The following is a 338391-nucleotide window of genomic DNA, read 5'->3' on the forward strand; positions in this document are numbered from 1 at the left end:
CTTAAATTTTTATTATCAATTTTATAGCAGTATTCTGCTAAATCATCAGGTGCTTCCTCCCCGAAAAGAATCAGCATGTTAGCATCGGTAATCATCCCTGCAGCCTCCGGACCGACTGCAAGTACAGTTGCTTCAAAAATTTTTGTCATCTCTTTCATCCTTTCTCATCAGTTAAGCCATTTTATTGGTAAAGGCCAATGCTGGCAATCCAAGCCACAATAACACGAGGTACACCATTTAAAAAGCGAGAATACAATACGGACGGCACACCAACTTCAACTGTTTCTGATTTTGCTTCAGTCAGACCAAGTCCAACAGGGATAAAATCACAGCCATTTTGCGTATTAATAGCAAACAGGGCAGGCAAAGCCATTTGCGGCGGAATATTGCCTTTGCCGATTTCTACACCAATCAGGGTTCCGACGATTTGTGAAATAACAGCGCCCGGGCCTAAGAGAGGTGATAAAAACGGCAGGGAACAGACAAAACCGACCAAAATCAGACCCCAAATATTGCCAGCAAGCGGAGCAAGGAGATTAGCGATCCAATCGCCGACACCTGATCCGTTAATAACACCGATAATCAGTGATACAAAGGCCATGAAAGGCAAAATGGTATTAAGCATGGTCTGAATCGCTTCACGCGCCGCCTGATTAAAGGTCGCAACAACCTTGCCGGCTCCCATACCAATGCGGGCGATAAAACTCGATTCAGCTCGCTGTTCGGTAATTTTTTTACTTGTATCATAGCCAGACCCTGCTTGCGCCTGACCTGCTTCTTTTGCTTCCCCTGCTTGAGATGATTGTGCAAAGGCTTTGACATCAGCATCAGCCAAGGAAATCTGTTCAAGACCGACTGCCGATACATAGATATCTTCTGTAATGTACTGTGCCAGCGGTCCGCTTTTACCAGTCGGCACAATATTGATAGTAGGAATATTTTTCTTTGGATAGATACCGCAGCGCAAAGTTCCGCCGCAGTCAATAATCGCTAAGGCAATTTCTTCATCGGGAATGGAAGTCTTAAATCCATTTACAGCTTCCATGCCGGTCAATTCAACAATTTTGTCCACAATATCTGGCTTTTCACCCCCGCCAGTCACATAGATAAATTTGTGTTTTTCTTCTGTCGGTGTAATGGTTAAGGGACCGCCAAAGCCGCCGTTACCTTTAACAACTTTTATACTTTTATAAGCCATATATTTGCTCTCTTTCCTTTCTTTAGTACTGTCTTTTATAGTTCAACCGTTTTACTCAGAGTCACACCCTGCTGTTTGGCTACAAAGGCGGTCGTAAAGTCTGTCACCCAGCCGCCGACAAAATTCATAATCAAACCAACCAAAAGATAACGAATCGCTAATTCCATTTCATTCAGACCTAAGGTTTTAATACCTGAGGCAATACCCATCCAAACAAACAGTTCCCCTGGATTAATATGGGGGAAAACACCATTTGAAGTGTGGCAGAACTGCATTTGAGCTGCAATAAAGCTGGGTTTATAATATTCAGGCAGGAAACGTCCCATACTCATAGCCATCGGGTTCCCCAGCATAAAAGCAGCTATAAAGGGCAAAATCATATATCGAGTCAGTGGATTCTTAGCTGATAGTTCTCCCAGCTTATTCATCCTTTCTTCACCGATTAAAGCGATAATCGCATTCATGGCAACAAGTAGCATAAGAACAACCGGTACAATACTGGTCATCCAGCCGATAAAGTTCTCTCCGCCCAGCGTGAAGAGATTCATAAAGCCTTCAGCAAAATCTGTAATATAATGCATTATATCCTCCTTATTTCAGGCTTTTAGCCCGATCTTTTTTTATTTTTTAAATGTAATTTTAGCTGCGCCGGCAGTAATTTAACCTGATCCGCTAAATTGGACAGCGGTGCCGGCTGAGGTGTTTCTTCATAATTACCAGCTTCTGTCCTCAAAAAGATTTCCCGTGCATCTTCAATAGCTGTCTGCAGCAGTTTATTTTCCTGCCGGACAAGCGGGTTGTAACGGTCAAAATAGTGGATATCCTGGCCAATATAAGCCGGCATTGGTTTGAAGTGTGCAGCGATTGTCACCCCCTGCATCCTTTTAGCATCCAGTACCTTGCCTGTTTTATCAATAGCAAAGAGGACAATAGTGCCTGATCTTATTTTACCGGCCCGGCGTCCGATAGCCACGCGCCCTTGGCGCCGCATAGCTGTATAAACCTGATTAAAATGCTTAATCTGTCTCAAACCAAGAAAAATTTGGATAATATAGGCTGTCGTAATCAATAATCCTAAGGTAATGATTGGATTCATTAAAACACTCCTTTATTTTTCGATAAAATCAGCAGATCATCTTCTGTCCGTATTTGACGCAAGGCCTCTTTCAACTCATTGTCATTGGCTGCTCTGAAAATATCGTCATATAAAGTCAGCAGCTCTGCTTCTGTTTCCTTTTCCACAGTATCAGGGATAGCAACCATGAAAATAAATTCAGCTTCTTTATCGTGCGGCTTCTGGCCATCTACAACTCCCAACATCATAATTGTCTTCTGTTTAAGACGGTTGATAGTGTGCGGAAAAGCAATGCCGCCGCCAAATACTGTTGGCTGCTTGCTTTCCCTTTGCAGCAGCCGACTGCTAAAATCCTGATCAACCAGATCCTGTTCGGACAGCAAAGCAGCCATCTCTTTCAGATAATCCTGATAGGGCCGCCCTTTAGGCAAGCGGATATATTTCAGCATAACCGTTTCAAGATTCTTTTGCTGCAAAGCATTAACCCTTTGCCATTCTGTCTGCAGCCACTGGTCATCAAAAAGATTAGTAATGTGAATAACCGGTGAACGAAGCTGCGGAAATTTGAGCGGAACTGTTGTAAAAATAGCAAAATAGGCATCATCTGATTGCGGATTAAAACTCTCTTCCGAATAATGTACAATCTCAATATCACTACCCAATACTCGGCTCAGCTGGCGATGAATCATGGCTGCAGTCCCTCTTCCGGTCGTACAGACAACGGCTATTTGCTTAGGTATTCTTGACTGAGCAGTCTCTTGCTCCCGCAAGGCCATTTCAAAGTAAAGAGCCAAATAACCTATTTCAGCTGCTGAGATGGGATAGCCAAAGTAATTTTGAAGTTCACCCGCAGCAATCTTTGCCATTTCAAAGGCCAAAGGATATTTACTTTTAACCTCGCCATGGAAAATATCAGTGATTTGCACATGAAAAATCAAACGGTTAATTAAAAATGTTAAATGACTACATATCTCTTGGTATAGTTTTTCGACATTAAAGTCTACATTTAAGGCCGTTTGAACCCGCCTGATTACGGTTTGAAAAAAAGTCTGCAAAGCCGGATCATCGGCGTTCTGGTAAGGCAGCCCGGAAATAAACTGTATATTGAGCGGAAAAGCCAGAAAATCCTCTTCAAACTGGCTGAGAGAAATCTGATAAGCCAATTCGATGTGATAAACTAATTTTTCAATAATTTCAGCATCTTTTAAGCCATTGCTGTAATAAGGAATTGCTTGATTCAAGTGCTTCTTATGCTTAACTCTGCCAACAGTAACAGCTATGACTTTAGCCAGTAAATCCTGTATCCTTTTAGGCAGCTGATACTGCTGATAAAGCTCCTGCAGAAAAATCTGTGTATCCTGCTTTAAAATGGCAGTATCAAAATAAGCATAGACATTATGACAGTAAAAGAGACGCAAATCCAGCTCATCCCCTTCAATCTCAATCCCTCGATTCGGCCTTCCTTTAACTGAAATATGATAATCAGCAGCCAAATCCTTAACTTGTCTGAGATCTTTGTTAATAGTCGTGCGACTGACCGCAATTTCCTCTGCTAAATCATCGATCAAAAGCGGTTCAGAACTCTGCAGCAGTCTTTTAATAATATAAGAGACCCGTTTCCCTGATGAATTAAAATCACTTTCCTTGCGCAAACTTCCTGATAAGATTTCTTCTAATCGTGTATAGTCCAGGACATCAATATAAAGCTGACTGCCTGTCTGTCTGATTTGCACATCCCCGTCTAAAACATCATTTAACTGTCTAATACTCGTCTGCAAAGTTTTATAACTGATGTCTAATAAATCAAGCATATCGTCAATCGAAAGCTGGGGCTGCGCAGCCAATGCGTTTAAAATCTGATACCAACGATTAACTAATGCCACATCTACCTCCTTAACCAAGATACAAAGCCCTTAGGGTGTGTTCAATAAACCAAGATACAAAGCCCGTTAAAAGAGCAAAGCAAAAATGACAGTAAGCCAGAAATCTTTGATTTCGTAGACGCACCCCTGCCAAAACGACTAGAAGGGTGCGGTCGGCCGTAGGACGACAAAGCCTTCAGACGTTTACGGCTGCCTAACTTGAAATCAGTTCTATATTTGACCATGCTTTTTCCCGCAGCGTTTAGGGCGTGTTCGATTTAACAGCTGATCTTAGCCGCGCGTTTTACCGCCGGCCACATTAGTTGTAATTCCCGTAATATAGCTTGAACGGTCTGATAGGTAGTAGGCTACCAGATCAGCAACTTCACTCAATTTACCGCTGCGGCCAAGCGGTGTGGTGCTGGTTGATGCATAGCCTGCACGAATCTCATCAACTGTTTTTCCTCTAGTATAACCGAGCGCCTCTTCATATGCAAGCGTTCTCAATCCGGTTGCTTCCATAATCCCCGGAGCAATTCCGACAACACGTACACCGTATTTCCCCAGTTCTTTTGCCCAAGACCGTGTATAGCTGTATACGGCAGCCTTTGTAGCAGCATAAGCACTCTGACCTTCCGAACCTTCCAGACCAGCTTCTGAAGCCATATTAATAATAACTCCCTTTCGCTTGTCAACTAAGATTCTGCCGACAGCCTGACTGACCAGATACAGTCCTTTTTGATTAATCATGGTAATTTTTTCAAAAACAGCATCGTCCAGTTCATATTGGCCGTGAGGATCTTTAGGATCAACCAGAAGTCTGGGAATATTGATACCGGCATTATTAACTACAGCATCAACTGTACCAAAACGTTCAGCAACAGCAGCTACTCCTGCTTCAACTTCTTCCCGCGATGTCACATCAACCTTAACAAAAAGAAGATTATCATGCTTAAGCTCATTGTCTGCAATATCAAAATTAGCCACATTGACTTCCAAAGCCAGCAATTCTTCCACAATCGCTCTGCCGATACCTGATGAAGCTCCGGTAACGATAACTGTTTTTCCCGCAATATTTAACCAATCCGCCATAAAAAAGCTCCTTTACTAAGATACAAAGGCCGTGAAAAATCCGTTTGTTTTTGCACAGTCCTTTGTTCTGCATTAGTTTATTTTATAGCTTTATTATAAAGCGCTTACAGAAAAAATTAAGACGGCCTTTTTTCTTTTGGAGCGAAAAAATGTGCACTAATTTTAGTCCAAAAAAACCGAACCTCAGTGCTGAAGTTCGGTTTCTTTAATGATAACAGTGTTGAACTATAGGCGTGAATTCAAGTCTTCTGCTAAGTCTTCAAAGCCCGGTTTGCCCAACAGAGCAAACATATTTTTCTTATAAGCCTCAACACCTGGCTGATCAAACGGATTAACCCCGTTGAGATAGCCGGAAAGCGCAATAGCCAGCTCAAAGAAATAAATGGTGTAGCCAAGCGTGAATTCATCCTGTTCAGGAAGGGTCAGGAAGAGATTAGGGACACCGCCGTCTGTATGAGCAAGAAGCACGCCATCTGTTGCCTTTTTATTAACAAAATCAACATCTTTGCCTTGCAGATAGCCCAAGCCATCAAGGTCAGCTGATTCTGTCGGAATAGTGATGTTTTTGCGCGGCTTATCTACACGAATAACGGTTTCAAATAAATTGCGGTAACCTTCCTGAATAAATTGACCAAGTGAATGTAAATCCGTGGAGAAGTTAGCTGAAGTTGGATAAATTCCTTTTTGATCCTTTCCTTCAGATTCACCTGCCAGCTGTTTCCACCATTCGCTGAAATACTGGAGCGACGGTTCATAGTTAGCTAAAACTTCGGTGATATAGCCTTTGCGGTAAAGAATATTCCGGATAGCTGCATATTGGTAAGCCGCATTGTCAGCCAGTTTATCAGAAGCATAATCTTTGCGAGCTGCTGCTGCTCCTGCCATCAGCTGACTGATATCTGCACCTGAAGCCGCAATAGGCAACAGCCCCACTGCTGTCAGTACAGTAAAACGGCCGCCGACATTATCCGGTACAACAAAAGTTTCCCAGCCATTGGCATCTGCCTCCACTTTAACCGCGCCTTTTTGCCGGTCAGTCGTCGCATAAATCCGTTTGTTAGCTTCTTCCTGTCCGTATTTTTTAACCAAAAGCTCTTTAAAAACCCGAAAAGCAATAGCCGGTTCTGTGGTTGTTCCTGATTTTGAAATCACATTGACAGAAAAATCTTTATCTGCCACATAATCTACAAGATCAGCCAAATAGTTGGCAGAGATCGAGTTGCCGGCATAAAGAATTTTTGGTGCCTTATGATCAGCTTGTAAATTAACAAACGAGCTGTTCAAAAAATCAATAGCCGCACGCGCTCCTAAGTAAGAGCCGCCGATACCGATAACAATCAGCACCTGGCTGTCAGATTGAATTTTTGCGGCCGCTTTTTGAATCCGGGCAAACTCTTCTTTATCGTAATTTTCCGGGAGATTCAGCCAGCCGGTCATCTCCGCGCCGGGGCCCGTCCCCTGCCGCAATGCAGCATCAGCAGCCGAAACCTGCACCTGCATATAATCCAGCTCATGGGCTGCCATAAAACGATCCGTCACTTTTGAATAGTCAAATGTAATATGGGTCATCTGAGTCCTCCTTTTTGCGTTTCAGTCTCTTTACTATCATACCTCTTTGCGCCCCTTTTTTCAATGATTTGGGTGAAATTTCACAAAAGACCCTTCAAATTATTCTGCAAATCCTTCTGACTGCTTCCCTGCCGGTTTTACAAAAAATGCTGAGTCAATCTGTTTAAAATATAATATCTTAACTGCAGCAAAAATCAGAAACTGGCAGAGTTGCAGACTGACAGGAAGCATATTCTTAGTTCCTTTTAAACACGGTCTTCCTTTCTCTCATGGATAAGCTTTGTTTTTAAGAGGACATCATCAAAACTTTCTGCCAGCCAAACAGCTGCATTGTACAGCTCTTCTGCCTTGTTTCTGCATTGTTTGACATAGATATAATATTTGGCCTCAAACATCAGCGTTAAAGGAATCATGCTGTCCTGCCGTGTTTCTCTAATCAAATCATGCATTCGCTTCACTGGTACATCTAATTTTGGGTATTCAGCATGGGACGTATACAGAGCTGATAAATCTGAGAAAAAATTAATCAACTCCAGATTATAGTAGTCATCTCCAGAAATTTCCTGCTTCAGTGCCCTTGTTTCCATCTTTTGAACAAGGGCCTTATTATAAGCCCCGCTATGATGCTGAATCAGATAGAACTTAGCCAGCAGCAAATCATTCAGTGAATATCTGGGCTTAAGCAGAAGCTCTTTAAAAGCTTCCGCAAAACTGTCTTCTGCAGCCGGTCTCTGTCCCTTTCTCAAATAGTCAAAAATATTATCCAGCAAATCCAGAGTAAAAAGCTCTTCTTCCGGCAGCAAGCTAAAATAATGGTCATAAATCGTTTCAATCAGCTCTATCTTTTCGTCCAAACGCTGAGGGTCGCTGTAGCTGGGGATTTTAAAAAGCCGGTACTTCATCCGAAAATAGCTGTCAGGAAGCAGCATACCGTCCCCTGCCAGCAAAGCTGTTAAGTCTACATTTAAAACACCAGCAATATAGTCCAGTTTTAAAAGACTGGGCTGCGATTTTCCCAGCTCAATTCGCTGCAGCTGACGGACCGTTAATTCCTCCTCTGTGCCGCAGAATTCTTCACGTGTCAGCCCTCTTTCTTCCCTTGCCTGCCTTATCCGCCGTCCAATACCTTCTTTGATTGCCTGATTCATCGACTTATCTCTTTCCAAAATTCTATATTCATTTTAACACAAATTTTGGAAATATTCCAAATTTTTGCCAGCTCTGGCTTTTTGGAATGCAGCTTTTAAAGAAGCCAAAAATAAGATACTGATGTTTGGACATAAGAAAAGAGACTGAAAACTTCCAATCTCTTTTCTTCTTGTATCGGTAATGCAAATCAAAAATACGCTTGAAAAATTTTGGGCTATTCTCGATTCCTGCTGCCTAACCTGAACTTCTAGTACTAATAATTATTTAAGTTAAAGCAGCTGCACCTGCAATCACTCCTGCGGCCGCACCTCCAATAAAATAGCCGTCTCCATAAAGTTCATTCGTCTCAATTTCCTCAAAAAGCAAATTTTGTGTTTCACTTACGGTCATGTTCATATTTTTCTCCTTTATCAAGATATAAAGTCCATTTTGATTCCACTATGAAATGGTGATAAGCCAAAACTCTCTAATTTTGTCAGCCATACCCCTGTCAGGAACTTAAAAACTATGAGCTCTTACCAAGAGCTGCTTGTAATAGTCCCATCTTTTCACTAGGAGTCTCGTTCATAATCAGTTCAACATCATCCATTCATAGTATAACTTACATATTGTTATAAATAGAATTTAAGTAGCGATAGTAGCTACTGCTGCAACAGCACCTAAGCCAAGCCCAAATCCTGTAATAACATCACGCGCATTACCGTTCAATTCATTTGCATCCACCTCTTCAAAGAAGAGCTTATCAGTAACAATATTTTGTGTTTCCATCTTTTTTCCTTTCTTTTAATTGAGGCTGTATATAAGCCCATTACTCTAAAACCAGTCTGAGTACACATGATACAATAGTGATTTAAATAAACTATTTATCCCTTTTCACAAAAATAAAGTCTCAAACCCCAGTTTTCCTTTTAACTTCTTTAGTAAATTGTTCAATCCAGATGATATTGATAAATGCTATCAGAATAACAAAAACTATTACTAACAAAGATATCAGCGGCCGGCTGTCCATAAGAATAACTGATAAGATCGCTAGTAAACTGATAGCACCAAAAGAAAGTTGTAACCTCTTCAGCACCTCAGTCATTGAATCTATTTGAAGTGTTTTTTTGACCTCCATTAACTCCTCCTTATCTACTATTTTCACTAGATTTCTAACTCCATACTGGCTCTTTGACGACAGTAGAAGTTTAAGCCAGTTTCAGAAATCTTTTGAAATAATTATTTCAAAAGCGGTCACTTTTCCATCTCCTCTCAAACTTTATGTCCCTGTTATAAAGCAAAGAAAAAAAGAAGAACAGGACATCCATGTCACTATTCTTCTTTTTCTTGTAAATCGTTTGCTCTTTCTTTTTTTAGATTATTTATCAAAACCGTGTCGCCAAAATTTTCTGCTAAAGTCAGCGCTAAATCGTAGCAGGACTTGGCTTTCTGAAAGTTATGCCCCTGATAGAGATAGTATTTGGCTTCAAGCATTAATAAGATTGGTTTGTAAACATGTTGCATGGTTTGATTAACCACATCATCCATTTTATCAAGAGTCGGTTTCATATCAGAATAATCAGCTGATACAACATAGACACCGGCCAATGCAGACAAGGCACCTAAAAGTTCAACATTATAATATTCATCACCAGTTATTTCTTGTTTTAACAGTCTGGCTACAAGATGCTGGAAAGTTTTTCTGTCAAAAACAGAATCCTGACACTGTATAAAATAGTACTTAACAAGTAAAATATCATTTAAGGAATAGGTTTCTTTTGATAAGAGCTGTTTAAAGAAATCTTCATAAATCTGTTCTGCTGATCCAGATTCCCCTACGGTCATACGGTCAAAAGACTTTTCAAGTAAATCTAAAGTAAAGAGTTCTTCTTCCGGCAGCTGCTTTTTTGGGGCTAAACGCTCAGCGTCTCCATAAGAGGGAAATTTTATCAGCTTATATTTTTGTTCAAAATAGGCCTGTGGAATCTCCAAACTTTGTTCTCCCAAAAGGCTGGCCATATCAACGTTTAATGTATCTGCCAAATATTCCAGTTTGACAATCGTCGGCAGAGACTGCCCCAGCTCGATACGCATCAGCTGTCTGATAGTCAGTTCTGATTCTAGCCCGCAAACCTGCTCTCGCGATAACCCTTGTCTTTCCCGTTCGGCCCTGATGTTAGCTCCTATAATTTCTTTTGTCTTCATGAAGACTCCTTCACTCTTAACCCAACATTTTTTCTTACCAGTATACCATTTTTAGTTTAATATGATAATGACTTTTTTGTTAATAATCTATTATAAAGTATACCAGTTCAATTTTTTGCCTATATTTGCGGAAAAAATTCTAAATAAGATAGTTTTACTTTTTAATCTTTGAAAAAGGGCGCTGATATGGTTTCGCTGCTTAAAACTGCGCAAACTATTGACTATATCTCGTTTTTATGTAAAATAATAATAGAGAAGGCCGTGCCTGCAAATAAAAAGAAAAAAGCTTTCGATGAGCAGTAAGCTGAAATGCCATATTAATGATCAACTTATGATACTTAATCAAAAGCTTCTTTGACTTGTTAAACAGGGGCAGCAGCCTATCAGTTAATGAATTAAAGCATATTTTGAGGTAAACAAATAATGAATGACGAAAAACGACTTAATATTTTGCTGACTATCAATGTTGTGCTGTCACTTATTAATCTTGTCATCAGTTTTTTGAAGTAATGTTCTTAGCGCTTTGAGCACTGATTCTTTGCAACATTCGACTTTAACAGAATCTCTGCTTAAATAACAGAAGCAAGAGCTACTATTTTAAGAGGTGACAAAATGCCAGTAAGCGAAGCACAAAAAAAAGCGTCCAGAAAATGGGAGCAAAAAAACAAAGAGAAAAAGGCTTATTACTCCTACAAAGCAACTACCAAAAGCTTTATTCGCAACAAAGCGACTGCTGAAGATCTGACTGAACTTGAAGCCTTGATAGCCGAACGGCGGAAAAGTATGGATTAAATGAATAATTAGGTAAAGTTTTTATGCACTTTGCAGCCCAATGCCCCTTTTTTGCCCCTTTTTAGGATTATAAACACAAACAACCCCTTTGAAACCTTGATTTCAAAGGGGTTGTTGTATATAGACAAAAAGAGCACACAGCCTAACTCGCTTAGGGCTGCTGGATTCCTCCCCTGACCCACTTCACGCAAGACTGTTGCTCCACTGTTTATTATATCACTTTCTGCCATTTCTGCCAAGTCCCTGAAGTTCAGGCAAACAGCCGACACGGCATTTACTGCTTAGTGCGCCGCTGTCTGAAAAAATCCTGCATCAGCTGAGCACATTCTGCAGCCAAGATCCCGCTCTCCAGACTGACACGGTGGTTAAGCCGTTTGTCCTGCAAAATATTATAGAGGCTGCCTCCCGCACCAAATTTTTGATTTTCAGCACCGTAAATAACCTGAGGAATCCGGGCAAGACCGATAGCTCCGCTGCACATCACACAAGGTTCGATTGTAACAAAAAGCGTGCTGTCCAGCAGCCGCCAATTGCCTTCATGGCGGTTGGCTGCATTAATAGCCATAATCTCAGCATGCATTACAGCCTGATTTAATTCTTCTCGGGCATTGTGGCCGCGTCCGATAATTTCCCCCTTTTTGACAATCACACAGCCGATCGGGATATCTTCTTTGGCTAGAGAAAGCCGGGCTTCTTTAAGAGCCTCCTGCATAAAATAAGTTTTTTCTTCCTGTGTTAAGTCCGACATTACAATTTCCCTAAGTCCCAAAACTTGTGCGGTTCTGCCAAATCAACCGAAACACTTGGGGCATAATCTGCCGCTTGCTGACGCAGAAGCTCTAAATGATTATCCGACTCTGTGTTTTCAGGACCGAACTGAGGCAGGTGGGTTAAAACCAGTTTCTTAACTCCGGCCTGAGCTGCGATTTCCCCAGCCTCCTTAGAAGTCAGATGGGCAGGGTGCCTTTCCTGACCTGCGTAAAGATAGACATCCGCTAAAAAGAGATCGGCTCCCGCAGTAAATGGGAGCAGCTCTTCAAAATAGCCGCTGTCTCCGGTAAAAACCAGTACCTGACCGCTCTCATGCTCCACAATACGCATGGCATAGCAGACAACCGGGTGTACAGTCTTAATAAAACTGATGGTAAAAGGTCCAATTGTTTCAGTCCCGTTCACATCATAAGCGATCCCCTGAGAAACACCCTCTAAAGTCAGTTTTGCAAACTCTCCCTCATCTTCATCGTGTCCATAGGTTGGCAGAACTCTAGGCTGCCAGAGATTTTTGGGGTAAAGCTGGCGGTAATGGCGAAGAACACCTAAATCAGCCACATGATCCGGGTGGTAATGGCTGATGATGACAGCATCCAAATCCAAAGGACTGATTTCCTTTTCAAGCTCGTTAAGAGCACGGCTCCCTACATCCATCAAAAGCTGAAAACCATCTTCTCCAGTCAGCAGGTAAGAGGTCGTTCCTTGATTCTGATAGGGATAACCGCCCCAGCATCCTATTGTTGTTAATTTCATAGCAGTACCTTCTTTGCTTTTCTTAGCTTTATTATAACAAAAAAAGGACCGTCCCAAAATAAAAAGCCTTTAGAAAGAAACTTTCCAAAGACTTACCCCTGAGGCTAACCCACAAAACTCACCATGTATTCCTGAAGCAGGTCAGCTATTTTATCAAGCAAGAGCAAATGCTAATTTCCCCTTAGAGAGGCCGATTTTAACAGTCCTGCCGCTGGTTAGCTCGCCTGAGAGCACTAACTCAGACAGCCTGTCTTCAACTTGGGTCTGCAGCGCTCTGCGCAGAGGCCGGGCTCCCATTTCACTATCATAGCCATCCTGCGCCAGATACTTCAAGGCAGAAGGCTGGAATTTAAGAGTAATTCCTTTTTCTGCCAGATTGCGGATGAGCGGTGCTACCATAATCTTAACAATTTGCCGCATGTCATCCTGACTCAGGCTGTGGAAGACCACTGTTTCATCAATACGATTCAAAAATTCAGGGCGGTAGGCATGTTTGAGCTCTTCCAAAATCCGGCTCTGCATTGCTTGATAGTCCTGACTGACAGACTTGGCACCAAATCCGACAGTTTTGTCATCACGCAAGGCAGTTGCTCCTAAGTTGCTGGTCATAATGATAATGGTATTGGAAAAATCGACCTGACGGCCGCGGCTATCTGTCAGCATGCCATCGTCAAGAACCTGCAGCAAAACATTAAAAATATCCGGATGGGCTTTTTCCACCTCGTCAAAAAGGAGGACCGAATAAGGCTTGTTGCGAACTTTTTCAGTCAGCTCTCCGCCTTCTTCATAGCCAACATAGCCGGGAGGTGCCCCGTTGAGCCGGCTGGCTGCAAATTTTTCCATATATTCAGACATATCAAAGCGAATAAGAGCCGACTCATCATCAAAAAGAACCTGTGCTAAAGCTTTGGCCAGCTCTGTCTTCCCAACACCTGTCGGTCCTAAAAACATAAAAGAACCAATGGGACGGCGGCCAGTCCGAATCCCGGACTGGTTGCGGCGAATAGCCCGGCTGATAGCTGAAACAGCAGCATCCTGTCCAATAACTCGCTTGTGCAGCTCTTTTTCCAGATTAAGATATTTTTTGCTATCAGCCTGAGTCAGTTTTTCGACCGGAATTCCGGACAGCTTGCTGAGTGTACTCATAATATCATCTTCTGTCACCAGTGTAGGTTCTAGCAAATGAACGGCTGCAGCCTCTTTTAAATACTGTGAAGCTTTTTTGAAATCTCCTTGCAAAATCGCTTCATCAGCAGGAGTTAAGTAGGCAGGCGCTTCTTTTTTGACCATGTTTTGCACCTGTGCGCTCGCTTCATCCAACAGGTCAATCGCCGAATCAGGCAAATGTTTTCCTGTCAGATAGCGGCGGGCTGCTTTAACCGCTGCCAGAGCAGCTGCATCTGAAATAACGACATTGTGATAATCTTCGTAAGATTTTTTGAGTCCAAGCACAATCTCATAAGCTGCCTCTACACTAGGCTCTTCAATCAGTACTCTGGCGAAGCGCCGGGACAGAGCCGCATCCTTTTCGATATGCTTCTGATATTCCTCTTGAGTTGTTGCGCCAAGTGTCCGAAGACTCCCACGTGCCAGGGCAGGTTTAAGGATATTGGCTGCATCAAGCGTGCTGTCAATCCCGCTGCCAGACCCCATAATCGTATGCAGTTCATCAATAAAGAGAATAATGTGCCCATCTGCTTCAATATCCGCAATGATTTGGTTCATCCGCTCTTCAAAGTCCCCGCGGAAACGTGTCCCGGCAACCACACTCATCATATCCAGTTCAAGAACTTTCATATCCTGCAGTTCATAGGGAATGGCTCCGCTTACGATGCGCTGAGCTAAGCCGTAAGCAAGAGCTGTTTTCCCAACTCCGGCATCACCGACTAGGACCGGATTGTTTTTTGTTTTCCGACTGAGAATCTGTACCATACGGGAGATTTCTTTTTCCCGGCCGATAACAGGTTCCAGCCGCCCTTGGCGGGCCATTTCTGTCAAATCGCGCGTGAAATCGGAGAGCTCGCCTGCTGTTCCCGGCGGCTTCATCATATCAGAAAAATTATTGTTCGGTCTTGCTTTTTTGGGCTTACGCAAGCCATGGATAGCCTTAAGGTCTTCTTTGGTGAATCCTGCCTGTCTCTCTAGAGATTTACGTAAATCCAATAAACGGATAGATTCGCCATCATCTTTCAATTTGAAGCCGACCATTTCTAAAAGTCGGGTAGCAAGGAGATCCATATTCAGCAGCATAGCAAATAAAACATGCTCTGTACCAATCTCTTTGGCTCCAGTCACCTGACTGATTCCGTCAGCCGTCTGCAGCAGACGCTTTAAAGCCGGAGACTGCTCTATAAATTCAACTTCCTCTACTTGTTCTTTAGGAACTTTTCCAAGAGCCAAAATAGCAGCAGCTTCGTACTCCTCCAAACTGACATCAGCTTCATACTCCGCAAGACTGAGACCTGCAACAGAATCAGGAATAAAAGCCATGGCCAGCAAGATATGCCAGCTTTCAAGATATTGGCTGTCATAACGTGCAGCCTGATAGAGGGCCAGTCTGAATACCTCCTGCATTTTAAACGAATAATTACTCATTTCCTTACCCTTTTCTGTCCAATCTTTGTAAAATTTTACGCAGCATCCGGGCACGAATCTCCGGACCCTCCTGGCCTAAAACATCATCAGATGAGGTGGCCAAAATAATCTGACCTTCCCGCCTGCTGATAATCTTTTCTTCAAATAAGAGCTGAATCAAATCCGTAAAGACTTGTTCACTGATTCGATCCCCAATAGTGGCCAACAAACTGCCCAGCATCTGGTGCTGATCAGAAAAACAAACTTTTTCAATACGAATGTACCCGCCGCCCCCCCGCTTACTTTCAACAACATAGCCGCGGCTTTCAGTGAAACGGGTTTTGATGACATAATTAATCTGACTGGGAACAACACGGAAGGCATCTGCTAAATTAGAACGCTTTATTTCAGCAATCCCTGATTGAGCCAATAGTTGTTTGATATATTCTTCAATACTATCAGACGTATTTTTTGATGCCATGACATTACTTCCTCCCAGCCGTTTGACTATAACTGACTTTTATTATACCAAAATTTACAGTAATTTAAAATGAAAACCGTTTATTTCATCTGGGCCTACCTGAAAGAGCAGAAAAGACCATATCTGCATTTGTCTCGCTTATTTAAAGGGCTTTTAGTTGAGAATATTCACCGCTTAGGATAAAATGGAACATGAACGAAAAGAAAGGTCACAAGTTCATGCATTATTTTATTACATTTCTCATTTCAATGGTCCCTCTAATTGAGCTCAGAGGCGCTGTCCCTTATGCGATTGCTGCGGGTATTCCCATGTGGCAGGCTATCACAATCGGTGTTGTCGGCAACATGCTCCCCGTTCCCTTTATTTTTTTCTTTGCGCGCCGCGTTTTAGAATGGGGAGCAGATAAGCCTGTTATCAGCGGCTTTTTCACTTGGTGTTTGAAGAAAGGCCACAGCGGGGGGCAAAAGCTGAGCAAAGCAGCCGGAGAAAAAGGGCTTTTCTTGGCCCTGCTCCTCTTTGTCGGGATACCTATTCCAGGAACTGGGGCCTGGACCGGAACCTTGGCAGCCAGTATTTTGGACTGGGACTTTAAACGCAGCGTAGTCGCGGTTATGCTGGGGGTTATTCTGGCAGGATTTATTATGGCCTCCCTTACTGTACTGGGGCTTTCAGCTTTCCTGTAACTAAAAACGGTATTAAAAAGCACCTAAAATTGGGGTTGTCCCCAGCTTTAGGTGTTTTTTTATTTGAAGCCAGAAAAATAAACAGCCCACTCAGCTCAAAAAAACTCTTACAGGCACCAAGTCCCGTAAGAATTTTTTAAATTAGCTGTTCAGGGCTTCTGCCATGGTTGCAGCAACTTCTGATTCAAAGTCGTTAGCAGCTTTTTCAATACCTTCTCCGACTTCAAAACGGGCAAAGTCTACAACTTTAGCGTTAACAGAATCTAGGTAAGCTTCGACCGTCTTACTGTCATCCATGATATAAACCTGAGCCAGCAAGGTATATTCTTGGTCAACCTTAGTGTTATCAAGCAGAAAGCGCGCCATCTTGCCGGGAATAATTTTATCCCAAATTTTTTCAGGTTTGCCTTCAGCCTGCAGTTCTGCCTTGATATCTGCTTCAGCCTGAGCCAGCACATCATCAGTCAATTCAGCTTTTGAACCGTATTTCAGGAGCGGCAGAGCTGGCTTGTCAACCAGTGCCCGGCTTTCATTGTCCTGTTCAATCTTATGATTCATTTGGGCCAGTTCATCGCGGACAAACTGTGGATCCAGTTCCTTATAGGATAAAACTTTTGGTTTCATCGCAGCAATATGCATGGATACTTGTTTAGCCAAAGCTTCGTCACCGCCGTCAAGCACGCTGATAACACCAATTCGGCCGCCATTATGCTGATAAGCTCCGAAAGACTGCCCGTCAGTTTTTTCCAAAAGTGCAAAGCGGCGGAAAGAAATCTTTTCACCGATAGTGGCTGTCGCATTAACATAGGCTGCTTCTAATGTTTCACCTGAAGCTGTTGTCAAGGCTAAAGCCTCTTCATTATTAGCCGGTTTGCCTTCAGCGATAACTTTGGCTGTTTCATTAACCAATTCAGTAAACTGCGCATTTTTTGCTACAAAGTCTGTCTCAGCATTCACTTCTACAACTGCTGCAACATTGCCATCAACATAAACACCGGTCAAGCCTTCGGCTGCCACCCGGTCAGCTTTTTTAGCCGCCTTAGCCATTCCTTTTTCGCGGAGCAGCTCGATGGCCTTATCCATATCACCGTCGGTTTCAACCAGTGCTTTTTTAGCATCCATGACGCCGGCACCAGACTTTTCACGCAATTCTTTTACAAGGGCTGCAGTAATATTTGCCATTTGTGGTTTCCTCCAAAAATTAGTTCCTTTTATAAAAAATGGGGCAGAGCAGTTTGCCTGCTGCCCCTTTTGACGATACAGTCTGAATACTGTTTTGTCTTATTCGTTTGTTCCTTCAACAACCTCAACGATTTCTTCAATCGAATCAGCTTGAGTATCCGCCTGTGCTTCAGCAAAGTCAACTTCTGCATCTTCACCTTGGCGGCCTTCAATAACAGCATCGGCCAATTTAGAAGTAATCAGTTTAACAGCGCGAATCGCATCGTCATTAGCCGGAATGATGACATCGATATCATCAGGATCCGCATTAGTATCAACCATAGCGACAACAGGAATACCCAGCTTTTTAGCTTCTTTAACTGCAATTTGTTCCTTATGCGGGTCAACAACATAGATGACATCCGGAATCCGCGGCATGTCTTCGATTCCGCCCAAGAATTTTTCCAGACGAGCCCGCTGTTTGTTAAGAAGCGCCACTTCTTTTTTAGGAAGAACATCAAAGGTGCCATCTTCTTCCATTGCCTTAATTTCTTTAAGACGGGCAATTCGTTTTTGGATAGTATCCCAGTTGGTCAGCGTTCCGCCCAGCCAGCGATGGTTAATATAAAACTGTCCGGCACGTTCTGCTTCTTCTTTAACAGCATCAGCAGCTTGTTTTTTCGTTCCTACAAAAAGGATAACCGCATCATTAGCTGCTGCGTCACGGACAAAATCATAGGCTTGGTCAGCTAACTTTACAGTTTGCTGCAAGTCAATAACATGAATCCCGTTACGCTCAGTAAAGATGTATTTTGCCATCTTAGGATTCCAGCGGCGTGTTTGGTGGCCGAAATGAACACCGGCCTCAAGAAGTTGTTTCATTGAAATAACTGCCATGAGTATTTCTCCTTTAAAAATGTTTTTTGCGACAGATTAATCCTGCCTGACCTCTTTCAGATATCTTCTTGCAGGCCCACTCTAAAAGAGCAACAGACCCACAATCCATCTAAAATGAGTATTTGCTGTTCATAACAGCCTTTTTACTATATCAAATTTAAGAAAAAAATGCAAGAGTTTCGAAAAGGACACATAATTTGCTAAAATACTGGTTCGCCCATGCACTCATTTCCCATTACAATATAGAATGAATTGTAAAAAAAGTATCTATCCCCTTACTGCTCAACCTTTAATGATATACAGCAATTAATTACGCTTTTGCATAACCTTTAGAGTAGCTTTAATTCACGATTAATATAATCCACATTATCCATAAAGTTCTTTTGCTTATTTTTTGAGCTGTATTGATGGCTATTTAATTCCAATAGATTCTAAAATACTGCTTATTCCATATAAAAGATTCTATGTATACTTTTCCTTTCTTAATGAATGACTAAAAGCTGTATGATTTCTAATTTTTTTTACTTTTCACTTCCATAATTCAACAAGAATGTGATATAACAGAAAGTGAGAAAACGCTTACTTCTCTTAAGACTCTTGAAATGTATCTGATTGATTCAGATGATATGATAATGTTACCTGGAGACTATGGATATAAATTATCTGGTGATTTATTCTCGGGTTCATCTGGGGTATTGCTCGCTTTAGAAGCACTCGGAGGAAAAAGTTGGAAGAATTGGCTTCCACTTATTTCTGAAACCATGGACGTATTACTATGATCGGTTTGTTAGAAAGGTTAAATTAATATTATATTTATGTGACAAGGATGTTTTTTATGTAAATCAAAACTTCTATAATAGATTAATTTTAGAGTAGCTCAGCTTATGATGCGAAAGGAGAATATAATGAGGAACATTTTATCATTACAACAACTTAAAGTGAAAGAGAATACTAAATTGATGGCAAAGTCATCAAAGAGTACAAACTGTAAAACTAGTAGTCATGCTAGCTGGTTTGTTTGTTAATAAAATCACGGTAATGTCCGAGTTTTCATTTAAAATCTTCAATAAAGGAGGAGAAAATGAAGAAAATATTATCGTTGCAAACCATGTCCTCTGTTGAACAGGCTCGGTTTAGTAGTGCATCTAACACCAGCATAATATGCAAAAAGCAAAGCTCAATTAGTTTATTTTTATGTGTTAAAACCACTACAAATAACTAAATTTAATACAGGATACACTCTAAAATTCTTTATATTAGTTTTATAATTTAAAAAAGCTCTATCAACAAAGATCATAGGGCTTTTTTGAAGTTTACAATTGCAATGAGATAAATTTTATTTCACTATAGATAAAATACTGCATGAAACCAAAGCTTTCGGGAAAACACATCCATTTTAATCTTCATTCTCGCGTAATACTAATAAAATGTTTTTAGAAAAATTGGAAGAAATTTTCACGGAATTAATTGATTCAACTCTTATTTGTTTAACGGTGAAATATGTTTTACTTTGATATCTTATATTGAAATCGTGAAAAGTATTTTTTTCTATATCATGGAAATTATTGTCACTAAGACTAAAACTTGAGTCCTCAATATCTTTGATATCTTCTTTTGATGCCATTATATAAATATAACCAGAAAAATCTGACGATAAGTCTACTTCTTCTTCAGGCTTTAATTTAAATATTTCACTAATCTTTAGTCCTTCAATATCATCTGTTGGCATCTCTTGATTGATGTCTTTTTTTATTTCGTTTGCTGTATCGTTAATCCCTTCCACACATCCAGTAGATAAAAAGGACATAAGTAAAGATATTATGCATATTAAAGCTTTTTTACGGTTCATCATCTCTTCTCCTTATATATTTCAAAATGTCACCAGGTTGGCAGTTAAGCTCTCTACAAATATTTAATAAAGTAGAAAATCGTATGCCTTTAGCTTTTCCCGTTTTCAAAATTGATAGGTTCGCCTCTGTTATATTAATCCTTTTTGCTAATTCCTTAGAAGTAAGTTTTCTAGATTTAATAATTTCGTCTAATTTAATCTTTATTTCCTCCATATCATTAAATTATCTCCTCATTTTCCTTTTGTATGTCAAAGCTTTTTTTAAAAACAATAATTGCCAAATAATTAAACGCTAGGAATATTATATTAATCAAATAGTTTTTTATAGAGAGATCGAACAGTTCACTAACATTTCCAACATTCAAATAATTAAATAGTAAATTCAAAAAAAAATGCAAAAGAGTAAGTCCACTTAGAAGAAAAGCTGATTTTTTTACTCCTTTTAAATTCTCTAAGCAAAAAAATCTATCCTTTTGGAAATTTTTTAATATTTTAATCCAAATATTTATTATTCTTGTAAGAATTAAACACATAGACATAGCAGCAAGAAGCACCAATAACGGATAAATTATAGGCAATTTAACTGTGAAATTCCCATAATCAAGAGAAAAAACACCATGGCTATTCTGTCCTCCTAAAAAAACACCTACTATCCCTACTGCTAACGTATAAATAAGCAAGATAGCTAAACATTTAAAAAAAACTAGAACCGATTTGATTACTTTTAGCAATGTAGATTTCATAATAAACTCCTTAACATTATTGATATACGATAATGTTTCAAAATTATTGTACCACAATAATTTTATTTGTCAATAGTCTCTACTACGATAAATAAAAGATTCTATAACATGAACAACTCCCTGTCAAGGATACAGCAAAATAATAAAAGATTAAGCCACAGCCTTATTCCTTATCTCAAGAGAGATAAAGCAGCTGTGCTTCTCTTGATGATGATAATTGTTGTATAGTTGTCAATATCAGTAGCCAGTTCCTCAAAGGTCTTGTAGGTCTCGAGCTTGTAATACTCTGTCTCGAAATGTCCAAAAAAGCTCTCAATTGACCCATTATGAGTAGCTATATCGTGCTATATTTATAAGCTGCCTACTGCAGCTAACATTGAACCAAATAAAAAAGCATATTCAAATTGAAAGTCAATTGAAAATGCTATCTAACTACATTCTATCGGTATATACTATCCTCTAATAATTTTTTGTATAAAGCACATGAATTAATTAATTCATTATGAGTTCCTCTATATTCTATTTTTTTATTATTTAATATTATTATCTCATCCGCAGAAATAATTGTCTTCAATCTGTGAGCAATAACTAAGACTGTTTTCCCTTTAAGATATTTATCTAAAACAAGTTGAACAAGTTTTTCTGTATGATTATCTAATGCCGAAGTTGGTTCATCAAGCAAATATATATCCGCATTCCTAAGAATCGCCCGTATCAGAGCAATACGCTGTTTTTGTCCTCCTGAAATAGCAACGCCTTTCTCGCCAATAATAGTATTATATCCATTTTCTAAGCTATCAACAAATCCTCTCAAATCAAACTGTTCTACCAGTTCATTAATATCAACCATTGAATACTGGTCTACCCCATATGTCAAATTTTCTAGTAATGAACCATATGAAATCTCGACATCTTGGGAAAGATAAGCAATCTGTTTCCTCCAGTTTTTCAATGGAATACTGGATATATCTCTATTTTGGAAAAATATAGTGCCTTTAGCTGGATAGTAGAATCTCTCAATCAAAGAGAATAAAGTTGTTTTCCCAGCTCCACTAGTCCCAATAATGGCTGTTGTCCTACAAGACTGGAACTCATAATTTATATCTTTTAATAACGTTTCTTCAGTATTATAAGAGAATGTAATATTATGTAAATATAATCCAGTATTTCTAGAAAAACTAGCTACTTTACCGTTTGGCAGGGCATCCTCCTCTGTTGGTTCTAAAAGTAATTCTTGTATCTTGTGAACTGAGGCTCTAAATTTTTGATAATTAGCAAAGAAAGAGATGACTTGTGAAAATGGGTCAGCTAGCTGAAATAGATACACAATGCTTGCGACCAAACCACCGTTTGATAATGTTCCATTAGATATTCTGTATGTCCCATAACCAAATGTGATAACCAGAAGTACCATTACTACCATTGATGATATGGGAGACAGAATTCCAAGTACCTTTCCTTCCCGAACACCTGTTTTATATAATGCACTAAATAGCTCATTTTCCCTTCTTATTTCATCCTCTTCTGAAGTGGTTGATTTCACTAACCTAATTTTAGAAAGTGTAGAGGTCAAATCATTTTGTAAATTTGAAAGATCTTCTCTATACCTCATTGAAATATTGTATTCCTGATTACCAAAAAATCCGGTAATTATTACAGCAAGAGGTACTGCAGTAGCTAGCAACAGTGCTAACTCCCAATCAATTATCACAAGTAATATAATAGAACCGATTATAGATATAATACTAGTAAAAAATGAACTAATTTGAGTATTTAAAAATTCTAATATTTCCTCAGTGTCATGAATAATACTTGTAACTATTGCTCCAGCACGATTCTTATCAAAATACGGAATTGGTAATTTTAAAATATGAGTCCATATTCCAATTCTTATCTTCTTTACAACACCTTCAGACGCTTTATTAACATAATAAAACGAAACTGCAGTAAACAATAATTGAACAAAAAAAGTACTATTACCTTTAGAATATCAGAAAAATGTAGACCGGTTTTCATATTATCAATTAACTTCATAATAAAAATTGGGATACTTATTGATATTAAAGTAGCACTAAGTAGTAATATACTCAGAAAAATAAGATGTAGCCCGTTTGGCAAATATTTTTTTATAAATGCTATATCAAAATAATTATTACTTCTCATAATTGTTTCTTTCTTTAAACGACTAGCCTTGAAAATACTTCCAAGGCTAGTTAAGGATATTTTATATGATAATCATCTATAATTGCTTTAGCAAAAAAACCAGCTGTTATTACTGCTCATTCTACAATTTAAACTCATACTAGATTTAGATTTAGTATTATCTGTTTTTTTCAATTGTTGCAACGATAATATTTTCTTCATTTTCTCCTCCTTTATTGAAGATTTTAAATGAAAACTCGGACATTACCGTGATTTTATTAACAAACAAACCAGCTAGCATGACTACTAGTTTTACAGTTTGTACTCTTTGATGACTTTGCCATCAATTTAGTATTCTCTTTCACTTTAAGTTGTTGTAATGATAAAATGTTCCTCATTTTTCAAACATTTGACATAAGAAAAAATGCAAGGGGTAGTGGCTTGACGGATAGCTTTTTTTAAGGTAGAATTATATCTGTCTACGGCGGTATAGCCAAGTGGTAAGGCATGGCTCTGCAAAAGCTTGATCGTCGGTTCAAATCCGTCTACCGCCTTAAATAGGCGACTTTATCCCTATACCACAGTTTAAAAAGCCTGTAAAAAATCAGGCTTTTTATTTTGGACAAGTCCCAACTTATTCTGAACTGAACCAAAAAAAGTTAGATTTTTATATCTAACTTTTGGAGCTTTTATTATGAAATCAAGATATAAAGATAAAAATAACTTGACGATTTAAGAACTTGAAATAACTCTGATTAAGTCATAATTGTAGTATGGAATATTTCTTTTAGCAGCGTTGTCCTTATCTAGCAACTTCTTTTCAACAAGATATTCAAGCGACTTCTTGACGGTAGCAGGATGATGTCCAGTTAATTCGGCAAGTTGTTTTGGTGTTGCTACAGGCAGATTAAATGTGCTTAACCAAACATCTTTTTGTGCCTGAGTCTTACATACTTCCAAGCCATTTCTAGCATGTTTATCAGCATTACCTATTTTCTTAAGAATATTAATAGCCATTTGTTCACTAGCATTTAAAAACAACGTCAACCAGGGGTTCCAATCTGGTGTATCACCTCTGACAGCATTTAACGCATTATAGTATCGTATGCGTTCCTTTTCTAATTCTTCACTAACAAAAAAAACGGGATAATCGAGCAATTTTTCTTTAACTGCCATCAAAGCAATTAAAATTCGACCAAGTCTGCCGTTTCCATCTAAGAATGGGTGAATAGACTCAAATTGGGCATGTACAACTGCTATTCTGAGCAGAGCATCACTATTATAATTAATATATTCGTTTCCTTCGTCAATTTTTAAACTTCTATGCGGCTCCCCATTAGCAAAAAATTCTAAGTTAGTCATATAATCAGCAATTTCATTTGCGCTAATAGGTATATATGATGCATTTTCGATTTTATTATCTGGGCCAATAAAATTTTGAACTTTTCTAAACTCTCCTCCGTCTGCTGTTGTTCCTCTTGCTTCATCGGACATAAGGATTTTATGTAATTTTTTTAATAAACGCGTACTAATGACATCTCCATCACGAATACTTGTGAACCCCTCATCAATAGCCTGTTTATAGTTTAACACTTCTCTTTGTTGCCAATTTTTAGCTCCACTCCTAGATGACTCCATAATTTCATGGAAAGTTACCTGTGTTCCTTCAATCCTAGTGGATTGAACCGACTCATTATAAGATAACAGGCTTAGAATTGAGGTATTAACAACAGAAGAAAGCAAAACAGCGTCAAGCTTCCCAAGGGTTTTATTAACTTCGGCGAGTCTTTTATAAAGTGATAATGCATCTTTTTCGTTCATTTTTACTGGAAGTTTATTAACACCTTTTACTGCCATTATAGAACTCCTTAATATATTTTTATTAGATAAATATATTATATGCTTTATTAATATAAAAAACAACAAAAAATATATTAAAACTAAAAAACCTGTTAAGTCAGGCTTTTTTAATTGTATAAATTATAAAAAATCAGGTTTCTGTTCAGAGGCAGCCACAGAAACAGGCTGACAAGTCTTACCAAATGATGACACGGTCTTGCGGAGCCCGCCACATCCCATCGCCTTCTTTTACACCGAAGGTTTTATGAAAATCCTCAAAGTTAGTAACGGTTATATTGGTTCGCCAAGCTGCTGGTGCGTGGACATCAACTGCAGCCAGCATTTGCATGTATTCCTGACGGGCTTTCATTCGCCAAATCGTCGCAAAGTTGATAAAGAATTCGCGGGCGGAGAAATCCTTTTCAGCCTTGGCCGCTTCTAAGGCACAGGCTAAACCGCCGAGGTCAGCAACGTTTTCTGATACAGTCAGTTTCCCATTGACCTTAGCCCCGTAAGAATCCAGGCCGTCAAACTGCTCAACAACCCGATCTGTCCTTGCTTCAAAGGCTTTGTAGTCCGCATCTGTCCACCAGTTGTTAAGACTGCCGTTTTCATCAAATGAAGCGCCGTTCGTATCAAAAGCGTGTGATATTTCGTGCGCGATAACTGCACCGATGCCGCCGTAATTGGCTGAAGAGCTCTGTTTTAGTGAATAAAACGGAGCTTGCAGAATGGCTGCCGGAAAGACAATCTGATTTTGCTGGGGATCGTAGTAAGCGTTGACCATATGCGCTGGCATATGCCATTCATCGCGGTCAACCGGCTTATTCCACTTACTCCAGCTGTAGGCAATGGAAATTTTGGCCAGATTCTGAGCATTTTCGACCAAGCTCAGCCCTTCATCAATGATTTTTTGCTCATAGGTTTCCGGCAGTTTTTCTGGGTAACCGATATGCGGCCTGATGACATTGAGTTTGGTAATCGCTTTTTCCCGTGTCGCTGGCGCCAGCCAGTCCGCTGTTTCTAAGCGGGACTTATAGACTTCGATCATGCTGGCTACCTTTTGTTCCACATCAGCTTTGGCCTGAGGGGAAAATTTTTCACCGGCATACCACAGTCCCAGAGCCTGATTATAAGGCCCTTGTGCCAAGTAGAAAGCCGCTTTTTTCTTGTCCTGAGCTTTTGGTGTTCCTGATAAGGCACGGCTGTATATGCCGGATACAATCCGAATATCATCAGTCAGATAGGCATTAAAGCTGGTTGCCGCACTGTGGACCAGATAAGCTTTGAGCAGATCCCAATTATCTTCTGTATAGAAATCAGCTGCAGCCTGCCAGAAACGCTCTTCCGGGACAATGATCTGATCGGGAATCCGGCCCAGAATCTGACTGAAGAAATCATCCAAAGGAAGCTCAGGAACCAGTTTTTTAAAGTCCTCCCAGGCATATGGACGGTAGAGCTTGACATATTCGGAGCTTTCTTCACTGGAGAGAACTAAGCGGGCCAGTTTGGCATCCAAGGCAATAATCTTATCCAGCATATCTTTGATTTCTGCTTTTGAAAATCCGAATTGCGGCAGAAGTTCTTCTTGTGTCTGCCTCCAAATAGCAAGAAGCTCACGGCCTTTCTCGTTATCTTCAGCATAATAACTGGTATCCGGCAGAATAATACTCGGTGCTTCAGCCCATAAGACATTCATCTGAGCGTTCATAAAGTCAGGGGCTACGCCAAAAGGCATCAAGTTAGGCTGACCAGCCAATTCATATTCCGCCAACTTCTTTGTGAATGCTTTGAAAGAAGAGAGACTCTTGTATTCTTCAATCAGAGGCAGAACAGGGCTTACCCCTACCTGATCACGCTTCGTATAGTCAGCCGTCATCCGATGAAACTTGATAAAATTCTGCAGGATAGTGTTATCAGGAAGCTCCTTGCCGTCTAACCAGCGGTCGGTCGTCTCCAGCATCAGCTTTTCAATCTCATCAGCCAAGTCGGAAAAGCCGCCCGTACGCGGTTTATCATCCGGAATTTTAGCTGTTTTTTCCCATTCGCCGTTCACGGCTTGGTAAAAATTGTCTTGATAGTTTGTCATAACTTACTTGCTCCTTATATTGAAAACAGCTTGTCTTTTATTCCGCTTTTCTTAAACTAAACCTTATATTCATGGACTTAAAGGCAGCAGAAAAATCTGCTTAAAAATCTGAGAAAAGCAGCAAAACATCATTGCGCTGCTTTTTTTGTAGTTCCTTACATTGTACCAAAAAAGCCTAAGAAAAACATTTCTTAGGCTGTTCACTCTTCTGAAGTTCTGCTTCTATGGTTTCTTGGCCAAAATCGCTAAAGTCTGATAGGGCTTTAAGGTCAGTTCCTTGTCTAAAGGCTGTTTAGCATAATTGCTGAGCAGAATCTCCCCATCCTGATAGGCGGCAGAAAGCTTAATTGTAACCTCTTGAGCAAAGAAATTATTGACGACCAGCAATCTGTCAGAACCATGCAAACGTTCAAAAGCATATACCCTGTCACTTTCCTGATAGGCCGCCCGATAAGTGCCCTCAGCGATGATAGGCAGGGTTTTACGCAGACGAATCAGTTTTTGATAGAAAGGGAAAATCTTTCCTGTTTTTTCTTTTTCAACATTAATCTCGGCGTAAGTTTTTCCGACTTTAAGCCAAGGGACAGCTTTGGAAAAACCGGCATTGCGGCTGCTGTCCCACTGCATAGGCGTCCGGGAGTTATCCCTTGATTTGGCTTTGATAATGGCAAAGGCCTCGTCCTGAGGTTTTCCAGATGCCAGCAGCTCTTGATAAGCATTGAGACTTTCCACATCTGTATAATCTGCCATAGAGTCATAATCCGGGTCAAGCATGCCGATCTCCTCACCCATATAAATATAGGGTGTTCCACGCGATAGGTGAATACTGGCTGCCAGCATTGTGGCCCCTTCATTGCGAAATTTTTCAACATCAATGAAGCGGTTAAGAGCCCGCGGCTGGTCGTGGTTATTCCAAAATAAAGCATTCCATCCACTGCCTTGACTCATGCCCTCGCCCCAAGTATGAAAGAGTTTTTTCAATTCTATAAAATCAAAGGGCTTGCGTGTCCATTTTTGTCCATTATCATAGTCCACTTTAAGATGGTGAAAATTAAAAACCATATCCAATTCGTGGCTGGAAGGATTGCTGTACTGCACACAGTTTGGTATATCTGTAAAACTCATTTCACCAACGGTTATCCCGTCTTCATCTTGGCCAAATGTGGCTTTATTAAGCATTTGCAGATAGGTATGATTAACCGGCCGGTCTGTATATTCCGGTTTGCCGTCAAAATCCGCATTGTCTTTAAGGACTTCATCCTTGCCGATTAAGTTGATAACATCGAAACGAAAACCCTTTACGCCTTTACTGCGCCAAAAATTAACGACTTTGAAAAGCTCCTCACGGACATGAGGATTGCGCCAATTAAGGTCTGCCTGCGTTTTATCAAAAAGATGGAGATAGTATTTTCCTGTTGTCCCAAAAGGTGCCCAGGCATTTCCTCCAAATTTCGACTGCCAGTTAGTTGGCTCATCCCGCAGAATAAAGAATTCTTGATAAAAGCGATCGCCTGCCAGGGCTTTTTGAAACCATTCGTGATCTGTTGAACAGTGATTCAGCACCATATCCAGCATTATCTCAATCCCATAATCCTTGGCCTGCCGGGATAATTCTTCAAAATCAGCCATCGTCCCAAACAAAGGGTTAACGGCTTGGTAATCAGAAACATCGTAGCCGTTATCACGTTGAGGACTGGGGTAAAAAGGATTGAGCCAAATCACATCAACTCCCAGCTCTGCTAAATAGGGCAGTTTTTCAATAATGCCGCGTAAATCGCCAATTCCATTGCCTGTTGTATCTTTGAAGGACTTTGGATAGATTTGATAAACGACTTGTCTTTTATCAAAACTCATTGTTGCTCCTTTCTTTTGTCTGCCTGGATCTCAAGGTCTCCTGTTAAACGCATCAGAAAAACTTGTAGTAAAAGAAAGACGGACAAATCCTCGGTAAATCTGTTTTGTCCGTCTTCTTTACTTAATCAGTGGACTCTTAATCCGTGGCTTGATGCTTAAATTTTAGTAGCTGTCAGCAAATCATCGCCCCTCTTGACTGTTTGCGGCAAATCAAGAGCTGCATCAGCCTGAAAATCATTCTGATTGGTGACAATAACAGGTGTTTCAACAACATAGCCTGCTTCTTTAAGCTGTTTGATATCAAAACTAATCAGTCTGTCGCCGGCTTGAACGCTGTCACCCTGTTTAACATGAGCTGTAAAACCTTGTCCTTCCAAATTGACCGTATCCATACCGATATGGATTAACAGCTCCAGCCCTTGGGCTGTCACTAAACCGACTGCATGTTTGGTCGGAAACAGAACGGATATCTCGCCGTCTACCGGAGCTATCAGCTCACCCTCGCTGGGCTCAATAACAACACCCTGCCCCATAACACCTTGGGCAAAAACAGGGTCCGTTGCTTCAGCCAAAACTTTAGCCTGACCTGCCAGAGGACTTTGAATGGTAATCAGTGTCCCTTTAGGAGACTCCGCTTCTGCAGCCTGAGCCAGCGCCTCTGCCTGAGGTGCCTTGACCGTTTGGTCTTCTGTTTTAGTAAAAAAGCCTGCTTTGCGGAAAAAGAGCGTTAAGGCAAACGGAACAACAATCGCAACCAGCATCAGCAGAGCAAAGATCCCCATATAACGTGCCTGAATGGAAAGAATCCCCGGAAGTCCCCCGACACCGATAGCGTTAGCTGTCACATTGAATGTTGTTGATAGAAGACCTGCAATACCAGAGCCAATCATTCCGGCTATAAAAGGATAAACATACTTCAGATTAACCCCAAAGAGTGCTGGCTCTGTAACACCAAGATAAGCAGAGATACTTGCCGGCAAAGCAATCTGTGCCTCACGCTCATCGTGACGGTTCATCCAGTAATAAGCTAAAACAGCTGAGCCTTGAGCAATATTGGAAAGAGCAATCATTGGCCACAGTACCGTACCGCCGCTGTCAGCAATCAGCTGTGTATCAATGGCATTAGTCATGTGATGGAGCCCAGTAATTACCAGCGGTGCATACAGTGTACCGAAAATGGCACCGAACAGCCATTTGAAGGAACCGGTCAAGCCAGCAAGAACAATCGTAGAAATCCACTGTCCGATAACCCAGCCGACTGGCCCTAAAACCGTATGAGCCAGAATCAAAGCGGGAAGCAGAGAGAGGAAAGGCACAAAAATCATCGAGACAACTTCTGGAATGACTTTACGCCAGAAGCGCTCCAGGTAGGCCAGAGACAAGCCGGCAAGAAGAGCAGGAATAACCTGAGCTTGGTAGCCAATTTTGTTAACCGTGAAAAAACCAAAATCCCAAACCCAGTCCTTAGCAATTTCTGCAGCCGGTGTGCTGGCTACATTATAGGCATTGAGCAGCTGATTGGGTGAAATCAGACAGATCCCAAGAACGATTCCCAAAATCTGTGATGTCCCCATTTTACGAGAAACAGACCAGGTAATACCGACCGGAAGATAATGGAAGATTGCTTCACCCGGCAGCCAAAGAAAGCTATTGACGCCGCTCCAGAACTGCGATACTTCAACAATGCTTTTGCCATCCAGAGCTGACCAAGCCACACCTTCAAGAATATTTCGGAAGCCCAGAATCAGACCTCCGACGATGATGGCAGGAATAATCGGCGTGAAAATCTCAGCCAGCATGGCTACTGCACGCTGGACAGGGTTTTGCTTGCCTGCTGCAGCAGATTTAGCCGCCTCTTTAGATACCCCTTCAATGCCGGATACAGCGCTAAAATCATTATAAAAAATCGGAACATCATTACCGATAATGACCTGAAACTGCCCGGCATTTGTAAATGTTCCCTTGACAGCAGGAATCGCTTCAATCGCCTGAACATCAGCCTTGCTTTCATCATTTAAAACAAAACGCATCCGAGTCGCACAATGCGTCACTGCTGAAACATTCTCTTTCCCCCCGATTGCTGACAGCAAATCGCGGGCCTCTTTTTCAAATTTTCCCATAATAACTCGCTAGAACAACTAGCCCTCCTTATTAAAATGTGAGAAGCGGGAACGAACTGCCTAGCAGCTTATGCCCCCAGTACTGCAAACAACATCACCGAAAATAAGTTAACTCCCTGTCACCTCCCTAAAGAGAGACACTTTCAAGATGAGTGACGGATCTAGGCATCATCTCAGTGTTTCCCAACCACCTATTTTCTTTTTGAAATCCTATGCACATGTGATTTATAACTTGATTGTAATCGATTGCAAATTTGTCTGCAAGTCGTTTGGAGTCATTTGCCCCTTTTTTTGTTAAAATAAAGTGACTTGTCTGCTTATTTCAAAACAACTTAGCAAAGGAAAGCAATTAATGAAAAAATACGAACAGATTTATCAGCAGCTGGAAGCTGACATTCTAAAAGGCTCTTATGCGATTGGCGACTATCTCCCCAGCGAAGCCGAACTGGCTGCCGCGCATAGCGTCAGCCGTGATACCATCCGCAAAGCACTGGCACTTTTAGCTGAAAACGGCTTAATCAAAAAAAAACACGGCTCAGGCTCGCAGATTATCAAGCATGAACCGATTAATTTTCCTGTCTCAGCGCTGACCAGCTATCAAGAATTAGTCGAGCGATTAGCCATCAATTCCCGGACGAATCTGATTGCTATTGATAAACTGATTGTTGATGAAAAACTCGCCCTTTTGACCGGTTTTAAGCGCAACAGTCTCGTTTGGCGCCTAATCCGCCAGCGTATTGTTGATGATGTCGCTTCTATCTTAGATATTGATTATCTCAGCAAAACAATTGTCCCTGAAATCAGCCGAACAGCTGCTGCCTATTCTATCTATCACTATCTGGAAAAACAGCTCCTACTGGATATTGCCTATACAAAAAAAGAAATTACGATTGACCAGATTACTGACCGAGATAAGCTCTTGCTGGATATCGGCTCAGAACACCATGTCGTCTCCGTTAAGTCCAAAGGATACCTGAGAGACGGCCGACAATTCCAATTCACAGACAGCCGCCACAAATTGGATAAATTCCGTTTTGTCGACTACGCCCAGCGCAAACGATGAAAAAGCAGCTGCACCTGTCCTATTCTCCATGGTGACAGGCTCTCTTCAAACGATTTCCAAAATTTTTCTGGCTGAATTGTAGGCAGGCGCCCCCAGCTTTTCCGTTTGACAGTTCAATATCTCCGCCAAGCTGATGAACCAGCTGTTTTACTGTGTGCAGTCCAAGACCAGAATGGCTGCCCCTGCTGTTTCTAGATCCATCACCTCTATAAAAGCGTTCCGTTGCGTGCACTAAATCCTTTTTGCTAAATCCGCAGCCTGTGTCACATATCTGATACCTTATTGTTGCTTGATCAGCAAGGACAGAAATGAAGATTTTTCCTTTCGCAGGGGTATAGCGCAGGCTATTGGATACGATATTATCAAAAATACGTTCCAGTTTATCAGTGTCAAGAAGATATGAATGGTGTAAGCAGTCAGTATCGCACAATACTATTGAGATATCCTTCTCCCTTGCTTGTAATTCATAGCCTTTCACTTTCTTTGCTAGGAAATCATGTAAATCTGTTGATACCAGATTCAGCTCATTTTCAATCTGTACTGACTCAGAAGTTTCTTCTATTTGCTGAACAAGATGGCTGCATTTTTTAGCGTTTTCCTCAATAACAGACAAATACCGGCATATCCGCTTTGAGTCTGTGTATCCGCCGTCCATCAGAGATTCTGTATAAGCTAGAACAATAGAAATAGGAGTTTTTAAGTCATGTGCCAATGCCTCCACCATTTCTACACGTCCCTGTTCCATTTCCCACTGAGCCGAAAGAGAAGCTTTTAATTCCTGCTGCATTTCTGAAAAAGCAGTACACAGTCTCCCTAGCTCATTTTCCGAATAGTAGCTGATTTCAAAATTCAAATCCTTATTTTTTATCTTCTCAGCGGCTTCCTTTAAAAGCTGCAGAGGGCGATTGATACGTTTGATAAACAGCTTTGAGAACAGCATCGTAAAAAGAACTATATAGACTACAGGAGAAAACAGGGCTGCTGCAATCAGCCCCAAGACCCATTGTCCCCCGCTGTCTGCAGAGGTCATTTTCACCCGATAAATAAGAGCAACAGCTCCTTTTATTTGTCCCTTCTGACTGACTATAGGAATAACATGCAAATAAGTATTGGTTCTCTTGTAAATACTTGTTGTATTCAGATGATTTATCATGTCTGTTTCTGAAGAAAATATCGGATCGGTATTTGTTCCATAGAGAACAGAAGCGTTGCCATCGACAACTTGATAGGTGATACCGGCACCTTTGATGACGGGCTTTAGCCCTGTTTTCTTTTCCTTTGACAGTAAATTAATATTTTCTCTTCTAACATACCGGTCAATGGCAGGAATCTGCCGTTCATAATAATTGGCAGGATAAATAGTCCTGTTCTGTTCCAGCAAAAACAGGGCAGCAGCTAACCCCCATGTTATCAGTGTTGCTGCAATAGTTGCGGCAGCAATCTGTGTGATTGTCATACGAAAATCAGCAACAAGAGACTCTTTTTTCATACCCACCTCCTACGGCCGGTTCCATTTATAGCCTATTCCCCATACTGTAGAAATATACTCTACATCAGGGGATACTGAGGCAATTTTTTTTCGTATTTTCCGGATATGTTCGACAACGGTGTAGGAATCCCCATCAGAATCATACCCCCAGATTCTTTCATAAATGTGTTCTCTGGAAAAAACCTGTCCAGCATGAAGGGCTAAAAGTTCGACAATATCATACTCCCGTTTGGACAGGGAGAGCGCCCTGCCATTTGCTTTCACGCTATGACCCGGTAAGTCAATACTCAATTCATTAAAGTGCAGCACTGTCCGCTTTTTCTCTGCATTGATGTATTGCGAACGCTCTTCACGCCGAAGATTGGCTTCTATCCTTGTCAAAAGCTCCCTCAGTCCGAATGGCTTTGATATATAATCGTCTCCCCCAAGAGTCAGAGCACGGATTTTATCACTTTCTGCCTGCTTTGCACTGAGAAACAAAATCGGACACAGCACTTCATCACGTATTCTCCGGCAAACTTCAAAACCGTCCATCCCCGGCATCATAATATCAAGAATAATAAGTTCTGGCTGTTTTTTTGCAAGCGCAAGACCATCCATCCCATTATATGCTACTAAAACGTTGTGACCCAGCGCTTCAAGTTCGTCCTGCAAGAGCATAACCAAGTCTTTTTCATCGTCAATAATCAGAATTTTGCTCACTCTTTACCAGCTCCTTTTACTGCTATCACTTACAGATTATGCCAATCAGCTGCATAAGTCAAGCTTGTCGACACTTGCTGCCAAATAATCGCCATCTAGATAGCGATAAAAATCAAACATCAAATAGGAAAAGTTATGCCCCTATAAAGCATTCGATTCCAGCTATAATAAGCCAGACAGCCTCTGTTCTTTCAAAAATACTAACAGCAGAAACACTTTATAGAAAGGCGCATGAATAGCTGCTGGATGTATAAACAGCCTGATTTGAAAATTCATACTTGAGTTTTTGCCTTCCGGCTGTCAAAGTGACCCCATTCCCACAGAAATATTCAGGCGGCACCGCACCGGTACAGCAAAAGGAAAAGCATCAATGAATCTAAAAATGCTTTTAATCATAACGCTTTCTTCCCTCCCATCTGTTAAACCAGATTATTCCACCAGCACAGAAAATAATAAGACAGATAATAACAGCCAAGGTCCCAGCCATTAACTGCCGCACAACAAGCCCTGATGATATTTCTGCTGGCGGTACAAACATTTTTGCCGTAAACCCCAGATAGTTTTCTGGTAGCTTTGCCAGCCGGTATGGCCAAGTCCAAGGGATAAACAGCCAAACATCGTCACCCAGCTCAGTTATTCCCATAAGAATAGCTAAAACAAGGCCACACATTCCTAAACTGACAGAAGCTCCTGTCCCCCATATAAAACTTAGCCATAAATGAATTGCCAGAAGCGGCAAAGTCCCAAAAAATGCAAGAATCACAGCAAATAGAAACAGAACCCAACCGTTCACAGTTCCTGGTGAAGCAATAGTCATCCCTATATAAAATACAGCCAAAGCAAGGACCGTACTGACCATATTACAAAAAACTAGCATTAGAAACTTACCAAAGTAGAGAGAATTTCGAGGAACACTCGCGCTGAGATAACCTAAGAAATGCCCAGCAAGCTCTTCCTCCTGTACAACAAATGCAGCTAGGACAGCAACAGCAAGCGGAGCAAGAAAGGCACACCATGCCGTAAAAAAGCCCTGAAATACAGCAATTTCATCAATTTCTTCACTCAGTGAAAAATAAGCTGTTGTCGCCAGTGAAAAAAGAACAGGAACAAGAACAATCAGCCAACGAATCGCTGTTCGCTTTGTTTTTACCCATTCTGACGATAATATAGCAATCATTTTAATTCCCTCCTTTGAAACCACAATGCAGTAATTCCTGTAAAGATGACAAATGCAGCAATAGACAGAACAAGCCCAAGAGGCAGGACTGAGGTGTCCAGCAGAGGATCCCCTGCCTCCAGCATAACACCGTTAGGATTTAACTGCAGAAGCGGACACATCATCCGAGGGGCCCAGCTCCATGGAAAGACAAACCAGTAAGCCTTGTCTGCAATAAAAACTCCCGCTATAAAGCCAAAAAAACCTAAGCCCATGCTGGCAAATAAGCCTTGTCGAGTTGCAACCCAAAGCTGAATTGGAATAATCGCCAGCGATGTAACCCATGCAAACAGACTGGCTAGCAGAATCGTTGCCCACGGAATAGCCCATTTCCCATCTGTTACCGTAATAAGACCGGAAAGAATCGTTGCTGCAAAAAGGATAGCTGCAGCGATAAGAGTCATTAAAGCGATAACAATCACTTTACTGACCCAAATATTAGCTGGAAAGTAAGCATGTGCCCGTAAACTGCGATAGCCTCCTGATTTCCGCTCCTGTAAATCAGCCAAATAAGTAAATAATGCGATACCAAGAGGCAGAAATGCAGTTGTCCAGATATTAAATACCATCGTATCAACATGTTCCCAGCCTCGCACAACATCCTTAGGCATAAGCCAAATACTGGGCACCGCCTGCAGGACAAATAAAAGAGGAAGCAGCACCGCTAATTTCTTTATAAACGTCCTTCTGTATTTCAACAGTTCAGACTGTACACCTTTCATTTGTGAATGTCCCCCTTGATAACTTTCATAAAGAATGCCTCCAAGTCCTCATTACGGTTAGGTATCCCCTGAAACATCAGTTTCCCCTTATTGATAATGCCTATTTCATCAACAATCTGCTCTACTTCAGACAATATATGACTGGACAAAATAACGGTTACGCCTTTTTCAGGGAAAGCAGCAATCCATTCGCGAAATTCCTGAATCCCCATTGGATCGAGCCCATTGGTCGGCTCATCCAAAATGAGTAAAGAAGGATCGTTTAGCAGAGCAACAGCGATTCCAAGCCGCTCTTTCATCCCACGTGAAAACTGCCAAGCTTGCTTACTGCCAGTATCTTTCAAATTTATGGTGTCTAAAACTTCATAAATTTTCTCCTTTGGCAGGCCTAATAACTTGGTATGGACCAGTAGATTTTCCTCGGCAGTTAGGTTTCCATACAAGGCAGGTTCCTCAACCAGAGAACCTATTTTAGAAAGATGCTCCCGCTTCCACGGCTCCCCATCAAAAAAGATCTCCCCTTTTGTCGGGCGAAGCAGCCCCAAGATCAATTTCAAAGTGGTGGATTTGCCTGCTCCATTTGGACCAAGCAAACCGTAAATACTCTTTCTTTTGATTTGCAGCGAAATCCCATCCACAGCCGGTTCTCCAGAGAAATGTTTACTTAATGCTTTCGTTTCAAGAATGATATCTTCCATAACAGCAACCTCTCCTTTCTAAATAACAGGTCTCCTTCTGTAACTATAGTATATAGGATAATTATCAAGAAACTATCATGTTTCAGGAAAAGTCTGCAGAGAGCTAAAGCAAAACGAAAGTCGTATTTTAGGATTAAATCTTATGACAGCAAACACAGACTAGCACTCAGGGCAAATATCCCCTAAGTCTTCACTCAACCCGTTAACAGACTTTTCTCCATTTTTTAACCTTAAAAAGCAAACAGCCTAAAGGCTGCTTGCTTTTTGCAAGTCTGAAACTTTAGAGAGATTTTGAGGTATTTATTGGGATAGATCAGGAAAGTAATTCATCGCCTTATAATCACTAATTTTTACAAACCTATCGCATCCAAATCATTAAGTATAAGATTGTTATTTTTTGTTTTTATGTTTATGTGATTTTTTACGTCAATCGTCACTGGATGCAGAAACCGCACCTAAAGTCGCAGTGATAATAAGAAGTCACATTGTAAAAGACATATGACTCTCTCCTCTCTGTTTTTTTTATTTTATCTACTTGTTTCTGATAACTTCATACGAAACAAGTCACTATTTTTTGGATACATCTATCAACTGTGCTATACTGTACAGTCACTTGATAAACATTGCATCTCAGGTCAGATCACAATAATAATTAATCATTTTCTCTGTTAAACACTAACCCATGTTTTTATGCTGGCAATCTGTTTAGCATCGTTAGCAATACTTTTTAAATCGTGTTTACCAGAATTAGGGATAATATATTCTTTGCCCAGATAAACAGCACCTAAAGGCCGCATAGCATTATTTAGCCAATCCTTTTGAGTCGTGATTCTAATTACTTTCCCCGTAAAGGTCTTCAGTTCATTTTTGATATCACTAATGGTCTGTTTTGCTTCTGCCTTATTTGAAGGTAAATCGAATCGCTTCTGCAGAGAATCATAAATTTTATTACCTAGATAGGCAATAGCTGGAATGTAGAGCGGAGCAGCATTGTAAACAACCGTCTCAGAGGCATTCTTTTTCAAAGCAACACGCTGAGCAATATTACCTCCTAGGGAATGCCCCGTAATGACAATAATTTCAGCACCATATTGATTAGCAATTTTATCATAAAAATCATAGGCCGGCTGATAGTGTTGTCCTCGAGCTAGGCCAATCCCCATAAGATCTGCTCCCAATGCATCCTGAAGATCATTGCCATCAATGTTAGTACCAGTATAAGCAATAAGGACTTTATCAGTGAATACGTCTTTAAAAGCTGTCCCACTGGTTCCCGTTTTTTCATCATAAAAATCACTGAGATAAATCAAATGAGGAGGAATAACTTGCCCATTTTTTTGAATCTCTTCTAAAATGGTATCATCCGTTGCCCCTTTTAAACGAGCCTTTTCAAATGCATAAGTTAAAGCAGCAGCATCAAGAGTGGAGATGCTGGAGGGCTGCTCAGCTAAAACCTCCTTAATATCAGTCCTTTTCTCCTCTAAGTCTGAATCTTTTTCGTTAAAAACAGCTGCTTCATCCGGTAATTCTTCCTGACTCGAATCTCCCTTCGGCTCAATTTCTTCATTAACTGGGGCAGCTCCTGCTTCTGATGTATCAAGAACTGTGTTACTCGAAGCAAATTCTTCTGTCTGCTCATTCCTTTCAGATGCTTCTTCTGGATTGCTAGTGGAAACCACGGAATGTGCAGGAGAAATGGGTTCACTGTTTTCGTCTGCACTAGAATCCGGCAATCCTTCTTCCGTATTGTCTTGAATAATTGGCATTTCCTCAACTGCCGCTCTGTCGTAATCAACCGTTTGTGTGTCTGCAGAAAACAGGCTATCATCTGCATTTGCAGTTGTCAGCCCTAGGGTTAACAGAGTACAAACAGCTGCAGCTGTCATAGAAATTTTCCAAAAAAACTTTTGCATTTTGCCTTGTTTACAATAACTCTTCATATAAATTCTCCATTTAATTTATTTTGTAATCCCCTTAACTTATGGCTATTTATCAGCTCAGAAATAAAAATTAATTTAAGCCTAAGGCATACAAGCCTATAAGGTCAATAACCACAATTGCTGTATAAAACCAAGCAATATTTTTCCCGTATAGAACAAAAGCACCGACAGCGCCAGAGCCAAAAACTGACAGTCCCAGTCCTAATCTAGGTAATCCTGTCAACACATCTGGTGACTTTGGAGCCCCATAACGGCTCCAAATAACAGCAATTACAATTCCTAAAACAGAAAAAATAAATTTGACACCCCAAACTTTTTTGGTGAAAAGTCCGCCAACCAAGCCTAGTATTGTTACAACTTCTAAAATAAAACGCGCACTAATAATGCTACTTACCATATTTCTCCTTTTAAATAATTGATTTAAAAATTATTCTAATTTACATCTTAGTTTAATTTTGTTATGGAAGCAGAATGTCTAATACGACTTTCACGGCTGGGATAGATATAATTAATAGCTTGATTCACAGCAGTTAGAATCTCTCCAAAGTCAGCTCTATAAATATAAACAAATCGTACACTAATATTTACACTATGTACTACTTAATCTTATTTATAGTAGGCATGAGATAGCTTGCGAATATACTGACAAAAAGTATATTCAGTCAAGTTAGATACAGATACCTAAAATTTAGTAGAAAAACTCACCTATATATGCCATAATAGTTTTATATCAACTAATGTTACAAATAAAAAGCATTAGGTTTGCAGAAATATCTTTAATTCATTGACTTTATCCAACTTTTCCCACGGAAGTTCTATGTCTAGCCGCCCCATATGTCCATAAGTGGCAATTTGCCGATAAATAGGTTGCTTCAGATTAAGCATTTTGATAATCCCTGCTGGACGCAAGTCAAAAATCTGACGCACAGCTTCTTCTAGCCGGCTTTCAGCTACCTCTCCAGTTCCAAAAGTATCCACACGAACAGAAACAGGCTGAGCCACACCAATAGCATAAGCCAACTGTACTTCTGCCTTCTTGGCAAGACCCGCAGCCACAATATTTTTAGCGATGTAGCGCGCCGCATAAGAGGCTGAACGATCAACTTTCGTAGCATCCTTTCCGGAAAAGGCTCCGCCGCCGTGACGGGCATAGCCGCCATAAGTATCCACGATAATCTTACGCCCTGTCAAACCAGAATCCCCTTGAGGACCCCCGATCACAAAACGACCTGTCGGATTGATGAGATACTTGGTTTTATCATCAAGATATTCAGCGGGGATAACAGCCTTAATAACCTTGTCAATGGCATCTCTGTGAATGTCTTCATTGCTCGCTTCTGGATCATGCTGCGTAGAGATAACAACAGTGTCCACACGGACAGGTTTGTTATTTTCATCATACTCAACTGTCACCTGACTCTTGGCATCAGGCCGCAGATAGGCAATTTCACCTGACTTTCTCAGTTCTGCTAATTTTCTAACCAAGCGATGCGCCAAAGAAATCGGCAGAGGCATGAGTTCCGGTGTCTCATCAACGGCAAAACCGAACATGAGCCCTTGGTCTCCAGCACCAATCAAATCAAGTGAGTCTTGCTCATCATGACCACGTACCTCAAGCGCTTCATTGACTCCCTGAGCAATGTCCGGAGACTGTTCTACCAATGACGGATGCACTCCAACTGTTTCAGCTGAAAAGCCATAATCGGTATCTGTATAACCAATCTCAGCAATGGTATCACGAACTATACGATTAATGTCCACATAAGCTTTGGTAGAAATTTCACCAAAAACATGAACCGACCCTGTATAAACAACCGTTTCAGCAGCCACATGGGCATCAGGGTCCTGTGCTAAGATAGCATCTAAAATAGCGTCTGAAATCTGATCGGCAATCTTATCGGGATGTCCTTCAGATACTGATTCAGACGTGAAAAGTTTACGTTCTGACATAAAAATGTCCCCCTTTTAAGAATTTCTAATTAGTCAACTTCTTAAACTCAAAGAAATAAATTAACAATTTGAAATATAATTAATTGATTTTCATATCTTATATCATCAGACTAATTCATATAATTTTTTTATCGTTTGGCTCATATAATCACTAACTTCTTGAAATTTATTAAAAATATAAAAATGTTTACCATCATATTTTACATAATCACAATTTCCCAAAGTAAGTTCTTTCCAATCGTAGAAGCCCCTATCTAACAATGGATCTAGCTCTCCACCTAGAACAGAAATATTAACTTTAATTTTTTCTCTACCCATTAGTGGCTCATATTTCTCCATTATTGTATAATCAGACCGTAGTATAGGCAAAAATAATTTTCTTAATTTTTTAACTTCAAAAATTTTTTTAGTTGCTTCATGATTTTTTATAATATACCCAATAAACTCATCATCATCTAAGTTAATAACACTTAATTCTTGTTTGGTAAAAGGTGAACGATTACCTGAGAAGAATATGTGAATTGGAAAAGGCGCCTCTTCTTCAAGAATACGATAGTATAATTCATAAGTTAACCAACTTCCCATACTATGACCAAATAGGATATAAGGTCCCTCATGAATAATTTCTTTTACTTGTTCATATATATCATCTACAGCCTCAGCAAAAGAATAATATAATTGTTCATGAACTCTTTTTCCCCTTCCAGATAATTCAACAAAGTGAAAATTAAATAGCTCTTTATTATATTTTTTAAACTTATAATATGTTGAAGCCATTCCTCCTGCATGAGGAATTACAATAACATTTATTTTCATTAAATTTCCCTCCTGAAATATTTTAATGACTCCTTAGGTTCTCATAAAATAGTAAGATTCCCAATTCTTTCTAAGTAAAGGTATAAAAAATTATTTATAATCATTAAATTCTTATTGCCAAAAACTCAGTATTTCATCTAAATCAATTTGTTTTATCTTTTTGCTGACTATATCGGACTCACAACACAATGCATACCAATGTTCCGCATCAAGTTTTTTGCTAAAAAATGAAAGATTTGTGTCTTGCTGTTTCTCTTTTAATAATTCTAGTGAATTAATGTCAATAGAAAAACTATCAAATGGACATTTCAATCCCGTCCCAATAAACTTAACAAAGCTTTCTTTAAGGGTCCATAATTTAAAGAAAGAAGTTTGCTTATCTTGAGGAGGTAAAGTATCAAGGTGCATTCTTTCAGTTGAAGAAAACGATTTATATATATCCTCATATTCTAACAACCGTATTAGTTCGACATCAACTCCAAGTTGCGAGTCCCCAATAGCACAGACAATCCACTTACCAGAATGAGAAATATTAAAATGTAAATTGCTTTCCATAAGAAATGGTTTGCCATGTTTAGAATGATTAAATAAAATCTTCTCTTCTTTCATTCCATAATCTTTTATCAAAGCATAGCGTACTAATGCTTCAGCAAGTAGACATCGTTCTCTATCTTTTTGATGAATAAAACGATTTGCTTTTAAACAACGCTTTTCAGAAACTATAGTCATCAATTTCTCTATTTGATTAGAAGATAAAAATTTATTTATTTTAATGGAATATTGGTAGATCATCTATATTGCCCTAAATCAATTCTATTAAATGTATTTTTTAGTTTAACATCAAAAATTTTAATAACCACTAAATATAAAAATACTAAAATGACTAATGCATATAAGAATACATATATATTACTGTTAAATGGCATATAATCTCCCGTCTCTAAAGACAGCATCCGAAGAATCTGCTGACTAGTTAGCATACTTGGAATAATCATAACAACAAAAGTAAAAAGAATAAGTGGTAAGTAAATATTAATCAACATGTTCTTAATCTCTTTATGTAAATATCCTAATTTACGTAAGTAAATAAAATTATTTATATTGTCCTGAAAATTGAGCAACAAGACTAGAAAAATTAAAAGAACACTAAAAACACAGGCTAAAACTTGATTTATTATCGCACTCATTCTATTGGACACATTATTATTTTGCAGTTCCTTTTTATAACTACTATATGTTTTAATATGCTCTTTTGATAATGTGTCATTAAGCTTATTACACCATAAACCATTATAAGTATTAGTAGGATTACCAATCAATTTGTTAAAATAAGTACGTTTAATATAAATACTACTTGTATTTCCATTATCCGCAATTGCTTTAACAATTAAATAGTTTTTGAAATTCTTATATTTTATTAAGACTTTATCTCCTGGTTTAATGTTATAAATCTCAGCAATTCGCGGATTAATAGCTAATTCACCATTATTTAGTTGGATTTTTTTCCGCTTATTTACCAGATGAAAATGATCTCCATCGTTATCCATTGCCACCAAATTCTGCTGTCCTATATTTTTACTAGTAGTGGCCAACTCTACTTTTTTCTCTAAAAAATACTGATTGCCGTTTTCTTTTGGAGCAGAATTTACTTTTACAGTTGAGAGGGCAACTTCATATTTGTAATGACGAAAAGCGGTTTGTGACTGATAAACTTTTGAACTACTCATATTGAGCGATATACTTATCACTATCAAGACTAGATATATGTATACAGAAACTAGAATGAGAAAAATATTAAACGGCTTTCTCAAAGCTAACTTACTTGAAAAAGAATATTTAGATGGTAAAATCTTAGCAACTTTTTCAAATAAATGCATCATTCTTAAGTTCTTACTACTTTCTCCCTGCCCCGCAAGTAAGTTAGAAATCTCTACACGACGATACACCCCAGATGCTAAATATGTCATAATACAGAACAAAATTGTCGGAATTACTATGCCAATAGCAAAACTAGATGCTGAGAGACCTCTTACAACATTATTCACATTGTAAGACACTTGATAAGTATTAAGCAATATATACGAATAATAATAACCAACCACTAATCCCAGTAACAAAAAAACAAGACTAATGATCGAAGTAATTACAATATAAATACCTGTAATTTGTCTCTTGGTAAAACCCAAAGCACGATAACAACCAAGGTTCTTTCGATTTAAATCAAAATATTTTTTATAAAACATATAAAAAATAAAACAAGAAACTAATGTTAAACATATAAGAAACGTTAAAGCCAATATTTTATTTGAATTAAGACCAATTAATAACTCATTTTGTCCATTATTTAATTGAGTTTTAGTAGAGAGCCAAGTTAAATTACCATCAATGGAACATTCCACAAAGAAATACATAAATGAAGTCAGGAAAGCAAGGATAGACAAAATCAAAACATTTAATTTGTTTCTCCTAAAATATCCTAACGATTGTTTGCAAATACTTCTCATAGATTAATCCCCCAATTTATTTCTGATGGTAAAAGTGGAGACTCATTCTGCTTATCCTGAACGACTAATCCGTTTCCAACTGTTATAATTCTATTCGCTGTCAAAGATATTTTAAGATTATGTGTTGCAAAAATAACAGTTATGCCATAAGTTTTAACAACATCATGTAACATCTCTATAACCTGTTTGCTATTTTCTTCATCCAATGCCCCTGTCGCTTCATCACAAAAGAGCAGAGCAGGTTTTTTTATAATTGCACGCGCAATTGCTGTGCGCTGTTTTTGACCTCCTGATAATTCATCAGGGTATTTATCTAATAAATTAATAATTCCTAATTTATTTGCTATATCATCAAGATTTAAGTTGTTTTTACTCATCCCAAGCTCAATATTTTCCTGAACAGTTAACTCTGGCAAAAGCATGTAATCCTGATAAATATTGCTAATCGTATTTCTACGTAGGGAAGCTAATTGCTTTTCTTTAAAATTATTAATATTTTGGTTATTAATTAAAATTGTCCCTGAAGTTGGCTTTAGTAATCCAGACATGATATTTAATAAAGTAGATTTTCCTGAACCACTTTGACCAAGTAATACATTAAATGTACCAGCTTCAAAACTTAAATTAATTCCTTTTAAAACATGATCACGATCATTATAGTTTTTTACAACTTCACTTACTTCAATTATAGCTTTCATTGCTAATTACCTTTCACATTTGTTGTGTTATATTCTAAATATAATTTTTTACAACTTTGTCTTTGAATTTTGCCACTACCTGTACGTGGTAAAGCTTCTTCCCGATAAAGTACGATATCATATGGAATAATCTTACAATTCATTGCTACTATATTTTTAATCATAGATGCTAATTCTTCATGAACATCTGTAACATTATCACTTAATTCTGCCATAATAGTAAGCTCTTCTGTGTTATTAATATCTATAGCAAAAGCAATAGCGTTTTTTAACTTATTATCTGTATTTTTCAAGATAATCTCTTCAATATCTTGCGAATAAAAGTTTTTCCCTCTTATAATAACCATATCCTTTTTTCGTCCTACGACATAAAGGAAACCATTATGCAGAAAGCCTAAATCACCTGTGGCAAAATATGGTTGGTCTTCATTTGGGAGGAAATTATTAAAACTAGTTTCTTCATCAAGATTCCAATATCCTTGTGTAACACTTTGACCAGAAATCCAAATTTCTCCAATCTCATCTTCAGTAAGTAAATGATTATCCTCTAATCCAACAATTTTGACTTCAACACCTTCACAGATAGCACCACAAGAGACAATATCTAATCCCTCATCACTGAACTCGATAATGTTATTTCTCAATTTTTCACCATCTATAGTTACATGCTGATAACCTTTTTCAGGATAGTGCGCCGAAACAATTAAAGTATTTTCTGCCAGTCCATATGCAGGATTAAATGATTGAGGATTTAGTTTATATTTTTTCATTTTTTCTGCCAATGCATGTAATGTGCTATACCTAACAAGTTCAGAGCCATTAATTGTCAGTCTAACTGATGATAAATCGATGTCTTTCATTTCTTCAGCGGGAATATTAGAACACATCTCATAGGCAAAATTGGGAGCAATCAGTATTGTACCGTGATAAATACTGATTGCATTTAGCCATGAAATAGGTGATTTCATAAAACCTTCCGCAGAAGTAAAATAGTTTGAAGAGGCATTAAAAATAGTATTGATTGCTGAGCCAATAAGTCCCATATCAAAATAAAACGGTAACCATGTAGTAAAGATATCTTTATCACTAAAAGTAAAGTGATTTTTCATTATTAAGCAATTTGCATAAATATTGTTATATGTAACCTTAACACCTTTAGCTTGACTTGTAGAACCAGAAGTATACTGTAAGTAAGCTATTTGTTCATCGCAAATTTCTGCTTCAACAAAACTTGATTTAACAAAATCATCTATATAACAAATCATTAAATCTTCAACTAAATCGCCGAACCAATACTCGAGATTAGTGCAATATTTTGTAGAGGTAATAATATATTGAGCATCGCTATTCTCAATAATTTGTTTTACCATTTCAGCTTTACTTTGATCATCAACTACATACATTGGAATACAAATTGTTTGCGTAAATAAACATGCAAAATATGCAGTCAGGTAATCCACTCCCGAAGGTAATAAAATAAGTGCACGTTCACCTTTGCTATCAAGACTTTGGAGATAACCTCCAAAGTCTTTTACTCTAGAATCAAATTCACTATATGTTACAGAATCTATAACATCATATCCTTCATAATAGGTATAAAGTTTTCTGCCTCTATTTTCGGATATATTTTTTTTTAAAATATCAATAAATTTTGCCATGCTTTCACCCCCTTATTTTAACTACTATATTGATTCGACCTATTGTAGAGTCCTACTGCCATTAGCATTGAAACGGTAAACATAATTAAAATTAATAAGAAGTTTCCTCCTACAATATCGCCGTGATGAAAAATTTCGTTAACCCAATTAAAGCTGATTTTCTGAGGCATACACTGACTGATAGCTTCCAAAATTTTATTATGAAAATTACCAAACATCCCTGACAATAATACAGTAAAGCATGCAACAATATTACCAACCATAATAGCAGAACCATTATCCTTGACAAGTGTACAAATCAAAACTGCGAGTGCTGAAAATAGTCCTGTAACTATAAAACTGATTAAAATAACTTTCAAATCCTCTGTCATGGAAGATCCAAAAAATAATCGATTACAAATGACATTAACAAGACCAAAAGGGATAAATAAAGCTGCCCAATTAAATAACAGATGAGAACTCAAGTATTGACTGTTCTTTATACCGATTACCCGCAATCTTTTGGAAGTTTCATTAATTCTATCATTGACAAACAACCTCATATTAAGAACCGCTTGAACCAGAAGAATACTCATTGATAAATAAAAAGCATTTGGAAATTTCTCTGAATTATTTTTTTCTTCATTAGAACGATACTTTTGTTTTGTGATAAGTTGAAGTTCCCGCCTATATTGTGATCCTTTATATGATATAACTGTTACTTTCCCGTTTTGTTTTTTAATGACACCACTGTAATTTCTCATGTAAATATCTTGTTTTTCTGGGATAACTTTTAACTTATCGTAAGAAATCTGATTTTTATCAAGATATTGAGTAAATGCTTCGCTTCCCCCAATCACAGCAATCTTTTCAGTTGTATTATTAGGTAAGTTTGTCGCATAAAAAGCTGCAACAACGACTAATGGCATAATAATTACCGAAAATATTACTCCCATATTATCGCTAAAATTGCGAGTAATATTGATTTGAAAACATTTAAATATTTTTCTCATAATTTTTCCTTTTAAAACTTAACTGTCAGATAAATAACTCAGTGTATAAAAAGCTGAATTTTAAACATTTTCCGAGCCGCAAATAAAAGTAGTACTGCCAAAAGTAAAGAAAATACCCAAACAATTAGTTGCCCTTTTATACTGTGGCCATACACATAACTACCTATACCATAGTTAATCCACTTTACAATTGAGAAATTAGATAAAAAGATACCTATCTTCCCAAGGTAAGTTATTGGAAAAAAGATTCCACCAAATATACAAAGAATAATCTGAACAACACCTAAAATATTATTACATGCAGATTCATCTTTAAAGCCTATACAAAGGGCAGCTCCCAAACAACTTGAGAAAAATCCAAGTATCATATACGTGATATAAACCATCAATGGATTGGTACCAAAATTGACATGATAAATTCCCATTAACAAAAGCATGTAAACTCCGATTGAAATAGCATTAGCCAATGTTAAAGCAATTATTTTTGATATATAAATATAGTTTTCATCTTCTAAGCTATAGGCAATTCTCATATTAGGAAGCTTAACATTTTCTTCCATAATCATATTAGATACCATAGTTCCCATTGTTAATTGAAAGTAAATTATAATAGTCAAACCATAGTAATCAAAAGATGATATCCCCCCTGAAAAATTAGCAGTAGTTAAGTACCCCAATAATGCAAATATTAAGAATGGAAATACAAAAAGGTAGACTAAAATAACTGGTTTTTTTGCAATATTATAACTTATGTCAAATTTAATTAGATTCCATTTTTTCATCATAAAATTACCTAATCTCTCAATTTTGTTCCAGTTAATTCTAAGAAGATATCTTCTAAGTTTACATTTAAAGAATTAATAGATGATATAGAAGAGTTACTTTGACTAAATGTGCTTGTTATATCATTAAGAACTTTATCATTTGCCTCAGTATTAATGCTGATTTTAATAAGGTTTCCATCAATTGACACAGAGTCTACACCTGCTATTGTTAGGATTTTTTCTTTCAAATTTTGATCAAACTTATCTGCTCTGATGGACACAATAGATTGTTTAGAATAATTTTCACGAATATTGTCAAGCGTATCATCAACTAATTTTTGACCGTGATCAACAATAATAACATCCTCAGCTATTGCTTCAATCTCTTCCATATAATGCGTCGTATAGATAACAGATACACCTTGATCTCGAAGTTTCTTTATTGCTTCAAGTATAAAATTTCGTGATTGCGGATCAATGCCTACTGTAGGTTCATCAAGAATTATTAATTCCGGTGAATTGACAAGACTACAGGCGATATTAAGTCGGCGCTTCATACCACCTGAAAAAGTTTTCGCCTTTTTGTCTTTAACATTCTCCAAATTGACAAAATTGAGAGCATAAATACAGACTTCTTCAATTTTATCTTTAGATACTCCATATAGCTCTGCAAAAAATTTTAAATTTTGATAAGCTGTTAGGTCCTCATAAATTGCTAGACTTTGTGGTACTACTCCAATTTCATTTTTAAATTTTTTTCGACATTTTTCTACATCAACTTCTTTATAATATATGTGACCTGCATCTTGATGTATTAGTGAACTAATCATGTTGATGGTTGTACTTTTCCCTGCTCCATTCGGTCCAAGAAATCCTAAAATATGCCCTTTTTTTAGACTAAAGCTTAAGTTATTTACCACAGCAACCCCATCATAAGTTTTTGTGATATTGTCTATTCGCATAATATTTTCCACTTAAAATCTCCAAACATTTTTCTTCACTGATATTTTTTTACATCCTCGGTTAATTGGTTTCTAGAATTAAAGATAGTAGTTACGATAATTTTTCCCAAAACTCCAGTTATAGTCAAAGCATAACCAACCCATGAATACAAAGTCGCAATTCCAATTTTAGTTACTATGAATCCACTGCTAAGTGCTCCTAAAGAATATGAGATGACTAGTATGATGCCTATAATTGAAAAAAGTGTCAGCATTTTTTTACGATTGGATATACTCTTAATAATATTTTCCTGAGTTGTCATAATCATCTGCCAACTAAGCCCACCAATTAAAAACATAGAAAATATAAGCAAAAGAGGTATTGTTTGATGACTTGCAAAATATGAGCCCGCAAAAATCATTAAAATTCCCATAACAAGAAAACCAATATATAAAAATGATTCTCTTACAAAATATTTTTCAAAATAAGATGAGATTAAAAATACTCCAATGCCTGAAATCCCAATACATAAGCCAAAGGAAACAGCAGAAACATTTGCTATAAGATGAAAAACTGTTACTAGTTGTGCATCAATCATTTGAATAGTAATAGAGATAATAAAAGCCATTAGCAAAAAAACATGAAAGACTCCAGCATTTTTCTCATATATGTTACTTGTAATATATTTTGACTCTGTTTTTTCAAGTTCAATATTCGTTACTGGACTTTCAATTGCTAAAACGGTAAGGATACTTAGAAAAAGCAAAGCTACGTTCAATAGCATAATATTTTTGAAGTTGAGGAATTCTACTATAATCCCACCAACAATAGGTCCAATAAAACGCATGAATTTAAAAATCTTTTCGCTTACATCTGCACCTTTTAATGAGGTAACTTCGAAAATTTTATCTTTAGAGATACTAATACTAGAGAAACATGCAGCAATTAAAAAAATATAGATATAAATAATATTGTGATTCAAATTTGCCGTATACAATAGTACATAAAGAACAATATCGATAATCAAAGTAATCAGCATGACAATTTTAGAATATATCGCTTTTACTAACATCATCATAAGAGCATTAAACAAGGCCATTGCTCCTGAAAAGCTAAATGACATTAACCCCAATTTAATCGGTAATAAATTTTGAGAAAAGCCAATCTTCCAAAAACAGCAAACCAATGTTATCCAAATAGAAAGCGAACTTAGTAATTGAATTGTATAAAGGCGAGTATTTTTATTTGTCATATCTTCCTCACTTTGTACCAACAATGAAGAAAAGAACGAGTAATGCAAAAGGATAATCCGATTTCAAGAATTTATCAGCAGCAATTTTCACTTTGTCAATATCATCTTGATTTAACAAATCATTCTCAATCATTGTTCCCATTTCTTCATAATCAACTTGTGGAAGAAAAGTATTAATACCAACTTCATCACTATTAACTGGGATCAAATCAAGCTCAACTGCGCTAAAGTTTGCATTTTTCAACATTCTCCATAATTTTCTACCAATGTAGCGATCTCCTCCTTCTAATACTTGTTCTTGGATGTGTTGTCCATATACGTATGACAATTCAGGAACCTCTGGGTCAATAATCCCAAATAAACCTTCATCAATATCAGTAATTAACATTTTACCGCCTTTCTTCAAGGCCTTATAAACATTTGTTAATGCCTTATCAACGCCATGAACATGTTGTAAAACAAGTCTTGCATAAACAATATCATAGACTTCCTCATCAAGATCAATCTGAGTGATATCACCTTTTAAAATTTCTACACGCTCTTTATAGTCATCTGGAAGTGCTGTTTTACTATACTCAACAAAATCACTATCTAATTCAAGACAGGTAAGTTGAGCATTAGGGAATAATTCACAAAGTTTCTTCGTAATAACCCCTGGACCACTTCCAATTTCTAAAATTCTAAGTTTAGCGTTCGGATCTGTAATATTTTCTCGAATTAACTTAATTTCTCGATTCCAAGTTAATTTTGCTTGAACTTCCATTCTTTGGATTAAACGTGTATATTTTTCTGCTTTCATAGTATTCACCTTTCTTACTTACCTACAATTAATTGTAAGTTCCTTTACTTTTATATTAAAATCAACTGTTAATCATTTTTTGAACAATTCTCTTGATATCAGGAAGTTCTATTCCTGCTTCCCACGCAAGAGCCTGAGTATTACTTAGATCAAGTAAGATACTCTGTCTGTCCAATTCTTTACCAATTCCAACTGCTACCTGTCTTGCTAGAGGATCACCTAAATCGGAATATTCCATACATTTTTCATACCAAATATCCCATGAAACTTTAGCCATATCATTATCTCCAAAAACATCAAATAGCTTTACTGTTACGTTTACATCAGGATTAACTACGTGATATATTTTAGAGTGTTTTTGATAAAGCGAGGCATAAACAATTAAACTGCTTACAGTATCTACTGGTATTCCATTAAAATTCATAGAAATATCTGGATACATTTGTATTTGCTGGCAAAATTCTACCATTTTGTAGAACATGTCTTTGTTCTCTTTTCCTCCATCATTGGAACCCATAATTCGACCTACTCTAAAGATTTCAACGTCGTAATTCCTGTTCATATACTCACGAAGAATCTTTTCTGTTACATATTTAGATTTTGCATAGCCGAGTTTTAAATTATTAACGTCTAACGGTTGTTGTTCTTCGGTAACAAGACCTTTTTTATAATCCTGTTTTGCAAAAATTGAAATTGTTGATACATAGGCCATACTCTTCCTTTTTCCAGATTCCAATAATTTTAGAATTCTCTTAGTACCTTCAACGTTCGCAATTTTTATCTGATCATATGAGAGAGCAAAATTAACATTAGCACCATTGTGACAAATGACATCAATGTTATCACTTAAGAAATCTAACTGTTCTTGAGATAAACCTAAATTATATTTAGTAAGATCACCACAATAAACTTTTAAACGCTTGCTGTCTTCATCTTTCCATATGCCCCAATATTGCATATTCTCTTTGATACGTTTGAAACCTAGATCTAAGTTTTCAGCTCTAACTAAACAATGCATTGTTGCCGCTGGAGCTTTGTCAAGATATTGTCGCAAAAGATAGGCTCCTAAAAATCCAGTTGCACCTGTCATGAAAATGTTTTGATTATCATCATTTCGAGCACGTACTTCATATGGTAAATTTTGAAGCTCATCAAGCTCAGACTGAATTTCAATAAGATTTGATTTTTTAGCCTTATGATCAAGATAGTTCTCCAAAGATAGCGCAATATCTTTAACAATATCTTTGCCAAGGATAAGCTCAAATGGAACTTTTTTCTGTAATTTTTTCTCAAGAGCTATTTTTACATCGTATATGCTTAAAGAAGTACCGCCTAAATCGTAAAAGTTTGCATCTCTGCTGACCTTTGAAATACCTAAAACTTGACCAACAGTCGAACAAACCAATTCTTCATAGAAAGTTTGAGGTTTACTGTACTGCTCAATTTCAAATTCTATAGAGTAAGTCATCAATTTTTTACGATCTGCTTTCCCGTTGACATTTGTTGGAATTTCATCAATAAAACAAAATACTCGAGGAATCATGTAGTCCATCAAATGCTTAGATAAGAACGTTGTGATAGACTTTTTATCTTTCTTACTTGCCTTAACAAAAGCAACCAATACTTGTTGCCCATCAGATTTTTTTCTTACCATAACTATTGCATCATCTACAAAATCCAGTTCTTGAATTTTATTTTCAATTTCTGCAAGTTCAACACGCTGTCCCCGAATTTTGACTTGGAAATCTTTTCTATTGATGTATAGGAAATTCCCATTTTCATCAATTTTGACAATATCCCCTGTTTTATAGAGTCTTTCAAATGGTCTAACACTGGACCATGGACATTCTAAAAAGCTATCTTTGGTCTTTTCTTCATTATTTAAATATCCTTGTGCTAATCCAATTCCAGAAATATACAGTTCCCCTGGTACTTCTGGTGGTTCAAACATTAGCTCATCATTTAATTTATACAACTTCATGTTTGCAATTGGTTTACCGATAGGAATTATAGAATTCTCACTTTGCTTTTTCACTAACCAACATGAAACATCAATAGCAGCTTCTGTCGGACCATATAAATTAACTAATTGAGCATCAAGCTTGGAATAAAAATCAGAACACGTTGTCGCATCTAGTGCTTCTCCACTACAGATAACATATTCCAATGAGTAACACTCAGTACACTTATCTGTACTTAAAAATTTCTTTAACATGGAAGGTACAAAATGGATAGTATTAATACTTTTTGAAATAATAATATCAGCAATATACTCTGGATTTTTATGACCATCAGGTTTAGCAATTACTATAGTCGCTCCTGTAAGCAATGGCCACACCAATTCCCATACAGAAACATCAAATGTATATGAAGTTTTTTGAAGGACTCTTTTATTAGGTTCAAGTGGAAACTGTTTTTGCATCCACAATAAGCGATTTACAATTCCGGCTTGAGTATTAATAACCCCTTTGGGATTACCAGTAGAACCTGAAGTATATATCACATAAGCTTTATCATCTCCATTTATAATCGTATCAGGATTATTAGCTTGGCCAGTTAAATTCTTGAGGCTTATACAAAAAGTTTTAATATCTTTGGGAAGACGAGACGCAAATTTTTCCGAGGTAAGAACAATATGACTCCCCGAATCAGAAACAATAAATTTCATCCGTTCGTCTGGTAATTCAGTATCCAAAGGCAAATACGCACATCCTAGTTTAAGAATCGCATGAATTGCTACCAACATTTCAAAACTTCTATCAAATAAAATAGGAATAATTTGTCCTTTTTTAACCCCTTTTTGCCGCAACTTTTGACATAAAACATTCACTAACCTATTTAATTCTTCATAACTGAGAGAGTCGTCTTCAAAAATCAAGGCAGGTTGTTTTTTATACTTTTGAACAGCCGTTTCAAAAAGTTCTTTTAGAGATTTATCTGAATCTTGAAAATCTACAGTTGTTTCGTTCCAATTTTTTTTCTGAAGTTCAATTTCCGAATCATTTAAAAGACTTATTCGACTCGTAAATTCATTGGGCTGATCTACATATCTATCTAGAAGTTGAAAAAGGTATCGATTGAAATCATCTATTCGAGCTTCACTAAAAAGCTCACACATATATTCCCATTCAAATACATAACAAGCATCTTCAAATGTTACTGATAGGCTCACTTCATACTTACTCTTCCCATTGCTAAGACGTAAATATTTTAAATCATTTCTTTCTTCAATTCCTATGTTAGGACGATTTTGAAAGACAAACATTGTATTACATGGACAATCAATGTCTACATCCGATTTTGAAATCATTCCCATGAAATCTCTGTGTTGTTGTTTTAACCTTTCTTGAACTGATTTTTTCTCAGAAAAATCAAAATCCAAAGGAATAGTATTTGTAAAATAACCACAGATATCCATCGTATTTCTCTTAAAACGATTAGCAACTGGAACAGCAACACTCAATTTCTTCTCACCAGACAAGCGCGAGAATAAAGCACCATAGGCACTGACTAAAAGTGTAAATGGTGTAATCTTTTGCTCCCTACAAAAAGTTTCTATCTTCTTACTTTGCTTACGGCTCATGTGATACAATTTACGATTTCCAATACGTGTATACTTTTGCTTTTGAGCAAAACTGTATGGAAGATTTAATTCTGTAGTATTGTCATTTGTCATTTTCTCCCAAAAATCTCTACGTTTAACATATTTCTCGGTTGTAGATGGAAGAGTCTGTTCATAAGCATAATCATAATATGTATAATCTGGCGGTTTAATTGACGAAGCATTTCCTTTATCTGTATCAAAGTAATATGTAGTAAACTTCTTCATTAAAAGTTGAAATGACCATCCATCACAAATAATATGGTGTAATCTTAAAAACAGTATTGTCTTACCACTACTGAGCAAAAAGACAACTATTTGGAATAATGGACCACCTTCGACTTTAAACGGTTCAGTCTCTAAATTTTTAATCTCTGTTTTTAATTCTTCATCGTTTATATTTTTATATGTTACTGCATAGTCGGTATTATCTGCTGCAAATTGAACAGGAGCAAAATCTTTTTCAACAATTCGACATCTTAAGATAGGTTCTTCTATCAGAATTCTTCTAACTACTTGCTCAAAATGCTTTTTATCTAGTGGCTGCTTTAGTTCAATTCCTTGGAGAACATTATACTCAGTATCATCTGCATGAACTTTAGAATACTTATATAATTTTTGTTGTTGATATGATAATGGATAATATTCCATTTGTCTTATCCTCCTTTCCTAGACAAGTAATTTCTGAATTATACTTGTCATATGATCTACTGTCGGATTTTCAAGCATGTCTTCAACATCTAACTCGATGTTAAAATGCTCTTCAATATCTGCAAGCATTTGATAAGCTATGATAGAATTTCCACCTAGCTCGAAAAAGTCTGTTGAAAAGTCTTCTTCATCTACACCTAGATAATTTGTCCAGACTTCTTTCACATAGTTTTCAAGTTTAACCTCCTCTTGACTGATAACAGTCTCTTCTTTTAAGGATGAAGTCTCTGCTGTCTCAATAATCTCCTCTGACTCTGGTTGCATCCAAAATGATTTATGTTCGAAGAAATAGCCAGGAAGAGGCTGCTTCATTACAGTACTTGGAACAGTCTGTTCAAATTGAATGTCTATACCTTCTTCCCAAGAGTTCTTGATTGCTTTACATATTTGTATAACTTCAGATGTTTCAATACCCATGCGCTTTCCAATATTAAGAATTTCTTGAGTATTATCAACCTGTTCAAAGATGGAAGCATCGTTCTCTACATTATCTTCTTTTAATTTATCCAATAATTCCTTACGATCTTGATAATAAATAAGTGTTCGGCATGAGAACGTCTCGCGTTGGAAATTATAAATAAGATTAAGAACCTGATCATCTACTGCATTTTCCAATAAATATTGATACAAGGTCTTTTTCATCTGTTTTAAAGAATTTTCGGATTTCGCAGATAGTTTAAGAAATTTTACTGTTTTATCTTCTTTTATTTTTGAACACTCAACTGGCTTCCTGTTATATTCTTCTAAGACAACATACGCATTTGAACCACCCATGCCAAGAGAACCAACACATGCTCGTAATGGGTAATCTTTATTCTCCCATTCTTCAAAATCACTTACGAGATTTAGGTTACTGCCTGAAAGTCCAAATTGGTGATTTTCTTGATTATTATATAATGATGGACAAAGATGCTTTTTTTCTAAACACAGTACAGTTTTAACAAGCGATGCTATCCCAGCAGCAGCAAGTGCGTGTCCTATATTACCTTTTACTGACCCAAGCTTAACTTCATTGCCTGAATGTTCAAAAATCCGTTTAAATGAAGCAACTTCAATTTGATCCCCCATACTAGTCCCTGTTCCATGTGCTTCAATATAAGAAATACTTTCTGGAGAAATGTCACCAAAAGCTAAAGCATCTAAAATAACACTGGTTTGTCCAGTTTCGCTTGGAGCAGTATAGGACATCTTTTCAGATCCATCATTATTAATCGCACTTCCACGAATTACCGCATAGATATAATCATTGTTTTCAATTGCATCTTCCAGGCGTCGTAAAACAACGGTTCCTAAGCCCCCACTAAAGATAGTTCCATCTGCATCCTCTGAAAATGGAAGACAGTGGCCAGATTGTGAATAAATTTCATTTTTAACATATCTATAGCCTTTTCCTTGGGCGGCATTAACAGAAACTCCGCCACATAAAGCCATGTCACATTCATAGGTTAATAAGCTACGACAAGCCATGTGAAGCGCTGTTAACGACGAAGAACATGCAGTTTGAACCGTTAAAGATGGCCCCGTTAAATTCATGCTATATGAAATTCGGCTAGAAATATAATCAGGACTGTTACCATGAAAAGCTTGCGACATAACTTTGTCTAAACTAATCCCATTATTTTTTAGGCTAGGGATGACATTATGAACTAAGTATGAACTGATTCCACTACCTATAAAAACTCCGGTTTTCTCTGTTATGTTTTTAGTATTATAACCAGCATTTTCCACAGCTTTCCAAGCTGATTCTAGCATTAGTCTTTGTTGAGGATCCATATATTCAGCATCTCTCTTACTAATGTTGAAGAATTTTGCATCAAACTTATCAATATTATCTAAAGAGAAAGCTTTGTTAACAAAATTTTTATCACCACTATCATCAATAGAGTCTTTGATTACGCATTCTCCATTTTTTAATATTTCCCAATACTCATCAAGATTATTTGCACCCGGAAATTTGCAGTCCATCCCTACGATAGCAATAGCATTTTCCATTCTCATCTCCCTTTCTATTAGTTCCTTTTTGCATTATGTTTCATAAATAATGTTGCCTTCTTCCTACGCTGTTGAGCTTCTTCAAAAGCAGATTGTATGTTGGTTTCTGCTTGTTTTTTATCTTTATCTAAATATTTAGATAAGGCTCTAATTGTCGGATTATTAAACAAGACCGTTATCGGGATTTCTCTTTGGAATTGTTCTTCTAAGTTTTGTTGTAAGGTTAAAAGCTTCATAGAAGTCCCACCAACTTCAAAAAATGCTTTGTCAGACGGAATCATATGAAGTTCAAGAACTTCTTCCCATGCTGTTTTAACCATTTTTTCTGTTTCTGATAAAACTTGTTTATCAACAACCAAAGCACTAGTATTATCAATTAGTTTTTCAAGCTGTCTGCTATCAATTTTCCCATTTCTTGTTAACGGAATAGAAGGTATCGTTATAATCCTACTTGGTATCATATATACAGGAAGATAATTAAGAAGACTATCCTTACACTTTTGCTCATCAAATTCATTAACTGTAGTTACAAAAACATAGATATTATCTTTGTAGAAAAGCGCTTTAGCATAATCTACATCACCGTAGCGTGTCACTGCACTTTCAATTTCACCAAGTTCAATTCGCTGTCCGTATCGTTTTATCTGACCGTCTTTTCTCCCTAAAATATCAATACTGCCATCTAGTCTATAACGGCCAAGATCTCCAGTATTATAAATATTGGACTGAGATGAAAATGGGGTGATTTGATTTGAATTTTCTGTCAAGTACCCTTTAGCCAAATACTTTGTACATACATGAACTATCCCAATTTCTCCAATAGATACCTCTTCGCCTGATTCATCTGTTAACACAATCTTAACATCGTCAATACCAGGTCCTATTGGCAGATATTCTCCTAAACTATTAAGAGTTTCCCCACTATACTCAATAAATGACATTCCTTGCGGTGTTTCTGTTGTTCCATAATAATTAACAATTCGACAATTTGGTGCAATCTTTTTAAGAGCTTGAACTGTTGATTTCCTCAACCTTTCGCCTCCAAAAAATAAGAAGCGAAGGTGTGACAGTTTTTTGTTAGGATGGCGTTTAGCTCCTAAAATAATCGCTTCAGCTAAGCTTGGAGTAATGTTAGCAACACTAATATTATTTTCTTTTAAATATCTGAATAAATCATTTTGAACCAACTCGGATTCATCTGGAAAAACAAGTGACGCACCCAATGTTAAAGGTACAAATATATCTCTTAAAATCGGATCATGCGAAATTCCTGAAAGTATAGCAAACCTATCATTAGAATTTAAATCAAAGTGATGAATTTCCCAATCAATAAAATGATTAACTGCACTATTACTTCCTAAAATAGCTTTAGGCTTCCCTGTAGTACCAGAAGTCATAGCAATATAACTGCTATCATTAAGTGAGTATTGTACTTTTTGTGATTGTACTTCTAGAACTTTAGTTTCACTATCCATTAAATCAATAAAGTACGAACTATTTGTTGCCTGCAAGGCTTCGTCAATCTTTCCTTTTGGCCACTGTGAATCAATAATTGTAAATAAGGATTCACATTTCAAAACGGCTAAAATGGCAGCGATCATTCGTGGTTCTCTTAAACCACTGATGGCAATGACACATCCTTTAGGAACATTCCTATTTTTAAGTTCTTCAAAAATTTGAGTTACTTGTTCTTGGATATCTCTACTATGGTAGACTTTATTTCTGTATTCAAAGTTAAGCCCTTCGTTATTATTTGTAATGTTTTCTAGCACTGTATAAGCTAACAAATTCGAATCATTACAATTTTTAGTCATCATACCTTCAGAAAAAGCTATTTTCTTTGCAAGCCTATACTCGCCAACTCTTCTAGAAGCATCTTCAATAATCATTTCAATTAACCAAACATACTGATTTAAAATGAGTTGTGCTGTTTCTTGACTATATACGCTTGAATAGTAATTCAATCTTATTTGAAGACCATCTGTATTTTCTGTAAGATAGAATGTAAAATCATACTTAGCTTCTTGAACATCATCTTCTATAACATCTAATGTCAAACCATCTAAACCATTTACATCAATGTTAAAATCAATCATATTGATGAGTACTTGAAATAGTTGAGTATTATCAGAACTCCGAGGAGGATTGGCAGCTTCAACAATACGATTCAAACCAATTTCTCCCATATCCATTGAAGAAATAATTTCATTCGCCACTGTATTAAGATATTCTTTAAAACTGAGATTTGGATCTACATTCAGCTTAGCAACAGTCGTATCGATAAACATTCCAATCATTTTTTGACTGTATTTATTATCACGACCAAGCATTGGGAAACCAATATTAATGCTTTCTTGTCCAGAATATCTTCTAAGTAAAATTCCCAAAATTGCAGTCATGAAGCTAAATACGGTTATTCCATGTTGCTGTGCAAACTTTTCAACTTCTGCATACTTTCTAGAATTTAAAGTTGTATAAACATTTCTACCTACGTGATCCATAACAAGAGGCCGTGGATAATCTTCAGGCATACTGAGAATAGAATTTTCATTTTCAAATTTGTTTTGCCAATAGGTTTCACGTTTTTTATCAAGTTCTTCATCATGCTTAATGTACTCTGTATAACCGATATCCTCATATTGATATTCCAAAGGTTCTTCTTCAAAATTCGTTCCAGTACGATAAAAGTTATAATAATGCTTAAGCTCAGTAAAGATAATCTTGAATGACCATCCATCTGCGATAAAATGATGAATTGTAAATAAGAAATAATGCTCATCAGCAGTAGCTTGTAAAAGCTTAACCTTGAATAATGGATATTCATCAGGCCTTAAATTAACAAGCTTCATAGCTGTGATTTCACGTTGAATTTTAAGATGTTTTTGTTCAGTTGTTAACTCTGATATATTTTCAACTGGAATCTCAAAAGAAAAGTTATCATCTAAATCACATAAGATATCATCACCAGATAGATAGTATCTAGTATGTAATATATTATGTCGCTCCACAATCTTATTCAAAGCTTTATTCAAAGCTGATTTATCCAATGTACCAGTTAATTTTAAAGCAATCGGAATATTATATTCACGTGTTTCCTTTTTCAATTGACTAGCAATCCAAATTCCCTTTTGTTTTTCAGATAATCTAATTGGTACATCTTGTGGTTTTTTCTGTAGAATAAGGTTTGACTGATTGTTTTCATCATAAATAATCTGGCATAATGCAGACACATTTATATTTTTGAGCAAGTCCTCAATCTTTAAGGCCACTCCAAATTCTTTTTCAATATCTACCATTAAATTATAGATATTGATCGAGTCAATTCCCAATTCTAATAGAGTATCTGTCATTGAAATCTCATCATTTTCCACATACTTTTGAAGGACTGCTACTACTGCAACTTCTTTTGGAGTTGCTGGTAAAATGAGGTTCCGATTTTGACTTTCTTCCAGAGCTTGTTGTTTTAAGCGTTTGCGGTCAATTTTCCCATTTTGCGTTAGCGGCATATATTCTGTCAGAAATACCCTATCAGGAATCATATAATGTGGCAAAATAGGTTCTAAATCATTTCTAAGATTTTGTTCTGACAAATTCTCCTGCGGTTTTGGCTCTACGTAAGAAACAAGTTGTTTATCATTACCTTTTTGTATAAGAAGAACAATTGCTTTTTTTACCTTGGAAAGATTCTGAATTACTTTTTCAATTTCCTCTAATTCAATTCTATAACCATGGATTTTAACTTGATTATCAGCTCGTGCAACATAATCAATTTCACCTGAATAGTCTAATCGAACCAGATCCCCTGTTCTATAAAAACGATTTCCTTCTATATAGATAAAGCGTTTTTCATTTAATTCCTTTAATCCAGCATATCCTTCCGCTAATGATATTCCACCAATTAACAACTCACCCGTAACTCCTTCAGGGCAAAGATTTCCATCTTGATTTACAATACGTAAATCAGTATTGGCTACTGGTTTTCCGATCATTACCTTTTTATTTACATCGCATTTACTTGTTGTATTCCATATTGTCGCTTCTGTGACCCCATACGCATTATAAAATTCATGATCTATACACCAATTATTTTTGATATCATCTGTACAAGGCTCCCCAGCAGTTACAATAACTCTTAAGTCTGGAAGATTCTCATTTTCCATTGATGCTAAAACTGATGAAGGTAAGGTTGTAACAGTTATTTGTTCATCTTTAAGAAAATCGTGTAACCTCACACCCGTTCCCATTTTTTCTCGGGAAGAAAATACTAAAGTAGCTCCATGTCCAATGGCCATTAAGATATCAAAAACAGAAGCATCAAAACATACAGAAGCAAAGAATGTAACTCTATCCTTTGAATTAACATTGAACAGACGTTCTTGCTCTTTTACAACATTTTCAATTCCTGCATGTGTGACTTTAACACCTTTTGGTCTACCAGTTGTTCCAGAAGTATAAATCATATAAGCAGTACTTGCTAGACCGTTATTAACAGTAAGATTAGAAGAAACTTCATCTGTGATAACTGGAGATACTGCGGTAACTTTAGAATAATCTAACCCCATATCATCAAAAGTTCCATCTGAAACTAAAAACTTCATACCAGAATTATCCATTATATACTGCAATCGCTCACGTGGATAATTCTTATCTAATGGAACATAGTAAGCTCCTGCTTTCATAATAGCAAATATACTTGTTAAAAATACCTGTGATTTTTCTACTGCAACACCAACAGCAATATTTTTTCCTTGAGTATACTGAATAAGTTTTTTTGCTAAAACATTACTTCTACGGTTGAGCTCAGCATAGGAAATATTTTCTCCATCATAGCTTACAGCTAGTTTTTCTGGAAGCTTTTCAGCGAAATACTCAAGATATTGATGATATTTGATCCCTTGCATTTCGACACTAGTTTCAATTGCTGGTATATTTTTAGAAATGCTATGGTCTTTAATTGGAAGTTTAGGTTTAGTTAAAATGCTTTCAAGTAGTGTCTCATAGCTATCTAATAAAACCTCTATTGCTTTGTCTTCATATACTGCTTCCTTAAATTGACACTTAACAATTACTTTATCTGAGCACTCTTCAAGCATAAATACAAGATTGTATTGTGAATCCAGGCATCCCATATTTATCTTTTCAAAGTTCATACCATCAATGGTAAATATATTTTCTTTATCATCACTATTCATGAATACTGGCGCACTATTAACTTCTCCAATTGTTTTTTCATATGCAAAAACATGGGAGAGATTTTTCCCTGTTTCTAAACCAACATTTTTTAAATAATTTAATGGTACACCTGCAGGATAATCATATGCTTCAAATAATTTTTCATGTACTCCTTTAATAAAATCACTAATCGTTTCTTGTGGATTAATTTGGCTAGAAACAAGAATGTTTTTGACAAGATAACCAATTGTATCATAGTATGTTGCATTTTCTCGTCCAGAGCTATAGGTACATGTAATAAAGTTGTTATCATTGTTGAGCTTATAATAAAGAAGCTGATAAATACTATATAAAGTTTCAAAAAGCGTATAGCCATATGCTTTACTGAAACTCTTTAACTTTTCAAAAAGTCTACTATCAATTTGTAAATACTTTTCTGAGCTACTGGATTTTGTACGATCTGGATTCGAAAAAACTCCAAAATCTTCTGCCAACTCACACCCAGCTAAGTCCTTTTTCAACTTATTTGTTGCAATTTCATACTGGTCAGACTCTTTTACAGATAGCTCGTGTTTTTGATAATTAAAGTATGTTTTATCTTTCTCCAAAGTAAGAGGAATCCCACTTTGTAATTGCTTATAGGCAGCAATAATTTCTTTTAATAGGAAGAAAATCGAAACGCCATCAATGACACTGTGATGAATAGATAAACCAAAATACCAGTCATTTGCTTTTGCTCCTAAAACCACACGTACAGTTTCTTTTTCTAATTCAAATGGCTGATTCAACACCTCATTAATATATCCATCAATATCATCAATGTGTGAAAAGTCTGCTATCTGTATTTCAACATTAGATGTGGATTCTGTTTGAACAATCTGCTGACCATCCACAGAAAACCTTAGATTTAATACTACATGCTTTTGGATAACAGCTTCACAAGCCAATTTCCACTTTTCTGCATCAAGTTCTGCTCCCATTTTCCAAGCAGCAGCCATATTGTACTTATTGCTTGTTTTATTTAACAATTGATCACGTATAATAGCTGCTTGCCCATCTGTAACTAACTTTTGAATATCTATATCTAATACTTTATCAGTATCTTGAATCTTTCTGTTCTTTTGGAGATAGCTATCAATCTTTAATATCAGATCTCCAACTGTTTTTAATGTGCTTAAATCAGTTATTTTAAGTGCAATATCAAATTGTGTGTTAATTTTAGAATTTAGTTGAAAAAGCTTGAGTGAATCAATATCTAAATCAGCAATTTCACTTTCAGATGTTATACTTACCGATTCATAAGTAACTGAAGAGATTAAATCAGTTATAAATCCTTCAATTTCGTCTTTTGTAAAAGTCTTTTGGACTGTTGGAAGTTCAGGTGTAATAACACCTTCCTCAACTTTAGCCCATATTTTATTTTGGGCAAATGAATATTTTGGAAGGTAAACTCTATTGCCTTTTGTAATGTTTAAAGCATTCCAATTAATATCTATTCCTAAATTAAACAAATCAATAGTTGCATCTAACAAGGCTTTATCTGGTAATGTTTTTTTCTGCTGTGTTGAGATAAGGCTAACCTTGGACGATTTTTTATATTTGAGAAGGTAGAGCATCAAAGCCGAAGAAGGTGCAATTTCAATAATAATGTCACTTTTATTTGCAATATAGGCAGCTGCATCAGCAAATCGCACTGTATTTCTCATATTGTCTGCCCAATAGTTTGCATCTAATTTTTTTGAATTAAGGGAATTCCCCGTTACTGTTGAGACAAACTCGATATTTGTTGGTTTGCTTTTAATTTTACCTGTTCTTTCAATAAATTCTTCCTTAAATGGTTCTAATCCTACATAATGGAAGGCATAATTAACAGGTAAATATTGGCATCTAATATTATTAGCTTGGAATGCTTCCTTAAGTCTGGCCACTTCATCATTAATACCAGAGATAACCATAGAATCAACCGAATTAATGACACCAATAGAGGTATTTTCATAGCCTTTCAGATATTCAGAAGCTTTCTCTTCGCTTAATGATACAGACAACATTTTACCTTTTCCTGTAAATCGTCTGAGAATAGTACTCCGAGAATTAATAATTTTAACTGCTGCATTGAGAGATAGAGCACCACTAGTAAATGCCGCAGCTACTTCACCAAGGCTATGTCCACAAACTAGGTCATAGTGAACTCCCATTTCTTTTAACAAATGAGCTATAGAAACTTGAATAGCAAAAATAGCGGGTTGGGCAAAGTAAGAATCCTGTAAGATGTCTTCATTATTGCTAGCAATAATTTCATTTAAATCACATTGACCAATCTCTTTAAATTTTTCTACACATTTCTCAAACATTTCTCGATATGCAGGAAACTGGCTAAGCTGACGCCCCATTCCAATCCATTGAGTTCCTTGACCAGAAAAGACTAAAGATATTCTATTATTGTTTTTAATTTCTTCATTTTTTTCAGGAATCTTAAGAGCCCTAGCAAGTTTCTTAAGTAAGTCATCTTTATCTTTTACGACATATCCAGTTCGATATTTTCTCAAGTTTGTTCTTTGAGTCATCGCATACTCAATATCATTTAAAGAGCCATTATAATTCTGAACGAAATTATGAAAATCTTTAATTTTTCTATAAAGCGCATCTTGACTTACATCAGATAAAGGCAACACATAGTTTTCTTTATTACTATATTCTTGTTTATTTGCTGTACTATTGTATTTTTCAAGAATAACATTACAATTGGTGCCACCAAATCCAAAAGAACTGACTCCACATATAAATTGTTTATCTTTAATCTTTACAGTCTCTTGAACAATGTGCATATTTTTTTGTTCTAGTTCCAGTTTGTCATTTATTTTATCAATACTTCTTGTTGGAACAAGTTCACCATAAAATAGACATAACGCTGTTTTAATCAGCGATGCAACTCCAGCAGCGCTTTCCAAGTGTCCGATATTTGTTTTCACTGCACCAAGAAGAAGAGGATGCTTGCGTCGTAAATCTTGGTTAATGGCCTCATCAATCGCAGAAACTTCAATATAGTCTCCCAAAAAAGTACCTGTACCATGTGTTTCAATATATCGTATTTCAGATGTTGAGAGCCCAGCATCGGCAGCAGATTTTTTAAGCAGTTCAACCTGCATATTTTTATTAGGAGCAGTTAATGAAGCAGAACGCCCATCTTGATTTATTGCCTTCCCAATTATTGTCGCATAAATTCTATCACCTCTATCCTCTGCAGCAGTAAGACGTTTAAGGATTAAAACCCCGACGCCTTCTCCGCGTACATAACCATTTGCCTTTTCATCAAAGGTTTGGCATAAACCATCCGGTGAAAGCATCCCAGCTTCTCCCATAGCTCTATTGAGTTCAGCATCAAGAATGATATTGACGCCTGCTACAACTGCTACTTCACATTCTCCTCTATTAATACTTTCTATTGCTTCATTTACAGCAACCAAAGATGACGAGCAAGCTGTATCTATTGTCATACTTGGCCCTTTAAAATCAAAAAAGAAAGACATTCTGTTTGATAACATTGCCATAGAATTTCCCACAATCGCATTAATGTCTTTCTCATTTGAAATAACTGTTCGTAAGTAATCAGTATTTGAAGCTCCTACAAAGACTCCTATTTCCGTGTTTTGAATATCTTTTTCAGTAATATCAGCATCCTCAAGTGCATGTACAATCTCTTGCAAGAGTATTCTTTGCTGAGGATCAATATTAGCTGCTTCCGTTTCAGACATATTAAAATATACATTATCGAATACTTCTATGTCATCAATATACCCGCCATCATATATTTTTTTGTTTTCTTTAGGCGAGAATTCTGGACATAATTTTTTTCTTTCTTCTGGATATGGCTTAACGCTTAATGTCTGATTTTTTAAATTATTGAAAAATTCATCAATATTATTAGCTCCTGGAAATTTGCAAGCCATTCCCGTTATTGCTATCTTTTCTTTTCTAACAGTTTTTGTGTTTAATACATTAACTGCTTCTCTATTTTCAATACATTCATTCAAATATTTATAAAATTTGTTAACGGTAGGATAATCGATCAAAGCTGCCATATCTAGTTTAACATTTAACTCTTGTTCTAATTTACCAACAAACTGAACCAATGTTTGAGAATCAAAGCCCATTTCCATAAATGGTTTATCCAAATCAATTTTTTCACTAGGTACCTTTACATAGTTTGAAATTTTATAAAGTAAATCTCTTAGTTCCATTTTTTTATAACCCCCAAATTCGTTTTGCTTTTAACACTAAAAATTACTAATTTTTAATAAAATTTTATAAAATATATTTTTTAAATATTAATAATTATTCAAAACTAATAGATTAAGTGCATTCATTAGTAATACTGATATTGATATCTTTATCGTACCATTTCTATTTTTATTTTATTGATTTTTCCAGATATGGAAAAATCAATAAAATAAATTTCATATCTGAAAAAAATCTTTTCCAGATATTTCTGATGATATAATAAAGAACATATTACATAAGGAGGTAAACTATGTTAGGTTTCGTTTTTCTTAAATGGTTCTTCATTCAATCCTGTTAATAGACTCTTCTTCATTTTTGGACCTAAAAAAAGCAAACAGTACAGTCTGCTTGCTTTTTTATAAACTATAAAAATCAGAGTATGAGTTTGGTATAATGTCGAAACTTGGCAGCAAAAAAATCTGCTAATTGCGTATCCCCCAGTGTTTCAAGAGCTGATAGGTAGTCTCTTATTTTTTGTTTGTTTTTTTGTTCTCCTTTTATATAGGTTACCATCAGTTTAAAAAAATTGACGGTTGTGATAATAAACATATCCTGATAAGTGACGAGACCCTCCAAAATATTTGTAAAATAAGAAACATAGTAAAAAGCCTTCCTTTCGATTAACTCCGCAATTAGATTTAAAAGGGTTAACTTGGCAGTATTATCGTGGCTGGGAATGGACTTATAAAATTTATCGCGCTCTACAAAAGCTTTAGCTAGAAAAATTAAGTCTTCGTCTGACAAAAAGGTCATGGTATTGCCAAAAATATAGAGTTCATATTCTGTCCATTCTTCAATACTGTAGAGATACTGAGTTAAAAATTCTTCCTCTTCTTTTTCAATAGTGTAGGAATTGTCCAGCGAGTGGATACTGTCCTTAATGACCAGCAGGTTCAGACGGTTGTATACATCATAGGTTTCATAGTCCTTATAATCCTGCAAAAGCTGCTTTAAACCTTCGATATCCTGAGTTTGGTGCAAATTCATAATCCGGCTGCCCATTCTGAAAAAATCGGTCGTCTCATAGTTATTGACAGCATGGCCGAATTCTGCAAAACTCATGTGAATCGCCGAAATGGCCAGAAGCAGTTTATCAGCTGCCAGCATGGTCTGACCGTTTTCAAATCTGGACAGCTGCGGCATTGACAAATTATCCTGAGCAATGTCCTTTAAACGCAGGCCTCTGGCCATACGCAGTTCTTTATAGAGCTCTCCTAAAGCCATTGATTTCTTTTCGTTCATAAATCTCCCTCTGATAAGCATACTAGTATATAAAAGTTTAACACAGTTGATTTGCAAAAAAATTGACATTATTTTACATTGCTGCTATTTTTTGTAAACTATTTTTAGGATTCTTATATCTATTGTTCATGTTTATACAAAAAACACTCCTAAGCTGGGCGAAAAAGCCAACTATGGGGTGCCGTTTAATTTCAGCGGTTTTTAGTATCTAAAATAATAGTTACAGGACCGTCATTAGTCAGGGTAATCTGCATATCCGCTCCAAACCGGCCGGTTTGAACCGGGACATGTTGCTGCAGCATCTGATTAAAGGTTTTATAGAGCTGTTCAGCCAGCTGAGGTGGAGCGGCTTCCGTGAAAGCGGGCCGATTGCCCTTTTTAGTGTTGGCAAATAGGGTGAACTGAGAAACAGAGAGGATCTCCCCTTTTATATCCTGAACGGAAAGATTCATCTTGTCCTTATCATCAGCAAAAATCCGCATCTGAACAATCTTACGAACGGCATAATCTAGATCAGTCTGGTTATCATCAGGTCCAATACCCACTAAAAGAAGTAGGCCCTGTCCGACAGCGGCTGTCTGACTGCTGTCAATCGAAATACTGGCACTGCGGACACGCTGTATCACTAGTTTCATTTGATTTACCCATTTGTTCGTTTAACTGAATAGACATCCGGAACAACCTTGATTTTATCAACTACCGTCGTCAGCGTGGCAAGATTGGGGATGCCAAAAGTGATGTGAATATTAGCAAATTTTCGATCCTTAGTCGGCTGAGCATTGACAGTGGAAATGTTTTTACTGGTATTGGATAAAATCTGCAGAATATCGTTGAGCAGGCCGCTCCGATTCAGACCGTAAATGTCAATTTCGGCCAGATAATCCTTGTTGCTGTAGCTATCATCTTCCCATTCCACATCGATCAAACGCTGCTCATAGCCGGACTGGCTTTTGATATTATGGCAGTCCGCCCGGTGGATAGCAACCCCGCGGCCCTTTGTGATGTAGCCTTCAATCTTATCTCCTGGGACAGGATTGCAACATTTGGCAATCCGCATAAGCAGACCTGAAGCTCCTTGAATAATCACACCGTCTTCACTTTTGATTTTCAGGACATCTTTTTTCTCTGTCTTAACCTCGCCGCCGTTAATCAGTTCATCTGCCTCTGCTCTTGCTTTTGCCCGTTCTTCTTCCCGGCGTTCTTTTTCCGTTAATTTATTAAAAATACTGACCGGACTGATATCACCAAAACCAACAGCAGCATATAAGGCCTCTTCACTGCGGGCGCTGATTCGCGGTAAAATTTCTTCAATATGCTTTTTATCCAAATACTTATTAGCGACATAGCCTTGTTCCTGAAAATAATCAACCAGCATTTCTCGGCCTTTATTGACGGACATTTCCTTGTCTTGATTCTTAAAGAACTGCCGAATCTTATTTCTGGCTTTATTGGTCTTAACAATCTTAATCCAGTCTCGACTTGGCCCAAAAGAATTAGGATTGGTGACAATTTCAACAACATCACCGGTCTTAAGTTTGGCTGTTAAAGGGACCATCCGTCCGTTGACCTTGGCGCCGGTTGCTTTTTCACCCACCTGCGTATGGATAGCATAGGCAAAATCGATAGGTCCGGAATCTTTTGGAAGTTCTTTGACTGCCCCTGTCGGTGTAAAGACATAGATTCGTTCGGTAAAGATATCTTCCTTGACGGAATCCACAAACTCCTTTGCATCGCCGTTAGAAGCATCTTGCAGTTCCACCAGCTCTTTAATCCAGTTCATACCCAGAGCCTGCTCAGACTGACTGACTTTGCCCTTGATGCCTTTTTTGTAAGCCCAATGAGCAGCGACACCGTATTCAGCCACTTCATGCATTTCTTTCGTCCGAATCTGAATTTCAATCGGTCCTTTAGGACCGTAAACTGTCGTATGAATGGACTGATAGCCATTAGCTTTGGGAGCAGCAATATAGTCCTTAAAGCGGCCGGGCATAGGCCGCCACAGTTCATGAATATAACCCACCATGGCATAGACATCACTGGGAGTGTTCATAATGCAGCGGATAGCTATCAGATCATAAATCTGATCAAAGCGCTTTTTCTTGTCCCGCATTTTACGGTAAATAGAGTAGATATGCTTTGGCCTGCCGTAAATATCGCCGTAAAGTCCCTGTTCCGCAGTATAAGCCTTGATTTTAGCAACTATGTCATCTACCAGCGCTTCACGTTCCCGCCGCTTCTCATTCATCATATGGGAAATTTTATAAAATTCCACTTCATTTAAATAACGAAAAGCTAAATCTTCCAGTTCCCATTTAATGCGGCTGATACCCAAACGATGCGCCAAAGGAGCATAGATTTCCATTGTCTCACGCGAAATCCGCTCTTGTTTATCCTTTCTCAGATGCCTCAAGGTTCGCATATTGTGCAGACGGTCAGCCAGTTTAACCAATATGACACGAATATCTTTTGACATGGCCATCAGCATTTTACGATGATTCTCAGCCAGCTGCTCTTCTTGCGATTTGTACTCCACCTTACCCAGCTTGGTAACACCATCGACAATATCCCGAACATCCCTGCCAAAATCAAACTCAATATTTTCCAGTGTAATATCTGTGTCTTCCACCACATCATGCAGAAAGCCGCAAGCAACTGTCACCGCATCCAAGTGCAGTTCTGCCAAAATTCCGGCAACCTGAATAGGGTGCACAATATAAGGCTCCCCAGACTTTCTGGCCTGATAAAAATGTGCAGCTGTCGCATAGTCCAAAGCTTTTTGAACAAAGGCAACATCTGCATCATTCATATACTGTCTGGCAAGAGCAATAACCTCTTCTCCGCTTAATTTTACTTCTTTAGCCATAGAGACCTCTTTTATAGTATAGACTACCTTTATTTTAACACTTTTTGGATTAAAAATAAAAAAGTTTCCTTATAGTTGTACTTTGAAGAAAGGGGCCCAGCTATCAAGCTCTTTCATACTTGTTTATCACTATATATTGTGTTAAACTTGATATATTATCACAATATATAGTATAAGGAGTTTTCATGTCTCAATTAACCATCCTTTATATCAGCCTCAGCGGCAATACCCACAGCTTTGTTTCGCGTCTAAGGGATTACCTCAGCCTCAATCATAATATCACTCCCCGCCTGATTAATGTCAAGGAACTGCGCCATGAGACTTTTGCTCTGTCTGAACCTTTCGTTGCTCTGCTGCCAACCTACCTTGAAGGCGGCAATGGTTTAGATAATGGCAATCAGGAAATCCTGACAACACCTCTGGGTGATTTTATGGCCTCCCATGATAACTATAAATATTGCTTTGGCATCATTGGCTCCGGCAATCGGAATTTTAACAATCAATTCTGTCTCACAGCCAAACAGTATGCCGAACGCTTCGGCTTCCCAGTGCTGGATGAATTTGAACTGCGGGGAACAAGCAGCGATATCGAACGTATTGCCGAAAAAATCCTGCACGCTCAGGCTGCTTTTACAAATTAGCAGGGACAATCGAAATCCGCCTCAAAGAGCTGTCTTTTATTTTTTAAATGCTGTTAGAAAAGAACAATAAAACTGCAAAGGATCTGTTACTGAAAAAAAGTAATATAGACATATGTTGACAATCCTTTTGCTGCTGACAGGCAGAAACAGTTGAATTTATAGGCAGGAGATTTCAGTAAACACTATGACTGATTCTATTACTATCTACCCGCAAAAAGGGAAAACGGTCCTCTATCTTTTAGCTTCTTTGCTCCTGATGGCAGCAGGGCTTTTCATTTTTGTTTATACAGAACATTTTCAAAATTTGGCATTTGTCCGTATTTTTTTATTTGGCTCATCACTTTTGATTAGAATCATAGGAGGTCTAGGCTTTCTCTTTTTTGGTGCTGCTGTCTTTAAACAGTCGAAATTCCTTTTATCGTCAAAACCGCTTCTTCTGGTCAATCAGGAGGGAATCAGCGATTACAGCAGCCCAAGTGCCCTTGGTCTTATCCCTTGGGAAGATATTGCAGATGTACAGCTGACAGACTTCTCTAACCAGCAGTTTCTCTCACTCGTCTTAAAGGACGAAGAACCTTATTTGGCCAAAATGAACTGGATGAAAAAACGTCTGGCAAAAGCCAATCAAGCTCTGGTCTCATCTAAAGCTGATGCAGCAGCACCGCTAATCTTTATCTCACTTTCCATCAGCAAGGACGATCCGGAAGCTATTTTCCGACAAGTAAAAGACATCTATGCAAACTATCGATAAACCGACAAAGCAAAAAGAGCTATAAGAGGTAGCTAACCAACTTCAGCCACCACCCTTATGACTTCTTTCAGAAAATTATTGCATTTATAAAATCTCCCAAATTTTATTAACAAGAGTATCTTGTTGAAATCCTGCTTATTCACAAACACTAAAAAGTCAAAAATTTTTCGAGTAGCACTATGTCAATTTTAATCAAATTAAAATATAGGCTAGGAGTTAATAAAGGGGAAGCATACCCGTATAAATTCTAAAATTAATTTCCTGTTACTTGAACTTTAATCATTTTTTCAATACTAAATAAATCGGTTCAACAAATTCTTTAAGTGTAAGTCTGTAGTAAGACTTACACTTTTTATTTGTGGCGGGAATTCACTTTTAACCGGTGCTTGTTTGTGCTATACTATAAGGTAATTAGGATTAATTGGTTTATACTGTGGCATAAAGGAGGTGGCGATGAAGAGTAAAAGAAAGTATTTTGTTTGTTTAGGAATAGCAGCTGTTTGTGTAATAGGAGGCCTTATATTGTTTAACTCATTAAAGAGTAAAGAAGAAAAGTATAGAGCTGAGCAGGATAGAGTAGCTAAGTATTTTGTTGAACACTATGAATTGGCTGATGGCCATTCCATTGAAAAGATAGAATTTACTGATTTTCAAAAAAATAATATGACTGGATCTTGGCGTACTACGGCTATAATTAATAATAGATATAAGATTTCATTTAAAGAGGATAAGATAGGAGAAGAAATTAGAACTTCCAATTACTCTCCTAATGAATTTAAACTACAGGGAAATACAGGTGGTAATAAGTATTTGTCTGATATTAAGGTGATTTACTATGATAAGGAGTTTATATGGTAACTGAAAAAAATTACAAAGAAATTGCAGATGATGTATATGATGTCGATTCTGGAAGGGTAGACAATCCTATCAAGAAAGGTGACTTAGTTGCGAATAAACAATATCAAGTCATGACTGACCCTGTTGACAATCTTGATAACGGTATGCAAGCTATGGCGGTGGCTCCGATAGTAGACGGAGAGCCCGATACCTCCCAGATTGTCATTGCCTATGCCGGGCCCCATTTCAATAGGAAGAATTCACTTTTAAACAGCACTTGTTTATGCTATACTATAAGGTAATTAGGATTAATTGCTTTATACTGTAACATAAAGGAGGTGGCGATGAAGGGTAAAAAGAAATACTTACTGTTGTTGGGAATCATCGTTTGTATAGGAGGGATTATAGGAGGATACCGTATGTTAACAAAGGAAACGTTGACGAAGAGGCAGCAGGATAATATTGTAAAAAGGATTGCAAGGAATTATAGAATTAAGAAAATTGAGTTTATAAATTTAGAAAAGAATAGTTTTACTGGGACTTATAATCTAGTTTTTAAAGTAAATAACCAAAAAGATACTTGTTTGTTACAGTTTGAAAAATTGGAAGAATTCAATGTTTCTAGAGGTGTAGTTGGATTAGACCCGACTGAAGATTATGCTGATATTAAAAAAAACGATGAATTTACTGTTGACACAACAGTTGACATTAGTAAAATTGAAATTATCTATTTAAAGGATTAAAGGGAGTGAAATATGGTAAGTGAGCAACAATATAGATGGCTAGCTGATCAGGTTTATAGTGTAGATAACCAAAAAAATAATGGTCAGTATAAAAGTATTAGTAAAAAAACATACTATTATGATAGAAATAATCCTGAACTCGGCCAATTTCAAGTTCTCAAGGCCAAAGACAACCTTGATAACGGTATGCAAGCTATGGCGGTAGTCCCGATAGTAGACGGAGAGCCAGATATCTCCCAGATTGTCATTGCCTATGCCGAGCCCCACTTCAGTAGGGGAATTCACTTTTAAACGGTACTCGTTTATGCTATACTATAAGGTAATTAGGATTAATCTTTATACTGTAACATAAAGGAGGTGGATATCATAAAAAAACGCATTGTGATGATTTTAATAGTAACTAGCTTAATAGGAGGAGGGTTTTGTGTGAGAAATTGGTTGATAGATAAAGAGAATATAAAATATAAAGCAGAACAGGATAGAATTGCTTTATATTTAGTCAATAAATACGAAGGCATCGAAAAAATTTATTTTATTTCTTCCACTGAAAATCAGCTAGCAGGTACCCATACAGTAAAAGTTTTATTGAATGATAGTAGTAAAATATTTGTAACGTTTGGAGATTATGGGCAAGGTAATTATACTGTGCGGTATACACCAAGTGAATTTTCTCTTGATAAAAGGGAAAGTCCCGGTGATGAACTTAGTTTGAATGGTATAATTATTAAATATTTAGGAGAGTAACTATGGTAACTGATCAAAATTACAATGATATCTCAAAAGAAGTATACGATTTAGATCCTAAAAAATATCCTAAGTATAAGGATCAAGTCCAAATTGGTGATACAATAGATTCAAATGGACAAGACTTTAAAGTTATTGAAGCAATCGGAAATTCCGCCAATCCGACCTCTAACGGTATGCAAGCTATGGCGGTAGCACCGATAGTAGATGGAGAGCCGGATACCTCTCAGATTGTCATTGCCTATGCCGACCCCCACTTCAGTAGGGGGAATTCATTTTTAAACGGTACTTGTTTGTGTTATACTATAAGGTAATTAGGATTAATTGCTTTATACTATGGCATAAAGGAGGTGGCGATGAAGAATAAAAAGAAATACTTACTGTTGTTGGGAATCATCGTTTGCATAGGAGGGATTATAGGAGGATACCGCATGTTAACAAAGGAAACGTTGACAAAAAGGCAGCAGGATAATGTGGTTAAGCGACTTGCGAAAGATTATTATATTCAAAGTATTGAATTTACTCAGTTTGGCAAAGATCAGATGACAGGGGCATATTTATTAAATATAAAAATAAATAACAATGATAAACTTGAAACTACAATTCCATTTAATGATTTGGAACGTTTAAATAATAGCTCTGATTCTATTGGACTTAACCCTATCGATGATTTTGAAAAAATTCAAAGAGAGCACCCTTTGGAAGAAATAGATATTTCTAGTATAAAAATTACGTATCTGGAGGAATAACATGACTGTTACAGAAGAACAAAACCGATGGTTAGCAGACCAAGTTTATTGGGTTGAAGAGGCTAGAGACGATGTTCGATACCATCCCATAGAAGGGAAAAAATACAATTTTAATCCTGATAACAAATCTCTCGGCCAATTTAAAGTTCTCAAGGCCAAGGACAATCTTGACAACGGTATGTAAGCTATGGCGGTAGCGCCGATAGTAGACGGAGAGCCGGATACCTCTCAGATTGTTATTGCTTATGCCGGGACACTTCCAATAAGAGTGATTCACTTTTAACCGGTGCTTGTTTGTGTTATACTATAAGGTAATTAGGATTAATTGGTTTATACTGTAACATAAAGGAGGTGGATATCATAAAAAAACGCATTGTGTTGATTTTAATAGTAACTAGCTTAATAGGAGGAGGGCTTTGTGTGAGAAATTGGCTGATAGATAAAGAGAATATAAAATATAAAGCAGAACAGGATAGAATGGTTAGTTATTTGGTTCAACATTACGAAGGGATTGAGAAAGTTGAATTTGGAGAGTTTATAAAAAACGATATCACAGGTTCACAAACAACTGTTGTCAAAATTAATAACGTAAATATAATACATGTTACATTTTATGATTTTAAAAGTGATAAGTATGTCATAGGTTGGGATCCCAAAACATTTGACATGAAAGAAAAAGATTCTTCAACATCTTCAACTGAAAAATCGGGTGTAGAAATTATTTATTGGGAGAGAAATTGATGGTAACAGAAGAAAATTATAAAGATATTGCTGACAAAGTTTATGCGGTTGAAGATGGGAAAGATAGCTACACAGTTAGAGAAGAATATACTTTTCAATCAAATAATCAAAAATTCCAAGTTCTCAAGGCCAAGGACAACCTTGACAACGGTATGCAAGCTATGGCGGTAGTCCCGATAGTAGACGGAGAGCCGGATACCTCTCAGATTGTCATTGCCTATGCCGGGACTAATCGTCTTGATTCTAAGGACCTTAGCACCGATATCCAGTCTCTGGGCTTGGGCAGCAATAAGTTAGGGAATGGTTCAGACTTATCGGCTGAAAATCTTGTCTTCTCTGACTCTCAGTTTGTCACCGCCTTAGATTTCGCCGATCAGATCGCTAAGGCTTATCCTGAAGCGCATATTACCTCCACCGGCCATTCTCTGGGGGAAGCGATTGCTATGTATGTGGCCCTCAAAAACGGCTGGAGCAATGTCGGCTACAACGGTCCGGATATTGCCAACCTCATCAGTGATAAAGAGCTTCTCTATATGCAGACCCACCCGGAAGAGTTTCGCAATTTCCGCAATTCCAGTGACATTATCGGCGGCATTACCGGCAATAAAACGAAGACGGCCATCTATGCGGCTGGGAAGAAAGGCTATATGGGGGTTCAGGATATTTTGAGCAATCATAGCCTGACAGTCTGGCAGTTCACAGAGGACGGCCGTTTAATTTATGCGGACGGCCGCATCAGTACAGGAACAGCTATGTCTGAGTTTGCCGAGATAAAGACCTCCGTCACTCTGCAGATGGCCACGCTCAGGGGGCTGAAAGATAGCTTTTCTTCCGGTGGTTATACCAGCAGTGAAAGGATTTTTCTGGACAGCAGCCAGGCCCAGCTGATAGGGAGTCAGATAGCCGCAGCGGCTCAGACTTGTGCAGAGAGCATCAAGAAGACCTGTCAGGAGGCCATCAGTCAGGCGGAACAGCTCTGGCAGGACGCTGTCCAGCAGGCATTGGCAGCCAGCAGCACACTGACAGAGGCTGAGGTTAAAGAAGCCTTGAGTTTAGGCGGGGTAACAGAAGAGACAATAGTAGGAGCCACGAAGACAGTGTTTGAAGCCATCGAAACAGAGGCGGGGACTTTAGCAGAGTCTTTTGCTCAGATTAACAGTGAGATCAATAAGGGAATCGCATCTAAGTTGGCCAGTGACAGTGAATTAGCAGGGAGGTTCAGCCAATGGCAGACACAGCTTTCGCAGAGCAGTTGAAGGCTCAGGAAGAGTCTTTAGAGGCGTTGGAGGAGGCCTACCGGTCCAGCCGGCAAGCAATAGAAAGGGCACAGAACAGGCTGTTTCAGATACAGCGTCGTTTAGAGGGAGAGCTGCTGCATTCTCATGAGAGGATGAGCCAGCTGCTGAGACATTTTGAGGCGGATGGCACCCTTATTCAGCAGTTAAATCAGACCTATACTTCATACAGTCAGCAGACCTTTGCCCAATACAAGTCGGAGATGCGACAGCTGGAGAGACAGTCAGAAGAAGAAAGAGCGGCTTATCAGAAAGCCAAAAGCCAGCAGGAAGAGAAGATTTCTTTAATAAGGAGAGCCTTAGATGAAGACAGCACTGCCTAATGTTTTTGCCAGTAAAGAAGAGAGTGAGCAAGATGGTATAGCGGCCTTGATGAAACAGATGGAGAAGAATCATATCCAGTTATTTTTGGCTCCCACGATTAAGCAGCAGCAGGAGGCTCTGGTCAGCAGTCAAGAAGGTTTGGCAGCAGAGGCAGCGGCTGCAGCTAAGTCAACGATCAGCGGTTTAATCGATACGATGGACAGTGCTATGACAGGTGCTTGGTCCAAAAAGGTCAAGGAGGCGGTCAGTCAGGAGGCTGACAAATTTGATGCGCTCACAGCTGATTCGTAAAAGTCCCTGCTTTTTGCGCAGGCTTTTTAGAAATGTATAAAAGTATATCCCCGATAAGCTCTAAAATAAACATTAAAAATTATAAAAGAGTTAGGACAGTATATCCTAACTCTTTTTCATTAAAAAGCTGGTATCTTTTAAATAGCACTAATTTTTGCTTTCTGCTGCCAGGCCAAAATGATCGCTCACTATAGGAGACTTTCCGCCATCAAGGACAATCTGCGAAGTCTTAAAATGAATATCTCTGCTGGCAAAAATATGGTCCACCTTCAAAGCCTGCCGATTACCTTCCCAGCCGTCAATAGCTGCTGCAATCGTATGAGTGCCTGCTGGATGCTGCGCAGCTACATGGCTATCCTGTAGCTGCAAGGGACTGTCTAAAACCAGCTGATAACCTTCTGTACCAGTTGGGTTATTAAAATCACCCATTACAATCAAGGGAGATGAATGAGCCAGCAAAGCTGTCTCCAATTTTTTCCATTCCCTTGCAAAACCTTTGCCAAACCAGGACATATGGAGACTGACTGCTGTCAGCTCTTGGCCGTCAATCTGTGTTTGAGCTATCAGAGCACGTCTGGTATGATAATCTGTCTCGTCCGCAGTTTTTGAAATCAGGAGGTCCTGAACTTTGAGGGGTGTCTTAGACAGCATCGCTACCCCTTCTTGATATTTGCCGTAGCCAATATGGTTATAATCCCATGACCAGTAATAATGCCGTTCTTGACTCCTCAGATAACTGACCAGCTGCAAAGCAAAGTTGTCTTTGCGTAGAGCCGGACTGCCTGTCAATCCTCTGTACCCAGGAGCACTTTCTATCAGAGGGGCCTCTAAACTCTGATTAACCTCCTGCAAGCTGATAAGGTCATAATTTTCACTGTAGATGTGTTCTGCTAAATCAAACAACTTTTTTAAGGCATTCACCTCTAACCATGAATGTGTATTAAGCGTTAAGTATTTTGCCATTTATTTCCTCTCAAACTATGGGAAAGACAAATTGTTTTTACAAATAGAATGTTCAGTAACCGTATTGCCTCGCTCCCTTGTCATCTATCAATAAGCTCCAAACAACTTTCAATCTTACTTCCCAACTAAAATCCCGAACAAAGCTGGCATGTAAGAAGGAACTATTTCAGCAGATATTAAAAATTAAAACAAGGAACGATTTAAAGCTCGACTTCTGCCACAAGGCTGTCAGCTGAAACTTGCCCTGTTTTCAGCAGACGAACTTCTCGAATATCTGCTGTATTTGTGAAAGCAACAATGATGGTTTTTTCTCTGTCGGCAGATGCAATAGCTGCTAAATCCGCAACCAGCAGCAAGTCTCCGGCCTGAACACGCTGGCCTTCAGAAACTTTTATGGAGAACGGCACACCATTAAGAGCAACAGTGTCTAAACCAACATGAATCAAAACTTCCAGTCCGTCATCCGTTAGTAATCCAAGTGCATGTTTGGTCGGAAAGACACTTGTGACAATGCCGGAAACTGGTGCATAAACGTTGCCGTCTTCCGGTTCTAGAGCAAAGCCATCCCCCATCATTTTTTGTGAAAAGACAGGATCATTAACAGCTGTGATTGGTATAAGGGTCCCCGCAGCAGCAGAACGAACACTGGCGGTAATATCTTTAAATGACACTGCTTGCTGACTATGATTGGCTGCTTGTATATCAACCTGTGGAATTTCAGCGCCCGAATCCAGTAAGTCCTGAATATCGGACTTCAGGATATCAGCTTTAGGGCCGTACACGGCCTGGACACCTGTCCCCTTGGTAATTAAGCCCATGGCTCCTGCTTTTTTCCATAAATCTTCACTGCCAACTTGCGCAGGATCTTTCACCGTGACACGCAAACGCGTCATACAGGCATCAACATCTTCAATATTATCGCGGCCCCCAAGCAGGTTGATAATCTGTACAATTTGTGAATTAGCAGAAGGGTTGCTGCCAGCTGAAACGGCTCCCCCCTCTTCCAAAAGGTCAGAATCATAATTACCGTTACGCCCAGCTGTTGCCAGATTCATTTTTTTAATCATGAAATCGGTAATAAAGTACATGATAACAGCAAAAAGAAGCGATACCCAGACAAAGTTAATCAAATCCCAGCCGAGACCGGCTTTGACAGCCATAGGAGTACGTGTCAAAAGCTCAATATTGCCAAAAGAATGGATACGCAGATTAACGACATCAGCCATAGCAAAAGCCGCACCCTGAGCCAAAGCATAAACAATATAAAGCGGCATAGCAGCAAACATAAACAGATACTCTAAAGGTTCGGTTACACCTGTTAAAAAGACAGCTACTGCTGCTGAGATAAACATCGCTCTGTATTTTTTCTTCTTATCGGCATCGACATTACGGTACATGGCAAAGGTTACGCCCATCAAGATACCGGTTGCGCCGATCATTTGCCCTACTTTGAAGCGGGCCGGAGTAATGCTGGTAAACAGTTCCTGATAAGCTGCAGTATTCCCAGCGCCTTTAAGATTAATCAGGTCCGTTACCCAAGCCAGCCACAGCGGATCCTGACCAAAGACCTGCGAACCGGCACCGGAACCTGTCAGCACTTCATAAGTTCCTCCTAAAGAAGTATAATTCATAGGGATGGTCAGCATGTGGTGCAAACCAAAAGGCAGCAGGAGACGTTCTAGTGTACCGTATAAGAAGGGTGCTAAAATCGGTGCTGTGTCCTGTGAACTGGCAATCCACATTCCAAAACCATTAATACCAGACTGTATGACTGGCCAAATAAGTGCCAAGATGAATGCCACAGCAGCCGAACGCACCATAACAACAAAAGGGACAAAGCGCTTACCGTTGAAGAAGGACAGAACTTCCGGAAGCTTTCTGTAATTGTAGTATTTATTATAAGCCGTTGCCCCGACAAATCCGGCAATAATTCCGACAAAAACCCCCATATTAAGAGCCGGATACTCCAAAACACTGGTAAAATAGTCAGCAACCACCATTTTTGTTCCTAAAAAGCTTTTAATAACCGCATCAGAATCGGCCAGCATTTCACTCGAAATTCCATAAACGGCACCGGTAATGCGATTAATCAGTAAGAAGGACAGACCGGCCGCAAAAGCACCCCCGGCACGTTCCTTAGCCCAGCTCCCCCCAATAGCTAAAGCAAAAAGCAAATGGAGATTGCCAATAACGGCCCAGCCAACCTGAGCAACAACCGTACCTATAGTTGTCAGCACAGCAGAATCCGGATTGATCAAAGGAATAGAGTTCCCGATGCTGACCATCAAACCGGCTGCCGGCATGACTGCAATAACAACCATCAAACATTTTCCAAATTTTTGCCAGAACTCAAAACTGAAAAACTGTTTAACTGTTTTTTTCATTTGAAGCCTCCTGAAGATAAAAGTTTACGCAAACGTTTGCGTTTTCAACAATCCTATTATAGCACTTATTTTAAGTTTGTAAAGCGTTTTCTCAAAAAATTATTTTTACAGAAGGGCCGACCTTACTCGGACACCCTGGCAAAGCTAGCAAATGCAGGCCCGGCCAGTTCCTTCCTCAGGATTGAGCAGCTTGTGCTTTCAGCGGACTTTACCTTGTGCTTTTCTTAGTTCTTCTTTTCGGCCATTATCAAAAACGAAGCTGAGACAATTTTGTGTCTCAGCTTCGTTTGTTGGAATGGGATTTAAGTGATTAAGAGCTTTGCATGTGGATGCTTATTCTGCTCTTATCGGTGTGGATTCTCTTTCAACAATTTGATGGGGAATGATGACCGGTTCTGTTTCTTTTTTCAGCGGTTTTAGCAGTAGGTTGGCTGCTTTTTCACCTAATTCATAGGGAAAAATATTCACAGAAGTCAGTGCAGGACTGGCTATTTCTGCCACCCATGAATTGTTGAAACCTATAATGGCATAGCCTGCTGCAGATCGGTCAGTTTCTTTAAAGAGACGCTGCAGGCGAATGGCCATAATATCATCACATGCTACAAAAGCCTGAACATTAGGATAAGCAGCTAAAAATTTCTGCAGGCGACGGATGTTGCCTTGTGCATCAACGCGTGAAAGCGTCAGATTTTCTTCTTTTAGACCAAGCGCCGAAAGACTTTGACAATATCCCTGATAGCGCTGTGCCTGAACCAGCTCAGCCATGTCTGTAGAGGCAAAAACAATTTCACGATAGCCCTTAGCTATTAAAAAATCTCCAGCATCTTGACCCGCCTGAATATTATTATTATCGACATAGCGAATATTGCTGCCTGATTTTTCATAAGCCTCACCCACCACAACACAGGTCACATTCTGTTGCTTTTTGACATACTGAAAAACAGGGTCGCCTTTTTTGGAATATAGAAAGATAATTTTGCGGATATTTCCGCTGCGTATTAAAGTCTCAATATTTTTTTTCAGCTCCTCATTGGATCGTCCGCTGGCCAAACTGACCATATAATTGTTTTCACTGCAAATACTGGAGATCCCCTGGATAATCTGCATAAAAAAAGGGTTATTGCCAAGAGAATCCTGACTCTCACGAACTGGTAAAACAATTCCAACAGTATTTGTCTGTCTGTTGACTAAATTGCGAGCAGAATAATTAGGAGAATAATCCAATTCAGCCATAGCTTGGCGGACCCGCTCTTTAGTCGCCTCGCTAATCATGCTGCTGTCGTGCAGAGCCCGCGAAGCTGTTGATGCGGAAACCCCTGCTAATTTTGCGACATCTTTGATGGTTGCCATTATTTTGTCCTTCCCAGCTCTTCTATTTGTCTTTAGCATACCATTTTGCCAGTTTCTGTCAACTGTTTTTCAGATTAACTGAACACACCCTAAACAGAGATTTCGGACGTACCGCCATTTTTGCTTTGCTCTTTTAACGGGCTTTGTATCTTAATAGAGGTGCTCTTTTCTGATAAACAGTTTTATGGCATCAATTCAAAAACATATGCTACACTGCTCAAAGCAAATAGGGGTGCCGTTTCAGCCCTCATGATTCGCGGACCGAGACCAACCTTCAAACCGCCATATGATTCTAAGACAGCTAGTTCTGAAGGACTGATTCCTCCTTCCGGACCAAAGATAAAGAGAATTTTACACCCTTTAGAAAGCAGAGCCAATTCACGCGCCAGGGTCGAATTTTCTCCTGCTTTAGCAGCTTCCTCATAGGCTATAAAAATCCGATCAAAACCACTTAAAGAGCTAAGAAAATCCGTTGTTTTCTCAAAAAGTTTAACGGTGGGAATCCGATTGCGCTTGCTCTGCTCAGCAGCACCCTGAGCAATTTTGTTTAACTTATCCGTTTTTTTGGCAAGTTTTGTACCCGCCCATTTAACAACTGAATAATCTGCCGGAAATCCCCAAATAGTATGGACCCCCAGCTCACTGGTCTTCTGAACTAAAAATTCTAGCTTATCACCTTTGAGGAATCCTGAAGCAATTGTTACATCAACCGGCAGTTCAGCATTATCAGGCAGTTCTTCAAGAATTTCAAATGTGTGTGTTAAGCGATCCGAGACTCTTGCCAGACGCTTAACTCTGTCATCAAATACTAAGACTGCTTTGTCATTATCCTGCAGACGCATAACAGAAAACATGTGCTTAATACTGGCTTCATCTTTAATCGTCACAAAGTGTTCAGCCTTACCGCTCACAAAATACTGCTGCATTTACCCTCCTATGACCCCTTCCGGAGTATTTGTTTTCCTAAAGATTAGTGTATGCCATTCTCCTTGAATCATATGGGTTTCAAGGAAAAAACCGGCATCTTCAGATGCTTCCAGCACAAGATTGAGCTTTTCTGAGATAATACCGGACATAATAAGGTAGCCTTCATTCTTAACCAAACGGTATGCATCCTCAACCACATGTAACAAAATATCAGCCAAAATATTGGCTACAATAACATCAGCAGCAGTCTCAACGCCTTTCAGCAGGTCTCCTGAGGCAACCTGAATAGCTGTTGTCCCCTTATTTAAGGCGATATTTTCTCGGGCTACGCGCACTGCCGTATCATCTAAATCGTAGGCAAAGACAGCCTGAGCACCAAGAAGAGAGCTGGCAATCGACAGCACGCCTGAGCCGGTACCAACGTCTATAACTGTCTCCCCTCCACGCAGCACCTGCTCCAAGGCAAAGAGACTCATTTTGGTTGTCGGGTGTGTACCTGTCCCAAAAGCCATGCCAGGATCCAGTTTAATGACTTTTTCCCTTTCTTCAGCTTCATAGTCCGTCCAGCTTGGTACGATTGTCAAATCATGGGTGATACGAACCGGCTGATAATATTTCTTCCAGTTTTCTGCCCAGTCTTCTTCAGCTAAAAGTCGAGTCGTCAGGACAAACTGGCCCGTCTGCAGGCCAAAGTCTGCCAACTTAGCCAAACGCTCATTAACAGTCTGCCTGATATGATTCATATCCGCTGTTTCAGGGTAATAGGCAGTAATGATTACCTTGTCAAGCTGCTCGACTTCCGGGAACAGTTCCCCATACCTGCCAACTTTTCCCAGATAGTCAGCACTGTCTTTAATTGCAACCCCCTGACTGCCTGATTCTACTAAAATATCGGCTGCTGCTTCTTCTGCCTCACGATTAATTTCTAAGTTTAATTCTTGCCAAGTATTCATAATACTATTGAGCCGCAAATTGACAGCAGATTCCGTAGCCGAGACTGGCCCGTCAGCCATCAGCTCGTTCTCTCGCCATCAAAATCAGCCTTTCTCCTTTCTATTTTGAGTAAATATGAGGCCGGTACTTTTCCAGTAAAAGGAACCGCTCTTTCTTATTAGTATCTGGGGTAAGGGTAAAACTCCTTTTCTTCCAATGCTGCTCTGCCTTCAGCAAAAGCCTGCCTGTCCCAAACAATGAAAAATTCTTGGGTTTCCGGATTTTCCAGAAAATCAATAAGAGCATCTAAACCTTTGTCCGCTGTATCATTTAAAAACTGGGCAAAGAAAACTAAGAATTCCCGCGACAGTCCTTTTTTGGGCTCATAGGGGATGGCGGCTAAATAATCTTCTTTGTTAAATACTGTTTTTTGAGGATTATAAAACAAAACACAGTCCTCAAAAAGGATATCATCACCGCTACTGTTCCCTTTAGCATCAACTGTTTTTATTCCTGCCTTATTTTGCGCCTGCAAAATAAAACTGACTTCTACCGCATGGCGGCGCTTATCCCAGTTTATGGCAAAATCATAATCACAGTTAACCGTCATTTCTTCTTCAAGAACAGATAAAAAACCATAGTCAGCCATTTAAAAATCAATTCCTTACCTCATTTATGTTACAATTATTTTAACATACTTAGCAAAGAAAAACATGGAAATCAAGCCGATAGAGCTTTTACCTTAACTCAAAAAACTGTTGATACTGACAAGATTTCACAAAAAGTTTTATTGAGCTTTCTGTATTCAGGTCCAGACGACTTCAAGTTATAGCAGCTAATGGTTTGACATTTTATCCAAAAGAATGTTAGCTTATTTTGATAACCATTTCAATACTTTGCTTCGTTAAAGTGAAAACAAATCGGAGGAAACCAATGCCTGATAATCTCGCCTTACGTATGCGTCCAAAAACTATTGACCAAGTCATCGGCCAAACGCATCTGGTCGGTTCAGGAAAAATTATCCGGCGAATGACAGAGGCCAACAGGCTGTCGTCAATGATCCTTTATGGACCGCCAGGGATAGGAAAAACATCTATCGCCTCAGCAATAGCCGGCACAAGCAAATACGCTTTCCGTACCTTTAACGCAACAACAGATACTAAAAAGCGTCTGCAGGAGATCGCAGAGGAAGCAAAATTTTCCGGCGGTCTGGTCCTTCTCCTAGATGAAATCCACCGTTTGGATAAGACTAAGCAGGATTTTTTGCTGCCTCTTCTGGAAAATGGCCATATTATCATGATTGGAGCAACTACTGAAAATCCTTTCTTTTCCGTTACTCCGGCAGTTCGTTCCCGTGTTCAGATTTTTGAATTGGAACCACTGACGAATGCCGAAATCAAACAGGCCATTCAAAACCTGTTGACAGATAAAGAACGCGGTTTTGATTTTGATATCCGCTTAGATGATGACGCACTCGATTTCATCGCAGCAGCTACCAACGGAGATTTACGTTCAGCTTTTAATTCTTTAGAATTGGCAGTTCTGTCAACACAGCCCGAGGAAAACGGTACCCGCCACATCACTCTTAATATTTTGGAAAACAGCCTCCAGCGCAGCTATCTGACTATGGATAAGAACGGAGATGGGCACTATGATATTTTATCCGCTTTGCAAAAGTCTATTCGCGGCTCTGATGTCAATGCAAGTCTCCACTACGCTGCACGTCTTATTGAAGCAGGCGACCTCCCAAGTCTGGTCCGCAGGCTGACGGTCATCGCCTACGAGGATATCGGCTTGGCTAATCCCGATGCGCAAATCCATACAGTCACAGCCCTTGAAGCGGCTCAGCGTATCGGTTTCCCAGAAGCCCGCATCCTCATTGCTAATGTCGTTATTGATTTGGCTCTTTCACCAAAATCCAATTCGGCCTACACCGCTATAGAAGCAGCTCTGACTGATTTACGAACATCAGGAACTCTTCCGGTTCCTCGCCACCTGCGGGACGGACATTATGCCGGCAGCAAAGAACTGGGGAATGCCAAGGATTATCTTTATCCCCATAATTACCCTGAAAAATGGGTCAAGCAGCAGTATCTGCCCGATAAACTTCAAGGCAAAAATTATTTCGTTCCCAATGATACTGGTAAATATGAGCGGGCTTTAGCCAGCAACAAAGACCGCATTGACCGACTGTCAAAATAAGTTATCGGAAAATAAAACATTTAGACTTGAAAAATTTTAAAAAAATGGTATGATAAAACCATAGAGTAAATGCTGTGGTATACGAGTCCACATCAATGTGTTGACCGACTAAATCTTTGTATTTTTGGGAAACAAAAGTCTTTCTGACAGTATGCAAGCCGTTTCACGCGGAAGCAGCTAAGTGAGAAGCGCGTTGCCCACCTGCTTTAATTATGCGGGTTCAATACAAAACGTGGACCACCGGTACCAATACAGCTTTTTTGTTGCCTCCTTAGCTCAGTTGGTAGAGCAGTGGACTCTTAATCCATGGGTCACAGGTTCGAGCCCTGTAGGGGGTATGGTATATTATCGCCAAAAAGCCCGTCATTTCGGGCTTTTCTTTGGCTCTTTGTCAACTGTAGTGGGTGACTTATATTTAAGCACGAGAGAGAATCAGGTTGGTTCTCTCTTTTTGAATGTTCAAAGCGATGAGTATTTTGTTTTTAAAGTTCTTGAAATTCCTAAAACCAAAGGCATTTCGCTTAATGTCCTTGATAAGCTTATTGCTAGCCTCTAGTTTGGCATTGGAATAGGGAAGTTCAAGCGCGTTGATAATATAAGGTTTGTATTTCAAGAAGGTCTTGAAAACAGATCTGAAAGCAGGATTGACTCGCTTGATGTGCTCTTCAATGAGTCCAAAGAAGGCGTTCACTCTCCTTTCCTGAAAATGGAACAGCAAGAGCTGATAGAGGTCATAATCATAACGCAGCTCGTCAGAGAATGACAGGACTTTCTCCACAACTTCTCTGGGTGTCAGGGTTTGCCTAAAGGTAGGGGAGTAAAAGGCTTTGTCAGAGAGTTTTCGGCTGTCTTTCTGGAACAGTCTCCAGTGATTTTTGAGTGCACGGTAAGGCAAAGAGGCTTTGTCAAAAGTCTTCATACAGGCTATTCTAGAGGTCATCATAGCGCGTCCTAAGTTCTGGATAATATGAAATCGGTCAAGGACAATCTTGGCATTTTGGGAAAGCTGTTTGATGATAGGGATATAGCTGCCTGACAGGTCCACAGTCACCACTTTAACAGTTTCCCGCACTTTTCTTGGATACTTGTAAAAGTGGTTTTTGATGGTAGTTTGCCGGTTGTTTTCAAGAATGGCCATAATCTTTCTGGTTTGAAAGTCTTGTGCTATAAAGGCGAGTTTCCCCTTATTTCGAGAAAATTCATCCCAACTCAAGACCTCTGGGAGCCTTGAATAATCCTCCCTGAAGGTGAACTGTGTTAGCTTTCTTTGAACAGTAGAGACAGAGATGTGTAGGGTTTTTGCGATGTCTGTGTTGGATCTGTTTTGGGTTAAGAGCTGGGTCAGTTTATGCCAGACAGGCTGCGAGATTTGGTGATTCTTCTTAACCAGACTCGTTTGAGCGACCCTGACTTTACGGCAGGATTTGCATTGGAAGCGTCTCTTTTTGAGTTTGAGGAGGGATGGCATTCTAGGAGTGGAATGGTTGATGGCTTTTGGAAATCATATTTGATCATGGCTTCGTTACAAAGAGGACATGGTTTTGGTGGATAATCCAGCTTAGCTTTAATGACAATATGCCTATCGTCTTTGCCAGCACTCTCTATGATGATGTTTGGGTCTTTCATTCCGATTAATTCTGTGGTATGCTTAAGATGTTCCATATGAGTCTTTCTAATGAGATGTTTGGTCGCTTTTCATTATAAGTCATATGGGACTTTTTTTGTATAGCAAAAAAAACGCCATAATTTCCGCAGTGGAGTTATCCACTACAGATATTATAGAGCCTTTTCTTTGTGCTTTTTTCCTTTGGCCCATGTTATTTTTCTCCCGCTCAAACCATTCATCACGTGTTTCATCTAACAAATGCACATATGTCTCACGCAATATAGGGGTATGATAAGATAAGCCTAAAGCCTTATGTTTAAGGCTTTTTTGCTGTCTCCTGATCTGATTTTTTCTAAAAATCAGCTTTATTTGCCGTACAAAAAAGACCAAGATTTTTAATCTTGGTCTTTAGGAGATTTATGAAAAAGAAAAGTTTTAGGGGGATATCTGCCGCTAGGGCAGGCAGCAGATATCGGTGCAAAGCTTATCTAAGAAAACGATAGCTAACTGATAAGCTTTACTGGGGATATTTATAGTATATAAATCAGACCTTAAACCTAGCTTAAACCATAAAATAATTGTTTAAACAATCTGCATCAGCTGAAATGGTTATCAGCCTGCTTTGAGTCGGCAAATCTTTTTGATAACTCTAGGAAAAAAGCTGGACAAAACATCCAGCTTATCCTAACAAATTAATACCAGCTATCAGCCCTGTTTTTTTGTAATGAAGAAGTATCCGCCTGCTACAGCAATAATAATGAGACCGACTATTGTCAAGAGAAGTCCTGCCCGCTCGCCGGTGCTTGGTAAACCTTTGCCAGAACCGGACTGTCCTTTTTTATTAGGACCGCCTGACGAAACCGTTGTTTTGCCGGCTCCTGTAGTTGTTGGGTTTTCTTTAATTGTTGTCTCTACATTATCTGTTGTAGTACTGCCATCTTCTGTGGTTGAAGTACCTTCTGCAGTAGTTGGATCTCCAGTAGTGGTAGATGCTGCTGTGGTAGTAGCTGCTTCCGTAGTAGTAATCGCTTCTTCAGTAGTGACTGGAACTTCTGTTGTTGTACCAACAGTTGTGGTCGTTGTTGGGCTTTCTGTTGTTGTTGCAGCAGTTGTAGTAGTTGAAGCTTCTGTCGTGGTGCTAGTCGTTGTAGTAGTGGTACTAGTCGTTGTTGTCGTCTCAGCCTGGTCAACCACAGTGACCGCAGCTCCTGTTGTATCGAAATCAGATGCAGAAACTGTAACGTTTTCTGCTAGCCTATAACCTGCGGGAGCTGATGTTTCAACAATAGTATAGTCATCTTTTAACAAACCTGACAGTGACCCTGTACCGGTGGAGTCTGTGGTAATGGTTCCTACCACTTCCCCTGTTGCCGTACGGATGACTTCGAAAGTAGCTCCGGCCAAACTGTCCCCATCTTCATTTTGCTTAGTGATGGTCAGGTTATAGTTATAGCCGTTAGCAGATCCGCTGGCTGATTGATAAGTGACAGTATTATTAGCAGTGGTAGACTCATTTTCCTCAGAAGTGACAGTGGCACTGTTTAGGAATTTTTCGCCGTTAACAGCATCATAGCCAATTTTTACCTTATAAGAAATTGAGAAGCCTTGCGTAATGTTACCCAAATTAACTGTATAAGAATTCCCTGAAATATTGACCGCATAGCTGTCAGTCACATTAACCCCATTGCCTAAACTCCACTGATTATTAGCATTCTTGTACCAAGAACCTGTATGGATGGAAAAACTGCCATCAACATAGGACAAACCGGCAGACTGCAGTTCATCAGTGAGAACTACATTGGAAACACTTGAATTAGAGGTATTGATATTTAAAACATAAGTGATTTCATGAGTGTCATAATTGATAACACCATATTTATAGAAATCAAAATCACCGTCACCTTGGCCAACACCATAACTAAGACTGCCGCTGCCGATAGTCACGAGATTCCCACCCACTGTAATCGCCGTAGATATAGTCGTATTTTCTGTGACTACATTCGTATCTACTCCGACCTGAAATGTTAAAGTTCCTGTGACATCACTATGTGAATTGACATAGTCGGTATAAGTCAGTATCAGAGTTTTTGCGGCCGCATCAATGACTGCTGTTGCTGCAACACTGCCATCAGAAGCATAAACATTGAAAGATTGATTACGTGTGAATTTCAGCTCATCCGGTAAGCTAATAGTGGTTGTATCTCCGGACTTCGCAGAATCCGGAACCGAGAAATCAAGCGACATTTCGGTGGTTTCACTGCCGGTAACACTGGTTGTTGAAAGACTTGAATTCATGATGGTAATAGGCACTGTATCAGCTGATACAATAGCCTGCCCCAGCGCATAAAAAGCACTGATTACCAAAGCCAGGCTTGCGAGAATTTTACTTAACTTTTTCATTGCCAAACTCCTTTTTGCATAACTCTGGGCCATTAAGAACACAAAAGAAAAATGATAGTAAGCTAGGGAATGGGCAGAGAACCCAGACCTTAGAATTCGCTGTCGCTCCTCCGAACAGTGTTTAGGTCCAGTCCAATTTACTTTATATTAATGCAATAAATCGCTAATGCTATTATACCCCCCCCCCCCCCCCCCGAAAAATCAAGGGATTCCAGCATTTTTTTTAGAAAATATATTTTAATCTTATTTTAAGCGATGAATTGAATTTTGCAGACACTTCCTGAATAAAAGACATGAAAAAGTCCTTAGAACAGGTTTTTCTAAGAACATTAACAAAAATCAATTTACTACAACAGTCCTGCTTACTGCTTTAGTTTCCATCATCAGCTGCTTTGGGAACAGCTCGAACAGTATTTTTTTCTGACTTGTTTTGTGCAGCATTAGTGCTGTAGACTGTTATTTCATCATTCTCATTGATGACAACTGTTTCTGGAACCTCTGCCCTATAATGTCCAGCATTATCAGAGACTGTCTCAACGGCGCTGCCATCAGCGAAAGCTACAGTCACTTTGATATTCGGCTGAGCCTGGCCGGAAACAGTCCTGTCTCCAGCTGTCACCGGTGAAAGGGTAGGCTTTTGATAGTCTGTATATTTAGGCCGCGCTACAAAACTCAGTTTCGACTGCAAATAACTGTCTAACTCCTCTACAACCACACCCGGGTAGTTTTCAGCATTTTCCTTATCATGAGAATGTATGATTCTTCCATCTCCAAGGTAAATAGCGGTATGAAAAATATTGCCATAATATTTACCCGTTGTATCATTACCCTCCGGATCCTGTTTAGAAAAGAAAAGGATATCACCTTTTTGATACTGCGGATTATCAGGGTCATTCAGCCAAACATCTGTCTGACTGCTTTCAGTGGTCAGCCATTTAGCTAAGCGCCAAGCCTGCCAGCTAAAACTGTCAGTCGGAGCTCCAAAGTCAACATAATCGCCGACAAGAGTATTTTCATCTTCTACATACGTTGTATGGCTAAAATCAAAGCCGGCTAGAACCTGACCCACAAAAGAGGAACAGGTTATAGGGTAAGGTGAAGTATATTCTTGGTGGACAATAACATTTTTTAATGGCGGCCACCTCTCAGGGTCCCACTTCAGCTGACTTCCTGCATCAGCAAAAGTTTGAGCACGCCTCAAAGCATCTTCTGCTGCTTCTGAATCATAGTCACCAGTCGGTTCTGTTCTTAAATTTATAGGTACAGCCCACTTCCCATCTATGGTAGGAACAGCAATATTTTCTGAAACACCCGTTGGCCGCTCTTCTTTTATTATATAAGTCATACCAGCGCCATCATCAATCGCCATGTGACCAAGAGTTTGTACTATCCCAGATAAATTTTCAGTATGCATTAGCCAGTAATAAGTATCAACTTGGGTAACAGTGTCTGCTGCCTCTGATTCAGTCCTATCCTCAAACTCCACTGCTTCTTCTGCATGGACTGTTTCTGCCTTCAGGATTCCCTGATTGGAAAAGCCCATTATCAAAATAAATGCTAGACCTGCTGCAATTGCCAAATAACTGCATTTGTGTCCAAAACCTTTCATACTATCATCTCCTTTCCCAAAATACAAAGACCGTTAAAAAGCGACTGAAAGTCAGGAGCTCAACCGATATACTGAAAACACGAGGGAGGGAGCCTTTCCCAACCCTTTAGGCCAATATTCAGCTTCAGCAAAAAGCAGTAAACCAGAAATCTGTGAGTTCGTCTGCGCACCCCTGCCAGAACGACTAGAAAGGTGCGGTCGACTGTTAAGGCGACAAAGCTTTCAGACGTTTACGGCTGGCGGTAAGCTAAGAAAAGTGAATTAGGCCTCATCTCATTAGGAAGCAAACACCGGCTCCTCTTACAGGCTCCAACTTCTTCGTAGTATTTGCCTTTATTTTATTGTAAAAACCTTTATATTACAATAAAGAACTGGTTATTTCTTAGTGACAATGGAGTAATAAATATCCATGTCTTCTTACAAAATGATTTCATTATCATCTTTTTATAATTTGTTCACCAGTCTCTGACCTCTGCAATTTTTTCTCCTCTTCTTGATTAGGACTGACCTCTATCTATTATCCTGTATTCACAAATTGAGCAAACTTTTAAGTAGAGAGTCTTATAATGTTTTTCAAAATTTTGATCAGCAAAAAGCCTAGGACTTTCATCCTAGACTTATCTTTAATCAGTATTAGTTGCGTCTTTTTAAGACAAATAGGTAACCGCTGGCTACTGCAAGAACCGCAAAAGCAATAACTGTTAAGAACATGCCAGCTTGTTCACCTGTACTTGGCAAGCCTTTGCTGATTCACTCTCAAATACTAAAGCGGCTGCTAGTAGAGATGCTTATGGCGATAAAATAGGCCCACAATCTTTTTAATTTTTCAGTCGTTTTATTTCATCTTTTATTGTTGGCAGTTAATAAAAAGCGGGAGAAGCACTTTTTGGCTCACTTCACTAAAAAAAGGCTAGACTGAAGACAAGGGTAGTAGAAACTCTCTAATATGTTTTCTTAAGTTTGGCGGTATAACATGAAAGAGGGGGCTTTAAAGAGCCGAATCTTTTCACAAAGAAAATTCTAAAAAGAATGCCTTCAATCTAACCTTCCTAGATTAGTCTATCATTAATATTATAAAATTTCAATAATTTAATCTATTATTAACAAAATAATCTTTTTAACACTGTCTTGCTTCAATATCCAGCGTTCTCTTTAGTATAATAGATAGCTGATGATACAATGTCTTGACGAGCTTAGACATTTTAGAATTCTTTTAAACTCAATATTATCCAAATTTGATTCAATGCTTTAGATAACAGCCGCTTCTATTAGATTTGACAACATTAGTGCTGCTGCTCTATTAGTATAATCTAATTTAGCGCTAGTGATTCGTCAGTCCTGCCTTATATTATGTTTTATACAGGCCTTGAGCTCGCCAAAAAAGAATCCGAGTTTTTAACTCAGATTCTTTTTCAGTGAATACTTTAACTGCTGTTCTTTTTTATTTTAAGATTCCTTTTTGCGATTGACCAAGAACAATCCTGCTACGGAAAGTACAGTAACACCTGCTAAAATGATAACTGTATTTTCCTGCTCACCTGTGCTAGGCAGTTTTTTCTTACGCTTATCGCCTTTATCTGCACTTGTACTTGTAACCGGAGCAGGTGTTGTGCTAGTGCTCGATTCTTGGCTGCCAGCAGACGGAGTTGTCTCCCCTGGAGTTGTGGTCGTGGTCGTGGTTGTGGTCGGCGTAGTCACACTGCTTGTTGTTGGTTCTTCTGTTGAAGAAGTTGTAGGCGTAGGACTTTCTGTTGTCGTCGCACTCTCTGTTGTAGACTGAACAGTCGTGGTTGACGCCGCAGTTGTTGTTGAGCTTTCTGTCGTGGTTGATGCCGCAGTCGTCGTCGCTGCAGTTGTCGTGGTTGACGCTACAGTCGTTGTTGGAGTTTCCGTCGTCGTCGCTGCAGTTGTCGTGGTTGACGCTACAGTCGTTGTTGGGCTTTCTGTCGTCGTCGCTGCAGTTGTCGTGGTTGCTTCTGTAGTAGTAGTTGCTTCTGTAGTAGTCGTTGTTACGATAGGTTCATTAACAACATCCCTTGATACAGATTTATCACTGCCAAAATCATTTTCTGAGATCTTAATCGGCTCAGTTAAAGGCTGATAACCTGCAGGAGCCTGTACTTCTGTGATTGTATAATCCCCTTTTAGCAAACCGTTAATTGTGACATTCCCTTCTGAATCAGCGACATAATCACCAATAACTTCACCGTTAGCGTCACGGGTTATCCTGAAAATAGCTCCTGATAGAGCGGCTCCATCGGCTGATACTTTACGCAGATTAATGGCATAAACATAACCCTCTGCACTGCCGCCGGCCTCTTTGTAGGTTTCCCGATAATTGACACGGGCTAATTCTGCCCCGTTTGCTACCAGTGTCGCTCTGTTGAAAAAGTTTTCACCGTCTGCTGGCTTATAAGACGGTACAACATCATAAGTAAGATAATAACCGTCTTCTGGATTAATATTCCCAAAATCAATAGAGAATCCCATGCCATCTTCAGTGTAATTAACTGTATAATCACTAGTAACGTCAATGCCATTTTGAAAAACCCAGCTGCCATTCTGTGCTACCCAGGTTCCTTTTTGGATCTTAAGCGTCTCAGGTAAATAGCTGACTCCGACTGACTGTAAGCTGTCGGTCACAACAGCTGACAAAAGACCAATACCGGCACGGTTTATGGGCACTTGATAGTGAATCACATCGTCAGAGCTGATCCAGCCCGATTTTGTCATCGTTGTCTGCCTTGCTTCTCCGACACCATTAAACTCTACAGATCCCGCATCAAATACTTTCCCTTCTATGTCAAGCACAACCGGTACTGTTCCTGCCTGCGTCACGACATTATGGTTGACATAAGCATAGAAAAAGAATGATCCTGTTATATCTGAGTGAGTCTCCACATAATCTGTGTAAGTCAGTACAATCTGCCTACTGGAAGGGTCAATCACTGCATTAGCTACAAGATTGCCGTCAGTGTCACGAATTTCAAATGCTTTTGAATCACCAAAGGCCAGATTAGTCGGTAAATTCATAGTTGTTGTATCACCAGCTTTTACTTGGCCGTTGGGAAGGCTAAAATTAGCATTAATCCTAAATCTTTCATACCGATTTAAACCATGGTCTAAAACAGCACCGCGTTCATCAGTAATACTCAGAGACGTAATCACATTATCCTGAGCCGCAGCTGAGACCTGCTGGCCTTTAAGCCAAAAGCCAGCAACTAAAAGCGCTGACGTAAGTAGCAGAGACACCACTGCTGTTATTAGCTTGCTTTTTTTCATCATAAACCTCTTTAAAATAATGTTTATTACCGTTATACCGCTCTGCACAACTTCCGTACATAGCGTTAAAATTATATCTCAATTAAAGGTTTTTGTCAACATTCTCAGACTTTTTTTATTTCTTTTACCTATAAGCACTGTTTGTCTTCCTTACAAACAGACGCAACCTCAATTGTATCAAGGGATTAGCTATTAAAGCAGTTTAACTGTTTATTCTCGGTATTGATCTATTAAGGCCGTTTATTAGCCCTTTTAGAAACTTTCTTTACAGAAAAAACGGGGACTTATTAGATAAAAATGACATCTCGTAACAAAGACAGACTTAAATTTAAAGAATGACAGGCAAAGTCGGCTATCTCCCTTTAACGATGACTGTTCCTGAGCCTGTCAAAATATTAGTCAGATTGTCTAAGGAAGTGATAATGGCCTGAGCTTGCGGGTGTGATTCAACAAAGGCTATGGCAGCCTCTACTTTAGGCAGCATACTGCCTGGGGCAAATTGTCCTTCAGCTATATAAGCTTGGAGTTCATCACTTGTTACTGTCTCCAGTTTCTTTTGCTTGGGGGTATTAAAATTAACATAGACATGCGTTACACCGGTCAAGAGAATAAACATGTCAGCAGCAATTAAATCAGACAGCAAGCTGCTGGCAAAATCTTTATCCACTACGGCCTCAATACCGGATACATTCCCTGTTTTCTGATCTTCAACAACCGGTATACCTCCGCCCCCGGCTGTAATAATAATGGTACCGGCTTCAAGAAGCTGTTTAATAGTAGCTATTTCTTTAATGCTGAGCGGTTTGGGTGAGGGAACGACTTTACGCCAGCCTCTGCCGGCATCTTCCTTGAAAATATCTTTTGTTTTTTCTTGCTGCTCAGCTGCCTCCTCTTTGCTTAAAAAAGGACCAATTGGTTTTGATGGGGCAGTAAAAGCCGGATCATTAGGATCTACAACAATTTCGGTAACAAGTGAGGCAACCTTTTTGTCTATCTCCTGACGATTTAATTCATTAATAAGAGCTGTTTGCAGCCAGTAACTGATGCTGCCTTCAGTCATGGCGACTAAAGTATCTAAAGGCATGGCTGGATTTTCAGGGGAATCTGCAGCTTTCTGCTGCAGCAAAAGATTACCGACTTGTGGTCCGTTGCCATGAGTGATAATAAGGTCATCCCCATTTTTAATAAAGTCCACTAAGTGCTTTGCTGTATTGGCCAAAGCCTGCTGCTGTGCCTCAGCTGAGCTGTCAGCAGACAAAATCGCATTCCCCCCTAAAGCAATAACAATTCTTCGTTTTACCATCATTTTCTTCTCTCTTTTTATTTTTTAAGTAAGGGAAGCAGGCGGTATGCTAAATTTTTAGAGATTAGGTATCAAATAGCCTGCTGATTGTCATGAGAAACATTATTAAGAATCAGTGAGACGTTAAAAGCTTGCAAACTCTCTTTTTTCTCAAATTTTAGGCTGATGCTGAGTAATACAGTGAATATTACCGCCGCCGTAAGCAATTTCTTCCGTCCTGACACCGACTACACTGCGATCAGGAAACATAGCAGCAACCTGCTGCATAGCCAGTGCATCATTTTCGTCACCATATTGAGGTAAAATAATACCGCCATTAACAATCAAAAAATTCATATAGGAAGCAATGGACAGCTCACCTTCTTTGCGCGGCAGGGTTCCCTCAACATAGTCAATTGTATCTGCTCCCTTAAGATAGCACGGTTTTTGAGTAACACACAGTTTATGCACTTTGAGCTGACGGCCCTTAGCATCTACGGCCTTTATCAAAGTTTGATAGGCTGCCTGAGCTTCAGCATAAAAAGGGTGATTCTTATCTTCTGTATAGATACAAGCTACTTCTCCAGGTTTAATAAAACAAGCCACATCGTCAATATGTCCATTTGTTTCATCATGGTCTATGCCATCCTTGATCCAAATAATTTTTTCAAGATTTAGGTGCTCTTTCAGTTTATCTTCAATAGCAGCTTTGCTCATATGGGGATTGCGCCCTCCGCTCAGCAAGCACATTTCAGTCGTAATAAGTGTTCCTTCGCCATCTACAGTAATAGAGCCGCCCTCAAGAACAAAGTTATCTGTTCGATAGGAATCTACACCTTCAATCTCACAAATTTTCTGTGCCACTTGATCATCCTTGTCCCACGGAAAATAAAGTCCGTCAACTAAACCGCCCCAAGCATTAAAAACCCAGTCATTAGCCCTCAAATCCCCTTTATCATCAACCAGAAAGGTTGGACCGCAGTCCCGCACCCAAGCATCATCTGAAGCCATTTCGACCAAACGTATCTCCGCTGGCAGTTGTACTCGGGCATTTTGATACTGGGCGGCACTGACACACATTGTTACCGGTTCAAAGCGGCTGATTGCTTCAGCAACATTAACAAAGGCTTTCTGAGCTGGCTTTGCACCGTTTCGCCAGTTGTCCGGCCGTTCCGGCCAAATCATCCAGACTTGCTGCTGTTCTTCAAATTCTCCCGGCATCCGGAAGCCATCTTGCTTGGGAGTTGTATTTAATACACGTTTTGCCATAATCATTTTCCTCCAAATAAGATACAAAGCCCGCCAAAAGAGCAAAGCAAAAATAGGAGCCTGACCGCCGAGTCACTAAAGACTCAAGGGAGGGCTGTCTTTTTTGCACAGCTCTTAGGGCGTGTTCAGTTCAAATAAGATACAAAGTTCGTTATAATAAGGTGGGCCAGCAAGTGTTGCATGGCACCTCTTTTAAGTTTTTAGGCTGCTTCTTTATTTGTCCATTATTTTTTTATTTTTTTAATCAGGATCATGGCTTCTCCAGCGAGGATAAAAATAATCGAACCGATGGTAATCGGCAGCTGAGAAGCTAAGGTGCTAGAATCAAAGGATAGGGGCAGTGCTGTAAAAATAAGGGAAATGATAATTAACAGCATGGGTACAACAACCAAAAATTTTAACAGAAGCTGGCTGCCGCTAACTTTAAAAGGACGAGGATGATCGGGATCGATCCTTCTTAATTTATAAAAGGCCGGAAAGACTGGTACGTAAGAAAGTAAAAACATCACTAAATTCAGTGAGAAAAAGGACCAGAATAAATCCTGATCAGGCAGCAGCGGAGCTACAGCCACAACCAAACTGGCAACTAAGCCATTAGCAATTGCTGCACCAACAGGCATATTGTTTTTTGTACTTCTTTTAGCAAAGAATGCCGGCATATCTCCGTTTTGAGCTGCATAGGATGCTGTATTGTTAACTCCCAGAGACCAAGAAATCATATTGCCAAAAAGGGTCAAAAGGAATAAAAAGGCCATCAGGATAATAAACCAGCCTGTACTTGAACCAGTAAGCAGCTGAAAGCTGTCCATCATGCCGCTGCTTGTAGAAATTTCCTCTACAGGAATAGCAACACCAATACCAAAGGCAGAAAAGATATAGATAGCCGCAATCACCAAACCTGCTACAATAATCGACTGAGGAATTTGTTTTTGAGGATTTTCCATATCATCTGCAAAAGTGCAGATAACTTCAAAGCCAAGCAGATTAAAAATGATAACAGATATATAAGACAGACTGTTCAAATTAAAAGAAGGCATCAGAGAAGCAAGCGTCATTTCATTTGCCATTCCTTTAGTGAAAGCAACATAAAGTCCCAGTCCACCGACCAATAAAGCTAAAATCATCTTGATGAGAGCCGCTCCGTTTAAAATCCAGATACTGTCACTCACTGGGTAAAAGCTAATCCAGACAATAAGCCAAATAAACAGCAGCTCTAAAACCAGCGCTGATAATGCTGTAAACTGAAAACCAGTAATAGTAGTCAGTAAACCAGGTGTCATAACAGCCAATGAGGCCAGCCAGAGAGGATAATTAATCCAGTAATACCAAGAAACCCGCGCCCCCCATTTATGGCCGAAAGCCTTCCTTACCCAATCGTAGATACCGCCTTCTCCAATATAGCTTGTCCCTAACTCAGCAGCAATTAAGCCGTAAGGAAGGAGAAAAGCCAGCAGAAGGAAAGTCCACCAAAAGAACTGGGAATTTCCAATCGCAGCTACCGGAGCAGCTGCCTCAGCAACAAAAACAACACAAATAACAGACAGTACCGCGCTGAACAAACGAAATTTTTTCTTTCTTCCCATAAAATTGTCCTTTCCTGCAGCTTGAAAGAAAAAGGCAGGGGATTGACTTTTAACAGCAGTTAAAACCGCAAATTCTCTGCTATTTTCCTTTACAGCTGTTTGGACTGCTTATGACAACAGCTCTTCCAGCTCTAATTTAGCTTTATTCTGTTTTGCTGTATCATAAGGATTTCGCTGTGCAAAATCCCGCATCAAATATACCAATAAACCGCGGATTGAAGTCAGGCGATTTTCTGCCTGATCAAAGCAGATAGACTGCGGACCGTCAATAACCTGGTCTGTCACTTCTTCACCCCTAGTGGCAGGCAGGCAGTGCATAAATCGACACTGGCTGCCGGCTTTATTTAAGAGGGTCTGATTGACTTGATACTTAGGATAAAAAATTTGCATACGCTCCTCTTCTGACAATTCAGCCTCATATAGGCCATACCACACGTCAGTATAGAGAAAATCGGCTCCTGTAACGGATTCTTCATTATCCGTGATAGTATACCGGCCTCCGGATTGTGCACAAATATCATCTAATACAGCCCTATACTTCTCGTTTAGCTGGAAACCTTTCGGGCCGAAATGAATGAATGTCATTCCCATTTTAGTTGTTATCAAACCAAGTGAAAAGCAGACCTGAGTCGCATCGCCTACAAAGACAACCTTACAGTCTTCTAACTTTTTACCGGCCGGTAAATGTTCCAGTATCGTACATAAGTCGCCGAGCTCTTGAGTCGGATGATTATAGTCTGACATCCCGTTAATCACCGGAACAGAGGCACAGCGCGCTAAATCAACAACACTTTGATGGCGCTCTACACGCGCCATCAAAATATCATCTAAACGGGATAAAACAGTGCTTGTATCTTCAATTGTCTCATGGCCGCCGAGCTGAATCTGCCCAGGAGCCAGATACTGGGCATGCCCTCCAAGCTGTGTCATTGCTGTTTCAAATGAAACACGCGTTCGGGTAGAAGACTGCTGAAAAATCATGCCCAGTGTTTTATGCCTGAGCAAGGGAGGATAATAACCGTTTTTAATGCAGGCCTTAATCTTAAGAGATAAATCCGCTATGCTCAGCAGCTCCTCTTTGCTGAAGTTTTCAGTTGTAATATAATCTGTTTTCGTCATAATTACTACCCTCCTATTACATCAATTGATAACTTTCAGCAAAAGTATACAGCTGATTAGAAAGCGTTTACAATAATCTTTGAGATCTAATCTTAAAATAAGGAAAAAGGCTAAACTGAGAAAGGGTTTACAAAAGGTTTAGGCCAAGGTTTATAAGGTTCAACCTAAAGAGTTTATTTGTCTGTGATATAATTTAGGTAGTAAAGGATAGGAGGTGATACTGTATGACTTTGATTTACATTTGTAACCTTTTGCTGACTATTCTGTATGCTATCACTCTGGCACTGTGTTCCCATAACTTCCTTTTTGAGCGGAACCAGCGTATCAAAAAAATACTGTTGGCTTTAGCCGTGTTCTTTATCTTTTTTACTCTGGATAATTGGATCATTTCCATGACAGAGCTGATTGCTTCCTTTGAGAGATATTATAATCAAACCTTTTCAGGACTTTCCTTTATTAAAACCGTCATTTTTCTTGTAAGAAACTATTGCATGCTCTTTATAATCAGGCTTTTGCGGCAGGAAAAACCGCTGACTGCTGACTATAGCATATTGGCAGGAAACGCTGTCTGGATGCTTATTATGCCTCTGTTTCCTAGTTCACAAATACAAGTCTATCTCTACTATCTGCCCAATCAGTTGTTTTTAGCTTACTGCGGATTTTTAGCTGCCCAAAAAAGCACAGCCTCTGTCAGCCAAGTCGGACAAAAATATTTGAAGAAAATAGCTTTGCTGACAGCTCTGGCTGCCTTTTTCATTTTCTTGGAAGACAGCTTTGTGATTTTTAATATTGATAATTATGATCGTCTGGATATGCGCATTCAAAACCGCAATTTTTCCGAAGCTCTCTTTTCCGTATGTGCCAGCGTTCTTACCATTTACTATCTGATAAGAGACTATCCTCTCTATAAGCAGACAGAAAAAAAGAAACTCTCTGAAGAAGAACAAGCTAAGCGTTATATCGATGCTTTTTGTCAAGACTACCAGCTGACTAAAAGGGAAAAAGAAATTTTTCTGCTCCTTCTTGAACATCGGCATAATCAGGAAATTGCGGATGCCCTATTTTTATCTTTAGGAACGGTAAAAACCCATGTTCACAATATTTACGTCAAACTGAATGTCAATAGGCGTGAGGCTATCGGCCAATTATATCAGCAGTACTGCCAAAAAATAAAAGACTGACAGGCCCGTTCTTTACATCTGAAAGCAATTATTTGACAAGCCTCACCGCTGATTTTTATAATAGAGCTATGTTGACATTTTTAATCCCCACAGCAAAAGAAATGGCTGCTCCTGAGCAGACTTATCCACATCATGTTTCAGTTAAAACACAAACCCTCATTACCCATCTCAGCCAAAAATCCCCTGAAGAACTGGCTGAGCTCTACCGAATCAAGCCGGCTGCTGCTCTTCTTGAATTTGAACGTTGGCAGACAGCCCAAAAGGGGAAGGCTGCTGCCTACCCTGCAATTGCATTATTCAATGGGCTTATGTACCGTCAGATCAAAACTGACTTTACTGCCAAGCAGGAGAAGTTAAGCCGTGTTTATATTACTTCAGCTCTATATGGAGTAATTCCGGCTGAGCAGCCGATTGTCCCCCACCGCTTAGATTTTAACTTCAAATTAGAGATTGAGGGCTCCTCTTTAAAAAATTATTGGCGCGGTGAATATGACCATTTTGCTCAAAAACAGGATACTATCATTTCTCTGCTCTCAGCTGAGTTTGCAGCTGTTTTCTCACCTGAGCAAAGAAAACAGTTTATCAGCCTTGAGTTCGTGGAAGAAAAAGATGGGCACTTAAAAAAGCATTCAACTATTTCTAAAAAAGCACGCGGACAGCTTTTAACTCAGGCTCTTAAGGAAAACTGCCAAACTGTAGAAGAACTCAAAGGATTAAATTTTTTTGGCTTTTCTTACTGTCCCCATTTATCCACAAACAAACAGCTGGTTTTTATCAAAACAGCAGCTGCCTCCAATATACAAAAAACCACCTGAAATAAGGCAATTTCAACCTTATTTCAGGTGGTTTTTAGATTTCAGCAAAACTACCGTTTACAGAACTGAATTGTCAACAGGCTGTGGAAAATATACTCCCAGCACAAACTGTCAAATAAGTTTATCACGGCTGACCTGTTCAAAGTTTTCCTCACCGTCATTAAGTTTGTCCCAAATAACAACCTGTCCTGCCTCCAGAGACTTTTGAACATCAATAATCCGCTGATTAGATGACCCGCGAAACTGCAGCATCAGGTTCTTCTTCTTTATATCAAAGCGTCCGTCGACCAAGATATCAACCAAACGAAGCATTTCAAGCTTATCAGGTGTTTCTTCCATTAATTCTTCCCAGGTATAACCGGTCCAAGACCAGATATCCTTATCAGGAAGTTCTCTGCGAACACGCTTAATAAGCGGTAAAAGGATACCAGTATTTAAGAAGGGCTCGCCACCAAGAAGCGTCAGCCCCTGAACATAAGGCTGGGCCAAATCCACCATAATTTGCTCTTCCAGCTCCTGCGTATAAGGAATACCGGCTTTAAAAGACCAAGTTGCCGCATTATAACAGCCCTGACAGTGAAACATACAGCCAGAGACATACAATGAATTTCGAACCCCTTCACCATCAACAAAGTTAAAGGCCTTATAATCGATAATGCGCCCCTGACTCAATTCTTCTGATTTCCACTCTTTTGGCTTGGGAGTATTCCAAGTTGCCTCACTCACCACCATCACCCCCTTATAACAAGATACAAAGGCCGTTAAAAGAGCAAAGCAAAAATAGGAAAACTGACGAAGAGTCGCTAAGACTCTAGGAGATTTTATCTTTTTTGCACAGCTCTTAGGCCGTGTTCAATTCCAACAAGATACAAAGGCCGTTAAAAGAGCAAAGCAAAAATAGGAAAACTGACGAAGAGTCGCTAAGACTCTAGGAGATTTTATCTTTTTCCCGCAGCGTTTAGGCCGTGTTCAATTCCAACAAGATACAAAGGGCGTTCAAGCTCACAGCAAAAATAGGAGCCTGACCGCCGAGTCGCTAAAGACTCTAGGGAGGGCTGTACTCACAGAGCAGCCACATTCGTATGTCAGCTTACGCTTCCTACGACTGCGTCTCTTTTTGCAAAGAGCTTACCGTGTTCAATTACATAAGGTACAAAGGCCGTGAAGAACGCAATGTAAAAATAGGAGCCTGACCTCCGGATAGCTGCTGCCTCCTTTATAAATGAATCCAAAAACGTTCTATCGCTTCTCTGGTATCTTCGTAAATGCCGCCGTTAGCCAATATAATTTTTCGGCTGGCATCATTGGTTTTATGACAGGTTACAAGCACCGGATTGATATTTTTATTTCTAGCTTCTTTCAGACCTAAGCGCAGCTGCTCTTTAGCATATCCTTTGCCGCGATCGGACGGGCGAATAGAATAACCAATATGGCCGCCCTGATTGAGCAAATAATCATTAAGTCGCAAACGCAGATGCAGAAAGCCCAAGGCTCTGCCGGTTTCGTCAAAAGAAACAAACTGGATAGCCGGTACAAAATGCTCTGGGATATTAATTCCCATCTCACTTTGCAAGTTATTTTCCAGCCAATTATCATAATCAAAGCTGTCAGCCTCCCAAAAGCCGCCATCATGCATTGATCCGGTTTGGCTAAATTCTGTCATTAAATCTAAAACAGCTTCTTTATCTGCTTGATTGGGGCGTCTGAGCTGCATACCTAACCCTTTCTATTTTGGTAAAATGACACTGAGATTTCCAGAATTATGTGCAGACCGATTAATTTGATCGCAGATCCAGTGACTGAGTAAACTTGACTGCTCCTTTACAGGATTGTCAAAATCCTTGACACCTTCTTTACAGTTTTTGACAGCCTGCAAAAAATTGTCAACAATCCCCTCGAAGCCCCTTTTATAAAGAGTTGATACCCAAGAACCGAAAGATTTGCTATCGACCTCATCACCTTGGTAGATTGACAATTCTGTCAAGTTAACCAAACTGTATGTCCCTTGTGGACATTGTATTTCAATATTTTCTTTACGTGAACCTGCCTGTAAATTCATAGAAGCCTCAGCTAATTCAGTCTCGCTTTCAAGAATAACCTTAACTTGAATCAGTTTGTTATCTTGCTTCTTGCAGCTGAAATAACCGCTTACCGGCTGCTGATCCATAAGGAAAAGAACCGTATCTAAAGGATGAATAAAAAGATCAAAAAGCTTATACTGAAAATCAGCCGGTGCATTGACATCGTTTTTACTAGCGATAATCTGAGTTTTATTGGAAACAGTCTTCATTTCAGCAATTCTAGGCGCAAAACGCCGGTTAAAACCTGCCATAAGAAATGTCCCTTTGTCTGCGGCCAAATCATAGAGAGCTCTACTGGTCTCATAAGACTCCGTCAAGGGTTTATCCATGTATACCGGAATGCTGCGTTTAAGAAAAAGCTCTGCTATTGTCCTATGAGCGTCAGTCGCCGTATGAATAAAAACACCATCTAAGGGAGCTCTTGCTAGCTCTTCCAACGAATCATAGCTTTTAGCCTGACCAAAGAGAGCACCGGTCTCTTCTAACACCTTTTTCTTTCTAGTAAAGATATGCCAGCAAATCCCAGGCAGCTGGCGCATATAGGGCAAATAAGCTTTCTGTGCAATTCCGCCTAAGCCAACAATTCCAATATTAAGCATTGCAGTCTCCTTATCCTCTTGTCCTCTTTTTACCTTTATCTGAAACAGCCTTAGCATTTGCTCAGTTATACGTTTCTAATCTCTGTCTTTTCTCTTGAGATAAGAAGGGTCTGGGACAAAAATCTCCCAGACTCTGATGCGGCATTCTTTATATAAGTACAGCAGCTAATTTCAAGCCAAATTTAAAGTGGAAAAGGGTAGGCCAGTTTAAGTTTACTCTGTCAGCCAGTTCTCCATTCTCTTTCTGAATTTCCAAACCGTTTGTTTTATTGACCCGGATTTTTAATCGTTGAGCCATTCATATGTTTAACTCGGGCCGAAATTTCCTTATGACGGCCGTTAACCATTGGACGGGCCTGTGGATTGCCTAAATAACCACAGGTGCGTTTAACGACATCGACCGTTTTGGGATCGCTGCTTCCACAGTTAGGACAAGTAAAACCGCGTTCAGTTGGCTGAAAATCTCCTTCAAACCCGCATTCATAGCATTTGTCAATTGGTGTATTTGTTCCAAGATAGCCTACCCTATCATAAGCATAATCCCAAACAGCTTCCAGCGCTTTAGGATTTTGCTGCAGCACAGGGTATTCGCAGTAATGGATAAAACCGCCAGTTGCTCCGGCTTCTGGATACACTTTTTCAAAATCTAACTTTTCAAATGGTGTAGGATTTTTTCGCACATCGTAATGGAAAGAGTTGGTGTAGTATTCCTTATCCGTAATGTCAGTCACTGGGCCGAATTTCTCAAGATCCAGACGGCAGAAGCGATCTGTCAGACTTTCTGACGGCGTAGAGTAGACAGAAAAATGGTAATCATACTCATCTGACCAGTCATTACAGTAATTCTTCATGGCTTTGACAATGTTAACCGTAAAGGCTTTGGCCTCAGGATTATTTTCCCAATTGCCGCCATAAAAGACCGTAGCAACTTCATAAAGTCCGATATAGCCAAGAGAAACGGTCGCACGACGATGTTTAAAGAGCTCATCAACATTATCATACTTACCGAGACGCTGACCGAAAGCCCCATATTGGTAAAGGATAGGGGCGTTTGAAGGAGTGGCTTCTTTTACACGTTCAACACGGTAAACAAGAGCATCTTTGGCGATTCCCATCCGTTCATTAAAGATTTCCCAGAACTTGTCCATATCACCATTGGCTTCCATGGCAATACGCGGCAGATTGACCGTCACAACACCCAAATTCATACGGCCGGAGTTGACTTCATTGCCCTGCTCATCTTTCCAGCCTTGCAGGAAAGAACGGCAGCCCATAGGAACCTTAAAAGAACCTGTTAAATCAACAATTTTATCATAAGAAAGGACGTCCGGATACATCCGCTTAGTGGCACATTCAATCGCTAACTCTTTGATGTCATAGTTAGGCGTTCCCGGCTCTAAATTCAGACCCCGTTTTAAGGTGAAAATTAGTTTAGGGAAAATAGCTGTTCTGTGTTCGCTGCCAAGCCCTTTAATACGAATATTGAGAATCGCTTTTTGGATTTCACGTTCAAACCAGGATGTTCCCAGACCAAAACCAAGTGAAGTGAAAGGCGTCTGACCATTAGAAGTAAACAAAGTATTAATTTCATATTCTAAGGACTGCATAGCATCATAAATATCTTTTTTCGTTTTGGCACGCGCATATTCCTGACGCTTATCTTCCAACACCCATGCTTCTGCATCCCGGAGATGTTTTTGATAATTGAGCTCAGCGTAGGGAGCCAGTGTTTCATCAATACGGTCAGCTGAACAGCCGCCGTACTGGCTGGACGCTACATTGGCAATAATTTGCGAAATCTGCGCTGTTGCAGTTTGGATAGATTTAGGGCTTTCCACCTCCGCATTGCCGATTTTAAAACCATTGGCCAGCATTCCCTTAAAATCAATCAGACAGCAGTTTGTCATTGGTGTATAAGGACTGTAGTCTAAATCATGATAATGAATGTCCCCCTTTTGATGGGCATTGGAAACATGAGGCGGCAGCATTTTCAAACCGAGTGACTTTCCGACAATGCCGGCAGTAAGGTCACGCTGGGTATTGAAAACATCACTGTCTTTATTGGCATTCTCATTGACGACAGTCTGATCTTTATTAATCAGCTTGTCAATTGTAAAATTAATATCTGTAGCCTGAGAACGCTCAAAATCACGCTGAGTCCGATAATTGATGTACTCTTTGGCAATAGCATATTCACCTGCAGCCAGCAGCTCATGCTCAACAATATTCTGGATTTCATAGATTTTGATATCATCACTAAAACGCTCGTAAATCTCAGCTATGATGCGATCTGATATTGCCTCTAACTTAGCTTCTACAAGCGGTGAAATTTTTGTCACAGTATTGCTGGCTTTTAAAAGCGCACTATAAATTTTATTAGCATCAAAAGCTACCAGACGGCCATCACGTTTGATGACCTTAATACTTGGCTGCGTAACAATTTTTTCTTTTTCCAGTGTAATCATATCTTTTCTCCTTACTCGTCTATTATAACACGCAGCAAAAAAAAATCAATATGTTGTGCCGATTTTTTTATTTAGACACAACATATTGATTTTTTCTTATTTTATCTGGTAGACAGTAAAGGCAGAAAGACCATCCAGAGACAGGGCTTCATAATTAGCAAGCAGATGATTTCTCAAAGTCTCAGATATTGTCTGACTGTTATTGACAACGACATAACTGGCCCCATTTTGCAACAGCTCATCTTCTAAAATTTTGGCATTGGACGCCTTTGCTGTGTAGACGGTCGGTGAGGAAAACTGCGAACTGCTGTTTAATTCTCCAGCCAAATAAATGCCGGCTGTCCTATCCCAGACATAGACGGTTGTACCATCAGATACTGTTTTTTTAAGGTATTTGGCAACAGTATGACGCTCCTGATGCGTACGGTAGTTAATCGCATAGGATCCTAAAGGCAGGGCAAAAGCCAGCAAAATAACCAGCAGGGGCAAATAGGCATGGCGGGTGAAAAAAAGCCCAAAGACTTTACCAGTACCAGTTGCCTTTTTACGGCGGTGCGACCTACGTCTGCGCCTTGCCTGATAAACTCTGTTTATCCATAAAGCTGTTAAAATAAGGCCGAAAGGCAGAAGACTCAGCAAATGATAAAACTGAAAATCCTGAGCAAGACAAACCATTGTGATTTCACACAAAAAGACCAGCAAAATCAGCCATTTAATCACCTTATCTTCTGACTGCTTATTTAATGCTTTAGGCAGAGCAAAAATACCGAGAAGAAGACCTGAAGCAAGAGCTAAAAACAGCTGAAAAAGCAGAGACAGCCACAGGTTGGCATTCCCGCTGGCAAAGAAAGTAAACTGATAGATAACAGCCTGTGCAATATAAGCTGATAAAATTTGAAGATTTAAAAGGAAATAGACAGCAAAATAGATGACTAAAATGACACCGAAAATAATGCATAAAAGCTGATAAAAGCCTCTGGCCATATGCCTCTGTGCCAAATTATAGACAGCGATAGTCAAAAAGGACAGAACCCAGAAGACCAAAGTCCTAGGTTCAAATAAAATAGAGAGCGCTCCGGCAAAACCATACAGAATAAAGGCTTCATCTCTAATTATTCCCGCAAAGTACTTAGTCAGAAACCAGAGACCGATCAGTACAAAAGGCATCGCCCACTGTACAGGGTACAAGCCGCCAAAGCCCAGTGTCCCGTTTAAAAGGTAAAAAAGACAGATAAAACTGTAGGCCACTTCCGTACTGGCAGTTAAAAATCTAATAATTTTATAAAGATAAATACCTGAGACATACATGGCCAAAAACTGTACAGGAATTAACCAGACAGTTGATCCTAAAAGATAGCCTAAAGCAATAAGGACATAATAAAAGAAGCCACCTGTTGCAAAAATATCAGTGTAAGGAAGTTCCCCCTTCGTCAGCATTAAGCCAGTGTAGAGATTTTGTGACTGAACATTGTTTGCCAAATCAGCAAATAAGGGCAGAGCCACTGTACATACAGCCAAAATGAGGCTGAACAGCAAGATAGAAAATTTATATTTATTTAAAACCTTGGTATTTGGCTTTTTAGATTTAGCAACAGATAGCTTCTTCTCTGGTTCTTTCTGATCATAACGCTCAACACGGCTGTATATCTTGTTAGCCAAGTCATTTTCTTTTGGCATTACTCTACATCTCCTTGATTAGTCTACTTCCAGTATATCAAAATATGCGGTATAGTCAATTTATCATAGAGCTGAGACACAATCCCTCTCAGCAATAAAAAAAAGAGCTATGCTCTTCTCAAAGTTGATAACTGAAATACCGATTAATTATCATCTAAAAAACTGTTAAAGACTTCCTCAATCATATTCCATTCAGCCTCTGAATCTTCCGGAATCGGCTGCAAATCCCCTTCTGTTCCATCCTCATTTTCGGTGTAGGCATAAGCTTGAATTTCAATTTCATCCTGATCAGCTTCTTCTGCACCGGCCGGAACCAAGAGAACATAATTTTTTCCAAACTCTTCCTGTCCGTCAATGGTCAGCAAAATTTCAAATAAAGTTTCATTTCCCTGTTCATCAACAAGTGTAATCACTTCATGCTCATGTTCATGCTTATGGTTATGCGCCATTCATTTCTCCTCAATTCTATCTGTTTTTAGATTTAAAAGTCATCCGATTCCAGTTTTAATAGTTACGGTCAAGATAATTCTGTAAAATCAGCTGAGCAGCAATTTTATCAATAACTTTTTTCCGTTTCCCGCGGCTAAGATCAGCTTCCTCAACCAGCATACGTTCTGCCTGCATAGTAGTCAGACGCTCATCTTGATAGTCAACCGGAAGCTTAAATAAGCTTTTTAGCTGATCGCCGTAGGCTCTGCTGGCCATAACACGCGGACCGCTGGTATTATTCATATTTTTGGGAAGACCGATGACAAATTTATCTACCTTGTATTCTTTTACTAATTCATTTAATCGGTCAAAACCAAACTCCCCTGCTTCTTCATTGATTTTAATAATTTCCAGACCTTGAGCTGTCATGCCTAAAAGATCGCTGACCGCGACTCCAACCGTTTTAGAACCAACGTCGAGACCCATTATTCTCATTTCAGATCAATTCCATTTCCTTGGAGATAATAACGAACCAATTCCTCAACAATTTCATCTCGTTCATACTTGCGAATCTGATTTCTGGCATCATTATAACGCGGCACATAAGCAGGATCGCCGCTCAATACATAACCAACAATCTGGTTAATCGGATTATAGCCCTTTTCTTCTAAAGAACGGTAAACTGCTGTCAGCGTCTCACTGATTTCTTTTTTATTACTATCATCTAAGTTAAAGCGGACAGTCTCATCTGTAAACCCCATACTGACACCCTCTTTCTAAATAACTTTATCCTTTATTATAACTTATTCCCGGCAATTAAACAAGATTTTAATACTGAAAATACAGGCTTTTTCGGGCTAAAATGGAAAAATAAGACAGCCTTCCCAAACTGAAGTTCTATATTCAAACGGTAAAGATGCCGCCCTATCATTAAAAGAGACCACTTAGACCCCTAAAACAGCCACTTATCCTAATTTCCTAGAAAAACCTCCTAAAACCGACTATACTAATTAAAAAGGAGGACTGACAATGAAACTTGAAATCATTAAAGATCTAAGTCTCAAAGAGACATTTATTAAAATCTATCTCAGTCATATGAATCCTAAAAATCAGAGAATTATTGATTTTATAAAGTATGATTCTGACTATAATTACCTTTATGGCAGCCGGAATAGCAAAATTTATCTGCTGCAACCTGACTGGATTGTCCGATTCTACACAGAAAATAAAAAAGTCTTTATTGAAACAGCGCAGTCAATTTATCAGTCTAAATACCGTCTTTATCAGTTAGAAGAGCTGCTCCCCAAATATTTTATCAGAAGTTCTCATAGTGAAATTATTAATACTAAACAGATTAAAGAGCTCAATCTCAGTTTTAAGGGCACTATACAAGTTGTTTTTAAAAGCGGCCAAAACACCTTTGTTTCCCGCCGTTCTATCCCTAACTTTAAAAAAGCACTGGGACTCTGAAATGCTGACTGATCTTTGTTGAATTGAACATGCCCTAAGAGCTCTGTTCTGACAGGGGTGCGCCTGCGAAATCAGAGATTTCGGACTTACCGTCAGTCGTAAACGTCTGAAGGCTTTGCAGCCTTTATATCTTAATAAAGGAGGATTCTCATGAAACACTTAAAACAAATTATCCCTTCTGCCTTTATCGGCGTAGGAATTGGTACGTTTGTCAACTTTATGTTCGTCCTTGTAACTGGCAGTGATTTCAGCTTTGGACTTCCTGCTTTCATTGAGCAGTTTCATTCTGAAACTCTTGCTGCGGGTCTGCAGATTTGCATCTTTGCATTGTTAGGTATCAGTCAAGGATTAGCCAGCAATGTATTTAAACATGCTCACTATAAGCAAAATCTTTTAGCAATAAGCATCCTGCATTATCTGCTTATTGTCTTTCCTCTTCTCACGGCAGCTTGGTATTTGCGATGGTTTTCAGCTTCCTGGCTAGCTTTCCTTGCTCTGCTGCTCAGTGTCAGCTTTACTTACCTGCTTGTCTATATTTTCAACTATCTGTTAATAAGAAAAGATATCCTTGCCATTAATCAAGAATTACGGGAAAACAATGACACCTGATTATGGCTAGGCTCACAAAATAACTGCCGTTAATCCTTTCATAAGAGAAGTGAAATTCAAAAAGCCCATAAACCTGCAGGCAGGAATAATTCCTGCTAAAGCAAATTTATGGGCTTCTAACTGACTATCTGCTTACAGAGCCGCACGAAGACGGGCTTCTGTATTTTCTACATTGCGAATAGAGCGTGGCAGAAAGGCACGAATATCATCTTCTTTATAACCTACCTGAAGTCGCTTATCATCAATTAAAATCGGACTTTTAAGAATCCGCGGATTATTCTGAATCAAGTCAATCACTTCACTGACGCTTAAATCTTCGATATTGCAATTAAGAGCCTTAGCATAACGGTTCTTTGACGAAACAATGCTTTCAATCCCGTTTTCTGTTTTGGTCAGTATAGCTAAAATTTCTTCTTTAGTCAGTGGTTCTTTTCCTAAGTTCTGTTCTTTATAAGGAAGCTGATGAGCATTGAGCCAAGTCTTAGCTTTTTTACAGCTCGTACAACTTGAAATCGTATAAATTTTAATCATGTTCATTCTCTCTTTCTATCCCATGATAGGTACATTGTAACATAGTTTATTAGACAATACATAGGTCTTTGGACCTATTTTTAAAATGAAACATAAAATTAATATTTGACTTCTGATTCTAAACTGATCTTACAGACAGTAAGCGGTAAGAAGGTTTTACGAGGCAAAAAGCGCCGTTATCAGCCTAAATCTGTAAAACAAAAACTGACCATTTCCATAAGCGGTAATGAATCAAATCAGAGATACTAAGGCTGTTTTGCTATCCCTCCTTAATTTTTAAGCTCAGGAAAAAACAGTCCACTGGACTGTAACATCGCCTTTTAATCTTTAAGCTCAGGAAAAAACAGTCCACTGGACTGTAACATCGCCTTTTAATTTTTAAGCTCAGGAAAAAACAGTCCACTGGACTGTTTTTTTACTCTTCAATTTCAATGGCAGCGTCAAGATCCAAGACAAGATCGTCTTCTTTTGTCTCTGCTTCAGGCTGTTTTTCAGCCTTTGTTGATGCTTTTGAGTTTTGATCTTCTTCCAGCATACCATATGCTATTCGAACTTGACGATCCACTTCATCAAAAATTTCAGGATGGTCTGACAGAAATTTTTTCGCATTTTCTGATCCCTGACCTATTTTTTCATTGTTGTAAGAATACCAAGCCCCAGCCTTTTGAATGATATCCAATTCACTGGCGATTTTCAAAAGTTCCCCTGTACGAGAAATACCTTCACCGTACATGATTTCCACAAAGGCTTCCTTAAACGGAGGAGCTACCTTATTTTTGACAACCTTAATTTTAGTTTCTTTACCGACATTGGTATCTTTGCTGCTGCCTGTCCCTTTAATCTGTGTGTTACCGCGGACGTCTAAACGCACTGACGCATAAAACTTGAGTGCCCGGCCGCCTGGAGTTGTTTCAGGGTTGCCAAACATGATGCCGACTTTTTCACGCAATTGATTAATAAAAATGGCGATTGTCTTTGTTTTATTAATTGAAGCTGAAAGCTTGCGCATCGCCTGACTCATCATACGTGCCTGCAGGCCTACATGGCTGTCGCCGATATCTCCGTCAATTTCAGCCCGCGGAACAAGTGCAGCCACAGAATCGACTACAACCAAATCAACAGCTCCTGAGTCAATCAGCTGCCCGGCAATTTCAAGTCCTTGCTCACCTGAATCCGGCTGAGATAAAAGCAGTTCGTCAATATTAACACCAAGAGCCTGTGCATAAGCTGGATCCAAGGCATGTTCTGCATCAATAAAAGCAGCGATTCCGCCTTCTTTTTGCGCCTGCGCCACAGCATGCAGGGCAACTGTTGTTTTCCCAGAGGACTCAGGGCCATAGATTTCAACGATACGCCCTTTAGGATAGCCCCCAACACCAAGAGCGATATCCAGTGCAAGACTGCCTGAACTCATGACCTGAACTTTTTGCTCAGCACGCTCTCCCAAGCGCATTACTGCTCCTTTACCAAAATCTTTTTCGATATTTTTTAAAGCATTATTCAGGGCCTTTTGCCGTTCATCCCCAAATTTTTTAGTAATTTCTTCTGTTTTTTTTGCTTTTTTAGCCAATTTTCTCTCCTTGTTACTAATGAAAGGTCTGGATAATAGTTAAGGGTCGGTAGATTTTCTGAATCGAAAAGTGCTCCTTTCTGCACTGACTTTTCCAGTCTTAAATCCTTGTCAAAACTTTACCTTACCAACCTTAATTATTATAGCAAATTTCAGTCTTTTAATAAAGTTTGGCGTATCAAATTGAAAGCGTGCAGTACTGTGATATAGCGTATGTCCGAACGGCTTCGGCTTCCTAGCTCCAGCTTAAGCGAATAGACTTTTTCTTTACTTGCAAAACCGATAAAAACAGTACCTGCCGGCTGTTTTTCCAATTCTTGAGGTCCGGCAACACCAGTCAGACCCAAGCCAAAATCCGAATCTGTCAGTTTCCGGGCCTGGTCGGCCATTTTTTCAGCAGTAAAGGCGCTGACTACACCATGAGCCTGTAAGTCTGTAAGGGGAATTTTCAGCATTTTTGCTTTTTCTTCCATACTGTAGGTTACAAAACCCCCGCTAAAAACCTGCGAAGCCCCGGAAAATTCTGCTAAACTCGCCTGAAACAGGCCGGCTGTAAGGCTTTCGGCCGCTGTTACGGTCTTTCCTTTCTCCTTAAGGAGGTCAAAGGCCGTACGAGCCAAGCTATTATCATCACCATAACCATAGTGTAAGTCGCTCAGACTCACACCATCCAGTGTTTTTATAGCCATAATCCGCTCTTCAAGCTTGTCGAGTTTAAGGCCGGCTGCCTCCTCACTGACCGCTTTAGTGGATAAGCGCAAAGTCACTTCGCCGGTTTTTGCATAAGGAGCAATGGTCGGATCAGTCTGATCTTTAATAACATCTGCTAAAACAGTCACCAGCTGGCTTTCACCGATACCGAAGAAACGCAAAACACGCGAGTAGAGCCGCTGATTGGACTGAGTTAAATAGGGGACAAGCTGATCTGTAACCATCGGAATCAGCTCACTTGGAGGTCCCGGAAGTACGACGTATGTGACTGCGTTCTGTTCGATGATTCCTCCGACCGCTAAACCTGTTGTATTCTGCAGTGGAACGGAGCCTGCAATCAGCTGGGCCTGCCTCTCATTATTTGGAGTTCTGGTAAATTGGGGGCGTGTTGCAAAAAATGCATCTAAACGCTGCACAGCTTGTTCATCAAACTCCAGATGCCGGCCTAAATACTTTGCCAGAGTCTGTTTCGTCAAATCATCATCGGTCGGCCCAAGCCCGCCGCAAAGTACAACAAGGTTGCTGCGGCTGCTGGCAATATCAATGACAGACAAAAGGCGGTTCTCATTATCGCCGACAACTGTCTGATAAAAAACGTCAATCCCTAATTCAGCAAACTTTTCAGATAAAAATTGGGCATTGGTATTTACAATCTGCCCCGTCAGCAGCTCGGTTCCTACCGCAATAATTTCTGCTTTCATTTAATCTCCTTTATTTATTATTCGTAATTTTTCTACATTCTAGCATAAATTTGCCAAAAATAAGAAAGAACTGACTCTAAACCAGTTCTTCATCGCAATGGTTAGCAACCTTTTTAGTGTATAGGGTTAAAAGTACAGTTCTGTTCATGGTCATTTACTAAGCCTGCTGCCTGAAGAAAAGAGTAAACAGCGACAGGCCCGATAAAAGCACAGCCTTGTTTTTTCAATTCTTTAGCTATTTTTTCGGAAAGAGGGGTCTTAGCAGGGGCTTCTTGGTAATCTGAAATCTCGTTATGGATTGTTTTGTTTTCAACAAAAGACCAAATATAGTGGTCAAACGAACCGAATTTTTTTTGAATTTCTAAAAAGGTCTGAGCATTGGTGCGTGTCGCAAAAATTTTTCGGCGGTTGCGGATAACGTCTGGATTTTGCAGAATTTTTTCAAGCTGAACATCTGTCATTGCGGCTACTTTTTCTATTTCATAATCAGAAAATGCCTTCCTGAAAGCTGAACGCTTATTTAGGACTGTTTCCCAAGACAAACCAGCCTGATAGGTTTCCAAACAGAATAATTCAAACAGGGCTCTTTCATCATGTAAAGGCCTTCCCCATTCTCTGTCATGGTAGTCCACATATAAGGGGTTGCTCATCTTAACCCAGCCGCAGCGTTTCGGCTCCTGACTTCTCTTATCTTTCATTTCTCAACCCCCTCTTTTTTCTTTGACAGACTTTACTGTCTTGCACTGCAGATTAAGGCCTGGAAATTCGGGCCTTACTGTACAAAAATACAGCTTGTTCCTAGGAACGCTGCTATTTCATAAGCATTTTCAGACCGGATTTAATATAGGCTTCTGTTGTTTCATCTGTTCCTTCAAAAAAGGAGCGGATCTTCTTCAGCTCGCTAGCCTTATAGCCCAGAGCCAGAAGTGCTTCTATGGCCTCATCAAGTGCAAAATGATCAGATGGACTTTCTTTTTGGGTCTTCCTGCTTTCTGCCGGCTCAGCAGTAAATTTACCAGCAAGGTCTAAAACCATTTGCTGAGCCGTTTTTTTCCCGATTTTAGGAAATTTCATTAAGTATTTAATATCGTTGTTGTCAATCGCTCTGACCAGCCCCTGATTATCACTGACGGCAATAATAGCCAAAGCCGTTGTCGGGCCGATTCCTGAGACTGAAATCAGGTGTAAAAAGACAGATTTCTCGTCTTCACTATGAAAACCATAGAGGAGCTGAGCGTCTTCACGAACAACCAGGTGCAAATAAATTTGAATATCCTGATTCACTGCATCTGAAAAACTATAGGGATTGGCGACATTGACAATGTAGCCGATTCCTCCAGCTTCAACAACGATGTATTTTGCAGTAATTTTTGTCAGTTTTCCCTTGATATAATCGTACATTTTTTCGCTTTCTTAATATTTCCCCAGTTCCCGTAAACTGGTATGATTTTCTTGAATCCGCCTGAACATTTTTTCCATATCCGATTTTGTAAAATGGATCAAAACCGGCCGGCCGTGCGGACAGTTATAAGGATTCTTGCACTGGGACAGCTGCAACAGCAAATCACGTGCGGAATAGTCGTCTAGGGTGTGATTGGCTTTGATGGACCGTTTACAGGACATCATGATAGCCAGTTCAGCACGGTAGGTTTTTACCGAGAGTTCGTTTGTCAGCAAAAGCATGTCGCACATCTCATAAACTCCCGATTCAATCTCTTCTTCCTGCATCCAGATAGGGTGTTCCCGTAAGATAAATGTGTTTTCACCATAAGCTTCCAAGTGGATACCGACCTGATTGAGCATCGGCATCTTTTCTTGAAGGCTGATAAAATCAGCAGCTGAAAATTCAAAGAGATAGGGAACTAGAAGCTGCTGTAAACTGCTGTCAACATCTCCGATTTTTTCACGATAGTATTCATATTTTACACGCTCTTGTGCTGCATGTTGATCGATAATGTAGAGCCCTTCGGCACTTTGAGCAAAGAGATAGGTGCCATGCATCTGCCCAAAGTACTCTAGCTCCGGAAAATGCGACTGCTCTTCATTTTCCAGCTTATTAAGCAGTTTGCTGATTTTTGATTTATTCTTGAAATCGATATCAGGATGCTCCTGATCATAATTTTCTGCTGAATTTCGGCTGGCATACCTGACCGTAGACAATGTGTCAAGCTCCTTTACAGACTTGTCAACTTCCTCTAAAGGTACAAAAGCTTCTTCGATGTTTTCATTTTGCATAGAAAAGCTTTTCTGATATGGCTTAACCTGTGCTTTACTATGCTGTAAAGGCAGGCTGGTCTGTTCAGGTTTAAAAGCTGTATGTGTACTGGACTTGGCCAGATTTTCAAGTGCATCAGGAATCAGATCATGCTCACTAAGGCTTTCTGCAATGGCTGAACTAATCAGCTGCATCAGTTCACGTTCCTTTGAAAGACGAACTTCTTGCTTAGTGGGGTGGACATTGACATCTGCTAAGTAAGGATCGATCTGGATATCGATCACAGCAATCGGAAAGCGGCCAACCATAAGTTTAGAGCCATAACCTGACAAAATAGCGCGGTTAAGGAGAAAATTTCTGATATAGCGGCCATTGATAAGGATAGTGATATAATTGCGGTTGGCACGAGTCAGCTCCGGCAGGCTGACAAAACCGGATACTTCAAAATCCAAATCCGCATTCGAAATTTCCACCATCTTTTTAGCCGTATTCAGACCATAGATACCAGCGATAGCCTGACGCAGATCGCCTGCACCGGCCGTCTTAATCAGCTGTCGCCCGTCACTGATCAAAGTAAAAGCAATTTCCGGATGGGCCAGACTGAGACGGTTGATTACATCAACAATATGAGCCAGCTCCGCCTGTAAACTTTTCATATATTTAAGACGGGCCGGTGTATTGAAAAAGAGATTTTCAACAGTTACTTTTGTCCCTGCCGGTGTGGAGATGGGCTCTTCCTTTTCGATTTCACCGCCTTTAGCAACTAAAAGTGTGCCATGTTCTGCTGATGCAGTCGCTGTTTTCATAGTAAAAGTACTGATAGAGGCAATGGAAGGAATCGCTTCCCCCCGAAAACCCAGCGTCCGTATACGAAAAAGATCTGCCTGATTTTTAATTTTGCTGGTTGCATGGCGCTGCAGACTCAAAGCGACATCAGACTGCTCAATCCCTTCACCGTTGTCTGTCACTTGAATTTTTTTGAGGCCAGACTCTTCGATTTCAATAACAATCTGCGTGCTGCCAGCATCAATAGCATTCTCAGCTAATTCTTTAACAACACTGGCCGGCCTTTCAATCACTTCGCCGGCAGCAATTTGATTAGCTAAAATTTCTGGTAATTCTATAATTTTTGACATGTTTTTCCTCACTTAGTCAGTAGCCATAAAACCAGTTTCAGCAGATGAACTCCAGGCTGCAGAATTAAAACAACTCGAGGCTACAGCATTTTTTGCAGTTCAAAGAGAGCGTTCATAGCTTCCATTGGTGTAAGGTTGATAACATCAAGATTCTGCAATCTTTGAATAAGGTCTTGATGGGAATTTTCTTCTGCAAATAAGTTTAGCTGTCCTGCCTGTACCTGAGAAGACGGACTTTCATCAGACCCTTTTTCTGACAAAGGGATATGGGCTGCAGCAGCTTCCAGATTTGTTAAGATATTATCTGCTCTTTTTAATAAAGTTTGAGGCAGACCGGCAATTTTAGCAACATGAATGCCATAAGATTTATCAGCTGGGCCGGCAGCAATTTTATGCAAGAAAGTCACTTCGCCATCTCTCTCCAAAGTCGTAACATGGACATTAACAAGATGAGGCAGATCATCAGCCAGCTCTGTTAACTCATGGTAGTGAGTGGCAAACATTGTTTTAGCACCAATATTATGATGAATGTACTCAATAATAGACTGGGCTAAGGCCATCCCATCATAAGTTGCTGTTCCTCGTCCTAACTCATCAAAGAGGATCAGAGAATGTGCCGTTGCAGCTTTTAAGGCCTGGTTAGCTTCCATCATTTCCACCATGAAGGTTGATTGACCGGAAATAAGGTCGTCTGCCGCACCGATACGTGTATAGATTGCATCAAAAATCGGCAAGTCAGCCTTATCAGCAGCAACAAATGCTCCCAACTGAGCCATGATAACAGTCAAAGCCAGCTGGCGCATGTAAGTTGATTTCCCGCTCATATTCGGTCCCGTAATGAGCTGGATATGCGTTTCTCTATCAAGGTCGATGCTGTTTGGGATGTACTCCTGTGCTCCCATAACATTTTCAATTACTGCATGACGGCCGTTTTCAATAGCAATTGTTTGTTCATCATTAAAGCGCGGCCGCACATAATGATTATTTTCAGCAACAATTGCTAAACTTTGCAGAACGTCTACTGTCGCAAGAGCCCGAGCCAGACTTTGCAGCCGAGAGATATAGCTTTCAACCTGCCTGCGGATACGCATAAAAATCTCATATTCAAGATTAGCTGATTCTTCCCGCGCTTCCAGCATTTCCCCTTCAATTTTTGCCAGTTCAGCTGTCCCAAAACGCTCAGAATTTTTTAAGGTTGCTTTGCGAAAGAAATAGTCGGGTACTAAAGAGAGGTTGGAATTAGTAACATGGAAATAATAGCCATCTTTTCTGTTGTAATCAATCTTCAGGTTAGTGATACCGCTGGCTTGGCGTTCTTTGTTTTCAATATCAGCAATCCAGCCTGTACCTTCACGTATAACCTTACGGTATTTATCCAGTGTCTCATCAAAGCCAGTACGAATGATATTGCCTTCTGTAATGATGGCTGAAGCATCAGGGTCAATAGCTGAGCTGATAAGACTTTCTAATTCCGGCAGAGTGTCAACTTGCTTGACAATCTTGTCAACCTCCGGAGACTGAAAGCTTTCTAAAATCTTTTTTATCAAGGGGACTTGGGTTAAAGTGTGGCCCAGCTGCAGTAAATCTTTAGGATTAGCTTTCCCAAATGAAACACGGCTAGCTAGGCGCTCAATATCATAGACTCCTTTTAAACTGTCAGTCAGGTCACTCCGCTCAAAAAATGAATCCAGAAAGACCTGAATAATATTCTGCCTTTCTAAAATAGTTTCTCGGCTCACCAGCGGCCGGTCAATCCAGCTGCGCAGCAGACGCATCCCCATGGCTGTCTTTGTTTTATCTAAAAGCCAGTAAAGGCTGCCATGCTTTTTACCGGTTCTGGCGTTTTCTAAAAGGTCTAAGCTAGTCTTACTGGTGTAAGACATTTGCAGATAGTTTTTAAATTCATAATGGATTAGCTGCTGTAAATGGCTGAGCTCACGTTTTTGCGTCTGCTGGATATACTGAAGAAGTTTTTCTGCGGCAGAAATTTCAAGCGGTGACAGGTTAGCATCAATCAGATGAGGAGCTTGCAGTCTTGTCTCCTCCTGTGATAATAAAAGATTCATCTGCTGAGTCAGTATCTGTTCCTCATGCTCAGATAAATCATAGCCGATAACCAGTTCACGCGCTTTTAGATTCAGAATCTCACTGCGGACACTGAAAAAATCAGTCATCAGAGTGGCATAAAACTCACCTGTGGATAAATCCATGTAAGCTAGACCAAAATCAGCGCCATCTGAATCAAGGGCTACTAAAAAATTATTAGCGCTGTCCGGTTTGGCAGAATCGACGACTGTTCCCGGTGTGATGACCTGAACGACCTCCCGTTTCACAACACCAACCGCCTGCTTGGGATCCTCCATCTGTTCAGCTATAGCTACCTTGTGACCTCTCTCAACAAGGATGTCAATATATTGCTGGGCCGAATGATAGGGAACACCCGCCATAGGAATCGGCTGATCAGCATTCTTATTGCGGCTGGTCAGGCTGATTTCTAAGATTTGTGCGGCTTCGACAGCATCATCATAAAACAGCTCATAAAAATCTCCCATCCTAAAAAGCAAAAAAGCATCTGGATATTCTTGCTTAACATCCAAATACTGCTGCATACCTGGAGACAGTTTTTCACTTGTCATCAATTAACTCCTTGTTAATCTTTTCCTCTAAAGTCTTGGTAATATACTGCAGAAGGTCGCTGGCATCCTGCATTTTCTCCCGGTAATCCTGAACAACAGGCAAACGAGACAGCTCCTGTTCCAGCTCATCAGCTTTGTAGCCGGCTTGTGATGCGGCCTGGTCTTTTTCAATTTTTTGAAACAAAACAGCGTCTTGCTGGTAGGCCTTCATTTTATGGGCCAGACGCTCAAGCTCAGGCAGTTCTTTAACATGCTGTTCGGCTTTTTGAAAGGCCTGAACACTGTCGTGTTTGCGAACAGCTGCCAGCAATTTTTCTACAGATTCCTCAAATTGACGCATAGCCATCACTCACAAACCTGCCAGCAGATCCTGTTCAAAGGCTGCAGCCGCAGCACTGTCCCTGCAGATAAGAAGCAGCGTATCGGCTCCTGCAACCGTCCCCAGCAAATCAGAGAGCTGGGCGCTGTCAATAAGATTGGCCAAAACATCAGCCTCTCCTAAATTCGTATGCAGCACTAGTATAAACTCTGCACGCGCTACCTTTAGAATATAGGAGCGAATAACGGGGGTAAAGCGGCTGGCAGAGGAGCTTGACAAAGTATAATAGAGTTTTCCGTCAGCATCACGGCGTTTGAGAAGACCGATTTCACGTAAATCACGGGAAAGGGTGGCTTGAGTAACCCGTATTCCTTCAGCTTGCAGGGCTGTTTTTATCGCTTCTTGTGTACTGATGTGGCCTGTTTGAATAAGCTGTCTGATCTTAGCTTGTCTTTCTGTTTTATTCATTCATCTTCCTTTTAACTGTCTGTTTGTACTTAAAATTATAGCAAAAAACCCTGAATATTTCAGCTATCCTCTTTGCTCCTACCAAAGAGGGACAGAGAAGTTTTGTGCATGCTTCTTGATCTTCAGCCTGAGCAGGCGTTTAAGACTGAAAATGATTAAAAACCAGCATTTCCCTCAATATCAGTCCATACAATTTAGCAAGTGAGTCTCGTTTAATTTCAAGTTTTGTGTTAAAATAATGTGACTACTTATTTGAGGAGAAATGCTAGATGGATACAAAATATCTGATCGCCGAAAAAATTAAAGAGGCCGTTCCTGATTTAGAGCTGTCTGCTATCACAAATTTACTGGAGGTTCCAAAAAATTCCGATATGGGAGACTGGGCTTTCCCAGCCTTTACTTTAGCTAAAAGCTGGCGTAAAGCGCCCCAGATGATCGCTTCAGAGATTGCTGAAAAAATTGATTCCGAAGATTTTGAAAAAGTCGAAGCTGTAGGCCCTTATATCAATTTCTTTTTAAACAAAAACAAGCTTTCAGCGGATCTTATCGCACAGGTTATCTCACAAGGTTCTGATTATGGCCGGCAAGATCTCGGAGAAGGGGGCAGTGTGACAATCGATATGTCCAGCCCCAACATTGCCAAACCCTTTTCAATCGGACATCTGCGCTCTACGGTTATCGGAGATAGTCTGTCAATGATTTTTCAAAAGCTAGGCTACCAAACCATTAAAATCAATCATTTAGGTGACTGGGGCAAGCAGTTCGGACTGCTTATTTTAGCTTATAAAAAATGGGGACAGGAAGAGGCTGTCAAGGCCCATCCTATCAAAGAACTGCTTGAGCTCTATGTCCGTATCAATGCTGAAGTTCAAAACCATCCTGAGTTGGATGATCAGGCGCGTGAATGGTTCCGCAAACTGGAAGCCGGAGATGAAGAGGCCCTGGAACTTTGGCAGTGGTTCCGAGAAGAGAGCCTGCTTGAATTCAGCCATCTTTATGACCAGCTGGGAGTCACTTTTGACAGCTATAACGGTGAAGCTTTCTATAATGATAAAATGGCAGAAATCATTGACCTCCTGACAGCCAATGGACTGCTTCAAGAGTCCCAGGGAGCACAGGTCGTAAACCTTGAAAAATATGGGATGGAGCACCCTGCCCTTATTAAAAAATCTGATGGTGCCACACTCTACATCACGCGCGATTTAGCAACAGCCCTCTACCGCAAACGTCAGTACCAATTTGCTAAATCGATTTATGTAGTAGGAAATGAACAAGCTGCTCATTTCAAACAGCTCAAGGCCATTCTTAAAGAAATGGGCTATGACTGGTCTGATGATATTGTTTACGTTCCATTTGGTTTAGTGACTAAAGGCGGCAAAAAGCTGTCCACACGTAAAGGAAATATTATCCTTTTGGAACCAACCCTTGCTGAAGCCATTAAGCGGGCAGCAGACCAAATCAATGCTAAAAATCCTGATCTTGCTAATAAAGACGCTGTTGCTCATGCTGTTGGAGTAGGAGCCATTAAGTTTTATGATTTGAAATCCGACCGAATGAATGGCTATGATTTTGATTTGGAAGCAATGGTTTCCTTTGAAGGTGAAACCGGTCCTTATGTTCAGTATGCGCATGCCCGCATCCAATCTATCCTGCGGAAAGCCGCCTTTTCGCCAGATGCTGCTGCCACTTACAGCCTTAATGATAAAGAAAGCTGGGATATCATTAAACTGATTCAGGCTTTTCCTGATGTCATCAATCGGGCAGCAGATCGATTTGAGCCTTCCCTCATTGCTAAACATGCGATTCATTTAGCTCAAAGTTTCAATAAATACTATGCCCACACCCGTATTATTGCAGAAGATGCTGAACGTGACAGCCGGCTTGCTCTTTGCTATGCAACAGCCACTGTGCTCAAAGAAGCGCTACGTTTGCTTGGAGTTGAAGCGCCAAATGAGATGTAAATATAGGGATTTCCTTTTTGCTGCTGTTACATTAACAAACAGAGCAAAGCGTGATAATACGCTTTGCTCTGTTTTTTTTAACTCAAGACACTCTTATCGTTCATAACGCCGTCTTCGGATTTTAAAATCTGAACTGATCACCTCATCAACATCAATAATGGAAATAAAGGCATCCGGATCTAAACGTGCTAAGATGGCCCTAACACTTCTGACCTCCCCAGGGTTGAGAACCACATAAAGGACTTTTCGCTCCTGACCGGAGTATGCCCCCTGCCCCTGCAGATAGGTTACACCTCGGTTAATTTCCTGAAGAATAGCTTCTGCAGCCTCTGTAGATCGGCTGGTGATAATGATCATGCCGCGGACAGAATAACCGCCATTTTGGACGATGGTCAGCACCTGGCTGAAGACAAAACTGGCAATCAAAGTGTAAAGCATATGCTGCAAATCAATATAAACCAGAGAGGCAGTGAGAACTAGCGCGTCAATAAACAGTAAGGTCTGAGCGAGCTTAAATCCCATTTTTTCTTCGAGAAGACGCCCTATAATATCAGTCCCTCCAGTCGTGGCACCATAGCGAAAAACAAGCCCGCTCCCTGCTCCAGAGAATAAACCGGCAACAACCGCTACCAGCATCATATCGTGCTCCAGTACAATCTTCAAAGGGACCTGCTGCCAGAACCACATAAAAAAAGACATCAGCAGAGTCCCGTAAATGGTTAAAGTCAGTGCTTTTCTGCCTAAAACTCTGGTCCCAATAATAAAAAGCGGCAAATTGAAAAGGAATGCTGAGTAAGCTGGATTAATCCCCCATAAAGAGTGCACAATCAGTGTTACCCCAGCAACGCCCCCCTCTGCCAGTTGGTAGGCCATATTTAATTTGACAAACCCAAACGTATAAATAGCAACACCTAAAGCGATGGCAAATAAATTTCGAATTCTCTTCATACCCACCTCCTGCTCTATAATTTTGTCAACGGTTTTATAACAGCACAAAAACCAGCTCCTCTGTGAAGCTTAAGAGCTGGATAAGGCTGCTTTTCCCCAACTGCTCAAAAAAGTCTGGCAGTCTGCTGCTAAACTATTCTACCCGTCCTCATTTACAAAACTTAAATTTACCTGCTAATCGTCCACAAAACGCCCCATAATTTTAACATTTTCAGCAATAGAAACAAATGCATCAGGGTCGGCTTTGATCATAAGTTGTTTAAAATCCTGATATTCAGCCCGCGTAATAATGGTGATTAAAACGGCTTTTTTCTCATGATTATAGGTGCCTTCAGCATCATTGATACTGGTCACACCGCGATTGAGTCTGCGGTGGATTTTCTGAGTCACCTGCTTTGGCCGATTGGTAATAATCATGGCCTGCATTTTTTTCTGCTTGGTAAAAACGGCATCCGTAACACGGCTGGACACAAAAATCGTTACCATAGAGTACAGGGCGTACTGCCAGCCAAAAAGAAGACCGGCAAAAATCATAATCAGGCCATTGATTAATAAGGAGATACTCCCGACGTCCCGCCCCGTCTTTTTTCGAATCAGCAGGCTGACGATATCGGTTCCCCCGCTGGAAATATTAGTCCTCAGACCATAGCCCACTCCAAGGCCCATAATTAAGCCGCCAAAAACAGCATTAAGCAGAGGATCCTCCGTCAGAACAACAATGGGCATCAGCTGAATAAGCAAAGCACTAAAGGTTACCGTAAAAAAAGTAAAAACAGTAAATTTATGGCCAATCTTTCGCCAAGCTAATAAGAGGAGAGGGATATTAATAGCATAAAAACTGACAGCAACCGGAACAGCATAACCAGTCAGCCGCCCGCTTACAGCAGAAATAACCTGAGCCAGCCCAGTCGCCCCGCTGGAGTATACATGCCCGGGCTGAAAGAAAAAATTGACCGCAATACTGGAGAGCAGGCCATAAAGCAAGGCAGCGGAAAGCTTCTCGGTATATTTTTCCCGTGAAATACTCTGCAGCGTCCTAAAAATTCCGCCTTTTTTAGCCCATTTATTAATAAGGAAATGGAGCCTTTGCAAGTAAATCTTTTTATTCATCTTCATGGTGATTAATGTTTAGGGCAAGTTCTTTAAGCTGGTCTTCTGAAACAGAACTTGGAGCCTGTGTCAGGGGATCAGCAGCCCTGTTATTCTTAGGAAAGGCGATAACTTCGCGGATATTATCCTTACCTGCCAGCAACATGACAAAACGGTCGAGACCGATAGCCAGACCGCCATGCGGCGGAAAACCATAATCCATTGCTTCCAGCAGAAAACCGAACTGCTGTCTGAAGGATTCTTCTGAAAAACCAAGTGCTTTAAACATTCGTTCCTGCATATCTTTCTGGTTGATACGCAGACTTCCGCCGCCCAGCTCATAGCCGTTCAAAACAATATCATAGGCGACAGCACGTACTTTTGCCAGATCTCCTTCAAGTTCTTGGGCAGACTCTTCTGTCGGCAGGGTGAAAGGATGGTGTGCTGACATATAGCGCCCTTCTTCTTCTGACCACTCAAACATCGGCCAGTCTATGACCCAGAGAAAATTAAACTTAGATTTGTCAACCATGTCAAGTTCTTTAGCTATACGAACCCGCAAGGCACCGAGAGTATCATTGACAATATTGAGCTTATCAGCTACAAAAAGTACCAAATCGTTATCTGCAAGCTGTAAAGCTGCTGTCAACTTATCCTTAACTGGGCTTAAGAACTTAGCAATAGGGCCTATAAAGCTTCCATCTGCACTTTTTACCCAAGCAAGGCCCTTGGCTCCAAACTGCTTAGCAAAGCCTGTCAGCTTGTCAATATCTTTACGGGAATACTGATCTGCCTTATCTCTGACAACAATCGCCTTGATGGCAGGGGCTTCTGAGAATACTTTGAAATCAAGGCCTTTAACAAGTTCTGTCACGTCTTGTAAAAGCATATCAAAGCGTGTATCCGGCTTATCAGAGCCATATTGATTCATAGCGTCATCATAAGTCATACGCGGAAAGGGCAGCGCCACATCAATCCCCTTGACATCTTTCATGACTTTAGCAATCATTCCTTCAGTAATCTCCTGAATTTCCTCTTCAGTCAAAAATGATGTCTCTAAGTCCACCTGCGTAAACTCAGGCTGACGGTCCCCACGGAGATCCTCATCGCGGAAGCATTTGACAATTTGATAATAACGGTCAAAACCAGCATTCATCAGCAATTGTTTGATAATTTGCGGACTTTGCGGCAAAGCGTAGAAATGTCCCTGACTGACACGGCTCGGCACCAAGTAATCCCGTGCCCCCTCAGGCGTTGACCTTGTCAGCATCGGCGTCTCAACATCAAGAAATTCAAGACTGTCCAGATAATTCCTTATAGAATGTGTCACCCTTGCCCGCAGCTTAAAATTTTCCAGCATTTCAGGACGACGAAGGTCAAGATAGCGATAGCGCAGACGGTTATCATCGCTCACATCCACACCATCCTTGATTTCAAACGGTGTTGTTCGAGCTTCACTGAGGATGGTAAGAGCTTCTACCTTCAGTTCAACAGAGCCTGTCGGCAGATTGTCATTCGTCTGTTCCCGCGCTTCAACAGTACCAGTCACTTCAATGACAAATTCACTGCGGAGTTTTTCGGCTTCTGCAACCACTGCAGCAGGAGCTTCTTTAGGATTGACAACCAGCTGCATAAGGCCTTCACGGTCCCGCAGATCAATAAAAATCAGTCCTCCCAAATCGCGGCGGCGGTTAACCCAGCCTTTTAGGGTGATTTGACGGCCAATGTGCTTACTGCGAACACGGCCTGCATACATCGAACGTTCCATAGTTAATATCCCAGAGCGAACTTAACTGACCGACTTGTCAGAGCTCCATTCCTTTCATCGCTACATTTTTCACTTCTACTATTATAGCAGAATGCAGACAAAAACCCCACCCATGCAGGGGAGTTTTTTAAGTTTTTTGACAGTGGCAGGCTTAACTTTTCTCTTTCTGCAGCCGCAGCTTCTTTGAAAGCACCTGCCGCAGTTCCTCTTTATTATTCAAGATAGTGTTCAAGCGTTTATCACGATTATAGTTAGCCCAGAAATCCACCAGAGGAAGCAGCAGATAAACATAAACGCCTACCCGGCTGAAACAGCAGGCTAGCACTAATACTATAAGGTGTGATGCAAAAGTGAGAAGGAGGCGGCGATGATAAAAACGGTGGACCTTTTCAGAAAAATCTCCCCTGACCCAGTGATCCCCCAACTCAATAATCGGAATAGCATTTAAAAAACACATCACCAGCAGATTCACTACACCGAAAAACAAGACAGACAGCAAAGGATTAGCATAAGTAACCAACATTTTAATAGCCAGAGGGAAAAGGGTTAAAAGAGCATGCAGGCCAACATCTGCAACAAAAGCTTCCAGTTTGGTAATGGGAGAGATGAGTGTAAGCTTTGTCCTGCGGTACCAAACATTGATTAAAAGTATAAAGCTGATCAGATAGAGGCTGACTTCTTTCATAAAGCCGGGAAGTTCCTCCGCAGTCTCCGGCGCTGAAATCCCCAAAACCAAGATTGTCATAATGATAGCAATGATAGCATCACTAAGAGTGTCAAAGCGCTCATAAATTTTTTTCATGTTCTCCAAACCTTTCTTGAGTGCCCCTCTATTGTAGCATATAAAGGCCAAAACGTGCCCTCGAAAGAATGAGCATAAAACCTCAGCTCTTTTAGAACAGCAGAAAAGGGGGGCATGAAAAAAGAAAAAAGGGCCCAGGCCCTTTTCCCCTTAAGAGAGTACCTTTTCGAAAATAGCCGCAAAATCAGTGACTAGATCCTCAAAACTTGCTCTGACTTCTTTGCGTGTGGCATTGTTTTTAATTGTAATCTGTCCTGTCTCTACTTCAGTTTCCCCCAAAGTAATAACAGCCGCTGCCCTAAAGCTATCAGCCGACTTGAACTGCGCCTTAATCTTACGTCCCAGATAGTCACGTTCTGCTGAGAAACCCTGCCTGCGAAGAGCCTGAACCAATTCCAAAGCTTTGCCGTTAGCTTTTTTACCCAAAACTGCAATGTAAACATCTAAGTTTTCTTCAACAGGGAGCTCAGTGCCTTGTTTATCAAGAATAAGCAGTAAACGCTCCAGACCAAGACCAAAACCAAAACCAGCGGTTTTAGGTCCTCCAAAATAGTCAACCAAGCCATCATAACGCCCTCCGGCACAGATAGTCAGCTCAGATTTCCCGACTTTGGCCATAAACTCAAAAATCGTGTGATTGTAGTAATCAAGACCGCGTACCATATTCGTGTCAATCACATAAGAGATAGCAAGCCCTTCAAGCATTTCGCACACAGCAGCAAAATGCGCCTGCGACTCTTCATCAAGATAATCAAGAATGGAGGGCGCATGAGCAACTGCAGCCTGATCTTCTTCCTCCTTAGAATCCAGAACACGCAGCGGATTTTCCTCCAAGCGGCGCTGGCTGTCTTTTGACAAGCTGTCACGCATGGGCGTCAAATAATCAATCAAAGCCTGACGGTAAGCTGCACGGCTGGCAGTATTCCCAAGACTGTTAAGATGCAGGGTCACATCCTTAACCCCCAATGCGCTGAAAAGCTGGTAGGCCATAGCAATTGTTTCCACATCAGTTGCCGGATTTTTAGAGCCGAAGCACTCCACCCCGATTTGGTGAAATTCGCGCAGGCGGCCTGCCTGCGGACGTTCATAGCGGAACATCGGGCCCATATAATACATCTTGACCGGTTTTTGCACTTCCGGTGCAAAGAGCTTATTTTCCACATAAGAACGTACAACAGGCGCTGTCCCTTCCGGACGAAGCGTAATGTGGCGCTCTCCCTTATCATAGAAATCATACATCTCTTTGGTCACAATATCAGTTGTGTCGCCGACCGAACGGCTGATAACCTCATAATGTTCAAATATCGGTGTCCTAATTTCGCCATAATGATATTTTTTAAAGGTGTCACGCGCAACTGCCTCAACATACTGCCACTTAGCACTGTCTGCAGGCAGAATATCCTGTGTCCCCTTTGGTTTTTGTAACTGCATAATTAAATTCCTTTACTCCTAGTCCTCTCTATTTTAACATGTTTTTAGAAAATAGCGGAGCTATTTTTCTAAAAAATCTGTCAAGTAACTTTACTTTACAAAAAAGATGTGCTATTATATTAAAGTTGATGAAAATCAAAGAAACCATTTGAAAGGAAGAATAAAGAAAATGGCAGTACCTGCACGTCGCACATCAAAAGCGAAAAAAAATAAACGTCGGACACACTACAAACTGACAGCTCCAGTTGTAAAATTTGACGAAACAACCGGAGACTACTCACGTTCACACCGTGTATCCCTCAAGGGCTACTACAAAGGACGTCAAATCGCCAAAGCTAAAACAGCTGAATAAATAGAAAGGAAACCGTATGCGCGTCAATATAACACTTGAACACAAAGAATCCGGCGAACGCTTGTATCTGACTTCTAAAAACAAACGTAACACTCCGGACCGTCTTCAGCTGAAAAAATACTCACCAAAATTGCGCAAACACGTGATTTTTACTGAAGTGAAATAAAAGATAAAAAAAGCCTATGAAACTATTGTTTCTAGGCTTTTTTCTTAGCCTTAAGACCTGTTCGCTATCGCTGTTTTTAAATCATTTTTATCACTTTTTTATTAGAAATTGTGAATAGAGGCATTCAACATATGCTATAATGAAAAATAGAATTATAGATTTAGATTAGGAAGCCAGCCAAAGATGCAGTACACAGGTGAAACTAAATTTGAAAAACAGTTGATTGCTCAGCTCTCATCAGGTGAAAGTCCATGGACCTATCGGGGTGATTTGAAAACAGAAGCAATGCTTTGGGATAATTTTTTTGCCAAACTAGCGCAAAATAATGTTGCTGTTTTAAATGATGTTCCTCTGACCGAACAGGAAAAAGCTCAGATTAAAAATCAGCTCAACTTTGTCAATTATTATGAAGCCGCCAAATGGCTGGCAGGTGAAAACGGTATCGCCAAGGTTCAAGTCCAACGTGAAGACGTCAGCCTTGGTACGATACGCCTTTCAGTTATTTGGCGCGATAATATTGCAGGCGGAACTTCATCATATGAGATTGTCAATCAGGTGGAACGGCCTAAAATCTCTCCGGCCGACCAAGACAGGCGTTTAGATGTGACGCTCCTCATCAATGGTCTGCCTATGATTCAGATTGAACTCAAAAATCATCAACATCCCTTTATGGATGCCTTTCGCCAAATCGTTAAGTACGATCGAGAAGAAAAATTCCGCGGCATCTATGCCAGCCTGCAAATGTTTGTAGCATCAAACATAACTGAAACCCGCTATATTGCAGCTGCTAAGGAAAACAAGCTCAATGATCAATTTCTGACCAAGTGGGTGGACAAAGATAATCAGCCAGTCATTGACCTTTTCGCTTTTGCCGATCAAGTCCTAACCATCCCGCGTGCCCATCAAATGGTCATGCAATATTCAATTATCGACGATGCTAAGAAGGCCTTGATTCTGCTGCGGCCTTATCAGATTCATGCGATTGAAGCTATTCAAACAGCCAGCAAACGCCAACAATCAGGCTATGTCTGGCACACAACAGGTTCAGGCAAAACCCTGACCTCCTACAAAGTAGCCCGCAATCTTTTGCAGATCCCATCCATTCAAAAGACCATTTTTGTGGTGGACAGACGAGATCTTGACCAGCAAACTACATCAAGCTTTCTCTCCTATGCTGCTAACGATATCGTTGACATTGATGAAACGGACAATACCCAGCAATTAGTGAAACGCCTATCGGCTGATGATAGGCGTGTGGTGGTGACAACCATTCAAAAAATAAACACTATGTTGCGCAAAATAGAAGAAGGCAAATACAAGCGTGAAGCCAGTAAAATCAAACAGCTTCATGTTGCTTTTGTTGTGGATGAATGCCATCGCGCCGTCACCCCTCTGGCTCAAAAAACTATTTCCAAATTTTTTATCAACAGTCTTTGGTATGGCTTTACAGGAACACCGATTTTTGTAGAAAACAAACGCAGGCAACTCGGTGATTTGGCCCAAACAACGCAGCAGCAATACGGTTCACGGCTGCATGAATACACGGTCAAAGAAGCCATTCATGATAAAGCAGTTCTAGGCTTTCGTATTGACTATAAAAACACCTTGATTACCGACAGGCCAGAAGAAGATATTCCCGATGAGATCTATGAATCTGAAGACCACATGCTGACAGTCTTGGACGCTATCATCAATCAATCCCGAGGCCAACTGGGCTTTCAAAATGGTGTCGGAAAGACTTATGCTGCGATTTTGACAGTCAAATCCATTGCCATGGCGCAGAAATATTATGACCTCATTAAGCGGGTCAAGGAAGGGAAAACGTCCGTTACCATTTCAGAGCGTGTGAAACAGGTCCTGCCTGATTTTCCCAAGGTGACCATCACCTACTCTGTGACGGAAAATAATGAGGATTCGACCCTCAACCAAGACAAGATGAAGCTTGCCATTGATGATTATAACCAAAACTTTGGTACCCACTATACTATATCTGAACTTAGGGCCTTCAACAGCGATGTCAATGACCGCTTAGCCCGTAAGAAAGATAAGTACCTCTTTCGTGAGGAGCAGCTGGATCTGGTTATCGTGGTCAACCGTCTCTTAACAGGTTTTGATGCGCCTTGCCTCTCGACCATTTTCATCGACCGCAAACCCATGCAGCCTCAAGATTTAATACAGGCCTTTAGCCGAACCAATCGTATCTTTGATGGCCCCAAAAAGTACGGGCAAATCATCACCTTCCAGACACCTCATCTTTTCAAGGATGCTGTAGACAATGCCCTACGCCTGTATTCCAATGGCGGCGAAAATGATGTCCTGGCCCCTGAATGGCCGGAAGAGCGCGCTAACTTTGATGAAAAATTAGCCAATCTCCGAACTCATATCTCGGATGAACCCGATTTAGGTATCGATATCGCCAACGCCAGCACTGAGCTGCTCAAGAAATTTGCCAAAGCGTATCAGGAATTTGACAAATACTTTGCCTCCATCCAAGTTTATTCAGAATATAATCAAGAGCAAGTCTTTGCGGAAACAGGCCTGAATCAAGAGCTCATCGAAAGTTACACTGGCACTTACCAAAATGTCATTGACGAAATCAGGCGCCGCAGAGAAGACGGGGACAACGGGGATGAACCGATTGATGTTATGTATGAATTAGAATCTGTCCATGTCGATGATATCAATTACGAGTATATTATTTCTCTGATACAAGCCTTCATTCCTCAATCAGACGGGGAAAGCAAAGAGCTGAGCGCTAAGGATATTGAAACTGTGGACAGCTATATCGCTAATCTCTCCAAGACCAATTCAGGGCTGGCCCAAATCATTGCTAACCTTTGGTTGGAAATTCAGATGGACCCTGAAAGTTATCGCGGCAAATCTATTGCCAATATCCTAGACCAAATGATTGAATCAGTTATTGACAATGAGGTCCGCAAACTGGCTAAGAAATGGTATATGGGCTACGATCAGCTTCTCTATCTGGTTAAGCACTACCGCAAAGGATCCGATAAGCAGCTGGGAGAAAGCGAACTCAGCAACAGCCAGCGCTACAAAGATTACAAAACGGAAGTGGCCGAAGCACTCAACCCCCTCAAATACAAAATCCAAATCAAAAAAGACTACACCAAACTCATCGAAGAAGTCATCGAACCACTGAGAGGGAGAAGGTAACTCAAGGTACAAAGGCTACTCAAAGGGAAATAGGAAAGTTGACGCTGATGCAGCAGGCATCTAGGAGATATTATCTTTTTATACAGAGACGTAGGCCAGTTCGATTTTGAGCTACAAAGGGTGTAAAAAGCGATTAGGATTTCAGAAAGACAGCGACGTGTATTTGTACACAAGGTGTCTTGTCTAAACCTCGGGCTTTTAGGTTGTGTTCAGTTAATTGGTAAAATATTTTGAAAAACGATAATGAAGACGAATTGTATTTTGGAAGAAATTATCAATATAAAAGGGCTTTCTACTCATTAACCATTAGCAGAAACTAATCCGTGAAATATCTTATCGCAAGATAGTATAAAAGTACCTTCGTTTAAAACAGGAGATTGTATGAAAGATACAGTAGCAGTATTTGATATTAAAAATAGTGTTGAAAAAGTTGTGCTGGATAATGAAATGATTACAAATATCCATGAAATTTTTAAGTCTATCATTGGAACTTCAAATGGTGGAGGGAGCCATTCGTCCATTTGGGCTGAAATAGCAACTGAGGAGAGTATATTAAGTAGGTATAGTGAAAATCGTGCAGAATTTTTAGTTGAAAATTTTGCTGAAAGTTTGCTAACAGCAGAATCAAATCCTAAGAATGGAGATAGAAAGAAAAATATTAGGGATGGCTTTTTGTTTATTAAGGAATCATCTGACGCTTTATTACTATTGAAACTCGAAAAAACTGCGGTTGCTGATACTACGAAGTTTAAAGTTGTAGAGCAACTAGGAACGGAAAAAAATTATTATAAAGCATGTATTTTTCCTTTTGACTTTAATACAAGAAAGATAGAGGTAATAGATAAAAGTTATAGAATTGCTAACTTTTGGATTAGAGATTTTCTTGGATTACAAGAAGTAAGAAATAGTAAAGTTAATTCTCAAGATCTTGTTGAATTTATAGAAAATGACAGTTTGTTTACTGAGGAGATAAGATCACAAGAAAACTATTCGGAAATAAAAAAAGAATCTAAAAATTATATTTTTGAGCATGAAACTTTTGTAAAGAATGATTTTATAGATTTCCTCTCATCAAAGATGTTGATTGAAGTAGACGAAGGTGGTTCAAATTATGAAAAAAGAGTTTTTTCTGAGATAACTACTATACTTGATTATAATTTTATAATTGATCAAAAAGTATTGCGTGAAAGATACCATGGTTCAATTGAAATTTCAAAAGAAACAACTATTAAAACGGATAATTTACAAAAATTAGTAAATAGACAGGCTATCGAACTTGACGACAATAAATTAATTTTAACAGTTTCAGATGATTATGTTCCGAGGGTGAGAGAATTATTGGGTATAAATAATGGTTAAAGGAAATTGGAATGGAACTTCATACGAAATAATAAACGAAGAAGATACCAAGGATATTATTGAAAAACTAAGCCTAAATGGTATTGGTGATTATGATGATGAAGAAAAAATAAAATATATTATTTATAACAACAAAAGTGTTATGTTTTGTTTTTCTGACTATCTTGAGCAGCAGGAACATATTTCAAGTGCTTTGGAATATTTTAAAAATAAAGATTTTGAACAAGATGTTATAAATATTGAATTAACATGTGATTTTGATAGAGAAGAACTTTATTTTGGAAATGAAGTACTGGCTTTAGCTGAAGTTCTAAAAGATAATAGAATAACTGCAAGGAATGTTAACCTTAAGAATTTTTCAATAAATTATTTGTGTCACATTAAACAAACTGAGAAAGTGAAATATTTACGTAAACTTTTAATGCTATCAGTGTTCGCAAATTTAACAAATATAGAGGAAAACAAATTTTCTTTTTCATTTTTAACAAACAATGATTTTAATGACCTTATTGAACGTACCTATGATTATAGTTGTATTGATAATACTGAAATTGAGATAATGGATAGTATTTATTCTTGGATATTTAACCAAGATAATGAGAATAAAACTTGTTTCCAAAAAATAAATATTGTAAGAAATCTGATTGTTCGCAATGGTTTACTTGAATTTAAAGATACTTTTCTTGATTCTGCAAAAAGTATTTATAAGCGTATCATTAATCAAGATACAGATAAGTATTTTGAACAAGTTAATCAGTTGAAAAATGATTTTTTGACAATTGCTGAAAGAGAGAACACTATATATCAGTCGCTTCATCTAAAACTTATGGCTTGGTTAGCTGCATTAGGCATTACAATTTTCGATAAAATAAAAGATTATGAAGGACAAAACGTAATACAGAGGTTGATTGAATCAAATTCTCAAAAAACAATTTTGATTTTGGGACTTCTTGTGGGAGCCTTATTTTATATAGTTGCAATTTATTGTATTGAAGTTAGAAAAATGCAAGAGGAGTATTCTAAACTAAAACGCTTTTATACTGAAAGTTTGTTATTTGAAGATAATGATTTTGAAAACAAAGTATGCTTTCCTGTAGTTGCCCATCAATATATTCTAACAACAATATTATTGATGATTATTTTAATATTAAGGATATTTTTTATTAGATGTTGGTTTATTATTTTTACTGCTATCGTTTTAACAGTTTCTTTTTTATTTAGAAAATACTTAAAAATCTTAGTAAGTTTGATTAATAGAAAAGAGAGTGACTTATGACAAGACATAACTTACCAAACATAAAATTCAAGCAGTTTGAAGACGAGTGGGAATTAGTTAAATTAGACGATATTAAAGATGTACGTGATGGCACCCATAATTCACCAAAGTATGTTACTAAAGGATATCCATTAGTAACTTCAAAAAATCTAACTGACAATGGTATTGATTTATCAACCATTTCCTTAATTTCAGAGGAAGATTATAGTGAGATAAATAAGAGATCAAAAGTGGATAAAGGGGATATTCTACTTGGATTAATTGGAACAATTGGAAAGCCAGTATTAGTTAATAAAGAAGGATTTGCAATTAAAAATGTAGGCCTTATTAAATCTGGTGGAAGTTTATCAAACGAATTTTTAATTCAATTCTTGAAAGGAAATCAATTTAATAAGTATATTAATTTAGAGATGGCCGGAAATACACAGAAATTTCTAGGATTAAATATCCTTAGAAATACAAAGGTGCCTTTTCCAATCTTCCCCGAACAATCCGCCATCGGCACTCTCTTCCAAACGCTTGACGAGCTTTTATCTGCCTATAAGGATAATTTGACTAACTATCAAGCTTTTAAGGCGTCCATGTTGTCCAAGATGTTTCCAAAGGCAGGACAGACCACGCCTGAAATCCGCTTAGATGGATTTGATGGAGAGTGGGAAGAGAAGAAGTTAGGAGAATTATCTGAAATCGTTCGTGGTGCTTCTCCTAGACCTATCCAAGATCCAAAATGGTTTGATGGATCATCAGAGGTTGGCTGGTTGCGTATTTCTGATGTGACAAATCAAAATGGAAGAATTCACGATCTTGAGCAACGAATTTCAGAATTAGGTCAAGAGAAAACTAGAGTACTCAAAGAACCACATTTATTATTGAGTATAGCAGCATCTGTCGGAAAACCAGTAATCAATTATGTGCAAACTGGTGTACACGATGGCTTCCTAATTTTTCTTAATCCAATTTTTGATAAAGAATTCATGTTTCAATGGTTGGAAATGTTCAAGGATGGTTGGAATAAATATGGTCAACCTGGAAGTCAAGTAAACTTAAATAGTGATATTGTAAAGAATCATAAACTAAAAGTACCGACTCTTGACGAACAACGTGCCATCGGCACTTTCTTCGCCAATCTTGATGACTTAATCGCTTCCCACCAGAACAAAATCGCTGAGCTTGAAACCTTGAAGAAGAAACTCCTACAGGATATGTTTATCTAATCCGTCTTCCTCTTCCAATTTTCCCGAATAGTATAATAAGGTTCAATTATCTCAATTGGGATCTTTAATAGCTTAAAAGTCTTTACGTTTAATAACTTTTAAGTCATAACATGGTTGAAAGAGGTTGTTTTGTGCACGCTATTTATTTTTATAAAGATAAAAATGGTAACGAGCATGTTTTAGATTATATGCGAGAACTGGCCAGTCAGAAGGGCAAGGATAGTCGGATTAAGCTGACCAAGATTCAGGACTACATCAATATTCTAGAAACTAAAGGGATCAGGGCGGGCGGACCTTTTGTGAAACATCTTGAGAGCGGCATTTGGGAATTGCGCCCTCTGAGGGACAGGATTTTATTTGTTGCTTGGTTGGATGGTAGTTTTGTTCTCTTGCATTCATTTGTCAAAAAGACACAGAAAACACCTCGTCGTGAAATAGAACAAGCCAAACGTGAAGTTGAAGATTTAAGGAAAAGGGGCGTGGAAAAATGATGAAGAATACAGCTATCGGAAGTTCTTGGCAAGAGGTTCAACAAGACCTCTTTACGGCAGAAGAAAGACGAGAAAGCGACTTGAGAGTGGCTGTGATGCTAGAGCTAATCAAGGCCCGTCAAGAACAGGGCATCAGCCAAAAGAAACTAGAAGAACTCAGCGGCGTTAGCCAGCCTGTCATTGCTAGGATGGAGTCTGGAAAGACGAGTCCACAGCTGGATACGGTCTTAAAAGTCCTTGCCAGTCTTGGAAAAACATTAGCTGTCGTCCCTTTGGAACAAGAGTAAGCTTAGAAGTTTTGGTGAAGAAAGGAGCTTTTATGCAACCGTCCTATAGAATCACTGAAAAAATGTTGAATCAGGTCCAGCGGATATCCGAACTGACGACTCAGCTAGCTATTGAACGACGAGAATTACATCTTCATAAGGAAAGTCGAATCCGATCCATACAGTCCTCTTTAGCTATTGAAAATAACAGTTTAAGCATAGAGCAGGTGACGGCTGTTATTGAGGGCAAGCGTGTGCTTGGTCCGCCAAAGGATATTCATGAGGTGGAAAATGCTTATGAAGCTTATGAACGTGCCTTTCAACTAGATCCGTATAGCGTAGACGATTTCTTGACTGCTCATCGATTGTTGACAAAAGATTTGGTTACACATGCCGGACAATTCCGTACAGGAGATGTCGGTGTCTATGATAGTGCGGGGCAGGTCATACATGTTGGAGCTAGACCTCAGTTTGTTGCTGCTTTGGTACAGGAATTATTTGACTGGGCTAAAGCTAGCGATATTTCCGACTATGTCAAATCTTGTATTGTTCACTTTGAATTAGAGATTATTCACCCATTTGAAGATGGTAATGGACGCATGGGGCGTCTATGGCAAAGTGTGATTCTTAGCCACTGTAATCCTATCTTTGAGTGGCTACCTATTGAATCGGTCATTTACCATTATCAGCAAGGCTACTACGATGCACTTGCATTCAGTAATCAGTCTAATGATGCGACGGTATTTATTGAATTTATGCTGGATGCCATATTAGAAACCTTGAAAAATTATCAAGATACCCAACTCCAATCGCAAACTGTTCGACTAAATCCAAAAGAAGAAGCCGTTTGGGAAAAAATCAATGCTTATCTTCTTGAGCATACTAGCATTACCAATTCGATTGCTCAAGAGTTACTTGGTTTAAGTGAGTCAAGCACGCGGCGCTATTTAGCTTTATTCAGCAAAAATGGTTTCTTGATCGTTGAGGGAACGACACGTGACCGGCGGTACAGATTAGGTTAAAAATCCGCTCAAAATCCGCTCATTTTGTGAGCGGTGGTTAATGATTTTTAAATCAACAATAATTTACAAGAATTAGAAAGACATACACATGGAAGAAACACAAACCTCTGCAGCGCTCTATCAAGCGCTGTGGAACTCAGCGGATATTCTCCGCTCCAAAATGGATGCCAACGATTACAAGTCCTACCTGCTTGGGATGGTTTTTTATAAGTACTTGTCGGACAAGCTCCTTCTCTTTGTAGCAGAGACCATGGACGAGGAAACCGATGATCTGCAGGAGGCGCTTGCCACCTACAGCAAGTATTATGATGATGTCGATATGCACGAAGACTTGATTGAGGTCGTCAAAAATGAGCTCAGCTACGCGATTGAACCCCAGCTAACCTTCACAGCTCTGGTCAACCGTATCAATGACGGAAGCTTCCAGCTGGAAGAATTGGCACAAGGTTTCCGTAACATTGAGCAAGCCGACGAGCTCTTTGAAAATCTCTTTGAAGACATTGACCTTTACTCGAAAAAGCTAGGCGCAACGCCGCAGAAACAAAATCAAACTATCGCTTCGGTCATGAAAGCTTTGGCTGTTCTTGATGTAGCTGCGCATGCTGGTGATATGCTGGGGGATGCCTATGAGTACTTAATCGGCCAGTTTGCGACAGACTCAGGTAAAAAGGCAGGGGAGTTTTACACCCCTCAGCCCGTCGCTAAGCTCATGACCAGAATCGCCCTATTAGGACGCGAAGGCAAGAAAGGTTTCACCCTTTACGATGCCACCATGGGATCGGGATCGCTCCTGCTCAATGCCAAGAAATACAGCCATGAGCCGAATACCGTTTCTTATTATGGTCAGGAGCTCAATACTTCTACCTACAATCTGGCGCGCATGAATATGATTCTGCATGGGGTGCCAATTGAAAACCAGTATCTCCACAACGCTGATACTTTGGATGAAGACTGGCCAACGACAGAGCCGACCAACTTTGATGGCGTTCTGATGAATCCGCCCTACTCAGCTAAGTGGTCAGCAGACAGTGGTTTCTTGCAAGATCCCCGTTTTTCAGCTTTTGGAGCCTTGGCGCCTAAATCCAAAGCAGATTTTGCCTTTTTGCTGCACGGTTATTACCATCTGAAACAAGATGGGGGTGTCATGGCTATCGTCCTGCCGCACGGTGTTCTTTTCCGAGGCAATGCTGAAGGCAAAATCAGGAAGCACCTTTTGGAAGAAGGGGCCATTGATACGGTGATTGGCCTGCCGTCAAATATCTTTTTCAACACCAGCATTCCAACTACAGTCATTATTCTTAAGAAAAACCGCATCGACCGTGATGTTTTCTTCATCGATGCCTCCAAGGAATTTGACAAAGGAAAAAATCAAAATCTGATGACGGATGCTCACATCGAGAAGGTTTTAGAGGCTTACAAAAATCGCCAAAATATAGATAAGTTTGCCCATCTGGCCAGCTTTGAAGAGATTAAGGAAAATGATTTCAACCTCAACATCCCCCGTTATGTGGATACCTTTGAAGAGGAAGAAGTGGCACCGCTAGCTGAGATTGTGACCAATATCAACCGAACCAACCAAGAGATTGCGGAAAAGACCTCTGCACTGATGGATATGCTAGGCCTGCTTAAAGGGACCACACCAGAAGCCAAACAAGATCTCCAAGCGCTTCTCAATAACTTTAAAGGCTAAGAACAGATAAAAAGCAGCTGTCTCTGAACTACAGCGACAGATATCAGCTATAATCTGGAGGAAAGCAAATGACCTATTCTTATCAAAACCCATACATCCACTTATCAGGACAGCTCACAAATAAAAAACTAATTCAAGCAGGCTTTACTGAAAACACCTATGACACGGGGGAAGTTTTACTGAACTATATCGTCGGACCGAACAAGGGCCCCTGTTTGCTGCTGCTTCCTGCTCAAATGGGGACATGGGAGAGCTACAAAAAAGTCCTGCTGCCGCTGTCACAGCATTTTCATGTCTATGCTATGGACATCAGAGGACACGGAAAATCAACATGGACACCGGGACATTATTCGTGGAAAATTATAGGAGCCGATTTAAAAGCTTTCATTGAAAATGTTATTCAAGAAACTGTAATGATTAGCGGAAATTCTTCCGGCGGGATTTTAGCACTGTGGTGTGCAGCCAATATCCCTGACAAGGTGTCTTCCATTGTGCTGGAGGATGCTCCTGTTTTTTCGGCGGAAATGCCGCGTTTCAAAGAAGAGGACAGATTTGTCTATAACGGCTTGAAACATCTTGTTGAGCAGATTGGCACTATTGAAGACAGAGACTTGGCAGACTACTTTAAAGGTATGGAAATACCGGCCTCTGACAAACGGATAAAAAGAATCCCAGACTGGTTTGTCAACTGGCTTTCTAAGAAAATCAGACGTTTTCAGAATGCTCATCCCAATATGCCGGTAGAAGTTGCCTTTCCAGATAGTTTAAGATTACTGATCAAATCTCTATCCATGTTTGATCCGGATTTTGCCAGAGCTTTCGTAGACGGCCGCTTTTATGAGGGAATCAATCACGAAGAAGCCTTAAAACAGACCGCCTGCCCTATCCTTTTCTTACATGGAGACTGGAAAAGAGATGAACGTTACGGGCTGATTGGGGCATTAGATGAGCATGATGTCAAACACATTACAGACTTGGCACCACAAACTATTTATAAAAAAATTTCGGCCAATCATGTCATTCATTCTTTTAAGCCGAAAATATTTGTTAAAGAAGTGACTGCATTTTACAAAGGACAAAAAATTCAAACCAACTCAAAAAGCCTGTGAAACAACATTTCCAGGCTTTTTATACTGCTTATAGTGAGACTATTTCAGCCTATCAATCTCCTTTTCATAAAACGCAATCTTCTCCACCAGTTTCTCTCTGTTTTTCAGCAAGCTATCAATATTGCTGTCTAAAAGGTTTAAATGAGACTTTAACAGCTCTAATCTTTCAGAGTAGGTTACATCGCCTTTTAAACGCAAGTCAGAGTAGCGTCTAATCTCTTTGATAGGCATCCCCACTTTTTTTAAGCGCTGAATAAACTGCAGCCATCTATAATCACTTTGATTATAGATGCGTCTGTTTCCGTCATCGCGTTTTGGTGCTATAAGCCCTTCCTTTTCATAATATCGCAGTGTATGTATACTAAGTTTTGTCAGTTCTGACATTTTGCCAATTGAATAATGCATTTTTTCTCCTTTTAACTTGACCTAGAGTAAAGTCTAGATACTATAATTAGTATAGCTTAAAAAGGAGGAATTTAAAAATGCCAGTCACTTTAAAACAATATGTATGCATCACCGGAGCTAGCTCCGGCATCGGTTTGGAAGCCGCAAAAGCGTTCGCCGGTCTTGGCTTTCATCTAATCTTAGTCGCAAGACGCCAAAAACAGTTAGAAGAACTAAGAAAAGAATTGCTGCAGCAATACCCAGATTTGGACATTCTTGTAAAAAGCCTTGATTTATCAATCCCAGACAATGCTTATCAACTGTACAACAGCTTAAAAGGCTTTCATATCACTGTTTGGATTAACAATGCTGGATTTGGAAATTATGACAGCGTCGCTCATCAAAATTTAGAGAAAACTTCTGCAATGATTCATCTGAATATTGAGGCTTTAACTATATTATCCAGCCTTTATGTCAGAGATTACCAAGACATTGACAGCAGTCAGCTGATCAATATTTCTTCCCGAGGAGGCTATATGCTGGTAGATAATGCTGTCACTTACTGTGCAACAAAATTTTATGTCAGTGCCTTTACGGAAGGACTGGCATTAGAAATGAAGAACAACCGCCACAGCTTACAGGCCAAAGTGCTTGCTCCAGCTGCTACTCAAACAGAATTCGGCAAAGTTGCCAGTGATTCAAGCAGCTATAACTATGATGACCATTTCAAGCAGTATCACTCTGCTAAAGAAATGGCTGATTTCCTCATCCAGCTCTATAAAAGCGATAAAACTGTCGAGCTCGTCGATGTAAAAGATTTTAGCTTCCACCTCAGTCAGCAACTTTTCAACTATTAAGGTTGACAATTATACTGTTTCCATAATAAGGAAGAGTAGTTTTCATGATTTTTTGTAATAATATTTCAGATAAACCCATATACTGTATGTTAACAAAGGAATGCCTCCCAGCAATCCTATTGGAAGTGGGCCGAAAAGCAGGTCATTCATAAAAGCGGGTTTTAAAAAATACAGGCCAAATACTGCCGCATTAACTGAACCGTGCATGAGAGAGGGGGCCCATATACTTCCGGTTTTGGCAAAGATCCAGTCCAGCAGGACAGCAAAAGCTGTTGTAAAGACAAGAAAGAGCAGACAGCCAACTACAGGGTAGCCCCAGTAGTCTGTCCCGTATTCGTAGCCAAAAAACATAATCGGCCAGTGCCAAATGCCCCAAATCAAACCAGAATAAATAACCCCTTTTTTTAGACCGAACTTTTCTTTGAGGTAGCCGTGCATAAAGCCGCGCCAGCCAACTTCTTCCCCAAGTGCCAATAACATATTGACAAACGGTGCGAAGAGAGCAGCAGACAGTGAGGTCAGAAAGGCTAGAATAAAGGGTGTCAGCCCGCCTGCCTCTAAAGCTGTCAGCTGTTCTCTGCTGAATTGCGATGTAATATAAGGAGCTGTTGCATCAAAGGCCTGAGGTTTAACCGCAAAATACAGTATTGCCCCTAAAGCCGCTAAAAGCACTGGTAAAAACCATGCAGTCAGGAAAAACAGCCATTTTTTATTTCTTAAGGGAAGCCGCCACCCTATCTCTTTTAAGGGAACTTTAGCTGCCAGCACCCCTAAAAAGGGACAGTACATAGCCAACAGCAACAGAATGGTAAAAAACAGATGGCGTCCGTTTTGATAAAAAATCCCAGCACCAATCTGTAAAAGCCATGCCAGAACAAATGTTGAGAGGAGGTAGCGCTTGAATGTTTTTGTTTCAGTCATTTTCATTATTCACCTTCAAACGATTCAGCCTAAAAGAATAAACAGTCGGCACCAATATCATAACAGCTAATGCTGCAGTCAGTATATACGGGAAAAAAAGCTGCAGAAAACTTTCTGTAAAGATAATAAACCCGCAGATAACCCATATTTTCCCAGCCAGTCGATGTGTTTTATTCCAGTTTTCCTCATCATCTAAGGTCCATGGAAGTCTGATACCGATTGAATAGTTCTGCCTGATTTTTGGCATATAATTGCCAATACCTAAAGCTAGACCCCCTAGTAACAATCCGGACAGAAGCATCGGGTTAATCAGGAAACCTAAAGAGGAACTGTAAACAGCAGCCATCACAAAGAGTGAGGTCAGCGGAACAATCCAATAAATAAGCAAAGCCGGTTTAGAGCTGATATTTTTCGCTTTAGGGTCATAGGAGGTGAAATAAACCACAAAAAGATGTGTCCCTAAAAGCAGCAGAGGCAGACCGAAAACGGTAAATAATTTACTGTTAAAACCATTAGCTCTTCCTGTAAAATCAAAATGTGTGGCCATAGTATCAGGCAGTTTCGTCCAATAAATGATACCAACCGCAACTGGTAAAAGAATAATGAGTGAACTGAGAATTAACACTTTTCTATTAATTTTCATTATCGCTGTCCCCCTTTAAATCAATCAGCCATGTCATAATATCCTCTATTACTGACGTATTAAGTTCGTAGTAGATAAAATTTTTTTCCTTTGTCTCTCGTATCAAGTCGGCCTGCTTCAGCACACTGAGATGATGGGAGATAGTTGCGCCTGAAAGATCAAACTGAGCGGATATTTCCCCTGCTGGCAGGCTGCCGGCTTTTAAAATCTCCAGAATCTCTCGTCTGACAGGATTTGACAGGGCTTTAAAAGTTGTTGCAAAGCGCATCTTTTTCCCACTCCTTTTTTAATCTATTTAGAAAATATTCTAAATAGATTATAGTCTTTCTGTGCTATTTTGTCAATACTTAGTCCTCTAAATTTTAACTGAGACAGCCAAGAAAAGCGGCAGCTTTCTCAATAAAATAATACAGCGCCCCTAGAACAGACAAAAATCCATTCTTCGCGGCGCTGCATAAAGTTAGCTGCTTTTATATCTTATTTGTCAATATAGGTTCAGGAAGCTCTTGAGCAAGAGGACACAAATAGCCTTATCTTTTAAAAACTGCAAAAGCACGCATGTCGCAATATAAAGCAATAAGTATCGTTCCCCTTACTGTTTCTGCTAAATAAGCCACCCAGCTAGCTCCATAAACACCTTCCAGATAAAAGAAAATAGAGAGTAATCAGACCCAAAATTTTTTGCCATCAGCTTACTATTTTAATCCTGTAAAGGAGTCGGTCTTAACCTGTTTAGTATCAATCCCTTTGTCTTCAAGAAATCCCTTCATCGTTTCAAGATCATCGGGCTGGCCAGACAAGAGATAGATGGCTTTATTACCATATTGTTTTACTGCTTCTGTCGGCTTATTCTGACTTTGGGAAATAGTGGTGCTGGTTTCATAAGAAAAGGATTCTTCATGATTTGCCATCTTAGATAATTCTTTATCAAATACCGTTACTCCCTTGTCTAAATGGTTGAGAACAATCGAACGTTTGCTAATCCAGTCTTTAACGATAGGCCGCATAGCTGCAATACCAACATCAGACGCGAAACAAACCAGCGGCTCCCCACCATCTGAAATCGGCAGATGTGAGTCCATCCAGCTCATCTCGACCTTTGTACCGGCTGGCAAATTAGTTAAGGTTTCCTTATAGAGACTGCCGCTATTGTGCGTTAAAATAAGAATTTCGCTTTCATCACTATTAGAGGCAATTGTCAGCCAGCGACTTGCTTGTCCGCTTTCCTTAACTTCAGGTAATGCAAATTTAGCAAAAGAACCAGCTTCCCAAGCCATATCCTTAGGTTTTGTTAGGTGAATAAGATAAATATCTCCGCTGGGATTCTCAATGGATTTGACTGATAACGATTGGCTTCGTCCAAGAAAAGCCATAACGCCCCAAGTAATTAGACAGCCAACAAACCCTACAGAAAGAATGGATACGACAATAGTTATCATTTTAGAACGTCCTTTCATCATTTATTATCCCCTTTTACTACTTCCAAAATTTTATTGTCAGCCAAACCGCCAAAGCGAGGACAGGAACAAACCCAATCACTTTAACAATCAAGTCAGTATCCGGCAGACTATAAATATAAAGCATGACAGTTACTGCTGCCAGCCAAAGCCCAGCAATCTGACAGAAAAAGGGCAAATTAGAAATAAGACAAAGCCCTGTTGCAAACAAAATCAAACCGCCAGTCGCAAAGGACATGAAATCAGGACTTAAGATGTTAATGGGCTGTAAAGTACCTCCCCAAACTAGAACTAAAATTCCTATAACAACAAGCGAAAATCCTGTATTGGTCCATTTATCCATTGTTTCCTCCTTTAAATCAAGATACAAAGCCTGTTAAAAACGCAAAAGGAAAATAGGGAACTGACTGACGAATCGCCAGATTCTAAGTCAGGACATCTTTTTCCCGCAGCGTTTAGGGCGTGTTCAATTCGTCAAGATACAAAGCCCGTTAAAAACGCAAAAGGAAAATGACGGTAAGTCCGAAGTCTCTGATTTCGCAGACACATCTTTGTCAGGACGGCTAGAAAAAAGCAATAAAAGTCTATGCTTTCTAGCCGTCTCTGGACTGTTCAGCAAGATGCCAGTCACCTAGTGACACTTTACTTTATTTCCTTTCAAACTACTTGCTGGACTGCAACCGAACCTCAGATTATAGGGTTCTTTCACTCTCCAAGTTCGGTGTCAGGTCAGTTTTTTGTGAATGAATATTTTTGTGTGTTCATTCATTTTCTTTTAAAAAATAAAGAACGGATAGTCTTTATTTGAAAAAGCCTTTGACAAAATAAGTCGCTAACCTTTCGATTGTCTGACTGACATTGGGAAAATCTTTTTCAGTGATATGCGTGTCCATATAGTAGAAAAGCTGATAGACCTGCAGCACCTCCTGAATTTTCTCTGGCGGATAGCCTTCCGCCTGCATACGATTGGTAAAGGTTTCCACTAAAAATTGGTGAAAAGGGTAGTCAGACTTACCTTTTTCTGAAGCGTAATAGCTGTGCAGCTCGCCAGAAATAGCCGGGTTATACCACTCCGTCAAAATTTTATTGGAAGAAACAAAACTGCGCGCCCGCCCAAAAATTTGACCGATGACTTCAGCAGGAGCTTCTTCCCAATCAATTTCGTCTATCATAGCTTGACGCACGCGATTATTCTCCTCAATGTAAATATCCAAAAAAATAGCTTCCTTGGAATCATAATAATTATAAAACGATCCGGTGGCTACACCAGCCTGTTTAGCAATCTCAGAAATCCCTGCTGCCTTATAACCTTTCTTGGAAAAAATATCATAAGCTGCAGATTTCAAGTCTTGCTTTTTGTTGCCTGACATTTAGTAAGTCCCTTCGAAATGAATGAATATTTTTATTTGTTCATTCATATTCTATAATAGAAAATACCCTTTGTCAAGAAAAAATATGATTTATTTAGAAAATGCCTCTTAGTTATGAATCAGCCTTTTTTCAAGTATGGGAAACTGTTCGATAGCTGATATCTTCTCTTATCTTTCAAAAAAATCTGAAGCCTGCTGCCTCAGATTTTTTTGGGAAACTGATATACGTTTTAGAAAAGCAGTATGACACCCCTTTTTCTGTTAAAACGATTATTCTAGTGCCCCTTTCTTTTTTGCTGATGTTTCTTCTGCTTTAACTGATAGCGACGCTCTTTCTCCGCTAGACGCTGCTGTTTGCTGAAGGTCTTTTTCTCTTTTTTCAGGTTATCCTGCATTTTCTGCATAGCAGCTTGAGCTTTAGTTGAAACAGCAGGTTTGTTTTTTGCTTTGCTTATTTCTCTCTGCAGACGCTTAGGATTCTTTTTTCTTTCTGCTGCTTTAGAAATGGGGTTCTGTCCTTCAAGATGATCATAGCGATCCAGCAGTCTCCCTAGAGAGAAATAAATAAAATCAAGTACCTCTTCGTCCTTAGGTTCTTTGCCAAATACATAACGAAAAGCTTTGTAGCCTTTCTTATCAGAATATTCTACCAGCCCTGACCAAAAAACACCATCAAAATAGACTGTTAATTTCATACAGTCCCCTCCTTATATAAGGTACCAAGCTCGTGCAGACACAAAAGGAAAGTAAGAACCTACCAAAGAATCCTCAAAATTCTAGGTTGGCTCTCTTTTCCCCGCAGCGTTTACGCGCGGTTCAGTTCCTCAAGAAATTAGCAAGGGACGACCTGGAGGGAAGGTTACTGACGTTTTTTAACGCTTGCAGACTACCAACTGCAATGTGTTTTTATGCTGTCTATTATTATAGCACAATTTTAAGTTTGGACAGGTTTCATTTTATAGACTGACAGCAAATATTCGAGCACTCTGACTGCTGATGTTAACGAAGTATATCCTCCTAAAAAACAGGTTTAGCAATATTTCTCCATGAAAATGCTTTTCATAACGAGCTGGGACAACTAGTTAAAACTGCTGACTACTATTTCTCGCTGCTAAAATGGGTGTCATGTTTTTGTTTCCACTCTTTGATATAGTCCAGCCGCTGTTTGATTTTAGCCTCATTGCCTTCTTGTGTTGGTTTATAGTAAGTGTGATTGCTGATACTTTCAGGGCGTGTGGGCATCGTTGTCAGCTTGTCTTCGTAAAAATGAGCCAGTTGATAGCCCTTCCCATAACCGGCCTCTTTCATCAGTTTAGTGCTGGCATTTCGCAAATGCAGAGGAACTGGCTCATCAATCGTTTCCTTAATGTCTTTTTTGACAGCCCTTCTGGCTTTATAAACAGCATTGGATTTGGGTGCCAAGGAAAGATAAATCACACACTGCGTCAGATGAACATCACATTCCGGCAGACCGATATAGCGGCAGGCCTGAAATGTATTGACAGCCAGATTTAAGGCACTGTTGTCTGCTAAGCCGATATCTTCACTGGCAAAGCGGATCAAGCGGCGTGCAATATAGACCGGATCCTCACCGCCGTCAATCATTCGGCCCAGCCAATAAACAGCAGAATCCGGATCACTGTTGCGCATTGATTTATGGAGTGCTGAAATAATATTATAATGTTCTTCGCCGTCTTTATCATAATAAGCCGTCTTTTTATCCAGTAGCTCTTCAAGCAGGTCTTCCGAGACTGTAACCTGACGTCCTCTTTTATCACCATTAAGAACCAGCATCTCTAAGGTATTGAGAGCCGTTCTGGCATCTCCGTTAGAATAAACAGCAATTTGTTTTAATAAATGGGATTTTATGTCAATCTTAAGCTCCGGAAAGGCCTGTGGGGACTGTAAAACACTTTCCAGCAAATCGATGATATCTGCTTCTTCAAGCTGCTTTAAAATAAAAACACGTGTTCGCGACAGCAAAGCAGAGTTGACTTCAAAAGAAGGGTTTTCTGTTGTTGCACCAATCAAAATTATACTGCCTTTTTCAACATAGGGGAGGAAAGCATCCTGCTGCGCTTTATTGAAACGATGGATTTCATCGATAAAAACAATCGTTCGCTCCCCTAAGAGGCGATGTTCTTCTGCCTCGTTCATAATTTTACGGATTTCTTTGATACCGTGCATGACTGCGCTAAATGTGATAAACCTTGATTTTGTTTTTTTGGCAATAATTTCAGCTAAAGTAGTCTTACCCACACCGGGCGGCCCCCAGAAAATCATGGATGAAATCTGATCTTTATCAATCATTTCTCTCAAAAACTTTCCAGATCCGACAAGATGCTTTTGGCCGACAAAATGGTCTAAATCCTGCGGACGGACACGGCTGGCCAAAGGAGCGGCCATATCCATTTCTTCTTCAAAAAGTGATGATTCCTGCATTTCTTTCTCCTTGACATTCACAAACATATAAGTAAAGCTTTAGACAGCCACTATTTAAAAGCTACAGGCTTACCGAAACTGCTATCATAAAGGGCTTGCCACTGTTAAGGAAAGCGAATTACCTGTTCGTCAGCATCCACGTCTGCCATCAGTCCAAAGGGAATGATGCATCTGGGCGTGGCATGCCCGATATTGACATTATAAAGAATGGGAAGGGTTCTGTCAGCTACTGTATCAAGCAGAATCCGTTTATAATCTTCATAGTATAACTCATTTACTGGCTTTCCAACAATTAGCCCGCTGATTACAGAAAAGATTCCGGTCGTTTTCAGTTTCTCCAGCATTTTTTGATACATTATAAGGCTTGGCCGTTCCCCACTTGTCTCAAGAAGTAAAATTTTTCCCTGCCAGTCAGAAAGAGAAGGAAACAGCTGGTACTGCTGGCACAAATCAACTGTATCAGGATAGCGTGAACCATCAAATATATCATAAAGCGACTCTAAGCAGCCGCCTAAAATTTCCCCCTTAAATTTAGCAGCACCCTGCAGCAGCTCAAAACCCTGATTTTTATGAACTGTTCTTTCTGTGCCCAAAGCTTTTTCACTGTAATCCAAGCGTTCTTCGTACCAATACTTGCTGGGACGAATTTCTGATATACGGCCTGTTTCAATTAACTCTTTAAAATAATGGAAAGAATAAGGCAGCATATCATCGGCCAATTCACAGATATCCGCTAAAAAAGACTGCCCGTAAAAGGTTTTTATCCCCAATTTATGCAGCATAAGATGATTTATTGTTGTGTCAGAAAAGCCTAAAAAGGCTTTCTGTCTCACCGCCTGTGCCAGTTGATGATTCGAAAACAAATGCGGCAGCAAACGGTAAGTATCGTCCCCTCCGATAGCGCATAAAATCAAATCAATTCGATCATCTGTAAAGGCCCTGATGAGATCCTCCGCTCTTTTTTCCGGGTGATTTTTTAAATAAGCAGTGCCTTTTAGAGCGTGCGGCAGGATAGTAACGTCCAAACCAAGATTTTTTAACCGTTTTATCCCTAAAGCCAGCTCATGCTGAACTGATTTTTCGCCAAGCATGCCGCTTGACAAACTGACTAAACCGACTGTACGTATCATAACTCCTCCTTTTTTTGTATTACATTATATCACAATCAATCAGACAAAAGAGTTTTGCAGGCAGAAAAGACGGGAACATGTTTGATTGTACCTAAGAGACTAACAGACAAAAGAATAACACTGGTTCTTAAATTTTGGTAAAATAGTATTGGAGTGAAAAGGCGTCGAATGTTGCTGTCTGCCTGAGGACCAGTCAGGCCATTTGTCGGCTGATCATTTTTATAGACAGATGCATTAAACTTGTCCTAAATACTTGCGGAAATGAGGGAAATGATAATTTAAGAAGACTGTCCCGCTTCTTCTTATTTTGGCAGGAATGCCTATTTTTCTTTGCTCTTGTAATAGAAGGAGCTTTCTACTTTTTATAATGAGGGGGTAACCATGAAATCAGATAAAGAACTTAAAAATAAAGCATTGGAGCTTTTAAAAGAACGAGGAGTGAGCATTAAAGATATTGCAGAGCTTGTCCTCTTTTTACAGAATCCCTATATTAAAAACTTAAGTATTGAGGAATGTATTGACAGTGTTTACACTGTCTTAAACAAACGAGAAGTACAAAATACAATTATTACCGGCATTGAAATGGATAAGCTGGCTGAAGAAGGGAAGCTTTCTCAGCCTTTAAACGATATTCTGATGGAAGATGAGGGGCTTTACGGTATTGATGAAATTATGGCTCTTTCTATTGTCAATGTTTACGGGTCCATTGGTTTTACAAATTACGGTTATATCGATAAAATAAAACCGGGTATTATCAAGACGCTGGATAGTAAAAACAGCAGCCGCTGCCACACATTTTTAGATGATATTGTTGGTGCTCTAGCAGCTGCAGCCGCCAGTCGGATTGCCCATGCGGATCCCGGTAAAAGTGCTATCACAAATATGAATTAATCTAAAGAACCTACTAAGGCAAAGATAAAACAGCCAGAGACTTCAGTCTCTGGCTGTTTGTTTATCAAAAGGGGCTGTCTCTTCGTCTATAACAAAGATAGGACAAAGCACAAGGCCGCTGTCAGTGAAAAATTAAAATACTAAGCAAGGCCAAAAGAGCAGGCCCTCCCTGAGTCAAGAGAATTAGCTCAAGGCGCCGTAACTAGCAGCTCCAATCACAAAGAGCACTAAAAGTGTTACTGTTTCAAGATTTGAAGAAATAAAAAGTGCATAGAGGAGACAGAGAGCCAGCAGGCCATTATAAATTCCCTGATTTTTCAGGAGAACAGAAACGGACTGCCCGATAACTCAGACTCTGTCAAACCCAAAACACGGCTGGTTGTTGCCGACTGAGTAGCCACTGTTTCTAAATACATAATATAGAGATGTTCCAGAGCAACTACTGCAGTTAATAAAACGGTTATTATTGACATTATGATTTTCCTTTATTTATAGATAGAGTTATTCATACAGCCCTTATTAAAAAACAAAAAAGAAGAGCAGCAGCTCTTCTTTGGCTGATTTGACATTACAATTGTTTGTTGTAATATTCAACAATGAGCGCTTCGTTGATTTCTGGATTGATTTCATCACGCTCAGGCAGACGTGTCAGAGAACCTTCAAGGTTTTCACTGTCAAAACTTACAAAAGACGGACGTCCCAATGTGCTTTCAACAGCTTCCAGAATGGCTGGAACCTTAGCCGACTTTTCACGTACTGAAATAACTTGGCCTACCTCAACACGGTAGCTAGGAATATCTACACGTTTGCCATCAACAAGGATATGCCCGTGATTAACAAACTGACGAGCCTGGCGGCGTGTTCTTGCAAGCCCCAGACGATAAACAATATTATCAAGACGGCGTTCAAGAAGAAGCATAAAATTGAAACCGACAGTTCCTTCCTTGATCTTAGTAGCTTGAACAAACAAGTTTCGGAATTGTTTTTCACCTAAACCGTAAGAAAAACGAAGTTTTTGTTTTTCTGTCAACTGCAGACCATACTCTGATAATTTACTGCGGTTGTTAGGACCGTGCTGACCCGGCACATAATTGCGGCGAGCCAATTCTTTGCCCGTGCCTGTAAGAGATAGCCCTAAACGGCGTGATTTCTTCCAAGATGGTCCTGTATAACGTGACATAATAATGTCCTCCTCAAAAAAATTTTTTGCAGGAAATAACGTTTAAAAGAAAGTCCTGATTCGTGCAGTTACCCTTCGCCTCAACAGCAAAGGCTACTCTAACAAAATCTAGCTGTTCTTATTCCAATTGACAGGCACAGTCAACGGTAAAACCAGATTTTCCACTACAGAGCAACTGTTGACGAGCTTCATACTTTCTCTGCTGCTATTTCACACAAGGAACAGTATAACACAGAAAAAAAAGCTTGTAAAGGCCTATATCAAGAAAAACTTCTGGCCAACAAGCTACTTTCGGGCTGAATCCATCTTTTCCGCCAATTCAGCCCTTCTTTATCTTCTTCTGGCAATGTTTGTAATAAGCTGCCCAAAACCAGACGAACAGACCAAATCCGCATAATCTTATAATAACTCCCTCTTTACAGTCCTACTTAATCAAAATAATGAATTAGAGTTTTTTCAGTCAAGATATCAGAATAAGTATAAGACTCAACATAGGTATTTTCAATTTCGCCTGGAACTGTTGCCTCGTCCTTGTATTCAACAATAAACAAAGAAGAATAAACTTCAATCAGACGGCCAATTTTATTTTTTTCGCGTTTACGGCCGTTTTCAAGAGTCAGCTCAACGAGCTGACCTTCATGATTTTTTATGTCTTCCTTAATTTTTTTCATCTTTGCAACATCTGCAAATGCATCACTCATCAAATTTCTCCTTAATCAGGGAATAGGCTTATCCCCGCTATAATATTAATCTGGCTTCTCAAAAACAGCCTTTTGTTATTGCTCTTCAAACTGAGCTATACTAGAAAATTTATTATACTCTTTTTGAAATATTAACTTTACAGTCCCACGCGCACCGCTGCGGTTCTTTTCAAGAATAACTTCAATAGTATTATCCTCAAGTGTCTCCTCAGAAGCTTCACCTTCTTTACGGTAATAATCATCACGATAAAGAAAAGCTACGATATCCGCATCCTGCTCTATAGATCCGGACTCGCGGATATCAGACAAAACCGGTCTTTTATCCTGACGCTGCTCTACACCGCGCGACAGCTGACTGAGAGCAATAACAGGAACTTTCAACTCCTTAGCTAAAATTTTTAGCTGACGTGAAATTTCTGAGACTTCCTGCTGCCTGTTGTCAGGACGAGTGCCGGTAATTAACTGCAGGTAATCAATGACAATTAAACCCAGACCTCCTTCAAGCTCCTGAGACAGTTTGCGGGCACGAGCACGGATTTCAGTAACTTTAATATCAGATGTTTCATCAATATAAATCGGAGCTTCGGCCAAAGCCCCCTGTGCAATCGTCACATTATTCCAGTCCTGATCGGTCAGCTGCCCTGTCCGCAGTGCATGGGAATCAACCATTCCTTCAGCTGCCAGCATTCGGTCAACTAAACTCTCTGCCCCCATTTCCAGTGAAAAAATAGCAACAGGACGGTTTTGCTTTGTTCCAACATTTTGAGCAACGTTTAGTGCAAAGGCAGTTTTTCCAACACCAGGCCGTGCAGCTAAAATAATCAGCTGATCATCATGCAGACCGGTTGTAATCCGGTCTAAATCACGAAAACCTGTTGGCAGACCTGTAACATCCGTTGTCTGCTGGGAACGTATCTCAAGATTTTCATAATTAACTTTCAAAACCTCTGAAATTTTACGAAAACCGCTGCGGTGGCTGTGCTCATTGATTTCAACCAGAGCTTTCTCAGCGTCCGCAATAATATCCTCAGAAACCCGTGCCCCTTCATAAGCCAAATTGACAGTGTCCGTCAGCCGCGAAATAATATTGCGCAGCATAGCTTTCTCAGCTACTATTTTAGCATAATATTCTGCATTGGCACTGGTGGGCACACTGTTAACAAGTTCTACAATATAAGAAAGGCCGCCAATATTCTGGAGATCTCCCTGATCGTCCAAGACAGTTCTGACCGTCGTTGCATCGATGGCCTCATTGCGATCACTTAAAGTAATCATTGCCTGAAAAACAATTTTATGGGAATATTTATAAAAATCATCCGGTTCAACAAATTCCCTGATAGCAACCAGTTTTTCCGGAGAAATAAAAACAGATCCTAAAACAGATTGCTCTGCCAACAGATCCTGCGGCTGAACCCTTAATTCCGGTCCTTCTGCCAATATTGTCACCCCCTATAATCAAAACACAAAGTCCACTAAAAAAACAGAGCGAAAATGACGGTAAGCCAGAAATCTTTGATTTCGCAGACGCACCTCTGCCAGGACGATTGGAAAGGTGCAATAAAAGCTTGATCCTTCAAATCATTTCTAGCTGGTTCAATAAGATAAGATGCAATCTGCAGCTTTTCTTCAACAGCCGTGAATTTAATCATGCCCCTTTTCACTAGGATTTCAGCTGTTTCAATTCTCTGAAACTTAAAGTGTTCTTTGTATCAAAAATCTCTCGATTAGCCCAGAAAAGCAACTTTTATGCTTCTTTGATGGCTAATTTAATTTCAGCTCTGACCTCCTTATGCAGTCTTACAGGAACTTCAATTAAGCCGAGTGCACGAATAGGCTGCTCTAGTTCAATATGGCGCTTATCTACTTTAATTCCAAACTGCTTATCCAGCGCTTCTGCAATTTTTTTTGCTGTAATGGAACCAAAGGTACGGCCATCTGGACCAACTTTTTCCGAAAATTGAACACGAGTTTCTTCCTGACTGAGCCTCGTCTGAATCGCTTTTGCTTCTGCCAGCTGTTCTGCCTGAACCTTAGCTTCAGACCTTTGTTTCCCCTTTAGCTCGCTTATAGCTTGTTTTGTTGCTTCTTTTGCCAAGTTCTTTTTTAAGAGAAAATTTTGGGCATAGCCTGTTGGAACTTCTTTGACTTCACCTTTTTTCCCTTTACCTTTAACATCTGCTAGAAAGATAACTTTCATTCTTCTCCTGCCTCCTTATCTACTAATTCATTGTCAAGCACCTCAAGCAACTGTTCCCTTGCCTGACTGACTGTCAAATCCGGCAGCTGACAGGCTGCTAAATTAAAATGACCGCCACCGCCAAGGCTCTCCATAATCCGCTGAACATTTATCTGATTTTTGCTGCGAGCTGAAATAGAGGTTACTTGAGCAGTATTGCGTGTAATAACAAAAGTAGCCTCAATACCGGCCATTGAAAGCAGTAAATCTGCTGCCTTACTAGCAATAATATTGGTGTAAGCAGCCTGATCAGAACCAGTCGCCAGAAGAATATGGTCGCCGACTTTCTCACCTCTGAGAATCAGTTCATTAATCATTCGGTATTCTTCGAAATCAATAGCGGAAATATTCTGAATTTCTGCACTGTCACTGCCCAAGGTTCTTAAATAGCTGGCTACATCAAATGTACGGCTGGTTACGCGTGTTGAAAAATTCTTGGTATCCAGCATAATACCAGCCATTAAAACACTGGCTTGAATTTTATTCAGCCGCTTTTGAGCATTTTGAAATTGGATCAATTCTGTCACCAGTTCACTGGCACTGCTTGCTCCGCTTTCAACAAAAGAAAGGATGGCATTGTCAGGAAAATCTTCATCACGCCGGTGGTGATCAACAACAATAACATCTTTAAACTGCACATACAGCTCTTTTGATAATGTCAGTGACAGTTTGGAATGATCCACCATAATCAGTAAAGAATGGGGAGTAAGCATATCTAAAGCCTGCTCAATTGAAACCAGCTGACTTGTTCCCTCACTTTGCAGCCTTGCTACAGCTCTGGAAATATCTGGATTCATATCAAAAGGATCATACACTGTATAAGCATTTCCAGTAATATTGCTGGCAAAAAACTGCATGCCGACAGCAGAGCCTAATGCATCCATATCAAGATGCTTATGTCCGACGATAAACACGCTGTCAACTGTTTTAAGCCTGTCAGAAATGGCTGTCATCATAGCCCTCGTTCTCGTTCGGGAACGTTTGACTGTCGAAACAGAACCGCCGCCAAAATACATAGGCTGTTTTTGGTCATCGTTCTCTCGAATAACAATCTGATCCCCTCCTCTAACAAGAGCAATATTCAAATTCTGTAAAGCAACCTGACCGATTTTATCGTGTTCACTATCTCCGTAAGAAATGCCCATACTTAGTGTCAGCGGCAGCTGCCTTTCCTGAGCCTCTTTACGAAAGGCTTCTAAGACAGAAAATTTCGCTGCCATGAGATCGCTTAAAACAGAATAATCAGTGAAAAAGTAGAAACGATCCATATCAACACGGCGGTAAAAAATACTTTTTTCTTGAGTAAAATTGGAGATAAAATTAGCAATAAAACTGTTAATTTGTGAAACATCTGCATCAGATAAATCATCTGTTACATCATCATAGTTATCTATTGAAATAATGCCAATGACAGGGCGCAGCAAACTGACATCCCCAAGCTGCCTGTTGCCCATAGAAGCATCAAAAAAGTAAAAAATACCAATTGATTCATCTAAATAAGTAGAGTACTTATTGCCGCTTTTTTCAAAAGACTGACTGGCTGAGCCATTGCGCTTATTGGAAATGACCTCTTTAACAAACTGATATTCAAAATCGCCGTTTTCGGTGGTAAATATAAGTTCAGCATAAGGATTAAACCAAACAACTTCATTGCTGGTCAAATCAAATTGAATTACCCCAACAGGCATTTGCTCCAGCAAATTTTTCAAATTAAGTTCAGTTTGATCATTCAGCAGCTCTATCTGTTCCAATTCAGAAATTTCATATGTTTCCTTTTGGTAATACAGCAAAGCAACAACAAATACCAACGTAAGGAAAATAGCCGTTAAAACAGCTGTCTGACTTTGAAAAAGCCTAACACAGATAGCCAAAATACCAAAGAGTATCAGACCGATCATAATCAGATGAATAGTTGCAAAACGAAATCTTCTCATTTTAAACCTCTTAACTGATTTATTATAGCATAAATCAAGTCTAAAAAATAGAGCTGACCTGTCGATTTGTCACTGGTTTTTTAGGATTTAGAGCCTGCTTTTTGTTTTCCTTCAAGGTAAACCATCAAAATACTGATGTCTGAAGGATTAACTCCGGATATCCTGCTGGCCTGACCAATTGTTTCCGGATTAATTTTTTTGAATTTTTGCCGCGCTTCTGTTGCGATAGAATCGATAGCATCCCAATCAATATTTTTAGGAATCGGTTTTCCTTCCAGACGTTTCATTTTAGCAACCTGATCAAGAGCTTTATTGATATAACCCTCATATTTTATTTCTGTCTCCAGCAGCTCAATCACATTGTCATCCAAAGATTCATCAGCAGCTCCAATGAAACTTGTAACAAGATCATAATTAATACCTGGCCGCCGCATAAAATCTTTAGCTGTCAAGGCGTCTGTCAAGGGTTTAAAGCCCAACTCAGCAATTCGCTCATTGGTTTCGGTAACAGGTTTTAGTTTAGAGCTTGACAGTCTTGTCAATTCTTTGTCAAATTGCTCTTTACGTCTTTTGTAAACATAATAACGTTCATCGTCAACTAGACCAATCTTTCGGCCAAGTTCAGTCAGACGCATATCCGCATTGTCATGCCGTAAAATAAGACGGTATTCAGCACGGGAAGTCAAAAGCCGGTAAGGTTCCGCCGTACCTTTAGTAACTAGATCATCAATCATAACACCTATATAGGCGTCGCTCCGCTTCAAAATAAATTCCGGCTGACCTTGAACTTTCAAAGCTGCATTGATTCCTGCTATAAGACCTTGACCGGCGGCCTCTTCATAACCAGATGTCCCATTGGTTTGGCCAGCTGTAAAAAGACCTGAAACAAGCTTAGTTTCAAGAGTAGCCCGCAGCTGATGCGGCAGAACAACATCATATTCAATAGCGTAACCCGTCCGCATCAGCTCTGCTTTCTCCAGACCTTTGATCGAATGGAGAAGCTCTTTTTGAACATCTTCCGGCAGACTGGTTGACAGTCCCTGAACATACACTTCCTCTGTCTCACGGCCTTCTGGTTCTAAGAAAAGCTGATGGCGTTCTTTATCTGCAAAGCGGACAATCTTATCTTCAATTGAAGGACAGTACCTTGGCCCAACTCCCTTGACGATGCCTGAAAACATTGGAGCCCGGTGTAAATTTTTATGGATAATATCATGACTTTTTGGATTCGTATAAGTCAGCCAGCAAGGAATCTGCTCCTGTAAATAATCTGCATCATCCGATAAAAAAGAAAAGTGATTTGCCTTTTTATCCCCTGGCTGAATTTCTGTTTCAGCATAGTCGATTGAGGAAGCCTTAACTCTAGGCGGGGTCCCAGTTTTAAAACGCCCGATTTCAAGACCTAATTCTCGTAGGTTATCGGCAAGCCCGATAGAAGGCAGGCTATTGTTAGGTCCTGAAGAGTATTTAAGATCCCCTAAAATAATTTCCCCGCGTAAAGCTGTCCCTGTAGTTACAATTACGCTTTCAGCAGAAAATTTTTGATTGGTTGCCGTCCGTACACCCAGCACTTTACCATCTTCAACCAAGATTTCTTCAATCATTGTCTGCCGCAAAGTAAGGTTTTCCTGCTGCTCAACCGTATGCTTCATTGTTCTGGCATAAAGCGCTTTGTCAGCCTGAGCCCGTAAAGCACGCACTGCAGGGCCTTTTCCAGTATTCAGCATCCGCATCTGAATATAGGTTTTATCAATATTTTTTCCCATTTCACCGCCAAGCGCATCAATCTCTCGAACAACTATTCCCTTGGCTGAGCCACCTATAGACGGATTACATGGCATAAAAGCCAGCATTTCAAGATTTATAGTTGCTAGCAAAGTTTTACAGCCCATACGGCTAGAAGCTAAAGCAGCTTCAACTCCGGCATGCCCAGCACCAATCACAATAACATCATAATCTTCAACAAATTCTTGGGTCATTATTTCTCCTTTTTTACTTTCCAGTACGTGAAGTTGAAAAATTCTTCAGTGATAAATTATAAAAGGTATCAGCTAAAAACAGACAGCATTGCCGACTTAAATCTTCTATACCACTAAAATACCGCATAAAAATAGCCAAATCTCTAGAAAATTGTACGTCAAAAACGCACAACCCTCATGAGCTTTGACCATCATGATTATTGCTAAAAACAGTGTAGCAAAATTTACTGGAAAATTCAATTTTATTCAAAATAAAATTGGATAAAAGACTTTTGTTTACTCTGCTGTCACTATACAAACTTTACACAACTATCAACTATACATATTGACAAATTTGCTCTTCTTTGTAAACCACATCAATTATTCCGCCGCCCAAACATTCTTGGCCATCATAAAAAACAACAGCTTGACCAGGGGTAACAGCACGCTGCGGTTCAGCAAAGAGCACTTCTGCTTTATCACCCTTAACTTTGACAGTAACTTGACTATCAGGTTGACGATATCGAAATTTTGCTGTACATTCTATTGTAAACTCTTCAGGTCTGTCGCCTGTAAAGTGAATCATAGAAGCGTCAAGCGAAGTTGACATGAGGGCTTCATGGTGAAAACCTTGACCTACATAAAGAATATTTTTTGAAAGATCTTTTCCAACAACAAACCAAGGGGCGTTATCTCCGCCACGCTGACCGCCAATACCTAGACCGCCGCGCTGGCCGATGGTATAGTACATAAGCCCAGCATGTTCTCCCATATCACGGCCATCAATGGTCAGCATCCGTCCTTTCTGTGCTGGTAAATACTGGCTGAGAAATTCTTTGAAATTTTTCTCACCAATAAAACAAATTCCTGTAGAGTCTTTCTTTTTAGCGGTCGCTAAACCAGCTCGTTCAGCAATTTTACGCACCTCAGACTTTTGCAGATGTCCTAGCGGAAACATCACTTTCTGCAGCTGCTGCTGTGACAGCTGGCTTAAAAAATATGTCTGATCTTTATTATTATCAGCACCCCGCAGCATATGGACTCTGCCGGTATCATCACGGAATACTTGAGCATAATGCCCGGTTGCTACATAATCAGCTCCTAAAGTCAAAGCATAATCAAGAAAAGCCTTAAATTTTATCTCTTTATTACACATAACATCTGGATTTGGAGTACGTCCGGCACGATATTCCGCTAAAAAGTATTCAAATACTCTGTCCCAGTATTCTTTTTCAAAATTAACAGAATAGTAAGGAATGCCAATCTGATCAGCTACCGCAGCGACATCTTTGTAATCCTCCGTCGCCGTACAAACACCAAATTCATCAGTGTCGTCCCAATTTTTCATGAAGACGCCAATAACATCGTAGCCTTGCTCTTTTAGAAGTAAAGCCGTTACCGACGAATCGACACCGCCGCTCATCCCAACAACAACACGAATTTTTGAATTATCCATAGATAACTCCTCCCATCAAATAAGATACAAAGAACCAGAAAGAAAAAATGGGAAAATTCCAACCGAACAAACTTCTGTCTGCAAATTCTATTACCGAAGAAGGTTTTAAAAGAAAATCCAAGTGCATCTTTTGGTCTTTGATTTTTCAACATAGACTTGAAGGGTCTAGCTGTCCAAAAGTCGATTTGAAGGTCGATTTTGAATGCACTAAATAAAGTGCCTAACTATTATAACATGAAATAGATAAGCATCAAACTATTATTTTTTGAAGACTAACTCCATTGTTTAAACAGCAAGCACATATTTTTGCTATACTGATAAAGGTAGTCAGCTAGTTGAAGTGCTTTACAGCTTAAACAGCCTCACTTCTTTTATACTTGACTTCATATTTACATTATCTTTACAGGAGATTGCCATGAAATCTATTTTATTTGATTTAGACGGAACCTTAGTCAATTCAAGTTCAGGGATAAAATCCAGTTTTCGCTACACTTTTGAACAACTAAATCTTGCTGTCCCTGATGACAATATTCTGTCAACTTTTATTGGTCCGCCGCTTGAAACAACTTTTTCTAACTTATTTAAATCAGAAGAATTAGTGAAAAAAGCTATTGCCTATTTTCGATTATATTATAAAGAAAAAGGTGTTCACGATGTCTTTGTTTACCAAGGAATCTATGAAGCGCTGACAGACCTTAAAGCAGCAAATTATGAACTGTATGTGACAACCAGCAAAAATGAACCAATGGCCCAGCTTATGCTAGATGAATTGGGACTGTCTAAATTTTTTAAAGCTGTTTATGGTGCTACTCCCCACCGTTTTAAAAAAGATGATGTCATCCGAGCATGTCTATCATCTGAAAATATCAATCAGAACGAAGCTCTTATCATAGGCGATACAAAGTTTGATATTATCGGAGGAATTTCTGCTGGTATTAAAACATTGGGTATCACTTGGGGAATTGGACAGGAGGCTGATTTACTTAACAGCGGTGCTGATAAAATTTGCCATTCTCCTGACAATATAAAAAAAGCACTGACTTTTTAATGTCAGTACTTTTTTACTAGTAGCCCCAGGCCGATAAGCCCTGAGCATTATAAGCATTAATGGCTGAGTTAATTTGATCTTGAACCGTTGCAGTTGAACCCCAGCCCGGCATAGTCTGGAAGAGACCTGAAGCACCCGATGTGTTTGAGGCTGTGTAATCACCGTTTGACTCACGGGCAATGATATATTCCCATGTTGATTGTGGAACACCTGTAGCAGCAGCCATTTGTGCTGCTGCTTCACTGCCTACTGCACCGGCTGTATTCCCATTTGTTACACTTGTTGAGGGTGCTGATACAGTATTAACCGGAACAGCTTCAGTAACAGCATTTTCTGTTTCCGATATCGCTTCAGCTACAGCCTCCTCTTCTGCAGGAGCTGTATCTTGGTTCTGATTGTCCAAAGCTTCTTCTAATTCTGATGTTTCTTGGATTTCTTCTGCGGATGCTGTTGTAACCAGAGATTCACTGCCGATTGCGCCAACAATATTTTTTTGAGACTCAGTAACTATATAAGCACTCTCTGTTTTTGTAAGAGCAAAGGCTGTTCCTGCAACACTCGCAGCAATGAGCAAGGCTCCTAAAATAGTATATCTTTTTTTCTGACGTTTTGCTTTTGCAAGCCTACTATACATATATGTGTACCTCTTTCATTTTTCCAAATTTCATACTATAATTTAATTGTTACCCTTTAATTTTATTTATATTAAAAATATTACAATTTTATTGTTTTAAGAAAACAAAAAAGAATAAAGCCCATTTAGCCATTAAAAATGACTTTGCTTTATTCTTTTATAACTGTTTTTACAGCGGAAGTTATTGGCTTTTCGACTTTTTATCAGTACCAGCCATTAGCGTTCCAAAATGCAAGTGCAGCTGACCAAGAGCCATAACGCTCGGAAACATATGCATCGGCTACCCGCTCTTGATTTTCTGCTGATAAATCGCCGTTCAGGTAAGAAATACTCAGTTGATAACGGCCATAATACTGTCCGTTTTCTGCTGTGTAATTACCGCTAGACTCATGCTGAGCAATCTCTTCTTTAGCTGCAGCATCTTCAGCACTCAAGGCTGTATCTGAAGCTGAAGTGTCGGTATTTTCTTCCGGTGCCGCACTATCTTCTGAATCATCAACTGATAAGGTCTGCCCCACACTGATTGCATTGGCATCCGTAATGCCATTTTTTGCAGCTAATTCATCTACAGTTGTTCTGTGGGCTGCAGCAATAGCTGATAGTGTATCACCCGACTGAACAGTATAAGAATCCGCACTGATAATAATTGGTACAGCAAGTGTGGCAGCAGCCATCACTCCTGTCAAACTTAAGGTTACTGACTTTCTTTTATTTTCTAAAATTGTTTTTAGTTGCATCATTAACTCCTTTTCTTACTGAGGGTTATTACCATCATATCCTTTTAATGTTACTGTCTTTTTGGACTTTAATTAAAATTATTACATTTTGATTGATAAAAAATAAAGAAAACGCCTACAGACGTTTTCTTCGGTCATTTGACATATTCTAAAATAACAATTTCTATTTACATAAGAGGTCTAGCCTGTTTTTAAGATAAACAATAACAGACCTAAAACCAGCAAAGTGAGCAATGCAATGCTGTCTTTCAGCTGCCAGTGCAAAAGACGGTACTTGCTTCGCCCTTCTCCGCCTTGATAGCCACGCGCCTCCATAGCAACAGCTAAGGCATCAGCACGCTTAAAACTGGAAGCAAAAAGAGGAATCAAAATCGGGATAATTGATTTAACTTTTTGAAAAATGTTCCCTTCACCAAAATCAACCCCCCGAGCTCTTTGCGCATTCATAATACGTACCGTATCATCCATCAATGTCGGTACAAAGCGTAAACTCAAAGACAGCATTAGCCCAATCTCATGAGCTGGGACTTTGAATTTAGCAAATGGCTGCAATAATGATTCTACCGCATCAGCAAGACTGAGCGGTGTTGTCGTCAAAGTGATGAGTGTTGAGAAAATAATAATAAGGACAAATCGCATAAAAATTAGTGCAGCCTGACTCAAACCATCAGAGGAAATCTTTAGAAACCAAAATTGAAAAAGCGTCCTACCTCCCTGTGTAAAAAAAATCTGAAAAATAGTCGTAAAAAGAATAATACCAACCATAGGCTTTATGCCATTGAGAAAAAAACGCAGTTTCACCTGTGACAACAAGATTGTCAACAAAGTAAAAATAAAAATTAAAAGATTCGTCAAAAAATTATTGGCCCAAAAAACAATAATGATATAGATTATCATGGCCAAAAGTTTACTTCTGGGATCCAGACGATGTATAATTGAATCTCCGGGAATATAACGGCCAATAATCAGTCTATCCATGCTTAAGCACCTCTTTAAACTCATCAATTGTGATTGGCAGTGTTTCCATAGGTAAGCCGCGGTGAGCCAATGATTGGGCAAACTTTGTTATTTTTGGCACCCCCAATTGTTTACTCTCTAACAAACTGACTTTTTGGAAAAGATTTTTCGGGCTGCCTGAAAGGACCAGCTTCCCTGCCTCCAAAACATAAACATAATCAGCATAATCAGCAACATCATCCATTAAGTGAGTCACTAAAACAACGGTCATTCCTGATTGATACAAGCGATAAAAAAGCTTCATCAACTCACGGCGTCCTCTGGGATCGAGCCCTGCTGTCGGTTCATCCAGAACTAGTATTTTGGGTTCCATAGCCAGAATGCCGGCAATAGCCACTCGTCGCATCTGCCCGCCAGATAATTCAAACGGGTTTTTATCAAACAGTTCTTCTGCTATTCCTACTAAAGCTAACTTTTCCTTAGCTAAGGACTCTGCTTCCTGCAATGAAACTCCGAAGTTTTGGGGACCGAATGCCACATCTTTCAAGACAGTCTCAGCAAACAGCTGGCTCTCCGGAAATTGAAAAACCAGCCCCACCGTTTTCCGAACAGACTTGATATCCTTGTTTTTAGAATCAGGTGTGATAGTCATTCCGTCAATCGTGACCGAACCTTCAGTCGGAACAGCCAAGCCGTTCAGCAGCTGCATAACAGTTGATTTACCGGAGCCCGTATGACCAATAAAAGCAGTGTAGGAACCATCTCTAATTTCAAGATTAATGTCAAAAAGGGCACGCCCTTCAAAAGGGGTCCCTGCCTGATAAGTATAACTTACATTTTTGAGAGTAATTCCCATAGCCTATTTTCTAATTCCTTTTCTGTCAAATAAGTATCGCCAAAAGTATATGACTCTGATTCCAATGCTTTTATCACATTTGAGGTAAAAGGAACATCTAAACCGAGCGTTAAGAGTTCTTCACCGCGTGCAAATAATTCTTTCGGAGTAGAGATTGATTCAATCTGACCGTTTTGCATAACCAAAACACGGTCGCTCAGTGCCACTTCATCTAAGTCATGGGTGATAGAAATAACAGTCATATCATATTGTTTTCGGATAGATTTTATCGTTTTAATAAGCTCTGTACGTCCTTCTGGATCAAGCATACTGGTTGCTTCATCTAAAATAATAATTTTCGGCTGCATAGCAACCGCGCTGGCAATAGCAACACGCTGCTTCTGCCCGCCGGAAAGCCGCGCAGGTTCACGAGACATATAAGCTGTTATCCCCACTAATTCCAAGGCCTGTTTGACACGCTCTTTCATGATTTCATAAGGAATCCCTTTATTTTCAAGACCAAAAGCCACATCATCTTCCACTGTCGCACCTACAAACTGGTTATCCGGATTTTGGAAAACCATACCGATTTTATGGCGAATATCCCAAACATTTTCTGAATTTAACTGTTCACCGTCAACAAAAATCTCACCGGATTCAGCTTCCAAAAGACCCGTAAGCAGCCGTACAGCAGTTGATTTACCAGAACCGTTATGTCCAATGACAGACAGCCACTCTTGAGGTTTCACGTGAAACGATAAATCTGTTAGTGTATAATCTTTTTGTTCATCAGTATATTTAAAGTAAAGATTGTTAACTTCAATAATATTGTTTGTCATTTTTACTGAAAGGTATCCTTAAAAAGAAAGCTCGCCCCTTTAAAATAGTCATAACCAGAATAAATTGTAAAAACTAAAGCGATATATAGGGTTATCGTACCTAATAAAGTCCAATGGCATAATAAAAAAATAATGGAGAACATCTGAGAAAAAGTTTTAATTTTTCCAGGGAGAGCCGCAGCAAGCACTGTTCCGCCGTTTTCTACAAGCAGCAGACGCAGGCCAGTCACCGCAAGCTCGCGACAGACAATGACAGCAGCAATCCAGGCAGGTAGTAAATTTAATTCAATCAACATGATAAAAGCACTCATAACCAGCATTTTATCAGCCAAAGGATCAGCAAATTTACCAAAATTAGTAACAACTTGCCATTTGCGGGCTAAATAACCATCAAGATAGTCTGTAGCACTGGCCAAAGCAAAAATTAAGGCTGCTATAAAGTGACCTGTCAGAGTATGTGAAAAACAAAGGATTAAAATAAACACCGGAATCATAAAGATTCGTCCAATAGTAAGCAGATTGGGAATGTTTTCTTTTTTCATTTCTTCACCTTATTGGATATTTAATGTAATATAGCTTAAATCTGAGCCCGTCAAAGCGGAAGTATCAAGGGCTTGACCATCAACAGTGATTGTTACACCTTGGACAACACTGAGAGTGATGGTTGCAGTAGCTGTGGAAGCGGGTAAACTTACTGTATAAGAAGGTGTTGCCGAGTTTAATGTTACCCCATCTTCACTCATATCTGAATTGCTGACATAAAACCAACCACTTTCTGCTCCTGACAGTGAAACAACAATTTCGACAGGATCGCTGGCATTGCTCAAATAAGCTGTAAGAGCTCTGCCGCTTCCTTCTACACTTAAAGTGGCTTGACTATCTGTCGAAACAGAAGTCGTTTCTTGTTCAGTTGAGCTGCTGACGGACCAATACTGAGAAGCCTGTGAAGTTTGACGATTGCCTTGAAGCTGATGCCAAACAGTGTAACCAACAAAAAGCAATATTAAAATAGCCACCAAACTTAAAATAATAATCGGCCAGCGGGACGGTTCATCGTAAGATTCATCATCATAGTCATAACGGCGGCTTCTGTTAGCAAAACTAGTCTTTGTTTCAGTCCCAGTCGATAATTCCGGTTCTTTATCAGTGTTAGATATCACAGGTTCTGCTATCTGACTATCACTCTCCGCTATTTCTTCTATTTCTTTTGGGACTGCTTCTTCGGCATTAAGAGCATCTTTTAAAACAGCCGGCTCTGCAAAATGATCAGTTTCAGATTCCTGATGCTGAATTTGCTCACGGTATTGCTGTTTTAAAGCAATAGGATGTAAATCAACTGTTTCCCCATATCTTTGAATATAGTTCAGAGTTTTTTCATCCGGAATTAAATCAAACTGATCTAATTCCAAAGCCAGCAAATGATGAGAAGGGATATCCGTTTTGGCTTCAACATCTTCTAAAGAGAGGCCCTGCCTGATGCGGGCATCTTTTAAAATTTCTCCAATCGTTTTATTACTCATACTAACCCTCTTATATTAAAATTGCAGTAATTACCTTTTATTATACCAAATTTTTATCTAGTACACGATTATTTTGGAAATATTGTAAAATCAGACGCCTGTGCTCCTGACAAAAAATTTTCACCAATAGCCATTACTGTCTTTAAATCCAATCTGTTTAAAATATCAGGAATGCTGAGGTAATTTTCTTTTAACGACTGCAGCGGCAGTTCGGCTGCAAAACGATCTGATAAAGAAGCAGGTGAGTCTAAACTCTTTAGGAACTCGCCGTATAACTCTCTCTTAACAAGCCCCAGGTGGCTTTCTGAAAAGTCAGTCTCCTGTTTAAATTGTTTTATTTTCTGTCTGATTTTATTCGACATAGCGATTGGTTCCTTCGTATCGAGCGTTAACAGAACAAATTGGAATTCTGGATGCATTTCAACCTCGATTATGAACGAATCATCAATACGCCCTTCTTCATACCAGCTTTGATAGGTCGAAGATGTCAAGCCAAACAGCATAGTAAAAAATAACCTCAAAGCTATTTTTTGATGTAATAAAGAAGGGTTTATTGCAGGTTTTCTTCCCCTATACCCTACTGCCAATTTAGGTACAGAAAGGTTCATTGTTACAGATTTCGTTTTTATCACCGGATAATAAGACAGCTGAGATTTAAAAACAAGCGGCTGACGCTTCAATGGCAGATGCTCTTGATTTTCTTGAATGCTGTTAAATATACGGTAAGGCTTAAAATCACCTACCGCAACTAAAGCCATATTACGAGGATGGTAAAAAATAGAATGGAGTTCTTTCAAATTTTTCACCGAAATTTGGTTAAGGCTTTCTTTCGTTCCGACGATATCACTGGCAAGAGGAGTTTTAGGATAAAGATTTTGCAAGATACCTTGATAAAGTCTGTAATCTGCATCATCCTGATACATTGTGATTTCCTGAAGGATGATATCCCTTTCTTTTTTTATTGACTGTTCTGTAAAGGAAGTTGACAAGGTGAATGTTTGCAGCAATTGTAAATTTTTTTCTAAAAAATCAGCTGTTGAAAAATAAAAACATGTTTTGTCAAAGGTTGTAAAAGCATTACTGTAAGCCCCATTTTTTGAAAAGGTCAAAGCAGTATCTTTTCCTTGCTCATCTTCAAATAACTTATGCTCTAAAAAATGAGCAGCTCCTTCAGGATACCTTTTCATTCGCCCAGAAACTGTCAACTTTGTGTCAAGCGAACCAAAAAAGCTTACTAATGTACAGCTGGACTCTTTAAAATCTTTTTTAGGCAGCAAAAAAACCTGTAATCCATTTGTCAACTTTGCTGTATAAAGCAGCTCATTACTGTTGGAGTAGGTCCATTTTCTTAAGGTGACCAACTTTACTGTCCTCCTTCTAAAAAATAAACTGCCTGTAACCTAATTTGGCTTGCAGCATTTACAATATCTTCTTTGCTAACAGACTCAAACTTACTGATCCAGTATTCAGCCTGTTTATTTATATTTAAATAATGCTGGTTATAAGTTCTTTCAATAATGGCATTTGTATCATCTTCAGACAGCTTGACACTTTCTGTCAACATTAATTTAGTCTGCTGGATTAAAGAGCTGGAAAAACTCCCTATTTTAAGATCGGCAAATTGTTTATTAATAATTTTAAGTACCTGATTTCGGTTGTTTTTGTCAATTCCAGTGTAAACATTAAGCAATCCCGTGTAAATATCTAATTGACAGCCAATTGTATAAGCCAAACCAGCTTTCTCACGTACTGCCGTAAAAAGTTTAGAATGATCAAAACCTCCAATCATTCCTTCCAAAACAAGGAGTGAAAAATAATTAGGATCATCATACTGAATAGGAATATGATAGCCTAATTGCAGAACCGACTGCTCAACAGGACGCCTTTCAATCTTTTCCTGTGTAATGCTTTTATAAACTTGTCGATAGCTAAACTGTAAATCTTTCTGTCTATTCTCTAAAGGAAACTTTGTGATTAGCTGAAGCATGCGATAATCATCAAATTCACCAACAATAAAGATATCCAGCAAATCTTCTTTAATCATTTTTTGAAATTCCTGATAGGCCGTAAAGGCAGTTTCACTATTGAACAAATCTGGGTAGCCATACGGAGAGAGTTTTAAATCTGGCTGATTAAAAAATAATTTCTTTAAAGCTAAAAAACTGCGGCTGAAAGAATCCTCATCATCAGCTTCTAAATAGTGGAGCATATTCTTTTTCTCAACATCAAATATCTTGCTTTGATACTGGGCTACAGATACAAGCGGAGCAAAGAGGACAGCCCCTAAAAAATTCAGCATTTCCTCCAAGACAGATGTTTTTGTCAAACTGTAGGAGTCCTTGATAAAAACAAGATCGATATCTACAATATGGACAAGCCCTTTAGTTGACACCTTAGTTGACAGATCAGCTCCATACAAATCAGCTAATCTTTCACGGAATTTTTGAACCGTTGGGTAGACCGCGTTGGCAGCTGCCAGCATCTGCGCTACTAATACACGCCGTGCTACTGTTTTTTCCTCCAGTTTACCAGAAAATCGGAAAGTGATATGGTTAGTTTTAAATTTACGATTTTTAAGAAGATGTAAATGGACACCCTGAGCTATTTTCATATTATTTCCTTAATAAAAAACTTTACTAGCTAAAATTATATCATTTTTATGCTATAATTACTTGGATTAGAAAATGGGAAGGCATACTATGGAATACAAACTTTTTACAGATTATATCACCTTGCAGGCACTTTTAAAAAAAGCAGGTCTTATTCAAAGTGGAGGTGCTGTAAAACTTTTTTTAGAGGAAACAACTGTTCTTTTTAACGGTCAAATTGAGAAACGCCGCGGTAAAAAGATCCGTGTAGGTGATGTGGTTACTATCCCGCAAGACAATATCACAATTACAATTGCTGAACCAGATGAAGCAGAAAAAATCAAATATGAAAAGGAGCAGGAAGAAAAGAAACGTGTGGCTGATTTAGTTAAGACACTTAACCAAAAAAATAAACGAAGACAAAAAAACACTCACAAAGCTGCAAACAAAAAGGCGACATCTGCCAACAGCGATAAACCTGTCCGCTTTCCGGGAATGTAAACATGTGGATTAAAGAATTAAAACTTAAAAACTACCGAAATTATCGGGATACTAAAGCCCAATTTTCCTCTGGTCTGAATATCTTTATCGGAAAAAATGCTCAAGGAAAAACAAATTTTTTGGAAGCTATTTATTTTTTATCACTAACTCGCAGCCATCGAACACGCTTTGATAAAGAGCTCATCTATTTCAATGAAAAAGAAGCCCTCATTTCAGGTAATATTCAACGGATTGATGGACAAATTCCTCTGGAAATCAGTCTGTCTGATAAAGGACGGGTGACTAAAGTCAATCATCTCAAGCAAGCCAAACTTTCCGATTATGTGGGAACAATGACTGTGGTCTTATTTGCACCTGAAGATTTACAGTTGGTTAAGGGGGCACCCAGTCTGCGGCGTAAATTTATGGATATTGATTTAGGTCAGATAAAACCTGTCTATTTATCTGACTTATCGCATTATAACTATGTCCTGAAGCAAAGAAATACTTATCTAAAAACTGCAGAGACAATTGATTATGATTTTTTGACAGTTCTCAATGAGCAATTAGCTGATTATGGCAGCCGAGTTATGAATCATCGTTCTGATTTTATCAACGATTTAGAAAAAGAAGCGGACAAGCATCATCAGATTATTTCTGATGGCCTAGAGCGTTTACGCATTAAGTATGCATCTTCTTTCCCTTTTAGTAATTATTCTGAGACTTATACAGCATTTGTCAAACATCTGCAAAAAAATCAGACACGGGATATTGCTAAAAGAAATACCAGCATCGGCCCGCATCGCGATGATTTAGAGTTTTTTATCAATGATATGAATGCTGATTTTGGAAGTCAGGGACAGCACCGAAGTCTTATTTTATCGCTTAAAATGGCAGAAATTGAACTTATAAAAGCTGTTAGAGGAGACAACCCAATACTACTCCTTGATGATGTTATGAGTGAATTAGATAATCAGCGCCAGATGAAATTACTTCAGGGAATAAAAGAAAATGTCCAAACCTTTATTACTACAACCAGCTTAGAGCATCTAACAAGTCTGCCCGATAATTTGAAACTATTTATGATTGAAGAGGGACAGATAAAAGAAGAAAAGGACAGAAGTCCTAAGCAATAATTTTTAAGGGGCCAAAGCATATGCTTTAGCCCCTTAACTTATCAGTAAACATTGTGTAAAATTTATTGACAGTTTCATTTACAAGAATTTACAATTTTACTCCATTATAATAAAGGATTATCAAAAAAACAGTAAACTCTTTTTGCAACTCTTGTTAAGTATCTTGACAGAATTGTAAAGAATCAATATGATTTTACAATACCAAGCAAAACAGCACCTGAGATAAAACAGAAAAGACCAATCAAAAGCCAATGCAGCTCCTTTTGTGTTTTTGTTTCTCCCAAAAAAAGGATACCCCCTGCAATTGAAATGACAATGCCAAGTTGAGAAAAACTAAAGGCTATGGCGAGACCTGCCTTAGCTGCAGCAAAAAGCATAAAGATATTTCCTAGTCCCCATAGAATCCCAACTAAGCTGTTTTTTAAAACAGCAGGTGTCAGTTTTACCTGAAATTTCATTAAAGCGAGTGCTCCCACAAGCATTCCGACAGCCATCGGGAAGATAACAGAGAGAACCGGAAAAGCCATAATATTATTAAAAAGAACTGTATAAGATAAATAGCCGACTGTTGAATAGGCCAAAGCCCTGAACCCTTTTGAAAAATCACTTAATTGTCCCTGTTCTTGCTGCATCAATGGATTTTCGGCGTCGCGTTTACTAGAAAAATAAAAACCAACAAGAAGTAAAGTAAGGGCAATTGCCCCCAGTACAAACTGCACAGGTTCAGTCCACTCATTGAAAACGAAAGCACCAATTAAACTGCCAATGACCAGCTGAGAACCGCTTGATAATGGGTTAGCTACAGAAACACCCATATACTGCATCGCATGAAACTGCCCGCTCTGACCGACTGCCCATAAAAGACCTCCTAAAATTCCAAAAAACCATAGAGTTAATGTCAACTGCGGCTGTACAACCAGCCAGACACCAAAAGCAAAAATTAGGGCACCGATAGTCATTCCAAAAGTTTGCTGGCTAGGGCTTCCGCCAATCTTATTACTAATAAATCCAATACTTCCCCAAGCAATCATAGGGACTAAAGCATAAAAAATTCCTTGCACCTTTCTCCTTCTTACTTTACATTTCCAAAAACTTTGTCAAGTTTTTTACTTATTCTGTCAACCTGCTGTAAAGAAAAGCTTTAAAAACTGCTTTAGCAAAGTTTTTAAAACAATGCAATGTTACTATATAAATTGTTTCATACCTTTTCTATAATATCATCTTTTTCATTTTTAAAAAAGGTCTAATTACGTTTACAGTAAATCCATAAAGGAACAAAATTTTTGAAAAAATACTATTCCTAAGGGTGTCTTCTTGATGAGCTCTAAAACAGTATCCCAATTAAAAAAGTGATGTAATAACATTTATTTAATTTTTTATTAGAAATTGATTGAGCCAGTTAATCGACAAAAGTAACTATGACAAAATTTGGGAGAAACAGAACAGCTCCTCTCTGCTCTAACGTAAAAGCCTCCATTCTGTTTTATCAGCAGAATGGAGGCTTTTATAAATTTTTCTGAGTGTGCTGTTAAACAATCAGTGGACAGAATAATTGGGAGCTTCATTAGTAATTTGAACATCATGTGGGTGACTTTCAATCAAACCAGCACCTGACATTTCTATGAACTGAGCATTTTCATGCAGAGCTTTAATATCTGCTGCACCAACATATCCCATACCTGAACGAATACCGCCAAGCATTTGAAAAACGATATCTGCTGCCGCACCCTTATAAGCTACACGGCCCTCAATTCCTTCCGGAACAAGCTTGTTTGCTTCATTGACAGATCCTTGGAAATAGCGGTCGCTCGAACCTTTTTTCATTGCTGCAATCGATCCCATTCCGCGGTAAGTTTTAAACTTACGTCCTTGGAAAATTTCTGTTTCGCCTGGGGCTTCATCAGTTCCTGCAAACATTGACCCAAGCATGACAGCATTACCGCCGGCTGCGAGTGCCTTGACAATATCTCCGGAATATTTAATCCCGCCGTCTGCAATAATTGTCCTACCATATTCACGCGCAACAGCAGCCGCATCATAAATAGCTGTTATCTGAGGAACACCGACACCAGCAACTACCCGTGTTGTACAAATTGAACCAGGACCGATACCTACCTTAACAACATCAACTCCGGCTTCATACAGCGCACGGGCTCCATCAGCAGTAGCAATATTTCCTGCTATTAAAGTTTTATCAGGGAAGGTTGTACGAATTTCAGCAATTTTACGAAGCACACCAGCCGAATGCCCGTGGGCTGTATCAATTACAATCGCATCAGCACCGGCTTCAAACAAGGCCTCTGCTCTTTCAAAAGTATCAGAAGTGACGCCCACCGCTCCAGCAACCAAAAGTCGGCCGAATTCATCTTTAGCAGCATGCGGAAATTCTATAACTTTTTCGATATCTTTAATAGTAATCAAGCCTGATAAGCGACCATTTTCATCAACCAAAGGCAGTTTTTCAATCCGGTGTTCATGAAGAATACGCTCTGCTGTTTCAAGATCAGTCCCTACTGGTGCAGTAACGAGCGCTTCACTTGTCATATGTTGCGAGATTAGTTGTGCATAATCAGAAATAAAACGCATGTCACGATTGGTAATGATACCAACCAATTTACGATTTTCAAGCGTTTCAACTATCGGAACACCGCTGATACGGTAACGCTGCATGAGTTCTTCAGCTTCAGCAACCGTATTGTCAGGAGTCAAAAAGAAAGGATCAATAATAACACCGTTTTCTGAGCGCTTAACCTTTCGTATTTCCTCTGCTTGCTGCTCAACAGACATATTTTTATGAATAACGCCAAGACCTCCGGCACGAGCAATAGCAATAGCCATTTTGCTATCAGTGACTGTGTCCATGGCTGCTGTGATAATAGGAATATTTAATGTCAAATTATCTGCAAGCTGGGTCTGCAGGCTGACTTCATTTGGAAGAACATGGCTTTCAGCCGGAATGAGCAAAACATCATCAAATGTATACCCTTTTTTTAAAAATTTTGTGTCCCAATTTGACATTTAACAATCCTCTTTTCTTCTGTATTTAGGCTAGAACAGCCTTTTTATTGCTACTATCATAACACGCTAAAATGATTTGTCAACACTTTTTAAAGATATAATCAAATTCTTCAAAAAGGGGGCAATTGTCCCTGTATAATAACTAAAAGACCTGATAAAAAGATATCCAAACTTTTTCAATATATTAACCATAGTGTTAAACTGGTCACCTTCAATTTTTACTGTACAGACAGCAGCGAACTTTTATAAAAATAATCCAGTAAATTTTTCATTCCAAATCTGAACCTGAAAATAAAAAAGGCCGAAAATCAGTTTCTCATATCTACCGATTTTTAGCCTCATCCCATTAAAAAACTGTTTTTAAAAATAATTGATTCCCATTGCCGCTTTCACTTCAGATAAAGTCTGACCTGCAACGGACCGAGCTTTTTCACTTCCTTTTTTAAGCATATTAAAAACTTCTCCCATATCTTTAGCATAATCCAAACGGCGTTTACGTATAGGAGTCAGCTCGGCTTCTAAAATTTCAAGCAGATAGCGTTTTGTCTTAACATCACCGAGTCCCCCTCTTTGGTAATGTTCTTTCATTGATTCAACTTCTGCTTTATTTTCCTCTGGGGCAAAAATATCCAAATAGTGAAAAACCATATTTCCTTCAATTTTTCCAGGATCTTCAACATGAATATGCTGAGGATCAGTATACATACTCATCACTTTTTTCCTAAGGGTATCCGCATCATCGCTAAGATAAATCCCATTTCCCAGCGATTTAGACATCTTAGCATTACCATCAAGGCCAGGCAAACGGCCAGCAGATTCATTTTTAGGGAAAATACCTTCTGGTTCAATCAAAACATCAGTTTGATAAGTATGGTTAAAGCTGCGTACAATTTCACGTGTTTGCTCAATCATTGGTTTCTGATCATTTCCAACAGGAACATAATTTGCTTTAAAAGCAGTGATATCTGCTGCTTGAGAGATAGGATAAACCAAAAAACCTGTCGGAATAGATTCACCAAAACCTTTTTGCGCTATTTCAGATTTTACTGTCGGATTACGTTCCAGCCGCGCTAATGAAACCAGATTCATATAGTACATCGTTAATTCAGCTAATTCTGGTATTTGGCTCTGGATAAAAATCGTCGATTTATCCGGATCAAGACCGACAGATAAATAGTCTAAAGCAACACTGCCAATAGATTCTCGAATCTTTTCTGCGGTTTTTGCATGATCCGTCAAAGCCTGCTGATCAGCTAAAAAAACAAACATCTCATATTTATCTTCATTTTGCAAAAGCACGCGATTTTTAAGACTGCCAACATAATGGCCCAAATGTAATTTCCCTGTTGGGCGGTCCCCCGTAAGAATAATAGGTTTTGTCATGATTATACTCCTAAGCTCTAATAGTAATATTATAACATAACCTGACTGAGATGTTAGATCAACATCTATAAAACAGAGGAAGCCAGCAAATAGTTAAGTTTGTAAACATAGATATAACAAAAACTCGGAAATCTTGAAAAAGCTAATCTTTTTCTGTAGAATGGATAAGATAAAAGAAACTAAGGGGTGGAAAATTGTTAGCAGTATCAAATGTGTCACTGCGATTCAGTGACAGAACATTATTCGATAAGGTCAATATTAACTTTAAAGCGGGGAATACTTACGGACTGATTGGTGCTAATGGAGCCGGAAAATCAACCTTTTTAAAGATTTTAGCCGGAGATGTTGAACCAACAACCGGGCAAGTTATACTGGATCCCGACGAGCGGCTGTCTGTACTTCGACAAAATCATTTTGACTATGAAGACGAACGCGTAATTGATGTTGTCATTATGGGAAATGAGCAGCTTTATCAAATTATGAAAGAAAAAGATGCTATCTATCTAAAAGATGATTTTTCTGAAGAAGATGGCGTCCGTGCAGCTGAGTTAGAGGAACAGTTTGCAGAAGCCGGCGGCTGGGAAGCTGAAAATGAAGCTGCTCAGCTTTTACAAAATCTTAATATTAAAGAAGAGTTGCATTATCAAAATATGAGTGAACTTTCAAACAGCGATAAAGTAAAAGTATTGCTGGCAAAAGCTCTTTTTGGCAAACCTGATGTGCTGTTGCTTGACGAACCTACAAACGGGCTCGATATTCAATCTATCACTTGGTTGGAAGATTTTCTTATTGATTTTGAAAATACCGTTATTGTCGTATCCCATGATCGCCATTTTCTCAACAAAGTTTGTACACATATGGCTGATCTCGATTTTGGAAAAATTCAAATTTTTGTCGGTAACTATGATTTCTGGAAAGAGTCTTCAGAACTTGCTGCTCGCCTTCAGGCTGACCGTAACGCAAAAGCAGAAGAAAAAATTAAAGAGCTGCAGGAATTTATTGCACGTTTTTCTGCTAATGCGTCAAAATCCAAGCAAGCGACATCCCGTAAAAAGATGCTGGATAAAATTGAACTGGAAGAAATTCTGCCTTCAAGTCGACAATACCCATTTATTAAATTCCGATCTGAACGTGAAATAGGCAATGATTTACTGACTGTTGAAAACCTTTCTGTCAAAATGGATGGTGAAACAGTCATCGATAATATCAGTTTTATTCTTCGGCCCGGAGACAAAACAGCTATAATTGGCCAAAATGACATACAAACTACAGCCCTTCTGCGTGCTTTAATGGACGATATTGACTATGAAGGAACTGTAAAGTGGGGGATTACGACCAGCCGCTCCTATTTACCAAAAGATAATTCAAAAATTTTTGCTTCTGATGAAACCATTCTTGAGTGGCTTCGGCAATTTGCTGACAAAGAAGAGAATGATAACACTTTTCTTCGTGGTTTTTTGGGACGCATGCTTTTTTCTGGAGATGAAGTTAACAAATCTGTCAATGTCCTTTCAGGGGGAGAAAAAGTGCGCGTGATGCTGGCAAAATTAATGCTTCTAAAAGCTAATGTTCTTGTTCTTGATGACCCAACAAACCATTTAGATTTGGAATCTATTTCGAGCCTCAATGATGGTCTCAAAGATTTTAAAGAATCCATTATTTTTACCAGCCATGACCATGAGTTCATTCAAACCTTAGCTAACCATATCGTCGTTATTTCTAAAAACGGCAGCATAGACCGTGTTGATGAAAGTTATGACGAATTTCTTGAAAACACTGAGCTGCAAAATAGAGTAAAGACGCTTTGGCAGTAAGAATTATTTCCTTCTGTAATTAAAAAATACAGTCTTTGGTCGCAAACAGTCAGCCTGATTCATCAAATAGAAGCAAGAGCATTTCTTCTAAAATCGCAGTAATGTAGGATAAGGAAAGGATATAATGACTATTTTAAAAAAACACAGCACTGTTCTTTATTATTCAGCCAGTTTCTTACTTCCTTTTTCCATTATGATTTTGGTTCTGCTCAGTCAAAATATTTTTTGGGGGAGTGAGACAACTATTTTAGCAAGCGATGGCTTTCACCAATATGTTATTTTTGCTCAGAATCTGCGAAACATTTTGCATGGAAAAGACAGTATTTTTTATACTTTTACCAGTGGTTTGGGGCTTAACTTTTATGCTTTGATGAGTTATTATTTAGGCAGTTTTCTGTCTCCCTTTGTTTATTTCTTTAATTTAGAAAATATGGCAGATGCCATTTACCTTTTTACTATCATTAAATTTGGCCTAATCGGTTTAAGTACCTACTTTAGCTTAATCAGACTTTACCCTAAAAATAAAAAAATCATCACCTTAATTTTATCCACTTCTTATGCCTTAATGAGTTTTGCTGTCAGTCAGACTGAGATTAACATGTGGCTGGATGTTTTTATGCTGCTGCCGCTTATTATTCTCGGACTGAATCGTTTGATGGAAAAAAGAAAATGTCTTCTTTACTATGTCAGTCTGACCATTTTATTTATTCAAAATTACTATTTTGGCTATATGGTCGCTATCTTTCTGACTCTCTATTTTTTAGTTCAGCTGACTTGGCAGCTTCAAGCAAAACTTGTCCTAAGAAAAATCAGAGACTTTACAGTTGTGTCAATCTTGTCAGCTTTGTCAAGTTCATTAATGCTGCTGCCTACCTATTTAGACCTGTCAACGCATGGTGAAGAGTACAGCAGCTTGACAAAATGGTTGACAGATAATTCTTGGTATTTGGACTTCTTTGCTAAAAATACTGTTGGGGCCTACGATACAACTAAATTTGGAGCTATCCCTATGATTTATGTAGGGCTATTTCCACTCATATTTGCTCTTCTCTTTTTTACCATAAAATCTATCAAAAAATCAGTACGAGTAGCCTATGCTGCTTTATTCTTCTTTTTTATCAGCAGCTTTTATTTAGAACCTTTAGATTTACTATGGCAGGGAATGCATGCTCCTAATATGTTTTTACATCGGTATGCTTGGCTGTTATCGTTTTTTATTGTTATATTGGCAGCAGAAAGTCTTTCCAGAATTTCTGAAATTACCTTTAAACAGTATCTTTTTCCTTTCGCTTTTTTAGTATCTGGTTTTGGAGTAACTCTTTTTTTCAGCAGTCGTTACGATTTTTTACAGCCTATTCATTTCATTTTAACCTTAGCCTTTCTCACAGCTTATGCTATTATTTTGATAAGCTTTTCAAAAAAACAGCTCCCTTACTCCTTAATGCTCAGCTTTACACTTTTGTTTACAATTTTTGAAATTTCTTTAAACACTTACTATCAAATTGATGCTTTAGGAAATGAATGGGTATTTCCCTCACGTGAAGGCTATCAAAAAAATTGGTCTGGCATTGACAGCCTTGTAAACTATACTGAAGGGCAAAACAGCACTTTCTTCCGTATGGAAAGACTTCTTCCTCAAACTGGAAATGACAGTATGAAGTTCAATTATAACGGGATCTCACAATTTTCTTCTATCCGCAACCGAGCTTCCAGTTCAACCTTGGACCGCTTAGGTTATAAATCTGATGGAACCAATCTTAACCTTCGCTACCAAAATAACACATTGATTATGGACAGTCTTTTAGGTGTTAAGTATAACCTTTCTGAAAATCTTATTAACAAATTTGGATTTGCGTTACTGACTGAAAAAGACGGGATGTTTTTATATGAAAATACATTTGCAGCTCAGCTGGCCTTTTTAACGCAGGAACCTTATAAGGATGTTTCTTTTACTGTCAATACCTTAGACAATCAAACAAAACTCCTCAATCGCCTTACTGGCCTTTCTTACCATTATTTCAACCGGCTTCCGGCACAAATAATGGGACAGGAAAACAATCTTGGAAACAGAATAACCGTTTCTGGTGAAAATCAAATGACAACTGTTACCTACAGAGTCAATGTTCCTGAACAGAGTCAGCTTTATGTCAGCATGCCCAATATTGATTTTGTAAATAGCAGCAGTGATACTGTGATAATTAATGTTAATGATGCGTCTTATTCTTATACAACCGACAATGCTTACAGTTTTTTCGATATCGGAGCCTTTACAAATGGACAAAGTGTAGACATCAGCTTTACTTTCCCGGAAAATAAGCAGGTTTCTTTTGATTATCCTAACTTTTACGCCTTAAATCTTAATAATTATCAAGAGGCAATGGCTGTTATCAATAAACAAAAAACTTATGTTACAACAAAAGCAAATAAAGTTACAGCAAAATATTCAGCAAATCAGGACAGCTCATTGTTTTTTACTATTCCTTATGACAAAGGCTGGACTGCCGTCCAAAACGGGAAAAAAATAAAACTTTCCAAAGCACAAAATGGTTTTATGAAAGTTAATGTTTCAAAAGGACAAGGGACTGTAACCTTATCCTTTATTCCAAATGGTTTTAAAGAAGGACTGGGACTTTCTTGCCTTGGTTTAATAGGATTTGTGCTGTATGCGTTCCTAATCAAAAAGCACAATCGCACAGGACCTAAAAACGGTTCTTAAGTATGATTTTACAAATGAGCTACAACAAGCATTCAGCCCCTTTTAACGAAAGCAGATTTCTATTTGCTTTATTTCTTAACAGTATTTATGTTTAAAAAAAGAGTTAGGTGAAATCAATCACCTAACTCTTTTATATAAAACCAGTAATTACTACTTGGCTTGTCTTATCACTCCGGCAGTAGGACTCGAACCTACGACATCATGATTAACAGTCATGCGCTACTACCAACTGAGCTATGCCGGATAAGGAAAAACTGCCCTGCAGCATTCTTTCAATAGTCCGTACGGGATTCGAACCCGTGTTACCGCCGTGAAAAGGCGGTGTCTTAACCCCTTGACCAACGGACCATATGTTTAAACGTGTTTTTCCTCAACACTCTTACTATTATATCAAAATAAAATGATTTGTCTATACTTTTTATAAATTTTTTCTTTTTGTTGACACAGGAGCTGATAGTTTGATAAAATATACAAGCTGAGGGTCTCATAGCTCAGCTGGATAGAGCATTCGCCTTCTAAGCGAACGGTCGCAGGTTCGAATCCTGCTGAGATCAAAAAAAGGTTCGGAACTCATGTTCCGAACCTTTTGGTTTTTAAATCCCCAGTAGATTATGTCCTGTTTAATTGTAAAAATCTGCTTAGATCGTGCGGCAACCATGATATACTTATTCAGCTAAGGCTTAAGAATCGGGAAAAAGAGAAAGTCATTAACTATAAATTTGCTTTTTGCGGTTCTATTTTACAGCATAAAAAATGTTTCACGTGAAACATTTTTTGCTATTTGTGATAAGGACTTCCCTGCTGAATCATAAAAGCACGATAAATTTGTTCTGTCAGTACCAACCGCATCAGCTGGTGCGGCAAAGTGAGCAAGCCGAAACTCATTAAAAAATCAGCTCTTTTCTTAATAACAGGAGCTAAACCTAAACTGCCGCCGATAATAAAAGTAATATCTGAATAACCTTTAAAAGCAATATCTTTAAAAAGCTGACTGAAATCCTCAGAAGAAAGCTCTTGACCTTCTATAGCCAGAGCGATGACATAATCACGCGCACCTAGTTTTAAAATAATTCTTTCTGCTTCCTTTTCTAAAATCTTTTGTTTTTCAGCCGGACTGGTTTTATTGCCAATCGGTTCATCAGGCAGTTCTATTATTTCAACTTTGGTATGGGACTTTAAGCGTTTCAGGTACTCAGCTATTCCATCTTTTAGATAAGTTTCTTTTAACTTGCCAATGGTAATCAATTTTATTTTCATGAGTCTATTTTAGCATACTGCTGAACTTTTCACATCTTATCCACACTGCATAATGTGCCGACTGGGATTTGTTTTGTTTATTTTATCGCTAAAAATTAACACTAATAAAAAGTTATCCACAACTTGTGGATACTTTCTTTTTTCGCTTTTTTAAGGTATAATTAAGCCAGTTTTGATATTTTTTAAGTCCATATTAGAAAGGCGGAGGTATAAAAGTGAAAAAAATAAAGTTCTGGTTGCTTCCATTACTGATTATAATAGCCGGAATTATTGGTGGAATTTTAGGAGCAACTGTTACAAATTATCTCAATAATCACCCGGAAAACACTACAACAAAAACAAGCAATGTGACTTACAATAATACTACTGACACAACAGAGGCAGTTAAAACAATCCAAAATGCTGTGGTTTCTGTCGTTAACTACCAAAAAGCATCTTCTTCAGATATGTACAGTGATATATTTGGCGGAGACAGCAGCTCAGCATCAGACAGTGATTCAGATTTGCAAGTTGCCAGTCAAGGGTCTGGTGTTATTTATAAAAAAGAAGGAGATTCTGCTTACGTTGTTACCAATAATCACGTTATTGACGGAGCTGAGCAGATTGAAATTCTTTTGGCTGATGGAACAAAAGTGGTTGGAAAACTAGTTGGTGCAGATACTTACTCCGATTTAGCTGTTGTCCAAATCCCATCTGAAAACGTAAAAACTGTAGCCGAATTTGCTGACTCTTCTAAAATTAATGTCGGAGAAATTGCCATTGCTATTGGAAGCCCATTAGGTACAGATTATGCCAATTCTGTTACCCAAGGAATTGTGTCCAGTCTCAGCCGTACTGTAACACTTACAAACAATAACGGTGAAACAATTTCGACAAATGCTATTCAGACAGATGCAGCAATTAATCCTGGTAATTCCGGTGGTGCTTTGATTAATATTGAAGGACAGGTTATCGGTATCAATTCAAGCAAGATCTCTTCAACATCAAACAGTGAATCTGTAGAAGGGATGGGATTTGCTATTCCTTCCAATGATGTTGTAAAAATTATCAATCAACTTGAAGAAAACGGTGAAGTTGTTCGTCCGGCTTTGGGTATTTCTATGGCTAATCTAAGTGATTTATCAACTAGTGTTATTAATAAGCTGAATATTCCTGAAAGTGTAACAAACGGCATTGTGGTTGGTTCTGTACAATCTGACATGCCGGCCAGCGGTAAATTAGAGCAGTACGATGTTATCACTGAAATTGACGGACAAGAAGTTACTTCTACCAGTGATCTTCAAAGTATTCTTTACGATCATGAGATTGGTGATTCTGTCAAAGTAACCTTCTATCGCGGAAACGATAAGAAGACTGTAACAATTGACCTGACAAAGACCACTCAGGATTTGTCATAATTAAGAGAAAACTTTGCGATAGAATGCGGTTCATTTTAATTAAAAATAAACAGTAATTGTGAGTGGGAAGAAGTCATTGTTTACATTGCTTCAGCTTCCCACTTTTTTATTTGATATTAAGGAGTGCTATGACTGAAAAGTTAGAATGGGTTGCTATTGATGATATTATCCCAAATCCGTATCAACCAAGGATTTATTTCGATGAAAAAGAATTACTGGAACTTTCAGCTTCTATAAAAGCAAATGGGCTTATCCAGCCTCTTATTGTTCGAAAATCAAAGATATTCGGTTATGAACTGATTGCTGGGGAGCGGCGACTGAAAGCTGCTAAATTAGCACATTTATCAAAAGTTCCGGTAATTGTGAAAACAATTTCTGATAATGAAAGCATGCAGCAGGCTGTTATTGAAAATCTACAGCGTTCCGATCTTAATCCAATCGAAGAAGCTAAGGCCTATCAGCAATTAATCGAAAAAGATGGAATGACCCACGATGAATTGGCTCGTTTAATGGGAAAATCACGGCCCTATATTACTAATACAATTCGATTGTTAAATCTTCCTGAACAGATAATTGAGGCTGTAGAAAAGAAAGAATTATCTCAGGGGCATGCCAGAGTCTTGTTAACAGTCGAAAATGCTGAATTACAAAATGAGTGGTTTGAGAAAATTATCAAACAAGGCTTAAGTGTCAGACAAATCGAAAAGGCACTTAAATCTACAAAAAAACAAAAAAAAGTTGAAAAAGACCTTTTTATAAAAAATAAGGAAGAAGAACTGTCTCAATTACTGGGAACAAAGGTCTCACTCTCAATGCAAAAAAAAGAAGCAGGTGTTTTAAAAATCTATTTTCAGTCAGAAGAAGAATTCAACAGAATTATAGACAGCCTTTCTTAGTGTGTGAATAGAGGAAGCTATAATTGCAGAACTATCCACAGTATAGCAATCCTTTAAATACTTTTATCACCTGATATCAGCTCCTTTTCCACACTCTGTGGATAACTTTTATTGACATTGTGCATTCTTTTTTAGCAGCTTGTGGAAAACTTTATTTTTTTGTGATAGAATGAAGAGAGAATGAGTCGCAAGAGGAACCTATAATGACTGAAAATGAACAAATTTTTTGGAATAGGATCTTAGAACTGGCTAAAAGCCAATTAAAACAGGCAACTTATGAATTTTTTGTTTTGGACGCTAAGTTAATTAAAATTGAAAATCAAGTTGCCATTATTTATCTTGACCGCATGAAAGAGCTATTTTGGGAAAAAAATCTCAAACCTGTTATTTTAACAGCCGGTTTTGAAATTTTTAACGCTGAAATCTCGGTCGAATATATTTACGATGAACAAGCAGCCATTCAAGAAGAACAGCCTGTTTCAGAGCAGAGCAGAAATTATACTGCGCCAGCTACTTTAGCACCTATCCAATCAGACTTAAATCCAAAATATACATTTGACAATTTTATTCAGGGAGATGAAAACCGCTGGGCAGTGGCTGCTTCGATTGCTGTCGCCAACACTCCGGGAACAACCTATAACCCTCTCTTTATATGGGGAGGGCCGGGTCTTGGGAAAACCCATCTGCTGAATGCGATTGGAAATTCTGTTTTGCAGGATAAGCCGAATGCCCGCATAAAATATATTACAGCGGAAAATTTTATCAATGAATTTGTTGTTCATATTCGTTTGGACACAATGGATGAATTAAAAGAAAAATTTCGAAATCTTGATATCCTTTTGATTGATGATATTCAGTCACTGGCCAAAAAAACATTATCAGGAACACAGGAAGAATTCTTTAATACCTTTAATACTCTTCATAACCATAATAAGCAAATCGTTCTGACAAGCGACCGCACACCTGATCACCTCAATGATTTGGAACAGAGGCTTGTCACGCGCTTTAAATGGGGACTGACAGTGAATATCACTCCTCCTGATTTTGAAACGCGTGTAGCTATTCTAACTAATAAAATTCAAGAATATAATTTCATATTTCCTCAAGATACTATCGAATATTTGGCAGGACAGTTCGATTCCAATGTTCGAGATTTGGAAGGTGCCCTCAAGGATATCAGTCTAGTAGCAAACTTTAAACAGATTGATACAATAACTGTTGATATTGCTGCAGAAGCCATCAGAGCACGTAAACAGGACAGCCCTAACAGAATCACTGTCATACCGATTGAAGAAATCCAAAGCCAAGTTGGGAAATTTTATGGGGTTACTGTAAAAGAAATTAAAGCAACGAAACGGACTCAGGATATTGTCTTAGCCCGTCAGGTAGCTATGTTTCTTGCCCGTGAGATGACTGACAACAGCCTTCCGAAAATTGGCAAAGAGTTTGGCGGACGGGATCACTCAACTGTGCTCCATGCCTATAACAAAATAAAAAATATGATTTCCCAAGACGATGGCCTGCGCATTGAGATTGAAACGATAAAGAACAAAATAAAGTAGCAGTGGATAAAGGACTTGCTTCTGCTTGTTTTTTCCACAAGTTGTGAACAAGTTTTATCCTTAGAAACAACTCTATCTGCCTGCTTTATGCACTATATACACAGGACCTACTACTACTACTAAATTAATACTTATAAAATAAAGGAGTTCTCATGATAAATTTCTCAATAAATAAAACTCTTTTTCTTCAAGCTCTAAATGCTACAAAAAGAGCTATAGCCTCAAAAAATGCTATTCCTATCCTCTCTACTGTAAAAATTGAAGTCAATGCTCACGATATCACGTTAACAGGCTCAAATGGACAAATCTCAATTGAAAATACTATTCCAGTTTCAGATGAGAATGCTGGTCTGTTAATTACTTCACCAGGAGCTGTCCTCTTAGAGGCAAACTTTTTTATTAACATTATTTCAAGCTTGCCGGATCTGACTTTAGAATTTAGAGAAATTGACCACCATCAGGTTGTTCTGACCAGCGGAAAATCAGAAATTACACTCAAAGGGAAAGATGTGGAGCAATATCCGCGCCTTCAAGAAATAGCTACTGACAATCCTCTTGTTTTAGAGACAAAATTGCTGAAGTCAATTATTTCTGAAACAGCTTTTGCAGCCAGTCTGCAGGAAAGCCGGCCTATTTTAACCGGTGTGCATATAACGCTCAATAATAAAGTATTTAAAGCTGTTGCTACAGATTCGCATCGTATGAGTCAGCGTCAAGTGACGTTAGATAATGCAGCCAGTGATTTTGATGTCGTTATCCCAAGTAAGTCATTACGTGAGTTTGCTGGAGTTTTCACTGATGATATTGAAACTGTAGAAGTTTTCTTTTCAGCCAGTCAGATGCTTTTCAGAAGTGAACATATCAGTTTTTATACACGTCTGCTTGAAGGAAATTACCCAGATACTGACCGGCTGTTAGTAAAAACATTTGAAACAGAAGTTATTTTTAATACCGCTGATTTGCGTTCTGCTATGGAACGGGCCCATCTTATTTCAAATGCTACTCAAAATGGAACAGTAAAACTTGAAATCGTGGATAACAGCGTTTCAGCCCATGTAAATTCGCCTGAAGTCGGTAAGGTCAATGAAGAGTTAGATACTGTCAGCCAGTCAGGAAGTGATTTGACAATCAGCTTTAATCCAACTTACTTAATTGAAGCATTAAAAGCCCTTAAAAGTGAAGAAGTTCTTATTCGCTTTATCTCTCCTGTCCGTCCTTTTACCTTAACCCCTACAGATAACAAAGAAGATTTTGTTCAGCTGATTACGCCTGTGCGTACAAATTAAGAGGCTCCCTAATGGGAGTTTTTTTGTTATAATAACAATTATTATGACAATCTATATTATTGCTAATCCTCATGCAGGCCGCCATCAGGCCAGATTAATTGTTGAGCGGATTAAGGAGCTGTCATCAGCGCAAGATATAAAAAGTTTTTATACACGCTATAAAGATGATGAGCGCAGACAGGTAAACACAATTCTTCAAGAGTTTCAGGAAAAAGACTTCCTTTTGATTATTGGGGGAGATGGGACACTTTCAAAGGTGCTTTACTATTTGCCTGAGAATATCCCCTTTGCTTATTATCCAACTGGATCAGGAAATGATTTTGCGCGTGCCTTAGCTATACCATCTAATTTAAATTCTATACTTACCTTAATTCAAAGTAGAAGCGTCAAAGAGATGACAGTATTTGTATATGAAAAGGGTCTTTTGTTAAATAGTCTGGATGTCGGTTTTGCAGCCTGGATTATCCAAAAAGCTGAAGGATCAGCATTAAAAACAATTCTTAATAAATACCATTTAGGCAGATTAACTTACCTTGCTGTGGCAGCAAAATCACTATTCAGCAATCCTACAGCTGATATAACAGTTAAGAGCAAAGATGGCAGCATTAAGCATTATAATAAAAGTTTTTTCTTCTCGCTGGCTAACAACACTTACTTTGGCGGGGGAATTATGATTTGGCCGACTGCCAGTGTTTTTGACAAAAAATTGGATTTTATTTATGCTAGAGGTGAGACTTTTAGCCGACGTATCCGAATTTTGTTAGCGCTTATTTTGAAAAAACATCAAAAATCCCCTTATCTTCATCATGAAAAAATAGAAGAAGTGTCTTTAAAGATGCCAAAAGATACCTTGATTGAAATTGATGGCGAAATAGTCACTACCGAAAAAATAACTTTAAAAGCTCAAAAACGCTATATTTATTTATAAAAGGTAAAGAGAGTTCTGTCTTTTGCCTTATTTTGACCTGAGTCAATCTTAATGAAGGAGTAAAATAAATGTCTAGCTACGAAATTGGCAGTTTAGTTGAAATGAAAAAGCCCCATGCCTGTACAGTGAAAGCAACTGGGAAAAAGGCAAATAAATGGGAAATCATACGAATCGGAGCCGATATAAAAATCAAATGCACTAATTGTGAACATGTTGTTATGATGAGCCGGCATAATTTTGAGTATAAATTAAAGAAAGTTCTTTCGCAACCCTAAGAATGTTGATAAATTAACGTTTTTACAATAATAGGCAACTGCTAGTAGCCTAAATTTTACTTGTCCTGCTTTATATTTGCTGGCAGATAGTCAATTTTTTTCCTAAAATATTGTTAAAAAAGGAGGGAAAAATGTCATCATTTTCAAAACAGCTTAAAAAATATCGAACAGAGCGTTCTTTATCACAAGAAGAGCTGGCACATAAACTCTTTATATCACGGCAGGCAGTTTCAAAGTGGGAAAAAGGTGAGGCTAGACCTGATTTAGATAATGTTATTAAATTAGCAGAGATTTTCGATGTTAGTTTAGATGAGCTTATCTTAGGGAAAGAAGGTGACAGTCAGTCGATTCATGAAGTAGAATTCATCTATAATCCTAATACTGGCACTTATGACAAGCAAAAAAAGCGTAAAATAGAAAATTTTTATGATTTTGCAGCTCGATTTTGGCCGCTGTTACTGATTATTTTTTGGGGAATGTCTTACTTTATCTATAAAATTATTGAATTGTTTATGGTGGGGGAATAGCTATGGTAGCAGCAAATAATGATATCTCATTAAAATCCCGTATCAAAGAGCTGTTTGTTGACTATCTGCTGATTATTTCTTATCTTGTTATTTTACTTCTACTGTCGCTTAGTTTTTATGTCTTTATTTTCGGCAAAATTCCCTCCTTCACTTTGCTTCAGTCGCAGCTAATAGCTGGATTAACTTCTGTTGTACCAGTTGTCATAGGTTTTTCCTGGTTGGATTATTGTGGCGGTAGTTTCGGGAAAAGAAAGGCAGGACTCAGACTTTCCTATCAGAAGAAGACGTTTTTGGCTGCTTCAATTCGTAACATCATTAAATTTTTTCCTTGGCAGTTAGGGCATATGGGAACGATTGATGGCATTTATACAGATTATACCAGTTTATTTGGTCATATTTGCACTTCTGCTAGTTTGATTTTACTGTTTATTTTGCTATGGATGGGACTTTTTAGGAAGGATAAGCGTCATTTGGGAGATTTGTTAGCAGGAACTCAAGTTGTGAAAAAAGAGTCTGAGGCAAAAACCTCAAACTCTTACCTGTCCATTTAATTTCAGTGATTTTTTATTTTAAACCAAAAACGAATTTGATAAAATAATACAAATAAGGTGGAAATTAAAAATCCCAGCATAAAAATTTTTTCTTTCCAAGCAAAAAAAGCAATATAAATAAGAATAGCTAAGAGATAAAAAACAATTAAATAATGCTGTCTTTGGATTTGTTTATTAACATAGTCTGACATCAGCAGCTCCTCCTTTTTATTTATTATAACTTTTGATATTTTGTCTGAAAAGAAATATGGAATGGCAGTAAGGCTATTTAACGTAGCATAAGCTGACACAAGGAATGATTTATTTTAAAATAAAAGTAGGTTGACAGTCTTGTAAATATTTTGTCAAGGTTTATGTCATTCTTTATCTCTACAGCACAGAAAAGGAGAAATATGATGCAAAAAAGCAGAACAGCTGCCCCAGTTCACAGCTTAGGTGAAAAAATAAAAACTCAGCATAAATATCTAGGCTTATCTCAGGAAGAATTAGCAGAGAAACTTCATGTATCTCGTCAAGCAATAACAAAGTGGGAAAATAACAGAGGTATTCCAGAAATTGGGAATCTGATAGCTATCTGTGATTTTTTTAATTGGGAGTTGGATAGCCTTATTAAGGATAATCAGCTGGTCAAAGAAAAATTAATCGCAGACAGTGCTTCAAAAAAGTGGCACTTACTTGTCATTATATATTTACTTGCTGTCATCGCTTATATTATAGTAATGACCTTTACAGCAAGACTATTCATGGTTGGTCTGTTGGTTGCGACAGTTTTTATGCTTTTTTATGAGTTAAGAATTTTCGTTAAAGAAAAAATTTATCAGCAGCAATTACCCAAAGATTAATATGCGCTTGAGCACCATATAAAATTTTGCCAAGAAAAAATAATATCAGATTTAGCATATTGTTTACTAATCAAACCTTGTTTTAAACTGATGGCAAAGTTTTATAAATGTTTGGATAATTGTTAAGCTTTTTTCTTGAGTTTCTGTTATAATAATCAGTGTTGAAATTTTGATAACGGAGAAATTTAAAATGGCTTTAACAGCAGGTATTGTTGGTCTTCCCAATGTTGGTAAATCAACCTTATTTAATGCAATCACAAAGGCAGGGGCAGAGGCTGCCAACTATCCTTTTGCAACGATTGATCCAAATGTCGGAACAGTAGAAGTACCGGATGAACGGCTGCAGCGACTGACAGATTTAATTAGACCCAAAAAAACGATTCCGACAACATTTGAATTTACGGATATTGCAGGTATTGTCAAAGGTGCTTCAAAAGGTGAAGGTCTCGGTAATAAATTTCTTGCCAACATACGTGAAGTTGATGCTATTATTCATGTAGTGCGGGCATTTGATGATGAGAATGTGATGCGGGAACAAGGACGCGAATCTGATTTTGTTGATCCAGTAGCCGATATTGAAACCATAAACCTTGAATTGATTTTAGCTGATTTAGAGTCAGTAAATAAACGTTACACACGTGTTGAGAAGATAGCTCGTACACAAAAAGATAAGGACTCTGTCGCAGAATTAGCCGTTCTTCAAAAACTAAAACCTGTTCTTGAAGACGGAAAATCAGCTCGCTCAATAGAATTCACAGATGATGAACAAAAAATTGTCAAACAGCTGTTTTTATTAACAACAAAACCGGTTCTCTATGTAGCAAATGTTGATGAAGATAAGGTAGCTGATCCAGACAAACTTACATATGTGCAGGATATTCGAACATTTGCAGCAAGTGAAAATGCTGAAGTTGTTGTGATATCAGCGCGTGCTGAGGAGGAAATTTCAGAACTGGACGATGAAGATAAATTACTTTTTCTCGAAGATTTAGGCTTGCATGAATCCGGTATTGATAAATTAACACGTGCTGCCTATCATTTATTAGGTCTGGCCACTTATTTTACAGCTGGTGAAAAAGAGGTACACGCTTGGACTTTCAAAAGAGGGATAAAAGCTCCGCAAGCTGCAGGGATTATCCACTCAGATTTTGAAAAAGGGTTTATCCGCGCTGTAACGATGTCTTATGATGATTTGCTTAAGTATGGCAGCGAAAAAGCTGTTAGAGAAGCAGGACGCCTGCGTGAAGAAGGCAAAGATTATATTGTTCAAGACGGTGATATTATGGAGTTTCGCTTTAATGTATAGTGATATATATATGCACTATGCTGACTTAATTGACAGTTTTGAAACCTGAATAATGTATAACGGTCTTGTTTGAGCAGAAATTAAAAAGAGTTGAGACAGGCTGTCCCAGCTCTATTTTTGGCGGAAAGGAAAATGAATGGTAAAAATGATTGCTGGATTAGGTAATCCAGGTTCAAAATATAAAGACACACGTCATAATATTGGCTTTATGGCCATTGACAAAATTGTAAAAGAACTTGACACAACCTTTACAGAAGATAAAACGTTTAAAGCTGAAATTGGTTCTGCGTTTCTTAAGGGTGAGAAAATTTATTTTGTGAAACCAACTACTTTTATGAATAATAGCGGTATTGCTATTAGGGCTTTGCTGACTTACTATAATATTTCATTGAGAGATTTTATTGTTATCTATGATGATTTAGATATGAAAACAGGTAAAGTCCGTTTCCGCCAAAAAGGATCTGCCGGTGGTCACAATGGAATAAAATCCCTTATTGCTCAGTTAAAGACACAAGAATTTAATCGTATTAAAATTGGTATTGGGCGGCCTAAAGACAGCAGAACTGTTATTGATTATGTACTCAGTAAATTTACTGAAGAAGAGCTTGATACAATCCATACTGCACTTAATAAAGTTGACAAGGCTGTCAAGTTTTATTTACAAGATGATGATTTTGAAAAAGTTGTGCATCGATTTAATGGGTAAGTTATGAATATAGTAGATTTATTTAGCCAAAATAAAAAAATTCAAAGCTGGCATGCAGGTATATTGACTGCAAAACGCCAGCTTCTTATGGGACTCTCTGGCTCAAGCAAGGCTGCTGTTATTGCATCTGCTTACCATAGTGCAGCTGATAAATTGGTTGTTGTCACTTCAACTCAAAATGAAGCTGAAAAACTGGCTAATGATTTGGGCAGTTTGATTAGCGGAGAAAATGTTTATTCATTTTTTGCTGACGACGCAGCTGCAGCAGAATTTGTTTTTGCCTCATTTGATAGGGCTGTTTCCCGATTGGCGGCTCTTCATTTTTTAAGTTCTGAAAACGAAAAAGGAATCTTAATTACTAATACAGCTGGAATGCGTATTCTTTTACCAAGTCCTAAAACCTATCAAGAAAGCTATTTATCCTTTGAAGTAGGAAAAGAGTACAGGCTTGACAAAATTGTAAAGAAATTATCGAATATCGGCTATAAAAAAGTAAAACAAGTATCTCATTCAGGAGAATTCAGTCAACGAGGAGCTATTTTAGATATATACGATATTAATGCAAGTCTGCCTTATCGATTTGAATTTTTTGGAGACGAAATTGACAGTATCCGACAATTTGATAGTGAGACTCAAAAATCTTTAAATCGTATAAAAAAAGTAATTGTCTCACCTGCAGATGATGTTATACTATCCGATCAAGACTTTGACAGATTTACTTCTGTTTTAAAAGAACAAATGGCAGTTGTAAAAGATGAAATTTTGCATTCCTATTTGAATGAATTGCTGTATGCCAGTCAAAGCTATTTTAGACATAAGGATATTCGTAAGTTTTTGAATCTTGTTTACGAAAATGAATGGACTTTACTAGATTATATCCCCAAAGGAACACCATTAATTTTTGATGATTTTCAAAAAATAACAGATTTTAATAATCGATTTGATACGGAAGTTGCTGGTATCTTGACAGATGATTTACAAAGCAGTAAAGCATTGTCAACTTCAAATTACTTTTCTGATGTTTACAAAAAGTTACAAAGTTATCAACCAGCCAGCTTTTTTTCAAATTTTCATAAAGGTTTGGGACGAATAAAATTTGATGAAAGTTATCAATTTACACAGTACGCAATGCAGGATTTTTTCAATCAATTTTCTATATTAATTGATGAGATAAAACGTTATCAGAAAACACAAAATACAGTTTTGATACAAGCAAGTTCACAGCACAGTCTGGAACGTTTGCAGGAATCATTGAAAGAGTACGATTTTGACGTTCCTGTAAGCACAATAGATGATATTCAAAGCAAAAAAGTTCAAATGATTGTGGGGGATTTATCAAACGGATTTTATTTTGCTGATGAAAAACTTGTTTTAATCACAGAACATGAGATTTACCATAAGCGATCGAAAGGGAGAGTGCGACGTTCACAGCATATTACCAATGCTGAGCGTTTAAAAGATTATAACGAGTTAGTCAAGGGAGATTATATTGTTCATAATGTTCATGGAATCGGGCGTTTCTTAGGAATTGAAACGATTGAAGTAGGAGGCGTTCATCGTGATTACATAACCATTCAATATCAGAATTCAGATCGCGTCTCTATTCCTGTTGAGCAAATTGAAACACTGTCTAAATATTTATCAGCTGACGGCAAAGAACCCAAAATCAACAAGCTCAATGATGGACGCTTTCAAAGAACTAAACAAAAAGTCACACAGCAGGTTGAAAATATTGCTGACAGTCTTATAAGCCTGTATGCTGAACGCAGTCAGTTAGAGGGATTTCCTTTCTCGCCTGATGATGATTTACAACGCGCATTTGATGGCGATTTTGCTTATGTTGAAACAGAAGATCAGTTGCGTTCTATCAAAGAAGTAAAAGCAGATATGGAAAAAGCCAAGCCTATGGACCGTCTTTTAGTAGGAGACGTCGGATTTGGCAAAACAGAAGTTGCTATGCGAGCTGCTTTTAAAGCTGTTAATAATCATAAACAAGTCGCTGTTCTCGTTCCAACTACTGTTCTTGCCCAGCAGCATTACAGCAATTTTAGAGAACGTTTTGAAAATTACCCGATTAATGTTGATGTTCTTAGCCGTTTCAGAAGTAAAAAAGAGCAGCAAAATACACTTGAACAATTAAAAAAAGGGCAAATTGATATTATTATCGGGACACATCGTTTATTATCAAAAGATGTTGCCTTTGCAGACTTAGGCTTGATTGTCATTGATGAAGAGCAGCGCTTTGGAGTAAAGCACAAAGAAAGACTCAAGGCATTGAAAACCAAAGTTGATGTCCTGACTTTAACAGCTACCCCGATTCCGCGAACACTTCATATGTCGATGCTGGGAATTCGTGATTTGTCTGTTATTGAAACTCCGCCCACCAATCGTTATCCTGTACAAACTTATGTTTTGGAAAATAATCCAGATATAATCCGTGAAGCCATTATTCGAGAAATAGAAAGAGAAGGCCAGATTTTTTATATTTACAATAAAGTTGACACAATTGACAAAAAAGTTTACGAACTGCAGCAGTTGGTTCCAGAAGCCAGTATTGGATTTGTACATGGTCAAATGAGTGAAATTCAGTTGGAAAATACGCTCATCGATTTTATTAATGGCGATTACGATGTATTGGTTGCTACAACAATTATCGAAACTGGAATTGATATCTCTAATGTCAACACATTATTTATTGAAGATGCTGACCGGATGGGATTGTCAACCCTATATCAACTTCGAGGGCGAGTGGGACGTTCCAACAGGATTGCTTATGCTTACTTGATGTATCATCCGACTAAGATTTTATCAGAGGTTTCTGAAAAACGTTTAGATGCAGTCAAAGGCTTCACAGAATTAGGATCAGGTTTTAAAATTGCTATGCGTGACTTGGCTATTCGCGGAGCAGGAAACATTCTAGGATCCTCGCAAAGCGGCTTTATTGATTCTGTTGGCTATGAAATGTACACACAGCTTTTAGAAGAAGCTCTTGCTGTTAAACAAGGAAAGTCTAAAATAAGACAGAAGGGCAACGCCGAAATCAATTTGCAAATTGATGCCTATCTTCCAACAGAGTATATAGAAGATGAGCGGCAGAAAATAGAAATATACAAGCGTATTCGACAGATTGAAAATCGTCAGGACTATGAAAATTTACAAGATGAACTAATTGACCGTTTCGGAGATTATCCGGATCAGGTAGCTTATTTACTTGAAATTGGCTTACTTAAAGCTTATATGGATTTTGCTTTTGCGGAATTTGTTGAACGTAAGCAAGATAGCATAAAAATAAGGTTTGAAAAAACTTCCTTGAAATTTTACTTGACACAAGACTATTTTGAAGCTCTGGCAAAAACTGATCTAAAAGCAAGCATCGGTGAATATGATGGGAAGATAGAAATTATTTTTAATGTAAAAAACAAAAAAAATTATGAGATTTTGGAAGAACTGATGAAATTTGGTCAAGCACTGAGCACAATTAAGGACAGAAAAAACTGAGTTTTAAAAAATACAGAAATGCTCTAATTTTTAAATCAGATATGAAACGATTAAACAAGCAGTTCTTAAAAATTTTTTCTTAGCCGCTTGGTAACTGCAGTCTTTTTCTGTTAATTAAACAAGAAAAATGATAAAATAAATGGATAATGGGGGGAGACCAAATGCGACTTGACAAATTTTTAAAAGTATCACGTATTATCAAGCGCCGTCCTGTAGCTAAAGAGGTAGCTGATAAAGGCCGTATTAAAGTTAATGGTATTTTGGCTAAGAGTTCAACGGATTTAAAAATTAATGATGAAATAGAAGTCCGTTTCGGTCATAAATTATTGACGGTGCGTGTTTTAGAAATGAAAGACAGTACAAAAAAAGAAGATGCAGCTAAAATGTATGAAATAATAAGTGAGACAAGGATCGAAACAAATGAAGAAACCTAATGTTGTCCAACTTAACAATCAGTATATTAACGATGAAAATTTAAGAAAGCGTTATGAAGAAGAAGAAACACGCCGCCGTAACCGCTTTATGGGATGGATTTTAATTTTTATTATGCTGCTTTTTATTTTACCGACCTACAATCTTGTAAAAAGTTATATGACCTTGCAAGAACGTAAGGAACAAGTTGTAAAATTGGAAAAAGAGTATGATGAGCTAGCGGAAGAAACGGAAGCAGAAAAGCTTTTAGCTGAGCGTTTGAAAGATAATGATTATGTTGAAAAGTATGCACGCGCCAAATATTATCTTTCCCGTGAAGGAGAAATTATTTATCCGGTGCCAAGTCTACTGCCAAAATAAAGAATATGGAAGATTTAATTGGAACTATTGAAAAATTTTTAGCCTATTCTGATGAGAAATTAGAAGAATTGGCGATAAAAAATCAACAACTGAGAGAAGACAGTCTGTCAAAATCTGTTGAAAGGAGGAGTCGATGAAACAGTTATTAGCCTTTATGTTAATACCTTTTTGTTTGGCTCCTCTTCTTCTGTACAGTTCAGAAAAAAGTGAATGGTCAAATGAAATGCAGTACAGTCTAATCTCTAATGTAGCAACAGATGCTTTTTATTTTGATAAGATCCCGAACAATCCTAACCTTTATCACTCAGCTTCCTCCTATAAAGACAGCAATTTGACTGCCGTGTCTCATACAATTAAACCAAACAGCAAGATAACAATTACTGGGATGATTATCAATGATAATTTGATTCCGGTTTTTGTACTGTCAGATGGTACTTATATTGAGGCCAGCCATCAAATTATTTATGATGATATTGTCTACAGTCAGGAAAAAGTTGATTTAGACTACTGGCTTGAAGAAGATTTTAAAGTTTATAATCAGCCTCTTGTGTACGGAAGCAAAGAAGTCAAAAGCTCTTTAACGTCCTATACTCAAATACACCTGACAGAAAAAGCAGTGACTGAACAGGGAGTTTACTATAAAGTTTCTGGTAAAGGCTGGATCAGTGAGGATTATCTATCAGTTACGGATAATCGTATGAAAAAAATTCAAAATCTTTTGACGCAAAAATATAATCAGCCCAATTACTCTATATTTGTTAAACAATTAAATACTCAAAAAAGTGCCGGTATTAATGAAAATACAAAAATGTATGCAGCCAGTGTTGCTAAGCTGGCAACACTTTACTATACACAGGAACAGATTCAGGATGGGAAACTTAAATTCACTGATAAGCTGAAATATATCAGTGAAGTGAATAATTTTAAAGAAGCTTATAATCCGAGCGGCAGTGGAAAAATCAGCAAAACCGCTGATAATAAGGAATACAATGTGGAAAACCTGTTGAAAGCTGTTGCTCAGAATTCTGATAATGTTGCTACTAATATTCTGGGCTATTATGTGGCCGAACAGTATGATAAAGACTTTCAAGATGAAATTGATGCCTTATCTGGAATGAAATGGGACATGAAGGAAAGGAATATTTCTGCTGAAGCAGCGGCCAATATGATGGAAGCAATTTACTATCAGGACGGAAAAATTATAGAATATTTATCTTCAACTGATTACGATGACAGCAGAATTGCAAAAGATATTTCTGTGCAGGTTTCACATAAAATCGGAGATGCTTATGATTATAAGCATGATGTTGCTATTATTTACGCAGAGGAACCGTATATTGTTTCCATTTTTACGGATAAAGCTTCTTATGATGATATCACCAGAATTGCTGATGATATCTATGCTGTTTTAAAATAAAATGAATCAAAAAATTTTAACTCATATTCAGGAAAAAGCTTATTTTACAAAACACCATAAAGTTTTAATCGCTGTATCTGGCGGGGCTGATTCAATGAATTTACTGCATTTTTTATATGCTCATCGAAAAGAGCTGGCTATCAAAATTGGAATTGCTCATGTTAATTATAAGCAACGTCCGGAAGCAGATGATGAAGAAGCTTATCTAAAGAAGTGGGCATTCAATCATAGTGTTCCTATTTTTACGCGTGACTTCTCTGGCTCTTTTTCAGAGAATGCGGCCCGCCGGTTCCGTTATTTCTTTTTTAAGGAAGTGATGTCTTCAGAACATTATACTGCTGTGGTTACTGCTCACCATGCTGATGATCAAGCTGAGACTATTTTTATGCGGCTGATTCGTGGGAGTCGGCTGCGCCATTTATCTGGTATTGCAGACCGTCAAACATTTGGTACCGGCGAGCTTATTCGACCCTTTCTACCTTTTCCTAAAGAGGATTGGCCGGATATTTTCCATTTTGAGGATGCTTCTAACCACACATCAGCTTTTTTAAGAAACCGTGTCCGCAATCACTATTTGCCGGCTTTAGGAGCAGAAAATCCGAAGATTAAGGAGTCTCTCCAAAGTTTAGGAGCAGAGAGTCGATTTATTTTTCAGGCTTTAAAAGACTTGACAGCTCGTATTAAGACAACTGACTGCCATGAATTTTTACAGCAGACCGAACCGGTACAAATGGTTTTACTGCAGGATTATTTGGAAGAATTTCCTGATTTACAGGTAAGTAAGGGACAGTTTAATGAGATAATGCATCTTATTCAAACGCGTGCTAATTGTACCTATGCTATCAAAAAAGGCTATTACCTGCTTAAAAGTTATGACTCATTTGAAATTAAAAAAATCAGCCCTGAGACCTATAGGCTGCCTAAAGAAAAAGTGGTAGAATGTGACAGTATAGTCAAATATGGTCAGTACCGATTTTCTTTCAAACAGTGTCCAGATAATAAGGAAACAGAGATTCCGATTTTTAGTTTAAGTCCGATTTTACTGCGGGAAAAACGAGATGGTGATCGTATTCATTTTGGAAAATTCACAAAAAAACTAAGCCGGCTTTTTATTGATGAAAAATTCTCTTTTCAGGAAAGGGCAAGTGCTGTTATTGGAGAGCAGGAAGGCGACATCATTTTTGTTCTGGCTGCCGGTAAAACTTATTTGAGAAAAGCGTCTAATCGTGATATAATGGAAGCCACATTGCATATTGAGAAATTAGAAGACAGGTGAAGTCATGCTTGAACAGGACATTGAAAGAATCCTTTATTCAGAAAAAGAAATTATTGATAAAACAAAAGAGCTTGGAAGGCAGCTGACAAAAGACTATCATGGTAAAAACCCGCTTTTAGTAGGTGTTTTAAAAGGTTCGGTCCCCTTTATGGCTGAATTAATGAAACATATCGATACTCAGGTCGAAATTGATTTTATGGTCGTGTCAAGTTACCACGGTGGAACAAGGAGCAGCGGCGAAGTTAAAATCCTTAAGGATGTAGACACTAATGTTGAAGGGCGAGATGTTATTTTTATTGAAGATATTATTGATACAGGGCGCACTTTAAAGTATCTGCGTGATATGTTTAAATACCGACAAGCTAAATCTGTAAAGATTGCTACTTTGTTTGATAAACCAGAAGGTCGTGTGGTAGATATTGATGCAGATTATATTTGTTATAATGTTCCAAATGAATTTATTGTAGGTTTTGGCTTGGATTATGCTGAAAAATACCGTAATCTCCCATATGTTGGTGTTTTAAAAGAGAAGGTTTATTCAGAATAACTATATAATATATTTATACGTAGAAAAGGGTCGTTTATTACTTTATGAAAAATAATAATAATGGTTTTGTACGGAACTCTTTTGTTTATATATTACTGATTGTCTTAGTTGTGACAGGATTACAGTATTATTTAAGAGGAACAAGTACACAGAGTCAGCAAATTAGCTACTCTAAATTAATCAAGCAAATAGAAGATGGTAATATCAAGTCTATTACTTACCAGCCTAATGACAGCATCATTGAAGTTACAGGTAAATATAAGGAAGCACAGGAAGTAAAGACAGATACTAATTTGTCATTTCTTGGTTCAACTACAACAACTGTAACCGATTTTACCTCTATCGTGCTTGCAAATGACAGTTCAATAGAAAAAATAACTGCAGCAGCAGAAGAATCAGGAACCAGTCTCAGAGTCAAAAGGGAAAGCTCCAGCGGTGCTTGGATTTCACTTTTAATCAGCTTTTTGCCGCTTATAGTTGTCATTGTTTTTTTTATGATGATGATGAATCAAAATGGTGGTGGAGCCCGTGGAGCGATGAGCTTTGGTAAAAATAGAGCTAAATCCCAAAGCCAAAGTCATATAAAAGTCCGTTTTTCGGATGTAGCCGGTGCTGAAGAAGAGAAGCAGGAACTAATTGAAGTTGTTGATTTTCTTAAAAATCCAAAAAGGTACAAGTTGCTTGGAGCCCGTATTCCGGCCGGTGTTTTGCTTGAGGGCCCTCCGGGGACCGGTAAAACCCTTCTTGCAAAAGCAGTCGCTGGCGAAGCAGGTGTGCCGTTCTTTAGCATCTCTGGTTCAGATTTTGTTGAAATGTTTGTCGGTGTAGGGGCAAGCCGTGTTCGTTCTTTGTTTGAAGATGCAAAGAAAGCAGAGCGTGCTATCATTTTTATTGATGAAATAGATGCGGTCGGACGGCGTCGCGGTGCCGGAATGGGCGGCGGAAATGATGAACGGGAGCAAACACTTAACCAACTGTTGATTGAAATGGATGGTTTTGAAGGCAATGAGAGTATCATTGTTATTGCAGCAACAAACCGGAGCGATGTTCTTGACCCAGCTCTTCTTCGTCCGGGACGCTTTGACCGAAAGGTTTTAGTAGGCAGTCCTGATGTTAAGGGACGTGAAGCTATTTTACGAGTTCATGCCAAGAACAAACCATTAGCTGATGATGTTGATCTTAAAGTTGTGGCTCAACAAACACCTGGTTTTGTTGGTGCCGATCTTGAAAATGTCTTAAATGAAGCTGCTCTTGTCGCTGCTCGCCGAAATAAAAAGTTAATCGATGCCAGTGACATTGATGAGGCTGAGGATCGTGTTATTGCAGGACCATCGAAAAAAGATAAGACCGTTTCACAGAAAGAACGTGAAATGGTTGCTTACCACGAAGCTGGCCATACCATTGTCGGGCTGGTGCTTTCAAATGCTCGTGTTGTACATAAAGTAACTATTGTACCGCGCGGCAGAGCTGGTGGTTACATGATTGCTCTTCCTAAAGAAGATCAAATGCTGCTTTCTAAAAGCGATATGAAGGAACAGTTAGCGGGTCTTATGGGGGGCCGTGTTGCTGAAGAAATTATTTTCAATGCTCAGACAACAGGTGCTTCAAATGACTTTGAACAGGCAACTCAAATGGCGCGTGCTATGGTTACAGAGTATGGAATGAGTGATAAATTAGGTCCGGTGCAGTATGAAGGAGATCATTCTGTTATGCTTGGTCAAATAAGTCCTGAAAAATCATACTCAGCGCAGACGGCACAAATGATTGATGATGAAGTCCGTGACTTACTAAATGAAGCGCGCAATAAAGCAGCTGAAATTATTCAAGAAAACCGTGAAACACATAAATTAATTGCTGAAGCCCTGCTTAAGTACGAAACATTAGATGCTTCGCAAATTAAATCAATTTATGAAACGGGGAAAATGCCGCAAGAAACTGACAAAGAAGGTGAAGCTCACGCCTTGTCTTACGATGAAATTAAAGAAAAACTGTCAGAACAAGAACAGGACTAAAAATAAACCGCTATTTAAAACGTTAATTCGAAAGAAAATGATATGCTTAGGAACACTTTTTAAGGTGTTCCTTTTTTAGGAATGAAATAAGTCAGACTGTTTTTCGGTTATTTTCTTTAGGAATAGAAGAAATTTAGAACAAAACAGCTATAAGCAGATTAATTCAAATGTCTGTGTGTCCACCCGCATCGCTGAGCACTAAGCAAAAACTGTAATGGCAATCGAAAAAAAGTGAGCTCCCCCCTTGACAACAGCTTGTAAGAGATGCTATACTAATTGAGCTGTCAGAGAGAGCTCTGGGCAGAGTTTAAGGTTGAGGAAAAAGGGAAAAAAGTCCTTGACAGCTTTGTTCTGATTTGCTAGAATAAAGGAGTTGTCTGAAAAGTGGCAGCGTTGACCTTTGAGAACTGAATAAGACCAAGACGTGCGGGTTAAGGAATTAACCTGTCAAAATAAAAAACTGTCAGCGACAGACAAAGAACGAGTAACGTTCAAATTCGAATGAGAGTTTGATCCTGGCTCAGGACGAACGCTGGCGGCGTGCCTAATACATGCAAGTGGAACGCACAGTTTGTTGATTAACGTGTTAATGGACAGATTAGTGAGTCGCGAACGGGTGAGTAACGCGTAGGTAACCTTTCTCTCAGCGGGGGATAACTATTGGAAACGATAGCTAATACCGCATAAGATTTTTTAACGCCTGTTAGAGGATTAAAAGGAGCACTAGCATCACTGAGAGATGGACCTGCGTTGTATTAGCTAGTTGGTAGGGTAGAGGCCTACCAAGGCGATGATACATAGCCGGCCTGAGAGGGTGAACGGCCACACTGGGACTGAGACACGGCCCAGACTCCTACGGGAGGCAGCAGTAGGGAATCTTCGGCAATGGGGGGAACCCTGACCGAGCAACGCCGCGTGAGTGAAGAAGGAATTCGTTTCGTAAAGCTCTGTTGTATGAGAAGAACGGGTGTGAGAGTGGAAAGTTCACACTGTGACGGTATCATACGAGGAAGGGACGGCTAACTACGTGCCAGCAGCCGCGGTAATACGTAGGTCCCGAGCGTTGTCCGGATTTATTGGGCGTAAAGGGAGCGCAGGCGGTTTCGTAAGTCAGAAGTCAAAGGCATTGGCTTAACCAATGTATGCTTTTGAAACTGCGGGACTTGAGTACAGAAGGGGAGAGTGGAATTCCATGTGTAGCGGTGAAATGCGTAGATATATGGAGGAACACCGGCGGCGAAAGCGGCTCTCTGGTCTGTTACTGACGCTGAGGCTCGAAAGCGTGGGGAGCAAACAGGATTAGATACCCTGGTAGTCCACGCCGTAAACGCTGAGTGCTAGGTGTTAGGCCCTATCCGGGGCTTAGTGCCGGAGCTAACGCAATAAGCACTCCGCCTGGGGAGTACGACCGCAAGGTTGAAACTCAAAGGAATTGACGGGGGCCCGCACAAGCGGTGGAGCATGTGGTTTAATTCGAAGCAACGCGAAGAACCTTACCAGGTCTTGACATCCCTCTGACAGGACTAGAGATAGTTTTTTCTTTCGGGACAGAGGAGACAGGTGGTGCATGGTTGTCGTCAGCTCGTGTCGTGAGATGTTGGGTTAAGTCCCGCAACGAGCGCAACCCTTATGGTTAGTTACCATCATTAAGTTGGGGACTCTAGCCAGACTGCCGGTAATAAACCGGAGGAAGGTGGGGATGACGTCAAATCATCATGCCCCTTATGACCTGGGCTACACACGTGCTACAATGGTTGGTACAACGAGTTGCGAGTCGGTGACGGCCAGCTAATCTCTGAAAGCCAATCTCAGTTCGGATTGGAGGCTGCAACTCGCCTCCATGAAGTCGGAATCGCTAGTAATCGCGGATCAGCACGCCGCGGTGAATACGTTCCCGGGCCTTGTACACACCGCCCGTCACACCACGAGAGTTTGTAACACCCGAAGTCGGTGAGGTAACCTAATGGAGCCAGCCGCCGAAGGTGGGATAGATGATTGGGGTGAAGTCGTAACAAGGTAGCCGTATCGGAAGGTGCGGCTGGATCACCTCCTTTCTAAGGAAATGGATGCACGTTGCGGTCTTATTTAGTTTTGAGAGGTCAAGGGGGCCTTAGCTCAGCTGGGAGAGCGCCTGCTTTGCACGCAGGAGGTCAGCGGTTCGATCCCGCTAGGCTCCATAATCTAGGGGATTGAGTGATGAGGGTTAGCGCGAGTAAGCCGTTAGTCATGAGATGCGCCTAGATGAATCACCTAGATAAATCGCTGTGCGGTTTATCGACTAGTCCATTGAAAATTGAATACCTCAACCCATTTATGATGGTTTAGACCATGATAGATGGCAAGAAAAGAAACCGAAACGCTGAAAAAAACCGAGAAACGAGAATAAGGTTAAGTTAGTAAGGGCGCACGGTGGATGCCTAGGCACTAGGAGCCGAAGAAGGACGTGACGAACGACGAAATGCTTTGGGGAGCTGTAAGTAAGCGAAGATCCAGAGATGTCCGAATGGGGGAACCCGTCAGGTACAGCCTGACATCCCTGCCTGTTAAGGGCAGAGGAAGGAAGACGCGGTGAACTGAAACATCTCAGTAGCTGCAGGAAGAGAAAGCAAAAGCGATTGCCTGAGTAGCGGCGAGCGAAAGGGCAGGAGGGCAAACCGGAGTGTTTACACTTCGGGGTTGAAGGACTGCAGAGTGGTTTTAATGATGATAGAAGAATGATCTGGGAAGGTCAGCCAGAGAGAGTAAGAGCCTCGTATTTGAAATGATGATTAAGACCAAGCAGAATCCTGAGTACGGCGAGACACGAGGAATCTCGTCGGAATCTGGGAGGCCCATCTCCCAACCCTAAATACTCCCTAGTGACCGATAGTGAACCAGTACCGTGAGGGAAAGGTGAAAAGAACCCCGGAAGGGGAGTGAAAGAGCCCCTGAAACCGTGTGCTTACAAGAAGTTCGAGCCCGTTAATGGGTGAGAGCGTGCCTTTTGTAGAATGAACCGGCGAGTGACGTTTAGATGCGAGGTTAAGTTGAAGAGACGGAGCCGTAGGGAAACCGAGTCTGAAAAGGGCGAGAAGTATCTGGATGTCGACCCGAAACCAAGTGACCTACCCATGAGCAGGGTGAAGGTGCGGTAAAGCGCACTGGAGGCCCGCACCAGGGCACGTTGAAAAGTGCTTGGATGACTTGTGGGTAGCGGAGAAATTCCAAACGAACTTGGAGATAGCTGGTTCTCTCCGAAATAGCTTTAGGGCTAGCGTCGGGCGAAGAATGATGGAGGTAGAGCACTGTTTGGGTAAGGGGTCCTTCTCGGATTACCAAACTCAGATAAACTCCGAATGCCATAGATTTATGCCCGGCAGTCAGACTGCGAGTGCTAAGATCCGTAGTCGAAAGGGAAACAGCCCAGACCACCAGCTAAGGTCCCCAAATAACTATTAAGTGGAAAAGGATGTGGGGGTGCAGAGACAACTAGGATGTTAGCTTAGAAGCAGCTATTCATTCAAAGAGTGCGTAATAGCTCACTAGTCGAGTGCCCCTGCGCCGAAAATGTACCGGGGCTGAAATAGTTTACCGAAGCTGTGGATACCTTTTAGAAGGTATGGTAGGAGAGCGTTCTATAGGCGGCGAAGGTGTACCGTGAGGAGCACTGGAGCGTATAGAAGTGAGAATGCCGGTATGAGTAGCGCAAGACAGGTGAGAATCCTGTCCACCGTAAGACTAAGGCTTCCAGGGGAAGGTTCGTCCGCCCTGGGTTAGTCGGGACCTAAGGAGAGACCGACAGGTGTATCCGATGGGCAACAGGTTGATATTCCTGTACTGGTATCAGGAGTGAAGGAGGGACGCAGGAGGCTAGCTCAACCGGACGACTGGAAGAGTCCGGCCAAGCAGTAAGATGAGATAGGAGTCAAATGCTTCTATCGGGAACATTGAGCTGTTAAGGGGAGCGAAGATTAGTAGCGAAGTGAGTGATGTCCCACTGCCAAGAAAAGCTTCTAGCGGCGAATGATACCACCCGTACCGCAAACCGACACAGGTAGTCGAGGCGAGTAGCCTCAGGTGAGCGAGCGAACTCTCGTTAAGGAACTCGGCAAAATGACCCCGTAACTTCGGGAGAAGGGGTGCTGACTGAGAGGTCAGCCGCAGTGAAGAGGCCCAAGCAACTGTTTATCAAAAACACAGCTCTCTGCGAAATCGCAAGATGAAGTATAGGGGGTGACGCCTGCCCGGTGCTGGAAGGTTAAGAGGAGCGCTTAGGAGTAGTCCGAAGGTGTGAATTGAAGCCCCAGTAAACGGCGGCCGTAACTATAACGGTCCTAAGGTAGCGAAATTCCTTGTCGGGTAAGTTCCGACCCGCACGAAAGGCGTAATGATTTGGGCGCTGTCTCAACGAGAGACTCGGTGAAATTTTAGTACCTGTGAAGATGCAGGTTACCCGCGACAGGACGGAAAGACCCCATGGAGCTTTACTGCAGTTTGATATTGCGTATCTGTAAGACATGTACAGGATAGGTAGGAGCCAAAGAAGGAGGGACGCTAGTTTCTCTGGAGGCGTTGTTGGGATACTACCCTTGTGTTATGGCTACTCTAACCCGGTAGGTTAATCATCTACGGAGACAGTGTCTGACGGGCAGTTTGACTGGGGCGGTCGCCTCCTAAAAGGTAACGGAGGCGCCCAAAGGTTCCCTCAGATTGGATGGAAATCAATCGCAGAGTGTAAAGGCAGAAGGGAGCTTGACTGCGAGAGCTACAACTCGAGCAGGGACGAAAGTCGGGCTTAGTGATCCGGTGGCACCGCATGGAAGGGCCATCGCTCAACGGATAAAAGCTACCCTGGGGATAACAGGCTTATCTCCCCCAAGAGTTCACATCGACGGGGAGGTTTGGCACCTCGATGTCGGCTCGTCGCATCCTGGGGCTGAAGTCGGTCCCAAGGGTTGGGCTGTTCGCCCATTAAAGCGGCACGCGAGCTGGGTTCAGAACGTCGTGAGACAGTTCGGTCCCTATCCGTCGCGGGCGTAGGAAATTTGCGAGGGGCTGCTCCTAGTACGAGAGGACCGGAGTGGACTTACCGCTGGTGTACCAGTTGTTCTGCCAAGGGCACAGCTGGGTAGCTAAGTAGGGGAAGGATAAACGCTGAAAGCATCTAAGTGTGAAGCCTGCCTCAAGATGAGATTTCCCATAACGTTAGTTAATAAGAGCCCTGAGAGACGAACAGGTAGATAGGCTGGGAGTGTAATTAGTGTGAGCTATTGAGCGGACCAGTACTAATAGCTCGAGGACTTAACCGAGAGGTTAGGAGCGGACGGTTTTAGGAGGTATTCAATTTTGAATGGACTAGTTTTTTAGTTCAGACCGAGTTAAGTGACGCTAGCCTAGGGGATACACCTGTACCCATGCCGACCACAGTCGTTAAGCCCTAGTACGCCGGAAGTAGTTGGGGGTTTCCCCCTGCGAGATAAGGGAGTTGCTTAGCTAGGGGGGAGTTTAGCTCAGCTAAGTCGAACAGTGTTCGGCTTTGTCGCAGCGATTAGCGCACGACAGGGGCCCAGGTTGAGCTAAACTCTCATTCAAGGGAGTTTAGCTCAGCTGGGAGAGCATCTGCCTTACAAGCAGAGGGTCAGCGGTTCGATCCCGTTAACTCCCATAGGAGGTCCCGTGGTGTAGCGGTTATCACGTCGCCCTGTCACGGCGAAGATCGCGGGTTCAATTCCCGTCGGGACCGTTGGAATAGGAAAAGTCCAAAGAGAGAGAAGGACTCGTTAGCTCAGTTGGTAGAGCATCTGACTTTTAATCAGAGGGTCACTGGTTCGAGCCCAGTACGGGTCATAGAGACAGCGGGTGTGGCGGAATTGGCAGACGCACCAGATTTAGGATCTGGCGCTTAGGAAGCGTGGGGGTTCAAGTCCCTTCACCCGCATGAAAGGCCGGCTTAGCTCAGTTGGTAGAGCATCTGATTTGTAATCAGAGGGTCGCGTGTTCAAGTCATGTAGCCGGCATAGCGAACGTAGTTCAGAGGTAGAACATCACCTTGCCAAGGTGGGGGTCGCGGGTTCGAATCCCGTCGTTCGCTTTCTTTAAGATGGCCGGGGTGGCGGAACTGGCAGACGCACAGGACTTAAAATCCTGGGATGTAGTGACATCGTACCGGTTCGATTCCGGTCCTCGGCATATTAAAGAGAAGGCACCCTTGGCTCAACTGGATAGAGTACCTGACTACGAATCAGGCGGTTGCAGGTTCGAATCCTGCAGGGTGCATACGGGAAGTAGCTCAGCTTGGTAGAGCACTTGGTTTGGGACCAAGGGGCCGCAGGTTCGAATCCTGTCTTCCCGATGTTTTTTGGCGGTGTAGCTCAGCTGGCTAGAGCGTCCGGTTCATACCCGGGAGGTCGGGGGTTCGATCCCCTTCGCCGCTATTATTATTTATATTGATGGTTTGGGACCTTTAGCTCAGCTGGTTAGAGCACTCGGCTCATAACCGAGCGGTCGTAGGTTCGAGTCCTACAAGGTCCATAGTACTGCTGGAGGATTACCCAAGTCCGGCTGAAGGGAACGGTCTTGAAAACCGTCAGGCGTTTAACAGCGTGCGTGGGTTCGAATCCCACATCCTCCTTAAGTAATCATCTAGTAGTTTTAGAAGTATTAGAAGATTATAGGTTATTTGCTTTGGCAGATTATATTAAGATTATATTTTATCGCGGGATGGAGCAGTTAGGTAGCTCGTCGGGCTCATAACCCGAAGGTCGCAGGTTCAAATCCTGCTCCCGCAATTGGACATTCTTTTTGGCTCGGTAGCTCAGTTGGTAGAGCAATGGATTGAAGCTCCATGTGTCGGCGGTTCGATTCCGTCCCGCGCCATGATTATGCGGGTGTAGTTTAGTGGTAAAACTACAGCCTTCCAAGCTGTTGTCGCGAGTTCGATTCTCGTCACCCGCTTTTTATGATTTTGGTCCCCCAAGTTTTTCTTGGGCGCGTAGCTCAGCTGGTTAGAGCGCACGCCTGATAAGCGTGAGGTCGGTGGTTCAAGTCCACTCGTGCCCATTATATAGTTGTAGATGGAGAATTACTCAAGAGGCTGAAGAGGACGGTTTGCTAAATCGTTAGGTCGGGTAACCGGCGCAAGGGTTCGAATCCCTTATTCTCCGTACTGTTTTAAACGAGATTATCTTTATGATATCTCGTTTTCTTTATTTTTTGAGCTTGGTAAGGGATTGTTTGAGGGTTAGAATGAAAAAGTTGCGGTTGTCTCGGTTTATTCTTTTTTGTGTAGTTAGCGTGCTTATTTTTTTTACATTTCTTTTCTTTATTTTGAGGAATTCTTCGGTTATTTCCGAAATTTCCAAACCTGTCAATTCAGTGGTTTCAAAGGTTGATTATGTTGTTGCTGTACCTTTTCGGTATGTTAATGCTTTAGGTGAAAATATTTCTTCCCTACTAGACACTTATTCTGAAAATGAAGCTTTAAAAAAACGGATAGACGAGCTGACAGATCAGCAAAAGCTTGTTGACGATTTGACAGAAGAAAACGCTGAATTAAAGAAAGTATTAGAGAATACGAGTGATCTTCCATCACCGTCTATTTCTGCTCAAGTGATTGTCCGCAGCCCTGTTTCCTGGTATGATTCTCTGACTATAAATGCTGGGAAAAAATCCGGTGTGGAAAACGGCATGCTGGTTGCTGCTGATAACGGGCTCATCGGAAAAGTGGCCAGTACAAGTCAGACAACAGCAAGTGTTAATCTATTTTCCAGCGGCTCAAACCTGGACATTCCTGTAAAAATTTCAACTTCAAGCGGCAATGTTTATGGCATACTCATGTCCTATGACTCTGAGGAAAATTTATTCTTAGTCTCCGAATTAAATTCTTCGGAAAAAATTGATACAGGCAGTCAAGTTGCTACTAGTGGATTAGATGGCAAAACGACAGCTAACATATCAGTTGGAACTGTCGGTGAAGTTGAGGACGCTAAAGACAGTTTAAACAGAAAACTTTATATTATTCCAGCAGCAGACTTTTCTGATATAGCATATGTAACTGTTGTAGGTGAAAAATGATATCTTGGGTTAAAAATAAATATTGTTTAGTCTTCTTGATTTTTATATTATTACTGGTCGACGGCCAATTTTCCTATTTACTTAATTCACTCTTTAACTATTATGTTATTATATCCAGCCAGCTTTTTCTGGCTGCTCTGCTCTTTACTTATCATAATAACAGTACAGCATTTATTTTTTTTGAGTCAACCGTTATTGGACTGCTGTTTGATTTTTATTATCTTAATCATATTGGTGTTGTCACACTTGTTTTGCCTTTTCTCGCTTTTTTCATAGGCAAGTTGGACAGCAGACAGATGACCGGTCTTTTCAGCAGTTTAGTAATTTATCTGATTTTTATTTTCTTTTTTAATATTTTAAGCTATTTTCTTTCCCTTTTGTATGGTTTTACGGATGTCTCTTTGTCATTTTTCATTACTTATAACCTTGCTCCGACTTTGGTATTTAATATTCTTGCCTTTTTTATATGTCAAAAACCCTTGCGAAAATTGTTTTTAGATTAAATTAAAATTTAAACATAATTGTAACAATCGCGTAATATAAACCATCTGTTTTTTTGGTACAATAATAAAGTCTTATCAAAAAGGAGTAGTTATTTAAATATGAAGAAAAGAATTTTATCTGCAGTTCTTGTCAGCGGTGTAACTTTAGGGACAGCTGCTACCCAAGTAAATGCTGAAGACTATGATTCACAGATAGCAGCACAAGATGCCGTCATCAGCAATCTTACAGCTGAACAAGCAGAAACGCAAAGTAAAGTCAGTGCCCTTCAGACAGAGGTCAGCACACTTCAAAGTCAGCAGGCTGAATTAGAAGCGCAGAATGCTGAGCTTGAGGCACAGTCACAAACTTTAAACGAAGAAATTCAAACACTTTCAAGTAAAATTGTTGCTCGCAATGAAGCATTAAGAAAGCAAGCACGCAGTGCACAAAAAGGTAACAGCGTGACAAGCTATATTAATACTGTTCTTAATTCAAAATCTATTTCAGATGCAATCAATCGTGTGGTTGCTATCCGTGAAGTAGTTTCTGCAAACGAAAAGATGGTAGAACAGCAAGAAGCGGATAAAGCAGAGTTAGAAGCTAAGCAAATTGAAAATCAAGAGGCTATTAATACTGTTGCAGCCAACAAGGCTGTTATCGAAGAAAACTCTGCCTCTTTAGCTACTCAGCAGGCTCAATTAGAAGCTGCTCAGTTAGATTTGGCTTCTCAATTGGCAACAGCTGAAGGCGAAAAAGCTTCTCTTGAAGCAGAAAAAGTTGCTGCTGAACAAGCTGCTGCTGAGGCTGCTGCTGCACAAGCTGCCGCTGAAGCACAGGCTGCTGCTGAAGCACAAGCGCAAGCAGAATCTGTTGCGGCTGCCCAGCAAGCAATCGAAAATGCTACTGCTACTACTGACACAGTGACAGAAACAACTGATTCTACAGAATCACTTGCTTCATCAGAAGTAACGTCGGAAACAGTTAGTGAAACTGTAGTTGCTGAATCAGAAACAGCTGAAGCTGTTGAGGCGCCTGCAGAAACAGTATCAGAAACAGAAGCTGTTCAATCAGAAGAAGCTGCAGCTCCTCAGTCTGAAGCACCTGCTGCTGAAGCAGCTCCTGCAGAAGAACAAGCACAGCCTGCTGAAAGCGCGACATCAAGTTCAAATGCTGCTACAGCTGCAGCAAATGCATCTTCAGCTAATACATATCCTGTTGGACAATGTACTTGGGGAGCTAAATCTTTGGCAAGCTGGGTAGGTAACTATTGGGGCAATGCTAACCAATGGATTTCCAGTGCACAGGCAGCCGGCTTCTCAGTTGGTACAACACCAGTTGCTGGTGCAGTTGCTGTATGGCCGAATGATGGCGGTGGCTATGGTCACGTTGCTGTAGTTGTTTCGGCATCAGGAACAAATTCTATCCAAGTTATGGAATCTAACTATGCTGGTAATTCAAGTATCGGTAACTACCGTGGAAGCTTTGATCCTACTGCTTCAACATGGGGTGGATCTGTATACTATATTTACCCATAAACATATAATTAACATTAAGACAAGGTGTTTCGCCTTGTCTTTTTTGTTTAGAAACACAGAATTGCTCAGTATAAAGATAAAGCACATAGACTTTTTTGCCAAATTCAATAAGATTATAAGTTTCGTGCTAAGCTCGATGATTCTGCCTAAGAAATACAATGTATATTTGTGCTTTGAATACTGAAAAACGGGAACAAATCTTGTTCTCGCTTGGGTTAAAAATTTTTAAATCTTGGTCTTCAAAGCTGGTTTGACCGTATTTTTATTATATTATCGCTTAGATTTGTTATAAAAGAAGAGGTATTATACCGATAAGATTGTTTAGAAAATGAATCATAAAAGCGTGTTCTATTTTTCCGGTGCGTTTGTAAACTAATCCTAATACTAAGCCCATACCGCCGTAAATAATCCAACTGCCAAAATTTGTCGGAAAATGCAAAAGACCAAATAAGAAGCTGCTTACAATGATACCGACATAAGAAAAGTGAAAAGTTTTATTTAAAAGCAATCCGCGAAAAACGATTTCTTCCACAATTGGGGCTACAATAACGATTATAGTAAATAGTAATAGAGGATTTGCAGAAAGTTCCTCCAAAGCCGATTGGTTAGCTGTGGAATTGCCACCATTTTCAATGGTTAGAACAATACCGCCTACTATTTGTACCGAGAACAAAATTAGAAGCCCTATAATGGTGATTTTCCAGCTTCGCCACTGTCTTAAGACAGCTTGTGAGCTGATAATATTCAAATGTTTACCAAGTTTTACTGTTCCAAAACTAATAAGTAAAAAAAGAAAGATCAGAAGTCCTGCTTGCCACAAGGGTTGTTTGGGTTTCAGAAAAAATGTGGGTGCTTGTTCAACACAAATTAACCCAAGTGCTAATAAGACATATTTCATACCTTGTATTTTTTTCATCATTTTACCCCTTCCATCAAGATACAAAGGTCGTTTAAAAATCCGTATGAAAATAGGGGATGACAAGTGATCTTGCATCACGCTGACAGCCACCTTTTTCACTGGGATTTTAAGTCATGGATGTTTTAAATAATTTTACTGATAAGCCAATGTAAAAAGACAAAACCAAAAGTCAGCAGGTATACTAGCGTAATAAGCAAAATATCATAAGTTAATTTAATATCTGCAAATGTTGATAAAATAAGCAAAACAAAGATTATCAAGGTTAGCAGCTGTAAAGTTAAGTGAGCAGTAATGCTGGTAATGGTTATATTACGTTCATCAAAAGCGTCAATATACATGCGGTGCAGTTTCTGCGGATGGTGATAAATCCATTGAAAATTTAAGCCTATAATGAAACTGCTAACAATTATTCCAACAACCATGCCCTTGGCAAAACTGCTGCTTAAATTGGCATGCCTGAGAAAAAGAATTCCTAAAAAGCTCAGACTTAATGAAGCAAAGCTGATCCTGAAAATGTTTTTTCTGAAATCATTTTCAGTTATTTTTTTACCTAATCTATTTGTTATCATCAATTTTAGCAACATTCTTATATCTCCTTCTAATCTACTGTGCAGAAATGGGATAGCAAAAGTACTTCTTATAAAGTAACTGTTTTTGCTCCCAGATTGTTTCTTATTGTCAATATCTTTTTGGAGGGCAAAGTCATCATTAAGCGTAACTGTTATTTTTCATTTGGAATTAGATTTTTGCCTTAAAAAGTTTTTATAGAGCTCTTTCTATATTTATTCTTCAAATAGAAAGACTTCTTCAATTGTTTTTCCGAAAAATCGTGCAATTTTATAGGCTAATTCTAAAGAAGCATTGTAGCGCTCTTTCTCCAAAGAAATAATGGTTTGTCTGGTGACTTCAACAGCATCAGCTAATTCCGCTTGGCTAATTTTGCCGGCTTTGCGCAGCTCTTGAATTTTTGTCTTCATTTTTCTCCTTTCAATAAGATACAAAGCCCGTATAAAACGCAAAGTAAAAATAGGAGACTGACTGCTGAGTTATCAAAGACTCAAAGGAAGTCTATCTTTTTTACACAGCGTTTAGGGCGTGTTCAATTAATAAGATACAAAGCCCGTATAAAGCTTACAGCAAAAACAGAAAAATTAAGGAAGAATCATAAGACTCGTAAATCGTCGGTGTTTCCTACGATTGTGTCTAAAGAGTTTAGAGGTGATTCATTCTAACAGCTCTTATTATTAGTTTAGACTAAATGTCAGGTTTCCTTTACATTTTAAGTATAGTTTACTTTACATTTATTGTCAAGTAAACTTTACAAAAAAAGTATATTTTTTAAGGCAGTTGACTATTGAAAAAAAGATTTAAATACTGATTTTTGCTGATAAATAAAATGACTGTCCGGTGAGCGAATGTTATTGGAATCTTATTATTGCTTTTTAGTTTCATTTGAAAAAATGGTTAAAAAACGTTAGAATGATAAGGGATAAATTTTTTGGGAGGAAACCATGTCTTACTCTGATTTAAAATTGTTTGCACTGTCGTCAAATAAAGAATTAGCAGAAAAAGTTGCTTCGACAATCGGGATTGAACTTGGGAAATCAACGGTTCGCCAGTTTTCAGATGGTGAAATTCAAGTGAATATAGAAGAGTCTATCCGCGGTCATCATGTTTTTGTTTTACAGTCAACAAGTTCTCCTGTTAACAACCATTTAATGGAAATTTTGATTATGGTTGATGCGCTCAAGAGGGCCAGTGCAGAGACAATCAGTGTAGTAATGCCCTATTACGGTTATGCCCGTCAGGACCGCAAAGCCCGTTCACGTGAACCGATCACATCTAAATTGGTCGCTAATATGTTAGAAGTTGCTGGTGTTGACCGCTTGCTGACAGTCGATCTGCATGCTGCGCAAATTCAAGGTTTTTTCGATATTCCGGTTGATCATCTAATGGGAGCTCCTCTAATTGCGGACTATTTTAATCGTAACGGGCTGACTGGAAAAGATGTTGTTGTTGTCAGTCCGGATCATGGCGGTGTGACACGCGCCCGCAAATTAGCCCAATTTCTCCAAACACCGATTGCTATTATTGATAAACGCCGCAGTGTTACAAAAATGAATACCAGTGAAGTCATGCATATCATTGGAAAGGTTGAGGGTAAGACTTGTATACTTATTGATGATATGATTGACACAGCAGGAACTATCTGCCATGCGGCAGATGCGCTTGCTGAAGCTGGAGCAACACATGTCTATGCATCATGTACTCATCCGGTGTTGTCAGGCCCGGCTCTTACAAATATTCAAAATTCATCTATTGAAAAACTGATAGTTTTGGATACTATCTATTTGCCTCAAGAGCGTTTAATTGATAAAATTGAGCAAATTTCGATTGCTGATTTGATTGCAGAGGCTATTATCCGTATCCATGAAAAACGTCCTCTCTCTCCTTTATTTGAAATGGATAATCTGAGATAAGGGCAAAAAACAACCCTTTCGGGGGTTGTTTTTATATGCGGCCTGAATTGCTATTGTTATGGCTGGTAATCAATATTTAAAATAAGCTGGACTCATTCAGCTGGGAATGCAAATTTTCAGAATTTTTTGTATAATAGAGATACTTATACTGATGAGGTGAGAAACATGGACTTAACAAAACGATTTAATAAAAATTTAGATAAAATAGAGGTCTCGCTGATTCGTCAATTTGACCAATCCATTTCTGATATTCCCGGAATGATGAAATTAACTTTGGGAGAACCTGATTTTACAACGCCGGAACATGTTAAAGCAGCAGCTAAAAAAGCTATTGACGCTAACCAGTCACATTATACTGGGATGAGCGGTTTGCCTGAACTTCGTCAAGCGGCAGCTGACTTTGTTGAGGAAAAATACCATCTGCATTACAAGCCTGAAGATGAGGTTTTAGTAACAGTCGGAGCAACTGAAGCTTTATCTGCAGCTCTGACTGCTATTTTAGAGCCTGGTGACAGTGTTTTGCTTCCTGCTCCTGCTTATCCTGGCTATGAACCTATTGTTAATCTTGTAGGTGCTGAAATTGTCGAAATTGATACGACAGCTAATGACTTTGTTTTGACACCGGAAATGCTGGAAGAAGCCATTGTAGAACAGGGTGACAGACTTAAAGCTGTTTTATTGAACTATCCTACTAACCCTACCGGTGTCACTTATTCGCGTGAGCAGATAAAGGCTTTAGCAGATGTTCTGAGAAAATATGACATTTTTGTAGTCAGTGATGAAGTTTATTCGGAATTGACCTATCATAAAGAAGCGCATGTCTCAATAGCAGAGTATCTGCCGGAACAAACGATTCTTATTAACGGTTTATCCAAATCACATGCTATGACAGGCTGGCGTATCGGCTTTATTTTTGCACCGGCTCTTTTAACAGCACAGTTGATTAAGAGCCATCAGTATTTGGTGACCGCTGCGGCAACTATGGCGCAGTTTGCGGCTATTGAAGCCTTAACTGTTGGTAAAAATGATACCCTTATCATGAAGGAAGAATATATTAAACGGCGCGATTATATTATTGAAAAGATGTCAGCTCTCGGTTTTAAAATCATAAAACCAGACGGTGCCTTCTATATTTTTGCCAAAATTCCTGCAGGATATGAACAGGATTCCTTTAAGTTTTGCCAAGATTTTGCGCGTGAAAAGGCAGTTGCCTTTATTCCTGGGGTTGCTTTTGGGAAATACGGTCAAGGCTATGTGCGTCTGTCTTATGCGGCCAGTATGGAGACGATCAGTAGAGCTATGGAGCGTTTGAAAGAATTTATGGAAAATCATGCAGACTAAAGAAACCAAGGGGTTGGTCCTTTACAATCGTAATTATCGTGAAGATGATAAACTGGTTAAGATTTTTACGGAGACAGATGGGAAGCGTATGTTTTTTGTCAGACATGCCGGACGGTCTAAACTGAATTCAGTTATTCAGCCTTTGACAGTTGCCGATTTTATTATAAAGATTAATAATAACGGCCTGTCCTATATCGAAGATTATAAAGAAGTAAGGCTTTATAAGGCAATTCATGATGATTTATTTATTCTTTCTTATGCTTCTTATCTGTCTGCTTTAGCTGATGCAGCTATTGCTGATAATACTGCTGATCCACAGCTCTTTGCCTTTTTGAAAAAAACGCTGGAGTTAATGGATAATGGTCTGGATTACGAAATTCTAACTCATATTTTTGAAGTTCAGATTTTGGATCGCTTTGGGGTAGGTTTAAATTTCCATGAGTGTGCTGTCTGTCACAGAGTGGGTCTGCCCTTTGATTTTTCTTATAAATTTTCTGGTTTGCTTTGTCCGGAGCATTACCATGAAGATATTCACCGTAAACATTTAGATCCTAATGTTCCTTATCTTTTAGATCGTTTCCAGAATGTTTCTTTTGAAGAGCTGCAAAGTATCTCGGTTAAGCCGGAGATGAAACAAAAAATCCGGCTTTTCTTAGATGATATTTATGACAATTATGTAGGGATTCATCTTAAGAGTAAGAAATTTATTGATGATTTGGATAAATGGGGCGGCTTGATGAAGGACAGTTTCCAGTAAAAGGACAGTTGTTAAGTTTGTTTCTGAATTTTAAACTATGGCTTTTTAAAAGAGTCTGAGGTCTGTTTTAGGTGCAGCACTAGCATTCAGACAGACTTCTGGAATTTTTTTAAAATCGTGCTATAATAAAAAAATATTAAAATGGGTGTGTGAGAGGATATTATAATGAAAAAAATAGCTGTAGATGCTATGGGCGGTGATAATGCCCCTCAGGCTATTGTCGAAGGAGTCAATCGGGCTCTGGCGGAATTTAAGGATATTGAAATTGAGCTTTACGGCGACGAAGCGAAAATTAAAGATTATTTAACAGCAACTGAACGAGTGACTATTCAACATACGGACGAAAAAATTGACTCTGATGATGAACCGGCGAAGGCTGTACGGCGTAAAAAAAAGGCCAGTATGGTAGTTGGTGCGCAAGCAGTTAAAGAAAAAAAGGTTCAGGCTCTTATTTCTGCCGGCAATACAGGGGCATTGCTGGCAGCCGGTCTTTTTGTAGTGGGACGGATAAAAGGGATTGACCGGCCGGGGCTTTTATCAACCCTGCCAACAGCTGATGGCCGGGGCGTTGATATGCTGGATTTGGGAGCTAATGCGGAAAATACAGCTCATCATCTGCACCAATATGCTGTTCTTGGCTCTTTCTATGCTGAAAACGTCCGATCTGTTGTTAAGCCCCGTGTTGGTTTGCTTAATAACGGGACAGAAAGTACAAAGGGTGATCCCATTAGGAAGGAAGCCTACAGCCTTTTATCAGCAGATAAGACGCTTAATTTTATCGGGAATATTGAAGCCAGAGAATTGATGAACGGTGTTGCTGATGTGGTCGTAGCAGACGGCTTTACAGGCAATGCTGTCCTTAAAACCATGGAAGGTACTGGGCTGAGTATTATGGGAGTTCTGAAAGAGGCCGTTAAAACCGGCGGTTTTAAGGCAAAATTAGGTGCCTTTTTCCTAAAAGACAGCCTTTATCACTTACGTGACCTTATGGATTATTCTGCTGCAGGAGGAGCTGTTCTTTTCGGACTGAAAGCCCCTGTCGTCAAATGCCATGGATCCAGTGATGCCAAGTCAGTTTATTATACTATTAAACAGGTACGTACGATGTTAGAAACTGATGTTGTCAGTCAATTGACAGAAGTGTTTACATCAAAAGAAGATTAGAGAAGAGAGGGAAACTGTGGCTGTAATGACTAAAGAAGAGATTTTTGAAAGAATCAGCAATATGATTGCAGAACAGATGCATCGAGGAGATTTGGATATCACACCTTCAACGACTCTTCAGGATGATTTAGGAGTGGATTCCATCGGTTTTATGGAGTTTGTTGTTAATCTTGAAGATGAGTTTCATTTAGATATTCCTGATGAAGCGGTTGATCAGATAGATTCAATGGGAGAGATGACGGATTATCTTTACCAAAAACTCAGCTAATTCAAAACGTTCGCAAAAAGCGGACGTTTTTGTTTTTTGTTCATCACAAAGTATGTGAAAAGTTGAAAAAGACTTTTTCTTATGTTAAAATTTAGTGGAACAAATAGGAAAGGCGAACAAAAGAATGTCACGCGAATTGATTTATCAGGGAAAAGCCAAAGATCTCTATACCAATCCGGAAGATGAGGATTTGATTGTTACGGTTTATAAAGACCAAGCCACCATGCTTAACGGTGCCCGCAAGGAAATTCTTGCAGGAAAAGGGGCTTTAAACAATCAAATCTCATCTTTAATTTTTGAAAAGCTAAATGCCGCAGGGATTCGGACGCATTTTATTAAACAGCTGTCAAAAACTGAGCAGTTAAATAAAAAAGTTGCCATTCTGCCTTTAGAAGTTGTTTTGCGTAATGTTGCTGCAGGATCCTTTTCAAAACGTTTTGGAATAGAGGAAGGACTTGTGCTTAAAAGACCGATTGTTGAGTTTTATTATAAAAACGATGAGCTTGATGATCCCTTTATCAATGATGAGCATGTGATGTTTTTGAATATTGCTGATGGCAATGATATTGCTTTTCTAAAAGAGGAAACACGCCGCATCAATAATTTATTGAAAAAATGGTTTGACCAAATTGGTCTTCAATTAATTGATTTCAAACTTGAATTTGGCAGAGATGCTGATGGAAATATTATTTTAGCTGATGAATTTTCTCCTGATAATTGCCGACTTTGGGATGCTGCGGGCAACCATCTTGATAAAGACGTCTTCCGACGGAACCTTGGTAGTCTTACGGCAGTCTACGAGGAGGTGCTTGAGCGTCTGCAAGGTTTAGTCTAGTTTACGGTGTTATATGCCTGCTGTGGTTTTATTTTTGGTTTTAAAAAAAGTATAAGATAGCTTTGCTGTTATCTGCGTTTTTTGGCAAATAGAAAAGCAGCGTTAATGAATCGGTTGTAAAAGGATTTGAAATGAATGAACGTATTTTTGTTGAGAAAAAGTCCCATTTTCAGGTGAAGTCACAGTCACTTGCTAAAGAATTAAGGCATAATCTGCAGCTGGAAAGTTTGACAGAATTGCGGCTTGTGCAGGTTTATGATGTTTTCAATTTATCGCAGGAATTAGCGGCAGCTGCTCAAAAACATGTTTTTTCGGAACAGGTGACGGATAATATTTTAACAGAGAAAGCGGTTAAAGAGCTGTTTGAAAGCTATGTTTTCTTTGCAATAGAATCGCTTCCCGGCCAATTTGACCAGCGGGCTGCTTCGGCTCAGGAAGCTCTGCTGCTGCTTGGAAGTTCAGATGCGGTAACCGTCAATACTGCTCAGCTTTATCTTGTCAATCAAGATATTGCTGCAAAGGAATTGACAGCCATTAAAAATTATCTGTTAAATCCGGTGGATTCGCGCTTTAAGGATATTTCAGCCGGCATGGCTTATCCTGATTTTTCAAAATCCGATGAGACAGTTGCCTATCTGGATTTTTTTGCTGACTATACTGCTGAGGATTTTGCTAAATACAAGGCCGATCAGGGATTGGCAATGGAGGTTGAGGACCTTCTTTTTATTCAGGATTATTTCAAGGCTATCGGACGTGTGCCGACTGAAACGGAACTGAAAGTACTGGATACTTACTGGTCTGATCACTGCCGTCATACAACATTTGAAACAGAACTTAAAGCTATTGATTTTTCGGCGTCTTCTTTTGAACAGCAATTGCAGGCAACTTATGAGAAATACCTTGCTATGCGTGCGGAATTGGGTCGCTCAGATAAGCCTCAGACCTTGATGGATATGGCAACGATTTTTGGCCGTTACGAGCGTGCTAACGGGCGTTTGGATGACATGGAAGTGTCTGATGAAATCAATGCCTGTTCGATTGAAATAGAAGTAGATGTCAATGGTGTCAAGGAACCTTGGTTGCTTATGTTTAAGAACGAAACACATAATCATCCGACAGAAATTGAGCCTTTTGGCGGTGCCGCAACCTGTATTGGCGGTGCCATCCGTGATCCTTTGTCCGGGCGCTCTTATGTCTATCAGGCGATGCGGATTTCCGGTGCTGGTGATATTACAAGACCAATCTCCTCAACTCGGCCCGGTAAATTGCCGCAGCAGGTCATCTCAAAGACAGCAGCTCAAGGTTATTCTTCTTACGGTAATCAAATCGGTCTGGCTACAACTTATGTTAAAGAATATTTCCATCCAGGGTTTGTCGCTAAGCGAATGGAACTTGGTGCCGTAGTTGGTGCTGCTCCTAAGAAAAACGTTGTCCGTGAAAAGCCCCAAGCAGGAGATCTTGTTATACTTTTGGGGGGCAAAACAGGGCGCGATGGCATAGGCGGCGCTACAGGGTCTTCCAAGGTTCAAACCGTTCAGTCTGTGGAAACAGCGGGTGCTGAAGTTCAAAAGGGGAATGCTATTGAAGAGCGTAAAATTCAGCGTCTTTTCAGAAAAGGCCGAGTCACCCGTCTCATTAAGAAATCTAATGATTTTGGTGCTGGCGGGGTTTGTGTTGCAATTGGTGAACTGGCTGACGGCCTTGAAATTGATCTCAATAAAATCCCTCTCAAGTACCAAGGACTTAACGGGACTGAAATTGCTATTTCTGAGTCTCAGGAACGTATGTCTGTTGTTGTCAGACCTGAGCATACAGATCTCTTTATTGCTGAATGTGCGCGTGAGAATATTGAAGCGGTTGCTGTAGGAGTTGTAACTGAGAAACCGCATCTGGTTATGACTTGGAATGGGCAGACTATCGTTGATCTTGAGCGGAGCTTTCTGGATACGAATGGTGTCCGCGTGGCTGTTGATGCTAAAGTGGTGGACAGTGCTGCTGATTTGCCGGAACAGCGAATAACATCAGCTGCTACTCTTGAAAAAGATGCTGTAAATGTCTTGTCTGACCTCAACCATGCTTCACAAAAAGGCTTGCAAACGATTTTTGATTCTTCTGTCGGCCGTTCAACGGTTAATCATCCAATTGGCGGCCGTTATCAGGTGACACCTGCTGAAAGTTCTGTTCAAAAACTTCCGGTTCAAAATGGGGAGACCCGCACAGCTTCAGTAATGGCACAAGGCTTTAATCCCTATATTGCTGAATGGTCGCCTTATCATGGTGGAGCCTATGCTGTTATTGAAGCAGCAGCTCGTTTGGCAGCAACAGGAGGCAACTGGTCTAAGGCTCGCTTTTCTTATCAAGAATATTTCCAACGTATGGATAAACAAGCGGAGCGCTTCGGGCAGCCGGTTGCAGCTTTGCTGGGCTCTATTGAGGCGCAGATACAGCTGGGACTGCCTTCAATCGGCGGTAAAGATTCGATGTCAGGAACCTTTGAAGAACTGACAGTACCGCCGACTTTGGTTGCTTTTGGAGTAACAACAGCTGATGTTGACAAGGTACTGTCACCAGAATTTAAGGCTGCCGGGGAAACAATTTACTACATAGCCGGTCAGGTGCTTTCTGAGAATATTGATTTTACCCTTATCAAGGAAAATTTGGATAAGTTTGCGGCTATTCAGGCAAAATACAAAATTAGTTCTGCTTCAGCGGTTAAGTATGGCGGTGTGCTTGAGAGCCTCGCTTTAGCATCTTTTGGCAATCATATCGGTGCCTCGGTGGAAATAGAGGAGTTAGAGCACAGTTTGACAGCACAGCTTGGCGGTTTTATCTTTACATCCGGTGAAGACATTGCGGAGGCTGTTAAAATCGGTGAAACGACTGCTGATTTTAGGCTGGATGTCAATGGTGTTCATCTGTCAGGAACAAGTCTGCTTAAGGCCTTTGAACAGCCTTTAGAAGGAGTCTATCCGACAGAATTTACACAAACTGCTCAGGTGGAAGATTTACCAATTATTCCTTCAAACAATACTGTTCAAGCTAAAGAAAAGGTTGAACGGCCTCTTGTTTATATTCCGGTTTTTCCGGGGACCAATTCAGAATATGATTCAGCTAAAGCCTTTGAAAAAGAAGGAGGAGAGGTCCGTTTGGTGCCTTTTGTAACGCTTAATGAAGCTGCTATTAAAGAGTCGGTTGCTGTTATGGTTGACCAAATTAATCAGGCCAATATTCTTTTCTTAGCTGGGGGCTTTTCAGCAGCAGATGAGCCTGATGGATCAGCAAAATTTATTGTTAATATTCTGCTAAATAGGGACGTTCGGCAGGCTATTGATAAATTCATTGAGCGGGGCGGACTTATCATCGGTATCTGTAATGGTTTTCAGGCTCTGGTTAAATCAGGGCTGCTGCCTTACGGCGATTTTGAGGCAGCGCAAAAAGACAGCCCTACCCTTTTTTATAACGATGCTAATCAGCATGTGGCTAAGATGGTTGAAACACGGATTGCTAACACTAACTCGCCTTGGCTGGCCGGTGTCGAGGTTGGCGATATTCATACCATTCCTGTCTCACATGGAGAAGGAAAATTTGTGGTCAGTGCTTGGGAATTTGCCCAGCTCCGCGATAAGGGACAGATTTTCAGCCAATATGTTGATTTTGCCGGCAAACCAAGTATGGACAGTCGCTATAATCCTAATGGTTCCTATTATGCTATCGAAGGAATCACCAGTGAGAATGGTCAAATTATTGGCAAAATGGGACATTCTGAACGTTATGAGGAAGGTCTTTTCCAGAATATTCCGGGAAATAAAGAACAGCTGCTCTTTCGCAGTGCGGTTGAATATTTCACCAAATCATGAAGATTTCAATTTTCAGCGAGCTGCTGCTGTTTTTGAAAGCAGTGCTGAAATCCTGCAGTTAAAACGTTTTGATATTTTTATCAAAAGTTAGTTTGCTTATGGCTAATCTGAGGGGAACGACTAAGCAGTTAAAGGTGTGAACATGTACGAAGTAAAATCTCTTAATGAGGAATGCGGTATTTTTGGAATTTGGGGACATCCCCAAGCAGCTCAAATCACTTATTTTGGGCTTCATTCATTGCAGCACCGCGGTCAAGAGGGTGCAGGGATTCTCTCAAATAATCAGGGTAAATTAATAGGACACCGAGACATAGGCTTGGTCTCAGAAGTCTTTCGCAACCCTGGAGATCTGGAGAAATTGAAGGGCACTGCCGCAATCGGACACGTCCGCTATGCGACAGCGGGTGAGGCTTCTATTGACAATATTCAGCCCTTCCATTTTAAATTTCAGGATATGCAGTTTGGGCTGGCTCACAACGGCAATTTGACAAATGCTGTCAGTCTTCGGCGCCAGTTAGAAAACAAGGGGGCTATTTTTTCATCCACATCTGATACAGAAATTCTGGCTCATCTTATCCGTCACAGCAAGCAGAAAGATTTTATGGGAAAGCTCAAAGAAGCTCTTAATGCCGTTAAAGGCGGTTTTGCCTATCTGCTCATGCTTGAAGATAAAATGATTGCTGCTTTGGATCCTAATGGCTTTAGACCGGTTTCTGTCGGGAAAATGAAAAATGGCGCCTGGATTATTTCGTCTGAAACCTGCGCTTTTGAGGTGGTCGGTGCAGAATGGGTGCGTGATTTAAAGCCGGGGGAGATTGTGGTGGTTGACACAGAAGGTCTCCATAACGACTATTTTACTGCCGACACACAGCTTGCCGTCTGTTCCATGGAATATATTTATTTTGCCCGCCCTGATTCTAATATCCATGGAATTAATGTACACACAGCCCGCAAACGGATGGGTGCCCAGCTGGCACGGGAATTCGGTCATGAGGCTGACATTGTTGTCGGCGTTCCCAATTCATCTTTATCAGCAGCAATGGGGTTTGCTGAAGCCTCTGGTCTGCCAAATGAAATGGGCTTAATCAAAAATCAGTATACCCAGAGAACCTTCATTCAGCCGACTCAGGAACTGCGTGAGCAGGGTGTGCGCATGAAATTGTCTGCGGTATCCGGTGTTGTTAAAGATAAGCGTGTTGTGATGATTGATGACTCTATCGTACGGGGGACAACTTCGCGGCGAATTGTGCAGCTGCTGAAAGAAGCAGGCGCTAGAGAAGTGCATGTTGCTATCGGCAGTCCGCCTCTGGCTTATCCCTGTTTCTATGGAATTGATATTCAGACTCGCCGGGAGCTGATTGCAGCTAATCATACCGTAGAGGAAACCCGTGCTATTATCGGCGCAGACAGTCTGACTTACTTATCCATTGATGGCCTGATTCAGTCGATTGGACTTGATACAGCTGCTCCTAACGGCGGTCTTTGTGTGGCCTACTTTGACGGCCAGTATCCGACGCCGCTTTATGATTATGAAGAAGAATACCATAAGAGCCTGAAAGAGAGAATAAGTTTTTATTAGAAAAAGACAGTGATAAATCAGCGCTCTTGATGCTGTGCTGATTTAAACAGCATCATGGCTTGATTCTGTCTTTTGTTGATTTTACCGGTTTTTATATACAAAAAGGAGAAAACAGTTATGTCTGACAAAAATGCTTACGCACAATCGGGTGTTGACGTTGAAGCCGGTTATGAAGTGGTTGAGCGTATTAAAAAACACGCAGCCCGCACTAAACGTGCAGGAGCTATGGGGGGGCTTGGCGGTTTTGGCGGTATGTTTGATTTATCGCAGACTAATGTGAAAGAGCCTGTCCTTATCTCGGGGACAGATGGTGTCGGGACAAAGCTTATGCTGGCTATCAAGTACAATAAACATGATACCATCGGACAGGACTGTGTGGCGATGTGTGTTAATGATATTATCGCAGCCGGCGCAGAGCCTCTCTATTTTCTTGATTATATTGCAACCGGGAAAAATAAACCGGAACAGCTGGAAGAGGTAGTGGCCGGTGTTGCAGAAGGCTGTGTGCTGGCTGGCAGTGCCCTTATAGGCGGCGAAACAGCAGAAATGCCCGGTATGTACGGGGAAGATGACTATGATTTAGCCGGTTTTGCAGTCGGTGTAGCAGAAAAAAGTCATATTATAGACGGATCCAAAGTCAAAGAAGGCGATATTCTGCTGGGTCTGGCTTCAAGCGGCATCCATTCAAATGGCTACTCGCTTGTCCGCCGTGTTTTTGCTGCTTATACAGGTGAAGAAGTCTTACCTGAACTGGAAGGTAAAAAACTTAAAGATGTCCTCCTTGAACCAACCCGTATCTATGTGAAGGCCGTGCTGCCGCTTATCAAAGAGAGTTTGGTTAATGGCATTGCCCATATTACAGGCGGCGGTTTCATTGAAAATGTACCGCGTATGCTGTCAGAAGATTTGGCCGCTGAAATTGAAGAAAACAAGGTGCCCGTTCTGCCGATTTTTAAAGCTCTTGAAAAGTACGGTCAAATCAAGCATGATGAAATGTTTGAAATCTTCAATATGGGAATCGGGCTTGTGCTGGCTGTCAGTCCAGAAAAGGCTGCCCGTATTAAAGAGCTGCTTGATGAGCCTGTCTATGAAATCGGCCGGATTATTAAAAAAACGGATGCTAGTGTGGTGATAAAATAATGGCTAAAAAAATTGCTGTTTTCGCGTCAGGCAATGGGTCAAATTTTCAGGTTATTGCTGAGCAATTTCCGGTTGAATTTGTTTTTTCAGACAAGCGAGAAGCTTACGTTTTGGAGCGGGCCAAAAATTTGGATGTTAAAAGTTATGCCTTTGAACTTAAGGAATTTGACAGTAAAGCAGCTTATGAACAGGCTATCCTCGATTTACTGACAGCACACCAGATTGACCTTATCTGTCTGGCAGGCTATATGAAAATCGTAGGACCGGACCTGCTGGCCGCTTATGAGGGCCGGATTATCAATATTCATCCGGCCTATCTGCCAGAGTTCCCTGGCGCCAACGGAATCAAAGATGCTTGGGAGGCCGGTGTTGACCAGTCCGGGGTCACTATCCACTGGGTGGACAGTGGGATTGATACAGGCCAAATTATCAAGCAGGTGCGCGTGCCGCGCCTAGCTGACGACACTATCGAAAGCTTTGAAGCAAGGATACATGAACAGGAATATAAATTGTATCCGGACGTACTGGAGAGTCTGGGAGCAGAGAGGAAAAAATAAAGACTGCAAACTCAATTTTTAGATAGGGCATTTAAAAAAGCCTCTGCTGTTCAAGGAAAGTATCACAAATGAAAAGGAGAAACCATGACAAAACGCGCATTAATCAGCGTCTCTGATAAAACAGGTATAGTAGAATTCGCCCAAGAATTGAAAGTTCTTGGCTGGGATATTATTTCAACCGGAGGAACAAAAACTGCTCTTGATAAGGCTGGAATAGACACTATTGCTATAGATGATGTGACAGGTTTTCCTGAAATGATGGACGGCCGTGTGAAAACTCTTCACCCTAATATTCACGGAGCTCTTTTGGCGCGTCGTGATTCAGACAGCCACCTGCAGGCAGCTAAAGACAATCAGATCGATTTGATTGACCTTGTTGTGGTTAATCTTTACCCTTTTAAGGAAACCATCCTTCGTTCGGATGTGACCTATGATTTAGCGGTAGAGAATATCGATATCGGGGGCCCTTCTATGCTGCGTTCAGCAGCAAAAAATCATGCCAGTGTAACAGTTATCGTTGATCCCGCTGATTATACTTCCGTGTTGGAAGAACTGAAAAATAGCGGGGAAACTGCCTACACCACCCGCCAGCGTTTAGCAGCCAAAGTTTTTCGTCATACTGCAGCTTATGATGCCTTAATTGCGGACTACTTCACCGCTCAAGTCGGAGAAAGCAAACCTGAGAAGCTGACTCTTACTTATGATCTTAAACAGCCGATGCGCTATGGGGAAAACCCTCAGCAAACAGCCGATTTCTACCAAAAAGCCCTGCCAACCGATTATTCGATTGCTTCTGCCAAACAGCTAAATGGTAAGGAATTATCATTCAACAATATTAGAGACAGCGATGCAGCTATCCGCATTATCCGTGATTTCAAAGATCGTCCAACCGTTGTAGCACTTAAACATATGAATCCCTGCGGTATCGGCCAGGCTGATGATATTGAAAGGGCATGGGATTATGCATATGAGGCTGACTCAGTATCTATTTTTGGCGGGATTGTTGTTCTCAACCGTCAGGTTGATGCGGCAACGGCTAAGAAAATGCACAGTATTTTTCTTGAAATCATCATCGCACCTAGTTATACAAAAGAAGCCCTAGCTATTTTGACCCATAAAAAGAAAAATTTACGTATTCTTGAACTGCCGTTTGAGGCACAGGATGCCAGCGAGACTGAAAAAGAATACACAGGCCTTGTCGGCGGACTCTTGGTGCAAAACCAAGATGTAATTAAGGAGACTCCTGCTGATTGGCAGGTAGTGACCGACCGGCAGCCCGATAAACAGGAAGCGGCAGCTCTTGAATTCGCATGGAGAGCCATCAAGTATGTAAAATCAAACGGCATCTTAGTGGCTAATGACCACATGACCTTGGGTGTCGGTCCGGGCCAAACCAACCGTGTCGGTGCGGTGCGTATTGCCATTGAACAAGCTAAAGACCGATTGGACGGCGCAGTTCTTGCCAGTGATGCCTTCTTTCCTTTTGCGGACAATATTGAAGAAATTGCTTCTGCAGGTATTAAAGCCATCATACAGCCAGGCGGCTCTGTCCGTGACAAAGACTCTATTGATGCAGCTAACAAACATGGCATTGCCATGGTCTTTACGGGCGTAAGACATTTTAGGCATTAAGTATTCAAATAGGAAAAACAGGGAGCAGAGAGGAGATTTATGAGGAAATATGTTAAGAACAATTGGAAAATTTTACTGCTGCTTATTGTATTGATTATTTTATCAGGGCCCTTTTTTTCAGTGCTGATTTCTTCTTTTTCAGCTTATTTAAATGGAGATCTGGGCGACTGGTTGAGTTTTTACGGGGCCATTACAGGCCTTGTTATCTCTCTTCTTATCATTCATCTGCAGCTCTTTCTTGATAGGGAAAGAGAGAAAGCAGCTAACCGGCCGGTTCTTTTTCTGGAGAATGATTATCAGGCGATAAAAAGCGGCAGTCAGGTTTACTATCATGATAAATACTGGTTTGGTTTAATTCAAAAAAATAAAATAAAAACATTAACTAACCAATCTTTGAAAAATTTTTATGCTCAAGAAGATAAAAGAGATAAGACGCTGTCGCTGGAAATTGTCAATAACCAGCCTATCTTTAACCTTCATATTCAATTTGGAGACGGAGAAAGCTTTGCCGTTATTCCAAAATTATCGGAAGGGCAGAAAATTTATGTCATTTCTAAAGAACATCAGGAAGCAATATTTTTCTATCTGCGGACAAATAAACCTGATTTTAATCATGTCCCAAAAAGGATAAGACTGCATTTTACAACCTTAGCTGGAGAAACCATTTACCAGGAGTATACTGTTGATGCAAAACAGTACTGCAAATTAATAAAAGAAAAGTATGGCGTAAATTATCCTAAATTACCAGAAGGAAGTCACCTTTGCGACTACTTTATTAAAGCCTGAACTTAATTTTCCGTCTGATTTAAGCCCGATAGGGCTTTTTAGTCTGCCTTATTTTTGAATGATTTTAGCAGGATGACACCGGCAATGCAGAAAAACATTCGGAGGGAGCACATTAGTGATTGGTTAATAACAATTGAAATAATTCTGTTTTATGCTAAAATACTAGCATAGATTAGAGATTTAGAGGTATCAGTATGCTCGCTGAGGATAAACTGCTGGTTAAAATTGCAGAAATGTATTATCAGGAAAATAAAACACAAAGTCAGATTGCTAAAGCATTAGGTATTCACAGGACAACAATCAGCCGTCTTTTAAAGCAGTCCCGAGAGGAAGGGATTGTTCAGATCAGTATCAAATATGATAAAGCTGGGACTTATGCGATTGAAAAGCAGCTGGAGAAGACTTTTGGCTTACAAAAGGCCATTGTTGTACCGACAGCCAGTGATTTGGAACGCAAACAAAAAGACATACTGCTGGCCCAGGCTTTAGCAGCTTATTTAAAAAAATTACTGCATGACGATATGACCATCGGTTTCTCTTGGGGAGCTACATTATCGGCAGTTGCCAGTCAAATACCGGAGCTTAATCTATCGGGCATTGTCTGTGTCCCGATGATCGGCGGCCCTTCAGGCCGTTTAATCAGTGATTACCATGTCAATACCATTACTTACGAAGCAGCGAAAAAACTTCATGGTATTGCACTTTTAATTGATTCTCCAGCAATTCCTGAGACAAAGTCCTTAAAAGAAGAGCTGCTGAAAAATGTCTTTAATCAAGAACTCATCAGACTTTGGGACCGCCTCGATGTGGCGATAATGGGCGTAGGCAGTCCCCTTCTCAAGGATAATCAAACATGGCAGGACTTTTATGGTCAAGATATCATCGAAAATATCAAGGAAAAGGACATAGTCGGAGATGTTGTCTCAAGATTTTACAATATTCATGGTGAGCACATCGCAAATGAGCTTGATGAGCGGTTGATTGGTATTGCTGCAGATAAGCTGCGCAACTGCCCTTACCGCATTGGCGTAGCCGAATCCAAGGATAAGGTGGCTGCTCTGATAGGAGCGCTCAGAGGGGGCTATGTCAATGTTTTAGTGACCACTGAAGAAACAGCAAGAGGAATTTTGGATACTCTGCCTCAATAAGAAAAACAGCTAAGAGTGTTTTTAGCTGTTTTTTTATGGAAACGATCTGCTTACCGTCTCCACAATATAAATTATGAAGTCGTCGTATGCTATACAATGATTCTTAATGTTTAGGAAACTAGTTAGCTAGTTTCATGTATTTTTTAAGATCGGACTTAAATAATGAGAGCAAACCTTACCCGGCTCACTTCTGCTGTCATTGCTATATTGGATAATAGATAAAGCTGAAGCTGCCTTCAATTCTGACAGGGATTCTTTATAACTATAAGTTAGGTAGGTTAAAAATCCATTTTAACCAGCTAATAACAGTACTTGAGCGTCTTGAAGCCACACTCTTACTACAAACATTGTACTCCAGTTCTAATTCTATCACTCTTTGTCTGTCTGGTATCTGGCCATTATTGATAGTCTCTTCAAAAAGTTTTCTAAAAATTTGGTGTGATAAAATTAATTTTACAAGTAACAATTGTCTATTTTTATAGTTATCGTGATACACCTTTCTTCCTAAATTTGTCAATCTGTATCTGATAAATCCACCTTCAGTAAATTTTTCAAATAATCCTAGATACTTTCCGGCATTAAAGTAATAATCTTTTTGCCGACTAGTAAACTGCATTAGATTTTCGATGTCTTCACCAGTCATTGAACTTTCATTCATGTTTTCCAACAGAGAAATAATTCGTTCAAAGTTATCTGCCTGAACAAAAGGGACAGAACTCTCAGACATAGTATCGCTAATAATATCATCTGGTTTTATACTCAAATTAATTTTCTGGATCTCTTCAATTGATATCGTTGTGTCTTCTAATGAATAATTTTTGACCTTCACTAACTCAATGGACGAATAGTTTTCCTTCTCTCTAAAACGATATTCCATTAATCTAAATATTTTATTTGTATATATAGAAAATATCAACTTTATAGGTTTCTTGACTTTGCCTTCCCACAATCTATATGGGTAATACAATTGTCTGACATGAAAATCTTCATGTAAAACGTTTTTTGCTTCTAATATAACTACATAATTTTTTGATTCAAAGCCCCCATCAATTTCCACCTGAGCCTTATTAACATCCACTTGTCTTAGTATTCCTCTGTCAGTGGCAACAAAAAAACTAAAGACTCCCGAGGACATCCTGCCATCAAAAGTTTCATACAAAAGATCTTCTGGTTCAAGTTCTAAGAAATCTTCAAGAATTCCTGAAATTTGCAAAACATTAATTGCATTTGCTTCTGAAGTTATATTATCAACGTCTATAGTCTCAAGATCCGGCAAAGTTATAGTTGATATGTTTTTAATATGTTCAGTAAGTGGAGGTAAATCTTTGTACAATAAAAAATCACTTAATACATAAGAACTTCTACTATCTGGTAAAATATTAATCTTATTCTTCTTCAAACTACTAGGAAGCTGTTCAGAACTATCCCACTTTGCCATTAATCTAGGCTCTTTAACCTCTTTTATTTGAGAAGACTTTATTTTATAAATGCCTTTCTCATGAATTTCTTCCAATATACTATATTTATCTAATAATTTTTGCCATGCCTGTGAAACATCTATTTTTTCCATAATTTACTCTTTTTCATAGTTATAAATCAAAACCTCAGCAATATCTCCACGTTTATTGGCTTTACTATTAATACTGCGTTTGGCTTGTACAACTTCAATTTTAAACATTAAAGAATCTGAGTATAATTCAAGAATTTCTTTTGTATAGGAATTAGATTGTAAAAATTTAATTCCTTTTTTATGTAACTTAACACATTCGTCTCTTAATTCAACCTGTTTTGAGTAATCAAAACCTGATTCTGTATACCCAGTGAAATTTGCAGAAGATGATATTGGCATGTAGGGTGGATCCAAATATACAAAGGCATCTTTTCTTAACCCTTTTAATGCATTTTTATAATCTCCTGTCATCAACTTTAAATTGACTGAGTTAAAATAATTTGAAACCGCTTTAATAGTAATATCATTTACAATAGCTGGATTCTTGTACTTTCCATAGGGCGCATTGAATTGTCCTGAACTATTCACACGAAACAAACCATTGTAGCATGTTTTGTTTAAATATAAAATTCTTGCTGCTTTCTCTATTTCTGGCATCTTATTATAGTCTTCATCTCTATCTAATGAGCGTACACTATAATAGTATTCTTCGGAATTTTCTTTTTGATGCTTTTGCAATAGACTAATTAATTCGTCTGGATTTTCCCTAATTACTTGATAAACATTCATCAATTCTTTGTTAAAATCATTTATTATTGCTTTTTTCGGTTGCAGATGGAATAAAAGAGCTCCTCCCCCAACAAACGGTTCTACATATGTTGAAATTTTTTTAGGAATAAATGGCTCTATACTAGGTAGTATCTGACGCTTTCCACCTGCCCATTTCAATACCGGAGCTACTAAAATATTTTTTTTCATTTTTTACCTCAGTACTTTATTATATCATACATTTTTGTCTTCACTTTCTTATTCGTATCTATTTCCAATTAATACAAAAATTCTATTTAACTTTTTTGCTATTTCTAACTAAGTGTAGTGTTTCTTCTTAGTTTTTAAAGCACCTTGCTGGGAAACATAAATTGCCTGCAAGGCATTTTATTAAACACATTATACAGAAAGTACTTGTGTTTGTCTAACCTAGTAAGGTTAGTTTCTAACATTTATGCGATCGTGTTTGAAACTAATAACTGCTATCACATTTGTTATTTAATTTTAAAAAATGTGAAAAAATCTGTTGACAGCAGAAATAGATAATGTTATATTAAGTTCGTAACAAATGTTATTTAAAAATCACAAATGATAAAAGGAGGAGGAGGATTATGACATGGCTGAGTATTGAGAATAAAGTAATAATTGTCACTGGCGGTTCATCGGGGATTGGACAGGCTATTGTGGAAGAGCTTCTGGCTAATGGGGCGAAAGTAGCAAACTTTGATTTGACAGAACAGACCAATGAAAATGAATGTCTGCTTTTTATCAAAACAGATATCAGTTCACGCTCAGAAGTGGAGAATGCGGTACAAGAAGTTGTTGAGCAGTGGGGGACAATTGATGGTCTTGTTAATAATGCTGGCATCAATATTCCTTGTTTACTGGTGGATCAGCAGCAGCCCTACAGTAAATATGAACTCAGCGATGATATTTTTGAACGGCTGGTTGCTGTCAACCAAAAAGGGCTCTATCTAGTCAGTCAGGCTGTTAGCCGTGTTTTGGTAAAAAAACAATCAGGTGTTATTGTGAACATGGCCTCTGAAGCTGGGCTTGAAGGTTCTGAAGGACAAGGTATTTACGCTGCTACTAAGGCTGCTGCTTACAGTTTTACACGCTCTTGGGCAAAGGAACTGGGGAAATACGGTATTCGTGTGGTTGGTGTAGCTCCGGGCATCATGGAAGCAACCGGACTTAGAACCCTAGCCTACGAAGAAGCCTTAGCCTATACCCGTGGAAAAACAGTTAAAGCACTTCGAGAAGGTTATTCGTCTGTTGATACGATACCTCTGGGCCGCAGCGGAAAACTGAAGGAAGTGGCTGACTTGGTTCTCTATTACCTGTCAGACCGTGCCTCCTATATCAGCGGTATTACAACTAATATTTCTGGCGGAAAAACACGAGGTTAAACACGCCCTAAGAGATGTGCAGTGAAATCGTCCAGTGGATGATTTCATCCCGAACCCAGAAAAAGGAGAGTGGGGGGAGCTGGAAATCGGAGATTTCGGACTTACCGCCAGCCGTAAACGTCTGAAGGCTTTGTCGCCTTAACAGTCGCCCGCCCCCTTCTAGTCGTTCTGGCAGAGGTGCGTCTGCGAAATCAGAGATTTCGGACTTACCGTCATTTTTGCTGTGCTTTTTTAAGAGGCATTGTATCTTGATGAACTGAACACGGCCTAAGAGCTGTGCAAAAAAGATAAAACTTCCTCGAAACTAAAGTTTCTTTGGCTGTTTTCCTATTTTTGCCCTGCTCTTTTAACGGCCTTTGTATCTTGGTGTGAGGAGGGGATTAGATGGCTCAAGTTATTTTGACAGCACATGGTCATTTGGCCGCAGAGATGAAAGCCTCAGCGGAAATGCTGTTTGGGGATTTACCGGATTTTCATACGATTGATTTTTTAGCAGAAGACGGTCTGGACAGTCTGTCCGAAAAAATTTATCAAAAAATGAAAACGCTTAACTGTCCGCTGATTATTTTTGCTGATCTATTTGGAGGCACACCGTTTAATGCAAGCTGCTCAGTTGTTTTGAAACATCCGGAACTAGAGGCTGAAATTATTTCAGGTATGTCTTTGCCCCTTGTACTGGAATTAGCAGCTATGCTTAAAAACCGTCCAATCGGGGAAGCGGCTTCGGCTCTTCTTGATTTAGCAAGTGACAGTGTTCGGTTGTTTGATAAACACTTAAAGCCGCTTGAAACAGAAGAGGAGGATTTTTCATGAAAATTAAATTAGCGAGAATCGATGATCGTTTGATTCACGGGCAAGTCGCAACAGTTTGGGCTAAAGAAGCTGGTGCAGAGCGGATTATTATTCCAAGTGATGAAGTGGCTAACGATGAAATCAGACGAACTTTAGTTAAACAGGCTGCCCCTCCGGGGATTAAAGTAAATGTTGTCACCACAGAAAAAGCGATTAAAGTTTATCATAATCCTAAATACAAAGATGAAACGGTCTTTTATTTATTTACTAAGCCGCAGGAAGTCGTTGATTTAGTGAAGAGAGGCGTTCCGATTGACAGTATCAATATTGGCGGTATGCAGTTTCAAACCGGGCGTATTCAGCTGACAAAAGCCGTTTCGGTTTTTAAAGAAGATGTTGCTGCTTTTTATGAATTAATTGATTTAGGGGTTAAATTGGATTGTCGTGTGGTAGCAACAGACAGCCCTAAGGATTTTGAAATATTGCTTAAGCAAGCTGTTTTTAATTAGTTTTGCCTGATAAAGCAGGAAAGAGGGGGACGAGATGGCTCTATCAGTTTTACAAATTATACTTATCTTTATTTGGTCCAGTATTACTGGCATGGGCAGTGTTTTAGATGAATTTCAGACCCACAGACCGCTGATTGCTTGTACTGTAACCGGCCTTATTTTGGGGGATATCACAACCGGTATTATCCTTGGAGGGACACTTGAATTAATTGCCCTGGGATGGATGAATATTGGGGCGGCTCAGTCTCCTGATTCTGCCTTGGCCAGTGTTATTTCGACGATTTTGGTGGTTGTCGGTCATCAGGATATTCAAAAAGGGATTGCTATCGCCCTGCCGGTAGCGGTTGCCGGTCAAGTCTTAACAGTTTTAGTACGGACAGTTACTGTTGCTGTTCAGCACGCGGCTGATAAAGAAGCACAGGATGCTCATTTTGGAAGAATTATCTTTTTGCATTTCTTTGCTTTAATATTTCAGGCTATGCGGGTCGCTGTTCCAGCTACTTTAGTAGCTGTATTTGTTGATGCGGCTGCGGTAACTAGGATGCTTGATGCGATACCGGAAGTGATTACTGGCGGCCTTGCAGTGGCTGGCGGTATGATTGTTGTTGTGGGTTATGCAATGGTACTTAATATGATGTTTATTAGATATTTGATGCCTTTCTTTTTCGCAGGCTTTATTTTAGGCGGCTATTTGGATTTCAGCTTACTGTCCTTTGGTGTTATAGGTCTTATCCTCGCATTGGTGTATGTACAGCTAAATCCTCATTTTGCTACAACAGTCAGCGCTGGTAGTGAGAATCTTCGTTTAAACGATGATGAATTGGAGGACTGATGAACACGGCCTAAACGCTGCGGGAAAAAGATGGCCTGATCTAGAATCTGATGATTCGTCAGTCAGTCCCCTATTTTCCTTTTGCGTTTTTAACGGCCTTTGTATCTTGGTAAACTGAACACGCCCTAAAATCCTAGTGAAAAAGATGGCTGTCAACGTGATGTCGCCATCACTTGCCATCCCCTATTTTCATACGGATTTTTTAACGGGCTTTGTATCTTGGTGAACTGAACACGGCCTAAGAGCTGTGCAAAAAAGATAAAACTTCCTCGAAACTAAAGTTTCTTTGTCTGTTTTCCTATTTTTGCTTTGCTCTTTTAACGGCCTTTGTATCTTGGTGTAAGGGGGGAATTATGGCAACACAGGGTTTGATAACTGAGAAGAAGATAAGTAAGCAGGATTTATTTAAAACATTTATTTATTCTAATTTTCAGCAGGCTTCTTTTAATTATGAACGGATTCATGCTTTGGCTTTCTGTGTCGATATGATTCCTACGATTAAGCGGGTATACAGCAGTAAGCAGGATCAGGCAGATGCTCTGAAACGTCACTTAACTTTTTTTAATGTTACTCCGGCTATGTGTGGTCCTGTTATCGGGGTGACGATGGCTATGGAAGAGGCGCGAGCTAACGGTGCGGATCTGGATGATGGGACAATCAGCAGTCTGAAAATCGGTCTGATGGGACCGCTTTGCGGTGTAGGAGATCCTTTGATTTGGGGAACGTTACGCCCTATTACAGCAGCCATTGGAGCTTCTATGGCCTTGAGCGGGCAAGTACTGGGCCCGATTACTTTTTTCCTAGCCTTTAATATTATCAGACTAGCGATTAAGTGGTATGGTTTAAGTTATGGCTATAAACAGGGACTGGGGATTGTTAAGAATTTATCTGGGAATATTCTTCCAAAGTTAACAGAGGGGGCAACTATCCTCGGGCTCTTTGTCATGGGTGTCTTGGTTACTAAATGGACTAGTATCAATGTTTCGCTGACGGCTTATAAAACCACTGGAGCAGATGGCAAAACTGTGGTGACGACTATCCAAAATATTTTAGACGACTTGGTTCCTGGTTTGTTACCTTTGGCACTCACTTTTGCGATGATGTATTTTCTTCGAAAAAAGGTCAGTCCGATACTGCTGATTTTTGCTTTATTTGCTGTCGGGATTGCTGGGTATGCGCTGGGACTACTGTCATAGCTAAATGGAACGGCAGGAGGCAGATAATGGAGAATTTTCGATTATACATACCGACAGATATTCGTTTTGGTAAAGAGCGATTAAGGGAACTGCCAGAAGCACTTGAGCCCTTTGGAAAACGTGTCTTATTTGTTTATGGCGGCGGTTCAATCAAAAAAATAGGCCTGTATACTAAAATTATGGCCTTATTGAAAAAGCATAACCTTATAGTCGCTGAATTATCCGGTGTTGAGCCTAATCCACGTATCGAATCGGTTCGTGAAGGGATAGCTATCGCACGGCAGCAGCAAGTAGATGTCATTTTAGCTGTTGGCGGCGGTTCTGTTATCGACGCCAGCAAAGTGATTGCAGCTGGTGTCTATTATGATGGAGATGCTTGGGATTTAATCACAGACAAAAGTCTAGTGGGGGAAGCCCTCCCTCTTGTAACTATCTTGACACTGGCTGCGACTGGATCGGAGATGAACCGCAATGCGGTTATCTCAAATCTTGCGACTAAAGAGAAACGGGGGACCAGCGGCTGGGAATTGATTCCGCGGGTATCGTTTTTAGATCCAACCTTGACTTATACCGTATCCAAGTGGCAGACAGCAGCAGGTTCAGCTGATATGATGAGCCATTTGTTTGAGCAGTATTTTAACAGAACTGAGGGAACCGATGTTCAGGACAGTATTGCGGAAGGTCTTTTGAAAACTATCATCAAACATGCGCCAATAGCTATTAGGGAACCAGACAATTATATCTCTCGTGCTAATTTGCTATGGGCTTCGACCTTAGCTCTGAACGGGCTGGTCGGTCAAGGCCGTTCGGGGGCGTGGAGCTGTCATGCCATTGAACATGAACTGTCTGCATACTATGATATTACTCATGGTATAGGGTTGGCTGTTATCACGCCCCGCTGGATGAAGTACTGTATAGACAGAGATGCCAGTACACATGCTAGGTTTGCAGATTATGCCCGCAATGTTTGGGGACTGACGGATGGAACTGATAAAGAACTGGCACAAAAAGCCGTTCGGCAGACCTATCGCTTTTTCAAAGATCAGTTGGGTATTCCGATGACTCTACCGGAAGTAGGGATCAAAACACAGGATATTCTTGCAGAAATGAGCCAAAAGGCTGTTGAACATGGCAACTTATCTGAAAACCGTTTTGTCAACCTAGGGACAGAGGCTGTTGAGCAGATTTTAAGGGCTTCCTTTGAACCGATGGATAATAATGAACAATCCTAAAACAAAAACTATTAATTGCAGAGGCTATTTATGGAAAGAGCGAGGATGTCAGAATTAAAGACACCATATAAATACTGTTTGATTGCATATAGCATCATTTTAAAAAATGGTGTTTACAGCAGGGGCATTGCTCGTTCGATACTATTTAGCCTTTGTATTTTATTTTGGGGAAGGAGTGAGCTATTAGAATGAAAACCAAAGCAGTACGCTTGTACGGAAAGAAAGATTTACGATTAGAAGAATTTGAACTGCCTGCCCTCAAGGACAATGAAATTTTAGCATCAGTAGTTACTGACAGTATTTGTATGTCATCATGGAAGCTGGCCAATCAGGGCTCTGATCATAAAAAAACGCCAAGTAATCTGAATGAGAAGCCGATTATAATCGGTCATGAATTTTGTGGGGAAATTTTAGAAGTCGGAAAGAAATGGCAGAAGCAATTTAAAAAGGGACAGCGCTATGTTGTTCAGGCTAATCTGCAGCTGCCGGACCGTCCGGACTGTCCGGGCTATTCTTACCCTTATACAGGAGGCGATGCCACATATATTATTATTGACAATGATGTTATGGAGCAGGATTGTCTGATTGTCTATAAGGGAGACAGCTTTTTTGAAGGTTCTTTATTGGAGCCGCTTTCCTGTGTTATTAGCGCTTTCGAAGCTAATTACCACTTAATTGAGGGGAGTTACCGCCATAAAATGGGAATCAAAGATGGCGGAAATTTACTTATTTTGGGCGGGACCGGACCAATGGGGCTTTTAGCGCTTGATTATGCTCTGCATGGACCGGTCAATCCTCGTCATCTTGTTGTCACGGATGTAAATCAGGATAAGCTTGAACGTGCCAAAAAACTCTATACACCGACAGAACAAACAAAACTCAGCTTTGTTAATACTAGAGATATGGACAATCAAGAGACTGTTTTGCGTGACACTGCAGGCGGAGAGGGATTTGACGACATCTTTGTTTTAGTACCGTCTGAAGCGCTTGTGACAATGGCTTCCAATCTCTTAAATCCTGATGGCTGTTTGAACTTTTTTGCCGGACCTCAGTCTAAAGACTTCCTAGTACCAGTGAATTTCTATGATATTCACTATGCTTTTACTCACTATGTCGGGACTTCAGGCGGCAGTGCAGCTGATATGCGAAAAGCTGTTGAAACGGTTGAGCAGGGCAATATATCTGCGGCAAATATTGTGACACATGTGCTTGGCTTAAACGCACTGGCTGAAACAACGCTGTCACAGCCGGAAATCGGGGGCGGAAAGAAACTCGTTTATACGCATAAAAACTTTGAGCGGCTGGAGTTGACAAAGGCAGACCAAAGCGATCTGATTTTGGCTGAGATTTTGGGCAAAACAGGAGGTATTTGGAGCAAGGAAGCCGAGGATTATATTTTGAAGAACTATCCTGAAATCTGAAAAAGATTGCAATTTCTAAAAGAATTGCTATAATCCTTTATAGTAGGTTATAACTTGCTTGCTGTGTGAAAGACTAAATAAAGGAGGCGAGCACCGTGGATCAGTCAACACAATACAATTGGGCAACTTTAGGGACTGGCGTGATTGCCAATGAATTGGCACAGGCTTTAGCAGCTCAAGGCAGAAAGCTCTATTCGGTGGCTAATCGGACTTATGAAAAGGGATTAGCCTTTGCTCAAAAATATGGGATTGAAAAAGTTTATAAGACAATTGATGAAGTTTTTGATGACCCTGAGGTCGATATTATCTATATTTCTACCCCGCATAATACCCATATCGAGTTTTTACGAAAAGCTTTAAGCAAAGGCAAACACGTTCTGTGTGAAAAATCGATTACGCTCAACAGTGAAGAATTGGCAGAAGCTATTAGACTGGCTGAGGAAAACCATGTTATCCTTGCAGAAGCCATGACGATTTTTCACATGCCGATTTACCGTAGGCTGTCAGCGATTGCAGATTCTGGAAAATTAGGAGAACTCAAGTTTATCCAGATGAATTTTGGCAGCTATAAGGACTATGATATGTCCAACCGTTTTTTCAGCCGCAGCCTTGCAGGCGGAGCTTTGCTGGATATCGGAGTATATGCCATCTCTTTTGTGCGCTGGTTTATGCGCTCAAAGCCAAATCAGCTTGCCTCGCAAGTAAGACTGGCTCCGTCAGGTGTTGATGAACAAGCAGGGATCCTTCTGTCCAATGGAGCGGGTGAAATGGCAGCTATCAGCTTAAGCCTCCATGCCAAACAGCCTAAACGCGGGACTGTTGCCTATGATAAAGGTTATATTGAAGTTTATGATTATCCGCGAGGTCAAAGAGCTGTTATCACCTACACTGAAGACGGCCATCAGGAGGTGATTGAGGACGGCAAGATGGCAGATGCCCTTGCCTACGAAGTAGCCGATATGGAAAGAGCTGTTTCCGGTGAAGAAAATACGATGTGTCTCGACTACACTCAAGATGTGATGGCTATTATGACAGAACTTCGCAGAGAATGGGGATTAGTCTATCCCGAAGAAGAATAAAAGACTTAGCTTAAACAACAGTATTTTACTGCCCTCCCAATCTGTCATCAGATTGGGATTTTTTCCTATACAGCGTCTTGTCTGACCTCCTTCAGCTAATATCAATAGTTAGTAATATATGACAAAACAGAGGCGATGTTACATCTCAAAGACAGTTTCTTTAAATTACTCCAGATAGTCTTGTCCCATTCTGAATTTATGATAAGATAAAAAAACAAGAAAAAAAGAAAAGGAAATAAGTAATGAAAAAACGTCATAAAATACTATTAACATCGACCCTCCTTCTTTCTGCTTTTCCGCCTCTGGCTATTCAGGCTCAGGAAGCAGCAGTGGGCCGAACATGGACTCCCCGTACTTTAGAAGAGGTCAAGTCAGACCTTGTGCAGTCTGAAGACAGTCGCAGCTACACCGTCCAATATGGTGATACCCTGAGTACTATTGCTGCAGCGCTGTCTGTGGATATGGCTGAATTAGCCAAAATCAACCAAATTGCAGATATTAATCTCATATTCCCAGGGACTGTTTTAACGACGGTATATGATGGGCAGAATCAAGCAAAAGAAGTTACAATTGAAATTCCGGCTGTCGCAGATGAGACAGAGCCAGTTGTTGCCGAGGCAGATTTGGCTAATAATGAGCTGGTAATAGAGGGTCAAACCCTCCCTCTGAAAGATATAGGTAGGGAAATTTCTGCTGAGCAGGGCAGCACTGTAACAGAAATCTCAGAACAGTCAGAAGCGGTTTCAGAATCTGATACTGCTAATCAAGAGCAGAATTTAGATGCTGACACAGCAGACGTTCAAACAGAACCGGCAGCAGAAATAACCGAAGAAATTCCAACAGAGGAAGCGGCTGCTGATGAAGTGTCGTTGGAAGCCGAAGAGCCAGTTGCAGAGGACGCCCCCGCGACTGAAGACACGGCAGAAGTTCCAGCTGAAGAAGTGATTGAAGAAATTCCGACAACAGAAGAAACTGCGGACGCCTCAGCTGCTGAAATAGCTGAAGACAGTCAAGAACCAGCAGCAGAATCCGTGCCTGTTGAAACTGCAGCAAGCACAGAAGCTGCTCTGGCAAATCCTGAAAATGCCGGACTGCAGCCCCAGGCCGCAGCCTTTAAGGAAGAAGTTGCGTCTGTTTTTGGCATCAATTCTTTCAGTCTCTTCCGGGAAGGCGCTGATGATGACCATGGACAAGGTTTGGCTGTTGATTTTATAGTTGGCGAGAATGCTGATTTAGGCAATCAGGTAGCGCAATATGCTGTTGACAGCATAGAAGCTAATAACATTTCCTATATTATCTGGGAACAGCAGTTCTACTCACCGTACGACAGTATCTACGGATCAGCCTACACATGGAATGACATGCCTGACCGCGGCAGCATCACCGAAAACCACTACGACCACGTTCATGTATCGTTTAATGGATGATTTATTACAATTCGCTTAATAACCAATTAAAAAGAAGGCTCTGAAGGGTCTTCTTTTTAATTCCTTTCTTTTAGCGCATCACTTCAATAATATTTTTTCAAACAGATACAATTTTTTGTTGCTTTGATTACGAAATGTCGTATACAACGCCCGTATACCGAACAAATGTGTTATAATAATCCTATATAATTCGTGAAATATGCTTGTTTTGCGAAAGGGTTTTAGTTTTTGGATAATGGTTTTCAGAATTTTCATGTGAGGTATCTTAACTATGAAACTTTTGGTTGTTGGATCTGGCGGCCGCGAGCACGCGATTGCTAAGAAGTTACTGGAGTCTCCGCAGGTAGAGCAGGTCTTTGTGGCACCTGGAAATGATGGGATGACGCTGGACGGATTAGATTTAGTCGACATCGGAATTTCCGAACATTCTGCCCTGATTGCCTTTGCACAAGCAAATAACATTGCCTGGACCTTTATCGGTCCTGATGATGCTTTGGCAGCTGGGATCGTGGATGATTTTAATCAGGCTGGTCTTAAAGCTTTTGGGCCCACCCAGCTGGCGGCGGAACTGGAATGGTCTAAAGATTTTGCTAAGAAAATCATGGGTAAATACGGCGTTCCGACAGCGGCTTACGGAACTTTTTCTGATTTTGAAGAAGCGAAAGCTTATATTGAAAAACAGGGTGCTCCAATTGTGGTCAAGGCTGACGGTCTGGCGCTGGGCAAGGGAGTAGTCGTAGCTGAAACCGTTGACCAGGCTCTTAATGCAGCGCGGGAAATGTTGCTGGACAATAAATTTGGTGATTCAGGCGCGCGTGTGGTGGTTGAGGAATTTTTGGAAGGTGAAGAGTTTTCGCTTTTTGCCTTTGTCAATGGGAATCAGTTTGATATTATGCCGCCGGCTCAGGATCATAAGAGAGCTTTCGACGGTGATAAGGGGCCAAATACAGGCGGTATGGGAGCTTATGCCCCAGTACCCCATCTGCCGCAAAGTGCAGTGAACACAGCAGTAGAAACGATTATTAAGCCGGTACTGGCCGCTATGCTGGCGGAAGGACGTCCTTATTTGGGAGTGCTTTATGCCGGCCTTATCCTGACAGCCGACGGCCCCAAAGTTATCGAGTTCAATTCGCGCTTTGGTGACCCGGAAACACAAGTGATTTTACCCCGTCTGACTTCTGATTTTGCGCAAAATATCACAGATATTTTAGAAGGAAAAACGCCTGACATTACTTGGGCAGACACAGGAGTAACGTTAGGCGTAGTGCTTGCCTCTGAGGGCTATCCGCTTAACTATAAGAAAGGCGTGGAGCTGCCTGCCAAAACGGATGGCGATATCATCACCTATTATGCGGGAGCTAAGCTGGCAGAAAACAGTAATCGGCTGCTGTCTAACGGGGGCCGGGTCTATATGCTGGTTACCACGGCAGATACTGTTGAGGCTGCTCAGGATAGCATTTACGGCCAGCTGGCTAAACAAGAGACAGCCGGTCTCTTTTACAGAACAGATATCGGAGGTAAGGCTCTTGGGAGATAGAACCTGTGTCCTGGTCAGCGCCTGTCTGCTGGGTGAAAATTGTAAGTATAATGGCGGCAATAATTACAATCAGCAAGTCATCGATTTTGTGTCTGATAAGGAAGTTATTGCGGTTTGTCCGGAAGTCGCAGGCGGTCTGCCTGTTCCCAGAAAACCTGTGGAGCTTTCCGGCGGCCATGTCCGTGATGCTGAGGGCAAAGTCTATGATAAGCCTTTTCAGACTGGGATTGCTCATACTCTTGCTTGTCTGGAAGGAAAAACGATTGATTTGGCTATCCTTCAGTCAAGAAGTCCGTCTTGCGGAGTCAACCAGATTTATGATGGTAGCTTTTCCGGAAGGAAAACAGCAGGGAGCGGACTCTTTGCACAAAAGCTCAAAGACCTTGGATATAAGGTCCTTGATGCTGAAGATATGAACCAAATGAAAGGAAAATGATGAAACCAATTATTTCGATTATTATGGGGTCAAGTTCCGATTGGGCAACCATGAAAAAAACGGCAGATATGCTGGATAAGTTCGGAGTCAGCTATGAGAAAAAAGTTGTTTCGGCCCACCGCACACCGGACCTCATGTTTCGGCATGCTCAAGAAGCGCGCGGCCGCGGGATTAAGATTATTATCGCCGGAGCAGGAGGAGCTGCTCACTTACCTGGCATGGTAGCTGCAAAAACCACTCTTCCGGTTATCGGTGTGCCGGTCAAATCACGGGCCTTATCCGGGTTGGACTCCCTCTATTCAATTGTGCAAATGCCTGGAGGTGTGCCTGTGGCAACTATGGCTATCGGTGAAGCAGGAGCGACCAATGCAGCGCTTACAGCTCTGCGTATCCTCTCTGTTGAAGACAGTGAGATTGCGGACAAACTGGCCGATTTTACCCGTGAACAAGGCGAAATAGCGGAGGCTATGACAGATGAGCTCGACTAAAACAATTGGGATTATAGGCGGTGGGCAGCTGGGGCAGATGATGGCTATATCAGCTATTTACATGGGCCACAGGGTGATTGCTCTCGATCCGGCAGAGGACTGTCCTGCGTCGTGCGTGGCAGAGCTGATTGCGGCGCCTTATGACGATGTTGCTGCCCTGCGCCAATTAGCAGAGCGCTGCGATATTCTCACGTATGAGTTTGAGAATGTCGATGCGGACGCTCTTGATGCTGTGGTCAGGGAAAAACAGCTGCCGCAGGGGACTGCCCTGCTCAGAATGTCGCAAAACCGTATTTTTGAAAAAAATTTCCTGTCGAAAGAAGCGAAAGTACCTGTAGCCCCTTATAGAGCTGTTACTTCCAGCTCCGACTTAAAAAATCTGGACTGGTCAAAAAAATATGTCCTTAAAACAGCGACAGGAGGCTATGACGGGCACGGGCAAAAAATTCTTGGTGGTCAGGCTGACCTTGAAGAAGCAAGTCTGCTGGCTGACTCAGCTGATTGTGTGCTGGAAGAATTTGTCAATTTTGATTTGGAAATCTCGGTCATTGTATCCGGGAATGGGCAAGACGTGACAGTCTTTCCAGTCCAGGAAAATATCCACCGTAACAATATTCTGTCCAAAACCATTGTGCCTGCCCGCATCTCAGATGAATTGGCTCAAAAAGCGCAAGCCATGGCGAAGAGAATTGCCTGCAAACTTCAATTATCTGGTACCCTTTGTGTGGAAATGTTTGTAACAGATGACGGCCTCATGATTAACGAAATCGCACCGCGTCCCCATAACTCAGGCCACTACTCCATTGAAGCCTGCGGTTTTTCACAGTTTGACACCCATATCTTAGGTATCCTAGGTAAACCATTGCCGGCTGTCAAGTTACATGCTCCGGCTGTCATGCTCAATATCCTTGGTCAGCACCTGGCTAAAGCCCAGGCCTATATTACTGCTAATCCTAGCGCCCACCTCCACCTTTATGGTAAACTAGAGGCAAAGCATAACCGCAAGATGGGACATGTGACGGTGCTTTGTGATATGCCTGATGAGATTGAGGAAATGGGGAAAGGATTAGATTTTTAATGATAGTGTAATCATTCATATCTTATTGAAATAGTCAAACAGGCGTAGTTAAGGCAGCCTTATTTCAGCAAACGAGGCTGGATATGGATTTAGGTAAGTTTATTCATCAGTTGCTAGTAGGTAATAAGCGTTTAAGGAAGGCAATTAGTTATAAAATTGATTTTTAGGTGAACACTATGAAAACTATCGGTCTTATCGGTGGTATGAGCTGGGAAAGTACTGTTTCGTACTACCAACTTATCAATGAAACCATCAAGGAAGAACTCGGTGGCCTCCATTCAGCAAAAATTTTGCTTTATAGCGTGGATTTTGCCGAGATTGAGCATTATCAAGCTAGTGGTAACTGGGATAAGAGTGCTCAGGTCTTGTCTGAAATTGCTCAGAAGTTGGAGCAGGCTGGGGCAGACTTTATTGTCATCTGTACCAATACCATGCACAAGGTGGTTCCGCAGATTGAGGAAAAAATTTCTATTCCGATTTTGCATATTGCGCAGGCGACTGCTGAGACTTTACTTGAAAAAGGCATTCAAAAAGTCGGCCTTTTGGGTACCAAATACACCATGACTCAAGATTTTTACAAGGAAAAACTGCTCGAAGCTGGACTGAAGGTAGTCATTCCAGACCAGTCTGGCGTTGAGGAAGTTAATCGGATTATCTATAACGAACTTTGCCTAGGCAATATCTTAGAAGGATCAAAGCAAATCTACCTTGCAGTTATAGATGATTTGAAAAACGCTGGTGCTGAGGCTGTCATTCTAGGCTGCACAGAAATTGGCCTTCTTGTCAAACAGGAAGATACCAACATGCCCCTTTTTGATACAACAGCTATCCATGCTCAGAAGTCGGCGGAGTTGGCATTTGATGATGTATAAACCAAGTAATGTTTAAGGGAAAAGCGAGTGAGACTGAGGTGTTTGAAACAAAAGGACGGTATTCAAAACAATTTTTGGTGACTGATTCTTGATAAATTTTTTGAGGGAGAAGAAGTAACTTTTGATATGAAAATTTGCATTTTAGGCTTAGGTGTAATAGGGACAACTTACGGCTATGTTTTCCAGCAGGCTGGGCACCATGTGGAGCACCTTGTGAGAACCGGCAAGACTGTTCCTAAACAGTTAACTGTCAGTTTATTAGATGGCCGTTATTCCAAAAAAGGGGAAGAAAAAACTGCCGCTTATGATATTTGCCTAGCTGAACCTGATACTGTTTATGATTTTATTTTTCTAAGTGTCAGGCATGGTAATATTAGTGAGGCTCTTGAGACACTTAGGCAAAATAAGATAAGAGGAAGTTTGGTTTTCTTTTGCAATTTTTGGAAAACAAGTGATGAGATTGCTGAACTTGCCGGAGATTATGCCTATGTTATTGGCTTCCCTACTGCCGGCGGTCATCTTGAAGGGAACCATCTTAATGCAGTCCTGTTTGATCATATTATGCTCGAGCACAAGACAAAGACAGCCATTACTAACTATCAAGATTTAGATCTTCTGATGCAGTCAGCTGATATTAAGCTGGAAATTCCTTATGACATGGTAGAATGGATCTGGATTCACATGGCCATCAATGCAGGGGTCACTTCAACAGCTGCTGGTTTAGGCAATATTGCTGATCCGCAGCAGCTGGCGGCTGATTTAATGAATGATTCACAGCAACTGGCACGCGCGGTTAAGGTGATTCGCGAAACAAGCCGAGTTGTATCGGCCTATGGCGTTGATCTGAGGCGGTATAAAGGAGAGCTGCTCCCTTATAAGATGCCCGCATGGCTGGCTGGTAAAATCATGCAATCAATGTTTGCTGCCAATCCGTTAACCAGACGGATTATGACCCTGCATAATGATAAAGACGATATCTTTTACGGCTGTCAAAAAGTTTACAATGCTGGAAAACAAGCTGGAGTTTCGATGCCTCTGTTTACTGAAAATATTAAAAAGATAGACCAGTATTTTTAAATTTAGACGAAAGGGAATTATGATTCGAATTATCCTCCATGCTTTTGTTGAAAATAGTCGGACCGGTGTGTTTGAAATTGTTTTTGCTTCAACTGATGAATGCTGTTAAGCAAAAAGTAACAGAATTAAAAGCGCAGTTTCCAAACGATTATCTTGCCGTCTATGACCTTCCGCTGGATACGGATTTGAATAAACTTCCTCATTATCCGTCAGTGGCTATTGGGAGAGAGGAGTTTGAATGATCAGCTAGTAATCGGTTTAATAAAAGAAACAATATAGGAGCAAAGCTACCCTCGATAAGGATTCAGACTGCTCTTATCCTCAAATTGAGAAAGGGAAACGGGTATACATTTGCTGAACTGAACCTGATCGGAATTTAGATACAACCGCTAGGGTACAAGCACCCGATTCTATAAAAATTTGCAAATTAAATCAAAAAGGAAAGGACTGGGCTCCCTGTATTCACCTATCTGAATACGGGCTATGGGCTGTGCCAAAAAGATAAACATGACCTAGACCTTAGCCTACCTTCCTTGAACTTGTCATAAAACATATTTTAAGATAGAACTGAAAGGAGTGAGGGTATTCCCGAGATTTGAACTCGAGCTGAAAGCGTCAGAAAAAAGATAGACTTCCTTGTGTGCAAGCACACGGTGTCAGTCTCCTATTTTTCTCTCGCTTTCTTAAGGCCCTCTGTATCATAAACATGCTAAAACGTTATTCCCGCCCTGAGATGGCGAACATTTGGTCAGAAGAAAATAAGTACCGCGCTTGGCTGGAGGTTGAAATCCTTGCTGACGAGGCCTGGGCTGAGCTGGGTGAGATCCCCAAGGAAGATGTGGCTGAAATCCGTAAGAAAGCGGATTTTGATGTTGACCGCATTCTAGAAATCGAGCAGGAAACTCGTCACGATGTGGTCGCCTTTACCCGTGCTGTTTCTGAAACGCTTGGCGAAGAGCGCAAATGGGTTCACTATGGCCTGACTTCAACCGATGTGGTTGATACAGCCTATGGTTACCTCTACAAACAGGCAAATGCCATTATCCGCCGCGACTTAGAGAACTTTATTAAGATTGTGGCCGATAAGGCGCGTGAACACAAGTATACCATCATGATGGGGCGCACGCATGGTGTCCATGCGGAGCCAACAACCTTTGGGCTTAAGCTAGCGACTTGGTACAGTGAAATGAAGCGCAATATAGAGCGTTTTGAGCATGCTGCCGCTGGTGTGGAAGCCGGTAAAATTTCGGGTGCTGTTGGTAACTTTGCCAATATTCCTCCTTTTGTTGAAGCTTATGTCTGTGAAAAACTTGGCATCCGTCCACAGGAAATTTCGACACAGGTGCTGCCGCGTGACCTGCATGCCGAGTATTTTGCTGTGCTGGCAAGCATTGCGACGTCGATTGAACGCATGGCGACAGAAATTCGCGGCCTGCAGAAATCTGAGCAGCGCGAAGTGGAAGAATTCTTTGCAAAAGGTCAGAAAGGAAGTTCAGCTATGCCTCACAAACGCAATCCTATCGGTTCTGAAAATATGACCGGTCTTGCGCGCGTGATCCGCGGGCATATGGTGACCGCTTATGAAAATGTTGCACTCTGGCATGAGCGCGACATCTCCCACTCGTCGGCTGAACGCATTATTGCACCGGATACCACTATTTTGATTGATTACATGCTCAATCGTTTTGGCAATATCGTCAAAAATTTAACGGTCTTCCCGGAAAATATGATTCGTAACATGAACTCAACTTTTGGTTTGATTTACAGCCAGCGTGTTATGCTCAAACTCATTGAAAAAGGGATGACGCGTGAGGAGGCTTACGATTTGGTTCAGCCTAAAACCGCCTATTCTTGGGATAATCAGGTGGACTTTAAACCATTGCTTGAAGCAGATGAACAGATTACTTCCCGGCTGACACAAGAAGAAATTGATGAGCTCTTTAACCCAGCTTATTACGCCAAACGTGTCGATGATATTTTTGCGCGTCTAGGCTTGTAGACAAAGTATTCACTTTTGTATACACTAAAATTATTCTGAAACGCTTACCGAACATATCCGTCAGTCAAGAGTCATAATTCAATTGAAAAATGAGCTTTTTCATACATTTTCAAAAATAAAATGGCAGTTTTTACAAACTTTTAAGGATATCATAAAAAAGAAAGTTGGTTGCATATGGAGTATCAAACAGAAGTTGTTATTGTTGGTGCAGGAGCAGCTGGTTTTGGAGCAGCTCTTAGTCTTGTCGATGCAGGTAAAAACGTTATTATGCTGGAAAAGGGGAATCGGTATGGTGGTGCCGGTATGTTTGGAGCAGAAGGCTTATTTGCTGTTGGCAGCAAGCTTCAGCAGGTTTCAGAAGATGATAAAACGCGTGATTATACACTTCAGGATGCTATAGATGAAATGTTAGAATACACCCATCATCGGTCAAATGCTCGTATGACACGCGCGATTTTAGGGAAGTCTGCTGAAACCATCACATGGCTGCAGGAACACGGCATGGAAACTGAATTGGTCAATAATACTCAAGAAGTCCATCAAGACCATGCAATGGTTTACCACCAATACATTGATAAATTTGCTGCCTTTGACAGAATGAAGGACTATTTTGAGGCAAAAGGCGGCATTCTTTTAACCGAGACTGCTGGCCAAGATTTGATCTATCAGGAGGGTCAAATCAAAGGAATAAAAGCGCTTAAAGCTGATGGCAAAACAATTGAAATCAGCTGTCAGGCTGTTATTTTAGCAGATGGTGGTTTTGTCGGGAATGCAGAAATGGTTTCTGAGGCTTTGACCATCGCCCCAGAATTCCTCTATAGCATGGGGGAGCGCAAAGCGACAGGGGACAGCTTTACAATGTTAGAAAAGTTGGGGGTTGAAACGCGTAAACACCGCTACTTTGAAAACCATGCTGCTACAGTTGTGTCAAAAACGAATCCTAAATGGCGAAATATGGCTGTATTTACCCTGACGAATTTACCTTTTCTATGGGTCGATGCACAGGGCAAACGTTTTGCTAATGAGGAAATCGTCTATGATTTTGCTCTATGGGGAAATGCCGTTTATACGGCTGGCGGCCGTTATTACTTCCTTATGGATCAAGCGCAGGTTGACTTTCTGAAGACAAATGTTTTAGACTGGACCCATTCCTTTGAAAGGACTTTTGTGACATTGGCGCATCAGCCTATGACCCATCAGGTTGGACCATTTCCAACCTTAGACGATGATTTGAAAGAAGCAGCTGAACATGGTGCTGCCTTTAAAGCTTCAAGTTTACAAGAATTAGCAGAACAAATCGGCTGTTCATCCCAATCTTTGAAAGAAACAGTTGAGACCTACAATGCTGCTATCCAACAGAAGTCGGATGCTGAATTCGGGAAATCCGAAAAGTTTCTTAAATTTCCTATCACAGAAGGCCCCTTCTATGCGGTTCGTCCCATCTCTACTTCATTAGGGACTATCGGCGGGATTCCTGCCAATGAAGATTTTCAGGTGTTATTCCCTAATCAAAAACCGCTTATGGGAGCTTTTGTCGCGGGTAATAATGCGACTGGCATGTATGACAACTCCTATCCGACCCTAGAAGGAATTAGCTGTGCTTTTGCATGGAATTCCGGCCGGATTGCGGGTGAATCAGCCATCAAACTGTTAGAGCAAGGAGTATCAGCCTATTATCATTAAAAATAGCTAGGTTGGTTATCCTAACAAGCAGGTGTTTCGTCAATCTTCAGAAGCGCTTAGCTATAAAAGTTGGATTGTTAATGACAAAAATAGTGCGGGCAGAGAGCCTTTTATGGTATGAGCTGCACCTCAAAAGTTAGATTTTATATCTAACTTTTGAGGTGTTTTTCTATAAATTGAGCTGCGAAGCCCCATTTATTTGAGGACACAGCTGCGTGCTTAAAACTGATTGTGCGGAGCTCAGTGAATGCAGGTCTCTCCAATTTCTGATGCGCAGACTGTATTTGTCTGGAAAAACAGGATTTTTTCTAATCAAAATGGTTTGCTAAATAAATCAGTCGTGCTAAAATAAGCTAATAAAAAAAGAAACGGGGAAGCTTAGGGGGACCAGTGAAAAAGTTTGGCGGAAAAATTAAATATTTAAGGTCTATCAAAAAATTGACAAGAGAGGAGCTCTGCGGTGACGAAACCGAACTGTCGGTCAGGCAGCTGGCGCGGATTGAATCGGGGGAATCAGCCCCGACTCTCAATAAAATAAGGTACATTGCCAAGCGTCTGGGAGTGACAGTCGGTGAACTGACAGACGGGGAAGGTTTGGATCTGCCAGCTCGGTATGAGGAATTGAAATATCTTATCATGAGAACGCCCATATATGCTGACACCAATCGTGTGGAATTGGTTGAGACCTATTTTGATGAAGTATATGAGCAGTATTATGATAATCTGCCTGAAGAAGAGCAGCTGGCAATCGATATTCTTCAGTCTTCTTTAGATGTTCAGATTACAGATAATATCGAATTTGGCAGTATTTTGCTGCAGGATTATTTTGAACAAGTCAAAGCAAAGAGAATTTACAGCATCAATGATTTGCTGATTGTCGGCCTCTATTTTTACCAGATTTCTTCTGAGTCTATTTATAGTGATGATATTTCTTCGGAGACTTTGGATATGCTGGCTGGCCGCTTAATTCTTCAGACGCATTACATTGTACCGAGCTATCTCTTTTTACTGAGGGATGTCTTGCTGCAGTGCGGCGGTATGCTTCTGTTAACTCACTCTTACCAGCATTTGCCGGCCATTGTTCAGGAACTGAACACCATCATCAATAAAACCCAGGATTACCAAAAGAAGCCTCTGGTTGATATGCTCGAGTGGAAATATTACCTGTATGTTAAACAAAATTTCAGCCGGGCTCAGCAAAAATACCAGCAGGCAGTGCAGTTTTCTGCTATGATTGATGACGCAGTGCTGAAAGAAAATTTAGAAAAAGAATGGCAAAAGGATACCTTACAGTTAAGAACATGACAAAAATGTCATGTTCTTCTTACTTTAAAATAGGTATAATGGGCTAAGCCTATCAGAAAGGAGGAATATAAATGTTACAAGCCTTTTTAGGGTCTATTTGGTGGTTTCGCTAAGCCGAAAAAGTCCCCAAAAAATAAGAAATCACATAATGTCATTTCTTACTTGTCTCAAAAACACCCCTTAACTTGGGGTGTTTTTGTCATCAATTTTTCAGGTATCAAAGCAAGCAGCCCGTTCACAAAGGCTGGCTGATGAGACTAAGTGCAGAGACAGCCTTTTTTGTGCAGCAATAAGGTGACAGAAAGAGCTGCAGTATTTATCGATAAGACAATAGTTTTTCTGTTCTTTTTCTGTTATACTGGTCTCATGGCAAGAATTTTAGATAATCATTTAATGGAAGATGAAGAAGCGCTTGAGCCGACACTTCGCCCGCGCTACTTAAAGGAATACATTGGCCAAGACAAGGCGAAAGAACAGCTGAAAATTTTTATTGAGGCAGCTAAAATGCGGGATGAGGCACTGGATCACGTTCTGCTGTTTGGCCCTCCCGGTCTGGGGAAGACGACTATGGCTTTTGTTATTGCTAATGAACTTGGGGTAAGTCTCAAGCAGACAGCAGGTCCTGCGATTGAAAAAGCCGGCGATCTGGTCGCTCTCCTCAATGATTTAGAACCAGGAGATGTTCTGTTTATTGATGAGATTCACCGGCTGCCTATGGCTGTTGAGGAAGTTCTCTATAGTGCTATGGAGGATTTTTATATTGATATCATGATTGGATCCGGTGATACCAGCCATAGTGTTCACCTTGATCTGCCGCCGTTTACGCTTATCGGAGCTACCACACGTGCCGGTATGCTGTCCAATCCCTTGCGTGCCCGCTTTGGTATTACAGGCCACATGCAATATTACAGTGTCGAAGCACTGACTGATATTGTGGAGAGGACAGCTGCTATTTTTACAATGGCTATTGAACATGATGCCGCTGTAGAATTAGCCAGACGCAGCCGCGGGACACCGCGTATTGCCAATCGTTTGCTGAAACGGGTCAGAGATTATGCTCAAATTATGGGAGATGGTCAGATTAATAAGGAAGTGACAGATAAAGCTCTAACCATGCTTGATGTCGATCATGAAGGTCTGGATTATGTGGATCAGAAAATCTTAAAAACCATGATTGAGCTCTATCAAGGAGGGCCTGTCGGTCTAGGGACTTTGTCGGTTAATATCGCTGAAGAACGAGACACAGTCGAGGACATGTATGAGCCTTATTTGATTCAAAAGGGCTTTATGATGCGGACAAAAACCGGCCGGGTAGCCACTGCCAAAGCTTACGAGCATCTTGGCTACACTTACCCCACAGAGAATTAATTTTTCTATAATAATATGAAACCAAGATGTCAGTTAGATGGCATCTTGGTTTCATTATTTGGTAAAAGATTTTTCCTATCTTTTTTTTGTTACAATAAGTAGAATAGGAGGAGTTATTTATGAGAAAAACCATTAGTTTTACTTTACTGACTGCCAGCATTTTAGCACTTACAGCCTGCAGCAACAACAATCAGACTGACAGTTCGAACTCTGCTTCTTCCAGTTCCAGCATAACTAAAAGTACAAGCTCTGATAAAACCGCATCAAGCAGTAAAGCTGTTTCTGACAGCGGTAAAGGCATCACCTACAGTGATGGCAGCACAATCTTAGTCGGCAGTGATGGTAATTTTAGCGTTACTCTGAATGATGGAACAGATATCACATCAAATACAGATGGGACTTATACTATTCTTGATGCAGACGGAACATCAGTATCTAAAACAGCTGATGGCAGTTATGCTATTGTCTTATCCGATGGTTCAAATATCGCTGCAAAAGCTGATGAAACTTATGTTGTTACAACTGCAAGCGGTGAAATTAAGGCAGGTTCCAGCTTAAGTGAGCTCAATGATTACTTAACGGAGAACGACTATCCTACCATAGCAGACTACGATGAGCAAGTTGAGGATATCCGCGACTATATTGACAGTCATTGAGAATCATTGACTTTGTGGTTAGATTTTAACTATATTTAGAAATGAGGGCATTGGTGATTTATATACAGCCAGTTGAGTTTTTTGCTGCCGCTAGGCGCAGAAAGCTTGGCTGGTTTTTTGAGGTAAAGCCTCATTTTAAGTGGAAAATCCGTTAAAAATAGGGTAAGATTAAAGGTGAACAATAATGTCATAAAGGGAACCACAATTATGCCAAAAATTTGTTTTGTCTGTTTAGGGAATATTTGCCGCAGTCCTATGGCTGAGTTTGTTATGAAAAACCTCAGCAAAGGGCAGCCAATACATGTAGAGAGCCGGGCAACCTCAGGCTGGGAACACGGGAATCCCATTCATCCCGGAACACAGAAAGTCCTGACGCAGCACCATATAATGTTTGATAAAACGAAGGTTTCTCAGCGTATCAGTATAAAGGACTTTGCTGCTTTTGATTATATTATCGGAATGGACAAGGACAATGTCCGCGATCTAAAGCGTCTGTCTAAAGGGGAATTCACAGATAAAATTTATTTGTTTACTGAAAATGGTGTTCCTGACCCTTGGTATACAGGAGATTTCGCTGCTACCTATGATTTAGTTATGCGCGGCTGCCGGCACTGGCTGTCATTTATTGTCGAAAAAGGCAGCCGATAGGGAAAGAAGAGGGCTTATAATGATTAAAAAATTAGGGCTGACACGAAAGAAAATAGAGATTTTATGCCTGCTTCTTATCTTAGTGTGCGGCTTATCTGTACTTCCCCTGTCTTTTAAAAGGAGAGCTGTTTTAACTTACGATGACAATAAAATAAACTACACGGGCTATGTTGTCAATAATCGGATGAATGGTCAGGGAAAGTTGACCTATGAGAACGGTGATGTTTATGAAGGCCACTTCACCAACGGCGTTTTTAACGGACAGGGGACCTTTACGTCAAGCAATGGCTGGTCTTACAGCGGCAGTTTTAAAAACGGCCAGGCAGACGGGAAAGGAACCTTAAAGGCTAAAAACGGCGAAGTTTATACAGGGACCTTTATACAGGGGATTTATCAAAAATGAGAATAAAATGGTTTTCTTTAATACGTATTTCTGGCTTACTGCTGGTTTTATTGTATCATTTCTTTAAAAATACTTTTTCCGGCGGTTTTATCGGCGTTGATATCTTCTTTACTTTCTCAGGCTATCTGATTACTGCTTTACTGATAGATGAGTATGCTAAAAATAAGCATATTGACTTAATCGGTTTTTTTAGAAGGCGTTTTTACCGTATTGTCCCTCCTTTGGTACTGATGATATTATGCACGATACCGTTTGTCTATTTGGTACGTTCGGATTTTATTGCGGGTATCGGCCGGCAGATTGCAGGAGCCGTTGGTTTTACGACCAATTTTTATGAAATTATCACAGGCGGGAATTATGAAACACAGTTTATTCCCCATCTTTTTGTGCATACTTGGAGTTTAGCCATTGAGGTTCATTTTTATATTATTTGGGGGATTCTGGTCTGGTGGCTGGCCAGACAAGGCTATGATAAAAATAAACTGAGAAGCTTTATCTTTGTTCTGTCAGCTGCTCTCTTTGCGCTTAGTTTTGGCAGTATGTTTGTCCGGGCTTTTTTTGTAGACAATGTTTCCAGTGTTTATTTTTCAACGCTTTCCCACACTTTCCCCTTTTTCTTAGGGGCGATGGCTGCTACGGTATCAGGGGTGTCGGAAACGACTGCGCGGTTTAAGCGCAATTCCCGCCTGTGGTCAGCCCGACGCGCTCTCTCTGTAATGGCCGGCAGCTTCTCTCTTCTTCTGCTGCTGAGTCTACTGCTTGATTTTAACAGTCTTATAACCTATCTTTTTGGTTTTTTCCTGGCCAGCTTTTTTACTGTGCTGATGATTTATTCGGCGCGGGTGCTTCATGATAAAACACCTGATCTCAAAGAACCGCTGATTATTACTTTTTTGGCGGATATCAGTTATGGCATGTATCTTTTTCACTGGCCTTTTTACATTATTTTCAGTCAGCTTCTGCCTAATAGCTTAGCTGTTCTTTTGACAGTTTTTTTCTCTCTTGTTTTTTCAGTTTTATCTTACTATATCATCGAGCCTTTTATTGCAGGGAAATCTGTCAGACTTCTGGGCATTGACTTTGATCTGACGCCTTATAAAAAATGGCTGTATGGTTCTGCCGGATTTTTAGCTTTGGTAACCCTTGTAACAATAATTATAGCCCCTAATGTTGGAGCTTTTGAAAGAGAATTAACGGTTAACTCCTTAAAACAGGCTCAAACAAATCTTGAGCGAACCCATACACTGGCAGCAGGAGATGCAACGGCACTCAGTGATGTGATGGTTATAGGCGATTCAGTTGCTCTGCGTTCAAGTGATGCTTTTACTTCGCTTTTGCCGGAAGCTCAGCTGGATGCTTCGGTCAGCCGTGATTTTGATGATGCCTTTACGATTTTTCAAAACCATCTGACAAGCAATACCCTATCCAGAATTGTTGTACTGGCGGTTGGTGTTAATGCGCTGGATCATTACCAAGAAGATATTCAGCAATTTATTGATGCCCTTCCTGACGGTTACCGTCTGGTTTTGGTTACTCCATATAATTCCAAAGATATCACACAGGTCTCAGAGGTTCGTGACTATGAACTGCAGCTGAGTAAAACCTACGATTATTTAACGGTAGCTGACTGGTATCAGGCTGCTGTAGACAATCCGGCTATTTGGAACGGAACGGATGGCGTTCATTATAGTGATGCCAATGATCAGGGAGCTAACCTCTATGTGGAAACTATTCAGAAAGCTATCCAAAAAGCTGCCAAACAGCCGGCAAAGGGAGAATCAGAGTGAAAACAGTATAAGGATGAAGGACAGATCTATGACAGTGAAATAACCAGGGGTATCCGTCTGCTTTTTAAATGCAGTATGTGATTTCCGCAGATTTAAACTTTAGACAAAATGAAATCGTTTGCTCTTAAAAAATTTCTGATTAGCTGTTTACAAACAAAAAAGATAGAGCTATAATAATGGTGACAAAGGATGTCAGAAAAATAAGGGGGATAAAAATGACTGAATTGTTCTATGACGTTTTAGCAACAGTTTGGATTTCCATTGCTGGAGTAGACTCACGTTGGGAATATTAATTGATAGTTATTGTTAGTGCGATGATGAAAGCAGCACCTCTAGATTTTTTACCTTCACCCTGCGGTAAAAATCTAAAGGTGCTTTTGTTGTCCGGCCTGTCCATTTGTATTTTGGCAGCCATTGGGCAACTATTACTATTTCCTGGCCGGTCTTACTCAAATATTCAGAAAATTATGGTATAATGCTTACAAAAGACTATTCTAGTAAAAGAGGATGACTTATGACCTTAATCTATCAATCAACACGCGATGAAAAAAACAGAGTAACGGCCAGTAAGGCTATCCTGCAGGGGTTAGCTGCTGATGGAGGCCTTTTCACTCCTTTGTCAGTTCCAAAGCTCAATCTCAACTTTGACCAACTGCAGCATGCTTCTTATCAAGAAGTGGCTAAATTGATTTTGTCTGCTTTTCTGGATGATTTTACAGAAGAAGAACTTGATTACTGTATCACATCTGCCTATGATGCGAAATTTGATACACCCGCTATTGCTCCGCTTGTTAAGCTAAAGGGACAGTATCATTTGGAGCTGTTTCATGGCTCGACTATTGCGTTTAAAGATATGGCACTTTCTATTTTGCCGTATTTGCTGACAACAGCTGCAAAAAAACAAGGAGTGGACAATAAAATTGTTATCCTGACAGCGACATCAGGGGATACGGGAAAGGCGGCCATGGCTGGTTTTGCTGATGTCCCAGGGACAGAAATCATAGTCTTTTACCCTAAAGGCGGGGTGAGCAAAATCCAAGAGCTGCAGATGACGACTCAAAAAGGATCCAACACGCATGTTATCGCTATAGAAGGGAATTTCGATGATGCGCAGACTAGGGTTAAAGAGATGTTCAATAACCCAAATTTACGGCAGGAGCTTCTGGAGCATCATATGCAGTTCTCTTCGGCGAATTCAATGAATATCGGCCGCTTGGTGCCGCAGATTGTCTATTATGTTTATGCTTATGCCCAGCTTGTCAAGACAGGAGAGATTAAAGCCGGAGAGGCCATTAATGTCGCGGTCCCAACAGGTAATTTTGGCAATATTTTAGCGGCTTATTATGCCTATCAAATCGGACTGCCTATCGGCAAACTGATCTGTGCTTCAAATGAAAACAAGGTCTTAACCGACTTTTTTGAGAGCGGAATCTATGATAAAAAACGTGATTTTCGGGTGACGACCAGCCCTTCTATGGATATCCTTGTCTCCTCCAATTTGGAACGCCTGCTTTTCCATCTGCTCGGCAATGATGCCGCAGCAACAAAAAGCTTGATGGATAACTTAGCTAAACAGGGGGAGTACAGTTTGGCTAAGGTCAATCAAAGTATTTTTGATTTATTTGCGGCGGGCTTTGCGACAGAAGACGAGACTGCTGCTGAAATTAAGCGTCTCTATGATCTTTCAGGCTATATTGAGGATCCTCATACAGCGGTGGCCTCTGCCGTTTACCAGACTTATGCGGAGCGTTCAGGGGACCAAAGACCTGCCGTTATCGTCTCAACAGCCAGTCCCTATAAGTTTCCGCGTGTCGCAGTGGAAGCAGTGACAGGTAAAGATGCAGCTGATGATTTCGCTGCAGTAGGCGAGCTGCACACCTTATCAGGTGTTGACATTCCTCAGGCAGTTGCCGGTTTGGAAAAGGCGGATGTCCGCCATAAAAGGGTTGTCGCTGTTAAGGCCATGCAGGAGGCCGTCGAGAATTGTCTGGGGCTTTCTTAAAAAGCTGTTCTAGTTTTGCCTACTTAGACTGTTTGCCTCCACTTCATAGGAATACTAACTATTTAAATTAAAGCTGCTGTCTGTGGTTTAACTGTCTCGTGTTGTACTATGAATTCAAAAAAGAAAATTATTAGACTGGCTTTGCCGGCTATGGGAGAAAATTTTCTGCAGATGCTTATGGGGATTGCAGATAATTATCTGGTAGCTCAGGTGGGTTTGGCCGCTGTTTCCGGCGTATCAGTTGCTAATAATATCATTACTGTTTATCAAGCGCTTTTTATTGCTCTTGGCAGCGCGGTCTCCAGTCTGATAGCTAAGAGCTACGGTGAAAGAGATGATGCAAAAATCAGGCACTATCAAGCCGAATCTGTTTTTATAACACTTGTCTTAGGTCTTGTTTTAGGTCTGTTCTCCCTGCTGTTTGGCAGAACGGTTTTACGGATATTAGGAACTGCCCCTCCTGTGACACAGGAGGGCGGTCTTTACTTGATAATTGTGGGGGGCTTGGTGATAAGTCTCGCTTTGATGATAACTTTTGGGGCCCTTTTACGGGCACAGGGGAAGTTTGTGCTGCCCATGACGGTCAGTTTATTGATTAATTTTCTGAACGCTTTTTTGTCCGCCTGGGCTGTCTTCGTTTTTAAATGGGGAGTGGCAGGAGTTGCCGGAGCGACAGTTTTTTCCCGCCTGTTGGGAGTTATTATCTTAGGTAGCCAGCTCCCTCTTAAAGAGATTTTTAGGCAGCTACGGCCAAGAGCAGATAAAGACTTACTTGGCCTGGCCCTGCCTGCCGCAGCTGAACGTTTAATGATGCGTGCTGGTGACATTGTTGTGGTAGCCCTAGTCGTTCAGTTTGGTACAGCAGTTGTTGCCGGTAATGCTATCGGGGAGACCTTGACTCAGTTTAATTATATGCCCGGTATGGGTGTGGCAACGGCAGCTGTAATATTGGTTGCCCATAGTCTTGGTGAGGGGAATGAAAAAGAAATTCAGGCTTTAGTCAGAGATTCTTATCTGATTTCTCTGGTTTTGATGCTGCTGATTGGGACCTTGACCTTTTTCTGCGGCCGATATTTAACCTATCTCTTTACATCAGATACAGGAGCAGTTCAGGCCAGCTTAGTTGTGTTATTTTTCTCTTTTATCGGCAGTCCTGCTACTGCCGGGACCTTGATTTTTACAGCTGTCTGGCAGGGGCTTGGACAGGCAAAGCTTCCCTTGTACGCGACAACTGTCGGAATGTGGCTGATTCGGGTAGTGCTCGGCTACGTTTTGGGCCTTTGGCTGGGTTTAGGTCTTTCTGGTGTTTGGCTGGCTACGCTTATGGATAATTTGTTTAGGTGGCTGTTCCTCTATTACAAATACAAACGGTATATGCAAAAGAGAAGTAGGTAATATTATGGTCCTCGATCATATTAAGGAATTTATTGTATTGGCTAAAACAGAGAATTATTCAGAAGCCGCTGAACAAACATTTATTTCCCAGTCCAGTCTGTCTAAGCATATTCAGTTTGGGAGCTGAACAGGAGGCGAAAGGGTATTGGACATCAGGTAACAGAAGAAAGCGTTTAGGTAGACAATTACAGTTTAGCCTGCGCTTTTTTGTGTGAAAACCTTTTCTTGCTCTTAAATCAAAAAAATCTGTAAAAACCCCTTGCAAAGCCTTGTCAAATCTGATATTATAGGTGGGTGCTGTAAAAAGCAGCTTTAGCTATGATGCAAGAGGTTGCGACACGCTCGGTTGCATTGCCACGCAACCGCCTGTCGGTTTTCTTGAAGAGCTAGCCTATTATCGTAAATAGACGAGAGGAGAAAAGATGGCAAATAGAAAAATCCGTATCCGCCTGAAGGCGTACGAACATCGCACATTGGACGCAGCGGCTGAAAAGATTGTTGAAACGACAGCGCGCACTGGTGCAGCAGTAGCCGGACCGGTTCCGCTGCCGACAGAACGCAGTCTTTACACTGTTATCCGCGCAACTCACAAGTATAAAGATTCTCGTGAACAGTTTGAAATGCGGACTCATAAGCGTTTGATTGATATTATCAATCCAACTCAGAAAACAGTGGATGCTTTGATGAAACTGGATCTGCCAAGCGGAGTTAATGTCGAAATCAAGCTTTAAGAAGCGATTTCACAGAGTTTGAAAGCACTCTGACAATAAAAACTTTCTGAGCGGGAAGGCTCACAAAAAATCAAACCATAATTAATAAGTAAAGGAAATAGTTCTCATGACAAAAGGAATCTTAGGGAAAAAAGTGGGAATGACTCAAATCTTCACGGAAAACGGTGAATTTATTCCTGTAACGGTCATTGAAGCGACACCGAATGTCGTTCTTCAGGTTAAAACTGTTGAAACAGACGGCTATGAAGCTGTTCAAGTCGGTTTTGATGACAAACGTCAAGTGCTGAGTAACAAACCCGCTCAAGGCCATGCAGCAAAAGCTGACACAGCTCCTAAGCGCTTCATTCGTGAATTCAAAAACATTGAAGGCTTGGAAGTTGGTCAGGAAATTACAGTTGATACTTTCGAAGCCGGTGATGTAGTTGATGTCACTGGGACAACAAAAGGAAAAGGTTTTCAAGGGGCGATTAAGCGCCATGGACAATCACGCGGTCCTATGTCACACGGTTCGCGCTATCACCGCCGTCCGGGCTCTATGGGGCCGGTTGATCCTAACCGTGTCTTCAAGGGTAAGAAATTGGCAGGACAAATGGGCGGTAACCGTGTAACTGTGCAAAACCTCGAAGTGGTGCAAGTGATTCCGGAGAAAAATGCTATCCTTATTAAAGGAAATGTGCCGGGGGCTAAAAAATCTCTTGTTATCATCAAATCAGCAGTTAAAGCTGCTAAATAATAAGGAAAGGGGAAATCAGTAAAAATGGCCAACGTAAAACTATTTGACCAGACTGGTAAAGAAGTCAGCGAAATCACTTTAAACGATGCTGTTTTTGGTATTGAACCGAATGAAGCGGTTGTTTTTGATGTCTTAATCAGCCAGCGTGCCAGCCTACGCCAAGGGACGCATGCAGTGAAAAACCGTTCTGCAGTGCGCGGCGGCGGACGTAAACCGTGGCGCCAAAAAGGTACCGGGCGTGCCCGTCAAGGTTCTATCCGTGCTCCGCAATGGCGCGGCGGCGGTGTTGTCTTTGGACCGACTCCGCGTTCATATGCTTATAAGCTTCCGCAAAAAGTTCGCCGGCTTGCTTTGAAGTCCGTTTATTCGGCGAAAGTTGCTGAAGATAAATTGATTGCTGTAGACGCTCTTTCATTCGCAGCTCCTAAAACTGCTGAGTTTGCAAAAACTCTCGCTGCGCTTAATGTTGATTCAAAAATTCTTGTTATCCTTGAAGAAGGTAATCGTTTTGCTGAACTGTCAGCCCGCAATCTTCCGGGTGTAGCGGTGGCTACAGCAGAGACCGCAAGTGTTCTTGATATTGTTAACAGTGACAAGATTTTGGTTACTAAAGAAGCAATCTCTAAAATTGAGGAGGTTCTTGCATAATGAATTTATACGATGTCATTAAAAAGCCCGTTATTACCGAAAAAGCAACCTATGATTTAGAATCAGGGAAGTATACTTTTGAGGTTGACACACGTGCGCACAAACTCTTGATTAAACAAGCTATTGAAGCTGCTTTTGAAGGTGTTAAGGTTGCCAGTGTTAACACGATTAACGTTAAACCTAAAGCTAAACGTGTCGGCCGCTATACCGGCTTTACAAACAAGACTAAGAAAGCTATTGTCACACTGACAGCTGATTCTAAATCAATCGATTTATTTGAAACAGAAGCTGAATAATCTAAGGAGGAAATAAGGTGGGTATTAAAGTTTATAAACCAACGACAAATGGCCGTCGTAATATGACTTCTTTGGATTTTGCAGAAATCACTACAACAACTCCGGAGAAATCATTACTTGTTCCTTTGAAGAGCAAGGCCGGCCGCAATAACCAAGGCCGCATCACTGTCCGCCATCAGGGCGGGGGACATAAGCGCCACTACCGTTTGATTGACTTCAAACGTAATAAAGACGGCGTTGAAGCAGTTGTTAAGACAATTGAATATGATCCGAACCGTACAGCTAATATCGCTTTGGTGCACTATACAGATGGGGTAAAGGCCTATATTCTTGCGCCGAAAGGCCTCGAAGTTGGGCACCGCATTGTATCCGGTCCTGATGCTGATATTAAGGTTGGGAATGCTCTGCCGTTAGCAAATATTCCGGTCGGTACTATTGTTCACAATATTGAACTTAAGCCAGGCAGAGGAGCTGAGCTTATCCGTGCTGCCGGCGCATCAGCCCAAGTGCTGGGGCAGGAGGGCAAATACGTGCTTGTACGCCTGCAGTCAGGCGAAGTTCGGATGATTCTGGGCACTTGCCGGGCAACAATAGGTACTGTCGGGAATGAACAGCAAAGCCTAATCAATGTCGGTAAGGCTGGGCGCAGCCGCTGGAAAGGGATTCGCCCTACAGTTCGCGGTTCCGTAATGAACCCTAATGACCACCCGCACGGTGGTGGTGAAGGTAAAGCGCCGGTTGGACGCAAAGCGCCTTCTACTCCATGGGGCAAACCTGCACTGGGCTTGAAAACACGGAGTAAAAAAGCTAAATCTAATAAACTTATTGTTCGTCGCCGTAACGAAAAATAGGCGTTTGAACAACGATTAGCTGCAAAATCAAATGAGCGGCTGTGTATTTTGCTTGCTGGGGAGTCTACTTCGGGCAGGGAAAATACACTGACACGCTTTATCACTACTAACATCCGCCAGCTCGGTAGGGTAAGGACAGATAAATCTGCCTCTGTAAACCGGTTCTACGGCAATGGGCATAGTTCAATCTTCTAGTTTGCCGGCAGAAACGCTTGTACAGAGGGATTATACGATTTTTCTGTCTTATTCCCAAGCCGCTGTGGTATCTATTTAAAGGAGAAAAATTAAAATGGGACGCAGTCTTAAAAAAGGCCCTTTCGTCGATGAGCACTTGATGAAAAAAATTGAAGCTCAGGCTAACGATGAAAAGAAAAAAGTTATTAAAACATGGTCACGTCGTTCAACGATTTTCCCTAGTTTTATTGGTTATACAATCGCTGTTTACGATGGCCGCAAACATGTTCCTGTCTATATTCAGGAAGACATGGTAGGCCATAAGCTAGGTGAATTTGCACCGACTAGAACTTACAAAGGTCACGCAGCTGACGATAAGAGAACACGTCGTTAATAGGAGGAGAAAACACAATGGCAGAAATTACTTCAGCTAAAGCAATGGCTCGTACAGTGCGTGTTTCGCCTCGGAAAACACGTCTTGTGCTTGATCTTATTCGAGGGAAAAATGTTGCTGACGCAATTGCAATTTTAAAGTTTACACCTAATAAAGCCGCTCGTGTGGTTGAAAAAACCCTTAATTCAGCCATCGCCAATGCAGAAAACAACTTTGGTTTAGAGAAGGCTGATTTAGTGGTATCTGAAACATTCGCTAATGAGGGACCGACGATGAAACGTTTCCGTCCCCGTGCGAAAGGGTCGGCTTCGCCGATTAACAAACGGACAACTCACGTTACTGTAGTTGTAGCAGAAAAATAAGGAGGTAAAATCGTGGGTCAAAAAGTACATCCAATTGGTATGCGTGTCGGAATCATCCGTGACTGGGATGCGAAATGGTATGCTGAAAAAGAATACGCGGATTACCTTCATGAAGATCTGGCGATCCGTAAATTTATCAACAAAGAATTGGCAGATGCTTCAGTTTCTACCATTGAAATTGAGCGTGCTGTCAATAAAGTAATTGTAACAGTTCATACTGCTAAGCCTGGTATGGTTATCGGGAAAGGCGGTTCTAATGTTGATGCTCTTCGTGCACAGCTTAATAAACTGACAGGTAAGCAAGTACACATCAATATTATTGAAATTAAAGCACCGGACCTCGATGCTCATCTCGTCGGCGAAAATATTGCCCGTCAGCTCGAGCAGCGTGTTGCTTTCCGCCGTGCTCAAAAACAAGCTATTCAGCGGACAATGCGTGCGGGAGCTAAAGGAATTAAAACTCAAGTTTCCGGCCGTTTAAACGGTGCTGATATTGCGCGGAGCGAAGGCTACTCTGAAGGAACAGTTCCGCTTCACACGCTTCGTGCTGATATTGATTATGCTTGGGAAGAAGCTGACACAACCTATGGTAAACTCGGTGTTAAAGTCTGGATTTACCGCGGCGAGGTTCTTCCTGAACGTAAAAACACTAAAGGAGGGAAATAACAAATGTTAGTACCTAAACGTGTTAAACACCGCCGCGAATTTCGCGGAAAAATGCGTGGTGAGGCTAAAGGCGGCAAACAAGTCGATTTTGGTGAATACGGTCTTCAGGCAACAAGCAGCCACTGGATTTCCAACCGCCAAATTGAAGCTGCCCGTATTGCTATGACACGCTACATGAAACGTGGCGGTAAAGTTTGGATTAAAATTTTCCCTCATAAATCATACACCGCAAAAGCAATCGGTGTACGTATGGGATCTGGTAAAGGGGCACCTGAAGGCTGGGTGGCACCAGTTAAACGCGGCAAAGTAATGTTTGAAGTTGCAGGTGTTTCTGAAGAAGTGGCGCGTGAAGCCCTTCGTCTGGCCAGTCACAAGCTGCCGGTTAAAACTAAATTCGTAAAACGTGAAGCAGAGTAAGGAGAAGACATGAAACTTCAAGAAATTAAAGATTTTGTTAAAGAGCTTCGTGGCTTGTCTCAAGAAGAGCTTGCTAAAAAAGAAAACGAACTCAAAAAAGAATTATTTGACCTTCGTTTCCAAGCTGCAGCAGGTCAGCTTGATCAAACTGCACGTTTGCGCGAAGTAAAAAAACAAATTGCCCGTGTTAAGACTGTGCAGGCTGAAACGAAAGAATAGATTGGGAAAGGAGTCTTCTAATAATGGAACGTAATAAACGTAAAGTTCTTATTGGACGTGTTGTGTCTGATAAGATGGACAAAACAATTACTGTTATAGTTGAAACCAAGCGTAATCACCCAGTCTATGGCAAGCGTATCAACTATTCAAAGAAATATAAAGCACATGATGAAAACAACCTCGCTAAAGAAGGCGATATCGTTCGTATCATGGAAACTCGTCCGCTGTCGGCTACAAAACATTTCCGTCTTGTCGAAGTGATCGAGAAAGCTGTTATTATCTAATATTGAAACTAAAAGGAGACAATTGAAATGATTCAACAAGAAACTCGCTTGAAAGTTGCTGATAATAGCGGTGCTCGTGAAATCCTGACTATTAAAGTACTTGGTGGTTCAGGACGAAAGATTGCTAATATCGGTGATGTTATCGTTGCTTCGGTAAAACAAGCTACTCCTGGTGGTGCTGTTAAAAAAGGTGATGTTGTTAAAGCTGTTATTGTTCGTACAAAATCAGGCGCTCGTCGCCCAGATGGTTCTTATATTAAATTTGACGAAAATGCAGCTGTTATCATCCGTGATGACAAGACACCTCGCGGGACTCGTATCTTTGGTCCGGTTGCCCGCGAATTGCGTGAAGGCGGCTATATGAGGATCGTTTCTCTGGCACCGGAAGTTATTTAAACCACAAACGAAGTCCCCTAGCTTGAGCTAGGGTGCCCTCAGGGCGTAAGAAATATCATAGGAGAAAATTAATGTTTGTAAAAAAAGGCGATAAGGTTCGCGTTATTGCTGGCAAGGACAGAGGAGTCGAATCCGTTGTTCTTAAAGCTCTTCCAAAAGTAAATAAGGTTGTTGTTGAAGGTGTTGCTATTGTTAAAAAACACCAAAAACCAAATGCAGCTAACCCTCAAGGTGCTATTGTTGAGCAAGAAGCGCCAATCGATGCATCAAATGTGCAAGTGCTGGATAAAAACGGTGTTGCAGGGCGTGTCGGCTACAAATTTGTTGATGGCAAAAAAGTCCGTTACAATAAAAAATCAGGCGAAGTGCTTGATTAATCACGAAGGAAAGGAGAGGCATAATGGCAAATCGCTTAAAAGAAAAATATGTTAATGAAGTTGTTCCTGCTTTGACAGAAAAGTTTAACTACACTTCTGTGATGGCTGTGCCTAAAGTTGAGAAGATCGTTCTCAATATGGGTGTGGGTGACGCTGTTTCAAATGCGAAGAACCTTGAAAAAGCAGCTGAAGAATTAGCTCTTATTTCAGGACAAAAACCGTTGATTACCAGAGCTAAAAAATCAATTGCTGGCTTCCGTCTTCGTGAAGGTGTCGCAATTGGTGCAAAAGTTACTCTTCGCGGTGAACGGATGTATGATTTCTTAGATAAATTGGTAACTGTTTCACTGCCGCGTGTCCGTGATTTCCACGGTGTTTCCACAAAGTCTTTTGACGGCCGCGGCAACTATACACTTGGTGTGAGAGAACAGCTGATTTTCCCTGAAATTAATTTTGACAATGTTGATAAGGTTCGCGGGCTGGATATCGTCATTGTTACTACTGCCAATACTGATGAAGAATCACGTGAATTGCTGACAGGTCTTGGCATGCCTTTTGCGAAATAAAAAGGAGGATTTAAATTGGCTAAAAAATCAATGATTGCTAAGAGCAAGCGACCTGCAAAGTTCTCAACGCAGGCTTATACACGCTGCGAACGCTGCGGACGGCCCCACTCGGTTTACCGCAAATTCAAACTTTGCCGTGTTTGCTTCCGTGAATTGGCTTATAAAGGCCAAATTCCAGGTGTAACAAAAGCTTCTTGGTAATAATGATAAGGCTGCCTGCATAACAAATGGAGTAAGATTATAGATTTTGCTGCAGCCTTTGTATCATTCATTAACTAGCAAGTGAGTGTATCAAACTACTAGTAAATAGAGGAGAAATAATAAAATGGTTATGACTGACCCAATTGCAGACTTCTTGACACGCATCCGCAATGCCAATCAAGAAAAGCATGAAATGCTTGAGGCGCCTGCATCTAATATCAAAAAAGGGATTGCTGAAATCCTCAAACGCGAAGGCTTCATAAAAAATGTTGAAATTATTGAAGACAACAAGCAAGGCATTATTCGTGTTTTCTTAAAATACGGGCCCAACGGTGAACGTGTCATCACTAATTTGAAACGTATTTCAAAACCAGGCCTGCGTGTCTACGCCAAAAGGAGAGACGTTCCTAAGGTTCTTAACGGACTTGGAACTGCAATCATCTCAACATCAGAAGGTCTTTTGACGGATAAAGAAGCCCGCCAAAAGAATGTTGGCGGAGAAGTTATTGCTTATATCTGGTAAAGTCTCTAAAGAGATTCTGCCTAAAAATACTCATTTGAAGATGGGTTAAAGCCTGTGTGAAAAGACCGACTTGAGTTTCTGCCTTAAGTTTCCTATCTTTTCCTGGGCTTTTGCAGCCTTTGTATTGTGAGTCCCCGTGAAAACTAGTCGCCTGCGGCGGCTTGATAATCTAACAGGAGAAATTGAATTATGTCACGTATTGGTAATAAGGCAATTGTATTGCCTGCCGGTGTTGAAATCACCAATAAAGATAATCTTGTTACGGTAAAAGGCCCTAAAGGAGAGCTCAGCCGTGAATTTAACAAGGATATTGAAATTAAAACTGAAGGCAGTGAAGTAACACTGCATCGCCCCAACGATTCTAAAGCAATGAAAATGATTCATGGAACAAGCCGTGCTAATTTAAATAACATGGTAGTCGGTGTATCAGAAGGCTTTAAAAAAGAACTTGAAATGCAAGGGGTTGGGTACCGTGCTCAGCTTCAAGGCAAAAAACTCGTCCTTTCCGTTGGGAAATCCCACCAAGATGAAGTAACTGCTCCAGAAGGTATTACTTTTGAAGTGCCGTCAGCAACATCAATCGTTGTCAGCGGAATCAATAAAGAGGTTGTCGGTCAGACAGCTGCTTATATTCGCAGCCTTCGTGCTCCTGAGCCATATAAAGGCAAGGGTATTCGCTATGTTGGTGAATACGTTCGCCGCAAAGAAGGTAAAACAGGTAAATAGGAAGGCTGTAAAATATGCAGGGCTCTGTTTCTGCGTATTAAGCGCTTTGTATTTAGTAATGAAACAAAGAAAAATAATATTTAAGAGGTGAAAATTGTGATTTCAAAGCCAGATAAAAATAAACTCCGTAAAAAACGCCACCGTCGCGTTCGCGGTAAACTCTCTGGAACTGCTGATCGCCCACGTTTGAACGTTTTTCGTTCTAATAAAGGCATCTACGCTCAAGTAATTGATGACGTAGCGGGTGTAACGCTTGCAAGCGCATCAACTCTTGATAAAGACGTTTCTAACGGAACGAAAACAGAACAGGCCGCTGTTGTTGGTAAATTAGTCGCTGAACGCGCAGTAGCTAAAGGTATTTCTGAAGTGGTGTTTGACCGCGGTGGATATCTCTATCACGGACGTGTGAAAGCTTTGGCTGACTCAGCTCGTGAAAATGGATTGAAATTCTAAGAGGGAGGACACTGAATAATGGCATTTAAAGATAATGCAGTTGAACTTGAAGAGCGTGTAGTTGCGATTAACCGAGTAACAAAAGTTGTTAAAGGGGGCCGTCGTCTTCGCTTTGCAGCATTAGTTGTTGTCGGCGACCGTAACGGTAATGTCGGTTTTGGCACAGGTAAAGCGCAGGAAGTACCTGAGGCTATCCGTAAGGCTTCAGAGGCTGCTAAGAAAAATATGATTGATGTCCCAATGGTAGGAACAACAATCCCGCATGAAGTTCGGTCAGAATTCAGCGGAGCACGTGTGCTGCTGAAACCTGCGGTTGAAGGGGCCGGAGTTGCTGCTGGCGGCGCAGTGCGTGCCGTTGTTGAGTTAGCAGGTATTGCAGATGTATCTTCTAAATCGTTAGGCTCTAATACGCCAATCAATATTGTGCGTGCAACAATGGAAGGTTTGAAACAGCTTAAACGTGCTGAAGAAGTCGCTTCCCTGCGCGGGCTTTCAGTAGCTGATTTGGGATAAGAAAGGAGATTGACATGGCTCAAATTAAAATAACTTTGACTAAGTCTCCGATCGGACGCAAACCAGAGCAAAGAAAAACACTTGTTGCCCTCGGACTTAGCAAGATAAACAGTTCAGTTGTTAAAGAAGACAATGCAGCCATTCGCGGTATGGTAAACAGAGTAGCGCATTTGGTAGCTGTTGAAGAAGGCTAACTGATCTGGTTAAAGCAGCTGTGCTGTCTTGCCTCTTCACAGGCTAAAGGAAAGCAAAAGATCAATCTATTTCTTAAGCTTAGCAGACTGCTGCATATAAAAAGTTAAGTCGCGAGTTTTCTTGCGGCTTAAACTAAATTAATAGAGGCGAGTTGGTAGAGCGTAAATCCTTTGTGCTCTACTGGCGCTAGCATTTTACAAATAAGGAGAAAATTAAATGAAACTTCATGAACTCAAGCCTGCTCAAGGCTCTCGCAAAGTTCGTAAACGTGTAGGTCGCGGCAGCTCATCTGGAAATGGTAAAACAGCCGGCCGTGGACAAAAAGGCCAAAAAGCCCGCAGCGGCGGCAGCATCCGCCCAGGTTTTGAAGGTGGACAAACACCGTTGTTCCGCCGTCTTCCAAAACGCGGTTTCACTAACATTAACGCCAAAGAATACGCTCTTGTTGGTCTTGAGCAGTTAAATGTTTTTGAAGATGGTACCGAAGTGACACCGGATCTTCTTAAGAAGAAGGGAATTATCCGTTCTGAAAAATCAGGAGTGAAAATTCTTGCCAACGGTGAACTGACTAAAACTTTGACTGTTAAAGCAGCTAAATTTTCAAAAAATGCTGAAGCAGCAATCACTGCTAAAGGTGGTTCTACTGAAGTCGTTTAATGAGAGGTAGCTCATTATGTTCTTTAAATTACTCAAAGATGCCTTAAAGATAAAAAATGTCAGAAGTAAAATTTTCTTTACGCTTTTTATTATTTTGGTCTTTCGAATAGGCACCCATATCACCGTTCCGGGGATTAATGCTAAAAATCTGGGGCAGCTCAGCGACCTTCCGTTTTTAAATATGCTGAATCTGGTGAGTGGTAATGCTCTGGGCAATTTTTCAGTATTTTCAATGGGGGTCAGTCCTTATATTACGGCCTCTATCATTGTACAGCTCCTGCAAATGGACATTGTCCCGCGCTTTGTTGAGTGGAGCAAGCAAGGAGAAGTTGGCCGCCGAAAACTCAATCAGGCGACCCGCTATATCTCTTTGGTGTTTGCCTTTGTCCAATCTATCGGTATCGCCTACGGTTTTAACACTTTGTCAAGTGTAGGGATTGTGGCAACACCTAATCTGCAAACCTATTTGCTGATTGGTGCACTGTTAACGACAGGAAGTATGATTGTGACTTGGCTGGGGGAGCAAATCACAGATAAAGGCTTTGGAAACGGTATTTCAATGATCATCTTTGCTGGGATTATCTCGTCGATTCCTAACACTGTCCGTACGATTTATGAGGACTATTTTGTCAATATCCGTGCCAGTGAATTAAATCACTCTTTCATTGTTGTCGGTATCTTAGTTCTTGCTACACTTGCTGTTATTTTCTTTACGACATTTGTTCAGCAGGCTGAGTATAAAATTCCGATTCAGTATACGAAGCTTTCGCAAGGAGCACCGACTAGTTCTTACCTTCCTTTGAAAGTTAACCCAGCCGGTGTTATCCCAGTCATTTTTGCCAGCTCTATCACCACTATTCCCAGCACGGTTATCCCCTTTTTCCAAAATGGAAGGGATATTCCTTGGCTGACTGCTTTGCAGAATCTTTTAAATTATCAAACGCCTTCAGGGATGTTTGTTTACGCTTTGCTGATTGTACTTTTTTCTTTCTTCTATACTTTCGTCCAGGTCAATCCGGGAAAAACTGCAGAAAATCTGCAGAAAAATTCTTCTTATATTCCTAGTGTGAGACCTGGTCGGGAAACTGAAGAGTATATGTCGTCCTTGCTGAAAAAACTTGCAACTGTCGGCTCAGTTTTCCTTGCTTTTGTTTCTTTGAGCCCTATCGCTGCTCAGCAATGGTTGAACTTGTCTTCAAGCGTTGCATTAGGGGGTACCAGTCTCTTGATTTTAATTTCAACAGGCATTGAGGGTATGAAACAGCTGGAAGGCTATCTTTTAAAGAGACAGTATGTTGGCTTTATGAATACAGCTGATATCAGCTGATGGCTGTATATCAAGGATTTAGATTTGTGATATTCAGATTAATGGCGGACTTGAGACAGCTTTCCGGTTTATCCAATAAAGGACTGCGAAAAGCTTTAGGACAAACTCAAGTTCGCTTATTTTGAGATAAACCCATGAATTCTAAAACTTAAGATGCCTATTTGCTTCTTTAAGATTCTAGAAATCCGGGCAGCCGAAAAAACTTTTGGGCAAACTGCCATTAGACTTAAACTGTATCAAAAAGTGTGGTTGTGCCTATTGCATTTACTAAGGAGATTAGCATGAATCTGTTGATTATGGGACTGCCGGGTGCAGGCAAAGGCACTCAGGCAGCCAAGATTGTTGATGAGTTTGGGACAGTACATATTTCTACCGGCGATATGTTTCGCGCAGCGATAGCAGATCAAACTGAGATGGGTCTGCAGGCTAAAGCCTATATGGACAAAGGGGAGCTTGTACCGGATGAAGTAACAGACGGTATCGTAAAAGAACGCTTGGCTCGGGCGGATATTGCTGAGAAAGGCTTTCTGCTTGACGGCTATCCGCGTACAATTGAGCAGGCTCATGCTCTTGATACTATTCTGTCAGGTTTAGGCTTGAAGCTTGATGGCGTTATCAATATTGATGTTGATCCATCCTCTTTATTGGAACGTCTCAGTGGACGGATTATCAACCGCAAAACGGGAGAAACCTTCCATAAGGTTTTTAATCCGCCGGTTAAAGATGAAAACTATAAAGAAGAAGATTATTATCAGCGCGATGATGATAAACCAGAGACAGTCAAACACCGTCTTGACGTCAATATTGCGCAAAGTGAGCCTATCCTTGCTCATTACCGCAAGGAAGGGATTGTTTTTGACATCGAAGGAAACCAAGGGATTGATTCGGTTTTTCAAGCTATCAAAAAAGCAGTTGAAGCGATGAAATAATTGCTCTGCCTCACTTGCGTAAGCAGAAGAGACGTGATATAATAGGCTAGTCTGGCTTATAGTGCTTATCTCTGGACACAGAGATAAGCAAATCGAAATTTAGGGGGGTGCTTTTGCGTGGCAAAAGAAGATGTGATTGAAATTGAAGGTAAGGTTGTTGAAACGATGCCCAATGCAATGTTTACTGTTGAGTTGGAAAACGGACACCAAATTTTAGCAACTGTATCAGGAAAAATCCGGAAGAACTACATTCGTATTTTGGTAGGTGATCGTGTTACTGTTGAGATGAGTCCATATGACTTGACACGCGGCCGAATCACATACCGCTTTAAATAATCGAAATAATTGGAGGGATTGAAGATGAAGGTAAGACCATCGGTTAAACCAATCTGCGAATACTGCAAGGTTATTCGCCGCAACGGTCGTGTTATGGTGATTTGTCCGGCAAATCCAAAACACAAGCAACGTCAAGGTTAAAGAAATTTAGAAAGGAGAAAACATGGCTCGTATTGCTGGAGTGGATATTCCAAACGATAAACGTGTGGTTGTTTCATTAACTTATATTTATGGAATCGGTTTGCCAACAGCGAAAAAAATTTTAGCAGCTGCTGAAGTTTCAGAGGATATTCGCGTTAAAGATTTAACAACTGATCAAGAAGACGCCATTCGCCGTGAGGTTGACAATGTTAAAGTCGAAGGAGATCTTCGCCGCGAAGTTAATTTAAACATCAAACGTCTGATGGAGATTGGCTCATACAGAGGAATCCGCCATCGCCGCGGCCTGCCTGTCCGCGGACAAAATACCAAAAACAACGCTCGTACTCGTAAAGGAAGAGCTGTTGCCATTGCTGGTAAGAAGAAATAAAATAGGAGGTGGCAAAAATTGGCTAAACCAACACGTAAGCGTCGAGTGAAGAAGAACATCGAATCCGGTGTTGCTCATATTCACGCTACATTTAATAACACTATTGTTATGATTACAGATGTGCATGGCAATGCAATTGCTTGGTCATCGGCTGGTGCTCTTGGGTTTAAAGGTTCACGTAAATCAACCCCATTTGCTGCCCAAATGGCTTCTGAAGCTGCCGCCAAATCTGCACAAGAACATGGGCTCAAAACTGTTGAAGTTTCTGTGAAAGGTCCAGGTTCAGGTCGTGAGTCGGCTATTCGTGCGCTCGCTGCTGCCGGTCTGGAAGTGACTGCAATCCGTGATGTGACTCCTGTGCCGCATAATGGTGCTCGTCCTCCAAAACGTCGTCGTGTATAATCATATAATTAGTAAGTAGTACACAAGATTCGTTTCGAGGGGGAAATAAATGATTGAGTTTGAAAAACCAATAATAACAAAAATTGATGAAAATAAAGATTATGGCAGATTTGTTATCGAACCGCTGGAGCGCGGCTATGGAACAACTCTAGGTAATTCTCTTCGTCGTGTACTTCTGTCTTCACTTCCGGGTGCAGCAGTAACATCAATTAAGATTGATGGAGTACTCCACGAATTTGATACAATCCCGGGTGTACGCGAAGATGTTATGCAGATTATCCTTAATATTAAGGGACTTGCGGTAAAATCTTACGTAAATGATGAAAAAATGATTGAACTTGATGTTGAAGGTCCTGCAGAAATTACTGCCGGAGACATTTTGACTGACAGCGACATTGAAATTGTTAATCCTGATCACTATTTATTTACAATCGCAGAAGGCTACAATTTAAAAGCAACGATGACTGTTGCAACAAACCGTGGTTATGTGCCTGCAGAAAACAATAAAAAAGATGATGCACCTGTGGGAACACTGGGAGTAGATTCTATATACACACCGGTGAAAAAGGTTAATTATCAAGTGGAGCCTGCCCGTGTCGGCAGCAATGACGGTTTTGATAAATTAACAATTGAAATCATGACTAACGGCACAATCATTCCGGAAGATGCCTTAGGTCTTTCAGCTCGCGTTCTTATTGAACATTTAAACTTGTTTACTGATTTAACAGAAGTTGCCAAAACAGCTGAAGTCATGAAGGAAGTTGAAACGGTTAATGATGAACAAGTGCTTGATCGTACTATTGAAGAATTGGATTTATCGGTGCGTTCATACAATTGTTTGAAGCGCGCAGGAATTAACACAGTTTTTGATTTAACAGAAAAAACTGAACCAGAAATGATGAAAGTCCGTAACCTTGGCCGCAAAAGCCTTGAAGAGGTAAAAGTAAAACTTGCAGATCTTGGTCTGGGCTTGAAAAACGATAAATAACATAGGAGGACAAAATGGCTTATCGTAAATTAGGACGTACAAGTTCACAGCGTAAAGCAATGCTTCGTGATCTGACTACAGATCTGATTATCAACGAGTCTATTGTTACAACAGAAGCGCGTGCTAAAGAAATCCGCAAATCTGTTGAAAAGATGATTACTTTAGGTAAACGCGGTGATTTACATGCACGCCGCCAGGCTGCTGCTTTTGTTCGTAACGAAATTGCGTCAGAAAGCTACGATGATGATGCAGATAAGTATGTATCAACTACAGCTTTACAAAAACTGTTTGACGATATTGCACCCCGTTATGCTGAGCGCAACGGAGGCTATACGCGTATTTTGAAAACAGAACCGCGCCGTGGCGATGCTGCCCCAATGGCAATCATTGAATTAGTATAAATCATCAGTTTTGTTGAGTGTTATGATGATGGATTTATAAGAAAGATAAATCTTAGTCTAGCTCTGGTCTACCGCTGGGTTTTCCCTGGCGGTAACACTCATCATGATGAAGCAACACTTGTTTGCGAAATCTTTCTAGATGCGTAGAAGGACTTCGCAAGCAGGTGTTTTTTAAATATTTGGAAGTTTATCAGTCAGAACAGCAGTTAATTTTCAATAAAAACGAACTTCAGATATCCTCTGTGAGCAACAACCATTGGTTTTTCCGTACAATTTTGCTATAATAAGGCTCAAACAAAAGAGGAGGGGCCTATGAGCACAGCGATTCATTTGTTAAAAGAAAAATATCTGCTGCCTATTCAGAAGAAGCCAGAACTCTATATTGGTGTAGAACTGGAGTTTCCTATTGTTAATTTGGCCCAAAAAGCTACAGACCTTGCTGTTGCAAAGGGGCTTTTGTCCTATTTAATCCACAGCGGCCTGCATTTCGAAGCAGAAGAACAAGACTGGGAAGGGAACCCAATCCAAGTAGTAAATGCTAATGGAGACCGCATTTTATTTGAAGTTTCGTATAACACTTTAGAGTTTGCTTTTGCCAAGGCAGAAAGTATTCAGGAGGTAGAAGCAAAATTTTCAATTTATCTTGAAGTCATTCAATCCTATTTAAGAGATAGACAGCATGAACTGCAAGGAAGAGGAATACACCCCTTCTGGAATTTAAATGACAATTCAGCCGTACGGCTGCCGCGTTATCAGATGCTTTTAGCTTTCTTGGCCCGTTCCAAGCAGAAGAAGTCATTCGCCTTTCATACTTATCCACTGTACGGTTCTTTTATATGCGGGAATCAAGTCCAGTTAGATGTCAGCCGAGATAATTATTTAAATGTTATCAATGCTTTTAATAAAATTGAAGCCGCTAAAGCCTATCTTTTTGCTAACTCGGAATTTCCCGCCGAAGATTGGGATACTAAAATTGCCAGAGACATCTTTTGGGAAGCTTCCATGCATGGTTATTTTCAGGAAAACGTGGGAGTAAATGAGAAAGATTTCCAAACAGAAGAAGAGTTTTTTGCCAATCTGGCAAAGACAGCAGTATTTACTGCAGAAAGAAAGGGAAAATGTCTGCATTTTGACCCAATAAGGGTCGATGAGTATCTAGGTAAAGATACCATCGCCGCTTTTGACTTGAAAGGGCAGGAGGTGCTCATTAAGCCAGAACAAGGAGATTTGTTCTTTCACCGCAGCTATCAGTACCAGAACTTGACAAAGCGAGGAACAGTTGAATTCCGTAGTGTTTGCACTCAGAAATTTGACAACACATTTGCGCCAACAGCTTTTCATCTGGGGCTGATAGCCAACCTAAAAGCTTTTGAACAGCTTTTGGCTGATAATGATTTTTTTGTGAAATACGGACGAGACTATAAGACTCTGCGCAGATACTTTTCCCGAAAGCAACTCAGCGCTCAGGATCATGATTATATCAACACTTTTTGTCAGCAGTTGCTGGAGTGTTCAGCCCAAGGCTTGATAAAAAGAGGCTATGGCGAAGAAGAATATTTAAAAAAATACCAAAAACCCCTTGACAACAGCTTGTAAGAGATGCTATACTAATTGAGCTGTCAGAGAGAGCTCAGGGCAGAGTTTAAGGTTGAGGAAAAAGGGGAAAAAAGTCCTTGACAGCTTTGTTCTGATTTGCTAGAATAAAGGAGTTGTCTGAAAAGTGGCAGCGTTGACCTTTGAGAACTGAATAAGACCAAGACGTGCGGGTTAAGGAATTAACCTGTCAAAATAAAAAACTGTCAGCGACAGACAAAGAACGAGTAACGTTCAAATTCGAATGAGAGTTTGATCCTGGCTCAGGACGAACGCTGGCGGCGTGCCTAATACATGCAAGTGGAACGCACAGTTTGTTGATTAACGTGTTAATGGACAGATTAGTGAGTCGCGAACGGGTGAGTAACGCGTAGGTAACCTTTCTCTCAGCGGGGGATAACTATTGGAAACGATAGCTAATACCGCATAAGATTTTTTAACGCCTGTTAGAGGATTAAAAGGAGCACTAGCATCACTGAGAGATGGACCTGCGTTGTATTAGCTAGTTGGTAGGGTAGAGGCCTACCAAGGCGATGATACATAGCCGGCCTGAGAGGGTGAACGGCCACACTGGGACTGAGACACGGCCCAGACTCCTACGGGAGGCAGCAGTAGGGAATCTTCGGCAATGGGGGGAACCCTGACCGAGCAACGCCGCGTGAGTGAAGAAGGAATTCGTTTCGTAAAGCTCTGTTGTATGAGAAGAACGGGTGTGAGAGTGGAAAGTTCACACTGTGACGGTATCATACGAGGAAGGGACGGCTAACTACGTGCCAGCAGCCGCGGTAATACGTAGGTCCCGAGCGTTGTCCGGATTTATTGGGCGTAAAGGGAGCGCAGGCGGTTTCGTAAGTCAGAAGTCAAAGGCATTGGCTTAACCAATGTATGCTTTTGAAACTGCGGGACTTGAGTACAGAAGGGGAGAGTGGAATTCCATGTGTAGCGGTGAAATGCGTAGATATATGGAGGAACACCGGCGGCGAAAGCGGCTCTCTGGTCTGTTACTGACGCTGAGGCTCGAAAGCGTGGGGAGCAAACAGGATTAGATACCCTGGTAGTCCACGCCGTAAACGCTGAGTGCTAGGTGTTAGGCCCTATCCGGGGCTTAGTGCCGGAGCTAACGCAATAAGCACTCCGCCTGGGGAGTACGACCGCAAGGTTGAAACTCAAAGGAATTGACGGGGGCCCGCACAAGCGGTGGAGCATGTGGTTTAATTCGAAGCAACGCGAAGAACCTTACCAGGTCTTGACATCCCTCTGACAGGACTAGAGATAGTTTTTTCTTTCGGGACAGAGGAGACAGGTGGTGCATGGTTGTCGTCAGCTCGTGTCGTGAGATGTTGGGTTAAGTCCCGCAACGAGCGCAACCCTTATGGTTAGTTACCATCATTAAGTTGGGGACTCTAGCCAGACTGCCGGTAATAAACCGGAGGAAGGTGGGGATGACGTCAAATCATCATGCCCCTTATGACCTGGGCTACACACGTGCTACAATGGTTGGTACAACGAGTTGCGAGTCGGTGACGGCCAGCTAATCTCTGAAAGCCAATCTCAGTTCGGATTGGAGGCTGCAACTCGCCTCCATGAAGTCGGAATCGCTAGTAATCGCGGATCAGCACGCCGCGGTGAATACGTTCCCGGGCCTTGTACACACCGCCCGTCACACCACGAGAGTTTGTAACACCCGAAGTCGGTGAGGTAACCTAATGGAGCCAGCCGCCGAAGGTGGGATAGATGATTGGGGTGAAGTCGTAACAAGGTAGCCGTATCGGAAGGTGCGGCTGGATCACCTCCTTTCTAAGGAAATGGATGCACGTTGCGGTCTTATTTAGTTTTGAGAGGTCAAGGGGGCCTTAGCTCAGCTGGGAGAGCGCCTGCTTTGCACGCAGGAGGTCAGCGGTTCGATCCCGCTAGGCTCCATAATCTAGGGGATTGAGTGATGAGGGTTAGCGCGAGTAAGCCGTTAGTCATGAGATGCGCCTAGATGAATCACCTAGATAAATCGCTGTGCGGTTTATCGACTAGTCCATTGAAAATTGAATACCTCAACCCATTTATGATGGTTTAGACCATGATAGATGGCAAGAAAAGAAACCGAAACGCTGAAAAAAACCGAGAAACGAGAATAAGGTTAAGTTAGTAAGGGCGCACGGTGGATGCCTAGGCACTAGGAGCCGAAGAAGGACGTGACGAACGACGAAATGCTTTGGGGAGCTGTAAGTAAGCGAAGATCCAGAGATGTCCGAATGGGGGAACCCGTCAGGTACAGCCTGACATCCCTGCCTGTTAAGGGCAGAGGAAGGAAGACGCGGTGAACTGAAACATCTCAGTAGCTGCAGGAAGAGAAAGCAAAAGCGATTGCCTGAGTAGCGGCGAGCGAAAGGGCAGGAGGGCAAACCGGAGTGTTTACACTTCGGGGTTGAAGGACTGCAGAGTGGTTTTAATGATGATAGAAGAATGATCTGGGAAGGTCAGCCAGAGAGAGTAAGAGCCTCGTATTTGAAATGATGATTAAGACCAAGCAGAATCCTGAGTACGGCGAGACACGAGGAATCTCGTCGGAATCTGGGAGGCCCATCTCCCAACCCTAAATACTCCCTAGTGACCGATAGTGAACCAGTACCGTGAGGGAAAGGTGAAAAGAACCCCGGAAGGGGAGTGAAAGAGCCCCTGAAACCGTGTGCTTACAAGAAGTTCGAGCCCGTTAATGGGTGAGAGCGTGCCTTTTGTAGAATGAACCGGCGAGTGACGTTTAGATGCGAGGTTAAGTTGAAGAGACGGAGCCGTAGGGAAACCGAGTCTGAAAAGGGCGAGAAGTATCTGGATGTCGACCCGAAACCAAGTGACCTACCCATGAGCAGGGTGAAGGTGCGGTAAAGCGCACTGGAGGCCCGCACCAGGGCACGTTGAAAAGTGCTTGGATGACTTGTGGGTAGCGGAGAAATTCCAAACGAACTTGGAGATAGCTGGTTCTCTCCGAAATAGCTTTAGGGCTAGCGTCGGGCGAAGAATGATGGAGGTAGAGCACTGTTTGGGTAAGGGGTCCTTCTCGGATTACCAAACTCAGATAAACTCCGAATGCCATAGATTTATGCCCGGCAGTCAGACTGCGAGTGCTAAGATCCGTAGTCGAAAGGGAAACAGCCCAGACCACCAGCTAAGGTCCCCAAATAACTATTAAGTGGAAAAGGATGTGGGGGTGCAGAGACAACTAGGATGTTAGCTTAGAAGCAGCTATTCATTCAAAGAGTGCGTAATAGCTCACTAGTCGAGTGCCCCTGCGCCGAAAATGTACCGGGGCTGAAATAGTTTACCGAAGCTGTGGATACCTTTTAGAAGGTATGGTAGGAGAGCGTTCTATAGGCGGCGAAGGTGTACCGTGAGGAGCACTGGAGCGTATAGAAGTGAGAATGCCGGTATGAGTAGCGCAAGACAGGTGAGAATCCTGTCCACCGTAAGACTAAGGCTTCCAGGGGAAGGTTCGTCCGCCCTGGGTTAGTCGGGACCTAAGGAGAGACCGACAGGTGTATCCGATGGGCAACAGGTTGATATTCCTGTACTGGTATCAGGAGTGAAGGAGGGACGCAGGAGGCTAGCTCAACCGGACGACTGGAAGAGTCCGGCCAAGCAGTAAGATGAGATAGGAGTCAAATGCTTCTATCGGGAACATTGAGCTGTTAAGGGGAGCGAAGATTAGTAGCGAAGTGAGTGATGTCCCACTGCCAAGAAAAGCTTCTAGCGGCGAATGATACCACCCGTACCGCAAACCGACACAGGTAGTCGAGGCGAGTAGCCTCAGGTGAGCGAGCGAACTCTCGTTAAGGAACTCGGCAAAATGACCCCGTAACTTCGGGAGAAGGGGTGCTGACTGAGAGGTCAGCCGCAGTGAAGAGGCCCAAGCAACTGTTTATCAAAAACACAGCTCTCTGCGAAATCGCAAGATGAAGTATAGGGGGTGACGCCTGCCCGGTGCTGGAAGGTTAAGAGGAGCGCTTAGGAGTAGTCCGAAGGTGTGAATTGAAGCCCCAGTAAACGGCGGCCGTAACTATAACGGTCCTAAGGTAGCGAAATTCCTTGTCGGGTAAGTTCCGACCCGCACGAAAGGCGTAATGATTTGGGCGCTGTCTCAACGAGAGACTCGGTGAAATTTTAGTACCTGTGAAGATGCAGGTTACCCGCGACAGGACGGAAAGACCCCATGGAGCTTTACTGCAGTTTGATATTGCGTATCTGTAAGACATGTACAGGATAGGTAGGAGCCAAAGAAGGAGGGACGCTAGTTTCTCTGGAGGCGTTGTTGGGATACTACCCTTGTGTTATGGCTACTCTAACCCGGTAGGTTAATCATCTACGGAGACAGTGTCTGACGGGCAGTTTGACTGGGGCGGTCGCCTCCTAAAAGGTAACGGAGGCGCCCAAAGGTTCCCTCAGATTGGATGGAAATCAATCGCAGAGTGTAAAGGCAGAAGGGAGCTTGACTGCGAGAGCTACAACTCGAGCAGGGACGAAAGTCGGGCTTAGTGATCCGGTGGCACCGCATGGAAGGGCCATCGCTCAACGGATAAAAGCTACCCTGGGGATAACAGGCTTATCTCCCCCAAGAGTTCACATCGACGGGGAGGTTTGGCACCTCGATGTCGGCTCGTCGCATCCTGGGGCTGAAGTCGGTCCCAAGGGTTGGGCTGTTCGCCCATTAAAGCGGCACGCGAGCTGGGTTCAGAACGTCGTGAGACAGTTCGGTCCCTATCCGTCGCGGGCGTAGGAAATTTGCGAGGGGCTGCTCCTAGTACGAGAGGACCGGAGTGGACTTACCGCTGGTGTACCAGTTGTTCTGCCAAGGGCACAGCTGGGTAGCTAAGTAGGGGAAGGATAAACGCTGAAAGCATCTAAGTGTGAAGCCTGCCTCAAGATGAGATTTCCCATAACGTTAGTTAATAAGAGCCCTGAGAGACGAACAGGTAGATAGGCTGGGAGTGTAATTAGTGTGAGCTATTGAGCGGACCAGTACTAATAGCTCGAGGACTTAACCGAGAGGTTAGGAGCGGACGGTTTTAGGAGGTATTCAATTTTGAATGGACTAGTTTTTTAGTTCAGACCGAGTTAAGTGACGCTAGCCTAGGGGATACACCTGTACCCATGCCGACCACAGTCGTTAAGCCCTAGTACGCCGGAAGTAGTTGGGGGTTTCCCCCTGCGAGATAAGGGAGTTGCTTAGCTAGGGGGGAGTTTAGCTCAGCTAAGTCGAACAGTGTTCGGCTTTGTCGCAGCGATTAGCGCACGACAGGGGCCCAGGTTGAGCTAAACTCTCATTCAAGGGAGTTTAGCTCAGCTGGGAGAGCATCTGCCTTACAAGCAGAGGGTCAGCGGTTCGATCCCGTTAACTCCCATGTTCTATTATTATTAGGTAGAAAGCGGGTGTAGTTTAGTGGTAAAACTACAGCCTTCCAAGCTGTTGTCGCGAGTTCGATTCTCGTCACCCGCTTTTTATGATTTTGGTCCCCCAAGTTTTTCTTGGGCGCGTAGCTCAGCTGGTTAGAGCGCACGCCTGATAAGCGTGAGGTCGGTGGTTCAAGTCCACTCGTGCCCATTTATTTTATGGTCCGTTGGTCAAGGGGTTAAGACACCGCCTTTTCACGGCGGTAACACGGGTTCGAATCCCGTACGGACTATATATACTGGAGGATTACCCAAGTCCGGCTGAAGGGAACGGTCTTGAAAACCGTCAGGCGTTTAACAGCGTGCGTGGGTTCGAATCCCACATCCTCCTTAAGTAATCATCTAGTAGTTTTAGAAGTATTAGAAGATTATAGGTTATTTGCTTTGGCAGATTATATTAAGATTATATTTTATCGCGGGATGGAGCAGTTAGGTAGCTCGTCGGGCTCATAACCCGAAGGTCGCAGGTTCAAATCCTGCTCCCGCAATTGGACATTCTTTTTGGCTCGGTAGCTCAGTTGGTAGAGCAATGGATTGAAGCTCCATGTGTCGGCGGTTCGATTCCGTCCCGCGCCATGATTAATATTATAATGATGCGGAAGGGTAGCGAAGAGGCTAAACGCGGCGGACTGTAAATCCGCTCCTTCGGGTTCGGGGGTTCGAATCCCTCCCCTTCCATCTTACGGGCATAGTTTAAAGGTAGAACTAAGGTCTCCAAAACCTTCAGTGTGGGTTCAATTCCTACTGCCCGTGTTTTTAGTTAATATGGCGGGTGTGGTGAAGTGGTTAACACACCAGATTGTGGCTCTGGCATGCGTGGGTTCGATCCCCATCACTCGCCTTTCATATTGGGGTATAGCCAAGCGGTAAGGCAAGGGACTTTGACTCCCTCATGCGTTGGTTCGAATCCAGCTACCCCAGTTAACAGTTTTTGCCGGCGTGGCGGAATTGGCAGACGCGCTGGACTCAAAATCCAGTGTCCTCACGGACGTGCCGGTTCGACCCCGGCCGCCGGTATAAAGCTAACTCAGTAGGAAGTTTATTCTACTGGGTTTTTTTAAACACTTTTTTGACTTTATACCCCAAGCAATAAATTAATAGATAGTTGACCTTGCTTCTTATTTAAAAGTCGTTTTGTTCTGTTAAAATAGCTGTGTTAAGGGAGTAAGATAATTAGATAACAGCTTATTTTCAAGACACTATTTTGCTTGATTTATTCAGCTGTGTTATTAGGATTTATAAGATTTTCGCTCCTTAAGTTCTCATAATGACATTATTTTTGTTATAATACTGGTAAGTATCTTATAAAAGGGTTCCGGTAGTATGTTAATCATAGAAAAAGCACCTGCGAAAATTAATTTAGGCTTGGATGTTGTTGGAAAGAGAAATGATGGCTATCATGAATTGTCAATGTTGATGGCAAGTGTTGATCTAAATGATTATATTTCTATTTCTGAGATAGAAGGTGATGATATTATTATTGAATCCAACAGCCACCGAATGCCGGTAAATGAAAAGAACGATGTTTACAAGGCGGCTTCTTTGCTGAAAGAACGTTATGCTATTCAAAGCGGTGTTAAAATCTTACTAGAAAAAAGAATTCCTATTTGTGCCGGACTCGGCGGTGGTTCAACAGATGCCGCAGCTACTTTGCGAGCTTTAAACCGTTTTTGGAATTTAGAGCTTTCCTGCGAAAAACTGCAGGCTTTGGGTTTTGAAATAGGAAGCGATGTGCCTTACTGCATTCAAGGCGGCTATGCTGCTGTCAGCGGTAAGGGCGATATTGTAGAACCGCTGGCAGTGTCTATTTCCCCTTGGGTTGTTTTGGTAAAACCTGATTTTGGTATTTCTACCCCTACGGTTTTCAAAGCTATCAATACCTCTATATCACGTGTCAATATTTCTTCTTTAAGGGCGGCTGCTGAAGCAGGCGATTATCAGCAAATGCTTCACTATATGGGGAATTCTTTGGAAGATATTACGATTATAAGGAAACCATTTATCCAGAAAATTAAGGACCGTCTGCTGAAGTGCGGGGCAGACACGGCTCTTATGACTGGGAGCGGACCGACAGTATTTGCGCTTTGTCAAAGTGAAAAGAAAGCAGATCGTCTTGTTAACAGCATGAAAGGGTTCTGCAGACAAGTTTATAAAGTCAGAGTTCTGTAGGAAGCAAAAGAAATTGCTTCTTTTTTAGTTTCATGCTATAATTAATTAACCAGTTAACAAAAAAGAGGAGGTGTTGGATGGAATCTCTAGATAAAAAAATGGATCATCTTGTTAAGAAGATTTTATTAAAAGCAGAAAATCAGCACGAGCTGCTTTTTGGTCCCTGTCAAAGCGGCGAAACACTGACAAATACTCAGGAGCATATTTTGATGCTTTTAGCACAGGAGAAATTAACGAATTCTGATTTGGCTAAACGGTTAAATATCAGTCAGGCAGCAGTTACTAAGGCTGTTAAAAGTCTCATTAAAAAAGACATGCTGGTTTCAGTCAAAGACAAGGGCGATGCCCGGGTAGTTTTTTTAACTGTGACAGAATCGGCTCGGCCTGTTGCTGAAGAGCACAGCCGGCATCATCGCTGTACTTTGGCTGTTTATCAGGAACTTCTATCGGCTTTTACAGAAGAAGAACAGGCTGTTATTGGGCGTTTTTTAGCTGTCTTTGAACAGCGTTTAGAAAGGTGACAATGCGTTATATTACAGTTCAGAATTTATCTTTTCAGTATGACAACGATCCTGTTTTAGCTGAAGTGAACTACCATCTGGACAGCGGGGAGTTTGTCACTTTGACTGGCGAAAACGGTGCAGCAAAGTCAACACTGATTAAGGCAACCTTGGGGATTTTACGCCCTAAAACAGGTTCCGTAACAATGGCTAAAAAAAATATAAAGGGCCAGAAATTGCGCTTAGCTTATCTGCCGCAGCAAATTGCCAGTTTTAATGCCGGTTTTCCTAGTACGGTTTACGAATTTGTAAAATCTGGCCGTTATCCGCGTAAGGGCTGGTTTCGTCCGCTAACCAAGCACGATCAGGCTCATATCAAAGCCAGTTTGGAATCTGTCGGAATGTGGGAGAATCGACAGAAACAAATTGGGAATCTCAGCGGCGGCCAGAAGCAGCGTGTTGTTATCGCGCGTATGTTTGCCAGCGATCCGGATATATTTGTCTTAGATGAGCCGACAACCGGCATGGATACAGGAACAACAGAGACCTTTTATGAATTAATGGCTCACAGTGCGCATCAGCATCAGAAGGCAGTTTTAATGATTACACATGACTCAGAGGATGTAAAAGGTTATGTAGATCGCAATATTCATTTGGTTCGTAACCAGAATTTACCTTGGCGCTGTTTTAATATCCATGAAAAAGATAATCGGGAGGACTTTGATAATGACTGAACTTTTGTCTTATGATTTTATGCAGCGGGCTTTATTGGCGGTTGTGGCAATCAGCACTTTTTCGCCCATTTTGGGGATTTTTCTTATTTTACGCCGCCAAAGCTTGATGAGTGATACGCTGAGCCATGTTTCTCTGGCTGGGGTTGCCTTTGGTGTTTGGCTGGGTTATTCGCCGACCTGGACCACGATTTTCATTGTCGTTTTGGCTGCTGTTTTACTGGAGTATCTCAGCCAGGTTTATCGCAATTATATGGAAATTGCGACGGCCATCTTGATGTCTATGGGGCTGGCAGTTTCACTGATTATCATGAGTCAGGCTGATAATGCCGGAAGCCTCAGTCTTGACCAATATTTGTTTGGATCAATTATTACAATCAGTAAAGATCAAGTCACAGCTCTTTTTATTATTGCTGCCTTAGTTTTGTTGCTGACCGTGCTTTTTTTCAGGCCGATGTATATTTTAACTTTTGATGAGGATACGGCCTATGTAGATGGTTTGCCGGTGCGGCTAATGTCTGTTCTCTTTAATATTGTGACTGGCATTGCCATCGCTTTGATGATTCCGGCTGCAGGAGCACTGCTGGTTTCGACTATTATGGTTCTTCCTGCCAGTATTGCTATGCGTATCGGTAAAAGTTTTAAGACGGTCATTGCTTTAGCAGTGGGTCTTGGCTTTATCGGGATGGTGTCAGGAATTTTTATTTCTTATTATGCTGAAACACCAGCCAGCGCAACAATTACCATGATTTTTATCAGTATTTTTCTGCTGCTTGCCCTAGGAAAAAAGCTATTCAAGAGCAGCCGCTAACAATCTGTCTTAACAACAAATAAGAGAAGGCCGCCTTGCCTTCTCTTATTTATTTTAGTAAGTTATCATAAAGTACTTTTTCTTGCCGCGGCGGATAACTGTCAGTTCATTATCGATCTTGTCTTTATCTGAAAGACTGTAGGCAGTATCCTGAACACGACTGCCGTTAATGTAAATGGCACCGTTTTGCAAATCTTCACGAGCCTGACGTTTAGAAGTGACAATTCCTGATGTAACAAGGATATCAACAATATTAAGGGAGTCCTGAGACTGGACGGCATAGTTAGGAACATTGCTGAGTCCCTGCTTGAGTTCTGCTGCTGTGAGCTTTTGGATATTGCCGCTAAAGAGCTGCTCAGTGATATTAAGAGCTTCCTTATAGGCCGCTTCACCGTGGACAAGCGTTACCACTTCGCGCGCTAAGACTTTTTGTGCCAGGCGTTTATGGGGTTCGGCTTCAAAGGACTTGCGAATATCTTCAATTTCTGTCAGCGGCAGGAAGGTGAAAATTTTAAGGAAGCGGACAGCGTCCTCGTCCATAACGTTGAGCCAGAACTGATACATTTCGTAAGGTGAGGTTTTGCTGGCATCGAGCCAGACGGCATTGCCTTCGGATTTTCCAAATTTTTTTCCTGTAGCATCCGTAATCAGCGGGACTGTGATAACATGTGAGACTTTATCAGCCTTGCGGCGCAAAAGTTCAGTTCCTGCGGTCATATTGCCCCATTGGTCGGAGCCGCCGATCTGAAGTGTCACACCGTAACGGCGGTTGAGCTCATAAAAGTCAAAGCCCTGCATAATCTGATAGGCAAACTCCGTGTAAGAAATCCCAGTCTCGATCCTCTTCTTGACAGATTCCTTGCTCATCATATAATTAACTGTAAAATATTTACCGACATCGCGCAAGAAATCAATAAAACTGATATCAGCAAACCAGTCGTAATTGTTAACCATCTCTGCTTTGTTGCTGCCGCTGTCAAAATTGAGGAAGTGGGAGAGCTGCGCCTGAATCTTGGCTACCCAACCGTCAACAGTTTCTTTTGTCTGCAGACTGCGCTCAGTATCCTTAAAAGATGGGTCGCCGATGAGCCCGGTAGCTCCTCCGACAAGGGGATAAGGCTTATGTCCGGCTAACTGCAGGTGGCGGCAGACAATAATTGGCACCAGATGCCCCAGATGGAGACTGTCTGCAGTAGGATCATAACCGGAATAAAAGGCAAGCGGTCCTTCTGTCAATGCTTTTTCCAGCGCTTCTTCGTCAGTTGTTTGAAAAATCAAACCGCGTTCTTTGAGTTCTTCAAAGATAGTCATGGTTTTCTCCTTATTCAGAAAGATATGTCACAGGCCATTATACCAAAAATGAGTCTTTATATGCAAGTACTGGTAAATTTGATATAATATAGGTTGAGGTGCTGTCATGTTCAAGTGGAAAAATAAAAATAGAAAACAAAATTTATCCTTCTGGGATTTTGGTTCTGTTAGTCTCAGAACCTTAAAATTAATGTCAGATTTTTTCTATGTCATGATTTTATTATTTGTTATGCTGGGAGCAGGGCTGGCCTTGGGCTATTTGGCCAGCCAGATTGACTCTGTTAAAGTTCCCAGTAAGGCAAGTTTAGTCAGTCAGGTAGAATCGCTGACCATGATTTCTAAGATGAATTATGCTGATGGCAGTTCGATTTCGGAAATTGATACTGATTTGCTGAGAACTCCTGTGGCAGAAGAGGCGATCTCGGATAATATAAAAGAGGCTGTTATTGCAACCGAAGACGAGAATTTTGCCAGCCACAACGGTGTAGTTCCTAAGGCAGTTTTTCGTGCAACTTTAGCTTCTGTTCTGGGTTTGGGAGAAACAAGCGGCGGCTCAACTTTGACCCAGCAGCTGTTAAAACAGCAAGTACTGGGAGACGATCCCACTTTTAAACGCAAATCGCGGGAGATTATTTATGCTTTAGCCCTGGAGCGGTATCTGAGCAAGGATGAAATCCTGACAGATTACCTGAATGTTTCCCCTTTCGGGCGCAATAACAGAGGAGAAAATATCGCCGGTGTTGAAGAAGCTGCTCAAGGTATTTTCGGGGTTTCAGCCAAGGATTTAACAATTCCTCAAGCTGCTTATTTGGCTGGACTTCCGCAAAGTCCGATTGTGTATTCCCCTTATACAGCAGACGGTCGCTTTAAGTCAGATGAAGATATAGCTTACGGGCTGCAAAGGCAAGAAAATGTTCTTTACAATATGTACCGGACCGGAGTTCTGACCGCTGAGGAATACACATCTTATAAAGATTATGATATACGTCAGGACTTTATTGAACCTGTAGCTGCTGAGACTGCTGAGCACGATTACCTTTATTATGCTGTAATGGAGGAAGCACAGGAGGCGATGTATGCCTATCTTATCGAAAGGGATGAGGTTTCTAAGCAGGACTTAAAAAATGATGAAACAAAGCTTGCTTACCGAAAAAAGGCACTTGAAGAACTGCAGCAGGGCGGTTATACGGTTAAAACAACTATCAATAAAAAAGTTTATGACGCTATGCAGGCGGCAGTCAGCCAGTACGGCGGTGTCTTAGATCAGGAAAGCTCCCAGAGAGTTGAAGTCGGAAATGTCTTGATGGACAATAAGACAGGTGCCATACTGGGCTTTATCGGCGGCCGGGATTATGCACAGAATCAAAATAACCATGCTTTTGACACAGCCAGATCTCCGGGGTCCAGTATCAAGCCAATCATTGCTTACGGGCCGGCTATTGATCAGGGCCTACTGGGCAGTGCCAGTATGCTGTCGAATTACCCGACAACCTTCTCCAGCGGAGAAAAAATCATGCATGGAACTGATGAAGGAACTGCAATGATTAATTTGCAGGAAGCACTCAATACTTCTTGGAATATTCCTGCCTACTGGACATATAAGCTTCTGCGTGACCAAGGTGTTGACGTTGAGAGTTATATGACAAAATTAGGCTATGATATCGCTGACTACTCTATTGAAAGTCTGCCCTTGGGAGGAGGGATTGAAACAACTGTCGAGCAGCAGGTTAATGCTTATCAGATGATCGCCAACCGCGGTGTTTATCAGGAAGGTTACATGGTAGAGAGTATCACGGACAGTGAGGGGAAAACGATTTATGAGCATAAAGAAAATCCTGTTCGTGTTTTCTCAGCAGCGACTGCCACAATTTTAAATCAGTTGCTGAGAGAGCCCATTACAAGCGGAGGCACTACTAAATTCTATGAAGATTTAAAGGGACTCAATGAAAATGCTGGAACGGCTGATTGGACAGGAAAAACTGGAACGACTGATAACTACTCGGATGTTTGGCTTGTTGTCTCGACACCGACAGCTACTCTAGGAGGCTGGGCCGGTAATGATGATAATGCGTCTCTGTCATCTTCATCCGGCTACAATTACAATGCCCAGTATATGGCTTATTTGGTTGATGCTATTCACGATGCTGATCCAGGGGTATTTTCTGTCTCGGAAAAATTTGGTTTGGATGACAGCGTTGTTAAGTCAACTGTCCTCAAATCAACAGGACTTCAGGCTGGGGCAGTCTCAGTTAATGGCCGCAATATTACAGTCGGCGGTGAAACGACGACAAGTTATTGGGCTAAAAATGGGGCTGGTTCTATGACTTATAAGTTTGCTATCGGCGGAACAGACAGTGATTATCAAAAGGCTTGGGCGGCACTTGGCGGGGGAAGCTGATTCCCTATCTGGGCAGGCACAAAGTGCTATTTTAAATCTGTTTTGAAGGTGTAAAAAAAGACAGAAATCAGATTTTGACTGATTTGATGGTTCCTGCCCCCTAGCTGCTGTCCCTTTGGTTTTTAGAAATCAGTCAGCTATTTAGAGGCCGTAGAGAGTAATGGGAAACCGATTTCTGATGTTTGCTGATTTTCTCCTTGCTCCCTTTCATTTATTTACGGTCTCTTCACAGGGATAGTTTTGCAAAAATGCTTGACTTGGACCCGCTCTAAGATGTTAGGATAAAGTGAAAAGACTTATAGGCTTTGTCAGTCTTTTCTTGCTATTTGCTGTTTTTATAGTTAAAAATAAAATGTCGTTCTCCGCACTTTTTGATTAGGAGTATTTGTCCGTATTGTTTATGAACATGGAAGGATTTTGTTTTTGATTATAGAGCAAGTATGCCATAATGTGGCCATTGTTAAACAGGAGGAGAAAATTATGGTTAAGGTTTATAAAATGAATGATGGCTTATCCATTCCCGCTGTTGGGTTTGGAACTTTTAAGGCGGCTGATGGAGAAGAGGCTTACCAGTCAACTTTGGCTGCTCTGAAAGCCGGCTACCGTCATATTGATACGGCAGCTATTTATCGTAATGAAGAAAGTGTTGGCCGTGCGATTAAAGACAGCGGTATACCACGTGAAGAACTTTTTGTAACCACTAAATTATGGAATGATTCACACAGCTATGAAGCCGCTAAAGAGGCTCTGGCAACGTCCTTGGAAAAACTGCAGCTGGACTATGTTGATTTATATTTGATTCACTGGCCAAATCCTAAGGCAATTCGTGATCACTGGGAAGAAGGAAATGCTGAAGCTTGGCGCTATATGGAAGATGCGCAGCAGGCGGGGCTCATCCGTTCCATAGGTGTCAGTAACTTTTTGGTGCATCATCTGGAAGCTTTAGCCAAAACGGCCCGGGTAACTCCGGCAGTCAACCAAATCCGTCTGGCTCCGGGCTGCTATCAAGAGGAAGTCGTTAATTATTGCCGGGAGCATAAGATTGTTATTGAAGCTTGGGGACCTTTGGGACAAGGAGAACTTTTTACAAATACTGAGATGCAGGTTTTGGCAAATAAATACGGTAAAACAATTGCCCAGCTTGCACTTGCATGGTCAGTGTATGAAGGGTTCTTGCCTCTGCCAAAATCTGTTCATCAGGATCGTATCAAGGAAAACCTGAATTTTGATGATATTAAATTGAGTGCAGAAGATGCTGAGCAAATTAAACAGCTGGCCGGTGCGACGCCAGCTCCTGATCCAGACAGCAAAGACTTTTAGGAGTGCATGGGGGGTAGACGGCTGTCTTTCCCCCATTTTATATTGTCTTGTGTGGTGTCAAAAGGATTTTTAAGGCTGTTTTCAGCCTTAGAGAATGGCGCTGACTTTTAACCGCACTGTAATTTTAGTGTTTAAAGCTCTTTGTAAAAAGGTAAAACTTCTTAGAAATTAAGGCCTCTCTGTTGGTTTTTCGAGTTTTGCTGTGAACTTTGAACGGTCTTTGTATCTTATGTGGGGAAGGAGAAAATGATGGAATATATTAAAACACGTGCAGCGGTTGCCTGGGCACCCAATGAACCTTTAAAAATCGAGGAGTTAGACCTGATGATGCCGCAAAAAGGTGAAGTTATGGTCCGTATTACAGCCACAGGCGTCTGCCATACTGACGCTTACACTCTTTCGGGGAAGGATTCAGAAGGAGTTTTTCCTTGTGTACTTGGACATGAAGGAGCTGGTATTGTTGAAGCAGTCGGTGAAGGGGTAACTGAATTTCAAGTTGGGGATCATGTCATTCCGCTATATACCGCTGAATGCGGAAAATGTAAATTCTGCTTGTCAGGAAAAACGAACTTGTGCTCTGCAGTCCGTGAGACTCAAGGGCAGGGTCTTATGCCTGATGGGACTGTTCGCTTCTTTAAAGATGGTCAGCCGATTTATCATTACATGGGAACGTCCACCTTTGCTGAACATACAGTTGTTTCAGAATACTCTCTTGTTAAAATCAGAGATGATGCTCCTCTTGAGGAGGTCTGCCTGCTGGGCTGCGGTGTAACCACTGGAATGGGGGCCGTTTTGAATACTGCACAGGTCGAAGAAGGCTCAACTGTAGCGATTTTTGGTCTGGGAGGTATCGGACTGGCGGCGATTATTGGTGCCCGTATGGCTAAAGCATTGCGCATTATTGCTATTGATCTTAACCCAGATAAATTTGCAAAAGCTAAAGAGTTGGGAGCTACTGACTTTATCAATCCTAATGATTATGATAAACCTATTCAGGAGGTAATTATAGAAATGACGGATGGCGGTGTAGATTATTCCTTTGAATGCATTGGGAATGTAGACGTTATGCGCTCTGCTCTGGAATGCTGTCATAAAGGCTGGGGAGAAAGTATCATTATCGGTGTAGCACCAGCCGGCGCTGAAATCCATACACGGCCCTTCCAGTTAGTAACCGGACGTGTCTGGCGGGGATCAGCTTTTGGCGGTGTTAAAGGGAAAAGTCAGCTTCCTGGGATTGTCAATCAGTATATGGAGGGAGAGTTTGCCTTAAGTGATTTTATTACCCATACGCTGTCTTTGGAGCAGATTAATCAGGCTTTTGACTTGATGCATGAAGGGCAGTCTATTCGTACAGTCATTCACTATTAAGGAGGAAGCATGAAACGATTAGCAAGGCATAAAAGTTTTGGAGGATGGCATGAACGCTACAGTCATCAGTCCAAGATGACAAATACAGAGATGACATTTGCCATTTACCTTCCGCCGCAAGCTGAACAAGGGAAAAGAGTGCCGGTCCTTTATTTTCTGTCAGGCTTAACTTGTACGGATGAGAATTTCTCTACCAAGGCTGGCGCGCAGCAGTATGCGGCCAAATATGGTTTGGCACTGGTTATACCTGATACTTCGCCGAGGGGGCAAGAGGTAGCAGATGATGATGCTTATGACTTGGGGCAAGGAGCCGGCTTTTATTTAAATGCAACACAGAGCCCTTGGGCTGAACATTACCGCATGTATGATTATATTGTGGAGGAATTACCAGAACTGATTGAAACCAATTTCCCTGTAACAGGTCAGGCCTCCATTTTTGGCCATAGCATGGGCGGTCACGGCGCTCTGCAAATTGGTCTGAAAAATTCTGAACGTTACTCTTCTATCTCGGCGTTTGCTCCTATAGTCAACCCAAGTGAGGTTCCCTGGGGACAAAAGGCCTTTACTGCTTATCTAGGGCCTGATCAATCTGCTTGGCAGACTTATGACAGCACTAAACTTATTGCGCTAGCTGAAAACGTTCAGCCGATTTTGATAGACCAGGGATTGGCAGATGACTTTTATCCCCAGCAGCTTCAGCCGCAGGCTTTTGCTGAGGCAGCCAAGAAAAATGGTGCTGCAGTAACGCTTAACTGGCATGAAGGTTATGATCATAGCTATTATTTTATAGCCAGCTTTATAGAAAAGCATATTGCTTTTCATGCAGAGCATTTAGGCTTAAAAGCAGAGGCTGGCAGTAGTGACTGCCAATAACCGAAAATAATGCGAAAACAGCCAGTCAAAATGCTGCATCTTTTCCTGTGTATGCTAGGCAGTCGTTTACTAATCGCATAGACCTATGTCGGTGCCGCAGTCTACAGACTGCTTCTTTCAGCCCACCTAAAGGGCGATTAAGTGGTGGCAATCTTAGATCCCTGAAGAAAAGCTTGACTTAGACCAACTCTAAGGTGTTAGGATAAGATGGAGGAGGCAAATAATGATAACGATTAAGCAAGCTGCTGAAGATTTAGGCTTATCAGCGCATGCCATCCGTTTCTACGAAAAAGAGGGCATGGTGACCATCCCAAGAAATGAGAGAGGCATCCGAAATTTTGATGACCAATGCATGGACCGCTTAAAAGCTATTGTGCATTATCGGCGCGTAGGGATGTCTTTGCAGGATATTCGTGCTGTATTAGCTGAATTTCACAATCATGCTCTATCCACAAGGCTTTTGGAAAAAACGAAGCACGATTTGGAAATGCAAATTGAGCATTTGCAGGAAACTCATACCTATTTAGTTGAAAAAATAAAAATTCATCGCCATTTGGCAGAGTTGGAGGCAAATGGCTTTGATGAAGATGAACGAACGAAAGTTTATTATGATCTAAGAAGGGATGATGATAATTAGAGCAGGAGATGGTTTGCTTATTTGCTGCAGTTTAGCGGTTTTTCTGCCTTGCCTGCTCTTTGCGGGGCGGTTTTTTTAGTGTAAACTCTTACTTTAAGTAGTTTTGTTTAAGCTGACAGGAAGAGCAGCTGTTTTGGCGATTTTCGGTGTGTCAGCAATGTTTTATCCACTGGCATGTGCTTACTGGCTCAAAAAAATCTACCACATACCGTAGAGTAAAATGGCTTGCTTTTCTCTATAAAGTGAGGTATAATACTTATAGTTATTTGTCGTCTGATTTGGTTGAAATATTGTCCAACCGAAGATTACAGCAGTTAAATCAAACTTTGAAAAGTCGATTTAGCTGCTCTTTTTGTGTCTGTTTTTAGTAAAAATAAATATTGTAACAAATATTTAAAGATTCTGAAAAAAGCAAAAAGATAGAGCAGAATGGCAGATTGTAGATAATGTCGGCTAACTTTTGGGCTGAATAAACTGATTTCAGTCTGATAAGTTTCAGTAGTTTATTTTAAAGGAGCGGAAAACGTGGCAGGACATGAAGTACAGTACGGGAAACATCGTACACGTCGCAGCTTTTCAAGAATCAAAGAAGTTCTTGATTTACCTAATCTGATTGAGATTCAAACGGATTCATTTCAAGAGTTTTTGGATAATGGGCTGAAAGAAGTGTTCGAGGATGTGCTCCCTATTTCAAACTTTACCGATACAATGGAGCTTGAATTTGTCGGCTATGAGTTTAAGGAGCCTAAGTATACGCTTGAAGAAGCACGAATCCATGATGCTAGTTATTCAGCACCGATTTTTGTGACTTTCCGTTTGATTAACAAGGAGAGCGGTGAAATTAAGACTCAGGAAGTTTTCTTCGGTGATTTTCCGATTATGACTGAGATGGGAACCTTTATTATTAACGGTGGTGAACGTATTATTGTGAGCCAGCTGGTAAGGTCGCCCGGTGTCTATTTCAATGATAAAATTGATAAGAACGGTAAAGTCGGCTATGGTTCAACGGTCATTCCTAACCGCGGGGCCTGGCTGGAATTGGAAACTGATGCTAAAGATGTGGCTTACACGCGGATTGACCGGACGAGGAAAATTCCTTTTACAACCTTAGTTCGTGCACTAGGCTTCTCAGGAGATGATGAGATTATTGATATCTTTGGGGACAGTGAACTTGTCCGCAATACAATCGAAAAGGATCTTCATAAAAATCCGAGTGATTCAAGGACAGATGAAGCCTTAAAAGAAATTTATGAGCGTCTTCGTCCGGGTGAGCCTAAAACGGCTGAAAGTTCGCGGAGTCTTCTGATTGCACGCTTCTTTGACCCGCGCCGTTATGATTTGGCAGCAGTGGGCCGTTATAAAATTAATAAAAAGCTTAATGTGAAAACACGTCTCTTAAATCAAACGCTCGCTGAAAATCTTGTTGACAGTGAAACTGGCGAAATATTGGTAGCTGCCGGAACTGTTATGAACCGAGATGTTCTTGATTCTATCGCTGATCGGATTGACCAAGGTTTAAACAGCTTTATTTATACACCGAATGACTATGCTGTTCTCACAGAGCCGGTGGTCTTACAGAAATTTAAGGTTCTTGCTCCTAACGACCCAGATCGCATTGTCACGATTGTCGGCAATGCTAATCCGGGAGACAGAGTACGGGCACTGACACCGGCTGATATTATAGCAGAGATGAGCTATTTCCTCAATCTTGCTGAAGGATTGGGAAAAGTGGACGATATTGACCATTTAGGAAATCGGCGGATTCGGGCGGTCGGAGAACTTCTGGCCAACCAGTTCCGTATCGGTCTTGCCCGGATGGAGCGCAATGTCCGTGAACGGATGAGTGTCCAAGAAAGCGAAACGCTGACTCCTCAGCAAATTATCAATATTCGCCCCGTCACAGCGGCTGTTAAAGAGTTTTTTGGCTCTTCACAGCTGTCTCAGTTTATGGATCAACACAATCCTTTGTCAGAATTATCGCATAAACGGCGGCTGTCAGCTCTTGGCCCCGGCGGGTTAACACGTGACCGTGCCGGTTATGAAGTGCGCGATGTCCACTACACGCATTACGGACGGATGTGTCCGATTGAGACGCCTGAGGGACCAAATATTGGTCTGATTAATAACTTGTCTTCATATGGGCATTTAAATAAATATGGCTTCATTCAAACTCCTTATCGAAAAGTTGATCGTAAAAGCGGTGTGGTCACAAATGAGATTGTCTGGCTGACAGCAGATGAAGAGGATGAGTATACAGTAGCGCAGGCAAACTCTAGGCTGAAAGAAGACAGCACATTTGCTGAAGAAATTGTTATGGGACGTCATCAAGGGACTAACCAAGAATTTCCGGCAAGTGCTGTTGATTATGTGGATGTGTCGCCAAAGCAGGTTGTCGCAGTTGCAACGGCATGCATTCCTTTCTTAGAAAATGATGACTCTAACCGCGCGCTCATGGGGGCTAACATGCAGCGGCAGGCTGTGCCTCTGATTGATCCGCACGCACCTTATGTCGGCACAGGAATGGAATATCAGGCTGCTCATGATTCGGGTGCTGCAGTTATCGCACAGCATGATGGACGGGTAACCTTCTCTGATGCTGAAAAAGTTGAAGTGCGCCGTGAAGATGGTTCGCTTGATGTTTACCGCATTACAAAATTCCGCCGTTCCAATTCCGGGACTGCATACAACCAGCGGACACTGGTTAAGGTTGGTGATCTTGTCGAAAAAGGCGACTTTATTGCTGACGGCCCATCAATGGAAAAAGGCGAGATGGCTCTTGGACAAAACCCAATTGTTGCTTATATGACTTGGGAAGGCTATAACTTTGAAGATGCTGTCATCATGAGTGAACGCTTAGTTAAGGACGATGTCTATACCTCTGTTCATTTGGAAGAATTTGAGTCTGAAACACGGGATACCAAATTAGGCCCCGAAGAAATTACACGTGAAGTGCCTAATGTCGGTGAAGATGCGCTTAAAGATCTTGACGAGATGGGGATTATCCGTATTGGTGCCGAAGTTAAAGAAGGCGACATCCTTGTTGGGAAGGTGACGCCTAAAGGTGAGAAAGATCTTTCCGCCGAGGAACGTTTGCTGCATGCTATCTTCGGTGATAAATCCCGCGAGGTTCGTGATACTTCACTGCGGGTTCCGCACGGCGGAGACGGTGTTGTTCGTGATGTTAAAATTTTTACCCGTGCCAATGGTGATGAGCTGCAGTCCGGTGTCAATATGCTGGTGCGCGTTTATATCGCTCAAAAACGGAAAATCAAAGTGGGAGACAAGATGGCCGGCCGGCATGGCAACAAGGGGGTAGTTTCCCGGATTGTACCGGTCGAAGACATGCCTTACCTGCCTGATGGCACACCGGTTGATATCATGCTGAATCCGCTTGGGGTTCCTTCGCGGATGAATATTGGACAGGTAATGGAACTTCATTTGGGGATGGCTGCTCGCAATCTCGGTATCCATATTGCAACTCCTGTTTTTGACGGAGCCAGTTCCGAGGATTTGTGGGAAACAGTAGAAGAAGCTGGCATGGCCTCTGATGCTAAAACGGTTTTATATGACGGCCGGACAGGCGAACCTTTTGATAATCGGGTTTCTGTCGGGGTGATGTACATGATCAAGCTGCACCATATGGTTGATGATAAGCTGCATGCACGTTCCGTCGGGCCTTACTCTTTGGTGACACAGCAGCCGCTTGGCGGGAAAGCACAGTTCGGAGGTCAGCGTTTTGGGGAGATGGAAGTCTGGGCTTTGGAAGCTTACGGGGCTTCAAATGTTCTTCAGGAAATTCTGACTTACAAGTCGGATGATGTTAATGGCCGCTTAAAAGCTTATGAAGCGATTACCAAAGGAAAACCAATTCCAAAACCGGGCGTACCGGAATCTTTCCGTGTACTGGTCAAAGAACTGCAGTCACTTGGCCTTGATATGCGAGTGCTTGATGAAGATAATCAGGAAGTAGAGCTTCGTGATCTTGACGATGGTGAAGATGATGATGTTATGCATGTTGATGATCTTGAGAGAGCTCGGCAAAAACAGGCACAGGAAGCGGCTGAATTTACAAATGAAGAAAAATAATTCTGTTTATCTGACAGAAAATCACATGCTAGTGCTGAGTTTTTGAAACTTTTAGACTAGTTTTGTAGCTATATCAAAGAAAGGTAGAACTAGTGGTTGACGTAAATCGATTTAAAAGTATGCAAATCACATTGGCTTCACCTAACAAAGTCCGTTCTTGGTCTTATGGTGAAGTTAAGAAACCTGAAACAATCAACTACCGTACATTAAAGCCGGAGCGTGAAGGTCTGTTTGATGAGGTTATTTTTGGTCCTACTAAGGACTGGGAGTGTGCCTGCGGCAAATATAAGCGTATTCGATACAAAGGCATTATCTGCGACCGCTGCGGTGTGGAAGTTACACGGGCTAAGGTTCGCCGTGAACGAATGGGACATATAGAATTAAAAGCACCGGTTTCACATATCTGGTACTTTAAAGGAATTCCCAGCCGTATGGGGCTGACGCTTGATATGAGTCCGCGGGCGCTTGAAGAAGTTATCTATTTTGCAGCTTATGTTGTTATTGATCCGCTGGACACTCCGCTGGAGCCAAAATCACTTTTGACTGAGCGTGAGTACCGTGAGAAGCTGCAGGAATACGGTCAGGGTTCCTTTATTGCCAAGATGGGAGCTGAAGCGATTCAGGATTTGCTTAAGCGGGTTGATATTCAAGCAGAGATTGCAGAGCTTAAAGAAGAACTCAAAACAGCAACCGGTCAAAAACGGGTTAAGGCAGTCCGCCGTCTGGATGTTTTGGATGCTTTCCAGAAATCTGGCAACAAGCCGGAATGGATGGTCTTAAATATCCTGCCGGTCATTCCGCCGGATTTGCGCCCGATGGTACAGCTGGACGGAGGCCGTTTTGCAGCCTCAGATTTAAACGACCTATACAGGCGTGTTATCAATCGTAATAATCGTCTGGCCCGTTTGTTGGAACTTAATGCTCCGGGAATTATTGTTCAAAATGAAAAACGGATGCTCCAAGAAGCGGTGGATGCGCTTATTGATAACGGCCGCCGGGGACGCCCTATTACTGGTCCGGGGAGCCGTCCACTCAAATCACTCAGCCATATGCTAAAAGGGAAACAAGGGCGTTTCCGTCAAAATTTGCTTGGGAAGCGTGTTGATTTTTCTGGCCGTTCGGTTATTGCTGTCGGACCGACCTTGAAAATGTATCAGTGCGGCGTTCCGAGGGAAATGGCTATTGAGCTCTTTAAGCCTTTTGTCATGCGCGAAATCGTAGCGCGGGACTATGCCGGAAATGTCAAAGCGGCTAAGCGGATGGTTGAGCGCGGTGATGAACGCATTTGGGACATTTTGGAAGAGGTCATTAAAGAACATCCAGTCCTCTTGAACCGGGCACCAACTTTACACAGACTGGGAATTCAAGCGTTTGAACCGGTCCTTATTGATGGTAAAGCTCTGCGTCTGCATCCGCTTGTTTGTGAGGCTTATAATGCCGATTTTGACGGAGACCAGATGGCTATCCATGTCCCGCTTTCAGAAGAAGCGCAGGCTGAGGCCCGCTTGTTAATGCTGGCTGCTGAGCATATCCTCAACCCTAAAGACGGCAAGCCTGTCGTTACGCCGTCTCAGGATATGGTGCTGGGGAATTACTATTTGACCATGGAAGATTTTGGCCGTGAAGGTGAAGGCATGATTTTCAAGGACCGCGATGAAGCGGTGATGGCCTACCGAAATGGCTATGTTCACCTGCACAGCCGGGTGGGGATTGCTGTTGACAGTATGCCAAACAAACCTTGGACCGATGATCAAAAGCATAAAATTATGGTCACAACAGTCGGTAAAATTCTCTTTAATGATATTATGCCTGAGGATCTTCCTTTCCTTCAGGAACCCAACAATGCCAATCTGACGGAAAAAACACCAGATAAATATTTCTTAGAGCCGGGGCAGGATATTCAGACAGTGCTTGCTTCTTTGGAACTCAATCAGCCCTTTAAGAAGAAAAACTTGGGAAATATTATTGCGGAGACCTTTAAACGCTTCCGGACAACAGAGACATCGGCTTTTCTTGACCGCTTAAAGAATCTGGGTTATTACCATTCTACTCTTGCTGGATTGACAGTGGGAATTGCCGATATTCCGGTTATTAATAACAAGGCTGAAATTATAGAAGCTGCTCACCATAAGGTTGAAGAAATTAATAAAGCCTTCCGCCGCGGACTGATGACAGACGACGATCGCTATATTGCGGTAACTGCAACTTGGCGTGAAGCAAAAGAAGAGCTTGAAAAACGCCTAATTGAAACTCAGGATCCTAAGAATCCAATCGTTATGATGATGGACTCCGGAGCCCGCGGGAATATTTCGAACTTCTCTCAGCTTGCTGGAATGCGCGGACTTATGGCGGCACCAAACGGTCGGATTATGGAACTTCCTATTTTGTCAAACTTCCGTGAAGGCTTGTCTGTTTTGGAAATGTTCTTCTCAACTCACGGTGCCCGTAAAGGCATGACCGATACAGCCCTTAAGACCGCGGACTCCGGCTATTTGACCCGCCGTTTGGTTGATGTCGCTCAAGATGTGATTATCCGTGAAGACGACTGCGGAACAGACCGCGGACTTGATATTACAGCTATTACTGATGGCAAAGAAGTAACAGAAACATTGGCAGAACGTTTAGTTGGACGCTATACCAAGAAATCTGTCAAAGATCCAAAAACAGGAGAGCTTATTGTTCCTGCTAATACTCTGCTGACAGAAGATATGGCTGACGCGATTGCCAAAGCCGGTGTTGAAAAGGTAACGATTCGTTCGGTCTTTACCTGCAATACCCGCCATGGTGTCTGCCGCCATTGTTATGGTATTAATCTGGCGACAGGCGATGCTGTCGAGGTTGGTGAAGCTGTCGGAACTGTTGCAGCACAATCTATCGGCGAGCCCGGAACCCAGCTTACTATGCGGACCTTCCACACGGGCGGTGTAGCATCAAATACTGATATTACTCAAGGTCTGCCACGGATTCAGGAAATTTTTGAAGCCCGTAATCCTAAAGGTGAAGCCGTGATTACCGAGGTCAAAGGTCAAATTGCTGATATTGAAGAAGATGCGGCGACCCGGACCAAAAAAGTATTTGTTCAGGGAGAAACTGGTACAGGAGAATACGTAGTACCATTTACTGCCCGAATGAAAGTGGAAATCGGAGATACTGTTCATCGCGGAGATGCCCTGACAGAAGGTTCTATTCAGCCTAAGCGTTTGCTTGAGGTACGAGATACCTTATCTGTTGAAACTTACCTTCTTGCTGAGGTACAAAAAGTTTACCGCAGCCAAGGGGTAGAAATTGGGGATAAGCACATTGAAGTGATGGTTAGGCAAATGCTCCGCAAGGTTCGTATCATGGATCCGGGAGATACTGATCTACTGCCAGGCACCTTGATGGACATTGCTGATTTTACAGATGCTAACAGAGAAATTGTCATCACAGGCGGTGTCCCTGCGACAAGCCGTCCTGTCCTGATGGGAATTACAAAGGCCTCTCTTGAGACAAATTCCTTCTTATCAGCAGCTTCCTTCCAAGAAACAACCCGAGTTCTGACTGACGCTGCGATTCGCGGGAAGCAGGATCATTTGCTGGGTCTTAAAGAAAATGTTATTATCGGGAAAATTATTCCTGCCGGAACAGGTATGGCTCGCTATCGGAATATTGAGCCGCAGGCTGTTAATGAGATTGAAATTATGGACGATGTAGAAACTATCGACATAGTTGAAACAGAAACTCTGGCAGCAGAATAATCTGATGATTTCAAAAGTCAGCCCCAAAGTTCAGTAAACAGCCTGACTTTGGGGCTTTTTGTTTACCTGACAAGCATTCATTAGCCGGCGCAGTGCAAATCTCAGCCATCTTAAGTAATCTGGAGATACTGTTTTACCTCCTGTCAGTATTAGGAGTAGACAATGGTTTATGGCATGTGAGCAGATTTTTTCAAAAAAATTCTATTTTTTTGTATAATAGCTTCTGTGAGGAAGTAAGTATTATGTATCAAGTAGTTAAAATGCAGGCTGAGTTCGAGCCTTGGTGGTTTTTTGAAGACTGGCAGAAAAATATTACAGAATCGGCAGACTTTATCCAATTTGACGAAGCTTTAGTGTGTTTTAAAGAGGAGTGGCAGAGGCTTTATCAAAAATTGCCCTGTTATCAAAGCCGCCAAACGTTATTAGCTGCTTTTTGGAGCAGCAAAGAACAATACTGGTGTGAAGAATGCGCTGACTATCTTCAGAACTATCATTCTCTTTTACTTTTAGAAGATTGGGAAATTGTTTCGCAGAAGCACTATATAGCCTGTTTTGAACAACAAAAAGGCCTTGTCTCTTTCTCTGGCTGATTTTACTGTATAAAAGAAAAAACTTTACATTGTTGTAAGGTTTTTTCTTTTTTTTACGAATAAATAAAATGAGGAGGTTAAGATGGTTCAGGATTTAGCAAAAATAATCATTAAAGAAGCTGTAGCAGCTAATGCTCAAGATATTTACATGATTCCCAAAGGAAACAGTTACGGACTGTACCTGCGTGTGGGTGTTGAAAGACAGCAGATGGACGGTTTTGAATCTTACCCTATAACGAGTCTTATTAGCCACTTTAAATTTGTTGCCGGAATGAATGTCGGTGAGAAGCGCCGCAGTCAGCTGGGAGCTTGTGATTATGCGTTTGCGGCAGATCAAACTGTTTCACTGCGTTTATCAAGTGTTGGTGATTACCGAGGCCGTGAAAGTTTAGTTATCCGTCTGCTGTATTCGGGGATTTACCACCTTAGATACTGGTTTGATACTGTTGAGCATCTGCAGGAAAATATCGGCGGCCGCGGCCTCTATCTTTTTTCAGGGCCGGTTGGTTCCGGCAAGACAACTCTTATGTATCAATTAGCAACTGAAAAATATTTCAATAAGCAGATTATTACGATTGAAGATCCTGTTGAGATCAAAGAAGAAGCAATGTTACAGCTCCAGCTTAATGAAAGCATCGGCATGACTTATGATAACCTCATCAAACTCTCGCTCCGCCACCGTCCGGATATCCTCATTATTGGAGAAATTCGGGATAAGAAAACGGCTCGTGCCGTTATACGGGCCAGTCTAACTGGTATTATCGTCTTTTCCACAGTTCATGCTAAAAGTATTTCCGGTGTCTATGCCCGCCTGCAGGAACTGGGAATCAGCCGAGAAGAGTTAAATAACAGTTTGCAGCTAATCGTTTATCAGCGATTAATCGGAGGGGGTGGAATGATTGATTTTGCTGACAAAAATTTCCAAGAACATATTCCAGACAAGTGGAATCAGCAGATTGACGAGCTTGCTGAAGGCGGTTATATCACCGAAGAAGAAGCGAAATACGAAAAAATTAAAACTTAAAGAACAAAGAAAGATTGTCCAATTATTTAATAATCTTTTTGACAGCGGTTTTAGTCTAACTGAAATGGTTGTCTTTCTTAAGCGCAGTCAGCTTTTGGCTGATAAGCATACTGATAAAATGCATAGCGTTTTGCTAAACGGGCAGGGACTAGCAGAAATGATGGCAGTATTAGGATTCTCTGATGCTGTTTTCACCCAGCTTACTTTGGCAGAGATTCACGGAAACACGAAAAGAAGTCTTCATAAAATAGAGTCTTATTTAGAGAGTCTTCTATTGGTTAGACGAAAGCTGATAGAGACTGGGACTTATCCGCTGCTGCTTCTGGCATTTTTAGTAATCTTGATGTTTAGTCTAAAAAACTATTTGCTGCCTCAATTGGAAGGAGTAAATTTTGCCAGTCAGGTCATTCTGCATTTCCCATCCTTGTTGCTGCTCTTGCTGTCGATCTTACTGGTGCTTGGTTCAGCTTTATATTTCTTTGCTAAACGGTTGCCGCGGATAACTATTGTTTCTTGGGGAAGTCGTTTACCTTGGCTGGGGGATTATCTTCGTCTGTATCTGACCGCTTATTATGCGCGTGAGTGGGGGAATCTAATCGGTCAGGGGATAGAATTAGCACAAATTGTGCAAATTATGCAAAAACAAAAAGCACAACTGTTTCGTGAATTAGGCCACCATATGGGAGAAGGCCTCCTTTCTGGAGAAGAGTTTCATAACAAAGTTTTGGAATATCCTTTCTTTTGTAAAGAATTGGGCCTGATAATTGAATACGGTGAGATCAAGGCTAAATTAGGCAAAGAATTAGAGATTTACGCTCAGGAAACTTGGGAAACATTCTTCAATCGGCTTATAAAGGCAACACAACTGATTCAGCCTCTTGTTTTTATTGCTGTTGCCTTGATGATTGTGATGATTTACGCAGCGATGCTGCTGCCAATGTATCAAAATATAGGAGGAAATTTTTAAATGAAAAGACTACTGTCCACTATCAAAAAGAGTAAAGCAGCCGCTTTTACTCTGCTGGAATGTCTAATAGCTCTTTTGGTCATATCGGGGTCTGTTCTTGTTTATGAAGCTTTGACGGCCTCGGTGATGGCAAATGTTCATTACTTATCTGATAATTATCAAGAAAACTGGCTTTTATTCTCGCAGCAATTGTATACAGAATTGGAAGGCAGCCATTTAGATAAAGTTGAACACAATAAATTGTATATAAGTCGGGACGGACAGAAGCTGGCTTTAGGAAAATCCAAGTCTGATGATTTTAGGAAGACACATGCGGACGGACGCGGTTATCAGCCTATGCTTTATGGTGTAGAAAGCAGTCAGATCAGCCAAAATGGCCATATTGTTACAATAAACTTGACTTTTAAAAATGGTTTAAAAAGGAGCTTTGTCTATGCTTTTGCGCACGAAAGTTAAAGCGGGGGTTCTACTATATGCCCTTCTTATGTCAGCAGTTTTTACCTTGTTACTGCAGTTCTATCTTAATCGGATGGTTGCGGCAGAAGGTCAGCATCGGGCGCAGATAACAGCCAGTCAAGCTTTTCTAATGGCGGAAGTGACTAGGGATTTGGCTGACTCATCTTCAGGGACAGTGATTTTTACACAGGGGCGGTCAAGCTATAAACAGGAAGCTGACAAACTAAATATTCAAGTTCAGATGGATAATGGAAAAGAGTTTTCATATCTTTTCCATTATGAAAAACAGAACAAAGACAAACAAGAAGCTGAGCAATCTGTGACAGAAGACACAGAACAGCCAGTCTCGGATTAGAGAGAAAAGGAAATAAGCTAATCTAGCTTGGCTCTATATCAGCGGTTGTTATTTTAGTCCCTGCCTTCAGAAAGTGCTACATCGGTACTCGTGTCTGTCTGTAGCTAATTTCTAAATTCTGAGATTCAATAAAATTATGTTCTTCATGCCAATGTCCAAAGCTAATGGTGACCTTTTCATCTGTCATGTTTTTTGATATGATAAAGGCGGAGGAAAACATGAACTTTGAAAAAATTGAAAGTGCCTATGAGTTGGTTTTAGAAAATATTCAAATTATCGAAAATCACATAAAAACAAATCTCTATGATGCCTTAATTGAACAAAATGCCTTTTATCTAGGTGACGATAGTGAGAATCAGCAGGTCAATTTAAATAATGGAAAATTACACGAGCTGAGATTAACACAAGAAGAGTGGCGCCGTGTTTTTCAGTTTATCTTTATCAAAGCAGCTCAAACTGAACAGCTTCAGGCTAATCATCAGCTGACACCTGATACAATCGGTTTTATCTTTTTGTTTTTGATTGAGCATCTGGCCGAAGCAGATAAACTGGATATTCTGGAAATTGGCAGCGGGACAGGCAATCTGGCAGCCACTTTGCTGAATAATAGTCAAAAACAGTTGGACTATCTGGGGATAGAGGTTGATGACCTACTAATTGATTTGTCGGCCAGCACTGCTGAAGTTATGAACCTGTCTGCTCGATTCTTGCAAGAAGATGCGGTTCGCCCGCAGATTTTGAGAGCAAGTGATATTATTATCAGCGATCTGCCTGTCGGTTTTTACCCTAACGATGAGATTGCTAAGCGCTATCAAGTTGCCAGTCATAAAGAGCATACTTATGCACACCATTTGTTGATGGAGCAGTCTTTGAAATATCTGAAAAAAGGAGGTTTTGCTCTTTTTTTAGCACCGAACGATCTGCTTACCAGCAGTCAGAGCGATTTGCTTAAGAACTGGCTGAAAGATTATGCTGATATCATCGCTGTCCTTACGTTACCGGAGTCTATTTTTGGGAAACCCGCTTATGCCAAGTCTATTTTTGTTTTGCGAAAGCAAGCTGACTGTAAAGTGGAAACTTTTCTTTACCCCTTCTCAAGTCTGCAGGATGGAGCTGTTCTTGATGACTTTATTGAGAATTTTCAAAAATGGAAAATTGATAATATGCATTTATGAAATTTTATGATAGAATAAAAATAGATTATGAAAACGCTTTAGAGGTGAACTATGTCAAAAACGATTGCAATTAATGCGGGAAGTTCGAGTCTTAAATGGCAATTATACAGTATGCCAGAGGAAGAAGTTATTGCTAAAGGCTTGATTGAGAGAATCGGAATTGCAGATTCTGTTTCCACAGTTAAATTTAAGGGGCAGACAGAGACAGAGACAGTCGATATTGCTGACCACACTCAGGCTGTTAAAATCCTGCTGGATGACCTTATTCGTTTGAATATTATTTCTGATTATGAAGAAATTACAGGTGTTGGCCACCGTGTTGTAGCAGGCGGGGAGTATTTTCAGGATTCAGTTCTGGTCGATGAAAAAGTTATCGAGCAGGTTGAAGAACTGGGGCTCTTAGCGCCTTTACATAATCCGGCTAATGCAGCGGGTATTCGAGCTTTCAAAGAGATACTGCCTGATATTACCAGTGTTGTGGTTTTTGATACTGCCTTTCATACAACGATGCCTGAAGTAGCTTATCGCTATCCTATAGCTAATCGTTACTATAAAGAGTATAAGGTACGTAAATATGGTGCACATGGGACCAGCCATCAGTATGTTGCTCAAGAAGCAGCCAAGATATTAGGAAAGCCGATTGAGGATTTAAAACTGGTTACCTGCCATATTGGTAATGGTGTTTCGATTACAGCGGTCGATGGAGGAAAATCGATTGATACGTCCATGGGCTTGACTCCTCTGGGAGGCGTTATGATGGGGACGCGCTCTGGAGATTTAGATCCTGCTATTATTCCCTTTTTGATTGACCGCGAACCAGAATTGGCTAATGCTGAAAAGATTCGTACAGTCTTTAATCGTGAGTCAGGGCTTCTTGGAGTGTCAGGGACGTCCAGTGATATGCGTGATATCATTGCCGGACAGGAAGCTGGGGACCATGACGCTGCTTTAGCGTTTGATATGTTTGTTGATCGGCTGAAAAAGTATATTGGCCAATATATTGCTGTTTTAAATGGTGTAGATGCCATTGTCTTTACAGCGGGTATTGGAGAGAATGCTCCAGAAGTCCGTGAGGCGGTAATTTCCGGTATAAGCTGGTTTGGCGCTGAGCTTGATTTGGAAAAAAATGCTTCTGGATCAGAAGGAATCATTTCAAAAGATGATGCTAAGGTGAAAGTGCTTATTGTTCCAACAGATGAGGAGCTGGTTATTGCACGTGATGTTGAACGTTTGAAAAAAAGCTGAAAATGTTGAAATTGGGCATTATGCGCCACAAAGGCCTGAGTAAAATGATGAACTGCCAATAGCTGCATTTCTTTTAGTCTGTTATCGCCTCTGCTTTAGCGCTGCGAGTTTCATGATAATTTTAGGCAGTTCTGGCTTATTATGCTGTATGAAAAATAAAGAGCTCTGAATTTTTCAGAGCTCTTTAGCTTTAGCAATGGTTGCATCAATACTTGAAACAAGACTGGCGGTAAACCCGCTTTTTTCGAGATCAAGGAGGCCTGCAATTGTAGTGCCTCCCGGGCTTGAGATTTTATCGATTAAGTCATTAGGGCTGTCTGTTCCGGTTAATAAATTTTGACTGCTGGCCAAAACCGTCTGTGTCACAATTTCTAATGCTTGTTTTTTATTCAGCCCATGTTTGACGCCAGCTTTGGCTAAAGCTTCTATAAAGAGGTAAATATAAGCCGGACTGGATCCTGCCAAAGCTGTAAAGGTATCAAAATCTTGTTCAGGAAGTTCAAAAGTAGTTCCGAAACTATCTGTAATGGTTTTTGCGGTAGCCATTAACTGATCGGAAACGTACTGATTCCTGCAGATAGCTGTTGTACTTTTGAGTATTTGGGCATTGAGGTTGGGCATGATACGAATTAAAGGCAGAGTGGGTTGGGTGACTTGGCTTAAACGTTCTAAGCTGACACCGGCAACCATTGATATCAAAGGCTTGTTTATATTTAAATGGGCGAGAACAGTTTCTACCATCTGCGGTTTAACGCCTAGGACAATAATATCCACCTCATCAATCAGTTCTTGATGGGACTGGGCCGCGGCCACACCCAGTCGGTTAGCCACTGTCAGGCTGGCCTTGCTATCCCGTTCAGAGAGGACGACGGTAAAAGACTTGGCTTTCACTCCTTTTATAATGGCACTGGCCATTTTACCGGCACCGATAAATCCGATTTTCATAGTTTAGCTATTCCTTTCTCAAAATATAAAGTTATTTAAAAACCCGTATAAAAAAGACGGTAAGCCAGAAATCTTTGATTTCGTCTGCGCCCCTCTGTCAAGACGACTAGAAAGGTGCGGCAGGCTGTAAAGACTGCAAAGCCTTCAGACGTCTACGGCTGACGGTAAGCCAGAAATCTTTGATTTCGTCTGCAGTTGACAAATATAAACCCACATAGTTCGCTAGTTTTACTTTCGCAGTATTTAATTTAGGCTGTGTTTATTAATATGCTTTAATGGAATCAACTGTTGCACGGTCCAGCTTTTGGATAATAGCCTGCAAGAAAGCTTGTGCCTGCAGAAAATCATCCATAGCGTAAAGGCTCTGATGGGAATGGACGTAGCGGGCGCAGACACCGATTGTTGCTGATGGGATTCCTCCCAGCTTTAAATGAGCAGCTCCGGCATCTGTTCCTCCTTTGGCACAATAATACTGAAAATTGATGCCTGCTTCCTGAGCAGTGTTAATCAGAAATTCCCGCATATTTTTCAGCATAATATGCCCGGGGTCATAAAAGCGCAGAAGAGTTCCTTTGCCGATAGCTCCTTGCTCTCCGTAGATATCTCCGGCGGGGGAACAGTCGACAGCTAGAAAAATTTCCGGCTGGAAGAGATTGGTCGAAACATGAGCACCGCGCAGTCCAACTTCTTCTTGTACGTTGGCTCCTGCAATCAGCGTGCTGTTCAGTTCTTTATTTTTAACCGATTCAAGCAATTCTGTGACCATCAGCACACCAAATCGATTATCCCAAGCTTTTGAAATAACATGTTTCTGATTGGCTGTCAAAACAGCCTCTGTCTGCGGGACAATGATATCGCCGGGCAGCAAGCCATAGCTTTCTGCCTCCTTTTTATCATTAAAACCGGCATCAAAAATTACATCTTCTATTTTAGGTAGAGCTGCATGACTGCCATTGCGTTGAAAATGTGGGGGCAGAGAGCCTGAAATAATCGGAATACTTCGGCCTGAACGGGTGTAGAGCGTAAAGCGCTGAGAGCTGACTACCAAAGGATTCCAGCCGCCGATGGCTACAGCACGCAATGTTCCGTCAGTCTGGATATGGCTGACCATAAAACCGACTTCATCCATATGCGCAGCCACCATAACACGCGGAGCGTTTTCCGCACGGCTGTTTTTAATTCCGAAAATTCCGCCTAATCCATCTGTTTCTATGTGATCGGCCAGCGGTGTCATTTTAGTGCGCAGAAAATCGCGTACAGGCTGCTCATAGCCGGCAATGCTATCCAGCTCGGTCACTTCCTTAATTTTTTGAAACAAATCTGCCATGTTCTTACCTCAATTCTTTACTTTCTATTTTAGCATCTTTTATGATAAAATAAAGATTATGAAAAATAAAAAAGGCATCCTTATTTCAGGGGCTGGTTTTTTAATGTTGGGCAGCGCTTTTTTGATTAAGGCTGCCTTGGAAAACGGCAGACAGATAAAAAAATATGAACTGGCACAGGCAGAACTGCGGCAATTTTTTGGCCGTTTTGGTGAAATTGCAGTGCTCTATGTCAATGAATTAACGTCTGACAAGGAGACTGTCCGCGGAGGTGTTGTGATGACTGATGGGACCATTTACCATTTTCGTTACAAAGATGGCGGCATTAGGTTTCGTGAAGAAAAACAGTAGATTTTTCCGCAGGCGGGGTTAACCGGCTTTGTAATAGGAGATAATGAGTTAATGATTTTTACATATAATAAAGAGTATGTCGGCGATGTGCTGATGGTAATTGTTAAAGACAGCAAAGGAGCTGCACTTGCTGCTGAACGTAAAGGGCAAGTAGCGCGTGTTTTTCTTGCTGAGACCGGTGAAACGGTTGCTTGGAATATTTTTACGGTTTCTGACTGGCTTACTATAAAAGGCAACGGCCAGGTTGTGCTCTCAGATAAAGATGTGGCACTTCTCAATACGGTTCTTGCAGATGAAGGGTTCACAGAGTCTTTAATCAATGATTCTGCTCCTAAAGTTGTCGTTGGTGAAATTACGGCAGCTGTTCCTCATCCAAAAAGCGATCACCTTACCATCTGTCAGGTTAGAATTGGATCAGAGAGTTCGGTGCAAATCGTGGCTGGAGCACCAAATGTCAGGGTTGGCTTAAAGACAGCTGTTGCTCTGCCCGGAGCTATGCTACCTAATGGCAGTTTGATTTTTTCAGGCAGTCTGCGCGGCCAAAAAAGTTTTGGCATGATGTGTTCACCTCGGGAGTTAGCTTTGCCAAATGCTCCGCAAAAACGGGGGATTATTGAAATTTCTGGCAATGCCGAAGTTGGTGATGCGTTTGATGCTGCCAAGCACTGGGATAATTAATTTTCTTCTTAGCCTGTCTCTGAAACTTGATTTTCAAGTTTCAGAGACAGGCTTTTTCTTTTTGCTTTGCTGGCAAAAAACAATAAACAATGAAAATAAATAAAAAAATATGAAAAAATATGTTGAAATCGCTTCCGTTTAGTGGTAAAATATGGATATATTATAAAAGAGGTGAAAAAATATGAAACTAGCGACGCGAATTAATTCTTTTTTGCCATCTAATGCTAATGACCTGAATAAGGTCTTGGCGCGTTTTAAAGCCCTGCAGTTAGATTATGTTGACTTAAATTTCCCGGAACATGTTGAAGGCTATGAGGCGGAAACGGTCAAGGCGATGCTGGCAGCCAATCATTTAACAGTGAATGGCTTAGCCTTACGTTTTCGGGATCCTTTTATCAACGGTGAATTAGGGAATGCGGACTCTAAAGTGGCTCAGGCAGCCTTACAGCTGTGTAAAGATGCGGCAGATTATTGTCGGAAGCTCGGCGGAAAGGTGATTACAATTTGGCTGGGTTATGATGGCTTTGATTATAGTTTTCAGATTAATTACCGCAAGGTCTGGGATCAATTGGTCCAGGCTTATCAGGAAATCTGTGATTATGCCAAGGATTTGCAAATCAGTATTGAATATAAACCTTTTCAGCCGCGTGCGTATGCCTTTGTAGAGGGAATGGGTGTAACAGGGATGCTCCTGCATGATATTAACCGTCCTAATATAGGGGTAACTCTGGACTACTGTCACATGCTGATGAAGCATGAAAATCCAGCTTTTGCAGCCGATATTTTCGGCAGCCGAAAGGAGCTTTACGGCATTCATTTAAATGATGGATACGGCCTTAATGACGACGGATTGATGGTGGGAACCGCTACACCTTTTAAGACGTTGGAACTTTTGTATTATCTGAAAAAACATGACTATTCAGGAGTGATTTATTTTGATACCTTTCCTGTTATTGAAGATGCTGAAGAGGAATGTGCCCGCAATATCGAGATGATTCACTATCTGGACAGTTTGATCGATCAAGTCGGCTTGGATGACATTCAAACTGTCATTGATAAAAATGACGCTGTTGCAGCCAGCAAGCTGATGTTAGAGTTTTTTAAGGGAAGAAAAAATAATTAATGAATTGAGGTGATTATTATGGCTGATTACAAAGCTACTGCTCAAGGGATTTTAACCCATATTGGCGGAGCTGAGAATGTCGTAAACATGTCTCACTGCGCAACGCGGCTACGTCTTAATTTAAAAGATGCTTCACTGGCGGATGACGATGCTGTGCAGAATGTTGACGGGGTAGTCAATGTTATCAACAAAGCAGGGCAGTATCAAATTTTAATTGGTACCGAAGTGCCGCATGTTTACGATGAATTTGAAACATTGGTAAAAGGAAGCGGACAAGCTGACTTGGATGAAAGCAGCAGTCAGGGCGGCAGTGTTATCAGTAAAGTTTTTGCCGCTATCTCAGGGATCTTTGCCCCCTTGCTGCCGGCTTTGGCAGGGTCAGGAATTTTAAGAGGACTGCTGATTTTGTCTGTGCAGCTAGGTTTGATTGCTGAAGGGAGCGGTACTTATACTATTCTCTATGCTGCTTCTATGGCTGTCTTTTATTTCCTTCCGGTTCTGCTTGCTTTTTCATCTGCCAGACGTTTTGGAGCCAGTCCTTATATTTCGGCCTTAATTGGAGCAGCTCTGCTGCACCCTGATTTTATTTCCTTGATGGGAAATACCGGAAACGGGGCTATGTCTAATTTCTTTGGAATTCCTGTAGTTCTGATGAACTATAATTCAACAGTTGTTCCAATTATACTAGCTATCTGGGCCTACTCCTACCTATATAAATGGCTGGATAAGCATATTCCGGAAACCTTAAAACTGGTCTTAGTTCCTCTGGTTTCTCTGGCTGTTATGGTGCCTTTAACTGTTATTATTATTGGGCCGATAGGTGTTTACAGCGGGGAATGGATAGCCCGTGCAGTCAATTATCTGATTGAAAGAAGCGGACTTTTAACAGGCGTTTTAATCGGCGGCGGCTGGAGTGTTCTTGTCAGTTTCGGTATCCATTGGGCGGTTAACCCGATTATGATTAACAACATTTCACAGGTTGGCTACGACTATATCTGCCCGCTCACTTTTGCCTGTAACTTTGCCGTTATCGGTACTGCCTTTGGGGTTTGGCTCAAGGCTAAGGATAAAAACTTGAAAAATTTTGCAATGACAGGTGTTGTAACGATTGCCTTGTCTGCTATTATCGAGCCAACTTTGTTTGGTATGCTGGTTAAAAACAAGAAATTATTTTTAGCACAAATTATTGCTGGTGCAGTAGGCGGAGCTTATCTTGGTTTTATGAAAGTAGTTACTAACGCCTTTGTTTTTGGCAGTGTAACAACTTTCCCAGCCTTCATTGAAAGCAGCGCCAATGTTATTAACGGCGTTATCGGCCTGGGGATTTCTGTCCTTGTCGGTGCAGTTCTTGGTTTTATTTTTACTGATAAGGAAGATAAGCTGGCTTAAGTTATATGAAATAATTTTCTGAATATGGTATCATGGTTAGCGAGGTGAACGCAATAAATGATTCCATATGAAAGACAACAAAAGATACTGAGTTTGTTGAAAGATACCGAGTTAGTTAAATTTGATGAGATTCAAGCTGTTTTTCCAAAGGTTTCAGCTTCAACTCTCCGCCGCGATTTAAAAGAGCTGGAGAAGAACAATAAGGTTGAGTACCTTTCCGGAGGAGCTATCAAAATGGTTTCTACTGTTGGGGAAATCCCTATTACAATGCGAAATACACTGAACCAGGAAGAAAAGGAACAAATTGCAGTTTTGGCAGCCAAACAGATCCAGGACGGCGATGTGATTTATCTGGATTCCGGTTCGAGCTGTTCGTTGCTGTTTGAAAAAATTCTGACCAAACGGATTACTATTTATACCACTAATACAGATATTTTTTCGATAAAGGGCGAAATTTTAGCAGAAATTATTATGCTGGGCGGACAGTTTAATCCGATTAATTCATCGGTCAGCGGAGCTTTAACGGAAGTTAATTTGCAAGATATTTATTTCAGCAAATCTTTTCTAGGGGTGAATGGCATTGATGAGAAATTTGGAGTTACGACACCAACGATTGCCGAAGCAGCGAAGAAAAAATTGGTAAAAGAGCATTCTGACAATGTCTTTCTTATGTGTGACAGTTCAAAATTTCACAATCTTTCTAATGTTAAGGCCTTTGATTTGCAAGATGTCACGGTTATTTCTGACCGTTTTGATGAGAGGATCAGCAAATTGGTGCCCTTGATTGCTGATTAACTGAAGTGCAGCTTATCTTAAAACAGCAAGGGGGTGGACAGAAGTCCATCTCCTTGCTGTTTTTATTAATGAATCTTTTCAATATTTTCTATGCAGCTAGCTGCTGCAATTTTTATCTTGCTTAGGCATAGTTTCTTCCCTTTTTACGAATAATAAATCAGGAGGGAAAAATATGTATAATAAAGTCATTATCATCGGCCGTCTGACAGCAGCCCCTGAGCTGGTTAAGACAGCTACCAACAAATCTGTCACACATGTGACTCTGGCCGTGAACCGTCGTTTCAAGAAGCAAAATGGTGAACGAGAGGCTGATTTTATCAGTACTGTTGTTTGGGGCCGGCTGGCCGAAACTTTGGTTTCTTATGCTGGTAAAGGCAGTCTTATATCGCTGGATGGCGAACTGAGAACACGCAAATACGAAAAAGATGACCGTACCAACTATGTAACTGAGGTGCTCTGTCACTCATTTCAGCTTTTAGAAAGCCGAGCACAGCGGGCGGTAAGGGAGAACAACAGTGCAAATGACTTGACAGACTTGGTTTTAGCAGAGGAGGAGCTCCCTTTTTAACTCATCAGTAAGGACAAAGAAAGAGGAAATGGTTTCTGACCGTCCGCCTGCCACAATTTAATAAGATCTGTCTGGCATTATATGCTGAATATAAAACAGGAACAGTAAAATCAGTTTCTCTGAAACTATGATTTTCTGCTGTTCCTGTTTTTTTAATGAGAAAGCAAAACTTTTATTGTTTAAAAACAAATCCCTCTTGGGGAAACGGCAGAATTTTGCTATACTAAAAGGAAACGGTTTTGAAACAGCACATAGTAAAGGCGGCAGGTGAATGGAGAGTCTCCATGTGCATAATAAAGAGAGGATTTAGAATCACTTAAAGAAAAACAAAACATGTTATAATAAAGATACATTGTTCACAAGCGGAGACAGATTCTGAATGCCGAAAAAGACGAAAAGCTGGAGCAGATGGGGCGATTATCTGAAATTTTCGCTTGCTGGAGGCAAAGTTCTTCTATTGTACGACAAAGAGCGAAGCCGCTGGGAGATTTATCGGTATTTTCATTTATAAATGAGTAATGAACAGTGCCGGAGCAAGAGTGAAACTATTACGGTGTTCTGTCCTGTTCTCTAACCGTCTGAACTTAACAGCCTGCCGCACCCTTCTAGTCGTCTTGGCAGAGGTGCGCAGACGAAATCATAGATTTCTGGCTTACCGTCAGCCGTAGTCGTCTGAAGGCTTTATCGTCTTGACAGACGACCGCACCCTTCTAGTCGTCTTGGCAGAGGTGCGCAGACGAAATCATAGATTTCTGGCTTACCGTCATTTTCTTTTTTCGTTCTAATGGGTTTTGTATCTTATGGGGGTGTGGAATGAGGCTGCATTTAGATTATAAAAAAGCTTTCGTTTTGCTTGTCGGGATAATGTCTGTTTTGATGATTGGACTTATCTATATACGGGGGACGGCTTCGCCTGCGGTTGCTGGTCAAAAGAAGATTGGTGTGACTTATATGACCATGAATAATGATTTTTATAAAATCTTAAATGCTGAAATTAAAAAAAGTGTCAGTGAACATGATGATATTTTGTATGTCAGAGATCCAGAACTTGATGAAGGCAAGCAGAGTGAGCAGATTGCTTACTTTATTGAGCAAAAAGTAGATGTTATAGTCATTAATCCGGTTAAAAGTGACAGCAAGCCAGTGATTGGTACACTGAAAAAGGCTCAGAAGAAGGGAATTAAGATTGTGGCTGTTGATACACAGTTACAGGGAATTAAAGCGGACTCGACAATTGTTTCGGATAACTATCAAGCAGGCGTGCTGAATGCACAGAATATGATGGCTGTTCTTAAGCAGGCTGATATTTTACTTTTAGAGCATTCGAACACTGTTTCTGCTACTGAAAGGATTAAAGGCTTTCTGGATACAATTGATGGACGGGCTAATTACCGTGTTGTTGCCCGTAAGGATACGCTCGGTCAGACAGAAGTAGGGTTGCCTGAGGTTAGAGAAGTTATTGAGCAGGGGATATCGTTCAATGTGGTTATGGCCCTTAATGACCGCAGTGCTTTAGGAGCGCTTGCAGCTGTAAAAGAGACAAAATTATCGGAAAAGGTCTATATTTACGGCATTGACGGTTCTCCGGATATGAAAAATTTATTGGCTGGGACGGATGATGTTCAGGCTACTGTCGCCCAGTCTCCAATAGAAATGGGGGAGAAAACAGCTGAGGTTATCTACCTTTTAGCTGCCAATAAAGCTGTCAAGCAAAAATATACGATACCCGTCGAGCTGATTAGTAAGGAAACAATTGGGCAGTATGACATTACGGGGTGGCAGTGATGAATAATATCAAGATTATCAGATACAGTAAACTTGCCCTAATTTTAATCAACTTGATTGCCATTGTCTATAATGCTTCTCTTTACCTTTTTACGACAAACTACATTGTTGCAAAGGGACTGTCGCATGACTTGCTGGGGAAAATAGACCGTATCCCTAATGCACCGGTCAGTGTTTTTTTTACAACGATTCTCCTTTATGCAGCTCTTTTGCTGGTTATGGCTTATCGAGACCGGCAGGAAAAGTATCGGCTGTCAATTTATGATGGGCTGTCTGTTCTGGAAATTATCCTCATGCTGGCTGTTTTTATAGCCTTGCAGTCCTCCTACAACGGCCTGATTTTACTAGTATTTACGGATATTTTTTACAGTTCTAAAGAATTTGGTTCTTCTAAAGGTGGGAAGTCTTGGCTGGCTTTTATATTCTTCAGTTTTGCTGCACTATTGCTGTCCAATTATGACATATTATCGCTTTTTGTTCGGCTGCCTTCTTTAGAGACTTTTATCAGTTTTTATCCTCGATCGACCCGGATGGCTATTTTGTTTTTTAAAAACTTCTTAGTTTCCCTCAATATGGTGGTCTTTATCACCTCTCTTTTATCATATATTATGTACGCTGTGACGCAAAGGCATAATGTGGAAGAAGAACTGAAAATGGTTTCTAAAGTTAATACGGAATTAAACAGCTATGTGGCATTGACAGAGAAAATTGTTGAAGATCGTGAACGTAAGCGTATTGCCAGAGAGATACATGATACTCTGGGGCATGCTTTAACCGGGATTTCAGCTGGAATTGATGCTGTCAAAGTCTTAGTTGATTTAGATCCGTCCAGAGCTAAAGAGCAGCTGCAAAATATGTCTCTGGTCGTGCGTGATGGAATCCGAGATGTCAGAGGCTCGCTTAGCAAACTGCGTCCGGGAGCTCTAGAAAACGGCAGTTTAAAAGAAGCCCTGCTGCAAATGATAAAAGAATACGAAGCCATTTCTCACCTGCAGATTGAGCTGTATTATCGCTGGGATAAGGTTGATTTAGACAGTATGAAGGAAAATGTGGTTTTTCGTGTTATTCAGGAATCTATTACCAATTCCTTGCGGCACGGCCATGCCAGTAAAGTTGTGATTCACCTGCTTAATCAGGAAAAATATATTATCAGTGTTCAGGACAACGGCATCGGTTTTACTGAATTAAGCTACGGCTATGGACTGAAGCAGATGCAGGAACGCTTAGCTGTTGTCGGCGGCAGTGTCCGATTTGAAAATAGGAATGGCTTTTTCACTTGGATAGAAATTCCTAAAAGAAATGGAGAAATAGATGATTAAAGTAATGGTTGTTGATGATCAGGAGCTGATTCGTGAATCACTTAAAATCATTTTATCAGCTTTTACAGACATTGAAGTTCTTGCAGCTGTGAATGACGGAGAAGATGTTTTGGAGGCGATTCATCATAATAAACCTGATGTTATTCTAATGGATATCAGAATGCCTAAAATGGATGGCGTTCTTTGTACAAAACTGGTCAAGGAGACCTACCCGGACATTAAAATTATTGTTTTGACAACTTTTGATGATGATGAGTTTATCTTCAGTGCCTTAAAATACGGAGCTTCCGGCTACATCCTGAAAGGGGTTTCGACAGAAGAACTTCATCAGGCGATTCAAACGGTTTATAATGGCGGTGCGATGATTAACCCTGATATTGCCACTAAGGTCTTTAAGCTTTTTTCACAAATGGCGCATTCTAATATCGATATCACTGTTGAGGAAAAACATGTGAAAGACATGAGCCGGACTGAGTGGCGGATTATTCAGCAGATAGGCTTTGGGCTGACAAATAAAGAAATCGCCACAAAACTTTTTTTATCGGAAGGGACGGTTCGCAACTATCTATCAATCATTTTATCTAAACTAAACCTGCGTGACCGTACACAATTAGCGCTTTGGTCTGTACAGACCGGTGTCACTATGAAGGATTTTGATCAAAATGACTAATATCATAAAACAACTTCCCCAGCGAAAATTTTGGCTTTCTTTGCTGCTGCTTGCTGTACTTGTCCTTCTGGCTGCTCTATATTTTTGGCAGAACAGGACAATTGTCATTCGTTTAGGTGTCTATTCCGGCAGCAGTTGGGATGTCCCTAATAATAAGGATAACCGGGTTATTGATTCAGCAGTTGCTGCTTTTGAAGCAGAGCACCCTAATGTCAAAGTGGTCTATGAGAGCGGCATCCCTAAGGATGATTATTCTTCTTGGCTGTCAGACAGTATGTTACAAGGAAAGCAGCCTGATCTTTTTATGGTGCCGGAAGATGATTTTAGTTTGCTATCTTCTGTTGGAGCTTTAAAAGATTTGTCTTCATTGATTCAGAGTGATTTAAATACGGCAGACTATTACAGTTCAGCTCTAAAAGCCGGACAGTATAACGGTCGGTATTATGCTTTGCCTTTTGAGACTAACCCGGTTATGATGTGTGTCAATAAGGATTTGCTTGAAAAAGAGGGTCTGTCTCTTCCTGATAAGGACTGGACCTTGGCAGACTTTTATCAGATATGCCGGGCTGTCACCAAAGATACTGACGGTGATGGCCTTATTGATCAATATGGCAGCACAGATTATACTTGGCAGGAAGCCTTGCTTGCCTATGGCGGTGAGATTTACGACCAAGACAGTAATCAATTAACCATCGCCAACGGTAATATGCGGCAGGCGCTGTCTTTTATTTCCAAATTGGAGGCCTTAAATAATAATATTAAAGTCTCTTCCGAGGATTTTGACCAAGGAAAAGTTGCCTTTTACCCAATGACATTAGCGCAGTACCGTACTTATAAGCCTTACCCCTATCATGTAGCAAAATACTCCAGTTTTTCTTGGACCTGCATACAGATGCCGACAGAAGGGGAAAATGGCAATGCCACCCAGCTTCAGACTTCGCTTTTTGCTATGTCAGCTAAGACACGGCATTCCGATTTGGTATGGGATTTCTTGAAAATTCTTTCCAGCCGTCCGGAAATTCAGCAGGAATTAGTGAATAAATCGCAAGGAATGTCTGTTTTGCAGCCGGTTATGACCAGCTCAAAAACGCAGGCGGCACTGAATTCGGATGATTTTGGGGCAAACTCTTTAAGTGTTGCAACCCTTAACCAAATGATGACAGGAGCTAAGGTCACCTCCAGATTTAAACACTATGACGATGTCTTGGTGAAATTGGACTATCTTATTGAGCAGGCGCTTGCTGACAAGACTATAGACAGCGAGCTCTGGTCAATCCAGAGATCTGTTGAGGAAGAACTGGATGATTGAAGCAGGACAGCCAATTAATCAATAGACACAAAGCCTGCTCTAAGTAGCCCAGTTTCTTTGTTCCCCCTGCAGATGCTTTTCTTTAGGGAATAAAAATTTAAAGGAATGCGTGAATTATAACTGTTTTGGATTTGGAGATGCTAAACCTATTCGCATGGAGCGAATAGGTTTTTTGGGCAGATGTGACATTTGTCATATTAATATTGACAAATGTCATATGGATTTAATGACATTCGGCAATTGGAAAACGGTTTCCTATTGAGTAAAATAAAGACAGTTAAAGCAGTAAATCCAGTGTTTTCAAGGTTTTGATCAGATTTGGATTTATTAAAAATAAAGGAGATGGTGCAATGAAATATTTAGTGCTGGTCAGCCATGGTGGTCTTGCAGCCGGTCTAAAGACTTCTTTAGCTATGTTTGCGGCAGATAAGATGGATCAAGTCATCGCTGTCGGTCTTGAGGATGGCAAGTCGGTTGAAGAGTTTGCAGCAGATTTCAAAGAAGCAGTGACTGTTTTGCAGGCTGGCGACTCAGTTGTTCTTTTGGCTGATATCGTAGGAGGTAGCCCATTGACAACCGCCTGCAGTGTGCTTAGCGATTTGGGAAAGTTGGACAGCGCTCTTGTTCTTGGCGGTATGAATCTGCCAATGGCTTTGAACTCGCTGGTTCTGAAGGACAGTCTCGCCGGAAGAGATCTTGTGACCGCTGTTTTGTCAGAAGCACAGTCAGCCTTACAGGAATTTAAGGTAGAGGCTGCTGAAGAAGAAGCCGAAGACGATATTTAACATTAAGCCGGGATTAATTACACACAAATCCTGAGCTTTCATATAAAGGAGAAAAGAAACATGTCAGTATCATTTGTACGTATTGATGACCGAATGATTCACGGTCAAACCGTTACCCGCTGGGCCAAGGAATACCCTTGTGACGGCTTGATTGCAGTTAACGATGCCGCTGCAGCCAATAAAGTCCTGACACAGGCTTACAAAGGTGCATCAGATAAAAAGACTTTTGTCTGGACTGTAGACGCTTTCAAACAAAAATCGCAAAAAGTTTTAGAGTCTGATACACGTTATTTTGTTATCACCAAAAACCCAATCGATATGAAGAAGTTATTGGTTGATCAGGGATTTGTTCCAGATGAGGTCAAAGAAATTATAGTCGGTCCGGCAAATGATCGCCCTGGGGCAGTGAAATTGGGAAACAATCAGTCCATTACGCAAGAAGAAGCGGAAGCTTTAGAAGCTATTGAACAAGCTGGTTATAAAGTGAAATTCCAATTGCTCCCCGATGTTTCTATCGGCTACTGGTCAGATTTCAAAGCTAAATTTGGCTTTTAAAAGTTATCATTAAAACTAAAACAGCCTAAGAGCTATGCAAAAAGGAGATTGCCTTTACGTATTGGATTCACATCGGTCAATCGCAGCTGTCTAAAGACTCTGCAGTCTTTACAGTCTGCTGTATCCTTCTAGTCGCCTTGGCAGAGGTGTGTCTGCGAAATCACAGATTTCGGACTTACCGCCAGCCGTAAACGTCTGAAAGCTTTGTCGCCTTAAACAGTCGACTGTACCTTTCTAGTCGTTCTGGCAGAGGTGCGTCTGCGAAATCGCAGATTTCGGACTTACCGCCATTTTTGCTTTGCTTTTTATGGTTTTTGTATTTGTTGGAGGAGTTTATTATGACAATATCTTGGTTGCAGGCGGCCATTTTAGGGCTCTTTGCTAGTCTGTCGTCAATGCCCGGCATGGGCGGATCAAGTATCGGGAATTATACGCTGGGTCGGCCGCTGGTTGGGGGGCTGGTCTGCGGTATCATTCTTGGTGACTTAAAGACAGGCATTATCTGCGGTGTAGCTATGCAATTGGTTTATATCGCTCTTGTAACTCCAGGAGGAACGGTATCAGCTGATGTCCGGGCCGTATCTTATATCGGCATTCCGCTTGCCATGGTAGCGATACACGCTCAAGGGATTGCTGCTGATTCATCGGAAGCCGCTAATTTAGCAAAATCTATGGGAACCTTGGTTGGAACTATCGGGACCGTTCTTTTCTATGGAACAGCAACACTGAATTTGGCATGGCAGCATATCGGCTGGCGGGCTGTTGAAAAAGGTGAATTTAAGAGGCTCTATACAGTTGACTGGGGACTGCCTTGGATTTCCCATATGCTTTTCTCCTTCCTGCCGACTCTCATTATGTGTAAGCTTGGTGCTTCGGCCGTAACAGCTTTGCAGGAAGCACTCCCTATGGATGGTCTGGCTATGAAAACGCTCTTTACAGTTGGTTCCCTTCTCCCTTGTGTTGGGATTGCTATTTTATTGAAACAGATTGTCGAAAAAGTAACAGATTTCATTCCGTTTTTTGTCGGTTTTACTTTAGCGGCTTCATTGGGGCTTAATTTAGTATCATGTGCTGTTATTTCGCTGATTTTTGCCTTCTTGTTCTATGAAATTGATATGGTAAGACAAAGAGGAGCAGGAGCTGTTTCCGAACCTGATTATGATGACGATGATGAGGAGGATATTTAGATGGCAGAGACAAAGAAAATATCAAAAAAGACACTGGTTAAATCATTTCATCATTGGTATTACGGACATTTAACCTGTTTTTCACAGGAGCATATGCAGACATTTGGCTATCTGACTTCAATGCTTCCTATTGTTGAAGAGCTTTATGATCAAAAAGATGATCAAAAGAGGTCCATGCAGACCTATACAGCCTTTTTCAATACAGAACCTCAGTTGGGAAGTCTTATTGTTGGTGTAACAGCCGGTTTGGAAGAAGCGCGCGCTAATGGCGAGATGGTTGATGACGAAACCATTAACGGTATGCGTGCCGGCTTAATGGGGCCTATCGCAGGGATTGGCGATTCTCTTGTAGTCGGCACCTTGATTCCCATCCTTTTAGGAATCGCTTTAGGCCTGTCTAATGGCGGATCGCCGGTCGGCGCTATTTTCTACATCATTGTTTGGAATCTTCTGGCTTATTTTGGTATGCGTTTCGCTTATTTCAAGGGCTATGAATTAGGCGATAAGGCTGTTGAATTCCTGGTTGGCCCTCAAGGTCAGGCTATCCGCAAAGCTATTGCTATTGTTGGAGGTATGGTTATTGGGGGCGTAGCAGCGACATGGGTTTCTGTAACGACAGCCTTTCAATTGAAAGATAGGTCAGGAGAAGCCTTCTTGGTGCTGCAAGATCAATTTGATGCCGTTTATCCGGGTCTCTTAACAGCCCTGTTCATTCTCCTTTGTTGGTGGCTCATGGCTAGGAAAAACTTATCGCCGATCAAAGTCATGCTGCTTTTGGTTGTCATTGCCTTTGTTGGTGTTTTAGTCGGCTTCTTTAACCCAGGCCTGTCTTACTAGAATCCAAACAGAAGCTTTCATGAAGTAATGAGAGGACAGGAGTTATGACAAAGCAAGAATTAGTTCAAGGCTATGAAGAGGAAATTCATTACCAAAAACACATGCTTGAAAATCTAGGCCGCTGGTTCTCATTGTTTTTTATCCTTGCCAGTATTGGCGTTGTTTTGCTCTATTGCTTGGCAGCCAATCTTTGGGGGTTAATCATTGGTTTTGCCTTAACGCTTTTGGGAATTTTAGGTATGTTGCTTTTTGGTTATGGGATTTATAAGGGCCGGCTCAATGTGCAGAAGGTAATTGCTGACTTTGAACTAAAGGTGAGCCTTCTGCAAAAATGAGGAACTCTTTTTCTGAAAAAGCGTAATCTCCTGCTTTTCAGAAAAAGAGTTTTTTTGTACGCCGTACTGCTATGAATGGTAAAAAACCCTGATTTAAGATTGGACACTGCTTTTTACTTCAAATGTATTAGGAAGAATATAATAAATGTGATATAATAAGCCTATCTTTAGAAAACGCTTTCTTTAAGCTGTAAATGATTCCGGCTGATCTTGAATCGTGTTTAGGGAGTGAAGAGGTAGGGAATGAAATTATCTGAGTTAGTTCTGGATAACTACACAAAATTAAATGAGACGGACTTGCTTATTTGGAATTATATTGCGACCCATAAGGAGGAAGTGTCTCGGCTGACTATTAATGACTTAGCGCAAAAGACTAATGTTTCGCGCACAACTATTTCACGCTTTGTACGTAAGATTAAACTGAGGGGATACAGCGAATTAAAAGTGCTTTTGCGTTTGGAGCAGGAGAATCTGAACACTTTTGATACAGAAGTGTTTGAATTTACCTGCGATTCTCTTATTCAGTATATTACTAACCAAAAACACAAAGATTATAAAACGATCTGCCAGTTGATTTATCAGGCTAAACGGGTCTTTGTTTACGGTTCTGGAGATGTTCAGCTGTCTGTTGCAAAGCAGATTAAGCGAATGTTTACATCGGCCAAAGAAATTATTTATGATTTTGCTGGGACGACTTTTGATCATGCAATGTACGAGGTCTTTAATAAAGAGGATGTGATTATCATGATTTCGCTGAGCGGAAATAGCAAAAAAGTTGTTGACATCGCTCGCCGTTTAAAACTTTTAGGAGTAAAAATTATTTCCATAACCGAATTCAAAAATAATCAGCTAGCCGAATTTAGTGATGAAAATTTATATATTGATTCAATCAATTTAAATTTTTTGCAAAACCATCCCAATTACAAAATTACCATGCCTTACTTTTTATTAGCAGAACTGCTTTTTATTCAATATGCTATCTATAAGAATGAACAGCTTTTACTGCAAGGTAAAAAGGAAATACTATGATAAAAATTCACAGCTCCTGTGAATTTTTTTTAGTTGCAGGAATAAGTCACAAGAGTTGTAAAAGCGCTTGCAAAGTCTTATTTGGCATTGTACTATTATTTCGTAAGGTACCTTCAAGAGAATAGACGAAATAAACAGGTCTGATGGTGGCAGTTCATAAGGCACAAAGATTTATGCTATTTCAATTGTTATTCTGTACAAACAGCCGGCATGTATACATTAATGAAAGGAGCGTCAAATCATTATGATGAAAAAAATTCAACGTTTGGGCGGAGCGATGTTCACCCCAACGCTGTTATTTGCCTTTTCCGGTATTATGGTGGGTCTGTCAATCATTTTTACTAATCCCAATTTAATGGGGGGATTAGCAGATCCTGACCATATTTGGTATCGCTTTTGGCAGGTTATCTCAGCAGGTGCATGGATGATTTTCTTACAGCTGCCGGTTTTATTCGCTTTAGCTTTGCCTATTGCGCTTGCGAAGAAGCAGCAGGGGCGTGCCTGCTTAGAGGCAATGGCGACTTATCTGACTTTTAACTATTTTATCAATGCTATGCTGACCCAATGGGGATCTTTCTTTGGTGTGGATATTAGTGCAGAGGCTGGCACAGGTTCTGGCTTAACGATGATTGCCGGTATTAAGACTCTGGATACTGGGATGGCAGGGGCACTTTTTATATCTGGTGTTGTCGTTTGGCTCCACAATCGTTATTTTGATAAAGAACTGCCAGAAACAATGAGCATTTTTAGGGGATCGGCTTATGTCGTAGCGCTGGCTTTTTTTGCTATGCTTCCAATCGCTTTTCTGACTTGTGTTGGCTGGCCGCTGATCCAAAATGGTATACGAAGCATGCAGGGCTTCTTTATTAACAGCGGTTCCTTGGGCATTTGGGTGTATGGCTTTCTGCAAAAAATTCTCATTCCAACTGGACTTCACCACTTCATCTATGCCCCTTTTACTTATGATAATGCTATTGTTCAAGGCGGGACATCCGCTTACTGGGCAACTCATTTACATGAATTTGCCACATCATCATCCAGTTTAAAAGAACTGTTTCCTATCGGCTTTTCTTTATCTGGTATGGCAAAAGTTTTCGGGTCAATTGGTGTAGCAGCTGCTTTTTATGTGACTTCCCGTCCGGAAAAGAAAAAACAAGTTCTTGCTCTCATGATTCCGACAACCTTAACAGCCGTTTTGACGGGGATTACGGAACCGCTTGAGTTTACTTTTCTCTTTATTTCTCCCTCCCTTTTTGTTGTTCATGCCTTTTTGGATGCCAGTTTGCAGGCCTTATCATTTGCCTTTGGTGTCGTTGGTGATTTTGGCGGCGGGATTATCAACTGGGTTTTCTTAAATTGGTTGCCTTTAGGCTATTATCACTGGCCGACCTATCTTACACAGGTTATTCTGGGGTTGGTATTTATGGTGATTTGGTTTCTTGTGTTTGTATTTTTAATCCGCCGTTTTGATATGAAAACGCCAGGACGTGAGGAGGACAATGAAGAAACGAAACTGTACAGCAAGGATGACTATATCTCAAAAAAAGACAGTTCGAAAAACAGTAATAAATCAGCAACGATGATTCAGGCTGAAAGATATTTGGATTTAATGGGAGGTGCTGCTAATATTGCTGATGTTACAAACTGTGCCACACGATTGCGGGTAACCTTAAAAGATGAGTCGAAACTGGGCAGCGAGTCGGCATTCAAAGCAGCCGGCGCTCATGGTCTTGTGCATAACGGTAAAGCTGTTCAAGTTATTGTTGGGCTTGATGTGCCTTATGTCAGAGATGATTTTGAAAGCTTGCTAAATCTTAATTAACAAGCTCAGCATGCTATTTGTATGAAAGAAGATTAGTAAAGTATCTACTGTCAGCAGCGGCTTGTTTGCCTGTGATTTTTAAACGATTGTATTTCAATGAACTGAATACGGCTTAAATGTTGCGGGAAAAAGATGTCCTGACTTAGAATCTGGTGATTCGTCAGTCAGTCCCCTATTTTCCTTTTGCGTTCTTAACGGGCTTTGTATCTTGTGGAATTGAACACGCCCTAAGAGCTGTGCAAAAAAGATAGACTGTCCTAGAGCTTTGAGACTCTTCGTCCAGTCTCCTATTTTTGCTTTGCTCTTTTAACGGGCTTTGCATCTTGTGGAATTGAACACGCCCTAAACGCTGCGGGAAAAAGATGGCTGTCATCGTGATGCAAGCATCACTTGCCATCCCCTATTTTCCTTTTGCGTTTTTAACGGGCTTTGTATCTTATTAATTGAACACGACGCCCTAAGAGCTGTGCAAAAAAGATAGACTGTCCTAGAGCTTTGAGACTCTTCGTCCAGTCTCCTATTTTTGCTTTGCTCTTTTAACGGGCTTTGTATCTTATTTTAAAGGAGTTTTGGTTATGGAACGTCAAAAACAAAATATTGTTATTGCCGGCGGCGGCAGCACTTATACAGCAGGGATTGTCACTATGCTTTTGGATAATTATGACAATTTTCCGATTGCTTCTATCAAATTGTATGATAATTTAGAAGAAAGGCAAACCCGTGTTGCTAAAGCTTGTGAAATCATTGTAAAAGAAAGGCATCCGGATATTGTGTTTACTTATACCACTGACCCTGTAGAGGCGTTTAAGGGGGTTGATTTTGTGATGGCACAGCTCCGTGTTGGACTTTTTGCCATGCGGGAACTGGATGAAAAAATTCCGTTTAAGCATGGTGTGGTAGGTCAGGAAACTTGCGGCCCAGGGGGGATTGCTTATGGTTTGCGCACCATTGGTCCTTTGATTGAAATTATTGATTATATGGAAAAATATTCCCCTAACGCCTGGATGCTTAATTATTCAAACCCAGCGGCTATAGTAGCAGAAGCCTGCCGAATTTTGCGTCCCGATGCTCGTGTTATTAATATTTGCGATATGCCGGTTTGCCTGGAGGAAATTTTTGCTCGGATTTTGGGCTTGAATTCGCGTAAAGATTTCGATGTGCGCTACTATGGTCTTAACCACTTTGGCTGGTGGACCCAGATTCGTGACCATCAAGGGAATGATCTGATGCCGCGGCTGATGGAATATGTCAGAGAGCATGGTTATGAAGAGTATACACCGCAAGGCCAGCATAAAGAGTCCTCTTGGCTTGAAACAATGCGGGCAGCTAAAGATCTCTATGCCATGGATCCGACTAAGCTGTGGAACACTTACTTAAAGTATTACCTCATGGCACCGGAAACAGTAGCACATTCTGATCATGATTATACCAGAGCCAATGAAATTATGGATCGCCGCGAAAAAGACACACGCGAAGAGTGTGAACGTATCGTTGCAGCTGGGACAGCGAAAGGGACTTGGTTTGCCTCCAATGAGCATGCACAATTTATTGTGGATCTTGCTTGCGCTCTGGCTTTTAATACCAAAGAACGCTTCTTGCTTATCGTACCGAATAATGGCGCTATTGCTAATTTTCCAGATGATGCAATGGTCGAAATCCCGTGTATTGTCAGCAAGGACCAGTATGAGCCGCTATCCATAGGCAAGATTCCTACCTTCCAAAAAGGATTGATGGAACAGCAGATTGCTTCAGAGAAGCTGGCTGTCGAAGCATGGATTGAGGGAAGCTATCAAAAGTTATGGCAATCTTTTATGATGAACAAATCAGTGCCTAGTGCAAAAATTGCCAAGGAAATCTTAGATGATATGATTGAGGCTAACAAAGAGTTTTGGCCAGAACTGCATTGAGATTGCTGTCAGGGGCTGGGGCAATAAGCCTCAGCCTTTTTCCGAGCTCTTAAGCATATGTTATCAGCTGAGAATGGCAGCTGACTGAATTTTGAGACAAAACATATGTCCTGAGATTTTTGCGGTTTCCGCCAAATGCAGGAAAGTTGATTTTTTATATCGGATTATGGTTTTGCTGTCTTGTTCAATTAAAAGGGCAAAGTAATGAAAAGAAAAAAAGAAATATTTGCTTTGGTGCAGCTTTTCTCCTATATCAGCTTTGGATTGTGTATGACACTACTGATTCCTTTTATGGCAGAATTAGGCTATAATTCTTATCAGAGAGGCTATGCCCTGTCAGGTTATGCAGTCCTTAATATCCTTTTGCAGTTAATTTTTGGTTACTTATCTGATAAATGGGGAACAGCTAAATGGATTAATTTAATGTCTATGCTGGTTTTTGTACTGGCAGCGGTTAGACTGTTTGCAGGAAGAGAACCGTCTTTTGTTATTTTACTGGGATTGGTTTCCATTACAGGAGGTTTTTTAAACAGTCTCTGCGGGCTTGAAGATACTTGGATTATTGGTATAAATTACTATTTTCGAAAAAGCCTGTCGACCCTGAAAGCTTTTGGTTCTATTGGCTGGGCTTTAGGCAGTATGGGAGGAGGCTTGCTTTTGCATTTTTTTGGTTACCGAGGGGCTGGTCTGCTTATTGCTGGTCTGGGTTCTTTGGTCTTGGTTTTAATGGTTTTCCTTCCTGATATTGAGAAATTCAATAAGAGAACAGTAGTTTCAGGCAAAGACTTGATCGGCCTTTTTCAAATAAAAGCTTATATTATTCTGCTGCTAATTCTTTTCTTTCTTTATGCTATGGTAGTAGCAAATACAAGCTTGGTAGTCGACAAAATGCTGTTTTTAGGGGCTAGCAGCATAGAAATTTCGTTAAAGTGGGGGATGGGAGCTGTTTTGGAAATTCCGATGTATCTTTTTGGCATGCACTTTATTGATAAGTATGGCGCCCTTGGGATGCTAAAGCTGAGTGCAGTTATTTCATCACTGCAGTTTCTGTTATTTGCTTTAGTCAATCATAGTTTCCTGATTGTCTTAATTTGTGTACTGCAAGTATTTACAACGCCGATTATTCTGATTAGTTCGAAATGGCTTATTGCTGACCTGATACCATCCTATCTTAACAGCAGCGGGCAGTTGCTGGCCCTCAGTCTTTATATGGGCTTATCCTCACTGCTTATTCCTCTTCTGAGTGGTGTTTTGGGCTTGAATCTTGGTTATTCAGTCAGTCTGGCTCTATTTTCCCTATTTGGTGTGCTGGCTTTTATTTTCTGCCTTTTTTTCGAAAAGGAAGTAGATAGATCGGGGAAATAAATGTAGTTGAAGAGTTTTCTGAATTTTATTAATTTTCAAAAGTATAGGGTTAAAACTATTGACAGAAATAAAAAATAAAGGTATACTACAATCAATCATAAACAAGGAGCCAGAGATGTCCAAGTACGCTTTATCTTTGCATAAACAACTGCACCATCGTTATTACTTTAGTTTCTTTAGATAGACGTTTGTAGGGTTGTTGCCGGTACAAACGTCACTTCAGGTTTGTATCTATGAAGCTAAAGCATTTTGTTGTGACCAAGCCGATTAGATAATAGTTCTAACTGGCTCGAAAAGAATGAAAATTTTCATCTTGCCCGCAATGAAACCGGTTAGAAGAAGGAGCTAACTGGTTTTTTTATTGTTTATGAACGGATATTCCTGTTCTGCGGCTCTGCATAAAGCTGCTGCAACAGAAAAATTGAAAAAAGAGGTACACAGTATGAAACGCTTAATGAAAACAGTATGTGGTTTAGGTCTTGCTTGTCTTTTATTAGCGGCTTGCTCTCAAAAGTCTGACAGCAGTAAAACGGCTGCAAGTGATGCTAAACATATCGGGATTTTGCAGTATGTTGAACACGAATCTTTGACTGCTGCCCGTAAAGGCTTTATTGATGAGCTGGAGCAAGAGGGCTATGTGGATGGCGATAATATCGTTATCGATTACGAAAACGCTCAGGGAGATCAGGCTAATTTGCAGACTATTTCTGAGAGTCTGGTTCAGGATAATGATCTTGTCCTGGGGATTGCTACTCCAGCTGCTCAGGCCTTGGCAACAGCCTCTTCTGATGTGCCTATTTTATTTACAGCCGTCACAGATCCGGTATCCGCTAAGCTGGTAGACTCTATGGAGAAGCCGGGTCATAATGTAACCGGGACAAGTGATCTTTCACCTATCGACAAGCAGGTTGAATTGCTGCAGGAAGTTCTGCCTGATGTCAAAAAAGTTGGTATTATGTATACAACAAACGAACGGAATTCAGAGGTTCAGGTTGAAGATGCAAAAAAAGCATTTAAAGCTGCCGGTATTGAAACGGTGGTCAAAGGCATCTCATCCACCAATGATGTTCAGGATACAGCTAAAAGTTTGATGAATCAAACAGAAGTGCTCTTTATCCCGACAGACAATACAATTGTCAGCTCAATTTCTCTGATTACCGATTTGTCTAAAGAGATGAAAGTTCCAGTGGTCGGCGGTTCAGCTGATGTTGTAGAAAGCGGCGTGCTCTTTTCTTATGGCGCTGACTACGAAGCGCTCGGCCGTCAGACAGCACAGCTAGCGGTGAAAATTTTAGAAGGCGAAGAGCCAGATAAGATTGCTGCCGAGTATCCGGATACCCTTCAGGTTGTTGTTAATGATGAGATGGCTGAAACACTGGGGATTGATATCAGTGCCATCAAGGAATAAGAAAATAGATTGAGCTTAAGTTATTTTCAAGAGAGGAAATCATGGCAGATATAGTATTATCAAGTATTTCACAGGGCCTGTTATGGTCGGTCATGGCTATCGGGGTTTTCTTAACCTTTCGCATTTTAGATATTGCTGATCTTTCAGCTGAAGGAAGTTTCCCAATGGGTGCTGCTGTCTGTGCTTTGCTGATTGTCAACGGCCTGCACCCTTTTTGGGCGACTGTTGCCGGCATGCTTGGCGGTATGCTGGCCGGTGCTGTTTCAGGTTTTATGCACACAAAGATGAAAATTCCGGCTCTGCTGACAGGGATTATCACGCTGACAGGTCTGTACTCGGTCAATTTACTGATTTTAGGGCGCTCTAATCTTTCGCTTTCCGGCCAAACTACTTTGGTTAGTATTGTTCAGGACTGGGGTCTGGAAAAAACAACGGCAGTTCTGCTTATTGGAGGAACGTTTGTGGGAGCGGTCATTCTAAGTTTGGTGATACTGCTCAATACACAAATCGGTTTAGCTTTGCGGGCTACCGGCGATAATCTGGCAATGGGAGAAGCAAACGGCATCAAAGTTGACCGTATGAAAATTCTTGGTTATATGCTGAGCAATGGCTTGATAGCCCTTTCTGGTGCTCTTTTAGCTCAGAACAATGGCTATGCTGATTTGAATATGGGTGTTGGGACGATTGTCATAGGTCTGGCTTCTATCATTCTGGCAGAGGTTGTTATCAAATACCTTCCGCTGGGTCAGCGTTTGCTGTCGATTGTTTTGGGAGCTGTGCTTTACCGCTTGATAATTGTTATTATTTTAGCTATGAATGTTGACGCTCAGATGATTAAATTAGTTTCAGCTCTTCTTTTAGCCCTGATTCTCTATGTCCCTGAAATTCGCAGCAAACTGAAAATTAAGCCAGCCGGTACATTGAAAGCAGAGGGAGAGAAGCGATGAGTTTACTGACATTAACCAATATTCATAAAACTTTTGAAAAGGGAACTGTAAATGAAAATCATGTACTGCGCGGACTGGACTTGGACATTAACCAAGGGGATTTTATCTCTGTTATCGGCGGCAACGGTGCCGGGAAATCTACGCTGCTCAACAGCATAGCCGGTGTTGTTGATATTGATCAGGGGGATATCCTGCTGGAAGGGGAGTCGCTCCGCAAAGAGCCTGTCGCAAAACGGGCCAAAAAAATCAGCCGTGTTTTTCAGGACCCGCGCATGGGGACAGCGACTAACCTGACAATTGAGGAAAATATGGCGATTGCTTATTTTCGCGGTGAAAAGCGCAGTCTTTTCAAAAAAGCTGTGACAGATAAGGACAGGGCGGTTTTTAAAACAGCCTTGTCTGAACTAGGTCTGGGTCTGGAAGACAGGCTGAAGACAGATGCTGCTTTTTTATCCGGCGGACAGCGTCAGGCCCTGACATTGGCTATGGCAACGCTCCTTCGGCCTAAGCTTCTGCTGCTTGATGAACATACGGCAGCGCTTGATCCTAAAACCAGTGATATGGTTATGGCGCTTACTAAAAAAATCGTGGAAGAACAGCGGCTGACGACATTGATGATAACGCACAATATGGAGCATGCCATTGCTTACGGCAACCGCTTGGTGATGCTCTATCACGGCAAAATAGTAGTGGATGTCCGCGGCGAGGAGAAAACCTCTCTGACCGTTGCCCAGCTCATGGATCTTTTCCACAAGAACAGCGGGGAAGTGCTGGCCGATGATGCTTTAGTTCTCGGATAAAAGAGTATCTGTTTCGACTTCATCTGTCAGACAGCTAGTCCAGAAATGCAGCTCTTTTCCAATAAAATTTCCGCTGGTTTGTCTAAACCAGCTGTCTGCGGTCTTTGGGCCGCTTTTTTATTTTAAGATTTGGATAAAAGACCTTTGACTTTTCGCTGTTGCATCAGCGAAGCTAGACTTTTATTTCCATATTCTTGTGGGATTTTATAAAAAAATGAGTTTTCTTCTTGACTATTTTTGACCAAGTGATACAATAGACTCTGTAAGTTAGCACTCAATGATTAAGAGTGCTAAAAAAGAAAGTACTATTTGGAGGTAAAAGGATGTTAAAACCATTAGGTGACCGCGTAGTCTTGAAAGTAGAAGAAGCAAAAGAACAGACTGTCGGCGGTTTTGTTCTTGCTGGCAGCAGCAAGGAAAAGACACAATTAGCAACGGTTCAGGCCGTTGGTGCAGGGACTCGTGCTTTAAATGGTGATTTGATTGAGCTGAGCGTTAAGGTTGGCGATACAGTTGTTTTTGAAGAATTTGCAGGTGTAGAAGTCAAAGATGCAGGTGAAAGCTACCTGCTGGTTCACGAGTCAGATATTCTGGCCGTTGTTCAATAAAAAAGTGATATCAGTCTGCAGGCTGCTGAGCCTGTATTATTAAGAACTTTAAATGACTGTAATATTAATGCGATTTTAGAATGAGGTAAATAGAGAATGGCAAAAGAAATTAAATTTTCATCAGATGCAAGAAGCAGCATGGTACGCGGTGTCGATACCCTGGCTGATACGGTAAAAGTCACCTTGGGACCTAAAGGACGCAATGTTGTTCTTGAAAAATCTTTTGGCTCTCCTTTGATTACAAACGACGGGGTGACCATTGCTAAAGAAATTGAACTGGAAGATCATTTTGAAAATATGGGAGCTAAACTGGTATCGGAAGTTGCTTCTAAAACCAATGATATTGCCGGTGACGGAACGACAACAGCGACCGTTTTGACCCAGGCCATTGTGCGCGAAGGCTTAAAAAATGTCACTGCAGGTGCTAATCCAATCGGTATCCGCCGCGGAATTGAAACAGCTGTGTCAACTGCAGTAGAAGAGTTAAAAGCGATTTCTCAGCCTGTTTCCGGTAAAGAAGCTATCGCACAAGTTGCTGCTGTTTCATCACGTTCTGAAAAAGTTGGGGACTATATTTCTGAGGCGATGGAGAAAGTCGGCAATGACGGTGTTATTACGATTGAAGAATCACGCGGGATGGAAACTGAGCTGGATGTCGTTGAAGGGATGCAGTTTGACCGCGGTTATCTTTCTCAATATATGGTAACTGACAACGAAAAAATGGTTGCCGATTTGGAAAATCCTTATATCTTAATTACCGATAAGAAAATTACTAACATTCAGGATGTTTTGCCTTTGCTTGAGGAAATCCTTAAAACCAGCCGTCCGCTGCTGATTATTGCTGACGATGTGGAAGGTGAAGCTCTTCCGACTCTTGTTCTCAATAAAATCCGCGGGACATTTAACGTGGTTGCTGTTAAGGCACCTGGTTTCGGTGACCGCCGCAAGGATATGTTAGAAGACATCGCTGTTTTGACAGGCGGTACGGTGATTACTGAAGACTTAGGTCTTGATCTGAAAGATGCCACAATGGCCGTACTTGGCCAAGCCAATAAGGTTACTGTCGACAAAGACTCCACTGTTATTGTTGAAGGTGCTGGTGACAGTGCCGCTATTGCCAACCGTGTCAGCATCATCAGATCACAAATTGAGACAACAACGTCTGATTTTGATCGTGAAAAGCTGCAGGAACGTTTGGCAAAATTATCCGGCGGTGTTGCCGTCATTAAAGTTGGTGCAGCGACAGAAACCGAACTGAAAGAAATGAAACTGCGTATTGAAGATGCCTTGAATGCGACACGCGCAGCAGTTGAAGAAGGTATCGTAGCAGGCGGCGGAACAGCTTTTGTCAATGTGATGAGCAAAGTTGCTGCCCTGGATTTGGATGGTGATGAAGCAACCGGCCGTAACATTGTGCTGCGTGCTTTGGAAGAACCTGTTCGCCAAATCGCTGTGAATGCCGGCTTTGAAGGCTCAGTTGTTATCGAACGTCTGAAAAACAGCCAAGCAGGAACTGGCTTTAATGCAGCCAGCGGAGACTGGACAGATATGGTTGATGCCGGTATCATTGACCCTGTCAAAGTAACTCGCTCTGCTCTGCAAAATGCAGCCTCAGTTGCCAGCTTGATCCTGACAACAGAAGCTGTTGTTGCGGACAAACCGGCTCCTGAATCTGCAGCTCCGGCAGCTCCAGCAATGGATCCGTCAATGATGGGCGGCATGATGTAAATATAAATTCAAACCCTTGATATATCAAGGGTTTTTCTGTTTATTTTTGTCTTTTGATTATGATAAGGGGCATTTAACGGCACTGGCGAGCTTATTTTGTAATCATCACCAATGTGTAAAATAACAGGAAAACCTCATTAGGTCTTCGATTGTAAAAATGTCTCAGTTTCCTTTGTTTTATGAACTAATATCATCTGCTGGGCAGCTTTCTGCCTTTAATTGATTGGTATAAGGTTTGTAATAGGACTGTAAGAGAACTTTTGTTATAATGACATTATCAGTATATGCTTTTTAACAAAGGAAGGTTCTGTTTTGGGTAAGAAAAT

303 protein-coding genes, 36 tRNA genes, 6 rRNA genes, 2 other RNA genes and 6 pseudogenes (1 of these 353 cut by a window edge) are annotated in these 338391 nt (G+C 40.6%); 218 read left to right on the forward strand and 135 right to left on the reverse strand.

Annotated elements, in window-relative coordinates; genetic code table 11:
* The 12 genes from A0O21_RS08805 to A0O21_RS08850 form a co-directional block, all read right to left on the reverse strand.
* Positions 1–149, reverse strand: the beginning of a protein-coding gene (locus tag A0O21_RS08805; protein WP_067065264.1) for a PTS glucitol/sorbitol transporter subunit IIA. Its footprint begins 217 nt before the window's first position; 149 of the gene's 366 nt are visible here — the first part of the coding sequence; its start codon is at positions 147–149; its stop codon lies beyond the left edge, outside the window.
* 32 nt (positions 150–181) lie between these two features.
* The gene (gene srlE, locus A0O21_RS08810) at positions 182–1198 is read right to left on the reverse strand and encodes a PTS glucitol/sorbitol transporter subunit IIB (RefSeq protein WP_067064369.1); all 1017 of its coding nucleotides are present in this window, start codon (positions 1196–1198) and stop codon (positions 182–184) included.
* Positions 1199–1233: 35 nt separating this feature from the next.
* Positions 1234–1779, reverse strand: coding sequence for a PTS glucitol/sorbitol transporter subunit IIC (gene srlA / locus A0O21_RS08815; RefSeq protein WP_067064371.1), 546 nt, complete (start codon positions 1777–1779; stop codon positions 1234–1236).
* A gap of 23 nt (positions 1780–1802) precedes the next feature.
* Entirely contained in the window at positions 1803–2294 is a 492-nt protein-coding gene (locus tag A0O21_RS08820; protein ID WP_067064373.1) for a transcriptional regulator GutM, read from the reverse strand.
* A complete protein-coding gene (locus A0O21_RS08825; RefSeq protein WP_067064374.1) occupies positions 2294–4156 on the reverse strand; it encodes a BglG family transcription antiterminator in 1863 nt (620 codons plus the stop codon). Before A0O21_RS08825 ends, A0O21_RS08820 begins: the two co-directional genes overlap by 1 nt.
* A 270-nt stretch (positions 4157–4426) precedes the next feature.
* Positions 4427–5227 (reverse strand): SDR family oxidoreductase, encoded by an 801-nt coding sequence (locus A0O21_RS08830; RefSeq protein ID WP_067064376.1) that lies wholly within the window; start codon positions 5225–5227, stop codon positions 4427–4429.
* Positions 5228–5452: 225 nt separating this feature from the next.
* Positions 5453–6796, reverse strand: a complete 1344-nt coding sequence (locus A0O21_RS08835) for a glucose-6-phosphate isomerase (protein WP_067064378.1) — start codon at positions 6794–6796, stop codon at positions 5453–5455.
* A 245-nt stretch (positions 6797–7041) separates the two neighbouring features.
* Positions 7042–7944: a helix-turn-helix domain-containing protein gene (locus tag A0O21_RS08840; protein ID WP_067064381.1), complete on the reverse strand. Its 903-nt coding sequence runs from the start codon at positions 7942–7944 to the stop codon at positions 7042–7044.
* Positions 7945–8209: 265 nt separating this feature from the next.
* Positions 8210–8341 (reverse strand): hypothetical protein, encoded by a 132-nt coding sequence (locus A0O21_RS11100; protein ID WP_257722077.1) that lies wholly within the window; start codon positions 8339–8341, stop codon positions 8210–8212.
* A 228-nt stretch (positions 8342–8569) separates the two neighbouring features.
* Positions 8570–8713: a hypothetical protein gene (locus tag A0O21_RS10940; protein ID WP_173644637.1), complete on the reverse strand. Its 144-nt coding sequence runs from the start codon at positions 8711–8713 to the stop codon at positions 8570–8572.
* Positions 8714–8834: 121 nt separating this feature from the next.
* Positions 8835–9062 carry a hypothetical protein gene (locus A0O21_RS08845; RefSeq protein WP_067064383.1) on the reverse strand — a complete coding sequence of 76 codons (228 nt, stop codon included), beginning with the start codon at positions 9060–9062 and terminating at the stop codon, positions 8835–8837.
* Between the two features lie 194 nt (positions 9063–9256).
* On the reverse strand, positions 9257–10129 hold the full coding sequence (locus A0O21_RS08850) for a helix-turn-helix domain-containing protein (protein WP_067064385.1): 873 nt from the start codon (positions 10127–10129) through the stop codon (positions 9257–9259).
* 612 nt (positions 10130–10741) lie between these two features.
* On the opposite strand from A0O21_RS08850, the gene A0O21_RS08855 reads away from it, so the two are divergent.
* Entirely contained in the window at positions 10742–10921 is a 180-nt protein-coding gene (locus tag A0O21_RS08855; RefSeq protein WP_067064387.1) for a hypothetical protein, read from the forward strand.
* A gap of 116 nt (positions 10922–11037) precedes the next feature.
* Here A0O21_RS08855 and ffs read toward each other — a convergent pair.
* The 5 genes from ffs to A0O21_RS08880 all read right to left on the reverse strand — a co-directional run bounded on the left by ffs (position 11038) and on the right by A0O21_RS08880 (position 15500).
* An RNA gene (gene ffs / locus A0O21_RS08860) (signal recognition particle sRNA small type) lies at positions 11038–11134 on the reverse strand.
* Positions 11135–11195: 61 nt separating this feature from the next.
* A complete protein-coding gene (tadA, locus tag A0O21_RS08865; RefSeq protein WP_067064389.1) occupies positions 11196–11669 on the reverse strand; it encodes a tRNA adenosine(34) deaminase TadA in 474 nt (157 codons plus the stop codon).
* Complete coding sequence (locus A0O21_RS08870; RefSeq protein ID WP_067064391.1) at positions 11669–12445, reverse strand: MBL fold metallo-hydrolase; 777 nt, start codon at positions 12443–12445, stop codon at positions 11669–11671. The genes tadA and A0O21_RS08870 overlap by 1 nt, the downstream gene beginning before the upstream one ends.
* 153 nt (positions 12446–12598) lie before the next feature.
* Positions 12599–15040 carry an ATP-dependent Clp protease ATP-binding subunit gene (locus A0O21_RS08875; protein ID WP_067064394.1) on the reverse strand — a complete coding sequence of 814 codons (2442 nt, stop codon included), beginning with the start codon at positions 15038–15040 and terminating at the stop codon, positions 12599–12601.
* Between the two features lie 4 nt (positions 15041–15044).
* The gene (locus A0O21_RS08880) at positions 15045–15500 is read right to left on the reverse strand and encodes a CtsR family transcriptional regulator (protein ID WP_067064395.1); all 456 of its coding nucleotides are present in this window, start codon (positions 15498–15500) and stop codon (positions 15045–15047) included.
* Between the two features lie 218 nt (positions 15501–15718).
* Between A0O21_RS08880 and A0O21_RS08885 the strand changes: the two genes are divergently transcribed.
* Positions 15719–16183 (forward strand): COG2426 family protein, encoded by a 465-nt coding sequence (locus A0O21_RS08885; protein WP_067064397.1) that lies wholly within the window; start codon positions 15719–15721, stop codon positions 16181–16183.
* 141 nt (positions 16184–16324) lie between these two features.
* On the opposite strand, the gene tsf is transcribed toward A0O21_RS08885, so the two are convergent.
* Positions 16325–17365: a translation elongation factor Ts gene (gene tsf / locus A0O21_RS08890; RefSeq protein ID WP_067064399.1), complete on the reverse strand. Its 1041-nt coding sequence runs from the start codon at positions 17363–17365 to the stop codon at positions 16325–16327.
* 99 nt (positions 17366–17464) lie between these two features.
* Entirely contained in the window at positions 17465–18241 is a 777-nt protein-coding gene (gene rpsB / locus A0O21_RS08895; protein WP_067064401.1) for a 30S ribosomal protein S2, read from the reverse strand.
* Positions 18242–19146: 905 nt separating this feature from the next.
* On the opposite strand from rpsB, the gene A0O21_RS11160 reads away from it, so the two are divergent.
* Positions 19147–19266: a class III lanthipeptide gene (locus A0O21_RS11160; protein ID WP_193790052.1), complete on the forward strand. Its 120-nt coding sequence runs from the start codon at positions 19147–19149 to the stop codon at positions 19264–19266.
* Between the two features lie 56 nt (positions 19267–19322).
* Complete coding sequence (locus A0O21_RS11165) at positions 19323–19463, forward strand: class III lanthipeptide (protein ID WP_193790053.1); 141 nt, start codon at positions 19323–19325, stop codon at positions 19461–19463.
* 174 nt (positions 19464–19637) lie between these two features.
* On the opposite strand, the gene A0O21_RS08900 is transcribed toward A0O21_RS11165, so the two are convergent.
* From A0O21_RS08900 to A0O21_RS11175, 8 genes and pseudogenes are all read right to left on the reverse strand, one after another.
* The gene (locus A0O21_RS08900; RefSeq protein ID WP_227806867.1) at positions 19638–20093 is read right to left on the reverse strand and encodes a hypothetical protein; all 456 of its coding nucleotides are present in this window, start codon (positions 20091–20093) and stop codon (positions 19638–19640) included.
* Positions 20080–20304, reverse strand: coding sequence for a helix-turn-helix domain-containing protein (locus A0O21_RS08905; RefSeq protein WP_067064403.1), 225 nt, complete (start codon positions 20302–20304; stop codon positions 20080–20082). The genes A0O21_RS08900 and A0O21_RS08905 overlap by 14 nt, the downstream gene beginning before the upstream one ends.
* Before the next feature lie 4 nt (positions 20305–20308).
* On the reverse strand, positions 20309–20833 hold the full coding sequence (locus A0O21_RS08910; protein ID WP_067064405.1) for a hypothetical protein: 525 nt from the start codon (positions 20831–20833) through the stop codon (positions 20309–20311).
* Between the two features lie 150 nt (positions 20834–20983).
* A pseudogene (locus A0O21_RS10680) lies at positions 20984–21159 on the reverse strand (IS3 family transposase); the annotation flags it as partial.
* 113 nt (positions 21160–21272) lie between these two features.
* Positions 21273–22160: an ABC transporter ATP-binding protein gene (locus tag A0O21_RS11105; RefSeq protein ID WP_257722089.1), complete on the reverse strand. Its 888-nt coding sequence runs from the start codon at positions 22158–22160 to the stop codon at positions 21273–21275.
* A pseudogene (locus A0O21_RS11110) lies at positions 22146–22790 on the reverse strand (ABC transporter transmembrane domain-containing protein); the annotation flags it as partial. The gene A0O21_RS11105 and the pseudogene A0O21_RS11110, both read right to left, overlap by 15 nt.
* 293 nt (positions 22791–23083) lie before the next feature.
* Positions 23084–23197, reverse strand: a complete 114-nt coding sequence (locus A0O21_RS11170) for a class III lanthipeptide (RefSeq protein WP_193790054.1) — start codon at positions 23195–23197, stop codon at positions 23084–23086.
* Between the two features lie 56 nt (positions 23198–23253).
* Positions 23254–23373, reverse strand: a complete 120-nt coding sequence (locus A0O21_RS11175; protein WP_193790052.1) for a class III lanthipeptide — start codon at positions 23371–23373, stop codon at positions 23254–23256.
* Between the two features lie 85 nt (positions 23374–23458).
* Here A0O21_RS11175 and A0O21_RS08920 point away from each other — a divergent pair.
* Positions 23459–23529 (forward strand) — tRNA-Cys (locus A0O21_RS08920).
* A gap of 178 nt (positions 23530–23707) precedes the next feature.
* Here A0O21_RS08920 and A0O21_RS08925 read toward each other — a convergent pair.
* The 4 genes from A0O21_RS08925 to treP form a co-directional block, all read right to left on the reverse strand.
* Positions 23708–24832: a Fic family protein gene (locus A0O21_RS08925; RefSeq protein WP_067064409.1), complete on the reverse strand. Its 1125-nt coding sequence runs from the start codon at positions 24830–24832 to the stop codon at positions 23708–23710.
* A 178-nt stretch (positions 24833–25010) separates the two neighbouring features.
* Entirely contained in the window at positions 25011–26903 is a 1893-nt protein-coding gene (locus tag A0O21_RS08930) for a M13 family metallopeptidase (RefSeq protein ID WP_067064411.1), read from the reverse strand.
* 222 nt (positions 26904–27125) lie between these two features.
* On the reverse strand, positions 27126–28757 hold the full coding sequence (gene treC, locus A0O21_RS08935; RefSeq protein WP_067064413.1) for an alpha,alpha-phosphotrehalase: 1632 nt from the start codon (positions 28755–28757) through the stop codon (positions 27126–27128).
* 155 nt (positions 28758–28912) lie between these two features.
* Complete coding sequence (gene treP / locus A0O21_RS08940; RefSeq protein WP_067064415.1) at positions 28913–30877, reverse strand: PTS system trehalose-specific EIIBC component; 1965 nt, start codon at positions 30875–30877, stop codon at positions 28913–28915.
* 352 nt (positions 30878–31229) lie between these two features.
* On the opposite strand from treP, the gene treR reads away from it, so the two are divergent.
* Entirely contained in the window at positions 31230–31940 is a 711-nt protein-coding gene (treR, locus tag A0O21_RS08945) for a trehalose operon repressor (protein WP_067064417.1), read from the forward strand.
* 19 nt (positions 31941–31959) lie between these two features.
* Here treR and A0O21_RS08950 read toward each other — a convergent pair whose 3' ends face one another.
* The 24 genes from A0O21_RS08950 to A0O21_RS09065 all read right to left on the reverse strand — a co-directional run bounded on the left by A0O21_RS08950 (position 31960) and on the right by A0O21_RS09065 (position 70941).
* Complete coding sequence (locus A0O21_RS08950; protein WP_067064419.1) at positions 31960–33429, reverse strand: sensor histidine kinase; 1470 nt, start codon at positions 33427–33429, stop codon at positions 31960–31962.
* A gap of 9 nt (positions 33430–33438) precedes the next feature.
* Positions 33439–34131: a response regulator transcription factor gene (locus tag A0O21_RS08955; protein WP_067064421.1), complete on the reverse strand. Its 693-nt coding sequence runs from the start codon at positions 34129–34131 to the stop codon at positions 33439–33441.
* 388 nt (positions 34132–34519) lie between these two features.
* Positions 34520–35308, reverse strand: a complete 789-nt coding sequence (locus tag A0O21_RS08960) for a lantibiotic immunity ABC transporter MutG family permease subunit (protein ID WP_067064423.1) — start codon at positions 35306–35308, stop codon at positions 34520–34522.
* Complete coding sequence (locus A0O21_RS08965; protein WP_067064425.1) at positions 35305–36069, reverse strand: lantibiotic immunity ABC transporter MutE/EpiE family permease subunit; 765 nt, start codon at positions 36067–36069, stop codon at positions 35305–35307. Before A0O21_RS08965 ends, A0O21_RS08960 begins: the two co-directional genes overlap by 4 nt.
* A complete protein-coding gene (locus tag A0O21_RS08970) occupies positions 36066–36767 on the reverse strand; it encodes a lantibiotic protection ABC transporter ATP-binding protein (protein ID WP_067064427.1) in 702 nt (233 codons plus the stop codon). The genes A0O21_RS08965 and A0O21_RS08970 overlap by 4 nt, the downstream gene beginning before the upstream one ends.
* A 668-nt stretch (positions 36768–37435) precedes the next feature.
* Positions 37436–38707, reverse strand: a complete 1272-nt coding sequence (locus A0O21_RS08975) for a YqiA/YcfP family alpha/beta fold hydrolase (protein ID WP_067064429.1) — start codon at positions 38705–38707, stop codon at positions 37436–37438.
* A gap of 70 nt (positions 38708–38777) precedes the next feature.
* The gene (locus A0O21_RS08980) at positions 38778–39104 is read right to left on the reverse strand and encodes a DUF2568 domain-containing protein (protein ID WP_067064431.1); all 327 of its coding nucleotides are present in this window, start codon (positions 39102–39104) and stop codon (positions 38778–38780) included.
* Positions 39105–39463: 359 nt separating this feature from the next.
* On the reverse strand, positions 39464–40657 hold the full coding sequence (gene metK / locus A0O21_RS08985) for a methionine adenosyltransferase (RefSeq protein WP_067064433.1): 1194 nt from the start codon (positions 40655–40657) through the stop codon (positions 39464–39466).
* Between the two features lie 105 nt (positions 40658–40762).
* Positions 40763–41473, reverse strand: coding sequence for a thioesterase II family protein (locus A0O21_RS08990; protein ID WP_067064435.1), 711 nt, complete (start codon positions 41471–41473; stop codon positions 40763–40765).
* A gap of 111 nt (positions 41474–41584) precedes the next feature.
* On the reverse strand, positions 41585–42265 hold the full coding sequence (locus A0O21_RS08995) for a 4'-phosphopantetheinyl transferase family protein (RefSeq protein ID WP_067064437.1): 681 nt from the start codon (positions 42263–42265) through the stop codon (positions 41585–41587).
* On the reverse strand, positions 42262–43977 hold the full coding sequence (locus A0O21_RS09000) for an FtsX-like permease family protein (RefSeq protein WP_067064439.1): 1716 nt from the start codon (positions 43975–43977) through the stop codon (positions 42262–42264). Before A0O21_RS09000 ends, A0O21_RS08995 begins: the two co-directional genes overlap by 4 nt.
* The gene (locus A0O21_RS09005) at positions 43974–44675 is read right to left on the reverse strand and encodes an ABC transporter ATP-binding protein (protein ID WP_067064441.1); all 702 of its coding nucleotides are present in this window, start codon (positions 44673–44675) and stop codon (positions 43974–43976) included. The genes A0O21_RS09000 and A0O21_RS09005 overlap by 4 nt, the downstream gene beginning before the upstream one ends.
* Positions 44676–44677: 2 nt before the next feature.
* Positions 44678–46333 (reverse strand): AMP-binding protein, encoded by a 1656-nt coding sequence (locus A0O21_RS09010; protein ID WP_067064443.1) that lies wholly within the window; start codon positions 46331–46333, stop codon positions 44678–44680.
* A gap of 17 nt (positions 46334–46350) precedes the next feature.
* A complete protein-coding gene (locus A0O21_RS09015) occupies positions 46351–47325 on the reverse strand; it encodes an ABC transporter permease (RefSeq protein WP_067064445.1) in 975 nt (324 codons plus the stop codon).
* A 38-nt stretch (positions 47326–47363) separates the two neighbouring features.
* A complete protein-coding gene (locus tag A0O21_RS09020) occupies positions 47364–48110 on the reverse strand; it encodes an ABC transporter permease (protein ID WP_227806868.1) in 747 nt (248 codons plus the stop codon).
* 8 nt (positions 48111–48118) lie between these two features.
* Positions 48119–49063 carry an ABC transporter ATP-binding protein gene (locus A0O21_RS09025; RefSeq protein ID WP_067064447.1) on the reverse strand — a complete coding sequence of 315 codons (945 nt, stop codon included), beginning with the start codon at positions 49061–49063 and terminating at the stop codon, positions 48119–48121.
* Positions 49064–49086: 23 nt separating this feature from the next.
* Positions 49087–50283 carry an MFS transporter gene (locus tag A0O21_RS09030; protein ID WP_067064449.1) on the reverse strand — a complete coding sequence of 399 codons (1197 nt, stop codon included), beginning with the start codon at positions 50281–50283 and terminating at the stop codon, positions 49087–49089.
* A 7-nt stretch (positions 50284–50290) separates the two neighbouring features.
* Complete coding sequence (locus tag A0O21_RS09035; protein WP_067064451.1) at positions 50291–51082, reverse strand: class I SAM-dependent methyltransferase; 792 nt, start codon at positions 51080–51082, stop codon at positions 50291–50293.
* A 61-nt stretch (positions 51083–51143) separates the two neighbouring features.
* Positions 51144–55334, reverse strand: coding sequence for a non-ribosomal peptide synthetase family protein (locus tag A0O21_RS09040; RefSeq protein WP_067064453.1), 4191 nt, complete (start codon positions 55332–55334; stop codon positions 51144–51146).
* 18 nt (positions 55335–55352) lie between these two features.
* Positions 55353–57386 carry a type I polyketide synthase gene (locus A0O21_RS09045; protein WP_067064456.1) on the reverse strand — a complete coding sequence of 678 codons (2034 nt, stop codon included), beginning with the start codon at positions 57384–57386 and terminating at the stop codon, positions 55353–55355.
* A gap of 17 nt (positions 57387–57403) precedes the next feature.
* The gene (locus A0O21_RS09050) at positions 57404–66796 is read right to left on the reverse strand and encodes a hybrid non-ribosomal peptide synthetase/type I polyketide synthase (RefSeq protein ID WP_067064458.1); all 9393 of its coding nucleotides are present in this window, start codon (positions 66794–66796) and stop codon (positions 57404–57406) included.
* 412 nt (positions 66797–67208) lie between these two features.
* Positions 67209–68078, reverse strand: coding sequence for an Rgg/GadR/MutR family transcriptional regulator (locus tag A0O21_RS09055; RefSeq protein ID WP_067064460.1), 870 nt, complete (start codon positions 68076–68078; stop codon positions 67209–67211).
* A 191-nt stretch (positions 68079–68269) separates the two neighbouring features.
* The gene (gene dtd / locus A0O21_RS09060) at positions 68270–68713 is read right to left on the reverse strand and encodes a D-aminoacyl-tRNA deacylase (protein ID WP_067064463.1); all 444 of its coding nucleotides are present in this window, start codon (positions 68711–68713) and stop codon (positions 68270–68272) included.
* 5 nt (positions 68714–68718) lie between these two features.
* The gene (locus A0O21_RS09065) at positions 68719–70941 is read right to left on the reverse strand and encodes a RelA/SpoT family protein (RefSeq protein ID WP_067064464.1); all 2223 of its coding nucleotides are present in this window, start codon (positions 70939–70941) and stop codon (positions 68719–68721) included.
* Between the two features lie 185 nt (positions 70942–71126).
* Here A0O21_RS09065 and nrdI point away from each other — a divergent pair, with 185 nt between their 5' ends.
* From nrdI to A0O21_RS09135, 14 genes and pseudogenes are all read left to right on the forward strand, one after another.
* Positions 71127–71582, forward strand: coding sequence for a class Ib ribonucleoside-diphosphate reductase assembly flavoprotein NrdI (nrdI, locus tag A0O21_RS09070; protein ID WP_067064466.1), 456 nt, complete (start codon positions 71127–71129; stop codon positions 71580–71582).
* Between the two features lie 184 nt (positions 71583–71766).
* Positions 71767–72333: an STM3941 family protein gene (locus A0O21_RS09075; protein WP_067064468.1), complete on the forward strand. Its 567-nt coding sequence runs from the start codon at positions 71767–71769 to the stop codon at positions 72331–72333.
* Positions 72334–72786: 453 nt separating this feature from the next.
* Positions 72787–73191: a hypothetical protein gene (locus A0O21_RS09080; protein WP_067064470.1), complete on the forward strand. Its 405-nt coding sequence runs from the start codon at positions 72787–72789 to the stop codon at positions 73189–73191.
* Positions 73185–73472, forward strand: a complete 288-nt coding sequence (locus A0O21_RS09085) for a hypothetical protein (RefSeq protein ID WP_067064472.1) — start codon at positions 73185–73187, stop codon at positions 73470–73472. Before A0O21_RS09080 ends, A0O21_RS09085 begins: the two co-directional genes overlap by 7 nt.
* A gap of 42 nt (positions 73473–73514) precedes the next feature.
* A complete protein-coding gene (locus A0O21_RS09090) occupies positions 73515–73913 on the forward strand; it encodes a hypothetical protein (protein WP_227806869.1) in 399 nt (132 codons plus the stop codon).
* 12 nt (positions 73914–73925) lie between these two features.
* Entirely contained in the window at positions 73926–74204 is a 279-nt protein-coding gene (locus tag A0O21_RS09095) for a hypothetical protein (RefSeq protein ID WP_067064474.1), read from the forward strand.
* Positions 74205–74339: 135 nt separating this feature from the next.
* Positions 74340–74657, forward strand: coding sequence for a hypothetical protein (locus A0O21_RS09100; protein ID WP_148660300.1), 318 nt, complete (start codon positions 74340–74342; stop codon positions 74655–74657).
* A gap of 2 nt (positions 74658–74659) precedes the next feature.
* Positions 74660–74971, forward strand: coding sequence for a hypothetical protein (locus tag A0O21_RS09105; protein WP_067064478.1), 312 nt, complete (start codon positions 74660–74662; stop codon positions 74969–74971).
* Positions 74972–75013: 42 nt separating this feature from the next.
* Complete coding sequence (locus A0O21_RS09110) at positions 75014–75406, forward strand: hypothetical protein (RefSeq protein WP_082854444.1); 393 nt, start codon at positions 75014–75016, stop codon at positions 75404–75406.
* Position 75407: 1 nt separating this feature from the next.
* Positions 75408–75662, forward strand: a pseudogene (locus tag A0O21_RS11040) (hypothetical protein); the annotation flags it as partial.
* Positions 75663–75757: 95 nt separating this feature from the next.
* Positions 75758–76147 carry a hypothetical protein gene (locus tag A0O21_RS09120; protein WP_067064482.1) on the forward strand — a complete coding sequence of 130 codons (390 nt, stop codon included), beginning with the start codon at positions 75758–75760 and terminating at the stop codon, positions 76145–76147.
* Positions 76147–77403, forward strand: coding sequence for an alpha/beta hydrolase family protein (locus A0O21_RS09125; protein ID WP_067064485.1), 1257 nt, complete (start codon positions 76147–76149; stop codon positions 77401–77403). Before A0O21_RS09120 ends, A0O21_RS09125 begins: the two co-directional genes overlap by 1 nt.
* On the forward strand, positions 77373–77765 hold the full coding sequence (locus tag A0O21_RS09130; RefSeq protein WP_067062130.1) for a hypothetical protein: 393 nt from the start codon (positions 77373–77375) through the stop codon (positions 77763–77765). Before A0O21_RS09125 ends, A0O21_RS09130 begins: the two co-directional genes overlap by 31 nt.
* Positions 77746–78057, forward strand: coding sequence for a hypothetical protein (locus tag A0O21_RS09135; protein WP_067064487.1), 312 nt, complete (start codon positions 77746–77748; stop codon positions 78055–78057). The genes A0O21_RS09130 and A0O21_RS09135 overlap by 20 nt, the downstream gene beginning before the upstream one ends.
* A 147-nt stretch (positions 78058–78204) precedes the next feature.
* On the opposite strand, the gene A0O21_RS09140 is transcribed toward A0O21_RS09135, so the two are convergent.
* From A0O21_RS09140 to A0O21_RS09170, 6 genes are all read right to left on the reverse strand, one after another.
* A complete protein-coding gene (locus tag A0O21_RS09140; protein ID WP_067064489.1) occupies positions 78205–79020 on the reverse strand; it encodes an endonuclease/exonuclease/phosphatase family protein in 816 nt (271 codons plus the stop codon).
* 200 nt (positions 79021–79220) lie between these two features.
* Positions 79221–81404 carry a PTS transporter subunit IIBC gene (locus A0O21_RS09145; RefSeq protein WP_067064492.1) on the reverse strand — a complete coding sequence of 728 codons (2184 nt, stop codon included), beginning with the start codon at positions 81402–81404 and terminating at the stop codon, positions 79221–79223.
* A gap of 333 nt (positions 81405–81737) precedes the next feature.
* Complete coding sequence (locus A0O21_RS09155) at positions 81738–82754, reverse strand: LacI family DNA-binding transcriptional regulator (protein WP_067064495.1); 1017 nt, start codon at positions 82752–82754, stop codon at positions 81738–81740.
* 182 nt (positions 82755–82936) lie between these two features.
* Positions 82937–83680: a 16S rRNA (uracil(1498)-N(3))-methyltransferase gene (locus tag A0O21_RS09160; protein ID WP_067064497.1), complete on the reverse strand. Its 744-nt coding sequence runs from the start codon at positions 83678–83680 to the stop codon at positions 82937–82939.
* Complete coding sequence (prmA, locus tag A0O21_RS09165) at positions 83681–84634, reverse strand: 50S ribosomal protein L11 methyltransferase (protein ID WP_067065273.1); 954 nt, start codon at positions 84632–84634, stop codon at positions 83681–83683. It abuts the gene before it with no gap.
* A gap of 158 nt (positions 84635–84792) precedes the next feature.
* On the reverse strand, positions 84793–85263 hold the full coding sequence (locus A0O21_RS09170) for a DUF3013 family protein (RefSeq protein ID WP_067064499.1): 471 nt from the start codon (positions 85261–85263) through the stop codon (positions 84793–84795).
* 284 nt (positions 85264–85547) lie between these two features.
* Between A0O21_RS09170 and A0O21_RS09175 the strand changes: the two genes are divergently transcribed.
* The 3 genes from A0O21_RS09175 (at position 85548) to A0O21_RS09185 (ending at position 87154) form a co-directional block, all read left to right on the forward strand.
* Entirely contained in the window at positions 85548–86816 is a 1269-nt protein-coding gene (locus tag A0O21_RS09175; RefSeq protein WP_067064501.1) for a replication-associated recombination protein A, read from the forward strand.
* A gap of 66 nt (positions 86817–86882) precedes the next feature.
* A non-coding RNA gene (ssrS, locus tag A0O21_RS09180) (6S RNA) lies at positions 86883–87078 on the forward strand.
* A gap of 3 nt (positions 87079–87081) precedes the next feature.
* A tRNA-Lys gene (locus A0O21_RS09185) sits at positions 87082–87154 on the forward strand.
* A 77-nt stretch (positions 87155–87231) separates the two neighbouring features.
* Here the strand turns inward: A0O21_RS09185 and A0O21_RS09190 are convergent.
* The 9 genes and pseudogenes from A0O21_RS09190 to ptcA all read right to left on the reverse strand — a co-directional run bounded on the left by A0O21_RS09190 (position 87232) and on the right by ptcA (position 100969).
* Positions 87232–88478: pseudogene (locus A0O21_RS09190) on the reverse strand (ISL3 family transposase).
* 649 nt (positions 88479–89127) lie between these two features.
* Positions 89128–90822, reverse strand: a complete 1695-nt coding sequence (locus tag A0O21_RS09195; protein ID WP_067064503.1) for an LPXTG cell wall anchor domain-containing protein — start codon at positions 90820–90822, stop codon at positions 89128–89130.
* 370 nt (positions 90823–91192) lie between these two features.
* Complete coding sequence (locus tag A0O21_RS09200; RefSeq protein WP_067064505.1) at positions 91193–92431, reverse strand: Ig-like domain-containing protein; 1239 nt, start codon at positions 92429–92431, stop codon at positions 91193–91195.
* Positions 92432–93064: 633 nt separating this feature from the next.
* Positions 93065–93169: an LPXTG cell wall anchor domain-containing protein gene (locus A0O21_RS11180; protein WP_082854446.1), complete on the reverse strand. Its 105-nt coding sequence runs from the start codon at positions 93167–93169 to the stop codon at positions 93065–93067.
* Positions 93170–93877: 708 nt separating this feature from the next.
* Positions 93878–95716 carry an Ig-like domain-containing protein gene (locus A0O21_RS09205; RefSeq protein WP_227806870.1) on the reverse strand — a complete coding sequence of 613 codons (1839 nt, stop codon included), beginning with the start codon at positions 95714–95716 and terminating at the stop codon, positions 93878–93880.
* Positions 95717–96065: 349 nt separating this feature from the next.
* Positions 96066–97016, reverse strand: a complete 951-nt coding sequence (gene arcC, locus A0O21_RS09210; protein WP_067065274.1) for a carbamate kinase — start codon at positions 97014–97016, stop codon at positions 96066–96068.
* Between the two features lie 150 nt (positions 97017–97166).
* The gene (gene aguA / locus A0O21_RS09215; protein ID WP_067064509.1) at positions 97167–98264 is read right to left on the reverse strand and encodes an agmatine deiminase; all 1098 of its coding nucleotides are present in this window, start codon (positions 98262–98264) and stop codon (positions 97167–97169) included.
* A 224-nt stretch (positions 98265–98488) separates the two neighbouring features.
* Positions 98489–99847, reverse strand: a complete 1359-nt coding sequence (locus A0O21_RS09220) for an APC family permease (protein WP_067064511.1) — start codon at positions 99845–99847, stop codon at positions 98489–98491.
* A gap of 108 nt (positions 99848–99955) precedes the next feature.
* Positions 99956–100969: a putrescine carbamoyltransferase gene (ptcA, locus tag A0O21_RS09225; protein WP_099092225.1), complete on the reverse strand. Its 1014-nt coding sequence runs from the start codon at positions 100967–100969 to the stop codon at positions 99956–99958.
* A gap of 221 nt (positions 100970–101190) precedes the next feature.
* On the opposite strand from ptcA, the gene A0O21_RS09230 reads away from it, so the two are divergent.
* Positions 101191–102147 (forward strand): helix-turn-helix domain-containing protein, encoded by a 957-nt coding sequence (locus A0O21_RS09230; protein ID WP_067064515.1) that lies wholly within the window; start codon positions 101191–101193, stop codon positions 102145–102147.
* A 68-nt stretch (positions 102148–102215) separates the two neighbouring features.
* The gene (yaaA, locus tag A0O21_RS09235; protein WP_099092226.1) at positions 102216–102962 is read left to right on the forward strand and encodes a peroxide stress protein YaaA; all 747 of its coding nucleotides are present in this window, start codon (positions 102216–102218) and stop codon (positions 102960–102962) included.
* Between the two features lie 111 nt (positions 102963–103073).
* On the opposite strand, the gene nrdG is transcribed toward yaaA (A0O21_RS09235), so the two are convergent.
* From nrdG to A0O21_RS09275, 8 genes are all read right to left on the reverse strand, one after another.
* Positions 103074–103688, reverse strand: a complete 615-nt coding sequence (gene nrdG, locus A0O21_RS09240) for an anaerobic ribonucleoside-triphosphate reductase activating protein (protein WP_067065280.1) — start codon at positions 103686–103688, stop codon at positions 103074–103076.
* A 490-nt stretch (positions 103689–104178) separates the two neighbouring features.
* Positions 104179–104676, reverse strand: coding sequence for a GNAT family N-acetyltransferase (locus A0O21_RS09245; protein ID WP_067064517.1), 498 nt, complete (start codon positions 104674–104676; stop codon positions 104179–104181).
* A gap of 12 nt (positions 104677–104688) precedes the next feature.
* The gene (locus A0O21_RS09250; RefSeq protein ID WP_067064519.1) at positions 104689–105642 is read right to left on the reverse strand and encodes a Gfo/Idh/MocA family protein; all 954 of its coding nucleotides are present in this window, start codon (positions 105640–105642) and stop codon (positions 104689–104691) included.
* A 266-nt stretch (positions 105643–105908) separates the two neighbouring features.
* A complete protein-coding gene (gene nrdD, locus A0O21_RS09255) occupies positions 105909–108107 on the reverse strand; it encodes an anaerobic ribonucleoside-triphosphate reductase (protein ID WP_067064521.1) in 2199 nt (732 codons plus the stop codon).
* 96 nt (positions 108108–108203) lie between these two features.
* Positions 108204–109784: a DUF2079 domain-containing protein gene (locus A0O21_RS09260; RefSeq protein ID WP_227806871.1), complete on the reverse strand. Its 1581-nt coding sequence runs from the start codon at positions 109782–109784 to the stop codon at positions 108204–108206.
* 143 nt (positions 109785–109927) lie between these two features.
* Positions 109928–110233 carry a DUF1292 domain-containing protein gene (locus A0O21_RS09265; RefSeq protein WP_067064522.1) on the reverse strand — a complete coding sequence of 102 codons (306 nt, stop codon included), beginning with the start codon at positions 110231–110233 and terminating at the stop codon, positions 109928–109930.
* A 55-nt stretch (positions 110234–110288) separates the two neighbouring features.
* The gene (ruvX, locus tag A0O21_RS09270) at positions 110289–110708 is read right to left on the reverse strand and encodes a Holliday junction resolvase RuvX (RefSeq protein WP_067064524.1); all 420 of its coding nucleotides are present in this window, start codon (positions 110706–110708) and stop codon (positions 110289–110291) included.
* The gene (locus tag A0O21_RS09275; RefSeq protein ID WP_067064526.1) at positions 110705–110974 is read right to left on the reverse strand and encodes an IreB family regulatory phosphoprotein; all 270 of its coding nucleotides are present in this window, start codon (positions 110972–110974) and stop codon (positions 110705–110707) included. Before A0O21_RS09275 ends, ruvX begins: the two co-directional genes overlap by 4 nt.
* Positions 110975–111242: 268 nt before the next feature.
* On the opposite strand from A0O21_RS09275, the gene A0O21_RS09280 reads away from it, so the two are divergent.
* Together A0O21_RS09280 and A0O21_RS09285 are read left to right on the forward strand one after the other, a co-directional pair.
* A complete protein-coding gene (locus A0O21_RS09280; protein WP_067064528.1) occupies positions 111243–111683 on the forward strand; it encodes a LytTR family DNA-binding domain-containing protein in 441 nt (146 codons plus the stop codon).
* Positions 111684–111833: 150 nt separating this feature from the next.
* Complete coding sequence (locus A0O21_RS09285; protein WP_067064530.1) at positions 111834–112292, forward strand: DUF3021 domain-containing protein; 459 nt, start codon at positions 111834–111836, stop codon at positions 112290–112292.
* Between the two features lie 132 nt (positions 112293–112424).
* Here the strand turns inward: A0O21_RS09285 and spx are convergent, their stop codons facing one another.
* The 9 genes from spx to argR all read right to left on the reverse strand — a co-directional run bounded on the left by spx (position 112425) and on the right by argR (position 122579).
* Positions 112425–112823 (reverse strand): transcriptional regulator Spx, encoded by a 399-nt coding sequence (gene spx, locus A0O21_RS09290; RefSeq protein ID WP_067064532.1) that lies wholly within the window; start codon positions 112821–112823, stop codon positions 112425–112427.
* Between the two features lie 415 nt (positions 112824–113238).
* Positions 113239–114393, reverse strand: a complete 1155-nt coding sequence (gene recA, locus A0O21_RS09295) for a recombinase RecA (protein ID WP_067064534.1) — start codon at positions 114391–114393, stop codon at positions 113239–113241.
* Between the two features lie 152 nt (positions 114394–114545).
* Entirely contained in the window at positions 114546–115805 is a 1260-nt protein-coding gene (locus tag A0O21_RS09300) for a competence/damage-inducible protein A (RefSeq protein WP_067064536.1), read from the reverse strand.
* Between the two features lie 113 nt (positions 115806–115918).
* A complete protein-coding gene (locus A0O21_RS09305; protein ID WP_067064538.1) occupies positions 115919–116503 on the reverse strand; it encodes a DNA-3-methyladenine glycosylase I in 585 nt (194 codons plus the stop codon).
* 112 nt (positions 116504–116615) lie between these two features.
* Positions 116616–117206 (reverse strand): Holliday junction branch migration protein RuvA, encoded by a 591-nt coding sequence (gene ruvA / locus A0O21_RS09310; protein ID WP_067064540.1) that lies wholly within the window; start codon positions 117204–117206, stop codon positions 116616–116618.
* 12 nt (positions 117207–117218) lie between these two features.
* Positions 117219–119156, reverse strand: a complete 1938-nt coding sequence (gene mutL / locus A0O21_RS09315) for a DNA mismatch repair endonuclease MutL (RefSeq protein WP_067064542.1) — start codon at positions 119154–119156, stop codon at positions 117219–117221.
* A gap of 80 nt (positions 119157–119236) precedes the next feature.
* Entirely contained in the window at positions 119237–121792 is a 2556-nt protein-coding gene (gene mutS, locus A0O21_RS09320) for a DNA mismatch repair protein MutS (protein ID WP_067064544.1), read from the reverse strand.
* Positions 121782–122132 carry a YlbF family regulator gene (locus A0O21_RS09325; RefSeq protein ID WP_067065285.1) on the reverse strand — a complete coding sequence of 117 codons (351 nt, stop codon included), beginning with the start codon at positions 122130–122132 and terminating at the stop codon, positions 121782–121784. The genes mutS and A0O21_RS09325 overlap by 11 nt, the downstream gene beginning before the upstream one ends.
* 9 nt (positions 122133–122141) lie before the next feature.
* Positions 122142–122579 (reverse strand): arginine repressor, encoded by a 438-nt coding sequence (argR, locus tag A0O21_RS09330; RefSeq protein WP_067064546.1) that lies wholly within the window; start codon positions 122577–122579, stop codon positions 122142–122144.
* Positions 122580–122848: 269 nt separating this feature from the next.
* Between argR and argS the strand changes: the two genes are divergently transcribed.
* Positions 122849–124540, forward strand: coding sequence for an arginine--tRNA ligase (argS, locus tag A0O21_RS09335; protein WP_067064548.1), 1692 nt, complete (start codon positions 122849–122851; stop codon positions 124538–124540).
* Between the two features lie 93 nt (positions 124541–124633).
* Here argS and A0O21_RS09340 read toward each other — a convergent pair whose 3' ends face one another.
* The 5 genes from A0O21_RS09340 to hisS form a co-directional block, all read right to left on the reverse strand.
* Positions 124634–125488 carry a YitT family protein gene (locus tag A0O21_RS09340; RefSeq protein ID WP_067064550.1) on the reverse strand — a complete coding sequence of 285 codons (855 nt, stop codon included), beginning with the start codon at positions 125486–125488 and terminating at the stop codon, positions 124634–124636.
* Between the two features lie 174 nt (positions 125489–125662).
* On the reverse strand, positions 125663–126598 hold the full coding sequence (locus A0O21_RS09345; RefSeq protein WP_099092227.1) for a YitT family protein: 936 nt from the start codon (positions 126596–126598) through the stop codon (positions 125663–125665).
* A complete protein-coding gene (aspS, locus tag A0O21_RS09350) occupies positions 126591–128345 on the reverse strand; it encodes an aspartate--tRNA ligase (protein WP_067064555.1) in 1755 nt (584 codons plus the stop codon). Before aspS ends, A0O21_RS09345 begins: the two co-directional genes overlap by 8 nt.
* Before the next feature lie 151 nt (positions 128346–128496).
* On the reverse strand, positions 128497–129147 hold the full coding sequence (locus A0O21_RS09355) for a TMEM175 family protein (protein WP_067064557.1): 651 nt from the start codon (positions 129145–129147) through the stop codon (positions 128497–128499).
* A gap of 150 nt (positions 129148–129297) precedes the next feature.
* Positions 129298–130578, reverse strand: a complete 1281-nt coding sequence (hisS, locus tag A0O21_RS09360; RefSeq protein ID WP_067064560.1) for a histidine--tRNA ligase — start codon at positions 130576–130578, stop codon at positions 129298–129300.
* A 169-nt stretch (positions 130579–130747) separates the two neighbouring features.
* Here hisS and rpmF point away from each other — a divergent pair, with 169 nt between their 5' ends.
* The 11 genes from rpmF to A0O21_RS09415 all read left to right on the forward strand — a co-directional run bounded on the left by rpmF (position 130748) and on the right by A0O21_RS09415 (position 142697).
* A complete protein-coding gene (gene rpmF / locus A0O21_RS09365; protein WP_067064562.1) occupies positions 130748–130930 on the forward strand; it encodes a 50S ribosomal protein L32 in 183 nt (60 codons plus the stop codon).
* Between the two features lie 16 nt (positions 130931–130946).
* Positions 130947–131096, forward strand: coding sequence for a 50S ribosomal protein L33 (gene rpmG / locus A0O21_RS09370; RefSeq protein WP_002262412.1), 150 nt, complete (start codon positions 130947–130949; stop codon positions 131094–131096).
* Positions 131097–131279: 183 nt separating this feature from the next.
* Positions 131280–134270 carry a type I restriction endonuclease subunit R gene (locus A0O21_RS09375; protein ID WP_067064564.1) on the forward strand — a complete coding sequence of 997 codons (2991 nt, stop codon included), beginning with the start codon at positions 131280–131282 and terminating at the stop codon, positions 134268–134270.
* A 381-nt stretch (positions 134271–134651) separates the two neighbouring features.
* The gene (locus A0O21_RS09380; RefSeq protein WP_067064566.1) at positions 134652–135629 is read left to right on the forward strand and encodes a nucleoid-associated protein; all 978 of its coding nucleotides are present in this window, start codon (positions 134652–134654) and stop codon (positions 135627–135629) included.
* Positions 135622–136905: a hypothetical protein gene (locus A0O21_RS09385; RefSeq protein ID WP_067064568.1), complete on the forward strand. Its 1284-nt coding sequence runs from the start codon at positions 135622–135624 to the stop codon at positions 136903–136905. Before A0O21_RS09380 ends, A0O21_RS09385 begins: the two co-directional genes overlap by 8 nt.
* Positions 136902–138119, forward strand: a complete 1218-nt coding sequence (locus A0O21_RS09390) for a restriction endonuclease subunit S (RefSeq protein WP_067064570.1) — start codon at positions 136902–136904, stop codon at positions 138117–138119. Before A0O21_RS09385 ends, A0O21_RS09390 begins: the two co-directional genes overlap by 4 nt.
* Positions 138120–138250: 131 nt before the next feature.
* Positions 138251–138610: a type II toxin-antitoxin system RelE/ParE family toxin gene (locus A0O21_RS09395; protein ID WP_067064572.1), complete on the forward strand. Its 360-nt coding sequence runs from the start codon at positions 138251–138253 to the stop codon at positions 138608–138610.
* Entirely contained in the window at positions 138610–138897 is a 288-nt protein-coding gene (locus tag A0O21_RS09400; RefSeq protein ID WP_067065288.1) for a helix-turn-helix domain-containing protein, read from the forward strand. The genes A0O21_RS09395 and A0O21_RS09400 overlap by 1 nt, the downstream gene beginning before the upstream one ends.
* Before the next feature lie 32 nt (positions 138898–138929).
* Positions 138930–139898 (forward strand): Fic family protein, encoded by a 969-nt coding sequence (locus A0O21_RS09405; RefSeq protein WP_067064575.1) that lies wholly within the window; start codon positions 138930–138932, stop codon positions 139896–139898.
* 88 nt (positions 139899–139986) lie between these two features.
* The gene (locus A0O21_RS09410) at positions 139987–141588 is read left to right on the forward strand and encodes a type I restriction-modification system subunit M (protein WP_067064577.1); all 1602 of its coding nucleotides are present in this window, start codon (positions 139987–139989) and stop codon (positions 141586–141588) included.
* A gap of 68 nt (positions 141589–141656) precedes the next feature.
* A complete protein-coding gene (locus A0O21_RS09415) occupies positions 141657–142697 on the forward strand; it encodes an alpha/beta fold hydrolase (protein WP_067064580.1) in 1041 nt (346 codons plus the stop codon).
* A gap of 39 nt (positions 142698–142736) precedes the next feature.
* Here the strand turns inward: A0O21_RS09415 and A0O21_RS09420 are convergent, their stop codons facing one another.
* Entirely contained in the window at positions 142737–143102 is a 366-nt protein-coding gene (locus A0O21_RS09420; protein WP_067064583.1) for a MerR family transcriptional regulator, read from the reverse strand.
* A gap of 77 nt (positions 143103–143179) precedes the next feature.
* Between A0O21_RS09420 and A0O21_RS09425 the strand changes: the two genes are divergently transcribed.
* Positions 143180–143938 carry an SDR family NAD(P)-dependent oxidoreductase gene (locus tag A0O21_RS09425; protein ID WP_067064586.1) on the forward strand — a complete coding sequence of 253 codons (759 nt, stop codon included), beginning with the start codon at positions 143180–143182 and terminating at the stop codon, positions 143936–143938.
* A 42-nt stretch (positions 143939–143980) separates the two neighbouring features.
* Here A0O21_RS09425 and A0O21_RS09430 read toward each other — a convergent pair whose 3' ends face one another.
* The 9 genes from A0O21_RS09430 to A0O21_RS09475 all read right to left on the reverse strand — a co-directional run bounded on the left by A0O21_RS09430 (position 143981) and on the right by A0O21_RS09475 (position 151901).
* The gene (locus A0O21_RS09430) at positions 143981–144859 is read right to left on the reverse strand and encodes a CPBP family intramembrane glutamic endopeptidase (RefSeq protein ID WP_158511704.1); all 879 of its coding nucleotides are present in this window, start codon (positions 144857–144859) and stop codon (positions 143981–143983) included.
* Entirely contained in the window at positions 144852–145502 is a 651-nt protein-coding gene (locus tag A0O21_RS09435; RefSeq protein WP_067064591.1) for an SdpI family protein, read from the reverse strand. Before A0O21_RS09435 ends, A0O21_RS09430 begins: the two co-directional genes overlap by 8 nt.
* Positions 145492–145770, reverse strand: a complete 279-nt coding sequence (locus A0O21_RS09440) for an autorepressor SdpR family transcription factor (RefSeq protein WP_067064593.1) — start codon at positions 145768–145770, stop codon at positions 145492–145494. The genes A0O21_RS09435 and A0O21_RS09440 overlap by 11 nt, the downstream gene beginning before the upstream one ends.
* A gap of 427 nt (positions 145771–146197) precedes the next feature.
* Positions 146198–146959, reverse strand: coding sequence for a ferredoxin reductase domain-containing protein (locus A0O21_RS09445; RefSeq protein WP_067065290.1), 762 nt, complete (start codon positions 146957–146959; stop codon positions 146198–146200).
* A gap of 19 nt (positions 146960–146978) precedes the next feature.
* A complete protein-coding gene (locus tag A0O21_RS09450; RefSeq protein WP_067064595.1) occupies positions 146979–147302 on the reverse strand; it encodes a hypothetical protein in 324 nt (107 codons plus the stop codon).
* 457 nt (positions 147303–147759) lie between these two features.
* Positions 147760–148329, reverse strand: coding sequence for a TetR/AcrR family transcriptional regulator (locus A0O21_RS09460; protein ID WP_067064600.1), 570 nt, complete (start codon positions 148327–148329; stop codon positions 147760–147762).
* A 275-nt stretch (positions 148330–148604) separates the two neighbouring features.
* Positions 148605–149024 carry a YjdF family protein gene (locus A0O21_RS09465; RefSeq protein ID WP_067064602.1) on the reverse strand — a complete coding sequence of 140 codons (420 nt, stop codon included), beginning with the start codon at positions 149022–149024 and terminating at the stop codon, positions 148605–148607.
* Between the two features lie 403 nt (positions 149025–149427).
* Positions 149428–150771 carry a replication-associated recombination protein A gene (locus A0O21_RS09470; protein ID WP_067064605.1) on the reverse strand — a complete coding sequence of 448 codons (1344 nt, stop codon included), beginning with the start codon at positions 150769–150771 and terminating at the stop codon, positions 149428–149430.
* Between the two features lie 104 nt (positions 150772–150875).
* Complete coding sequence (locus tag A0O21_RS09475; RefSeq protein ID WP_067064610.1) at positions 150876–151901, reverse strand: S66 family peptidase; 1026 nt, start codon at positions 151899–151901, stop codon at positions 150876–150878.
* A 381-nt stretch (positions 151902–152282) separates the two neighbouring features.
* On the opposite strand from A0O21_RS09475, the gene A0O21_RS09480 reads away from it, so the two are divergent.
* Positions 152283–152792, forward strand: coding sequence for a phosphatidylglycerophosphatase A family protein (locus A0O21_RS09480; RefSeq protein ID WP_067064616.1), 510 nt, complete (start codon positions 152283–152285; stop codon positions 152790–152792).
* A gap of 121 nt (positions 152793–152913) precedes the next feature.
* Here the strand turns inward: A0O21_RS09480 and A0O21_RS09485 are convergent.
* The 8 genes and pseudogenes from A0O21_RS09485 to mnmA form a co-directional block, all read right to left on the reverse strand.
* Positions 152914–153265, reverse strand: a pseudogene (locus A0O21_RS09485) (DUF1304 domain-containing protein).
* Positions 153266–153360: 95 nt separating this feature from the next.
* Entirely contained in the window at positions 153361–153972 is a 612-nt protein-coding gene (gene rpsD, locus A0O21_RS09490; protein WP_067064618.1) for a 30S ribosomal protein S4, read from the reverse strand.
* A 428-nt stretch (positions 153973–154400) separates the two neighbouring features.
* Positions 154401–154673, reverse strand: coding sequence for a Veg family protein (locus A0O21_RS09495; protein WP_067064620.1), 273 nt, complete (start codon positions 154671–154673; stop codon positions 154401–154403).
* A 75-nt stretch (positions 154674–154748) separates the two neighbouring features.
* On the reverse strand, positions 154749–156110 hold the full coding sequence (gene dnaB, locus A0O21_RS09500) for a replicative DNA helicase (protein ID WP_067064622.1): 1362 nt from the start codon (positions 156108–156110) through the stop codon (positions 154749–154751).
* Between the two features lie 307 nt (positions 156111–156417).
* On the reverse strand, positions 156418–156870 hold the full coding sequence (gene rplI / locus A0O21_RS09505; protein WP_067064623.1) for a 50S ribosomal protein L9: 453 nt from the start codon (positions 156868–156870) through the stop codon (positions 156418–156420).
* On the reverse strand, positions 156867–158843 hold the full coding sequence (locus A0O21_RS09510) for a DHH family phosphoesterase (protein WP_067064625.1): 1977 nt from the start codon (positions 158841–158843) through the stop codon (positions 156867–156869). The genes rplI and A0O21_RS09510 overlap by 4 nt, the downstream gene beginning before the upstream one ends.
* 80 nt (positions 158844–158923) lie before the next feature.
* Positions 158924–160822, reverse strand: coding sequence for a tRNA uridine-5-carboxymethylaminomethyl(34) synthesis enzyme MnmG (gene mnmG, locus A0O21_RS09515; protein WP_067064627.1), 1899 nt, complete (start codon positions 160820–160822; stop codon positions 158924–158926).
* 316 nt (positions 160823–161138) lie between these two features.
* The gene (gene mnmA, locus A0O21_RS09520; RefSeq protein WP_067064629.1) at positions 161139–162257 is read right to left on the reverse strand and encodes a tRNA 2-thiouridine(34) synthase MnmA; all 1119 of its coding nucleotides are present in this window, start codon (positions 162255–162257) and stop codon (positions 161139–161141) included.
* 415 nt (positions 162258–162672) lie between these two features.
* Here mnmA and A0O21_RS09525 point away from each other — a divergent pair, with 415 nt between their 5' ends.
* Positions 162673–163305 carry an HAD hydrolase-like protein gene (locus A0O21_RS09525; protein ID WP_067064630.1) on the forward strand — a complete coding sequence of 211 codons (633 nt, stop codon included), beginning with the start codon at positions 162673–162675 and terminating at the stop codon, positions 163303–163305.
* A gap of 16 nt (positions 163306–163321) precedes the next feature.
* Here A0O21_RS09525 and A0O21_RS09530 read toward each other — a convergent pair whose 3' ends face one another.
* From A0O21_RS09530 to yfmF, 9 genes are all read right to left on the reverse strand, one after another.
* Positions 163322–163939: a transglycosylase SLT domain-containing protein gene (locus A0O21_RS09530; RefSeq protein WP_067064631.1), complete on the reverse strand. Its 618-nt coding sequence runs from the start codon at positions 163937–163939 to the stop codon at positions 163322–163324.
* A 203-nt stretch (positions 163940–164142) separates the two neighbouring features.
* Positions 164143–164676: an aggregation-promoting factor gene (gene apf, locus A0O21_RS09535; protein ID WP_067064632.1), complete on the reverse strand. Its 534-nt coding sequence runs from the start codon at positions 164674–164676 to the stop codon at positions 164143–164145.
* 180 nt (positions 164677–164856) lie between these two features.
* The gene (locus A0O21_RS09540; protein WP_067064633.1) at positions 164857–165654 is read right to left on the reverse strand and encodes an energy-coupling factor transporter transmembrane component T family protein; all 798 of its coding nucleotides are present in this window, start codon (positions 165652–165654) and stop codon (positions 164857–164859) included.
* Positions 165647–166489, reverse strand: a complete 843-nt coding sequence (locus A0O21_RS09545) for an energy-coupling factor transporter ATPase (RefSeq protein WP_067064635.1) — start codon at positions 166487–166489, stop codon at positions 165647–165649. Before A0O21_RS09545 ends, A0O21_RS09540 begins: the two co-directional genes overlap by 8 nt.
* Positions 166465–167307 (reverse strand): energy-coupling factor ABC transporter ATP-binding protein, encoded by an 843-nt coding sequence (locus A0O21_RS09550; RefSeq protein WP_067064636.1) that lies wholly within the window; start codon positions 167305–167307, stop codon positions 166465–166467. The genes A0O21_RS09545 and A0O21_RS09550 overlap by 25 nt, the downstream gene beginning before the upstream one ends.
* 2 nt (positions 167308–167309) lie before the next feature.
* Complete coding sequence (pgsA, locus tag A0O21_RS09555; protein WP_067064639.1) at positions 167310–167849, reverse strand: CDP-diacylglycerol--glycerol-3-phosphate 3-phosphatidyltransferase; 540 nt, start codon at positions 167847–167849, stop codon at positions 167310–167312.
* Between the two features lie 9 nt (positions 167850–167858).
* Positions 167859–168827, reverse strand: a complete 969-nt coding sequence (locus A0O21_RS09560; RefSeq protein ID WP_067064640.1) for a helix-turn-helix domain-containing protein — start codon at positions 168825–168827, stop codon at positions 167859–167861.
* Between the two features lie 68 nt (positions 168828–168895).
* A complete protein-coding gene (gene yfmH / locus A0O21_RS09565; RefSeq protein WP_067064641.1) occupies positions 168896–170188 on the reverse strand; it encodes an EF-P 5-aminopentanol modification-associated protein YfmH in 1293 nt (430 codons plus the stop codon).
* A gap of 2 nt (positions 170189–170190) precedes the next feature.
* Entirely contained in the window at positions 170191–171438 is a 1248-nt protein-coding gene (gene yfmF / locus A0O21_RS09570; protein WP_067064643.1) for an EF-P 5-aminopentanol modification-associated protein YfmF, read from the reverse strand.
* A gap of 88 nt (positions 171439–171526) precedes the next feature.
* Between yfmF and yaaA (A0O21_RS09575) the strand changes: the two genes are divergently transcribed.
* The gene (gene yaaA / locus A0O21_RS09575) at positions 171527–171916 is read left to right on the forward strand and encodes a S4 domain-containing protein YaaA (RefSeq protein ID WP_067064644.1); all 390 of its coding nucleotides are present in this window, start codon (positions 171527–171529) and stop codon (positions 171914–171916) included.
* Between the two features lie 2 nt (positions 171917–171918).
* The gene (gene recF, locus A0O21_RS09580; protein ID WP_067064645.1) at positions 171919–173031 is read left to right on the forward strand and encodes a DNA replication/repair protein RecF; all 1113 of its coding nucleotides are present in this window, start codon (positions 171919–171921) and stop codon (positions 173029–173031) included.
* Between the two features lie 182 nt (positions 173032–173213).
* Here the strand turns inward: recF and A0O21_RS09585 are convergent, their stop codons facing one another.
* From A0O21_RS09585 to trpS, 3 genes are all read right to left on the reverse strand, one after another.
* Positions 173214–174092 (reverse strand): GRP family sugar transporter, encoded by an 879-nt coding sequence (locus A0O21_RS09585; RefSeq protein WP_067064649.1) that lies wholly within the window; start codon positions 174090–174092, stop codon positions 173214–173216.
* A 475-nt stretch (positions 174093–174567) separates the two neighbouring features.
* A complete protein-coding gene (gene guaB, locus A0O21_RS09590; RefSeq protein WP_067064651.1) occupies positions 174568–176049 on the reverse strand; it encodes an IMP dehydrogenase in 1482 nt (493 codons plus the stop codon).
* A gap of 360 nt (positions 176050–176409) precedes the next feature.
* On the reverse strand, positions 176410–177432 hold the full coding sequence (gene trpS, locus A0O21_RS09595) for a tryptophan--tRNA ligase (RefSeq protein WP_067064654.1): 1023 nt from the start codon (positions 177430–177432) through the stop codon (positions 176410–176412).
* Between the two features lie 194 nt (positions 177433–177626).
* Here trpS and A0O21_RS09600 point away from each other — a divergent pair, with 194 nt between their 5' ends.
* Positions 177627–179246: an ABC-F family ATP-binding cassette domain-containing protein gene (locus A0O21_RS09600; protein WP_067064656.1), complete on the forward strand. Its 1620-nt coding sequence runs from the start codon at positions 177627–177629 to the stop codon at positions 179244–179246.
* A 121-nt stretch (positions 179247–179367) separates the two neighbouring features.
* Positions 179368–181962 (forward strand): YfhO family protein, encoded by a 2595-nt coding sequence (locus A0O21_RS09605; protein WP_418346443.1) that lies wholly within the window; start codon positions 179368–179370, stop codon positions 181960–181962.
* Positions 181963–182132: 170 nt separating this feature from the next.
* Here the strand turns inward: A0O21_RS09605 and A0O21_RS09610 are convergent.
* Together A0O21_RS09610 and A0O21_RS09615 are read right to left on the reverse strand one after the other, a co-directional pair.
* Positions 182133–182206, reverse strand: a tRNA-Asn gene (locus A0O21_RS09610).
* Between the two features lie 32 nt (positions 182207–182238).
* Positions 182239–182310 (reverse strand) — tRNA-Glu (locus A0O21_RS09615).
* 132 nt (positions 182311–182442) lie between these two features.
* Here A0O21_RS09615 and A0O21_RS09620 point away from each other — a divergent pair.
* Positions 182443–182516, forward strand: a tRNA-Arg gene (locus tag A0O21_RS09620).
* A gap of 223 nt (positions 182517–182739) precedes the next feature.
* On the opposite strand, the gene rlmH is transcribed toward A0O21_RS09620, so the two are convergent.
* On the reverse strand, positions 182740–183219 hold the full coding sequence (gene rlmH / locus A0O21_RS09625) for a 23S rRNA (pseudouridine(1915)-N(3))-methyltransferase RlmH (RefSeq protein ID WP_067064661.1): 480 nt from the start codon (positions 183217–183219) through the stop codon (positions 182740–182742).
* 269 nt (positions 183220–183488) lie between these two features.
* On the opposite strand from rlmH, the gene A0O21_RS09630 reads away from it, so the two are divergent.
* The 8 genes from A0O21_RS09630 (at position 183489) to A0O21_RS09665 (ending at position 190641) form a co-directional block, all read left to right on the forward strand.
* On the forward strand, positions 183489–184616 hold the full coding sequence (locus A0O21_RS09630) for a S1C family serine protease (protein ID WP_418346444.1): 1128 nt from the start codon (positions 183489–183491) through the stop codon (positions 184614–184616).
* A 128-nt stretch (positions 184617–184744) separates the two neighbouring features.
* On the forward strand, positions 184745–185512 hold the full coding sequence (locus A0O21_RS09635) for a ParB/RepB/Spo0J family partition protein (RefSeq protein ID WP_067064665.1): 768 nt from the start codon (positions 184745–184747) through the stop codon (positions 185510–185512).
* Between the two features lie 203 nt (positions 185513–185715).
* Complete coding sequence (gene dnaA / locus A0O21_RS09640) at positions 185716–187074, forward strand: chromosomal replication initiator protein DnaA (protein ID WP_067064667.1); 1359 nt, start codon at positions 185716–185718, stop codon at positions 187072–187074.
* Positions 187075–187226: 152 nt separating this feature from the next.
* Positions 187227–188360 carry a DNA polymerase III subunit beta gene (gene dnaN, locus A0O21_RS09645; RefSeq protein WP_067064668.1) on the forward strand — a complete coding sequence of 378 codons (1134 nt, stop codon included), beginning with the start codon at positions 187227–187229 and terminating at the stop codon, positions 188358–188360.
* A gap of 43 nt (positions 188361–188403) precedes the next feature.
* Positions 188404–189288 carry a diacylglycerol/lipid kinase family protein gene (locus tag A0O21_RS09650; RefSeq protein ID WP_067064670.1) on the forward strand — a complete coding sequence of 295 codons (885 nt, stop codon included), beginning with the start codon at positions 188404–188406 and terminating at the stop codon, positions 189286–189288.
* Positions 189289–189356: 68 nt separating this feature from the next.
* Entirely contained in the window at positions 189357–189563 is a 207-nt protein-coding gene (locus A0O21_RS09655; RefSeq protein ID WP_067064672.1) for a DUF951 domain-containing protein, read from the forward strand.
* A 131-nt stretch (positions 189564–189694) separates the two neighbouring features.
* Positions 189695–190090, forward strand: a complete 396-nt coding sequence (locus A0O21_RS09660) for a helix-turn-helix domain-containing protein (RefSeq protein ID WP_067064675.1) — start codon at positions 189695–189697, stop codon at positions 190088–190090.
* Between the two features lie 2 nt (positions 190091–190092).
* Positions 190093–190641 (forward strand): RDD family protein, encoded by a 549-nt coding sequence (locus tag A0O21_RS09665; RefSeq protein WP_067064677.1) that lies wholly within the window; start codon positions 190093–190095, stop codon positions 190639–190641.
* Positions 190642–190643: 2 nt separating this feature from the next.
* Here A0O21_RS09665 and A0O21_RS09670 read toward each other — a convergent pair whose 3' ends face one another.
* Entirely contained in the window at positions 190644–190931 is a 288-nt protein-coding gene (locus A0O21_RS09670) for a hypothetical protein (RefSeq protein ID WP_158511705.1), read from the reverse strand.
* Between the two features lie 102 nt (positions 190932–191033).
* Here A0O21_RS09670 and A0O21_RS09675 point away from each other — a divergent pair, with 102 nt between their 5' ends.
* The 35 genes from A0O21_RS09675 to A0O21_RS09845 all read left to right on the forward strand — a co-directional run bounded on the left by A0O21_RS09675 (position 191034) and on the right by A0O21_RS09845 (position 213107).
* Complete coding sequence (locus tag A0O21_RS09675; RefSeq protein WP_227806872.1) at positions 191034–191483, forward strand: helix-turn-helix domain-containing protein; 450 nt, start codon at positions 191034–191036, stop codon at positions 191481–191483.
* 190 nt (positions 191484–191673) lie between these two features.
* Complete coding sequence (gene ychF, locus A0O21_RS09680) at positions 191674–192789, forward strand: redox-regulated ATPase YchF (protein WP_067064683.1); 1116 nt, start codon at positions 191674–191676, stop codon at positions 192787–192789.
* A gap of 136 nt (positions 192790–192925) precedes the next feature.
* On the forward strand, positions 192926–193495 hold the full coding sequence (gene pth, locus A0O21_RS09685; protein ID WP_067064685.1) for an aminoacyl-tRNA hydrolase: 570 nt from the start codon (positions 192926–192928) through the stop codon (positions 193493–193495).
* A gap of 3 nt (positions 193496–193498) precedes the next feature.
* Positions 193499–196993, forward strand: coding sequence for a transcription-repair coupling factor (gene mfd / locus A0O21_RS09690; RefSeq protein WP_067064687.1), 3495 nt, complete (start codon positions 193499–193501; stop codon positions 196991–196993).
* Between the two features lie 161 nt (positions 196994–197154).
* The gene (locus tag A0O21_RS09695) at positions 197155–197427 is read left to right on the forward strand and encodes an RNA-binding S4 domain-containing protein (protein ID WP_067064688.1); all 273 of its coding nucleotides are present in this window, start codon (positions 197155–197157) and stop codon (positions 197425–197427) included.
* Positions 197414–197785, forward strand: a complete 372-nt coding sequence (locus A0O21_RS09700; protein WP_067064690.1) for an FtsB family cell division protein — start codon at positions 197414–197416, stop codon at positions 197783–197785. The genes A0O21_RS09695 and A0O21_RS09700 overlap by 14 nt, the downstream gene beginning before the upstream one ends.
* A gap of 5 nt (positions 197786–197790) precedes the next feature.
* A complete protein-coding gene (locus tag A0O21_RS09705) occupies positions 197791–197922 on the forward strand; it encodes an SP_0009 family protein (protein ID WP_067064693.1) in 132 nt (43 codons plus the stop codon).
* Complete coding sequence (locus A0O21_RS09710; RefSeq protein ID WP_067064695.1) at positions 197919–199202, forward strand: serine hydrolase; 1284 nt, start codon at positions 197919–197921, stop codon at positions 199200–199202. Before A0O21_RS09705 ends, A0O21_RS09710 begins: the two co-directional genes overlap by 4 nt.
* A gap of 1 nt (position 199203) precedes the next feature.
* Positions 199204–200478: a tRNA lysidine(34) synthetase TilS gene (gene tilS, locus A0O21_RS09715; RefSeq protein WP_067064697.1), complete on the forward strand. Its 1275-nt coding sequence runs from the start codon at positions 199204–199206 to the stop codon at positions 200476–200478.
* Positions 200479–200482: 4 nt separating this feature from the next.
* The gene (gene hpt / locus A0O21_RS09720) at positions 200483–201025 is read left to right on the forward strand and encodes a hypoxanthine phosphoribosyltransferase (protein WP_067064698.1); all 543 of its coding nucleotides are present in this window, start codon (positions 200483–200485) and stop codon (positions 201023–201025) included.
* A gap of 44 nt (positions 201026–201069) precedes the next feature.
* A complete protein-coding gene (ftsH, locus tag A0O21_RS09725) occupies positions 201070–203037 on the forward strand; it encodes an ATP-dependent zinc metalloprotease FtsH (RefSeq protein ID WP_067064699.1) in 1968 nt (655 codons plus the stop codon).
* Positions 203038–203534: 497 nt separating this feature from the next.
* Positions 203535–205091 (forward strand): 16S ribosomal RNA (locus tag A0O21_RS09730).
* A gap of 50 nt (positions 205092–205141) precedes the next feature.
* Positions 205142–205214 (forward strand) — tRNA-Ala (locus tag A0O21_RS09735).
* Between the two features lie 209 nt (positions 205215–205423).
* A 23S ribosomal RNA gene (locus A0O21_RS09740) occupies positions 205424–208325 on the forward strand.
* A 69-nt stretch (positions 208326–208394) separates the two neighbouring features.
* Positions 208395–208510, forward strand: a 5S ribosomal RNA gene (gene rrf / locus A0O21_RS09745).
* The 16S, 23S and 5S rRNA genes sit together here with 18 tRNA genes alongside, the layout of an rRNA operon.
* A 98-nt stretch (positions 208511–208608) precedes the next feature.
* A tRNA-Val gene (locus A0O21_RS09750) sits at positions 208609–208681 on the forward strand.
* A gap of 5 nt (positions 208682–208686) precedes the next feature.
* Positions 208687–208759 (forward strand) — tRNA-Asp (locus tag A0O21_RS09755).
* A 31-nt stretch (positions 208760–208790) separates the two neighbouring features.
* Positions 208791–208863 (forward strand) — tRNA-Lys (locus A0O21_RS09760).
* An 8-nt stretch (positions 208864–208871) separates the two neighbouring features.
* A tRNA-Leu gene (locus A0O21_RS09765) sits at positions 208872–208954 on the forward strand.
* 6 nt (positions 208955–208960) lie between these two features.
* A tRNA-Thr gene (locus A0O21_RS09770) sits at positions 208961–209033 on the forward strand.
* A gap of 2 nt (positions 209034–209035) precedes the next feature.
* Positions 209036–209107: transfer RNA gene (locus tag A0O21_RS09775), tRNA-Gly, on the forward strand.
* Positions 209108–209119: 12 nt separating this feature from the next.
* Positions 209120–209205, forward strand: a tRNA-Leu gene (locus tag A0O21_RS09780).
* Between the two features lie 13 nt (positions 209206–209218).
* A tRNA-Arg gene (locus A0O21_RS09785) sits at positions 209219–209292 on the forward strand.
* 2 nt (positions 209293–209294) lie between these two features.
* A tRNA-Pro gene (locus tag A0O21_RS09790) sits at positions 209295–209368 on the forward strand.
* Positions 209369–209376: 8 nt separating this feature from the next.
* A tRNA-Met gene (locus A0O21_RS09795) sits at positions 209377–209450 on the forward strand.
* Between the two features lie 23 nt (positions 209451–209473).
* Positions 209474–209547, forward strand: a tRNA-Ile gene (locus A0O21_RS09800).
* A 10-nt stretch (positions 209548–209557) separates the two neighbouring features.
* Positions 209558–209647: transfer RNA gene (locus tag A0O21_RS09805), tRNA-Ser, on the forward strand.
* An 83-nt stretch (positions 209648–209730) separates the two neighbouring features.
* Positions 209731–209804 (forward strand) — tRNA-Met (locus tag A0O21_RS09810).
* A 15-nt stretch (positions 209805–209819) separates the two neighbouring features.
* Positions 209820–209892, forward strand: a tRNA-Phe gene (locus A0O21_RS09815).
* 7 nt (positions 209893–209899) lie between these two features.
* A tRNA-Gly gene (locus A0O21_RS09820) sits at positions 209900–209970 on the forward strand.
* A gap of 31 nt (positions 209971–210001) precedes the next feature.
* Positions 210002–210075: transfer RNA gene (locus A0O21_RS09825), tRNA-Ile, on the forward strand.
* Between the two features lie 16 nt (positions 210076–210091).
* Positions 210092–210179: transfer RNA gene (locus A0O21_RS09830), tRNA-Ser, on the forward strand.
* 82 nt (positions 210180–210261) lie between these two features.
* The gene (mreC, locus tag A0O21_RS09835; protein ID WP_067064701.1) at positions 210262–211089 is read left to right on the forward strand and encodes a rod shape-determining protein MreC; all 828 of its coding nucleotides are present in this window, start codon (positions 210262–210264) and stop codon (positions 211087–211089) included.
* The gene (gene mreD, locus A0O21_RS09840) at positions 211086–211592 is read left to right on the forward strand and encodes a rod shape-determining protein MreD (RefSeq protein WP_082854448.1); all 507 of its coding nucleotides are present in this window, start codon (positions 211086–211088) and stop codon (positions 211590–211592) included. The genes mreC and mreD overlap by 4 nt, the downstream gene beginning before the upstream one ends.
* Before the next feature lie 99 nt (positions 211593–211691).
* A complete protein-coding gene (locus A0O21_RS09845) occupies positions 211692–213107 on the forward strand; it encodes a PcsB-like coiled-coil domain-containing protein (protein ID WP_067064704.1) in 1416 nt (471 codons plus the stop codon).
* Between the two features lie 286 nt (positions 213108–213393).
* On the opposite strand, the gene A0O21_RS09850 is transcribed toward A0O21_RS09845, so the two are convergent.
* The 3 genes from A0O21_RS09850 to A0O21_RS09860 all read right to left on the reverse strand — a co-directional run bounded on the left by A0O21_RS09850 (position 213394) and on the right by A0O21_RS09860 (position 215003).
* Positions 213394–214026: a CPBP family intramembrane glutamic endopeptidase gene (locus A0O21_RS09850; protein WP_067064706.1), complete on the reverse strand. Its 633-nt coding sequence runs from the start codon at positions 214024–214026 to the stop codon at positions 213394–213396.
* A gap of 122 nt (positions 214027–214148) precedes the next feature.
* Entirely contained in the window at positions 214149–214610 is a 462-nt protein-coding gene (locus A0O21_RS09855; RefSeq protein WP_082854449.1) for a hypothetical protein, read from the reverse strand.
* 198 nt (positions 214611–214808) lie between these two features.
* Positions 214809–215003, reverse strand: a complete 195-nt coding sequence (locus A0O21_RS09860) for a helix-turn-helix transcriptional regulator (protein ID WP_067064709.1) — start codon at positions 215001–215003, stop codon at positions 214809–214811.
* Positions 215004–215537: 534 nt separating this feature from the next.
* Between A0O21_RS09860 and A0O21_RS09865 the strand changes: the two genes are divergently transcribed.
* The 13 genes from A0O21_RS09865 (at position 215538) to A0O21_RS09925 (ending at position 231570) form a co-directional block, all read left to right on the forward strand.
* Positions 215538–216506 carry a ribose-phosphate diphosphokinase gene (locus A0O21_RS09865; RefSeq protein ID WP_067064710.1) on the forward strand — a complete coding sequence of 323 codons (969 nt, stop codon included), beginning with the start codon at positions 215538–215540 and terminating at the stop codon, positions 216504–216506.
* A gap of 165 nt (positions 216507–216671) precedes the next feature.
* Positions 216672–217847: a pyridoxal phosphate-dependent aminotransferase gene (locus A0O21_RS09870; RefSeq protein WP_067064711.1), complete on the forward strand. Its 1176-nt coding sequence runs from the start codon at positions 216672–216674 to the stop codon at positions 217845–217847.
* A complete protein-coding gene (gene recO / locus A0O21_RS09875; RefSeq protein WP_067064712.1) occupies positions 217837–218604 on the forward strand; it encodes a DNA repair protein RecO in 768 nt (255 codons plus the stop codon). Before A0O21_RS09870 ends, recO begins: the two co-directional genes overlap by 11 nt.
* Positions 218605–218769: 165 nt before the next feature.
* Complete coding sequence (gene plsX / locus A0O21_RS09880) at positions 218770–219768, forward strand: phosphate acyltransferase PlsX (RefSeq protein WP_067064714.1); 999 nt, start codon at positions 218770–218772, stop codon at positions 219766–219768.
* Positions 219769–219793: 25 nt separating this feature from the next.
* Entirely contained in the window at positions 219794–220036 is a 243-nt protein-coding gene (locus tag A0O21_RS09885) for an acyl carrier protein (RefSeq protein WP_067065298.1), read from the forward strand.
* A 124-nt stretch (positions 220037–220160) separates the two neighbouring features.
* Complete coding sequence (purC, locus tag A0O21_RS09890) at positions 220161–220871, forward strand: phosphoribosylaminoimidazolesuccinocarboxamide synthase (RefSeq protein ID WP_067064717.1); 711 nt, start codon at positions 220161–220163, stop codon at positions 220869–220871.
* Positions 220872–221002: 131 nt separating this feature from the next.
* Positions 221003–224728 (forward strand): phosphoribosylformylglycinamidine synthase, encoded by a 3726-nt coding sequence (locus tag A0O21_RS09895; RefSeq protein WP_067064718.1) that lies wholly within the window; start codon positions 221003–221005, stop codon positions 224726–224728.
* A gap of 142 nt (positions 224729–224870) precedes the next feature.
* Positions 224871–226307, forward strand: a complete 1437-nt coding sequence (gene purF, locus A0O21_RS09900) for an amidophosphoribosyltransferase (RefSeq protein ID WP_067064720.1) — start codon at positions 224871–224873, stop codon at positions 226305–226307.
* A 117-nt stretch (positions 226308–226424) separates the two neighbouring features.
* Positions 226425–227447: a phosphoribosylformylglycinamidine cyclo-ligase gene (purM, locus tag A0O21_RS09905; protein ID WP_067064722.1), complete on the forward strand. Its 1023-nt coding sequence runs from the start codon at positions 226425–226427 to the stop codon at positions 227445–227447.
* Positions 227447–228004, forward strand: coding sequence for a phosphoribosylglycinamide formyltransferase (gene purN / locus A0O21_RS09910; protein WP_067064725.1), 558 nt, complete (start codon positions 227447–227449; stop codon positions 228002–228004). Before purM ends, purN begins: the two co-directional genes overlap by 1 nt.
* Before the next feature lie 84 nt (positions 228005–228088).
* Complete coding sequence (gene purH, locus A0O21_RS09915) at positions 228089–229636, forward strand: bifunctional phosphoribosylaminoimidazolecarboxamide formyltransferase/IMP cyclohydrolase (protein ID WP_067064727.1); 1548 nt, start codon at positions 228089–228091, stop codon at positions 229634–229636.
* 39 nt (positions 229637–229675) lie between these two features.
* Positions 229676–230422 carry a hypothetical protein gene (locus A0O21_RS09920; RefSeq protein WP_067064728.1) on the forward strand — a complete coding sequence of 249 codons (747 nt, stop codon included), beginning with the start codon at positions 229676–229678 and terminating at the stop codon, positions 230420–230422.
* Between the two features lie 194 nt (positions 230423–230616).
* Positions 230617–231570, forward strand: a complete 954-nt coding sequence (locus tag A0O21_RS09925; protein WP_067064729.1) for a sugar-binding transcriptional regulator — start codon at positions 230617–230619, stop codon at positions 231568–231570.
* Positions 231571–231832: 262 nt separating this feature from the next.
* Here the strand turns inward: A0O21_RS09925 and A0O21_RS09930 are convergent, their stop codons facing one another.
* Together A0O21_RS09930 and A0O21_RS09935 are read right to left on the reverse strand one after the other, a co-directional pair.
* Positions 231833–233140, reverse strand: coding sequence for a type II restriction enzyme (locus A0O21_RS09930; RefSeq protein WP_067064730.1), 1308 nt, complete (start codon positions 233138–233140; stop codon positions 231833–231835).
* A gap of 3 nt (positions 233141–233143) precedes the next feature.
* Positions 233144–233998 carry a DNA adenine methylase gene (locus tag A0O21_RS09935; protein ID WP_067064737.1) on the reverse strand — a complete coding sequence of 285 codons (855 nt, stop codon included), beginning with the start codon at positions 233996–233998 and terminating at the stop codon, positions 233144–233146.
* Between the two features lie 398 nt (positions 233999–234396).
* Here A0O21_RS09935 and A0O21_RS09940 point away from each other — a divergent pair, with 398 nt between their 5' ends.
* The 77 genes and pseudogenes from A0O21_RS09940 (at position 234397) to A0O21_RS10310 (ending at position 288953) form a co-directional block, all read left to right on the forward strand.
* On the forward strand, positions 234397–235197 hold the full coding sequence (locus A0O21_RS09940) for an SDR family oxidoreductase (protein ID WP_099092228.1): 801 nt from the start codon (positions 234397–234399) through the stop codon (positions 235195–235197).
* Positions 235198–235581: 384 nt separating this feature from the next.
* The gene (locus A0O21_RS09945) at positions 235582–236010 is read left to right on the forward strand and encodes a PTS sugar transporter subunit IIA (protein WP_067064741.1); all 429 of its coding nucleotides are present in this window, start codon (positions 235582–235584) and stop codon (positions 236008–236010) included.
* Positions 236007–236498 carry a PTS sugar transporter subunit IIB gene (locus tag A0O21_RS09950; protein ID WP_067064744.1) on the forward strand — a complete coding sequence of 164 codons (492 nt, stop codon included), beginning with the start codon at positions 236007–236009 and terminating at the stop codon, positions 236496–236498. The genes A0O21_RS09945 and A0O21_RS09950 overlap by 4 nt, the downstream gene beginning before the upstream one ends.
* Positions 236499–236532: 34 nt before the next feature.
* A complete protein-coding gene (locus A0O21_RS09955; RefSeq protein ID WP_067064746.1) occupies positions 236533–237330 on the forward strand; it encodes a PTS mannose/fructose/sorbose transporter subunit IIC in 798 nt (265 codons plus the stop codon).
* 353 nt (positions 237331–237683) lie between these two features.
* Positions 237684–238526, forward strand: a complete 843-nt coding sequence (locus tag A0O21_RS09960; RefSeq protein ID WP_067064749.1) for a PTS system mannose/fructose/sorbose family transporter subunit IID — start codon at positions 237684–237686, stop codon at positions 238524–238526.
* A gap of 26 nt (positions 238527–238552) precedes the next feature.
* The gene (locus A0O21_RS09965; RefSeq protein ID WP_067064751.1) at positions 238553–239758 is read left to right on the forward strand and encodes an iron-containing alcohol dehydrogenase; all 1206 of its coding nucleotides are present in this window, start codon (positions 238553–238555) and stop codon (positions 239756–239758) included.
* Positions 239759–239946: 188 nt separating this feature from the next.
* Entirely contained in the window at positions 239947–241179 is a 1233-nt protein-coding gene (locus A0O21_RS09970) for a zinc-binding dehydrogenase (protein WP_067064753.1), read from the forward strand.
* A 95-nt stretch (positions 241180–241274) separates the two neighbouring features.
* A complete protein-coding gene (locus A0O21_RS09975; protein WP_067064754.1) occupies positions 241275–242258 on the forward strand; it encodes a Gfo/Idh/MocA family protein in 984 nt (327 codons plus the stop codon).
* A 242-nt stretch (positions 242259–242500) separates the two neighbouring features.
* Positions 242501–243685, forward strand: coding sequence for a LysM peptidoglycan-binding domain-containing protein (locus A0O21_RS09980; RefSeq protein ID WP_067064756.1), 1185 nt, complete (start codon positions 242501–242503; stop codon positions 243683–243685).
* Positions 243686–243956: 271 nt separating this feature from the next.
* Entirely contained in the window at positions 243957–245222 is a 1266-nt protein-coding gene (gene purD / locus A0O21_RS09985) for a phosphoribosylamine--glycine ligase (RefSeq protein WP_067064758.1), read from the forward strand.
* A complete protein-coding gene (locus tag A0O21_RS09990) occupies positions 245212–245658 on the forward strand; it encodes a 2-thiouracil desulfurase family protein (protein WP_067064759.1) in 447 nt (148 codons plus the stop codon). Before purD ends, A0O21_RS09990 begins: the two co-directional genes overlap by 11 nt.
* On the forward strand, positions 245658–246146 hold the full coding sequence (purE, locus tag A0O21_RS09995; RefSeq protein WP_067064761.1) for a 5-(carboxyamino)imidazole ribonucleotide mutase: 489 nt from the start codon (positions 245658–245660) through the stop codon (positions 246144–246146). The genes A0O21_RS09990 and purE overlap by 1 nt, the downstream gene beginning before the upstream one ends.
* Positions 246133–247224: a 5-(carboxyamino)imidazole ribonucleotide synthase gene (gene purK, locus A0O21_RS10000; protein ID WP_067064764.1), complete on the forward strand. Its 1092-nt coding sequence runs from the start codon at positions 246133–246135 to the stop codon at positions 247222–247224. Before purE ends, purK begins: the two co-directional genes overlap by 14 nt.
* A gap of 176 nt (positions 247225–247400) precedes the next feature.
* The gene (locus A0O21_RS10005; RefSeq protein ID WP_067064767.1) at positions 247401–248096 is read left to right on the forward strand and encodes an aspartate/glutamate racemase family protein; all 696 of its coding nucleotides are present in this window, start codon (positions 247401–247403) and stop codon (positions 248094–248096) included.
* A gap of 126 nt (positions 248097–248222) precedes the next feature.
* Complete coding sequence (locus A0O21_RS10010) at positions 248223–249173, forward strand: ketopantoate reductase family protein (RefSeq protein WP_067064770.1); 951 nt, start codon at positions 248223–248225, stop codon at positions 249171–249173.
* 19 nt (positions 249174–249192) lie between these two features.
* Positions 249193–249415: pseudogene (locus tag A0O21_RS10015) on the forward strand (phosphoribosylaminoimidazole carboxylase).
* 464 nt (positions 249416–249879) lie between these two features.
* Positions 249880–251172: an adenylosuccinate lyase gene (purB, locus tag A0O21_RS10020; protein ID WP_067064772.1), complete on the forward strand. Its 1293-nt coding sequence runs from the start codon at positions 249880–249882 to the stop codon at positions 251170–251172.
* A gap of 174 nt (positions 251173–251346) precedes the next feature.
* Positions 251347–252855: an FAD-dependent oxidoreductase gene (locus tag A0O21_RS10025; protein ID WP_067064776.1), complete on the forward strand. Its 1509-nt coding sequence runs from the start codon at positions 251347–251349 to the stop codon at positions 252853–252855.
* A gap of 390 nt (positions 252856–253245) precedes the next feature.
* Positions 253246–254160 carry a helix-turn-helix domain-containing protein gene (locus tag A0O21_RS10030; protein WP_067064778.1) on the forward strand — a complete coding sequence of 305 codons (915 nt, stop codon included), beginning with the start codon at positions 253246–253248 and terminating at the stop codon, positions 254158–254160.
* A gap of 366 nt (positions 254161–254526) precedes the next feature.
* Positions 254527–255528: a Holliday junction branch migration DNA helicase RuvB gene (gene ruvB / locus A0O21_RS10035; protein WP_067065301.1), complete on the forward strand. Its 1002-nt coding sequence runs from the start codon at positions 254527–254529 to the stop codon at positions 255526–255528.
* Between the two features lie 119 nt (positions 255529–255647).
* Entirely contained in the window at positions 255648–256184 is a 537-nt protein-coding gene (locus A0O21_RS10040; protein ID WP_067064781.1) for a hypothetical protein, read from the forward strand.
* Positions 256185–256391: 207 nt separating this feature from the next.
* Entirely contained in the window at positions 256392–256832 is a 441-nt protein-coding gene (locus tag A0O21_RS10045; protein ID WP_067064782.1) for a low molecular weight protein-tyrosine-phosphatase, read from the forward strand.
* A 19-nt stretch (positions 256833–256851) separates the two neighbouring features.
* Positions 256852–257235, forward strand: coding sequence for an MORN repeat-containing protein (locus A0O21_RS10050; protein ID WP_067064784.1), 384 nt, complete (start codon positions 256852–256854; stop codon positions 257233–257235).
* Entirely contained in the window at positions 257232–259022 is a 1791-nt protein-coding gene (locus A0O21_RS10055) for an acyltransferase family protein (RefSeq protein WP_067064786.1), read from the forward strand. The genes A0O21_RS10050 and A0O21_RS10055 overlap by 4 nt, the downstream gene beginning before the upstream one ends.
* 514 nt (positions 259023–259536) lie before the next feature.
* On the forward strand, positions 259537–261024 hold the full coding sequence (gene thrC, locus A0O21_RS10060; protein WP_067064789.1) for a threonine synthase: 1488 nt from the start codon (positions 259537–259539) through the stop codon (positions 261022–261024).
* A 108-nt stretch (positions 261025–261132) separates the two neighbouring features.
* Positions 261133–262419, forward strand: coding sequence for an MATE family efflux transporter (locus A0O21_RS10065; protein WP_067064791.1), 1287 nt, complete (start codon positions 261133–261135; stop codon positions 262417–262419).
* A gap of 4 nt (positions 262420–262423) precedes the next feature.
* The gene (locus A0O21_RS10750; protein ID WP_148660302.1) at positions 262424–262546 is read left to right on the forward strand and encodes a helix-turn-helix domain-containing protein; all 123 of its coding nucleotides are present in this window, start codon (positions 262424–262426) and stop codon (positions 262544–262546) included.
* A 295-nt stretch (positions 262547–262841) separates the two neighbouring features.
* Entirely contained in the window at positions 262842–263150 is a 309-nt protein-coding gene (rpsJ, locus tag A0O21_RS10070; RefSeq protein WP_067064793.1) for a 30S ribosomal protein S10, read from the forward strand.
* A gap of 106 nt (positions 263151–263256) precedes the next feature.
* Positions 263257–263883 (forward strand): 50S ribosomal protein L3, encoded by a 627-nt coding sequence (rplC, locus tag A0O21_RS10075; RefSeq protein WP_067064795.1) that lies wholly within the window; start codon positions 263257–263259, stop codon positions 263881–263883.
* Positions 263884–263907: 24 nt separating this feature from the next.
* Positions 263908–264531, forward strand: coding sequence for a 50S ribosomal protein L4 (gene rplD, locus A0O21_RS10080; protein ID WP_067064797.1), 624 nt, complete (start codon positions 263908–263910; stop codon positions 264529–264531).
* Positions 264531–264827, forward strand: a complete 297-nt coding sequence (locus A0O21_RS10085) for a 50S ribosomal protein L23 (protein ID WP_067064800.1) — start codon at positions 264531–264533, stop codon at positions 264825–264827. Before rplD ends, A0O21_RS10085 begins: the two co-directional genes overlap by 1 nt.
* Before the next feature lie 17 nt (positions 264828–264844).
* A complete protein-coding gene (gene rplB / locus A0O21_RS10090) occupies positions 264845–265678 on the forward strand; it encodes a 50S ribosomal protein L2 (protein ID WP_067064803.1) in 834 nt (277 codons plus the stop codon).
* Positions 265679–265967: 289 nt separating this feature from the next.
* Positions 265968–266246: a 30S ribosomal protein S19 gene (gene rpsS, locus A0O21_RS10095; protein ID WP_003079295.1), complete on the forward strand. Its 279-nt coding sequence runs from the start codon at positions 265968–265970 to the stop codon at positions 266244–266246.
* Between the two features lie 17 nt (positions 266247–266263).
* On the forward strand, positions 266264–266608 hold the full coding sequence (gene rplV / locus A0O21_RS10100) for a 50S ribosomal protein L22 (protein WP_067064805.1): 345 nt from the start codon (positions 266264–266266) through the stop codon (positions 266606–266608).
* Positions 266609–266620: 12 nt separating this feature from the next.
* Entirely contained in the window at positions 266621–267274 is a 654-nt protein-coding gene (gene rpsC / locus A0O21_RS10105; RefSeq protein ID WP_067064808.1) for a 30S ribosomal protein S3, read from the forward strand.
* Positions 267275–267277: 3 nt separating this feature from the next.
* The gene (rplP, locus tag A0O21_RS10110) at positions 267278–267691 is read left to right on the forward strand and encodes a 50S ribosomal protein L16 (RefSeq protein WP_067064810.1); all 414 of its coding nucleotides are present in this window, start codon (positions 267278–267280) and stop codon (positions 267689–267691) included.
* A 9-nt stretch (positions 267692–267700) separates the two neighbouring features.
* Positions 267701–267910 (forward strand): 50S ribosomal protein L29, encoded by a 210-nt coding sequence (rpmC, locus tag A0O21_RS10115; protein WP_067064813.1) that lies wholly within the window; start codon positions 267701–267703, stop codon positions 267908–267910.
* Between the two features lie 23 nt (positions 267911–267933).
* Positions 267934–268194, forward strand: coding sequence for a 30S ribosomal protein S17 (gene rpsQ, locus A0O21_RS10120; RefSeq protein WP_067064815.1), 261 nt, complete (start codon positions 267934–267936; stop codon positions 268192–268194).
* A gap of 27 nt (positions 268195–268221) precedes the next feature.
* Positions 268222–268590, forward strand: coding sequence for a 50S ribosomal protein L14 (gene rplN, locus A0O21_RS10125; RefSeq protein WP_067064818.1), 369 nt, complete (start codon positions 268222–268224; stop codon positions 268588–268590).
* A gap of 71 nt (positions 268591–268661) precedes the next feature.
* A complete protein-coding gene (rplX, locus tag A0O21_RS10130) occupies positions 268662–268967 on the forward strand; it encodes a 50S ribosomal protein L24 (RefSeq protein ID WP_067064820.1) in 306 nt (101 codons plus the stop codon).
* A 23-nt stretch (positions 268968–268990) separates the two neighbouring features.
* Positions 268991–269533, forward strand: coding sequence for a 50S ribosomal protein L5 (gene rplE, locus A0O21_RS10135; protein WP_067064822.1), 543 nt, complete (start codon positions 268991–268993; stop codon positions 269531–269533).
* 15 nt (positions 269534–269548) lie between these two features.
* Entirely contained in the window at positions 269549–269734 is a 186-nt protein-coding gene (locus A0O21_RS10140; RefSeq protein ID WP_067064824.1) for a type Z 30S ribosomal protein S14, read from the forward strand.
* A gap of 124 nt (positions 269735–269858) precedes the next feature.
* Complete coding sequence (gene rpsH / locus A0O21_RS10145) at positions 269859–270257, forward strand: 30S ribosomal protein S8 (RefSeq protein ID WP_067064826.1); 399 nt, start codon at positions 269859–269861, stop codon at positions 270255–270257.
* A 189-nt stretch (positions 270258–270446) separates the two neighbouring features.
* Positions 270447–270983 carry a 50S ribosomal protein L6 gene (gene rplF / locus A0O21_RS10150; protein ID WP_067064829.1) on the forward strand — a complete coding sequence of 179 codons (537 nt, stop codon included), beginning with the start codon at positions 270447–270449 and terminating at the stop codon, positions 270981–270983.
* Between the two features lie 96 nt (positions 270984–271079).
* The gene (gene rplR, locus A0O21_RS10155) at positions 271080–271436 is read left to right on the forward strand and encodes a 50S ribosomal protein L18 (RefSeq protein WP_067064831.1); all 357 of its coding nucleotides are present in this window, start codon (positions 271080–271082) and stop codon (positions 271434–271436) included.
* A gap of 18 nt (positions 271437–271454) precedes the next feature.
* Positions 271455–271949 (forward strand): 30S ribosomal protein S5, encoded by a 495-nt coding sequence (gene rpsE / locus A0O21_RS10160; protein ID WP_067064834.1) that lies wholly within the window; start codon positions 271455–271457, stop codon positions 271947–271949.
* Between the two features lie 14 nt (positions 271950–271963).
* Positions 271964–272143: a 50S ribosomal protein L30 gene (gene rpmD / locus A0O21_RS10165; RefSeq protein WP_067064841.1), complete on the forward strand. Its 180-nt coding sequence runs from the start codon at positions 271964–271966 to the stop codon at positions 272141–272143.
* Between the two features lie 217 nt (positions 272144–272360).
* The gene (gene rplO / locus A0O21_RS10170; RefSeq protein WP_067064847.1) at positions 272361–272801 is read left to right on the forward strand and encodes a 50S ribosomal protein L15; all 441 of its coding nucleotides are present in this window, start codon (positions 272361–272363) and stop codon (positions 272799–272801) included.
* Positions 272802–272817: 16 nt separating this feature from the next.
* A complete protein-coding gene (gene secY / locus A0O21_RS10175) occupies positions 272818–274128 on the forward strand; it encodes a preprotein translocase subunit SecY (RefSeq protein ID WP_067064852.1) in 1311 nt (436 codons plus the stop codon).
* A 281-nt stretch (positions 274129–274409) separates the two neighbouring features.
* Positions 274410–275057 carry an adenylate kinase gene (locus A0O21_RS10180; RefSeq protein ID WP_067064862.1) on the forward strand — a complete coding sequence of 216 codons (648 nt, stop codon included), beginning with the start codon at positions 274410–274412 and terminating at the stop codon, positions 275055–275057.
* Between the two features lie 117 nt (positions 275058–275174).
* Positions 275175–275393 (forward strand): translation initiation factor IF-1, encoded by a 219-nt coding sequence (gene infA, locus A0O21_RS10185; protein WP_001040189.1) that lies wholly within the window; start codon positions 275175–275177, stop codon positions 275391–275393.
* Between the two features lie 24 nt (positions 275394–275417).
* Entirely contained in the window at positions 275418–275534 is a 117-nt protein-coding gene (rpmJ, locus tag A0O21_RS10695; RefSeq protein ID WP_001808836.1) for a 50S ribosomal protein L36, read from the forward strand.
* 22 nt (positions 275535–275556) lie between these two features.
* Positions 275557–275922: a 30S ribosomal protein S13 gene (gene rpsM / locus A0O21_RS10190; RefSeq protein WP_067064864.1), complete on the forward strand. Its 366-nt coding sequence runs from the start codon at positions 275557–275559 to the stop codon at positions 275920–275922.
* A gap of 18 nt (positions 275923–275940) precedes the next feature.
* On the forward strand, positions 275941–276324 hold the full coding sequence (gene rpsK / locus A0O21_RS10195; protein ID WP_067064867.1) for a 30S ribosomal protein S11: 384 nt from the start codon (positions 275941–275943) through the stop codon (positions 276322–276324).
* A gap of 49 nt (positions 276325–276373) precedes the next feature.
* Positions 276374–277312 carry a DNA-directed RNA polymerase subunit alpha gene (locus A0O21_RS10200; protein ID WP_067064870.1) on the forward strand — a complete coding sequence of 313 codons (939 nt, stop codon included), beginning with the start codon at positions 276374–276376 and terminating at the stop codon, positions 277310–277312.
* Positions 277313–277326: 14 nt separating this feature from the next.
* Positions 277327–277713 carry a 50S ribosomal protein L17 gene (gene rplQ, locus A0O21_RS10205; protein ID WP_067064873.1) on the forward strand — a complete coding sequence of 129 codons (387 nt, stop codon included), beginning with the start codon at positions 277327–277329 and terminating at the stop codon, positions 277711–277713.
* 312 nt (positions 277714–278025) lie between these two features.
* Entirely contained in the window at positions 278026–279309 is a 1284-nt protein-coding gene (locus tag A0O21_RS10210) for a glutamate-cysteine ligase family protein (RefSeq protein ID WP_067064875.1), read from the forward strand.
* A 237-nt stretch (positions 279310–279546) separates the two neighbouring features.
* Positions 279547–281103 (forward strand): 16S ribosomal RNA (locus A0O21_RS10215).
* 50 nt (positions 281104–281153) lie between these two features.
* Positions 281154–281226, forward strand: a tRNA-Ala gene (locus tag A0O21_RS10220).
* A gap of 209 nt (positions 281227–281435) precedes the next feature.
* A 23S ribosomal RNA gene (locus A0O21_RS10225) occupies positions 281436–284337 on the forward strand.
* Between the two features lie 69 nt (positions 284338–284406).
* Positions 284407–284522 (forward strand): 5S ribosomal RNA (gene rrf, locus A0O21_RS10230).
* Positions 284523–284620: 98 nt separating this feature from the next.
* Positions 284621–284693: transfer RNA gene (locus tag A0O21_RS10235), tRNA-Val, on the forward strand.
* A gap of 24 nt (positions 284694–284717) precedes the next feature.
* Positions 284718–284788, forward strand: a tRNA-Gly gene (locus A0O21_RS10240).
* A 31-nt stretch (positions 284789–284819) separates the two neighbouring features.
* Positions 284820–284893 (forward strand) — tRNA-Ile (locus tag A0O21_RS10245).
* Between the two features lie 10 nt (positions 284894–284903).
* A tRNA-Glu gene (locus tag A0O21_RS10250) sits at positions 284904–284975 on the forward strand.
* An 8-nt stretch (positions 284976–284983) separates the two neighbouring features.
* Positions 284984–285073: transfer RNA gene (locus tag A0O21_RS10255), tRNA-Ser, on the forward strand.
* An 83-nt stretch (positions 285074–285156) separates the two neighbouring features.
* Positions 285157–285230, forward strand: a tRNA-Met gene (locus A0O21_RS10260).
* A gap of 15 nt (positions 285231–285245) precedes the next feature.
* A tRNA-Phe gene (locus A0O21_RS10265) sits at positions 285246–285318 on the forward strand.
* 21 nt (positions 285319–285339) lie between these two features.
* A tRNA-Tyr gene (locus A0O21_RS10270) sits at positions 285340–285420 on the forward strand.
* Positions 285421–285424: 4 nt separating this feature from the next.
* Positions 285425–285495 (forward strand) — tRNA-Trp (locus tag A0O21_RS10275).
* Positions 285496–285510: 15 nt separating this feature from the next.
* Positions 285511–285583, forward strand: a tRNA-His gene (locus A0O21_RS10280).
* A gap of 8 nt (positions 285584–285591) precedes the next feature.
* Positions 285592–285663, forward strand: a tRNA-Gln gene (locus A0O21_RS10285).
* A gap of 12 nt (positions 285664–285675) precedes the next feature.
* Positions 285676–285759: transfer RNA gene (locus A0O21_RS10290), tRNA-Leu, on the forward strand.
* A 306-nt stretch (positions 285760–286065) separates the two neighbouring features.
* Positions 286066–286911, forward strand: coding sequence for a 4-(cytidine 5'-diphospho)-2-C-methyl-D-erythritol kinase (ispE, locus tag A0O21_RS10295; protein WP_067064876.1), 846 nt, complete (start codon positions 286066–286068; stop codon positions 286909–286911).
* Between the two features lie 77 nt (positions 286912–286988).
* Positions 286989–287432: a zinc-dependent MarR family transcriptional regulator gene (locus A0O21_RS10300; protein ID WP_067064877.1), complete on the forward strand. Its 444-nt coding sequence runs from the start codon at positions 286989–286991 to the stop codon at positions 287430–287432.
* A gap of 2 nt (positions 287433–287434) precedes the next feature.
* Positions 287435–288145 (forward strand): metal ABC transporter ATP-binding protein, encoded by a 711-nt coding sequence (locus A0O21_RS10305; protein ID WP_067064878.1) that lies wholly within the window; start codon positions 287435–287437, stop codon positions 288143–288145.
* On the forward strand, positions 288138–288953 hold the full coding sequence (locus A0O21_RS10310) for a metal ABC transporter permease (protein ID WP_067064880.1): 816 nt from the start codon (positions 288138–288140) through the stop codon (positions 288951–288953). The genes A0O21_RS10305 and A0O21_RS10310 overlap by 8 nt, the downstream gene beginning before the upstream one ends.
* 54 nt (positions 288954–289007) lie before the next feature.
* Here A0O21_RS10310 and tyrS read toward each other — a convergent pair whose 3' ends face one another.
* Positions 289008–290264, reverse strand: coding sequence for a tyrosine--tRNA ligase (tyrS, locus tag A0O21_RS10315; RefSeq protein ID WP_067064882.1), 1257 nt, complete (start codon positions 290262–290264; stop codon positions 289008–289010).
* 106 nt (positions 290265–290370) lie between these two features.
* Here tyrS and pbp1b point away from each other — a divergent pair, with 106 nt between their 5' ends.
* The 14 genes from pbp1b to A0O21_RS10385 all read left to right on the forward strand — a co-directional run bounded on the left by pbp1b (position 290371) and on the right by A0O21_RS10385 (position 310495).
* On the forward strand, positions 290371–292662 hold the full coding sequence (gene pbp1b, locus A0O21_RS10320; protein WP_067064885.1) for a penicillin-binding protein PBP1B: 2292 nt from the start codon (positions 290371–290373) through the stop codon (positions 292660–292662).
* Between the two features lie 480 nt (positions 292663–293142).
* Entirely contained in the window at positions 293143–293982 is an 840-nt protein-coding gene (locus A0O21_RS10325) for an aldo/keto reductase (RefSeq protein WP_067064888.1), read from the forward strand.
* A 249-nt stretch (positions 293983–294231) separates the two neighbouring features.
* On the forward strand, positions 294232–295350 hold the full coding sequence (locus A0O21_RS10330) for an S-(hydroxymethyl)glutathione dehydrogenase/class III alcohol dehydrogenase (RefSeq protein ID WP_067064890.1): 1119 nt from the start codon (positions 294232–294234) through the stop codon (positions 295348–295350).
* Positions 295351–295359: 9 nt separating this feature from the next.
* The gene (gene fghA, locus A0O21_RS10335; RefSeq protein WP_067064894.1) at positions 295360–296223 is read left to right on the forward strand and encodes an S-formylglutathione hydrolase; all 864 of its coding nucleotides are present in this window, start codon (positions 295360–295362) and stop codon (positions 296221–296223) included.
* A 223-nt stretch (positions 296224–296446) separates the two neighbouring features.
* Entirely contained in the window at positions 296447–296860 is a 414-nt protein-coding gene (locus A0O21_RS10340; RefSeq protein WP_067064897.1) for a MerR family transcriptional regulator, read from the forward strand.
* 525 nt (positions 296861–297385) lie between these two features.
* On the forward strand, positions 297386–300946 hold the full coding sequence (gene rpoB / locus A0O21_RS10345) for a DNA-directed RNA polymerase subunit beta (RefSeq protein WP_067064899.1): 3561 nt from the start codon (positions 297386–297388) through the stop codon (positions 300944–300946).
* Positions 300947–301038: 92 nt separating this feature from the next.
* A complete protein-coding gene (gene rpoC / locus A0O21_RS10350) occupies positions 301039–304683 on the forward strand; it encodes a DNA-directed RNA polymerase subunit beta' (RefSeq protein WP_067064901.1) in 3645 nt (1214 codons plus the stop codon).
* Positions 304684–304925: 242 nt separating this feature from the next.
* Positions 304926–305273 carry a DUF1033 family protein gene (locus A0O21_RS10355; protein WP_067064904.1) on the forward strand — a complete coding sequence of 116 codons (348 nt, stop codon included), beginning with the start codon at positions 304926–304928 and terminating at the stop codon, positions 305271–305273.
* Between the two features lie 82 nt (positions 305274–305355).
* Positions 305356–306297 (forward strand): competence type IV pilus ATPase ComGA, encoded by a 942-nt coding sequence (gene comGA, locus A0O21_RS10360; protein WP_067064906.1) that lies wholly within the window; start codon positions 305356–305358, stop codon positions 306295–306297.
* Positions 306179–307264: a competence type IV pilus assembly protein ComGB gene (gene comGB, locus A0O21_RS10365; protein ID WP_418346445.1), complete on the forward strand. Its 1086-nt coding sequence runs from the start codon at positions 306179–306181 to the stop codon at positions 307262–307264. Before comGA ends, comGB begins: the two co-directional genes overlap by 119 nt.
* 21 nt (positions 307265–307285) lie before the next feature.
* Positions 307286–307720, forward strand: a complete 435-nt coding sequence (comGF, locus tag A0O21_RS10370) for a competence type IV pilus minor pilin ComGF (RefSeq protein ID WP_067065306.1) — start codon at positions 307286–307288, stop codon at positions 307718–307720.
* Between the two features lie 28 nt (positions 307721–307748).
* Positions 307749–308075 carry a competence type IV pilus minor pilin ComGG gene (gene comGG, locus A0O21_RS10375; RefSeq protein ID WP_227806873.1) on the forward strand — a complete coding sequence of 109 codons (327 nt, stop codon included), beginning with the start codon at positions 307749–307751 and terminating at the stop codon, positions 308073–308075.
* Between the two features lie 218 nt (positions 308076–308293).
* On the forward strand, positions 308294–309250 hold the full coding sequence (locus A0O21_RS10380) for a class I SAM-dependent methyltransferase (protein ID WP_067064916.1): 957 nt from the start codon (positions 308294–308296) through the stop codon (positions 309248–309250).
* Between the two features lie 51 nt (positions 309251–309301).
* Positions 309302–310495, forward strand: coding sequence for an acetate kinase (locus A0O21_RS10385; RefSeq protein WP_067064918.1), 1194 nt, complete (start codon positions 309302–309304; stop codon positions 310493–310495).
* Between the two features lie 174 nt (positions 310496–310669).
* Here A0O21_RS10385 and proC read toward each other — a convergent pair whose 3' ends face one another.
* Together proC and pepA are read right to left on the reverse strand one after the other, a co-directional pair.
* Complete coding sequence (gene proC, locus A0O21_RS10390) at positions 310670–311440, reverse strand: pyrroline-5-carboxylate reductase (RefSeq protein WP_067064920.1); 771 nt, start codon at positions 311438–311440, stop codon at positions 310670–310672.
* A gap of 262 nt (positions 311441–311702) precedes the next feature.
* Complete coding sequence (pepA, locus tag A0O21_RS10395) at positions 311703–312767, reverse strand: glutamyl aminopeptidase (RefSeq protein ID WP_067064923.1); 1065 nt, start codon at positions 312765–312767, stop codon at positions 311703–311705.
* A gap of 58 nt (positions 312768–312825) precedes the next feature.
* Here pepA and A0O21_RS10400 point away from each other — a divergent pair, with 58 nt between their 5' ends.
* From A0O21_RS10400 to A0O21_RS10480, 17 genes are all read left to right on the forward strand, one after another.
* Positions 312826–313116 carry a DUF4651 domain-containing protein gene (locus A0O21_RS10400; RefSeq protein ID WP_067065307.1) on the forward strand — a complete coding sequence of 97 codons (291 nt, stop codon included), beginning with the start codon at positions 312826–312828 and terminating at the stop codon, positions 313114–313116.
* A gap of 51 nt (positions 313117–313167) precedes the next feature.
* Positions 313168–313794, forward strand: coding sequence for a YtpR family tRNA-binding protein (gene ytpR / locus A0O21_RS10405; RefSeq protein WP_067064926.1), 627 nt, complete (start codon positions 313168–313170; stop codon positions 313792–313794).
* A 181-nt stretch (positions 313795–313975) separates the two neighbouring features.
* Positions 313976–314917: a sugar phosphate isomerase/epimerase family protein gene (locus tag A0O21_RS10410; protein WP_067064928.1), complete on the forward strand. Its 942-nt coding sequence runs from the start codon at positions 313976–313978 to the stop codon at positions 314915–314917.
* A gap of 18 nt (positions 314918–314935) precedes the next feature.
* Positions 314936–316306: a PTS transporter subunit EIIC gene (locus A0O21_RS10415; RefSeq protein WP_067064930.1), complete on the forward strand. Its 1371-nt coding sequence runs from the start codon at positions 314936–314938 to the stop codon at positions 316304–316306.
* A 57-nt stretch (positions 316307–316363) separates the two neighbouring features.
* Positions 316364–317101 (forward strand): DeoR/GlpR family DNA-binding transcription regulator, encoded by a 738-nt coding sequence (locus A0O21_RS10420; RefSeq protein WP_067064933.1) that lies wholly within the window; start codon positions 316364–316366, stop codon positions 317099–317101.
* Positions 317102–317273: 172 nt separating this feature from the next.
* Complete coding sequence (locus A0O21_RS10425; RefSeq protein WP_067064935.1) at positions 317274–317669, forward strand: single-stranded DNA-binding protein; 396 nt, start codon at positions 317274–317276, stop codon at positions 317667–317669.
* 813 nt (positions 317670–318482) lie between these two features.
* On the forward strand, positions 318483–319454 hold the full coding sequence (locus tag A0O21_RS10430) for a substrate-binding domain-containing protein (RefSeq protein ID WP_067064938.1): 972 nt from the start codon (positions 318483–318485) through the stop codon (positions 319452–319454).
* Entirely contained in the window at positions 319454–320773 is a 1320-nt protein-coding gene (locus A0O21_RS10435; protein ID WP_067064940.1) for a sensor histidine kinase, read from the forward strand. Before A0O21_RS10430 ends, A0O21_RS10435 begins: the two co-directional genes overlap by 1 nt.
* Positions 320766–321443, forward strand: coding sequence for a response regulator transcription factor (locus A0O21_RS10440; protein WP_067064942.1), 678 nt, complete (start codon positions 320766–320768; stop codon positions 321441–321443). The genes A0O21_RS10435 and A0O21_RS10440 overlap by 8 nt, the downstream gene beginning before the upstream one ends.
* The gene (locus A0O21_RS10445) at positions 321436–322752 is read left to right on the forward strand and encodes an ABC transporter substrate-binding protein (protein ID WP_067064944.1); all 1317 of its coding nucleotides are present in this window, start codon (positions 321436–321438) and stop codon (positions 322750–322752) included. Before A0O21_RS10440 ends, A0O21_RS10445 begins: the two co-directional genes overlap by 8 nt.
* Positions 322753–323102: 350 nt before the next feature.
* A complete protein-coding gene (locus A0O21_RS10450) occupies positions 323103–323537 on the forward strand; it encodes a PTS sugar transporter subunit IIA (RefSeq protein ID WP_067064947.1) in 435 nt (144 codons plus the stop codon).
* Between the two features lie 60 nt (positions 323538–323597).
* Positions 323598–324092 carry a PTS sugar transporter subunit IIB gene (locus A0O21_RS10455; RefSeq protein WP_067064949.1) on the forward strand — a complete coding sequence of 165 codons (495 nt, stop codon included), beginning with the start codon at positions 323598–323600 and terminating at the stop codon, positions 324090–324092.
* A gap of 338 nt (positions 324093–324430) precedes the next feature.
* Positions 324431–325279, forward strand: coding sequence for a PTS mannose/fructose/sorbose/N-acetylgalactosamine transporter subunit IIC (locus tag A0O21_RS10460; RefSeq protein WP_067064951.1), 849 nt, complete (start codon positions 324431–324433; stop codon positions 325277–325279).
* Entirely contained in the window at positions 325280–326116 is an 837-nt protein-coding gene (locus A0O21_RS10465; RefSeq protein WP_067064954.1) for a PTS system mannose/fructose/sorbose family transporter subunit IID, read from the forward strand.
* Positions 326117–326160: 44 nt separating this feature from the next.
* On the forward strand, positions 326161–326451 hold the full coding sequence (locus A0O21_RS10470) for a PTS fructose transporter subunit IA (RefSeq protein ID WP_067064956.1): 291 nt from the start codon (positions 326161–326163) through the stop codon (positions 326449–326451).
* Between the two features lie 243 nt (positions 326452–326694).
* Positions 326695–327480, forward strand: a complete 786-nt coding sequence (locus tag A0O21_RS10475; RefSeq protein ID WP_067064959.1) for a MurR/RpiR family transcriptional regulator — start codon at positions 326695–326697, stop codon at positions 327478–327480.
* A gap of 244 nt (positions 327481–327724) precedes the next feature.
* Positions 327725–329302 carry an alpha-glucoside-specific PTS transporter subunit IIBC gene (locus tag A0O21_RS10480; protein ID WP_067064961.1) on the forward strand — a complete coding sequence of 526 codons (1578 nt, stop codon included), beginning with the start codon at positions 327725–327727 and terminating at the stop codon, positions 329300–329302.
* 172 nt (positions 329303–329474) lie between these two features.
* On the opposite strand, the gene A0O21_RS10485 is transcribed toward A0O21_RS10480, so the two are convergent.
* Positions 329475–329699 (reverse strand): hypothetical protein, encoded by a 225-nt coding sequence (locus tag A0O21_RS10485; RefSeq protein WP_067064964.1) that lies wholly within the window; start codon positions 329697–329699, stop codon positions 329475–329477.
* A gap of 178 nt (positions 329700–329877) precedes the next feature.
* Here A0O21_RS10485 and A0O21_RS10490 point away from each other — a divergent pair, with 178 nt between their 5' ends.
* The 7 genes from A0O21_RS10490 to groL all read left to right on the forward strand — a co-directional run bounded on the left by A0O21_RS10490 (position 329878) and on the right by groL (position 338065).
* Positions 329878–331209 (forward strand): 6-phospho-alpha-glucosidase, encoded by a 1332-nt coding sequence (locus A0O21_RS10490; protein ID WP_067064966.1) that lies wholly within the window; start codon positions 329878–329880, stop codon positions 331207–331209.
* A 204-nt stretch (positions 331210–331413) separates the two neighbouring features.
* Positions 331414–332574 (forward strand): MFS transporter, encoded by a 1161-nt coding sequence (locus A0O21_RS10495; RefSeq protein ID WP_067064969.1) that lies wholly within the window; start codon positions 331414–331416, stop codon positions 332572–332574.
* Positions 332575–333016: 442 nt separating this feature from the next.
* The gene (locus A0O21_RS10500) at positions 333017–333982 is read left to right on the forward strand and encodes an ABC transporter substrate-binding protein (protein WP_067065309.1); all 966 of its coding nucleotides are present in this window, start codon (positions 333017–333019) and stop codon (positions 333980–333982) included.
* A 41-nt stretch (positions 333983–334023) separates the two neighbouring features.
* The gene (locus A0O21_RS10505; protein ID WP_067064972.1) at positions 334024–334929 is read left to right on the forward strand and encodes an ABC transporter permease; all 906 of its coding nucleotides are present in this window, start codon (positions 334024–334026) and stop codon (positions 334927–334929) included.
* Positions 334926–335729: an ABC transporter ATP-binding protein gene (locus tag A0O21_RS10510; protein ID WP_067064974.1), complete on the forward strand. Its 804-nt coding sequence runs from the start codon at positions 334926–334928 to the stop codon at positions 335727–335729. Before A0O21_RS10505 ends, A0O21_RS10510 begins: the two co-directional genes overlap by 4 nt.
* Before the next feature lie 323 nt (positions 335730–336052).
* Positions 336053–336337, forward strand: coding sequence for a co-chaperone GroES (gene groES, locus A0O21_RS10515; RefSeq protein ID WP_067064976.1), 285 nt, complete (start codon positions 336053–336055; stop codon positions 336335–336337).
* Positions 336338–336433: 96 nt separating this feature from the next.
* Positions 336434–338065 carry a chaperonin GroEL gene (gene groL, locus A0O21_RS10520; RefSeq protein WP_067064979.1) on the forward strand — a complete coding sequence of 544 codons (1632 nt, stop codon included), beginning with the start codon at positions 336434–336436 and terminating at the stop codon, positions 338063–338065.
* Positions 338066–338391 lie beyond the last annotated feature (326 nt).

The organism is Streptococcus pantholopis, from assembly GCF_001642085.1.
Lineage (GTDB): Bacteria > Bacillota > Bacilli > Lactobacillales > Streptococcaceae > Streptococcus > Streptococcus pantholopis.

Coding starts and splice junctions, on each gene's coding strand:
- A0O21_RS09510 (WP_067064625.1), bottom strand. CDS start 158,843: ATGAGAAGATTTCGTTTTGCAACTATTCATCTGATTATGATCGGTCTG.
- recO (WP_067064712.1), top strand. CDS start 217,837: ATGCAGACTAAAGAAACCAAGGGGTTGGTCCTTTACAATCGTAATTAT.
- A0O21_RS09140 (WP_067064489.1), bottom strand. CDS start 79,020: ATGGCAAAATACTTAACGCTTAATACACATTCATGGTTAGAGGTGAAT.
- A0O21_RS08845 (WP_067064383.1), bottom strand. CDS start 9,062: ATGGAGGTCAAAAAAACACTTCAAATAGATTCAATGACTGAGGTGCTG.
- rplP (WP_067064810.1), top strand. CDS start 267,278: ATGTTAGTACCTAAACGTGTTAAACACCGCCGCGAATTTCGCGGAAAA.
- A0O21_RS10380 (WP_067064916.1), top strand. CDS start 308,294: ATGAACTTTGAAAAAATTGAAAGTGCCTATGAGTTGGTTTTAGAAAAT.
- A0O21_RS10355 (WP_067064904.1), top strand. CDS start 304,926: ATGTATCAAGTAGTTAAAATGCAGGCTGAGTTCGAGCCTTGGTGGTTT.
- rplV (WP_067064805.1), top strand. CDS start 266,264: ATGGCAGAAATTACTTCAGCTAAAGCAATGGCTCGTACAGTGCGTGTT.
- A0O21_RS09885 (WP_067065298.1), top strand. CDS start 219,794: ATGACTAAAGAAGAGATTTTTGAAAGAATCAGCAATATGATTGCAGAA.
- A0O21_RS09300 (WP_067064536.1), bottom strand. CDS start 115,805: ATGAAAGCAGAAATTATTGCGGTAGGAACCGAGCTGCTGACGGGGCAG.
- mnmA (WP_067064629.1), bottom strand. CDS start 162,257: ATGGATAATTCAAAAATTCGTGTTGTTGTTGGGATGAGCGGCGGTGTC.
- A0O21_RS08910 (WP_067064405.1), bottom strand. CDS start 20,833: ATGAAATCTACATTGCTAAAAGTAATCAAATCGGTTCTAGTTTTTTTT.
- argS (WP_067064548.1), top strand. CDS start 122,849: ATGGATACAAAATATCTGATCGCCGAAAAAATTAAAGAGGCCGTTCCT.
- purM (WP_067064722.1), top strand. CDS start 226,425: ATGTCTGACAAAAATGCTTACGCACAATCGGGTGTTGACGTTGAAGCC.
- A0O21_RS10045 (WP_067064782.1), top strand. CDS start 256,392: ATGCCAAAAATTTGTTTTGTCTGTTTAGGGAATATTTGCCGCAGTCCT.
- rplD (WP_067064797.1), top strand. CDS start 263,908: ATGGCCAACGTAAAACTATTTGACCAGACTGGTAAAGAAGTCAGCGAA.
- A0O21_RS10425 (WP_067064935.1), top strand. CDS start 317,274: ATGTATAATAAAGTCATTATCATCGGCCGTCTGACAGCAGCCCCTGAG.
- proC (WP_067064920.1), bottom strand. CDS start 311,440: ATGAAAATCGGATTTATCGGTGCCGGTAAAATGGCCAGTGCCATTATA.
- purH (WP_067064727.1), top strand. CDS start 228,089: ATGACAAAACGCGCATTAATCAGCGTCTCTGATAAAACAGGTATAGTA.
- metK (WP_067064433.1), bottom strand. CDS start 40,657: ATGTCAGAACGTAAACTTTTCACGTCTGAATCAGTATCTGAAGGACAT.
- A0O21_RS10415 (WP_067064930.1), top strand. CDS start 314,936: ATGGCTGATTACAAAGCTACTGCTCAAGGGATTTTAACCCATATTGGC.
- rpsD (WP_067064618.1), bottom strand. CDS start 153,972: ATGTCACGTTATACAGGACCATCTTGGAAGAAATCACGCCGTTTAGGG.
- A0O21_RS10430 (WP_067064938.1), top strand. CDS start 318,483: ATGAGGCTGCATTTAGATTATAAAAAAGCTTTCGTTTTGCTTGTCGGG.
- A0O21_RS08925 (WP_067064409.1), bottom strand. CDS start 24,832: ATGGCAGTAAAAGGTGTTAATAAACTTCCAGTAAAAATGAACGAAAAA.
- A0O21_RS10330 (WP_067064890.1), top strand. CDS start 294,232: ATGGAATATATTAAAACACGTGCAGCGGTTGCCTGGGCACCCAATGAA.
- A0O21_RS09170 (WP_067064499.1), bottom strand. CDS start 85,263: ATGGCTGACTATGGTTTTTTATCTGTTCTTGAAGAAGAAATGACGGTT.
- apf (WP_067064632.1), bottom strand. CDS start 164,676: ATGCAACTAAAAACAATTTTAGAAAATAAAAGAAAGTCAGTAACCTTA.
- A0O21_RS10400 (WP_067065307.1), top strand. CDS start 312,826: ATGAAAAATAAAAAAGGCATCCTTATTTCAGGGGCTGGTTTTTTAATG.
- A0O21_RS09200 (WP_067064505.1), bottom strand. CDS start 92,431: ATGAAAGGTTTTGGACACAAATGCAGTTATTTGGCAATTGCAGCAGGT.
- A0O21_RS10490 (WP_067064966.1), top strand. CDS start 329,878: ATGGAACGTCAAAAACAAAATATTGTTATTGCCGGCGGCGGCAGCACT.
- A0O21_RS08970 (WP_067064427.1), bottom strand. CDS start 36,767: ATGGAAGATATCATTCTTGAAACGAAAGCATTAAGTAAACATTTCTCT.
- A0O21_RS10340 (WP_067064897.1), top strand. CDS start 296,447: ATGATAACGATTAAGCAAGCTGCTGAAGATTTAGGCTTATCAGCGCAT.
- A0O21_RS09050 (WP_067064458.1), bottom strand. CDS start 66,796: ATGGAACTAAGAGATTTACTTTATAAAATTTCAAACTATGTAAAGGTA.
- A0O21_RS10200 (WP_067064870.1), top strand. CDS start 276,374: ATGATTGAGTTTGAAAAACCAATAATAACAAAAATTGATGAAAATAAA.
- A0O21_RS09560 (WP_067064640.1), bottom strand. CDS start 168,827: ATGAGTAATAAAACGATTGGAGAAATTTTAAAAGATGCCCGCATCAGG.
- rpmD (WP_067064841.1), top strand. CDS start 271,964: ATGGCTCAAATTAAAATAACTTTGACTAAGTCTCCGATCGGACGCAAA.
- nrdD (WP_067064521.1), bottom strand. CDS start 108,107: ATGATTACACTGGAAAAAGAAAAAATTGTTACGCAGCCAAGTATTAAG.
- A0O21_RS10445 (WP_067064944.1), top strand. CDS start 321,436: ATGACTAATATCATAAAACAACTTCCCCAGCGAAAATTTTGGCTTTCT.
- A0O21_RS08900 (WP_227806867.1), bottom strand. CDS start 20,093: ATGATGAACCGTAAAAAAGCTTTAATATGCATAATATCTTTACTTATG.
- A0O21_RS10085 (WP_067064800.1), top strand. CDS start 264,531: ATGAATTTATACGATGTCATTAAAAAGCCCGTTATTACCGAAAAAGCA.
- A0O21_RS10435 (WP_067064940.1), top strand. CDS start 319,454: ATGAATAATATCAAGATTATCAGATACAGTAAACTTGCCCTAATTTTA.
- A0O21_RS10485 (WP_067064964.1), bottom strand. CDS start 329,699: ATGGCAAGTGATGCTTGCATCACGATGACAGCCATCTTTTTCCCGCAG.
- pbp1b (WP_067064885.1), top strand. CDS start 290,371: ATGTTCAAGTGGAAAAATAAAAATAGAAAACAAAATTTATCCTTCTGG.
- A0O21_RS09380 (WP_067064566.1), top strand. CDS start 134,652: ATGAAAGATACAGTAGCAGTATTTGATATTAAAAATAGTGTTGAAAAA.
- A0O21_RS09000 (WP_067064439.1), bottom strand. CDS start 43,977: ATGAGAAGTATTTGCAAACAATCGTTAGGATATTTTAGGAGAAACAAA.
- A0O21_RS11175 (WP_193790052.1), bottom strand. CDS start 23,373: ATGAGGAACATTTTATCATTACAACAACTTAAAGTGAAAGAGAATACT.
- srlE (WP_067064369.1), bottom strand. CDS start 1,198: ATGGCTTATAAAAGTATAAAAGTTGTTAAAGGTAACGGCGGCTTTGGC.
- A0O21_RS09465 (WP_067064602.1), bottom strand. CDS start 149,024: ATGAAATTAACAGTCTATTTTGATGGTGTTTTTTGGTCAGGGCTGGTA.
- rlmH (WP_067064661.1), bottom strand. CDS start 183,219: ATGAAAATAAAATTGATTACCATTGGCAAGTTAAAAGAAACTTATCTA.
- rpsE (WP_067064834.1), top strand. CDS start 271,455: ATGGCATTTAAAGATAATGCAGTTGAACTTGAAGAGCGTGTAGTTGCG.
- A0O21_RS09865 (WP_067064710.1), top strand. CDS start 215,538: ATGTCTTACTCTGATTTAAAATTGTTTGCACTGTCGTCAAATAAAGAA.
- A0O21_RS11165 (WP_193790053.1), top strand. CDS start 19,323: ATGAAGAAAATATTATCGTTGCAAACCATGTCCTCTGTTGAACAGGCT.
- A0O21_RS08850 (WP_067064385.1), bottom strand. CDS start 10,129: ATGAAGACAAAAGAAATTATAGGAGCTAACATCAGGGCCGAACGGGAA.
- A0O21_RS09675 (WP_227806872.1), top strand. CDS start 191,034: ATGATGCAAAAAAGCAGAACAGCTGCCCCAGTTCACAGCTTAGGTGAA.
- A0O21_RS09055 (WP_067064460.1), bottom strand. CDS start 68,078: ATGAACGAAAAGAAATCAATGGCTTTAGGAGAGCTCTATAAAGAACTG.
- rpsS (WP_003079295.1), top strand. CDS start 265,968: ATGGGACGCAGTCTTAAAAAAGGCCCTTTCGTCGATGAGCACTTGATG.
- A0O21_RS09195 (WP_067064503.1), bottom strand. CDS start 90,822: ATGAAAAAGTTAAGTAAAATTCTCGCAAGCCTGGCTTTGGTAATCAGT.
- A0O21_RS09460 (WP_067064600.1), bottom strand. CDS start 148,329: ATGTCAGGCAACAAAAAGCAAGACTTGAAATCTGCAGCTTATGATATT.
- treC (WP_067064413.1), bottom strand. CDS start 28,757: ATGAGTTTTGATAAAAGACAAGTCGTTTATCAAATCTATCCAAAGTCC.
- A0O21_RS08855 (WP_067064387.1), top strand. CDS start 10,742: ATGCCAGTAAGCGAAGCACAAAAAAAAGCGTCCAGAAAATGGGAGCAA.
- yfmF (WP_067064643.1), bottom strand. CDS start 171,438: ATGAAAATAGCTCAGGGTGTCCATTTACATCTTCTTAAAAATCGTAAA.
- dnaA (WP_067064667.1), top strand. CDS start 185,716: ATGACTGAAAATGAACAAATTTTTTGGAATAGGATCTTAGAACTGGCT.
- A0O21_RS08875 (WP_067064394.1), bottom strand. CDS start 15,040: ATGAGTAATTATTCGTTTAAAATGCAGGAGGTATTCAGACTGGCCCTC.
- rplN (WP_067064818.1), top strand. CDS start 268,222: ATGATTCAACAAGAAACTCGCTTGAAAGTTGCTGATAATAGCGGTGCT.
- rpmF (WP_067064562.1), top strand. CDS start 130,748: ATGGCAGTACCTGCACGTCGCACATCAAAAGCGAAAAAAAATAAACGT.
- A0O21_RS09980 (WP_067064756.1), top strand. CDS start 242,501: ATGAAAAAACGTCATAAAATACTATTAACATCGACCCTCCTTCTTTCT.
- guaB (WP_067064651.1), bottom strand. CDS start 176,049: ATGTCAAATTGGGACACAAAATTTTTAAAAAAAGGGTATACATTTGAT.
- A0O21_RS09340 (WP_067064550.1), bottom strand. CDS start 125,488: ATGAAGAGAATTCGAAATTTATTTGCCATCGCTTTAGGTGTTGCTATT.
- recF (WP_067064645.1), top strand. CDS start 171,919: ATGTGGATTAAAGAATTAAAACTTAAAAACTACCGAAATTATCGGGAT.
- A0O21_RS09260 (WP_227806871.1), bottom strand. CDS start 109,784: ATGCCAAAAGAAAATGACTTGGCTAACAAGATATACAGCCGTGTTGAG.
- A0O21_RS09080 (WP_067064470.1), top strand. CDS start 72,787: ATGAAGAGTAAAAGAAAGTATTTTGTTTGTTTAGGAATAGCAGCTGTT.
- rpsH (WP_067064826.1), top strand. CDS start 269,859: ATGGTTATGACTGACCCAATTGCAGACTTCTTGACACGCATCCGCAAT.
- ftsH (WP_067064699.1), top strand. CDS start 201,070: ATGAAAAATAATAATAATGGTTTTGTACGGAACTCTTTTGTTTATATA.
- A0O21_RS09525 (WP_067064630.1), top strand. CDS start 162,673: ATGAAATCTATTTTATTTGATTTAGACGGAACCTTAGTCAATTCAAGT.
- A0O21_RS11100 (WP_257722077.1), bottom strand. CDS start 8,341: ATGAACATGACCGTAAGTGAAACACAAAATTTGCTTTTTGAGGAAATT.
- A0O21_RS09085 (WP_067064472.1), top strand. CDS start 73,185: ATGGTAACTGAAAAAAATTACAAAGAAATTGCAGATGATGTATATGAT.
- A0O21_RS09850 (WP_067064706.1), bottom strand. CDS start 214,026: ATGATGAAAAAAATACAAGGTATGAAATATGTCTTATTAGCACTTGGG.
- A0O21_RS08965 (WP_067064425.1), bottom strand. CDS start 36,069: ATGAAAGGTGTACAGTCTGAACTGTTGAAATACAGAAGGACGTTTATA.
- A0O21_RS10180 (WP_067064862.1), top strand. CDS start 274,410: ATGAATCTGTTGATTATGGGACTGCCGGGTGCAGGCAAAGGCACTCAG.
- A0O21_RS09450 (WP_067064595.1), bottom strand. CDS start 147,302: ATGGATAAATGGACCAATACAGGATTTTCGCTTGTTGTTATAGGAATT.
- purK (WP_067064764.1), top strand. CDS start 246,133: ATGAGCTCGACTAAAACAATTGGGATTATAGGCGGTGGGCAGCTGGGG.
- plsX (WP_067064714.1), top strand. CDS start 218,770: ATGAAAAAAATAGCTGTAGATGCTATGGGCGGTGATAATGCCCCTCAG.
- A0O21_RS08840 (WP_067064381.1), bottom strand. CDS start 7,944: ATGAATCAGGCAATCAAAGAAGGTATTGGACGGCGGATAAGGCAGGCA.
- rpmJ (WP_001808836.1), top strand. CDS start 275,418: ATGAAGGTAAGACCATCGGTTAAACCAATCTGCGAATACTGCAAGGTT.
- A0O21_RS09470 (WP_067064605.1), bottom strand. CDS start 150,771: ATGCAGGAATCATCACTTTTTGAAGAAGAAATGGATATGGCCGCTCCT.
- A0O21_RS09005 (WP_067064441.1), bottom strand. CDS start 44,675: ATGAAAGCTATAATTGAAGTAAGTGAAGTTGTAAAAAACTATAATGAT.
- tsf (WP_067064399.1), bottom strand. CDS start 17,365: ATGGCAAATATTACTGCAGCCCTTGTAAAAGAATTGCGTGAAAAGTCT.
- mreC (WP_067064701.1), top strand. CDS start 210,262: ATGAAAAAGTTGCGGTTGTCTCGGTTTATTCTTTTTTGTGTAGTTAGC.
- A0O21_RS09845 (WP_067064704.1), top strand. CDS start 211,692: ATGAAGAAAAGAATTTTATCTGCAGTTCTTGTCAGCGGTGTAACTTTA.
- A0O21_RS10420 (WP_067064933.1), top strand. CDS start 316,364: ATGATTCCATATGAAAGACAACAAAAGATACTGAGTTTGTTGAAAGAT.
- tilS (WP_067064697.1), top strand. CDS start 199,204: ATGAATCAAAAAATTTTAACTCATATTCAGGAAAAAGCTTATTTTACA.
- purD (WP_067064758.1), top strand. CDS start 243,957: ATGAAACTTTTGGTTGTTGGATCTGGCGGCCGCGAGCACGCGATTGCT.
- A0O21_RS09250 (WP_067064519.1), bottom strand. CDS start 105,642: ATGCTTAATATTGGAATTGTTGGCTTAGGCGGAATTGCACAGAAAGCT.
- A0O21_RS10940 (WP_173644637.1), bottom strand. CDS start 8,713: ATGGAAACACAAAATATTGTTACTGATAAGCTCTTCTTTGAAGAGGTG.
- A0O21_RS09285 (WP_067064530.1), top strand. CDS start 111,834: ATGAAACACTTAAAACAAATTATCCCTTCTGCCTTTATCGGCGTAGGA.
- A0O21_RS09930 (WP_067064730.1), bottom strand. CDS start 233,140: ATGGAAAAAATAGATGTTTCACAGGCATGGCAAAAATTATTAGATAAA.
- A0O21_RS09125 (WP_067064485.1), top strand. CDS start 76,147: ATGGTAACAGAAGAAAATTATAAAGATATTGCTGACAAAGTTTATGCG.
- rplC (WP_067064795.1), top strand. CDS start 263,257: ATGACAAAAGGAATCTTAGGGAAAAAAGTGGGAATGACTCAAATCTTC.
- A0O21_RS08975 (WP_067064429.1), bottom strand. CDS start 38,707: ATGAAGAGTTATTGTAAACAAGGCAAAATGCAAAAGTTTTTTTGGAAA.
- A0O21_RS09090 (WP_227806869.1), top strand. CDS start 73,515: ATGAAGGGTAAAAAGAAATACTTACTGTTGTTGGGAATCATCGTTTGT.
- argR (WP_067064546.1), bottom strand. CDS start 122,579: ATGAATAAAACAGAAAGACAAGCTAAGATCAGACAGCTTATTCAAACA.
- srlA (WP_067064371.1), bottom strand. CDS start 1,779: ATGCATTATATTACAGATTTTGCTGAAGGCTTTATGAATCTCTTCACG.
- rplQ (WP_067064873.1), top strand. CDS start 277,327: ATGGCTTATCGTAAATTAGGACGTACAAGTTCACAGCGTAAAGCAATG.
- A0O21_RS09345 (WP_099092227.1), bottom strand. CDS start 126,598: ATGAATAAAAAGATTTACTTGCAAAGGCTCCATTTCCTTATTAATAAA.
- A0O21_RS10410 (WP_067064928.1), top strand. CDS start 313,976: ATGAAACTAGCGACGCGAATTAATTCTTTTTTGCCATCTAATGCTAAT.
- A0O21_RS09705 (WP_067064693.1), top strand. CDS start 197,791: ATGGAAGATTTAATTGGAACTATTGAAAAATTTTTAGCCTATTCTGAT.
- A0O21_RS08960 (WP_067064423.1), bottom strand. CDS start 35,308: ATGATTGCTATATTATCGTCAGAATGGGTAAAAACAAAGCGAACAGCG.
- yaaA (WP_067064644.1), top strand. CDS start 171,527: ATGGAATACAAACTTTTTACAGATTATATCACCTTGCAGGCACTTTTA.
- aspS (WP_067064555.1), bottom strand. CDS start 128,345: ATGGAACGTTCGATGTATGCAGGCCGTGTTCGCAGTAAGCACATTGGC.
- A0O21_RS09495 (WP_067064620.1), bottom strand. CDS start 154,673: ATGAGTGATGCATTTGCAGATGTTGCAAAGATGAAAAAAATTAAGGAA.
- A0O21_RS08930 (WP_067064411.1), bottom strand. CDS start 26,903: ATGACAAACTATCAAGACAATTTTTACCAAGCCGTGAACGGCGAATGG.
- purF (WP_067064720.1), top strand. CDS start 224,871: ATGTACGAAGTAAAATCTCTTAATGAGGAATGCGGTATTTTTGGAATT.
- A0O21_RS09110 (WP_082854444.1), top strand. CDS start 75,014: ATGAAGAATAAAAAGAAATACTTACTGTTGTTGGGAATCATCGTTTGC.
- tyrS (WP_067064882.1), bottom strand. CDS start 290,264: ATGACTATCTTTGAAGAACTCAAAGAACGCGGTTTGATTTTTCAAACA.
- A0O21_RS10465 (WP_067064954.1), top strand. CDS start 325,280: ATGGCAGAGACAAAGAAAATATCAAAAAAGACACTGGTTAAATCATTT.
- A0O21_RS09305 (WP_067064538.1), bottom strand. CDS start 116,503: ATGAAAGATAAGAGAAGTCAGGAGCCGAAACGCTGCGGCTGGGTTAAG.
- secY (WP_067064852.1), top strand. CDS start 272,818: ATGTTCTTTAAATTACTCAAAGATGCCTTAAAGATAAAAAATGTCAGA.
- A0O21_RS09035 (WP_067064451.1), bottom strand. CDS start 51,082: ATGAAAGCAGAAAAATATACACGTTTAATCCAAAGAATGGAAGTTCAA.
- A0O21_RS10500 (WP_067065309.1), top strand. CDS start 333,017: ATGAAACGCTTAATGAAAACAGTATGTGGTTTAGGTCTTGCTTGTCTT.
- groL (WP_067064979.1), top strand. CDS start 336,434: ATGGCAAAAGAAATTAAATTTTCATCAGATGCAAGAAGCAGCATGGTA.
- comGA (WP_067064906.1), top strand. CDS start 305,356: ATGGTTCAGGATTTAGCAAAAATAATCATTAAAGAAGCTGTAGCAGCT.
- A0O21_RS09405 (WP_067064575.1), top strand. CDS start 138,930: ATGCAACCGTCCTATAGAATCACTGAAAAAATGTTGAATCAGGTCCAG.
- A0O21_RS09275 (WP_067064526.1), bottom strand. CDS start 110,974: ATGGGGTTTACAGATGAGACTGTCCGCTTTAACTTAGATGATAGTAAT.
- mfd (WP_067064687.1), top strand. CDS start 193,499: ATGAATATAGTAGATTTATTTAGCCAAAATAAAAAAATTCAAAGCTGG.
- arcC (WP_067065274.1), bottom strand. CDS start 97,016: ATGGTAAAACGAAGAATTGTTATTGCTTTAGGGGGGAATGCGATTTTG.
- rpmG (WP_002262412.1), top strand. CDS start 130,947: ATGCGCGTCAATATAACACTTGAACACAAAGAATCCGGCGAACGCTTG.
- ychF (WP_067064683.1), top strand. CDS start 191,674: ATGGCTTTAACAGCAGGTATTGTTGGTCTTCCCAATGTTGGTAAATCA.
- A0O21_RS09860 (WP_067064709.1), bottom strand. CDS start 215,003: ATGAAGACAAAAATTCAAGAGCTGCGCAAAGCCGGCAAAATTAGCCAA.
- A0O21_RS09230 (WP_067064515.1), top strand. CDS start 101,191: ATGACTTTGATTTACATTTGTAACCTTTTGCTGACTATTCTGTATGCT.
- A0O21_RS10475 (WP_067064959.1), top strand. CDS start 326,695: ATGAAATTATCTGAGTTAGTTCTGGATAACTACACAAAATTAAATGAG.
- A0O21_RS09530 (WP_067064631.1), bottom strand. CDS start 163,939: ATGTATAGTAGGCTTGCAAAAGCAAAACGTCAGAAAAAAAGATATACT.
- mreD (WP_082854448.1), top strand. CDS start 211,086: ATGATATCTTGGGTTAAAAATAAATATTGTTTAGTCTTCTTGATTTTT.
- A0O21_RS10050 (WP_067064784.1), top strand. CDS start 256,852: ATGATTAAAAAATTAGGGCTGACACGAAAGAAAATAGAGATTTTATGC.
- A0O21_RS10440 (WP_067064942.1), top strand. CDS start 320,766: ATGATTAAAGTAATGGTTGTTGATGATCAGGAGCTGATTCGTGAATCA.
- treP (WP_067064415.1), bottom strand. CDS start 30,877: ATGGGAAAATTTGAAAAAGAGGCCCGCGATTTGCTGTCAGCAATCGGG.
- A0O21_RS09965 (WP_067064751.1), top strand. CDS start 238,553: ATGGAGAATTTTCGATTATACATACCGACAGATATTCGTTTTGGTAAA.
- A0O21_RS08870 (WP_067064391.1), bottom strand. CDS start 12,445: ATGAAATTAACAACAATAGGATGCTGGGGCGGTTATCCCTATCAGAAT.
- hpt (WP_067064698.1), top strand. CDS start 200,483: ATGCTTGAACAGGACATTGAAAGAATCCTTTATTCAGAAAAAGAAATT.
- A0O21_RS09105 (WP_067064478.1), top strand. CDS start 74,660: ATGGTAACTGATCAAAATTACAATGATATCTCAAAAGAAGTATACGAT.
- nrdI (WP_067064466.1), top strand. CDS start 71,127: ATGTCTCAATTAACCATCCTTTATATCAGCCTCAGCGGCAATACCCAC.
- A0O21_RS10065 (WP_067064791.1), top strand. CDS start 261,133: ATGAATTCAAAAAAGAAAATTATTAGACTGGCTTTGCCGGCTATGGGA.
- purB (WP_067064772.1), top strand. CDS start 249,880: ATGCTAAAACGTTATTCCCGCCCTGAGATGGCGAACATTTGGTCAGAA.
- A0O21_RS09010 (WP_067064443.1), bottom strand. CDS start 46,333: ATGGCAAAATTTATTGATATTTTAAAAAAAAATATATCCGAAAATAGA.
- comGG (WP_227806873.1), top strand. CDS start 307,749: ATGTCAGCAGTTTTTACCTTGTTACTGCAGTTCTATCTTAATCGGATG.
- A0O21_RS09425 (WP_067064586.1), top strand. CDS start 143,180: ATGCCAGTCACTTTAAAACAATATGTATGCATCACCGGAGCTAGCTCC.
- ispE (WP_067064876.1), top strand. CDS start 286,066: ATGTTAATCATAGAAAAAGCACCTGCGAAAATTAATTTAGGCTTGGAT.
- A0O21_RS09480 (WP_067064616.1), top strand. CDS start 152,283: ATGAAATCAGATAAAGAACTTAAAAATAAAGCATTGGAGCTTTTAAAA.
- A0O21_RS10460 (WP_067064951.1), top strand. CDS start 324,431: ATGACAATATCTTGGTTGCAGGCGGCCATTTTAGGGCTCTTTGCTAGT.
- A0O21_RS09385 (WP_067064568.1), top strand. CDS start 135,622: ATGGTTAAAGGAAATTGGAATGGAACTTCATACGAAATAATAAACGAA.
- ruvA (WP_067064540.1), bottom strand. CDS start 117,206: ATGTACGATTATATCAAGGGAAAACTGACAAAAATTACTGCAAAATAC.
- A0O21_RS09135 (WP_067064487.1), top strand. CDS start 77,746: ATGAAGACAGCACTGCCTAATGTTTTTGCCAGTAAAGAAGAGAGTGAG.
- A0O21_RS09665 (WP_067064677.1), top strand. CDS start 190,093: ATGGTAGCAGCAAATAATGATATCTCATTAAAATCCCGTATCAAAGAG.
- A0O21_RS08995 (WP_067064437.1), bottom strand. CDS start 42,265: ATGATCTACCAATATTCCATTAAAATAAATAAATTTTTATCTTCTAAT.
- A0O21_RS08880 (WP_067064395.1), bottom strand. CDS start 15,500: ATGGCATCAAAAAATACGTCTGATAGTATTGAAGAATATATCAAACAA.
- ytpR (WP_067064926.1), top strand. CDS start 313,168: ATGATTTTTACATATAATAAAGAGTATGTCGGCGATGTGCTGATGGTA.
- aguA (WP_067064509.1), bottom strand. CDS start 98,264: ATGGCAAAACGTGTATTAAATACAACTCCCAAGCAAGATGGCTTCCGG.
- yaaA (WP_099092226.1), top strand. CDS start 102,216: ATGTTGACATTTTTAATCCCCACAGCAAAAGAAATGGCTGCTCCTGAG.
- A0O21_RS09245 (WP_067064517.1), bottom strand. CDS start 104,676: ATGCAGCTCAGACGCCCCAATCAAGCAGATAAAGAAGCTGTTTTAGAT.
- A0O21_RS08990 (WP_067064435.1), bottom strand. CDS start 41,473: ATGAAAATAAATGTTATTGTAATTCCTCATGCAGGAGGAATGGCTTCA.
- rplX (WP_067064820.1), top strand. CDS start 268,662: ATGTTTGTAAAAAAAGGCGATAAGGTTCGCGTTATTGCTGGCAAGGAC.
- A0O21_RS09030 (WP_067064449.1), bottom strand. CDS start 50,283: ATGACAAATAAAAATACTCGCCTTTATACAATTCAATTACTAAGTTCG.
- A0O21_RS08905 (WP_067064403.1), bottom strand. CDS start 20,304: ATGGAGGAAATAAAGATTAAATTAGACGAAATTATTAAATCTAGAAAA.
- hisS (WP_067064560.1), bottom strand. CDS start 130,578: ATGCAGTTACAAAAACCAAAGGGGACACAGGATATTCTGCCTGCAGAC.
- A0O21_RS09660 (WP_067064675.1), top strand. CDS start 189,695: ATGTCATCATTTTCAAAACAGCTTAAAAAATATCGAACAGAGCGTTCT.
- A0O21_RS09430 (WP_158511704.1), bottom strand. CDS start 144,859: ATGACTGAAACAAAAACATTCAAGCGCTACCTCCTCTCAACATTTGTT.
- A0O21_RS10055 (WP_067064786.1), top strand. CDS start 257,232: ATGAGAATAAAATGGTTTTCTTTAATACGTATTTCTGGCTTACTGCTG.
- A0O21_RS09870 (WP_067064711.1), top strand. CDS start 216,672: ATGGACTTAACAAAACGATTTAATAAAAATTTAGATAAAATAGAGGTC.
- A0O21_RS09065 (WP_067064464.1), bottom strand. CDS start 70,941: ATGGCTAAAGAAGTAAAATTAAGCGGAGAAGAGGTTATTGCTCTTGCC.
- A0O21_RS09175 (WP_067064501.1), top strand. CDS start 85,548: ATGCCTGATAATCTCGCCTTACGTATGCGTCCAAAAACTATTGACCAA.
- trpS (WP_067064654.1), bottom strand. CDS start 177,432: ATGACAAAACCTATTATTCTTACGGGGGACCGCCCAACAGGGAAATTA.
- A0O21_RS09440 (WP_067064593.1), bottom strand. CDS start 145,770: ATGCGCTTTGCAACAACTTTTAAAGCCCTGTCAAATCCTGTCAGACGA.
- A0O21_RS10480 (WP_067064961.1), top strand. CDS start 327,725: ATGATGAAAAAAATTCAACGTTTGGGCGGAGCGATGTTCACCCCAACG.
- A0O21_RS09445 (WP_067065290.1), bottom strand. CDS start 146,959: ATGAAAGGACGTTCTAAAATGATAACTATTGTCGTATCCATTCTTTCT.
- A0O21_RS10010 (WP_067064770.1), top strand. CDS start 248,223: ATGAAAATTTGCATTTTAGGCTTAGGTGTAATAGGGACAACTTACGGC.
- A0O21_RS10495 (WP_067064969.1), top strand. CDS start 331,414: ATGAAAAGAAAAAAAGAAATATTTGCTTTGGTGCAGCTTTTCTCCTAT.
- A0O21_RS10325 (WP_067064888.1), top strand. CDS start 293,143: ATGGTTAAGGTTTATAAAATGAATGATGGCTTATCCATTCCCGCTGTT.
- A0O21_RS09390 (WP_067064570.1), top strand. CDS start 136,902: ATGACAAGACATAACTTACCAAACATAAAATTCAAGCAGTTTGAAGAC.
- A0O21_RS10300 (WP_067064877.1), top strand. CDS start 286,989: ATGGAATCTCTAGATAAAAAAATGGATCATCTTGTTAAGAAGATTTTA.
- A0O21_RS08820 (WP_067064373.1), bottom strand. CDS start 2,294: ATGAATCCAATCATTACCTTAGGATTATTGATTACGACAGCCTATATT.
- A0O21_RS08885 (WP_067064397.1), top strand. CDS start 15,719: ATGCATTATTTTATTACATTTCTCATTTCAATGGTCCCTCTAATTGAG.
- thrC (WP_067064789.1), top strand. CDS start 259,537: ATGACCTTAATCTATCAATCAACACGCGATGAAAAAAACAGAGTAACG.
- ruvB (WP_067065301.1), top strand. CDS start 254,527: ATGGCAAGAATTTTAGATAATCATTTAATGGAAGATGAAGAAGCGCTT.
- A0O21_RS09655 (WP_067064672.1), top strand. CDS start 189,357: ATGTCTAGCTACGAAATTGGCAGTTTAGTTGAAATGAAAAAGCCCCAT.
- A0O21_RS09160 (WP_067064497.1), bottom strand. CDS start 83,680: ATGCAGCAGTATTTTGTGAGCGGTAAGGCTGAACACTTTGTGACGATT.
- A0O21_RS09635 (WP_067064665.1), top strand. CDS start 184,745: ATGACTGAAAAGTTAGAATGGGTTGCTATTGATGATATTATCCCAAAT.
- A0O21_RS09325 (WP_067065285.1), bottom strand. CDS start 122,132: ATGCGTCAATTTGAGGAATCTGTAGAAAAATTGCTGGCAGCTGTTCGC.
- dtd (WP_067064463.1), bottom strand. CDS start 68,713: ATGAAACTAGTGATACAGCGTGTCCGCAGTGCCAGTATTTCGATTGAC.
- rplF (WP_067064829.1), top strand. CDS start 270,447: ATGTCACGTATTGGTAATAAGGCAATTGTATTGCCTGCCGGTGTTGAA.
- rpsQ (WP_067064815.1), top strand. CDS start 267,934: ATGGAACGTAATAAACGTAAAGTTCTTATTGGACGTGTTGTGTCTGAT.
- A0O21_RS09545 (WP_067064635.1), bottom strand. CDS start 166,489: ATGGGAATTACTCTCAAAAATGTAAGTTATACTTATCAGGCAGGGACC.
- A0O21_RS09015 (WP_067064445.1), bottom strand. CDS start 47,325: ATGAGAAAAATATTTAAATGTTTTCAAATCAATATTACTCGCAATTTT.
- A0O21_RS09945 (WP_067064741.1), top strand. CDS start 235,582: ATGGCTCAAGTTATTTTGACAGCACATGGTCATTTGGCCGCAGAGATG.
- A0O21_RS08835 (WP_067064378.1), bottom strand. CDS start 6,796: ATGACCCATATTACATTTGACTATTCAAAAGTGACGGATCGTTTTATG.
- tadA (WP_067064389.1), bottom strand. CDS start 11,669: ATGTCGGACTTAACACAGGAAGAAAAAACTTATTTTATGCAGGAGGCT.
- mutL (WP_067064542.1), bottom strand. CDS start 119,156: ATGTCAAAAATTATAGAATTACCAGAAATTTTAGCTAATCAAATTGCT.
- A0O21_RS09650 (WP_067064670.1), top strand. CDS start 188,404: ATGACAATCTATATTATTGCTAATCCTCATGCAGGCCGCCATCAGGCC.
- A0O21_RS09020 (WP_227806868.1), bottom strand. CDS start 48,110: ATGATGAAAAAATGGAATCTAATTAAATTTGACATAAGTTATAATATT.
- A0O21_RS09130 (WP_067062130.1), top strand. CDS start 77,373: ATGGCAGACACAGCTTTCGCAGAGCAGTTGAAGGCTCAGGAAGAGTCT.
- A0O21_RS11160 (WP_193790052.1), top strand. CDS start 19,147: ATGAGGAACATTTTATCATTACAACAACTTAAAGTGAAAGAGAATACT.
- A0O21_RS09695 (WP_067064688.1), top strand. CDS start 197,155: ATGCGACTTGACAAATTTTTAAAAGTATCACGTATTATCAAGCGCCGT.
- ruvX (WP_067064524.1), bottom strand. CDS start 110,708: ATGAGAATAATGGGTCTCGACGTTGGTTCTAAAACGGTTGGAGTCGCG.
- A0O21_RS11170 (WP_193790054.1), bottom strand. CDS start 23,197: ATGAAGAAAATATTATCGTTGCAACAATTGAAAAAAACAGATAATACT.
- rplO (WP_067064847.1), top strand. CDS start 272,361: ATGAAACTTCATGAACTCAAGCCTGCTCAAGGCTCTCGCAAAGTTCGT.
- A0O21_RS09540 (WP_067064633.1), bottom strand. CDS start 165,654: ATGGATAGACTGATTATTGGCCGTTATATTCCCGGAGATTCAATTATA.
- A0O21_RS08950 (WP_067064419.1), bottom strand. CDS start 33,429: ATGAAAAAAGAGTCTCTTGTTGCTGATTTTCGTATGACAATCACACAG.
- fghA (WP_067064894.1), top strand. CDS start 295,360: ATGAAACGATTAGCAAGGCATAAAAGTTTTGGAGGATGGCATGAACGC.
- A0O21_RS10040 (WP_067064781.1), top strand. CDS start 255,648: ATGAGAAAAACCATTAGTTTTACTTTACTGACTGCCAGCATTTTAGCA.
- treR (WP_067064417.1), top strand. CDS start 31,230: ATGAAAAAATACGAACAGATTTATCAGCAGCTGGAAGCTGACATTCTA.
- A0O21_RS09040 (WP_067064453.1), bottom strand. CDS start 55,334: ATGGAATATTATCCATTATCATATCAACAACAAAAATTATATAAGTAT.
- A0O21_RS09415 (WP_067064580.1), top strand. CDS start 141,657: ATGACCTATTCTTATCAAAACCCATACATCCACTTATCAGGACAGCTC.
- A0O21_RS09925 (WP_067064729.1), top strand. CDS start 230,617: ATGCTCGCTGAGGATAAACTGCTGGTTAAAATTGCAGAAATGTATTAT.
- A0O21_RS10210 (WP_067064875.1), top strand. CDS start 278,026: ATGAGCACAGCGATTCATTTGTTAAAAGAAAAATATCTGCTGCCTATT.
- A0O21_RS10510 (WP_067064974.1), top strand. CDS start 334,926: ATGAGTTTACTGACATTAACCAATATTCATAAAACTTTTGAAAAGGGA.
- pgsA (WP_067064639.1), bottom strand. CDS start 167,849: ATGAAAAAAGAAAACATTCCCAATCTGCTTACTATTGGACGAATCTTT.
- rplI (WP_067064623.1), bottom strand. CDS start 156,870: ATGAAAGTTATCTTTCTAGCAGATGTTAAAGGTAAAGGGAAAAAAGGT.
- A0O21_RS10310 (WP_067064880.1), top strand. CDS start 288,138: ATGACTGAACTTTTGTCTTATGATTTTATGCAGCGGGCTTTATTGGCG.
- groES (WP_067064976.1), top strand. CDS start 336,053: ATGTTAAAACCATTAGGTGACCGCGTAGTCTTGAAAGTAGAAGAAGCA.
- A0O21_RS09895 (WP_067064718.1), top strand. CDS start 221,003: ATGAATGAACGTATTTTTGTTGAGAAAAAGTCCCATTTTCAGGTGAAG.
- A0O21_RS09920 (WP_067064728.1), top strand. CDS start 229,676: ATGAGGAAATATGTTAAGAACAATTGGAAAATTTTACTGCTGCTTATT.
- A0O21_RS09075 (WP_067064468.1), top strand. CDS start 71,767: ATGACTGATTCTATTACTATCTACCCGCAAAAAGGGAAAACGGTCCTC.
- A0O21_RS09355 (WP_067064557.1), bottom strand. CDS start 129,147: ATGAAAAAAATTTATGAGCGCTTTGACACTCTTAGTGATGCTATCATT.
- A0O21_RS08830 (WP_067064376.1), bottom strand. CDS start 5,227: ATGGCGGATTGGTTAAATATTGCGGGAAAAACAGTTATCGTTACCGGA.
- A0O21_RS09410 (WP_067064577.1), top strand. CDS start 139,987: ATGGAAGAAACACAAACCTCTGCAGCGCTCTATCAAGCGCTGTGGAAC.
- rpmC (WP_067064813.1), top strand. CDS start 267,701: ATGAAACTTCAAGAAATTAAAGATTTTGTTAAAGAGCTTCGTGGCTTG.
- A0O21_RS10450 (WP_067064947.1), top strand. CDS start 323,103: ATGAAATATTTAGTGCTGGTCAGCCATGGTGGTCTTGCAGCCGGTCTA.
- A0O21_RS09400 (WP_067065288.1), top strand. CDS start 138,610: ATGAAGAATACAGCTATCGGAAGTTCTTGGCAAGAGGTTCAACAAGAC.
- A0O21_RS10750 (WP_148660302.1), top strand. CDS start 262,424: ATGGTCCTCGATCATATTAAGGAATTTATTGTATTGGCTAAAACAGAG.
- A0O21_RS09205 (WP_227806870.1), bottom strand. CDS start 95,716: ATGATGAAAAAAAGCAAGCTAATAACAGCAGTGGTGTCTCTGCTACTT.
- A0O21_RS09095 (WP_067064474.1), top strand. CDS start 73,926: ATGGTAAGTGAGCAACAATATAGATGGCTAGCTGATCAGGTTTATAGT.
- A0O21_RS10025 (WP_067064776.1), top strand. CDS start 251,347: ATGGAGTATCAAACAGAAGTTGTTATTGTTGGTGCAGGAGCAGCTGGT.
- pth (WP_067064685.1), top strand. CDS start 192,926: ATGGTAAAAATGATTGCTGGATTAGGTAATCCAGGTTCAAAATATAAA.
- A0O21_RS09950 (WP_067064744.1), top strand. CDS start 236,007: ATGAAAATTAAATTAGCGAGAATCGATGATCGTTTGATTCACGGGCAA.
- A0O21_RS09420 (WP_067064583.1), bottom strand. CDS start 143,102: ATGCATTATTCAATTGGCAAAATGTCAGAACTGACAAAACTTAGTATA.
- A0O21_RS09155 (WP_067064495.1), bottom strand. CDS start 82,754: ATGGCAACCATCAAAGATGTCGCAAAATTAGCAGGGGTTTCCGCATCA.
- A0O21_RS09375 (WP_067064564.1), top strand. CDS start 131,280: ATGCAGTACACAGGTGAAACTAAATTTGAAAAACAGTTGATTGCTCAG.
- A0O21_RS09955 (WP_067064746.1), top strand. CDS start 236,533: ATGGCTCTATCAGTTTTACAAATTATACTTATCTTTATTTGGTCCAGT.
- rpsB (WP_067064401.1), bottom strand. CDS start 18,241: ATGGCAGTTATTTCAATGAAACAACTTCTTGAGGCCGGTGTTCATTTC.
- A0O21_RS09045 (WP_067064456.1), bottom strand. CDS start 57,386: ATGGAAAATGCTATTGCTATCGTAGGGATGGACTGCAAATTTCCGGGT.
- A0O21_RS09700 (WP_067064690.1), top strand. CDS start 197,414: ATGAAGAAACCTAATGTTGTCCAACTTAACAATCAGTATATTAACGAT.
- A0O21_RS09960 (WP_067064749.1), top strand. CDS start 237,684: ATGGCAACACAGGGTTTGATAACTGAGAAGAAGATAAGTAAGCAGGAT.
- purC (WP_067064717.1), top strand. CDS start 220,161: ATGTCACGCGAATTGATTTATCAGGGAAAAGCCAAAGATCTCTATACC.
- A0O21_RS09435 (WP_067064591.1), bottom strand. CDS start 145,502: ATGAAAATTAATAGAAAAGTGTTAATTCTCAGTTCACTCATTATTCTT.
- A0O21_RS09280 (WP_067064528.1), top strand. CDS start 111,243: ATGAAACTTGAAATCATTAAAGATCTAAGTCTCAAAGAGACATTTATT.
- prmA (WP_067065273.1), bottom strand. CDS start 84,634: ATGAATACTTGGCAAGAATTAAACTTAGAAATTAATCGTGAGGCAGAA.
- A0O21_RS10455 (WP_067064949.1), top strand. CDS start 323,598: ATGTCAGTATCATTTGTACGTATTGATGACCGAATGATTCACGGTCAA.
- A0O21_RS10005 (WP_067064767.1), top strand. CDS start 247,401: ATGAAAACTATCGGTCTTATCGGTGGTATGAGCTGGGAAAGTACTGTT.
- A0O21_RS09970 (WP_067064753.1), top strand. CDS start 239,947: ATGAAAACCAAAGCAGTACGCTTGTACGGAAAGAAAGATTTACGATTA.
- A0O21_RS09855 (WP_082854449.1), bottom strand. CDS start 214,610: ATGTTGCTAAAATTGATGATAACAAATAGATTAGGTAAAAAAATAACT.
- A0O21_RS09475 (WP_067064610.1), bottom strand. CDS start 151,901: ATGATACGTACAGTCGGTTTAGTCAGTTTGTCAAGCGGCATGCTTGGC.
- A0O21_RS09710 (WP_067064695.1), top strand. CDS start 197,919: ATGAAACAGTTATTAGCCTTTATGTTAATACCTTTTTGTTTGGCTCCT.
- spx (WP_067064532.1), bottom strand. CDS start 112,823: ATGATTAAAATTTATACGATTTCAAGTTGTACGAGCTGTAAAAAAGCT.
- dnaN (WP_067064668.1), top strand. CDS start 187,227: ATGATAAATTTCTCAATAAATAAAACTCTTTTTCTTCAAGCTCTAAAT.
- rplE (WP_067064822.1), top strand. CDS start 268,991: ATGGCAAATCGCTTAAAAGAAAAATATGTTAATGAAGTTGTTCCTGCT.
- A0O21_RS09220 (WP_067064511.1), bottom strand. CDS start 99,847: ATGGGAAGAAAGAAAAAATTTCGTTTGTTCAGCGCGGTACTGTCTGTT.
- A0O21_RS10385 (WP_067064918.1), top strand. CDS start 309,302: ATGTCAAAAACGATTGCAATTAATGCGGGAAGTTCGAGTCTTAAATGG.
- purN (WP_067064725.1), top strand. CDS start 227,447: ATGGCTAAAAAAATTGCTGTTTTCGCGTCAGGCAATGGGTCAAATTTT.
- A0O21_RS10305 (WP_067064878.1), top strand. CDS start 287,435: ATGCGTTATATTACAGTTCAGAATTTATCTTTTCAGTATGACAACGAT.
- mnmG (WP_067064627.1), bottom strand. CDS start 160,822: ATGACCCAAGAATTTGTTGAAGATTATGATGTTATTGTGATTGGTGCT.
- purE (WP_067064761.1), top strand. CDS start 245,658: ATGAAACCAATTATTTCGATTATTATGGGGTCAAGTTCCGATTGGGCA.
- A0O21_RS09935 (WP_067064737.1), bottom strand. CDS start 233,998: ATGAAAAAAAATATTTTAGTAGCTCCGGTATTGAAATGGGCAGGTGGA.
- rpsM (WP_067064864.1), top strand. CDS start 275,557: ATGGCTCGTATTGCTGGAGTGGATATTCCAAACGATAAACGTGTGGTT.
- pepA (WP_067064923.1), bottom strand. CDS start 312,767: ATGGCAGATTTGTTTCAAAAAATTAAGGAAGTGACCGAGCTGGATAGC.
- A0O21_RS10505 (WP_067064972.1), top strand. CDS start 334,024: ATGGCAGATATAGTATTATCAAGTATTTCACAGGGCCTGTTATGGTCG.
- rpsJ (WP_067064793.1), top strand. CDS start 262,842: ATGGCAAATAGAAAAATCCGTATCCGCCTGAAGGCGTACGAACATCGC.
- A0O21_RS09145 (WP_067064492.1), bottom strand. CDS start 81,404: ATGAAAAAAACAGTTAAACAGTTTTTCAGTTTTGAGTTCTGGCAAAAA.
- A0O21_RS09265 (WP_067064522.1), bottom strand. CDS start 110,233: ATGGCGCATAACCATAAGCATGAACATGAGCATGAAGTGATTACACTT.
- A0O21_RS09550 (WP_067064636.1), bottom strand. CDS start 167,307: ATGACAAACAATATTATTGAAGTTAACAATCTTTACTTTAAATATACT.
- A0O21_RS08980 (WP_067064431.1), bottom strand. CDS start 39,104: ATGGTAAGTAGCATTATTAGTGCGCGTTTTATTTTAGAAGTTGTAACA.
- mutS (WP_067064544.1), bottom strand. CDS start 121,792: ATGACAAGTGAAAAACTGTCTCCAGGTATGCAGCAGTATTTGGATGTT.
- A0O21_RS10470 (WP_067064956.1), top strand. CDS start 326,161: ATGACAAAGCAAGAATTAGTTCAAGGCTATGAAGAGGAAATTCATTAC.